The organism is Saccharothrix obliqua (assembly GCF_019375475.1).
GTDB lineage: Bacteria > Actinomycetota > Actinomycetes > Mycobacteriales > Pseudonocardiaceae > Actinosynnema > Actinosynnema obliqua.
In genome coordinates this window covers 287,404-748,776 of record NZ_JAHXGQ010000004.1, presented here as the reverse complement: position 1 = coordinate 748,776, position 461,373 = coordinate 287,404, and the positions used below count along the sequence as shown (strand labels likewise).

385 protein-coding genes, 1 tRNA gene, 4 pseudogenes, 1 CRISPR repeat array and 1 riboswitch (1 of these 392 only partly in view) are annotated in these 461,373 nt (G+C 73.4%); of the genes and pseudogenes, 196 read left to right on the top strand and 194 right to left on the bottom strand.

All coding sequences use genetic code 11. From position 1 onward, the window contains the following. Both KZQ38_RS16670 and KZQ38_RS16665 read left to right on the top strand, forming a co-directional pair. Nucleotides 1–174, top strand: the 3' portion of a protein-coding gene (locus tag KZQ38_RS16670; protein WP_219442946.1) for a BON domain-containing protein. Its footprint begins 75 nt before the window's first position; 174 of the gene's 249 nt are visible here — the last part of the coding sequence; its start codon lies beyond the left edge, outside the window; it ends in the stop codon at nt 172–174. Continuing rightward, nucleotides 171–899 (top strand): metallophosphoesterase family protein, encoded by a 729-nt coding sequence (locus KZQ38_RS16665; RefSeq protein ID WP_219442945.1) that lies wholly within the window; start codon nt 171–173, stop codon nt 897–899. Before KZQ38_RS16670 ends, KZQ38_RS16665 begins: the two co-directional genes overlap by 4 nt. On the opposite strand, the gene KZQ38_RS16660 is transcribed toward KZQ38_RS16665, so the two are convergent. Continuing rightward, nucleotides 866–1,795: an alpha/beta fold hydrolase gene (locus tag KZQ38_RS16660; RefSeq protein WP_219442944.1), complete on the bottom strand. Its 930-nt coding sequence runs from the start codon at nt 1,793–1,795 to the stop codon at nt 866–868. The genes KZQ38_RS16665 and KZQ38_RS16660 overlap by 34 nt on opposite strands. A 353-nt stretch (nt 1,796–2,148) precedes the next feature. Between KZQ38_RS16660 and KZQ38_RS16655 the strand changes: the two genes are divergently transcribed. Continuing rightward, nucleotides 2,149–2,946: a CPBP family intramembrane glutamic endopeptidase gene (locus KZQ38_RS16655; RefSeq protein WP_257901443.1), complete on the top strand. Its 798-nt coding sequence runs from the start codon at nt 2,149–2,151 to the stop codon at nt 2,944–2,946. Between the two features lie 205 nt (nt 2,947–3,151). Here KZQ38_RS16655 and KZQ38_RS16650 read toward each other — a convergent pair whose 3' ends face one another. From KZQ38_RS16650 to KZQ38_RS16640, 3 genes are all read right to left on the bottom strand, one after another. Continuing rightward, nucleotides 3,152–3,808, bottom strand: coding sequence for a phosphoribosyltransferase (locus KZQ38_RS16650; protein WP_219442943.1), 657 nt, complete (start codon nt 3,806–3,808; stop codon nt 3,152–3,154). Nucleotides 3,809–3,825: 17 nt separating this feature from the next. Next, nucleotides 3,826–5,094 (bottom strand): erythromycin esterase family protein, encoded by a 1,269-nt coding sequence (locus KZQ38_RS16645; protein WP_219442942.1) that lies wholly within the window; start codon nt 5,092–5,094, stop codon nt 3,826–3,828. A 64-nt stretch (nt 5,095–5,158) separates the two neighbouring features. Next, nucleotides 5,159–5,479: a hypothetical protein gene (locus KZQ38_RS16640; protein WP_219442941.1), complete on the bottom strand. Its 321-nt coding sequence runs from the start codon at nt 5,477–5,479 to the stop codon at nt 5,159–5,161. Between the two features lie 495 nt (nt 5,480–5,974). Here KZQ38_RS16640 and KZQ38_RS16635 point away from each other — a divergent pair, with 495 nt between their 5' ends. Then, the gene (locus tag KZQ38_RS16635; RefSeq protein ID WP_219442940.1) at nt 5,975–6,880 is read left to right on the top strand and encodes a YobF C-terminal domain-containing protein; all 906 of its coding nucleotides are present in this window, start codon (nt 5,975–5,977) and stop codon (nt 6,878–6,880) included. 1 nt (nt 6,881) lies between these two features. Here the strand turns inward: KZQ38_RS16635 and KZQ38_RS16630 are convergent, their stop codons facing one another. From KZQ38_RS16630 to KZQ38_RS16605, 6 genes are all read right to left on the bottom strand, one after another. Further along, nucleotides 6,882–7,700: an SAM-dependent methyltransferase gene (locus KZQ38_RS16630; RefSeq protein ID WP_219442939.1), complete on the bottom strand. Its 819-nt coding sequence runs from the start codon at nt 7,698–7,700 to the stop codon at nt 6,882–6,884. Nucleotides 7,701–7,816: 116 nt separating this feature from the next. Next, nucleotides 7,817–8,842, bottom strand: coding sequence for a YVTN family beta-propeller repeat protein (locus KZQ38_RS16625; RefSeq protein ID WP_219442938.1), 1,026 nt, complete (start codon nt 8,840–8,842; stop codon nt 7,817–7,819). 373 nt (nt 8,843–9,215) lie between these two features. Then, complete coding sequence (locus KZQ38_RS16620; protein WP_219442937.1) at nt 9,216–10,025, bottom strand: thioesterase II family protein; 810 nt, start codon at nt 10,023–10,025, stop codon at nt 9,216–9,218. Beyond that, nucleotides 10,022–16,225, bottom strand: a complete 6,204-nt coding sequence (locus KZQ38_RS16615) for a condensation domain-containing protein (RefSeq protein WP_219442936.1) — start codon at nt 16,223–16,225, stop codon at nt 10,022–10,024. The genes KZQ38_RS16620 and KZQ38_RS16615 overlap by 4 nt, the downstream gene beginning before the upstream one ends. Further along, nucleotides 16,222–17,952: a non-ribosomal peptide synthetase gene (locus KZQ38_RS16610; RefSeq protein WP_219442935.1), complete on the bottom strand. Its 1,731-nt coding sequence runs from the start codon at nt 17,950–17,952 to the stop codon at nt 16,222–16,224. Before KZQ38_RS16610 ends, KZQ38_RS16615 begins: the two co-directional genes overlap by 4 nt. Before the next feature lie 59 nt (nt 17,953–18,011). Further along, nucleotides 18,012–18,626 carry a cysteine dioxygenase gene (locus tag KZQ38_RS16605; RefSeq protein ID WP_219442934.1) on the bottom strand — a complete coding sequence of 205 codons (615 nt, stop codon included), beginning with the start codon at nt 18,624–18,626 and terminating at the stop codon, nt 18,012–18,014. Nucleotides 18,627–18,964: 338 nt separating this feature from the next. Between KZQ38_RS16605 and KZQ38_RS16600 the strand changes: the two genes are divergently transcribed. Further along, nucleotides 18,965–19,816: a class I SAM-dependent methyltransferase gene (locus KZQ38_RS16600; protein ID WP_219442933.1), complete on the top strand. Its 852-nt coding sequence runs from the start codon at nt 18,965–18,967 to the stop codon at nt 19,814–19,816. On the opposite strand, the gene KZQ38_RS16595 is transcribed toward KZQ38_RS16600, so the two are convergent. Then, a complete protein-coding gene (locus KZQ38_RS16595) occupies nt 19,798–20,667 on the bottom strand; it encodes an SCO6745 family protein (protein WP_219442932.1) in 870 nt (289 codons plus the stop codon). The two genes, KZQ38_RS16600 and KZQ38_RS16595, sit on opposite strands and share 19 nt — an antisense overlap. Before the next feature lie 378 nt (nt 20,668–21,045). On the opposite strand from KZQ38_RS16595, the gene KZQ38_RS16590 reads away from it, so the two are divergent. After that, the gene (locus KZQ38_RS16590; RefSeq protein ID WP_219442931.1) at nt 21,046–22,239 is read left to right on the top strand and encodes an NAD(P)/FAD-dependent oxidoreductase; all 1,194 of its coding nucleotides are present in this window, start codon (nt 21,046–21,048) and stop codon (nt 22,237–22,239) included. Between the two features lie 15 nt (nt 22,240–22,254). Here the strand turns inward: KZQ38_RS16590 and KZQ38_RS16585 are convergent, their stop codons facing one another. From KZQ38_RS16585 to KZQ38_RS37125, 4 genes are all read right to left on the bottom strand, one after another. Next, the gene (locus KZQ38_RS16585; protein ID WP_219442930.1) at nt 22,255–23,040 is read right to left on the bottom strand and encodes an SDR family oxidoreductase; all 786 of its coding nucleotides are present in this window, start codon (nt 23,038–23,040) and stop codon (nt 22,255–22,257) included. Between the two features lie 220 nt (nt 23,041–23,260). Beyond that, entirely contained in the window at nt 23,261–24,568 is a 1,308-nt protein-coding gene (locus KZQ38_RS16580) for an MFS transporter (RefSeq protein ID WP_219442929.1), read from the bottom strand. A gap of 150 nt (nt 24,569–24,718) precedes the next feature. Continuing rightward, nucleotides 24,719–26,137 (bottom strand): aldehyde dehydrogenase family protein, encoded by a 1,419-nt coding sequence (locus KZQ38_RS16575; protein WP_219442928.1) that lies wholly within the window; start codon nt 26,135–26,137, stop codon nt 24,719–24,721. Next, complete coding sequence (locus KZQ38_RS37125; protein WP_219442927.1) at nt 26,134–27,429, bottom strand: cytochrome P450; 1,296 nt, start codon at nt 27,427–27,429, stop codon at nt 26,134–26,136. The genes KZQ38_RS16575 and KZQ38_RS37125 overlap by 4 nt, the downstream gene beginning before the upstream one ends. Before the next feature lie 383 nt (nt 27,430–27,812). On the opposite strand from KZQ38_RS37125, the gene KZQ38_RS16565 reads away from it, so the two are divergent. Genes KZQ38_RS16565 through mdlC (KZQ38_RS16535) form a run of 7 tightly spaced genes read left to right on the top strand, consistent with a single transcriptional unit; the run spans nt 27,813 to nt 35,221 of the window. Beyond that, nucleotides 27,813–29,159 carry an aromatic ring-hydroxylating oxygenase subunit alpha gene (locus tag KZQ38_RS16565; RefSeq protein ID WP_219442926.1) on the top strand — a complete coding sequence of 449 codons (1,347 nt, stop codon included), beginning with the start codon at nt 27,813–27,815 and terminating at the stop codon, nt 29,157–29,159. Continuing rightward, nucleotides 29,152–29,706 (top strand): aromatic-ring-hydroxylating dioxygenase subunit beta, encoded by a 555-nt coding sequence (locus KZQ38_RS16560; protein ID WP_219442925.1) that lies wholly within the window; start codon nt 29,152–29,154, stop codon nt 29,704–29,706. Before KZQ38_RS16565 ends, KZQ38_RS16560 begins: the two co-directional genes overlap by 8 nt. Before the next feature lie 21 nt (nt 29,707–29,727). Further along, on the top strand, nt 29,728–29,982 hold the full coding sequence (locus KZQ38_RS16555; protein WP_219442924.1) for a hypothetical protein: 255 nt from the start codon (nt 29,728–29,730) through the stop codon (nt 29,980–29,982). Continuing rightward, nucleotides 29,979–30,806, top strand: coding sequence for an FAD binding domain-containing protein (locus KZQ38_RS37120; protein ID WP_219442923.1), 828 nt, complete (start codon nt 29,979–29,981; stop codon nt 30,804–30,806). The genes KZQ38_RS16555 and KZQ38_RS37120 overlap by 4 nt, the downstream gene beginning before the upstream one ends. Nucleotides 30,807–30,846: 40 nt before the next feature. Beyond that, nucleotides 30,847–31,293 (top strand): (2Fe-2S)-binding protein, encoded by a 447-nt coding sequence (locus tag KZQ38_RS16545; protein ID WP_308258437.1) that lies wholly within the window; start codon nt 30,847–30,849, stop codon nt 31,291–31,293. Then, entirely contained in the window at nt 31,290–33,668 is a 2,379-nt protein-coding gene (locus KZQ38_RS16540) for a xanthine dehydrogenase family protein molybdopterin-binding subunit (RefSeq protein ID WP_219442922.1), read from the top strand. The genes KZQ38_RS16545 and KZQ38_RS16540 overlap by 4 nt, the downstream gene beginning before the upstream one ends. Then, nucleotides 33,653–35,221, top strand: coding sequence for a benzoylformate decarboxylase (mdlC, locus tag KZQ38_RS16535; RefSeq protein ID WP_308258436.1), 1,569 nt, complete (start codon nt 33,653–33,655; stop codon nt 35,219–35,221). Before KZQ38_RS16540 ends, mdlC (KZQ38_RS16535) begins: the two co-directional genes overlap by 16 nt. 53 nt (nt 35,222–35,274) lie before the next feature. Here the strand turns inward: mdlC (KZQ38_RS16535) and KZQ38_RS16530 are convergent, their stop codons facing one another. From KZQ38_RS16530 to KZQ38_RS16520, 3 genes are all read right to left on the bottom strand, one after another. Then, on the bottom strand, nt 35,275–36,027 hold the full coding sequence (locus KZQ38_RS16530; protein ID WP_219442921.1) for an SDR family oxidoreductase: 753 nt from the start codon (nt 36,025–36,027) through the stop codon (nt 35,275–35,277). Between the two features lie 22 nt (nt 36,028–36,049). Beyond that, complete coding sequence (locus KZQ38_RS16525) at nt 36,050–36,964, bottom strand: VOC family protein (protein WP_219442920.1); 915 nt, start codon at nt 36,962–36,964, stop codon at nt 36,050–36,052. A gap of 462 nt (nt 36,965–37,426) precedes the next feature. After that, complete coding sequence (locus KZQ38_RS16520; protein WP_219442919.1) at nt 37,427–38,590, bottom strand: FAD-dependent oxidoreductase; 1,164 nt, start codon at nt 38,588–38,590, stop codon at nt 37,427–37,429. A gap of 134 nt (nt 38,591–38,724) precedes the next feature. Between KZQ38_RS16520 and KZQ38_RS16515 the strand changes: the two genes are divergently transcribed. After that, a complete protein-coding gene (locus KZQ38_RS16515; RefSeq protein WP_308258435.1) occupies nt 38,725–40,536 on the top strand; it encodes an amino acid adenylation domain-containing protein in 1,812 nt (603 codons plus the stop codon). 2 nt (nt 40,537–40,538) lie between these two features. Here the strand turns inward: KZQ38_RS16515 and KZQ38_RS16510 are convergent, their stop codons facing one another. Further along, a complete protein-coding gene (locus KZQ38_RS16510) occupies nt 40,539–43,610 on the bottom strand; it encodes a non-ribosomal peptide synthetase (protein ID WP_219442918.1) in 3,072 nt (1,023 codons plus the stop codon). Nucleotides 43,611–43,740: 130 nt separating this feature from the next. Between KZQ38_RS16510 and KZQ38_RS16505 the strand changes: the two genes are divergently transcribed. From KZQ38_RS16505 to KZQ38_RS16490, 4 genes are read left to right on the top strand one after another with little or no spacing between them, the layout of a single operon-like run. Continuing rightward, nucleotides 43,741–43,950, top strand: coding sequence for an MbtH family protein (locus KZQ38_RS16505; protein ID WP_219442917.1), 210 nt, complete (start codon nt 43,741–43,743; stop codon nt 43,948–43,950). 26 nt (nt 43,951–43,976) lie between these two features. Then, nucleotides 43,977–50,213, top strand: a complete 6,237-nt coding sequence (locus KZQ38_RS16500) for a non-ribosomal peptide synthetase (protein WP_219442916.1) — start codon at nt 43,977–43,979, stop codon at nt 50,211–50,213. Then, nucleotides 50,210–53,086 (top strand): non-ribosomal peptide synthetase, encoded by a 2,877-nt coding sequence (locus tag KZQ38_RS16495; RefSeq protein ID WP_219442915.1) that lies wholly within the window; start codon nt 50,210–50,212, stop codon nt 53,084–53,086. Before KZQ38_RS16500 ends, KZQ38_RS16495 begins: the two co-directional genes overlap by 4 nt. A 25-nt stretch (nt 53,087–53,111) precedes the next feature. Beyond that, nucleotides 53,112–53,315: a helix-turn-helix domain-containing protein gene (locus KZQ38_RS16490; RefSeq protein WP_219442914.1), complete on the top strand. Its 204-nt coding sequence runs from the start codon at nt 53,112–53,114 to the stop codon at nt 53,313–53,315. 250 nt (nt 53,316–53,565) lie between these two features. Here the strand turns inward: KZQ38_RS16490 and KZQ38_RS37115 are convergent, their stop codons facing one another. From KZQ38_RS37115 to KZQ38_RS16465, 5 genes are read right to left on the bottom strand one after another with little or no spacing between them, the layout of a single operon-like run. Next, nucleotides 53,566–54,135: a helix-turn-helix transcriptional regulator gene (locus KZQ38_RS37115; RefSeq protein WP_219442913.1), complete on the bottom strand. Its 570-nt coding sequence runs from the start codon at nt 54,133–54,135 to the stop codon at nt 53,566–53,568. After that, nucleotides 54,132–55,520 (bottom strand): MFS transporter, encoded by a 1,389-nt coding sequence (locus KZQ38_RS16480; RefSeq protein WP_257901440.1) that lies wholly within the window; start codon nt 55,518–55,520, stop codon nt 54,132–54,134. The genes KZQ38_RS37115 and KZQ38_RS16480 overlap by 4 nt, the downstream gene beginning before the upstream one ends. Further along, the gene (locus KZQ38_RS16475; protein WP_219442912.1) at nt 55,517–62,830 is read right to left on the bottom strand and encodes a non-ribosomal peptide synthetase; all 7,314 of its coding nucleotides are present in this window, start codon (nt 62,828–62,830) and stop codon (nt 55,517–55,519) included. The genes KZQ38_RS16480 and KZQ38_RS16475 overlap by 4 nt, the downstream gene beginning before the upstream one ends. Continuing rightward, on the bottom strand, nt 62,827–63,498 hold the full coding sequence (locus KZQ38_RS16470; protein WP_219442911.1) for a DUF6875 domain-containing protein: 672 nt from the start codon (nt 63,496–63,498) through the stop codon (nt 62,827–62,829). The genes KZQ38_RS16475 and KZQ38_RS16470 overlap by 4 nt, the downstream gene beginning before the upstream one ends. After that, nucleotides 63,492–64,856: an FAD-dependent oxidoreductase gene (locus KZQ38_RS16465; protein WP_219442910.1), complete on the bottom strand. Its 1,365-nt coding sequence runs from the start codon at nt 64,854–64,856 to the stop codon at nt 63,492–63,494. Before KZQ38_RS16465 ends, KZQ38_RS16470 begins: the two co-directional genes overlap by 7 nt. Nucleotides 64,857–65,353: 497 nt before the next feature. Here KZQ38_RS16465 and KZQ38_RS37110 point away from each other — a divergent pair, with 497 nt between their 5' ends. Continuing rightward, entirely contained in the window at nt 65,354–67,924 is a 2,571-nt protein-coding gene (locus KZQ38_RS37110) for a helix-turn-helix transcriptional regulator (RefSeq protein ID WP_219442909.1), read from the top strand. Here KZQ38_RS37110 and KZQ38_RS16455 read toward each other — a convergent pair. Continuing rightward, nucleotides 67,921–69,387, bottom strand: a complete 1,467-nt coding sequence (locus KZQ38_RS16455) for an FAD-dependent monooxygenase (RefSeq protein WP_219442908.1) — start codon at nt 69,385–69,387, stop codon at nt 67,921–67,923. The two genes, KZQ38_RS37110 and KZQ38_RS16455, sit on opposite strands and share 4 nt — an antisense overlap. Before the next feature lie 13 nt (nt 69,388–69,400). Then, nucleotides 69,401–69,958, bottom strand: coding sequence for a TetR/AcrR family transcriptional regulator (locus tag KZQ38_RS16450; RefSeq protein WP_219442907.1), 558 nt, complete (start codon nt 69,956–69,958; stop codon nt 69,401–69,403). 117 nt (nt 69,959–70,075) lie between these two features. On the opposite strand from KZQ38_RS16450, the gene KZQ38_RS16445 reads away from it, so the two are divergent. Next, nucleotides 70,076–71,659, top strand: a complete 1,584-nt coding sequence (locus KZQ38_RS16445) for an MFS transporter (protein WP_219442906.1) — start codon at nt 70,076–70,078, stop codon at nt 71,657–71,659. A 5-nt stretch (nt 71,660–71,664) separates the two neighbouring features. Here KZQ38_RS16445 and KZQ38_RS16440 read toward each other — a convergent pair whose 3' ends face one another. Then, complete coding sequence (locus tag KZQ38_RS16440) at nt 71,665–72,000, bottom strand: cupin domain-containing protein (RefSeq protein ID WP_219442905.1); 336 nt, start codon at nt 71,998–72,000, stop codon at nt 71,665–71,667. Between the two features lie 132 nt (nt 72,001–72,132). Between KZQ38_RS16440 and KZQ38_RS16435 the strand changes: the two genes are divergently transcribed. Then, nucleotides 72,133–72,285 (top strand): hypothetical protein, encoded by a 153-nt coding sequence (locus tag KZQ38_RS16435; protein WP_219442904.1) that lies wholly within the window; start codon nt 72,133–72,135, stop codon nt 72,283–72,285. Between the two features lie 19 nt (nt 72,286–72,304). Beyond that, nucleotides 72,305–72,865, top strand: coding sequence for an SPW repeat domain-containing protein (locus KZQ38_RS16430; RefSeq protein WP_219442903.1), 561 nt, complete (start codon nt 72,305–72,307; stop codon nt 72,863–72,865). A gap of 7 nt (nt 72,866–72,872) precedes the next feature. Here the strand turns inward: KZQ38_RS16430 and KZQ38_RS16425 are convergent, their stop codons facing one another. From KZQ38_RS16425 to KZQ38_RS16415, 3 genes are read right to left on the bottom strand one after another with little or no spacing between them, the layout of a single operon-like run. Beyond that, nucleotides 72,873–73,673, bottom strand: coding sequence for a GNAT family N-acetyltransferase (locus tag KZQ38_RS16425; RefSeq protein ID WP_219442902.1), 801 nt, complete (start codon nt 73,671–73,673; stop codon nt 72,873–72,875). A 35-nt stretch (nt 73,674–73,708) separates the two neighbouring features. Next, complete coding sequence (locus KZQ38_RS16420; protein WP_219442901.1) at nt 73,709–75,031, bottom strand: APC family permease; 1,323 nt, start codon at nt 75,029–75,031, stop codon at nt 73,709–73,711. A 48-nt stretch (nt 75,032–75,079) separates the two neighbouring features. Next, entirely contained in the window at nt 75,080–75,535 is a 456-nt protein-coding gene (locus KZQ38_RS16415) for a DUF4383 domain-containing protein (protein ID WP_219442900.1), read from the bottom strand. Nucleotides 75,536–75,682: 147 nt separating this feature from the next. Between KZQ38_RS16415 and KZQ38_RS16410 the strand changes: the two genes are divergently transcribed. Further along, complete coding sequence (locus KZQ38_RS16410; RefSeq protein WP_219442899.1) at nt 75,683–76,441, top strand: HAD family acid phosphatase; 759 nt, start codon at nt 75,683–75,685, stop codon at nt 76,439–76,441. A 10-nt stretch (nt 76,442–76,451) separates the two neighbouring features. On the opposite strand, the gene KZQ38_RS16405 is transcribed toward KZQ38_RS16410, so the two are convergent. Then, nucleotides 76,452–77,057 (bottom strand): TetR/AcrR family transcriptional regulator, encoded by a 606-nt coding sequence (locus tag KZQ38_RS16405; protein ID WP_219442898.1) that lies wholly within the window; start codon nt 77,055–77,057, stop codon nt 76,452–76,454. A 68-nt stretch (nt 77,058–77,125) separates the two neighbouring features. Here KZQ38_RS16405 and KZQ38_RS16400 point away from each other — a divergent pair, with 68 nt between their 5' ends. The 5 genes from KZQ38_RS16400 (at nt 77,126) to KZQ38_RS16380 (ending at nt 81,895) form a co-directional block, all read left to right on the top strand. Beyond that, on the top strand, nt 77,126–78,424 hold the full coding sequence (locus tag KZQ38_RS16400) for a macrolide family glycosyltransferase (RefSeq protein ID WP_257901439.1): 1,299 nt from the start codon (nt 77,126–77,128) through the stop codon (nt 78,422–78,424). Continuing rightward, on the top strand, nt 78,402–79,196 hold the full coding sequence (locus KZQ38_RS16395) for an SDR family NAD(P)-dependent oxidoreductase (protein WP_219442897.1): 795 nt from the start codon (nt 78,402–78,404) through the stop codon (nt 79,194–79,196). The genes KZQ38_RS16400 and KZQ38_RS16395 overlap by 23 nt, the downstream gene beginning before the upstream one ends. A gap of 74 nt (nt 79,197–79,270) precedes the next feature. Then, complete coding sequence (locus KZQ38_RS16390) at nt 79,271–80,242, top strand: TIGR03557 family F420-dependent LLM class oxidoreductase (RefSeq protein ID WP_219442896.1); 972 nt, start codon at nt 79,271–79,273, stop codon at nt 80,240–80,242. Between the two features lie 82 nt (nt 80,243–80,324). Then, nucleotides 80,325–80,777, top strand: coding sequence for an STAS domain-containing protein (locus tag KZQ38_RS16385; protein WP_219442895.1), 453 nt, complete (start codon nt 80,325–80,327; stop codon nt 80,775–80,777). A 179-nt stretch (nt 80,778–80,956) separates the two neighbouring features. Next, nucleotides 80,957–81,895: a phosphotransferase family protein gene (locus KZQ38_RS16380; RefSeq protein ID WP_308258434.1), complete on the top strand. Its 939-nt coding sequence runs from the start codon at nt 80,957–80,959 to the stop codon at nt 81,893–81,895. A 168-nt stretch (nt 81,896–82,063) separates the two neighbouring features. Here KZQ38_RS16380 and KZQ38_RS16375 read toward each other — a convergent pair whose 3' ends face one another. From KZQ38_RS16375 to KZQ38_RS16365, 3 genes are all read right to left on the bottom strand, one after another. Further along, nucleotides 82,064–82,813 (bottom strand): nucleotidyltransferase domain-containing protein, encoded by a 750-nt coding sequence (locus tag KZQ38_RS16375; protein ID WP_219442894.1) that lies wholly within the window; start codon nt 82,811–82,813, stop codon nt 82,064–82,066. A 362-nt stretch (nt 82,814–83,175) separates the two neighbouring features. Beyond that, the gene (locus tag KZQ38_RS16370) at nt 83,176–84,825 is read right to left on the bottom strand and encodes a glutamate--tRNA ligase (protein WP_219442893.1); all 1,650 of its coding nucleotides are present in this window, start codon (nt 84,823–84,825) and stop codon (nt 83,176–83,178) included. A gap of 138 nt (nt 84,826–84,963) precedes the next feature. Then, entirely contained in the window at nt 84,964–85,725 is a 762-nt protein-coding gene (locus KZQ38_RS16365) for a class I SAM-dependent methyltransferase (RefSeq protein ID WP_219442892.1), read from the bottom strand. 543 nt (nt 85,726–86,268) lie between these two features. Between KZQ38_RS16365 and KZQ38_RS16360 the strand changes: the two genes are divergently transcribed. The 3 genes from KZQ38_RS16360 to KZQ38_RS16350 all read left to right on the top strand — a co-directional run bounded on the left by KZQ38_RS16360 (nt 86,269) and on the right by KZQ38_RS16350 (nt 89,647). Then, nucleotides 86,269–87,519, top strand: coding sequence for a cytochrome P450 (locus tag KZQ38_RS16360; protein ID WP_219442891.1), 1,251 nt, complete (start codon nt 86,269–86,271; stop codon nt 87,517–87,519). 116 nt (nt 87,520–87,635) lie between these two features. Further along, the gene (locus KZQ38_RS16355) at nt 87,636–88,691 is read left to right on the top strand and encodes a methyltransferase (RefSeq protein ID WP_219442890.1); all 1,056 of its coding nucleotides are present in this window, start codon (nt 87,636–87,638) and stop codon (nt 88,689–88,691) included. Then, nucleotides 88,688–89,647: a hypothetical protein gene (locus KZQ38_RS16350; RefSeq protein ID WP_219442889.1), complete on the top strand. Its 960-nt coding sequence runs from the start codon at nt 88,688–88,690 to the stop codon at nt 89,645–89,647. The genes KZQ38_RS16355 and KZQ38_RS16350 overlap by 4 nt, the downstream gene beginning before the upstream one ends. A 60-nt stretch (nt 89,648–89,707) precedes the next feature. Here KZQ38_RS16350 and KZQ38_RS16345 read toward each other — a convergent pair whose 3' ends face one another. Beyond that, nucleotides 89,708–91,132, bottom strand: coding sequence for a WGR domain-containing protein (locus KZQ38_RS16345; RefSeq protein WP_219442888.1), 1,425 nt, complete (start codon nt 91,130–91,132; stop codon nt 89,708–89,710). Between the two features lie 105 nt (nt 91,133–91,237). Here KZQ38_RS16345 and KZQ38_RS16340 point away from each other — a divergent pair, with 105 nt between their 5' ends. The 3 genes and pseudogenes from KZQ38_RS16340 (at nt 91,238) to KZQ38_RS16330 (ending at nt 94,379) form a co-directional block, all read left to right on the top strand. Beyond that, a complete protein-coding gene (locus KZQ38_RS16340) occupies nt 91,238–92,221 on the top strand; it encodes a hypothetical protein (protein ID WP_219442887.1) in 984 nt (327 codons plus the stop codon). Nucleotides 92,222–92,393: 172 nt separating this feature from the next. Beyond that, nucleotides 92,394–92,603 (top strand): annotated as a pseudogene (locus tag KZQ38_RS16335) (ATP-binding cassette domain-containing protein); the annotation flags it as partial. 159 nt (nt 92,604–92,762) lie between these two features. Continuing rightward, on the top strand, nt 92,763–94,379 hold the full coding sequence (locus KZQ38_RS16330) for an ATP-binding cassette domain-containing protein (RefSeq protein WP_443706241.1): 1,617 nt from the start codon (nt 92,763–92,765) through the stop codon (nt 94,377–94,379). Here the strand turns inward: KZQ38_RS16330 and KZQ38_RS16325 are convergent, their stop codons facing one another. Continuing rightward, entirely contained in the window at nt 94,380–95,753 is a 1,374-nt protein-coding gene (locus KZQ38_RS16325) for an MFS transporter (RefSeq protein WP_219442886.1), read from the bottom strand. It lies immediately after the preceding gene. Between the two features lie 197 nt (nt 95,754–95,950). Here KZQ38_RS16325 and KZQ38_RS16320 point away from each other — a divergent pair, with 197 nt between their 5' ends. Continuing rightward, nucleotides 95,951–96,577, top strand: coding sequence for a VOC family protein (locus KZQ38_RS16320; protein ID WP_219442885.1), 627 nt, complete (start codon nt 95,951–95,953; stop codon nt 96,575–96,577). Nucleotides 96,578–96,746: 169 nt separating this feature from the next. Continuing rightward, complete coding sequence (locus KZQ38_RS16315) at nt 96,747–97,229, top strand: iron chaperone (RefSeq protein WP_219442884.1); 483 nt, start codon at nt 96,747–96,749, stop codon at nt 97,227–97,229. A 196-nt stretch (nt 97,230–97,425) separates the two neighbouring features. On the opposite strand, the gene KZQ38_RS16310 is transcribed toward KZQ38_RS16315, so the two are convergent. Genes KZQ38_RS16310 through KZQ38_RS16285 form a run of 6 tightly spaced genes read right to left on the bottom strand, consistent with a single transcriptional unit; the run spans nt 97,426 to nt 105,821 of the window. Next, nucleotides 97,426–98,715 (bottom strand): cation:proton antiporter, encoded by a 1,290-nt coding sequence (locus KZQ38_RS16310; RefSeq protein ID WP_219442883.1) that lies wholly within the window; start codon nt 98,713–98,715, stop codon nt 97,426–97,428. Beyond that, a complete protein-coding gene (locus KZQ38_RS16305; RefSeq protein WP_308258433.1) occupies nt 98,712–100,100 on the bottom strand; it encodes a cytochrome P450 in 1,389 nt (462 codons plus the stop codon). The genes KZQ38_RS16310 and KZQ38_RS16305 overlap by 4 nt, the downstream gene beginning before the upstream one ends. Next, nucleotides 100,088–101,176: an alpha-hydroxy acid oxidase gene (locus tag KZQ38_RS16300; protein WP_219442882.1), complete on the bottom strand. Its 1,089-nt coding sequence runs from the start codon at nt 101,174–101,176 to the stop codon at nt 100,088–100,090. Before KZQ38_RS16300 ends, KZQ38_RS16305 begins: the two co-directional genes overlap by 13 nt. After that, entirely contained in the window at nt 101,173–102,756 is a 1,584-nt protein-coding gene (locus tag KZQ38_RS16295) for an NAD(P)-binding domain-containing protein (protein WP_219442881.1), read from the bottom strand. Before KZQ38_RS16295 ends, KZQ38_RS16300 begins: the two co-directional genes overlap by 4 nt. A 16-nt stretch (nt 102,757–102,772) precedes the next feature. Continuing rightward, complete coding sequence (locus tag KZQ38_RS16290) at nt 102,773–104,284, bottom strand: class I adenylate-forming enzyme family protein (RefSeq protein ID WP_219442880.1); 1,512 nt, start codon at nt 104,282–104,284, stop codon at nt 102,773–102,775. Further along, nucleotides 104,271–105,821, bottom strand: a complete 1,551-nt coding sequence (locus KZQ38_RS16285) for an FAD-dependent oxidoreductase (protein ID WP_219442879.1) — start codon at nt 105,819–105,821, stop codon at nt 104,271–104,273. Before KZQ38_RS16285 ends, KZQ38_RS16290 begins: the two co-directional genes overlap by 14 nt. Before the next feature lie 63 nt (nt 105,822–105,884). Here KZQ38_RS16285 and KZQ38_RS16280 point away from each other — a divergent pair, with 63 nt between their 5' ends. Next, nucleotides 105,885–107,393 (top strand): aromatic amino acid ammonia-lyase, encoded by a 1,509-nt coding sequence (locus KZQ38_RS16280; protein WP_219442877.1) that lies wholly within the window; start codon nt 105,885–105,887, stop codon nt 107,391–107,393. Here KZQ38_RS16280 and KZQ38_RS16275 read toward each other — a convergent pair. Both KZQ38_RS16275 and KZQ38_RS16270 read right to left on the bottom strand, forming a co-directional pair. Next, nucleotides 107,374–108,639 carry a sensor histidine kinase gene (locus tag KZQ38_RS16275; RefSeq protein ID WP_308258432.1) on the bottom strand — a complete coding sequence of 422 codons (1,266 nt, stop codon included), beginning with the start codon at nt 108,637–108,639 and terminating at the stop codon, nt 107,374–107,376. The two genes, KZQ38_RS16280 and KZQ38_RS16275, sit on opposite strands and share 20 nt — an antisense overlap. A gap of 29 nt (nt 108,640–108,668) precedes the next feature. Next, on the bottom strand, nt 108,669–109,358 hold the full coding sequence (locus KZQ38_RS16270) for a response regulator transcription factor (RefSeq protein WP_443706240.1): 690 nt from the start codon (nt 109,356–109,358) through the stop codon (nt 108,669–108,671). A gap of 532 nt (nt 109,359–109,890) precedes the next feature. Between KZQ38_RS16270 and KZQ38_RS16265 the strand changes: the two genes are divergently transcribed. The 4 genes from KZQ38_RS16265 to KZQ38_RS16250 all read left to right on the top strand — a co-directional run bounded on the left by KZQ38_RS16265 (nt 109,891) and on the right by KZQ38_RS16250 (nt 112,821). Further along, a complete protein-coding gene (locus KZQ38_RS16265; RefSeq protein WP_219442873.1) occupies nt 109,891–110,052 on the top strand; it encodes a hypothetical protein in 162 nt (53 codons plus the stop codon). Between the two features lie 468 nt (nt 110,053–110,520). Continuing rightward, nucleotides 110,521–111,141, top strand: coding sequence for a DUF47 domain-containing protein (locus KZQ38_RS16260; RefSeq protein ID WP_219442871.1), 621 nt, complete (start codon nt 110,521–110,523; stop codon nt 111,139–111,141). Beyond that, nucleotides 111,141–112,130 carry an inorganic phosphate transporter gene (locus KZQ38_RS16255; RefSeq protein ID WP_219442869.1) on the top strand — a complete coding sequence of 330 codons (990 nt, stop codon included), beginning with the start codon at nt 111,141–111,143 and terminating at the stop codon, nt 112,128–112,130. Before KZQ38_RS16260 ends, KZQ38_RS16255 begins: the two co-directional genes overlap by 1 nt. A 187-nt stretch (nt 112,131–112,317) precedes the next feature. Next, on the top strand, nt 112,318–112,821 hold the full coding sequence (locus KZQ38_RS16250) for a YbhB/YbcL family Raf kinase inhibitor-like protein (protein ID WP_308258441.1): 504 nt from the start codon (nt 112,318–112,320) through the stop codon (nt 112,819–112,821). Nucleotide 112,822: 1 nt separating this feature from the next. On the opposite strand, the gene KZQ38_RS16245 is transcribed toward KZQ38_RS16250, so the two are convergent. The 5 genes from KZQ38_RS16245 to KZQ38_RS16225 are packed head-to-tail and all read right to left on the bottom strand — an operon-like array spanning nt 112,823 to nt 117,815. Next, the gene (locus tag KZQ38_RS16245) at nt 112,823–113,839 is read right to left on the bottom strand and encodes a cytochrome d ubiquinol oxidase subunit II (protein ID WP_219442865.1); all 1,017 of its coding nucleotides are present in this window, start codon (nt 113,837–113,839) and stop codon (nt 112,823–112,825) included. Then, nucleotides 113,836–115,191: a cytochrome ubiquinol oxidase subunit I gene (locus tag KZQ38_RS16240; protein ID WP_308258431.1), complete on the bottom strand. Its 1,356-nt coding sequence runs from the start codon at nt 115,189–115,191 to the stop codon at nt 113,836–113,838. The genes KZQ38_RS16245 and KZQ38_RS16240 overlap by 4 nt, the downstream gene beginning before the upstream one ends. Before the next feature lie 42 nt (nt 115,192–115,233). Then, entirely contained in the window at nt 115,234–115,563 is a 330-nt protein-coding gene (locus tag KZQ38_RS16235) for a DUF8129 domain-containing protein (RefSeq protein ID WP_219442863.1), read from the bottom strand. Nucleotides 115,564–115,616: 53 nt separating this feature from the next. Beyond that, nucleotides 115,617–117,254, bottom strand: coding sequence for a RecQ family ATP-dependent DNA helicase (locus tag KZQ38_RS16230; RefSeq protein ID WP_219442861.1), 1,638 nt, complete (start codon nt 117,252–117,254; stop codon nt 115,617–115,619). 45 nt (nt 117,255–117,299) lie between these two features. After that, on the bottom strand, nt 117,300–117,815 hold the full coding sequence (locus tag KZQ38_RS16225) for an RICIN domain-containing protein (RefSeq protein ID WP_219442859.1): 516 nt from the start codon (nt 117,813–117,815) through the stop codon (nt 117,300–117,302). Between the two features lie 304 nt (nt 117,816–118,119). Between KZQ38_RS16225 and KZQ38_RS16220 the strand changes: the two genes are divergently transcribed. Next, the gene (locus KZQ38_RS16220; protein ID WP_219442857.1) at nt 118,120–118,926 is read left to right on the top strand and encodes an MBL fold metallo-hydrolase; all 807 of its coding nucleotides are present in this window, start codon (nt 118,120–118,122) and stop codon (nt 118,924–118,926) included. A 51-nt stretch (nt 118,927–118,977) separates the two neighbouring features. Beyond that, a complete protein-coding gene (locus KZQ38_RS16215) occupies nt 118,978–119,811 on the top strand; it encodes a siderophore-interacting protein (protein WP_219442855.1) in 834 nt (277 codons plus the stop codon). 115 nt (nt 119,812–119,926) lie between these two features. Here KZQ38_RS16215 and KZQ38_RS16210 read toward each other — a convergent pair whose 3' ends face one another. Together KZQ38_RS16210 and KZQ38_RS16205 are read right to left on the bottom strand one after the other, a co-directional pair. Continuing rightward, a complete protein-coding gene (locus KZQ38_RS16210; protein WP_219442854.1) occupies nt 119,927–120,886 on the bottom strand; it encodes an inorganic phosphate transporter in 960 nt (319 codons plus the stop codon). Between the two features lie 160 nt (nt 120,887–121,046). Further along, the gene (locus KZQ38_RS16205; RefSeq protein WP_219442852.1) at nt 121,047–122,129 is read right to left on the bottom strand and encodes a GTP-binding protein; all 1,083 of its coding nucleotides are present in this window, start codon (nt 122,127–122,129) and stop codon (nt 121,047–121,049) included. Between the two features lie 189 nt (nt 122,130–122,318). Between KZQ38_RS16205 and KZQ38_RS16200 the strand changes: the two genes are divergently transcribed. The 5 genes from KZQ38_RS16200 (at nt 122,319) to KZQ38_RS16180 (ending at nt 126,213) form a co-directional block, all read left to right on the top strand. Then, nucleotides 122,319–122,729 carry an ArsR/SmtB family transcription factor gene (locus tag KZQ38_RS16200; RefSeq protein WP_257901438.1) on the top strand — a complete coding sequence of 137 codons (411 nt, stop codon included), beginning with the start codon at nt 122,319–122,321 and terminating at the stop codon, nt 122,727–122,729. 91 nt (nt 122,730–122,820) lie between these two features. Continuing rightward, on the top strand, nt 122,821–124,080 hold the full coding sequence (locus KZQ38_RS16195) for an aminotransferase class V-fold PLP-dependent enzyme (protein WP_219442850.1): 1,260 nt from the start codon (nt 122,821–122,823) through the stop codon (nt 124,078–124,080). A gap of 29 nt (nt 124,081–124,109) precedes the next feature. Then, nucleotides 124,110–124,448: an arsenic metallochaperone ArsD family protein gene (locus tag KZQ38_RS16190; protein WP_219442848.1), complete on the top strand. Its 339-nt coding sequence runs from the start codon at nt 124,110–124,112 to the stop codon at nt 124,446–124,448. Nucleotides 124,449–124,465: 17 nt separating this feature from the next. Further along, nucleotides 124,466–125,254, top strand: coding sequence for an ArsI/CadI family heavy metal resistance metalloenzyme (locus KZQ38_RS16185; protein WP_219442846.1), 789 nt, complete (start codon nt 124,466–124,468; stop codon nt 125,252–125,254). Beyond that, entirely contained in the window at nt 125,251–126,213 is a 963-nt protein-coding gene (locus KZQ38_RS16180) for a methyltransferase domain-containing protein (RefSeq protein WP_219442844.1), read from the top strand. The genes KZQ38_RS16185 and KZQ38_RS16180 overlap by 4 nt, the downstream gene beginning before the upstream one ends. 6 nt (nt 126,214–126,219) lie before the next feature. On the opposite strand, the gene KZQ38_RS16175 is transcribed toward KZQ38_RS16180, so the two are convergent. Then, on the bottom strand, nt 126,220–127,098 hold the full coding sequence (locus KZQ38_RS16175; protein ID WP_219442842.1) for a helix-turn-helix domain-containing GNAT family N-acetyltransferase: 879 nt from the start codon (nt 127,096–127,098) through the stop codon (nt 126,220–126,222). Between the two features lie 62 nt (nt 127,099–127,160). On the opposite strand from KZQ38_RS16175, the gene KZQ38_RS16170 reads away from it, so the two are divergent. Beyond that, nucleotides 127,161–128,483 carry an FAD-dependent oxidoreductase gene (locus tag KZQ38_RS16170; protein WP_219443020.1) on the top strand — a complete coding sequence of 441 codons (1,323 nt, stop codon included), beginning with the start codon at nt 127,161–127,163 and terminating at the stop codon, nt 128,481–128,483. Nucleotides 128,484–128,501: 18 nt separating this feature from the next. Here KZQ38_RS16170 and KZQ38_RS16165 read toward each other — a convergent pair whose 3' ends face one another. Beyond that, nucleotides 128,502–128,864: an arsenate reductase ArsC gene (locus tag KZQ38_RS16165; protein WP_219443019.1), complete on the bottom strand. Its 363-nt coding sequence runs from the start codon at nt 128,862–128,864 to the stop codon at nt 128,502–128,504. 251 nt (nt 128,865–129,115) lie between these two features. Between KZQ38_RS16165 and KZQ38_RS16160 the strand changes: the two genes are divergently transcribed. After that, complete coding sequence (locus KZQ38_RS16160; RefSeq protein WP_219442840.1) at nt 129,116–130,315, top strand: FAD-dependent monooxygenase; 1,200 nt, start codon at nt 129,116–129,118, stop codon at nt 130,313–130,315. A gap of 83 nt (nt 130,316–130,398) precedes the next feature. Here the strand turns inward: KZQ38_RS16160 and KZQ38_RS16155 are convergent, their stop codons facing one another. Next, the gene (locus KZQ38_RS16155; protein ID WP_219442838.1) at nt 130,399–130,785 is read right to left on the bottom strand and encodes a peptidase inhibitor family I36 protein; all 387 of its coding nucleotides are present in this window, start codon (nt 130,783–130,785) and stop codon (nt 130,399–130,401) included. Nucleotides 130,786–131,103: 318 nt separating this feature from the next. Here KZQ38_RS16155 and KZQ38_RS37105 point away from each other — a divergent pair, with 318 nt between their 5' ends. After that, nucleotides 131,104–132,036, top strand: a complete 933-nt coding sequence (locus tag KZQ38_RS37105; RefSeq protein ID WP_219442836.1) for a GNAT family N-acetyltransferase — start codon at nt 131,104–131,106, stop codon at nt 132,034–132,036. Between the two features lie 13 nt (nt 132,037–132,049). On the opposite strand, the gene KZQ38_RS16145 is transcribed toward KZQ38_RS37105, so the two are convergent. Continuing rightward, nucleotides 132,050–133,261 (bottom strand): questin oxidase family protein, encoded by a 1,212-nt coding sequence (locus KZQ38_RS16145; protein ID WP_219442834.1) that lies wholly within the window; start codon nt 133,259–133,261, stop codon nt 132,050–132,052. A 395-nt stretch (nt 133,262–133,656) separates the two neighbouring features. Between KZQ38_RS16145 and KZQ38_RS16140 the strand changes: the two genes are divergently transcribed. From KZQ38_RS16140 to KZQ38_RS16130, 3 genes are read left to right on the top strand one after another with little or no spacing between them, the layout of a single operon-like run. Further along, the gene (locus tag KZQ38_RS16140) at nt 133,657–134,286 is read left to right on the top strand and encodes a TetR/AcrR family transcriptional regulator (protein ID WP_219442832.1); all 630 of its coding nucleotides are present in this window, start codon (nt 133,657–133,659) and stop codon (nt 134,284–134,286) included. 56 nt (nt 134,287–134,342) lie between these two features. Then, complete coding sequence (locus tag KZQ38_RS16135; RefSeq protein WP_219442830.1) at nt 134,343–134,969, top strand: RNA polymerase sigma factor; 627 nt, start codon at nt 134,343–134,345, stop codon at nt 134,967–134,969. After that, nucleotides 134,962–136,209 (top strand): hypothetical protein, encoded by a 1,248-nt coding sequence (locus KZQ38_RS16130; protein WP_219442828.1) that lies wholly within the window; start codon nt 134,962–134,964, stop codon nt 136,207–136,209. The genes KZQ38_RS16135 and KZQ38_RS16130 overlap by 8 nt, the downstream gene beginning before the upstream one ends. Before the next feature lie 502 nt (nt 136,210–136,711). Here KZQ38_RS16130 and KZQ38_RS16125 read toward each other — a convergent pair. Then, nucleotides 136,712–136,903 carry a DUF2795 domain-containing protein gene (locus KZQ38_RS16125; protein WP_219442827.1) on the bottom strand — a complete coding sequence of 64 codons (192 nt, stop codon included), beginning with the start codon at nt 136,901–136,903 and terminating at the stop codon, nt 136,712–136,714. Between the two features lie 187 nt (nt 136,904–137,090). Here KZQ38_RS16125 and KZQ38_RS16120 point away from each other — a divergent pair, with 187 nt between their 5' ends. Beyond that, the gene (locus KZQ38_RS16120) at nt 137,091–137,399 is read left to right on the top strand and encodes a DUF3140 domain-containing protein (protein WP_219442825.1); all 309 of its coding nucleotides are present in this window, start codon (nt 137,091–137,093) and stop codon (nt 137,397–137,399) included. Between the two features lie 6 nt (nt 137,400–137,405). Here the strand turns inward: KZQ38_RS16120 and KZQ38_RS16115 are convergent, their stop codons facing one another. From KZQ38_RS16115 to KZQ38_RS16105, 3 genes are read right to left on the bottom strand one after another with little or no spacing between them, the layout of a single operon-like run. Beyond that, nucleotides 137,406–139,490, bottom strand: a complete 2,085-nt coding sequence (locus tag KZQ38_RS16115) for a xanthine dehydrogenase family protein molybdopterin-binding subunit (protein ID WP_219442823.1) — start codon at nt 139,488–139,490, stop codon at nt 137,406–137,408. Beyond that, on the bottom strand, nt 139,487–140,473 hold the full coding sequence (locus KZQ38_RS16110) for an FAD binding domain-containing protein (RefSeq protein ID WP_219442821.1): 987 nt from the start codon (nt 140,471–140,473) through the stop codon (nt 139,487–139,489). Before KZQ38_RS16110 ends, KZQ38_RS16115 begins: the two co-directional genes overlap by 4 nt. Further along, a complete protein-coding gene (locus tag KZQ38_RS16105) occupies nt 140,470–140,973 on the bottom strand; it encodes a 2Fe-2S iron-sulfur cluster-binding protein (RefSeq protein ID WP_219442819.1) in 504 nt (167 codons plus the stop codon). Before KZQ38_RS16105 ends, KZQ38_RS16110 begins: the two co-directional genes overlap by 4 nt. Nucleotides 140,974–141,232: 259 nt before the next feature. Between KZQ38_RS16105 and KZQ38_RS16100 the strand changes: the two genes are divergently transcribed. Further along, a complete protein-coding gene (locus tag KZQ38_RS16100) occupies nt 141,233–142,828 on the top strand; it encodes a hypothetical protein (protein WP_219442817.1) in 1,596 nt (531 codons plus the stop codon). Between the two features lie 61 nt (nt 142,829–142,889). Here the strand turns inward: KZQ38_RS16100 and KZQ38_RS16095 are convergent, their stop codons facing one another. Together KZQ38_RS16095 and KZQ38_RS16090 are read right to left on the bottom strand one after the other, a co-directional pair. Next, nucleotides 142,890–144,116, bottom strand: a complete 1,227-nt coding sequence (locus KZQ38_RS16095; protein ID WP_219442815.1) for an outer membrane protein assembly factor BamB family protein — start codon at nt 144,114–144,116, stop codon at nt 142,890–142,892. 527 nt (nt 144,117–144,643) lie between these two features. Further along, entirely contained in the window at nt 144,644–145,699 is a 1,056-nt protein-coding gene (locus KZQ38_RS16090; protein WP_219442813.1) for a glycoside hydrolase family 19 protein, read from the bottom strand. A 435-nt stretch (nt 145,700–146,134) separates the two neighbouring features. Here KZQ38_RS16090 and KZQ38_RS16085 point away from each other — a divergent pair, with 435 nt between their 5' ends. Continuing rightward, nucleotides 146,135–146,314, top strand: a complete 180-nt coding sequence (locus KZQ38_RS16085) for a hypothetical protein (RefSeq protein ID WP_219442811.1) — start codon at nt 146,135–146,137, stop codon at nt 146,312–146,314. A 72-nt stretch (nt 146,315–146,386) separates the two neighbouring features. Here KZQ38_RS16085 and KZQ38_RS16080 read toward each other — a convergent pair whose 3' ends face one another. Beyond that, a complete protein-coding gene (locus KZQ38_RS16080) occupies nt 146,387–147,481 on the bottom strand; it encodes a helix-turn-helix transcriptional regulator (protein ID WP_219442809.1) in 1,095 nt (364 codons plus the stop codon). Between the two features lie 671 nt (nt 147,482–148,152). Here KZQ38_RS16080 and KZQ38_RS16075 point away from each other — a divergent pair. The 8 genes from KZQ38_RS16075 (at nt 148,153) to KZQ38_RS16040 (ending at nt 159,148) form a co-directional block, all read left to right on the top strand. Further along, nucleotides 148,153–152,832 (top strand): SpoIIE family protein phosphatase, encoded by a 4,680-nt coding sequence (locus KZQ38_RS16075; RefSeq protein ID WP_308258440.1) that lies wholly within the window; start codon nt 148,153–148,155, stop codon nt 152,830–152,832. Continuing rightward, a complete protein-coding gene (locus KZQ38_RS16070; RefSeq protein ID WP_257901436.1) occupies nt 152,832–153,119 on the top strand; it encodes an STAS domain-containing protein in 288 nt (95 codons plus the stop codon). The genes KZQ38_RS16075 and KZQ38_RS16070 overlap by 1 nt, the downstream gene beginning before the upstream one ends. A 154-nt stretch (nt 153,120–153,273) precedes the next feature. Continuing rightward, the gene (locus KZQ38_RS16065; protein ID WP_219442807.1) at nt 153,274–154,122 is read left to right on the top strand and encodes an STAS domain-containing protein; all 849 of its coding nucleotides are present in this window, start codon (nt 153,274–153,276) and stop codon (nt 154,120–154,122) included. After that, nucleotides 154,122–154,487 carry an STAS domain-containing protein gene (locus KZQ38_RS16060; protein WP_219442805.1) on the top strand — a complete coding sequence of 122 codons (366 nt, stop codon included), beginning with the start codon at nt 154,122–154,124 and terminating at the stop codon, nt 154,485–154,487. Before KZQ38_RS16065 ends, KZQ38_RS16060 begins: the two co-directional genes overlap by 1 nt. Beyond that, the gene (locus tag KZQ38_RS16055) at nt 154,484–154,897 is read left to right on the top strand and encodes an ATP-binding protein (RefSeq protein WP_219442804.1); all 414 of its coding nucleotides are present in this window, start codon (nt 154,484–154,486) and stop codon (nt 154,895–154,897) included. Before KZQ38_RS16060 ends, KZQ38_RS16055 begins: the two co-directional genes overlap by 4 nt. Next, nucleotides 154,894–155,910 carry a SpoIIE family protein phosphatase gene (locus KZQ38_RS37100; RefSeq protein ID WP_308258429.1) on the top strand — a complete coding sequence of 339 codons (1,017 nt, stop codon included), beginning with the start codon at nt 154,894–154,896 and terminating at the stop codon, nt 155,908–155,910. The genes KZQ38_RS16055 and KZQ38_RS37100 overlap by 4 nt, the downstream gene beginning before the upstream one ends. Next, nucleotides 155,907–157,628, top strand: coding sequence for an ATP-binding response regulator (locus KZQ38_RS16045; RefSeq protein WP_219442801.1), 1,722 nt, complete (start codon nt 155,907–155,909; stop codon nt 157,626–157,628). The genes KZQ38_RS37100 and KZQ38_RS16045 overlap by 4 nt, the downstream gene beginning before the upstream one ends. Continuing rightward, nucleotides 157,625–159,148, top strand: a complete 1,524-nt coding sequence (locus KZQ38_RS16040; protein WP_219442799.1) for a fused response regulator/phosphatase — start codon at nt 157,625–157,627, stop codon at nt 159,146–159,148. Before KZQ38_RS16045 ends, KZQ38_RS16040 begins: the two co-directional genes overlap by 4 nt. Before the next feature lie 19 nt (nt 159,149–159,167). Here KZQ38_RS16040 and KZQ38_RS16035 read toward each other — a convergent pair whose 3' ends face one another. Further along, the gene (locus tag KZQ38_RS16035) at nt 159,168–160,187 is read right to left on the bottom strand and encodes an enoyl-CoA hydratase/isomerase family protein (RefSeq protein ID WP_219442797.1); all 1,020 of its coding nucleotides are present in this window, start codon (nt 160,185–160,187) and stop codon (nt 159,168–159,170) included. 47 nt (nt 160,188–160,234) lie between these two features. Further along, complete coding sequence (locus KZQ38_RS16030; protein WP_219442795.1) at nt 160,235–161,707, bottom strand: aldehyde dehydrogenase family protein; 1,473 nt, start codon at nt 161,705–161,707, stop codon at nt 160,235–160,237. Nucleotides 161,708–162,116: 409 nt separating this feature from the next. Beyond that, nucleotides 162,117–162,282: riboswitch (cobalamin riboswitch) on the bottom strand. Nucleotides 162,283–162,293: 11 nt separating this feature from the next. On the opposite strand from KZQ38_RS16030, the pseudogene KZQ38_RS16025 reads away from it, so the two are divergent. Next, a pseudogene (locus tag KZQ38_RS16025) lies at nt 162,294–162,434 on the top strand (hypothetical protein); the annotation flags it as partial. Here the strand turns inward: KZQ38_RS16025 and KZQ38_RS16020 are convergent. Continuing rightward, the gene (locus KZQ38_RS16020) at nt 162,419–162,583 is read right to left on the bottom strand and encodes a hypothetical protein (RefSeq protein ID WP_219442792.1); all 165 of its coding nucleotides are present in this window, start codon (nt 162,581–162,583) and stop codon (nt 162,419–162,421) included. The pseudogene KZQ38_RS16025 and the gene KZQ38_RS16020 sit on opposite strands and share 16 nt — an antisense overlap. On the opposite strand from KZQ38_RS16020, the pseudogene KZQ38_RS36205 reads away from it, so the two are divergent. Then, a pseudogene (locus KZQ38_RS36205) lies at nt 162,521–162,666 on the top strand (5-methyltetrahydropteroyltriglutamate--homocysteine S-methyltransferase); the annotation flags it as partial. The gene KZQ38_RS16020 and the pseudogene KZQ38_RS36205 overlap by 63 nt on opposite strands. 240 nt (nt 162,667–162,906) lie before the next feature. After that, nucleotides 162,907–163,914, top strand: a complete 1,008-nt coding sequence (locus KZQ38_RS16010) for a prenyltransferase/squalene oxidase repeat-containing protein (protein ID WP_219442790.1) — start codon at nt 162,907–162,909, stop codon at nt 163,912–163,914. 67 nt (nt 163,915–163,981) lie between these two features. Here the strand turns inward: KZQ38_RS16010 and KZQ38_RS16005 are convergent, their stop codons facing one another. Further along, nucleotides 163,982–164,428: an NUDIX hydrolase gene (locus KZQ38_RS16005; RefSeq protein WP_219442788.1), complete on the bottom strand. Its 447-nt coding sequence runs from the start codon at nt 164,426–164,428 to the stop codon at nt 163,982–163,984. A gap of 88 nt (nt 164,429–164,516) precedes the next feature. Between KZQ38_RS16005 and KZQ38_RS16000 the strand changes: the two genes are divergently transcribed. From KZQ38_RS16000 to KZQ38_RS15965, 8 genes are all read left to right on the top strand, one after another. Continuing rightward, nucleotides 164,517–164,819, top strand: coding sequence for a hypothetical protein (locus KZQ38_RS16000; RefSeq protein ID WP_219442786.1), 303 nt, complete (start codon nt 164,517–164,519; stop codon nt 164,817–164,819). 87 nt (nt 164,820–164,906) lie between these two features. Further along, complete coding sequence (locus KZQ38_RS15995; RefSeq protein ID WP_219442783.1) at nt 164,907–166,100, top strand: helix-turn-helix domain-containing protein; 1,194 nt, start codon at nt 164,907–164,909, stop codon at nt 166,098–166,100. Nucleotides 166,101–166,181: 81 nt separating this feature from the next. Continuing rightward, nucleotides 166,182–167,099 carry an aminoglycoside phosphotransferase family protein gene (locus tag KZQ38_RS15990; protein ID WP_219442781.1) on the top strand — a complete coding sequence of 306 codons (918 nt, stop codon included), beginning with the start codon at nt 166,182–166,184 and terminating at the stop codon, nt 167,097–167,099. Nucleotides 167,100–167,543: 444 nt separating this feature from the next. After that, nucleotides 167,544–168,083 carry a phosphotransferase family protein gene (locus KZQ38_RS15985; RefSeq protein WP_219442779.1) on the top strand — a complete coding sequence of 180 codons (540 nt, stop codon included), beginning with the start codon at nt 167,544–167,546 and terminating at the stop codon, nt 168,081–168,083. Nucleotides 168,084–168,270: 187 nt separating this feature from the next. Then, nucleotides 168,271–169,098 (top strand): DddA-like double-stranded DNA deaminase toxin, encoded by an 828-nt coding sequence (locus tag KZQ38_RS15980; RefSeq protein ID WP_219442777.1) that lies wholly within the window; start codon nt 168,271–168,273, stop codon nt 169,096–169,098. After that, the gene (locus KZQ38_RS15975) at nt 169,095–169,517 is read left to right on the top strand and encodes an Imm1 family immunity protein (protein ID WP_219442775.1); all 423 of its coding nucleotides are present in this window, start codon (nt 169,095–169,097) and stop codon (nt 169,515–169,517) included. The genes KZQ38_RS15980 and KZQ38_RS15975 overlap by 4 nt, the downstream gene beginning before the upstream one ends. Before the next feature lie 849 nt (nt 169,518–170,366). Further along, a complete protein-coding gene (locus KZQ38_RS15970; RefSeq protein WP_219442773.1) occupies nt 170,367–170,588 on the top strand; it encodes a hypothetical protein in 222 nt (73 codons plus the stop codon). Between the two features lie 10 nt (nt 170,589–170,598). Next, the gene (locus tag KZQ38_RS15965; RefSeq protein WP_219442771.1) at nt 170,599–171,294 is read left to right on the top strand and encodes a tetratricopeptide repeat protein; all 696 of its coding nucleotides are present in this window, start codon (nt 170,599–170,601) and stop codon (nt 171,292–171,294) included. 482 nt (nt 171,295–171,776) lie between these two features. Here KZQ38_RS15965 and KZQ38_RS15960 read toward each other — a convergent pair whose 3' ends face one another. The 8 genes from KZQ38_RS15960 to KZQ38_RS15925 form a co-directional block, all read right to left on the bottom strand. Continuing rightward, nucleotides 171,777–172,286 carry a hypothetical protein gene (locus KZQ38_RS15960; protein WP_219442769.1) on the bottom strand — a complete coding sequence of 170 codons (510 nt, stop codon included), beginning with the start codon at nt 172,284–172,286 and terminating at the stop codon, nt 171,777–171,779. A 577-nt stretch (nt 172,287–172,863) separates the two neighbouring features. Beyond that, complete coding sequence (locus KZQ38_RS15955; protein ID WP_219442767.1) at nt 172,864–173,199, bottom strand: cupin domain-containing protein; 336 nt, start codon at nt 173,197–173,199, stop codon at nt 172,864–172,866. Continuing rightward, nucleotides 173,196–173,924 (bottom strand): respiratory nitrate reductase subunit gamma, encoded by a 729-nt coding sequence (narI, locus tag KZQ38_RS15950; protein ID WP_219442765.1) that lies wholly within the window; start codon nt 173,922–173,924, stop codon nt 173,196–173,198. Before narI (KZQ38_RS15950) ends, KZQ38_RS15955 begins: the two co-directional genes overlap by 4 nt. Next, the gene (gene narJ / locus KZQ38_RS15945; protein ID WP_308258428.1) at nt 173,921–174,568 is read right to left on the bottom strand and encodes a nitrate reductase molybdenum cofactor assembly chaperone; all 648 of its coding nucleotides are present in this window, start codon (nt 174,566–174,568) and stop codon (nt 173,921–173,923) included. The genes narI (KZQ38_RS15950) and narJ (KZQ38_RS15945) overlap by 4 nt, the downstream gene beginning before the upstream one ends. Continuing rightward, nucleotides 174,565–176,265 carry a nitrate reductase subunit beta gene (narH, locus tag KZQ38_RS15940; RefSeq protein ID WP_219442754.1) on the bottom strand — a complete coding sequence of 567 codons (1,701 nt, stop codon included), beginning with the start codon at nt 176,263–176,265 and terminating at the stop codon, nt 174,565–174,567. Before narH (KZQ38_RS15940) ends, narJ (KZQ38_RS15945) begins: the two co-directional genes overlap by 4 nt. Then, entirely contained in the window at nt 176,265–179,954 is a 3,690-nt protein-coding gene (locus KZQ38_RS15935; RefSeq protein ID WP_219442752.1) for a nitrate reductase subunit alpha, read from the bottom strand. Before KZQ38_RS15935 ends, narH (KZQ38_RS15940) begins: the two co-directional genes overlap by 1 nt. Then, nucleotides 179,951–181,219 carry an MFS transporter gene (locus tag KZQ38_RS15930; RefSeq protein ID WP_257901434.1) on the bottom strand — a complete coding sequence of 423 codons (1,269 nt, stop codon included), beginning with the start codon at nt 181,217–181,219 and terminating at the stop codon, nt 179,951–179,953. The genes KZQ38_RS15935 and KZQ38_RS15930 overlap by 4 nt, the downstream gene beginning before the upstream one ends. Nucleotides 181,220–181,367: 148 nt before the next feature. Beyond that, the gene (locus tag KZQ38_RS15925) at nt 181,368–182,306 is read right to left on the bottom strand and encodes a zinc-binding dehydrogenase (RefSeq protein ID WP_219442750.1); all 939 of its coding nucleotides are present in this window, start codon (nt 182,304–182,306) and stop codon (nt 181,368–181,370) included. 98 nt (nt 182,307–182,404) lie between these two features. On the opposite strand from KZQ38_RS15925, the gene KZQ38_RS15920 reads away from it, so the two are divergent. Continuing rightward, on the top strand, nt 182,405–182,803 hold the full coding sequence (locus KZQ38_RS15920) for a winged helix-turn-helix transcriptional regulator (protein WP_308258427.1): 399 nt from the start codon (nt 182,405–182,407) through the stop codon (nt 182,801–182,803). Here the strand turns inward: KZQ38_RS15920 and KZQ38_RS15915 are convergent. Beyond that, on the bottom strand, nt 182,796–183,287 hold the full coding sequence (locus KZQ38_RS15915; RefSeq protein ID WP_219442748.1) for a metallophosphoesterase family protein: 492 nt from the start codon (nt 183,285–183,287) through the stop codon (nt 182,796–182,798). The two genes, KZQ38_RS15920 and KZQ38_RS15915, sit on opposite strands and share 8 nt — an antisense overlap. Nucleotides 183,288–183,405: 118 nt before the next feature. Here KZQ38_RS15915 and KZQ38_RS15910 point away from each other — a divergent pair, with 118 nt between their 5' ends. Then, on the top strand, nt 183,406–184,017 hold the full coding sequence (locus tag KZQ38_RS15910) for an isochorismatase family protein (RefSeq protein WP_219442746.1): 612 nt from the start codon (nt 183,406–183,408) through the stop codon (nt 184,015–184,017). Between the two features lie 106 nt (nt 184,018–184,123). Beyond that, complete coding sequence (locus tag KZQ38_RS15905; RefSeq protein ID WP_219442744.1) at nt 184,124–185,158, top strand: radical SAM protein; 1,035 nt, start codon at nt 184,124–184,126, stop codon at nt 185,156–185,158. A gap of 8 nt (nt 185,159–185,166) precedes the next feature. Here KZQ38_RS15905 and KZQ38_RS15900 read toward each other — a convergent pair whose 3' ends face one another. Continuing rightward, entirely contained in the window at nt 185,167–185,673 is a 507-nt protein-coding gene (locus KZQ38_RS15900) for a mycothiol transferase (protein ID WP_308258439.1), read from the bottom strand. Between the two features lie 254 nt (nt 185,674–185,927). Between KZQ38_RS15900 and KZQ38_RS15895 the strand changes: the two genes are divergently transcribed. Beyond that, nucleotides 185,928–186,386 carry a cupin domain-containing protein gene (locus tag KZQ38_RS15895; protein ID WP_219442742.1) on the top strand — a complete coding sequence of 153 codons (459 nt, stop codon included), beginning with the start codon at nt 185,928–185,930 and terminating at the stop codon, nt 186,384–186,386. 30 nt (nt 186,387–186,416) lie between these two features. Here KZQ38_RS15895 and KZQ38_RS15890 read toward each other — a convergent pair whose 3' ends face one another. The 10 genes from KZQ38_RS15890 to KZQ38_RS15845 all read right to left on the bottom strand — a co-directional run bounded on the left by KZQ38_RS15890 (nt 186,417) and on the right by KZQ38_RS15845 (nt 196,597). Continuing rightward, nucleotides 186,417–187,430: a LacI family DNA-binding transcriptional regulator gene (locus KZQ38_RS15890; RefSeq protein WP_219442740.1), complete on the bottom strand. Its 1,014-nt coding sequence runs from the start codon at nt 187,428–187,430 to the stop codon at nt 186,417–186,419. 402 nt (nt 187,431–187,832) lie between these two features. After that, nucleotides 187,833–189,218, bottom strand: a complete 1,386-nt coding sequence (locus KZQ38_RS15885) for an NADH-quinone oxidoreductase subunit N (RefSeq protein ID WP_219443012.1) — start codon at nt 189,216–189,218, stop codon at nt 187,833–187,835. A gap of 10 nt (nt 189,219–189,228) precedes the next feature. Beyond that, nucleotides 189,229–190,719, bottom strand: a complete 1,491-nt coding sequence (locus KZQ38_RS15880) for a complex I subunit 4 family protein (protein WP_219442739.1) — start codon at nt 190,717–190,719, stop codon at nt 189,229–189,231. Nucleotides 190,720–190,721: 2 nt separating this feature from the next. Beyond that, complete coding sequence (locus KZQ38_RS15875; RefSeq protein WP_219442736.1) at nt 190,722–192,521, bottom strand: NADH-quinone oxidoreductase subunit 5 family protein; 1,800 nt, start codon at nt 192,519–192,521, stop codon at nt 190,722–190,724. A gap of 4 nt (nt 192,522–192,525) precedes the next feature. Continuing rightward, nucleotides 192,526–192,831, bottom strand: a complete 306-nt coding sequence (nuoK, locus tag KZQ38_RS15870; RefSeq protein WP_219442734.1) for an NADH-quinone oxidoreductase subunit NuoK — start codon at nt 192,829–192,831, stop codon at nt 192,526–192,528. Beyond that, a complete protein-coding gene (locus tag KZQ38_RS15865) occupies nt 192,828–193,391 on the bottom strand; it encodes an NADH-quinone oxidoreductase subunit J (protein ID WP_219442732.1) in 564 nt (187 codons plus the stop codon). Before KZQ38_RS15865 ends, nuoK begins: the two co-directional genes overlap by 4 nt. Before the next feature lie 5 nt (nt 193,392–193,396). Continuing rightward, nucleotides 193,397–194,302 (bottom strand): NADH-quinone oxidoreductase subunit H, encoded by a 906-nt coding sequence (locus KZQ38_RS15860; protein ID WP_219442730.1) that lies wholly within the window; start codon nt 194,300–194,302, stop codon nt 193,397–193,399. Beyond that, complete coding sequence (locus KZQ38_RS15855) at nt 194,295–195,278, bottom strand: hypothetical protein (protein ID WP_219442727.1); 984 nt, start codon at nt 195,276–195,278, stop codon at nt 194,295–194,297. Before KZQ38_RS15855 ends, KZQ38_RS15860 begins: the two co-directional genes overlap by 8 nt. Next, nucleotides 195,269–195,610, bottom strand: coding sequence for an NADH-quinone oxidoreductase subunit A (locus tag KZQ38_RS15850; RefSeq protein WP_219442725.1), 342 nt, complete (start codon nt 195,608–195,610; stop codon nt 195,269–195,271). Before KZQ38_RS15850 ends, KZQ38_RS15855 begins: the two co-directional genes overlap by 10 nt. A 57-nt stretch (nt 195,611–195,667) precedes the next feature. Further along, complete coding sequence (locus KZQ38_RS15845; protein WP_308258426.1) at nt 195,668–196,597, bottom strand: PfkB family carbohydrate kinase; 930 nt, start codon at nt 196,595–196,597, stop codon at nt 195,668–195,670. A 99-nt stretch (nt 196,598–196,696) separates the two neighbouring features. Between KZQ38_RS15845 and KZQ38_RS15840 the strand changes: the two genes are divergently transcribed. Both KZQ38_RS15840 and KZQ38_RS15835 read left to right on the top strand, forming a co-directional pair. Then, nucleotides 196,697–197,101 carry a PRC-barrel domain containing protein gene (locus tag KZQ38_RS15840; protein WP_219442723.1) on the top strand — a complete coding sequence of 135 codons (405 nt, stop codon included), beginning with the start codon at nt 196,697–196,699 and terminating at the stop codon, nt 197,099–197,101. A gap of 95 nt (nt 197,102–197,196) precedes the next feature. Then, entirely contained in the window at nt 197,197–198,345 is a 1,149-nt protein-coding gene (locus KZQ38_RS15835) for a cysteine desulfurase family protein (RefSeq protein ID WP_219442722.1), read from the top strand. Nucleotides 198,346–198,350: 5 nt separating this feature from the next. Here the strand turns inward: KZQ38_RS15835 and selD are convergent, their stop codons facing one another. Beyond that, nucleotides 198,351–199,349: a selenide, water dikinase SelD gene (gene selD / locus KZQ38_RS15830; protein WP_219443010.1), complete on the bottom strand. Its 999-nt coding sequence runs from the start codon at nt 199,347–199,349 to the stop codon at nt 198,351–198,353. A 292-nt stretch (nt 199,350–199,641) separates the two neighbouring features. Here selD and KZQ38_RS15825 point away from each other — a divergent pair. From KZQ38_RS15825 to KZQ38_RS15815, 3 genes are all read left to right on the top strand, one after another. Continuing rightward, nucleotides 199,642–199,736 (top strand) — tRNA-Sec (locus tag KZQ38_RS15825). A gap of 12 nt (nt 199,737–199,748) precedes the next feature. Further along, on the top strand, nt 199,749–201,038 hold the full coding sequence (gene selA, locus KZQ38_RS15820; protein WP_219442720.1) for an L-seryl-tRNA(Sec) selenium transferase: 1,290 nt from the start codon (nt 199,749–199,751) through the stop codon (nt 201,036–201,038). After that, complete coding sequence (locus KZQ38_RS15815; RefSeq protein WP_219442718.1) at nt 201,029–202,762, top strand: SelB domain-containing protein; 1,734 nt, start codon at nt 201,029–201,031, stop codon at nt 202,760–202,762. Before selA ends, KZQ38_RS15815 begins: the two co-directional genes overlap by 10 nt. Here KZQ38_RS15815 and nrfD read toward each other — a convergent pair. The 11 genes from nrfD to KZQ38_RS15755 form a co-directional block, all read right to left on the bottom strand. After that, nucleotides 202,712–203,668 carry an NrfD/PsrC family molybdoenzyme membrane anchor subunit gene (gene nrfD / locus KZQ38_RS15810; RefSeq protein WP_219442716.1) on the bottom strand — a complete coding sequence of 319 codons (957 nt, stop codon included), beginning with the start codon at nt 203,666–203,668 and terminating at the stop codon, nt 202,712–202,714. The two genes, KZQ38_RS15815 and nrfD, sit on opposite strands and share 51 nt — an antisense overlap. Then, complete coding sequence (locus KZQ38_RS15805) at nt 203,668–204,546, bottom strand: 4Fe-4S dicluster domain-containing protein (RefSeq protein WP_219442714.1); 879 nt, start codon at nt 204,544–204,546, stop codon at nt 203,668–203,670. The genes nrfD and KZQ38_RS15805 overlap by 1 nt, the downstream gene beginning before the upstream one ends. Next, entirely contained in the window at nt 204,543–207,830 is a 3,288-nt protein-coding gene (gene fdh / locus KZQ38_RS15800) for a formate dehydrogenase (protein WP_504739559.1), read from the bottom strand. Before fdh ends, KZQ38_RS15805 begins: the two co-directional genes overlap by 4 nt. Nucleotides 207,831–207,892: 62 nt before the next feature. Next, complete coding sequence (locus tag KZQ38_RS15790; protein WP_219442712.1) at nt 207,893–210,070, bottom strand: eCIS core domain-containing protein; 2,178 nt, start codon at nt 210,068–210,070, stop codon at nt 207,893–207,895. Between the two features lie 130 nt (nt 210,071–210,200). Continuing rightward, nucleotides 210,201–212,276, bottom strand: a complete 2,076-nt coding sequence (locus KZQ38_RS15785; protein WP_219442710.1) for a P-loop NTPase fold protein — start codon at nt 212,274–212,276, stop codon at nt 210,201–210,203. After that, nucleotides 212,273–212,866 (bottom strand): hypothetical protein, encoded by a 594-nt coding sequence (locus KZQ38_RS15780; RefSeq protein WP_219442708.1) that lies wholly within the window; start codon nt 212,864–212,866, stop codon nt 212,273–212,275. Before KZQ38_RS15780 ends, KZQ38_RS15785 begins: the two co-directional genes overlap by 4 nt. A 48-nt stretch (nt 212,867–212,914) precedes the next feature. Beyond that, nucleotides 212,915–213,178 carry a hypothetical protein gene (locus KZQ38_RS15775; protein ID WP_219442706.1) on the bottom strand — a complete coding sequence of 88 codons (264 nt, stop codon included), beginning with the start codon at nt 213,176–213,178 and terminating at the stop codon, nt 212,915–212,917. Then, nucleotides 213,179–214,900, bottom strand: coding sequence for an NIDO-like domain-containing protein (locus tag KZQ38_RS15770; RefSeq protein ID WP_219442704.1), 1,722 nt, complete (start codon nt 214,898–214,900; stop codon nt 213,179–213,181). A 140-nt stretch (nt 214,901–215,040) separates the two neighbouring features. Next, nucleotides 215,041–216,729 (bottom strand): PLP-dependent aminotransferase family protein, encoded by a 1,689-nt coding sequence (locus KZQ38_RS15765; RefSeq protein ID WP_219442702.1) that lies wholly within the window; start codon nt 216,727–216,729, stop codon nt 215,041–215,043. Between the two features lie 56 nt (nt 216,730–216,785). After that, nucleotides 216,786–217,610, bottom strand: coding sequence for a pyridoxamine 5'-phosphate oxidase family protein (locus KZQ38_RS15760; protein WP_219442700.1), 825 nt, complete (start codon nt 217,608–217,610; stop codon nt 216,786–216,788). Between the two features lie 16 nt (nt 217,611–217,626). Then, entirely contained in the window at nt 217,627–218,415 is a 789-nt protein-coding gene (locus tag KZQ38_RS15755) for a S1 family peptidase (protein ID WP_219442699.1), read from the bottom strand. A gap of 474 nt (nt 218,416–218,889) precedes the next feature. On the opposite strand from KZQ38_RS15755, the gene KZQ38_RS15750 reads away from it, so the two are divergent. From KZQ38_RS15750 to KZQ38_RS36190, 6 genes and pseudogenes are all read left to right on the top strand, one after another. Continuing rightward, the gene (locus KZQ38_RS15750) at nt 218,890–221,223 is read left to right on the top strand and encodes an Orn/Lys/Arg family decarboxylase (protein WP_219442697.1); all 2,334 of its coding nucleotides are present in this window, start codon (nt 218,890–218,892) and stop codon (nt 221,221–221,223) included. A gap of 501 nt (nt 221,224–221,724) precedes the next feature. After that, complete coding sequence (locus tag KZQ38_RS15745; protein WP_219442695.1) at nt 221,725–223,833, top strand: molybdopterin oxidoreductase family protein; 2,109 nt, start codon at nt 221,725–221,727, stop codon at nt 223,831–223,833. After that, nucleotides 223,830–225,281, top strand: a complete 1,452-nt coding sequence (locus KZQ38_RS15740) for an FAD-dependent oxidoreductase (RefSeq protein ID WP_219442693.1) — start codon at nt 223,830–223,832, stop codon at nt 225,279–225,281. The genes KZQ38_RS15745 and KZQ38_RS15740 overlap by 4 nt, the downstream gene beginning before the upstream one ends. 185 nt (nt 225,282–225,466) lie before the next feature. Next, nucleotides 225,467–226,417 carry an S-methyl-5-thioribose-1-phosphate isomerase gene (gene mtnA, locus KZQ38_RS15735; RefSeq protein ID WP_219442691.1) on the top strand — a complete coding sequence of 317 codons (951 nt, stop codon included), beginning with the start codon at nt 225,467–225,469 and terminating at the stop codon, nt 226,415–226,417. After that, nucleotides 226,398–227,828, top strand: a pseudogene (locus tag KZQ38_RS15730) (SDR family NAD(P)-dependent oxidoreductase); the annotation flags it as partial. The gene mtnA and the pseudogene KZQ38_RS15730, both read left to right, overlap by 20 nt. A 41-nt stretch (nt 227,829–227,869) precedes the next feature. After that, complete coding sequence (locus KZQ38_RS36190) at nt 227,870–228,319, top strand: SDR family oxidoreductase (protein WP_257901433.1); 450 nt, start codon at nt 227,870–227,872, stop codon at nt 228,317–228,319. 46 nt (nt 228,320–228,365) lie between these two features. Here the strand turns inward: KZQ38_RS36190 and KZQ38_RS15720 are convergent, their stop codons facing one another. From KZQ38_RS15720 to KZQ38_RS15700, 5 genes are all read right to left on the bottom strand, one after another. Beyond that, nucleotides 228,366–228,599, bottom strand: a complete 234-nt coding sequence (locus tag KZQ38_RS15720; protein ID WP_219442687.1) for a DNA-directed RNA polymerase subunit omega — start codon at nt 228,597–228,599, stop codon at nt 228,366–228,368. 45 nt (nt 228,600–228,644) lie between these two features. Next, nucleotides 228,645–229,205: a hypothetical protein gene (locus tag KZQ38_RS15715; protein ID WP_219442686.1), complete on the bottom strand. Its 561-nt coding sequence runs from the start codon at nt 229,203–229,205 to the stop codon at nt 228,645–228,647. A gap of 27 nt (nt 229,206–229,232) precedes the next feature. Then, a complete protein-coding gene (locus KZQ38_RS15710) occupies nt 229,233–229,742 on the bottom strand; it encodes a hypothetical protein (RefSeq protein WP_219442684.1) in 510 nt (169 codons plus the stop codon). Between the two features lie 110 nt (nt 229,743–229,852). Beyond that, nucleotides 229,853–230,374, bottom strand: a complete 522-nt coding sequence (locus KZQ38_RS15705) for a hypothetical protein (RefSeq protein WP_219442682.1) — start codon at nt 230,372–230,374, stop codon at nt 229,853–229,855. Between the two features lie 363 nt (nt 230,375–230,737). Next, entirely contained in the window at nt 230,738–231,877 is a 1,140-nt protein-coding gene (locus KZQ38_RS15700; protein WP_219442680.1) for a hypothetical protein, read from the bottom strand. Between the two features lie 310 nt (nt 231,878–232,187). On the opposite strand from KZQ38_RS15700, the gene KZQ38_RS15695 reads away from it, so the two are divergent. Then, nucleotides 232,188–234,809 (top strand): ATP-binding protein, encoded by a 2,622-nt coding sequence (locus KZQ38_RS15695; RefSeq protein ID WP_219442678.1) that lies wholly within the window; start codon nt 232,188–232,190, stop codon nt 234,807–234,809. A 21-nt stretch (nt 234,810–234,830) separates the two neighbouring features. Continuing rightward, nucleotides 234,831–235,466 (top strand): class I SAM-dependent DNA methyltransferase, encoded by a 636-nt coding sequence (locus KZQ38_RS15690; protein ID WP_219442676.1) that lies wholly within the window; start codon nt 234,831–234,833, stop codon nt 235,464–235,466. Nucleotides 235,467–235,479: 13 nt separating this feature from the next. Here the strand turns inward: KZQ38_RS15690 and KZQ38_RS15685 are convergent, their stop codons facing one another. Continuing rightward, complete coding sequence (locus tag KZQ38_RS15685) at nt 235,480–236,433, bottom strand: anti-sigma factor RsbA family regulatory protein (RefSeq protein ID WP_219442674.1); 954 nt, start codon at nt 236,431–236,433, stop codon at nt 235,480–235,482. Then, the gene (locus tag KZQ38_RS37095; RefSeq protein WP_308258425.1) at nt 236,430–237,215 is read right to left on the bottom strand and encodes an MEDS and STAS domain-containing protein; all 786 of its coding nucleotides are present in this window, start codon (nt 237,213–237,215) and stop codon (nt 236,430–236,432) included. The genes KZQ38_RS15685 and KZQ38_RS37095 overlap by 4 nt, the downstream gene beginning before the upstream one ends. Before the next feature lie 356 nt (nt 237,216–237,571). Between KZQ38_RS37095 and KZQ38_RS15675 the strand changes: the two genes are divergently transcribed. From KZQ38_RS15675 to KZQ38_RS15665, 3 genes are all read left to right on the top strand, one after another. Next, on the top strand, nt 237,572–237,820 hold the full coding sequence (locus KZQ38_RS15675; RefSeq protein ID WP_219442670.1) for a hypothetical protein: 249 nt from the start codon (nt 237,572–237,574) through the stop codon (nt 237,818–237,820). Nucleotides 237,821–238,080: 260 nt separating this feature from the next. Continuing rightward, on the top strand, nt 238,081–239,124 hold the full coding sequence (locus KZQ38_RS15670; RefSeq protein ID WP_219442669.1) for a glycosyltransferase family protein: 1,044 nt from the start codon (nt 238,081–238,083) through the stop codon (nt 239,122–239,124). Nucleotides 239,125–239,141: 17 nt separating this feature from the next. Next, nucleotides 239,142–239,867, top strand: coding sequence for a class I SAM-dependent methyltransferase (locus KZQ38_RS15665; RefSeq protein ID WP_219442667.1), 726 nt, complete (start codon nt 239,142–239,144; stop codon nt 239,865–239,867). Nucleotides 239,868–239,880: 13 nt separating this feature from the next. Here KZQ38_RS15665 and KZQ38_RS15660 read toward each other — a convergent pair whose 3' ends face one another. After that, on the bottom strand, nt 239,881–240,501 hold the full coding sequence (locus KZQ38_RS15660; RefSeq protein WP_219442666.1) for a hypothetical protein: 621 nt from the start codon (nt 240,499–240,501) through the stop codon (nt 239,881–239,883). A gap of 448 nt (nt 240,502–240,949) precedes the next feature. Between KZQ38_RS15660 and KZQ38_RS15655 the strand changes: the two genes are divergently transcribed. Then, nucleotides 240,950–241,783, top strand: coding sequence for an SDR family NAD(P)-dependent oxidoreductase (locus KZQ38_RS15655; protein ID WP_219442664.1), 834 nt, complete (start codon nt 240,950–240,952; stop codon nt 241,781–241,783). Nucleotides 241,784–241,834: 51 nt separating this feature from the next. Here the strand turns inward: KZQ38_RS15655 and KZQ38_RS15650 are convergent, their stop codons facing one another. Further along, complete coding sequence (locus KZQ38_RS15650) at nt 241,835–243,355, bottom strand: FAD-dependent monooxygenase (protein WP_257901432.1); 1,521 nt, start codon at nt 243,353–243,355, stop codon at nt 241,835–241,837. A 57-nt stretch (nt 243,356–243,412) separates the two neighbouring features. Here KZQ38_RS15650 and KZQ38_RS15645 point away from each other — a divergent pair, with 57 nt between their 5' ends. The 3 genes from KZQ38_RS15645 to KZQ38_RS15635 all read left to right on the top strand — a co-directional run bounded on the left by KZQ38_RS15645 (nt 243,413) and on the right by KZQ38_RS15635 (nt 245,572). Beyond that, complete coding sequence (locus tag KZQ38_RS15645) at nt 243,413–244,102, top strand: TetR/AcrR family transcriptional regulator (protein ID WP_219442662.1); 690 nt, start codon at nt 243,413–243,415, stop codon at nt 244,100–244,102. Nucleotides 244,103–244,230: 128 nt separating this feature from the next. Continuing rightward, on the top strand, nt 244,231–244,446 hold the full coding sequence (locus tag KZQ38_RS15640) for a hypothetical protein (RefSeq protein ID WP_219442661.1): 216 nt from the start codon (nt 244,231–244,233) through the stop codon (nt 244,444–244,446). 76 nt (nt 244,447–244,522) lie between these two features. After that, complete coding sequence (locus KZQ38_RS15635) at nt 244,523–245,572, top strand: LLM class flavin-dependent oxidoreductase (RefSeq protein WP_219442659.1); 1,050 nt, start codon at nt 244,523–244,525, stop codon at nt 245,570–245,572. A 37-nt stretch (nt 245,573–245,609) separates the two neighbouring features. Here the strand turns inward: KZQ38_RS15635 and KZQ38_RS15630 are convergent, their stop codons facing one another. From KZQ38_RS15630 to KZQ38_RS15620, 3 genes are all read right to left on the bottom strand, one after another. Beyond that, nucleotides 245,610–247,718, bottom strand: a complete 2,109-nt coding sequence (locus tag KZQ38_RS15630; RefSeq protein WP_257901431.1) for a M6 family metalloprotease domain-containing protein — start codon at nt 247,716–247,718, stop codon at nt 245,610–245,612. 125 nt (nt 247,719–247,843) lie between these two features. Beyond that, entirely contained in the window at nt 247,844–249,052 is a 1,209-nt protein-coding gene (locus KZQ38_RS15625) for an acyl-CoA dehydrogenase family protein (protein ID WP_219442657.1), read from the bottom strand. 164 nt (nt 249,053–249,216) lie between these two features. After that, the gene (locus KZQ38_RS15620; RefSeq protein ID WP_219442655.1) at nt 249,217–250,833 is read right to left on the bottom strand and encodes a cation:proton antiporter; all 1,617 of its coding nucleotides are present in this window, start codon (nt 250,831–250,833) and stop codon (nt 249,217–249,219) included. An 834-nt stretch (nt 250,834–251,667) separates the two neighbouring features. Here KZQ38_RS15620 and KZQ38_RS15615 point away from each other — a divergent pair. Further along, nucleotides 251,668–252,264, top strand: coding sequence for a GNAT family N-acetyltransferase (locus KZQ38_RS15615; RefSeq protein ID WP_219442653.1), 597 nt, complete (start codon nt 251,668–251,670; stop codon nt 252,262–252,264). Nucleotides 252,265–252,479: 215 nt separating this feature from the next. After that, complete coding sequence (locus KZQ38_RS15610; RefSeq protein ID WP_219442652.1) at nt 252,480–252,869, top strand: hypothetical protein; 390 nt, start codon at nt 252,480–252,482, stop codon at nt 252,867–252,869. Between the two features lie 3 nt (nt 252,870–252,872). Here the strand turns inward: KZQ38_RS15610 and surE are convergent, their stop codons facing one another. The 6 genes from surE to KZQ38_RS15580 form a co-directional block, all read right to left on the bottom strand. Then, nucleotides 252,873–253,604, bottom strand: a complete 732-nt coding sequence (surE, locus tag KZQ38_RS15605) for a 5'/3'-nucleotidase SurE (RefSeq protein WP_219442650.1) — start codon at nt 253,602–253,604, stop codon at nt 252,873–252,875. Beyond that, entirely contained in the window at nt 253,601–254,527 is a 927-nt protein-coding gene (locus KZQ38_RS15600) for a PfkB family carbohydrate kinase (protein ID WP_219442648.1), read from the bottom strand. The genes surE and KZQ38_RS15600 overlap by 4 nt, the downstream gene beginning before the upstream one ends. 49 nt (nt 254,528–254,576) lie before the next feature. Then, nucleotides 254,577–255,449: a class I SAM-dependent methyltransferase gene (locus KZQ38_RS15595; protein ID WP_219442646.1), complete on the bottom strand. Its 873-nt coding sequence runs from the start codon at nt 255,447–255,449 to the stop codon at nt 254,577–254,579. After that, a complete protein-coding gene (locus KZQ38_RS15590; protein ID WP_219442644.1) occupies nt 255,446–256,222 on the bottom strand; it encodes a hypothetical protein in 777 nt (258 codons plus the stop codon). Before KZQ38_RS15590 ends, KZQ38_RS15595 begins: the two co-directional genes overlap by 4 nt. 33 nt (nt 256,223–256,255) lie before the next feature. Then, nucleotides 256,256–257,146 (bottom strand): DMT family transporter, encoded by an 891-nt coding sequence (locus tag KZQ38_RS15585; RefSeq protein ID WP_219442642.1) that lies wholly within the window; start codon nt 257,144–257,146, stop codon nt 256,256–256,258. 151 nt (nt 257,147–257,297) lie between these two features. Further along, nucleotides 257,298–258,824: a spherulation-specific family 4 protein gene (locus KZQ38_RS15580; protein ID WP_219442640.1), complete on the bottom strand. Its 1,527-nt coding sequence runs from the start codon at nt 258,822–258,824 to the stop codon at nt 257,298–257,300. A 208-nt stretch (nt 258,825–259,032) separates the two neighbouring features. On the opposite strand from KZQ38_RS15580, the gene KZQ38_RS15575 reads away from it, so the two are divergent. Beyond that, nucleotides 259,033–259,713 (top strand): SDR family NAD(P)-dependent oxidoreductase, encoded by a 681-nt coding sequence (locus tag KZQ38_RS15575; protein ID WP_219442638.1) that lies wholly within the window; start codon nt 259,033–259,035, stop codon nt 259,711–259,713. Nucleotides 259,714–259,717: 4 nt separating this feature from the next. Here KZQ38_RS15575 and KZQ38_RS15570 read toward each other — a convergent pair whose 3' ends face one another. Continuing rightward, complete coding sequence (locus KZQ38_RS15570; RefSeq protein ID WP_219442637.1) at nt 259,718–260,125, bottom strand: hypothetical protein; 408 nt, start codon at nt 260,123–260,125, stop codon at nt 259,718–259,720. Nucleotides 260,126–260,300: 175 nt separating this feature from the next. After that, nucleotides 260,301–260,570 (bottom strand): hypothetical protein, encoded by a 270-nt coding sequence (locus KZQ38_RS15565; RefSeq protein WP_219442635.1) that lies wholly within the window; start codon nt 260,568–260,570, stop codon nt 260,301–260,303. 242 nt (nt 260,571–260,812) lie between these two features. On the opposite strand from KZQ38_RS15565, the gene KZQ38_RS15560 reads away from it, so the two are divergent. From KZQ38_RS15560 to KZQ38_RS15550, 3 genes are read left to right on the top strand one after another with little or no spacing between them, the layout of a single operon-like run. Further along, the gene (locus KZQ38_RS15560) at nt 260,813–261,613 is read left to right on the top strand and encodes an ABC transporter permease (protein WP_219442633.1); all 801 of its coding nucleotides are present in this window, start codon (nt 260,813–260,815) and stop codon (nt 261,611–261,613) included. 23 nt (nt 261,614–261,636) lie between these two features. Then, a complete protein-coding gene (locus KZQ38_RS15555) occupies nt 261,637–262,644 on the top strand; it encodes a taurine ABC transporter substrate-binding protein (protein ID WP_219442631.1) in 1,008 nt (335 codons plus the stop codon). Then, nucleotides 262,637–263,404, top strand: coding sequence for an ABC transporter ATP-binding protein (locus KZQ38_RS15550; RefSeq protein ID WP_219442629.1), 768 nt, complete (start codon nt 262,637–262,639; stop codon nt 263,402–263,404). The genes KZQ38_RS15555 and KZQ38_RS15550 overlap by 8 nt, the downstream gene beginning before the upstream one ends. A 2-nt stretch (nt 263,405–263,406) precedes the next feature. Here KZQ38_RS15550 and KZQ38_RS15545 read toward each other — a convergent pair whose 3' ends face one another. The 5 genes from KZQ38_RS15545 to KZQ38_RS15525 all read right to left on the bottom strand — a co-directional run bounded on the left by KZQ38_RS15545 (nt 263,407) and on the right by KZQ38_RS15525 (nt 266,295). After that, the gene (locus KZQ38_RS15545; RefSeq protein ID WP_308258424.1) at nt 263,407–263,901 is read right to left on the bottom strand and encodes a SigE family RNA polymerase sigma factor; all 495 of its coding nucleotides are present in this window, start codon (nt 263,899–263,901) and stop codon (nt 263,407–263,409) included. A gap of 45 nt (nt 263,902–263,946) precedes the next feature. Continuing rightward, nucleotides 263,947–264,819 (bottom strand): serine hydrolase, encoded by an 873-nt coding sequence (locus KZQ38_RS15540; RefSeq protein ID WP_219442627.1) that lies wholly within the window; start codon nt 264,817–264,819, stop codon nt 263,947–263,949. Nucleotides 264,820–264,964: 145 nt separating this feature from the next. Beyond that, nucleotides 264,965–265,351 (bottom strand): VOC family protein, encoded by a 387-nt coding sequence (locus tag KZQ38_RS15535; protein WP_219442626.1) that lies wholly within the window; start codon nt 265,349–265,351, stop codon nt 264,965–264,967. Then, on the bottom strand, nt 265,348–265,641 hold the full coding sequence (locus tag KZQ38_RS15530; protein ID WP_372452244.1) for an ArsR/SmtB family transcription factor: 294 nt from the start codon (nt 265,639–265,641) through the stop codon (nt 265,348–265,350). Before KZQ38_RS15530 ends, KZQ38_RS15535 begins: the two co-directional genes overlap by 4 nt. Before the next feature lie 114 nt (nt 265,642–265,755). Continuing rightward, nucleotides 265,756–266,295, bottom strand: coding sequence for a CAP domain-containing protein (locus KZQ38_RS15525; protein ID WP_219442622.1), 540 nt, complete (start codon nt 266,293–266,295; stop codon nt 265,756–265,758). 180 nt (nt 266,296–266,475) lie between these two features. Between KZQ38_RS15525 and KZQ38_RS15520 the strand changes: the two genes are divergently transcribed. Then, the gene (locus KZQ38_RS15520; protein ID WP_257901429.1) at nt 266,476–267,627 is read left to right on the top strand and encodes a serine hydrolase domain-containing protein; all 1,152 of its coding nucleotides are present in this window, start codon (nt 266,476–266,478) and stop codon (nt 267,625–267,627) included. Nucleotides 267,628–267,670: 43 nt separating this feature from the next. On the opposite strand, the gene katG is transcribed toward KZQ38_RS15520, so the two are convergent. Further along, nucleotides 267,671–269,905: a catalase/peroxidase HPI gene (gene katG, locus KZQ38_RS15515; RefSeq protein WP_308258423.1), complete on the bottom strand. Its 2,235-nt coding sequence runs from the start codon at nt 269,903–269,905 to the stop codon at nt 267,671–267,673. A gap of 18 nt (nt 269,906–269,923) precedes the next feature. Beyond that, nucleotides 269,924–270,352: a Fur family transcriptional regulator gene (locus KZQ38_RS15510; RefSeq protein WP_219442620.1), complete on the bottom strand. Its 429-nt coding sequence runs from the start codon at nt 270,350–270,352 to the stop codon at nt 269,924–269,926. A 334-nt stretch (nt 270,353–270,686) separates the two neighbouring features. Here KZQ38_RS15510 and KZQ38_RS15505 point away from each other — a divergent pair, with 334 nt between their 5' ends. From KZQ38_RS15505 to KZQ38_RS15495, 3 genes are all read left to right on the top strand, one after another. Next, nucleotides 270,687–271,274, top strand: coding sequence for an AAA family ATPase (locus KZQ38_RS15505; RefSeq protein ID WP_219442618.1), 588 nt, complete (start codon nt 270,687–270,689; stop codon nt 271,272–271,274). A 51-nt stretch (nt 271,275–271,325) separates the two neighbouring features. Further along, a complete protein-coding gene (locus KZQ38_RS15500; protein ID WP_308258422.1) occupies nt 271,326–271,925 on the top strand; it encodes a MarR family winged helix-turn-helix transcriptional regulator in 600 nt (199 codons plus the stop codon). A gap of 136 nt (nt 271,926–272,061) precedes the next feature. Then, nucleotides 272,062–272,760 (top strand): MOSC domain-containing protein, encoded by a 699-nt coding sequence (locus KZQ38_RS15495; protein ID WP_308258421.1) that lies wholly within the window; start codon nt 272,062–272,064, stop codon nt 272,758–272,760. Between the two features lie 98 nt (nt 272,761–272,858). Here the strand turns inward: KZQ38_RS15495 and KZQ38_RS15490 are convergent, their stop codons facing one another. Next, nucleotides 272,859–273,758, bottom strand: coding sequence for an RNA polymerase sigma-70 factor (locus tag KZQ38_RS15490; protein WP_219442614.1), 900 nt, complete (start codon nt 273,756–273,758; stop codon nt 272,859–272,861). Between the two features lie 197 nt (nt 273,759–273,955). Continuing rightward, complete coding sequence (locus KZQ38_RS15485) at nt 273,956–274,384, bottom strand: cupin domain-containing protein (protein WP_219442612.1); 429 nt, start codon at nt 274,382–274,384, stop codon at nt 273,956–273,958. Between the two features lie 170 nt (nt 274,385–274,554). Between KZQ38_RS15485 and KZQ38_RS15480 the strand changes: the two genes are divergently transcribed. Together KZQ38_RS15480 and KZQ38_RS15475 are read left to right on the top strand one after the other, a co-directional pair. Then, on the top strand, nt 274,555–275,295 hold the full coding sequence (locus KZQ38_RS15480; protein ID WP_219442610.1) for an SDR family oxidoreductase: 741 nt from the start codon (nt 274,555–274,557) through the stop codon (nt 275,293–275,295). Between the two features lie 219 nt (nt 275,296–275,514). Further along, entirely contained in the window at nt 275,515–277,731 is a 2,217-nt protein-coding gene (locus KZQ38_RS15475) for a caspase, EACC1-associated type (RefSeq protein WP_219442607.1), read from the top strand. Nucleotides 277,732–277,784: 53 nt separating this feature from the next. On the opposite strand, the gene KZQ38_RS15470 is transcribed toward KZQ38_RS15475, so the two are convergent. The 3 genes from KZQ38_RS15470 to KZQ38_RS15460 all read right to left on the bottom strand — a co-directional run bounded on the left by KZQ38_RS15470 (nt 277,785) and on the right by KZQ38_RS15460 (nt 279,440). After that, a complete protein-coding gene (locus KZQ38_RS15470) occupies nt 277,785–278,597 on the bottom strand; it encodes a tyrosinase family protein (protein ID WP_219442605.1) in 813 nt (270 codons plus the stop codon). Between the two features lie 26 nt (nt 278,598–278,623). Continuing rightward, a complete protein-coding gene (locus tag KZQ38_RS15465; protein ID WP_219442603.1) occupies nt 278,624–279,013 on the bottom strand; it encodes a tyrosinase family oxidase copper chaperone in 390 nt (129 codons plus the stop codon). Between the two features lie 187 nt (nt 279,014–279,200). Beyond that, complete coding sequence (locus tag KZQ38_RS15460) at nt 279,201–279,440, bottom strand: hypothetical protein (RefSeq protein ID WP_219442601.1); 240 nt, start codon at nt 279,438–279,440, stop codon at nt 279,201–279,203. A gap of 428 nt (nt 279,441–279,868) precedes the next feature. Between KZQ38_RS15460 and KZQ38_RS15455 the strand changes: the two genes are divergently transcribed. From KZQ38_RS15455 to KZQ38_RS15425, 7 genes are all read left to right on the top strand, one after another. Beyond that, nucleotides 279,869–281,488 carry a fatty acid CoA ligase family protein gene (locus KZQ38_RS15455; RefSeq protein ID WP_219442599.1) on the top strand — a complete coding sequence of 540 codons (1,620 nt, stop codon included), beginning with the start codon at nt 279,869–279,871 and terminating at the stop codon, nt 281,486–281,488. Between the two features lie 87 nt (nt 281,489–281,575). Beyond that, a complete protein-coding gene (locus tag KZQ38_RS15450; RefSeq protein WP_308258420.1) occupies nt 281,576–282,418 on the top strand; it encodes a class I SAM-dependent methyltransferase in 843 nt (280 codons plus the stop codon). Nucleotides 282,419–282,484: 66 nt separating this feature from the next. Further along, a complete protein-coding gene (locus KZQ38_RS15445) occupies nt 282,485–283,219 on the top strand; it encodes a hypothetical protein (protein WP_219442597.1) in 735 nt (244 codons plus the stop codon). A 283-nt stretch (nt 283,220–283,502) separates the two neighbouring features. Then, nucleotides 283,503–283,655, top strand: coding sequence for a hypothetical protein (locus KZQ38_RS15440; protein ID WP_219442595.1), 153 nt, complete (start codon nt 283,503–283,505; stop codon nt 283,653–283,655). Between the two features lie 116 nt (nt 283,656–283,771). Then, the gene (locus KZQ38_RS15435; RefSeq protein ID WP_219442593.1) at nt 283,772–285,085 is read left to right on the top strand and encodes an ABC transporter substrate-binding protein; all 1,314 of its coding nucleotides are present in this window, start codon (nt 283,772–283,774) and stop codon (nt 285,083–285,085) included. Between the two features lie 5 nt (nt 285,086–285,090). Beyond that, on the top strand, nt 285,091–285,993 hold the full coding sequence (locus KZQ38_RS15430; RefSeq protein WP_308258419.1) for a carbohydrate ABC transporter permease: 903 nt from the start codon (nt 285,091–285,093) through the stop codon (nt 285,991–285,993). Further along, complete coding sequence (locus tag KZQ38_RS15425) at nt 285,990–286,805, top strand: carbohydrate ABC transporter permease (RefSeq protein ID WP_219442589.1); 816 nt, start codon at nt 285,990–285,992, stop codon at nt 286,803–286,805. The genes KZQ38_RS15430 and KZQ38_RS15425 overlap by 4 nt, the downstream gene beginning before the upstream one ends. A 3-nt stretch (nt 286,806–286,808) precedes the next feature. Here the strand turns inward: KZQ38_RS15425 and KZQ38_RS15420 are convergent, their stop codons facing one another. Continuing rightward, nucleotides 286,809–287,858 carry an FAD-dependent monooxygenase gene (locus KZQ38_RS15420; protein WP_219442587.1) on the bottom strand — a complete coding sequence of 350 codons (1,050 nt, stop codon included), beginning with the start codon at nt 287,856–287,858 and terminating at the stop codon, nt 286,809–286,811. 85 nt (nt 287,859–287,943) lie between these two features. On the opposite strand from KZQ38_RS15420, the gene KZQ38_RS15415 reads away from it, so the two are divergent. Beyond that, nucleotides 287,944–288,444, top strand: coding sequence for a TetR/AcrR family transcriptional regulator (locus tag KZQ38_RS15415; protein WP_219442585.1), 501 nt, complete (start codon nt 287,944–287,946; stop codon nt 288,442–288,444). A gap of 107 nt (nt 288,445–288,551) precedes the next feature. Here the strand turns inward: KZQ38_RS15415 and KZQ38_RS15410 are convergent, their stop codons facing one another. Further along, entirely contained in the window at nt 288,552–288,698 is a 147-nt protein-coding gene (locus tag KZQ38_RS15410) for a DUF1059 domain-containing protein (RefSeq protein WP_073892909.1), read from the bottom strand. Between the two features lie 225 nt (nt 288,699–288,923). On the opposite strand from KZQ38_RS15410, the gene KZQ38_RS15405 reads away from it, so the two are divergent. Together KZQ38_RS15405 and KZQ38_RS15400 are read left to right on the top strand one after the other, a co-directional pair. Continuing rightward, nucleotides 288,924–289,820 carry an RNA polymerase sigma-70 factor gene (locus KZQ38_RS15405; RefSeq protein WP_257901428.1) on the top strand — a complete coding sequence of 299 codons (897 nt, stop codon included), beginning with the start codon at nt 288,924–288,926 and terminating at the stop codon, nt 289,818–289,820. Nucleotides 289,821–289,909: 89 nt separating this feature from the next. Next, nucleotides 289,910–291,028, top strand: coding sequence for an NAD(P)/FAD-dependent oxidoreductase (locus tag KZQ38_RS15400; protein ID WP_219442583.1), 1,119 nt, complete (start codon nt 289,910–289,912; stop codon nt 291,026–291,028). Between the two features lie 32 nt (nt 291,029–291,060). Here the strand turns inward: KZQ38_RS15400 and KZQ38_RS15395 are convergent, their stop codons facing one another. From KZQ38_RS15395 to aspT (KZQ38_RS15385), 3 genes are all read right to left on the bottom strand, one after another. Next, nucleotides 291,061–292,422: a class-II fumarase/aspartase family protein gene (locus KZQ38_RS15395; RefSeq protein WP_219442581.1), complete on the bottom strand. Its 1,362-nt coding sequence runs from the start codon at nt 292,420–292,422 to the stop codon at nt 291,061–291,063. A 10-nt stretch (nt 292,423–292,432) separates the two neighbouring features. Further along, nucleotides 292,433–293,296, bottom strand: coding sequence for an alpha/beta fold hydrolase (locus tag KZQ38_RS15390; RefSeq protein WP_219442579.1), 864 nt, complete (start codon nt 293,294–293,296; stop codon nt 292,433–292,435). 414 nt (nt 293,297–293,710) lie between these two features. Then, nucleotides 293,711–295,360, bottom strand: a complete 1,650-nt coding sequence (aspT, locus tag KZQ38_RS15385; protein ID WP_219442578.1) for an aspartate-alanine antiporter — start codon at nt 295,358–295,360, stop codon at nt 293,711–293,713. A 365-nt stretch (nt 295,361–295,725) separates the two neighbouring features. Between aspT (KZQ38_RS15385) and aspT (KZQ38_RS15380) the strand changes: the two genes are divergently transcribed. Both aspT (KZQ38_RS15380) and KZQ38_RS15375 read left to right on the top strand, forming a co-directional pair. Further along, on the top strand, nt 295,726–297,426 hold the full coding sequence (gene aspT / locus KZQ38_RS15380; protein ID WP_219442576.1) for an aspartate-alanine antiporter: 1,701 nt from the start codon (nt 295,726–295,728) through the stop codon (nt 297,424–297,426). A gap of 25 nt (nt 297,427–297,451) precedes the next feature. Beyond that, a complete protein-coding gene (locus KZQ38_RS15375) occupies nt 297,452–299,089 on the top strand; it encodes a bifunctional aspartate transaminase/aspartate 4-decarboxylase (RefSeq protein WP_219442575.1) in 1,638 nt (545 codons plus the stop codon). Between the two features lie 16 nt (nt 299,090–299,105). Continuing rightward, nucleotides 299,106–299,680: direct repeats of the CRISPR family, unit length 25 nt; unit sequence GGACCACCCCCGCTGGCGCGGGGAA. A 93-nt stretch (nt 299,681–299,773) separates the two neighbouring features. On the opposite strand, the gene KZQ38_RS15370 is transcribed toward KZQ38_RS15375, so the two are convergent. The 3 genes from KZQ38_RS15370 to KZQ38_RS15360 all read right to left on the bottom strand — a co-directional run bounded on the left by KZQ38_RS15370 (nt 299,774) and on the right by KZQ38_RS15360 (nt 302,936). Beyond that, nucleotides 299,774–300,676, bottom strand: coding sequence for an aminoglycoside phosphotransferase family protein (locus KZQ38_RS15370; protein WP_257901427.1), 903 nt, complete (start codon nt 300,674–300,676; stop codon nt 299,774–299,776). A 97-nt stretch (nt 300,677–300,773) separates the two neighbouring features. Beyond that, the gene (locus KZQ38_RS15365) at nt 300,774–301,700 is read right to left on the bottom strand and encodes a phosphotransferase family protein (RefSeq protein WP_219442573.1); all 927 of its coding nucleotides are present in this window, start codon (nt 301,698–301,700) and stop codon (nt 300,774–300,776) included. Nucleotides 301,701–301,709: 9 nt separating this feature from the next. Beyond that, a complete protein-coding gene (locus KZQ38_RS15360) occupies nt 301,710–302,936 on the bottom strand; it encodes a globin domain-containing protein (RefSeq protein ID WP_219442570.1) in 1,227 nt (408 codons plus the stop codon). A gap of 158 nt (nt 302,937–303,094) precedes the next feature. Here KZQ38_RS15360 and KZQ38_RS15355 point away from each other — a divergent pair, with 158 nt between their 5' ends. Both KZQ38_RS15355 and htpG read left to right on the top strand, forming a co-directional pair. Next, on the top strand, nt 303,095–303,520 hold the full coding sequence (locus tag KZQ38_RS15355) for an RrF2 family transcriptional regulator (protein WP_219442568.1): 426 nt from the start codon (nt 303,095–303,097) through the stop codon (nt 303,518–303,520). A gap of 170 nt (nt 303,521–303,690) precedes the next feature. Then, nucleotides 303,691–305,556 (top strand): molecular chaperone HtpG, encoded by a 1,866-nt coding sequence (gene htpG, locus KZQ38_RS15350; protein WP_219442566.1) that lies wholly within the window; start codon nt 303,691–303,693, stop codon nt 305,554–305,556. Between the two features lie 39 nt (nt 305,557–305,595). Here htpG and argS read toward each other — a convergent pair whose 3' ends face one another. After that, entirely contained in the window at nt 305,596–307,302 is a 1,707-nt protein-coding gene (argS, locus tag KZQ38_RS15345) for an arginine--tRNA ligase (protein WP_308258418.1), read from the bottom strand. Nucleotides 307,303–307,409: 107 nt separating this feature from the next. Here argS and KZQ38_RS15340 point away from each other — a divergent pair, with 107 nt between their 5' ends. Continuing rightward, nucleotides 307,410–308,147 carry an aminoglycoside phosphotransferase family protein gene (locus KZQ38_RS15340; RefSeq protein ID WP_308258417.1) on the top strand — a complete coding sequence of 246 codons (738 nt, stop codon included), beginning with the start codon at nt 307,410–307,412 and terminating at the stop codon, nt 308,145–308,147. A gap of 6 nt (nt 308,148–308,153) precedes the next feature. On the opposite strand, the gene KZQ38_RS15335 is transcribed toward KZQ38_RS15340, so the two are convergent. From KZQ38_RS15335 to KZQ38_RS15325, 3 genes are all read right to left on the bottom strand, one after another. Next, nucleotides 308,154–308,483, bottom strand: coding sequence for a DMT family transporter (locus KZQ38_RS15335; RefSeq protein WP_219442564.1), 330 nt, complete (start codon nt 308,481–308,483; stop codon nt 308,154–308,156). A 308-nt stretch (nt 308,484–308,791) separates the two neighbouring features. Beyond that, a complete protein-coding gene (locus tag KZQ38_RS15330) occupies nt 308,792–309,358 on the bottom strand; it encodes a TetR/AcrR family transcriptional regulator (protein WP_219442563.1) in 567 nt (188 codons plus the stop codon). 93 nt (nt 309,359–309,451) lie between these two features. Next, entirely contained in the window at nt 309,452–310,081 is a 630-nt protein-coding gene (locus tag KZQ38_RS15325; protein WP_219442561.1) for a DsbA family oxidoreductase, read from the bottom strand. A gap of 95 nt (nt 310,082–310,176) precedes the next feature. On the opposite strand from KZQ38_RS15325, the gene KZQ38_RS15320 reads away from it, so the two are divergent. Continuing rightward, complete coding sequence (locus tag KZQ38_RS15320) at nt 310,177–310,527, top strand: winged helix-turn-helix transcriptional regulator (RefSeq protein ID WP_219442559.1); 351 nt, start codon at nt 310,177–310,179, stop codon at nt 310,525–310,527. A 5-nt stretch (nt 310,528–310,532) separates the two neighbouring features. On the opposite strand, the gene KZQ38_RS15315 is transcribed toward KZQ38_RS15320, so the two are convergent. Continuing rightward, complete coding sequence (locus KZQ38_RS15315) at nt 310,533–311,057, bottom strand: MarR family winged helix-turn-helix transcriptional regulator (protein WP_219442557.1); 525 nt, start codon at nt 311,055–311,057, stop codon at nt 310,533–310,535. 60 nt (nt 311,058–311,117) lie between these two features. On the opposite strand from KZQ38_RS15315, the gene KZQ38_RS15310 reads away from it, so the two are divergent. Then, nucleotides 311,118–312,524, top strand: coding sequence for an MFS transporter (locus tag KZQ38_RS15310; RefSeq protein ID WP_219442555.1), 1,407 nt, complete (start codon nt 311,118–311,120; stop codon nt 312,522–312,524). On the opposite strand, the gene KZQ38_RS15305 is transcribed toward KZQ38_RS15310, so the two are convergent. After that, the gene (locus KZQ38_RS15305; RefSeq protein WP_219442553.1) at nt 312,521–314,248 is read right to left on the bottom strand and encodes a carbohydrate binding domain-containing protein; all 1,728 of its coding nucleotides are present in this window, start codon (nt 314,246–314,248) and stop codon (nt 312,521–312,523) included. The genes KZQ38_RS15310 and KZQ38_RS15305 overlap by 4 nt on opposite strands. A gap of 840 nt (nt 314,249–315,088) precedes the next feature. Between KZQ38_RS15305 and KZQ38_RS15300 the strand changes: the two genes are divergently transcribed. Next, nucleotides 315,089–316,297, top strand: coding sequence for a cytochrome P450 family protein (locus KZQ38_RS15300; protein ID WP_219442552.1), 1,209 nt, complete (start codon nt 315,089–315,091; stop codon nt 316,295–316,297). 1 nt (nt 316,298) lies between these two features. Here KZQ38_RS15300 and KZQ38_RS15295 read toward each other — a convergent pair whose 3' ends face one another. Genes KZQ38_RS15295 through KZQ38_RS15265 form a run of 7 tightly spaced genes read right to left on the bottom strand, consistent with a single transcriptional unit; the run spans nt 316,299 to nt 324,267 of the window. Beyond that, nucleotides 316,299–316,808 carry a GNAT family N-acetyltransferase gene (locus KZQ38_RS15295; RefSeq protein ID WP_308258416.1) on the bottom strand — a complete coding sequence of 170 codons (510 nt, stop codon included), beginning with the start codon at nt 316,806–316,808 and terminating at the stop codon, nt 316,299–316,301. Beyond that, on the bottom strand, nt 316,809–317,195 hold the full coding sequence (locus KZQ38_RS15290; RefSeq protein ID WP_257901426.1) for a DUF6204 family protein: 387 nt from the start codon (nt 317,193–317,195) through the stop codon (nt 316,809–316,811). It abuts the gene before it with no gap. Continuing rightward, the gene (locus KZQ38_RS15285) at nt 317,192–317,737 is read right to left on the bottom strand and encodes an HPP family protein (RefSeq protein ID WP_308258415.1); all 546 of its coding nucleotides are present in this window, start codon (nt 317,735–317,737) and stop codon (nt 317,192–317,194) included. The genes KZQ38_RS15290 and KZQ38_RS15285 overlap by 4 nt, the downstream gene beginning before the upstream one ends. Continuing rightward, the gene (gene narI, locus KZQ38_RS15280) at nt 317,734–318,450 is read right to left on the bottom strand and encodes a respiratory nitrate reductase subunit gamma (protein ID WP_219442550.1); all 717 of its coding nucleotides are present in this window, start codon (nt 318,448–318,450) and stop codon (nt 317,734–317,736) included. The genes KZQ38_RS15285 and narI (KZQ38_RS15280) overlap by 4 nt, the downstream gene beginning before the upstream one ends. Next, nucleotides 318,447–319,037: a nitrate reductase molybdenum cofactor assembly chaperone gene (gene narJ, locus KZQ38_RS15275; protein WP_219442548.1), complete on the bottom strand. Its 591-nt coding sequence runs from the start codon at nt 319,035–319,037 to the stop codon at nt 318,447–318,449. Before narJ (KZQ38_RS15275) ends, narI (KZQ38_RS15280) begins: the two co-directional genes overlap by 4 nt. After that, nucleotides 319,034–320,596: a nitrate reductase subunit beta gene (narH, locus tag KZQ38_RS15270; protein ID WP_219442546.1), complete on the bottom strand. Its 1,563-nt coding sequence runs from the start codon at nt 320,594–320,596 to the stop codon at nt 319,034–319,036. Before narH (KZQ38_RS15270) ends, narJ (KZQ38_RS15275) begins: the two co-directional genes overlap by 4 nt. Further along, a complete protein-coding gene (locus KZQ38_RS15265; protein WP_219442544.1) occupies nt 320,596–324,267 on the bottom strand; it encodes a nitrate reductase subunit alpha in 3,672 nt (1,223 codons plus the stop codon). The genes narH (KZQ38_RS15270) and KZQ38_RS15265 overlap by 1 nt, the downstream gene beginning before the upstream one ends. A 263-nt stretch (nt 324,268–324,530) precedes the next feature. On the opposite strand from KZQ38_RS15265, the gene KZQ38_RS15260 reads away from it, so the two are divergent. Next, a complete protein-coding gene (locus KZQ38_RS15260; RefSeq protein WP_219442542.1) occupies nt 324,531–324,983 on the top strand; it encodes a hypothetical protein in 453 nt (150 codons plus the stop codon). A gap of 306 nt (nt 324,984–325,289) precedes the next feature. Here the strand turns inward: KZQ38_RS15260 and KZQ38_RS15255 are convergent, their stop codons facing one another. Further along, on the bottom strand, nt 325,290–326,921 hold the full coding sequence (locus tag KZQ38_RS15255; protein WP_219442540.1) for a sigma-70 family RNA polymerase sigma factor: 1,632 nt from the start codon (nt 326,919–326,921) through the stop codon (nt 325,290–325,292). A gap of 108 nt (nt 326,922–327,029) precedes the next feature. Beyond that, nucleotides 327,030–328,349, bottom strand: coding sequence for an amidohydrolase (locus KZQ38_RS15250; RefSeq protein ID WP_219442538.1), 1,320 nt, complete (start codon nt 328,347–328,349; stop codon nt 327,030–327,032). Nucleotides 328,350–328,475: 126 nt separating this feature from the next. Between KZQ38_RS15250 and KZQ38_RS15245 the strand changes: the two genes are divergently transcribed. Next, nucleotides 328,476–329,441 (top strand): aldo/keto reductase, encoded by a 966-nt coding sequence (locus KZQ38_RS15245; protein WP_219442537.1) that lies wholly within the window; start codon nt 328,476–328,478, stop codon nt 329,439–329,441. Nucleotides 329,442–329,470: 29 nt separating this feature from the next. After that, a complete protein-coding gene (locus KZQ38_RS15240; RefSeq protein ID WP_219442535.1) occupies nt 329,471–330,394 on the top strand; it encodes an alpha/beta hydrolase in 924 nt (307 codons plus the stop codon). Nucleotides 330,395–330,425: 31 nt separating this feature from the next. Here KZQ38_RS15240 and KZQ38_RS15235 read toward each other — a convergent pair whose 3' ends face one another. Together KZQ38_RS15235 and KZQ38_RS15230 are read right to left on the bottom strand one after the other, a co-directional pair. Then, nucleotides 330,426–331,019, bottom strand: coding sequence for a TetR/AcrR family transcriptional regulator (locus tag KZQ38_RS15235; protein WP_219442533.1), 594 nt, complete (start codon nt 331,017–331,019; stop codon nt 330,426–330,428). 102 nt (nt 331,020–331,121) lie between these two features. Next, nucleotides 331,122–331,661 carry a GNAT family N-acetyltransferase gene (locus tag KZQ38_RS15230; protein ID WP_308258414.1) on the bottom strand — a complete coding sequence of 180 codons (540 nt, stop codon included), beginning with the start codon at nt 331,659–331,661 and terminating at the stop codon, nt 331,122–331,124. Nucleotides 331,662–332,037: 376 nt separating this feature from the next. Here KZQ38_RS15230 and KZQ38_RS15225 point away from each other — a divergent pair, with 376 nt between their 5' ends. The 4 genes from KZQ38_RS15225 (at nt 332,038) to KZQ38_RS15210 (ending at nt 335,513) form a co-directional block, all read left to right on the top strand. Next, nucleotides 332,038–333,093, top strand: coding sequence for a sensor histidine kinase (locus KZQ38_RS15225; RefSeq protein ID WP_219442531.1), 1,056 nt, complete (start codon nt 332,038–332,040; stop codon nt 333,091–333,093). Continuing rightward, nucleotides 333,090–334,160: a hypothetical protein gene (locus KZQ38_RS15220; RefSeq protein ID WP_219442529.1), complete on the top strand. Its 1,071-nt coding sequence runs from the start codon at nt 333,090–333,092 to the stop codon at nt 334,158–334,160. The genes KZQ38_RS15225 and KZQ38_RS15220 overlap by 4 nt, the downstream gene beginning before the upstream one ends. After that, nucleotides 334,145–334,795, top strand: a complete 651-nt coding sequence (locus KZQ38_RS15215; protein ID WP_219442527.1) for a response regulator transcription factor — start codon at nt 334,145–334,147, stop codon at nt 334,793–334,795. The genes KZQ38_RS15220 and KZQ38_RS15215 overlap by 16 nt, the downstream gene beginning before the upstream one ends. An 85-nt stretch (nt 334,796–334,880) precedes the next feature. Further along, a complete protein-coding gene (locus tag KZQ38_RS15210; RefSeq protein WP_219442524.1) occupies nt 334,881–335,513 on the top strand; it encodes a hypothetical protein in 633 nt (210 codons plus the stop codon). Nucleotides 335,514–335,832: 319 nt separating this feature from the next. On the opposite strand, the gene KZQ38_RS15205 is transcribed toward KZQ38_RS15210, so the two are convergent. Next, nucleotides 335,833–336,429, bottom strand: coding sequence for a phosphoribosylanthranilate isomerase (locus KZQ38_RS15205; RefSeq protein WP_219442522.1), 597 nt, complete (start codon nt 336,427–336,429; stop codon nt 335,833–335,835). A 251-nt stretch (nt 336,430–336,680) separates the two neighbouring features. On the opposite strand from KZQ38_RS15205, the gene KZQ38_RS15200 reads away from it, so the two are divergent. From KZQ38_RS15200 to KZQ38_RS15190, 3 genes are all read left to right on the top strand, one after another. After that, a complete protein-coding gene (locus KZQ38_RS15200; RefSeq protein ID WP_219442520.1) occupies nt 336,681–339,110 on the top strand; it encodes a DUF7617 domain-containing protein in 2,430 nt (809 codons plus the stop codon). 107 nt (nt 339,111–339,217) lie between these two features. Beyond that, nucleotides 339,218–339,754, top strand: a complete 537-nt coding sequence (locus KZQ38_RS15195; protein WP_219442518.1) for a GrpB family protein — start codon at nt 339,218–339,220, stop codon at nt 339,752–339,754. 53 nt (nt 339,755–339,807) lie between these two features. Next, nucleotides 339,808–340,623 (top strand): ornithine carbamoyltransferase, encoded by an 816-nt coding sequence (locus tag KZQ38_RS15190; protein WP_219442517.1) that lies wholly within the window; start codon nt 339,808–339,810, stop codon nt 340,621–340,623. 10 nt (nt 340,624–340,633) lie between these two features. Here the strand turns inward: KZQ38_RS15190 and KZQ38_RS15185 are convergent, their stop codons facing one another. From KZQ38_RS15185 to KZQ38_RS15170, 4 genes are read right to left on the bottom strand one after another with little or no spacing between them, the layout of a single operon-like run. Continuing rightward, nucleotides 340,634–343,129, bottom strand: a complete 2,496-nt coding sequence (locus tag KZQ38_RS15185; RefSeq protein ID WP_308258413.1) for a CHAT domain-containing protein — start codon at nt 343,127–343,129, stop codon at nt 340,634–340,636. Nucleotides 343,130–343,134: 5 nt separating this feature from the next. Next, nucleotides 343,135–343,620, bottom strand: a complete 486-nt coding sequence (locus KZQ38_RS15180) for a hypothetical protein (RefSeq protein ID WP_219442515.1) — start codon at nt 343,618–343,620, stop codon at nt 343,135–343,137. Continuing rightward, on the bottom strand, nt 343,617–344,228 hold the full coding sequence (locus KZQ38_RS15175; protein WP_219442513.1) for an RNA polymerase sigma factor: 612 nt from the start codon (nt 344,226–344,228) through the stop codon (nt 343,617–343,619). The genes KZQ38_RS15180 and KZQ38_RS15175 overlap by 4 nt, the downstream gene beginning before the upstream one ends. Beyond that, complete coding sequence (locus tag KZQ38_RS15170; protein ID WP_219442511.1) at nt 344,209–345,801, bottom strand: S8 family serine peptidase; 1,593 nt, start codon at nt 345,799–345,801, stop codon at nt 344,209–344,211. The genes KZQ38_RS15175 and KZQ38_RS15170 overlap by 20 nt, the downstream gene beginning before the upstream one ends. Before the next feature lie 199 nt (nt 345,802–346,000). Between KZQ38_RS15170 and KZQ38_RS15165 the strand changes: the two genes are divergently transcribed. Genes KZQ38_RS15165 through KZQ38_RS15155 form a run of 3 tightly spaced genes read left to right on the top strand, consistent with a single transcriptional unit; the run spans nt 346,001 to nt 348,770 of the window. Continuing rightward, the gene (locus KZQ38_RS15165; RefSeq protein WP_219442509.1) at nt 346,001–347,752 is read left to right on the top strand and encodes a LamG-like jellyroll fold domain-containing protein; all 1,752 of its coding nucleotides are present in this window, start codon (nt 346,001–346,003) and stop codon (nt 347,750–347,752) included. 47 nt (nt 347,753–347,799) lie between these two features. Continuing rightward, nucleotides 347,800–348,354 (top strand): CGNR zinc finger domain-containing protein, encoded by a 555-nt coding sequence (locus tag KZQ38_RS15160; RefSeq protein ID WP_308258412.1) that lies wholly within the window; start codon nt 347,800–347,802, stop codon nt 348,352–348,354. Beyond that, a complete protein-coding gene (locus KZQ38_RS15155; RefSeq protein ID WP_219442507.1) occupies nt 348,351–348,770 on the top strand; it encodes a protein-tyrosine phosphatase family protein in 420 nt (139 codons plus the stop codon). The genes KZQ38_RS15160 and KZQ38_RS15155 overlap by 4 nt, the downstream gene beginning before the upstream one ends. 1 nt (nt 348,771) lies before the next feature. Here KZQ38_RS15155 and KZQ38_RS15150 read toward each other — a convergent pair whose 3' ends face one another. Beyond that, the gene (locus KZQ38_RS15150; protein WP_219442505.1) at nt 348,772–349,938 is read right to left on the bottom strand and encodes an erythromycin esterase family protein; all 1,167 of its coding nucleotides are present in this window, start codon (nt 349,936–349,938) and stop codon (nt 348,772–348,774) included. A gap of 110 nt (nt 349,939–350,048) precedes the next feature. Here KZQ38_RS15150 and KZQ38_RS15145 point away from each other — a divergent pair, with 110 nt between their 5' ends. Beyond that, the gene (locus KZQ38_RS15145; protein ID WP_219442504.1) at nt 350,049–350,885 is read left to right on the top strand and encodes an AraC family transcriptional regulator; all 837 of its coding nucleotides are present in this window, start codon (nt 350,049–350,051) and stop codon (nt 350,883–350,885) included. 6 nt (nt 350,886–350,891) lie between these two features. On the opposite strand, the gene KZQ38_RS15140 is transcribed toward KZQ38_RS15145, so the two are convergent. Continuing rightward, the gene (locus tag KZQ38_RS15140) at nt 350,892–351,761 is read right to left on the bottom strand and encodes an NAD(P)-dependent oxidoreductase (protein ID WP_219442502.1); all 870 of its coding nucleotides are present in this window, start codon (nt 351,759–351,761) and stop codon (nt 350,892–350,894) included. A gap of 667 nt (nt 351,762–352,428) precedes the next feature. Between KZQ38_RS15140 and KZQ38_RS15135 the strand changes: the two genes are divergently transcribed. From KZQ38_RS15135 to KZQ38_RS15125, 3 genes are read left to right on the top strand one after another with little or no spacing between them, the layout of a single operon-like run. After that, nucleotides 352,429–353,175: a polysaccharide deacetylase family protein gene (locus tag KZQ38_RS15135; protein WP_219442500.1), complete on the top strand. Its 747-nt coding sequence runs from the start codon at nt 352,429–352,431 to the stop codon at nt 353,173–353,175. Next, nucleotides 353,175–353,876 carry a DUF4328 domain-containing protein gene (locus tag KZQ38_RS15130; protein ID WP_219442498.1) on the top strand — a complete coding sequence of 234 codons (702 nt, stop codon included), beginning with the start codon at nt 353,175–353,177 and terminating at the stop codon, nt 353,874–353,876. The genes KZQ38_RS15135 and KZQ38_RS15130 overlap by 1 nt, the downstream gene beginning before the upstream one ends. Nucleotides 353,877–353,902: 26 nt before the next feature. Next, complete coding sequence (locus KZQ38_RS15125; protein WP_219442496.1) at nt 353,903–354,292, top strand: hypothetical protein; 390 nt, start codon at nt 353,903–353,905, stop codon at nt 354,290–354,292. A gap of 8 nt (nt 354,293–354,300) precedes the next feature. On the opposite strand, the gene KZQ38_RS15120 is transcribed toward KZQ38_RS15125, so the two are convergent. Further along, nucleotides 354,301–354,996 carry a TetR/AcrR family transcriptional regulator gene (locus KZQ38_RS15120; protein WP_219442494.1) on the bottom strand — a complete coding sequence of 232 codons (696 nt, stop codon included), beginning with the start codon at nt 354,994–354,996 and terminating at the stop codon, nt 354,301–354,303. A gap of 61 nt (nt 354,997–355,057) precedes the next feature. On the opposite strand from KZQ38_RS15120, the gene KZQ38_RS15115 reads away from it, so the two are divergent. Continuing rightward, nucleotides 355,058–356,554, top strand: a complete 1,497-nt coding sequence (locus tag KZQ38_RS15115; protein WP_308258411.1) for an MFS transporter — start codon at nt 355,058–355,060, stop codon at nt 356,552–356,554. A 2-nt stretch (nt 356,555–356,556) separates the two neighbouring features. Here the strand turns inward: KZQ38_RS15115 and KZQ38_RS15110 are convergent, their stop codons facing one another. From KZQ38_RS15110 to KZQ38_RS15095, 4 genes are read right to left on the bottom strand one after another with little or no spacing between them, the layout of a single operon-like run. Then, nucleotides 356,557–357,417, bottom strand: coding sequence for a PaaX family transcriptional regulator (locus tag KZQ38_RS15110; RefSeq protein WP_219442490.1), 861 nt, complete (start codon nt 357,415–357,417; stop codon nt 356,557–356,559). A 4-nt stretch (nt 357,418–357,421) separates the two neighbouring features. After that, a complete protein-coding gene (locus KZQ38_RS15105) occupies nt 357,422–359,062 on the bottom strand; it encodes an AMP-binding protein (protein ID WP_219442488.1) in 1,641 nt (546 codons plus the stop codon). Between the two features lie 46 nt (nt 359,063–359,108). Further along, entirely contained in the window at nt 359,109–359,981 is an 873-nt protein-coding gene (locus KZQ38_RS15100; RefSeq protein ID WP_219442486.1) for a fumarylacetoacetate hydrolase family protein, read from the bottom strand. Between the two features lie 17 nt (nt 359,982–359,998). Further along, nucleotides 359,999–361,108: a cupin domain-containing protein gene (locus tag KZQ38_RS15095; protein WP_219442484.1), complete on the bottom strand. Its 1,110-nt coding sequence runs from the start codon at nt 361,106–361,108 to the stop codon at nt 359,999–360,001. 100 nt (nt 361,109–361,208) lie between these two features. Here KZQ38_RS15095 and KZQ38_RS15090 point away from each other — a divergent pair, with 100 nt between their 5' ends. The 6 genes from KZQ38_RS15090 (at nt 361,209) to asnB (ending at nt 369,271) form a co-directional block, all read left to right on the top strand. Next, nucleotides 361,209–361,616: an acyl-CoA thioesterase gene (locus tag KZQ38_RS15090; protein ID WP_219442481.1), complete on the top strand. Its 408-nt coding sequence runs from the start codon at nt 361,209–361,211 to the stop codon at nt 361,614–361,616. Next, the gene (locus KZQ38_RS15085) at nt 361,613–363,868 is read left to right on the top strand and encodes an oxidoreductase (protein WP_219442479.1); all 2,256 of its coding nucleotides are present in this window, start codon (nt 361,613–361,615) and stop codon (nt 363,866–363,868) included. Before KZQ38_RS15090 ends, KZQ38_RS15085 begins: the two co-directional genes overlap by 4 nt. A gap of 8 nt (nt 363,869–363,876) precedes the next feature. Continuing rightward, the gene (locus KZQ38_RS15080) at nt 363,877–364,884 is read left to right on the top strand and encodes a carbon-nitrogen hydrolase family protein (protein WP_308258410.1); all 1,008 of its coding nucleotides are present in this window, start codon (nt 363,877–363,879) and stop codon (nt 364,882–364,884) included. A gap of 45 nt (nt 364,885–364,929) precedes the next feature. Further along, nucleotides 364,930–366,138, top strand: a complete 1,209-nt coding sequence (locus tag KZQ38_RS15075) for an amidohydrolase (RefSeq protein ID WP_219442477.1) — start codon at nt 364,930–364,932, stop codon at nt 366,136–366,138. Between the two features lie 70 nt (nt 366,139–366,208). After that, nucleotides 366,209–367,270 (top strand): MerR family transcriptional regulator, encoded by a 1,062-nt coding sequence (locus KZQ38_RS15070; RefSeq protein ID WP_308258409.1) that lies wholly within the window; start codon nt 366,209–366,211, stop codon nt 367,268–367,270. A gap of 168 nt (nt 367,271–367,438) precedes the next feature. Beyond that, nucleotides 367,439–369,271 (top strand): asparagine synthase (glutamine-hydrolyzing), encoded by a 1,833-nt coding sequence (gene asnB, locus KZQ38_RS15065; RefSeq protein WP_219442475.1) that lies wholly within the window; start codon nt 367,439–367,441, stop codon nt 369,269–369,271. Between the two features lie 45 nt (nt 369,272–369,316). On the opposite strand, the gene KZQ38_RS15060 is transcribed toward asnB, so the two are convergent. Next, nucleotides 369,317–370,420, bottom strand: coding sequence for an MFS transporter (locus KZQ38_RS15060; protein WP_308258408.1), 1,104 nt, complete (start codon nt 370,418–370,420; stop codon nt 369,317–369,319). 620 nt (nt 370,421–371,040) lie between these two features. Between KZQ38_RS15060 and KZQ38_RS15055 the strand changes: the two genes are divergently transcribed. The 7 genes from KZQ38_RS15055 to KZQ38_RS15025 all read left to right on the top strand — a co-directional run bounded on the left by KZQ38_RS15055 (nt 371,041) and on the right by KZQ38_RS15025 (nt 379,123). Further along, nucleotides 371,041–372,237, top strand: coding sequence for an ROK family transcriptional regulator (locus tag KZQ38_RS15055; RefSeq protein WP_219442472.1), 1,197 nt, complete (start codon nt 371,041–371,043; stop codon nt 372,235–372,237). A 245-nt stretch (nt 372,238–372,482) separates the two neighbouring features. Further along, nucleotides 372,483–374,033 carry a hydantoinase/oxoprolinase N-terminal domain-containing protein gene (locus KZQ38_RS15050; protein WP_219442470.1) on the top strand — a complete coding sequence of 517 codons (1,551 nt, stop codon included), beginning with the start codon at nt 372,483–372,485 and terminating at the stop codon, nt 374,031–374,033. Between the two features lie 3 nt (nt 374,034–374,036). Next, on the top strand, nt 374,037–375,107 hold the full coding sequence (locus KZQ38_RS15045; RefSeq protein ID WP_219442468.1) for an S-methyl thiohydantoin desulfurase family protein: 1,071 nt from the start codon (nt 374,037–374,039) through the stop codon (nt 375,105–375,107). A 164-nt stretch (nt 375,108–375,271) separates the two neighbouring features. Beyond that, nucleotides 375,272–376,285: an S-methyl thiohydantoin desulfurase family protein gene (locus KZQ38_RS15040; protein WP_219442466.1), complete on the top strand. Its 1,014-nt coding sequence runs from the start codon at nt 375,272–375,274 to the stop codon at nt 376,283–376,285. Then, nucleotides 376,282–377,778, top strand: coding sequence for a helix-turn-helix domain-containing protein (locus KZQ38_RS15035; protein WP_308258407.1), 1,497 nt, complete (start codon nt 376,282–376,284; stop codon nt 377,776–377,778). Before KZQ38_RS15040 ends, KZQ38_RS15035 begins: the two co-directional genes overlap by 4 nt. 81 nt (nt 377,779–377,859) lie before the next feature. Beyond that, entirely contained in the window at nt 377,860–378,402 is a 543-nt protein-coding gene (locus KZQ38_RS15030) for an RNA polymerase sigma factor (protein ID WP_219442464.1), read from the top strand. Then, a complete protein-coding gene (locus KZQ38_RS15025; RefSeq protein ID WP_219442462.1) occupies nt 378,395–379,123 on the top strand; it encodes a hypothetical protein in 729 nt (242 codons plus the stop codon). Before KZQ38_RS15030 ends, KZQ38_RS15025 begins: the two co-directional genes overlap by 8 nt. Before the next feature lie 1,039 nt (nt 379,124–380,162). Here the strand turns inward: KZQ38_RS15025 and KZQ38_RS15020 are convergent. From KZQ38_RS15020 to KZQ38_RS15010, 3 genes are all read right to left on the bottom strand, one after another. After that, nucleotides 380,163–381,986 (bottom strand): ABC transporter ATP-binding protein, encoded by a 1,824-nt coding sequence (locus tag KZQ38_RS15020; RefSeq protein WP_219442460.1) that lies wholly within the window; start codon nt 381,984–381,986, stop codon nt 380,163–380,165. Between the two features lie 113 nt (nt 381,987–382,099). After that, nucleotides 382,100–384,382 (bottom strand): ABC transporter permease, encoded by a 2,283-nt coding sequence (locus KZQ38_RS15015; RefSeq protein WP_219442458.1) that lies wholly within the window; start codon nt 384,380–384,382, stop codon nt 382,100–382,102. Further along, on the bottom strand, nt 384,379–385,056 hold the full coding sequence (locus KZQ38_RS15010; RefSeq protein ID WP_219442455.1) for an ABC transporter ATP-binding protein: 678 nt from the start codon (nt 385,054–385,056) through the stop codon (nt 384,379–384,381). Before KZQ38_RS15010 ends, KZQ38_RS15015 begins: the two co-directional genes overlap by 4 nt. A gap of 200 nt (nt 385,057–385,256) precedes the next feature. On the opposite strand from KZQ38_RS15010, the gene KZQ38_RS15005 reads away from it, so the two are divergent. From KZQ38_RS15005 to KZQ38_RS14995, 3 genes are read left to right on the top strand one after another with little or no spacing between them, the layout of a single operon-like run. Further along, nucleotides 385,257–386,573: a sensor histidine kinase gene (locus KZQ38_RS15005; RefSeq protein WP_308258406.1), complete on the top strand. Its 1,317-nt coding sequence runs from the start codon at nt 385,257–385,259 to the stop codon at nt 386,571–386,573. Further along, entirely contained in the window at nt 386,570–387,226 is a 657-nt protein-coding gene (locus KZQ38_RS15000; protein WP_219442451.1) for a response regulator, read from the top strand. The genes KZQ38_RS15005 and KZQ38_RS15000 overlap by 4 nt, the downstream gene beginning before the upstream one ends. A gap of 14 nt (nt 387,227–387,240) precedes the next feature. Beyond that, nucleotides 387,241–387,618, top strand: coding sequence for a VOC family protein (locus KZQ38_RS14995; protein WP_219442449.1), 378 nt, complete (start codon nt 387,241–387,243; stop codon nt 387,616–387,618). A gap of 24 nt (nt 387,619–387,642) precedes the next feature. Here KZQ38_RS14995 and KZQ38_RS14990 read toward each other — a convergent pair whose 3' ends face one another. Then, on the bottom strand, nt 387,643–388,794 hold the full coding sequence (locus tag KZQ38_RS14990; RefSeq protein ID WP_219442447.1) for a S8 family peptidase: 1,152 nt from the start codon (nt 388,792–388,794) through the stop codon (nt 387,643–387,645). 243 nt (nt 388,795–389,037) lie between these two features. After that, nucleotides 389,038–389,853: a siderophore-interacting protein gene (locus KZQ38_RS14985; protein ID WP_219442445.1), complete on the bottom strand. Its 816-nt coding sequence runs from the start codon at nt 389,851–389,853 to the stop codon at nt 389,038–389,040. A 200-nt stretch (nt 389,854–390,053) separates the two neighbouring features. On the opposite strand from KZQ38_RS14985, the gene KZQ38_RS14980 reads away from it, so the two are divergent. Both KZQ38_RS14980 and KZQ38_RS14975 read left to right on the top strand, forming a co-directional pair. Continuing rightward, complete coding sequence (locus KZQ38_RS14980) at nt 390,054–392,123, top strand: NACHT domain-containing protein (protein WP_219442444.1); 2,070 nt, start codon at nt 390,054–390,056, stop codon at nt 392,121–392,123. Further along, a complete protein-coding gene (locus tag KZQ38_RS14975) occupies nt 392,044–395,136 on the top strand; it encodes a hypothetical protein (protein WP_219442441.1) in 3,093 nt (1,030 codons plus the stop codon). The genes KZQ38_RS14980 and KZQ38_RS14975 overlap by 80 nt, the downstream gene beginning before the upstream one ends. On the opposite strand, the gene KZQ38_RS14970 is transcribed toward KZQ38_RS14975, so the two are convergent. From KZQ38_RS14970 to KZQ38_RS14950, 5 genes are read right to left on the bottom strand one after another with little or no spacing between them, the layout of a single operon-like run. Next, the gene (locus KZQ38_RS14970; protein ID WP_257901422.1) at nt 395,093–396,979 is read right to left on the bottom strand and encodes a YehQ family protein; all 1,887 of its coding nucleotides are present in this window, start codon (nt 396,977–396,979) and stop codon (nt 395,093–395,095) included. The two genes, KZQ38_RS14975 and KZQ38_RS14970, sit on opposite strands and share 44 nt — an antisense overlap. Next, entirely contained in the window at nt 396,979–398,082 is a 1,104-nt protein-coding gene (locus KZQ38_RS14965) for a VWA domain-containing protein (protein WP_219442439.1), read from the bottom strand. The genes KZQ38_RS14970 and KZQ38_RS14965 overlap by 1 nt, the downstream gene beginning before the upstream one ends. Then, nucleotides 398,079–400,457: a DUF5682 family protein gene (locus tag KZQ38_RS14960; protein WP_219442437.1), complete on the bottom strand. Its 2,379-nt coding sequence runs from the start codon at nt 400,455–400,457 to the stop codon at nt 398,079–398,081. The genes KZQ38_RS14965 and KZQ38_RS14960 overlap by 4 nt, the downstream gene beginning before the upstream one ends. Beyond that, complete coding sequence (locus KZQ38_RS14955) at nt 400,457–401,536, bottom strand: ATP-binding protein (RefSeq protein WP_219442435.1); 1,080 nt, start codon at nt 401,534–401,536, stop codon at nt 400,457–400,459. Before KZQ38_RS14955 ends, KZQ38_RS14960 begins: the two co-directional genes overlap by 1 nt. A gap of 19 nt (nt 401,537–401,555) precedes the next feature. Further along, a complete protein-coding gene (locus KZQ38_RS14950) occupies nt 401,556–405,191 on the bottom strand; it encodes a DUF4132 domain-containing protein (protein WP_219442433.1) in 3,636 nt (1,211 codons plus the stop codon). Between the two features lie 87 nt (nt 405,192–405,278). On the opposite strand from KZQ38_RS14950, the gene KZQ38_RS14945 reads away from it, so the two are divergent. From KZQ38_RS14945 to KZQ38_RS14935, 3 genes are all read left to right on the top strand, one after another. Further along, nucleotides 405,279–408,227: an AfsR/SARP family transcriptional regulator gene (locus KZQ38_RS14945; protein ID WP_219442432.1), complete on the top strand. Its 2,949-nt coding sequence runs from the start codon at nt 405,279–405,281 to the stop codon at nt 408,225–408,227. Nucleotides 408,228–408,268: 41 nt separating this feature from the next. Continuing rightward, nucleotides 408,269–409,423: an FAD-dependent monooxygenase gene (locus KZQ38_RS14940; protein ID WP_219442431.1), complete on the top strand. Its 1,155-nt coding sequence runs from the start codon at nt 408,269–408,271 to the stop codon at nt 409,421–409,423. 314 nt (nt 409,424–409,737) lie between these two features. Then, nucleotides 409,738–410,145 (top strand): DUF3592 domain-containing protein, encoded by a 408-nt coding sequence (locus KZQ38_RS14935; protein WP_219442429.1) that lies wholly within the window; start codon nt 409,738–409,740, stop codon nt 410,143–410,145. Nucleotides 410,146–410,148: 3 nt separating this feature from the next. On the opposite strand, the gene KZQ38_RS14930 is transcribed toward KZQ38_RS14935, so the two are convergent. The 5 genes from KZQ38_RS14930 to KZQ38_RS14910 are packed head-to-tail and all read right to left on the bottom strand — an operon-like array spanning nt 410,149 to nt 415,413. Then, nucleotides 410,149–411,348: a multidrug effflux MFS transporter gene (locus tag KZQ38_RS14930; protein WP_219442427.1), complete on the bottom strand. Its 1,200-nt coding sequence runs from the start codon at nt 411,346–411,348 to the stop codon at nt 410,149–410,151. Next, nucleotides 411,345–412,331: an alpha/beta hydrolase gene (locus KZQ38_RS14925; RefSeq protein WP_219442425.1), complete on the bottom strand. Its 987-nt coding sequence runs from the start codon at nt 412,329–412,331 to the stop codon at nt 411,345–411,347. The genes KZQ38_RS14930 and KZQ38_RS14925 overlap by 4 nt, the downstream gene beginning before the upstream one ends. Next, complete coding sequence (locus KZQ38_RS14920) at nt 412,328–413,302, bottom strand: alpha/beta hydrolase (protein WP_219442423.1); 975 nt, start codon at nt 413,300–413,302, stop codon at nt 412,328–412,330. The genes KZQ38_RS14925 and KZQ38_RS14920 overlap by 4 nt, the downstream gene beginning before the upstream one ends. 29 nt (nt 413,303–413,331) lie before the next feature. After that, entirely contained in the window at nt 413,332–414,288 is a 957-nt protein-coding gene (locus KZQ38_RS14915; protein WP_219442421.1) for an aldo/keto reductase, read from the bottom strand. A gap of 15 nt (nt 414,289–414,303) precedes the next feature. After that, entirely contained in the window at nt 414,304–415,413 is a 1,110-nt protein-coding gene (locus KZQ38_RS14910; protein WP_219442419.1) for a zinc-binding dehydrogenase, read from the bottom strand. 102 nt (nt 415,414–415,515) lie between these two features. Between KZQ38_RS14910 and KZQ38_RS14905 the strand changes: the two genes are divergently transcribed. Next, nucleotides 415,516–416,862, top strand: coding sequence for an amidohydrolase (locus KZQ38_RS14905; protein ID WP_219442417.1), 1,347 nt, complete (start codon nt 415,516–415,518; stop codon nt 416,860–416,862). Between the two features lie 49 nt (nt 416,863–416,911). On the opposite strand, the gene KZQ38_RS14900 is transcribed toward KZQ38_RS14905, so the two are convergent. After that, nucleotides 416,912–417,634, bottom strand: coding sequence for an SDR family NAD(P)-dependent oxidoreductase (locus KZQ38_RS14900; protein WP_219442415.1), 723 nt, complete (start codon nt 417,632–417,634; stop codon nt 416,912–416,914). Nucleotides 417,635–417,927: 293 nt separating this feature from the next. Between KZQ38_RS14900 and KZQ38_RS14895 the strand changes: the two genes are divergently transcribed. The 7 genes from KZQ38_RS14895 (at nt 417,928) to KZQ38_RS14865 (ending at nt 425,709) form a co-directional block, all read left to right on the top strand. Next, on the top strand, nt 417,928–418,905 hold the full coding sequence (locus tag KZQ38_RS14895) for a methyltransferase (protein ID WP_219442413.1): 978 nt from the start codon (nt 417,928–417,930) through the stop codon (nt 418,903–418,905). 230 nt (nt 418,906–419,135) lie between these two features. Continuing rightward, nucleotides 419,136–420,662 (top strand): ABC transporter substrate-binding protein, encoded by a 1,527-nt coding sequence (locus tag KZQ38_RS14890; protein ID WP_219442410.1) that lies wholly within the window; start codon nt 419,136–419,138, stop codon nt 420,660–420,662. A 60-nt stretch (nt 420,663–420,722) separates the two neighbouring features. Beyond that, on the top strand, nt 420,723–421,664 hold the full coding sequence (locus KZQ38_RS14885) for an ABC transporter permease (protein WP_219442408.1): 942 nt from the start codon (nt 420,723–420,725) through the stop codon (nt 421,662–421,664). Further along, on the top strand, nt 421,661–423,502 hold the full coding sequence (locus tag KZQ38_RS14880) for a dipeptide/oligopeptide/nickel ABC transporter permease/ATP-binding protein (RefSeq protein WP_219442406.1): 1,842 nt from the start codon (nt 421,661–421,663) through the stop codon (nt 423,500–423,502). Before KZQ38_RS14885 ends, KZQ38_RS14880 begins: the two co-directional genes overlap by 4 nt. Beyond that, a complete protein-coding gene (locus tag KZQ38_RS14875) occupies nt 423,499–424,338 on the top strand; it encodes an ATP-binding cassette domain-containing protein (RefSeq protein WP_219442404.1) in 840 nt (279 codons plus the stop codon). The genes KZQ38_RS14880 and KZQ38_RS14875 overlap by 4 nt, the downstream gene beginning before the upstream one ends. 19 nt (nt 424,339–424,357) lie before the next feature. Then, nucleotides 424,358–424,936, top strand: a complete 579-nt coding sequence (locus tag KZQ38_RS14870; protein WP_219442402.1) for a TetR/AcrR family transcriptional regulator — start codon at nt 424,358–424,360, stop codon at nt 424,934–424,936. A 41-nt stretch (nt 424,937–424,977) separates the two neighbouring features. Continuing rightward, a complete protein-coding gene (locus KZQ38_RS14865; protein ID WP_219442401.1) occupies nt 424,978–425,709 on the top strand; it encodes an alpha/beta fold hydrolase in 732 nt (243 codons plus the stop codon). Nucleotides 425,710–425,762: 53 nt separating this feature from the next. On the opposite strand, the gene KZQ38_RS14860 is transcribed toward KZQ38_RS14865, so the two are convergent. Next, a complete protein-coding gene (locus KZQ38_RS14860; protein WP_219442398.1) occupies nt 425,763–426,659 on the bottom strand; it encodes a LysR family transcriptional regulator in 897 nt (298 codons plus the stop codon). A 115-nt stretch (nt 426,660–426,774) separates the two neighbouring features. Between KZQ38_RS14860 and mdlC (KZQ38_RS14855) the strand changes: the two genes are divergently transcribed. The 5 genes from mdlC (KZQ38_RS14855) to KZQ38_RS14835 all read left to right on the top strand — a co-directional run bounded on the left by mdlC (KZQ38_RS14855) (nt 426,775) and on the right by KZQ38_RS14835 (nt 434,733). Continuing rightward, the gene (gene mdlC, locus KZQ38_RS14855; protein WP_219442396.1) at nt 426,775–428,337 is read left to right on the top strand and encodes a benzoylformate decarboxylase; all 1,563 of its coding nucleotides are present in this window, start codon (nt 426,775–426,777) and stop codon (nt 428,335–428,337) included. A 54-nt stretch (nt 428,338–428,391) separates the two neighbouring features. After that, on the top strand, nt 428,392–429,591 hold the full coding sequence (locus KZQ38_RS14850; protein WP_219442394.1) for an MFS transporter: 1,200 nt from the start codon (nt 428,392–428,394) through the stop codon (nt 429,589–429,591). A 98-nt stretch (nt 429,592–429,689) separates the two neighbouring features. Beyond that, a complete protein-coding gene (locus KZQ38_RS37090; protein WP_219442392.1) occupies nt 429,690–432,626 on the top strand; it encodes a DUF6531 domain-containing protein in 2,937 nt (978 codons plus the stop codon). 46 nt (nt 432,627–432,672) lie between these two features. Continuing rightward, on the top strand, nt 432,673–433,542 hold the full coding sequence (locus KZQ38_RS14840) for a M20/M25/M40 family metallo-hydrolase (protein ID WP_219442390.1): 870 nt from the start codon (nt 432,673–432,675) through the stop codon (nt 433,540–433,542). A gap of 321 nt (nt 433,543–433,863) precedes the next feature. Beyond that, the gene (locus tag KZQ38_RS14835; RefSeq protein ID WP_219442387.1) at nt 433,864–434,733 is read left to right on the top strand and encodes an LLM class flavin-dependent oxidoreductase; all 870 of its coding nucleotides are present in this window, start codon (nt 433,864–433,866) and stop codon (nt 434,731–434,733) included. Between the two features lie 48 nt (nt 434,734–434,781). Here KZQ38_RS14835 and KZQ38_RS14830 read toward each other — a convergent pair whose 3' ends face one another. After that, complete coding sequence (locus KZQ38_RS14830) at nt 434,782–436,014, bottom strand: MFS transporter (protein ID WP_219442385.1); 1,233 nt, start codon at nt 436,012–436,014, stop codon at nt 434,782–434,784. Between the two features lie 355 nt (nt 436,015–436,369). On the opposite strand from KZQ38_RS14830, the gene KZQ38_RS14825 reads away from it, so the two are divergent. The 5 genes from KZQ38_RS14825 to KZQ38_RS14805 all read left to right on the top strand — a co-directional run bounded on the left by KZQ38_RS14825 (nt 436,370) and on the right by KZQ38_RS14805 (nt 442,653). Beyond that, nucleotides 436,370–438,811, top strand: coding sequence for a helix-turn-helix transcriptional regulator (locus KZQ38_RS14825; protein ID WP_219442376.1), 2,442 nt, complete (start codon nt 436,370–436,372; stop codon nt 438,809–438,811). A 423-nt stretch (nt 438,812–439,234) separates the two neighbouring features. Continuing rightward, nucleotides 439,235–439,651 carry a hypothetical protein gene (locus KZQ38_RS14820; protein WP_219442374.1) on the top strand — a complete coding sequence of 139 codons (417 nt, stop codon included), beginning with the start codon at nt 439,235–439,237 and terminating at the stop codon, nt 439,649–439,651. 789 nt (nt 439,652–440,440) lie between these two features. Beyond that, nucleotides 440,441–440,740, top strand: a complete 300-nt coding sequence (locus KZQ38_RS14815) for a hypothetical protein (RefSeq protein WP_219442372.1) — start codon at nt 440,441–440,443, stop codon at nt 440,738–440,740. 58 nt (nt 440,741–440,798) lie between these two features. Beyond that, on the top strand, nt 440,799–442,046 hold the full coding sequence (locus tag KZQ38_RS14810) for a nucleotide sugar dehydrogenase (protein WP_219442370.1): 1,248 nt from the start codon (nt 440,799–440,801) through the stop codon (nt 442,044–442,046). 73 nt (nt 442,047–442,119) lie between these two features. Beyond that, nucleotides 442,120–442,653, top strand: coding sequence for an EF-hand domain-containing protein (locus KZQ38_RS14805; RefSeq protein WP_219442368.1), 534 nt, complete (start codon nt 442,120–442,122; stop codon nt 442,651–442,653). A gap of 49 nt (nt 442,654–442,702) precedes the next feature. Here the strand turns inward: KZQ38_RS14805 and KZQ38_RS14800 are convergent, their stop codons facing one another. From KZQ38_RS14800 to KZQ38_RS14775, 6 genes are read right to left on the bottom strand one after another with little or no spacing between them, the layout of a single operon-like run. After that, a complete protein-coding gene (locus tag KZQ38_RS14800) occupies nt 442,703–443,119 on the bottom strand; it encodes a DUF6917 domain-containing protein (RefSeq protein ID WP_219442366.1) in 417 nt (138 codons plus the stop codon). Beyond that, nucleotides 443,116–443,994, bottom strand: a complete 879-nt coding sequence (locus KZQ38_RS14795) for a Gfo/Idh/MocA family protein (protein WP_372452242.1) — start codon at nt 443,992–443,994, stop codon at nt 443,116–443,118. The genes KZQ38_RS14800 and KZQ38_RS14795 overlap by 4 nt, the downstream gene beginning before the upstream one ends. Next, complete coding sequence (locus tag KZQ38_RS14790; protein WP_219442363.1) at nt 443,991–445,043, bottom strand: Ldh family oxidoreductase; 1,053 nt, start codon at nt 445,041–445,043, stop codon at nt 443,991–443,993. The genes KZQ38_RS14795 and KZQ38_RS14790 overlap by 4 nt, the downstream gene beginning before the upstream one ends. Continuing rightward, the gene (locus KZQ38_RS14785) at nt 445,040–446,269 is read right to left on the bottom strand and encodes a M20/M25/M40 family metallo-hydrolase (RefSeq protein WP_219442361.1); all 1,230 of its coding nucleotides are present in this window, start codon (nt 446,267–446,269) and stop codon (nt 445,040–445,042) included. The genes KZQ38_RS14790 and KZQ38_RS14785 overlap by 4 nt, the downstream gene beginning before the upstream one ends. After that, nucleotides 446,266–447,081, bottom strand: a complete 816-nt coding sequence (locus KZQ38_RS14780) for a sugar phosphate isomerase/epimerase family protein (protein ID WP_219442359.1) — start codon at nt 447,079–447,081, stop codon at nt 446,266–446,268. Before KZQ38_RS14780 ends, KZQ38_RS14785 begins: the two co-directional genes overlap by 4 nt. Further along, nucleotides 447,071–448,102, bottom strand: a complete 1,032-nt coding sequence (locus KZQ38_RS14775; protein WP_219442357.1) for a Gfo/Idh/MocA family protein — start codon at nt 448,100–448,102, stop codon at nt 447,071–447,073. Before KZQ38_RS14775 ends, KZQ38_RS14780 begins: the two co-directional genes overlap by 11 nt. A 281-nt stretch (nt 448,103–448,383) precedes the next feature. Between KZQ38_RS14775 and KZQ38_RS14770 the strand changes: the two genes are divergently transcribed. From KZQ38_RS14770 to KZQ38_RS14730, 9 genes are read left to right on the top strand one after another with little or no spacing between them, the layout of a single operon-like run. Then, the gene (locus tag KZQ38_RS14770) at nt 448,384–449,454 is read left to right on the top strand and encodes a DegT/DnrJ/EryC1/StrS family aminotransferase (RefSeq protein WP_372452241.1); all 1,071 of its coding nucleotides are present in this window, start codon (nt 448,384–448,386) and stop codon (nt 449,452–449,454) included. Continuing rightward, a complete protein-coding gene (locus KZQ38_RS14765) occupies nt 449,451–450,593 on the top strand; it encodes a DegT/DnrJ/EryC1/StrS family aminotransferase (protein WP_219442352.1) in 1,143 nt (380 codons plus the stop codon). Before KZQ38_RS14770 ends, KZQ38_RS14765 begins: the two co-directional genes overlap by 4 nt. Then, nucleotides 450,590–451,507: a UbiA family prenyltransferase gene (locus KZQ38_RS14760; protein ID WP_219442350.1), complete on the top strand. Its 918-nt coding sequence runs from the start codon at nt 450,590–450,592 to the stop codon at nt 451,505–451,507. The genes KZQ38_RS14765 and KZQ38_RS14760 overlap by 4 nt, the downstream gene beginning before the upstream one ends. Continuing rightward, complete coding sequence (locus KZQ38_RS14755; protein WP_219442349.1) at nt 451,504–452,799, top strand: protoporphyrinogen/coproporphyrinogen oxidase; 1,296 nt, start codon at nt 451,504–451,506, stop codon at nt 452,797–452,799. Before KZQ38_RS14760 ends, KZQ38_RS14755 begins: the two co-directional genes overlap by 4 nt. 11 nt (nt 452,800–452,810) lie before the next feature. Then, complete coding sequence (locus KZQ38_RS14750) at nt 452,811–454,334, top strand: class I adenylate-forming enzyme family protein (protein WP_219442347.1); 1,524 nt, start codon at nt 452,811–452,813, stop codon at nt 454,332–454,334. After that, nucleotides 454,331–455,107 (top strand): class I SAM-dependent methyltransferase, encoded by a 777-nt coding sequence (locus KZQ38_RS14745; protein ID WP_219442345.1) that lies wholly within the window; start codon nt 454,331–454,333, stop codon nt 455,105–455,107. Before KZQ38_RS14750 ends, KZQ38_RS14745 begins: the two co-directional genes overlap by 4 nt. Beyond that, nucleotides 455,104–456,489: a CoA transferase gene (locus KZQ38_RS14740; RefSeq protein ID WP_219442343.1), complete on the top strand. Its 1,386-nt coding sequence runs from the start codon at nt 455,104–455,106 to the stop codon at nt 456,487–456,489. Before KZQ38_RS14745 ends, KZQ38_RS14740 begins: the two co-directional genes overlap by 4 nt. Beyond that, on the top strand, nt 456,486–457,982 hold the full coding sequence (locus tag KZQ38_RS14735) for a class I adenylate-forming enzyme family protein (RefSeq protein WP_219442341.1): 1,497 nt from the start codon (nt 456,486–456,488) through the stop codon (nt 457,980–457,982). The genes KZQ38_RS14740 and KZQ38_RS14735 overlap by 4 nt, the downstream gene beginning before the upstream one ends. Then, entirely contained in the window at nt 457,979–458,398 is a 420-nt protein-coding gene (locus KZQ38_RS14730) for a carboxymuconolactone decarboxylase family protein (RefSeq protein WP_219442339.1), read from the top strand. Before KZQ38_RS14735 ends, KZQ38_RS14730 begins: the two co-directional genes overlap by 4 nt. On the opposite strand, the gene KZQ38_RS14725 is transcribed toward KZQ38_RS14730, so the two are convergent. Further along, nucleotides 458,391–460,163 carry an outer membrane protein assembly factor BamB family protein gene (locus KZQ38_RS14725; protein WP_219442337.1) on the bottom strand — a complete coding sequence of 591 codons (1,773 nt, stop codon included), beginning with the start codon at nt 460,161–460,163 and terminating at the stop codon, nt 458,391–458,393. The genes KZQ38_RS14730 and KZQ38_RS14725 overlap by 8 nt on opposite strands. Before the next feature lie 64 nt (nt 460,164–460,227). Continuing rightward, on the bottom strand, nt 460,228–461,259 hold the full coding sequence (locus tag KZQ38_RS14720) for an alpha/beta fold hydrolase (RefSeq protein WP_308258405.1): 1,032 nt from the start codon (nt 461,257–461,259) through the stop codon (nt 460,228–460,230). Nucleotides 461,260–461,373: the final 114 nt, after the last annotated feature.

Below are 461,373 nucleotides of genomic sequence, written 5' to 3'. Positions count from 1 at the left end.
GTGCGGGTGACCGTGCGCGGGGACAACGTGTTGTTGTCCGGCGACGTGGCCTGCGCGGAGCGTCGCGACGAGCTGGAGGCCGTGATCCACGAGGTGGCGCCGGAGCTGACCGTGCTGGACGACGTCCGGGTGGTGCCGGCGGGTGAGCCGGGCGGTCGGGAGGAGTTGCGATGATCCGCGTCGGCGCGGTCGGGGACGTGCACCTCGGCGAGGACTCCAGGGGGCTGCTGCGGCCGGCGCTGGAGAAGGTCGGCGAACACGCCGACGTGCTGCTGCTGGCGGGCGACCTGACGCGGCACGGCACGGTGACCGAGGGCCGGGTGGTGGCCGACGAGTTCTCCGGCCTGCCGGTGCCCGTGGTGGCGGTGCTGGGCAACCACGACCACCACTCGGACCAGCCGGACGAGATCACGCGGGTGCTCCGGGACGCGGGCGTGGTCGTGCTGGAAGGGGAGACCGCCACCTTCGACGTCAACGGGCAGTCGTTGGGCGTCGCGGGGGTGAAGGGGTTCGGCGGCGGGTTCGCCGGCAAGTGCGGCAGCGCGTTCGGCGAGCCGGAGATGAAGGCGTTCATCCAGCACACGATGGGTATCGCCGAGAGCCTGGAGAGCGCTCTCGGCAGTCTGGACACGGACGTGAAGATCGCGCTGACGCACTACGCGCCGGTGCCCGACACGTTGCGCGGCGAACCGCCCGAGATCTACCCGTTCCTCGGCTCCTACCTGCTGGGCGAGGCGATCGACGCGACCGGCACGGACCTGGCCGTGCACGGGCACGCCCACTTCGGCGCGGAGCAGGGCATGACGCCGGGTGGCGTGCGCGTGCGCAACGTCGCGCAGCCGATCATCCGCTCGGCGTACACCGTCTACTGCGTCGAACCCGCCGTCGCGGAGGTGTGAGCGCGTTCCGGCGACCGGTCGCCGGACCAGAACCGCAGCACGTCGCGGTTGAACTCGGCGGGCCGCTCCCAGTACGCGGAGTGCCCCACCTGCCGGTACACCACCGTCGCCACGTCCGGCAGGTGCGCGGTGATCATGTCCGCGACCGGCGGCGGCAGGTAGAGGTCGGCGTCGCCGGCGACGAACAGGGTCCGCGTGGTCAGCCCGGACAGCCGCGCCCAGTCGATCGGCGCGGACAACCGCTGGCTCTCGACCGCCGGACCACTCACCGAGCGGTCGGACATCTCCTGCCACGCGCGGGTGCCCGCCTCGTCGGCCGCGCGGTAGGCGGGACCCAGCTCGCGGAACGAGTGCGGCAGGTCGCCGAAGCCCGGCGGGCGCAGCCGCCCGGTCACCCGCCGGAACTCCGGCTCGGAGATGCCCGTGAAGCTGCTCACGATGACCAGGCTCAGCAGCCGCCCGGGGTGCAGCAACGCGTAGTCCGCGGCGTAGGAGCCGCCCAGTGCCGCGCCGAGCAGGTGGAACCGCCGCAGCCCGAGGTGTTCGACCAGGGCGTGCAGGTCGTCGGCGCCCACGCCGGGCGCGCCGGGCGTGGGCGGGGTGGAGTTGTGGTGCCCGCGCCGGGAGTAGGCGATCACGCGGTACCCGGCGCGGGCGAACACCGGCTGCTGGTGCGGCCAGGACAGGGCGCTCCCGCTGGCGGGGTGCACGAGGACGACCGGCGGCCCGTCGCCGCCGGTGTCCCAGAACCACAGCCGGCCGCGGGGCACGTCCACGAAGTCCTCGCGGGCGGGCGCCTGCGCGGGGAGCCGGCCAGAGGGGGTGGGCGCGGAGGGGGTGAGCGCGGAGTGGGTGGGCACGGGGTGGGCGGGCACGGGGTTCAACGGGTCGGTCATGGCTGGGCTCCTCGGGGGTGGTCGGTCGGCCGCGTGATCAGGTTGCCGGCCGGAGGACGTCCGGGTGCCGACCGAACCGCTCGACGGTTGCCCGGAGGCGCCGGCCGAGATCAGCGCGGCCGGGGGCGCCCCGGCCCGAGCACCTGGCCACCCGGCGGTCGCACATCGGGGTCCGCACCGTCACCTGGCTCGGGGGAGCACGCTCCCCGAAGGTCCTCCTCGGTCGTCCCGGCCGGTTGCGGCGACCTTGCGATCCGGTGACGTTCCCCGTCCGGCGTGGTGCCGGGCGGTGGCCGGCGGGTAGTCCTCTGCGAGAGCCGTGGGCGCGCGTGCCGCGGCGGAGGAGGGCGGGGATGGAACCGGGTCCGGTCGGCGGCTTGAGGACGGGTGACACCGAGGTCGCGCCGCCCGCCCGCCCCGCCGGTGGTGTGCGTGCCGGGCTGGGGATGGCGCTGGTGTTCGTCGTGGCCCAACTGGTGATGCTGGTGTCGGCCACGCTCGTGCTGGTGCCGTTCGCCATCGCCCGGCCCGGGTTCCTGGAGGACGGGCGGTTGCCGCCGTGGCCGTTGCTGGCCCTGCTGGTCGTGCCGACCGCGCTGGCGGCGTTGACCGCCGTGGCCGGCACGGCGTTGCTGGGTCACGGACCGCGACGCGGGCGCGTGCGCCGGGAACTGGCCGTGCGGTGGAACTGGCGCGACGTCGGTACCGGTGTGGCGTTCGGGTTCGGCGGCCTGCTGCTGACCATCCCGGCCGCCGCCCTGTGGGCCGCGTGGGTGGGCGACGACCGCGCCGGCTCGGCGGTCGGCGACGCGTTCGCGGGCAGGCAGCTCGACCCGCTGCCGGCCGTGCTGGTGTTCCTCGCGGTCTGGCTGGTCGCGCCGCTGGCCGAGGAGGTCCTGTTCCGGGGCGTGCTGTGGCGTGCGCTGGAGCACTGGCGGTGGAACCGGTGGGTGGTCTTCGCCGTCACGACCGCCGTGTTCTCGTTCGCCCACCTGGAACTGCTGCGCACGCCGCTGCTGCTGGTGCTGTCCATCCCGATCGGCCTGGCCCGGCTGTTCAGCGACAACCTGCTCGCCGGCGTGGTGGCCCACCAGGTCAACAACTTCCTGCCCGCCGTCGGCCTCCTCCTCGCCACGACGGGGGTGGGGTGATCAGCGGCTCGGGGTCGGCGGCTCGGGCGTGCTCGGGTCGGGCGGGTTCGGCGTCGGCGGCACCGGGGGTTCGGTGCCGGGAACCGGCGGGTCGGGCTGGGGCGGGTTCGGCAGGGGTGGGTTCGGCTGGGGTGGGTTCGGCTGGACCACGACGCCTCCTCGGTTGGACCCCGTCCGGGTACCCGGCGCGGTGCGGGCGACACCCTCACCGGCCGGCGTGCAGCGCCCGGTCGACGTCGTCGTCGGTGAGCTGGCGGAAGTCGGAGTACCACTGCCCGACCGCCTGGAAGCCGATGGGCGCGTGCAGGCACAGGACGGTGTCGGCGTCGGCGGTCAGCGCCTCGCGGGCGCGGCGCGAGCAGACCGGCACGGCGAGCAGCAGGTGCCGGGGCCGGTGCTCACGCAGCCACCGCAGCGCGGCACGTGCGGTGACACCGGTGGCCAAGCCGTCGTCGACGACGACGGCGACCCGGTCGGCCGCGTCGGGCGCGGGCCGTTCGCCCCGGTAGCGCAGGACGCGGCGGCGTACCTCGGCCCGTTCCCGCTCGACGGCGTCGGCCAGGTCGTCCGCCACGAGGCCGAGGTGGTCGAGCGCGCGCTGGTCGAACACCGGCGGACCGCTCTCCGCGAGCGCGCCGATGCCGAACTCGGGCCGTCCCGGCGCGCCGATCTTGCGCGCCACGGCGATGTCCAGGTCGCCACCGGTGGCGGCGGCGACCTCGGCGGCGACCGGGACACCGCCACGCGGCAGGGCGAGCACCAGGGGCCGGTCGGTGATGCCGGCGTTCGCCAGGTGGCGGACGACCGCGTCGCCCAGCGCGTGCCCGGCCTCGGTGCGGTTGGTGAACGTGTTCCACGCCATCGCGCCTCCATGCCCGCTCACGTGCCGGTCGGCTCCAGCGCGTCCTCCCGGCGGGTCGGGAGGGGGTGGAGCGCCTTGGTCTCGTCGAACCACAGGAAGGCGTCGTAACGCTCGCCGAGGACGGTGGGCACGTAGTTGCCCCGGCGTTCCCGCTCCGGGTGGTAGACCACGCCGATGGCGCGGTGGTCCAGCTCGGTGCTGAGCAGGTCGGGGTGGTCGTCGCGGGGGAAGTCGAGCACGGCCCGCCCGGGTGCGGCGGCGTGCAGGACGTCCTCCAGGGAGCCGGCACGGGCCGGGGGCACCGGCACCTCCCGCGCGCGGGCGCCCCACGAGTCACCGGCGACGACGGTGCCGCGGTGGCTGCCCGCGCCGATCAGCACGACCTGGTCGGCGCCGTGGCGCTCCCTGGCCAACTGGCCGACGTTGACCTCGCCCCAGTCGGCCATGGTGGTGGCGCGTGCGTCGCCGACGTGGGTGTTGTGGGCCCACACCACGGCTTTCGAACCCGGGCCGTAGTGCGTCAGGAGCCGGTCGAGCGTGTCGTCCATGTGCCGGTCGCGGACGTTCCACGACTCCCGCCCGCCGGCGACCATGGTCCGGTAGTAGCGCTCGGCCCCGGCGACGACCTCGGCGTTCTGCCACGCCCCGAACGCGTCGCCGGTCCCCTCGGCGGCGGCGCGTTCACGCAGCCGCACCAGCAGGTCGACCACCTCCCGCGCGCACCCCTCGGGTACGAAGCGGGTGGCGCGGGCGTAGTTCTCGCCGTGGGGTTCGAAGCACCGGTAGGCCGCGAGGGCGGTCGGCACCTCGGCCGGGTCGTGCTCACGCAGGTGGGCCATGATCTCGCGCAGCGACGCCCACAGCGAGTAGACGTCCAGGCCGTGGAAGCCGGTGCGCCGTTGTTCGTCCAGGCCGGCGTTGTGGGCGCGGAGCAGGCGGGTGAAGTCGGCGACCTCCTCGTTGGCCCACAGCCACGTCGGCCAGCGCTCGAACGTGGTCAGCGCCGTGCGCGGGTCGTCCGGCGTGTCGGTGCGCAGGCGCACGACGCGGTCGACGCGGTCGCAGTCGGGCCAGTCGCCCTCCACCGCGACGAAGGAGAAACCCCGTTCGGTGATCAGCCGCTGCGTGAGCAGCGCACGCCACCGGTAGAACTCGTGCGTGCCGTGGCTGGCTTCGCCGATCATGACCACCCGTGCGTCGCCCACGCGGTCGAGCAGCACGTCGAAATCGCCCGCGTCGGTCAGCGGTGCGGCCAACGCGGCGACCTCCTCCGCGTACCGGCCCATGGCGTCCTCCTCGGAACGTCCGTACGGCAACCGCCTACCCGGACCGCCGCCGCGGAAAACCGGTTCACCGGGCGGAACGGCGGTCCGGCGCGTCCGGCCGCGGCCGGAGGGCGTCGGCGAGCACCCACTGCCCGACCCCGGTCCGCCCCTGGCCGCTGTGGATCGCGAACGTCACGTAGCCGACCCAGTGGCCGGTGGTGGTCAGGTGCCACAGCCGCAACTCGCCCGGGACGGTGGCCTGGAGGTCCATCGCGTCCGGCACGTTGCGCCGGGGAGCGCCCACGCGGTACACCGCGCCCAGGTCGACCCACACCGGGCGCGGGGGTTTCACCACGTGCTGCCACCCCGTCGGGGGTGGTGGCGTGGGCTTCAGGCTGTCGAACATGTGTTCGATTATGCTGCACTCGGGTGGAAAGCCGCGCGTCGCGGTGACCGCGGCGGGACGCGGACCGGGGTGGACAGGGGCTGTCCACCTCCGGGAGGGCCGGTGGCCGAGTGGTGCGGCGTGGTGTGTGGGAGACCGGTGTGGCGGGGGTCGGGTGCGGGCGGTGTCCGGCGCGGGACGGTGGGCGGGAGGCCGGTGTGGGAGATCGGTGTGGCGGGGGGTCGAGGCGTGGGCGGTGCCTGGCGCGGGCTGGTGGGCGGGAGGCCGGTGTGGCGGGGGTCGGGCGTGGGCGGTGCCTGGCGCGGGCCGGTGTGTGGGAGATCGGTGTGGCGGTGGTTCAGGCGCGCGGTGCGGGCGGTGTTCGGCGCGGGCCGGTGGGCGGGTGTGGCGGGGGCGGGCGGTGCCCGGTGTGGCGTGGAGGGCGGGGTGGGGTGGGTGTGGCTCGCGCGGCTGGGGGCAGTGGCGAATTCGGCCGAAAAATGCCACCGTGGCGGGGTGTTCGATCTTCCCTACCGCGGCTCGGGGCCGTACTGCTACACGAACTCGCTGATCATGGTGCTGGGTCCCGGCGCGCCGGAACCGGCGGTCGTGGAGGTGGTGACCGGCAGCCCGTTCGGGATGCAGCTCAACGGGTCGCTGCCGTTCTTCGACCCGGCCGGCTGGGACCCGGAGGTCGGACTGGACGACGCGCTCGCCGCGTTCGGCTGGACCGCCGACACCACCAGCGGCGGGGACGGGGTGGCCCGGTTGGCGGCCCGGTTGGCGGACGGGCCGGTCCTGGTGGGACCGGTCGAGATGGGGCACCTGCGTTACCAGCCCGGCAGCACGGGGCCCATCGGGGCGGACCACTACCTCGTCGCGTTGGCCGTGGACGACGACCACGTCACCGTGCACGACCCGCAGGGGTACCCCTACGCCCGACTGCCGCTGACCGACTTCACCACCGCCTGGCGCGCGGACACCGTCGACTACGGCCGGCCCTTCACGATGCGTGCCGACTTCGTCCGCCGCGAACACGTCGACCCCGACGACGCCATCGCCGCGACCATCCCGCGCGCGATCGCCTGGCTCAGCGGCACGCGCGTGCCGCCGGGCGTCCTCGGCAACGGCGACGCCGCGCTGGCCCTCGCGGAACGGATCGGGTCCGGCTGCGACGACTCCCTGCGCGAGCACCTGATCCACTTCGCGGTCCGCGTGGGCGCTCGACGCCTGGCCGACGCCGCCGCCTGCCTGCGCCGGGTGGGGCACGACGCCGCGGCGGCCGTCGCCGGTGAGCAGGCACGCCTGATCGGCGCGTTGCAGTACCCGCTCGTCACCGGCGACGACACCACCGCCGCGCACGCGCTCCGCGCGCTCGCGCCGACCTACGAAGAACTCCGCGCCGCCCTGGAACGGCCGTAGCTCAACGCACCTCCGCCACGCCGCCGTACCCGAGCGGTCGGGCCGGGCTGTCCGCCTCCACCGGGGTGTCCGGACGCCAGTCCGGCAGGAACACCAGGCCCGGCTCGACCAGGCTCACCCCGTCGTCGAACCAGTCCAGCACCTCCTGCCGGGTGCGGACGTAGACGTGCTCGTCGGCCGCGGCGTAGGCGCTCACGAGGCGGGCGACCTCGTCCTGCAACTCCGGCGCGGCCTCCTCGCTGGCGATGTGCGAGATCGCGAGGAAGCTGCCGGGCGCCAACCGCTCCCGGTAGGCGGCGACCAGCTCGCTCGGGCGGTCGTCGTCCGAGATGAACAGCAGCACGCCGACCATCAGCAGCGCCACGGGTTCGGAGAAGTCGATCAGCCGCCGGGTGTCCGGGTGGTCGAGGATGTCCGTCGGCCGCCGGATGTCGGCGTGGATGATCGTCGCGTTCGGGTTGTCCGCCAACAACTGGCGGGCGTGGGCGTACGCGACGGGCTCGTAGTCCACGTAGACCACGCGCGAGCCCGGGTCGATCTGCTGGGCGATCTCGTGCACGTTGCCGACGGTCGGGATGCCCGAGCCGAGGTCCAGGAACTGCCGGACGCCCTGTTCCAGGCAGAACTTGACCACCCGGCGCAGGAACGACCGGTTGAGCCGGGCCACGGCGGGCACCGAGGGCGCGATGTGCAGCACCTGCTGGGCGAACGCGCGGTCCACGGCGAAGTTGTGGGCACCGTCCAGGAAGTAGTCGTAGGCACGGGCGGCCGACGGCACGTTGAGGTCGACATCACTGCGTGGATCCCTCGGCGAGGACATGGTGCTGCGCCTTCCCCTGAACATGATCGGCATCGGCTGTTCGGGAGCCTAACAACCCGATGTGCCCTCAGTCCCATGCCGACTGTCCACAAGGCCGTCTGTTACGCGCGCCGTGATCAGGACGTGACGGCCAGTCCTTCCGGTTCGGCGCCGACCGGCACCGTGGTGACCGGCTGCGCCGTCACGGCGTCGAGAACCGTCATCAGGTTGGCCCGGCTGTTCGTCACGTACACGAAGCTGTTGTCCGGCGCGGCCGCCGAACCCTCGGGCCGCTCCGCCACGGGGATCTGCGGGCCGGCGGGGTTGCCGTCCTCGTCGAGCACCGAGACGGTGTTGGAGCCCGCGTTGGCCACGAACACCGAGTTCGCCGGCGTGACGGACACGCCGATCGGCGCGTTGCCGACCTCGGTCGTCGCGATCGGGGTGTTGGTCCGGGGGTCGATCACGGTCACGTTGTTGGACCCGGTGTTGGCGACGAAGAGCCGGTCGCCGTCCGGGCTGATCGCGATGCCGGCGGGGAAGCGGCCGACCGGGATGGAAGCGGTCGGCTGCTGACTGGCGGTGTCGATGACCGTGACGGTCTGGCCGCCGCTGTCGGTGACGTAGACCCGGGTGAAGTCCGGGCTCGCCACCGCCGAGTGCGGGAACATGCCCACCGGGATCTCGCGGACGGGGGCGTTCGTGTTGACGTCCACGACGGTGACCGTGTTCGAGCCGAAGTTCGTCACGTAGGCGTTCCGCGGGGTCACCGCGACGCCGAACGGGTGCAGGCCGACCGGAACCGTCGCCACCACGGCGTGCGACCGGGCGTCGATCACCGACAGCGTGTTGGACTGCTCGTTGGTGACGTAGACCCGGTCGCCGTTGGGCGCCGCGCCGACGCCGACCGGTGTTCGGCCGACCGGCACCGTGCTCGTGACCACGCCCATCCGCGTGTCGTAAACGGTTACCGAGTCGCCTCCGCTGTTCGCGACGAACACCTGGACCCGGGACGGATAACGGGCGCCGGGGTCGTCCTGTGCCGCCGCGGGCACCCCTAGAATCGCCACCGCCGTCACGACCGCGACGGCAGGTGTGGCACACCACTTGCGTGCAAGCGCAAATTGTTTGCGGAACCGCTCGCTGTTGCTCGTACCAGTCATCGTCGTCCCTCGACTCGTCGGCTTCGGATTTCTCGACCAGCCGCGGCGCGGTGTGCCGGGTAGGGCGGACGCGCGCCCTCTCCGCTGGTCCAACGGCTCGGCCGGTGATCAGCGCGGGTGGCGCGGTGTTCTCCGGGAACCGCTTCGCCGCCGCGACTGATCGAGGTTAACCGTCGGTATCAATAGTCGCGAGTGGGGGGAAGTCGCGGTCACGTTGGTGTAGGCGGGTTCGCGCGAAAGTGTTTCACGGCCGTTTTTCTCCGGAGGCGGGTGTGACGGTGGAAAAGTTCTGGCGGGTGGTCGCGACCAATCCGTGGTGCGGTTCGTCACGGTCCGATTCCGAGCGCGCGGGCGGCGCGCCCGGAATCGGTTCTCAGGCGTTGTCCGGGGAGCGGTCGACCGGTGCGCCGATTGGTGTTTCGGCGGTGCCCGTCACCCGTTGGACGCCCTCCCGGATGACGGCGGCCAAGCGGTGCGGCTGGTCGCGCAACAGGTTGTGACCCCCGGGCACGCTCACCACGCGGTGATCGGAGGTCACGGCCCGCCAGGCGACGAGGTCGTCCACCGCCACCGTGGCGTCGTCCTCGGCGCGCACGGTGATCACCGGTGCGGGCACCGGTTCGGGCTCGCCCAGTTCCCGCATGTGCCGGTCCACCGCCCGGTAGTCCGCGCGCAGCGCCGGTTCGACCAGCGCCAGGAGGTCCGGGTCGGCCAGCAGCTCGGGCGGCAGGTAGCCGTCCGCGACCACGCGGGCGAAGAACTCCCCGGTGGGCAGCCGCCACGACGACGTCTCCCGGCCCGGCGGCCGGCCGGGTGCCTGCTGCGCCGAGACGACCAGCAACGCCAGTTGTCCCGCCGCCAGCCGCCGGGCCGCCTCGTAGGCGAGGATCGCGCCCGACGAGTGTCCGTAGAGGACGACCGGCCGACCGGCCGCGTGGGCGGTGATCCGCTCGGCCAGGCCGTCCGCCGCGGTGGTCAGGTCCGCCACCGGCGGGTGGTCCAGCAACGCTTCCCGGCCGGGCAGCCGGACCGCGACCGGGTCGAGGTCGCCCGCCAGCGCGCGGCCCAGCGCCAGCACCGCGCCGACACCGGCCCCGGCGTGCGGCACCAGGTACGGGACGGGGGTGCGCGTCGGTGGTCCGGCGATCTCCACGAGCCAGTCCGCGGTGGACGTCCCGGTCACCTCGTTCCTCCCGTCGCCGAACCCATGTCGCGCAGTGCTCCGAGCACCCGCTCCAGCAACCGGTCCGCCTGTTCCGGCGAACCCGCGTGCGCCAGGTCGAGGACCAGCTCGCCGTCGGCGGGCCAGGCGCTGAACTCCCACCGGTACGGGCGGCGGTTGTCCGGCGCGCGGTCGTGCCCCTCCGGCGCGGGCGTCGGCCGGAACCCGCGCCGCGCGGCGGGGGAACCCAGCAGCCCGCCCAGCCGGCCGAGGTAGTTGAAGCTCACCGCGGAGCGCGGGATCGCCGCCATGCGCTCCCGCACCGCGGCGTCCGAGCAGGCGTAGCGCAGCAACCCGTAACCCAGGCCGCCGCCGGGCACCCGGGCCAGTTCCGCCCGCACGTCCGCCAGCACCGCGGGTGGCGGGGCGTCCGGGGCCACCGGGAACGCCACCGGGTACAGGGCGGTGAACCAGCCGATGGTCCGGCTGGGGTCCACGTCCCCGGGCAGCTCCTCCCGCCCGTGGCCCTCCAGGTCGACCCGCACCACGTCCTGCTCGCACTCCCGCGCCACCTCGCGGACCACGCAGGCCAGCACCGCCTCGTGCGGGCGCGCGTCGCCCAGCGCCGCCATGAAGGCGGAAGTGTCCTCGGCGGACAGTGCGCGCCGCACCCGCGAGGTCTGGCCCTCGAAGGTCGGCTCGGGGTCGCTCGGGTCACCGGAGATCCTCGTCCAGTAGGGGAGTTCGGCGCGGACCCGCGCCGAATCGGCGTGCTCGCGCAGCCGCCGCGCCCACTGCTCGTAGGACAGCGGCACGCCGGGCAGCCGCACCGGCTCGCCCCGCTCCCGCTGTTCCCAGGCCGTGGCCAGGTCGTCCAGGAACACCTGCCAGGAGAGGAAGTCCACGACCAGGTGGTGGGCGACCAGCAGGACGCGGGTGGTACCGGCGTGCCGCACCACCGCCGCCCGCAGCAGCGGACCCGCCTCGATGTCGATCCCGCGCTGCACCTCGGCCACGACGCGGGCCGGGTCCGGGTCGTCGTGCTCGGTGACGGCGATGGTCTCCGCGGTCGGGTCGCCGACCTGCCGCCACCCGTCGTCACCCCGCCGGAAGCGCAACCGGAACGCGTCGTGGTGGGCCGCCACGTCGGCCAGCGCCGCGCGCAGGCGCGCCGGGTCCACCGGTCCCGCCACCTCGACCGCCACCGCCTGGTTCCAGTGCGCCACCGAGGTCAGGCCCTGGTCGAAGAACCAGCTCTGGACGGGGGTGAGCGGGATGGCGCGGCGTTGCGACAGGACCCGGTGCAGCGTCGTCGGACCGCCGCGCTTGGCGACCCCCGCCAGCGCGCGCACGGTGGGATGGGTGAACATCTGCCTGCGGGTGAGCTGGATGCCGCGCTCGGCGGCCTTCTTCGCGATCCTGATGGTCATGACGGAATCGCCGCCCAGCGCGTAGTAGTCGTCGTCCGGGCCGACCGAGTCGACGCCCAGCACCTCGGCCCAGATCTCGGCCAGCGCCTCCGCCACGGGGGTGGTGGGCGTCTCCTCGTGTTCCTCCTGTGCCGCCGCCACCGCACTCCACCGGGCCGCCTTGCCGTCGCCCGCGCGTGGCGCCCGGTCGGTGAGCACCACCGCGTCCGGCAGCAGGTGCGCGGGCAGGGCGTCACGCAGCGCGGCGGTCAGCTCCTGCCGGGTGACCGCCGGGTCCGCGGGTTCCACGTGTGCCTCGACGCCCGCCGGCGTGGACAGCACGACCGCGAGCCGGACGCCGGGGTGCGCGTGCAGCGCCTCCTCCACCCGCACCGGGTCGCGCCGGTACCCACCCGGCCCGGCCCGCAACTGCTCGGCGCGGCCGAGCACCGCCAACGTCCCGTCGGGCAGGGTGCGGCCCACGTCGCCGGTCCGGAGCACCCACCCGCCCGGCCGCCCCGGCTCGGGCGTGGCGCGGCCGTCGGCCGGCGGTGTGCCCGCCACGGCCACGCACACCTCGCCGGGCACGCCCACCGGGCACAGCCGACCGGCGTCGTCCAGCACGTAGCAACGCACGTCGGCGCAAGGACGTCCCACCGGCACGACACCCCCGGCGCCCGGTGGCACCGGGCCCTGCGCGACCGCCGGTCCGATCCCGACACCCCCGTACCGGTGCACGACCTCGCCGCCCGGCGCGTGTGCGCGCCAGCGGTCCACCAAACCGGCCGTCAGCACCTCGCCGCTCACCACGAGCACGTCGACGGCGGGTGTCGCGGCGGTGCGGTCGAGGCCGTCCACCACGTGACGCAGCTCGGTGGGCGTCAGCACGGCGGACGTGAACGCGCGGCCCGTGCCGACCACGTCGGGCGGCGCGACGACGGCGGCGTCACCACCGGCCAGCACCACCAGCAGGTCGGCCAGCAGCCGACCCGCCGAGCGGCCGGTCGGCACCAGCACCTCGCCCGGCGTCGCCGGGCCGACCCGGTGGTGCGCGGCGACGGCGAGCGCGTGGTGGTCCACCACCACCTCGCGTGGCGGCCCGGTCACCCCGGAGGTGCGGACCACCAGCGCCGGCGTCCGACCGGCGGGCACGCCGATCGGAGCCCGGCCGGACCACTCGTCGTCCACGCAGACCACCGGCACCGCCACGGGACCGAGCCGGTCGCGCAGCTCGCGGGTGGTGACCAGCGCCCGCGCCGCCGCGGTCGCGGCACGCACCTCCTCGGGCGTCGCCGTGCCGTCCAGCGGGGCGCAGCACGCGCCCGCCCGCAGCACGCCCAACCCGGCCGCGGCCAGGTCGGCGGCGCCGCCGACCCACACGACCACCCGGCTGCCGCGCGCCACCTGCCCGGCGACCCGGTCGGCGTGGGCGCTCAGCTCGCCGAACGTCCGCACGTCGCCGTCCTGCTCGACGGCGGGCGCGTCGGACCGGGCGTCGGCGTGCGCGCGGATCGACCCGATCACCGACGGGAGCGGTTCCGGCAGCGGCTCGCCCCGGGCCGCCGCGAGCAGCAGCTCCCGCTCGTCGGCGGGTGTGGACAGGTCGCGCACCGCGGTGCCGGCGTCGGCCGCCCCGCGCCGCACCACCGAGGTGAACCGCCCGACCAGCCGCCGCACGGTCTCCTCGTCGAACAGGTCGCGGTCGTACTCCCAGGCGATCTCGGGCGAACCACCCGACTCGTGCACCACGCCCGAGAGGTCGAACACCACGCCGCGCTTGCCCAGCGGCAGCGGTTCCAGCACCAGCCCGCCGAGCCGCACGCGGCCGTCGCCCGCGGCGGGGAACGAGTCGCCCACCGGGTCCTGGGTCTTGTTCTGCCCGAAGCCGACCTCCAGCAGCGGTGCGCGGCCCCGGTCGCGCGGGACGCCCAGCCGGGGGAGGAGCTGTTCGAGCGTGACGGGGTGGCGGTCCAGGGCGGACAGCAGCGTCGCGCTCACCCGGCGCAGCAGGTCCGCGAACGACTCGTCGGGGTCGATCGCGACCCGGTGCGCGACGGGGTTGGTGAAGCAGCCCAGGACGTCCGCGAACTCCGGGAGGTCGCGGTTGGCGGAGTTGACCGCGACGGCGCTGTCCGCGTTGCCGGTGTGCGCGTGCAGCACCACGTGGAACGCCGCCAGCAGCACGGCGTACGGCGTGGTGCCGTGCGTGCCGGCGCACGCGCGCACGGCCGCGGCGACGTCGTCGGGGAGCCGGTCGCGCAGCAGCGCGCCGCGTTGGGCGCGCACCACCGGCCGGGGCCGGTCGGTGGGCAGGTCCGCCGGTGGCGGCGGTGGCCGCAGCGCGTCGAGCCACCACGCCAGGGCGTCCTGACCGGTCGGGGTGCTCGCCGCCTCGTCCAGCCACCGGCCGTAGTCGGTGTAGGTGTGGTGCGGCGCGGGCAGGTACGGTTCCGCGCCCGAGGTCTCGGCGGCGTAGCAGATCGCCAACTCGCGCAGCAGCACCATCAGCGACCAGTAGTCGGTGATCAGGTGGTGCTGGGAGATCAGCAGCAGCGGCCCGTCGGCGGACGGGTACAGCCGCACCCGCATCGGCGGTGCCGAGGTGATGTCGAAATCGCGGAACGCGTCCTCCTCCAGCGCCGCCCGCGCGCCGCCGGGTGGCGTGCCGACCACCGCGAAGTCCACCACCGCCCGCTCGGCCACGTGCTGCACGGGAGCGCCGTCCCGCAGGGGGAACGTGGTGCGCAGCGCCGGGTGGCGGTCGACCAGGAGCTGGCAGGCGCGGCGGAGCGCGTCGATGTCGCACGGCGCGGTGAGGCGTGCGGCGAAGGCCACCACGTACACGCCGGTGTCGGGGTTGATCTGCTCGGCGTGCCACATCGAGAGCTGGTTGGCGGACAACGGGAACTCGCCCGCCGAGGGCCCGCGCACCACGGCCGCGGCCGACGCCGAGGGGGCGGCCAGGCGATCGCTGAGCAGTTCCGCGAGCGCGGTGATGCCGGGCGCGCCGAGCAGTTCGAGCAGCTCGACGCGTACGCCGAGGTCGTTGCGGACCGCCATGCGCAACCGGAGCGCGGCCAGCGAGTCGACGCCCAGGGCGGCGAGGGACGTGCTCGGGGCGGTGCGGGTCGGGGGCGCGGTGCCGGGGGTGGTCGGTGGTGTGTCGGGGGAGTCGGTGCCGGGCGGAGTTCGCGGTGTGTTCGGGGAGGTGGCCGGTGCGGTGGCGGCTGGGTCGCCGACGAGGTCGGCCAGGCGCTCCGACAGGTACCGCGTGAGGCGGGCGGTTCGTTCGGGGCGCGGGGCGGTGCGCAGGCGGTCGCGGGAGAGGAGTTCGTCGGTCCGGTCCCGGCCGGTGGTGGTCAGCAGGGCGGTCAGGTGCGCGCGTCGCACCTTGCCCACCGCGCCACGCGGGATCTCCGCCACGAACTCCACCCGGCGCGGCACCTTGTGCGGTGCCAGGTGGGTGGCGCAGTGCCCGACCAGGGCCTTGCCGTCGACGTCGGCGCGTGCCGGCACCACGGCCGCCACGAGCACCGCGCCGCCCTCGGGCAGCGGCAACCCCACCACGGCCGCGTCCGCCACGTCGCCGTGCTCCTTGAGCACGTCCTCCACCTCGACCGGGTTGACCTTGTGCCCCCCGGTGTCGACCAGCAGCCGCTTGCGGCCGACCACGTACAGCCGGCCGGCGCCGTCGACGCGACCCAGGTCGCCGGTGCGGTGGGGACCGCCACCGGTGGCCACGGCCGCGCCCGCCACGGCGATCTCGCCGACCGCGCCGGGCGACGTCGGCGTGCCGTCGTCGTCGAGGACGAGCACGGTCACGCCGGGCAGCGGCCGGCCGACCGACTCCGGCGTCGGCACGGGTCCCAGGTCCCACGACACGCTGCCGGTCTCCGTGCTGCCGTACGTCTGGCGCAGCGGGACGCCGAAGCGCGCCCCGAACCGCTCGGGCACCGCGGGCGACATGAAGTTGCTGCCCGACATGCACAACCGGAGCGAGGAGAAGTCCGCGGGCGCGTCCGGGGGCAGACCCACCAGCGCCTCGAACAGGTACGGCACGCCGAGCAGGACCGTGGCCCGCCGATCGGCCACGGCCTCGACCACCTGGTGCGCGACCGGGTCCGGGCGGCCGTGGTCGAGCAGCACCAGGGCCGCACCGGCGCGGACGGCGGTGATCATGCAGCAGAACTGGCCCAGCGCGTGGAACAGCGGCACGGGGCACAGCACCACGTCGGCGGCGGTGAGCCCGGACCCGGTCGCGATGTTGCCCGCTTCCGCGACCTGGTTGGCCTGGCTGCGCGCGATCACCTTGGCCTCGCCCTCGGTGCCGGACGTCGACGTGGTCACCCACGGCAGCGCGGCGCCGGCCGCGTCGTCCTCCGGCGGTGGCGGCGCGGCGGTGGCGGCCACGTCGTCGAACCTCGTCGCCGGTCCGTCGCCGGTCGCCACCACCCGGCACGCCGGCGGCAGCAGGCGGGCCAGGCCGCTCGCGCGCCGGCCGGTGGTGACGACCACGGCGGGCGGTGTCCGCGCGACGTGGTCGCGCAGCTCGTGGTCGGGCAGCGCCGGGTCCACGGCCTGCACCGTCGCGCCGACCCACGCCGTGGCGAAGTAGGCGATCACGAACTCCGGGCAGTTCGGCAGCAGCAGGAGCACGTGGTCGCCACGCGTCACGCCCAGCTCCAGCAAGCCACCCGCGAAACCCGCCACGCGGGTGTGCAGCGCGTGGTAGTCCAGTTCGCGGTCACCGCACACGACGGCGGTGCCGCGCGGGTTGGTCTCGGCCGTCTTCCGCAGCATCGCGGTGATCAAGTCCGCTCCTCCCGCCCGCACCGCGCGGGCTCCTCGGCCAGCAGGCGTGCCAGCAGTTCCGGGGTGGGGTGGGTGAAGACCTCCCGCACGTCCAGCGAGCGCCCCCACCGCTCGCTCAGCGCGGCGACGACCTCGACGGTCGCGTGCGAGGTGCCGCCGTGCAGGAAGAAGTCGGCGTCCGGGGCCAGGCCCGGCACGCCCAGCACCTCCTCCCACACCCGCACCAGGTCGTCGACCGCCACGGGGCGGCCCTCGCGCCGGTCGTGCGCCCGGGCCAGCGCCGCCCGGTCGACCTTGCCCGCCGGGGTGACCGGGAACGCCGGCACCGCGTGGATCTCGGCAGGCACCATGTGCTCGGGCAGCACCGACGCCAGGTGCGCGCGCAGCCCGTCGGGATCGGGGTCGCCCGCCCACTGCACGAAGCACCGCAGGTGGCCCGCCCGCCCGTGCTGGTCGCGTGCCGCCAGCACCGCGGCACGACGCACGCCCCGGTGGGCGTTGACGGCCCGCTCGACCTCGCCCGGTTCCACGCGCTTGCCGAGCACCTGCACCTGGTCGTCCAGGCGGCGCAGGAACTCCAAGTCGCCGCTGGGCAGCTCGCGCACCAGGTCGCCGGTGCGGAAGCACCGCTCGCCGTCGACCGTGACGAACCGGCGGGCCGTGCGCTCGGCGTCGTGCAGGTAGCCGATGCCGACGGTGTCACCGCCGATGTACAGCTCGCCGGGGCGTCCCGGTTCGACCACGGCACCGCTCTCGTCCCGCACGCTGAGCCTGATGTGCGGCAGCGGTGTGCCGATCGGCGGCGGGATGTCGCGGTCCCGCCACGCGGACACGTCGCAGAACACCGAGCCCGCGACCGTCTCGGTGGGCCCGTACTCGTTGAGCACCCGGCACGGGAAGTCGGCGGGCGGGTAGGCGGCCAGCCGCTCGCCACCGGTGCGCACCAGCCGCACCGCGCCCAGGTCGACCGGCGCGGGCAGCCGGAACAGCGATTCCAGCAGCAGCGGTGGGACGTAGGTGTTGGTGACGCCCGCCGCACGCAGCCAGGCGGCCAGCCGGTGCGGCGCGGACCGGTCGTCGTCGGAGGCGATGACGACCGACGCGCCGGTGGACAGGAACGGCCACAGCTCGTCGATGGTCACGTCGAAACCGGGCGAGCCGATCTGCGCGCCGCGCTCGCCGGGACCGCTGCCCACCAGCTCGGCGTAGGCGGCGACGTAGACGTCCAGCGCGGCCCGGCTGATCAGCACGCCCGACGGGAAGCCGGTGGAACCGGAGGTGAACAGGCAGTACGCCGGGTCCTCCGGCCCCGCCGGGTCCGGGTCGGGCGGCAGCGGCGCGTGCGGCGGGGCGAGCAGGTCCGCCACGTCGACCCGGGGCGTGGCCGCGCCGGGTACGCGGGCCGGGTCGTCCGTGATCACCAGGTCCGCCGCGGCCCGCTCCAGCAGCAGCGCCACGCGGTCGGCGGGCTGGTCCGGGTCGATCGGCGCGAAGCACGCGCCCGCCTTGAGGATCGCCAGCTCCGCGGCGAACAGGTCGGTGGAGCGCGGGAGGACCAGCGCGACCCGGCTACCGCGCCCCGCGCCGCGCTCGCGCAACCGGGCGGCGGCGCCGTCGGTGAGCGCCGCGAGCCCGGCGTGGTCCAGCCGCACGCCCCGGTGGTCCTCCAGCGCCGGCGCGCGAGGGGTGCGCCGCGCCCAGTCCGCCATCGCGGCCAGCAGTGCCATGCCGCTCTCCCGTACTGCCTCGCGCGGTGGCCGAGGCGCGGCGTTCGCGGGCACCCGGGTCACCGCACCCGCACGTCCGTGCCGCCGGCCAAGGGCATGTCGCGCCACACGTCGGCGCGGTCGAACCGCAGCCGCGTCTCGGTCGCCAGGTGCCGGTCGCCGTCTTCCGGTTCGTACAGGCGGTAACTGGTGATGGCGTCGAGGTAGACGTGGACCGTCGCGGCCCAGTGCGCCGTCTCGTTCACCATCATGTGCAGCTGCTCGTCGTCCTCGGGCAGGATTCTGGTGACCTCGGCCGGGCGGATCACCAGCTCGCCCTTCTCGGCCAGCGTGACCCGGCTGCCGACGCGACCGGTGATCTGGTACTTGACCTCCCTGGTGTGGCCGAGCAGCGCGCTGACCGCGCCGACCGTGCCGCTGTGGTCGTGGATCGGGCTGCCCCGGCCCGGCTGCCACAGCACGAGCACCACCTGGAACGGGTCGTCCGATGAGTTGAGCAGGATCCGCATGTAGTTGCCCGCGGGGCGGACCGCGCCGGCGAAGCGCTGGTTCTCCTCCGCCGCGGTGAACTCCGCCAGGGCGACCGCCAGCCGCTCCGCCTGCTGGTGCACCGTGAGCTTCCCGGCCTCCTCCTTGGTCCTGGCCACCTCGTTGATCAACTGGTCGATCTTCATGGTGTGACTCCGTCCGCTCCTCGGGGTAATTCGGGCGCCACCGCGGTGGATGTCCCGGCGGTTCGCGTGGTGGGTGCGGGAAAACGTGTCTGTTCGCGACGTTACGAGCGTCCACATGACACGACAACGGTCGAACCTCGTTGCGGGGCGGCCGATCGAGTGACGTGCTTCGGTGCCCGGCGTTGTGCCGTCCATTGTGGACCAATAGTGGAATTGTTGGCTGCCTTGGAATATTTCCCGCCTTCGTGGCGGGTTGAAGTGCTGTTCCGCCTCGGTTACGTTCGACCCGGCGCGGCTCGACCACGAGCGCGGAGTCCGACGAACCCCGGGGTGCAGCGATGACGACGGTCGTCAACACCGACCAAGCGGAGGCGTGGAACGGTTACGAGGGCGAGCACTGCGCCCTCCACGACGAGCGGTACGACGCCGTGGACGGGGGTTTCAACGCCCTCCTCTTCGCGGCGGCGCCGGTGGCGGCGGGTGATCGCGTGCTCGACGTCGGTTGCGGCAACGGCCAGTTGGCCAGGCAGGCGGCCCGCCACGCGCGCGGCGGGCACGTGCTCGGCGTCGACCTGTCCGAGCCGATGCTCGCCAAGGCGCGCGAGCGGGCGCGTGAGGAGGGGTTGACCACCGTCTCGTTCGAGTTCGGCGACGCGCAGGTCCACCCGTTCCCGGACGGCGCGTTCGACGTCGTGCTCAGCCGGTTCGGCGTCATGTTCTTCGCCGACCCGGTCGCCGCGTTCGCCAACCTGGCCCGCGCGTTGCGACCCGGCGGCCGGCTGGGTTTCGTGTGCCGCGCCAACTTCTCCGGCACCGACCTGGGCTCGGTGTTCGACGCGATGGCGCCGCACGTGCCGCGCCCGACCGGGCCGGACGGCGCGGGCCCCACCTCGCTGGCCGACCCCCGGCACACCGCGGACCTGTTGCGGCGCGCGGGGTTCAGCGACATCGCGGCCACCCGCGTCGAGGTCGACCAGGTGTGGGGCGCGGACGTCGCCGACGCGGCCCGGTTCCTCGCCGAGTGGGGGCCGGTGCGCCACCACCTCGGCCTGGTCGACCCGGCGGCGGCCACCGCGGCACGCGCGGCGTTGACCGCCGCCCTCGGCCGCTTCGCCGACGCCGGTGGGGTCCGCCTGCGCGGCGCGGCCTGGTTGGTCACGGCGACCCGTCCTCAGGCCGCGGTGATCTGACGGCCCGCGCCGCCGGGCAGCACGCCCGCGTCGAGCACCACCCGGCTCAGCGGCAGGCACAACCGCCGCAACCGCTCGGAGTCCGCCACGCCCAGCGCGCGGTAGGGCTCCGCGGCGGCGGTGTTCGTGTCCTCCTCGACCGCGGCGCGCACCGCCCGGCCCGCCTCGGTCAGCACGCCGTCGTCGTCGAGCAACCCGCGCTCGGTCAGCGCCGCCGCTTCGACGTCCCACTGCTCGCCGGACCAGCCGCGCAACGCCTGCGTCTCCTCCCGCGCCAGCAGGCCGTTCCCGGTCGCGCCGTCGGTGATGATCGCGGCCAGGCCGCCCAGCCCGTGGTTCAGCAGCGCCGCCAGGTGCCCGTCACCCCGGTGCTCGCGCAACAGCGTGATGGCGTGCCACAACACCATGTGCGGCGCCTTCGGCCACTCCAGCTCGGCGTGGGCGGCGTAGAGCGCGCGCCCCTCGGGCGTGCACGCCTCGGTGGCCCGCCGGGCGAGCGCGGCGGCTTCCACGACCTCCGCGCTGCCGACCAGCTCGTCGCCCAGGAGCCGGCGCAATGCCTCGTCCACGCCGTCCACGCGCGCGGCGAGGATGTCGGCGGGGGAGGCGATGTGCCACGCGCGGGGCACGATCTCCGCGACCGTGCCCGGGTTGAAGGTGTAGAAAGTCGCGGTCACCACGCCCGCGCCGACCGGGCCCAGCGCGGCGGCCCGACCCGCGAGGTAACGCATTCGCGGGGTGTCCAGGCCGAGCGCGGTGAAGCGCCCGTCGACTTCCGGCGTGAAATAGCTGACGAGATGCAGGGGGTCCATCACCTGATGACACTCGAAGGCGTTTTGTTTCGGTGACATGACCGGCACGTTACTCGCCGCGATTTACCTCGTCAAACAGTTCCGGGTCGGCTGGAAAACCGGCTCCGACCAGCACGTCGAGCATTGTCCGGATAATGGTCACGGCTTCGCCGACCTCACCTCTTCGGCGGATCGGCGGTATTTCCACCCGATATGGCGAAGTGGGTCCGGGGTGGGTCGTCAAGACCTGTTTTCAACTGTGCGACGCGTGGTCCCGGTGCGGTCTTGCTCGTCCGGGAACGGCGCTGCTAATCTGGCGAAGCGGTTTTCGGGATGGGCGCGACAACGCGTCGAACCAGTGCTGCGAGCAGTTTCCCGGTTGTCTCCGACTTCTTGACGTGAGCGTTTCCGGCTGCGCGGAAGGGTGTTCGTGAAACTGTGGACCACGACGTGATAGTGGTGGGCGCGCGGTGCGCCGGCGCGCCACTGGCCAGGCTGCTGGCCGGCAAGGGGTTCTCCGTCCTGCTGCTGGACCGGGGCCGCGTACCGTCCGACACGCTGTCGACCCACTGGATCAGGTGGCCGGGCGTCCGGCGGCTCGACCGCTGGGGACTGCTGGACCGGTTGCGGCGCACCGGGTGCCCGCCCATCCGGCACGTGTCGCTGGACTTCGAGAACCGGGTGCTCGCGGGTGTGCCGCGGGCCGCGGACGAGGTCGCCGAGACCTACGCGCCCCGCCGCGACGTGCTCGACGCCATGCTCGTCGACGCGGCCGTGGCCGCCGGAGCCGAGTTGCGGCAGGGCTTCACGGTGCGCGACCTCGTCCGCGAGGACGGCGTGGTGCGCGGCGTCCGGGGCACCACCGGGGACGGCCGCGAGTCGGTGTTCCGGGCACGCCTCGTGGTCGGCGCGGACGGGCGCGGCTCGACCGTCGCGCGGCTCGCCGGCGCCGCCGTCGTGGACGACCGGGGGGTGCTGGCGCGGAGTGCCTACGCGTACTGGCGGAACGGCGCGGACACCGACCTGCGGGTCTACTTCCGCGGTCGCCGCGGCATCTCGCTCTGGCCGACCAACGACGACCTCACCGTGGTCTCGCTGGTGTTCCCCCGGGAGGACCGGACGGGCGCGGGCCGGGAATCCGCGGTCCGGCACTACGAGGACGCCCTGCACGCCGTTCCGGAGGTCGCGACCGCGTTGGGCGGCGCGGTCCGTGTCGGCGCGGTGCGGTCGGCCGCGGTGCCCAACGCGCGTCGGCGCGCGCACGGTCCGGGATGGGTGTTGGCGGGCGACGCGGGTCACCACAAGGACCCCGTGTCCGCGCAGGGGATATCCGACGCGTTCGCCGACGCCGATGTGCTCGCCGAGGCCGTCGAAGCGGTGTTGCGCGGCGGCGCGCCCGAGGAGGAGGCGATGGCGGAGTACGCGTCCCGGCGGGACCGGGAACGGCTCGCCGCCTTCGACTACACCTGCGACCAGGCGCGGTTGCGGCCGTTCGACAGCGACTTCTCCCGCGAGCTGGCCCGGGTGAAGTCCGAGCCCCGGGGTGTCGAGGGGTTCGTGAGCAACTTCGTCGGCGGCGCCCTGGACAACGGGGCCGACCAGGACGCGGGTTGGCTCGGTGGGCCGCATTAGGCGCGCCACGGCCGATCAGTGCGTCATGCCGGGCGGCAGCCCCAGGAACAGCCCGCCGCTGACCTCCAGCACCTGACCGGTGATCCACCGGGCGTCGTCCGAGGCGAGGAACGCCACCACGTCGGCGACGTCCGGTGGGGTCCCGATCCGGCCGAGCGCGGTCATGTCGATCATCATCTGGCGCATCTCGGGCTGGGAGCGGCGTTCCTCGGCGGTCAGGTCGGTGTCCACCGCGCCGGGTGCGACCGTGTTGACCGTGATCCCCTGTTCCCCCAACAGATGCGCGAGCGTGCGGCCCATGGTGTTCAGCGCCGCCTTGGCCATCGCGTAGGCGACGTCCGCGACGGCGACGCGGGCGGCGGTCGAGGAGATGGACACGATCCGCCCGCCCGGACCCATCAGCGGCAGCGCCCGCTGCACGACGAAGAACGGCGCGCGGGCGTTGACCGCGAACAGGTCGTCGAACACCTCGGGCGTGGTCGCCTCGAAGAACGTGGTGCTGAACCCGGCGTTGTTCACCAGCACGTCCAGCCGCTCGCGGCCCGTGCGGGCACGCAGCCCCGCGCGCAGACCGGCCAGCAGCCGGTCCACGCCGTCCGGTTCGGCCAGGTCGGCGCCCACCTCGAACGCCTGCCCGCCCGCCTGCTCGATACCGGCCACGGTCCGCGCCGCGGCCTCCGGGTGGTGGCCGTAGTGGACGGCCACCAGCGCGCCGTCCCGGGCCAACCGCTCGGCCACGGACCGGCCGATCCCGCGCGAGGAACCGGTCACCAACGCGGTCCTCCCGGCAAGCATCGCCATGCCGACTCCCTCCACGGTGGGAAAGCGCTTTCAACAGCACGAGTGGTGCGCACGGCGCCGGTCGCGGGTCGAATTACCGGGTGCCCGTGATCGGCGTTCCGTCAAGTCGGGGTTCCGCATTCGGCACGACGGGTTCCGCGCCCGGCACCGCGTGCCGGAACGGCGATGCCGTGCTCTTCTCGAATGGCGTGTCGAAATGCGTTGTGGTGACGGGTGCCCGCTAGCGCAGCGCCGGCGCGGCCAATCGCGGTTTCGTGGCGGTCAGCGCGCCGACCACGGCGAGCGCGGCCATGCCGGCGCACAGGACGGACACCGAAACGGACAGCGTCACCACACCGCGCTCGGCCGCGCCGACGAACACACCGGCCAGGCTGGTGCACACCGCCGCCGCCACGACGTCGCTGATCTGGAGCGAGGAGCTGTTCGCGCCGCGCACCGGCTCGGGCGAGAGGTCGAGCACGAGGACACCCGTGGTGGGCACCGCCAGGCCCATGCCCAGCCCGCCGAGCGCCCACAGCACGTAGGTCGGCCAGCCCGGCGCGTCGGGCAGGCACAGCGGCACCAGGCCCGCGACGCAGCAGGCGAGCGAGGCGAAACCCCAGCGCAGGAACACGTCGCGGGACGAGGTCAGCCTGCCCTGCAACTGCGCGCCCGCCCACCAGCCGAGCGCGCCCATCAGCAGCGGCAACCCGGCCGCCACCGCCGAGTACCCGTGCACGGTCACCAGGACCAGCGGCACCGTCGACTCCACGGCGTAGAACGCGCCCGCCAGCAACCCGCGCAACCCCACCACGGCGGGCACACCCGGCCGCAGCCGCCACGTGCCCGCGGGCAGCAGGCCGCGCAGCCCGAGCACCATGACCACCACACCCGCGGCGACCAGCAGCGCACCGGCGGCCGGTGAACCGCCGACCGCCCAGTTGCCGCCGTAGTGCAGCGCCACCACGCCGAAACCCGCCGCCACCGCGAGCACCGCGCGCCGGTGGTCCCACGCGCCGGTCCGGTCGGGCGTCGGCAGCTTGCGCAGCACGGGCACCAGCAGCAGGCCGCCCGCCGCGATCATCGGCACCAGCGCGAGGAACACCCACCGCCAGCTCACGTAGGCGGCCACGGCGCCCGAGACCACCGGCCCGACCAGCGCGGGCAGCACGTAGGCCGCCGAGATGACCGCCAGCGCCCGCGGCCGGACGTGGTCGGGGTAGGCGGTGGCGACGATCAGGAACACCGCCACCGTGGCCAGCCCGACCCCGAAGCCCTGGAGACCCCGGCCCACCACGAAGACCCACATGGACGAGGCGGTGCCGGCCGCGATCAGGCCCGCGCCGAACACCGCCACACCCGCCAGCAGCGGCGGTCGCGCACCGGCCCGGTCGCCCCACTGGCCCGCGACCACCAGGCCCACCACGTTGGTCACCAGGAACGCGCTGAACGGCCAGCCGTAGTACGCCAACCCGTCGAGGTCCCGCACGGCCAGCGGCATCGCGGTGGCGACGGCCATCGCCTCGAACGCGAACAGGCTGATGGCCACCGCGATACCGATGCTGGTGATGCGCCACGGACGTGCGAATGCACCCGAGGATTCCCTCACGAACACCACTCCAAGGTCGACGATCGCGGCCGGCAGTGTAGCGCGGACGGTAAATTCGCCGCCAGGCGCGAGTGGGTTCCGCCGATCGGGTCACGAGCGGTGCGTCACGTTCTTGACCCGGGTGTACCCGTCGATCCCGTAGCGGGACAAATCCTTGCCGTACCCCGAATTCCCGAAGCCGCCGTGCGGCAACTCCGCCGGGAACTGGAGAACCGTGTTCACCCACACCGTGCCGTATTCCAGTTCGCGGGTGAAACGCATGGCCCGGGTGTGGTCGCTGGTCCACACCGACGAGGCCAGCCCGTAGGGGACCCCGTTGGCGCACCGCAGCGCCTCCTCGTCGGTGGCGAACCGCTGGACGGTGATCACCGGCCCGAAGACCTCGGTCGAGGTGATCTCGTCGTCCTGCCGCACGCCGGTCACGACCGTGGGCGCGAAGAAGTAGCCCTCGTCGCCGACCCGGTGCCCGCCGGTGACGACGGTGGCGTGCGCGGGCAGGCTCGCCAGGCACGCCCGCACCCGTTCCAGCTGAACGGCGTTGTTGAGCGGTCCGTAGTCGACGTCCGCCCGGGACGGTGGGCCCGGCTTGCGCTTCTCCGCCTGCGCCACCAGTTCCGCCACGAACTCGTCGTGCACCTCGTCCGCGACCAGGACGCGGCTCGTCGCCGTGCAGTCCTGGCCCGCGTTGGTCGTGGCGCCGGTGACGATCTCGGCCGCGGCGGAGCGCAGGTCGGCGTCGGCGCACACCACCACCGGCGTCTTGCCGCCCAGCTCCAGGTGCACGCGCTTGAGGCCCGTCGCCGCGCGCCGCGCCACGTCGACGCCCGCGGGCACCGAACCGGTCAGCGCCACCAGCTCGGGGACGGGGTGCTCCACCATGAGCCGCCCGGTGCCCGGTCCACCGCAGACGACGTTGAGCACGCCGTGCGGCAGGAACTCCGCGGCCAGCTCGGCGTACATCAGCGCGGTCGACGGCGTGGTCACGGCGGGCTTGAACACCACGGTGTTGCCGGTCGCGATGGCGGCCGTGGTCTTGAACGCCATGATCATCAGCGGGAAGTTCCACGGCGCGAGCTGGGCGCACACGCCCAGCGGTTCCCGCCGGGTGTAGCCGGTGTGGCCGGTGGCGTACTCGCCCGCGGCCACGCCGTCGAGCACGCGTGCCGCGCCGGACAGGAAGCGCAGCTGGTCCACCGCGCCGGGCACCTCGCCCGCCGCGGCCAGGCTGCCGGTGTCGGCGGCTTCCGCCGCGGCGAACTCCTCCTGCCGCGCCAGCAACGCCTCGGCGAGGGCGAGCACCGCCTCCTGCCGCCGCGCCGGCGGCACCGCGCGCCACTCCTGGAACGCCGCCGCCGCCGCGCGCATCGCGTGGTCCACGTCCTCGGGGCCGGATTCCGGCACCAGCAACCGGGGTTTCCCGGTGCAGGGGTCGGCGACCTCCGTGTGCGCACCGCCCACCGGGTCGGCCCGCTTGCCGTCGATGAAGTTGTGCAGCCGGTTGGGGTTCATCGCGTCCTCGACATCGTGGTGGCGGCGCGGTCGTCCCGCTCGGCGGCCGTCGCGGTGACGCGCAGGCTGGTGAAACCGTGGAAGCCCAGGTTGTTGTTCCAGTTCAGCTCCTGGGGCGGCACGCTCAGCGCGGGGAACCTGCGGTACAGGGAACCCAGCGCGATGCGGGTGGTCTGGCGCACCAGCGGGTCGCCGAAGCACAGGTGCCTGCCGACGCCGAAGGTCAGGTGCCGGTTGGGCGCGGGCCGGGTCAGGTCCAGGCGCTCGGGGTCGGTGAAGACCTCCGGGTCGCGGTTGGCCGAGGTGATGTAGAGGATGACCGGTTGGCCGGCTTCCAGCCGGACCTCCCGCCCCTGCCGCGTGGCGTAGGTGAAGCTCTCGCCGACGACCCGGCCGACGAACTGCACCGGCGCGCAGAACCGCAGCAGTTCCTCCACCGCGTCGCCGACGGTTTCGGGCGCGAGCAGCAGTTCCCGCTCGGCCGGCGGCCTCTTGTCCAATTCGTGCACGCAGTTGCCGATCAGGTAGCGAATGGACGCGACGCCCGCGAACAACAGCAGCGCCGCCTGCGCCACCACGTCCCGGTCGTCGAACCGGTAACCGTGCACGTCGGTGGTGCCGAGGTGGTGCAGCAGACCGCCGCTGTGCTCGGCGGCGCGCGCGTTCTCCGGCGACGCCAGGAACTCGGCCAGTTCCAGGGTGCTCCGCCTGGTGCGGCGCACGTGCTCGACGCTCACCGTGGTCGAGCCGAAGAGGTGTGCGATGTCGTCGGTCCAGCGGTTGAGCCGCGCGTGCGCCTCCACCGGGACGCCCAGCACGTCGGCGATCACCATGGCGGGCAGGGGGAAGGCGAAATCACGCAGCAGGTCGAACCCGTCCGGGTCGACGTCGTCCAGCAGTCGGTCCACCAGGCCCTGGATGCGTGGTTCCAGCACGGCGTCGGTGAACGGCACGTAGCTCCGGTTGGCCTGCCGTCGGTTGCGCGTGTGCTCCCGGCCGTCGTGGAACGCCAGCCACCGCTCGTAAATGCCCACCATGTCGCCGAACTCGTCGCGCTGTTCGGGGCCGAGGAAGCGCAGCGGCACCGCCGCCCGCGCGTTGGACAGGCGCTGGTCCTGCATGAGCGCCACGCAGTCCGCGTAACCGAAGAACAGCCAGGCGCCGCCGAATATGCTTTCGGAGAAGTACGCGGGCTGTTCCTCGCGCATTGCGCGGTAAAAGGTGTACGGATCTTCGATGTAGGTGAAGTTGTTGTGCGAAAAATCCTTGTAGGACGGTATTTCGCTGGTCACGTGCGGGTCTCCCGGCAGGTTCCGCGAGTTCGCGTGGAAGGATTGGTCGCGCTGCTCTCGATGGCCCACTGTAGGGCAGTTCGGAAAAGTCCTCAAGACCTATCGGTGGGCGAAGCACCGCCGTGACCTGCCCGTGTGGCAGTGAGCGTGCGCCAACGTGCGCTTGTCTAACGCGATCGGACCAATATTCCGGGGACCTTTGAATAGCCCCGTTCGCCGGGCTGCGGTCGGGTTATAAGGGGGAACCGGGCGCGAGGCATTCTGCCGGACGGGTGACTCGGCCCGCCGGGGGTTGCCCCGGTTGAATGAACCGGGCATCGTCGCTACCGTGGGTGCTGTTTCCCACGTCCTCCGTCCAACCACTTGACCGGAGTGGGGGCAGTGTGGGTGAGTCGTTCGACAACACCTTCCGGCTCAATCGCGACATCTTTTTCGACGACGCCCTGCTCGCCCGCGAGTACGCCCGCGTCTTCTTCCCGACGTGGCAGCTCGTGGGTTTCTCCGACGAGATACCCGAAGCCGGGGACTACGTCGTCCGGCGGCTCGGCGCGGACAGCGTCGTGGTCGTCCGCGACGAGCGCGGGCGGATCGCGGTCCTGCTGAACTCCTGCGGGCACCGCGGCACGCGACTGTGCCAGGCCGCGTTCGGCAACGCCGCGCACTTCCGGTGCAGCTACCACGGCTGGACCTACGCCAACGACGGCCGGCTGGTCGGCGTGCCGGGTCTGCGCACCCACTACCCGCCCGGTTTCCGCAAGTCCGAACGGGACCTGCCGACCGCCAGGGTGGTGTGCCGCCGCGGCTTCCTGTTCGCCACCTGGGACCCGGACGCGCCGGACCTGGAGGACTACCTCGGTGATCTCGCCTGGTACCTGGACGCGTTGCTGGACGGCGCCGGCGGCGAGTGGGAGGTGTACGGCCCGCCGCAACGCGTTGTCGCGCGCGGCAACTGGAAGATCCCCGTCGACAACTTCGCGGGCGACGGCTACCACATGCGCACCGCGCACCAGATCGCGTTGGAGCAGGGCATCTACGGCGACACCCTCGCGGACGGCACCCGCGGTCGCGGACGGTTCGACCTGCTGGGGGTGAACATCGGCACCGAGCAGGGGCACTCGGTCCGCGCCGGCTACGTCGTGGAGAAGGGCACCGAGACGCTCGGGCCGCTCCGGGGCGAGCCGGCCTACCCGGGCTACCCGCCGGAGACGTGGCCGCGGCTCACCGCGGGCCAGACCCCGGAGCAGGTGCGGTTCAACTCCGACCTGGAAGTCGTGCACGGCGCGGTCTTCCCCAACGCCGTGTTCCTCAGCGTCGCGCACGACCGCGCCATCGGCGAGGATGACGACCCGCTGACCCGGTACCTCGTGTGGCGGGTGCACTCGCCGATCGACGCGCGGCGCACCGAGTGCACCTATTGGACACTCGTGCCGAAGGCGATGGACGCCGACTGGAAGCGCCGCTCCTACTCCTACCAGGCGCGCACCCAGTCCGCGGGCGGCATCCTGTTCGAGATGGACGACTTCGAGAACTTCGCGCGCATCGACTCGGCGATGCCCGGCACCGCGGCCGGCGCGGTGGCCGCGGACCTCAGCCTGGGCCTGGGCCTGGGCGAACCCGCGCCGGAGTTCCCGGGACCGGGCCGGGCCGAGTACCTGACGTTGAGCGAGCACAACCAACGCGCCTTCTACCGGCGGTGGGCGCACCTGATGGAGGTCGAGGCGGATGGCTGAGCCGGCGGTCGGCGCGGACCCCACCGCCTTCCCCGAGCGCGGCGCCCGGCGTGCCGACCTCGACCGCGTGGTGACCGCGTTCCTGGTCGAGGAGGCCGCGGCGCTGGACGAGGCGCGCTACGACGACTGGCTGGACCTGCTCGAACCCGACTTCCTCTACCGCGTCCCGGTGCCGCTGCTGCGGGAGGACCCGGCGCTGCCCCGGCACAGCGCGACCGCCGTGTTGTTCGAGGCGACCAAGCGCACCCTGCGGCTCAAGCTCGGTCGGGTCGACCTGCGGCACGCGTGGTCCGACCGGCCGGCCGCCACCACCCGCCACTTCCTCGGCGGTGTCCGGGTGTTCGCCGTGCCCGGCGCGGACACCGTGCGCGTCGACGCCAACCTGCTGGTGACCGCCAACCGGGGCGTCGAGCACAGCGCGCTGGTCACCGCGTCCCGCCAGGACGTGCTGGTGCCGCGTGGCGGGGGTGACTACCGGGTGCGTGCCCGGCGCGTCCTGCTCGACGTCGAGGTGCCGACCGTCGAGCAGTTGTCGATCATCTTCTAGCCCGCTGCCCGAGGAGCACGCATGAGTGGACTGGCCCGGGAACCCGGTGACCCGGAGGAAGTGCGGCTGTGCCGGGTGGCCTGCGAGGGCGCCGCGGTGGTGGTCTCGACCCGCACCACGGGCAACGGCCTGCGGCTCAAGCTCGTCTCCGAGCGCACCCGGCGGCAGGTGCTGCTGGACGCCACCGTGCTGGAGGCGTTGTGCCTGCTCACACCCGAGCAGGCCACCGAGCTGGTCCGCGTGACCACCGAGCGGGACGAGGCGGACCGGCCGTGAAACCGGTCGCCTTCGACCACGTCGCGCCCGTCGACCTGGCCGCGGCGCTGGACCTGCTGGCCGAGCGCGGCACGCGTGCCGCACCGCTGGCGGGCGGCCAGAGCCTGGTGCCGTTGCTGAACCTGCGGCGCGTCCGCCCGGACGTGGTGGTCGACCTCAACCACGTCGTCGGGCTGGCCGGTGTGCGGGTCACCGCCGGTGAGGTGCGGATCGGCGCGATGACCCGGCTGCGGGTGCTGGAGTCCCACCCGGACGTGGTGGCCGCGCTGCCGGTGCTGGCCACCGCCGCGTCCGCCGTGGCGCACCCGCACGTGCGCACCCGCGCCACGCTGGGCGGGTCGCTGTGCCACGCCAACCCGGCCGCCGAGCTGCCCGCGGCGGCGGTCGCGCTCGACGCCCGGCTGGTCCTGCGGCACCGGGGCGGTGCGCGCGTGGTGCCCGCGGCCGAGTTCTTCACGGGACCGCACACCACGGTCCTCGCGCCGGGCGAGCTGCTGACCGAGGTCGTCGTGCCGCGCGTGCCGGAACTGAGGTTCGGGTTCGCGGAACTGGCCCGGCCGGGCGGCAGCGGTTATCCGCTCGTGGTGGCGTTGCTGGGCGTGGCGGTCGAAGGCGGCGTGGTCGTCGCCGCGCGGGCGGCGGCCGGGGGAGTGGCGCCGACCCCGGTGCGGCTGCCCGGGGTGGAAGCGGCGTTGCCGGGCAGGCGGTGCACCGCCGACGACCTGTCGGCCGGGCTCGCCACCGCGCCGGTCGACCACGCGGCGGGCCACCGCGACGCGGTGCTGCGCTCCCTGCTGCGCCGGATCACCGCCGGACTGGAGTGAAGGGGGAATCACGCTGCACACCAGGGAAGTCACCATCACCGTGAACGGGACCGCCCGCACGGCGCGTGCCGAACCGCGGACATCGCTCGGTGAGCACCTGCGCACCGCGCTGGGTTTGACGGGCACCCACCTGGGCTGCGAGCAGGGCGACTGCGGCGCGTGTGCCGTCCTGCTCGACGGCGAGCCGGTGTGCTCGTGCCTCGTGCTGGCGGTGCAGGCGGACGGGTGCCGGGTGGAGACCGTCGAGTCGCTGGCGCGGGGCGACGACCTGGGCCCGGCCCAGCGCGCCCTGCTGGAGGAGCACGGGTTGCAGTGCGGGTTCTGCACGCCGGGGCTGCTGATGCGCATGACGCACGCCCGGCGCACCGGTGCCCCGGCGTCCGACGTGCTCGGCGGCCACCTGTGCCGCTGCACCGGTTACGGCGGTCTGCGTGCCGCCGTCGAACGCCACTGCGCCGTCGAGGCCCGGAAGGAGGACCAGCCGTGACCACCCGGGTCCACATCGGACTGCCGGTGCCGCCGCGCAACCACCCGGCGCTGCTGCGGGGTCGGGGCCGCTTCGTCGACGACCTGCCGTTCCCCGGTGCGCGGCACGTCGCCGTGCTGCGCAGCCCCGTCGCTCACGGCCGCGTGACGGCCTTCGACGCGACGGCCGCCCGCGCGGACCCCCGGTGCCTGCTCGTGCTGGGGCCGGCGGATGTCGCGGAGCTGACCGACCCGATCCCGCTGGCGTGGCTGCTGCCGGACCAGCGGCTCGACCACGTCGAGCTGGCCGTGGACGTGGTGCGTTACGCCGGGCAGCCGATCGGCCTGGTGGTCGCGACCGACCGGGCCGCCGCGGAGGACGTCGCGGAACTGGTCGACGTGCGCGTCGAACCGCTGCCCGCGGTCGCCTCCACCGCCGCGGCGCTCGCACCGGGCGCGCCCCGGCTGCACGCCGAGGCGGAGGGCAACGTCGTGGGGCGCACCCACTTCGGCACGCCCCGGGACCGGTTGGACGAAGCCTTCGCCGAGGCGCACCTGGTGGTCGAGCGCGAGTTCGGCATCCAGCGCGTCAGCCACAGCCCGCTGGAACCACGCGGGCTGGTCGCGGAGTGGGAACCGGGTCCCGGGCTGCTCACCGTGCACGCGAGCACCCAGTCGCCGCACGCCGTGCGGCAGGAGCTGGCGGCGGTCCTGCGCCTGCGCGCCGACCGCGTCCGGGTCGTCGCCCGCGACGTCGGCGGCTCGTTCGGCGGGAAGGTGGCGCTGCACGCGGACGAGGCGCTGGTGTGCCTGGCCGCCGTGGTGCTCGGCGGCCAGGTCAAGTGGGTGGAGGACCGCGTCGAGAACCTCACCGCCGCCTACCAGGGCCGGGGACAGCGGACCCGGGCCCGGCTGGCGGTGGCCGCCGACGGCCGGTTCCTCGCGCTGCACGCCGACGTGGTGGGGGACCTGGGCGCGTTCGCCGTCCAGGCGGGCAGCGGGCCGCTCCAGGTCACCGCCCTGACCATCGAGGGGCCGTACCGGTTCCCCGCGGCGGGCGGCACGGTCACGGCGGTGTGCACCAACCTGGTGCCGGTCGGCGCGTACCGCGGTTACGGGATGCAGGAGTCGACGTTCATCCGGGAACGGCTGGTCGACGAGGCGGCCCGGGAACTGGGTGTCGACCCGGTTGCGTTGCGGCTGCGCAACATGGTCGAGCCGGGGGACATGCCCTACACCACGTGCACCGGGCTGGTTTACGACAGCGGCGACTACTCCGCCGCGTTGCGCTCGGCCGCGCGCCGGGTGGCGCCGCCGTCGTCCGCCGGACCGGTGCGCCGGGGCAGCGCCGTGACGGCGACCGTGGAGATGAGCGGCTTCGCGCCGAGCGCCCTCATCCGGCAGTTCGACATCGCCTGGGCCGGGTGGGAAGGCGTGCGGCTGGTGGTCAACCACGACGGGACGGTGACCGTGCACGCCGGCGTCACCGCGGTGGGCCAGGGCATCGAGACCAGCCTGGCGCAGATCGCCGCCGACGGCCTCGGCGTGCCGCTGCGGTGGGTGGACGTCCGGCTGGGCGACACCGCCACCGCGCCGCACTCCGACCTCGCCTCCCAGGCCAGCCGGGCGCTGGTGCTCGCGGGTGGCGCTCTGCTGCGTGCGGCGGCCCGGTTGCGGGCCCGCGTGCTGGGTCTGGCGGCGCGGGCGCTCGACGTCCCGGAGGCCGACGTCGTGCTGGACGTGCCCGCCGACGTCGAACCCGGTTCGCCCGAGGCGGTGTTCCGCGGTGCGTCCGGCGTGATCAGCTGGCGGGAACTGGCCCACCGCGCCTGGCGCGGCTGGCACCGACCGGAGGGCGTCGAGCGCATCCGGCTGGAGGAAAACGTCGACTTCGACCCGCCGGCCATCACCTTCGCCCACGGTGCCCACGGTGCCGCGGTCGCGGTGGACGTCGACACCGGGGTCGTGACGGTGGAGGACTACTGGACCGTGCACGACAACGGGGTGCTGGTGAACCCCCTTGTCGCCGAAGGGCAGGTCGTCGGCGGTGTGGCGCAGGGCATCGGGCTCGCCCTCTTCGAAGAGGTGCGTCACGACCCCGACACGGCCGAACCGCTGAGCACCACGTTCCGGGAGTACCCGCTGCCCGCCGCGCGGGACGTCCCGCGGGTCGACGTGCGACACCTGTGCACCCCGTCCCCGGCGAACCCCGGCGGGTTCAAGGGGCTCGGCGAGGGCGGCGCGATCCCGCCCGCCGCGACGATCGCCTGCGCCGTGGCCGCGGCGGTGCCGGAGATCGCGGAAGTCCTGACGGCCACACCCATGACACCGGAGCGGGTGTGGGCCGCGTTGCGCGAGGCCGGGATCGAGGGGAGTCCTCAGTGGACGGAGAGGTGACGGTCCGCGAGGCCGTCGTGGACGTGCTGCGGGCACACGGCATGACGACCGTGTTCGGCAACCCGGGTTCGACAGAGCTGCCGATGTTCCGCGACTTCCCGGCCGATTTCCGCTACGTGCTGGGACTCCAGGAGTCCGTGGTGGTGGGCATGGCCGACGGCTACGCCCAGGCCACCGGCGGCCCCGCGGCCGTCAACCTGCACTCGGCCGCCGGTGTGGGGCACGCGATGGGCGCGTTGTTCACCGCCTACCGCAACCGGACCCCGCTGGTCGTCCTGTCCGGGCAGCAGGCCAGGTCGCTGCTGGCGGGCGAGCCCTACCTGTTCTCCGCGCAGGCCGCCGAACTGCCCCGGCCCTACGTCAAGTGGAGCGCCGAACCGCTCCGGGCGGAGGACGTGCCCGCCGCCGTGGCCCGCGCCTGCCACGTGGCGCTCGCCCCGCCCCGTGGACCGGTGCTGGTGTCGGTGCCCGCCGACGACTGGGACCGGCACGCGTCACCGGTGCCGCACCGCGTGGTCTCGGGCGCCGGCCGCGGTGACCCGGAACTGCTGGCCGTCGTGGGCGAGGCGCTGGCGACGGCGCGGCGACCGGTGTTCGTCGTCGGCTCGGAGGTGGACCGCGACGGGGCGTTCGCCGACGTCGTCGCGTTGGCGGAGGCGCACCGCGCCGCCGTGTGGGCCGCGCCGATGTCGCACCGCTGCGCGTTCCCCGAGTCTCACCCGTTGTTCGCGGGTTTCCTGCCGCCGGTGCGGGAGCGCATCGTGGAACTGCTGACCGGGCACGACGTGGTGCTCTCGTTGGGCGCGCCCGTGTTCACCTACCACGTCGCGGGCAGCGGACCGCACCTGCCGCCGTCCGCCTCGTTGTACCTGCTGACCGAAGACCCCGGCACGGCGGCGTGGGCACCGCTGGGCACCGCGGTCGTCACCGGTGTCCGGCACGCCGTGCGCGCTCTGCTGGACCACCCGCCGCGGGGGCCGCGTGCCACGCCGCCACCACGCGACCTGCCGCCGCGGGAAGCGCCGGGCGCCGTGATCACGCAGTCCTACCTGGTGCAGACGTTGGCCGACGTGCGCCCGCCGAACTGCGTGATCGTGGAGGAGGCGCCCGGCACCCGGCCCGTGATGACCGAACGCCTGCCCAACGACCGCCCGGAGAGCTTCTACACCTGTGCCAGCGGAGCGCTCGGCCACGGCCTGCCCGCGGCGGTCGGCGTGGCGCTGGCCAGGCCGCGGGACCGGGTGGTCGCCGTCGTCGGGGACGGCTCGGCGATGTACGCGGTCCAGGCGCTGTGGTCGGCGGCCGAGCTGGGGTTGCCGCTCGCGGTCGTGGTGGTCAACAACCGCGGTTACGCGACGGTCGAGAACTTCGCCCGGCGGTTCGGCGTCGAGAAGCCACCCGGCACGCGGTTGGGCGGTCTGGACTTCGCCGGGCTGGCCCGCGCCCAGGGGTGCGCGGGCGTGGTGGTCGAGCGGCCCGAAGACCTCGCGCCCGCGTTGCGCGCGGCGTTCGCGGCCGAGCGGCCCCACCTGGTGGAGGTGGTGGTGGCGTGAGGGGGCCGGCGCGTGGCCGGCCCGTCGTCGGCGATCCTCTTGGGGTGGGGCGGTCAACGCACGGCCAGCCCGCCGTCGGGGCGCAGCACCTCGCCGGTCATCCCCTTGGCGTGCGGCGAGGCCAGGAACCGGTACAGCGGCGCGATCTCGTCCGGCGCGAGCACCAGTCCCAGGGGGTTGGCGGCGCGGATGTGCTCGCTGATCTCCACCGGGCGGTCGTAGACCAGCGTGCCGCGGGCGTCGCGCAGACCCGTCACCACGCCGCCGGGCGCCACGGCGTTGACCCGCACCGCCGGTGCCAGGTCGGCCGCGAGGTGGCGCACCAGCCCCAGCGCGGCGTGCTTGGCCGCGGCGTAGGCGATCCCGGTGCCGTTGCCCCGCACCACGAACGACGCGTCGGACAGGGTGAACACCATCGACCCGCCGCGGTCGGCCAGCGGACCGGCCGCCGCCGCCGCGCCGAGCAGGTAGCCGACCACGTCCACGTCGAGCACGTGGCGGGTCAGGTCGGCCAGGTCGGCGGCGGGCAGGTCGCGCACGCCGGTCCCGGCGTCGTGCACGCCCGCGTTGCCGACGAACAGGTCCAGCCGGCCGAAGCGGGACAACGCCGCGTCGACCGCCCGTTGGTTGTCCGCCGCGACCCGCACGTCCCCCGTCACCGCGAGCACCCCGTCGGGCGGTTGCCCGGTCGGGTGCTCGCGGTCCAGGACCACCACGTGGTACCCGTGCGCGGCGAGGTCGGCCACCACCGCGTGCCCGATGCCCGACGCCCCGCCGGTCACCACCGCGACCGCTGTCCGGTCCACCAGCTCCTCCTTCGACGGGTGCTCACACCGGCGGCGGCGTCCACAGCCCCGGGTCGGGGGTGCCGCGCAGGAGGGTGGAGACCAGCTCGTCCCGGGCCTTGCCGACACCCCACTGGTCGCTGGTCTGGGCGTTCGCCGGGTACACCTGCGGCGTCCAGTGCTCCTCGTCCTCGATCCGCAGCATGTCCGAGGTGTATTCCAGGATGAATCGCGAGGACGGGTCCTGGAAATAAGTGAACGTGTTCTCGCCCACCCCGTGCCGCCCCGGTCCCCACACCGGCTCGAAACCACGACCACGCATCGCGCCGCTCGCCCGCATGAATTCGTCGACACCACGCAGCTCGAATGCGACGTGGTTCAGCGAAACGTGCGGCGCGCGCGTGAAGGCGATGACGTGGTGGGCGCTGCCGGTGCGCAGGAAGCACATGACGTCCTCCACCCAGTCCGACACGCGGAAACCGAGCACGGCGCCGTAGAAATGGCTCGCACCGATCAGGTCGGTGGTGTTGAGCACGACGTGGCTGATCCCGACCGGCCGGTGCTCGCCCGGCTCCACGGGTCGGAACTCCCGCCGCGCCGCGCCCGCCACGACCTCCACGGTGCGGCCCTCGAAGTCGAGGAACCGCAGGCGGTGGCCGTCTTTCGGGTCGGTCGCGGTGCCGGGCTCCTCGACCAGCGCCGCCCTCGGGTGCCGGATGACGCGCTCGGCGACGGCGTCGACGTCGGCGGGTGACTCGGCGGCGAACGAGAGCACGTCGACCCGGGACTCCGGTGTCGCCCGCAGGCGCACCACGTGGTTTTCCGCGCAGCCCGCGCCGAGGTACACCAGATCGTCGTCGGTGCCCACCAGGTCTAATTGCCAGTGCTTTTCGTAGAATTCGCGGGCGGCGTGCATGTCCGGCACGCCGAGACTGACGCTGCGTACGTGGGTGATCACCGCTACCCCTTGTCCGGTGGATTCGGGAACCGTGTCACCCAGGTTACGCGGGCCGTGCTCCGGGGAAATGAACCGACCGGGGGAAAACGTGTTCGGCGATTCGGGACGCCACGTCGCGCGGCGGCGCCGGGGCTGGACCACACCGGGGCCGGGGCGGCGCGGAGCAGGACGTCGCGGAGTCGGGCGGCGGGTGGTGGAGCGGCGGGTGGTGGGGCGGTGCGTGGTGCGTGGTGGGGCGGTGCGTGGTGGGGAGCGCGGGACGGGGCGGCGCTTCCTCGGACCACGGGAGCACGACCACAGCCGGTCGGTGCGCCTTCGACATCGGACAGTCCTCACCGGACGGTCCTCGTCGCCGGCGGCGGGGCGACCGGCCGCGCGCCCCGCGAACCGGCCGCCGCCCTCGCCGGACTCACCGACGCCTTTCCCGCGCACACGTTGCCCGACGCGGGTGCGGCACCGGGGTCAGCGCCGCGCGGCCGGGATGCCGGCCGCCTCCACGGCCGCCCGCGCCGCGACGACCGCGCTGTTCAACGAGATCTCGCCACGCATACCCGGCGCGGCGACCATGTCGCCGGCCAGGAACACGTCACCGCCCCGCACGATCGCCGGCCGGTCGCGCCACGTCCGCCCCGGCAGGTCGAGCGCGCCGCTGCGCCCGCGGGCGACGGCCTGGCGCTTCCAGGTGGTGCGCTCCCGCCAGCCCGGGACGGCGAGGTCGGCCAACGCCTCCACCCGGGCCATCGCGTCGGCACGCGACTCGCCCTCGCGGATGGGCATGTCGAGCTGGAACAGGGACTGGCCCGCGGGCGCGAGGGACGGGTCCTGCATCGTGTAGCACTCGTGGAAGCCGCCCTGGTCGGCGTCGAACACGATGAAGAAGTCGCCGCGCTTGCGGTGCACCGCGAGGTCGAGCATGGCGCAGTTGCCGCTCTCCCAGGTCAGGGAGTCGTCGCCGAGCAGGGCACGCGCGCTGGCCAGTTCGGTGGCCACGACGGTGGGCGCGTCCGGGATCTCCGAGACCCGTGAGTTCAGCTCGATCCGCACGCCCAGTTCCCGCGCCCGCCGCGCCATCCGGTCGACCACCGTGGGCCAGCCGCCGACGACGTACCGGACGGCGGGCGGTGCCGGTGCGAACACGCGGTGCAGCAGCTCCCACACGAACGCCGCAGACAGCCGTCCGGTGTCGGCGTCGAACGTGACCACGGCGATCGCGTTGGCCGCCGCCCGCGCGGCCTCCTCGCCGTACCGCGCGCCCGCCCAGCTCGCGAAGTCCTGGTCCACGGGCGCGGACCGCCGCCGGTCGCGGATCATGCGCACCAGGCCGGGGAACGGTCGGCGGCGCAGCCTGCCCCCGTACCGGAAACCCGCCACCAGGGCCGCCCGCGCCGGGATGCGGGCCAGGTCGCCGACCAGGTCCCGCTCGACCAGCCACTTCCAGTGCGGGCCGTCGGCGTAGAACACGTGGGCGCCCTCGTGGGCCACGTACGGCGGCGGAGTCGTCCGACCCCGGCCGCCGAGCGTGGCGTGCGCCTCGTGCAACGTCACCGCGGCCCCCGCCTCCGCGCAGGCGATGCTCGCCGCCAGCCCGGCCAGCCCGCCGCCGATCACGACGATCTCTCGTGCCACATCCGCCTCCGTACCCTCGTCGTCAAGCCGTGCACCGGGAGGACGGCGCGGCGCCGCGACACGTGACAGCGCGGTCGGAAAGTGTGCGGGTTCGTCTCTGCCGCGCCGCCCGCCGGCGGTCGGATACTGCGGCCGTGACTGATCTGCTGCGTGGCCCCGAAGTGCCGCTGCCGGACCGGTGCGTGCACGAGTTGTTCGCCGAGCACGCGTCCGCGCGGCCCGCCGCCGTCGCGGTCCGCTGGGCGGGCGGCGACCTCACCTACGGCGAGCTGGAGACCCGCGCCAACCGCTTCGCGCACGTGCTGCGCGCACACGGCGTCGGCCCGGAGGCGCCGGTGGCGCTGTGCCTGGAGCGCGGGCCGGACCTGCTGGTGGCGATGCTCGGCATCCTCAAGGCGGGTGGCTGCTACGTGCCGCTGGACCCCGACTACCCCGCCGACCGCCTCGCGTACATGGTGGCCGACTCGGGTGCGGCGGTCGCGGTCACGCAGCGGTCGCTGGTGGACCGGGTCGCCGCGGCGCGGTCGGTCGTGGTGGTGGACGAGACGGACCTCGCGACCGGGCCGTCCGACGCGCCGCCGGTCCGGGTCGACCCGGACAACCTGATCTACACCATGTACACGTCGGGTTCGACGGGACGGCCCAAGGGCGTCCAGGTCACGCACCGCGGCGTCGTGCGCCTCGTGCACGGCGCGGACTTCGCGGACTTCACCACCGACCAGGTGTTCCTGCTGCTGACCTCCCTGTGCTTCGACGTGTCGACGTTCGAGCTGTGGGGCGCGCTGGCCAACGGCGCGGTGCTCGCCGTGCTGCCGCCGGGCACGCCGACCGCCGCCGCCGTCGGGGAGGCCGTGCGCCGGTACGGGGTCACCACGCTGTGGCTCAGCTCCGGTCTGTTCGCGCACGTCGTGGACACCGGGGTCGAGGCGTTGACCGGCGTGCGGCACGTGATCGCGGGTGGCGACGTGGTGCCGCCGGTCCAGGCCCGGCGGGTCATCGAGGAGGTGGGCGCGGAGATGAGCAACGGCTACGGCCCCACCGAGTGCACGACGTTCGCCTGCGCCCTGCGCGGCATGACCGTCGCCGACACCCTGGGCCCCATCCCGATCGGCACGCCGATCGCCAACACCCGCGCGTTCGTCGCGGACGCCTCCGGCGTGCCGCTGCCCCGGGGCGGTCGGGGCGAGCTGCTGCTCGGCGGCCCCGGCCTGGCCCGCGGGTACCACGACCGGCCGTCGCTGACCGCGGAGCGCTTCGTGCCCGACCCGACCGGCGACGGGGACCGCGTCTACCGCACCGGTGACGAGGCCCGCGTCCGCGCGGACGGGGTGGTCGAGTTCTTCGGCCGCCTGGACCACCAGGTGAAGGTGCGTGGTTTCCGGGTGGAGCTGGGCGAGGTGGAGGCGGCGCTGGTCGCCCACCCCGCCGTGCGCATCGCGGTGGTGACCACCCACGACCGCGACGAGGCCGACCGGGTGCTGGTCGCCCACGTCGTCGGCGACGCCACCGCGGACGAGCTGCGCGCGTTCCTGGCCGAGCGGCTGCCCGACCACATGGTGCCCGGGCTGTGGTCGTTCGTGCCCGAGCTGCCCGTCACCCCGAACGGCAAGATCGACCGGGCCGCCCTCGCCGTGCCCGGCGCGGCGACCGTCGCGTACGTCGCGCCGCGCACGCCGGTGGAGGAGGTCGTCGCCGGGATCTGGCAGGACCTGCTCGGCGTGGAGCGGGTCGGCGTGCACGACGACTTCTTCGCCGACCTGGGCGGGCACTCGCTGCTGGCGACCAGGTTCGTGGCCCTGGTCGCCGAGCGGTTCCCGGTCGAGCTGCCGGTGCGCAGCCTGTTCGACTTCCCCACGGTGGCGGAGTCGGCGGCGCGGATCCACGACGCCGTGGTGGCGCACGTCGAGGGCCTGTCGGACGAGGACGTGGACGCCGTGTCGGTCTGAGGTCAGCCCCGGCCACCAGCTTCCTCCACGACCGCCGCCAGCGCGGCGACGGTGCGCGCGGTGAACAGGTGGCGCAGGGTGATCCGCACGTCGAACCGCTTGCGGAGCCGGGACAGCACCCTGGTCGCCAGCAGGGAGTGGCCGCCCAGGTGGAAGAAGTCGTCGTGCGTGCCGAAATCGCCGGTGGGCAGCACTTCCCGCCAGATGTCGGCGATGGCGCGCTCCACCCCGGACGCGGGCGCGACGCGGGCGGCCCGCTCCGGCGCCACCGGGGCGGGCAGGGCGGCGCGGTCGACCTTGCGGCTCGGGGTGAGCGGCAGCTCGGGCAGCGCCACCCACAGGCCCGGCACCATGTACTCCGGCAGCTGGGCGCGCAACGCCTCCCGCAACGCGTCGGTGTCGGCGTCCGCGCCGGCGGGCACCACGTAGGCGACCAGCTGCGGGTCGGGCAGGTCCCGGGTGACCACGGCCGCCGCCCGCACCGCCGGCTGCGCGTTGAGCACCGCCTCGACCTCGCCCAGCTCGATCCGGAAACCCCGGATCTTGACCTGGTCGTCGATGCGGCCCAGGAACTCCACCGCGCCGTCGCCACGCACCCTGGCCAGGTCGCCGGTCCGGTACAGGCGCGCACCCGGCACGCCGGAGAACGGGTCGGGCACGAACCGGTCGGCGGTCAGCGCGGGCCGCCCCAGGTAGCCCCGTGCGACCCGCCGGCCGCCCAAATGCAGTTCGCCCGGCACGCCCACGGGTGACGGGCGACCGCGGTCGTCCAGCACGTGCGCGGAGGTGCCGGGCACCGGTCGGCCGATGGGCAGCGTCGGCGCGCCCAGGTCCCGTTCCGCCGCCTCGTGCAGGTAGCTGGAGATCGTCGCCTCCGTCGGGCCGTAACAGGCCACGAAACGAGCCGGCGCGCCCAGCTCGTGCCAGCGGCGGGCGTCGTCCACGGTCACCACGTCCGCGCCCACGTTGACCATCCGCAGCGACCGGACGTCGTCGGGGCTGACCGCGGTCATCAGCTCGCGGTAGTAGTGCGGGGTGAGGTTCACGCTCGTGACGCGGAACCGCCGCAACCGCTCGGCCAGCTCCTCCGGCGTCCAGAACAGCGGGTCGCTCAGCAGCACCGTCGCGCCCGCCAGCAGCGGCGCGCCGATCTGCTCCAGCGAGCCGTCGAACGCCAGCGACGCCAACGACAACACCCGGTCGGACTCCGTGATGCGGTACTGCTCGGCGATCACCAGCGAGTGCTGGGCGTAGGACCCGTGCTCGACCACCACGCCCTTCGGGCGGCCGGTCGAACCGGAGGTGTAGATCACGTACGCGGCGTCGCCCGGTTCCACCACCCAGTCCGGGCGGTCGGCCGACTCGTCGGCCACGTCGTCCGGGTCGATCACCGGGCGGCCGGGGAACAGCCCGGCCGCGCCGGACCGGGCCACCACCGCGCCGACCCGTGCGTCCGCGACCAGGAAGGCCAGCCGGTCGGCGGGGTTCGCCGGGTCGAACGGCACGTACGCGGCGCCCGACTTGAGCACGCCGACCATGGCGACCACGGCCTCCGGGCCCCGTTCCAGGCACACGCCCACCGTCGCGCCGCGACCCAGCCCCAGCGACCGCAGCCGGCGGGCCAGGCGCGTGGACCGGGCGTCCAGCTCGCCGTAGGTCAGCTCACCGTCGCCGAACCACACGGCCGGCTTGTCCGGGTGCGCGGCGGCGCGCGTGGCGAACAGCTCGGGGAAGCACCCCGGCACCTCACCCGCCCACGGCACGGCGCCCCACTCGTCCACCAGCAGCCGGCGCTCGGCGTCCGGCAGCAGCTCCAGCTCGCTGATCGGCCGCGCCGGCGTCGCGGCGACGCTCTCCAGCAGCCGCACGTACCGCTGCGCCATCCGCTCGGCGGTGTCGGCGTCGAACAACGCGGTCGGGTAGGTCAGGTAGCCGGTCAACGCGCCGTCCGGTCGGCGTTCGAAGTGCAGGCCGAGGTCGAACGACGAGGCCGTCCACGCGACGTCGACCTCCCGCACCACCAGGCCGGGCAGCGCGAACCGGTCGTCGGCGATCTCGCTCAACCCGAACGAGACCTGCACCAGCGGGTTGCGGGACAGGTCGCGGTCCGGCTCGAACTCGGCCACCAGCCGCTCGAACGGCACGTCCTCGTGGCTGAACGCGGCCAGCGCCGTGTCCGCGACCCGGTCGAGCAGCCGCTCGAAGGTCGGGTCGCCGCCCAGGTCGGTGCGCAGCACCAGGGTGTTGACGAACAACCCGACCAGGTCCTCCACCTCCGCCAGCGGCCGACCCGCCACCGGGCAGCCCACGGCGATGTCCGTGCCGCCGGTGTGCCGGTGCAGGAAGACCTTGTAGGCGGCCAGCAGCACCATGAACGGCGTAGCCCGCCGCGCCCGGCCGAGATCGGCCAGCCGCCCGGCCAACCCGGCGGGCACGGCCACGCGCACGGCCGCGCCCGCGGGGTCCCACTCCGCCGGGCGGGGTCGGTCGGCGGGCAGCTCCAGCGGCGCCAGGCCCGCCAACCGCTCGCGCCAGAACGCGAGCTGCCCGGCCTGGTCCACCGCCGACTCCCGTTGCCACGCGGCGAAATCCGCGTACTGCACCGGGGGTTCGGGCAACCGGGCGCCGCCGTACGCGGCGGCCAGCTCGCGGGCGAACACGTCCCAGGACCACCCGTCGAACGCGATGTGGTGCACCACGAACACCAACACGTGCTCGACCGGCGACAGCCGCAGCAACCGGGCCCGCAGCGGCCACTGCGCCGCCAGGTCGAACCCGTGCGCCAGCTCCGCCTCCACCAGCGCCGCCACCTCGTCCGGTGCGGCGTCGACCACGGGCAGCGCCACCGGGCCCGGCTCGTCCACCACCTGCTCCGGCGTGCCACCGCGGCCGGGGTAGCGGGTGCGCAGCACCTCGTGCCGGGAGACCACGGTGGCCAGCGCCGCGGCGAGGGTGGGCACGTCCAGGTCGCCGCCCAGGTGCAGCGCCAGGGGCAGCAGGTACTCGCTGCCGCCGGGGCGCAGCACGTCGAGGAACCACAGGCGCTCCTGTGGGAAGGACAGCGGCAGGCTCATGGGCGTCAGGGTGACCGCGGGCGGGCCCCCGGCACAGGGATGTCAGCGCGTGAGCGTTGCTGCGTGTTTGTTCCTTGTCGGGGCGCACACCGCCGGGCACGCTCGGCGTCCGACCGACTGGGGAGGACGCATGAGCGACGACGAGCGCACCTACGGCGTGGTGGTGAACCACGAGGAGCAGTTCTCCATCTGGCCCGTGGACCGCGAACTGCCTTCCGGCTGGCGCTACGAGGGCGTCCGCGGCCCGAAGCAGACCTGCCTGGACCACATCGACCGGGTGTGGACCGACATGCGCCCGTTGAGCCTGCGCCGCCGCATGGCGGCCGACGCCTCCGCCTGACGCGCGGGAGCCACCGGGGGATGGGCATGAGCGACGGGTCGAAGGACGCCGCCGGACGACGGCAGGAGTTGCTGGAGCGCTACCTGCGGGGCACGACACCGGCGAAGGTGGACGCCATCCCGGCCGCGGACCGGTTCGGCCCGCTGGAGCTGTCGGGCGCGCAGCGGCGGATGTGGTTCCTGGACCGGTTGCGGCCGGGTGGCGCCGAGTACGTGGTGACCTCCGCGTGGCGGTTGCGCGGCGACCTCGACGTGCCGCGGCTGCGGGACGCGTGGACCCGCGTCGTCCGGCGGCACGAGGTGCTGCGCACCACCTACGTCGAGCACGACGGCGCACCCGCGCAGGTCGTCGGACCGGTCGTGGTGGACTTCCGGGCCGTGGACGTCGAGGACGTGGCGGCGGCGACGCTGGACGAGGCGGCCCGCCCGTTCGACCTGGCCGCCGGACCGCCGGCGCGGTTGCGGGTGCTGCGGCCACCGGCCGGCGACCCCGTGCTGCTGCTGGTGGCGCACCACATCGCCTACGACGGGTGGTCCGCGTCCGTCGTGGCCAAGGACCTCGCCGCCTGCTACGAGGGCCGGGAACGCCCACCGCTGCGGGCCCAGTACGCCGATTTCGCGGCCTGGCACCGGGAGCACGTGACGGGTGCCGCGGTCACGCGCGGGCTCGACCACTGGCGCGCCCGGCTCGCGGGCGCGCCGGTGCTGGCGCTGCCCACCGACCGGCCCCGGCCCGCCGTGCACGACCCGCGTGGCGACCTGGTGCGGTTCACCGTGGACGCCGGGGTGGCCGGCCGCCTCGCCGGACTGGCCTCGGCGCACCGCGCGACGTTGTTCGCCGTGCTGCTCGCGGCGTACCAGGTCCTGCTGTCCCGCTACGCCGGGCAGCGCGACCTCACCGTGGGCACGCCCGTCGCCGGTCGCACCCGCGCCGAGACGCACGACATGGTCGGGTTGTTCCTCAACACCCTCGTGCTGCGGGCCGAGGTGGACCCGGCGGTCGCGTTCACCGACCTCCTCGGTCGGGTGCGGCAGGAGGTGCTCGACGCGCTGACCCACCAGGAGACGCCGTTCGAGCGGTTGGTGGACGAGCTGTCCCCGGACCGCGACCTCTCCCGCTCACCGCTGTTCCAGGCGATGTTCGTGCTCCAGAACACCGAGCGCGCCGACTTCTCCGCCGCCGGGCTGCGTGGCGAACCGCTGCACTCCCCGTGGCGCAGCGCCAAGTTCGACCTGACCCTGGAGATCACCGAGCAACCCGACGGCGCCCTCCACGGCGTCCTGGAGTACCCCGTCGCCCTGTTCGACCGGAGCACGGTCGAGCGGATGGCGGGCCACTTCGCCACCCTGCTGCGTGGTGTCGTGGACGACCCGGCGACCCGGGTCGCCGACCTGCCCTGGCTGACCGCCGGCGAGGAGGCCGAGCTGCGCCGCCTGTCCGGCGAGGTGGTCGACCACCCCGGCGGCACGCTGGTGGACCTGCTCGGCGGCCTCGGCCCGGTGGTCGCCGGGGACACCGCGCTCACCGCCGCCGAGCTGGACGCCCGGTCCAACCAGGCCGCGCACCGCCTGCGTGCGCTCGGCGTCGGCCCGGAGACGGTCGTCGGCGTCCGGTTGGAGCGCGGTGTCGAACTCGTGGTCGCGTTGCTCGGGGTGTTGAAGGCGGGTGGGGCGTACCTGCCGTTGGACCCGGAGTACCCGGCTGAGCGGCTGGACTTCATGGTCGCGGACTCCGGGGCACGCCTCGTGATCACGCCGGGCGACCTGGCGGACCTGGACGAGCCGGACACCCCCGTGGTGTCGGGGGTGGTTCCGGGTAATGCGGCTTATGTGATTTACACGTCGGGTTCGACGGGGTTGCCGAAGGGTGTGGTGGTTGAGCATCGTGCGGTGGTGAACCGGTTGCGGTGGGCGCAGTCGGTGTACGGGTTGGGTGTGTCGGATCGGGTGTTGCAGAAGACTCCTTTTGGTTTTGATGTGTCGGTGTGGGAGTTTTTCTGGACGTTGTCGGTGGGTGCGACGTTGGTGGTGGCGGAGCCGGGTGGGCATCGTGATCCGGAGTACCTGGCTCGGGTGATGGTGGATCGTGGTGTGACGGTGGCGCATTTTGTGCCGTCGATGTTGCGGGTGTTTTTGGCTGGTTCGTTGCCGGTGTTGCCGTTGCGTCTGGTGTTGTGCAGTGGTGAGGTGTTGCCGGGTGATTTGGCGGAGTTGTTCCACCGGGTGGTGGGTTGTGGGTTGCACAATCTGTACGGTCCGACGGAGGCCGCGGTCGACGTGACCGCGGGGCGGTGTGTGCCGGGGGAGAGGGTGACGATCGGTCGCCCGGTGAGCAACACCCGCATCCACGTCGTGGACGAGGAACTGCGCCTCGTGCCCGTCGGCGTCCCGGGCGAACTGGTGATCGCCGGGGTGCAGTTGGCGCGCGGCTACCCGGGGCGGCCGGCGTTGACCGCGGAACGGTTCGTGCCCAACCCCTTCGCGGAGACGCCGGGCGAACGGCTCTACCACACCGGTGACCTGGTCAGGCTCCTGCCGGACGGCACGATCGACTACCTCGGGCGCATCGACCACCAGGTCAAGCTGCACGGCAACCGCATCGAACCCGGCGAGGTCGAAGCCGCCCTGCTGCGTCACCCCGCGGTGCGTGCCGCCGCCGTCGCCGTGCACGACGACCGCTTGGTCGGCTACGTCGTGCCGACCGCCGAGCCGCCGACACCGGCCGAGTTGCGGGACCACCTCGCCCGGTCGCTGCCCGAGACGATGCTCCCCGCCGCCTGGACCGTGCTGGCGGCGTTGCCGCTGACGCCCAGCGGCAAGACCGACCGCAAGGCGTTGCCCGCACCCACCGCGGTGCGCCCGCCGACTGGTTTCGTCGCGCCGCGCACCTCGGCCGAGGAGGTGGTCGCCGCCGCGTTCGCCGAGGCGACCGGCGCTACGCGGGTCGGCGCGGAGGACGGCTTCTTCGAACTGGGCGGCGACTCGCTGCGCGCGATCCGGGTCGTCGGCCTGCTGCGCGCGCGGGGTGTGGAGATCAGCGTCCAGGACCTGTTCCGCCGGCAGCGCGTGGCCGACCTCGCGGCCGGGCTCGCCGGCGCGCCGGTCGCCGCGCCGCTGCCCGGCGTCGCGCCGTTCGCCCTGCTCGCCGCCGGGCAGCGGGCCGCGTTGCCCGCCGACGTGGTGGACGCCTACCCGCTCACCCTGGCGCAGGCGGGGATGGCGCACCTGATGCTCGCGGGCGTCGACCGCGGCCTGTACGTCAACTCGCTCGGTTACCCCGTCCACGACGACGGCGCGTTCGACCTGGCCGCGTTGCGCGAAGCCGTGCGGCTGCTCACGGACAAGCACGAGATCCTGCGCACCTCGATCCACCTGGCCGACGGCGACGTGCCCCGGCAGTTCGTGCACGCCGCGGCCGAGGTCGAGCTGGGCTGCACCGACCTGCGTGGGCTCGACCCCGACACCAGGGCGGCGCGGCTGCGCGACTCCCTCGCCGCCGACCGGGCCCGCCCGTTCGACCTGACCCGGCCGGGCCTGCTGCGCCTGCACGTCCACCGGTTCACCGACCGCGAGTGGCGGCTGACGTTCGGCTACGTGCACGCGATCCTCGACGGGTGGAGCCAGAACTCCCTGGTCGCCGAGCTGCTGGACGCCTACCGCGCGGTGCGTTCCGGTGCGCGGTGGTCCACCACCCCGCCCGCCGTCCGCTTCGCCGACACCGTGGCCCGGGAACTGGTGTCCCTGGAGTCGGCCGAGGACCGCGAGTTCTGGGCGGCCCGGGTCGTCGGCGTCGCCGGGTTCACCGTGCCGGCGGCGTGGGCGGGCGAGGACGACGGCGTGTACCGGACCAGGCGGGTGCCGATCGCGGACCTGCCCGTCGCGGCGGTCGCCGCGGCGGCCGGCGTGCCGCTCAAGAGCCTGCTCTTCGCCGCCCACCTCACCGCGTTGCGCGTGGTGTCCGGCGTGACCGAGGGCGACCCGGTGTTCCACACCGGCTACGTCACCAACGGCCGGCTGGAACGCGCCGACGGCGACCTGGTGCGCGGCATGTTCCTCAACACCGTCCCGCTGCTGGTGCGGTCCACCGCCGGGTCGTGGGCGGAGCTGGCGCGTGACGTGTTCGCGGCGGAGACCGCGTCGTGGCCGCACCGGCACTTCCCGCTGCCCGCCATGCAGGCCGCGTGGGGCGGCGCGACGCCGCTCGTGGACGTCTTCTTCAACCACACCGACATGCACGTGCTCGACGCGGACCTGGTCGCGCTCGACGGCGTGGAGGACAGCACGCCCAACGAGTTCGGGCTCTCGGTGTCCACGACACCGGGCGCGTTCGTGCTGGAGGCGTTCACCCACCGGGTGAGCGCGCACCACCTGGAACTGCTGGCACGCGTCTACCGGCACGTCCTGGAACGGGCGTGCGCGGGCGACGACCCGCGGCTCGTCCGCCTTCCCGAAGCGGACCGGGAAGCCGCGTTGCGCGGCACGCCCGCGCCCCCGGCGCTGCGGGCGACGCTGCCGGGGCTGTTCGCCGCCGCGGTGCGCGACCACCCGGACGCCGTCGCGGTGGAGGCCGGACCGACCACGCTGACCTACCGGGAACTCGACGCCCGGGTGAGCGCGCTCGCCGCGCGGCTGCGTGCGATCGGGATCGGCCGGGGCTCGCTGGTGGCGGTCCTCCTGGAGCGTGGCGTGGACACCCTGGTCGCGCCGCTGGCCGTGCACCGCGCGGGCGCGGCCTACGTGCCCGTGGACCCGCGTTACCCCGCGCGCCGCGTCGAGCACGTGCTGACCGACTCCGGCGCCGACGCGGTGGTGACCGGACCGGCCCTCACCGGCCTGCTCGACGGCACGACCGCGCCCGTCGTCCTGGCCGGTGAGGACACCGGCGACGCGGCACACGTGACACCACGCGAACCGGACCCCGACGACCTGGCCTACGTCATCTACACCTCCGGCTCGACCGGCCGGCCCAAGGGCGTCATGGTCGGCCACGGCGCGCTCGGCAACTTCCTGCTGTCCATGCGCGACCGCCCCGGCCTGGCCGCCGGCGCGGCGGTGCTCGCGCTGACCACCGTGTCGTTCGACATCTCCGCCCTGGAGCTGTACCTGCCGCTGGTGGTCGGCGGCCGGACCGTGATCGCCACGGGTGACGAGGCGGTCGACCCGCACCGGCAGGTCGAGTTGATGACCCGGACCGGCGTGTCGGTGGTGCAGGCGACGCCCTCCGGCCTGCGGGTGCTGGTCGACTCCGGGTGGGTGCCGCCCAAGGGGCTCACCGTGTTGTCCGGCGGCGAGAAGCTGACCGCCGACCTGGCACGCGTGCTCACCGCCGGCGGTGCCGAGCTGTGGGACCTCTACGGCCCCACCGAGACGACCATCTGGTCCACCGTCGCACGCGTCCCCGCCGACACCGCCGACCCGTGGGAACCGGTGGCGGGCACGGACGTGCGCCTGCTGGACTGGCGTGGCGAGCCGGTGCCGCCGGGTGTCGTGGGCGAGGTGCACCTGGGCGGTGTCGGGCTCGCCCGCGGCTACCTCGGCCGGCCCGCGTTGACCGCGGAGCGGTTCGTGCCGGACCCGCACTCGTCGACGCCGGGCGCGCGGCTCTACCGCACCGGCGACCTGGCCCGCCGGCACGCGGACGGGCGAGTGGACGTCCTGGGACGCGTCGACCACCAGGTGAAGATCCGCGGCCACCGCGTCGAACCCGGCGAGGTGGAGGCGGCGCTGCTGGCCCAGCCGGGTGTCCGCGAGGCGGCCGTGCGGCCGTTCCCGACCGCGGCCGGTGGCCTCGAACTCGCCGGCTACGTCGTGGGCGAGGTGTCCACCGCCGGGCTGCGGCGGTCGTTGGCGGGCGTCCTGCCGGACTACCTGGTGCCCAGCGCGCTGGTCGTCCTCGACGCCTTCCCGCGCACCCCGGCGGGCAAGCTCGACCGCGCCGCGCTGCCCGTGCCGGACGGTGTGCCGGAGCAGGCCCACGTGGCACCGCGCACGCCGACCGAGGAACTGGTGGCCGGCGTGTGGGCGGACGCGCTCGGCGTCGCGGAGGTCGGGGTGCACGACGACTTCTTCGACCGGGGCGGCCACTCGTTGCTGGCCAACCGGATCGCCATGCGCCTGCGGTCCGCGCTCGGCGTGGCCGTGCCCGTGCGGGCCGTGTTCGATCACCCGACCGTCGAGGCGTTGTCCGTCGCGATCGCCGACTACCCCCGGCAGACGCCGATCATCGCGGCCCGTCGCCGCGTGACCGTGGGCGAGGACGCATGACGACCCTGCTCGACCTGCTGGACGAGGGTGTCCACGTCGGTGATGTCGCCGTCGTCGCGGGTGACGTCGTGCTGACCTACGAGGAGTTGCACGCCCGTGCCGACGCGCTCGCCGCCCGGTTGCGCGTGCTCGGCGTCGGGCCGGAATCGGTTGTCGGTGTGCGGATGCCCCGCTGTGCGGAGCTGGTCGTCGCGTTGCTCGGGGTGTTGAAGGCGGGTGGGGCGTACCTGCCGTTGGACCCGGAGTACCCGGTTGAGCGGCTGGACTTCATGGTCGAGGACTCCGGCGCCTGCCTCGTGATCACGCGGGAATTCGTCGCGGAAACCACTGCGTCGGCCACGCCCGTGGCCTCGGGTGTGTGTGGGGACAATGCGGCGTATGTGATTTACACGTCGGGTTCGACGGGGTTGCCGAAGGGTGTGGTGGTTGAGCATCGTGCGGTGGTGAATCGGTTGCGGTGGGCGCAGTCGGTGTACGGGTTGGGTGTGTCGGATCGGGTGTTGCAGAAGACTCCTTTTGGTTTTGATGTGTCGGTGTGGGAGTTTTTCTGGACGTTGTCGGTGGGTGCGACGTTGGTGGTGGCGGAGCCGGGTGGGCATCGTGATCCGGAGTACCTGGCTCGGGTGATGGTGGATCGTGGTGTGACGGTGGCGCATTTTGTGCCGTCGATGTTGCGGGTGTTTTTGGATCGGTCGTTGCCGGTGTTGCCGTTGCGTCTGGTGTTGTGCAGTGGTGAGGTGTTGCCGGGTGATTTGGCGGAGTTGTTCCACCGGGTGGTGGGTTGTGGGTTGCACAATTTGTACGGTCCGACGGAGGCCGCGGTCGACGTGACCGCCGGGCCGTGCCTGCCGGGGGAGAGGGTGACGATCGGTCGCCCGGTGAGCAACACCCGCATCCACGTCGTGGACGACGACCTCAACGAGACCGACGGGCAAGGCGAGCTGATGATCGCCGGGGTGCAGTTGGCGCGCGGCTACCTGGGGCGGCCGGCGTTGACCGCGGAACGGTTCGTGCCCAACCCCTTCGCGGAGACGCCGGGCGAACGGCTCTACCACAGCGGGGACCTGGCGTCATGGCTGCCGGACGGCACGATCGCCTACCACGGCCGCCTCGACCACCAGGTCAAGCTGCACGGCAACCGCGTCGAACTCGGCGAGGTCGAAGCCGCCCTGCTGCGTCACCCCGACGTCCGGGCCGCCGTCGCCGCCGTGCGGGACGACCGGCTGGTCGCGTACTTCGTGCCGGTCGGCGAACCACCGCTGGGCGCCGCGCTGCGCACGCACCTCGCGCGGACCCTGCCCGAGGCCGTGCTGCCGACCGCCTGGGTGCCGTTGCCCGCGTTGCCCCTGACACCGAGCGGCAAGACCGACCGCGCCGCGCTGCCCGACCCCGGCGACCACCGCCCGGACCTCGCCGTGCCCCTGGTGCTGCCGCGTGATGACGCCGAACGCGTCGTCGCCGACACCTGGGCGGAGGTGCTGGGCGTGCGCCCGGTCGGCGTGCACGACCCGTTCCTGGACCTGGGCGGGCAGTCGCTGGCCGCGACCAGGGTCTGCGCGCGCCTCGCCGCCGCGTTCGGCCGCCGCGTGACGGTCGCCGACCTGTTCGCCGCGCCCACCCCGGCGGCGTTGGCCGAGCTGATCACGGCGACACCGCCGGACCGGCCCGTCGCCGCCGAGCCCGGTGGGTTGTCCGCGGCGCAGCAGCGCATGTGGTTCCTCGACCAGCTCTCCGGGCCGTCCCCGGAGTATTCGATGTACGAGGCGTACCAGTGCGTCGGCGACATCGACGTGGAGGCGTTGCGCGCGGCCGTCGTCGCCCTCGGCCGGCGGCACGCGTCGCTGCGCACCACCTACCGCGCCGAACGCGGTGTGCCCCGGGCCGAGGTCGGGACCGAGGACCTGGCGCTGACCGTCGTCGAGGGGTCGGCGGAGCAGTTCCTGGCCGGTGCGGTCGCCCGCCCGTTCGACCTGGCGCGCGGTCCGCTGCTGCGGCTGGTCCTGGTGCGGGCGGCGGCCGACCGGTTCACGTTGATCGCGGTGATCCACCACATCACCGCCGACGACACGTCGATGGCCGTGCTGTGGCGCGACCTCGCGGCCCTGTACCGCGGTGAGCGCCTGCCGCCGCTGCCGCCGGTGCCGCCGGAGCGGCCCGACCCGGCGGGACCGGCGTACTGGCGGGACCGGCTCGCGGGCGCGCCGCCGGTGCTGGAGGTGCCCGGCGACCTGCCCCGGCCGGACCGGCGGGAGCACGTCGAGGGGGCGGTGGAGTTCACCCTGCCGGCCGACGTGGTCGACCGGCTGCGTGCGGTGGCGCGACCGGCCGGCGCGACGGACTACGTGGCGTTGCTCGCCGCGTTCGCCCTCTACCTGCGGCGGCTCACCGGGCGGCGTGACCTGGTGGTCGCCACGTTCACCGGCAACCGGGAGTCGGTGGCGGCGGAGGACGCGATCGGCCTGTTCGTCAACACGTTGCCGCTGCGCTTCCGCCTGCCGGGGGAGGGGTACGCGGATGTGCTGCCCGAGGTGCGGGACGCGGTGGTGGGGGCGTTCCGCCACCAGGGCACGCCGTTCGACCGGATCGTCGCGGCGGTCCGCCCGCCCCGCGACCTGACCCGCAACCCGGTGGCGCAGGTCGCGTTCCAGGCCCTCGGCTCCCTGGTCGACCGGCTGGTGCTGCCGGGCGTGGCCGTGACGCCGTGGCGCGTCGGGCAGGGCGGCAACCCGTTCGACGTGATGATCACCGTCCGCGACGCGGCGGGCGGTGTGGCGGGCACGCTGCACTACGACCGCGCCCTCTACACCGAACCCGCCGCCGCGGCGCTGGCCGAGGGCTTCACCGCCCTGGTCCGCGAGATCGCGGGGAGGTGATCGAACCCCTCGTACACTGGCGGTCATGGCCGCCTCGCCCCACCTGTCGGACCGGGACCTGCGGGTCCTCAGCCTCGTCGCCGACGGCCACAGCAACGCGGAGATCGCCGCCGCGATGGGGTGGTCCGAGCACACCGTGCGCAACACCCTGCACGACCTGATGACGAGGCTCGGCGTCCGCAACCGCGCCCACGCCGCCGCGTACGCGGTGCGCAACGGGTTCATCTGACGCCCACCGCGCCGCAGTGGGCGGCACGGCGGCCACCACCGGGAAGCCCGCCGGAAGGGTCGACAGCCCGCCTAACTTTCAGGGAGCCTGCCTGATAGTTCCCGGTCGGCGTATCTCTCAGGGAGCCTGCCTGATAGATCCTGGTCGGCGTATCTTTCAGGGAGCCTGCCTGATAGATCCCGGCCCCGTAACTATCAGGGAGCCTCCCTGAAAGTTTCCGGCCCCCTGACTTCCGGGGAGCCCGCTCGGGTCAGATGAGCCCTTGGCGCAACGCGTAGGCCACCGCGTGAGCCCGGTTCTTCAAGCGCAGCCGGTGGGTGATGTCGTGCACGATCGCGCTGACCGTGCGCGACGAGTACGCCAGGGCCGTGGCGATCTCGGCGGTCTCGTGGCCGTCGGCCACCATCCGGAGCACGGCCTTCTCCCGCGCGTCGAGCGCGGGTGCCGGCGCGCGCATCCGGACCAGGTCGCCGAGCAGGGCGGGCGGCAGCGTGCCGTGCCCGGTCGCGGCGGCGCGGACCGCGGCGACCAGCGTGTCCGGGCCCGCCTGGTCGCGGTGCAGGATCGCGCACGCGCCGGCGCCCAGCGCGCGCACGGCCGCCGCGGCGTCGCGCTCCCGGGTCACCAGCACGACCGCGCCGTCCGCCGACGCGATGGCGTGCAGGGCGTCCTCGTCGATGTCGTCGGACGCCAGGACGGTAACCCCACCGGGCGCGAGGGCCAGGCCCGGCGCCGCCGCTAGCGCCGCTTCGAGCCCGGACCGCAGGAACGGGTCGGGGGCCACCACCCGCACGTGGACGGCCGTCTCCGTGGTCGTCACTCGCCCTTCTCCTCTCCGCCCGGGGCCGCGGCCACCGGATCCTTCTCGGCGGGGTCCTTCGCAGCGGGGTCCTCCTCGGCGTCCTGCTCGTCCACCACCAGGTCCGGCAGGTCCTCCACCCGGCGCAGCCCCGGCCGGGCCGCCACCACGCCGAGCACCACCAGCAACGCGCCCGCCAGGACGAACATCAACGCCATCCCCCGGCCGGGACCGGTGCCGATCACCGCGCCGACCGACCCGGCCAACGCGCCGTCCGCCCGCATCAGCGGTTCGAACACGCCGTCGGCCAGCGGTCCGGCGGTGACGTAGGCCAGCGGTCCGGCCGCCTGGGACACGGCGCGGGAGGTGGCCAGCACCTTGCCGAGGTTCGCCGGGTCCGACTTGGTCTGGAGCAGCGTCTGCGCGGTGCCCGTGATCACCGGCAGGGTGAACAGGAAGAACGGGCCGACGGCGATCACCAGCGCCAGCGACGGCGCGATGGCGTGCGCGGCCATCCCGATCCCGCCGAAGGCCATGAACAGGGCGATGCCGCGCACCTTCCGCTTCGGCCCGCCCCACGCGCCCATCACCAGGCTGCCCGCGAACAACCCCGCGCCACCCGCGAACACCTGGAAACCCAGCTCCGCCGGACTGGCGAAGGACAGCACGAGCGGGCGGATCAAGGTGCCCGCCAGGCCGAAGCAGAAGTAGAAACCCGCCAGCACCGCGAGCAACCCGGTCAGGCCGGGTCGGCGGCGCAGCTCGGCCCAGCCCGCGGGCGCCTGCCGCCAGATCGACGGCCCGCCCGGCTCCGGCGCGGCGGCCCGCACGGCGGCGGCGGGCAGCGGCACCAGCAGCACGACCAGGAGTGACGCGGTGAACGTGACCAGGTCGACCAGGATCACGCCGTGCAGCCCGGCGAAGGTCAGCAGCGCGCCCGCGGCGACCGGCGCGGCGATCTGGGCGCTGAACACCACCTGCGACAGGCCGTTGGCACGACCGAGGTGCTGCTTGGGCACCAGCAGCGGGATCATCGCCGCGAAGGTCACCTGGTGCACCGTGCCGCACATCGCGGTGAGCGCGGTGGCGACGTAGATGTGCCAGACCTGGAGCTGGTCGCCGCCGATCAGCACGGCCAGCACGCCGACGGTGGCGATGGCGATGAGGTCGGCCGCGACCAGCACGCGGCGGCGGTGGAACCGGTCGGTGATCGCACCCGCGAACGGCGCGATCAACACGGCGGGCACCGCGCCGGACAACATGATCAACGCGAACTGCGTGGCCGAGCCGCTGCGCTCGTAGGTCCACACGCCGAGCACGAAACCGGTCAGCGCCGACCCGACGATCGAGACGAGTTGCGCGGACCACAGCAGGGCGAACCCGCGGATGCCCATCGTGGTGTTCATCGGCCCTCCATGGGCTGCGGTGCGGGCAGGTGTCCGGTGCGCACGTAGTGGGTCAGGTACTTGCGCAGCAGCGCGGCGTCGGCGGGCGGGCACGGCCGGCCGACGGTCGCTTCGGTGTGCGAGCAGTCGAAGACCGTGCGGCGGGGCGTGGTGTCCGGCGTGACCACGGCGGCGATGGCGCTCAGCGCCGGGTCGCCCGCGCGGGCCACCGCCTCGGACAGCTCCGCGTGCCACTCGGCGAACGGCACGGCGCGCACCGGGTAGCCGAAGTCCCGCAGCACGTCCACGACCTCGCCGAACCGGATGGTGCGCGGGTTGTAGAAGTGGAAGTCCGCGCCGTACCCGGCGGGTGTGCGGGACAACGTGCCGATGGCGGCGGCGACGTAGTCCACCGGCGCCATGTCCTCCTCGTCGGCGAAGTCCTCCAGCGGCGCGGACCCGAGCACCACCACGGCACGCAGCATGTTGGCGAACCGGTCGCCCACCGGGCCGATCCCGGTCCGGCTGTCGCCGGTGACGCGGGCCGGGCGGTGCACGGTCACCGGCAGCCCCGCCGCGCGGGCGGCGCGGGCCAGCCGGTCGGCCACCCACTTGCTGCGCTCGTATCCCCGGGCCAGGCCGGTCGGGTCGTCGGGCGCGTCGCGCTCGGTCACGACCACGGGCCGGTCCAGCGGGTAGGCGCCCAACGTCGACACGATGTGCGTCGGCACCACGCCGCGCAGGCACGCGAGGCGCAGCACGTCGGTCGTGCCGAGCACGTTGCCGGGCCGCAGGTGGGCGTACGGGCGCACGAAGTTCGCCTCGCCGCCGCAGTGGAAGATGACGTCGAGCCCGTCGGCCAGGGCCGCGAAACCTTCCTCCGACAACCCGAACCGCTCGGTCGACAGGTCGCCCGCGACCGGCACGACGCGGTCGGCGAACTCGTCACGCCACAACCCGTGCGAACGCAGGTTCGCCGCGATCCGGTCCAACCCGCCCGAGCGGACCAGGCAGCGCACCACCACGTCGGGCGAGTGCGTCAGCAGGTCCGCGAGCAGGTGCCCGCCGATGAAACCGGTCGCGCCCACCAGGAACGCGGTCCGCGCGCGCACCGCCCGGTCCACCGCCGCCGCGACCTCGGCGGGTGTCGCCGAGAAGCGGACGTCGGCGGGCAGCGCCGCCTCCGCGCCCAGGTCCGGCGCGTCGCCGTCCTCGACGTGGGCCGGGTCGAACCGCAGCTCGACCGCCGCCGCGAACGAGGTCAGCGTGGTCGCCTCGAACAACACCCGCACCGGCAGGTCGACGCCGAACTTCGCACGCACCCGCGCCGTCACCGTCCCCGCCAGCAGGGAGTGGCCGCCCAGGGCGAAGAAGTCGTCGTCCCGGCCGATCCGTTCCCGGTCGAGCACTGCCGACCAGATCGCGGCCACGTCCTCCTCGGTGCCCGGCTCCGGCGGCGTGTGCACGGCGTCGGCCGCCCGTTCGGCCGGTTCGGGCAGGGCGGTGTGGTCGACCTTGCCGTTCGCGGTCAGCGGCAGCGCGTCGACCACGACGAACGCGTCCGGCACGAGGTAGTTGGGCAGCGCCGACCGCAGCGCGCCGCGCACCGCCGCGGGCTCGGCGTCGCCGACCAGGTAACCCACCAGCCGGCCACCGCGGGCGACGACCAACGCGTCCCGCACCCCGGCGCAGCGGCGGCACGCGGCCTCCACCTCGGCGGGTTCGATGCGGTGGCCGTGCAGCTTGAGCTGCCGGTCCACCCGGCCCAGGAACTCCAGCTCGCCGTCCGCGCGGCGGCGCACCAGGTCGCCGGTGCGGTACATCCGCGCGCCGGGTGTCGACGCGAACGGGTCGGGCACGAAGTGGGCGGCGGTCGTGCCCGGTCGGCCCAGGTAGCCGCGAGCCGGCGCGTCGCCGCCCAGGCACAGCTCGCCCGGCACACCGGTGGGCACCGGCCGCAGCGCCGCGTCCACGACGTACGCCCTGGCGTGCGGCAGTGGCCGCCCGATGGGCAGGTGCGTGCGCTCGCCCAGCTCCGCGCCGTCCACCGTGCGGTAGGTCGTGGTGCAGACCGTGGCCTCGGTGGGCCCGTAGTGGTTGTGCAGCGGCACCCGGCCGTCGGTCAGCTCGGCCCACGTGCGGACGGCGGCGACCGGGACGCCTTCACCGCCGACCATCACCAGCCGCAGCGGACCGGTGACGCGGGCGCCTTCGGCGGCCAGCTCGGCGGTCCACTTCTGCCACAACGCGGACGGGGCGTCCACCATCGTCACGCCGCGCTCGCCGCACAGCTCCACCAGGCCCGGCCCGGTCAACGCCGCCGCGTCGGCCCACGGCAGCAGCGCGGCGCCGGAGACCAGGGCGGGGAAGATGTCGCCCACCGCCGCGTCGAACGTCAGCGGCGGGATCACCAGCACCCGCTCGCCCGGCCCGAAACCGTGCTCCCGGCGGAACGACTCGGCCAGCTCGGCGACGGGGCCGTGCCGCACGGCGACGGCCTTGGCCGACCCGGTCGAGCCCGATGTGTAGATGACGTAGGCGATGTCGTCCGGACCCACGGCCACCTCGGGCGCGGTGTCGGCGGGCGTGATGTCGTCCACCAGCAACGCGTCCGGCTCGAACGCGGCGGCGTGCGCGCGCGAGGTCACCACGGCGACGGGCCGCGCGTCGGCCAGCAGCGCCGCCAGCCGGGCGGGCGGGTGACCGGGGTCGAGCGGCAGGTAGGCCGCGCCCGCGACCAGCACGCCGAGCAGCCCCACCGCGGCGTCCGCGCCCAGCGGCAGGCCGAGCGCGACGACGTCACCGCGGCGCACGCCGCGCTCGCGCAGCACGCGTGCCACGCCGTTGGCCGCGCGCACCAGCTCGCGGTAGGACAGGTCGCCGATCGCGGGCGCGTCCGGCGTCCGCTCCGCCTGCGCGGCGATCGACCGGTGCACGGGCGTGCCGTCGGTGAGCGGGGCGGCCGGTGTCGCGTGGCCGCCGTCGTGCAGCCACCGCAGGTCGGCCGCGGTCAGCGGCGACAGCTCGGCGGCGGGCCGGTCCGCGTCGGCCAGCAACGCGCCCAGCAGCCGGTCGTAGTGCGCGGCCAGCCGTGCCGCGGTCGCCTCGTCGAACAGGTCGGTGGCGTAGTCCAGCCGCCCCTCGATGCCGTCGGGCGCGGTCGCCAGGGCCAGGGTCAGGTCGAACCGGGCGGTGGTCACCGGAGCGTCCAGCCACCGCGCCGCCACGCCCGGCAGGTCCAAGCCGCCGCCCGCGTGGTTGAGCACGAACATCACCTGGAACACCGGGTTGTGGCTCAGGTCCCGCGCCGGTCGCAGCGCCCGCGCCACCAGTTCCCACGGGTAGCGCTGGTGCTCCAGCGCGCCGACGCACGCGTCCTGCACCCGGTCCAGCACCCCGGCGGCGGTCGGGTCGCCGTCGAGCCGCGTGCGCACGGCCACCGTGTTGGCGTACATGCCGACGCAGCGCTCCACGCCCGGCACCGACTCGTCACGCATCGGGGTGCCGACCACGATGTCGTCCTGCCCCGAGTAGCGGGCCAGCAGCAGCGTGAACGCGGTGAGCAGCACCGTGTTCACGGTGACACCACGCGCCCGGCAGAACGCGGCCACCTCGTCGGCGCGCTCGCGCGGCAGGTGGAAGGAGAACCCGCCGCCCCGGAACGACTCGGCGGGCGGCCGGGGCCGGTCGGTGGGCAGCTCCAGCAACGCGGGCGCGTCGCCGAGCCGGTCGCGCCAGTAGCGCTCGCCCGCCTCCAACGGCTGCGCGGCGTGCCACACCGCGTAATCCCCGTACTGCACGGGCGGTTCCGGCAGGTCCTCGCCGCGGTAGACCTGGTTCAGCTCGCGCAGCAGCACGCCCACCGACGCCGCGTCGGCCACCATGTGGTGCAACGTCAGCACGAGCAGCGACTCGGTGTCGGCGGTGCGGACCACGAGCGCGCGCAGCAACGGCGGCCTGGTCAGGTCGAAGGGGCGGCGCAGCTCGGCGGCCACCGCGGCGTCGGCACGCAGGCGCACCCGGTCGAGGTGCCGCAGGTCGACCACCGCCACCTCGGGCACGACCCCCGGTTCGGCGATGACCTGCACGGGTTCGCCGTCCACGTCGGGGAAACCGGCCCGCAGCGCCTCGTGCCGGTCCACGACCACGCCGAGCGCGGCGCGGAACCGGTCGACGTCCAGCACGCCGGTCAGCCGCCACGACTGGGAGATGGTGTAGACGCCGTCCCGCGCGCCGAGCCGGTCCAGGAACCACAGCTGCCGCTGGGCGGGCAGCAGCGGCACCGCGCCGTCGCCGTCCCGCCGGGGCACCGCCACCGCCGCCGACGCACCGCCGAAGCCCCGCGCGCGCAGCGCCTCGGCGAAGCGGGCGACCGTGCGCGCGTCGAACAGGGTGCGCAGCGGCAGCTCGACGGAGAAGCGCTCACGCACCCTGGCCACCAGCCGCGCGGCCAACAGCGAGTGCCCGCCGAGGGCGAAGAAGTCGTCGTGCACGCCGACGTCGGTCACCCCGAGCACATCGGCCCACAACCCGGCCAACGCGCGTTCCACCTCGTCGCGCGGCGCGACCCGGACCGCGGCCCGCCCGGCGTCCGCCGCCGGTTCGGGCAGCGCACGGCGGTCCACCTTGCCGGTCCGGGTCAGCGGCAGCGCCGCGAGGAACACCGCGACCTCCGGCACCATCGAGGAGGGCAGCCGCGTCGCCAGGTGCTCGCGCAGCCGGGGCCACTCCCGCTCCGGCGGCCCGACCACGTAGGCCACCAGCCGCACGTCGTCGGCACGCACCGGCCACGCCACCACCGCGGCGTCGGCCACGCCGGGCGCGCCGCGCAACGCCGCCGCCACCTCGTCCGGCTCGACCCGCAGGCCGCGCACCTTGACCTGGTGGTCGACGCGGCCCAGGAACTCCAGCCGCCCGTCCGACCGCCACCGCGCCAGGTCGCCGGTGGCGTAGAGCCGGCCGCCGCCCTCCTCGGGCACGAACGCGGCGGCCGTCAACGCGGGCCGGCCCGCGTAACCACGCGTCACGCCGGGGCCGCCGATGTGCACCTGACCCACCACACCGGGTGGCACCGGGCGCAGCGCGCGGTCCAGCACCCGCAGCCGCGTGTTGGGCAACGCGGGCCCGAGCAGCGGCCGTCCCCCGCCGGGCGGCACGGCGTGCGCCGAGACGATCATCGTGCCCTCGGTGGGGCCGTAGACGTTCCACACCCGCGCGCCGTCCGTCGACAACGCCCGGACCAGCTCGCGGTCCAGGGCCTCGCCGCCGCACAGCCGCTCGCGCACGGTCGCGGGCACCCCGCCCGAGGCCAGCAGCATCCGCCAACGGGTCGGCGTGGCCTGCGCGACGGTGGCACCCACCGCCGCGAGCCGCGCGGACAACGCCGCCGGTTCGGCCAGGTCCCCGGTGGGCACCACGGCCACCCGCGCGCCGCGGATCAACGGGATCAGCAGCTCGCGCACCGACATGTCGAACGACACCGCCGTGATGGCGGCCCACACGTCGTCCTCGGTCACCCCGAGGCGGTCGGCGAAACCGCACAGCACGTTCACCACACCGCGGTGCGGCACCGCCACGCCCTTCGGCTCCCCGGTGGAGCCGGACGTGTAGATGACGTACGCCAGGTGGTCCGGCGCCAGGTCCACCTCGGGTGGCGTGCCCGGTCCCGGGTGGTCGGCGTCCACGTCCACCGCGACCACGCCGGGCACCGGGTGCTCGCGGTCCACCACGGCCACGCGCACCCCGGCGTCGGCCACGACGTGCGCCCGCCGCTCGGCGGGCCACTCGGGGTCGATCGGCACGTACGCGCCGCCCGCCCGCCACACCGCCAGCACCGCGACGACGGTCTCCACCGACCGCCGCACGCACAGCCCCACCGGCACGTCCGGTCCGACGCCCGCCACGCGCAACGCGTGCGCCAGCCGGTTCGCCCTGGCGTTCAGGTCGCGGTAGGTCGTGCCGTCCACGGCGAGCCGGTCGGAGTCGCGGACCAGCTCGGCCGCGGTGACCACGGCGGGCAGTTCCGCCACCGGGTCGACCGGCTCCGGCGCGGGCAGCGGCACCTCGCCGACCCGCAGGCCGGGCTCGGCCGCCACCGCGGTCAGGAAGGCGACCAGGTTCGCGGCGAAACCGGCGACCGTCGCCGCGTCGAACAGGTCCGTGCGGTACTCCAGGTAGGCGCGCAGCACGCCCCGTTCCTCGCGCACGCCCAGCATGAGGTCGAGCTTGGTGGTGCCGGTGTGCGCGCCGTCGAACTCCGCGACCCGGAGCCCGGCCAGCCGGGGCGGTTCGCCGCCCGCGCCGTGCCCGTTGAAACCCACCTGGTAGACGGGCGAGTGCGCCAGGCTGCGCTCGGGGCGGAGCGCCGCCACCACCCGCTCGAACGGCACGTCCGCCGCGCCGAGCGCGTCGACCAGCGCGTCGACGACGCGTTCCAGCAGCCCGGTGAACGCGGGGTCGTCGTCGAGCCCGACCCGCACCGGGACGGTGTTGACGAAGAACCCGATCAACCGCTCGGTGTCCACCCGGGACCGCTGGCCGACGACGGTGCCCACCACCACGTCGTCCTGCCCGCTGTAGCGGCTCAGCAGCGCCTGGTACGCGGCCAGGACCGTCATGTGGACGGTCGCGCCGACCTCGTCGCCCAGCGCCCGGACCGCCGCGGTCAGCTCGGCGGGCAGGTCGAACTCGTGCAGCCCGCCCGCCGCGGCGGCCACCGGGGGTCGTGGCCGGTCGGTGGGCAGGGTGATCAGCTCGGGCGCGCCCCGCAACGCCGTCACGACCTCCGCCAGCAGCTCGCCGCCCTCGGGCCCGGCCAGGTACTCCCGTTGCCACGCCACGAAATCCGCGTACTGCACCGGCAGCTCGGGCAGGTCGTCACCGCCGTAGGCGAGGCCCAACTCGTCCAGCAGAACCGACATCGACCAGCCGTCGGACACGGCGTGGTGCACGGTCACCACCAGCACGTGGGACTCGGCGGCCTCGCGCAGCAGCAGCACGCGCAGCAGCGGCCCCTCCGCCAGGTCGAACGGCGCGCGGATCTCCGCCTCGACCTCGGCCAGGACGTCGGCCACCACCGGCCGGGCGGCGAACGCGAACACCGGTTCGTCCCGCACCACCTGGACGGGCACGCCGTCGTCCGCCCGGAACACGGTGCGCAGCGCGGCGTGGCGGCGCACCACCACCTCGAACGCCGAGCGCAGCCGCGCGACGTCCACCGGGCCGGTCAACCGCAGCGCGGCGGGCACGTTGTAGGCGGGGGAGCCCGGTTCGAGCCGGTCGAGGAACCACAGCCGCTCCTGGCCGGGGGAGCAGGGGAACACGGCGGTCACGGCGTGCCCACCGCCCGTTCCCGCTCCACCTGGTCGCGCAGCTGCGCGGGCACCTGGTCGCCGAACAGCTCCAGGTACACCCGCGCCTGCTCGGGGTCCTCGCGCAGGAACGGGTAGTCGGTCGGCACCATGTGCCGCATCGCCAGCATCGGCACCGGGCTGCGCAGCGGCCGGAAATCGCGGTTCCACAGGCCGCTCTTGGCCGGTGGTCCGTTGTGGAACTCGCCGATCATCAACCCCATCCGCACGTACTCCGGCTTGAGCAACGCCTGCACACCGTCCACAAGGGACTCGACCGCGTCCGCCGGTATGTCCGGGAACAGCACGAGGATCGTGGTGATCTGCGCCGACGGCTGGTCGCGCGGCGCGAGTTCGAGGAACCAGTCCCGGTAGAACCGCAGCGTCTCGGCCGGCTCCCGCACGTCGGCCGGCACACCCGGCTGCACCGCCAGGAAGAACCGCTCGCGCGTCAACGAAGCCGACGCGAACGGGCACACGCTGCCCGCGCGGCCCAGGTCCGGGTGCGGGTTGGTCAGGTAGCCCCGGCCCCAGTCGAACGTGGCCCGCAGGTGGATCTCGTACCCGCGCAGCTCCGCCGGCAGCGCCAGCGGGTCGAGGTCGCCCCGCTCCACCAGCACGCGGCGGGGATCGTCGGGATGGGTCAGCATCGGCCTCGGCCTCCCTCTCGGCGGGCGCGCCGTGCCGCGGCCAGCCCCGTCACGACCGCGGCCAGCGCGGTCGCCGCACCCGTCCACCCGAGGGCGGCCTGCTGCCGCCGCGCGCGGCGCAACGCGTCCGCGTACGGGGTGTCGGTGTGCGAGATCATCGTGTAGAGCGGCACCCACCGGCCGGGGAACACCCGGCTCAGCAGCAGGTCCGCCTTCTTGCGCGCCAGGAACAGCGGTGACGCCACCCTGGTGCGCAGCTCGTCGAAGTTCGCCTCGGACAGGTCGGCGAGCACGTCGGTGTGCGGTTTGCGCCGCCGCTCGAACTCCCGCAGCCCCGCCGCCCAGTCCGGACCGGTCAGGCAGTCGCGCAGCAACGCGCAGTCCTCCAGCGCGGAGTTCATGCCCTGCCCGTAGAACGGGTACACCGCGTGCGCGGCGTCACCGACCAGCACCACCCGGCCCTCGTGCTGCCACGGTGAGACCCGCACCGTCACCAGGTGGCCCGCCGGGTGGGCGAGGAACTGCTCGACCACGTCCGGCACCAGGGTCCGCACGTCGGGGAACCGGGTGTCGAACAGCTCGCGGACGGCGGCCTCGGTGGTCAGCTCCGCGAGGCTGCCGGGACCGGTCAGCGGCAGGAACGCGGTCGCGGTGAGCGAGCCGTTGATGTTGGGGTGCGCCACCACCAGCCCGTCGTGGCCGGGCCACACGTGCAGCGCGTCGGGCGTGCGGCGCAGGTCGCCGGGACGTCCCGCCGGGATGGCGAACTCCTTGTAGCCCCAGGGGAGTGCCTTCTGGTGCACGTCGGCGGGCAGGCCGCGCACGAGGTGCGCGCGGGTCGCCGAGAACGCGCCGTCGGCGCCCACCACGAGGTCCGGCTCGACCACCAGTTCCGCGCCGTGCTCGTCGGTGAACGCGCACACCGGCCGCCGGTCGTGGCCGCCGCGGTCCAGCGCGGTCAGCCGGGTGCCGAAGTGGACCGCCACGGAGGGGTGCGACCGCGCCTCGGTCAGCAGCACGTCGCCCAGGTCCTCGCGCAGCACCGACCGCAGCACCTGGTCCGCCGCCGTGCCGTAGGGCTGGAACGCCAGCCGCCCGCCGGGCTGGTGCACGACTCGGCCGCGCATGGGCGTCGCCGCGCGCAGCACGTCGGCCAGCACGCCGACCTCGGCCAGGGCCGCGACACCGCGCTGGGACAGCCCGAGGTTGATCGACCGGCCACCCGCGCGAGCGGTCACGCGGGGGTCGGGCAGCCGTTCGTAGACGTCGACGCGGTGCCCCAGCCGGGCCAGGTGCACGGCGGTGAGGGTGCCCGCCAGGCCGGCGCCCACCACCACGACGTGCCGGGCGGCGCTCACCGGGCCCGTCCGCTCGAACGCGTTCCGGGTCGCGTCGGGATTATTGTGCCCGGCGGTTTAGGGCGTAGTCGCCGGGAGGTCATCGGAACCACTTCCCGGTGGCTTTCCGCAAAACGGACGGATCGGGTGTCCCGATAGGGAAACCAAATACCGCGGGCGGCTTCGCCGATCGCCCGGCGCGCACCGGCGGGTGCGGCGGCCGGCTGTTCCCGTAACCGCCGACAAGGCGCTGAACAGGCGTTTCCTCGGTGTATCCGGCCACCCAACCGGGTGGTGCCGACCGTGTGCACCGGTCCCCCTCGTTGTATTCGTTGATTATCTGGGCTGAACGGAGCACATCCGTGCGTGCCGTCAACGGCTGGCTGCGGGACATTTTCGCCAGTAACCTGGCCCCGGCCGCAGGCCATTCCCCCGGGTGCTGTGCGGAGGTCAATCAACCAGGTTCGGGTGGCGGCGAGCATCCGGGAAAACACGGTATCGGTGCGGGAGGGTGGGCCGTGGTCGGTCGGGGATTCGTGGGCAGGGCCGCCCAGGTCGGGGACTGCCTCGCCGGGGAACCCGCGTGGGTGGTGCTGGTGTCCGGGCCGCCGGGTGCGGGGCGCACCAGGCTGCTGGCCGAGGTCGCCGCACGCGGCGCGGGACCCGTGCGGTGGGCGGCGGTGGTCACCGCGGCGGAGGTCGAGCGGTCGGCGGACGAGGGCGGGTTGCTGGTCGTGGACGACGTGCACCTGGCGGACGCGCCGACCCGGCGGCTGCTCGCCGACGTGGTGCGCGACCGGCCGGGCCGGTTGCGGTTGCTGCTGTCCGCGCGTGCCGGGCGCTGCCCGACCGAGCTGGTGCACGCCGTGCTGGTGGCCGGTCCGGCGGCGCGGCACGTGTCGGTGCCACCGTTGACCGACGACGAGGTGGCCGAACTGCTGCCGGAGGTCGGTCCGGTGCTGCGCGGCCGGATCGCGGCGGCGGGTGCGGGCATCCCGCGTTACCTGCTGGCGTTGGCCGAGCTGCCACCGCACACCTGGCCCGCGCGTGGCCCCGGCGAGGGCGTGGACCGGCCGCTGGCCGTCGAGGAGCGCCCCATCCTGGCCGAGTTGGCGGGGCTGCCGGCGGCGGAACGCGCCGTGGTCCGCGCCGCCGCCCATTGCGGGACCACAGTGGACGTGGACCTGGTGCGCGTGCTCAGCGACCGGTCCGAGACCGAGGTGACCGACCTGCTGGAGAGCTTGGTGCGGCACGACGTCCTGGTGTCCGACGACGCGGGCCTGCGGTTCCGGCACCCCCTCGTGCACGCCGCCGCGCACCGCCTCGCCCCGGAGTCGCGGGAGTTCGGCGCGCACCACCGCGCGGTTCGCCACCTGCGTGCTCGCGACGCCCCGCTGCGCGCGAGGGCCTACCACCTGGAGAAGTCACACCGGCACCACGACCTCCGGGCGGTGCGCGAGCTGGTCGGTGCGGCGAAGGCCGTCGCGGACACGTGCCCGGTGACGAGCGCCCGTTGGCTCGGCGTGGCGTTGCGCGACCTGCCGGAGCGGCTGCGTGGCACGCCGGAGCACGTCGAGGCGGCGTTGCTGCACGTGCGGGCGCTCGTGGTGGCGGGCCGACCCGCGCAGGCCCGGGAGCGGCTGGTCGAGCTGTCCGCCTGGCTGCCGCCGGGCGATCCCCGCACCCTCACCCCGCTGGCCCGGTGCGAGCAGGACCTCGGCCGGCCGAGACGGGCGCGGGCGATCCTGGAGGAGGTCGAGGCGCACACCGCGGACCCGGAACTGCGGCTGGAACTGACCGCGCTCCGCCTGGCGGACGACGACCCGCGGGGCGCGGTGGAATGCGCGGAGCGACTCCTCGGCACCACTCCCGGCTCAGCTCCCGCCGCTGGCTCCGCCCTCGCCGCGGTGGCGGGCACCTTCGCCGCCGCTCCCGCGCCCGGCCCCGCCCGCGCCCCCGCGGTGCGAGGCACCGCCCACAGCGTCGCCGCACACGCCCTGCGTGCCCTCGCCCTCCTCTTCCTCGGCCGGGTCGCCGAGGCCCGTGCCGGTCACCGCACCGCCGTCGACGGCTTCGACCTCCTCGGCGACGAAGCACTCCGCGACGTGCTCGAACCGACCACCGCCCTGCACTGGAGCGGGCACTTCCTGGACGACGACCGGCGGGCGGCCGTTCGCGTCGAGCGCGCGCTGCACGTCGCCCGCGAGTCCGGGCACACCAGGGCGCTACCACACCTGCACACCGTGCACGCCCACGTGCTGTGCAAGCTCGGCCGGCTCGACGCGGCCGCCGCCGCGGCGGCCGAAGCGGAGGACACCGCCCGCGACACCGGCCGCCGCGACCTGCTGCCGCTGGCACGCGCGGTGCGGTCCCGGGTTCGGCTGCTCACCGGGGACCGCGCCGACGCCGTCGCTTCCTGGCACGCCCTGGACGAATCACCGCGCCCCGCCGTGCGCTGGTGGTCCCGCCTGGTGGACGAGCACCTGGCGGAAGCCGCGCTCGACCTGGACCCGCGCCCCGCCACCGCGCCGGGCGCGGAGGCCCACGCGGCCGAAGCCGTCCGGGAGGCCACGCGCACCGGCTTGCGCGGTCGGCTGGCCGCGGCACTGCTGCGAAGCTCCGCCTGCGCGCTGGAGCGCGGCGACCACAGCCGCGCCGCGGCCGACGCGACGTCGGCGGCGACGGCGTTCGCCACCGCGTCCATGCCCCTGCACCAGGGCCGCGCCCTCCTGGCCGCCGCGGTGGCCGCGGGTCGGGCGGGCGACTTCGACGGCGCCACCCGCGACATCGGCCGGGCCCGCGAGCTGTTCCACGCGGCCGGCGCGCACGCCCTGCTCCGCGAGGCCACCAGCGCGCAACGCGGACTCGCGGGCCGCCAACCCGCACCACGCGGCCTGTCCCGCCGCGAACGCCAGGTGGCCGAGCTGGTGGTGCGTGGACTGGGCACCAAGCAGATCGCCACCGAGCTGTTCCTGAGCCCCCGCACGGTGGAGGACCACATCAGCCGCGTGCTGCGCAAGCTGGAGCTGACCAGCCGGGCGGGCATCGCGCTCAAGCTCGCCTCGGCCGATACCGCACGGGCGTCCTAGCGCACACCGCGCAGGTACTCCCGAACACGCCCGACGTCCGGGGTGATGAGACCGATGTAGCCGTCGGGCCGGACCAGGACGTTGGTACCCCCGGTCACGTCGTAGACCCGCGCCGGGTCGTCGTCGACGGCAACCGGGTGGACCGCGACCCCGGGACCGAAGTCGGGGGTCGGCGCGCCGCCGAACGCCAGCAACGTCCACCGCGGACCCCGGAACACCTCGAAGAGGCGCCCACCGGTCCGCAGCGGCGCGTCGGGCGCGCGGTCGCCGGCCCGCACGCGCCCGGGCGCCACGCGATCGTCCACGGCGAGCGCGCTGCCGCGGTAGGTGATGTCCAGCTGGTGGATGGCGGGCGCCGTGCCCACGGGTGCGGTGGTCGCCCGGAAACCGTTGCGGTGCAAGGCGGTGCTCACGTCGAGCACTTCGGCCGCCACCGGGAAGCGCTCGTCGTGGTAGCTGTCCAGCAACCCCGCAGGCGCGCCGCCGAGCACGGCGGCGAGCTTCCAGCCCAGGTTGTACGAGTCCTGCACGCTGGTGTTGAGCCCCTGGCCACCGGCCGACGAGTGCACGTGCGCGGCATCACCCACCAGGAACACCCGCCCGACCCGGAACCGCTCGGCCATGCGGACGTTGATCCGGTACAGGGAGATCCACCGCAGGTCATGCAGCCGGATGTCGGTGCGCCCGGACCGCTCGACCAGCATCCGCCGCACCGTCGCGAGCGTCGGCTCCGGCTCGTCGCCCGGGTCGACCGCGGCCACGAACTGGTAGTGGTCGTCGGCGGGCAGGTTCCACAGCGAGAACCGCTTCGCCAGGTCGCCACCGGTGAACATGTGGCAGAAGAAGCCCTCGACCCCCTCGGCCCGCACGTCGCCGATCAGCGTCCGCTCGCTCTCGTAGGTGGTGCCCGCGAACCCGACGCCCGCGTGCTTGCGCACGAAGCTGCGGCCACCGTCCGCGCCGACGAGGTAGTCGGCGCGGACCCGCTCGTCCCGGCCGTCGTGACGCAGCGTCGCGGTGACGCCGTCGTCGTCCTGGTCGAACCCGACCAGCTCGGTGGACCGCTCGACCCGACCGCCGAGTTCCGCCAGCCGGTCGGCCAGGATCGCGTCGGTGCGCCACTGCGGGATCAGCCACGGCAGCGGGTACGGCACGTCCGGGCCGCGCCGGGGCAGCGCGGTGCCCAGCACCTCGCCCAGGTCGCGTTCCCACAGCACGTCCCGCCCGGAGTACATGCGGAACGCCGGGAACGGCGCGCCGCCCGCCAGCACGGCGTCGAGCACGCCGAGGTCCTCCAGCACCTCCAGGGTGCGTGGTTGCAGGCCCTTGGCACGCGAACCGGCGAACGGCCCGGCGGCCCGGTCCACGACGCGGCAGCCGATCCCGCGGCGGGCGAGTTCGACGGCGAGCGCCAGGCCGCTGGGTCCCGCGCCGGCGATCAGCACGGGCACGTGGTCGGTCATCCCGGAAACCCCCTCAACGTCCGATCAAAGGCAGCAGCACGCGGTCGACCACGCGGTCGATGAACGCCGCGTCGAACGGCAGCCCGGTGGTGAGCTGCCGCATGATCAACGCCTCGGCCACGTCGTGCACCAGCGCGGTGTCCACGTCGGCGGGCAGCTCGCCGCGGGCGACGGCGCGCTGCAACCCGGCGGTGAACGGCGACAGCTCGTCGTCCTCCTGGTGCTCCCGCAACGCGGCGGCCAGCACCCGGTCGTACCTGGCGGCGGTGATGAGCCCGTCCAGCAGGGCCAGGTACCGGTCGGTCGCCTTGGCCCGCATGGCTTCCATCACCGCGACGAGGTCACCGCGCAGGTCGCCGGTGTCGGGGATGACCAGGTTGAACCCGGCGTCGTAGGCGTCCAGCGCCGCCTTCACCAGCTCCGCCTTGTTGCGCCATCGGCGGTAGATGGTGGCTTTGCTGGCCCTTGCCCGCGCCGCCACGGCGTCCACGGTCATCGCCTGGTAGCCGACCTCGGCGACCAGTTCCGCGGTGGCGTCGAGGATGGCCCGCTCGCGTGCTTCGCCCCGCATCCCCCGACCCCCGTCGCCGTAGTGTACGAAACCGTACCGTACACCACGGCGGGTTTGCCCCGGCCGGGGCGGGGAAGTTCGAGCGTTCCGGGACCGAGCACATCGGAGGCGCACCGCATGGGCGGCGATTCGGCGTGGGCGCCGCTGCGGCGGCGGACGTTCCGCGCGCTGTGGCTGGCGCAGTTCGCGTCCAACATCGGCACGTGGGCGCAGACCGTGGGCGCGCAGTGGCTGATGGGCGATCTCGGCGGCGGTGCGCTGGCGGTCGCGCTGGTGCAGGCGGCGACCACCGTCCCGGTGTTCCTGCTGGTCGTGCCGTTCGGCGCGGTGGGTGACATCGTCGACCGGCGGCACGTGCTGATCGCCGGCCAGTCGCTGATGCTCGCCGGCGCGGGCGGGCTGGCGGCCCTGACCGCCGCCGGCGGCGCGACGCCGGTGACGCTGCTGGCGTTGATCGCGTTGATGGGCGTGGGTCAGGCGTTGGCGGTGCCGTCGTTCCAGGCGATCCAGCCCGAGCTGGTGCCGCGTGCCGAGATACCCCGCGCGGCGCTGCTCAACGGCGTGAACGCGAACGTCGGCCGCGCCATCGGTCCCGCGCTGGGCGGCCTGCTGATCGCGGCGGCCGGGCCGGAGGCCGCGTTCGCGTTCAACACCGTGTCCTTTTTCGGCGTGCTGCTGGTGTTGTGGCGGTGGCGTCGGCCGTCCGACCACCGGCCGCTGGGTGCGGAGCACGTGACCACGGCCGTGCGGACGGGCGCGCGGTACGTGCGCAGCTCGCCGCTGTTCCGACGCGTGCTGGAGCGGTCGGTCCTGTTCGTCGTGTTCGGCAGCGCGTTGTGGGCGTTGCTGCCCGCCATCGCGCGTGGTCCGCTGGGGCTGGGCGCGGGTGGTTACGGCGTGCTGCTCGGCAGCGTCGGCGTCGGCGCGATCGGCGGCGCGTTCGTCGTGCCGCGCGTGCTGCGGCGGACCGGGAAGAACCTCCTGATCACCTTCGCCACGTGCGCGTACGCGGTGGCGATGGCGGTGGCCGGGCTGACGTCGTCACCGGTGGTGGCGGTGCCCGCGATGCTGGTGGCCGGCGCGTCGTGGATCGCCGTGCTGTCCACCCTGAACGCCACCGCGCAGGTGCTGCTCCCGGCGTGGACGCGGGCTCGGGCGTTGTCCTACTACCAGCTCGTTTTCATGGGCGGGCAGGCCGTCGGCGCGCTGGCGTGGGGCGCGCTCGGCGACGCGTTGGGCGTGCGGGGCGCGATGGTCGTGCCGGCGGCCGGGATGGTGCTGGTGGTGGCGGTGGCGGCGCGGGCGCTGCCGTTGACCGAGCGGCAGCTCGACACGTCGCCCGCGAGCCTCTGGGACGCGCCGCCGGAGATGCCCGAGGTCGCGCGGGGACCGGTGCTGGTGACCGTGGAGTGGCGGGTCGACGGGACGCGGGCGGCCGAGTTCCTGGCGGCGATGCGCAAGGTCTGCCGGTCGCGCCGGCGCACGGGCGCGACGCTGTGGGGCCTGTTCCGCGACACGGCGGACCCCGACGTGTACCTGGAGACGTTCACCGTCGCCACGTGGCAGGAACACCTGCGCCAGCACCTCGAACGCTCCACCACCACCGACGTGGAGGTGGAGCGGGTCGCCCGCGACCTCGCCGCCGCCCCGCCCGTGGTGCGCCACCTGCTGTGGGCGGACCGCCCGTCACCGCCGGGCTGAAAGCCTCACCGCAGCGCGACGGTGAGCAGCACGACCGCGTCCGTCACGGCCGTGAGGCTGTGCCGGGTCGGCGGCACCGGCGCCAACCGCCCCTCGGGTACCGGCTGCTCCCGCCCGTCGCTGTGCAGCACGACGTCACCGATGACGGCCTGCAACGTCGCGGCCAGCGGCGCCTCGTGCTCGTCCATCTCCGCCCCCGCGGCCAACGCGATGAGCGTGGCGCGCAGCGACGTCCCCGTGACCAACGTGCGTGCCGCGCGCCGCGCGCTGTGCCCGCGCGCCTCCTCCAGCAGGGTGGCGGCCAGTGGTGCCACGTCGGTGATGTCGGGGTGGTCGTTCATGTCCGCGGCTCCTCGCTGTGCACGGGGGTTCGTGCCCGACGGGGTAACCGGGCACGCGCCGGTCGAACCCACCGGGGCGACCGGTTTCCGCCGAGTGCCGCCGGGCACTCCAGGTGCGGAGGTGGTGCCGACATGACCGATCCCACGACGCCCCCGCAGGACCCGGAGGAGTTCGCCGAGCACGCCGGTGTGGACCCCACCCCGCAGGAGGTCGACCAGTACGTCGAGCTGGCCGACGAGAACCCGCCGTGGTCCGGTCCGGGAGACGACGGGCCGGAGGCGTGACGCCGCCCGGGGAGCAGCGATGACCCACTCGACACCGGAACCCGACCCGCCGACGGGCCGGGAGGACCGCCCGCTCGACCCGACCCCGATCACCGCGGCCGGGCACCAACCCCTCGTGCCGCCCGAGGGCGGGATGCTGCTGGACGACGCCCGCACGCCCACGGCCGACGGCCTGACCAGCGGGGTGGTGTTCGTGGCCGGCGCGTGGCTGACCATCGCCCCCATCGCTTTGGACTACGCGCCGCCGGGACACGGGTTCGTCGGCTACTGGCACGACATCGTGCTGGGCGCGGTGATCGCCGTGCTGGCGCTGCTGCGGGTGCTGGCCCCGCGCAGCCTGCCGTGGCTGAGCCTGGTGACCACCGCGGTCGGCATCTGGCTGGTGTTCACGCCCGTCGTGCTCGGCTACGAGACCTGGCCGCGCGCCACGGTCGCGGCGGTGAACGCGGTGGTCGTGGGCGTGGTGGTCGCGACGGCGGCCCTGCTCAGCGCCTGGTGGACCTACCGCCGCCGGGACAGCGCCGCCCACCCGCCGGTCAGCGGGCCGCCGCCGCCCGGTCACGCCGGCGAGGCGACCTGAGCCGGGCTCAGCCCCCGAGGCCGTAGAACCGCACCACCGAGTTCGGCTTGAAGCCGATCCGCCGGTAGACGGGCTCCCCGGCGGCGGTCGCGTGCAGCGTGGCGCGGGTCGGCCCGCCGACGCGGTAGCCCGCGTGCAGCGCCTTTCGCGTCACGGCCTCGCCGTAGCCCCGGTGCTGCCAGTCCGGGTCGGTCGCGACGAGGGCGACGAAGAGCCGGCCGTCCGCCTCGATGCTCGCCGCGCACGTCACCGGGACGCCGTCCCGCAGGCCCAGGTAGGCGTGTGCCCGCTGCTGCCACAGCGCGGTGCCGGCGAGCCCGTCGCGACCGTCCTCCAGCGGGAAGCCGTAGGCGCGCGAGTTCAGGTCCGCGTAGGCCCGCAACTGCTCGTCGGTGGTCACGCGGGTGAACGTCAGTTCGGGGTGGTCGGGCTCGGGGACGGGGAGCAGGTCCCCGGCCATGCCCCTGCCGCTGAAGGCGTGCCGGAGACCCACCCGCTCGGCCACCGCGTCCAGCTCGGCACGCGCGTCGTCGGCCAGGAGGTCCTCGAACAACCACAGGAACCCGGGGTGCCGCTTGGCGCGCATGATCTCCGCGACCTCGGCGAGGCGCTGCTCGGCCCGCGCCACGTCCGCGCCCACGTCGGTCAACGTGACGCAGTTCCAGAACGCGAACCGGGAGTCGGCCCAGCGCACGGCGATGCCCGGGAGGTCCCGCACATCGGCGTCCGGATCGCGGTCGAGCACCACGTCCCGCCACGCCGCGGCCAACTGCTCCACCGATTCGATCGAGTCCGCGAGATCCGCCACCGAGCCTCCTCCTGGGTCGCCGGGTCGCGCGGAGACTACCGAGCGGTGGTCGTCCGGTCACCGGCCGCCACCGGAGCCGCGCGCCGCCGGCGGACGTGGTTGACGGCGGCGAGCAGCACGCCGAGGCCGACCAGCACGAGCCCGCGCAACCACACCTCGCCGTCGACCCTGGTGAACAGCAGCAGGCACGACGCCAGCGCCAGCCACGGCACGACGGTGGGCACCCGGAAGTGGTCGGCCTCGCCCTCCTGCCGCCGGAGCACGAGGACGGCGGCGTTCACCGCGGTGAACACGACCAGGAGCAGCAGCACCAGCGTCTCCGCCAGCACCGCGACCTCGCCGGTGAGGGCGAGCACCAGTGACGCCGCCGTGGTGACCAGGACCGCGACCCACGGGGTGCGGCGGCCCGGCAGGACGCGGGTCAACGCCTTGGGCAGGAGCCCGTCCATGGCCATGCCGTAGGCGAGGCGGGAGGACATGATGCCGGTCAGCAGCGCGCCGTTGGCCACCGCGACCAGGGCGACCAGGCTGAACAGCCAGCCGGGGACGCCGCCCGCGGCACGCACCACCTCCAGCAGCGGGCCGTCCGAACCGGCCAGCTGCTCGGTAGGCACCACGGCGCTGGTCACCAGGCCGATGGCCAGGTACACCAACCCGGCGGTGGCCAGCGCGCCGAGCAACGCCCGCGGGTAGGACCGGCGGGGGTCGCGGACCTCCTCGGCGAGGTTGACCGAGGTCTCGAACCCGACGAAGGAGTAGTAGGCCAGGACGGTGCCGGCCAGGACCGCGTTCAGGCCGCCCTCGCCGGTGTCCACCCGCGTCAGCCGCGACAGGTCGGCGTCACCACGCAGCACCACCCACGTGCCCAGGCCGATGACGAGCAGCAGGCCGCCCACCTCGACCACGGTGGCGACGGCGTTGGTCCGCAGCGACTCCTTCACGCCGCGGATGTTCAACGCGGCCAGCGCGGCGAGGAACACCACCACGACGGGCGCGGTGGGCAGGTCGACCACGGCCGCGAGGTAGTCGCCCGCGAAAGCGCGGCTCAGCGCGCCCACCGACACCACGCCGCCCGCCACCATGCAGAAGCCCACCAGCGAACCGGCCGCCGACCCGAAGGCCCTGGTCGCGTAGTGGGACGAGCCACCGGCCCGCGGGAACCGGGTGACCAGCTCGACGTAGCTCGCGGCAGTCAGCCCGGCCAGGCACAACGCCGTGACCAGCGGCAACCACACCGCACCGCCTACCTCGGCCGCCACGGAGCCGACCAGCACGTACACGCCCGCCCCGAGGATGTCGCCCAGGACGAAGAAGTACAGCAGCGACGTGCTCGCCGCCCGCTTCAAGGGGATCGCCATGGCCTACCCATTCCCCATCGCGGGGCGCGGCACTCCACCCGGTTCGCGTCAGGTGCGGCGACCGTCCCGGGGCACGACGCGGCGGCTCAGCACCAGGCCCAGGGCCGCCATGCCGAGCGCCAGGCCCAGGTGCAGCCAGTTGTCGGCCTCGTTCACCGGGACGAAGTTCGCCGAGCTGCCGCGGTCGATCAGCAGCCCGTAGAGCCAGAGCGCCAGGTAGACGACGGCGCCGCCGAGCAGGAAGGCCCGCGCGCCGCCCGCGGACCTGGCGAGCACCACACCGAGGACGCCGAACAGCAGGTGGACCGCGTTGTGCAGCACCGAGACCTCGAAGATGCCGAGCAGGTGCGCGCCGGAGTGGTGCCCGGCGAGCGTGATCGAGTCGAGGTCGGTGGTCAACCCGGGGATGAAACCCGCGACGCCGACCAGCAGGAACACGACGGCCACCGCGACGGCCGCGGACTGCACGGGCGTGCGGGTGACCTTCTCGGTCGTTCCGGACATGGCGCCTCCTTCGCGTTGTCCCACGGCTACCCGGCGGCGTGGCGACCAACGCGGAATCACCTGAACGAAGCGCATCTCCGGTGGCCCGGAGCAATATGTCCATACTGGATCAAGACAGTCCATTCAGGACCGGGTGCGGGAGGTTCGATGAGTCGGAGCGGGCGCTGGACGGGCTTCGTGGTGGCGGTGTCGGTGGGGTTGACCTTGGCGGGCGGCGCCGTGGGCCTGGCCGGTCCCGGGTCGACCGCCACCGCGGCGGAGCCGCCCAACCTGGGCCGGGCGAAGGCGGCGGTGAAGGAGTATTACGGCGGGCACGTGGTCGACGGTCGCAACCAGCACTCGGAGGACAGCCAGTGGGGTCGCGACACCGGGGCGAAGGTGCGGGAGGCGCGGGAGGCGCTGCTCGACCGGGTGGAACCGGCGGCCGGCCGGGCGATCGTCCTGGACGTCGACGACACCGCCGAGATCACCTACGGCTGGGCGGCCGACCGCGACTTCGGCTTCGACCGGGGCGCGCAGCACGAGGCGATCCGGGCGGGGGTCTTCCCGCCGATCCGGCCGGTGCGCGAACTCGCGTGGGACGCGCACCGCCTCGGCATCAAGGTCTTCTTCATCACCGGTCGCCCGGAGAGCCTGCGCGAGCCGACCGCCCGGCACCTGGCCGAGAAGGGCTTCCCGCCGGCCGAGCTGTTCCTCAAGCCCGACCGCGCCGAGGACGCGCCGCCCTACCTGCCGTGTGCGGACAAGTGCCGGACGGGTGTCTACAAGACGCTGACCCGGGAGCACCTCCAGGAGGCTCGCGGCCACACGATCGTCGTCAACGTCGGCGACCAGGAGAGCGATTTCGAGGGCGGGTTCTCGCGGCACGACATCAAGCTGCCCAACCCGATGTACCACGTGCGCTGACGGGGTGACGTCACCGCGCGGGCAGGCCGTGCAGGGCGATGTGCACGCCGCGCCGGATCGCGTCCCAGAACTGCTCCTCCGGCTGCCCCAGCTCCATGCTGCGCAACGCGGCGGCCTGCGCCGCGCCGGCCGACGCGCCGACCACCGCGGCGGCCGAGACGGGGTCGAGCCGGTCCGGGAAGGCGGCGAGGAGGGCGTCGGCGACCTCGCGCTGGAACGCCAGCGACCGGTGCAGCGCGCGGGCCTGGAGCGTCGGCACCGTGACCAGCAGGCGGCCGTACAACTCGGTCACCCCGGGATCGCGCGTGCCGTCCGCGCGGTAGTCCCGCAGCAGCGTCTCGTACGCCCGCACCAGCACGTCCGCGACGTCGTCGCCGGGAGCGCGCGCGGCGATCACCTCGACCGCCCGCGCGTGGTCGGGCTCGGTGTCGGCGAACAACACGTCTTCCTTGGTCGGGAAGTGGTTGAAGAACGTCTTGGGCACCACGTCGGCGGCCTCGGCGATCTGGGCGACCGTCGTCCGCTCGTAGCCCTGTTCGGCGAACAACCTGATCGCCGCGTCCATCAGGGCCCGCCTGACCTGCTGCTTCCTGCGTTCGCGCCGAGACTCTGCCACCCGACAACCTTACACCAACGGTATGGATGCATTGGCTATATCGCTACATCGAGTGTAAAAACAGGGGCATGAGCAAGTTCGTCATGGCGGGCATGCCCGCCCCCGGACACGTCAACCCGAGCCTGCCCCTCGTGCGCGAACTGGTCACGCGTGGCGTCGCGGTGGCGTACTACACGACCGAGCAGTTCCGGCCCGCCGTCGAACGGGCGGGCGCGGAGTTCCACGCCTACCCGGACGGCGTGCTGACCTCGCAGGACATCGCCGAAGCCACCCGGTCCGGCAGCACGCTGCGCGTGGTCGCCCGACTGCTGCGCGCGACGGGGGTGCTGGTGCCGTTCCTCGTGGACGAACTGCGGCACACCCCGCCGGACGCGGTCGGCTTCGACTCCAACGCCATCTGGGGCTACATGGCGGCGGCGTCGCTGGACCTGCCCAAGGTCTCCTTCATGACGACGATGATGGTCGGCGCGGGGGACATGAAGGTGCTCACCGCGCGCGAGTGGGTCCACACCGCACGCGCGATGCTGCCCGACCTCCCGGCCGCCGTGCGGGCGCGGCGCGAGGTGGTGCGCCGCCTCGGCAAGGAGACCTACCCGCCGTCGCCGACCCTGCCCATGCGTGGTGACGTCACGATCTTCCCGATCCCGCGCGCCCTCCAGGCCCCCAACCCGCTGGTGGACGAGCGCTGCCACTTCGTCGGCCCCGCGTTCACCGACCGGGGCGACGACCTCGACCCGGAACTGGCCGCCCACACCGGCGGACCGGAACCCGTGGTCCTGGTCTCCCTCGGCACCCTGCACGGCGGCACCGCCGACTTCTTCCGCACCTGCTTCCAGGTCCTGGCCGACCTGCCGGTCCGCGCCGTCGTCGTGACCGGCCACCACGCCGGTGACCCGGGGCCCGCGCCCGCCAACGTGCTCGTGCGGGAATCCGTGCCCCAACCGGAACTCCTGCGGCACGCGGCCGTCTTCGTCACCCACGGCGGCATGAACAGCGTCATGGAGGGCCTGAATTGCGGCGTGCCCCTCGTCGTCGTGCCCCAGCAGGTGGAGCAACTCCTGATCGGGCGTGCCGTCGCCGACCGCGGCGCGGGCTTCGTCCTGCGGCACAACCTGTCCCACCGCGCGGTTCCCGCGGCGGAGCTGCGCACGGCCGTGACCGACGCGTTGCACGACCCCGCCGTGCGCACCGCCGCCCGCGCCCTCGGCGACGAGCTGACGGCGGGCGGCGGCGCGGCGGCTGCCGCGGACGTGGTGCTCGACGTCCTGAGGTCGCGCCGGGTGGCCGCGGCGGGTGGTGGGGGTGAGCATGGTGAGGACGATTCGGCGGAACGGAGGAACCGGCGTGCACCTCGATCTGACCGGTAGGACGGCCCTGGTCACGGGCTCGACGCAGGGCATCGGCGAAGCCATCGCCACCGGCCTGGCCCGCGCGGGCGCGCGGACGGCCGTGAACGGGCGCAAGCCCGACGCGGTCGCCGAGGCGGTGGCGCGCATCCGTGCCGAGGCACCGGACGCGGACCTGGTCGAAGCGCCCGCCGACGTGGCCGCGGCGGACGGCGTGGCCGGCCTGCGGGAGGTGTTGCCCGAGGTCGACGTGCTGGTGAACAACGTCGGCATCTTCGACGCGCGGCCCGCCCTGGAGATCGACGACGCCGAGTGGCGGCGTTACTTCGAGGTCAACGTGCTGTCCGCGGTCCGGCTGACGCGCACCTACCTGCCCGGGATGAAGGAGCGCGGCTGGGGGCGCGTGCTCAACATCGCCAGCGACTCGGCCGTGGTGATCCCGGCCGAGATGATCCACTACGGGATGTCCAAGACGGCGCTGCTGGCCGTGTCGCGCGGGTTCGCCAAGGACGCCGCCGGCACCGGTGTGACGGTCAACAGCGTCATCGCCGGGCCCACGCACACCGGGGGCGTGGAGGACTTCGTCTACCAGTTGGTGGACAAGGACCTGCCGTGGGACGAGGCGCAACGCGAGTTCATGCGCCTGCACCGCCCGCAGTCGCTGCTGCGCAGGCTCATCGAGCCGGAGGAGATCGCCAACCTGGTGGTCTACCTCGGCTCGCCGCTCGCGTCCGCCACGACCGGGGCCGCGGTCCGCGTGGACGGCGGCTACGTCGACTCCATCGTGCCCTGACCTCGTGGTTCACCCGGACGGCTGGTGGTCGGTCGGGTGTGGTTCGGCACCCGGCGCGGGGGTAACCGCCCGCCATGGTCCGCATCGGGTACTTCCTGTCGTGCGAGGAGTTCGGGCCGCGCGAACTGGTCCGCCAGGCCGTGCTGGCCGAGGAGGCCGGTTTCGGGGCCCTGTGGATCTCCGACCACTTCCACCCCTGGAACGACGCGCAGGGTGAGAGCCCGTTCGTGTGGTCGGTGATCGGCGCGCTGTCCCAGGCGACCCGGTTGCCGATCACCACGGCCGTCACCTGCCCGACCACGCGCGTGCACCCGGCGATCATCGCGCAGGCCGCCGCCACCGCGGCGGTCCAGTGCGAGGGCCGGTTCGTGCTCGGCGTGGGTTCCGGCGAAGCGCTCAACGAGCACATCCTCGGCGCCGCGTGGCCACCCGCCCCGGTGCGCCTGGAGATGCTGGAGGAGGCCGTCGAGATCATCCGCGCGTTGCACACCGGGGCCGAGGTCGACCACCACGGCCGGCACTACACCGTGGAGAACGCACGCCTGTACACGTTGCCGGAGCGGCCCGTGCCGATCTACGTCTCGGCGTTCGGCCCGAAGGCGGTGCGGGTGGCGGCGCGGATCGGGGACGGGTTGTGCAGCAACAAGCCGGACGGCGACCTCGTCGCGGCCTACCGGCGGCAGGGCGGCGCGGGACCGGTCCAGGGCGGGTTCAAGGTGTGCCACGCCTCCACCGAGGAGGAGGGTGTCCGGGCGGCGCTGCGGATGTGGCCCAGCGAGCAGCTGCCCGGTGAACTGGCCCAGGTGCTGCCGACGCCGCGCCACTTCGAGCAGGCGTCGACAATGGTGACCGAGCAGGTGGTGGCGGAGGCGGTGCCCGCCGGGCCGGACCCCGGGCGTTACGTCGACCACGTCCGGAAGTTCGTGGGCGCGGGCTTCGACGAGCTGTACGTGCAGCAGATCGGCGCCGACCAGGAGCGGTTCTTCGAGTTCTGGCAGCGGGAGGTCGCCCCGCGCCTGGAGGAGGTCGGGGCCGGGCGGGTCTGACCGGGGGTGGGTTCGGCCGGTGAAAGCCGGGTACCCGGTCGATTGAGGAATGTTCACCTATCACGCGTCACGGGGAGCGATCGTGGGCGACAGCGCCGGCCAACCGGCCGACGACCCGACCGGGGGAACACCGGGCGCGGAAGGCGAGAGCAAGACGTGGACGAAGGTCGAGGGCGTCGCCGACGGGCGTGCCGTCCGGGTGCGGGTCGGTGGTGACGTCGACCAGGCGTCCGTCACCACCCTCTCCGACGGCCTGGACGAAGGAGTGCGGCACGCGGTTGACGCGAAGGCCGACCTGCTCGTCGTGGACCTCGACGCGACCGGCTTCCTGGCCTCGGTCGGCCTGTCCGCCCTGATCCGGACCCACCAGCGGATGCAGGACGCGGGCGGTGAGATGGTCGTGGTGCTCGCGGAGGACCACAAGCTGGTCCGTCTGCTGTGGACGACGGCGTTGCACCAGGTGGTGCCCGTGGCGTCGTCCCTGGAAGCCGCCTTGGCCCGCCGTGCCGAACCGAGTGCACCCCAGGAGAGCTGAGACCTGTCCCCCAAGCCGGCGCGCGGCCCGGACCGCCCCACGTGGGTCAGGCGGGGCCTAACTATCAGGCAGGCTTCCTGAAAGTTTCGCGGGGTGGCGGCCCCGAGGCCGACACTCCCGGCAGGCGAAGCTCGCCAAGTCGGGTGCGGGCGTGCGCCGGACCCGCGAGGATGCACCCCGTGCCGCCTCGCGCCCGTGCCGTCGACCCAGGCCGCCTCGCCCAGTGGTGCGAGGAGCACCTGGGCAGTCCTCCGGTGGAGGAGCTGTTCCGGTCCGGCCACCTGTCCGCGGTCATCGGGCTGCGACTGGCCGACGACCGCGAGGTCGTGGTCAAGGTTCGCCCGGACTCGCCGCGGACGGCGGCCTGCGTCGAAGTCCAGCGGCGCCTGTTCGAGGCCGGTTACCCCTGCCCCCGGCCGCTCACCGGTGTCACGCCGTTCGACGGCGGTACCGCCACCGCGGAGACCTGCGTGCCCGGCGGCGACGTGCTCCCCGGCCCGGAGCACGCGGTCCGGGCCTTCGCCGAGGCGTTCGCGCGGCTGATCCGGCTGGCACCCCGACCGGCCGAGGTGCCCGCGCTCGACCCGCCGCCGTCGTGGGCGGCCTGGAACCACGCCGGGGAAGGGCTGTGGCCGCCTTCGGAGGAGGACCCCGACGTCGATCTCCACGAGTCGGCGGGGTGGATCGACGATGCCGGGCGGCGTGCCCGTGACCTGCTGCGGACCGGCGGGTCCGGCGCCGTGATCGGTCACTGCGACTGGCTCGCCGCCAACCTGCGCTGGAACGGCGACGCGCTGCTGGTCGTGCACGACTGGGACAGCGTGATCGCGGAGGACGAAGCCGTCCTGGTCGGCTTCGCCGCCGCGCTGTACTCGACCGCCCGCGTGGACGCGCTCGCCACCGTCGAGGAGACCGAGCTGTTCCTCGCCGCGTACGGCCGGGCGCGCGGTCGGGGGTTCAACGCCGGCGAACTGCGGCGGGCGTGGGCGGCGGGCGTGTGGACCAGGGCCTATGACGCCAAGTACCAGCACGCGGTCGGGCAGCGCGTCACATCGCTGTCCGAGGAGGAGGCCCGTGAACGCCTCCGCCGGGCCGACGCCGGCACGCGCACGCTGTGAGCCCCCTCGGCGACGAGTCGGCGCGCTTCACCCGGTGTGCGGTCGGTGCGCGAGAACGCCCGCCTCCACGGCGACGACATCCGCGCGGACAACGCGCCGGGCGTCGTCGGGACGTTCACCCGCGGGACGTCGACCGAACCGGCCGGCTGCCCGCGCGGTGAGCGCCGCTCAGACCGCTGTCCGGAACAGGGCTTCCGCCGCGGTGACCGCTCGTTCCAGGCTCCCGGGTGTCGTGCCGAGGTCCGCCAGCACCGCGTCGACGCCGCGCAGGCCCGCCCGGCGCAGCAGCCGCTTCTCGTTGGTGACCCACTCGCCGCGGGCCGCGAGCACCGCGTGCGCGGTCGCCGCGGCGGCGGTCGCCAGCGCGCCCGCGACCTCGGTGGCCTGCCCGCGCGGGACGTGCGCGCCCCGCGCGTAGCGCAACGTCAGCGCCGCCCGCTCGCGCCACACCGGCGGAGCCGTCGCGCGCAGCGCCGCGGGGAAGGCGGGGCGGGGCAGGTCGCCGCGCAGCACCCGGGTGACGCCGAGTTCGGCGACCACCAGGTAGCTCGGGATGCCCGCGAGGTGGAACATCAGCGGCTCCCAGTGGAAGCGGCCGTGCTCGGCCTCGGCGAGTTCGTGCTCGACCACGGCCAGGTCGCGGTAGTGGACGTCGACGTGCCGACCGTCGACGGTGAGCCAGGCCCCGCCGTTGAAGACACCGCCGCCCCAGCCGCCGATCGCGGAAACCTCGCCCTCCCAACCGATCGCGCGCAGGTCCGCCGGGTCGAAGCCGTCCCGGTAGTAGACGGCGAAGTCCCAGTCGCTGTCCGGGGCGCCCGTGCCCTCCGCACGCGAACCGCCGAGGGCCACGGCGTGCACGCCGGGCAGGTCCGCCAGTCGGTCGGCGACGTGGTCGAGGAACGTCTCGTCGGTCATGGGTGTCCGATCTCCGCGCCGCGTGATCACTTCGCGACCGCGGATACTACCCCCGGCCGCACGGGGTTCTGCGACACGCTCGCGACCGGCATCGGACGCCGGCGGGACATCGGGCCCCGACCGTGGTCGTCACGACACAACCGCCGGCACCTGCTCGCCGAGTCGGCGGGCTGCTGGACCGGCTTGGCGCGAGCCGGTTGTCGTGCTGCTGATCGTGCGTTCGCAGTTCCGACGGCGTGCACACGTGCCCGCACGGCGCAGCCCGTCACCGAGTGGCCGATGACGGGCTGCGCGAGCGGTTCTCCGGCGTGCCCCGCGGCGACCGGTTCAAGGGCTGCTGAGCGGTCGCGCCGACCGGCGGGTCAGGACTGGGCGCCCGCCACGGCCCGGACCCGCCGCAGCACTTCCTCCGCGCCGAGCGCGCCCGCCACCGAGAACAGGTCCGGGCTGCGGGTGGACCCGGTCAGCGCGACCCGGATGACCTGCGACGCCTCCCGGATGGAACCGGGGTAGGCGTCGGGGTTCTTCTTGTACTCCTTGGCGTTGGGCGCGAAACCGTGCTCCGCGGCCAACGCGCGGATCTGGCCGAACCACTCCTGCGCGTCGTCCAGGACCTGGTAGCGGTCGGCGAAGTCGGCGGCGAACGCACGCACCAGCCGCGGGTCCAGGCCACCGAGCTGCTCGTCGTCGGCAGCCACGGGCTGGAACAGCTCGGCGAAGAAGAACCCGTAGGCACGGCGGAAGTCCGACCACTTGCGCAGGTCCTTGCGCGGGTTCTCCACGCCGTCGCGCTCGACCGCCAGCGCGGCCAACGCCTGCTCGCGACGCGCGTCGAGCACGGGCACCAGGTCGGGGTCGTACCGGGTGGCCCACGCGCGCACGGCGGTGAGGATCTGCTCGCCGGTCAACGTGGCGATGTGGTCGGCGCTGATGTCGTCCAGCTTGACCAGGTCGACCAGCGGACCGGCCACGCCGCACTCGTCCAGCCGGATCGGCGCGGCCAGCGCCTCGGGCAGCGGCGTCTCGGCCAGGCGGCCGTTGGCCAGGCCGCGCAGGTAGTACAGCACCGCCTCGGCCGGGTAACCCTGCTCGATGTAGAAGTCGACGCCCGCCTCGGGGTCCTTGCGCTTGGACAGCTTGCGCTTGCCGCCGGGGATCTGCTTCATCAACGGCGCGATGTGCGCGTAGGTCGGCACCTCGAAGCCCAGCGCCGCGAACAGTTGCAGGTGCGTCGGCACCGAGCTGATCCACTCCTCGCCGCGGATGACCAGCGAGACCCGCATGAGGTGGTCGTCCACGGCGTGCGCGAAGTGGTAGGTGGGCAGCCGCACGGCGTTGGCCGAGGACTTGACGATGACCACGTCGTTGCGGTTGTCCTCGTGCTCCAGGCGACCCCGGATCGCGTCGGTGAACGACACCTTCGCGTCGACCCGCCCCTCCGAGCGGAACCGCACGACGTAGGGCGCGCCCTCGTCCAGCTTGGCCCGGACCTCGGCGGCATCGCGGTCGCGCCAGATCGCCCAGCCACCGTAGTAACCGGTCGGCAGCTTGGCGGCCTCCTGGCGGTGCCGGATGTCGGCCAGCTCCTCGGGCGTGGCGAAGCACAGGTACGCCTTGCCCTGGCGCAGCAGTTCCCGCGCGTAGGTCAGGTAGATCCGCTCGCGCTCGGACTGGCGGTACGGCCCGTAGTCGCCCTGCTCGCCGCCCTCGTCGGGGCGCAGGTCGAAGTAGTCGAAGGCGCGGTCGAACTGGTCCAGCGCGCCCTCGACCTCGCGGGACTGGTCGGTGTCCTCGACGCGGACCAGGTAGGAGCCACCGGTGGCGTGGGCGATCGAGCGGTCGATGGTCGCCACGTAGATGCCACCGATGTGCACGAACCCGGTCGGCGACGGGCCGAAGCGGGTGACCTGGGCGCCCTCGGGCAGGCTCCGCTCGGGGTACTGCTGCTCCCAGTACGCGGGTTCGGGCAGGTCCGCCGGGAACAGGGCGTCGATGACGGCACGGTCAAGCATCAGGTCAGGTCTCCAGCTCACGGCGCGCACAGGTACGCGTCAGGCTAGCAACCTGCGCCCGGCGGTTCCCCCGCAGGCCGCGACGCGTCGCCGCGGGGGACCCGCCCACGCCCGATCAGTCCTTTGCGGACGCTCCGGTCACCGGTCCGCGCGATGCGTGGTGAACCCGGCGAAAACGGGGTTGGTCGTCGCCGCGGCCCAGTAGCCCGGCTCCCGCTCCACCCCGTCCTCCTCGGGCGCGGTGGGCAGCCGCCACGCCGGCGCGGCCAAGCCGCTGCGCGTCAACGCCTCGGCGTAGACGTCGGCGTCCCACTGGTGCACGGACAGCGGGATGTCCGTGGTCGAGGTCAGCAGGGCGACGTCCAGCCGGTTCCCGCGTCCGGCGCGGACGGAGGCGCGTGGTGCCAGGCCGTAGGGAGTCCAGTCCGGACCGGCGACGTCGTACCCGGGGTTGAGGGTGATGGCCACCAGCCGCCCACCGGGGCGCAGGACGCGGCGCACGCCCGCCGCCATGGCCGCCACCTCGTCGGGCGACGCCGCGTAGTTGAACAGCCAGACGGCGGTCACCAGGTCGAAGGTGCCGAGGTCGGGGCCGCTCGCCCGGCCGAGGTCGAGGGCGTCGACCGTGTGGAAGGTGATGCCGGGGGAGGTGGTGGCCTCGCGGGCGTGACGGACCATCTCGCCGGAGACGTCCGTGCCGACCACCTCCGCGGCGCCCAGTTCCGCGGCCAGCCGCGCGTAGAGCCCGTACCCCGTCGCCAGGTCCAGCACCCGCAGCCCGGTCGGGTCGCCGAGCAGGTCGAGGAACAACCGGCGTTCGAGAACGGGTGCGGTCGCGGTCGTTTTGTACTGCCGGTACAGATCGCCAACCGTGTCATAACGCGGGCTTTGGGTTGTCATGGCACCGAGCCTAACCACGCCCGGGGTCCGCGCCCTACCACCGAAAGGGGGCGCGCACCGGCCTGCGCGCGGCAGATTGCCGCTGCATTCGCGGCAATTCCGGTGAACCGGGAAATTGCGGTCACCCGAAGTGTCCCGAGGGGAATGCGCGCGGTGTGTTCGATTGGAATTGTCACCGGAACCGGGTGGGCGCCCCGGGCGCGGTCACCCGTACGGCGGTGGTGTGCCGGTGGCGTGGAAAACCGGGCCGCCGCCCGTCGTCACGCCCGGTGTCGTCGCAGGTCGGCGGACCGGCGTGATTGCGCTGGAAGAGCGACCCGGGTCGGCGGAACGTGTGTATCGCCCGGACCGCCGGTGCGCGCGAGTGACCGCTGAGGTAGTCCTGGGTTGATCGGGTGACCGGGCCGCGTGATCGCCGGGTTCGACGTTGAGACACCCCGGCGCGGTCGCGGGAATAGCTGCCGCGGACAGCATCCGCGGGCTTTGGCGAGTTTGGCTGAACCGCGTTCCGACAGCTCTCGCCAAATCGTGCCGAGTGATGGGATGACGATGACCCTCGCGCTCACTGCCGAACGTTTCTCGCACAACGAATCCGACTACATCAGTGATCCGTTCGACTTCTACGCGAAGATGCGCGCCGAACAACCCGCCTACCAGTCCGACCGGGTGTTCGGCGGCGCGTGGCTGTTCTTCCGCCACGCCGACTGCCGCCACCTCATCCGGGACGAGCGGCTGTCCAACAACCGGTCGGACGTGCCGCTGAGGTTCCTGCCGCCGGACCGGCGGGTGGAGTTCGACGACATGGTCGGGGTGCTCGGCCGGTGGTTCGCCTTCCACGACGGGGAGAGCCACCGCAGGCTGCGCCGGTACGTGCACCGCGGCTACCAGCCGCTCGGCGGCGAGCGGCTGCACCGGAGCATCCAGGCCACGGTCGACGCGTTGCTGGCCGGGTTGCCGGGCGACGAGTTCGACCTCATGTCGGAGCTGGCGTTCCCGTTGCCCGCCATCGTGATCGCCGACCTGCTGGGCGTGCCGGCCGAAGCACACGCGGAACTCATCCGCTGGACCGACGACATCGCGCAGCTCCTCGGCTCGACCCAGGTGACCGAGGAGTTCGCGCTGCGTGCCCGCGCGTCCACGGAGGAGCTGGTGGCGTTCCTGTCCTCGGCGGAATCGCTCAGGTCCTCCGAGCGGCAGGGCGGTCTCCTGCACGCGATGCGTGCCGTGGGCGGGCCGGACGACTCCCTGGACGACGAGGACGTGATCGCCCAGGCCGCCCTGCTGCTGTTCGCCGGCACCGCCTCCATCCGGTACCTGATCGGCAACAGCGTCCGCGCGGTCGACCAGGCCCCGCCCGGCGCCAAGGAGCTGCTGGTGGACCCGCGCACGGCGCCCGCCGCGGTGGAGGAGCTGCTGCGGTACTGCAACCCGGTCCAGTTCGTCGGCCGGGTGGCGCGCGAGGACTTCGCGTACGAGTACGACGACGGCCGGTACGCCGAGATCCGGGCGGGGCAGCCGGTGATGCTGTACACCGCGTCGGCCAACCGCGACTCGGACAAGTTCCCCCGGGCGGATGAACTGGTGCTCACCCGGCCGCTGCCCAACGAGCACCTGACCCTCGGCTCGGGGCTGCACCTGTGCTTCGGCGACCCGCTGGTGCGCGCCACCACCCGGACCGCCCTGGCTACCCTGTACACGCGGTTGCCGCACCTGCGGGTGCCGGACCAGGAGATCGACTGGAACAACAACCTCGGTTTCCGCGGCCCCCAGGCGTTGCGGGTCGTCGCCGCGTAGTGCCGTGCCGCCGCCCCACCGGACGCTGGAGGCGTGATGTCCCGTGAAGTCCACCGAACCGCAGGCGGTCGCACCGGGTGGTGCGCGGCGGTCGAAACCCCGTGCGGGGGCGGCGCGTGAGCGGCGCACCGGCCGGACCCGACCCGCGTCGCGCGGCGGCGGCGGTCATCGACGAGGCGTTGGGGTACCTGTACCCGGCCGCGTTGCGGGCGGCGGCGGAGGTCGGCGTCGCCGACCACCTGGCGGGCGGCCCGCGTGCCGCCGCCGAACTGGCGGAGCTGACCGGGACGGACGCGGACAACCTGTTCCGCGTGCTGCGGCTGCTGGCGACCCGCGGGTTGTTCGAGCAGGACGAGCGCGGCCGGTTCCGGTTGACGGAGGCCGGTGACGCGTTGCGCACCGACGCGCCGGTGTCGGCGCGGTCGGCGGTGCTGATGCTGACCGACCCGACGATGTGGCGGCCCGCCGGCGAGATGGCCCGCTGCCTGACCGGCGGCGGCTCGGCGTTCGACGCCATCTTCGGCGTGCCCTTCTTCGAGCACTTCGCGCGGGACGCCCCGACCGCGGCGGTGTTCCACGACGGGATGGCGGCGTTCTCCGAGACGGAGAACGCGCCCATCGCCGCCTGCTGCGACTTCCCGCCGAACGCCGTGGTGGTGGACGTGGGCGGCGGGCACGGCGGTTTCCTGGCCGCCGTCCTGCTCGCACGCCCGGACCTGAAGGGCGTGCTCCACGACGAGGGGCACGTGCTGGCCGGCCACCGCCTCGACGTCGACGGCACGCGGGGGCGCTGGTCGACGGCGGAGGGCGACTTCTTCGCCGCGGTGCCACCCGGCGACGTGCACGTGCTCAAGCGGATCCTGCACGACTGGACGGACGACCAGTGCGCCACCGTCCTGCGCAACTGCCGCCGCGCCCTGCGACCGGGCGGGCGGGTGCTCGTGATCGACGCGGTCCTCCCGCCCGGCGACGTGCCGCACCAGGGCAAGGCGCTGGACCTGATGATGATGGCGTCGCTGGTCGGCCGCGAGCGCACCGAGGAGGACTTCCGCGCGTTGTTCGCCTCGGCCGGACTGCGGCTGACCCGCGTCGTGCCCACGCCGACCGTCCTGTCCGTCGTGGAGGCCGTCGTCGACGGCCCGGCGGACGAACCCGGAGGGACACCCCGATGACGCTCGCCGAGCGCTGCGCGGCCGCCGCCGCGCGTGGCGCGAACTGGTTGGTGGCGCGGATCGCCGCCGACGGCTCCTACGGGCAGGACGACCTGGCCTGCCACTACAAGTCACCCGCCGCGCTGGCGTCCGCCGGCCGGCCGCGCGCGGCCCGCCGGCTGCTGGAGTTCATCGACGCCCGCTACGCCACCGACGACGGCGATTTCGTCACCGCGCCCGGTCTCAAGAGCGAGAACCCGGTGTACCAGGAGTTCTGGTCCTACCCCAACGGCTGGATCGCGCTGGGCGCGCACCAGCTCGGCCGGTTCGACCTGGCCGACCGCGCCCACCGCCACCTGCGTGCCTACCGGTTCGGTGAATCGGGTGGTCACCGGGCCAACCGCACCGGACCGGCCGACGCCATCAGCACGGCGCACCTCGGCTACCTCGCGCTCACCCTCGGCGACCTGCCCGCGGCCCGCGCCGCGGGTGCGTGGCTGGCGTCCCTGCTGCACGCGCAACCCGAACCGCACAAGCGCTTCTTCCTGCGTGCCAACGAGAACGGCTTGTGCGAGGAAAGCGACTCGCCGCTGCACGCGCTCACCACCGGCGCGCCCGACCAGCCCTACTTCATGATCGGCTACCCGATCGCGTTCCTCACCCGCCTGCACCAGGTCACCGGCGACCCGGCCGAACTCGCCGCCGCCGCCGGTTACGCGGACTACGCCGCCTCGTGCGGCGAGAACCTGCGCACCACCCAGCTCAGCCACAAGGTCGCCTGGGGCGCCGCGCTCCTGGCCCGCCACACCGGCGACCCGCGTCGGCTCGACCTGGCGGTCGGCGTCACCGAGCACCTGCTGTCCGCCCAGTCGCCGGACGGCTGCTGGTCGCCCGGCGAACCGGTGCCCACCACGTTCGACGACACCGCCGAGATCACCCACTGGCTGCTCAGGATCGCGGCGGAGCTGCCCGACTGAGGACAGTCCGGAGTGGACCGGCGGCGGCCCGGGATGACGACGGGTCGCCGCCGACGGCGCTCAGCGGAGGCGCTTGATCTCACCGCGGACGCGGTAGAACGAGCCGCCGGCCGAGGTGAGGACCTCGGAGACCAGGTAACGCGCGCCGGGCACGCGGATGTTCTTCGGGAACTGCACGCCCCAGCTGCGGTCGTAGCCGTCCGAGACGACGTGCACCCGGACGCGGCTGCCCTCCTGCACGCACTCCACGACGACGCCCTCGCCGGCGAGGGCGTGCGAGACGATCTCCACCTCGGCGGTCGCCTCGACGCGGTCGATGCTGCCGGCCTTGATGTCCTGGCGCGGCGGCAGTTCACCCTGCTCGGCCGCGCGCACGGCGGCCGGGCTGGCGTCCAGGCACGCGAGGGAGCCGTCCGTCGTCACCAGGTAGAGGCGTTCGTCCCTGTACTGCATGGAGTACGCCGAGCCGGAGCCGGTGGCGAGCTTCCACAGCCGGGTGCCGTCGGCGGCGAAGCAGTACACCGACGACTGGTTGTCGCCCGCGAAGACGAACTCGCCGTCGGGTGAGGTCGCGCAGGAGAACACGGGCGCGTCGCAGCGGTACTCGCCCGTCGTGCGCCCGTCGGCCTTGGCGAACCGGTGCACCCGGCCCCGGCTGGTGCCCGCGAAGACCTCGTCGCGCTCCTGCCAACCGAACAGCACGTCGCCCGCGGTCCGGGCGTGCCACACCTCCGAGCCGCGACCGGTGTAGTGCGTGACGCCCCGGGAGTGGCCGTGGAACACGCCTTCCGGTGAGCAGCGGACCATCCAGGCGTGGTCGCCGGTGGCCGGGCGGGACCACTGGAACTCGTCCTCGTGGTCCACCACGGTCACCCGGCCCTGCCGGTCGGACACGCCCAGCACGCCGTCGTGGATGTCGAGCCAGTAGATGTCGACGTCGTCGGCGATCTCGTAGGCCACGCGCGGCACCTTGGCGCCGAGGTCGTACACCTGGCCGTCGTCGCACCCGGCGTAGATCCAGAAGTCGTCGGCGACGATGCACTTGACGGAGTCGGGCAACCCGAACCGCCCGGTGACCCGGCCGTCGTGGGTGAGGGTGTAGACGTCGCCTTTCTCGTTGCCGACCCAGGCGCTGTCCTCGCCGATGAAGATGCCGAACGCCGGCGCGCCGGAGGCGAACCGCCACAGCACCGGCGCCTGGTGCGCGGTCGAGCGGGTGCTGACGATCTGCCGCCTGCTCACCGGCCGGCGCTGCCGCTCGCCCTTGACGGCGGGCGCGTAGCCCTTGCGCACCTTCTCGCCGATCTTCTTCTCGGCCGCCTTGAGCGCCTTGGCGTGGTCGGCGAAGGTGGCCGTCCTGACCTGCCCCTGTTCCCCGATGCGCCCGTAGGTGATGGTGACCTCGGTGTCGTCGACGCGCACTTCGTAGAACTTGTGCGCCCCACCGCCCGCTTCGGACAGCTCCAGGTACGTCGTGGCAGACATGCGTTCGCTCCCTCTTCGCGTGATCTGTGGCGGACGTTATCGGGCGGCACCGACAAAACCGGGGTAGCGGCCCGGTGACCAGGACGTCGACCTAGGCTGACGGCCATGATCGCCTCGGACGCGCAGCGCGCGTTGCTGACCACCGAACGCTGGTCCTGGCTGGGTGACGTCGTGGACCGGTGGTACGCCGAGCCGCTGACCGCCGCCGACGGCAGCACGCCCGACGAGGTCGCCGCCGCCGCGGACCGGGCCGGCGGTGGGCTGCCGGTGGGCGTGGCCGAGTGGTTCACCCTGGTCGGGCGGCGGCTGCGGGCCGTCCAGGACGCGGCGTCGACGCCGGGCACGGTGCGCCGGGCCGGCGGCGGCGTGGTGGTGTGGGAGGAGAACCAGGGCGTGTGGGCGTTGATCGCCCGCGCGGACGGTGTCTGCGTGCTGGACGAGGAGGACTTCCCGTTCCCCCCGACGCCGTTGCCGGAGGCGTTGCACGGCATGGTGCTCAGCGACACCCTGGTCGGCGTCTGGGCGGGCACCCGGGTTGGTCCGCTCGGACGGCTCGCCCCCGGTGTGCGTGGCGGCACCGCGCACGTCGGGGCCGGGGAGTCGGCCGCGTACCCGGAGCTGGCCGTGCCCGGCAACCCGTTCTGGGGCACGCCGCCGCGTGGCGACGCCGACACCGTGCTGCGTGGCGACGCGGACCTGGAGTGGATGACCGCGACGCGGGCGGCGTTCGACCGGTTGGCCCGGGTGGTCGCGCTCGACCCGCCGGGCGGGCCGCAGGAGGTGGTGGTCGCGTTCGAGGGCTTGACCGGTGCGGAGCAGGCCGTCCTGACCGACCGGGGCGTCCCCGACATCGACCGCTTCGCGGCGGCCGTGGAGGACCTCGGCCACATCTCGATGGGCGCGGCCTCGGCGGACGGGGTGCGGTTCCACGTCACCACCGACCGGCCCGAGGAGGCGATCGCCGCGTTGCGCGGTGCGGTGCCCGAGGGGTTGGCGGACAAGGTCGTGGTGGCGGTCCGGCCCGAGCGGGTCAGCAGCTTCCGGGTGGTGCACCCGGCCGGTCGGGACGAGTACGTGCTGCCCGACTGAGCGCGTGCCGCCGAAATCCGGGTGACCCGGTGTTTCGGGCGGTTTAGACTGGTGAGCGTGATGCAGCAGCTGTTCTACCTCTGAGGGACGACGCCTCCACCCGGTGCCGTGGACCACGGTGCCGGACATCGTCCTTTTCTGCGCATCACCTCTTGTTGGAGGCAGTTCCGTCATGTCGTCCCACCCTTCGCCCGCGCCTGTGCGCGCGGCGCACGTCCGCCTGTCCGGTGTGCACCTCTCCTTCGGCGGACGCCCGGTGCTCACCGGTGTCGACCTCCTCGCCGCCGCCGGTGACCGGGTCGCCGTGGTCGGCGAGAACGGCCGGGGCAAGAGCACGCTGCTGCGGGTGCTGTCCGGTGAGCTGACCGCCGATCGCGGCGAAGTCCACCGCGCGGGCTCGATCGGCGTGGCCACCCAGCAGATCCCGCTCGCTGGCGGCTCCCGGCCGGGGTTGCCGGGCTCCGGCGGCCCGGGTGTTCCGCCGGGTGCGGCGGCCGGCGAGGTTCCGCCTGGGGCGGATGGCCCAGAGGTTTCGCCGGGTGTGGCGGCCGGCAAGGTTCCGCCTGAGGCGGATGGCCCGGGGGTTTCACCGGGTGCGGCGGATCGGGAGGTTCTGCTGCGGGCCGATGGCCCGGGTGTTCCGCCAGGTGTGGCGGATGGGGAGGTTCCGCTCGGGCCGGATGGCCCGGGGGTTCCGCCGAGTGCGGCGGCCGGCGAGGTTCCGCGTGGACCGGGTGGCTCGCGGGTTCCGCCGGGTGCGGCGGATCGGCGGGCACCGCTCGGAGCCGGTGATCAGCGAGGCCCGCTCGGCACCGTCGGCGATCTGATCGACCTCGAACTCACCGCCGTCCGTGGTGCGCTCAGCCGGTTGGACCGGGCCGGTGAAGCGCTCGCCGCCGGACACCCCGGGGCCGCCGACGCCTACGCCGCCGCGCTGGCCGAGGCCGAGGCGTTGGACGCGTGGGACGCCGATCGGCGGGTCGAGGTGTCGTTGGCCGCGCTGAACGCCGTCGCCGACCGCGCCCGCCCGCTGCACACCCTCTCGGTCGGCCAGCGGCACCGGGTGCGGTTGGCCTGCCTGCTCGGCGCGGGGCACCAGGTGCTGCTGCTCGACGAGCCGACCAACCACCTCGACGCCGACGGGCTCGACCACCTCGCGGAGCGGCTGCGCGCGCACCCCGGCGTGGTGGTCCTGGTGAGCCACGACCGGGCGCTGCTCGGCGACGTCGCGACCTCGGTGCTCGACCTCGACCCGTCCAGCGACGGCAGGCCGCGGCTGTACGGCGGCGGCTACGCGGCGTACGTCGAGGGCCGCCGGGCCGAGCGCGCCCGGTGGGAGGCGGCGCACGCCGAGCAGGTCGCCGAGCAGCAGCGGTTGGCCGACGACCTGTCCGCGGCGCGGAACCGGTTGCGCGACAACTGGCGACCCGCCAAGGGGCACGGCAAGCACGCCCGCGCCACCCGCGCGCCCGGCCTGGTCCGGGCCGTGCACCGGCGGCAGGAGGAGCTGGCCGCGCACGTCGTGGCGGTCCCGCCACCGCCGAACCGGTTCACCATGCCGGAACTGCCCGAGCACCCCGGAACCGGTCATCCCGGCGGCACGCTGCTGCGGGCCACCGGGGTGACCGTGACCGGCCGGCTCACGCGCCCGGTCGACCTGGCGCTGGACTCCGGTGACCGGCTGGTGGTCACCGGACCCAACGGCGCGGGCAAGTCGACGCTGCTGGCGGTGCTGGCGGGCGCGTTGGCACCCGCCGGCGGCGTCGTCACGCGTGCCCGGACCGCGCGGATCGGTTGGCTGGGCCAGGAATCCGACCCGCCGGGCCGGCGCACAGCGGTGGAACTGCACGCGGCCCGCCTCACCCGGTCCGGCCTGCCCGGTCCGGGGTTGGCCGAGCTGGGCCTGCTCGACCGGTACGACGCGCACCGACCGGTGGCCGAGCTGTCGGTCGGCGCGCGTCGGCGGCTGGACCTCGCGCTGGTGCTGGCGGACCGGCCGCACGTGCTGCTGCTCGACGAGCCGACCAACCACCTGTCGGCCGCGCTGGTCGACGAGCTGACCGCCGCGATCGGCTCGACCCCGGCCGCGGTCGTGATCGCCACGCACGACCGGCAACTGCTGCGGGACAGCCGGTCCTGGCCCCGGCTCGCGTTGTGATCAGGCCCGGTTCACCATCCGCGCGGTGCCGGTGCCGAGGGCGGCGATGACGGCGAACCCCGCGAAGAGGTAGCGGGCGGAGGCGGCGGTCTCCGGCACGGCCAGGTTGACCAGGAGGCCGGCGACCGCCGCGCCGAACGCGGTGGCCGTGGTGAGCACGGTCGCGATCGCCGCGGCGGCCCGCCTGCCCTCCTCGGCGTCGGCGGCGCCGGTCATGGCGGCGACCGAGAGGTGCGGCATGGCGATGCCGATACCCGCGCCGCCGACCAGGAGGACGGGCAACCAGGCGACGACGGTGAGCGTGGCCGCGTTCTCGTGCGACAGCAGGGCGAGCGCGGTGAACGCGGCGGCGAGCAACGCCGGTCCGGCGACCCGGAGCCGCCGGACCGCGCTCGCCCGGTGCGCCGAGGAGCCGACGACCTGGCTCGCCGACCAGCCGAGCGACAGCGCCCCGGCGAAGAACCCCGCCGCCACGGGCGGCAGCCCGCCCAGGTTCCGGCTGAACAACGGCAGGAACGTCTCCACGGCCACACCGGACGCGAGGATCGCGATGGTCGGGTAGACCCACCGCGTCACCGAGCCGGGCCGGTACGTCGAACGCGGGAGCACCTGCACGGCCGCCCGCTTCTCCACCACCAGGAACGCCACCACCAGCACCAGGCCCAGCACGATGAACGCCGCCATCGCGACGGGGTCCGCGAGGATCCCGGCGACGCTCACCGCGCCGACCGCCCCGACCACCAGCGCCAACGAGGCGACCGGCACCGGGGCCGCCTGCCCGTCCCGCTCACCGCGTGGCAGCGCACGCGGCACGAACGCCGCCATGGCGACCGCCGCGACCGCCGGCACGGCGAACGCCGGCCGCCACGACCCGAACTGCGCGAAGACCCCGCCCAGTGCCGGGCCGACGAGGTTGCCGACACCGAACATGGCGGAGATCAGGGCGCTCCCGCGGGTCCACAGTTGGGGCGGCAGCGCCGAGTGGATCACGGCGAAACCCAGGCCCGTCAACAACCCGGCCCCGAGCCCCTGGACGCCGCGGCCGACCAGGAGCACCGGCATCACCGGGCTCACCACGCAGACCAGCGACCCGGCGGCGAACACCCCGAACCCGATCAGGTAGGCGCCGACGCCGCCGTACCGGGAGAGCACCCGGCTCACGCACATCGTGGCGACCACCTGGGCGACCAGGAAGGCCGTCATGGTCCACGCGTACAACAACTCGCCGCCGATATCGCCCACCACGGTCGGCAGCAGGCTCGCCGCCACGTAGATGTTGACGGCACCCATGAGCACCCCTCCGGCCAACACGAGCGCGGTGCTCGCATGAGCACCGAGTTCCCGCCATGAGCCGACGTTTTCCTTGTCACGCACGCGCTTCTCCTGGTTGCTGGACGATCTGCGCTCGCATCATGTCGGGGCGCGCGGACCCGGTAACCGGACAAAACGGACGTGAGTTGCAACACATTTCTCCGCGGCGCTCCGGCCGCGGCTCCACATCGGACCGACCCCGTGGAACCGATCAGGAATGGAGAAGCGCCGTCCGCCGGGCCGCGATTAGCGTTCGTGCCATGACCTCGATCGACAGCATCACGCTCGAAGTGGCCGACCCGGAGGCCGCCGAGCGGTTCTACACCGGAGCGTTCGGTTTGGACGGTCGGCTGCGCCTGCGTGCCGCGCGGGAAGCGACCACCGGGTTCCGCGGGTTCACGGCGGCGCTCACCGTGTCCCAGCCGGCGGACGTCAACGCCCTGGTCGACGCCGCCCGCACCGCCGGGGCGACGATCCTCAAGCCCGCGGCCAAGTCCATCTGGGGTTACGGCGGCGTGGTGCGGGCTCCGGACGGGACGATCTGGAAGATCGCCACGTCGGCCAAGAAGGACACCGGCCCGGCCACCGGTCGCATCGACGAGGTCGTGCTCCTGCTGGGTGTCGCCGACATCGGCGCGAGCAAGCGCGCCTACGTCGAGCGCGGGTTCACCGTCGGGAAGAGCTTCGGCCGCATGTACGTCGAGTTCGCCTCCGGGCCGGACTCGGTCAAGCTGGCGCTGTACCGGCGGCGCGCCCTGGCGAAGGTCGTCGGCGTCGCACCCGAGGGCTCGGGGTCGCACCGGATCGCGATCGGCGGCCCGGTCGAGCCCTTCACCGACCCGGACGGGTTCGCCTGGGAGACCACCGCACCGGCGGCCGTGTCCTGATGTGCCGCTACCGCCTGCACGGGCTGACCGCCGCCCGGGACCGGGCCGGGTCGCCGGCGCAACCGTCCGACGTGGACGACATCACACTTCCGCACACCGAAGAGCACCTGGTCAGCGCGGTGAGCGCGACTAGCATCCCGCACACCACGACCCGCGAGAGGAACCCGCGATGAGCCCCGCCAAGAAGAACGCCGACCAGCAGGACGCCGCCGAGACGAGTGGGTACGAGGGATTCACGGCCGAGGAGCGGGCCGCGATGAAGGAGCACGCCAAGGAGGTCAAGAAGGCGTCGCGCCGCGGTTCGGCCGCCGACAAGGCGGCGGAGGCGTTGAAGGACGTGCTCGCGAAGATCGCCGAGATGCCCGAGTCCGACCGGGTCCTGGCCGAGCGCATCCACGCCGTCGTCACCGCCAACGCGCCGACGCTCGCGCCGAAGCTCTGGTACGGGATGCCCGCGTACGCGTTGGACGGCAAGGTGGTCTGCTTCTTCCAGAACGCGGACAAGTTCAAGGCGCGGTACGGGACGCTGGGGTTCAACGACCTCGCGAACCTCGACGACGGTCCCATGTGGGCGACCGGCTTCGCGATCGTCGAGATGACGCCGGAGGTGGAGGAGCGCATCGCCGCCCTCATCCGGAAGGCCGTGGGCTGAGGGGCTCCGCTCGGATCAGGCGGGCGGCCGGCGGCTGGTGGTTCGGGCGGGCACGCGGCGAGAGCGCGGGCGGTTCCGCGCGCACGAGGGGTTCGCTCGGCCGGTCCCCGTGGTTCGCGCGGGCGCCGGGTGAGCGGGGCGCGGTGGGTCGGTTGCGAGCCCCGGCACCGCTCGGCACCGGGGCTCGACCGCTCGGCTACCGCCGGTTCCGGACCGGCACCGGGGCCGGCGGGGCGGTGGACGTGCCCTGCTCCAAGCTCTCGGGCAGGGACGCGCGGTAGATCGGCATCGCGGCGGCCGTGGTGGCGATCGCGACCACGACCAGGATCGCGAACATCTCGGACGTCACCAACCCGTGCGCGAGCCCGATGTTGATGAACATCAGGATCATCAGGCCGCGGGCGTTCATCAGGCCGCCGACCGCCGACGCGAACCGCCACGGGAAGCCCTGGGCACGCACGACCGCGGCGCAGCCGAGGTACTTGCCCGCGACCGCCGCCACCGTGATCACCGCGAGCGGCAGCCAGAGGGAGCCTCCCGCGGTGAAGCCGGAAACCTCCGTGTTCAGGCCGCTGAACGCGAAGAACACCGGCAGCAGCAGGATCGAGTTGAGGTCCGTCAGCTTGGTCTCCAACTCCTTCCGCACGACGGCCGACTGCGGCATCGCCAGGCCGGTGATGAAACCGCCGAACACCGAGAAGACGCCGATGTAGTCGGTGAACCAGCCCGCCGCCAGCACGACGAACAGCACGAGGGCCATCACGTCGCGGCTCATCCGGCCGGCACGCTCCACCCGCTCGCCGAGCCGGCCGAGCAGCTTGCGGCCCGCGGTGAGCATCACCAGCGCGAACACCGCCGCGCCCACCACGGTGTCCAACGCGTCCAACGGGCTGCCCGCCGTGCCGACCGCGATGATCACCGCGAGGAGCACCCACGCCACCGCGTCGTCGATCGCGGCGGCCACCAGGGTGAGGCCGCCGATGGGCGTGTTGGCGATACCGCGCTCGTCCAGGATGCGGGCCAGCATGGGGAACGCGGTGATGGACAGCGCGCCGCCGACGAACAGCATGAACTCCCACGGGCTGGACCCCTCGGGGCTCAGCGAACCGGCGAACAACGCCGCCGCGCCCGCGCCGAGCAGGAACGTGGGCAGGATGCCCGACGCGGCCAGCACCGAGGCGCGCCGCATGTTGCGCCCGGCGGTCCGCCCGTGGTCCAGCGACGCGCCGACCAGGAACATGTAGAACGTCAACCCGATGGTGCTCAACACGTACAGGACGTTCTTGACGTCCGCGGGGAACAGCTGCGCCTGCGCCTGCGGTGCGACCGCGCCCAGCAGGGCCGGCCCGAGCAGGACGCCGGCGACCATCTCGCCGACCACCCTGGGCTGCTTGACCAGCATGGCCAACCGCCCGCACAGGCTCGTCGCGACGAGCACGACCGCCAGCGCCGCGAACACCCGCAACGCGAACTCGATCTGGTTCACCCGGTGACCTCCGAGGTGTGGGGCACCGGGCAGCCCCCGGTGTCGTGCTTGTCGAAGTAGCGCCCGGCCAAGCGCTTCCTGCGCGCGTCGAGGACCATGACCGTGCCGAGCACGAGTTGGACCACGCTGCGCCACACGTCCTCCCACCGGTCGCGGACGCGCAGGAGACCGCCGAACACGGCCAGGCGGCGTGGCGGCAGCGCGTGCCCGACCCGCACCAGCAGGCACGGTCCCCGGTTGGGCAGCGACCGGGTGTGGCCGGCCGTGGAGTGCAACGTGAAGCGGCGCAACACCTCCGCGGTCGCGGCGCGGATCGCCAGCGGGGACAGCCGCCACGCCGGGCACGGCCGGTTGGCGGCGACGCCGAACGGGATGTGGTGCGCCGCCCGCGCCGGGAGGTCTTCCCAGCGGTCCGGGTCGAACACGTCCGGGTCGCGGTAGCCGCTGGCGTGGTAGTCGGGGTAGCTGAAGCACAGCACCGAGCCCTTGGCCAGCGTGGTGTGCTCGTCCAGCACGATGTCGGCCGTGGTGATGCGGTGCGCGATGCCGAACAACGGGTAGCGCCGCATGGTCTCGTCGAGGACGTGCGTGAAGTAGCGGTCGTCGTCCGGGTCGGCCGCCAGCCGGGCCGCCACCTCCGGGTGCTGGGCCAGCGCGAGCAGCAGGTGCGCCATGGCCTCGGACATCTGGACCACGGCCGTGTTGAAGAACGTGCCCTGGAGGTAATGCGCCTGCTCGGCGGGCGTCAGGGTGGTGGGCAGCGGCTGCCGCACGTCACCGGCCGCGACGCGCCGGGCGAGGTAGCGGGTCAGCCGGGCCCGCCGCGCCGGGTGGCGCAGGCCGGTGCACTTCAACGCCGTCACCACGTCGTCGGCGTGCCCCACGATCAGGTCCCGGGCCGCGCGGGGGCACGGCTCGCCGAACACCACCTCGTAGAAGAACTCCGCCCACACCGGCACCATCAGGTCGCGCAACCGCACCAGGGTCACCTGCCCGGTGACCAGCTCGTCCAGCACCCGCCCGGCACAACGCGCCGCCGCCGCCGACAGCGCGTCGCTCGGCCCCGACAGCAGCGCACGCGTCGTGCGCGCCACGTCGTCGTAGCGCGGCCCGTCCTCCAGGTGCTCCTGGTGCACCTCCGCGCCGGGGGAGAGCCAGTACCAGAACAGGTCCGAGAGCCCGGCGCCCCGGCTGCGGCCGTTCGCCGCCGGGTGGCCGTAGACCTCCTCGAACCGGTCCGGCCCGACCACGGCGTTCGGGAACGTGATCGCGTTGTCCCCGTTGACCTTCTCGAAAACCTTGCCGCGCAGGGCGACCACCCGCGCGGGCAGCCAGCGCGGCGCGGTCAGCGCCGCCGCGGCGAGCAACCCCGTCAGCACCCACACCGCGTGGTCACCCCCCGGGTGACGACCTGGTCCCGGGTGAGGTCGGCGGCGTCGCGCCCACCGCACAACGCGAGGACGTGGTCGAACTCGTCGCGCAGCACGTCCAGGACACGGGTCACGCCCGCCTCGCCGGCCGCGGCCAGGCCCCACAGCACCGGTCGGCCGACGCCGACCGCTGCCGCGCCGAGTGCGAGCGCCACGGCGACGTCGCCGCCACGCCGCACACCGCCGTCCAGCACCACCGGCACCCGCCCGGCGACCGCGTCGACCACGGCGGGCAGCGCTTCGACGGCGGCGGGCACCACGTCGGACTGGCGGCCACCGTGGTTGGACACCACGACACCGGCCACGCCGTGCTCGACGGCGAGCACCGCGTCCGCCGGGTGCAGGACACCCTTGAGCCACACCGGGAGCGACGTCAGCTCCCGCAGCCGGTCCAGGTGCGCCCACGACGCCGCCGGCGACATCCCGATGTCCCGGACCGCACCCGGCGGACCGCCCGGCAGGTCCCGCATGTTCTCCGCCGCGAGGCCCGCGGGCAGGTCGTGGAAGCCGTGCGCGATGTCGCGGCGGTGCCGGCCGAACACCGGTGAGTCGGCGGTCACCACCAGCGCGGTGCAGCCGGCGTGCTCGGCGCGGCGCACCAGGCACGCCGTCACGTCCTCGTCGGGCTCGGGGTAGAGCTGGAACCACACGGCCGCGCCCGGGTCCACCGCCCGTGCCGCCGCCACCACCTCGCCGATCGCCACGGTCGAGGCCACCCCGGACACCAGCACCGTCCGGGCCGCCGCGGCGGCCCGCGCCGTCGCCAGCTCGCCGTCGGGGTGGGCGAGCCGGTGGAAGGCGGTGGGCGCGACCAGCACGGGCGCGGCCAGGCGACCGCCCGGCAGGTCCACGGCCGTGTCGCGGGTGGTGCTGCCGCGCAACACCCGCGGCAGCAGCGCCAGTCGCCCGAACGCCGCCTCGTTCGCGCCGAGCACGACCTCCTCGCCGACACCGCCCGCGAAGTAGTCGTAGTGCACGGGGTCGAGCGCCGCGCGTGCCTCGGCGTGCAGTTCGGCCAGCGCGGGGTTCACCGGGCCTCCGCGGTGATCGGGGCGAGCCGGGCGCGCAGGAACGCCAGCAGCGGCGCGCGGTGCCCCTCCTCGCTGTCCCACTCGTTGTCCAGGTTCTCGGTGAGGTGGTGCTCGCCGACCAGCACGCCGCCGCGGTAGTGCCGCACCACGGGGTGCAGGTAGCGGCCGTCGAGCCCGCCGGTGCTGTCCTTCGCGGCACGCCCCTCGGTGATGTCGAACGGGTCCACGCGGTCGTGGCCCTCGCCGTACTCCAGCGTCACCGCCAGGTAGGAGTCGACATCGCCGAACTCGCCGCGCCCGACCGCCTCGTGCAGGTGGTCCAGCGGCACCTCCTCGGCGTAGCGGAAGGTGCCGTCCCGACCCAACAGCACCGCGTCGGCCAGGAACGAGAACATCTGCCACAGCGCCGACGTGCGGTTCACCCTGGCGATGACCGCGTCGGCCACCGCGCCCGGCGTCGGGGGGAGGTCGGCACCCGGCCACGGCACGCGGTGGTAGCGGTGCTCGAGGAGCCGGTGCAGCGCCCGCACCCCGTAGCGGAAGCCGTGGATGAAACCGCTGGTCGACTTCTTGAAGTCGCGGGCCTGCGTGATGGTGCCCGCGAAGAACAGGTCGGGCACGTTCACCGACTCCCACGCCGCGGTCTGGCCCGGGAAGCGGTCGTTGATCGTCAGCTCGGGGCGGCACTCGGGCGCGAAGATCGACGCGTCGAACCGGAAACCGGTCGCGAGGATCACCCGGTCGTAGCGGATCTCCTTCACCCGGTCGCCGACCCGCGCGAAGGCGACCCGCACCGCGTACTCGTCGCCGTCGCGGCGGATGCCCGCGATCCGCCCGTCCAGCACCGCGTTCTGCGACTTCAGCTGGTAGGTGTCGAGGAAGTTGTTGTTGACCGCGCGCAGGTGGCCGACGAAGTGCGTCCGCCACGCCAGCTTCAGCGAGCCCGGCCCGGCGACGTGGATGACCGCCGCCGTCTCGATGAGGTTGTCGGCGGTCTCGAACGCCGAGTTGCCGCGCCCGATGATCAACACCCGCTGCCCGGTGAAGTCGGCCGGGTCCACCGACACCTCGTCGTACCGCTCGGCGTGCTCCACGCCCTCGATCGGCGGCACGTACGGCTTGGTCACGCCGGTGGCGACGATGAGCCGCCGCGCCCGGTAGGTGTCGCCGCGCTGGTCGCGGACCACGAAGTCGTCCGGGCGGGTGATCGACACGACCCTGACCCCGCAGCGCACGGGCAGGTCCAGCTTGGTGGCGAAGTCCGCCAGGTACCGGACCATGACCTCGGCGGGCGGGAAGTAACGGGGCGTGTAGCCGGTGAACAGCAGCGACGGGTCGTCGGACAGCAGCGAGTTCCAGTCGACCCGGAGGTTCAGCTCGGGGTCGTCCCAGCCGGTGTGCACCTTGTTGCTGGAGATCAGCGTGCGGTGGCGGGGGAAGCGGGTGAAGAACGCGCCGGGCGCGTCGCCGGCTTCGAGCACCAGGTGGTCGCGGCCGGCGCGGGAGAGCAGGTGCGACGCCTGCAACCCCGCCGGGCCGGCGCCGATGACGAGGTACTCGGTCGAGATTTCGCTGGGCACGGTTTCTCCTCGGTTCTCAGGGGGTCAGCAGGCGCTTGTCCGGCTTGCCGCTCGGGGCGAGCGGTGGTTCCGCGATCACGGTCAGCCGCGCCGGCGCGCACGCCGCGCCCAGCCGGGCGGTCACCAGGTCGCGCAGCGCCGCCAGGTCGGGCGCCCGGTCGGCGGTCGGCACCACGAACGCGTGCACCGCCTCGCCGGTCTCGTCGTCCGGGACGGCGACCACGTACGCCTCGGCGACGTCCGGGTGCTCGGCGATGACCTGCTCGATGGGGCCGACGTGGTGCAGGTTCGCGTTGACGATCACCACGTCCCGGGTCCGGCCGGTCAGGCGCAGCCGGCCCGTCGGGGTGAAGCGGCCGAGGTCGCGGGTGCGCACCCAGCCGCCGACGAACACCTCCGCCGACCGCTCCGGGTCCGCCCAGTACGACGTGGCCTGGGCCGGGGTGCGGACGAACAGCTCGCCGTCCACGCCGGTCGGCACCGGTGTGCCGGCCGGGTCGCGGATCTCGACGTCCACGGCGGCCGGCGGGACGCCCACCGAGCCCGGCGGGTCGTCCGGGGTCGCCATGGAGATCATCCCGGTCTCGGTCTGGCCGTAGCCGTGGAAGACGACCGGGCCGAGCACGTCCAGCGCCTCGCGGTGCCGGTCGGGTGTGAGGGGCGAGCCGGACACCATCAGCGCCCGCAGCGTCGACAGGTCGGCGGGTGCGCGGCGCTGCGCCGCGACGAGCTTCGCCAATCGCGGCACCGTGATCACGCAGCCCGAGGCGCGCAGGCGCGTGATCGCGTCGGGCAACGCCGGCCGGTCGGCGACGACCGCCGTGCCGCCCGCGGCGATGGCGAGCACGGCGTAGTCGAACACCACCTGGCTCGACAGCGTCCCGAAGACCAGGAAGCGGTCCAGCCGGGACGCCAGCTCGCGGACCGCCGGCGGCCACGCGGCGGGCCGCGCGACCCACGCGGCGGTCAGCGCGGCGTAGGTCTGCGCGCACGCCTTGGGCATCCCCGTGCTGCCACTGGTGTGGGTCAGCCGGGCCACGTCCGCCGCCCGCCCCCCGAGCCGCAACGGGCCGCTCCCGGCACGTGCCTCGCACAGCTGCTCGACGGTGAGCATGAGCGGGGTGTCGCCGTTGGCGGTGCTGCTCGGCTCGGCGGGGTGCGGCTCCGCGATCGCGTGCGAGGCGTGGGCACCGCTCGAATCGGTGACCACCGCGGCGATGTCGAGACCGAGCAGGTGGCGCACCTGCGCGTCGGGCAGCCCCGGCCGCACGCCCACCACCCGGGCGCCCACCGCGTGGGCGGCGAGGATCGTGGCGAACGCCTCCGCGTGGACGCCGAGCAGGAGCGCGACGCCGTCGCCGGGACCCACCCCCGCGCCGCGCAACCCGGCCGCGATCCGCTCGACGAGGTCCAGCAGCTCCGCTCCGCCGACCAAGCGGGCGCCGTGCTCGAACACCGGCCGGTCCGCCGCGGCGGCGAGCGCGTCGAGCACCGCGCGCGGGAACGGCCCGGTGTCACGCGTCGACAAGGCACTCCTTCACGAACGCGGCCAGCGGCTGCCGGTGCACCGCGGGCAGGTCCCAGCGGTTGTCCAGGTTCTCGGCCAGGTGGTGGGTCGCGGTGAGCACGCCGTCCCGGTAGTGGCGGACCACCGGGTGCAGGTAGCTCGCCTCGTGGGCGTTCTCGGCGTCGTTCTCCGCCACCCGCGGCACCGAGATGTCGAACGGGTCCGCGGTGTCGTGGTCCGGCCCGTACTCCAGCGTCGCGACGAACCGGTGCTCCGCCGGGCCGAGCCCGCCGTCCGCGAGGTACGCCACCGGCACCTCCTCCTCGTACCGCGCGGTCTCCCCGGTCACCGCCACCACGTCGCCGATCACCCCGAACTGCTGCCACAGCGCGGAAGACCGGTTCACCCGCGCGATCACCGCGTCGCCGATCGCCTCCGGCGACGGGTCGACCGGGGTGGCCGGCCACGGGACGCCGTGGTGGCGGGCGGCGAGGATGTGGTGCAGCGCGCGGACCCCGTAGCGGAAGCCGTGGATGAAGCCGTTCGTGGATTTCTTGAAGTCCCGCTGCTGGGTGACCGTGCCCGCGAAGTACAGGCCGGGCACGGTGGTCGACTCGTACGCCGAGGTCTGCTCGGGGAACCGGTCGTCGATGGCCAGCGCCGGCCGGCAGCCGTCGGCGAACACCGAGGCGTCGAACCGGAAACCGGTGCACGCGATGATCCGGTCGTACTCCAGCTCCCGCGCCGACTCCACCGTGCGCGCGTAGCGGAACAGGACCCGGAACCCTCCGCCTGGCCGGGGCTCGATGCGTTCCACGGTGCCGTCGAGCACCGCGTTGTCGGACTTGAGCTGGTAGGTGTCGAGGAAGTTGTTGTTCACCGCCCGCAGGTGCCCGACGTAGTGCGTCTGCCAGGCGAGCCGCACCGAGTGCGGACCGGCGACGTGGATGACCGCCGCGTGCGCGATCAGCGAGTCGGCGGTCTCGAACCCCGAGTTCCCCTTGCCCAGCACCAGGACCCGCTGCCCGGTGAACGACGTCGGGTCGGTGTCGAACGTGTCGTAGTGCTCGACGTGCTCGATGCCCGGGATCGGCGGCAGGTGCAGCCGGGGCACACCGGTGGCCACGACGACCCGCGCCGCGCGCCACGTCCGCCCGTCGCGGTCGACCGCGGTGAAACCGCCGTCGTCCCGGGAGATCCGCACGACCTCGGTGCCGTAGTGCACGCGCGCACCGGTCGCCGCGGCGAAATCGGCCAGGTAGCGGACCATGTCGTCGGCGTGGGGGAAGTACCGGTCGCTGTACCGGGTGAACAGCAACGCGGGATCGTCGGACAGCAACGAGTTCCAGTCCGCGCGCAGCCGCCGCTCCGGGTCGGTGTGGGGCGAGTGCACCTTGTTGGTGGAGATCAGCGTGCGGTGCCGGGGGAAGCGGGTGAAGCTGCTGCCCGGACCGGCCGCGCGTTCGAGGACGGCGTAGTCGCGGCCGTCGCGTTCCATCAGGGCGGCGAGCTGGAGACCGGCGGGCCCGGCTCCGATGATCAGGTAGTCGTGCGCCATGCAGTCGGAAGCTACCCACGCGATTTCAGAACACTCTGAGATCGGCGGCCTACCGTCGACGCCGTGACCACGACCGACTCCCGCACCGCGACCGACGCCCCCGTGGACCTCGGCGCGCCGTTGCGCGGCGCAGACCTCCACCGCGCGGCAGCACCCCTGCCGGTGCTCGTCGGCCCCGACGTCCGGAACCGCGTCGACCGGGGCCGCGAGTTCCTGCGCACGGTGCTCGCCGACGACGACCGCCCCGTGTACGGGGCCAAGACCGGGTTCGGCGCGCTGATCGGCTACGCCGGTCGCGCCGACCCCGCCGACCAGAGCGACAACACCCTGGCACACCTCGGCGCGGGCCAGGGACCCGACCTGCCCGCCGACGTCGTCCGCGCCGCGCTGCTGGTGCGCGCGTGGTCGCTGGCCCAAGGCGTGTCCGGGGTGTCCGCCCACGTCCTGGACGGCCTGGCCGCGATGTTCGCGACCACGTTCGTCCCGGCCGTGCCGCGGTACGGCTCGGTCGGCGCGAGCGGCGACCTCATCCCGCTCGCCTACGCGACCCAGGCGCTGCGCGGCCGGGGCCACGCCTACCTGGCCGGCGAGCGGATGCCCGCCCGGGACGCCCTGCGCCTCGCCGGCCTCGTCCCGCTGAGCCTGGACGGCCGCGACGCGCTGGCCCTGGTGAACGGCACGTCGGTGACCACCGCCGCCACCGCGCTCGCGCTCGACTCGGTCCGCGCCTCGCACCGCGCCGTGCGGGACCTCACCTGCCTGCTGGTGGACGTCGTCGGCGCGGACCCGGGTTTCCTCGACCCGCGCCTGATCGCCGCGTACCGCCACCCGGGCGCGGCCACCGTCGCCGACCACATGCGCGAGACGCTGGCCGGCACCGCGCCCAGCGGTTCCCGCGCGCTCCAGGAGCCCTACAGCATCCGGTGCTCACCGCAGCTCCTCGGCGCGGCCGAGGACGCGTTGCGCTACGTGGACGGCGTGGTGGCCGCCGACCTGGCCGGTGTCAGTGACAACCCGTTGTTCTTCCCGGACGACGACCTCGTCGCCCACGGCGGCAACTTCTTCGGCCAGCCGGCCGCGTTCGCCGCCGACGTCCTCGCCATGGTCACCGCTTCCCTGGGCAACCTCGCGGAGCGGCAGCTCGACCTGCTGGTGGACCCGGCCCGCAACACCGGCCTGCCGCCGATGCTGGCCGCCGGACCGGGACGCCAGCACGGGTTGCAGGGCGTGCAGCTGGCCACCACCGCGTTCGTCGCCGAGATCCGCCGCGGCACGCTGCCCGCGAGCACCCAGAGCCTGCCCACGAACCTGCACAACCAGGACGTCGTGCCGTTCGGCACGCAGGCCGCCCTGCGTGCCCACGACCTCGCCGAACTCCTGCGCCTGCTGTGCGGTTCGCTCGCGCTGGGACTGCGCCAGGCCGTCCACGTCGGCGGCAGGCGGCCCACGGCGCCCCGGTGCGCGGAGTTGCTCGACGCCCTCGTCGAGGCGATACCGCCGGTCGACCCGGACCGCCCGCTCGACGCGGACGTCCGCCGCGCCGCCGAGGTCGTCACCGGTGCCCGGTGCTGATCTCCCGACCGTCGTCCGCCGCCGCGGCGGACGACGGTTCGGGCGCGGGCTCACGCACCACCTCGGCCGGCGGCAGGCGCAGCGTGAACCGCGCGCCCCGACCCGGGTTGCCGACCGCCTCGACCGTGCCGCCGTGCGCGGTCACCACCTCCCGCAGCAACGCCAGCCCCAGTCCGAAGCGCCGCTCCGAGCCGCCCGCGCCGCGGCGGAACCGGTCGAACAGCCGGTCCGCCTCGACCGGGTCGAAACCCTCGCCGGTGTCCTCGACGGTCACCTCCACCCAGCCGTCCGGCCCCCGCTCCAGGCGCACGTCGATCCGGCCGCCCGCCGGGGTGTGGCGCACCGCGTTCGCCAGCAGCTCGCCGATCGCGCGCCGCAACGCGGTCTCGACGCCGATCACCGCCAGCGGACCGGCGGGGCGCTCGACGGTCAACGCGATGCGCCGCTCGCGGGCCCGGTCGCCCTCCGTCGCCACGGCGGACTCCGCCAGGCCGCCCAGGTCCACGACCTGACCGGTGGACTCGGCGTTCAGCCGCGCCGACAGCAGGAGGTCGTCGACCACGTCACCGAGACCCCGGATCGAACCGGCGAGCTTGGCCAGGCCGGCGCGGTGCTCGCCGGGCAGGTCGGCCGCCGCCGCGCGCCGCGCGAGGAGCTGGGCCCGCGTGTAGGCCCGTGCGATCGGCGTGCGCAGCTCGTGGCTGGCGTCGGTGACGAACCGCCGCTGCCGCGCCAGCGCCTCCGCCAGCGGCGCGACCGCGCGCCTGCCCACCAGCAGCCCCGTCACGGCCGCCGCGAGCAGGCCGCAGATCTCCGCGACCGCCAGGGCCAGCAGCAGGTGTTGCCGGTCGGCGATCTGGTAGCGGGTGTCGAACACCGCCTGCACCGTGCTGGTGCCGGGACCCGGCTGCGTGAGCACCAGGTACACCGTGTTGTCGCGTTCCACCGTGCGCTCGATCGCGCTGCCCGACTCGCGCGCCGCGGCGAGGTCGTCGTGCAGCGGGAACCCACGCGGCACCGGCAGCACGCCGTCGTCGATCACCCCGTTGTCCTGTGTGAACAGCCACGTGCAGCCCGGGGGAGTGGACGGCGTGCCGTACTTGGCGTTGTACCGCAGCTCGCGCGTCACCTGCGTGCCCTGGGCCTGCACCATCACGGCGTAGGCGATCCCGCCGACGAACCCGACCAGCACGGTGATCGCCAACCCCACCAGCAGGCTCACCCGCAGCCGTGCCCGTCGGATCACCACTCGTTCCGCTTCGGCCCACGAACGGCTCACAGCGCCCCCAACTGATATCCGAGTCCCGGCACCGTGCGCACCACCGAACGGCCGAGCTTGGTCCGCAGGTAGTACACGTAGGTGTCCACAATGGAGTGCGCGGACGCGTCCTGGAACACCGACCGCCGCAGCGCCGACCGCGTGTGCACCCGTTCCGGGTGGGCGGCGAGGATGCGCAGCAGCGCGAACTCGCGGGTGGTGAGCCGCACCCGCACGCCGTCGGGCAGCACCACCTCCCGCTGCCGGATGTCGAGGTGGCCCGCGCCGACGTCCAGCACGTCGCTCAGCTCCAGCGCCCGCCGGCACAGCGCACGCAGGCGGGCGCTCAGCTCGTCCAGGTCGAACGGCTTGACCAGGTAGTCGTCGGCGCCCGCGTCGAGGCCGTCGATCCGGTCGTGCACGGTGCCCAGCGCGGTGAGCATCAACGCCCGCGCCCGCACGGCCCTGGACCTCAAGCGCACCAAGAGGTCCATCCCGTCGAGGGCGGGTAAGCCGCGGTCGATGACCACGACGTCGTAGGGGCGGGTGAGCCCGAGGTGCAGACCGCGGTGCCCGTCCATGGCCACGTCCACGGCATAACCCTCCCCGCGCAGGGCGTCGGAGAGCAGTTCCACGAGTTCGCGGTCGTCCTCGACCAGGAGCAAGCGGAAGCGGTTGGCCTGCCGGAGTTCGGTGGTGCCGTGCACGTCCACCAGAATCCCACTTTGCGGTGTTCCGTCAACGTCACGGCGTGCTTGGCCGGCGTGGCCGAACGCGTTGCGGCATTGGTCGTACCACTACGCGGAACCGGCTATCGGGTGCGGCCGACACTCGTACCGGCCACGCCGCCCGAAGAGGCAAGGGAGCCCCGGCCGGATCCACCGTCGCCGGTGGACCTCTCGCCGAATCGCCGTCCTGAATGGCGAACGGATGATCCGTTCGTGCCGGCGGACGGCCCCATCGCGCACCGGGTTCGGGATCACGCACCGGTGGCGGTGGGCCGAACGGTCCATCGCGACCGCCCCGGCGGTCGGGACCGTCGCCATAGGACTGCCACATCGGACTCCGCTGACACCGCGTCACCGGGAGGCCCGGTCGGCGGGACGGTTCCGCCCGTGCCGGTGACGGGCAGCGGCTCATCGGTGGGCACGGCGGCCCGTGGGTCGACACTGTCGGCGACGGGACCCCCGGTCGGCCCCCGCGTGGTTCGGCCACCCGGCCGCCGGGTAGCCGACCACCATGTCCGAACCGGATGACGCACCGCTCAACCCGGAACCACCCCGCTCGCCGGGCACCCCGGGACTGGACGACCTCGACGTGGAGGTGCCGGAGGTCGCGCGCGAGGAACCCGCGGCGCAGGACGTGCGGGAGGAGGCGGGCACCGTGGAACCGCCCGACTGAGACGGTCCGAACGCGAACGCGGGCACGCCCCCGGCCGCGGCGGGGGCGGCGGCGGACCGGGGGCGTGATCAGGGGGTCGGTGCGGCGGTCACCGCTCGGCGTCGGCCGAACGGCGGCTCACGGCTCACGGACCGCGGGCCGAGGGCTCGTGGCTCGCGGGCTCACGGCTCACGGACCGTGGCTCGCGGGCTCGCGGTCCGTGGCTCGCGGCCCGTGGCTCGCGTTCACGGCCCGCGTTCGCTACCCGTGGCTCGTGGCTCGCGGTCGCGGACCGCGGCTCGCGGCTCGCACTGACCGCTTCGTGCAACGACCGGGGCCGACCCGCTGTTCCGCCTCGTCGGGGTGTCCTGAGCCTCACCCGGTCGAGTGGCGACGGGCGCGGACGGCGACCCGTGCCACCGCACCGGGTGAGAAACCAGCACACCCACGGGGCCGGGTCGATCAGGACCCGCCGGGGTACTCACCGTCATGCGGTTCAGTCGGAAGCCCAAAGGGGCGAAGTTCTTCGAGCTGTTCGCGGGCATCGGGACGAACATCGGCGCCAGCGTCGACGTGCTGAAGCAGTTCGTGGCGGCACCGGTCGAGCGGCGGGCGGACCTGGCCGCGCGGATGCACGAGCTGGAGCACGCGGGCGACGACGCGACGCACGCGCTCGTCGAACTGCTCGACCGGTCGTTCGTGACCCCGTTCGACCGGGACGACATCTACCGGCTGGCGATCCGGCTGGACGACGTGGTCGACCACATGGACGCGGCGGTCGACCTGGCCACCCTCTACCAGGTCGGCGAGCTGCCACCCGGCGTGACCGCCCAGGTGGAGCTGCTGTGCCGGGCCGCCGGCCGGACCGCGGACGCCATGCCGCGCCTGGTCACGCCCCAGGACCTCACCGCGTACTGGGTGGAGGTCAACGAGCTGGAGAACGAAGCGGACCAGGTGTACCGGAAGCTGCTGGCGGTGTTGTTCAACGGGCAACGCGACGCGTTGGAGGTCATGAAGCTGAAGGAGGTCGTGGACGAGTTGGAGTCGGCGGCCGACGCCTTCGAGCACGTGGCGGACGTCGTGCACTCCATCGCGGTCAAGGAGTCCTGATGCCGACCGCCGGGCTGGTGCTCGTGGTCGTGCTCGCCTTGGCGTTCGACTTCACCAACGGCTTCCACGACGCCGCGAACGCCATCGCGAGCGCGGTGTCGACGCGTGCCCTGACGTTGCGCGGCGCACTGGCGCTGGCCGCGGTGATGAACCTGGTGGGCGCGCTGCTGGGCACGGGGGTCGCCGTGACCATCGCGTCGGGTGTCATCGACACGCCGATGGGCGAGGACGCGCTGCACGTCGTGATCGCCGCCCTGGTCGGCGCGATCACGTGGAACCTCGTCACGTGGTACTTCGGCCTGCCGTCCTCGTCGTCGCACGCGCTGGTCGGCGGGCTGGTGGGCGCCGCGCTGGCGTCCACGACCCGGGTGCACTGGTCGGGCGTGCTGGAGAAGGTCGTCGTGCCGATGATCATCTCACCGGTGATCGGCCTGGTCCTGGGTTACGGGGTGATGACCGCGATCCGGTGGGCGTTCCGCGACGCCAACGCGCACCGCGCGAGCCGCCTGATGCGCCGGGCTCAGGTGTTCTCGGCCGCGGGCCTCGCCCTGGGGCACGGCCTCCAGGACGCGCAGAAGAGCATGGGCGTGATCGTGCTCGCGCTCGTGGTGAGCGGCCACCAGGCCGACTACGGCGTGCCGCTGTGGGTGGTCCTGGCGTGCGCGCTGGCGTTGTCGGCGGGCACGTACTCGGGCGGCCTGCGGATCATGCGCACCCTCGGCAGGCGCATCTTCCACCTGACACCGCCGCACGGCTTCGCCGCCGAGGTGTCGGCCGCCTCGGTGCTTTACCTGACGGCGTTCGCGTTCCACGCTCCGGTGTCCACCACGCACGTCATCACCTCGGCGGTGATGGGCGTGGGCGCGACGACCCGCCGTTCGGCGGTGCGGTGGTCCGTCGCGGCGGATATCGCGAAGGGCTGGGTGCTCACGCTGCCCGCCGCCGCCGTGGTGGCCGCAGCCGCGTACGGCGTCGTTGGGCTCGTGTGAGGAAGACGGGGTTGGGTAGCCCGAATGGAGGTATCGAGAGGAGACGGACATGCCCGACCCAGGCAGTCACGCGTACGACGTCAAGCGCACGCGGTTGCGCGGCGAACTCGACAACAGCGGGGTGCCCGACCAGCACGCCGACCGGGCCGCCAACGAGCGGTTGCGGCAGGAGCACCCGCCGCGCCCGGTGGGTGAGCGCGCGGCGGGCCCGGCGGGCGGTGGCGGCGGCGCGGCCGAGGACGGCGGTCTGGACCTGCGCAGCGCCGCGTTCAGCGGGCACACCCTCATCCCCGACCGCTACTCGCGCGACGGCGGCAACACCTCACCGCCGTTGCGGTGGTCGTCCGCGCCGTCCGGGGCGGAGGAACTGGCGCTGCTGTGCGAGGACCCGGACGCGCCCGGCGGCACGTTCACGCACTGGGTCGTCACCGGCATCCCGGCCGACGTGACCTCCGTCGAGGAGGGCTCGACGCCGGACGGCGCATCGGTCGGTCGCAACGACTACGGCGACACCGGCTGGGGCGGTCCGCAGCCGCCCGTGGGCGACGAGCCGCACCAGTACGTGTTCCGGCTGTTCGCCGTGGACCGGCCGCTCGGGTTGGGCGACGGCGTCACGGCCGACGACCTGCGTGCCGCGATCGACGGCCACGTGCTGGCCGGGGGCACCCTGGTCGGGTTGTTCGGCCGCTGAGTCACACCCCGGACCGCTCCCGCGCCGTCGCCGGTCGCTGGAACAGGACGTAGAGGTAGGTCAGGGCGGGACCGAGCACCAGCGCGCCCGCGCACAGGGCGACGAGCAGCGCGAGCAGCGTCGGCCGACCGGCCGCCGCCTGCTCCACGGTCAGCTCGGGCAGCAGCACGTACGGGTACTGGCCCACCGCCCAGCCGACCAGGATCGCGCTGACGGCGACCGCCGACGCGATCCGGGCGGCGGTGTACCGGCGCGTCCACAGCAGGACCAGCGCCACCGAGCCGGCCACCGCGGACAGCAGCACGACCGGCAGGCCGCGGCCGGTCAGCCCGGTGAACAGCAGCGGCGCGTCGGCGTGCAGCACGGCGATGCCCGCCAGCCCGACCGCACCGGTCGCGGCGGCGGTGAGCAGCGCGCGGCGGCGGAACGCCTCGGCCAGGTCGTCCTCGCCGTCGCGCCGCGCGTCACCGCACAGGAACACCGCCGCCAGGTAGGCGCAGGCCAGCACGGCGAGCGTCCCGCCGAGCGCCGACGTGGGGTTCACCCAGCTGCCCACGACATCGCCCCCGCCGACGTCCCGGTGCACCCGCCCCGAGGCCGCCCCGCCCACGACCGCGCCCAGGAAGAACGGCGTGAGCAACGACGACAGGGCGAACGCGGCCCCGAAGAACCGCCGCATACCCGGGGTGTCGACGCTCTTGCGGTAGGCGAACGCCGCGCCACGCGCGATGATCCCGAACGCCGCCAGCGTGAGCGGCACGTACAGGGTCGTGACCGCGGCGGCGAACGCCCTCGGGAAACCGGTCCACAACACCACCAGCACGAAGATCAACCAGACGTGGTTGGCCTCCCACACCGGTCCGATCGACCGCTCGACCCGGTCCCGCACGCGTCGCCCGCGCTCGGTGCCGCCCGCGAGCAGGTCCCACACACCGCCGCCGAAGTCCGCGCCGCCGAACAACGCGTACGCGACGAGTCCGACGAACGCCGCGCCCAGCACGGCTTCCGCGAGGGTCACCGCGCCTCCTCCAGCTCCTGGGGCGCACGCGTGTCGCGGCCCCGCGCCAGCCTGCGCAGCACGATGACCGTGAACACGGTGAGCACGGTGTAGACCGCCAGCACCGCCACCAGGCCCCACCCCAGGCCGGGTGCCGGGCTCACGGCGTCCGCGGTGCGCAGCAGCCCGTAGACGATCCACGGCTGCCGGCCGACCTCGGTGGTGACCCACCCGGCCTCCATGGCGACCACGGCGGCGACCCCGGACACCGCGACCGCGCGCAGGAACCAGTCGGTGCGCGGCAGCCGCCGCCGACGCCACCACACCAGGCCGAACCAGAGCGCGAGCAGCAGCAACCCGGTGCCCAGGCCGACCATCGCGTTGTAGGACAGGTGCACGACGTTGACCGGCGGCCGCTGGTCGGCGGGCACCTCCGCCAACCCCGGCACCACCCCGGACGGGTCGTGGTGGATCAACAACGACAGCCCGTAGGGGATTTCCAACGCGTAGTGGAGCGCGTCGTCGCGGTAGATGCCGCCGAAGGACAGACCCGCGCCCGCCGTCGTCTCGTACTGGGCCTCCATCGCGGCCAGCTTCGCCGGCTGGTTGTCGGCCACGGTGTTGGCGATCCAGTCACCGACACCGACCTGCACCGGGGCCGCGATCGCCGCGACGGTCAGCGGTACCAGCAGGCCCAGCCGGTGGTAGCGGTCGCGCCGACCGCGCAGCATCCCGATCGCGTAGACCGAGGCGACCAGGAAGCCGGTGACCATGAACGCCGCCAACCACATGTGGACGAACTGCGGCCACGTCGACGGCCCGAACATCGCCGCCCACGGCCGGGCGTCGACCACGTCGCCCCGCTCGTCCAGGCGGAACCCGGTGGGGTTGTTCATCCAGGCGTTGGCCGACACCACGAAGAACGCGCCGGCGATGCCGGCCACCACCATCGGCAGCGCGCTGAGCATGTGCGCGCGCGGCGACAGCCGGTTCCAGCCGAACAGGTAGACGCCGACGAAGATGGCCTCCACGAAGAACGCGAAGCCCTCCAGCACGAACGGGAAGCCGAACACCTCGCCGAACCGCGCCATCAGCCCCGGCCACAGGATGCCCATCTCGAACGACAGCAGCGTGCCCGACACCGCGCCCGCGGCGAACAGCACGCCCATCGCCTTGGCCCACGTGTGCGCCAGCCGCGTCAGCGCTTCGTCACCGCGGCGGTGACCCCGCCACTCGGTGAACACCACGATCGCCGGGAAGGCGATCCCGAAGCAGGCGAAGACGATGTGCCAGCCGAGCGACAACGCCATCTGGGTGCGTGCCGGGAGCAGGTTCCCCGCACCCTCGGCGAGCACGAACTCCAGTCCGGCCACCGGACTCCCTCCACGTGGGGCGCACCCGGCGCGGGCCGCCGGTCAGGAACGGCCGCGGGAGGGCGTCTGGTCCGCGACGCCGTGCCTCAGCGGTGTGGTCGGGTCGGGGGAGTGGGCGGGCGAGACCTCCGGCGCCCGCCGGCCCCGGTCCGCGGGCGGGGCGGAGCGCTGGTCGCCGGCCGCCGGTTCCGCGCCGCCCTCCACCTCGGCCAGGCGGGTGGTCAGCAGCTCGGTCACGGGTGTCCGGTCGCCGTGCCGCCGTTCGTGGTCGAGCACTTGGCGCAGCTCCTCGGCCGACAGCGACCTGATCCGGTGGCGCAGGTCGCCGAGCGTGAGGTGGTCGTAGTCCCGGATGGGGAAGGCGTCGTCCATGCGCGCTGGCTACCCGGGCGACCGGGTGCGAAACGGGCAATCCACCGGGCGGGTCACGACCCGTCCAGCAGGTCCTGCTCCCGCACCGCGCGCAGGGACAGCGTCTTGTACCCCACCCGGTCGAACAGGACGGTGATGCGGTCGGCCTCCACCGACATCACGACACCGGGACCCCACTCCCGGTGGTGGACGCGGCTGTCCACGGGGAACGCGTCGGTGCCCGGCGCGACGCGGCGCGCGGTGCCGGCGTCGCACGTGTCGCAGTTGCCGCACGGCTCCGGCAGCCGCTCGCCGAAGTAACCCAGGAGGTGCTGCCGCCGGCACCCCGTGGTCTCGGCGTACTCGCGCACCATGTCGATCCGGGAGCGCACCAGCCGCCGGTACGCCTGCTCGGCGTCCACGGCCTGCTCGACCGCCTCGTCGGGGGTCAGGTCCGGGTCGGTGCCCAGGCGTCCGGAACCGTCCACGGTCACGGCGTCGGCCTGGACCAGCAGGTTGACCGCCCGCGTGCGCCGGGCCGGCGGCGCTTCGACCTCTTCGGCCAGCGTGTCCGGGGCAACGGGGCCTTCGTGCTCGTCAAGGGCCCGGACCACCTGGCCGACGGTCTCCTCCGCCGACTTGCCGGAGGTCAGGAACCGCTGGAGGCCCAGGTCCTCGGGGCGGTAGCAGAGCACCACCTCGGCCGGTTCACCGTCCCGCCCGGCGCGTCCGATCTGCTGGTAGTACGAGTCCAGGGACTCCGGCGCGGACGCGTGCACGACGAACCGCACGTCGGGTTTGTCGATGCCCATCCCGAACGCCGAGGTGGCCACCACCACGTCGACCTCGTCGGCCATGAACCCCTGGTGCACCCGTTCGCGGTCGGCCGCCTTCATCCCGGCGTGGTAACCCTCCGCGCGCACACCGGCGCGGGCCAGCTCCGCGGCGTGGAACTCGGCCTCCTTGCGGCTGGCCGCGTAGACCAGGCCGCGCCGCGTGGCGGGGTCGGCGGTCAGCCCGCGCACGCGCGCGGTGACGGCGGCGCGCTTGGCGGCGTCGTCGGTGAACCGCTCCACCGCGAGGTGCAGCTCCGGCCGGTCGAAGCTCGCCACCACCTCCCGGTGGTCCCGGAGACCCAGCCGCGTCACGACGTCCCGCCGCACCGGCGGCGCGGCGGTGGCCGTCAACGCGACGACGACCGGGTGGCCCAGCCGCTCGACCACGTCACCCAGTCGCAGGTAGTCGGGCCGGAAGTCGTGGCCCCACGACGAGACGCAGTGCGCTTCGTCGACCACGAACAACGACACGCCGAGCTTCGCCAGTTCCTCGACCCGCGCTTCGTCGGCCAACTGCTCCGGTGCGAGGAACACGTACTCGGCGGCGCCCTCCCGCAACGCCTCCCAGGCGTCCCGCCGCTCGTCCGCCCGCTGCGCGGAGTTCACCACCACCGCCTCCGGGGCCCGGCTGTCCTCGATGCCCTCCACCTGGTCGTGCTGGAGCGCGATGAGCGGCGACACCACCACCGTCGGCCCGGCCAGGACCAGCGCCGGCACCTGGTAGATCGCGGACTTGCCCGCGCCGGTCGGCAGCACCACGAGCACGTCGTGCCCCGCCACCACGTGCTCCATCGCCTCGACCTGCTCGGGCCGCAACCGCGTCCACCCGAACTTCGTCGCGGCCAGCCGCCGCAGCTCATCGCTGGAGGTCGTCACCGCCGAGGCGTACCACCGCACGCGTGCCGGAAACGCACCGCGCGCTCACACCAGGTAGATGTTCCACTGCTGGTCGGCGCGGTTGGCGTCGCAGGGCGCCAGCGCCAGTTGGGCCGACAACCCGGCGTGCGTGACGCACTCGCCGGTGGCCGCGTTCGCGAACAGGGACGGGGTGCTGCCGGGGTCGCCGATCGGCCGCCGCTCCCACCGCTGCGCGTCCTCGGCGGCGCACGCGGCCTGCGACAGCGCGCCGCTCGTGGCGGCCAGGCAGTGCGCGCTCGCGGCGTTGCGGAACGTGCCCGCGTCCGGGTCCCAGTACCAGTGCTGGGACCCGGTGTCGGTGAACTCGCGCAGGGTCACGGGCGCGCCGCCGGCCCCGTCCCAGACACCCGTGCCCACGTCGGCGCTGCCGAGGAAGACCAGGTGCTCGACCGCGACGGCCGCGGTCGGCGTCGCGGCGAGCAGCGCGGCGGTGAGGACGGTGGTGGTGGCTGCGGTGAGCGCGCGGTGTGCCATCTGCGGTGCTCCGTTCCACGTCCGGGTGCCCGCGGTGCCGGGCACGTCGCGAGTATGTGCGGGCGTGCCGGCGAGCAGCCATCCCCCTTCCCCCGACCGGGCCCGGGAACCACCTGCCCGGCCCAGTGCGCCCGGCCCCGGCGCGCCCTGCCTGCCCGGCGCGCCCAGCCCCCGGCGTGCCCTGTCCAGCTCAGCGCGCCAACTGTCTGGTCCGGCGCGCCCGCGTGGCCGGCCTGGCACGTGCGTGGTCGGTCCGGCGCGCCCGCATGGTCGGTCCGGCGCGCCCGCATGGTCGGGCCGGTGGTGGGTAATCGGGGTGTGCCGGAGCGCTGGTCGAAAGGGGTTCGCCGTGCCGGATTCGCTGTTCTTCGTCGGCAACGCGACGACCGTCCTGCGCGTGGGGCCGTTCACGTTGCTGACCGATCCCAACTTCATCCACAAAGGACAGTGGGCGTACTTCGGCCAGGGCCTGTTCTCCCGGCGGCGCGCGGACCCGGCGGTGGAGGTGGCCGACCTGCCCGCGCTGGACGCCGTCGTGCTCTCGCACCTGCACGGCGACCACTTCGACCGGGTGGCGGCTCGCGAACTGGACCGCGACCTGCCGGTCCTGACCACCGCGCACGCCGCGAAGTGGTTGGCGCGCCGGGGTTTCCGCGAGCCGGTCGCCCTGGCGAGGTGGTCGGAGCAGGTGCTGGTCAAGGACGAGGCGGTGCTGACCGTGACGGCCCTGCCGGGCAGGCACGCGCTGGGCCGGGTCGCCGCCCTGCTGCCGCCGGTGATGGGCACCATGGTGGAGTACCGCCCCCGACCGGGCGCGCCGCCGCTGCGCGTGTACTTCAGCGGGGACACGCTCGTCCACGACGACCTCCGGGAGATCCGGGAGCGCTTCCCCTCGATCGACGTGGCCGTGGTGCACCTGGGTGGCACCAAGTTCCTCGGCATCCTGCTGACGATGGACGGCACGCAGGGCGTCGACCTGCTGGAGCTGCTGCGCCCGCGGCACGCCGTCCCGGTGCACTTCGACGACTACGGCCTGATGAAATCGCCGCTGTCCGACTTCGTCGCCGAGGTCGCCCGCCGCCGACCCGCCGTCGACGTCACCTACCTGGCGCGCGGCGACACGTTCCCGCTGCCTCCCACCGGTATGTATGGTTAGCCTTACCTACGTAAGATCACCTGCCGGTGGTCGAGGAAAGGCGGTGCCCGGATGTCGGTGGCCACAGCGGTCGAGGTCGAACCCTTCCGGCACTTCGACGCCGAGGTGCTGGCCGTTCGCCCCGTGGGGGCGAGCCTGGTGCGGGTGACGTTCGGGGGGCCCGACATGCGGGACGTGACCACCAGTGGTCCCGATCAGCGGATCAAGGTGTTCCTGCCGGCGGAGGACGGGCTCGCGGTGCCGGTGCCCACGGGGGCGGACTGGTACGCGCGGTACCGCGCGTTGCCGCCGGCGGGCAAGCCGGTGATGCGGACCTACACGATCCGCGCGGCGCGGGACGGCGAGATCGACGTCGACTTCGTGCTGCACGGCGACGTCGGGCCGGCGTCGCGGTGGGCGGGTGCGGTGGCGCCGGGTGACCGCGTGGTGCTCATCGCGCCGGACGGCAGGTACCCCGGCTACCGGGACGGCGAGCGGATCGGCGCCGACTACGCGCCGCCCGCCGACGCCGACTGGCAGTTGATCGCCGGTGACGAGACCGCGTTGCCGGCGATCTCGGGCATCGTGGCGGTGCTGCCCGACGACTGCGTGGCCCACGTGTTCGTGGAGGTGCCCGCCGAGGGTGACCGGGTCGACTGGGCCGTGCCGCCGGGTGTGGCGGTGACCTGGCTGGTGCGTGGCGAGGGCGACCTGGCGACGGCCGTGCGTGCCGCGAACCTGCCACCCGGTGCCGGCTACGCGTGGCTCGCGGGCGAGGCCGGCGTGGTCCGAGCCCTCCGCCGCCACCTCGTGGGCGACCGCGGCCTGGACCGCGGCCGGGTCTACTTCGGCGGCTACTGGCGGCGGGGCAAGTCCGAAGACGCGCCCCACGAGGAAGAGGACTGAGCCGGTCCTTCGGCACCCGATGTCCGAGCGTGGCCACCGGGCAACCGTGATCGCGCGGGTCGGCCTGCCGGCCACCCGGCCGGTGGAGCGGGGCGCGCTGCCGGGTCCCCGGCGGTCAGGCGGTCAGCAGGTAGGTGATGGCGGCGACTGCTCCGGCGACGGGCGGGGTGACCAGCCAGGCGATGGCGAACTGGCCGATGGTCTTGCGGTTGACGCGGTTCACGGCCAGGCCGGCGCTGCCGGCGATCGCGCCCGTGGAGACGTGGGTGGTGGACATCGGCAGGCCGGCGGAGGCGCCGATGCCGACGAGGGCGGCGGTGGTGAGGTTGGCGGTGAAGCCTTCGCGATGACTCATGCGGACGACGTCCTCGGCCAGGCGCTCGGCCACGCGCAGGCCGCCGATCACGGAACCGGCGGCCATCGCGCCGGCGACGACGAGCAGGACCTGCCAAGGGGCGAAGCCGGCTGGCACCAGGGCGAACGCGCCGATGGCGACGATCTTCGGTGCGTCGTTGAGGCCGCGGGCGAACCCGGTGAGGCCGCTGGTGATCCAGTGCGCGACGCCGAGCACGCGGTCCGCCCGCCCGGCCGAGGCCGCGCGGGAACGTCGCCCGGCCAACACCGCGAGCAGTACGGAGACGCCGTAGGCGACGACGACGCTGAGCAGCAGCGGTTGCACCAGCCGCGGCACCACGGCCGACCACACCACCGAGCCCGAGGCGAACAACGCCCCCGCCCCGAGCAGGGAGCCGATCAACGCGTGGGTCGTCGACACCGGTAAGCGCAGGACGGTGGCGAGGGCGACCCACGCGCCGGTTCCCACGAGCACGGCGATCGCGAATTCGGCGGTCGGTGGGGCGGACACGATCCCCGTGGAGAACAGGGCGGTCATCCGGGAAGCGAGCTGCAAGGACACGAGGCACCCGGCCAGGGTCGTGACGGTGCCCCACAGAATCGCGGTGCGGAATCCCGCCACGCCCGCCCCGGCCAGGGTGGCGACGCCTTTGGGCACGTCGTTGCTGCCGTTGACGGCAGCGAGGAAGGTCACCAGGACAAGCACCACGGCCACCGTCATGACGCACTCCCCACGTTTCCCCGGAATTTCCCCAACGTTCACCCGTCGATCGAACGACGCGATCGGCCGATTGCGGGATCTTCCATTCGGCACCGCACCAAAAAGAATGCGCGAGGCAGTGCTCCGGCCGGCTTGCCCGACCGGAGTGCGGGAAATACGGTCACATCCGGTGCACGGGCTCGGGGAACCCGGGGCGGAAGACGTCGCCGGCGCGCGTGCCGCTGTCGGCCCCGGTCGCCGCGTCGGCCGCGGCCAGGCACCGGCCGATCAGGGTGTCGAGGTCGTCGGGACTGGTGCGCACGCGGGCGTTGAGGACGACCTCCGCGGTGCGGGTGGGCACCCAGAGCTGCTCGTCGAAGGTCGGCTCGGCGCCCGCCCCGGTGAGGCTGGCCTTCGTGGTGCCGTCCGGGCTGGTGACGCGGACCTTCACGTGGCCGACGGTCATGCCCGCGCGCGCGGCGGCGGAGCCCAGTTCGGCGAGCAGGTGGCGGACCCACTCGGCGGGTGCGAACGTCGTGGCGGAGCGCAGGGACAAGGACTGGTTGGTCCAGGCGAGTTCGGCTTCGGCGGCGCCGTAACGCCGGTAGTCGACGGCGAACGGCCGGTGTTCGCCGGAACCGGAGGTGGCCCACAGCGCCACCAGTTCGTCCAGCCCGGCTCCGGTCGCGGCGGAGAAGGCGACGACGCGCGCGTGCGGGAACCGAACCTGCACCTGGTCGCGGACGCGGCCGACCTCGACCGGGGAGAGCAGGTCGGCCTTGTTGATCGCGATGATGTCGGCCTCGTCGAGTTGGTGGCGGAACAGGTACGCGAGGTCGGGTTCGGTGGCGGGGTCGTCCCACAGCGGGCTCAGGCCCGCGTAGCGCACCGGGTCCACGAGCACGGTCAGCGGGGCGACGTGCAGGTCGTCGCCGTAGAAGTGGCGCAACGGCCGGATGACGGTGGACTGGAGGTCGGTGCAGCTCCCGACCGCCTCGGCCAGCACCACATCCGGGTGCGCGTCGCTGGTCAACCGGGTGACCACGGCGGCTAAGTCCTCGAACTTGCAGCAGAAACAGCCACCGGTGACCTCGGAGACGTCGCCCAGCGAGGCGGCGGCGAGCGAGGTGTCGACCAGGTCGACGCCCTGGTCGTTGGTGATGACGCTGACCGTGCTGCCGGCGCCCTCGAAGCGGCGCCCGGCGGCGATCATCGTGGTGGTCTTGCCGGCGCCCAGGAACCCGCCCAACGGTACGAAACGCATGTCGTCCTCCTCGTGAAGGCACCCCGAGGAGGACGCGCAAGTCGGACTTCCCCCGGTGGGACGTGCCGAGATGGGTTGAGCCTGGTGAGACCGCGAGTCTGCGTCACCGTCGTCCTTCAATCAAGGTCAATATTCGTAGTTGTCGATACGGCTGTTCCGGACGTCCCCGGCAAACGGCATACTGGGCGTATGCGAGAGCTGCCGATGGTGGACGACCGCACGGCCTGCGACTCCGGGGAGTGCGGTCCCGGCGGCTGCGGTCCCGAGGGCTGCGGCACGGCCGGCGCGGGCAGCCTCGACACCGGCGCGGCCGCGGACCTGGCGGCCAAGCTCAAGCTGCTGGCCGACCCCGTCCGCCTGCGGCTGCTCAACCTGCTGGCGACCGCGCCGGCGGGCGAAGTGTGCGCGTGCGACCTGGTGGAGCCGCTGGGCCGCAGTCAGCCCACGATCAGCCACCACCTCAAGGTGCTGCGTGACGCGGGCCTGGTCGACGGCGAACGCCGGGGCACCTGGATCTGGTACTCGGTGCGCCGCGAGGCGATCGTCGAGGTGTTGGACGCGTTGCGCGCCGCCACCGGCCTGGCCGCGTCGCTGGTCTGACCGATCCCCTTGACAACGCCCTCGGGCGTATCCACGCTTGTCGATATCGACCGTCATCTATGTGGCGGCCCCGTGTCGTCAGGGGGAACTTGTGAGCACTCCAACGGTGTCGGACCTGACGGCGTTGCGCGCCGACTTCCCGACCATCCGGCCGGACGAGGTGTTCCTGGACAGCGTCGCCTCGTCGCTGACGCCCAGGTCCGTGGTCGACGCGATGACCTCGTACTACCTCAACGACCGGGCGAACATCCACCGCGGCACCTACGACCTGTCCATGCGGGCGTCGGAGAAGTTCGACGCGGCCGTCGCGTCGGTCGCCGGGTTCATCGGCGCGCTGCCGCAGGAGATCGTGCTGACGAGCAACACCACGCACTCGATCAACCTGGTCGCGCACACCCTGGACTTCCAGCCCGGTGACGAGATCGTGCTGACCAGCCTGGAACACACGTCGAACATGGCGCCGTGGGTCCGCATGGCGCAGGAGAAAGACCTCCAGCTGCGCTGGTACAACGCCGGCCGTACCGGGCACGTCGACGCCGACGAGCTGATCAAGCTCATCGGGCCGCGCACCAAACTCGTCACCTGCACGGCCGTCTCCAACGTCCTGGGCACGATGCCCCCGATCGCCGCCATCGGTCGGGCCTGCCGCGAGCGCGGTGTGCTGTTCCTGGTCGACGCCGCGCAGGCCGCACCGCACCTGCCGCTGGACGTCGTCGAGCTGAACTGCGACTTCCTGGCGTTCTCCGGTCACAAGATGCTCGGCCCGACCGGCATCGGCGTGCTGTACATCCGCATGGACCTGGCGACTTCGCTGATGCCGGGCATGATCGGCGGCGGCACCCTGGACACCAGCGCGTGCGACTGCCCGTCGCTGGAGGAGTGCAGCCTGGACTACTGCTCCTACAGCGAACTCCCCGACAAGTGGCAGGCCGGGACACCGCCGATCGCCGAGGCGTACGGCCTGCACGCCGCCATCGAGTACCTGCGCGGCGTCGGGTTCGACCGGATCGCCGCGCACGACCGGGCACTGATGGACCGCCTGGTGGACGGGTTGCGGTCGGTGAAGGGCATCGACATCTACGGCCCGGAGGACAACGCCGACCGGCTGGCGATCGTGTCGTTCAACATCGGCGACCTGCACCCCGACGAGGTCGGCCGCATCCTCAACGAGCGCTACCACATCGGCGTGCGCACCGGTCAGCACTGCGCGGTCAACTACTTCAACGAGGTCAACGGCCACGCGGGCTCACCGGGCAACGTCCGGGCCGGTGTCTACCTCTACAACACCGCCGAGGAAGTCGACCGGACGGTGCGCGCGGTCGACGAGATCGCCACCACGCTGCTGCGCTGAACCACCCCTTCGTCCACAGTGGAGTGACAATGGCCGACATCGTCCAGTTCTTCGACCGCCCGTGCTGCGGTCCGTCCGCGGCGTCCAACCTCGCCGACTTCCTGCGCGACCGCGTCGGGGAAGGCGTGGCCGTCGAGTACCACAACCTGAACTCCTCCGGCACTGAGCCGGTGAGCGTGCCCAGTTCCGTCATCGGCCACCTGAGCAGCCAGGGCGCGCTGCCGGTCATGGCCGTCAACGGGCAGATCGTCGCCGCGGGATCGATGCCCAACCTGATGGACGCGCTCGACCTCGCCACCGGTCGCGCCGAGGCACCCGCGGGCACCCTGACCCTGACCCTCGCCCCGGGCTCGTCCGGCTGCTGCTGACCCGAGGAGACCGCGTCGTGGAGATCCGGTTATACGTCACGAACGACAGCGACCAGCAGACCGCGCGCCAGACCGTGGACCAGGTGTCGTCCGAGGGTGTTTCCCTCGACGTCGTACGGGTGCACGACGCGGGCATGGGTGACCAGCGGTTGCCGATGTCGGTGCTCCAGGTCATGGCGCTCAAGGGCGCGGACGCGTTCCCCCTCGCGGTGGTCGACGGCAACCCGGCCAAGAGCGGCGACCTGCCCAACCCGGCCGACCTCAAGGGCTGGATCGCCTCCGGCGTCAGCGAACCGGTCGCACTGGTTACCGACGCGGTCAACGCGGTGGAGTTCGCCGGTGCCAGCCGCGTGCACATCAGCCTGGACGTGACCAGCGTCGAGGCCGCTCTGCCGTTCTACATGCTGTTGTTCGACGCGCGTCCCACCAAGCGCCGCGACGACTACGTGAAGTTCGAGCTGGAAGAACCACGCCTGAACATCACCCTCAACGAGCACGAGGAAGGCCACGCCTCCAGCGGCCACTACGGCATCCAGGTCAAGTCCAGCGGCATGGTGCGCGAGACGGAGAAGCGGCTGCGCGAAGCCGGGTTCGCCATCACCGAGGAGACCGAGACCGCCTGCTGCTACGCGGTGCAGACCAAGATCTGGGTGGTCGACCCGGACGGCAACCGGTGGGAGGTCTTCGTCGTCACCGAGGCCGAGGCCGACGAGGGCTGCGGCGCGGACTGCGTCTGCTACCAGGACCTGGAGCGCAGCTTCATCGCGGGCGCCGCCACCACCGCCGTCGACCCGAGCGCCCGATGACGACCGACTCCGCCTTCATCCGGGCGACCTACGAGCAACTGGCGCAACTCGGTGAGTCCGGGCTGTGCTGCTCGCCGGTCGAGCTGTACCGGCCCGACGAACTGGCCTCGATCCCCGAGGACGTGCTCCGCCTGTCCTCGGGGTGCGGGCACCCGTTGGACGACGTCGTCGTCGAACCCGGCAGCACCGTGCTCGACATCGGTTCCGGCGCGGGTGCGGACTGCCTGCTCGCCGCGCGGCGCGTCGGGCGGAACGGCGTGGTGATCGGCGTCGACCCCTCGTCGTCCATGCGTGCCGTGGCCTCCCGGCACGCCGAGGAGGTGGGCCTGGGCTGGATCGACTACCGGGAGGGAACCGCCGACGACCTGCCGTGCGCGGACGACAGCGTCGACCTGGCCATCAGCAACTGCGTGCTGTCGCTGAGCGCGGACCCGGCCGCCACCTGGACCGAGATCGCCCGCGTACTCGCGCCCGGCGGTCGGGTCGCCATGTCCGACATCATCGGCGGCACGGACCCCGGTCTCGACGCCAAGGCCCGCTGCGAAACCGGCCTGGAGTGGTCGCAGTACCGGGATCTCCTGCGTGCCAACGGGTTCAGCGGCATCCGCCCGATCCGCATCCGCCGAGCCCGCTTCCGGGACGGTGCCCGGGCCGCCAGCGTCACCTTCCACGCCCGCCACGGTATGCCCATCGGGCACGCCGACGTGCAGGTGCTCTACCGCCAGTCCCACCGAGCCGAAGCCGAGCGACTGGTCATCGGGCTCGGCGAGCTGGTCTCGGCGCACCGGTTGCCGCTGGGCATCCGCCTGGCCGACATCGACGAACCCGACCACACCGCCGTCGCCCGTCTCGTGCTCGACGCCGCGGGACTGCCGTTCACCACACCGCTCGCGGTGTCGGTCGACGCGGCCGTCGTGCCCGCGGACGACCTCACCGACGTCCTCGTCCCCGGGAGGTAGCCCGCGTCAACGCGTCGGGCCAGGCTGCGCACGGCGTTCGAGCATGACGGTGTCGCGCCATACGCCGTGGTGCTGCGCGATGCGCTCACGGACACCGACGGTGCGGAACCCCGCCGAGTGGTGCAAGGCGATGCTTGCCCGGTTCTCCGGGAAGATCGCGGTCTGCAACGTCCAGAGCCCGCCTTCGTCGGCGGCGGTGACCTGCTTGTGCACCAAGGACTTCCCGACACCACGCCCCCGGAACCCACCGCCGACGTAGATCGACGTCTCGGCCACGCCCGCGTAGCAGTCGCGTGCCGAGACCGGGGTGGCGGCGGCCCAGCCGGCGACGCGGCCGTCGACCTCGGCGACCCAGCGGTGGTCGGGCAGCCACTTGGCGTCGAGGGTGCGGCGGCTGGCGGTCTCGGTCTCAAAGGTGGCGTTGCGGGTGGCGATGCCCTCGCCGTAGATGCGCCGCACGTCCGCCCAGTCGTCGTCGGTCATCGCGCGCACGGTGACGTCGTCCGGCAGGTCGGTGGGGCAGCAGGGGCGGGTGACGATGGTGCCCATGACCGCGTCGGCGGCGTGGGGCAGGCCGGTGCAGCACGCGGCGTTGACCGTGACCAGGGTGGTGGTGCCCTGCCTGCGCAGGTGGACGAAGCCGACGTCGGCGAGTTTGCGCAGGTGGTGGGTGCAGGTGGGCTGGCTGACGCCGAGCAGTTCGGCCAGGGCGCCGACGGTGGTGCCGCCGGGTTGGACGGCGACGGTGTGCAGCAGCTTCACGCGGGTGGGGTCGGACAGGCAGGCGAACCAGCGGGCGAAGGTCGCGGCGTCCTCGTCGGGCAGCGCGGTGGGCGTCGTCGGCGTCACGACACCGACTATAGCCGCCCCTCCGGTTGCATCCATAGTTGCTCGTCTATAGATTCCCCATCTGCTTGATAGAGAGACTTCTATGGATGAGGTGGATCGTGAACGAGTTCCCGGTGGTCGTGGTGGGCGCGGGCCCGGCCGGTCTGGCCGCGGCGGCGCACCTGTTGGAGCGCGGGCTGCGGCCGTTGGTGCTGGAGGCGGGCTCGCAGGCGGGGGCCGCGGTGGCCCAGTGGCACCACGTCCGGTTGTTCTCGCCGTGGTCGGAGCTGGTCGACCCGGCTGCCCGGCGGCTCCTGGAGGCCGCCGGGCGGAGCGCGGCGGGGGCCGGCCGGTACCCCACGGGCGCGGAGTGGGCGTCGGAGTACCTGGTGCCGTTGGCCGACGCGTTGGACGGGCACGTCCGGTTCGGCACGCGGGTGGTCGGGGTGGCGCGGCGCGGTCGGGACCGGGTGGTGGACGCCGGGCGGGACGGCGAGCCGCTGACCGTGCACGTGGAAACCGCGGACGGGGAGGAGCGGATCACCGCTCGCGCGGTCGTCGACGCCTCGGGCACGTGGACCTCGCCCAACCCGCTGGGTGGCGACGGGCTGCCCGCGGTCGGCGAGCGCGCGGCGGCCGACCGGATCACCTACCGGGTGCCCGACCTGGCCGTGGAAGCGCGGCGGTACGCGGGTAAGCGGATCGCGGTCGCCGGCAGCGGCCATTCGGCGCTGACCGCCCTGGTGGCGCTGGCCGACCTCGCGGAGCGGCACCCCGGCACCCGCGTCACGTGGCTGCTGCGCCGCGGCCGGGTGGGCGACGCCTTCGGCGGCGGTGCGGCCGACCAGCTCCCGGCCCGGGGCGCGCTCGGGCTCGAGGCACGGGCGGCGGCACGCGCCGGGCACGTGGAGGTGGTCACCGGGTTCCGCACCGCGGCCGTCGAGCGCGAGGGCGGGCGGGTGGTGCTGGTGTCGCAGGACGGGCACCGCCTGGACCCGGTGGACGAGGTCGTGGCGCTGACCGGGTTCCGACCGGACCACTCGTGGCTGTCGGAGGTGCGGCTGGAGCTGGACCCGGTGCTCGGCGCCCCGGTCCGGTTGGCGCCGTTGATCGACCCGAACGCGCACTCCTGCGGCAGCGTCCACCCGCACGGGGCGAACGAGCTGCGGCAGCCCGAGCCCGGCGTCTACCTGGTGGGGATGAAGAGTTACGGCCGCGCGCCGACGTTCCTGGCGTTGACCGGGTACGAGCAGGTGCGCAGCGTGGTCGCCGAGATCGCCGGCGACCACGAGAGCGCGGCGGAGGTGGAGCTGGTGCTGCCCGAGACCGGGGTGTGCGGCGGGTCGGGGGTGTTCGACGGACCCGCCGACGGTCCGGGCAGCGGCTGCTGCGCCCCGGCTCCGGTCGAGGTGCTGTCGCTGCCCGCGCCGCCGGCCCGCTGAGCCGGGTGCTGCCGGTGGTCACGCGCTCGTGCCCGGTGGGGGAGCGATCTCGGCGATCAGGCCCTCGACCAGGGTCCTGATCCGGTCGCGGATGGGTCGGACGGCCTCGACTCCCCGCCCGGCGGGGTCGGTGAGCTGCCAGTCCAGGTAGCGCTTGCCGGGGAAGACCGGGCAGGCGTCGCCGCAGCCCATGGTCACGCAGACGTCGGACTCGCGAACCGCGTCGACGGTGAGCACCTTGGGGATCTGGGCGGAGATGTCGATGCCGACCTCGCGCATCGCCTCGACCACCGCCGGGTTGACCTGGTCCGCGGGCGCCGAACCGGCGGACCGGACCTCCACCCGGTCACCGGCCAGGTGGGACAGCCAGGCGGCGGCCATCTGCGAGCGGCCGGCGTTGTGGACGCACACGAACAGCACCGACGGCCGCTGTGCCGCCGTGTCGATCGCGGGCGAGGTGGAAGCGGCGTCGGTCACGGCGTTCTCCCGGTCTCGGGTGCGGGGGTGGCAAGCAAAGTATCGACGTGACTGCCCATCCCACGTGCGGCGGCTGTCGAACAAGTGATCGGACGGGGCCGTGGATCACCGTAGGATTCGGGATCAAGATCCGGACGGGTGAGCTGGGGGGCGCGGTGAGCGGTATCAGGGTGTTGGTGGTGGGGGCGAGCATCGCGGGACCCGCGTTGGCCCACTGGTTGCGTCGGTGGGGAGCCGAGGTGACCGTGGTGGAGCGGATGCCCGAGTTGCGGCCCGGTGGGCAGGCGGTGGACGCGCGTGGGGTGGCCAGGGAGGTCATCGGGCGCATGGGTTTGGCCGCGGCGGTGCGTGCGGCGTGCACTGATACGGCCGGTGCGCACACCGTGGACGCGGACGGGCAGGTGCTGGAGACCTTCCGCGCGGAGGACGACGGTGGCGACGGGTACATCGCGGACATCGAGATCCTGCGCGGGGATTTGTCGCGGGTGCTCTACGACGACACGCGTGACGGCGTCGAGTACGTCTTCGGCGACTGGGTCGCCGAGCTGGCCCAGGACGTGGACGGGGTCGACGTGGTCTTCGCGGGTGGCGCTCGGCGGCGCTTCGACCTGGTGGTCGGGGCGGACGGGTTGCACTCGGCGGTGCGGGCGATGGTTTTCGGGCCGCATGAGCGGTTCCTGCGCCACCTCGGGCACGTGCTGGCCTTCTACAGCGTGCCCAACGAGTTCGGGCTGGACCGCTGGCTGCTCGAGTACCAGGAGCCCGGGCGCTCGGCCCTCCTGCGCCCCGTCCAGGACGCCACCCGCGCGATGGCCATGTTCGGCTTCGCCTCGCCCGACTTCGACGTCGACCACCGTGACGTCGCGGCCCAGAAGCGCTTGCTGCGCGAGCGGGTGGCCGGGCTGGGTTGGTTGACCCCGGACGTCCTGGCGCACCTGGACGACGCTCCGGACTTCTACCTCGACCAGGTCGCCCAGGTGGTGATGGACCGCTGGTCGAGCGGGCGGGTGGGGTTGCTCGGGGACGCGGCGTTCAGCTCGTCGCCGTTGTCCGGCCAGGGCACGGGGCTGGCCCTGGTCGGTGCCTGCGTGCTGGCCGGTGAGCTGGCCGCCGCGGGGTGGGACCCCGACACCGGGTTCGCCCGCTACGAGGCGCGGATGCGCCCGTTCGTCGAGGCCAACCAGGAGATCGGCCGGTTGAACGCCCGCAGCCGCGACGTCCGCGGGCCGGACGCCGAGCCGGGCCCCGACTTCACCGGCGAGTGGTTCGTGGAGCTGGTGGGCCGCGCGCTCAACGGCGTCGAGCTGCCCGACTACGCGGGGGTGCCGGACACCGCGGCCCCGATCAGGTCGTAGGCGGGCGCCTCGGGATCGACGGACCAGCGGTGCCGATCACCCGCGGGACCGGGTCGACTTCGCCGGTCCCGCGGGTGATCGCCTCAGGGGATGGTGATGCTCCAGACCTGGTGGTCCATCGGCGCTCCGCCGGCGAAATCGCTGCGCTGGCCCGGCTTCAGCGTGAACCGCCTGCCCACCCCGTCGGGCAGGCGGTGGAACGTGATGACCTTGTCGGTCCGGTTGTACACCGAGCGCCCGGCCCACGGCAGGTTGTGGTTGCGGCGCTGGGACTGGTGCTTCGCCCACTGCTCGCCCGCGCCCCGGGACTTGGCGTAGGCGCACACGTTCTTGGCCGGGCACTTGGCGTAGTCGGTCGCTGCGGGGTCGGTCGCCGCGGGGTCGGTCGCCGCGTGCGCGGCGGGTGCGAGAGCGGCGGCCAGGACGGCCGCGGGTACGACCGCGGCCAAGCGGATCGCGTTGGGCTTCATGGGAAAACTCCTTCCCGGTACCGCGGGGGTCGAGGTGACCGCTCCTGTCTACTCGCAGTTCCGAACCGCCGCTGACCGGGTCCGCGTGACGTGGTGCCGTCCGTGACCGGCGTGCTGCCGCCACCCACCGGTGTGGTGGTACCGACTCCGCGCTTGTGGGGGACAACGCCGTCACTCCGCCGAAATGGTTTTGCGCCCGGCGCGGTGGTCGGCTAGACCTTGCCGCGCACGAGAGGAGGGACAAACCGATGCGTCCTACGCCCATTGCGGCCGGGTTCCCGACCGAACCCGGAACGCCTGCACCGAAAGCACCCCACCGTGGAACAGAACGACCTGATCGTGCGCCCGCTCACCGGGCGTGAAGAACTCGACCTCTTCTCCCGACTGCCCTACGTCCTCGACGCCGAGATCGCCGACGACCTCGCCGCGGGCCGCCGCCGACCGGAGTGGCTGTGGGTCGCCCTCCGCGGTGACCACCTGGTGGCCAAGGCCGCCTGGTGGGGCCGGGGCGACGCCACGCCACAGCTCCTGGACGTCTTCGACCTCGACGTCGACGCGCCGGATCGCGTCGACGTCGGCGCACGGCTGCTGCGCACCGCCATGGCCGCGGTGGTCCCGCCGGGTGCCCGGCCACCCGGCTACCACCGGGTCGTGCCGCCCGACTGGCGCGCGGCCGGGCCGAGCAGGCAGGTCGTGGAGGACCGCATGGCCGCGCTGGAGCGGACCGGCGCGCGCCTGCTCGTGGAACGCCTGCGCCTGGAGTGGCGTCCCGGCACACCGCTGCCCGCGCCGACGGGTCGCCTGCGGTTCCGCCCGGTCCACGACACCGAGGAGGTCCTGTCGTTGATGACCGGGGTCCTGGACGGGACCCTGGACGCCCACAGCAGGGCCGACCTGACCCGGATGTCCGCCCGCGCGGCGGCGGAACGGCACTACGCGGACGAACTCGCGCACTACCGGAGCCCGCGGGACTGGTGGCGCGTCGCGACGTTGCCGGACGGCACGCCGGTCGGGTTCGTCACCCCGGCCCGCAACGACTACAACCCCGTCATCGGCTACCTGGCGGTGCTCCCCGAGCACCGGGGCAACGGCTACGTCGACGACATCCTCGCCGAGGGCACCCGCATCCTCGACGCCCAAGGCGTGCCCCGTGTCCGGGCGGCCACGGACGTCGGCAACACGCCGATGGCGAACGCCTTCCAGCGCCTGGGGTACGTCAACTTCGAGCGCGCGATCGACATGACCTGGTGAGCGCGGCGGCCGGTCAGGGCATGATGGCCTCCGTGAGCGGTGCGGACCGGCCGGCCGCGACGCGGTAGATCGCGCGGTGGCCGGACCTGCGCCACGCGTCACGCATGACGTACACCAGCTCGGGGTGGTGCTGCTCGGCCTGCTCCACCGCGCGTGCGGCGAGCCGGTCCCACGCCTCGTCCTCCCGGTCGACGGCGTCGGCGAACCGCGCGTGCAGCTCGGCCAGCGCCGCCCGGCGCGGGAAGTCCGCGCGGGAGAAGAGCAGGCACAGGGCGCCGATCCAGTAGCACCGCACCGCGTGTCGCTGCTGGTCCCGGGGCAGGCGGGCGGCGATGCGCTCCATCGCGTGCACCGAGGTGATCAGGTGCAGCAGCAGCGGATCGCCGGGCACGGCCAGGTAGAGCAGGGTGGCGGCGTAGTGCAGCCGGCCCCAGCTCGTGGCCGGTTCCCCGTCCTCGATCCAGGTCGGGGTCCGGTGGATCAGCGGGTGGCCCGCGCCGAGCAGGCTCGCGATCCGGTACTGCCGACCGGCCAGGTCGGGGTGGATCCGCCGGGCGACGTCGGACGTGGTGTCGGCGATCAACGTCTCGACCCACTGGTGCGGCGGATCGCCGTGCCACTCCTCCGCGATGCGCAGCAGGGATTCCACCGCGGACGCCTCGCCGGGTCGGGCGACCGGGGACGACCGCTCCGGGTGGCAGGACACGTGCGCGAACGCCAGGTAGGCCAGGCCCTCGACGGTCATCCAGCGGTTGCCGGCGGCCAACCCGAGTCCCAGGTGGACGGTCGGGTGGCCGAACGCGCCCAGCCAGCCGGAGAGCAGCGGTGGCGCGTAACGCCGCAGCAGCTCCTCCGTGCCGAGTTCCCGCTCCCGCCGGTCGAAGAAGTCGCGGAACCCGGCGTAGTTGACGCGCTTGCCGATGAAGCGCTCCCAGTTCTCGTCGGTGATGACCTGGTCCGCGACCTTGGCCGGTTCCAACGGGTAGCCGTGCGGCGTGAGCACGGCGTAGCTGTCGTAGAACTCCTTGATCCGCTTCGCCGACGCGCCCAGGTCCGCCAGTGCCACGACGGCGTGCTTGGCGTTGTTGCTGAGGTGCCGCGCGGACGGCAGCGACCGGCACGCGGGGAACGCCGGTCCGTTGAGGTCGGGGTCGCTGTTGAACTCGATGTGGTAGGTCCGGTCGTCCAGGACCTGGTCCACCGTGCTGCGTTCGGTCGTCGTCATGGTGCGTGATTCCTCTCGGTGCGAGCCATCGGAGCGCGTGCACCGCGCTCTGGGTGTGGCGGAAGAGGTGTCGCGGAAGAACAGTGCGTCGATCCACAGTGGACTCACTGTGGACGGACGCGGTCGGTCGTGCGACCCGCGTGCTCCGGTCACCGGGACACGCGGGAAGACCACGCGTCGGTGGCGCGGAACGGGCGGACGTCGTGGTCCGCACGCCGAAACGGGCTGGGAGTGCTGTGAAGGCTCCTTCCGTGGGGGCGCCGAGCGGTGTGGTCCGGGGCGCCTCTCGCAAGAAAGTGGAGCATTTCGTCCGCTTAACGATGCTAGCTTACGATCGCTGACACTGTCCAGGTCCGCCGCCCGGCGGACGCCGCACGCGCGCGAGGAGTGAGTGGATGCCCCGGAAACCCCGCCAGGACGCGGAAGACAACCGCAGGCGGATCCTCGAGGCGGCGATCGAGGTGATGCTCCGGGAAGGGCGCAACGCGCCGCTGGCCACCATCGCGGCCGAGGCGGGTGTCGGGGTCGGCACCCTCTACCGCAGCTACCCGGACCGCAGCGCCCTGCTGCAAGCGCTGGAGTACCGCGCGTACGGCCTGCTCGGCGAGATCCTGGACGGGATACGCGCGGGAGGCGTGAGCGGTCTGCCCGCGATCGGCCGGTTCCTGGCCGAGGCGGTCGCCATCGGCGATCAGCTGGTCCTGCCGCTGCACGGCTCGCCGGCACTGGTCACCCCGCCCGCGGTGGAGGCACGCCTGTCGATCCACCGCGGGATCGACGACTTCATCGCCGCCGGCCGGGCCGACGGCAGCATCCGCTGCGCGGTCAACGCCACGGACGTCATCGTCTTCAGCGCGGTCATCACCCAACCCCTGGCGCGCGGCCGGAACTGGGACCACATGGCCCGGCGGCAGATCGCGATCTTCCTGAACGGCCTCGCCGCCGGCGGCCCGACGGAGGTGCCCGGCCCCGTGGTGGAACACGCCGAGGTCGAGCGCGCCTTCCTCCAGCGCACGTTCCTCTGACGGCGGTGTGACCGGCGACACGGCAGCGCCGGTCGGGCTGAGCCCTCATACCGTGCATGACCGAACCGCACTTGACGGGGGTCCTGGCGTTGAGCGACGCCCCCGGTACCGGTCCGCCCACCGGGTCGGACGCGGACCTGTGGCGCAGGATCGCCACCGACGGCCCCGACGCGCACGCGGCCTTCACCGAGCTGTTCCAACGGCACGCCGAGGCCGTGTGGAACTACGCCTACCGGTTGACGGCGTCCTGGGCGCAGGCCGACGACCTGCTGTCCACCGCGTTCCTCAACGCCTGGCGCACCCGCGGCCGAGCGGTGCTCACCAGGGACTCGGCCCGGCCCTGGCTGTTCACCGTCACCGCCCGCCTGGCCCGCGACCAGCGCCGCGCGGGCGCCCGCTTCGCCGCCCTGGTGCAGCGGTTGTCCCGGGCGACGCCGGAACGCGACCACGCCGAAGCGGTGGTGGAGGGAGATTTCGCCGAACGCCGGCTGCGCCGCGTGCTGGCGGCCGTCGAACGCCTGCCGCGCGCGGAGCGGGAAGTCGTGCGGCTGTGCCTGCTGGGCGAGGTCTCCACCGGCGACGCGGCACGCCTGCTCGGCATCACCGAGGCCAGCGTGCGCTCCCGCACCGCCCGCGCCCGTGCCCGACTCCGCGAACTGACCGACGGGGGAACCGATGTCTGACCTCGACCTGCCACCGCGCAAGGCGCTGCCCCACGGGGTGCGGGACGCCGCGCTGGTGCGCCTGCGCGCCGGGCTCGACGAGCACCGGCCACGCCACCTCCCGCTGAAGGTCGGCGCCGCGATCGTCGCCCTCGCCGTCGTGACCACCGCGGTGGTGCGGGTCGCGGACCGGGACGCCGCGCCGGCGGGCGAGAACCGCACGGGCACACCGGAACTGCGGCTGCCGGACGCGGCCGACCGGTACGCCGTGCGCCCGGGTGAAGCACCGGAGGGCGCGGCGGGGCGCTGTCACGCCGGGTCCGCCGACCTGCCGCCGCCCGAGCGCTGGCGCCCGATCGCCACGGCCTCGCGGTTCCGGGTGGACCTGGTGGCGTTCGAAACCCCAGCCGGAGTGGTGTTCTGCGAGACGACACCGGCGACGGTCACCGTGTCGGAACCGCGGTCGGACCCCGGCACGCTCACGGCGGCTTTCCGGACGACCACGGGTTCCTGGGCGGGTTTCACCGGACCCGACCCGCGTCCGTTCGCGCTCCGCGACCGCGGTGCGGGCACGCAGGCGCTCGCGGCCCGGTTCGGCCCCGTTTTCCTCGTGCCGGCGGGTTTCACGGCCGACGCGGTGGTGGCCCGACCGGAGGTGACCGACTCCGCGGAGGTGGTGCAGGAGGTGGAGCTGAGCCCACCGGCCCCGGCCGGGACGGCGACCGACCGGGAGGTCGTGCCGCAGGACCGCACCAGCCCCGAGGGGCGCAGGCTGGGCCTGTGCCTGGGCAGCGGCGGGCAACCGGTCCCGGACCACGCGGCGTGGCGTGCCGGGCAGTTCGTCCGGTTGAGCGAGACGGAATCCGTGCAACTGGGCCACTACGCGGACATGTTGTTGCTGTGCCGCCAGGACCGCACCACGGCGGTGTACGACCTGAACCGCCTCGACGCCCCGGAGTGGGCGGGAACGGCGTTGTCCACCGCCACCCTGCGCGGTGTGCGGATGTACTACGACTTTGTCGAGAACACGGAAGTTTCGGTGCCCTACCGGAGTTCTACCACTTTCGCGGTGATCGCCGAGGTCACTGACGCGCGGGTGGCTTCGGTGAGCGCGTTCATCCCCGGTACCACCAACGTGACGACCGTGCCGGTGGCCGGTTCCGTCGTCCTGGCGGCGTTGAAGCCTGGGGACACCGGGGTGGTGTTGACCGTTCGGGACAGCACCGGGGCGGTGCTGGAGGAGGTGCGTCGGGAGTTCTGAGAACCGCCTAGGACCTGCCCTCAAACCGAAGCGCAGCCCGAACCACCCCCGCCGGTGCCGGGTCCACAACCGCGCAGTCCGCCACGTGCGCCTGGACCCCCGCCGGCGCGGGGGAGGATGGTGGTCGGGCAGGTCCCTATCTATCAGGCAGGCTTCCTGAAAGTTTCGTGGGGAGGCGATAGCCTTCAGGGCCGCCCGCGGGCGCGGGGAAGACAGTCGTCGGGCAGGCCCTAACTTTCAGGCAGGCTTCCTGAAAGTTTCGCGGGCGACAGCTTCCAGGACCCACCCCGGCCGGCGCGGGAGGACCGTGGGCGGGCGGGCGTCCTATCTTTCAGGCAGGCTCCCTGAAAGTTTCCGGGGCGGCAGCCGCGGGATCACCCCGCCTGGCGCGGGGAAGACGTCTGCCGACGGTTCACTCGCCTGCCACTGCTCGCCGGTCAACCCACGCCCGCGCACCACGACCCCGAGATCACAGCAGGCCAACCACCCCACCTCTGAGGACCTAGCGTTGTTGGCCGATGGCCTCGCTGATGTCGTTGGGCGAGTTGAAGTCGTCGCGCGGCAGGTTGCGCAGGGCGTCGATGGTGTCGTTGTCGGCGCCCTGCGACCGGGCGGCGCTCACGATGTCGTCCTTGGTGGCCGGGTAGTCGACCCCGGAGAGGAACTTCTGGACCTGGATCGGGTTGATGCTCATGGCTCGGGAGTACCCCGGCGCACACCGCCTGCACGTCCGCTTCGGGGGAACACCGGTCGCCGCGAACGTGTCGGTGGCTGCGTCGTGTGCCGAGGACACCGCCATGACGAGCACAAGGCCACCCCACCGGGTGACAACGCCGTGCGCGGCCCGCCACCCCGGCCCAGACTCCCCGCGGGAGGCACCCATGAGCGACGAGTTCGACCAGGCCGTCAACATGACGGCGACCGAGCTGGAGCGGTGGCTGGAGACGGACGAGTCGAAGTCGGTCGGCCAGTCCACCGGCGGCGAGTCGGTCGGGCACGAGTCCGGGCGGCGGATCGTGCGGTTGCTGCGGAAGAAGAAGGGCGAGTTGACCGAGGACGACCAGGAGCACATGCGCAAGGTGGTCGGGTACGTCCACCGGCACCTGGCGCAGCGCCCGGACGGGGACGTCGAGCACACGCGGTGGCGTTACTCCCTGATGAACTGGGGGCACGACCCGCTCAAGGGCTGACGCCGTTCAGCGCACGAAGTGGTCGAGGGTCAGCGGCAGGTCGCGGACGCGGATGCCGGTCGCGTGGTGGGCGGCGTTGACGATGGCGGCGGCGGTGCCGACTATGCCGATCTCGCCGATGCCCTTGGTGCCCATCGGGTTGGTGTGCGGGTCGTGCTCCTCGATCCAGTGCGCCTCCACGTCGGGGACGTCGCTGTTGGTGGCGATGTGGTACTCCGCAAGGTCGTGGTTGACCACGTGGCCGAACCGCTCGTCCAGCAAGCTGTGCTCGTGCAGGGCCATGGACAGGCCCATGGTCATGCCGCCGACGAGCTGCGAACGGGCCAGGCGGGGGTTGACGACCCGGCCGACGGCGAACACGCCCAGCAGGCGGGGCACGCGCACCTCCCCGGTGTCGACGTGCACGCGGACCTCGGCGAACTGGGCACCGAAGGCGTGCATGGCGTAGTCGTCGGACGCGGACGACTCGGGCATGGCCACGCACGTCTCGTCGCCGTCGTCGGGGCGGTCGCCGAACTTCTCGCGGAACGCCCGCGCGGCGGCCACCACGGTGGAACCCCACGAGGTGATGCCGGACGACCCGCCCGCCACGGACGCCTTGGGCAGGCGCGTGTCACCGATCCGGAGTTCGACGTCGCCGTGGTCGACCCCCAGCGCATCGGCGGCGATCTGCGCGAGCGACGTCCACGTGCCGGTGCCGATGTCGGCGGCCCCGATCTCCACGCGGTAGCGGCCCGGCGCGGTGAAGCGGATGTTGGCCTCCGAACCGGGCGAGCGGTTGACCGGGTAGGTGGACGCGGCCACGCCGGTGCCGACGCGCCACCCGGACTCCTGGCGCGCGCCGGGCGTGGGGTCGCGGTGCGACCAGCCGAAGCGGCGGGCGCCCTCGCGCAGGCACGCCACGAGGTTGCGGCTGGAGAACGGCTTGCCGCTCTCCGGCTCGACCTCGGGTTCGTTGCGGACGCGGAACTCCACCGGGTCGAGCCCGCACGCGATCGCGAGTTCGTCCATCGCGACCTCGGGGCCGAACATGCCGGGGCACTCGCCGGGCGCGCGCATCCACGCGGGCACGGGCACGTCGAGCGCGGCCAGCCGGTGGGTGGTGCGGCGGTGCGGTGCGGCGTACATGGTGCGCGCGGGCACGGCGGTCTGCTCGGCGAACTCCTTGAACCGGGAGGTCTGCCCGATCGCGTCCACCGCGAGGGCGGTCAGCCGGCCGTCGGCGGAGCCGCCCAGCCGGACCCGTTGGATGGTGGGCGTCCGGTAGCCGACCAGCGAGTACATCTGCTGCCGGGTGAGGGCGAGCTTGACCGGGACGTCGGGCAGGGCACGCGCGGCCATGGCGGCGAGGATCGCGTGGACGTGCGCGGTGCCCTTGGCGCCGAAACCGCCGCCGACGTGGGGCGAGATGACGTGCACACGCTCGGGGGACAGGCCGAAGGTCTCGGCCACGGCCTCACGCGTGGTGTGCACGCCCTGCGTGGAGTCGTAGAGCAGCAGGTTCTCGTCCGACCACACCGCGGTGGTGGCGTGTGGTTCCAACGGGTTGTTGTTGTACCAAGCCGTGGTGTACGTCCGGTCGACCACGTGCGCGGCTTGCGCGAGCCCCGCCGCGAGGTCGCCCTCGGCGGTGTCGGTCTCGAAGCCGCCGTTGACCTGCTCCGGCGCGTAGAGGTCGGCGCGGTCGCCGCTCAGGCGCACGTCGTGCGGCCGTTGCTCGACCACCACCCGGACGAGGGAAGCCGCGTGCCGCGCCGTCTCCGGCGTCCGGGCGACCACCACGGCCAGCACCTGCCCGCGGAAGTCCACGTCGTGCGACTGGAGGGCCGCCAGCTCGGCGTCCTCGGTGGACGCCAGGCGCGGCGCGTTGTCGGGCGTGAGCACGGTCAGCACGCCCTCCTCGGCCAGCGCCCGACCGGTGTCCACCGACGTCACCACGCCACGCGCGACCTCCGCCTGCACCAGCCACGCGTGCACCGGGTCGTGCACGGGCTGGTCGCTCGCGTAGGGTGCGGTGCCGGTGACCTTGGCCGGGCCTTCGACACGGCGTGGCGAGCGGCCCATCGCACGCGGGCGCAGCAGGTCGGTCATCGCTCCTCCCAGGCGAGGTCGCGCAGCGCGGACACGATCACGTTGCGGGCGAGGGGCACCTTGAACGCGTTGCCGGACAACGGCCGGGCGTCCGCCAGCTCGGCTTCCGCGGCCTCCAGGAAGACGTCCGCCGACACGGGACGGCCACGCAGCACCCCCTCGGCCCGCCGGGCACGCCACGGCTTGTGCGCCACCCCGCCCAACGCGATCCGCACGTCCCGGACCACGTCGTCGTCCACGTGCAGCACCAGGGCCACCGAAACCAGCGCGAACGCGTACGAAGCGCGGTCGCGGACCTTCCGGTACAGCGAACGCGTGCCGCGGGGCAGCGGTGGCAGGTCCACCGCGGTGATCAGGTCGGCGGCGGACAGCACGGTGTCGCGGTGCGGCTCGTCGCCGGGCAGCCGGTGCAGGTCGGTCAACGGCACGGTGCGCGGCCCGCCCGGACCGTGCACGAGCACGGTGGCGTCCAACGCGGCCATCGCGACCGCCATGTCCGAGGGGTGCACCGCGACGCAGTGCTCGGAAGCGCCGAGGATCGCGTGCTGGCGGTTGTGGCCGTCGATCGCGGAGCACCCGCTGCCCGGCTCCCGCTTGTTGCACGGCGTCGACGTGTCCTGGAAGTACAGGCAGCGGGTCCGCTGGAGCAGGTTGCCGCCGGTGGTGGCCAGGGTGCGCAACTGGCCCGAAGCACCGGACAGCAGTGCCCGCGACAGCAGCGGGTAGTCCCGCCGCACCACCGGGTGCGCCGCCAGGTCGCTGTTGCGCACGGTCGCACCGACCCGCAGGCCACCGCCCGGCAGCTCCTCGACCCCGTCCAGCGGCAGCCGGTTGATGTCGACCAGCACCTCCGGCGCGCTGACCCCGAGCTTCATCCGGTCCACCAGGTTCGTGCCACCCGCCAGGAACGCCGCGCCGGTGCGGGCGGCCTCGGCCACGGCGCCCTCGACGTCCGCCGCCCGCCGGTAGTCGAACGGGATCACCGGGCACCGTCCCGGACCGCCTCCACGATGCGCACGTAGGCACCGCACCGGCACAGGTTGCCGCTCATCCGCTCGCGGACCTCCTCGGGCGACAGTTCGGCCGGGCCGGTCAGGTCGGCCGTCACCGCGCTCGGGTGCCCCGCCGCGACCTCGTCCAGCACGCCGACCGCCGAGCACACCTGGCCGGGTGTGCAGAAACCGCACTGGAACGCGTCCCGGTCGAGGAACGCCTCCTGCACCGGGTGCAGCCGCTCGCCGTCGCCCAGCCCCGCGGCCGTGACGACCTCCGCGCCGTCGTGCACCACGGCGAACGACAGGCACGTCACCGCGCGCCGCCCGTCCAGCAGGACCGTGCACGCGCCGCACTGGCCGTGGTCGCAGCCCTTCTTCGGCGAGGTCACGCCCAGCCCGTCGCGCAACGCGTCGAGCAGCGTCGTCCGGTTGTCCACTCGCAGCCGCCTGGTCCGCCCGTCCACCCGCAGTTCGACCTCACCGTCCACGACCCGCCCTTTCCGCTCGGCACCTCCCTGGAGTGTTCCCGGGAACCGGCGGGTCAACCCGGTCGAACCCGCCCTTTCACCCGCATCGGGCGTTCGGCGCGGGTCCACCGGCCCGGTCGACGCGTGATCGGCGCGGAATTCCTATTTCGGTCGACGCGGAATTCGCATTGCGCTCGGCGGTCGGAGTTCGGCCGTTTCGTCGATTCTCCGGAAATGCCCGCCGCGCCAGGATGGGGTGCGTCGGCCGAAGGGAGAGGGCATGATCCGGCGAATAGCGGGGACGGCGGTCCTCGTGCTGGGGTGCGGCGTGGTCGCGGCACCCGCGGCGAACGCCGCCTTGAAGGTGCCGTGCGACGCAGCCGCGTTGATCGCGGCGGTCGACGGTGCGAACGGTCAGTACACGCTGGCGGAGGGCTGCACCTACACGCTCAGCGAATCCCTCGGCGGCAACGGGTTGCCCGTGATCGGCGGGTACGTCGCGTTGATCGGGCGCAACACGACGATCAGGCGGGACCCCAACGCGCCGCAGTTCCGGTTGTTCCAGGTGGTGCAGGGCGGAGTCCTCACCCTCGACGGCGTCACGTTGAGCGGCGGGCACGCACCGGACGGCGGCGAGCCGGGCGCGGGTGGCGCGAACGGTGGTGCGATCGACAACGCGGGCCGGGTGCTGCTGGCGCGGTCGACGGTGTCGGGCAACCGGGCCGGTGACGGTGCGCCCGGCGGTCACGGCGCGGCCGGGCAGCCGGGTAGCGGCGGCGGTGCGGGCGGCGTGGGCGGCGCGGTGTTCAACGCCGGCTCCCTGACCGTGCGGCAGTCCGTGCTGGAGGACAACGCGTCGGGCAGCGGCGCGCGCGGCGGTGACGGCGGCGCGGGCGGTGTCGACGGGGCAGCCGGTGGCGACGGCGGTGACGGTGGCGACGGCGGTGCCGGTGGTGCGATCTTCAGCTCGGGCGACCTGGCCGTGGTCGACAGCACCCTGGTGGGCAACCGCACGGGTGCCGGCGGTGCGGCGGGCAGGGGTGGCGCGGGCGCCGACTCGACGGCCGGCGCGGGTGGCGAGGGTGGCCGACCGGGCCGGGCCGGCGACGGTGGGAGCGGTGGCGCCATCGACAGCGCCGGTCCGGTTTCCGCGGTCCTGAGCCGGGTCCTGGGCAACACGACCGGCGACGGCGGTGCCGCGGCCGACGCGGGCGCGGGCGGTTCGGGTGTCACGGGCGGCCAGGGCGGCGGCGACCGGCACAAGCGGACCAGTCGCTCCGGTGGTTCCGGCGGTGCCGGCGGCGGTCTCGCCTTCTACGGGGACGGCTCGGTGACGTTGGAGCGCACGGACGTCGTGGGCAACCACACCGGCAACGGCGGTGTCGGCGCGCGTGGCGGCGACGGCGGCGCGCCCAACGGGCTCGGGGGCACCGCCGCGTACGGCGGCAAGGGCGGCAACGGCGGCGGCGTCGAGATCGGCAGCGGGCCCACGAACCCGATGGTGTGGATCTCCGGTGGTCGCGTGTCCGGCAACCGGACCGGTGCCGGCGCGGACGGCGGCGCGAGCGGGCGCGGCACCTCCGACCTCCTGCACGGCTACGGCGGCTCGGGCGGTGGCGGCGGTCTCGGCGGCGGCATCCACGTGGCGAAGAAGCGCAGTGCCCACCTGGAGGACCTGGCGATCACCGAGAACGCCACGGGCGGCGGCGGGAAGGAAGGGCCGAGCCTGGCGACCGGCGGCGAGCCGGGTACCCCGGGCGCACGGGGCACCGGCGGCGGCATCGACACGTCCTACTACATCGCCGACCCGCCGTCGATCGAGCTGGTGCGCGTCCGGATCAACGGCAACCAGCCCGACCAGTGCGACTTCTGCTGACCGCGGTCGGCACGGCGTGGTGGCGTCGAGCCGCGGCCGACGCCACCACGGGGCACCGCGGCTACTGGTTGCGCGGCGCGTTCGACGGCTTGAACGCCCAGACCGCGCCGCCGCCCTGGTAGTTGCCGCCCCCGAGGAGGACCGTGCCGTCCGGCGTGATCGCGGGCACGGTGAGCGCGGCCGTCGGCCGGTGCGAGTAGTACAGCAACTGGCCGGTCTTGGCCTCGAACACCTGCAACGCGCCGGTGATCTCGCCACTGGTGACACCGCCGACGTAGGCGACGCCGTTCACGACGGCGGGGGTGGTCGGTTGCAGGCCGTTGGTGTCGGCGAGCGCCACGCGGTTGCCGTTGTCGCTGCGCAGGTAGACGAGGTTGTGGTGGGTCGGCACGTACACGATGCCGTCGACCACCGCCGGTCCGTGGATCAGGCCGTTCCAGGTCACGCCGAGGTTCGTCTCGACGTTCCACCGGACCTGGCCCGCCGGCGTCAGCGATGCGACGCGGACGGTGCCCGCGCCCGGCGCGGTCAGCTTGTCGACCGAGACGTAGAGGTTGGCGCCGTCGGTGGCGACCGCGTCCGTGATGCGGCCGTCGAACTTGGCCAACTGGCGGTGCACGGGCGCGACCTGGACGACCCGCCCGTCGTAGGCTCCGATGTAGACCTCACCGCCGGGCAGCGCGGTCGGTGAGGCGTTCACCGGGCGCTGGGCGTCGGAGTCGCCGATGTTGACGGTCCAGCGCCGCGTGCCGGTGAGCGCGTCGAACGCCGCGACGTCGCCGAAGTGGGTCGACGCGTACACCGTGTTCCCGGCGAGGGTGGGGCCGTTCACCCAGCCCTGGTTCGGGATGAAGTGCCGCCAGACGAGCGCGCCGGTCCGGTCGTCGAAGGCGCAGAGCACGCCGCCGGCCGTCCCGACGTACACGAGTCCGTTCCCCACGACGGGATCGGAGTAGATGCCGTTGAAGCACGCGTTGGTGGTCCAGGAGGGCGTGAACGTCGGGGACTGTGCCGCGGTCCCCGTCGCCCACGGCAGCTTGGTCAGGTACCCGTCCGTGTCGCCGATGTAGGCGTAGTCGCCCGCCACCACCGGTGAGGACCGGTACTTGGCGCGGCCGAACGCACTGGTCCACCGGGGCGTCAGGTCGGGTGCGGCGGCCGGGTCGACGGGACCGGCCGGTACCGGTTTCGCGTCGGCGGAGGAAACACCGGCGAACAACGCCGCGATCACCATCGCCAACGCGCCCAGCCGACGGGTGCGGCCGGGTCTCTTCTCGGATTCGGTCATCGAACACTCCTCTGCGCCGGATCTGGCGGGGGACGTGGAGTTGCGTGGAGGCGAATCACCAGGTCGCCCACTGTAGGGCCGGCCACCGCGCCGCGGGGGCGTCGGCGCAATTCTGCGGGCACGAGCCCCGATGTGCCGCCATTCGACGTGGGCCGGGTGGGGGAACCCTTGTACACCAACGATCTTGTGCGTCGACGTGGCGGGTGCCGCTGTTCCACAAGGATTCCGCGGGCGACAACACCTCCGTCAACCCGGTGTTCGACAACGAGCGCGAGATGGCCGCGACGGAGTGGTTCACCGACTTCGAACAGCCCGGTGCGAAGAGGGCGCGGTGGCAGCAGCGCATCCTCCTGCCGGCACACCTGGAGGCATTGCGTGCCCGCGGTGCGGGAGCCGGTCCGGGACGAGGTGAGGCCATCCGCGTCCGCAGTGGACGGTCGTGTCACGAGGGTGCGGCTGCCGGGTCGTCGCCGACCCGGCAGCCGCACCGCTCGCCCCCTTGTTCCCCGACTGGTCGGTCTCCAGCCTCAGCAGCTCAGGTTGTTGCCCGGCGTGACGCCGAGGATGCCGGTGAACCGCTGGTAGGCGTTGACGCGGCTCTGCACCTGCGCCGGGTTGCGGCCGTTGCACTCCAGGGCGCCGTTGATGCTCCGGATCGTCTCACCGAACCCGCGACCGTTGACCATGGCGTCGTGCGGGGTCATGGTGCCGGGGCCCCGCTGGGTGTTCCAGTACCAGAGGCCGGTCTTCCACGCCACGGCCGCGTCGTTCTGCACCAGCCACGGGTTGGTCAGCAGCGGCAGGCCCAGGGCGTCGCCGGCGGCCTTGTAGTTGAAGTTCCAGCTCAGCTGGATCGGACCGCGGCCGTAGTACGCGGCCTGCCCCGCCGGGCAGCCGTACGGCTGGCTCGTGTCGCAGTAGTGCGGGTAGTTCGCCTGGTTCTGCTCCACGATGTGCACCAGGCCACCGGTCTCGTGGTTCACGTTGGCCAGGAACGCCGCCGCTTCCTGCTTCTTCACGGTGTCGCTACCGGTGCGCGCGAACCCGGGGTAGGCGCTGAGCGCGTCGGTCAGGCCGCGGTAGGTGTAGAAGGCGTTGCGGCTCGGGAACATCTGGTTGAACTGGGCCTCGGTCACCACGAAACCGCCGGGGTTGGGCGGGTTGGTGGTGCCGCAACCCGTGTACGGGTCCCAGTACCAGGTGGAGATCACGGGGTCGTAGCCCGGGTTGTCGTGCTCGGCGATGTAGAACTTGCCGTCGGTGTACCGGACGATGTTGCCGGCGGCGTAGAACTGGCCCGCGACCCAGTTGGGGTAGTCGCAGCCGCCCGGCGCGTTCGTGCCACCGCAGGCCCCCTGATCCGCCCAGACCGCCGCCGAACCCGGCGTCTCGTTCTGGGTCCACCACTGGGCCGACCAGTTCCGGCCGTTGTGCGCGGCCGTGCCTCCGGCGGTGTATACGGCGGACGAACTCCAAGCAGGCGCGCAGGCGGCGGCGCTCGCGGTGGTCGCGGCCACCGCGACGGTCATCGCCGCACCGGCCACGATCGCGGCGATGGCCGCGAACAAGCGGATTCTCGACACTGTCCTCTTCTTCCGTTTGAGTTCCCCCCGGATGTGACGGTGGCAACTCAACCGTGGTCGCTCCGCACCGGACAAGGGATTCGAGGGCAAGCTTCCCTCTCGGTGGAGAGCCGCTTGCCGCTCGTGGAATTGACGTGGTGACAGGGAATCCCTGTGGCAGTGGAGTCCACAGGGGACGGTTGTGCGACGGGTTGACCAGCCAGCGCGGCGACCGGCTCCGGGCGCCGCGCCCGGCGGTGGGCGGCGCGGTGTCGGACTTCCTGGCCCCGCGTGGCCCGCGTGCCCCAAAGTGCACAACAGGCCCGGGGTCCGGTCGGGCGCGGTCGACCGGACCCGGTTCGGCGGATTGCGGGTGGGCGGTCCCCGCGCGCAGCACGGTGTCCTCACGACAGCGCTCCGGGCGGGATCGGCACGAGGAGGACCGGGACCACGTCGGTGCGGACCTCGCACGCGGGTGTGGGCGGACCGGACGCGGACGTCACACCGGACGCGACCACGATCGACAGGGACGCGACGGACCCGACCGCGGCCAAGCCGATCCGCCACCACGGCGAACACGACAAGGGAACCTCCGACTGGGGTGTGGTCGGCCGGCGGGTCGGCCGGCCGTCGTGACCCCATCAGCTTGGCCCGGTCCGCGGAGGCCCCTCTACTCGCGAATCCACGTAGCCCGAACGGGTGGACGCCTCAGTCCGGTGAGCCGAAATGCCACGGCTCCTGGAATGCGCGCCCGCCGAACACGCGCAACGCGGCTTCGGCCCGCCCGGTGACGCCGATCTTGGCGTAGACGTTCTGGAGGTGCTTCTCCACCGTGCGCGGGCTGATCCGCAACGCACGCGCCACTTGCGCTGTCGTGCGGCCGTGCGCGACGTACCACAGCACGTCGGTCTCCCGCGCGGTCAACCCGGTCGCCGGGGTCGGCGGTCCCGGTGGTTCGGCCCGGGTCTCGGACAGCAGCAGCGAACCGCGCAGCAGCCGCACCGTCAACCGCCGCTCGCCCCGGGTCACCCGGTACGGGCGCGGCGGGCCGGGCGCGTCGTGGTGGGGGACGCGGCGCTGCTCGGCGAGCCACGACACCAGTTCGTCCGGCAGCGTGCGGCCTTCCGCCACGCGGCGCGGGAAGTACGCCGACAGCAGCAGCCGGCCGGCCCGGTTGACGGTCCGCACCGTCGCGTCGGCGCCCAGCTCGACCACGCCGTAAGCGGTGTCGTCCAGGTCGTCCAGCGCCGCCGTCGCGGCGTCCAGCCAGCGGTGGGCCTCGGCGGCGCGGAGGAACCCGCCGAACGCGGGGCCGGCGAGGTCGAGGAGGTCCCGCTCGGTGTCGGAGAAGTCCGTGCGCGACCGGTTGACCACCACGATCACGTGGGTGTGGGGTGGTGCGGGCAGCGGTCGGAGCACCTGGTGCTCGACCCGGAGCGGGCGGTAGAACTCGTGGTAGATGGCGAGGTTGTGCAGGTGGCCGCGCGTGGTGACGTCGCTGAGCCGCACCGCGCCGCTCGTCGGGTGGTCGCGGATGTGGTGCAGGAGCGGGTGGTCCGGCAGTCCGCGCTCGAACACGGCCTCGCGTTGCGGGTTGACGGTTTCGCTCGGCAGCGCCACCTGCCGGGAGCGCCCGGTGCGTTCGTCGATCACCTGGTAGGCCAGGATGTCGCCGGGCACGACCCGGCCCAGCACGCCGAGGACCCGGTCCGGCACGGCCTGCGCGTTCGCGTCGTGCTCGTGCTCGTGCTCGCGGAGCACCTTGATCAACCGGTCGAGGTCGGCATCGCGGAGTCTCCCCACGGCACCCCACGCTACCGCTCGCGGTAACCCAGCGCGCACGCTTCGACACGACAGGTGGTCGACGGGGTGGGAATCCACTGTGGACGATCTACGGGGTGTCGCGGCAGATCAGCGCTTCGCCCGGTGTGGTGGAAGCGCGGTCGCACGCCGGCCGCGCCCGGGGCTGTCATGCACGGCACCGCCACCAGTGGAACCCTTGCGGTCGTGAGATCGAACCGACGGGCGAACGCGACACCGGCCCGCCCGCACACGCCGCCGCCCGCTGACCCGGAATCCGGCTCGTTGGCCGGTCACGTCCCGGCCGCAGGCACAAGACCTCGGGGAAACCGGTGACGCGCGACGCCGCCGAAGGGGCCGGTGCGGGGGCCGCCGCCGAGAGGACCGACCCGCGGGATGCCGCAGCGGGGACCAACCCGGGGACTGCCGCCGAGGCGGCCGGCGCGGGAGACGTCGGCGAGGAGACCGACTCGCGGGCCGCCGCGGTGAGGGCCGGCACAGGGGCCGCCGACGGGACCGGCTCGGGGGCCGCCGGGGCGGAGACCGCCGGCGAAGGGACCGCCGCGCGGGATTCCGCCGAGGTGGCCGGTGCGGGGGTCGGCGTCGAGGGGAGCGGCCCGCGGGGTTCCGCCCAGGGGATCGGTTCCGGCGAACGGCCGATCGCGCGGGCCGCCGTGTTCGCCGCCGACGCCGAGGTGGGGCCGGACCTGGCGGCCGTCGACTGGGCGGCGACACCCCTCGGACCACCCGGGCAGTGGCCGCAGAGCCTCCGCACCGCGGTGAACATCCTGCTCTCGTCCCGGTTCCCGATGTGGATGGCGTGGGGGCCGCAGCTCACGTTCTTCTGCAACGCCGCCTACAAGCGGGACACCCTGGGGCGCAAGTACCCGTGGGCGCTGGGCCGACCGGCCGACGAGGTGTGGGCCGAGATCTGGGACGACATCGGGCCGCGCATCGACACCGTGCTGACCGTGGGGGAGTCCACCTGGGACGAGGCGTTGCTGCTGTTCCTGGAGCGGTCCGGCTACCCGGAGGAGACCTACCACACCTTCTCCTACAGCCGGCTGCGTGACGATTCCGGCGCGGTGGCCGGGATGTTGTGCGTGGTCAGCGAGGACACCGACCGCGTGATCGGCGAACGTCGGATGGCGACCCTGCGGGACCTCGGTTCCGACCCGAGCGCGGTGCGCACCGAGCAGGAGGTGCTGGACTTCGCCGCTCACCGGCTGGCCGCCAACCCGCGGGACCTGCCGTTCACCCTGACCTACCTGTTCGACGACGACGGCCGGGCGCGGCTGGCGGCGTCGACCGGGATGCCCGCCGGGCACCCGGCGGCCCCGCCGCTGCTCGCCGCGGCGGACCCGTTGGCCCTGGCCGCGGCCGACGCGCCGGCGTTCGCCGCGGCCGACGCGCCGGTGTTCGACTCGACCGACCCGCTGGTGCTCGCCGCGACCGACGCACCGGTGCTTGCCTCGACCGACGTGCCCCCGCACGCGCTGACCACCTCGCCGCTGCCAACCGCGGACGACGCGCCCGTGCCCGCCGCACCGGTCCGGCCAGGGCTCGCGCCGACCGACCCTCCCGCGCCAGCCGATCCGCCGATGCCGACCACACCGGACCGGACCGGGCTCGCCGCGACCGACCCTCCCTCGCCAGCCCCGACCGATGCGCCGGGGTCCGCCGCTGCCGATCCGGCCGTGCCCGCTCCGACCGGCTTGCCGGGGTCCGCGGCTGCCGATCCGGCTGCGCCAGTCCCGACCGATGCGCCGGGGTCCGCCGCTGCCGGCCCGGCCATACCCGCTCCGACCGACGCGCCAGGGTCTGCGGCTGCCGACCCTCCCGCGCCAGCCCCGACCGGTGCGCCGGGGTCCGCGGCTGCTGATCCGGCCGTGCCTGCGACCGGCTTGCCGGGGTCCGCCGCTGCCGACCCGCCCCTGCTCACCCCGACCGACCCCAACACCGCGCGGTGGCCCACCGCACCGGCCGCCCGTGGCGAGGCGGTGGCGGTGGACCTCGACCCCCGCGCGTTCCCCGCGCTCCCCAGCGGCGACTGGGCGCGACCGCCGGTGCGGGCGCTGGTCGTCCCGCTGCTGCGCCGGGGCGGCACGCCGTACGGGTTCCTGGTCGCCGGGCTGAACCGCCACCGGCCGCTCGACGCCGGGTACCGGGGTTTCCTCGAACTGGTCGCCGGGCACGTCGCCGGCGGCATCTCCGGCGCCCGCAGCTACCAGGCCCAGCAGCGCCGGGCCGAGGAGCTGGCCGAGCTGGACCGCGCCAAGACCACGTTCTTCTCCAACATCAGCCACGAGCTGCGCACCCCGCTCGCGTTGATCATGGGCCCGGTCGAGGAGCTGCGCGGGCGGCTGGCCGACACCGACACCGGCGCGCGCGAGGAGCTGGAGGTCATCCGCCGCAACGGGTTGCGGCTGGGCAAGCTGGTCAACACCCTGCTCGACTTCTCCCGCATCGAGGCGGGCCGGGTGCGGGTCCGCTTCGAACCGGTCGACCTGGCCGCGGCCACCGCCGAGCTGGCCGCCGTGTTCCGCTCCGCCGTGGAGAAGGCCGGCCTCGCCTTCCGGGTGGACTGCCCGCCGCTGCCGCGCCCGGTCCACGTCGACCCCGGCATGTGGGAGAAGGTGGTCCTCAACCTGCTGTCCAACGCGTTGAAGTTCACCTTCGACGGCTCGATCCACGTGGCCGTGCGCGCGGACGGCGACGACGCGGTGGTCACGGTGACCGACACCGGCGTGGGCGTGCCCGCCGCCGAGATGCCCAGGCTGTTCGAGCGGTTCCACCGCATCGAGAACACCCGGGCCCGCTCCAACGAGGGCAGCGGCATAGGGCTGGCCCTGGTCAAGGAGCTGGTCGGCCTGCACGGGGGCACGATCACCGCCGAGAGCGACCAGGGCACCCGCTTCACCGTCCGCGTGCCGTTCGGCACCGCGCACCTCCCGGCGGACGCCATCGCGCCGGTCACGCCGCCGACGGGCGCGACCGCCGCCGCCGACCCGTACGTGCAGGAGGCGTTGCGCTGGCTGCCCTCGACCCCGACGGCGCAACGCGTCACGCCTCCCGCGGAAACCGCGGAAAGCGTTGCCGCGGCACACGTGCTGATCGCGGACGACAACGCCGACATGCGCGAGTACCTGACCCGCCTGCTGCGTGGCGCGGGTTACCGGGTGACCGCAGTGGCCGACGGGCGGCAGGCGTTGGCGGCCGTGCGCGCGCAACCCTTCGACCTCCTCGTCAGCGACGTCATGATGCCCCACCTGGACGGGCTGGCCCTGCTGGCGGCGCTGCGGGCCGACCCTCGCACGGCGGCGGTGCCCGTGGTGCTGCTGTCGGCACGTGCCGGTCAGGAGGCGGCCATCGAGGGGCTGCACGCCGGCGCGGACGACTACCTCGTCAAACCCTTCGCCGCCGCCGAACTGCTGGCCCGCGTGCGGGCGACGACGGACATGGCCCGGCTGCGCAACCACCACGCCCGGTGGCGCACGGCGATCGTCGACTCCTTGCAGGAGGCGTTCTTCGTCTGCGACGCCGACGGCGCGGTCATCGAGATCAACACCGCGTTCACCGACATCCTCGGCTACGGGCCGGAGGGGTTGCCCTACCCGCCGGACCACCCGTGGTGGCCGGACGCGACCACCGACCCGGAAGCCCACCGGCAGGTCGCCGAAGCCTTCACCAACCTGATGGCGCGGCACCAGGGCAGCTACACCATCCCCGTCACCCGCCGCGACGGCCAACGGCTGTGGGTGACCGCCACGTTCAACCAGACCCGCGACCCCGACACCGGGCGTCGCGTGGTCGTCGGCACGTTCCGCGACGTCACCGCCGAGCACCACGCCATCCAGCGGGACAACGCGCTGGCGGCCCTGAGCACGTGCCTGTCGGAGGTGACCGGGCTGTCCGAGGCGCTGGCTGCGGCGCTGGGGCAGCTGCACCGGCTCTGGCGCGCCCGGCGGGTGGTCGCCGCGGTGTTCGGGCCGCCCGACGAACCGGCCGTCACCACCACCGACGCCGGGACCGACTGGTCGGACCTGCCCGAGGAGCGCCGGCGGGCGCTGACCGGACTGCACCGCGATTCGGCACGCACGCCGGTCGTCGACCACACCGGCGCGGGCATCCTGCTCGACCACCCGCACGGCCCCCTGGCGCTGTGGGTCGAGCTGGGCGAGCACCGGCCGTTCACCGACCAGGACCGGCTGCTGCTGACCCTGCTGACCGGCCACCTCGCCCAGGGGCTCGCCCGCATCCACCAGATCGACCAGCAGCGCCGGACCGCGATCGCCCTCCAGCGCGCGATCCTCGGCCCGTCCCGGCTGCCCGACGGTTTCGCCGCCCGCTACGAGCCCGCCACGCGGCCCCTTGAGGTCGGCGGCGACTGGTACGACGTCGTCACGCTGCCCGAGGGGCGGATCGGCATCGTCGTCGGCGACTGCGTGGGTCACGGGCTCCAGGCGGCCACCGTGATGGGGCAACTCCGCAGCGCCTGCCGGGCGCTGCTGCTCCAGGACGGCAGCCCGGCCCGTGCCCTGACCGCGCTCGACCAGTTCGCCGAGGGCGTGCCCAGGGCCATGTGCACCACCGTCTTCTGCGGCGTCCTCGACCCCGCGAGCGGACGGCTGACCTACTCCAGCGCCGGCCACCCGCCCGGCATCCTGGTCCACCCGGACGGTTCCACGGCGTTGCTGGACCAGGGCCGCTCGCTGCCGCTGGCCGTGCGCACCGGTCGACCCCGGCCCGAGGGCGAGCACGTCATCCCGCCACGCGCCACGCTGCTGCTCTACACCGACGGCCTGGTGGAGCGCCGCCGCCGGTCGCTCGACATCGGCATCGACCAGGCCGGCCGCGCCGTCCAGGGCGGCCGGGGCCGCGCCGTGGACGACCTCGCCACCGAGTTGATGACGATCCTGGCGCCCGACACGGGTTTCGAGGACGACGTCGCCCTCCTGCTCTACCGCCACCCCGCGCCGCTGGAGCTGACCTTCCCCGCGCGGGCGGACCAGCTCGCGCTGGTCCGCGCAGAGCTGCGTGGTTGGCTCCACCGCTGCGGCCTCGCCGGCGAGCCGGCGCAGAACGTGCTGGTGGCCGCCGGCGAGGCGTGCACCAACGCCATCGAGCACGGGTACCACGACACCCCGGGCCGGAACGTGCGACTGCGCGTGGAGGCGTTCGTGGACAGCCTCCGCGTCACGGTCACCGACAACGGCCGTTGGCGACCCCCTCGCCCCGAGGACCGCCCGTACCGGGGGCGCGGCATCGCGATCATGCGCGCCCTCATGCACCAGGTGACCATCACTCCCGGACCTTCCGGCACCACCGTCGACATGCACACGAGGATCGCCTGATGACTCCGCTCACCATCACGCCCGGTCGGCGCCCCGACGGGACCACCCTGCTGACCGTGGTCGGCGAGATCGACATGACCAACGCCGAAACCCTCGCGGCGGCACTGGCCGGGACCACCGGCCCCCTGGTCGTGGACCTCACCGCCGTGGAGTACCTGGACAGCGCCGGCCTGCACGTGCTGTTCACCCACGTCGACCGCATCCACCTGCTCGCGCCACGCGTGCTGGCCACCGTGCTGACCATCTCCGGCCTGGCCGACCTCACCACCGTCCAGGACGGTCACTGACCGACTGACGGCTACCGGGTCGGCACGCGCGGTGAGGGTTGAACATCGCTCGTTTTGGGGATTGTTAGGCCCGGTGGGCGTTGGGCGGTGCCCGACCGGGAGCCGTGGTCCGAACGGCTACTGTCACTTCGGAAGCGCTGCGTAGGAGGTACTGGTGGTTGGGGTGGGCGAGCGGCGGTTGGTCGTCGTGTTGCGGGAGCGTCGGGACGAGGTCCTGGAGCAGTGGGTGCGCGCCGCCGCGGCAACGCTGCGCGGGCGTGTCACGGCGGCCGAGCTGGAGCGGGAGTCCCGGGAGCTGTACACCGCCCTCCTCCCCGTGGTCGGGGACAACGGCCGCGACGTGAGCGGTGAGCGGTACGCGGAGATCAGATCGCTGCTCGCGGAGCTGTCCCGGACCCGGGCGCGGGCGGGCTACACGCCGTCGGAGACCGCGTCGAGCGTGTTCGCGCTCAAGCGGGTCGTGTTCGAACTCACCGAGCACGACGCCGACCCCGACCTGTTCCGCGAGCTGATGGACTTCTCGTCGCTGCTGGACGCGTTGGGCCTGTTCACCTTCGAGACGTTCGCCCGCGCCCGCGAGGAGATCATCGCGGAGCAGTCGGAGCAGCTGCTCGAACTCACCACACCCGTGGTGAAGCTGTGGGAGGGCGTGCTCGCCGTGCCGCTGGTCGGCACCCTCGACTCGGCACGCACCCAGGTGGTGATGGAGAAGCTGCTGGAGAGCCTGGTCGAGACCGGCGCGGAGCACGCCATCATCGACATCACGGGCGTGCTGGCGGTCGACACGCAGGTCGCGCAGCACCTGCTCAAGACCGCTTTCGCGGCGCGGCTGATGGGCGCGGAGTGCACCATCTCCGGCATCCGGCCGCAGATCGCGCAGACCATCGTCGCGCTGGGCATCGAGTTCGGCGACATCACCACCAAGGCGTCCCTGGCCGACGCGCTGCGGCACGCGTTGCGCAGCGAAGGCGTCGAGGTCGTCGCGGCCGACCGGGTGCGCTGATGGAACGCGTACCCATCCTGGAGATCGGCGGGGTGCTCCTGGTGTCGATCCAGATCGACCTCCAGGACCAGACGGTGCTGGCGCTCCAGGAGGACCTGGCCCAGCGGATCTCCGACACGGGCGCGCACGGCGTGGTGATCGACATCTCGGGCGTGGAGATCGTCGACTCCTTCATCGGCCGGATGTTCGCCACGATCGCCTCGCTGTCACGCCTGTTCGACGCGACCACGGTGGTCGTCGGGATGCGCCCGGCCGTGGCGATCACCCTGGTCGAACTCGGGCTCACGCTGGGCGACGTGCGCACGGCGCTGAACCTGGAGCGCGGCCTGAAGATCCTCGGCGAGCAGCGCCGGGGCCGGCGGTGACCGCCGCCGGCGGTGAGCCGGAGGAACTGCCCATCGCCGGCGACGACGACGTGGTGCGGGTCCGCCAGCTCGTGCGGACCTACGCGCAACGGGTGAAGCTGTCCCTGGTGAACCAGACCAAGCTGGTGACGGCGGCGAGCGAGCTGGCCCGCAACACCCTCGTCTACGGGGGCGGCGGGGTGGCCCGCATCGAGGTGGTCACGGACGGGGTGCGGCAGGGCGTGCGTGCCGTGTTCCACGACGACGGCCCCGGCATCCCGGACGTCACGCTCGCCCTCGCCGACGGCTGGAGCAGCGGCAGCGGCCTCGGGCTGGGGCTGAGCGGTTCGCGCCGGCTCGTCGACGAGTTCGACCTCGACACCGAGGTCGGCCGCGGCACGACGGTGACGGTCGTCAAGTGGCGGGGGTGACCGCGCGCCTCCCGGTCGCGGAGGACGTCGCCTGGGTGCGGGTGGAGGACGCGGCCCACGTCGGGCGCGCGCGGCGGATCGCCACGTCGCTGGCCGAGCGGTTGGCGTTCGCCGAGTCGCGGGTGGCCGAGATCGGGCTGGCCGTCACCGAGATCGGCACGAACCTGCACCGGCACGCCGGTGGCGGGCACGTGCTGGTGCGGGTGCTGCGCGCGGACGACCTGGCGGCGGTCGAGGTGGTCTCCGTCGACCGCGGTCCGGGCATACCCGACCTGGACCGCGCCATGCTCGACGGCGAGTCGACGGCGGGCACGCTCGGGATCGGCCTGGGCGTGGTGGCGCGCAGCGCCGACCACCTGGACGTCACCACGGACCGGGGCCGCGGCACCGTGCTGTCCGCCCGGTTCCAGCGGCGGGTGCGCGGGGTGCCCGACCTCGTCGTGGACCCGGGCGCCGCGGGTGTCACGCGCCCGCTCGCGGGCGAGGACGTGTGCGGTGACGCCTACGCCGTGCGCCGGGTCGACGGGAAGCTGTGGCTGATGATGTGCGACGGCTCCGGGCACGGCCCGCTGGCAGCGTCCGCGGCGCAGGCCGCCGTCCGCTCCTTCCGGGCCGAGGAGCCGACCGCGCCGGAGGCGGTCGTGGCGCGGCTGCACCGCGAGCTGCGCGGCACCAGGGGCGGCGCGGTGGCCGTGGCCGCGGTGGACCCGGACCGCGCCTCGGTCCGGTTCGCGGGGCTGGGCAACATCGCGGGCGCGGTGCTGGCCGGTGGCCGCAAGCGCGCCATGGTGTCGGTGCCGGGCATCGCCGGGTACCAGGCGCGGACGATCCAGGCGTTCGAGCACGAGCTGCCGCCCGGCGCGCTGGTCGTGCTGCACTCCGACGGCCTCACCGAGCGCTGGACGGCCGACGACGTCGTGACCGTGACCGACCCGCTGCTGCTGGCGGTCACGCTGGTCCGGGACGCGGGCGTGCGCAAGGACGACGCGAGCGCCCTCGTGGCGGCGACGTGAGCCCGGACGAGCTGCTGCGGTTCACCGTCGCCCGCGAAGCGGACGTGTTCCTGCTGCGCCAGTGCGGTCGCGAGGTCGCGGCGGTGGTCGGCCTGGACCCGCAGGACCAGATCCGGGTGGCGACCGCGCTCAGCGACGTCGGCCGGGAGCTGATCGCCGCGCGGCCGACCACGCGACTGGTGTTCCGCCTGCCCGCCGCGCCCGCGCCGGCGCTGGTGATCGCGATCGACGCGGTCGGCACGTCCGGTCCCGGCTGGGACACCGCGCGGCGGCTGCTGGAGGAGGTGGTGGTCCGGGACGACGGCGTGGAACTGGTGAAGTCGTTGCCGCGCACCCACACCCGCCCCACGCCGGAGCAGGTCGCCCGCCTGCGGGACATGCTCGCGCTGCCCGACGCGGACGTGCTGGAGCAGTTGCGCGCGCAGAACCGGGACCTGTTGGAGACCCTGGAGTCCCTGGAGGCCAAGCGCCGGGACCTGGTGCGCCTCAACGCGGAGCTGGAGGAGACCAACCAGGGCGTCCTGGCGCTGCACAAGGAGCTGTCCGACGAGCTGGAGCAGACCAACCGGGGTGTCGTCGCGTTCTACACCGAGCTGGAGGAGAAGTCGAACCAGCTCCGCGAGGCCGCCGAGGCGCGCACCCGGTTCTGGTCGAACATCAGCCACGAGCTGCGGTCGCCGGTGAACTCCGTGATCGGCCTGACCCGGCTGCTGACCGCGCCGGGCGGCGACCCGCTGACCGACGAGCAGCGCCGCCAGATCGACCTCGTCAACGACGCGGGCAGCACGCTGCTGGCGCTGGTGAACGAGCTGCTGGACACGGCCAAGGCGGAATCGGGCAGCCTGCGGCCGAAGTACGCGCCGGTGGACGTGGCGCTGGTGCTGGCCCAGTTGCAGGGCGCGTCCCGCCCGATGGCCCGCAGCCCCGAGGTCGAGCTGGTCTTCGACCAGCGGCCGACGCCGTTGCCGCTCGTCTCCGACGAGGTGCTGCTGCAACGCATCCTGCGCAACCTGCTGTCCAACGCGCTGAAGTTCACCGAGCGGGGCACCGTGCGGTTGAGCGCGCGGACCGACGACGACAGCGGGACCGTCAGCTTCACGGTCACCGACACCGGCATCGGCATCCCGCCGGAGGAGCAGTCACGCATCTTCGAGGAGTTCTACCAGGTGCCCGGACGGCTCCAGGTCGGTGTCGCCGGCACCGGGCTCGGCCTGCCCTACGCACGTCGGCTCGCCCGGCTGCTCGGCGGCGACATCGCGTTGCGCAGCACGCCCGGCGAGGGCACGGAGGTGACGTTGCGCCTGCCCCGCTCGGAGAACGACGTCGTGAACGCGGGCGTGGCGCTGGTCGTGGAGGCCGACGACGCCGTGCGGGCGCGGGTGGTGATCTCGCTGGACGGCGTGGCGGACACCGTGGTCCAGGTCAAGGACGGGCGCGAGGCGTTGGAGCGGGTCCGCGAGCGGCGGCCCGACGTCGTGGTGCTGGCGGCCGACGTGCCGCGGGTGAGCGGGCCGGAGATCCTGGCGTTCCTGCGGTCCGACGAAGCGCTGCGCGCGGTGCCCGTGGTCGTGGTGGCGGCCGGCGGTGACGCCGACCTGGAGCGCGTCGCCGCGGGGCTGTCGGCCGTGGTGCTCAACTCGACGGTGATCGCGCCGTCGACCCTGCGCCGGGCGCTGCGCGAAGCAGGCCGGGTGGCGCGATCGGAGGCGACCCGGTGACCACCGAGAGCGCGCACGTGCTGGTCGTGGACGACATCGAGGCGAGCCGCTACGTGCGGGCGAGCTGGCTGCGTCGCGGCGGGCACCGGGTGACCGAGGCGGTGACCGGCGGGGAGGCGCTGGACCTGTTGGCGGAACACGACTTCGACATCGTCGTGCTGGACGTCGACCTGCCCGACATGAGCGGGTTCGACGTCGCCGAGCGGGTCAAGGGCGATCCGCGCACGGCGGCGATCCCGGTCGTCCACGTGTCGGCCGCGTTCCGCGAGGCGGAGGACCGCATCACCGGGCTCAACCGGGGCGCGGACGCCTACCTGACCGAACCGGTGGACGCGGGCGAACTCATGGCCACGGTGGAGGCGGCGTTGCGGTACTACCGCGCCCGCGCGTTGGCCGAACGCCTCGCCGACCGGCTCGCGAAGCTCACCGCGGGCACCATGGCCATCAACGCCGCCACGCGTTTCGACACCCTGGTCGCCGAGGCCGCGCGGGCCGCCTCGACCGTGCTGTCCAGCCCCGCCGCGGCCATCGGCCCGACCGTCGACGGCGGCGGCCGGTGGTTCGCCCGCACGTCGGGTGACGGCGAGGTGGCGGTGGGGCGGGGCACCGAGTTCGAGGACCTGCCCACCGGGGTGTCGGTCGTGGCCGACCCGCCGTGGGACCCCGGCACACCCGCGGCGGTGGTGGTGGCCAGGAGCGCGCCGAAGCGCGCGGTGCTGCTGGCCGTGCCGCCCGCCGCGGTGGGCACCGACGAGGACCGCAACCTGCTGGTGCAGCTCGCGCAGGCCACCGTGCTGGCCGCCGAGGGGCTGCGGGCGTACACCGAGGAGCACAAGCTGGCCCTGGTGCTGCAACGCAGCCTGCTGCCCCGGGAACTGCCGAGCGTGCCCGCGTTGCCGATGACGGCCCGCTACGTCCCGGCGTCCGCGCACGCCGAGATCGGCGGAGACTTCTACGAGGTGACCCGCCTGGGCGACCGGCTGCTGATCGCGATCGGCGACGTGTGCGGCCACTCCATCGGCGCGGCGACCATCATGGGCGAGGTGCGGCACGCCCTGCGCGCGTACGCCGTGGAGGAGGAGGACCCGGCGACGATCCTGCGCAAGCTCGACGCCATGCTGTCCCGCTTCCACGCCATCAAGGGCCTGACGACGATGTGCCTGCTCCTGGTGGACCCGGCGGACGGGTCGGCGATCGTGGCGAACGCGGGCCACATCCCGCCGCTGGTCGCGCACCGCACCGGCTCGCACTACCTGGAGGTGCGCGGTCCGATCCTGGGCATCGGGCTGCCCCGCCCGCCGTCGACGCGCGTCCACCTGCCGCCGGGCGCGCTGGTGCTGCTCACGACCGACGGCCTGGTGGAGCGCTCGGGCGACGATTTGGACGACGGCATGTCCCTGCTGCTCGACGCGGTCCACCCGGACACCGACATGGACGTCCTCTGCGACACCCTCCTGGACCGCTTCGGCCACAACAAGAAGGACGACATCGCGTTGTTCGCCTTCCGCCTGGCCACCTGACCCCCGGCGCCGCCCGCGGTCAACGCCGGTGCGCGGCCAGGGTGAACGGGACCTCCGGTTCCGCGAAGTGGGCGGCCACCACGTGGTCGTCCACTTCGGACAGCGCGGCGGGCTGCCAGCGGGGCGTGCGGTCCTTGTCGATGATCTGCGCCCGGATGCCCTCCACGAGGTCGTGGCCACGCAGGCACGCCGCCGACACGCGGTATTCCTGCTCCAGCACGGACTCCAGGTCCGGCAGCGCGCGGGCGCGGCGCAGCGCGGCCAACGCCACCTTGAGCGCGGTCGGCGACTTGGTCCGGATCTCGGCGGCGGTGGCGTCCTGGCCGCACGCGGCCAGTCGGTCGAGGACCTCCTCCACCGAGTCCGCGGCGAAGCACTCGTCGATCCACGGCCGGAACCGCGTCGGTCCCGGTGTGCCGGCGTGCGCGGCCACCGCGTCGAGGTCGTCGGCCAACGCCGTCAGCAGCGCGGGCAGGCGGTCGGCCGGGACCAGGTGGTCGGCCAGCCCGCAGGCGATCGCCTCCGCGCCGGTGAGCGTGGTGCCGGTGAGCGCGGCGTAGGTGCCCAGTTCGCCGGGCGCGCGGGAGAGCAGGTAGGTGCCGCCGACGTCGGGCGCGAGCCCGATGCCGACCTCCGGCATGGCGAGCTTCGTGCGCTCGGTGACCACGCGCACCGAGCCGTGGGCCGACACCCCGACACCGCCGCCCATCACGACGCCGTCCATGAAGGCGATGTAGGGCTTGGGAAAACGCGCGATGCGGGCGTTCATGCGGTACTCGTCGGCCCAGAACGCGAGCGTGTCGGCGCCGCCGCCGGCGCGCACGTCGTCGTGGATGGAGCGGATGTCACCGCCCGCGCACAGGCCGCGCTCGCCCGCACCGTCCACGACCACGGCGCGGACACCGTCGTCGTCGGCCCACTCGACCAGGGCGGCGTCGATCGCACGCACCATCGCGTGAGTGAGGGCGTTGATCGCCCGCGGGCGGTCGAGGGTGATGCGGCCCAGGCCGCGCTCGACCCGGATCAGCACGTCGTCCACTGCGCCACCTCTGGTTCCCGCGTGTCGGTCCTTCCCCGGCGATCCTCTCAACCCGGCGCGCGGTGGCACGCGACCGGGTCCGCGGCGGCCACCGGTCCCCGCCCGGCGGACCAGTGCTCGGTGACGGTCTTCGCCCTGGTGCAGAAGCGGATCACGGCCAGGCCGTGCTGCTCGGGGTCGCCGCAGCCGCTGAACGCGTGGTACGTCGTCGGGGCCACCACGTTGACGCCGACCACGCCGGTGTCGACGCGGGAGGAGAAGTCGTGCGCGGCGTCCCGGTCGCGGGTGAAGATCGCCGCGCCGTCGCCGTGCTCGCCGGCCAGGCGCACGGCGTGCTCGTAGTCGTCCGCGCGCACGACGGTGAAAACCGGTCCGGACACGTCCTCGTGGTGGACGCGCATGTCCGCGGTGACGTGGTCGAGCAGCACGGGGCCGAGGTAGTAGCCGTTGGCGTAGCCCGGAACCACCACGTCACGCCGGTCCACGACCAGCTCCGCGCCTTCCGCCACACCGGTTTCGACGTGGTCGCGCGCGTGGCGCACCGCGTCGGCCGACACCAGCGGGCCGAGGTCGGTCGCACCGTCGTGCGCCGCGCCGACCGTCAGCTCCCGCAGCCGGTCGGCGAGTGCCGCCACCAGTGCGGTCGCGGTCGCCGCGCCGACCGGGACCGCCGTGCACCACCCGCCGGTCGGCCCGCGCCCCGCCTGGAGCAGCGCCGTCACCGCGGCGTCGAGGTCGGCGTCCGGCATCACCACGAGGTGGTGCTTCGCCCGGCCGGAGCACCGGGCGCGCTTGCCCGCCGCGGTGGCGATCCCGTGCACGCGGCGCGCGTCCGGGGCGGCGCCGACGAAGCCCACCGCCGCCACACCCGGGTCGACCGGCAGCGCGTCGGCGGCGACCGAATCGCCGTTGACGACGGTGAACACCCCCGGCGGCAGGCCGGCCTCGGTGAGCAGGGACGCGAGCAGCAGCGGCACGGTCGGGTCCCGCTCGGACGGTTTCAGCACGAACGCGTTGCCGCAGACGAGAGCCGGGGCCGCCTGCCACAGGGGAACCATCGCGGGCGAGTCGGCCGGCGTGATGCCCGCGACCACCCCGAGCGGTTGGCGCACCGAGTGGACGTCGACGTCCGCGCACTCCGCGAACTCGCCCCGCAGCAGGTGCGGCACGCCGGCCGCGAACTCCACGGCCTCCAGTCCGCGCTGGACGTCGCCCTCGGCGTCGGCGACGGTCCGGCCGTGCTCGGTGGCCAGCGCGGTGGCCAGGTAGCCGACCTCGTGACGCACCAGTTCCAGGAACCGCATGAGGACCCGCGCCCGGCGTCGCGGGTGCCACGCGGCCCAGTCGACCTGGGCGCGCTCGGCCGTCGCGACGGCGTGCCGCACCTCGTCGGCCGACGCCAGCGGCACCCGCGCCACGACCGCGCCCGAACTGGCGTCGTGGACGTCGGCGAACCGGCCGGACGCACCCCGCACCGGCTGTCCGCCGATGTAGTGGCACAACTCGCGTGTGCTGGACATGCGCGCTCCACGTGGACAGGGCGCCGGCGCTTCCGGGGCGCGGCGCGGGAGGGACCGGTTCCGGCCGAGGAGAGCCGCCACCGGTGGCATGAGTCGGTTCGGGGGACGGGGGCTCCCGGGGCGGCCGCCGGAGTACCGCATGGCGGCGACCCGAAGCCTCGACCCGTGGCGACCAGGAGCCGCTACCCGGCGGCCGGGAGCGCTGTCACCGGTGTGCCCAGCAGCAGGCGCGCCGGGAGGCGGCCGCTACCGGCGGCGGTCCGGGGAGCCGCTCACCGGCGGCGGTCGGGCGGCGTCTCGATCGCGGCGTTCGCGACCGGCGCGGTTGGCCTTACCGGGGTGGTCGGCGGTGGCGCGAACCGGGGGAGTGGCGGGGCGAGACCGACATGTGTGCGCTCCATCCTCGTGGACTACACGGGCATCCGCGGCCGGTGTCTGACTCCCGGATCACCGCGCGACCCCGGCTTCCCCGACCGACGTCGTCGCGGTCTCGCGCTCCCCGGTCACAGTGGCGGGACCGTGCCGGATTCGCACCGGCTTCCCTGCACCGCGGACCTGGAGACACCATAAGGTAGGACGTCCGAGCATGTCGACCAGCGACATGATCCCGGTTTCCCATTCGCTGCGCGGCGGGCGGAGCCGCGGGCCGCCACGTGGGCGGAAACCGCGTGGCGCGGGCCAGGAGTCGGTCCCGTCCAACACGTTCTCCTACTACGACCACGTCCTGGACACCGATTTCCTGGTCGGCGCGGTACCGGAGCGCTGGACCGGCGCGGCGCTGGAGGTGTCGGCGCGCACGGCGGTCGAGGCCGTCTCGGCGATGCCCGCGTTGCGGGGTTCGGCCGGGGCGTCGGGCCGGGCGTGCACGACATCCACTCGCCCCGCGTGCCCGGTGAGGACGAGGTCGCCGAACTCGTCGCCGCCGCGGCGTGGTCCGTGCGGGCGACCGGTTGTGGGTCGGCGCGGCCCGCCGCGTTCGCGCGAGCCTCGGCACGCCGAACGGCTGATTGACGCCTGCCGCCCGGGTGACAAGCTGGGCGGACCAACCGAATGCGTGGTGGCGGGGGAAGTCCGGTGCGAACCCGGCGCTGACCCGCAACGGTGTGCCGCCCCCTCACCGGGGGCGGCGAGCCCGAGTTCCCGCACCACGCCTGCCCACCGACTCCTGTCGTGGTTCGCGGGAAAGGGTTCAACCGTCCATGAGACGTGGTCTTCTCGCCGTTGTCGCACTCCTGCTCGGCCTGGCGCTGCCGGCTCCGGCCGCCGCCACGCCGAGCACCCACAACCACGCCGACGCCGCCGCCGGGTGGCTCGCCCGTCAGATGGCCGACGGCGAGCGCATCGAGGTCGACTTCGGCGGCGTGCGCTACCCGAGCCAGGGCATGACGATCGACGCGGTCTTTGCGTTCGCCGCCGCCCGTACGGCCGACGATTACGCCGATCGCGCGATCGCGTGGCTCGCCCGACCCGACGTGACGACCGGCTACGTCGGTGCCGACGGTGAGGCGTACGCCGGTGCGCACGCCAAGCTGATGCTCGCCGCGCAGGTGGCGGGGAAGGACCCCGCCGCGTTCGGCGGCGTGGACCTCGACGCCGGGTTGCGCGCGTTGCTCACGCCTTCCGGCCGTTTCTCCGACGTCTCCGCGTTCGGCGACTACAGCAACGCGTTCAGCCAGTCGCTGGCCCTGCTCGCGCTGGACCGCACGGCGGCGGGCGTGCCGGGGTCGGCGGTGGACTTCCTGGTCGGGACGCAGTGCCCGGACGGCGGCTTCCCGCTCGACCTCGCCGCGACGCCGTGCGTGAGCGACGTGGACTCCACCGCCATGGTCACCCAGGCGTTGCAGGCGGTGGGCAGGCACGGCCGGGCGCAGCAGGGCCTGTCCTGGTTGGTCGGCGTTCAGCACGCCGACGGCGGGTTCGGGATCGGCGTGTCCAACGCCAACAGCACCGGCCTGGCCGGTCAGGCGCTCAAGGCGGGCGGGCGGCTGTTCGCGGCGCACCGGGCGAAGCAACTCCTGGTGGGTCTCCAAGTGGGTTGCTCCGGGCCGGTCGAGCAGCGGGGCGCGATCGCTTACCAGGCGACGGGAGCGGACCCGGCCACGATGGTCAAGGCGACGACGCAGGGCGTCCTCGGCCTGGCCGGTCGGCCGTTGTTCCGGTTGCACAGCGGCGGAACGGCCGACGCCCCGGTGCTGGCCTGCCCGTGACCTGGCACAAGTCGAACCGCAAGACGCTGCGGGCCAACCGAACCACCCGCACGGTCGAAGACCTTCCTCAACGCACGCGAGTCCAGCCTCGGGTGCTGAAGGTGGTCGCGGCGCGGTAGGCGTGGATGCCGGCGGCCGGGTAGTCGATGAGCCGGTCGGGCAGGTTGTCGAGGGGGAACCAGCGGACCGCGGAGCACTTGTCGGGTTCCCGGTTGGTCGGTGCCCCGACCCAGCGGCGGGTTTCGAAGAAGAGTCCGAGGCGGGGTTCGGGACCCGAGCCGTTGACGTGGAGGGTGTGGACCAGGCGCAGGTCGGCGGGGTCGAGGTGGACGCCGACTTCCTCTTCGGCTTCGCGGGCGGCGGCGTCGAGGACGGACTCTCCCGCGTCGAGCTTGCCGGAGGGCAGGTGCCACAGGCCGTCGAAGAGGGGGTTGGTGTCGCGGCGCCGGGTGAGCAGGATGTCGTCGTCGCGGACGAGGAGGACGTGGACGTCGATCAGGTGTCGGTCGGCCATGGGTCCTCGTAGATCGCGGTTCGAGACCCGGCGCAGCTTACGCGGTCTGTGATTCGCCTGGTGGACCGGCCGCCAGTTGTGCGATTCGTTGGGTGATCATGTCGACGACCTGCTCTGTCGTGGTTTTCGTCGTATCAATCGCGAATACCGGGTAGTCGCGTTGGATCAGGCGGTGAGCGGTGTCCGCGTACAACTCGGCTTCCGCCCGGCTGGTGGTGATGCCGGCTTCGAAGCGGCTGTGCGCGCCGCGCTCGTGGATGCGTCGGACGGCGAGGTCGGGGATGTCGGCGGCGGCTACCGGTTGTCGGACAATCGCCCTGTCGTCGAAACGATGAGGTCAAGACCAGGAGATCCTGCGGAAATCTTGAGGAGAACCTTCTACCCTGATTGAGTGGTCAATCGTCGGGAAACGCTTGCGGCCTGCTGATCTTTTCGTGCTTGGGCTAGCGTGTCCGCTCCGGGAACTGGAGGGGGCGTGATGGGACGGCGGGAGTCGCTGCAACGGCAGCGGATCAAGGTCGGGCTCAGCCAGGAACGCCTCGGCGAGGCGGTCGGCGTCAACGCCCGTACTGTCCGCACTTGGGAATCCGGAACTAGTACCCCGATGCCCGAACAGCGCCAACCCCTCGCCCACGCCCTCCAAGTCGACGCCGATCAACTAGACCGACTCCTCGCCGGACAACCCGTCGATGACAGTTCGGGACATGTTGAAGGCGGGCCTGTCGAACAACTACGGATGCGGTTGGATCAGGCGTTCTCGGACACCACGTCCGCTGCGAGGTTGGAGGTGGTCGAGCAGCAGGTTCTTGACCACCTCACGGCATACACGCGTATCGGTCCGAGCGAGGCGTTGGCTTCGTTGATCCCCGATCTCACGGAGGTTCATGCGCTGGCCGTGCGCCGCCTTCCGCTCGCGGTGCACCGAAAGCTGTCGGTTGTCCTCACCATGTTGACCTTGCTGGTGGCCGACGCCCACATGAGGCAAGGGTGTATTCCCCGAGCACGTCGTTGGTACCGCACGGCGTTGCTGGTCGCTCATGATGCCGAGGATTCACTGCTGGCAGCGCTGGTGTTGGCCCAGCAGACGATGTTGGCGTACTACTACCAAACGCCGGATCAGGCAGTGGTCTTGGCGCGCCGGGCGCGTGAGCTGACCGCCGGTCGGGTCTGCGACGCAGCCGCGTTGGCCGCTGCCGCCGAGGCTCGCGCATTGGGCAGGCTCGGTGACGCACGCGGTGTGCACGAAGCGCTCACCGACGCCCGCCGCCTGACCGACCAGCTCGACTCGCGCACGGGCGACGATCCCCACGCCGCCTACCGCTTCAGCCACGGCCGGCTCGCCCTCTACACCTCCGGCGCGCTGTCGAACCTCGGCGACGTCGCACGGGCCCGCGCCGCCCAGGATCACGCCTTGACGACCTACGCGGCCGAGCCCCGACTGGTGATCGACCCGGCACTGATCCAACTGGATCGCGCGGTGCTCGAAGCCACCACCGGTGACCCGCTCGATGGCGTCACCTTGGCCTTGACCACCCTCTCCGAGCTGAAGCCGGATCAGCGGACCGCGGTCGTGCTCACTCGCGCCCGCGACGTCGTCACCGAGGTCTCGCCCCGTACCTACGGTGCGATGGGAGAGACCGTGGAGCGGTTGCGTGAACTCACCGCGTGGTGACGGCGTCGAGGTCGCGACCGTGCACACCGCCGGTTGTGCGGTCGGCTCCCTGCGCCGGGTGGTCTTCGGGACACTGGGTGTGTGACCTCACGGCCGTACGAGGCGACCGAACACGACTTCACCGTCGACACCACCCGCCCGGTGCTCGACCGGGCGTGCCGCGCCGCCGGTCTGAACAACCGGCACGTGTCCCTGCTGCGCCACCACAGCAACGCCGTCTATCTGGTCGGCCAACCGCCTCGTCAGGTGGTGGTCAAGATCGGCAGGCCCCGTCCCGACCGCGCACGAGACCTCCACGACGCCCGGGCGATGGTCGAACTGACCGGCTGGCTGAGCCGGCATGGCGTCCCCGCGACCGGACTGCTGGACACCATCGCCCAACCGCTGCACATCAACGGCCACGTCGTCACCCTCTGGCACTACCTGCCTCAACACCGACCCATGTCCACCGCGGCCATGGCGGCCCCGCTGAGGGCACTGCACGAAGCACCCCTACCGCCGATCGCCCGACCTCGACTCGATCCCCACGCGGCGATCACGCGGTCGATCGCCGCCAGCCGCATCCTCAGCACACGCCAGCAAACCCTGCTCCTCGACCGGCTCGACCGACTGACACCCGTAGCGGCGGCCTTGCGAACCACGCCTCCTCGACTCATCCACACAGACCCCCAACACCGCAACACGCTATGGCGGGCCCATGACCAGGCCGTGTTGTGCGATTTGGACGATGTCACCGTCGGTCCCGTCGAATGGGACCTGGTGACGATCGAGATCCACTGCCGGAGGTTCGGTCACTCCGACTACGACGCCTTCTGCCGCGCCTATGGACGCGATGTGCGTGACTGGTCCGGCTACCGCGCCCTGAGGGACCTGCGGGAGCTGCGCATGGTCACCACCAACGCCCGCAAGTCGGCGCCGAACACCCACCAAGCCGCCGAGGTACTACGCCGCATCGAACGACTGGACGGCGCAGCGGACGAACGCTGGCGCATCCTGTAGCACCGACAAGGGCGGACCCGTACACCGCACCCGGCGGCTGGTCGCCAACGTCGCCGGCGCCCGGCGCGCGCGGGAGCTGCTGGGCGTCTTGATCGGCGCGTCCACGGCTACCCGATCGCTACATTCGAGCGGTGATCCCACCTGACCCCACCCGTCTTATGGTGGGCGGCGCAGCGCGCGGATTGGGCCTGGACGCTGGTGGGTTGCGGCTGCTGCACCACCACGCCACCACGGTGTACCTGCTGCCCGCGGCCGACGCCGTCGCTCGGGTGCACATCGGCGACCCGGCCGCTGCCCAACGCGGCGTGGCCGTCGCCCGCTGGCTGACCGACCAGGGCTACCCCGCTGCCTGGCAGCCAGCCGATCGTCGTCAACGACGGTCTGGTCACGTTCTGGACCCACTACCCGCAACCGAATCCGGTGCCACGCCCCGATCCCGCCGAGTTGGGTGTCCTGCTGCGCCGGTTGCACCGCCTCCCGCCGCCGCCGGTCGACCTGCCCGCCTACCGGCCGCTGGCCTCCCTCCGTGCCGTGGTCGCCACGGCCGCCTGCCTGTCCGCCGACGACAGGGCTTGGCTCGTCCACGCCGCCGACAGCCTGCTGGCCTACTACGGCACCCTTGAATTCGGCTTGGGCAGTGGTCACCTGGGCAATCTGTTGTTCGACACGATCGGCGGTCGGTGGCTTCTGGGTGACTGGGACGAGACCGCCACCGGTCCACGCGAACTGGATCTGGCCAACACCTACCAGGGCATCCGCATGGGCCGCACGACCGCCGAACTGGACCGCTTCGCTCAAGCCTACGGACACGATTTGCGTGACTGGCCCGGACTCGCGACCCTGCGCGGCCTGCGTGACCTGCACAGCCTCGGCGCCTTCATCCGCCGCGCCGACCACGGCGACGACCAAGCCGCCGCCGTACTGCGTCACCGCCTCCACCTCCTGCGCAACGGTGACACCACCACCCCATGGCCCACCCCGTGACGAGCCGGACACTGCTACACCATGCTGTGTCCTACCTCGATCGGGTGGTCAGAACTCAAGGGCCGCCTTGAGACGTGCCAGCTTCTTCGTGTCCGGACTAGCGTGTTCGGCTCGGGAGGCGGAGGGCCGTGATCATGGGACGGTGGGGCTCGCTACAACCGTTCGGCAGGAAGCCCGAGGCCGCTTCGTGAGCCGTGTGGCTCGGTTGGGTGCGGTCGAGCGCAAGGCGGACGAGGCGGTTGCGGTGCTGTGGCAGGCGGAGCAGCTGTGGGTCGAGGCGTACGCCGGTTTGGCGCGGGCGCTGCACGGTTCGACACGTCACGACCTGGCCGCCGAGTGGACCGCTGTGGGCGGCGTCGCGCCCGAGGATGCCTTCACGGCGTTGCAAGGCGTGTTTGTCGCGTGGAGGCAGGCGTTGGACGTGCTCGCCGACCGCCTCCGGGAACCCGCGGCTGTACCGTCACCAGCTGGCCACACGCCCGTGCGAAGGGATCCATCCCCGCCACGGCGGAGTGCCGAGACAGCGGCCGATGTGCCGGTGCCAGGCGGGAACAGCGACGGGCACGTCATCGCCCGTGACGGATCCCGTTACCCCGCACAGGCCCGGTGGGCCGTGGAGGACCTGCCGCGCCGGGTGGCCCGCGGGAATGAAGGGGAGAAGACCGTGGGCCGCGTGCGCGTGGGCGCCGTCGACCAGGGCGTGATGACCTCGGGTAGGGACGGCACCTGGACTCCGGCCGTCGATGCCCGCATGGCGCAACTCGGCATCGCCACCCCGCTGCGGTTGGGCAGGCACGTGGAGATGAAGGTCGCCCACCTGCTGGTGGACACGCCCGCCACGCACGCCGAGGTCGTGATCAATCATCAGACCTGCGGTTCGCCGGGCTTCGTGCTCGGCGCGGCAGCCTGTTACCAGGTGCTGCCGAGGTATCTTCCCCAGGGCAAGGTGCTGACCGTGTACGGCACCACGGCGAACGGCGAACCGTTCGTCCGCACCTACGAAGGACAGGCATGACCGGACACGCGCCCTTGTGGGGCGAGCAGACCGGCCGGGTCTTCGTCGACGTCACCGCCTACGACACACCCGACGAGTTGATCGCGCTGCTGCTGGCCGCCAATCCCGCGAACGGCTCGCAAGTCGGGCGCGCGTGGTTCCTCCGTGCCGGCACCGAGGAGAACCTGCCCACGCTCACGGTCGGGATGCGCGGCGAGATCGGCGCGGCGGAGTGGACCGACCTCGCGGCCGGTACCCGGTTCGTGCCGGCCGACGGCCTGAACCCCGACTGGGTGGACTACTTCCTGTGGGGTGGCATCGACCAGGGAATGCCCCCGCGGGCGGAACTGGCGACCGAACGGATCCTGCCGATCGTGGCGGAGTTCGCCCGCACCCGGCGGAAACCGATGTGCGTGCAATGGATACCCGAGGAGAGCTGAGCGTCCGGCTGTTCGGGATGCACAGGACCCTCTTCGGAATAGGTGTGGACCCGCCCGGTGACGGCGTCGAAGCCCAATCCCGGTGAACAGTATTCTCTGCAAGATCACCGGGTTATCGCCGCTTGGTGACCTCGTCCGGCCGCGCTGCGAACGGTTGACTGTGAATCAACGGCACCCGACGCCGCGCGTGTTTCCGGCAGACCGCTCCTGCCTCCATGTTCGACACAGCGGTAGCCATATCCCTGCGTCGGGTGCCTCCACAATCACTCGGAGGTGGGCACAGTGGTCGCTATCGCCGTTGACGATTCACCGTCGTCCCGCCCGACGAACACCAAGGATCCGCCCGACCAGGCACCGGCGGTGAGGGGCATCGGCGTCGAGCCGCCCGACAGCGACCAGGTACCGGCCGCCCTGATCCGGCGGCGACGGAGCCGACCGTGATCGGGTCAAGCGAAGGGTACTGGGACGCGAACGGACTCGGGACCGGCGACCGTCCGCGGCCGGGAACACGGGTCACGATCGTAGGCGGCCCGTACACGGGAAAACCCGGCACCCTCACCAGCAACCTGTCTGCCAACCGACGCGCGACCAAGCAGCAGCTGGAGGCGGTATGTCAAGCGCCCGGAGATACGGCCATGCCGCCGTGATCGCGTCGTGAGCACCGCGCACAGCGCCGCCGCCGTGGCCGTGCCGGCATTCCGGGGGACTTCGGCAGATCACCATCCTCCAATTTCAAACTCGACTGCCTACGGAAAGGCACAGCAGATGAGCCGGGAAACCACGCCGAGTGAGTCCGCGGGCTTGACCCCGCGGGCGCTTCGTCCCCAGTTCGCAGCGGAGGCTCCGCGGTTGTTCGCCGTCGCCCAGGAGTACGACGCCCGCGAGCCCCGGGTGGTCGCGTGGGGGATCGCGTTCACCGACCGGGCGGAGATCGTGTCGGCGAGCGGCGGGTTCCGTGTGAGCACCGACCGCCCCGAGGGTGCGTTGAGGTACTTCGCAGATGACCACGGCGACGTCGTCGGCACCTACCTCCTCCTGGACGCGAGCTTCGAATGCACGGGAGTTGCCTAGCCCGGGCGACGTGATCGCGGCGCTGTCGAACGCCGACGACGCCGCGATCGCGTTGTGGGAGCAGCTCTGGCGGGCGCTGCCCGCCGACGCGGACGAGTCCTGGTGCCGCTGGCTCTACGAGTGCTCGGCCCCGCTGTCGGCGGCGCACTCCTCGTCCCGGGAACTCGCGCGGGCACTGCGGGCGGGCGCCGAGATGTTGCGGGACCGGGGAGTGCTCCGGCAAGCCGCCGCGCTCGGGGTGCGGGAACTGGCGATCCGGCGGCTGCTGGACGAACCCGACCATCACACCGACGCACTGGACTCCCTGGCCCGGACCTACCGGGCGCAGCACCGGATGCACCGGGCCATCGGGTGCGCCGACGAGGTGCTGGAACTCAACATCCGCCACGGCCGCCCCACCGGAGTCGCGCACGCGCTCGCCCGGCTCGGTGCGCTGATGATCGAGGTGGGTCGGGCGGACTCGGCGGTGAACTACCTGACCCGCGCGGATAAGGCGTTCGGCACTCTCGACGCCGAGGAGGAGCGGACTCGCATACGGGTCGATCTGGGTCGGGCACTGTGGCTGGGCGGCGACGAAGCCGCCGGCAGACGCAGACTCCGCCGCACTTTGCCCTACCTGCCCACCTCCGATGCGCACCGCGTCCGGCGACTTCTCGACCTGCCCACCGGCAGCACGCATAACCGACGCGAGCCGGGCGGTGGCTGACCGAACCGGTCGCCCTGTCAGTCTCCAGCGAAGGACCTCGGCCATGCACGGCGCGACCGCCGACACCCAGAGCCGGGTGTGGACGCACCTGTGCCCGCCGGCCGGCGATGGCTGCGCGAGGAGGCGTTGCCCACAGGCCCCGCCTGGCCCTCCGTCGAGTCGTGCGATACGTCGGCGTGGTGGACGGCTGCGGTCACGTCGTTGGGGCACGGTCGTGGACGGATTCCAACCCGACCGCTGGGACTACCTCGAAACCCCGAATCAGCCTGGCCGGCGTCGCCGTGAGCACGTACGCACCCCGCTGACTTCCGCCGGAACGGCCAACCGCGCGCACGTCGGGGGTGCCGGACGCGATCGGTGTCTCCGACGAGCACGGCGGCGGGGTACGGCGCGGCGACGAACGCCGCGCCTGCCCCGTTCGCTACGGTGCCGGCGATGCCTGACCGGTGACCTCGTTGGTCGACCGGCTCACCGGAATGTCGTTACAGGCCGCCGCGCTTGGAGGGGAACGCGGTCAGCCGGGCCACGACGGTGTCGGGGTCGTCGGCGGCGACCAGTTCCACCGGTTCGTCCAACTGGTAGGAGTCGCCCCGGGATGGGAACCCGGTGAGGGTCGCGGAGGTGCTCATGGGTCGCCGGGTGACCAGGATGATCTGCTCGCCGTCCACGACCAGGGTCGCGGTGAAGTCGAACAAGTCCTGGTGCTTGAGCCTCGGCGGGTACCTCTGCGCGTACCGCAGGCTGCTCATCGGGTCGGTGTCCTCGTCGGTCTGCTCCAGCACGAACTCGCCCTCGTCGGTGTCCGCGGCCATCCTGAACCCGATCATCCGCAGGCCCACCGCCTCGTACGCGCCGTCGGGGTGCACCTCGACGCGGTACTTCATACCGCCCCTGAAGGTCAGCGTCCGGGACGTGCCCCCGATCTCCAGGACGCTTCCCTCCGCGATCGCCGAGCAGGGGATTTCCGCGCCGACAGGCGGCAGACCGCTCATTCGGTTCCTTCCGGTGGAGACGGGTCACGCGATGTCGATCTTATTCAAGCGGTCGTCCCGCCCACCGCGACTAGCTTTCCGACGGGTTCACCCGATCGGCGCGCCTGGCACGGGTGGGCACGGCACACGGGGGCCGATCCCGTGTGCCGTGTTGCCGACGGCCAACACGGCCCGTCGCAGCTCTTGATCGACCCGGACGCCCTCACCGGTGAATTCTCCGACGTTGGCAGGGCCTCCGCCGACGCCGGGCTGGTGTGCCCTGGTCCACCCGGCGCAACGGGGGGGTGCGCCGCTCACCACCCGGTTTTCTGCCCAAACGGTTGCCCGGCGACCTGCTGCGGGTAGCGGTGTGCCAGCGCGGTTCGGGAAGACCGCGGGCGGTGGCCGGGGTGCAAGGACGCCGCCCGGCACCGGTGGTGCCGATCACCGCGTCGGGGAAGCGGCCTTACACGTGGACGTCGCCCTCGACTTCCGCACCGACCGCCCCATCGGGCTGGGCGTCCAGGGTGGTGAAGCCCGGCTCGGCGCAGGTGGTAGCCGGCGGCCGGTCCTGCCTGGCCGCTGCCGAACACAATCCCTAACCGAGGGCCACGGTGAGCAGCACGACGGAATCCGTCAACGCGGTGATCCCGTGCCGCAGCCGTGGCACGGGCATCAGGTGGTTGCGGTTGAGGAGCCACTCCGCGTCGTGCGTGTGCAATCGGACCTGGCCGGTGATGATGTAGAGGGTCGCCGCCGGTGGTGCGTCGTGTTCGCCGAGTTCCGCCCCGCCGGCGAGGGCGATGAGCGTCGCACGCTGCCGGACACCGGTGACCAGGGTTCGGGCGGCGCGCCGGGCGTCGTGCGCACGGGCTTCGTCGAGCAGTTCAACGGACAGCGCGCCGATCTCCGCGACGTCGGGGTGCGCCGTCATCGCACGCGCTCCCAACCACGCCGCGGCGCGCGGTTGCCGAGGTGCTGGTCCCGGCTGCGGTAGACGATGTACGGGCGGGTGAGGTAGCCCAGCGGCAGGGAGAAGACGTGCACCAGGCGGCTGAACGGCCAGAACGCGAACAACGCCCAGGCCGCCAGGGCGTGCAACCGGAAACCCAGCGGTGCGGCGGCCATGAGGTCCGGGTCGGGTTGGAAGTAGAAGATCGACCGGAACCACGGTGACACGGTTTCGCGGTAGTCGTGCGGCTGGTCGGTGAGGTTGCCCAGCACGGTGGTGCCCAGGCCCAGGAGGATCGTGCCGAGCAGCAGCACGTACATGACCTTGTCGTTGCGCGTGGTCGCGGAGAACACCGGGCCCACGGTGCGGCGGCGGTAGACCAGGATCGCCGCGCCCACGAGCGTGCAGAGCCCGGCCAGCGCGCCGAGACCGACGGCCACGACGTGGTAGGCGGTGTCGCTGACGCCGACGGCCTCGGTCCAGGACTTGGGCACCAGCAGGCCGCCGACGTGGCCGAGCGCCACCAGCAGGATTCCGAAGTGGAACAGCGGGCTGCCCAGCCGCAGCAGGCGGCTCTCGTAGAGCTGCGAGGAACGGGTGGTCCAGCCGAACTTGTCGTAGCGGTAGCGCCACACGTGACCGACGATGAACACCGCGATCGAGGCGTAGGGCACGGCGACCCACAGCAGGACGTCCCACGCGTTCATCGACGGCCTCCGGGGAACAGGCGGTCGGGCGCGATCGTCGGGGCAGTGAACGGAGCCAGGCCGACCTCCTCCTCCGGCGGTCCCGCGGCGGCCAGCCGGGCGACTGCCTCGTGCTCCTCGCCGCCCAGCGGCGGGAGGGTCGCCGAGACCGAGGCCAGCACGTGCGCCCACGGCGACCGGCTCTCCCGCAGCCCCAGCCGCATCAGCTCCAGCCCGGCCCGGTGTTCCAGCAACAGGCGCTCGCCCGCGGTCGCGTTGCCGGAGGCGGCGAACTCCAGGACGACGGCGAGGTGGTCGGGCAGCTCGTCGTCGCCCAGTTCCAGGCCCGCGGCGCGGTAGGTCTGCTTGAACCGCAGCAAAGCCATGCCGCGCTTGCGGGTGTCGCCGTACGCGAAGTACGTCAGGTACGGGCTGAACCGCTTGCGGTGGTCGAAGGTCGCCACGTAGTCGGCGGCCAGTTCGGTGAGCGGTGTGGCGGCGGCGTGGTCGAGGAAGGCACGCAGCGGGGCGCCGAGCGGCGCGGGCAGCGTCGCGGTCGCCGCGCGCAGCAGCGGGAACCGGCCGAGCAGCTGCTCGTCCGGGTAGCCCATCAGCAGCGACTGGACCTGCCAGGCGGTCGCGCGGTGCGCGTCGGGCGGTGTCACGGCCGGGGCTCCACTTCTCCCGCGGGGTCGCCGCCACCGGGACGCTCCGCCGGTCGCGGTGGGAACAGGCCCTCGGGGTGGCCCTTGCCGTCCCAGTTGAGCAGGTTGACCCGGTTCTCCTTGTCCACCGGGCCGGCGACGGTGTCGGCGGTCTGCCGGTTCCGCAGCATCCGGAAGTTCTCCACCGCGATGGGCGGCGCGCCGCCGGAGTTCTCGCCGAACGGCCCCCAGCCGCCCATGCCGGGCCCGCCCTCGTAGTCCAGGCTGCACTCGGTGGCCAGCTCCTCCAGCCCGTGCGCCAGTTCGGCGTGGGCGGGCGGGATGACGTACCGCTCCTCGTACTTGGCCAGGGCGAGGAGCCGGAACATGTCGCGCACCTGGTCGCCGGTCATCCCGACGGAGGCCGCGATCGCCTCGCGCGGCGCGCGGCCCAGGTTGATGTCGCGCATGTACGACCGCATCGCGGCCAGCTTGCGCAGCACCGCGTCGACCGGCCGCACGTCGCCCGCGGTGAACAGCCCGGCCAGGTACTCGACGGGTATCCGCAGCGCGTCGATGGCGGCGAACAGGTTGTCCCGGTCCTCGGCGTCGTGCCCGGTGTCGCGGACGACGTCGACCACGGGGGACAGCGGCGGGATGTACCAGACCATCGGCATCGTGCGGTACTCCGGGTGCAGCGGCAGCGCCAGCCGGTACTTGCTGATCAACGCGTGGACCGGCGAGCGCCGGGCCGCGTCGACCCAGTCGTGGGGTATGCCCGCGCGTTCCGCCTCCCGCACCACGACCGGGTCTTCGGGGTCGAGGAACACCCGGCGCTGCGCCTCGTACAGGTCCTTCTCGTCCGGGGTGGACGCCGCGGCCGACACCCGGTCGGCGTCGTAGAGCACCAGACCGATGTACCGCAGGCGGCCGACGCAGGTTTCCGCGCACACGGTGGGGATGCCGACTTCGACGCGGGGGAAGCAGAACGTGCACTTCTCGGCCTTGCCGGTGCGGTGGTTGAAGTAGACCTTCTTGTAGGGGCAGCCGGAAACGCACATCCGCCAGCCCCGGCAGCGGTCCTGGTCCACCAGCACGATGCCGTCCTCGCTGCGCTTGTAGATGGCGCCCGAGGGGCACGACGCCGCGCACGACGGGTTGAGGCAGTGCTCGCAGATCCGGGGCAGGTAGAACATGAACGTCTGCTCGAACTCGAACCGGACCTTGTCCTCGATGCCCTTGAGCACCGGGTCGAGGTGCCCGTGGTCGGGCGCGCCGCCGAGGTCGTCGTCCCAGTTGGCCGACCACGTGATCTTCGTGTTCTCACCGCTGATCAGGGAACGCGGCCGGGCAACGGGCGGGTGCCGCTGGAGCGGGCTGTTGGTGAGGGTGTCGTAGTCGTAGGTCCAGGGCTCGTAATACTCGTCGATACCGGGCAGCTTGGGGTTGGCGAAGATGGTGAGCAGCTTGCGCAGCCGCCCGCCGCCCCTGAGCTTGAGCCGCCCGCGCCTGCCGAGCACCCAGCCGCCGCGCCAGCGCTCCTGGTCCTCGTAGTCGCGCGGGTAACCCTGCCCGGGGCGGGTTTCCACGTTGTTGAACCACACGTACTCGACGCCGGCGCGGTTGGTCCACGCCTGCTTGCAGGTGACCGAGCAGGTGTGGCACCCGATGCACTTGTCGAGGTTCATCACCATCGCCAACTGGGCCATCACGCGCATCAGTAGGTCACCTCCTGGTCGCGGCGGCGGATGACGGTGACCTCGTCGCGCTGGTTGCCGGTGGGTCCCAGGTAGTTGAAGGCGAACGAGAGCTGGGCGTAGCCGCCGATCAGGTGGGACGGTTTGATCAGCAGGCGGGTCAGCGAGTTGTGGATGCCGCCCCGCTCGCCGGACGCCTCCGCGATGGGCACGTCGATCAAGCGGTCCTGGGCGTGGTGCATGTACACGGTCCCCTCGGGCATCCGGTGCGACACGACGGCGCGGGCGACGACGACGCCGTTCCGGTTGACCGCCTCGATCCAGTCGTTGTCGGACACGCCGATCCGCTGCGCGTCCACAGTGGACAGCCAGATGGTCGGGCCGCCCCGGGACAGGCTGAGCATGAACAGGTTGTCCTGGTACTCGGAGTGGATCGACCACTTCGAGTGCGGCGTCAGGTAGCGCACGGCGAGCCCGGCGCCGCGGGCCGCGCCCTCCCGCCTGCCAAGCGGTGGTTCGGCGAACAACGCGGTCATGTCCAGCGGCGGCCGGTACACCGGCAGCTGCTCGCCCAGCTCCGCCATCCAGTCGTGGTCGAGGTAGAAGTGCTGCCGCCCGGTGAGCGTGTGCCACGGCTTGAGGCGTTCGACGTTGATGGTGAACGGCGAGTAGCGCCGCCCGCCCGCCTCCGAGCCGGACCACTCGGGTGAGGTGATCACCGGCACGGGCGCGGACCGCGTGTCGGCGAACGTGATCCGCTTGCCCTCGTGCTCGGCGGCGAGGTCGGCCAGCCGGGTGCCGGTGCGCTTCTCCAGCACGCGGAAGCCCTGTGCGGCCAGGTGCCCGTTGGTGGTGCCGGAGAGCGCCAGGATCGCCTCGCACGCGTGCACGTCCCGGACCAGCGAGGGCCGGCCGTCGGCCGGGCCGCCGCGGACCGCGCCGTTGAGGTCGCGCAGGCGCTCGACCTCGTGTCCCACGTCGAACGTCACGCCCTTGGTGGTGGCGCCGAGCGATTCGGCCAGCGGACCCAGCGCGCCCATCTTCGCCGCGACCGCGGGGTAGTCGCGCTCCACGACGGTGATCCGGGGCATCGTGACACCGGGTACGGGCGCGCACTCGCCCGCCTTCCAGTCACGCACGCGGCCGTGCGGGTTGGCCATCTCGTCGGGCGTGTCGTGCATCAGCGGTGTCGCCACGACGTCCTTGCGCACGCCCAGGTGCCGTTCCGCCAGGGCGCTGAACGCCCGCGCGATCGTCTGGAAGGCGTCCCAGTCGGTGCGCGTCTGCCACGGCGGGGCGATGGCGGGGTTGAACGAGTGCACGAACGGGTGCATGTCGGTGGTGTTGAGGTCGTGCTTCTCGTACCAGGTCGCCGCGGGCAGCACGACGTCGGAGAAGATCGTCGTGCTGGTCATCCGGAAGTCCAGCGTCAGCAACAGGTCCAGCTTGCCGACCGGCGCTTCGTCGTGCCACACCACCTCCTTCGGCCGGGCGTCGGGCGGCGCTTCCCCGGCCCGCAGCGAGTTGTCGGTGCCGAGCAGGTGCCTGAGGAAGTATTCGTTGCCCTTCGCGGAGGAACCCAGCAGGTTGGCCCGCCAGATGCTGAGCACGCGCGGGAAGTTCTCCGGCGCGTCCGGGTCCTCGCACGCGAACCGCAACCGCCCGGCGGTCAGCTCCCGCACGACGTGGTCCGCCGCCGACGCGCCGGAGCGCTCCGCGTCGTCCGCCAGGTCGAGCGGGTTGCGGTCGAACGTCGGGTAGGACGGCATCCAGCCCATGCGCGCGCTCTGCGCGATGACGTCCGCGGTCGTGCGACCGGCCAGCCGCCCGCCCGCGGTGGCGGCGGCCAGGGCGTCGGCGGCGAAGTGGTCGTAGCGGAACTGGTCGGTGTGCAGGTACCAGTAGGCGGTCTGCACCATCTGGCGCGGCGGGCGCGACCAGTCCAGCGCGAACGCCAGGTGCGACCAGCCGGTGACCGGGCGGCACTTCTCCTGCCCGACGTAGTGCGCCCACCCGCCGCCGTTGACGCCCTGGCAGCCGGTCAGCGCGGTGAGCGCGAGGAACGCCCGGTAGGCGGTGTCGGCGTGGAACCAGTGGTTGACGCCCGCACCCATGATGATCATCGACCGGCCGCGGGTCTCCTCGGCGTTCGCGGCGAACTCCCGCGCGATCCGCGCCGCCGCGTCGGCGGGCACCCCGGTGATCCGCTCCTGCCAGGCGGGCGTGCCGGGTTCGTCGCCGTCGTCGTAGCCGGTCGGCCACCGCCCGGGCAGCCCCGCGCGCTGGACGCCGTACTGGGCCAGCAGCAGGTCGAACACGGTGGTGACGAGGTGCCCGCCGACCCGCTTGACCGGCACGCCCCGCCGCACGACACCGGCCCGGTCGAACCGGGGCAGCTCCAACTCCACCACCTGGTGCGGTTCGCGAGCGCAGGACAGCAGCGGGTCGACGTCGCCCAGGTCGAGGTTCCAGCGCCCGACGCCCTGCTCCCCGAAGCGGAAGCCGAGCGAACCGCCGGGCACGACCGGTTCGCCGGCCGCGTCGAGCAGGACGGTCTTGAACGCCGCGTTCTCCACGTCCGCGTGCTCGTCGAGGTCGGCGGCGGTCAGGAACTTCCCCGGCACCCGCACCCCGTCCCGCTCCGCCACGCGGACCAGGAACGGCAGGTCGGTGAACCGCTTGACGTAGTCGGTGAAGTACGGGACCTGCCGCTCCACGAAGAACTCGCGCAACACGACGTGACCCATGGCCACGGCCAGCGCGCCGTCGGTGCCGGGCCGGGCGGCAAGCCACTCGTCGGCGAACTTGACGTTGTCGGCGTAGTCCGGCGACACCGCCACGACCTTCTGGCCGCGGTACCGCGCTTCGACCATCCAGTGCGCGTCCGGGGTGCGGGTGACCGGGAGGTTGGAACCCCACATGACCAGGTAGCCGGCGTCCCACCAGTCACCGGACTCCGGCACGTCGGTCTGGTCGCCGAACACCTGCGGCGACGCCACCGGCAGGTCGGCGTACCAGTCGTAGAACGACAGCATCGTGCCGCCCAGCAGCGACACGAACCGCGCGCCCGACGCGTGCGACACCGGTGACATCGCGGGGATCGGCGAGAAGCCGGCGACCCGGTCGGGCCCGTACCGCCGGATGGTGTGCACGTGCGCCGCGGCGACCAGCTCGACGGCCTCGTCCCACGAGGCCCGCACCAGACCGCCCTTGCCCCGTGCCGCCTTGTACCGCCGCGCGCGCTCCGGGTCCGACACCACGGACTCCCACGCGGCGACCGGGTCGCCGGTGCGTGCCCTGGCCTCCCGGTACATGTCCAGCAGGACGCCGCGCACGTACGGGTAGCGCACGCGGGTCGGCGAGTAGGTGTACCAGGAGAAGGCGGCCCCGCGCGGGCACCCGCGCGGCTCGTACTCCGGGCGATCCGCGCCGACCGAGGGGTAGTCGGTCTGCTGCGCCTCCCACGTGATGATCCCGTCCTTGACGTAGATCTTCCAGGAGCAGGACCCGGTGCAGTTGACGCCGTGGGTCGAGCGCACGACCTTGTCGTGGCTCCACCGGTCCCGGTAGAACTCGTCCGCCTGCCGCCCGCCCACCTGGTACAGCGCGCGCAGGTCGGGCGAGACCTCGGCGCGGGTGAAGAACCTCCGGGTGCGCACCAGCGCCTCGGCGGGACCGGGTCCGGGGGTGGGCTGGGCTTCGGTGCTCACCGGGTGGCTCCTGGCGGTCGCGGCACGGGTCCGGGCGAGTGCTCGGTCGCGGTGGTGGTGGCCAGGCCGCGCCGCACGGTGGTCACGGTCAGCACGAGCGTGGCGGCGGCTACCGCGGCGAGCGCGGCGAACCCGAGCGCGTAGGAGTCGAACGCCCCGTAGAGGGCGCCCATAACCAGCGGGGGCAGGAAGCCGCCCAGCCCGCCGGCGGCGCCGACCACACCGGTGACCGAGCCGACCTCGTTACCCGGCACCAGCAACGCCACCAGGGCGAACACCGCCCCGCTGCCCGCGCCCAGCGCGGCGGCCATGGCCAGGAAAGCCGTGGTGCCGACCGGTGCCAGGGGCGGCGTGAACGCCTGCACCGCCGCCGCGACGGCGACCACGGCGAACACCGCGACCAGCACCCGCACCGGGTCCAGCCGGTCGGACAGCCAGCCGCCCACCGGGCGCATCACCACGGCGAGCAGCACGAACCCGGCCATCCGGTTCGCCGCGTCGGCCTGGGTGAGCCCGTACGCGGCCTGGAGGTACGCGGGCAGGTAGACCGAGAACGCCACGTACCCGCCGAACGCGACCGCGTACAGCCAGGACGCCTGCCACGTCACCGGCATCCGGGCGGTGTTGCCGAGCCGGCGCGCCACCGAACCCGCCGGTGCCGTCCGCCCGGGCGCGTCCCGCAGCAGCACCGCGGCGACGACCGCGTAGACCGCCAGCACCACCGCGGTCACCACGAACGGCGTGGCCACCCCGCCGGAGTCCACCAGCCGCACGGTCGTCAGGGCGCTGATCGCGGTGCCGCCCATGCCCGCGCCGAACACGCCGATCGCCAGCCCGCGGCGGTGGGGCGGGAACCAGGCGTTGACGAACGGCACGCCGACCGCGAACGCCGTGCCGCCCACACCCAGGAAGAAGTCGCCGACCAGCAGCGCGGCCAGCGAACCGTGGCCGACCAGACCCAGGAACAGCACCGGCAGGATGGTGACCGCCGAGACCACCGGGAACACCAGCCGCCCGCCGAAGCGGTCGGTGAGCGCGCCGACGGGTATCCGGCCCACCGACCCGACCACCACGGGGACGGCGACCAGCAACGCCTGCTGGAAGCTGCTGAGCCCCAGCGAGTCCTTGAACAGCGGACCCAGCGGGCTCAGCAGCGCCCACGCCCAGAAGTTGACCGCGAACCCCACCGTGGCCAGCACCAGCATCAGCACCCGCGGCCCGGTCGAGCCGGGCGCGTCGTGCGGTGCGCGGCGTGCTGTCGTCATCGGTGTCCCCGGCCGTCGTCCACGTGGTCGCCCGGAGCGGGCACACCCCAGCGTGAGCCACTGGCGGGCAGGCGCAACAGGACCGACGACCTTGCACCCAGGAGGACGACGCGCCCAGGAGGACGACGTGCCCGGGAGGACGACGGCCTCAGCCCTCGACGTCGATGACCGCCTTGCCGCGCAGCTCGCGGTTCGCCAGCAGGCGCAGCGCGTCGTCCGCCCGGTGCCACGGCACCCGGTGGTCGACCTGCGGGTGCAGCCTGCCCGCCGCCGTCAGGCGGACCAGGGTCGCCAGGTCGTCGTCCCACCGGTCGCCGGTGCCGTAGACGGTGAACTGGCGCAACGCGACCGACTCGTACCCCTGGAAGAAGGCGAAGAAATCCAGGGTGACCGGCGTGCCGGACGCCTGCCCGAACCACAGCGCGAGACCACCCCGGCGCAGCTTGGCCAGCGCGGACGTCAGGTGCGTGCCGCCGACGGACTCCAGCACCACGTCGAACGGCGCGCGGGCGTCCGCGACGTCGTGCACCACCTCGGCGCCCAGTTCCGGCAGCCGCTGCCACGGCTCGGTGGGCGCGGCGACCGCGGTGACCTCCGCTCCCGCCGCGGCGGCGAGTTCCACCACGTAGTGGCCGACCCCGCCGGTCGCGCCGGTGAGCAGCACGCGCCTGCCAAGTAGCGGACCGGCCGCGCGGACCAGGCGGGCGGCGGTGGTCCCGGCGGTCGGCAGCGCCGCCGCGGTGGCGAAGTCGACCCCGGGCACCAGCGCGGCGACGCGGTCGGTGGCGACGGCCGCGTACTCCGCCCACCCGCCGCCCGCGGGGGAGTGGCCGACGACCCGGTCACCGACCGCCGGGCCGCTGCCGTCGGCCGCGGCGGCGACCACCACGCCCGCCACGTCGTCACCTGGCCGCCACGCCTCGTGCGGGCGCAGGCGGGGCGCGCTGGTCAGGTACAGCAGGTCGGCGCGGTTCAAGGACGACGCCACGACGCGCACCACCGCCTCGTCGGCGGTGGGCGCGGGATCGGGCACCTCGGCGGGTGCGACCAGCACGTCGGGCTCTCCAGTGGGGACCAGGGCACGCATGGGCAACGCTCCGTTCTCACTTGCGGATACCTGGTCACCGTAGGAAAGTGGCGCACCACCAGGAAGAACGCACTTTTCGGCACGAAAGGCACCCCGAGGTGAGCAACCAGGTCGAGAGCCCGGCCGAGGCGCCGGACGTGATGCGCGCCAACACGGTGGCCCGCGAGATGTTCGACCGGATCGCCGACCGCTGGGCGCTGCTGGTGATCAACGCGCTCGGCGCGGGCACCCTCCGGTTCTCCCGGCTCCACGAGGTCGTGGAGGGCGTCAGCCACAAGATGCTCACCCAGACCCTGCGCGGCCTGGAGCGCGACGGCATCGTGCGGCGCCGCGTCCACCCGACGTCGCCGCCGCGGGTGGACTACGCGTTGACCGGACCCGGCGCCGAACTGCTGCGCGCGGTCACCGCGATCTGCGGCTGGACCCGCGACCACATCACGCACATCGAGACGGCGCGCGAGGAGTTCGACGCGCGGCGCTCCGCCGAGGTCAGGTGACCGGCACGATCCGCGCGTCCACCAGCACACCGTCCCGGATGTCGAGCAACCCGATGGTGCCGTGCGGCTGGCGGCGGCGGTCGGTGGGCGAGCCCGGGTTGAAGATCCGCACGCCGTCGCCGGTCTCGTCCAGCGGGATGTGGGAGTGGCCGAACACCACCAGGTCGGCGGTCGGGAAGCGGCGGCGCATCCGGGCCGTGCGGCCCTTCGCGGGGCCGCTGTCGTGGATCACCGCCACCCGCACGCCGTCCAGTTCCACCTCCGCGGTCTCCGGCGCGCCCCACGCCGCCACGTCCGGCCCGTCGTTGTTCCCCGACACCGCGACGACCGGGGCGTAGTGCCGCAACTCGTCCAGCACCGAGGGCACGCACACGTCACCGGCGTGCAGGACGAGGTCCGCGCCCCGCAGGTGCTCGGCCACCGCCGGCGGGCAGGACTTCCAGCGCCGGGGCGCGTGCGTGTCGGACAGGACGACCACCTTCATGCCCACGGTGGTACCCGCGACGGGGACCGCCCACGCACGGCGGAACAATCCGGTGTGGACTATTCCCACGTTCGTCGTGTTAGCGTCACGGCGCCATTTCACGCCGTGGAGGAGCTATATGACGTCCCCGCCCTGGGTGGTCGACCCGGAGTCCTGCGCGCTCCTGGTCATCGACATGCAGAACGATTTCGTGCGCGAGGGCTTCCCGATGGCCGTGCCGATGGCGCGTGAGCGGGTGTCGACCATGCGCGACGTCGTCGACACGTGTCGGGGCGCGGGAATCCCCGTGATCTACACGCGGCACATCCTCTACGACACTTTCGACGTGTCGCCCCTGGAGACCGCCTACATCCCCCGCCTGCGGACCGCCGGTATGCGGGCCGGCAGCCACGGCGCGGAAATCATCACCGAACTGGCGCCGGAACCGGGCGACGTGGTCGTGGAAAAACACCGCTACGACGCCTTCCACAACACGCCGTTGCAGAGCGTGCTGAACACCGTCCGGGGCCTGCGCCGGATCGACACGGTGATCATCATCGGGACGTTGACCGAAGCGTGTTGCGAGTCCACGGCGCGCAGCGCGTACATGCGTGATTACAAAGTCGCATTCATCGGCGACGCGACCGGCGCCCTGTCGGACTCGGCCCAGGAGGCCACGCTCCGCTCCATCCGCACCTTCTTCGGCCGGGCGCTGTCCGCGGCCGAGCTGTCCGCCGAACTCCGCGGCTGAGCCGGGTCATCCGTTCCGGTGACGTGCGCCCGGTTCCGTTTGAACGGGCGCGGTGCGGGGACGCCGTGGAGGCGTAGAGCGCACGCTCGGGACGAGGGGTGTCCGGATGACGCGAACGGGCGGGTATTCGTTGACGCCGCCGCTGCCGGCCGAGTTGCAGGTGGAGGTGACCGGGTCGTGCAACCTCCGCTGCCGGATGTGCCTGGTCCGGTACGCGCCCGCCGTGGGCCGGGCGGAGGGCGCGCTGTCCTACGAGGACTTCCGGGACCTGGTCGACGGGTTGCCCGAGCTGACCAGGTTGACGTTGCAGGGGTTGGGTGAGCCGCTGCTCGCCCCGCACCTGCTGGACATGGTCCGGCACGCCACCACGCGCGGCGTCGAGGTGGGGTTCAACACCAACGGCGTGCTGCTGGACCGGCGGTGGGCGCGGGACCTGGTCGCGGCGGGCACCGGCTGGGTGCACGTGTCCCTGGACGGCGCGACCGCCGCCACCTACGAGGACGTCCGGCACGGCGGCGCGTTCGAACCGCGGCCGGGCCAGTTCGACCGCGTGGTGGCCAACCTGCGTGCCCTGCTCGCCGAGCGCGCCGCGGCGGGCGCGGCCCGGCCGGTGGTGAAGCTGGTGTTCGTGGCCATGCGCCGCAACATCGCCGAGCTGCCCGACCTGGTGGCGCTGGCGGCCGACCTGGGCGTGGACGAGCTGTGGGTGCAGAACCTCAGCCACTCCTTCAGCGACACCGACCCCGCCGGGCAGTACGCCGCGATCCGCCGGTACGCGGCGCGGGAGAGCCTGGAGACCGATCCCGCGTTGTTCCGGGGCAGCTTCGACGCCGCGGCGGCCGTCGCCGCGGCGCGGGGTGTGCCGCTGCGCCTGCCGCGACTGGCGGAGCACGTGCCCGCCGACCCCGACCGGCCGGGGTGCACGTGGCCGTGGCAGTCCGCCTACGTCACCCACCGCGGCGAGGTGCAGCCGTGCTGCATGGTGATGGGCAGCGACCGGGCCACCCTCGGGCGGCTCGGCGCGGGGTCGTTCGCCGACATCTGGCACGGCGAGGCGTACCGGGCGTTCCGCGCCGGGCTGCGGGACCACCGGCCGGCCGACGTGTGCCGGGGGTGCGCGATGTACCGGGGCGTCTTCTGACCCGGCGGTCAGCTCCGGGCGAGCACGCCGCGCACGAAGGCGGCCTGGCCGACGTGCTGTAGGTCGTCCTCGATCACGCTGACCAGCCGCACGGCCAGCGTCACGGGCGGGTCCCACGACTCGTCGACGACCACGCCGAGGTCGTCCGCGCTCAGGCCGCCCAGGTAGGCCGCGGTCCGCTCGTGCACCGCCCGGTGGTAGTCGAGCAGCAGCCCGGCGGGCACGACGACGGCGGCGACCTCCTCGCCGCGGTGCCCGTAACCGGTGTCGCCGGTCGGCAGCGGCAGGTCGAACCGCGCGGCCCAGCCGTCCGCCGTCCAGACCTGCTCGGTGCCCGCCACCTCGGCCACGTGGTCGTCCTGCACGCGGGTGAGGTGCCAGACCAGCCAGGCGATGGAGTTCGCCGAACCACCGACCCGGTGCGCGAGCTGCTGCTCGGTCAGCCCGTCCAGCACCTGCTCGACGGACTCCCGCACCCGCCCGAACCCGTCCGCCAGCACGTCAACCGCGGTCACCCCGGTCATGAACACCGTCCTCCCGTATGCGGTCACCCACCGCCACGCTACCGGTCGGCGGCACCGGGCGGTGGACAGTCCTTTGTGGATGGTCGGGCGGCCTTCGCCGCCCCGCCCGGTTTCCAGGCCGTTGGACCGCGGCCGAATCCGCCGCGACCTGTGCGCGGAGGATCTATCTAATCGCTTAGAACGTTGCTAGCCTCGGCGGAACGCTCGGGGAGAGCAGGGAAAGTGCACTCGGAGGAAGAGGGACGATGACCAGCCCGTACGAACGCCTGTTCGTGAGGAAGATGCCGAACTGCCTGGAAGACCTCGTCAACGAGGGCGAGGCGGCCGGCGTCGTGGAACCGGACAACGTGGGCCCGGCGCTCGCGCTCATGCGGTCGGCCGAGGTGCCCGAGAGCAAGGTCCACTTGACCTACACGTGGATCAACGAGTGCGACACGCCCGTGGAATGGGTGAAGGAGCACGTGCACGACTACGACGAAGTCCTGATCTGGCACGGCAACGACCCGAACAACGTGGACGACCTCGGCGCGGAGATCTACTTCGACATCGAGGGCGTCCGGCACACCGTCACCACGAGCGGTTCGGTCTACATCCCGGCGGGCACGCGGCACTGCCCGCTCGGCTTCACCCGCGTCGACCGCCCGTTCCGCTTCAGCGCGCTGTCGTTGAGCCCGAACTACGGGTCCGAGCGCCAGGAGTCGTAGGCACGTCCCACCACACCGGCCCCGCCGACCTCACGCGGCGGGGCCGTGTGCCGCGCAGCCGCAGGTCACGCCGATGCTGAGCGTGCCGTCCAGAACCGTCGAGGGCGTCCCGGCGGTGTCCAGGGCGTCGAAGGCACGCGCCGCGAGGTCTTCCAGCGGCAGGCTGACGGTGGTGAGCGGGAAACCGCCGAGCCGTGCCTCGCGGATGCCGTCGAACCCCACCACCGCCAGGTCCTCGGGCACGCGCAGACCGAGGTTCGTCGCCGTGCGGATGGCCACCAGCGCCTGCTCGTCGGTCGTGGCGTAGATCGCGCGGGGCCGGTCCGCGCCGCCGAGCACCTGCCGCACCACGCGCTCCATCCCGACCCGGTCGAAGGACGACCGGACCAGCCTGCCCGCCGTGGGCAGCCCCGCGTCCGCCATGGCCCGGCGCCAGCCGCCCTCGCGGCCCTTCGCCGGTCCCGCGTCGATTTCCCCCGCCAGGCAGGCGATGTCCCGGTACCCGTGCTCCAGCAGGTGTGCCACGACCAGCCGCGCGCCCCGGAAGTCGTTGAACGTCACGCTGGGCGAGGTGGTGTCGGGCGCGGCCCACTGGACGTAGACCCGCGGTGTCCCGTCCTCCTGGTGCGGTGGCTCGCCCGTCGTCACGAAGATCCCGCGCGGGCGCAGCTCGGAGAACGCCCTGCCGTAGTCGTCACCGAGGGACGACTCGTAGCCGGTGTTGCCGAGCAGCGTGAGCAGGCCCCGACGACGGCCCTCGGCCTCGATGAAGCGCGACAGCTCGCCGAAGAAGGCGTTCGCGGTGTCGGGCACCAGCAGGCCGACGAGGTTGGACCGGCCGCCGCTCAACGCGCCGGCGAGCGGGTTGCGGCGGTAGCCGAGCACCCGGATGGCTTCCTCGACCTTGACCCGGGTCTTGTCCGACACCGGTCGGGGTCCGCCGTTGAGCACGTAGCTGACGACGGCTGTCGATGTACCCGCGAGGCGTCCGACGTCCTGGAGCGTGGGCTTGCGCGCGAGATGCGTTGTGCTCTTGGCTGCCACGCTCCTGCTCCCTGTCACTTATGTGCCTGCGGCGTGGTGACCCCTTCACTCTAGGCCAAGCGAGGTGGCTCGCCGGAGCGGTTGTTCGGCGGGTGCGGGAGAAGCCGATCGATGCTCATGTGCGCACGGCCCGAGTCGCTGCGGAGCACCCCCGCGACCACGGCGGAAAACCACGTCCGCGCCAAACCAACACTCACCGATGGGAAGCCGAAAGCATTGCCCGCCAAGGGAAACCCGCGGCGGCTCGCGTGTCGGGCGGCCACTCGCGGCGGCCGGCGCGACAACGACCGGGAGGAAGCCACCGCCGGGATGACGGGTGGTCGCGGGCCGGGTGCCGGAACACCCGTGCGTCAACCGTGAACACCGACCGGCCGCGTGGCGGTCTGGCACAGAGGTCGGGTGTCACGGTCCGACGAGCGCGAGCACCGGACCGGTGAGCACGCCCAGCAACACCGACGCGCCTGCCGTCACGTACGCGGTGACCTCCGCCCACCGGTCGGTCGTGAACCGCGTGGTGGCGTCGCCGCGCACGGCGGGGCCGATCCACCTCAGGTAGTAGAAGACGCTGGCGACCGTGTTCACGGCGGCCAGGACCACCAGCCAGCCGAGGCCCGCGTCGAGCGCGGCCGTGAACACCAGCAGCTTCCCGGCGAACACCGCGGTCGGCGGTGTCCCGACCAGGCCCAGCAACAACACCACGAGGCTGACCGCGAGCCACGGGCGGCGGCGGACCAGGCCCCGGTAATCGGTCCGGAGCGCGGCGGCGGGCAGCGCGCAGACCACCGCGAACGCGCCGAGGTTGGTCACCGCGTAGCCGAGCAGGTAGAGCAGCACGCCCGGCAGCGCGAGGTCGCCGCGCCCCGCCGCCACCCCGACCAGGAGGTAGCCGACCTGGCTGATGGTCGAGTACGCGAGCAGCCGCCGGACGTTGTCCTGGAAGAACGCCGCCAGGTTGCCCAACGTCATGGTGACGGCGGCGATGACGGCCACCAGCATTCCCCAGTCCACGGGCGACGAGGCCATCGGCGTCGTGATGAACCGGTGCACGGCCACCACCGCGCCGATCTTCGGCACCGTGGTGACGAGCGCGGCGACCACGGGCCGAGCGCCTTCGGTCACGTCGGGCACCCAGAAGTGGGCGGGCACCGCACCCGCCTTGAACAGCAGCCCCGCCAGGACGGCGACCCCGCCGACCGCCACGGCGGCGCGTGGCGCGGCGTCCAGCCCGCCGCTCAGGCCGGCGTACCCGGTGGTGCCGCCGACGCCGAGCAGCACCGCCACCCCGGCCGGCACGACGACCCCGGGCAACGCGCCCATCAGGTAGAACTTCAACGCCGCCTCGGTGCCCGGCGCGTCCTTCGCGAAACCGGCCAGCGCGTAGAGGGGGATGCTCGCCAGCAGGTAGCTCGCGGCGAGCAGCAGCAGGTCGTCGGCCCCGGCCAGCAGCACGGCGCCCAGCGCGGAGAGGAGCACGAGGACCACGAACTCGGCCTCCCGCCGTGCCCCGCGCAGTGGTCCCACCGCCAGGCCGAGCACGAGCACGACCGCCACGAGCACGGTCACCCGCGTCGCGTTGGTCGCGACGTCCACCACGTAGGAACCGCCGAACACCGCCATGTCCGCGCGGAACCACACCACGGCGGTCGCACCGGTCCCGGCGACGCAGGCGACGAGTGCGAGCACCGCGACCAGCCACTGCCGTCGCCTCGGCAGGTGCGACCCGAGCAGCAGGCCCACCACCGCCGCGCCGGCGAGCAGGATCTCCGGCAGCAGCGCGAGCGGGTCCATGTCCACGTCGTCACCCGCCGAGCACGGTGTTCAGCGCACGCGCGGCGGGTTCCACGACGTCGAGCAGGAAGCGGGGGAACACGCCGATCACCGCCGACAGCACGACGAGCGGCGCGGTGGCGGCCAGCTCCGGCGTGGTCAGGTCCGGGAACCGGCCGCCCGGCGCGGCGAACGGCCCGAGCAGCAGGCCCTGCACCGCGCGGAGGAACAGGGCGGCGGTGATCAGGATGCCGAGGAGCGCCACGCCGGTGGCCACCGGCACGCCGCCGAGCGCGCCGGTGAACACCTGGAACTCGGCGATGAACCCGGAGAACCCGGGCAGGCCCAGCGAGGCGAACGAGGCGGTCGCGGTGAGCACCGCGAACCGCGGCGCACGTGCGGCGAGACCGCGGTAGTCGGCCATCCGGTAGGTCGACCCGCGCTCGTGCAGCACACCCGCGAGCAGGAACAGCGCGGCGGTGATCAGACCGTGGCTCACCATCTGCGTGACGGCTCCGGTGACCGCGAGGTCACGGGCCTGTTCGTCGGTGGACGCGATCACCCCGGCCGCGCCGACACCGAGGACCACGTAACCCATGTGGTTCACCGACGTGTACGCGATCATGCGCTTGAAGTCGCGCTGCGCCAGGGCGACCAGGGCGCCGTAGACGACGCTCACCACACCCAGGACGACGAACACCGGCGCGTAGTCCCGCCACGTGCCCGGCAGGGTCGGCATCACGATGCGGACGAAGCCGTACGTGCCCATCTTCAGCAGGATTCCGGCGAGGATCGCCGATCCGGCGGCGGGTGCTTCCGTGTGCGCGGGCGGGAGCCACGTGTGGAACGGCACGACCGGGGTCTTGATCGCCAGCCCCAGGGCCAACGCCGCCAGCACCAACGCGCCGACCGCCCCCTTGCCCGCCAAGGGTTCTTGCCCGGTCAGCGCGACGACGTCGAACGTGTGCGGCGTGGAGGCCAGGTACAGGCCGATGAAACCCAGCAGCAGCACCAGCGAGCCGAGGAACGTGTACAGGAAGAACTTCAGCGCCGCGCGGGCCGCGTCCCGATGTCCCCAGCCCGCGATCACGAAGTACATGCCCACGATCGACAGGTCGAAGAACACGAAGAACAGGACCAGGTCGAGCGCCACGAACACGCCGAGGCAGACCGTCTCCAGGAACAGGAACAACGCGGCGTACGAGCGCACCCGCCGCGTTTCGCGCGCCGAGTAGATCGCGCAGGAGAGGAACAGGACGGTGGTGAGCGCGACCAGCGGCAGGCTGAAGCCGTCGACGCCGACGTGGTACCCGGCGTCGACGGTGGGTATCCACCGGTGGTGGACCTCGTGGTCGAAGCCCGACGGGCCCGGCCGGTAGCCGATCCACAGCACGACCACGAGCAGCAGTTCCACCGCGCTGGTCGCCATCCAGACCACGTGCGCGAACCGGTCGCCCGTACGTGGTGCCACCAGCAGCACCACCGCCGCGACCAGCGGCAGGAAGACGACGGCGGTAAGCACCTTCACCCCCGTCCGACGACGATCGCCAGGACCACCAGCACGGCGAGACCGACCACGGCTTGCGCGTAGTAGTGGTGCAGCTGTCCCGTTTGCGGTCGTCGGGCCGCACGGCCGAGCGCCCGCGCCACGTCCGCGACGCGTCGCACGACGCCGTCCACCCACCGGTCGACGCGCACGTCCGCGACCCTCGCCGCCGCGTCACCCGCCCGTGCTGCCAACCGCACACCGCCGGCCACGAAGCGGTCGTCGAACCACGCCACCCGGTCCGCCACCGCCAGGGCGGGCCGGCCGACGAACCGCCGCGCCACGGCCTCCAGCCCCAGCCAGTCGGCCAGTGGGCCACTGGTCCTCGTCAACGCGTCGCCAGCGGGTCGTGCCAGCGCGACCGCGCCGACCGCGATCACCCCGGACAGCAGCGCGTCCCGCCCACTCGCGTCGCCGGAACCGAGCACGAGGCCCAACCCGGCCGCCGCGACGGCGAGGACCGGCAGCGGTGCCTGCTGGAGCACGGTCACCGTCCTCGTGCCCCGCTCCTCGGTGTCGAACGCCGGGTGGGCGGGGGAAGGACCCCATACCGACCACAGCGCGCGCCCGGCGTACAGGCCGCTCATCACGGCCGCCGCCAACCCCACGACGTACAGCGCCGACGAGTGGTGTGCCGCGACGCCGAGGACCGCGTCCTTGGTGAACCAGATGGACAGCGGAGGCACACCGGCCAACGCCAGCGCGCCCGCGGTGAAGGCGACGCCGACCACCTTGTGCCGGCGGGCGACTCCACGCAGCCCGTGCAGGTCCTTGGTGCCCCACGCGGTCAACCACGCGCCCGCGCACAGGAACAGCAGGCTCTTGGTCGCCGCGTGCGCCACCAGCTGGCCGGTGCCCGCCGCACCACCGCCGACCCCGGCCGCGAGCACCGCGAACCCGATCTGCGCACACGTCGACGCCGCCAGGAGCTGCTTCAAGTCGCGCTGCACCACGGCGACCGCGCCGAGCGCCAACGCGGTCGCCGCGCCGGTCCACGCCACGACCGGGCCCGCCCAGCCCGTGGCGGTCACCAGGGGTTCGACGCGCAGCAGCAGGTACGCGCCGGCGGCGACCATCGTGGCCGAGTGCAGCAGGGCCGACACCGGACCGGGGCCCGCCATCGCGCGGGACAGCCAGAAGCTGAACGGGAGCTGCGCGGACTTGCCGAGGGCCGCCACCACCAGACCGGCCGCCGCGACGTCCCGCCACCCGCCGGACAGGTCCGCGAGGCCCGCCAGCTCGGCCGCGCCCGACCCGCCGGCCACCACCGCCCCGGCGGCGAGGTACAGGCCGAGGTCCGCCGCCCGCGTGGTGAGGAAGGCGACGGTGCCGGCGGTGACCCGGTGCTCGTCCCGCCACCGGAACCCGATCAGCGCGTACGACGCCGCGCCCATCACCTCCCACGCCATCAGCAGCGCGGGCACCGTCGTGGCCGTGACGGTGACCAGCATGGCCCCGGCGAAGACCAGCAGCAGACCGAAGAACCGCGCCTGCTCGGCGCGGATCTCGCCGGCGGCGTGGACCACGACCGCGAGCAGCACCCCGGCCACCGTCACGACCATCACCGCGGACAGGCCGTCGACCGCCAGCCCGAAGCGCAGGCCGCTCAGGAGGGGAGCGGACGTGGCCGGCCGCCCGACCGCCACCCCCACCGCCGACACCAGGACCAGCGCGGCGACCCCGCACGCGACGGCGGGCGCGACCCGGTCCGCCCGCCGGCCCGCCGACGCCAGTGCCGTGCCCGCCACCAGCGGCACGGCGACCAGCGCCCACAGCACGCCGTCAGCCCCTCAGGTCCGCGGCCCGGTCGGTCATGTCCACGTCCCGGCTGCGGAAGATCGCCGTGGTGACCGCGAAACCGACCGCCATCTCCACCGCCATCGCGGTGACCGCGAGCAGCACGAGCACCTGGCCGTCGGGTCGTTCCGGCGAGGTGTGCCACCAGAACGCCGCCGCGCCGACGATCACCGCGTTCACCACCAGCTCCAGCCCCATCATCACCATCACGACGGACTGCTGGGACAGCGCGCCGTACAGGCCGACGGCGAACAACGCGGAGGCGAGCAGGAGGAAGCCCTGGAGCGTCATCGGCCGAGACCCCCGCTGGTCGGGTCGTGCGGGTGGTCGCGGTCCAGGCGGTCGCCGAACCGGTCGTAGCGGCCCCGGTCGGTGGCCAGGACGACGGTGCTCACCATCGTCGCGAACAACGCCAGCCCGAGCACGATCATGGTCGGCATCCGGTCGCCCATCAACGCCTCGCCCAGCTGCCGAGCGGGGTCCGCGGGCCGCGGGGCCGCCGACTCGGGCCACGGCGTGACCAGGACGCCGGTCGCCAGCAGGAGGAACACGCCGGTCGCGATGGCCAGTGCGCCCCGCTGGTTGTGCACCATGGTCATCGGCATGAGGCCGGCCGGGTTCATCATGTACATGACCATGAAGACCGCCATCACGACCATCTCCATGACCATCATCAGCACGACCAGCACCCCGAGGTACGCCAGGTCCAGCAGCAGCACCGTCACGGCCGTGGCGATGAACGAGGCGAGCAGGGCGAACGTCGCGCGTGCCATGGAATCGACGCGGAACACGGCGACCGCGGCGCCCACCGCGAGCACCGCGCACGCCCAGAACACCACGTCACGCCACATCGCATTCACCTCGCGACCACGACCAGGGAGACGAACAACGCCTGCACCAGCGTCGCCGGCAGCAGGACCAGCCACGCGACCTCCTGGAAGCGGTCGACCCTGATCGTCGGGAACCGGCGTCCGGCCCACACCAGCAGGGCGAGCACGGCGGCCGTCTTGACCACCGACCACGCCCACCCCGGCAGCAGCGGGCCGCTGCCACCGCCCAGGAACAGCGGGACCGCCATCGCCGCGCCGGACACCAGCAGCAGCCACCGACCGGCGATGAACACCAACCGGTCCACCCCGGACAGCTCGGCGAGCACACCACCGCCCGCGTCCGCCCCCGCGGCCTGGTCGAACGGGCGGAAGAACGCCATCGCCGGCACCGAGACCAGGTACACCAGGAACGCCACCGGCATCCACACCACGAACCACACGTCCCGCTGCGCCGCGACGACGTCGCCCACCCGCAGCGAGCCCGCGCCGAGCGCGGCCGTGATCAGGGCGAACATGTGCGGCAACTCGTAGGCGAGGCCCTGGGCGACGAACCGGTAGCCGGAGACGAGCGGGAACGCCGAGTTCGACCCCCACCCGACGAGCCAGACCGCGGCCCAGGCGACCACCTCCATGGCGTTGAACCACACCACGCCGACGGACAGGTCGCCGACCACGTGGTGACCGAGCGGCGTGGCCGCGGACGCCAGCACCGCGGCCACCACGAGGGCGATCGCGCCGCCCCGCCAGAGCAGCGCGTCGGCGGCCGCGGTTCGCCTCCGCCGCTGCGCGAGCAGACCGACCACCGACCGCAGCGGACGTGCCGGCGCACCCGCCGCCCTGGCCGTGAGCACCGAGTCGAACGCCGCGCCCGCGACCGCGAAGGCGACGAGGACCGGCGGCAGCAGCAGGCCGCCCCACCAGGTCTCAACCACCCGCCCGCACCTCCTCGGCCAGGCTCGCGACGGTCAGCCGGGCGGCGGCCAGCTCCGTGCCGACGAGGAGGTCCGGCAGGACGTCGACCGGCACCGCGGCGTCGTGGCCGGCGAGCCACCCGTGCAGGCGGGTGAGCGCGTCGCCGCCGTCGTGCCCGCCCACCCCGGCCAACGTCCAACGCAGGACCCGGGACCGCCGGACCCGCCGCGCCCAACCGTCCACACCGGACGGTGTCGCCCCGTCGACGGCCCGGTCGCGCAACCGGCGGCCGGTGGCCGCGGCGTCGGCCCAGCCCGCGACGGCCAGCAGGCGGGCGGCGTGGTCCAGCCGGTGGACCAGACCGGGCACGGCGGCCCGCCACGAGGTGCGGTCACCGGCGAGCAGTTCGACCCGCGCCGCCCGGATCACGTCGCCCTGCACCGTCGTGTGGACCACCAGACCCGCGGGCCAGTGGGGGAGGGCCGGGCCGAGGGGGACGTGGAGGACGTCCAGCCTCAGCCCGTCGCGGTCCTCGCCCCGGTCCGCCATCGGTATCCCGCCGGGCATCTCCATGTCGGACATGTGGTGTCCGTGTCCACTGTGGTCCGCACAGGAGGCGCTGTGCTCCATGTCCGAGCCGGACGATGCCGTTCGCCGCGGTGTCGGGGAGGGTGAATCCGCTTTCTGCCGCACGACATCACGCATCCGCGCCGCCGCCTCCGCGAGGGCGTTCGCGGCTTCGGACGCCTCGGTGATGTGCGTCCGGGCGCGTGGACCGGGCATCGACTCCCACACGCGTTCCACGTACTGGTCGAAGTCGGGGGTGCGCGGACCGGCGACGGCCAGGACGTTCGCCTCGGCCGGGCTGTCGGCCGCGCGCCAGCCCCGTTCCCGCACCACCCGTTCGACGGCGAAGCGCACGAGGTCCCCACCGGGTGTCGTGAGCACGAAGACGCACGGGGGAGTGCGTCGCAGCAACCACGCGGTCAGGTCCACCGGAACACGCCCTCCCGCCACGCGTACCAGACCCCGGCGAAGAGCACCGCCAGGAACAGGAACATCTCCACGACGGCGGACATGCCGATCTGCGCGACGACGAGGGTCCACGGGTACATGAAGACCATCTCCATGTCGAACGCCAGGAACACCATCGTGATCGTGTACCAGCGCACGTGGTACCGGGACACCGCGTGCTCTTGGGCGGCGTGGCCCGACAGGAACGGCGGGACGTCGATGCGTGCCGGGCCGAGGCGGACGAGTGCGGCCACCCCGTACAGCGCGGCGACCAGGGCGGTCGTCGCCACCAGCAGCGTCGCGATGCCGGTCACCGGCCCGAGCCCGCCATGCCGGCGAGCATAGGCAGGTTGCCGGCACCCCGCGACTCGTCAGCCGGTCGTGTCCGGCAACCGCTCCAACGCCCGTCCGACGCGGTGCGCGGCGAGGTCCGGCCGACCACCGGGGTGGGTCGCGGTCACACCGGCGGCGGCCACCGCGAGGCGGGCCGCCCGCTCCGGCCGGTCACCCCGGCTGAGCGCGCAGGTCAACCCGGCGACGAACGCGTCACCGCCGCCGGTGGAGTCCACCACGTCGACGTCGACCAGCGGCAGCACGAGATCGCCGCCCTCCCACGCGAAGACGTTGCCCGCACCGCCGACCGCGAGCGCCACCACGGACGGGCCACGCGAGAGCAGTTCCCGAGCCGCCCGCAACGCGGTGCCCACGTCGTCCAGGCGGTACCCGGTCAGCAGTTCCGCCTCGTGGTGGTCGGCGCGGAGGACGTCGGCGCGGGACAGCAACTCGTCCCGGCGTCCGTCGTCCGCGGGTGCGCCGTCGAGCACGACGCGGCGGCCCGCTCCCTTGGCGAGCCGAACCGCGGCGAGCGCCGCCGCGGGGGGCTGCTGGAGCTGCACCACGAGCCAGTCGGCCGCGGTCAACGCCGCCTCCGCCGCGTGCACGTCGTCCTCGTGCAGTTGGACGGCGGGCGGCAGGTCTTCCAGGTAACGCCACCGACCGCCCCCGGTGAGCACTTCCACGATCAACCCGGTCGCCGTCCCGGACCGGCGGACCACGGCACCCGTGTCCACGCCGTCGTGCCTGAGCCGTTCGGTCAACCCCTGCCCGACCGCGTCGTCGCCGACGACGCCGAGCAGCCCGACCCGCACCCCGAGCTGGGCGAGGCCGACGGCGATGTTGGTGCCCTTGCCACCCGGCACCTCGCGTCGCGTGCGCACCGGGGCCGTGCTGCCCGCGTCCGGCACCTCGGGCACCACGAGCACCAGGTCCCGGGCGACCTGCCCCATGACGATCACGTCCACGGAGGAGCCGTACCCGGCCGTGCCCGGTCGAAACGGTGTCCGCCCGGCCTGATCGGGGTAGTCCACGTCGGAACGCGCCCCCGAGCCGCGGAGGATGAGATGCACCCGTTGTTCGCCCCCTGGACCTGGCGCGACGCGTCGTGGTCGGATGACCGAGCGTCCGACCACGACACCGCGGGCGCGCACCCGGGCGTCCTGGTCGGTTACGAGGTCGAGGCGACCGACGGCGGGATCGGGAAGATCGCCGAGAGCGACGCCGACGCGCCCGCCGACTGCCTCGTGGTCGACACCGGCCCGTGGATCTTCGGCCGCGAGGTCGTGCTGCCGGTGGGCACGGTGCGGCGAGTCGACCACGACGAGCGGAAGGTCTACGTCGACCGCACCCGCGAGCAGATCAAGAACGCGCCCGAGCGCGACCCGGACGAACCCGACCACGAGGGCCACCGCCAACGCATCGGCGACTACTACACCGAGAGCTACCGGTTGATACCCCCGATGCTGTGACCGCACCGCTCGCCGGGTCCGGCGACGCGCGGTAGGTTCGGCGCGTCGCCGCCGGGGCAGGTGGCGGCACGGGACACCCGACCGGAGCCGCTACCGTGACCGCCGACCCGGGTCCGATCTACCTGGACCACAACGCCACCACCCCGGTCGACCCCGCGGTGCTCCGGGCCTGCCTGCCGTACCTGCGCGACCGCTTCGGCAACCCGTCCAGCGGTCACGCCGGCGGTCGGGTCGCGCGTGCCGCCGTGGACGCCGCCCGCGCCGAGGTCGCCGCGCTCGTCGACGCCCACCCCGGGGACGTGGTGTTCACCGGGGGCGGTTCCGACGGCGTCACCCTGGCGGTGCGCGGCGCGGTGCTCGCGCACCCGGAACGGGGTCGGCACGTCGTCACGCAGGTCACCGAGCACCCCGCGGTGCTGGAGAACTGCGTGGCGCTGACCCGCCTGCACGGCTACCGCGTCACCCGCCTGCCGGTCGACCGGCACGGGTTGGTCGACCCCGCCGACCTGGCCGCCGCGATCACCGGCGACACCGCGCTGGTGTCGATCATGCACGCGAACAACGAGACCGGTTCCGTGCAACCGGTGCGCGACCTCGCGCGGATCGCCCACGAGCGGGGCGCGTTGTTCCACTGCGACGCCGCCCAGTCGGTGGGCAAGATCGCGGTCTCCGCGCGTGCGCTGGACGTGGACCTGCTCAGCTTCAGCGGCCACAAGCTGTACGCGCCCAAGGGGATCGGCGCGTTGTACGTCCGGAGTGGACTGCGGTTGGAACCGTCGACCTACGGCGGCGGGCAGGAACGCGGGTTGCGCGGCGGCACGGAGAACGTCCCGCACATCGCCGCCCTGGGTGAGGCCGCCCGCCTGGCCCGCACCCGCACCGCGACCGAGCCGGCGCGGCTGCGCGCGTTGCGCGACCTGCTGCACCGCCTGCTGGTGGAGCTACTGCCGGGCCGGGTCGTCCTGCACGGCCACCCCGTCCGGCGGTTGCCCAACACCCTCAACGTGGCCGTCGTCGGCACGCGTGCGGACGCCGTCCTGGCCGCCGCGCCGGGGCTCGCGGCCTCGGCCGGGTCGGCGTGCCACGCCGGGCTCGACCGGCCGTCGCCGGTGCTGCTCGCGATGGGCGTGCCCCAGGCGGCGGCGATGTCGGCGGTGCGGCTCAGCGTCGGCCGGTGGACCACCGAGCACGACGTGACCACGGCCGCGCGCCTGCTCGCCGACGCCGCCCGTTCGGCGGGCTGACCCGGTCAGCGCACGACGACAGTGCGCGTGCCGCGGGGCACCAGTTCGCCGATCACCGGCGCGCCCGGCACCTCGCCCGCCACCAGCAGGCCGCCCGAGGTCTGGGCGTCGGCCAGCAGCAGCGCCTCGTCCTCGGACACCGCGGTCAGGTCGGCGTGCGAGCGCACCCAGTCGAGGTTGCGCCGCGTGCCGCCGCTGACGTAACCCGCGCGCAGGGACTCCCGCGCGCCGTCCAGGTACGGCACCGCCGCGGCGTCCACCACCGCCGTCACACCGCTGGCCCGCGCCAGCTTGTGCAGGTGCCCGAGCAACCCGAAGCCGGTCACGTCGGTCGCGCACCCGGCGCCCGCGTCGAGCGCCGCGCGTGCCGCGTCCCGGTTGAGCCGGACCATCGTGGCCACGGCTTCCGGGAACACCTCGCCGGTCGCCTTGTGCCGGTTGTTGAGCACGCCGAGGCCGAGCGGCTTGGTCAGGGACAGCGGCTGCCCCGGTCGGCCGGCGTCGTTGCGCAGCAGGCGGTCCGGGTCGCCGACACCCGTGACGGCGAGCCCGTACTTGGGCTCCGGGTCGTCCACGCTGTGGCCGCCGGCCAGGTGCGCCCCCGCCGCCGCGCACACCTCCTGCCCGCCGCGCAGCACCTCGGCCGCCAGCTCGAACGGCAGCACGCCGCGTGGCCAGGAGAGCAGGTTCACGGCCACCACCGGCTGCCCGCCGGTGGCGTAGACGTCGGACAGGGCGTTGGCGGCGGCGATGCGCCCCCAGTCGAACGGGTCGTCCACGACGGGCGTGAAGAAGTCGGTGGTGGCGATCAACGCGAGGCCGGGGCGGATGCGCACCACGGCGGCGTCGTCGCCGTGGTCCAGGCCCACGACCAGCTCGCCGGGCGGATCACGCGGCACGACCCCGACCAGGCCGCGCACCACCTCTTCCAGCTCGCCAGGCGGGATCTTGCACGCACACCCGCCGCCGTGGGCGTACTGGGTCAACCGGTACCCGGCCGAGATCGTCACCCGTCCAGCGTGGCCGGTCGTCGCACGCCCCGCACGGTGACGAGGCGGTCCGGGCACCCCGCCCGACCCGCTCGGGCGACAGCACGGCCTGCCGGCGGGGGTGGTGGGTCAGGTCGGCGACTTCGGCGTGCTGTCGGGTGGCGGCTCCGGCTCGCTGCCGGGCGGGTCGGCGGCGGCGCGGCGGTTTGGTCGGGCGGCCCCGGGTCGGTGGGGGCGACGGCTCGGCTCGGCGGTTCGCCGACGGGCAGGGCCGGACGTCCGCCGGCAGGATTGGGCGATGGCGCGAGGAGGCGTACCCGGCCTGGTGGCCGGCGCGGTCTTCAACACCGTTGAGCGGCAGGTGCTGTCGCTGGCGGGTTCGATTCCCGTCCGCCTCCGCCACGGCGGTGCGTGGTGACGGACGCCCGCCGGGCCATACCGCGCACCGACGCGGTGCTGGCCGACCCGAGGCTCGCGCCCGCCGTGGCCGAGCTGGGGCGGGCGCTGGTGAAGGACGTCGTGGTGGCCGCGCAGCAACGCGCGCGGTCCGGTGGCATCGCACCCGCCGGTGTGGTGGACGCCGTGCTCACCGCCTTGCCGGCGCGGGCGTCCTCGCTGCGGCCGGTGATCAACGCGACCGGCGTCCTCGTGCACACCAACCTCGGCCGCGCGCCGCTGTCCCGGGCTGCCGCGGCGGCCGTCGCCGACGCGACCGGGTGCACCGACGTCGAGTTCGACCTGGCGGACGGCGAACGGGCCCGGCGCGGGCGGGGCGCGTTGGCCGCGCTGGCGGCGGCGGTGCCGGACGCGGGTGACGTGCACGTGGTCAACAACAACGCCGCCGCGCTGCTGTTGTGCGCGTTGGTGCTGGCACCCGGCCGGGAGATCGTGCTCAGCCGGGGCGAGCTGGTCGAGATCGGCGACGGGTTCCGCATCCCCGAGCTGCTGGCCTCGACGGGCGCCCGGCTGCGCGAGGTCGGCACCACCAACCGCACCCACCTGCGTGACTACGCCGACGCGATCGGCCCGGACACCGGCTTCGTGCTGCGCGTGCACCCGTCGAACTTCCGCGTCACCGGCTTCACCAGCACGCCCGACGACGCCGACCTCGCCGGGCTGGGTGTGCCGCTGGTGGTCGACATCGGGTCCGGCCTGCTCGCGCCGCACCCGCGGCTGCCCGGCGAACCGGACGCGACGACCGCGTTGCGCGCCGGCGCGGCACTGGTCACCGCCAGCGGTGACAAGCTGCTCGGCGGCCCGCAGGCCGGGCTGCTGCTCGGCGCGGCCGACCTGGTCCGCCGGCTGCGCAGGCACCCGGCGGCCCGCGCGCTCCGGGTGGACAAGCTGACCCTGGCGGCGCTGGAGGCCACCCTGCTCGGGCCGCCCACGCCCGTGGCGCGGGCGCTGGCGGTCGACGTGGCCGAGCTGAACGCCCGCGCCGAACGCCTGGCCGGCTCGCTCGTGGCGGCGGGGGTCGACGCCGCCGCCGTGCCGAGCGCGGCGGCCGTCGGCGGCGGTGGCGCGCCGGGCGTGGAGCTGCCCAGCGCGGCGGTGAGCCTGCCGGCGCGGTGGGCGCCCGCACTGCGCACGGGTCGCCCGCCGGTCGTGGGGCGCGTCGAGCGCGGCCGGTGCCTGCTCGACCTGCGTGCCGTGGACCCGACCGACGACGACCGGCTGCGGGAGGCCGTGCTGCGATGCGCGTGATCGCCACCGCGGGCCACGTCGACCACGGCAAGTCCACCCTGATCAGGCGTCTGACCGGGATGGAACCGGACCGCTGGGCCGAGGAACGCGCGCGCGGCCTGACCATCGACCTGGGCTTCGCCTGGACCGAGCTGCCGAGCGGGCCCGTGGCGTTCGTGGACGTGCCGGGCCACGAACGGTTCACCACGAACATGCTCGCGGGCGTCGGACCGGTGCCCGCGGTGTTGTTCGTGGTCGCGGCCGACGAGGGCTGGATGCCGCAGTCCGCCGAGCACCTGGCCGCCCTGGACGGCCTGGGCGTGCGGCACGGCCTGCTGGTGGTGACGCGTGCCGACCTGGACGACCCCGCGCCCGCGCTCGCCCAGGCCCGTGCGCACCTGGCGGCCACCTCCCTGCGTGACGTGCGTGCGCTGGCCGTCAGCGGGCGCGGCGGCGCGGGGATGACGGACCTGCGTGCCGAGCTGGACGTGGTGGCGCGGGCGCTGCCCGAGCCGGACCCGGCGGCCGACGTGCGGCTGTGGGTGGACCGGTCGTTCACCGCCCGTGGCGCGGGCACGGTGGTCACCGGCACGCTCGGCGCGGGCACGATCGAGGTGGGCGAAGAGCTGGACCTCGGCGGCCGGCACGTCCCGGTGCGCGGGTTGCAGGCGCTGGGCGAACCGGTCGACCGGGTCACCGGTGTCGCCCGCGTCGCGGTCAACCTGCGTGGTGTCGCGCGTGACCGGGTGCGGCGGGGCGATGCGCTGGTCACGCCGGGCGCGTGGTGGCCGACCCGCGAACTGGACGCCCGGCTGACCACACCCGCCGCCCCCGGACCGACCCCGCCCGTGCCCGCCCGGCTCGTGCTGCACGTCGGCTCGGCCGCCGTGCCCGTGCACGTCCGACCGCTGGGCCCGGACACCGCCCGGCTGACCCTGGCGCACCCGCTCCCGCTGCGTGCGGGCGACCGCGGTCTGCTCCGCGACCCCGGCCGCCACCGGATCGCGGCCGGGGTCCTCGTGCTCGACGTGCGCCCGCCCGCGCTGACCCGGCGCGGCGCGGCGCGGCGGCGCGGACTGGAGCTGGCCGCCGGCGCGGTCCACGCCCACCTGCGGCAACGCGGTCCGGTGCCGGTCCGGGAGCTGCACGTGCTCGGCTTCGACGACGTCGGCGTCCCGGTGGGGGAGTGGCGGTTCGACCCGGAGCACTGGGCGGGGCTCGCGCGCCGGGCGACCGAGGTGGTCGCGGCCTGGCGGGCCGACCACCCGCTGACCGCGGGCACGCCGGTGGACGTCCTGGCCGACCGCCTCGGCGTGCCGGCCGACGTCGTGCCGGCGGTGCTCGGCCGGACCGGCGCACGCGTGGTCGACGGGCACGTGCCCGCGCCGGCCGCGTTGCCGCCCGCGGTGGCCGGCGCGGTCGCCGCCGTGGAGGCCGACCTCGCGGGCGCGCCGTTCCGCGCGCCGGACGCGGCCCGGCTCGCCGAACTCGGGCTGGGCACGCGGGAACTCGCGGCGGCCGTGCGGGTCGGCAGGCTGGTCCGCGTCGCCGACGGCGTGGTGCTCGCCGCCGACGCCCCGCGGCGGGCGGCGGGTGTGCTGGCCGGGCTGCCCGGCCCGTTCACGGCGAGCCAGGCGAAGGCCGCGCTCGGCACCACGCGCCGGGTCGCGGTGCCGCTGCTGGAACTGCTCGACTCACTCGGCCTGACGCGGCGGCTGCCCGACGACACCCGCCTCGTCCCGTGACCGCGCGATCCGTTCACGCTGGGGCACCACCACGTACTTCGGGTCACGCGTGGACGCCACCCCGGCCTCGAACACGGCGAACCGCTGCAACGCGCTGCCCGCCAGCAACGCCGCGCCGGACAGCACCGCCACCGCGCGACTCCGCCGCGCACCCAGCGCCGCGCCCAGCACACCACCGGCCGTGAGCAGTTCCGCCCAGTGCCGCAGCCGACCGGCCCGCCCCGTCCCGTACGCCTCGCGCACCAGACCGAGCCGGGCGTCCAGCACCCGCGCCGACACCAGCTCCGCGACCCCGCCCAGCACGGCGAACGCCCGCGCCGGACCGGCTTCCGGGGTCGGCACGCACACCATGCCCAACCCGCCCGAGGCCGCCGCCGCCGACCCGGTGAACACGAACGGCAGCTCGGGGTGCGCCTCGTGCCACGCGGGCACGGCCGTCTGCGACAGCAGCACGGCGGTGTAGGCCGCGACGCCGGGCGCCACCACCGCCGACGACAGGCCCGCCGGGCGCGCCAGCCACCGCAGCAGCCTGCCCAGCCGCCACCGCGCGGGCAGCACCTCGGCCGCCGCGGCCACGCCCACCCCGGGCCCGTACGCGACCAGGAACCACGTGCCCACGCTCATCGGCGACGTGGGCTTGGCGACCCGCAGCATGTGCAGGAACCGCTCCGGCCGGCCGAGGTCGGCCACCAGGAACACGGTGCCCGCGCCGAGCGACACCAACGCGCCCAACCGCCCGGCGCGCCGCAACGCGGGCCGACCGGTCAGGTCCGCGCCGACGGCCAGCAACGTCGAGCCCGCGGACACCCCGCCCGCGAACAGGTACGCGGGCACCGGCCACTCCCACGCCGGCTCCTGGAGCACCGGTTGGCCGTAGTACGAGCGGAACCGCGCCTCTTCGGGCATCAGCGCCCACCCGCGAACGCCACCGCGGCCGCCGCCGCGAACGCGACCGCGGCGAGCCCGGCGCGCTTCCACATCGCGGGCAGGTCGCGGGTCGGCACCACCGGGTCCGGTGGCAGCCCGTAGACCTCGGGTTCGTCCATCAGCAGGAAGAACGCGCCCGTACCGCCGACGCCGTCGTCCGGGTCGGCCCCGTACAGCCGCGCGCCCACCTCGCCGCGCTCGTGCAGCGCGGCCACCCGCGCGGCGGCCCGGTCACGCAACTCGTCCACCTCGCCGAACTGGATGGAATCGGTCGGGCACGCCTTCGCGCACGCGGGTTCCTCGCCCGCCCGCAGCCGGTCGTAGCACAGCGTGCACTTCTGCGCCCGGCCGTCGCCCTCCCGCCGCTCGATCACGCCGTACGGGCAGCCCGACACGCAGTAACCACACCCGTTGCAGATGTCCTGCTGCACCACGACGGTGCCGAACTCGGTGCGGAACAACGCGCCCGTCGGGCAGACGTCCAGGCACCCGGCGTGCGTGCAGTGCTTGCACACGTCCGACGACATCAGCCACCGGAAGTCCGTGCGGGACTCCGGCCCCGACCCGTCGCCCGGCCGGTCGAACGACGGCATACCCAGGTCCTGCGCCCGCTGCTCCACGAACGCCACGTGCCGCCACGCGTTCGCGCCCAGGTGACCGGTGTTGTCGAACGACATGCCCAGCAGGTCGAAGTCGTCCGCCGGGACGCCGTTCCACTCCTTGCAGGCCACCTCGCACGCCTTGCAGCCGATGCAGACCGAGGTGTCGGTGAAGAACCCCATGCGCGGCGGGTGGTCGTCGTAGCCGGCCTCGCCCGCCACGTCGTCCAACGGCCCGTACAGGCTGTGCTCGGTCACGACTCCTCCTCCGTGTGCGCCGGACCCTCGGCCCCCGGACCGGCGGTGAGGACGTGCGTGCCGGTGTCGGCGGTGATGCCCGCACGCCGGCGGTACCCCGCCAGGAAGTCCAGCAGCGCCGGTCCGCGCGGGCGCCGACCCGGCCGCACGTCGCAGGTGGCGACCTTCGTCTCCTGGATGAACACGTTCGGGTCGACCACCACGCCGAACAGGTCGTTCGCCGAATCGCCCCGGACCAGGCCGGTCGTGCCCCAGTGGTAGGGCAGCCAGACCTGGTGCACGACGCGGTCCTCCACGCGCAGCGGCGGGATGCGGTCGGTGACCACCACGCGTGCCTCCACCACGGCCCGGCTGGTGACCAGGTGCGCCCAGCCCAGGTGCTCCAGCCCGCGTTCCCGCGCCAGCCGGGGCGACACCTCCACGAACAGCTCCGGCTGCAACTCCGCCAGGTGCGGCAGGGTCCGGCTCATGCCGCCCGCGGTGTGGTGCTCGGTGAGCCGCGAGGTGGTGAGCACGAACGGGAACACCTCGCCGTGTGGTTCGGGCGGCGCCGGGTTGGACGGGTTGTCCGGCCGCCCGTACACCTTGCGGGTCGGGTTGCCCTGCTGGCCGTAGAGGGGGTTGCGCACCGGCGACTCGTGCGGCTCGTAGTGCGTCGGCAGCGGCCCGTCCTGGAGGCCGCTGGGCGCGAACAGCCAGCCCTTGCCGTCGGCCTGCATGATGAACGGGTCGTCGCCGCGCAACGCCTCCACGCCCACCGAGCCCTCTTCCGGCACGTAGTCCGGTGGCTTGTCGCGCTCGAAGTCCGGCACGTCGTGGCCCACCCACCGGCCGTGCTCGGCGTCCCACCAGACCAGCGCCTTGCGCTCGCTCCACGGCCGGCCCTCCGGGTCGGCCGAAGCGCGGTTGTAGAGCACGCGGCGGTTCATCGGCCACGCCCAACCCCACTCGGTGGCGTAGAGGTTCTGCTCGCGCCCGGGTTTGCGGCGCGCGGCCTGGTTCACCTCGTCGGCGTAGACGCCGCTGTAGATCCAGCAGCCGGCGGCGGTGGTCCCGTCGGCCTTCAGCTCGGTGTAGCCGCCCACCGCGCGGTCGGCGGTGAGGTCCACGCCGTTGACGCGCCGCAGCACGTCCGCCGCCTGCGGTTCGTCGTCCACCACCGCGTAGTCCCACCACAGGTCCAGCAGCGGCCGGTCGCGCTCGTCGGTGGAACCCGCCAGCCGCTCGCGCAGCCGCCGGCCGAGGTGGTAGAAGAACCACAGTTCCGAGCGCTGGTCGTCCCGCGGTTCCACGGCCTTCTCGCGCCACTGGAGCATCCGCTGGGTCTGCGTGAACGTGCCCTCCTTCTCCACGTGCGAGGCCGCCGGGAAGAAGAACACCTCGGTGCGGCACCGCTCGGGCGCGATCTCGCCGGTCTCCACCTCGGGCGAGTCACGCCAGAAGGTGGCCGACTCGATCATGGTCAGGTCGCGCACGACCAGCCAGTCCAGGTTGGCCATGCCCAACCGCTGGAGCCGGCCGTGCGCCGAGCCGACGGCCGGGTTCTGGCCGAGCAGGAAGTAGCCGAACACCTTGCCGTCGACCATGTCCATCACCGTGCGGTACGTGCCGTGGTCGCCGGTGATCCGGGGCAGGTAGTCGAAGCAGTAGTCGTTGTCGGCGGTGGCGCGGTCGCCCCAGAACTCCTTGAGCAGCGACACCGCGTAGGTGTCGGCCGCGCGCCAGAAACCCTTCTGGTGGTCGGCGCGGATGCTGTCCACGTAGGACGACAGGTCGGTGTGCTCAGGGGTCGGCATCGGCAGGTAACCGGGCAGCAGGTTGAACAACGTCGGGATGTCGGTCGAGCCCTGGATGCTGGCGTGGCCGCGCAACGCGAACACACCGCCACCGGGCCGGCCGATGTTGCCCAGCAGCAACTGGACGATCGCGCCCGCGCGGATGCACTGCGAGCCCGTGGTGTGCTGGGTCCAGCCCACGCTGTAGACCAGCGCCGCGGTGTGCTCGCGCCCGGAGTTGGCCGTCCACGCGTCGCACACCGCGCGGAACACCTCCTCGGACACGCCGCAGACCCGTGCCACCATCTCCGGCGTGTAGCGGGAGAAGTGCCGCTTCAGCACCTGGTACACGCACCGGGGGTGCCGCAGCGTCGGGTCGGCGGCGATCCGGTCGCTGCCGCCCTCCACCCGCGGCCCGCCCGAGCCGTGCTGGTAGGACGAGGACTGCTCCTTGGCCGCCGAGTCCGCGTCCCGCCCGGCGTGCTTCTCCTCGACGGACTCGTACTGCCACGACGCCGGGTCGTACGCGCCGGTCTCCGGGTCGTAGCCGCTGAACAGCCCGTCCAGGTCCTCGGTGTCCCGGTAGTCCTCGCGCAGCAGGAAGGACGCGTTCGTGTACGCCACCACGTACTCGCGGAAGTCCAGTTCGTTGCTCAGGATGTGGTTCACCACGCCGCCGAGGAACGCGATGTCGGTGCCCGCGCGCAGCGGCACGTGCAGGTCGGCGTGCGCGCTGGTGCGGGTGAACCGCGGGTCGATGTGGAACACCGGCGCGCCCCGCTCCTTGGCCTCCATCACCCACTGGAAACCCACCGGGTGGGCTTCCGCCATGTTCGACCCCATGATGACCACGAGGTCGGAGTTGACGAGGTCCTGCTGGTAGTCCGTCGCCCCGCCGCGACCGAAGGAGGCTCCCAGACCGGGAACCGTGGCGGAGTGTCAAATGCGAGCCTGGTTCTCGATCTGGAGCGCGCCCAACGCGGTGAACAGCTTCTTGATGAGGTAGTTCTCCTCGTTGTCCAGCGTCGCGCCGCCGAGGCTCGCCAGGCCGAGGGTGCGGCGCACGCGTGCGCCGTGCTCGTCGACGTCCTGCCAGCCCTTGTCGCGGGCGTCGAGGACCCGGTCGACCACCATGTCCATCGCCGTGTCGAGGTCCAGCTCCTGCCACTCCGTGCCGTACGGCTCGCGGTAGAGGACCTTGCGGGCGCGCTGCGGACCGTTGACCAGTTGCGTGCTGGCCGACCCCTTCGGGCACAGCCGGCCGCGGGAGATGGGGCTGTCCGGGTCGCCCTCGATCTGGAGCACCCGGTCGTCCGCGACGTACACGCGTTGGCCGCAGCCCACGGCGCAGTAGGGGCAGATGGACTTGGCGACGTGGTCGGCGCCCTCGGTGCGGGCGGTCAGCCCCGCCGACCGGGGCGACTGGGCGGCGTGCCCCCGGCCCAGCGGGTCACCGCCGGTGAGCTGCCGGTACACCGGCCACAGCTCCAGCCACCGCTTCGGTCCCACGCCCGCCTCCCTCCGCCGCTCCATGCTCACACCGGCGGCGGCGGCGCGCATCCCGGCGGGGGTCACCGGCGTTCCACGCGCGCCAACTTGTCGTCGAGCCGCCCTACCCGCCTCCGCACGCCCTTCAGGTCGTCCAGGCAGTACGCCAGGAGGCAGGTGCGGTCCCGGCCGGACAACCCGTCCCAGGACTCGGCCTCCTCGGCGCGCTTGCGGAGCGCCCGGCGGATGTCACCCAGTTCGTCCGCCACGTCCTGCGCGATGTCCAGGAAGCGCTTCTGGGCTTCGCGGACCTCCCGGTTCCGGGACTTGCCGCGGAGCGCGGTCTTCAACTCCTCCACCTGCTGCCTGGCGTCCTCGTGCACCGCCCGCGTGGTGTTCCGGACCTCCTCCAGCTTCCCGGTGATCTTCTTGACGTCGACCAGGGAGAGCGACGCGTACTGGTCGTCCACGTGGTAGTCCAGGCCGAAGTTCTGGGAGATGTCCATGACCTCGTGCAGGGTGTGGTAGGCGTACTCGGTGGTGTGGTCGAAGTCGACCCGCCAGAACGAGAAGATGCCCCAGGCGACCGCCGCGATCTCCTCCTGGCTCGCCCCGAACTCCTCGGCCATCTTGAACATCCGGGCGGCGGTGTAGGACTGGCCCGCCCACACCGGCAGGTTCCGGGAGCGGGCGAGCCTGGTGGTCGGTGAGTTCTCGTTGCGCGTGGACGGGTGGACGGCTACCTGGCCGCGGTCCTTCGCGGTGATGCGCGTGCCGTCCTCCCGGTAGCCCGTGGTGCTGGCCTTCTCCCGGTCGCCGATCTCCGGGACCAGCGTCTTGCCCATGGTGGGCGGGGTGTGCCGGGAGTGGCCGAAGTATTCGGACAGGTCGTGCAACGCGATCAGCTTGTCCCGGAACGAGAAGTCGTGCGGTCGCCTCAGCAGCGCCCAGACACCGCCCTTCTCGATCAGCTTGCTGCGCAGGGAGCTGCCTTCGAACTTCGGGTCCATGGCGAAGTAGGCGAGGTACGAGCCGATGGGCTTCCCGGCCTGCGCGGGGTCGTGGTGGCTGCGGCGGTCCCCCTTGTCGCGCACCTTCGGCTGCGACTCCAGGTGGGACAGCCCCGTGGTCAGCTCCTCCTTCAGGATCTCGAACTTCCGCTTGGACAGCGGCTCGCCCCGGACCTCGACCCTGCCGTCCTCGATGTCGTCGATCCGGTGGCGGATGCGCCGCAGCAGCACGTTCAGGACCTGCTCGACCTCACCCTCGTCCTGGATGCGGTTCGCCGCGGCCTTCTCCTCGCGGCGCTTGTCCTTCGCGTACACCCATCCCATGAGGTTGCGTGCCAGGTCCGTGTAGTTGGCGACCCGGATGTCGTGGTTCTTCGCGCCGAAGGCGGTGTTCGCGCCGACCGGGCGGGCGAGCACCGGGTGCGTGCCCCGGTGCCCGATCGGGGACACGATGGCCTTCTCCAACTGGTACCTGATCCGCGCTCGCTCCTCCCAGAACGCCTTGCGCTCCTCCGCCGTGAACTCCGGTTTGACCACCGTCATGAACTGGTTGACGACGTTCTGCACCATCTCGTTGAGCAGTACCCGCTGCTGCTTCGGTGGCAGGTTCTCGGTGCGGCTCCGGTAGCGCTGGGACAGGTCGTCCGTGCCCACCAGCAGCGCCCGCTGCACCGCTCCGGTGGTCGGCTCCCCGTTCCCGCCCTCCACCGGGCGGTCGGGCAGCGGCCGGGCGAGGCTGGTCCGGGCGTTCTCCTCGGCGGCGCGCTCGAACCGGTCGCCGGGATCGCTGACCCGCAGCCCGGAACCGTTGTCGGTGCCCGACACGGGGCCCTCGCGCTGCTGGATGACGTGGGTCAGCTCGTGGGCCAGGGTGTGCCGGTCCCCGCCGCCGTCGCCGATCACGACGTGGTCGCCCGAGGTGAACGCCCGAGCCCCGAGCCCGGCCGCCGCCTCCCGGGCCGCGTGGTCGTCGTGCACGCGCACCGAACCGAAGTCCGCGCCGAGCCGGGCCTCCATCTCCTGCCGCACGGGTGTCGCGAGCGGCCGACCCGCGGACCGCAGCACGTCGACCGCACCCGAGGTCGCCGGGTCCGCGGCACGCGTCACCAACCCGGCCACGGCCGCGTTGCCGACACTCCGCTGCAACGCCGCGAGCAGTCCCGGCGACAGACCGGACGGCGTGCGCACCTCCTCGGCCCGTTCCGCGGCACGCCGCGTGCGTTGCTGTTCCGGTTCTTCATGTGCCCGCATGTCAGTTCCCATCACGCCAGCGGGTGTCACGCCCCGTCACTCGATGCTGGCCCGGCGAGGCCGCCGCGGGAACGCCCGCGAGGGCAGGGTCCCGGCAGAATTCCTGCCCGTGCGGGATTTCGATGATCCCTCAGGCGGTGTAGGAGAAGCGGCGGACGTGGGGCGCCCAGGACTGGAACGCCGTGAGGTCGGGCAGCGCGACCTTGGGGGTGATCGAGCGCAAGCCCTGGTGGAGGCGCAACCACGGTTCGGCCTGGTCCGGCGTCAGCGCCCCGACGACGGGTGAGCGGCCGTCGCGGGGCAGGAGGTCGGCGGCGAACGCCGACCACGCCTCCCCGGGAGGGCGGTGCAGCAGACCACCCCGGACACCGATGTCCACCGGGGCGTCCAGCACGGCCGGTACGAGCGCCGGCGCGGCGGCGATGATCCCGAGCAGCACCACGACCGCCTGGAACTCACCGGCGGCGGTGTCGTCGCCGAGGAAGCGGGCGGCGGTGCCGAGGTCCCGGGTGGCGCGGATCATGCGGTAGACGTTGAACAGGCGCTTCGCCGCCCTCGGCGTGGCGACCAGGGGTTCCGGGGCGTCCAGGAACTCCGGCTCCGCGGTCGTCAGCGGCCGGGCCGGTGCCGACGGGGCCCGGTCCGCCAACGGCGCGCCGGGCTCGATGGACAGGTCACCGGCTGCCGGCGGCACGCGGGTCGCCCGTGGCCCGGCCGCCGGGGGCTGCTCGGTCTCCACCATCGAGCGCAGCACCGAGCCCAAGCCCCCCGAACCCGTGCCGGGCAGGGTGAACGGGATGTTGATGATCTTCTCCAGGTAGTCCTCCGGCAGTACCCGCCACGGGGCGGGGTCGTCGCCGGGGCGTGCCACGAGTTCGGCGTAGTGGCTGCGCACCGCGCCCACCAGCCGGCGCGGGTCCACGCCGACGACCACCACGAAGAGGTCCATGGCCAAGAGCAGGTGGACGGCCTCCAGCACCTGCACGACCTGCTCGGGCTCGCAGCGGTCCAGGTCGTCGATGTGCAGGACGATGCGGTCGACCGGGCGGACCTCCGGGTCGGCGTCCGGGTTGGCGCGCCAGTCCGCCAACAGGGTCACCAACTGCTCGAAGTCCTTGCGCAGCCGGGACACCACGCTCAGGTCCCGCGTGTAGGTGTCGCCGTGCTCGCGCAGGAAGGTGGACATGCGGCGGGACGGGTTCAGCTCGGCCGGTTCCCGGCCGAGTTCGCCGACGCGGGCCACGACCTCGGCCAACTGCGCGCGGGCCACCAACTGGTCCGCTTCGGCTACGCGGAGCCGGTCGACGACGTCGGCGACGTGCTGCCGGACGTGATCCTCGTGTATCCGGTCAAGGCCACCGCGCAGGTCCTCGCTCAACGTCCGCAGCTCGCTCAACCCGTTGCGGGCGCGGAGGAGCAGCCCCGTGCCCAACGCGCCGAGCGCGACACCCGCCGCACCGCCCAACCAGCCGAGCAGGGGTGCGGCCGGCGCGGCGGCGGCGCTGACGCCCAGCACGGTCGCGGCGGTGACCAGGGCGACCTTGCCGGTGCGGTCCACCGGTAAGCCCCGCAGGGTCACCGCGTCGGAGTGGATGCCACGCAGCTCCCGGGACAGCAGCCGACCGCGCTCCACGTCGTCGGTGACCCCGATCCTCCGCCAGACCCGGTCCAGGCGCTCGCGGAGCGCGGTGGAGGACCGCAACGCCGCCAACAGGTCACGGGTACCGATGACGTGGGCGCCGTCGGCTCGGTCGATCTTCGCCCGGAGGCGCGCGACCTCGGCCTCGGCGCGGTCGTTCGCGTCGGCCAGTTCGGCGCGGTGGTCCACCTTCTCGGCGAGCACGCGCCGGAGTTCGCTCCGGTGCCCCGCCGGCGTCGGGTCGGGCCCGGCCAACGCGCGGAAGATCACGTCGGCGAGGCTCACCCACAGGTTGGTGTCGGCGTAGTGCCAGGCGTTGAAACCGATCTGCACCACCCGGTGGCAGAACCTCGCGGAGCCCGAGCCCGCGAGTTCGTCCACCTGCCCGCGCACCATGCCCATGAAGAAGCTCTTGCCCGAACCCCATTCCCCGAAGACACCGATCGACAGCGGGGTCGGCGTGGCGCGTTCGGCGATCACGGTGGCGAGCATCGACACGTACGTGCCGACACCCAGCCGGTCGTGCGCCAGGGGTATCGACGCGGCCGGCACGAGGTCGCTCGTCACACCGCCCGCGAGGTCGTCCTCGGGCGGCGGCCCCGCCGCGCCGGCCGGGCCACCGCTCTCCGCACCGCCGTCCGGGTCGTGATCACCGCCAAGAGGTCCGGTTGCCTGCCGACGAAAACCACCCGGCGCAACGACCGCGGTGCCGACCGCAGCGCGTCCCGGAGCGCGGGCACGGCCACCGCCGCCACGGCCTCGTGCGGTGCACCGAGCGCGCCCGTCGCCGGCAGCGGCAGGGCGACGCTCGCCGCACCGGTCCGGGCCGCGGCCAGGACGCCCGCCCGCGTCGCCACCGCCACGGCGCTCAGCACGCCTTCACCCGTCGCGCTGTGCGGTGAGGCGAGCACCACGTGGCGCAGCGGCTCGCCCGGGTCGAGCGCGCGGCCCCGCGGCCGGTCCGCCGGGATGCCGGCCAGGTCGACTCCGTCCACCCGGAAGCTCTTGACCTGCTGCGCCAACGCCAGGCCCAGGTCGCCGAGTCGGCTCCCGACGGACACCACCAGCACGTCCACCCCGAGTTCCCACGGGGCGTCCGTGACGGCCACCGCCACCTCGACCCCGTGGAGCGAGCCGATCACCCGTACCGGGTCCACCCCGACCTCCCCACCACGACACCAGCGGTCGGGACGACCGCATCGGGGTCAGGGCGTGACGGTGAGGCGGATGGGGATGCCCACGCGCGGTCGGCCCGGTGCGACCGTCGCGAGGTGCAGCGCGGCCGGGTGGACGCCGGGGCTCAGGGTGGTCGCGTCCACCGTGAAGTCGACGTCGCCGGTCGCGCCGGGTGCGATGGTCACCGGCGCGCCCGCGGCGAGCCACGGCACGTCCGAGTAGGTCGGCAACGGCGTCTGGAGGTGGGTCACCTTCGCCGGGCCCGGCCGGCCGGTCGGGGAGTACGAGTACACCTACAGGTTGCCCGCCGCGTCGGTTTCCAGGCCCGCGCCCGTCCGGTCGCCCGGCACCGGGTCGGGCAGGGTGGCGCGGCTCGCGCACCCGTCCGGGGTGACCGCGCTCAGGAAGCTCGGCAGCGGTGGCCTGCCGGAGTCCGCGCTGACCAGGTAGAGCCACAGCAGCCCGGGACCGGGGCCGTTGGGCGCGTACGCGATGCCCGCGACGTGGTTGTGCCGGTCGTGCCCGCTCAGGGAGCACGAGCCGACCAGCGCGCCGGCGTCGGGGTGCGACGGCCCCTTGACGCTGTGGACGGTCTTCCCGTCCACCAGGTAGAAGATGTCGTCCCGCGCGTTGTGGGCCAGGCCGTGGTCGCCCGCCCGGATGCCGGTCGTGGTGGTGGTGTGCACCACTTCGCCGGTGAGCGGCCGGATGCACCTGGTGGTCGACGTCATCGGGTCCCACTGCCGGTCCGACACGTAGCAGAGCGCGTCGCCGACCGTGGTGAGGTCGCCGAGCAGTTCGGTGGCGGGCAGCCGGTGGTGCTGGAGCGCGACGCCGTCCGGGGTCAGGCGGGTCAACGTGTGGTCGCGCCGGCTGGAGACCCAGACGTCACCGCCGAGTTCGGCGATGCCGTAACCGGCCGGGACGCCGGCCGCCTCGGGGTTCCAGGTCCGCAGCGTCGCACCGGGCCGGTCCGGCCGCGGGACGGCCGTCCCGCTGGCTATCTCGGCCGCCGCGCTCCACGTGCCGGGAGCGGTGCCCCGGTTGTGGATCGGCGCGGTCGCGGTGCGGCCGGTCCCGGCACGCACGGTGATCTCCACCGGCTCCCCCGACACGAGCACCGGCGCGTCGAGCACCACATCGGCCCGCACGAGCGTGTTCTCCGCCGGCGGCGCGGGTGTCGCGTGACCCGCCGCGTAACCGTCCGAGGTGATCTCGATCGCGGCCTTCCGCGCCGGGACCTGCACCTGGTACTCGCCGTACCAGTCGGCCTTGGCGGCGTTCGCCGCACCGGCCACCCGCACGGCCGCGTAACGCACCGGCTCACCGGTGTTCGCGTCGGTGACCTTCCCGCGGGCGATCGCGGTGCCGGGCACCCGGAGCTGGACCGCGACCCCGTCGGACAACGCGGGCCGCCACGCGGACCACGTCAGCGCACTGGTGCCCGCGGCGTTCTCGATACCGACGACGGCGCCCGCGCCCGCCTCGGCGGCCTGGTCGATCCCCCGGTACTGGAGGACGATCCGCCCGCCTTCGTGGAACACGGCCTCGGCGCTGAACCGGGTGCCCGGCACGGCTTTCACCGTGACGTCACGCCACTCCACGACGAACCGCCGGTTCGGCGTGACGCCGTCGACCCCCGTCCACACCCCCGCCTGGTCGTCCACGACCAGGTCGTCCCAGAACGCGTAGACGGCGGCGTTGGGCGGTGTGGGTGACGGGAGCGGACCCGGTGGGGGAACGGGGTTGCGGTCCTCGAACGTGAGGTACCCGTCGTCGTAGATCGACGCGCCGGTGTAGGTGTTCCCGTAGAAGGTGACGGGGAACGGGAAGTCCTGGTGCCGGCCGGTGAGGTCGCCGCGGAGGGTGGTCCGCGTGCCACCCTCCACGTAGGACGACCGCATCGCGGTCGCCGTGTAGCCGTAGGCGTCACCCGCCGGAGCCGAAGCCGAAGCGACCGGAGGCGCGGCGGCGGTGGCGAGGACCAGTACGACGACGGCGAGCCACGGGCGCATCGCACACTCCTGTCGCGGGGGTGGCCGGACCCGACCAACCGTGCCGAGCGCACCCCGTGATCACAAGTCACCCGTCGGCCGACGTCGAACCGCCGAAAGCACACCGGGTCGTGCCGGATGGGCGTACCGGGACCGACCGCTCACTGGAAACCACGCTCGGCGGCGGTGACCTCGGCGGTGGGGAACACGTCCGCCAGGGACTCGACGGCCTGCTCCGCTTCCGCGCGCGGGGTGGGGATGTCGGTCCAGGAGTCCTTCCGCTCCAGGACCGCGGCCAGCCGGTCGATGAGTTCCCGGTCCACGTGCGGCATGGTGAACAGGTGCGCCATGCGGATGGACGGCATGGTCGCCAGGGAGAACTTCCGGACGACGTGCTCGGCAGGCAGGCTGAACACCACGCTGAAGGCGAGCGGACCGCGGCGGACGACGAAGCGCGGGATCTTCTCGCGCACCCGCCCCAGCCGCTCCACCGCGTACCGCGCCATCTCCTGGGTGCGGACCACCGCGGCGACGTGGTCGTCCAGGGACCGGCGGGCCAACGCGTTCCACAGGATGATCGGCGCCAGAGCGCTGCGCGACCCGCCGAACGTGGTGTCCGGCGAGCCGATGTACTCCGGGTTGTCGGGCGGGCTCATCTGGTTGCCGACCTTGGTAAGGTAGATCCCGCACGGCACGGGCGAGCCGAGGTACTTGTGCCCGCTGCACACGATCGAACTCACGTGCGTCTTGACCCCGCGGTAGGCGAACCGCAGCCTGGGCACGGATTCCCCGTCCGGCGGGTCGAACTTCCCCAGCTCCACGGCCTTCTCCAGGTACGGCAGGTACGACGCGCCGAGCGCGCCGTCGACGTGGAGCCAGTAACCGCGCCGCCGGTCGACCAGGTCCTTGCCGTCCTTGCTGCCGTACTTCACCGGCCGGTCGTGCATCCCGTACCGGCGGAACACCGGGTCGAGCCGGTGGCAGATCTCCTCGACGTCGTCGTAGCCGCCCTTGAAGGTGGTGCCGACGTTGAGGATGAGCAGCACGGGGTGGCCCATCCGGACGAAGAACTCCACCAGGGTGACCAGCTGGTTCACGTCCACCGCGCCCGGCCCGTCCGGGTGGTCGGCGGAGGGCACCTCCTGCGGCCACGGCTTGCCCGGGTCCAGCGGGTTGGCGTGCGGGTAGCGCCTGCTGCCCGTCTCGTGGAAGGTCGGGATGCCGAGCACCCGCACCGCCTTGGCCATCGAGTAGTGCGCGTCCTGGGAGTAGAAGGCCACCGGGTGGTACGCGTTCTCGTTGTCCTGCGGCGCCTGGGCGTCCACCCACAGCTCGGTGGGCGCGTGACCGGGCGCCTGCGGCGCGTTGACGATGCGCACCTTGCCCGCCAGGTAGTCCCGCGCGTTCCACAGCGCGTAGACGTTGCCCTCGGTGCCGCCCATGGAGAGCACGTAACCCCAGTAGGACTCGGGATCGGGTTTCTCGCCGCTGCCCAGCTGGTCCTCGGGTTTGCGCAGCTTCCCGCCCCACAGCCGCGCGTAGTACCGCAGCACCGCGCGCTCGGCGGCCCGCGAGTGCATGGTGAAGTTGCTGTCCCGGAACGGGTCGCCGATGTTGTTGGTGCTGTAGTCCAGGAAACGGCCGAGGTCTTCCGCGCTCCGCACGTCGCCGTTGACCTGGTACCCGACGAAGTTCTTCTTCTGCTGCGCGAAGTAGTCCTCCAGGCGCTTCAGGCGGGCGAGTCGTTCGGCGTCGGGGAGCCGGTCGTTGGCGGACAGCTCGAACTCCTGGTCGGTCGGCGGGCGCAGGCCCTCCTCCCGCTGGACGGGCAGGTCTTCCGTGGTGCTCATCGGATCGGCTCCTCACTGCGATGACGGTCGCCGCCCCGCGGCGGGGCGGCGGTGGCTCAACTGCCCGGCGCCTTCGCGACGCCCCCACCGGCGGCCGTCGCGGGCACGCTCTCGTACGGCGGGGTGAACCTGATGTTGCGCTGGTTCTTGATCTCGGTGATGTACCGGATGTGGTCCGGCACCACGACGCCGGTTTCCAGGTCCGGCGCGGAGATCGGCGGCCCGTAGACCTGGCGGACGGGGATGATGCCCGCCCAGTGCTTGCTGTGCTCGTCACCGGGCGCGACGTTGGGCCCACCGTTGCGCACCTTCGCCGTGGCCGTCTCGATGCGGACGCCGACCAGCGCGGTGTGCTTCAGCTCCTCGGCCGACGCCTCCCGCGTGCCCTGGGAGCGGCCCGAGATCACCTGCTCCACCAACGCCTTCAGCCCGGCGGTCTTCTCCTTGGCGTCGGTCACCAGGTACGCCTTGCCGTGGATCATCGCCGACCGGTAGGACACCGCGTGGTTGAACGCCGAGCGACCCGCGACCAGCGCGTCCACGTGGGTCACCGCCACGCACACCGGGTACGTGGCGGTGCTCTCCAGGTGCTTCGCCAGTCGCGAGTTCGGCGAGCCGTGCAGGTAGATGGTCTCGCCGACGCGGCCGTACAGGTTCGGCACCGCGACCGGTTCGCCGCCCGGGTTGTTCCCCCTCTTGGGCGCGATGAAGGCGACGTGGCAGAGGTAGCCGTCGTCCAGGATGGAGCGGACCAGCGACCTGTCGCGCGTGATGAGTGCCCGGGAGTAGGTCGGGGAGGTGGCGGTCCGCTGGTCGTCGGGGTAGTCGCTCACCGGTCGGACCTCCGCCGGCGGCGGGTCCTGCGGTTCGTGGTCGTTCATGGTTTCTCCCATCGGGTCAGGGAAGCGGGCCGGTGACCGTGGTGATCCAGTCGCGGTGACGCGTGGCGTCGGTGTAGATGGACGGCCGCGCACCGCAGAAATCGGTGGTGAGCCGGCTGCTGACGCCGAGGAGCCGGTGCTCGGGGTAGGTGATCTGCGGGCCACCCGAGTCGCCCCAGCAACTGCCCGCGTTGCCGTTGGGGTTGTGGGTGCACAGGTCCTTCTCCCGCAGGTCCGCGCCGCACCCGGCCGGCTCGGTGATCGACGTGTTGAGCCAGTGCAGGGTGACGGGGGCGCCGCACTGCGCCCACTGGCTCGCTTCCGGGTTGCCCCACCCCAGCAGCCGGGTCGGCGTGGTGGGCACCGCCTCTTCGGGTGGCGCGATCCGGATGGGTTGCTGCGGTGCCGATCCGTACAGCTTCGCCAGCGCGATGTCGTTGCCCGCGGAGACTTCCGTGTACGCGGGGTGCACGTGGGTCTCCAGGACGCTGAGCACCGTGCCGCCGGTCGTGCGGTCCTGGGTGCCGATCCGGGCCTGGTGGTGCAGCGCGCCGTCCCAGTCCCTCACGCAGTGGGCCGCGGTGAGCAGCCACCGCGGTGCGATCAGCACCGCGCCGCACGAGTGCTCGCCCGTGGCGGCGTCCTGCAACGACGCCATGAACGGGTACACCTGAGTGGACGGTGCGCCGTTGACGATGCGCGGTCGTGCCGCGTCGGACGGCGTGGCGGAGCCGTTCGCCGGAACGCCCAGCGCGATGAGCAGGGCGGTGGCCGTGCCGAGGGCGGCCCGAATGTGCGGTGGCATGGTCGATCGGTTCCCTCCGGGATCGACTGCGGATGCGCGGCTGCTCGGTACCGGCACCGGGCCCGCCCGTCGGACCGCGTCGCGCGGGTCCGCTCCCCGGCGGTCACCACGTGGGCCGTGCGGGGCGTCGCCGCTCCCGGTGCTTCCCTGTGGGAGCGTAGCCGGATCGCGAACCGCGGTCCCGGGGTCGACCGGCACCGCGGGAAACTCCACTCGGTCGAGCGTCCCCCGTCGGTAGCAGTACGAGGACTTCCCAAATCCACCGGGTTCCGCTACTGCCTGCCGTCCACCGTCCTAAGTGGACTGTCTATTCTTGCTGGTGTGGAATGATTGCCGGAGGTGGGCTCGCTCATCACACGGTCAGGTGGTTCGGCGGTCGGGCGCGGACGGGGGCTTCGCACGGCGATAGCCTTGGCACAGGCCATTTCCACCCTCGGGCGTCGAGTTCGCAGGCCGACGAGAGGCTGGTTCTCCATGACGGGCAACACGGTGCTGCTGGCGCTGGACGCCGGCACGGTCAAGGGCACGGCGGCCGTCGAGCGGGTAGGCGAGCTGGTCTCGCTGCTGTCCGGGCGGGGCTACCGGGTGACCATCGCCGACTCGGCGCACGACGCCGCGGCGGTCGTCACCTCCCGCGCCGACCTCGGCGCGGTGCTCGTGAGCTGGGACCTCCCCGCCGGGACGGAGGTGGGGGGCGAGCGGGCCCGGCCGGTCGAGGCGGTGCTGCGGACGCTGGTCGGCCGGTTCTCGCCGCGGCTACCGGTCTTCCTGGTCACGAGCGACGGCATCGCGGACGAGTTGCCGCTGTGGGTGGCGGAGTTCGTCAACGGGTGGATCTGGCTGCTGGAGGACACACCGGGTTTCATCGCGGGCCGGGTGGACGCGTCGGCGCGGCGCTACCTGGAGAACGTGCTGCCCCCGTTCTTCCGCGCGCTGCGGCACTTCGACGACGCGCACAAGTTCTCCTGGCACACGCCCGCGCACGCGGGCGGGGTCGCCTACCTCAAGTCACCGGTGGGCAAGGCGTTCTACGACTACTACGGCGAACGGCTGTTCCGGACGGACCTGTCCTCGTCGGTGGGCGAACTCGGCTCGTTGTTCGAGCACCACGGCCCGATCGGCGACGCGGAGCGCCACGCGGCCGAGGTGTTCGGCGCCGACCTGACCTACTTCGTGGTGCACGGGACGTCCAGCGGGGACCGCATCGTCATCCACGCCTGCGTACCGCACGACCGGCCGGTGCTCGTGGACCGCAACTGCCACAAGGCGATCAACCACGGCATCATCATGTCCGGCGCGCGACCCGCGTACCTGAAGCCCACGCGCAACGGCTACGGGTTGACCGGCCCCATCCCGCCGAACCGGCTGAACACCGGAGCCGTGCGCGACCTGGTGGCGCGCACGCCCATCATCGGGGCGGACCCGGCGGAACCGCTGGTGTACGCGGGGATCACCAACTCCACCTACGACGGCCTCTGCTACGACGCGGTGCGGGTCGCGGACCTGCTGGGCGCGTCCGTCCGCAACCTCCACTTCGACGAGGCGTGGTTCGCCTACGCCCGGTTCAACCCGCTCTACGCGCGCCGGTACGGGATGGCGATCGACACCGGCGTCCTCCCGGCCGCGGCCGTCGCGCCGACCGTGTTCACGACCCACTCCACGCACAAGCTCCTGGCGGCGCTGTCGCAGAGCGCCATGGTCCACGTCAAGAGGTCCGCCCACCACGAGTTCGACCCGGACCGCTTCAACGAGACGTTCATGATGCACGCCACCACCTCGCCGCTCTACCCGCTGATCGCCGCCAACGACGTCGCGGCGGCCATGATGAAGGGCACCGGTGGCGAGTGGCTGACCACGGAGGCGATCACCGAGGCGATCCGGTTCCGCCAGGCGCTCGTCCGCCTGGGCCGCCGGATCGCGGCGGCCGGCGACCGGCCCCCGTGGTTCTTCGGCGCGTGGCAGCCCGCCGAGGTGCACGACCCGAAGGCGAAGAAGCGGGTCCCGTTCGACCGGGCCCCGCTCGAACTGCTCCAGGCGGAACCGCGGTGCTGGACGCTCGCGCCCGGCGCGGCGTGGCACGGGTTCCCGGACCTGGAGGAGGACTACTGCCTGCTCGACCCGATCAAGGTCAACATCACCTGTCCGGGCATCAACGCCGGCGGGCAGGTGGACGACGGGTTCGGGATACCCGCCCGCATCGTGACCGCCTACCTGGAGACCCGCGGCATCGTCGTGGAGAAGACCGACGCGTACACCTTCCTGCTGTTGTTCTCCATGGGCATCACCAAGGGCAAGTGGGGGACCCTGCTCGACGCGCTGACGGATTTCAAGCGCGCGCACGACACCGCCGCGCCGCTGGACGAGGTCCTGCCCGACCTGGTCCGCGCGCACCCCGTCGAGTACCGGGGCAGGACGCTGTCCGCCCTGTGCGCGGAGATGCACGCCGCGCTGGCCGGATCCGGGTTCATGGGACTGCTGCACCGGGCGTTCACCGAACTGCCCGAGCAGGTGTTGAGCCCGGGGGAGGCGTACCAGGAACTCGTCAACGGGCGGACGGAGATGGTGCACCTGGACGGGCTGGAGGACGACGACGTGGTGGCCACGCAGGTGACCACCTACCCGCCGGGGATACCCGTGCTCATGCCGGGCGAGCGGGTGGGCGCGTCGAGCGGTCCCATCCGGTCGTACCTCGCCGCGATGGAGCGGTTCGGCCGGGCGTTCCCCGGTTTCGAGAGCGAGACCCACGGCGCGCACCCGGATGCCGAGGGCCGGTACCGCATCACGCGGGTGACCCGACCGGGCCGGTGACCGATCCCGTTCGGAGCGCGGCGATGCCGGAGTTCCGGCGGTAGGGGAGGCGCACCGCGTACGTGCTCAGCGGCCGGGTCCTGCTCCACCCGCAGGACCCCGTGATCACCACCGCGTTCCACCGCGACACGCTCGACCTCGTGGTCTATCGCGAGTTCCCGCGAACCGCGTCGGGCGCGGCCGGGAATGGCGTCCGGGCACCACTGCGGTAATTGTGCGCGCAATAGGTCGCGCGTGATCGGGTCACACCCGTTTCAGGGGTGGTGCGCCCACCTTGGCTGATATGTCCGGTTTCCTGGTCCGAGACGAATGGAGAGCAACCCTCACAACAGGGCGCGAGCGGTTTTCGCCACTTCTGCCGGATTGTCCGGTTGAGCCCGTCGAGAGGCTTTTCGGTAAGGCGTCTCAACCGGTGCTGGTCCATTGCCGTGAAACGCTCGGCGGCACGTGGACGAACTGGCCCCGGTATCGGGAGGCTGAGGCCATCGGAGAGGTGGCCGGATGAATTCAGCGGGTCTTGCGGCGGCGACCGCGACGCATTGTCCCTATTGTGCGCTGCAATGTGGAATGACCGTGGAGGTGACGCCCGAAAAGGTCCGGACGCGACCTCGGGAGTTCCCGGCCAACGGCCGCGGCATGTGTCAGAAGGGCTGGACGTCGGCGGCGGTCCTGGGTACGCCGGGCCGGTTGACCGCGCCGCTCGTCCGCGCCGGCTCGGCCGACCTGCGGCCCGCGTCGTGGGACGACGCCCTGGACCACGTCGCACGCCGGCTGACGGAGATCATCGCCGAGCACGGCCCCGGAGCGGTGGGCGTGCTCGGCGGTGGCGGGCTGACCAACGAGAAGGCCTACCTGGTGGGCAAGCTGGCGCGAGTCGCGCTGCGCACCCCGCACGTCGACTACAACGGCCGGTTCTGCATGTCGTCGGCCGCCGCGGCGACGATCCACGCGTTCGGCGCGGACCGCGGCCTGCCGTTCCCGGTGACCGACCTCGCGGAGGCGGACGCGGTGCTGCTGGTGGGCGCGAACGTGGCGGAGACGATGCCGCCGTTCGTCCAGCACCTCCGCCGCGCGATCAACGCCGACGGGCTGGTGGTGGTCGACCCCCGCCGCTCGGCCACGGCACGGCTCGCGGGCCTGCACCTGCGGCCCCAGCCGGGCACGGACCTCGCGCTGGCGTTGGGGCTGCTGCACGTCGCGGTGACCGACGGGCACGTGGACGAGGCGTACGTGCGGGACCGGACCACCGGTTTCGACGCGGCGTGGCGGCTGGCGGCGCGCTGGTGGCCGGAGCGCACCGAGCGGGCCACCGGGGTCTCGGTGGCCGACCAGCGCCTGGCGGTCCGGCTGCTGGCCCAGGCCGACAACGCGTACGTGCTGACCGCACGCGGCACCGAGCAGCACGCCAACGGCACCGCCATGGTCTCGGCGTGGGTCAACCTCGCCCTGGCCCTCGGCCTGCCGGGCGTCGCCGGCTCCGGGTACGGCACCATCACCGGCCAGGGCAACGGCCAGGGCGGGCGGGAGCACGGGCAGAAGGCCGACCAGCTGCCGGGCTACCGCAAGGTGGACGACCCCGTCGCGCGCCGGCACGTGGCCGAGGTGTGGGGCGTCCCGGAGGCCGGGATACCTGGTCGGGGCAAGTCCGCCTACGAGATCCTCGACGCGGCCGGGCGGCCGGGCGGCATCCGGGCGCTGCTGGTGTTCGGCACCAACCCGGTGGTCTCCGCGCCCGACGCCGGGCGCATCGCCGAACGGCTCCGCGAGCTGGACCTCCTGGTGGTGTCGGACTTCGTGCTCTCGGAGACCGCGGAGATCGCCCACGCGGTGTTCCCGGTGACCCAGTGGGCGGAGGAGGACGGCACGCTGACCAACCTGGAGGGCCGCGTCCTGCTGCGCCGCCGCGCCCTCGACCCGCCGGACGGCGTCCGCAGCGACCTGGACGTGATCAGCGGTATCGCGGTGCGGCTCGGCCAGCCCGCGGAGCGGTTCCCGACCGCGCCGGAGGAGGTCTTCGCGGAACTGGGCCGGGCGGGTGCGGGCGGTCCCGCCGACTACTCCGGCATGAGCCACGAGCGGCTGCGGGCCGGTGAGAGCCTGTACTGGCCGTGCCCCTCGCCCGACCACCCCGGCACACCGAGGATGTTCCTGGACGGCTTCCCGCTGCCGGGCGGGCGGGCGAGGTTCGCCGCGGTCGACCACGCGCCGCCGCCGGAGACGACCGGCGACCGGTTCCCGCTGTGGGCGACCACCGGACGCCTGCTGCCGCACTACCAGACGGGCACCCAGACCCGCCGGGTCGGGGAGCTGACCGAGGCCGCGCCGGAGGTCTACGTCGAGGTCCACCCCGACACCGCCACCAGGGCGGGCCTCGCCGAGGGCGACCGCGCGAAGGTCACCTCGGCACGCGGCAGCACGTCGGCCAGGGTGCGGTTCGAACCGGGCATGCGGTTGGACACCGTGTTCCTGCCGTTCCACTTCCCCGACGCGCAGCGGGCGAACCTGCTCACCAACCCGGCGCTGGACCCGATCAGCCGCATACCCGGGTTCAAGGCGTGCGCGGTGCGGCTGGAACCAGACCTGTCGACCGAAGGGGGAAGCGGGCGGTGACCGTGCGAAAGGTCGTCATCATCGGCTACGGGATGGCGGGCGCCCGCCTGGCGGAGGAGATCCGCACTCGCGACCCGGAAGGCGCGCGGGTCGCGCTGACCGTGGTCGGCGCGGAAGCGCACCCCGCCTACAACCGGGTGCTGCTGTCCAGCGTGCTGGCGGGCGGGCTGGACATCCGGTCGGTGCTGCTGCACGAGCCGGGCTGGGCGGAGCGGGCCGGGGTCGACCTGCGGGTCGGCGTCCCGGCGACGCGCGTCGACCGCGTGGCGCGGGTGGTGGAGCTGGCCGACGGCACGCGGCTGCCCTACGACGCGGTGGTGCTGGCGACCGGCAGCAACCCGTGGCTGCCACCCGTGGAGGGGCTGCTGGACGAGAGCGGCCGGCCGGCGGACGGCGTGGTGGCGTTCCGCGACCTCGACGACTGCGCCCGCATCCTGGAGGCGGCCCGGCCCGGCGCGCCGGCGGTGGTGCTCGGCGGCGGGCTGCTCGGGTTGGAGGCGGCGCGGGGACTGGTCGCACGGGGGAGCATGGTGACCGTCGTGCACCCGCTGGGTCACCTGATGGAGCGCCAGCTCGACCCCGGCGCGGGTCGCGTGCTGGCGGACGCGTTGAACCGCACCGGCGTCGAGTTCCGGTTCGGCCGGTTCGCCCGCCGGTGCGTCCCGGGTTCCGAGGTGGAGCTGGACGACGGCACCCTGGTGCCCGCCGAACTCGTCGTGGTGTCGACCGGGGTGCGCCCGGCCGCCGACCTCGCGCGTGACTGCGGGCTCCACGTGGAGCAGGGCGTCGTGGTGGACGACGCGTTGCGCACCAGCGACCCGCGCATCCACGCGCTCGGCGACTGCGCGCAGCACCGCGGCGTGGTCAACGGGCTGGTCCAGCCGGCCTGGGAGCAGGCCACCGTGCTGGCCGACCTGCTCACCGGCGCGAACCCCGGCGCCCGCTACCGGGGCACCCCGGTGGTGACCAAGCTGAAGGCACGCGGCATCGACCTGGCCTCGCTGGGCGAGGTGCACGTCGAGCTGGACGAGCCGGGCGCCGAGGTGGTGCGCGTGGAGGACCCGACCCGCGGCCGGTACGCCAAGGTGGTGTTGCGCGACAACGTGATCGTCGGTGCGATCCTGCTCGGCACCCCCGACGCCGCCGCCACGGTCGTGCAGCTCTTCGACCGCGGCCTGCCCGCGCCCGACGACCGGGTGGCCCTCCTGCTGGGCCGCTCCCTCGCCGAGGCGACCACCGTGAACCCGGCCGACCTCCCCGCGTCGACCCTCGTCTGCCGCTGCAACACCGTGCGGAAGGAACAACTCGTCACGGCCTGGAACGGCGGGGCACGCGCCGTCGACACCCTGGTCGCCGAAACCAGGGCCACCACAGGCTGCGGCACGTGCCACGACCTGGTCAGCGCCATCGCGGGCTGGCTGGCCACGCGGAAGCCCGCGCCGGCCTGAGCCGGTGCCCGACGTGGGCGGTTCAGCACGCCGGCCCACCGCCGCCACGCCCACACCGAACCCGGGGTCCTCGGCGAGCCGGCCGGAACCCGATCGCCCCGGCCACCGGGGGGATGATCGTACGTTCGTGTAGTCGAAGTGGGCGCGCTACCGCGGAACGGCGGTGAACAGGCAGACTCGGGCCCATGCGGACGATCGACTGGGTGGACGGGCGGATCATCGCGATCGACCAGACGCTGCTGCCCGACGCGTTGACGACGTTGCGCATCGACACCGTGGACCAGCTCGTGGACGCGATCCGGCGGCTCGCGATCCGCGGCGCGCCCGCCCTCGGGGTGGCCGGTGCGCTGGGTGTGGCGCTGGCCGCGCGAGGTGGCGGGGACGTGCGGGCGGAGGCGGCGCGGTTGCGCGTCGCCCGCCCGACGGCCGTGAACCTCGCGTGGGGCGTGGAGCGGGTGCTCGCGCGCCTGGACGAGGGCGTGGACGCGGTGGTCGCGGAGGCGGTCCACGTCCTGGAGGAGGACGTCCGCCGCAACCGCGAGCTGGGCCTGCGGGGCGCGCGGTGGCTGGTCGACCGGCTCGGCGGACCGGTCAACGTGCACACGCACTGCAACGCGGGCGCGCTGGCGTGCGTCGAGTGGGGCACCGCGCTCGGCGTGGTCCGGGCGCTGCGGGACGCGGACGCGCTGGGGCACGTCTACGTGGACGAGACGCGGCCGTTGCTCCAGGGCAGCCGCCTGACGGCGTGGGAGCTGGCGCGGATGGGTGTCGCGCACACCGTCGTGGTCGACTCCGCCGGGCCGACGGTGATCGCGCGGGGGCTGGCCGACGTCGTGGTGGTCGGCGCGGACCGGATCGCGGCCAACGGCGACGTGGTCAACAAGATCGGCACCTACCCGCTGGCCCTGGCGGCGGCGCGGGCCGGGGTGCCGTTCGTCGTCGCCGCGCCCGAGTCGACCATCGACCCGGCCACGCCCGACGGCGCGAGCGTGGAGATCGAGGTCCGCGACCCGGCCGAGGTCGTCGGCGACCGCCCGACCGCCGCGTTGAACTACGCCTTCGACGTCACCCCCGCCGACCTGGTCACGGCGATCATCACCGACGAGCGGATCATCAGTGGAAAACCGTTGGGCTGAAGCACATCCGGACCCCCTCGACGCCTGCGTGCGCGCTTCCCGGCTGCTGGGCCGCGAACCGGACCTCGTCCTGCACGGCGGCGGCAACACCTCGGTCAAGACGACCGTCACCGACATCACCGGTCGGCCGGTGGAGGTGCTGCACGTCAAGGGCAGCGGCTGGGACCTGGCGGACATCGAGCGGGCCGGGTTCGCCCCGCTGCGCCTGGAGCGGCTGCGAGAGCTGCTGACCGTCCCGAGCCTGCCGGACGACCGGATGATGAACGAACTCCGGTGCGCCCTGCTGGACGCGAGCGCGCCCGACCCGAGCGTGGAGACGCTGCTGCACGCGGTGCTGCCGCACCCCGTGGTGCTGCACACCCACGCCGATGCCGTGGTGACGCTGACCAACCTGGCGGAGCCGCGGGTGGCGGAGGTGTTCGGCGACCGCGTGGTGGTGGTGCCGTACGTCATGCCGGGGTTCGGGTTGGCCCGCACGTGCGCCGAACTGCTCGCGCACCACGCCGGTGACGACATCGTCGGCGTGGTGCTGGCCAACCACGGCCTGGTCACCTTCGGCGAGGACGCCGAGCAGGCGTACACCCGGCACATCGACCTGGTCAGCGAGGCGGAGGCGTACCTGGCGCGGCACCGGCCGCGCACGACGCCGGCGACGTTGCCGCCGGCCGACCCGCGGGTGCTGGCCGCCCTGCGGGCGCGGATCGCCGGGACCGCCGGTCACCCGGTGGTCGTCAGCCGGCACGGCGACCCCGTCACGGCGGCGTTCGTGGCCAGGCGCGACCTCGCCGACGTCGCCGGCCGCGGCCCGGTGACGCCGGACCACGTGATCCGCACCAAGCGCGTGCCGCTGGTCGGTCGGGACGTCGCCGGTTACGCGGACGAGTACCGTCGTTACTTCGCGGAGCACGCGCGTCCGGGTCTGACCGCGCTCGACCCGGCTCCCCGCGTGGTGCTCGACCCCGAGCTGGGGATGCTCACGGTCGGCAGGCGCGCGCGGGACGCCGACATCGCCCGCGACATCTACCTGCACACGATGACCGTCATCGAGCAGGCCGAAGAACTCGGCGGGTACCGGGCGCTGTCGGCACGCGAGATCTTCGAGATGGAGTATTGGGAGCTGGAGCAGGCGAAGCTGCGCCTCGCGGGGCCGCCGGCGGAGTTCAGCGGCGAGGTCGCGCTGGTCACCGGCGCGGCGTCGGGCATCGGCCGGGCGTGCGCCGACGCGTTGCGCGCCAGGGGCGCGGCCGTGATCGGCCTGGACCTGACGGCGACCGAGAGCCGCGCGGACTACCTCGGCCTCCAGGTCGACGTCACCGACGCGGCGGCCGTGGAGGACGCGGTGCGGCGCGGCGTGGAGCGGTTCGGCGGGGTGGACGTGCTGGTCGCCTCGGCGGGCGTCTTCCCGGGCAACACGCCGATGGCGGGCTCGACCCGGAGACGTGGCGGCACACCATGTCGGTCAACGCCGACTCGACGGCCGGGTTGTTCCGCGTGCTGCACCCGTTCCTCAAGCTCGCGCCACGCGGTGGGCGCGTCGTGGTCGTGGGGTCGAAGAACGCGCCCGCGCCGGGACCGGGGGCCGCGGCCTACTCGGCGTCGAAGGCCGCGGTCACCCAGTTGGCCCGGGTCGCCGCGCTGGAGTGGGCCGCCGACGGCATCCGGGTCAACACGGTGCACCCGGACGCGGTGTTCGACACCGGGCTGTGGAGCGTGGAGGTGCTGGCCCAGCGCGCCGCCCACTACGGGTTGAGCGCGGAGGCGTACAAGCGGCGCAACCTGCTGGGCGCGGAGATCACGAGTGCGGCCGTGGGTCGGCTGGTCGCGGAGATGTGCTCGGACACGTTCGCCTGCACCACGGGCGCGCAGGTGCCGATCGACGGCGGGAACGAGCGGGTCGTGTAGGGGCGGCGGCCCGGGGTCTCGCGGACCCCGGGCCGCCGCACGTGGCTCACTCTCCGGTCAGCGAAACCTCGGCGACGCCGAGGTCGACGCCGACCGTCGCGGAGTCGACGGGAACGGCCACCGGTGACTCGGCGGACACCTCGGTGGCCCGGTCGCCGAGCACGGCGACCAACTCGGCCTTGGTCATGGCCGACGCGCTGCCGGTGCCCAGGAGTTGGCCGGCCAGGACGAGTCCCAGCGCGGTGACCGCGCCGATCGCGGTTCGGCGAAGTGCGCTCATGACTGCCTCCTCGTGTGATTCTCGGTCTTTCGTGGTGTGCGCGGTTCACGGAGTGGTGAACGCGCCGACAGCGGCGCCGCTGATGTGGCGGACCCCCGCCTCGTCCAGGCAGGTCTCACCGGGACCGACGGTGGGGCCGACCCACTCCACGGTCAGCATGTCGTCGCGATACCGGCCACCGGTCACGGTGCCGGTGAACAACACCTGGTTGCCCACTTGGACTTCGATCCCGTCGAGCACCAGTTTGCTGTTGCTCGGCCCGGCACCGCCGTTCCAGGTGATGGCCACATCGGCGTTGACGTCCTCACTGAACAGGCAACTGTTGTTGCCCGAGCCGTTCGTCACGGTGACGTCGCCGCCGAACACGACGAGCGGGTTGGCCGTGTCGACGCAGCCGCCGAGGCTGCCCGAGCCGGAGAACCGCACCGGTTGCTCCTCCAGGGTCAACCCGGGGGTGAAGGTCAGCTCCAGGACACCGCTCGCGCACACGACGTGCGGCAGGAGGTCCGCCTGAGCGGTGGGTGCGGCGGCGATCGCCGTGCCCGAGGTCAGCAGCAGCGCGGCGATCACCGCGCCCACGCGTCGTGGTGGTCTGGACAGTTGCATGACGTGCCCGTCCTCTCGTGCGCGGGGTCAGGTGATTACGAACAGGCCGGTGCCGTTGTTCTTCTCGATGCCGGACAAGCACTCCAGCGGGTGCGTGCCGACTTCGGCGGCGTACGTGAAACCCTGGCCGGAGAACGTCCCGGAGGTGAACGTGCCGGTGAAGACCCAGACACCCGCGACGACGGCGAGCGACCAATCCGCTTGGGAGCGCAGGTTCGCACCGGACAGCGTGGTCCAGTCGACCGTCGCGCGACCGCTCGCCTGGTTGAGCTGCGAGCAGGTCAGGACGCCGGAACCCGCTCCGGTCAGCTTCATCGAGGTGACGTCGGGGTTGCCGGATTCGGTGCAGACCGCACCGTCGATGCGCAGGTCCTGGACGGCGACCTGCCGCACGGCGAACGTGATGGGCGGGTTGAACTCGGCGGTGACGCTGGTGGGGTTGCACTGGCCGGCCGCCGACGCGGGGGAGGTCGGGCCGAGCACGACCGCGGCCACCACGACGGTCACCGCGGCGAGCGCGGGGAATACGCGTTTCATGGGATGCCTTCCGGATTCGGGTCGCGGATCACGCCGCGACCTCGCGAAGCCCCCCGGGTGGTGTGGACGCGGTGCCGGTGCGGCGAACCGTCCACTTGCGACAGTTCTGGTCAGAGGATGGCGAACACGCCGGGCCCGTTGACCTTCTCCACCCCGGCCGCGGCGCATTCCAGCGGGTTCGTGCCGGTCACGGCGACGAACCGGAAGCCCTGGCCGGAGAACTCACCGGAGGTGAACGACCCGGTGAAGGTCCACACGTCGGCGCCGGCGACGCTCGCCTTGTCGACCGTCCACTCGGCACCGGAGTGCAGCGTCGTCCCGAGCAGCGTGGTCCAGCGGAACGCCCCGTTCCCGTGGGCCGTGCTCGATCCGGCGCAGCTCAACAGGCCCGTGCCCGAACCCTCCATCAACATCGAGGTGATGACGGGATTGGTGGTCGTGCACGCGCTGCCCACGATCGTCACGTCCGTCATCGCGGTGTTCCGCGGTGTGGCGACCAGCGGGGGCTGGAAATCGGTGCTGAAGCTGTTCGGCTCGCACTGGCCGACCGCCTGCGCGGCCGGCACCGGGCCGACCACCACGAACAACGACGCCGCGACCAACGCCGCGGCGCTCGGGAGCCACCGTCTCATACCGCTCTCCTCACGCGCAGGGTCGATCGACCGGGCGGTGATCCCCGGTTGCCGGTGTGGAGCGGCCTGATCGACCCGAACTGTGACTGGGGTCACTGAACGATACGGCTTAGCCCATTCGAGGGGCAACGGGCTAGCCCGTTCGGGCGCAGAATTGCGGATTGCCACTCACTGTGACCAGGCGGGCCGGTGGAGAGGATGACGGCGTGGAGGCGTCCCCGGCGCGTCGGGCGTCCGCCGGAGGAGCCGCGGCCACGGCGGTGTGATCACCGAAGCGCTGGACTCGCGCGGCGGAAAGCCGCGATCGCCGCCCGCTCCCCGGCCGGAGGGCGGACGGCGATCACCGGGCTCGCGCGTCGAAGTTCAGCGGATCGTCCAGCGGAACGCGTGCCAGGCGCCGGACTCCTCGGAGTTGGCGATCACCGCGCCCGTGTTGCTGAGGCCCACGGCCTTGGCGAAAACACCCGAGGGCGGGGTCAGGCGGGTGAGGGTGCCGGCACGCCAGAAGAAGGGCTCGCGCTTCTGGTCGATGGTCTGCCAGCCGGCGACGTCCCCGCGGTCGTTCACGGCGACCGCCTCGCTCGGGCCGGTCGTGCCGAGGTCGATCAACGCCCCGCCGCGCCACAACGTGGCTTTGTGCGCCCCGTCGACCACGCGCCAGCCGGCGACGTCGTTGCTCTCGTTGATGGCGTGGGGGTTGTCGGCGACACCCGCGTCGTCGCCGGGCAGCGCGGTCACCCTGTCCCCGGTCCAGAGCACCGCGCGGGTGGTGCCCTTGCCGGACCACCAGGTGCCGGCCAGCACGTCGGACTCGTTGAGCGCCTGCGGGGAGTAGGCGCCGCCGGTGGTGTGCCGGGGCAGCGTCGTGCACCGGGTCCCGGTGCAGCGGAACACGTAGTCGTCGCTGTCGGCGGGCCTCGCGTCGCCCGCGGTCGTCCCCCGGTTGTTGACGATCCTGTGCGACACGATGAGCCCCTTGGGCATGGGGATCTCGACGAACACGCCGTTGCGCCACACGCCGGCGCGATTGGGGTAGCGGAACCCGTTGTCGGAAACGCTGTACGACATGGGGATCAAGCCGGAGTCGTTGATGTCGCGCATCGTCTGGGAGCCGGCGGTGGGTCCGTTCGGCGACCGGTCCACGACCTTGCCGTTCTCCCACGCGGAAACCCTGGTGATCAACGCGCCCGCCGACTTCCAGGCCACCGCCATGAGCACGTTGCCCCGGTTGTTCACGGCCATGCCGTACCCCTCCTGCTTCCCGAGCACGGTCGGGTTGGCGTCGCCCCGGCCCGCCGCGGGCTCCCAGCGCACCGTGGTGGGCAGGGCGCCCGGCGAGTAGCTGCCGCCGGTCACCTGGCCCGAATCGTTGATGGACGACACGATGACGGCCCAATCGCCGGGCGCGGGCAGCAGTTCCTCGTACTCCACGACCGCCGCTTCGGCGACCGGGGTGAGGAGTAACAGCGTCGCGATCGCGGTTGGCAAGGACAACCAGCGCATGGGTGCTCCCTATCGGTCGAGTCGACGCATGAGGCCCCGGAGTGCCACCGTAGCGAGCAGGACCGGGCCGGTGGTCCCACTGAGTGGTTCAACCACCGGCGATCCGTTCGGCTGCGGGGCACGCCGACGAGTGGGTGCGACCGTCCACTGCGGACTCTTCGTTTCATGAGAGGTGTTCACTCCGCACTACCGCGGCCTTTGTCGGTGACGGTGTCCGGCGATGGATTTCCGACCGTTGTACTCTGCGTCGAGTGCCATCGGCGAACCGTTCCGACGTGCCGGCGACACCGCCGGTGCCATTAGGGGGGAAATGTCGCACCCAGCCGTGCACCGCTCGATCGTGGTCGTGGACGTCGAAGGGTTCGGAGACCGCCGGCGGGACTCGTCCCAGCAGGTCACCGTGCGAAGAGGGCTGTACCGGGCACTGGCGGGCGCGTTCGGCGAAGCAGGCATCCCGTGGGCGGAGTGCGACCACGAGGACCGGGGCGACGGCGTGTTCGTGCTGGTACCGGAACGGATCGTCAAAGCGCGACTGGTCGACGCGCTGCCGCGTGCCCTGGTCGCCGCGCTCGACAAGCACAACGCGGAACACGGCGACGGGGCGCGTATTCGGCTTCGAATGGCGGTGCACGCCGGAGAAGTCGTGTACGACGAGCACGGGGTGACCGCGTCTGCCGTCAACCTGGCATTCCGGTTGCTCGACGCGCGGGCCGCGAAGACCGCGCTGCGTGAATCACCGGGCGTGCTGGCGCTGATCGTTTCCGAGTGGTTCTTCGAAGAGGTGGTGCGGCACTGCGCGGACGCCGGTCCGAGCAGCTTCCGCCGGGTGCGCGTCGAGGTGAAGGAAACGGCGGCGGACGCCTGGCTCGCGCTGCCCGACCACCCCTACGCCGCCGACCCGGCCCAGCTCGCGCTGCCGCCCGCCGACCGGGCGGCGGGCGTCGTGCCGCGCCAGTTGCCCGCCGCGCCGCGGACGTTCGCGGGCCGGGAGCACGAGCTGGCCGCGCTCACCGCCGCACTCGGCGACCACGCCGGTCGGGGCGGTCCCGTGGTGATCTCCGCGCTCGGTGGCGCGGGCGGCATCGGCAAGACCTGGCTCGCGCTGCGCTGGGCGCACCGCTACGCCGACCGGTTCCCGGACGGCCAGCTGTTCGTGGACCTCGCCGGGTTCAGCCCCAGCGGCACGCCGTTGACGCCGGCCGACGCGGTGCGCGGGTTCCTCGACGCGCTCGGGGTCGCCCCGGACCGCGTCCCGGCCGGGCTCGCCGCGCAGGTCGGGCTCTACCGCAGCCTCCTGGCCGGCCGGCGGCTGCTGGTGGTGTTGGACAACGCCCGCACCACCGACCAGGTGACACCCCTGCTGCCCGGCAGCCCGACCTGCACCGTGGTGGTGACCAGCCGGGACCGCCTGGCCTGGTTGGTCACCGGGCACGGCGCGCGCCCGCTGGCGCTGGACGTGCTCACCGACGACGAGGCCCGCGCGCTGCTCGCGGTCCGGCTGGGCGCGGACCGCCTCGCGCGGGAACCCGACGCGGTCGCCGAGCTGGTCGCCCGCTGCGGCGGCTACCCGCTCGCGCTGGCCATCGTCGCCGGGCGGGCCGAGGCGTTCCCGGAGATCCCGCTGGCGGCTTCGGCCGCCGAACTCCGCGACGCGGGCACCCGGCTGGGCGCGTTGGACGACGGGGACCCCGCCGCCAGCCTGCCCGCCGTGCTGTCCTGGTCGCACCGGGCACTGACGCCCGCCCAGGCCGAGCTGTTCGCGTTGCTGGGTTCCGCGCCGGGACCGGACATCGGCCTGCCTGCCGCCGCCGCGCTCGCGGACCTGACCGCCACCGGTGCGCGGACCGCGTTGCGCGGGCTGGCCGACCTGCACCTGGTGCGGCAGCACCACCCGCACCGCTGGCGGATGCACGACCTGGTCAAGCTGTACGCGGCGGAGCACGCGGGCGACCGGCGCGCGGCGACGACCCGGCTGCTCGACCACTACGCCCACACCGCGCTCGCCGGCGAACGGCTGCTGTCCCCGCACCACCCGGCGGTCGAGCCGGGCGAGCCCGCGCCCGGCAGCCGACCGGTCCCGCTCGCCGACGCGGCGGCGGCGCTGGACTGGTTCGCGGCCGAGCACGCGAACCTGCTCGCCGCCCAGCAGCACGCCGTCGACCACGGTTGGGACCGGGCCGCGTTCCACCTCGCGGCGGCGCTCACCACGTTCCACACGCGCCGGGCGCGGTTCGACGACCAGTTGAGCGTCTGGGAGAAGGCCCTGGCCGCCGCCGAACGCCTGGGCGACACCGGTATGCGTGCCGTCGCGCACCGGTGCGCCGGCGACGCGTGCGCCCGCCTGGACAGGCACGACGACGCGGTGGACCACCTCGAACGCGCGCTCGCGCTGAGCCGCGAGACCGGCGACGTGCACGGCCAGGCCACCGCACACCAGGTGCTCGCCGTGATCCGCGGCCGGCACGACCAGCACGAGGCGGCGTTGCGGCACGCCGAACTCGCGCTGGGCCACTACCGCGAACTGGCGAACCCGGTGTGGGAGGCCGTCGCGCTCAACGGGGTCGGCTGGCTGCACGCGCGACTCGGCCGGTACGCGGAGGCCCGCGAGCACTGCGTGGCCGCGCTGGACCTGCACCGGCGGCACGGGTACCGCGGCGGTGAGGCGGGCACCCTGGACACGCTCGGTCTGGTCGCCCAGCTCGAAGGCAGGCACGTGGACGCCGTCGACCTCTACCGGGAGGCGGTCGACGTGATGCGCGAGATCGGCAACGCCTACTTCGAGGCCGAGGTCCTGGAACGCCTGGGCCACTCCTGCGCCGCGCTCGACCGGCCCGCCGAGGCCGCTGCCGCGTGGCGGCAGGCGCTGGAGCTGTTCGAGGCCCAGAACCGCACCGAGGAGGCCGCGGCGGTCCGCGAGCGGCTGCGTGGATGACGCCGGTTACGGTGCCCGATCATGAACGCCTGGCTGGAGGACACCCGAACCTCTTACGACACCGTCGCGGACAGCTACGCCGAGTACGTGCGGGACTCGCTGGCCGGCCGGCCGCACCTGCGGGCGGCGCTGGTGTCGTTCGCCGACCGGGTGCGGGCCGCCGGCGGCGGCCCGGTCGCGGACGTCGGCTGCGGACCCGGCCTGATCACCGCGCACCTGCACGGGCTCGGTGTCGACGCCTTCGGCATCGACCTCTCGCCCGGGATGGTCGCGCGGGCCCGGCGCGACCACCCGGGCCTGCGGTTCGAGGTCGGCTCGATGACGGACCTCGACCTGCCCGCCGGTTCGGTGGGCGGCCTGCTCGCCTGGTGGTCGTTGATCCACGTGCCGGACGACGAGGTGCCCACCGCGCTGGCGCACTTCCACCGGGTGCTGCGGCCGGGCGGCCCGGTGCAGGTCGGCTTCCACGTGGGCGACGCCTCCCGGCTGAAGACGGAGGGCTACGGAGGCCACCCGATGAAGCTGCACGTCCACCGCCGCACGCCGGAGCGGGTCGCGGCCTGGCTGCGTGCCGCCGGGTTCGCGCTCGACGCCCAGCTGCTGATCGACCCGGACGCGGACGTCCCCGGCGCGGTCCTCTGCGCGCACAAGCCCTGACCGACCCCGTTGGTCACCGCCCCGGTGCGGTGCGCAGCAGCGCGTACTGCGTGGTGCCGTGCCGGGTGGTGTGCGTGCGGACCAGGTCGGAGAACTCGTGCACCAGCAGCAGACCACGCCCGTTGGGCAGGTCGCGGGGACGTGGGCGGCGACCGGCCAGCGGGTCGGTGAGGTGGCCGGTGTCGCGGACCTCGCACACGACGTGCCCGGCGTCGCGCCAGATCCGCACGCGGCAGCCGCCGGGCGTGTGGCGCAGGCTGTTGGTCAGCAGCTCGGTGGCGATCAGCTCCAGGTCCGCCAGCCGGTCCGCGCCCAGGCCGAGCAGCCGCGCCCGCTCGGCCGCCCAGTGGCGGGCGGGGCGGATGTCGGCCGTGGTGGCCACCGGGAACTCGGCGGCGCCCGGCGCGTCGGGCAGGGGCTGGTTGTAGCGGTCGATCACGTCGTCCGGCGCGTACGCGGCGCTGGGGTAGCGCCGGTCGACCTCCCACACCACCGGGTGCGTGGCGCGCGCGTCGGCGACGGCGAACGGGTCGAGGCCGCTGGTGTCGTACGGGCACACGATGCTCACGTCGCGCCCGGCGAACGCGTGGTTGATCAACGCCTCGTGCTGCGCGCAGGCGGGGTACTCGGTGGCGGTGCGGCCCGGCCAGATCGGCTCGCCGATGATGCGCACGTGCCGGTCGCGGTGGGCGTCGGCGAAGCGCAGCAGCACCGAGGGGATGATGCGGCCCGGGTTGCCGCCCGCCACCGCCATGTCGATCAGCTCGACCCGCCGCGCGGCGTCGCCCAGCGCGGCGCGCAGCAGCCGCAACCGGTCCGGCGGCAGCGCGGCGGCGACCGGGTGGCCCAGGGCCAGGCCGTCGGTGACGAACGGCACCAGCACGCCCAGGTACTCCGCGTCGTCGGCGTAGAACAGCGCCGGGTGGACGAACGGGTTCGCGGTGGAAGTCTCGGGGATGGCGCTCATGCGGCGGTCTCCACCTCGACGCACGTGAGGTCCAGGGCGTCGACCAGGCGGGCCGCGCCCGGCCACGCGGTGCGCAGCACCAGGGTCGCGTCGTGGCGCGCGGCGTGCTCGGTCAGCCGCAGCAGGCAGTTGTGGTCCAGGAAGCGCAGCCCGGTCGCGTCCACGACCAGGCGGCCGGCGACGGGTCGCGGATCGGCCAGCCGCAGCGCTTCGGCGAACAGGTCGCCGGAGGAGCAGTCCAGTTCGCCGTCCAGCGCGAGGGCGGCCTCGGTGGAGCCGAACAACCGGAAGCCGGCGGCGGTCGCGTTGCCGATCGGGTGCAGGCACGCCGCTCGGGCGACGACGTCCTCCCCGACCTGGTGGTGGTAGGCGCACATCGCGGAGAACGGCAGCGCGGCGGTGTACTGGTCCAGCACGTGCTCGTACCGGGCGAACGCCGCCGCTTGGCGGGCGTTGCGCACCAGGGTGGTCCAGTCCCGGACCACCCGGAGGCCGGTGAAACCCGCGGTCACGGCGTTCCTGGTGGCCGCCGCGTAGTGCCCGGCCTGGGCCACCGGGTCGATCACCGCGTTCGCGGGGTGCGTCGAGTCCAATGACACCACCTTCGCCGCGCCGATGCGCAACGCCTCCTCCACGCCGTCGATGCCGCGCAGGTCCGCGGCGAGCGCGGACGTGTCGCCGGGTGCGACGTACCAGACCTGCTGCCCGAGCCGGAGGCCGTCGCCGATGAACTCCCGGGCGTGCCGGTGGAACTGCCCATGGTCCTCGTATGCCCAGTACACGTGGTCGTGAAGCCCGAGACCTCGCGCATGTTCCACAACCCCGGCACGCCGCACAACCCCGTAGCGTAGTCGCGTCGTTCGGCGCACCCCACGACCGGGACCGCGGCGGCGTGCTCGCCGCCCGGTGCGCCCCGTGCGGCGCACTCATCACATCGAGTCCGGAAATCACCCGCCGGTCCCTCTCTTCCGAGTGGGCTCCGAAATGCAGGACCACCGGGTGCGCGTGTTTTACCGGGTCGAGGGATCGCCAGGACGGCGGACCGCTGCCTACCCTCGACCGGTGTCGGGCGGGAAATCGGTCCGATATGTGAAGCGGTATCACGTCGTATTCCTCTGCACGGAACGAGGCGATGGAAATGCGTGTCACGACCCGGCTCGCCGGAATGGTCTTCACGATGCTCCTGGTGGTCAGCGCACCGGCCTACGCGACGAACTCGCCGGCGGATTCGTCCGCCGGCGGCGACCCGCGGGTGAAACACCTCTGTTACAGCGCGCACAAGTGCGCGGGCAAAATCCTGAGCAACCGGGACAAGCACAACTGCAAGGTCAAGAGCAAGGGCAAGAGCTGGCGCTTCCAGGCCGGCGCCGCCTGCGAAGAACTCTGACCGCTGACCGCGGGCGCGTTGTTCCCGTCGTTACCGGCACGCACGCCGGGAACGACGGGAACAGCGTGGCGGGGCGGGGTCGTGCGCACTTTTGTCAAGGGGCTGGCCGGGTGTGTGCCCCTCCGTGCAACGCGCCGGCCACCGGTCCGCACCCGGGCATTGCACCGGTAAATCGGGGCGCGGTAGTGTCGATCACCAAGGGGAGCGGTGGTCCGGAGCGGCCTGCGGTGTGGTTTCACGGCGTGGATGCGGAGGGCGATTTGACCGGTCGGGTGATCTACGCCGGATTCGAGACGCAGCACCCGATCGGCGGAATTCGGTTGCTGACCGAGCACGTTTCGCTGCTGGTGGCGGCGGGGGTGGACGCGTACCGGTGGTCGCCGACGCCGGGTTTCCGGTACTCGTGGTTCGCGGACGACGTGCCGACGTTGTCGGGTGTGGAGCTGGACCTGGGCGCGGACGACGTGCTCGTGGTGCCGGAGGTGGCGGTGCTGCCCGACCGGGACCCGGCGCCGAGGGGTCGCCGGGTGGTCTTCGTGCAGGGCCACTACCTGACCTTCCTCACCTGTCCCGACGTCGAGCGCTACCCCGGCTGGGACACGCCGCCCGCGTTGTGGGCGGTGTCCCGTGACGGTGTCCGGGTGCTCGCCCGAGCCGTACCCGACCTGCCCGCGCGCCTGGTGCCCAACCCGGTCGACGCGGGGGTGTTCCGGCCCGGGGTGAAGGTGCCGAGCATCGCGTGGATGTCGCGGAAGCGGCCGTCGGAGAGCGCGTTGTTGAAGCAGATCCTGCGCAACGACCCGCGGAGTGCGGGGGTGGAGTTGCGGGACGTGCGGGGTCTGTCGCACGGGGAGGTGGCGCGGGTGTTGTCGGACACGTCGGTGTTCGTGGCGTTGGGTGCGCCGGAGGGTGAGGGTTTCGGGTTGCCGGTGGCGGAGGCGTTGGCGAGTGGGTGTCTGGTGACGGGGTACGGGTTGGGTGGTGGTGACGAGTTGTTCGAGGCGCCGTCGGCGTGGCCGGTGGCGAATCTGCGGACGGTGGAGTTGGCGGATCGGGCGTTGGAGTTGGTGCGGTTGCCCGACGCCGACCGGTTGCGTGCGGCGGGTCGTCAGTGGTTGGTCGACCGTTACAACGCGGAGGTGACCACGAAGGCGTTGCTGACGGCGGTCGAAGCGGCCCGCGCCCTGCCCGGCGAAGCCACCCGCGCCACCCACCCGGCCGCCTGGCAGGACGAGATCATGCGTGCGATGGCCCCGTACACGGCGACGATGCGCACCGCCGAACCCGGGTCCGTCGCCTTCTGAGGGGAGTGGTGTCGACGATGTCTTCGCCGAAGAAGGTCAAGAGCAGGTTCGTGTTCGACGGCGACCCGGCCGCCGACGGGTCGTCGCGGGAGTTGTTCTCCCGGATGTACGAGACGGCGGCCTGGACCATGGGGGACAAGGCCGGGCTCGGCGTGACCACGTCCCGGTCCGGTTTCGGCTCGGACCTCGTCCAGACCGAGGCGTTGCGCGCCGAGCTGCCGCGCCTGGTCGCCGACCTCGGCGTCCGCAGCTTCCTGGACGCGCCGTGCGGCGACTTCTTCTGGATGTCCCGGGTGGACCTGGGCGTGGACACCTACATCGGCGCCGACATCGTGCCCGAGCTGGTCGAGCGCAACCGGGAGGCGTTCGCCGGACCCGGCCGCGAGTTCCGCGTCCTCGACCTCGTCGCCGACCCGCTGCCCGAGGTCGACCTGGTGTTCTCGCGGGACTGCTTCGTGCACCTCTCCTTCGCCGACATCCGCGGCGCGCTGGACAACATCAAGCGCAGCGGCTCGACGTACCTGGCGATGACCACGTTCCCCGGCCGGGACGGCAACGTCGACATCGCGACGGGTTCCTGGCGCACGCTCGACTTCGGCCTCCCGCCGTTCGACCTGCCCGAGCCGGTCCGCCTGATCAACGAGCGGTGCTCGGAGGTGTACGTGGTGGAGGAGGACGGCGAGCAGGTCGAGCTGAGCTTCACCGACAAGTCGATCGGCGTCTGGCGCGTCGCCGACCTGTGACCCGCCCGCCGGTTCAGGCCGACCAGGTGACGTAGAGGAGGGCGAGGAAGCCGCCGTCCGCGCTCCGCGCCTCGAAGGCGTTGTTCGTGCCGTCCCACACCGGGAACGACACCATGTTCGCGCCGGTCTCGGGGTCGACCACCTCGTTGGTCCAGGTGAGCCGGTCGGTCGGGGCCGACGTGGACCGGAGCCGCCGTTCCGCGCGGGTGATCGCCGGGTGCCGGTGCTCGCCCCGGTGCGGCAGCGCCATGCGTTGCGCGTGCCCGCTCCACAGGGTCGCGTGGTCCGCCAGGTCCGCGCCCATGTCGCCGTAGCCCTCGTCCCAGGCCGCCTCGGCCAGGCGTGCCGGTTCCGCGACCGGGACGAGGAGCGCGGTCACGTGGCGCCGCACCGGTTCCGCGGCGCTCCCACCGCCGGAGGCCCGGACACCCGCGTAGACCGGGTGCGTCCCGTCCGGGACGTCGTGCGTGAACACGCCGTTCCCCTCGCGGCCCGGGGTCGCCCAGCTCACCGCCCCGCCCACCACGACCAGGTCGTCCACCCGCTCGACGGACGGCGGTGGTGGGCCGCACAGGTGCTCCAGTTCCAGGTCCTCCCAGGTCTTTCTGATGAAGTCCGGCACAAACGCGTCCATGGGTGCTTCCGTACTCCCCGTCCGGGCGGTGATCCGTGCGTCAGGCTATCGCCGGTCGTCACCGGTGAAGACCGCGACAGCCGGCTGATGGACGGTGTTCGAATGTCCTAACTGGACGTATTCCGCAGGCCGGTCCCCTTGTTTTCCAGCGAGTTCAGCTAACCGTGTGCGCATGTCTTCGTCGCCCATGACCGCCAGACGTGGTTTGCCCTTTCGGGCAGCCGTGGACGGGGGAGGACGAGTCGGCCGCGCGCAAGTATGGTTGATCGCAAGGGGTGGGGGTGTGCGCGTGTTCCGACGTGCAATGTGATGGGGGCTCAAGAATTTCTCGGGTGTGCCGCCGCGTGGCCGCGTGCTGCCCGCCGGTCGGGCCGTCCGACCTCCACCCCGCCGGGCCGACCGCGGGCACCGGGGTACCGCGGGAACCAGTTCTCCCAAGGAGGATGCGATGAAGACCGTTGTCATCACAGGTGGCACTTCCGGCATCGGGCGGGCGCTCGCGCACACCTGCCTGGACCGCGGTGACCAGGTGGTCGTCGTGGCACCGAACCCGGCCAAGGGCGAGGCGTTCCTCGACCGGGCGCGGCAGGCGGGCGCGGGCGACCGGGCGCACTTCATCCAGGCCGACCTGAGTTTGGTCGCGGAGACGCGACGCGTGGTCGCCGAGATCGCCGGGAAGTTCCCCGTGGTGGACGCCCTCGTGCTGTGCGCGCGTTACTTCCGCAGCCACCGCGCCGTCACCGCCGAGGGTTTCGAGCACAACTTCGCGCTGTACTACCTGAGCCGGTACGTCATCGGGTACGGCCTGGTGGACCAGTTGGACCGGGCGGCGAACCCGGTCGTGGTGAACGTCGCGGGTCCGGGCGTGGTGAAGGAGGGCGTCCGCTGGGACGACCTCCAGCTGGAGCGCGACTACGACGGCTGGGCGTCGATGGAGCACGGTGGCCGGCTCAGCGACCTGCTCGGCGTCTCGTTCGCCGGTCAGGGGCACCGCGCCCGCTACGTGCTGCTGTTCCCCGGCGGGATCAGCACCGAGTTCGCGGGCGAGTTCGACCCGGCGAGCGCGGTCACCGCCGAGGAGAAGAAGCGTGCCGGTGATCCCGTCGAGTCGTCCATCCCGCGGATCGTCGACCACATCGACTCGCCGCCGCGTGAGCCGTTGAGCGCGTTCATGGAGGACACGCGGCTGGAGATCACCGGTGAGGCGTTCGACCGGGACGCCGCCGCGCGCCTGGCGGACATCACGCGGGACCTGTTGCGGGACAAGCTCGGCGTCTCGTGAAGCGGTGCCGCCGCGGCACCGGGCTCGGTGCCGCGGCGGTGGACCCGGCGCTCAGCGCGTGGACAGCGCTCGCGCGGGCCGGTCGGTGATCCGGTCGAGCACCCGCACGAGGACGTCCGCGTCGGGCCGCTCGGCGGTCCGCCACGCGATGAAGCGGTCGGGTCGGACCAGCACGGCGCCCGCCGGGGGAACACCCACCACCCGCGCCACGTCGGCGGCCAACCGCTCGGCGGGCAGACCGGCCGCCGCCGCCGCGCCGCACCAGCCGGCCGCGTCCGGTCCGGCCAGCAGCGTCCAGCGGGACGCGACCAGGTCCAGCGTGGACACACCGGGTCGCACCCAGTGGTGCCGCAGCGGTGATCCCGGCGCGCCGTCCAGGCTCGCCGACAGGTCCTCGGTGGACGGGGGCTCCGGCACGGCGTCCACGACGGCGCTGGAGTCGTACCGGTAGCCCATGACGACCATGGTCCGCTCCCACGCCCCGACCGCGGCGCGCTCGGCGACCGCGGTCGTGTCCCAGTGCAGGCTCGGGTCGGCCCAGCGCAGCTCCGCCTGGCGGCTCACGAACCGGGACACCGCGTGCCGTTCGTCGTGGTAGGTGTCCAGCAGGCGGTCGCCGGCCGCGCCGCGCCGCACGGCCGCGAGCTTCCACGCCAGGTTGTGGGCGTCCGCCAGGCCGGTGTTGAGGCCGAACGCGCCGAGCGGCGAGATGGCGCGGGCCGCGTCGCCGACCAGGAACACCGAGCCCGCGCGGAACCGCTCGGCCATCCGCGCGGTGGCCCGCCACGGGAGCGCGCCGACGATCTCGAACGGCACGTCGGCTCCGATCGCGGTGCGCACCTTCGCGGTGCACTCCTCGTCGGTCAACGGCCCGCGGACGTGCAGCGCCCAGCGGTTGTCGCCCACCGACAGCAGGACGCCGGCGGCGTCGGGGTGGCCGATCGCGGTCATCACGGGCATCGGGCCGAGCGCGTCGACCAGGTCGGCGTGGAACAGGATGTTGACCGTCGTGTCGCCGATCTCGCCCGGCCCGGTCGTCGGGATGCCTAGCGCCGAGCGGACGCGGCTGTGCACCCCGTCCGCGCCGACGACGTACCCGGCGTCGAGCACCCTCCCGTCGGACAGCGAGACGCGGCCCCCGGGCGTCACGTCGGTGACGGTGACGCCGAACTCCACCACCGCGCCGCGTTCCCGCGCGGCGGGCAGGAGCACGGCGTCGAGGTGGTCCTGCGGGTAGTGGCCGGCCGGGGTCTCCGGCGACAGGTCGAACGGCACCACGGGCTCGGCACGCAGTGCCGTGCGGTCGATCTCGGCGGCCGTGCGGGCGTCGGCCCTCAGCATCAGCGTGGAGCGCACGGCGGCGTTGGCGACGGCTTCGCCGAGGCCGACTTCGCGGAAGATTTCCAGCGTGCGCGGGCTGATGCCCATCGCACGCGGGTGTGCCGAGAGCGCGTGTCGGCGTTCGAACACCAGCGACGGCACGCCGTGGTGTCCGAGGAACACCGCCGTGGCCAGGCCGACGGTGCCGCCACCTGCGATGACTACGGGTAGCACGATGATGACCTCCCCCAAGTTGGGAACACTGTTCCCGCTCTGGGAACACCGTACCCGAACGGTTAGGATGCAGCCATGCCCCCTCCCACGCTGGTCTGGATGCGCGACCGCGGTGGCCGTCCCGCGCTGACGGAGGAGCGCATCGTGCGCGCGGCGACGCGCATCGCGGACGCGGAGGGCATCGACGCGCTGTCGATGCGGCGGGTGGCCGCCGAGCTGGGCACGGGGACGACGTCGCTCTACCGGCACATCGTGGGCAAGGACGAGCTGATCGAGCTGATGGTCGACGCCGTCTACGGCGAGGACCCGCTGCCCGAGCCCGGTGACGGCGACTGGCGCGGGGAACTGGCCGACATCGCGCGTGCGTTCCGCCGGTCGCTGCTCGCGCACCCGTGGCTGGCGCAGCAGGCGAGCCGCCGCCCGGCGCTCGGCCCGAACGTGATCGCGCGCTCGGACCACACCCTGTCCGTGGCCGCCAAGGCGACGCCGGACGCCACCAAGGCGGGCATGATCGTGGATGTGCTGAACACCTACGTGCTGGGTTCGGTGTCCGGGGAGCTGGCCGAGGCGGAAGCGCGGCGCACCACCGGGATGACCGAGGACCAGTGGCGGAACTCCGTCGGGGAGTACGTCGCCCAGGTCGTCGAGTCGGGCCGGTACCCGCACTTCAACCGGCGCGTGATCGAAGCGGGCGACCCGGACGCGGAGACCCGTTTCGAGTTCGGCCTGTTCTCCCTGCTGGCCGGTCTGTCCGACGTGCTCTGAGCCGGTTCACCGCGGACCCGTCGCCGCGGTCCTGCCCGGCACGGCCACCGGCCTGTCCGGCCGCACCTCGGACCCGACCAGGTGGCGGGGGTCCTGGACGCCCACCTGGACCTGGTCCCGGGCACGGCGTGACCGGCGGCCCGTCCGGTAACTTCGGCGTCCGGACCTCGTTCTCCGGCGAGTACGACCCCGCGATGGCCGAGCAGGTGCCGGCCGCCCGGCGGGTCGCGAAACCCGTGGAGGAGGGCATCCGGCCGGTGCTCGTGGTCCTGGACGACGCTCGCGGGCTGCACGAGCTGACCACCGGGTCGCCCTCGGGGGTGACCGGTACCCGGAACCGGTGACGGACCCGATCGGCGCATTCGCCGAACCCGGCACCCGTGCCAGGCTCGGCGGTGGAGCCGACCCCACGGGGGAACCATGAAGTTCAGCTACGCCATGCTGCCGGACCTGCCGCTGCGGGACTCCCTCGCGGCCATCCGCCTGGCGGACGAACTCGGGTACCACGCCGTCTACGCCGCGGACGAGACCTGGCACAAGGACATGTGGCTGCTGTTCGCCGCCGCCGCGGACCAGACCCGGCACATCCGCCTCGGACCCTGCCTGTCACCGGTGGTGCTGCGTGAACCGACGTTGATCGCGCAGGCGGCGGCGACGCTGGACGAACTGACCGGCGGCCGGGCGGAGTGCGTGATCTCCAGCGGCAACTTCGGCCTGCTCGCGCAGTACGGGATCGACTGGACCAGGAACAAACCGCTGTCCCGCGTCGCGGAGGCGCACCACGTGATGCGCACGTTCCTGGACGAGGGCACGATCACCCACGACGGCGAGCACTTCCACTACCGCGGCCTGTTCACGTCCGCCCGCCCGGTGCAGCGACGCCTGCCGCTCAAGCTCGGCGCGATGCGCGGCCCCCGGTCGTTCCGGTTGGCGGGTGAGGTCGCCGACGGCGTCCACCACTCGCTGAGCTATTCGTTGCGCGCCTACGAGTACATGGTGCACAACGTGCGCGTGGGCGCCGAGCGGGCCGGACGTGACTGGCGAACGCTCGACCTCGGCGCCTGGGTGGTGTTCGCGGTCGCGGAGGACGGCGCGGCGGCGAAGCGGGCGGCGCGCGCGATGGTCGCCCTCTACGCGTCGTCGATGTCGGAGGAGCAGCTGGCCCGCAACGACGTCGACCCGGCCGACCTGCGCCCGGCCATCGCCGCCGCCGACGCGGGCGACCTGCGCCGCGCCTACGACCTCACCCCCGCGCCGGTGGCGGAGCGGCTGTCGATCGCGGGCACGCCCGCGGAGTGCGTCGACAAGCTCAAGCGCGAGATCGAACCCGCCGGGATCAACCACCTGATCCTCGCGATCACCGATTCCGCGCTGGTCCACGCCCTCTCCGGGCTGGACCTGCCCGGCGTGCCCGACGCACAGGCGCAACTGCGCCTGGTCCACGACCAGGTGATGCCCGCCTTCGGCTGAGCGCCGGGGTGGGCGCGGGAACGCCCACCCCGGTCGGTCAACGCCCGAGCACCGTGCAGGTGGCGGTGGACGTCTTGGTGGGGTCGCTCTCCGAGGTGGCCTTCAGGGTCACCGTCGACAGCAGCGCGCCCCCGTCCCGCTTGACGTGCACCGGCACCTCCACCGCGCGGCCGAACCGCGCCGTCGCCAGCTCGTTGGGCACGGAGACCGCCCAGCCGCGACCGCCGGTGGCGGACAGCCGGTAGACGTCCCCGCCGAGGTACTGGCCGACGTCCTCCGGGTGCTGCCCGGCGGGAGCCGCGCTCCGGCCGGTGTTGAACAGCGGGAACCGGCAGGTCGCCACGCCGTCCGAGCCGGTCCGGCCGGCGGTCGGCAGCACGCGCACGCCCCGCTGCTGCGGGCCCGCGCCGTCCAGCGACCGGATGGCCACCACGTAGGACAGGACGCCCTGGCGGTCGCGCTTGACGTCCAGCACGTAGAAGTGCAGGCGGTTGGCCTGGTCGACGTACTCGTACTCGCTGCCCGAGCCCGTGCCGGCGTGGAACAACGCGTCCGAGAGCTGCCGGTAGTCGCCGATCGTGATGGGCACCTTCCGCCCGTCCGGCAGGACGTAGTCGGTCATGCCGATGTCCTGCGGGTTGGCGTCGACCACCCACGCGAACGGCGCGCGGTCCTCGTTCTTGGTCTTGGCGAGCAGCACGCCCGCGTCCGGCGTGAACGAGTCCGCGCCCATCCGGTCGACGACCTCGACCGTGTAGTTCTGGTAGCCGCCGCCGTCGCACAGCGGGTTGGTGCGGACGTCGCAGGCGGGGGAGAGGTCCCCGCCGCCGAGCGCGATGTTCACGCCGGAGAGCCCCTTCGGGCCCGGCTGGACCGCGCGTGCGGTGATCTCGGCGATCACCACGCCCGAGTCGGCCAGCGCCTCGCGGGACAGGCGCAGCACGTTGCGCTCGTCCACGATGCCGAGCTTCATCTTGTTGCGCAGCACGTGTTGCGCGCCCATCGAACCACCCGCGGTCGCCGGGACGACCCAGCGGGAGTGCGGACCGCCGGGCCCGTTGAACGAACCGCGGGACAGCATGTCCCAGATGCCGGTGTACGCGCGGCGCGGCGGGTTGCCGTACGGGTTGTTGTAGTTGTCGCCGATGCCGAGCAGGTGGCTCAGCTCGTGCGCGTACACGCCCTGGCCGGAACTCTCCGCCTGCGTGGACGATCCGCCGCCCGCGTTGGGCCACAACGCCGAGCCCGCCGCCCACGACGTCCAGTCCACGTACCGCGTGGCGGACCAGTTGGGCAGGGCGGGGTCGGGCGGCCCGAACTCGTCGGGCACGTCCTCCTTGGTCGGGAACTTCATCGTCCCGAACTCCTGCCAGGTGCCGGACTCGTCCTGGCCCGCCGACAGGAAGTACACGAAGTCGAAGCCCGCCGGCACCTGTGCGCCGACGTCGGCGACCCACGCGGCGCGGCCGTCGGTGCGGATGTCGCGGTCGCAGCGGTCGCCCGCCGGGCAGTCGCCGTCCGCCTGGAACTCCATGGCGTACTCGTGGTCCTTGCCCGGCATGGTGTACGGGCCGAACGCGGTGAGGTCGACGCCGTAACGCCCGCCGGAGTCCTCCATCCAGTATTCGTGGACGGTGTGGCCGCGGTTGAGGGCGTTGGGTTTGTTCAGGAAGTCCTGGTAGAACCGCGCGACCTGGTCACGCGGGACGTCGTGGGCCTCCGCGCTGGGGTTGGCGAACACCGTCGACCCCTGCGGTTGGGTCACGACGAACGGCTGGTTCGGGTAGTCCAACAGGACCAACGCGCCCTTGAAGTTCTTGACCGATCCCCGGACCGCCGGGTCGGCCCAGTTGGTGCCGGGGATCTTCCGGTAGTCCCGCTCCCACGTCATGTGGTCCGGGTTCACCCAGTTCTGCGGGTCGATGGGGCCGGGGAACGCGCCCCGCGCCATCACCCGCGCGTCGTCCCGGCTCTGCTGCCACGGTTGCTGCTGCGGCCAGTGGTCGTACTGCCAGGGGTGCGGCGGCACGTCGGGGGAAGCGGCGAGCGCGCCGGTGTTGCCCGCGGCCAGGGCCGTGATCGAGAACAACGCGGCGACCAGGAGCAGGGGGCGCCTGCGCCGATGAGGAACCCGAGCGAGGTACATGTCACCTCCGAAGCGTTGATCCGCACACGCTAACCGCCGCCGACGTTTCCTCACGTCTCCTCGCGGGCTTTGTCAGTTGACGGTGCGAACGGCGCCGTCACGGTGTCGGAGCAACCCTCCCCGTCCTAGACGAACGGCGTCGTGGGCGCGATCCCGGCGAGCGAGCGGCCGAGGAGTTCCAGGTTGGTCGTGGGCGCGATGAGACCGTGCATGCTCAGGGCCCGGACGTCGCGGGTGATGCGCTGGATGGGCGCGGTCGTGCGCAGGGACGAGCCGCCGCTGGCCGAGCCGACGATGTCCACCGCCTCCCGCGCGAGCCGGGCGACGTAACCCATGGTGGCGCGCGCGTTGACTCGGTCCCGCATGGTGGGCGTCGTGCGCCCGGTCTCGTCGGCCTCCACCCCGCGCGCGATGTGGGTGGTGAGGTGGCGGGCGCAGGCCACCTTCATCGTGGCCTCGGCGAGCTGGAAGTGGGTGACCGGCGCTTCGTGCTGCGCGTGGTGCTCGGTGTAGGCGATGCCCCGGTGGTGCATCCGCTCGGTGAAGTCGGACAGCGCGCCTTCGGCCATGCCGAGGAGTGTCGCGCTGCTGGTCGCGCAGAGGAGGGGCACGATCGCGATCCGGTAGAACGGGTCGGTCGCGTTGGCCACCGACCGCAACCGGCCCTCGGTCAGGGTCGGGAGCACGTGCAGGGTGCGGTGCTCGGGCACGAACACGTCGTGCGCGACGACGGTGTTGCTGCCGGTACCGGAGAGCCCGGTGACGTCCCAGTCGTCCAGGACCTCCAGCTCCGCCAGGGGCACGAGCACCCACATCGGCTCCGGCGGCCGACCGTCGACCGGTGCGGTGGTGGCGATCATGACGTCCCACCGCGAGTGCCGGCAGCCGGTGTTGAACGGGCACCGGCCGTTGACCACGTAACCGCCGCCGGTGGGCACCGCGGTCAGCGTCGTGGTGAACGCGCCGCAGATCCGCACGTCGGGGTCGGCGAACACCTCGTCCTGCGCCTCGTCGGTGAACAACGACACGATCCGGGAACCGGCCTGGTGGATGGCCTCGACCCACGCGGTCGACCCGCAGGCCCCGGCGAGCGCCGCCATGACCTCAACCTGCGCGGTCGCCGGGGTCTGGTAGCCGCCGTAGCGGTGGGGCACGTTCATCCGGTGCAGCCCGGTCGCGTTCAGCGCCGTCACGACCTCGTCGGTGAGCCGTCCCTCGCGTTCGGCGCGCAGCGCGTTGTCGCGCACCAGGCCCAGCACGTTCGCCACGCGCTCGCGCAGCTCCTCGTTCGACGGTTCCTGGAGGGTCATCGCGTTCCCCGGGTCGGGTGGCATCGGCGCTGGTCGTAGCGTAGTGCCTACCCGTGTGGTCGCGGATGCACCGATTGAACGAATCGCCACGCCAGTCCACAGTGGACTGGTGTGAGGCGTCCCGATTGTTGCGGACGCGGTCGCGTCTAGTCCGGCCAATCGGGTGACGCTCTTTGTCCATAGTGGACTCAGCCGTTGGCTCCGCCACGCAGTTCGAGGGTGATCTGGGCCGCGTCGATGTTGCGCAGCGCGGCGGAGAGGGCGTCGGCGTCGTACACGCCGTCGTCACGGGCGTCGAGGAGCGCGTCGCGCTGCGCGTTGAGCACGGCGATGTAGTGCTGCTTGTTGGAGGTGCCCGGTGGGCGCGGGGTGTCGTGGGCCGCGTCGCGCAGCAGCGCGAGGATCTGCTCCCGCTCCTCCTGCTGCTCGCGTGCCTCGTCCTCGTCCACGCGGTCCGGGAACAGGCGCTTGACCAGCGGCCCCACCGTGCCGCCCTGCACCAGCAACGACATGGTCGCCACGGCGAAGGCGATGAACACCAGCAGCGGCCGGTGCGGGGTGTTCTCCGGGAGGGTCTGCGCGGCGGCCACGGTGATCGCGCCACGCATACCCGCCCACACCACGACCGAGCCCTCGCGGACGCCGAGCGGCTGGCGCAGCAGGTAGTCGATGTCGGCCAGCCCGCGGCGGACGCGGGTGGCGAGGCGTTGCAGGTCGCGCGGCGAGGGCTGCCGCCGCCACCCGACCGGTTGACCTGCTTCGAGGCGTTCGTTCACGGCGGCGATGCGGGGTTGGATCGCCTCGCCGCGTGACGCGCGTCGTCGCAGCGCCCACAGCAGGGGTGTCACGTAGGCGGTGCGGACCAGCAGCGTCACGGCGAGCGCGATGGCCGCGATCCCGATCGCCGCGCCGAGGCCGGTGTGCTCGCGGTGCACCTCGGTGAGGATCGTGGAGAGCTGGAGGCCCATCGCGAGGAAGACCACGCCTTCGAGGACCAGTTCCACGGACGCCCAGTTCTGCGCGTCCGAGACGCGGTGCTGGGGCGGCAGCACGCGGGGCGCCCGGAAACCGGTGATGAGGCCCGCGACGACGGCGGCGACCAGGCCGGAGCTGCCGAGCGCTTCCGCCGGGACGGCCGCCACGAACGGGACGGTGAACGACAGGATCGTGTTCACGGTCGCGTCGCCCACGCGTCGGCGCACCGCCAGGTTGCCCCAGCCGACGAGCGCGCCCACGACGACGGCGACCGCGATGGCGTAGGCGAAGGTGCCCAGCGCGCCCCAGAACGAGAACGCCGCCGCGGTGGCCACGACGGTCGTGCGCAGCAGCACCAGGGCGGTGGCGTCGTTGAGCAGGCTCTCGCCGTCGAGGAGGACCACCACGCGGCGCGGCAGGCCGGTGCCCTTGATGATCGACGTCGCCACCGCGTCCGTGGGGCTGATGATCGCGCCCAGCGCCACGCCCCAGACGAACCCGAGGTCGGGGACCAGCCACGCGAACAGACCGCCCAGCACCAGGGCGGTCGCGACCACGAGCAACACGGACAGGCCGCTGATGGCGCGGAACTCGCGGCGGAAGTTCATGGCGGGCATCGACACCGCGGACGCGTAGAGCAGCGGTGGCAGCAGCCCTTCGAGGACCCACTCCGGGTTGATGACGACGTCTTCCAGCACCGGCGCCAGGGCGGTGGCGATGCCCACCAGGACCAGCACCAGCGGGGCGGCGACACCCAGGCGGGGCGCGAGCACCGCGGCGGCGGCGATGATCACAAGAGCCAGGACCGCGACGGTGATGACCTCCAGCACGCGCCCTCCTTCGACCGGTTCGCGCCCACCATGCTGGGACAAGAACCGCGTCCCCGCCCCCCGACGCCTGCCGCCGGGTCGGGCCGCGCATCGCCGCCGACGCGTTGTCGGTTGGGGCCGGGGCGCAAGCCGCCGCCGCGTCGTTCGGGGCGAGGTGTGGGCCGCTGTCGCCGTGGCCGGGGTCGGATGCGGGGCCGCTGCCGGCGCGTCGCCGATGGCATCGGTGGCAGGCCGGCCGAGGGCGGCTCGCGGGTGGCGGGCCGGTCCGCGATGCGCCGAAACCCTCCGGGAGCCCGCCTGATGGGTAGTCGTCGCGGCCAAGCGGTGACCGACGTGGCGCGTGCCGCTCGCCGGGGCGCCGCCGGGCCGGGTGACGCGGTCGCCGAGCGGCTGACCGCTCGACGGGTTGGTCGGCAGCGGCGGACCGGTTGGGTGCGGCGAAGGCACGCCCGTGCCGGACCTGGACGCGCCGCGCCGGGCGGGATGTGCGGACCTGCCCCTGTCCGGCGAGGCCGAGGTGCTGCACATCGCGTGGGCGACGATCGCCCTCGGCACCGCGGTTGGCGACCTGGTGCACCCGGTCACCGGGAATCCCCCGCCGGCGATGCCGGGTTGTCGACCCGGGCGTACTACGGGGGTGACGGCGGGGACTGGTAGCCGACCGGTGCTGCACCGAGCCGGGTGGGCGGCCCACGTTCGGCTGAAACCTCGCCGTACCGGCCGGTCGTCGGGGTTGACCCGGTCGGGCGCGGGTACCTGCCGCTCATGACTGGCGGTCGTGGTGTCCGTGCACAGGGCCGGACCGAATGGAGCGCGGGCCTGCCCTTCCGCAGGGTGGACGACGGCGAGCGCGCCGACGTGGCCGCCGCCTTGGCCGAGGTGTTCGGCGACGACCCGGTCGCCCGGTGGCTGTTCCCGGACGACGGGTCACGACCCGGGTGTCTGGTGGAATTCTTCGCGGCCACTGTGGACTGGACCGCCGCGCACGGCGGCGTGGTGATGGCCTCACCCGGTTACGAGTGCGTCTACACGGCCTGTCCGCCCGGCGGTGAGCCCACCGAGGACGACGTGATCGACCTCCCGGTGCTCCACGCGCGGATGGACGCGATCCGGACGTGCAGCAGGCTGGCCGAACAACGCCGCCGCGCTCTGCCGCCGCACCTCTACGCCATTTACGGCGGTGTCGCGGCGGGGGCGAGGGGGCGGGGCCTGTTCAAGGCCGCGCTGTCGCAGGTCGTGGCCTGGTGCGACGACAGGAGGACGCCCTTCTACGGCGAAGCGACCTCGGCCCGCAGCGCGGCCCTGTACGAGCGAGCCGGGTTCTCCAGGCTGGAGCCGCCGATCGCCCTGCCCGACGGACCCTCCCTGTACCCGATCTGGCGTGACCCGAGGAGTTCCACCGGCAGGGGCGCGCTGTCCACCGGCAGGTAGCCGCGACATCGCGGGTGGACCAGGCGGAGCGCGCCCGCCGCCTCGCCGACCGGAACACCGGCCCCACCGGGGAAGCAGGCGACCACCCGCGTGCGAGGCGGTGCCGGTGGACGTGCGGTCGACCGCCGGAGGGCGGGGCCGGGCCGTCGCGATCGGCTGCCCCGCGGCGACCGGGCGCGGGTTCAGGTCGTCCGGCCGGCTTTATCCTGATCGCCATGATCTTCTACACGGACGCGGAGAGCCGGGCCCTGCGCAAGGCGGTCTTCGGGGTGATGGTGCTGGTGTCCCACGCGGACCCCGGGCCGGTGATCCAGGAGCGCTACGCGGGACTCAAGGCGCTCGCCCACCTGTCCGCGGAACTGCGCGGCGTCCTCCACGCGTCCCGGGTCGACCTCTCCACCACCCCCGAAGGCCAACTGGAGGAGGAGGTCCTGGAGGCGCTGCGGGTCTCCATGAAGGTCCTCACCGCCAAGTCACCCGCCGAGGCCGCCTCCTTCCCCGACGCGGTGGAGGCGATCTGCCACGAGGTCGCCGCCGCGGACGGCCAGGTCGCCGAGGTCGAGACCGCCGTGATCGCGAAGGTCCGGGCCGCGCTGGGGCGGTGACGGCTACCCCTCCGGGTCCTCGGTCACCGGGCGCAACGGCGTGAGGGTGGGGTGACCCGCCGCGAGCAGCGCGGCATCGCTACCGGGCGGCTGGTCGCCCTCCACGAACACCGACGTGAGCGTGATCGAGCCGTCGTCACCCTGCTTGACCCGGCTGCGCACCGCGCCGAACTCCGCCAACGACGCCCGGCGCGGCGCGCCCGCGTGCGGCTGGTTGGGCACGTTGAGGTTGAGCGTCGTGCCCGGCGGCAGCGCCGCGAGCCGGTCGAACAGGCTCGCGGCGACCGCGGTGGCGGTGGTCCAGTGCTCGACCCCCGGCTCCAACCCGACGTCGAGCGACACGGCCATGGCGCGCGCACCGTTGATGGCCCCGGTCAGGGCAGCGCCCACGGTGCCGGAGTGCAGCACCGCGCGACCGACGTTGGCACCCCGGTTCACACCGGACAGCACGATGTCGGGCACGTCGCCGAACGCGCCCTGTGCCGCCACGAGGACGATGAAGGCGGGGTGCGCCGCGACCGAGTAGGCCGGGACGCCGGGCAGGCCGGGCAGCTCCCGCCGGTCCACCTCGACCCGGCGGTCGTCCTCGGCGGCGGTCAGGCCGGCGCTGGTGCCGCTGGACTCCCGCGCGGGCGCGGCGACCGCGGTCTGCCAACCGTGGTCCACCGCGGCACGGGCCAAGGCGGCCAGGCCCGGCGAGTCGATGCCGTCGTCGTTGGTGATGAGCGCTTTCACCTGTCTTCCTCCCACCGCGTGAGCCGCACCCGTTCGGCCAGTTCCCGGACCACGTCGCCGCCGCCGGAACCCAGCCCGTGCCGCATGACGTTGACCGCGCCCGCCGCCGCACCCAGCTTGAGCGAGTCGTGCGCCGACCGGCCGAGGGCCAGGCCGGCGGCGAGTCCCGCGGTCATCGAATCACCACCACCGCGGGTGTCGACGGTGCTCAGCCTCGGCACCTCGACCAGGAAGAACTCGCCGTCGACCAGGGCCAGGGCACCGTCCGCCGCCCTGGACACCACGACCGTGCCGACCCCGGACGAGGCGATCCGCCGGCACGCCCGCGCCAGGTCGGGCAGCGCGTCGGACTCGCTCAGCCCGTCGGCCAGCAGCTCCTCGTGGCTGACCTTCACCACCGCCGGCGACCCCTCGAGGGCGGCGGCGAGCCGTGCGCCGGACAGGTCCACCACGACCCGGCACCCGTTCGCGCCGAGGTCCTCGGCCAGCCGCCGGTAGACCGAGTCCGGCACGGGCTCGTCGTCGGCGGCGGGCCCGCTGAGCACGGCCACGCCCGCGTGCAGTCCCTGGACCAGGGTCATCTCGTACAGGTCGTCCAAGTCGTGACGGGACAACGCGTCGGCCGGCATCACCACCACCGGGTCCCGCACGCCGTCACGGCGGTCGTGCACGTACGCCCCGTTGCGGGCGGTGACGTCCAACGCCTTCAGTTCCACACCGATGAGGTGACGCAGCACCGACCCGGTCTCACCACCCAGCGCCGCGCACAACACGACGTCCACGCCCAGCGAGTCGATCATCCTCGACTGCCACACGCCCTGTCCGCCCGCGTGGACGTGGATGTCCGGGTTGCCGTCCAGCACCTCGACCGTCACCGTCAACTGGGGAGACGGCGCGAACACCGTCACTAGACCTCTCGCCATGATCTCTTTTACCCGTTTTGCCGGTTTCCCACCCGTTCGTGTGACGTCGTCACTCCCGCGCGCGCCGAGCGGCCGGGATGCCGAGCGCCGGGTGGGCGGCGGCGGGCGCCGACAGGTACAGGTCGGCGTAGAAGTGGCCGTCGTCCTCGTGCCCCGTGGGGTCCACGCCGAGCCGGTCCAGCGCGGCCAGCGCGTCCGCCTGCTCGGCGGCGTCCCGGAACCGGCGTTGCGGCACGGGCGCGCCGAGTCGCCTGGTGGTCAGCCCGTACCGCGCGAGCGTCCGCGCGATCCCGTCGTAGGGGAACACCCGGAGCACCACGGCGGCCACCCACGGCACGGACCGCCCCGGCGTGGCGGGCAGCGCCCGGAAGAGGCGGTCGAACGTCCGCTCCGTGATGTACCCGACGCCACCGGTGGTGGTGACGAGGTCGACGCCGGCCATCGTGGCGACCAGGTCGCCGGAGGGCTCGTCCCGCTCCAGGTCCCGCACGTGCCCCGCGTCGAGCAGCCCGGCCTCGCGCCCGTACGCGATCGCGGCGGCCGACGTGTCGAGCCCGGTGACGTGCGCCCCGGGCGAACGCCCGCGCGGGCCGAAGAACTCGCGGTCCCGGCGCAGCAGCCCGTCCACCGGGAGGTCCGCGGCGTCGGGGGCGCAGTAGTGGTCGTACAACTCCTCGAACTCGACGTCGTACTTGAGCAGCGCCCCGTTGATGCCGTACGAGCAGCACAGGTCCAGCACGCGGGGCACGCGGTCGCCGACCGGCAGGCGGGCCAGCACGGACCGGAAGAACCCGCTGCCGTGGTGCGGGACGCGGTAGTCGAGCGGGCGCAGCGCCCGGTAGTAGGCCCGCGGGTCGGGTGACGTGTAGAGGTCGTCGAAGTTGGCCTTGCGCAACCTCTCGGGCGGTTCCACCGAGGTCATCGGCGTTCGTCCCCCTCCTGCGCGGCGAGGTACGCGGGAAGCTGCCGCTGCCGCACGTCGTCCAGGTACTCGTCGACCCAGTCGAAGGTCGGGTTGTCGGCGGCCAGGTAGTACAGCGGGTTGTCGTCCACGTAGGGCCGCTCGGCGGACCTGAGGTTGAGGTTGAGGCTCACCCGGTACCCCCTCGTCATGGGCGCGGTCCGGTGCAGGACGCGCATCAGCTGGGCGACCGTGCGGTGGCCGACCCGGTGCGGGAACACGGCCAGTTCCGCCGGCGTGAACTCCTCGCCGTCCGCCAGCCTCGCCATGCCCTCCTCGTAGTTGCCCCGGAAGACGGTGAGTTCGCCGCCCTCGACGTCCTCCATGGCCAGCGGGATGATCTCGGTGACCGGCACGCCGTCCGCGTGCCAGTCCACCGTGCCGTCCTCGGCCGAAGCGCCCATGAACGTGATGGTCGTGCTGATGACGGAAATCGGGTAGGGCTCCAGCCGGACCCCGGCCAGTTCGCTCAGCGCCGCCAACCGGCCCGGGTGGTGGACGAGTTCGGCGACTTCCGGGATGTGCTGGTGCGCGCCCCGGATGTACCGCAGGTTCAGGTGCCGCTTCTCGGCGGCGGACTCCTTGATGGCGATCGCCTTCGCGAGGATCTCGCCCAGCAGGTCGGCGGGGTAGTCGTGCGGGGTCTGGGTGACGCCCAGGTCCGATACGCGCCACACGGTCGGTCGACCGAGCAGTTCGGTCCGGGTGATGCCGGCGGGCGGGTTCTCGGGCATTGCGGATCCCTCCTCGTGGCTGTGCGCGGGTCGTCAGGACTTCCCGGGTGCGGCGGTGTCGCGTGACCGCCGGTGGCCGTCCAGGAGGACGCCGGCGCCGCACGCGAGCACGAGTGCCGCGCCGGTCAGGAGCGGGCCGGTGACGGGCGCCCCGGTGGCGACCAGCAGGGCGGTGGACAGCAGTGGCGTGGCGAAGCCGAGCAGGGCGAGCCGGTCGGTCCCGTTCTTCATCGCCGACGTCCAGAGCGCGTAGCCGGCCGCCATCGGGCCCAACCCGACGTAGCAGGCGAGCGCCACGGCGGGCAGCGGCGGCCAGGTGGCGTCGCCGAGCGCGAGCAGCACACCCGCGACCACGGCCCCGGTGGCGGTCGCGGGCACCAGCATGTCGACCGTCGACGCCCGGACCCGTCCCGCCGCGACGGTGAAGAACGCCATGCAGGCCGCCGAACCGAGCGCCGCCGCGTAGCCGAGCAGGCTCCCGCCCGCCGACGTGGCCGCCTGGTCGCCGACGATCAGGGCGACCCCGGCGAAGCCCACGACGCCCAGCACCACGCCGGGAACGGCCTGCCTGCTGCGCGTCAGCGCCATCACCGCGACCGCCGCCAACAACGGCCACGCGTAACTGATGACGCTGGCCGCGACGATGGGTGTCGACGCGAACGCGAAGTATTGCAGGAAAATCGTCCCGGTGAGCCCGACGACACCCACGACGAGTGCTTTACCGGTGTTGCCGGGTGCTTGTCCGGATGCGCGCCGCCGCTGTGCGGCACGACCGATGAACAACGCAGATGCGGCCGATCCGAATTGCACGAAGAGCAGTTGGAGAACGTTCATCCGGGTCAGGGCGACCTCGGCGGCGAATGCGTTGGTCGCCCACAGGGTGACTGCCAGAATAGCTGCCAGGGAACCCCTCGTGGGAGACACCCCCTTTATTCTGAAGATCTCCACCGACTGTAGCAGCCTCCCGTAATGGGTGCGACCCGGCCGGATATTCCACGTCCACCGGCCAGGGCGGGAATGCGCGCGAATACCGCGTCCCCATTCGGTGAATTCGCGCGGCGGTGTGCCCGCCGGGTCAGGAGCACTCCTCCTCGGTGCGGTGGACGGTGACCACGGAGCTGAACTCGTCCTGCTCGTCGTTGCCGTTGAACACCACGACCTGCGTGGGCGCGCCCCCCTCGCCGAAACCGGTGACCGGCACCCGCCAGGTGACGACCCGCCCGTGCTGCTCCGGCTCGACCACGAGCACGGGCTCCCACGCCCAACCCGGGCCGGTGTAGCGGTAGAGGACGTTGTTCTCGATCATGTGGTCCGCGCCGGAGGGCAGGCCGGGCGGCAGCGGCCAACCGGTGGCCGGGTTGTCGTCGGCGTCGATGAACACCCGGCGGTGGGGGAAGTCCCTGGTGAAGGTCGCGTCGTAACGCGCGGTGGTCGGGCCGAGGCACGCGTGCGGCGCCAGCACCGCCGCGGGCGGTGTGGTGGCGGTGACCGGCGAGCCGGGCGCGGAGGCGTTGCCCGCGACGTCGCGGGCCCGGACGGTGAACGCGTAGGAGGTGTCGGGCAGCAGGCCCGTCGCGGTGAACGCGGTGTCGTGGGTGGTGCCCACCGGGACCCCGTCCTGGAACACCTCGTAGTCCGACACCGCGACGTTGTCCAGCGCGGCCCGCCACCGGAGGACCACCTGGCCGGACGTGGCCGTCGCGGTCAACCCGCGCGGAACCGCCGGCGGCGTCGTGTCCGCCACGCCCGCGATCTCACGCAGCTCCGCGTCCCAGTAGGAGGGCAGCGAGTCCCATGTGGACGGACTGAAGGGGCGGTCGCCGACGTAGACGTAACCCGGCCGGTTGGACCGCGCGCGGGCGATGACGGCGGACATGCCCTCCGCGTCGGGCACGCCGTAGACCAGGTGCCAGAACTTCTTGCGGTCCTGGTGGGTCGCTTCCCACTCGGGCGGCACGTGCGCGAGGTACGAGGCGTGGTCGCCCTCGAACGACAGGATGGTGTCGGCGACGTCGTCGTAGCACTGCTCGGTGCCCGTGCCGGGGTTGATGGCGAGCCGGGCGTGCGGTTGCGTGGCGCGGAGGTGGTCCCGGATCGCGGCGTAACGCGCGGCGTACTCGCCGTCCGGGCCGCACACGTGCAGGACCTGGTCCAGGAACACCCCGTCCACGCCGTAACCGCCGTACAACGCGTACCACTCGTCGATGTCCTGCCGGACCTGCGCGGCCCACGCGTCGGCCGACGTCTCGCCGCCCCTGGTCCGGTGCGCGCCCTGGCCCAGGTCGACCCCGAAGTAACCGGTGTCGACGTAGACCAGCACGCGTGCGCCGGAGTCGTGCACCGCCTCGATCGCGTCGGCCCACCCCCGGGAGAACGGCGCTTCGGGTCTGCTGAGGCTGCCGTTGACCACCACGATGCCCGTGGTGGGTCGGTTCTGCGCCAGGCGTCGGAACGCCGTCAGACCATCCGGGTCGGCCGGGCTCCAGTAGGCCGGCACCGCGGCCTGCTGCGCGGTCGCCGCCGTCGCGGGGACCGGGGTCAGCAGCGAAACCGCCGTGACCGCGACGCCGACTCGGGCCAGAGCGGAACTCAGGCGAGCCATGCCAGCCAGTCTTGGCCACTGCCGACGGCTGGGCAATCACGCGGAAGGCTGGGCGGCGGCTGGACCGCCCGTCGGTACCCGGGCGGGCAGCGGGCGCAGTCGTCACCCGACCGGCCCGACGCGCGGGTGACGGCGACCCGGTTCGCCACCGCCCCGTCACCTTCCGGCAGAGTGGGGGACACCTGGATCAAGTGGAGGTGTGCGCGACATGAGCCGAGGGGTGCTCGTCACCGGCGGCAACCGTGGCATCGGCGCGTCGATCGCCGAGGCGTTCCGGAACCTCGGCGACGAGGTGGTGGCGTTGTCGTCGGCGGACGTCGACCTGGCCGACCCGGACGCGATCGCACGTGCCGTCGACTCCGCCGTGGACGTGCTCGGCGGAGTCGACGTGCTCGTGAACAACGCCGGGCTGGTGGAGTTGGGCTCCGTGTCGGACCGGTCGTACGCCGAGTGGCAGGCGTTGTGGCGTCGGACGTTCGACGTGAACGTGTTCGGCGCGGCCAACATGTCGTACTGCGTCGCGAAGCACATGGTGGACCGCGGTGTTCGCGGGCGGATCGTGAACGTGGGTTCCCGTGGTGCTTTTCGCGGTGAACCCGACATGCCCGCGTACGGCGCGAGCAAGGCGGCGTTGCACGCCATGGGGCAGTCGCTGGCGCTCCACCTCGCGCCGCACGGCATCGCCGTGGCGACGGTGGCGCCCGGTTTCGTCGCGACCGAGCGGGTGGCGGACATGGTGACCGACGAGGTGCGCGAGCAGAGTCCGTTCGGCCGGGTGGCGCGGCCCGAGGAGGTCGCGGCGGCCGTCGTGTACCTGGCGTCGCCGGCCGCCGAGTGGGCGTCCGGTGCCGTGCTCGACCTGAACGGCGCGTCCTACCTGCGGACCTGAGCCGTCAGGCGGTCGCCCGGCGTCGCGCGACGGGGATCAGCACGGCGGGCAGCACGACCGCCAGCGCCAGCGTCACCACGTTGCCGACCTGGTCGATCACCGGCATGTGGTCGAGGTGCCCGAGGTGGAAGACCATGTGCGGGACGGCGAACGTCAGGTACGAGACCAGGACGACCTGGACCAGCAGTCGGTTCGCGGTGACGGCGGCGAAGGCCAGCGCCACCGCGAACCCCAGGTTGAGGCTGCCGAAGTCGCGCACCAGGTGTTCGTTGAAGGGCGGGAACATGGCGACCCAGTGGTGGCCGGGCGCGGGGAAGCCGTCGTAGAAACCCCGCGGCGCGAACAAGGCCCAGCCTCCGACCCCGACCTGCGTGGCGGTCAGGAACCACAGTCCGATGCGTAGGAACGTCATGCCCCCAGGACGACACCGCCGCCGCGAACGTGACAGCCGGGGTGGGGTGCGAAGGGCCGCGCCGGGCGGGCAGGGGCGGCGTCGTGAGAGAGGTCCCCCGTGGCGGTGTCGCACGTGAGGTCCCGTGGCGGTGTCGCACGTGAGCGGTGCGGACGGCCGCGTGCTCCCGAGGCGGTCAGTCCTTGCCCATCGCCCGGCGGATCTCGGCGAGTTTGGCGCGGCCCGCTTCCTCCCGCTCCGCCTGCTGCTGGTCGAGCGACTGGACGTCGGGCCCGCCCACCCCGGCCAACTCGGTGAGCCCGGTCGCGGTGTGCGCGCGGTTCTCGATGCGGTCGCGGACGTAGTCGAAGCTGGGCACGCCCGTGTCCGAGTAATCCGGGGTGAACGAGGGCTGCACGACCGTGCCGTCCACCTCGTTCGGCTCGTCGCCCTGGTGCGTGGTCATCGGTGCTCCCTCTGCTGTGCGCGGTCAAAGCCCAGCATAGGCGGCACACGGGAGGTGTGCCGCTGGTCGTGGTTCCGACAAGTCGGTGTGCGGAGCTGATCGCGGTACGAGCTTTGACCAACATGGAAACGCCTGGCCCGCAACGGTTTTCACCGCAGGTGTCCACGCAGCGGGAAAGCGGATCAGTGGCCACGTGGTTCGGTACATTCGCCGCCGTCCCGTCCCCTCCGCCCGGAGCACCCATGGCGCAGAACGAACCGCGGCGCACGCGCCCGGTGCTGCTGCGGGTCGCGGCCGTGGCGGTGTTGTCGGCCATCTGGCAGGCGCTCGTGCTCGCCGAGTTCTGGCCGCCGGTGGTGCTGCCCGGACCGGCGCAGGTGTGGGACCAGCTCCTCGCGGCGTCGGACAGCGGCAACGGGCAGGGCGGGTACGCCGGGTCCACGGTGGCCGAACGGCTCGGTGTGAGCCTGCGCCGGGTCGGCCTCGGCTCGGCGTACGGCGTGCTGGTCGGTGTCGTCCTCGGCCTGGTGATGGGCTTGGCGCCGCTGGTCCGCGCGGTCGCCGAGCCGTTCGTCACGTTCCTGCGCGCGCTGCCGCCGCTGGCCTACCTGAGCCTGCTGGTGATCTGGTTCGGCATCGACGAGGAACCGAAGGTGTACCTGCTGGTGGTGGCCGCGTTCCCACCGGTAGCGGTGGCGACCGCGGCGGCCGTCACGGGCGTGAACCGGCAGTACGTGGAGGCCGCGCGCGCGTTGGGCGCGGGCCGCGCGGGTGTGCTCGCCTCGGTCGTGCTGCCCGCGTCCGCGCCGGAGATCCTGACCGGGGTGCGGCTGGCGGTGGGCGTGGCCTACAGCTCGGTGGTGGCCGCCGAGACGGTCAACGGCGCGGACGGCATCGGCGGCATGGTCCTCAACGCCCAGCGCTACAACCAGACTTCGGTCGTCCTGCTCGGCCTCGTCGTCATCGGACTGACCGGCTTGCTCATCGACACCGCGATCCTCGCGCTGCAACGCGCCGTCTCGCCGTGGCGGGGCCGGGCGTGAGCGCCGACAACGGGAGCACACCCATGCCCGTCACCCGCCGGTCCGCCCTGTCCCTGCTCGCCCTCGCGCCCGTGCTGGCCGCGTGCGGCGTCGGCGGCTCGTCCGGCACCCGGCCGCGGGTCCGCGTGGCCTACCAGAACTTCGCCGACAGCACGCTGCTGGTGAAGGACCGGGGCGTGCTGGAACGGGCGCTGCCCGGTCACGACATCACGTGGACGTCGTTCGACTCCGGCGCGAGCATCAACACCGCCTTCCTCGGCGGCGCGGTCGACATCGCCGTCATCGGCAGCAGCCCGGCCGCCGCCGGGCTGTGCCCGCCGCTGGCGATCCCGTACCAGGTGATCGAGCTGCTGAACGTGATCGGCGACAGCGAGGCACTGGTGGTGCGCGCGGGCAGCGGCATCACCGACGTCCGGGGACTGGTGGGCCGCAAGGTCGCGACGCCGTTCAGCTCGACCGCCCACTACAGCCTGCTGGCGGCGTTCCAGCAGGCCGGTGTCGACCCGGCGTCGGTGACGCTGGTGGACCTGGAACCCCAGAACATCCAGGCCGCCTGGCAGCGCGGCGACATCGACGGCGCGTACGTGTGGACACCGGTGCTCGGTGTGCTCCAGCAGGACGGCGTCACCCTCACCGACAGCGCCAAGCTCGCCGCCGCGGGCCGTCCCACGTTGACCTTCACCGTGGCGCGCAAGGAGTTCATCGAGCGGAACGGCGACGTGGTGGACGCGTGGCTGGCCGCCACGGACGAAGCCCTCAAGAAGATCAAGTCGGAGCCGCGGGTGGTCGCCGAGGCCGTGGCGCGGCAGATCGGCGCGAGCGTGGACGACGCGCTGTCCCAGCTCAAGCAGAACATCTACCTCGACCACGCGGAGCAGCGGTCACCGGAGTTCTTCGGCACGCCCGAGGCGCCCGGCGAGCTGGCCGCCCGGCTGCGGTCCACCGCGGAGTTCCTGCTGGGCCAGCGGAAGGTGGACTCGGTGCCGGACCTGGCGGCGTTCCGCGCGGCGCTGCGGACGCCCCGTGGCTGAACCGCTGGTGGAGCTGGCGGGCGTCGAGCACCGCTACCGGGCGCGGAAAGCGGACGTGCCCGCCCTCGGGCCGCTCGACCTGCGGGTCGGGGCGGGGGAGTTCCTGGTCGTCGTCGGGCCGTCGGGATCGGGCAAGAGCACGTTGCTGCGCTTGGTGAGCGGGTTCGAGCGGCCGACGACGGGCGTGGTCCGCGTGCTGGGCGACGCGCCCGTGCCGGGTCGGGACGTCGGCGCGGTGTTCCAGCAGCCACGCCTGTTCCCCTGGCAGGCCGTCGCGGGCAACATCGGCACGGCCCTGCGCTGGGCGGGCGTGCCGCGCCGCGACCGCCCGGAGCGGATCGCGGCGTTGCTGGACCAGGTGGGCCTGGCGGCGCTGGGCAAGCGCCGCACGTGGGAGATCTCCGGCGGCCAGCAGCAGCGCGTGGCGATCGCGCGTGCGCTGGCCGCGCGACCCCGGCTGCTGCTGATGGACGAACCGTTCGCCGCGCTGGACGCGTTGACCCGCGAGCGGCTGCAAGAGGACGTGCGGTCGTTGACCGGCGAGGAGCGGGGCGTGGTGTTCGTGACGCACAGCGTGGACGAGGCGGTGTTCCTCGCGACCCGCGTCGTGGTCCTGTCCGACCGCCCGGGACGCGTGGCCCTGGACCTGCCCATCCCGCTCCCGCGTTCCGGGGTGCCCGCCGACGAGCTGCGCGGCTCGGCGGACTTCGCCGCGCTGCGCGGCGAGGTGGCCGCCGCCCTCCGGGCGGTCGCCGCCTGACGTCACGCGGCCGAGTGCCGGGGCCGGGCGGTCAGGATCTCGCGCAGGGCGGCGAGCCCCTTGGCCGCCTGGCTCTTCACCGTGCCCTCCGCGCACCCCAGTCGCCGCGCGGTCTCGGCCAGGCTCAGGTCGGCGCAGTAACGCAGCACCACCACGGCCCGCTGACCCGGCGGCAGGCGCACCAGCGCGGCGCGGACGTCCAGCACGTCCTCCACACCGGCCGGTGGCACGGCCACCGGCGGCAGCTCGGCCACGACGGCCTCCCGCTTGCGGTGCAGCCGCTTGCCCTCGTCGATCGCCGTGCGCAGCAACACCTTCCGCGCGTAGGCGGTCAGGTTGACGTCCCGCCCCAGCCGCGGCCACACCGCGTACAGCTTGACCAGCGTCGTCTGCGTCAGGTCGTCCGCGACGTGCCGGTCGCCGCACAGCCGGTACGCGATGCGGCGGATCATCGCGGTGTTCGCGGTCGCGTAGCGCTGGAACTCGTCGTCGGTCACACCCGTTGTCCGCCGCAACACCCGTGCGCGTCCCCGTGAACCGGGTCACACCGGGTCGAAGAGCGGGGTGAGCGCCGCGACGAGGGCGGTCACCGCCTTACCCGCCTCGGCGTACCCGGTGGAGCGGGGCTGCTCGGTCAGCACGGCCACCACGTAGCGGTCGTCGACCAGGCCCGTCGTGTTCAACGCCCGCAGGCCGCCGTAACAGCACGCCCAGCCCTGCTTCACGGCCCACCGGTGGTCCTCGACGGCGTCGGGGATGCCGAAGGTCTGGTCGAAGCCGTCCGCGCCGAGGGGCGTGGCCGCCGCCAGCGCGTCGATGATCACGTCGGCCTGCGGCGAGTCGAGCACGTGCTGGTAGATCGCGATGACGTCGTGCGCGGTCATCAGCGTGTCGCCCCACTTGTTCGGGTCCGGCGCGGGCGTCAGCCCGGCCAGCCCGAGCCGTGCGGCCCAGGTCCGCGGTATCGCCTGCCGCCACAGCCGGTTGGCGATGTCGTCGTCGCTCGTGGACAGCATGTCCGCCACCGCGCTCGGCGAGGCCGCGTGCCGTTCCAGCGCGTCGAGGGCGATCAGCAGCTTGATCACGGAGGCGGCCGGGAACGGCTGGTCGGGCTGCTCGGCGAACACCTCGCGCCCGGTCCGCCGGTCGAGCACGGCGACGCCTCGCCGCACCGCCGGCACGACGCCCTCCAGGCTGACCTCCACCGGTGGTTCGGGCGCCGGCGGCATCGTGGAGACCGTCGGCTCCTCCAGGATCGGCGGCTCCGGCAACGCCACCACCGTCGTGGTGGACGACGTCGTCGTGACCGCCACCGCCACCGCGGCCGGCTGCCGCCGGTCCGCCTGCCCCACCGTCGTCGCGGCGGTGACGGCCATCGCGACCACCGCGCCGACGCTCATCGCCACCAACCCCACCCGCATGCTCCTCACATGAGCAAAGAAGGTTCAGGGGGTGGGTGATGTTGCTTTCACGGCAAGGCAACGTGGCGACGCCCGGCGACGTACGCGCGCGGTTCCAGATCAGCCGAACGCGGGTGTGGTGACGATCACACGTTCGCCCCTACCGGTACTGGGCGATCTGGATCAGGTTGCCGCAGGTGTCGTCGAGCACCGCGGTGACCACCGAGTCGGCCTCCAGCGGCTCCTGGGTGAACCGAACGCCGAGCCCGCGCAGCCGGTCGAACTCCGCGCGGACGTCGTCCACGGCGAAGGAGGCGGCCGGGATGCCGTCGCCCGCCAACGCGTCCTTGTACGGCTTCACGGCGGGGTGGCCGTCCGGTTCCAGCAGCAGTTCGGTGCCGTCGGGGTCCTCCGGCGACACCACGGTCAGCCAGCGGTCCGCGCCCACCGGGACCTCGGTCTTCTTCACGAAGCCCAGCACCTCGGTGTAGAAGCGCAGGGCCTTGTCCTGGTCGTCGACGAAGACGCTGGTCAGGTAGATCCTCATGGGGTGTTCTCCGGTGAGTCGGGCCTGAGCCACCGCGTCACGATGTGCTCAAGCGGTCGGGTGTCCAGCTCGTGGAACTTGTAGCGGCCCTGGCGTCGGGAGCGGACCAGGCCCGCGGCCTCCAGCACGGCGAGGTGCTGGCTGATCGCCTGGCGGGACAGGCCGAGGCCGTGCTTGGTGGCCAGGCGCGCGCAGATCTCGAACAGGGTCTGGGAGTCCCGGTCCACCAGTTCGTCGAGGATGTGCCGGCGGGTGGGATCGGCCAGCGCCTTGAAGAGGTCGTCCGCCACGCCGTCCACGATAGGCAAGTGACGACTTGCAGGCAAGTGATGGCTTGCCTGTTGTTCGGAGAACGCGCGAACCCCCTCGTCGGTTGTGCCGACGAGGGGGACGGGCTTCGGGCCTCAACGCGCGACGGCGAAGTCCTGCACCCACAGCGGGCCGCGCGAATTCTTGTTCACGCCCACCCCGATGACCTGGAACGAGCAGTCGACGATGTTGGCGCGGTGCGCGCCGCTGTCCATCCAGTCGCGCATGGCCCGGTCGGCGTTGGACGGTCCTTTGTGGATGTTCTCGCCCCACTTCTGCCAGCTGTAGCCGGCCGCGGTGAGGCGGTCACCGCCGGTCTTGCCCTCCGGGCTGTTGTGCTCGTAGTAGTTCCGCGCGGCCATGTCGTCGGCGTGCGCCTGGGCCGCCGACTGCACCCGGCCGTCCACGGTCAGCGCGGCGCAGCCGGCCTTGGCGCGTTCGGCGTTGACCAGTTGCACGACCCGTTCGGCGTCGGATGCGCCCAGCGCCGCGGACGGCTGCCCGAGCGCGCCGATCCCCGCGCCGGCCAGCACGGCCGCGGCCGTCCACGCCAGCACGCGCCGGTTGCGTCGGGCGTGCGGGGTTGTGTTGCCCGACAACCGGTCCGGCGTCGGAGCATCGTCGTAGCGTTCCATGGTGGCTCCAGTTCTCCGAAGTGCCGGTCGGATACCCGAGCGCCCGATCGTGGAACGAACCCGGATGACATTCACCGGGTCAGGTGGTGGGGGAATGGCGGGGCCACCGCTGGGTATGCCCTGTCCACACGGGATCTCTTGTCACTGCGAGTCACGCATCGGTCTCGTACGGTTACCGGCATGAGACTTCACCGCATGACGTGCGTCGCGTTGGTCGCCGTGACCCTGCTCGGGAGCACCGGCGTCGTCGCGCAGGCGGACATCGGCACGCGGTTGCAGCAGGACGCCGACCGCCTGCTGGGTTACGGCGCGCCGGGTGTCCTCGTGCGACTGGACACCCCCGACCGCGCCTACCGCGTGCGCGGTGGCGTCGGCGACCGCGTGGCGGGCACGCCGGTCCCGTGGGGAGCCCGGTTCCGGATCGGCAGCCTCACCAAGACGTTCGTGGCGACCGCGGTGCTGCAACTGGTCGGCGAAGGGCGGCTGTCCCTGGACGACGCGGTGGCGAACCTGCTGCCCGGCGTGGTGACCGGCGGCCACGACGGCGGCCGGGTCACGTTGCGGCAACTGCTCCAGCACACCAGCGGTATCGCCGACTACACCAGGCGGCTGGACGACCTGGAGACGCGCGAGGGCTTCCAGCGCCACCGGTTCCGCCACCTCGTGCCGCGCGACCTGGTCGGCCTCGCCATGACGCTGCCGCCGGACTTCGCACCCGGCACCGACTGGGGCTACTCCAACACGAACTACGTCCTCGCCGGGATGATCCTGGAGGAGGTCACCGGGCGGCGGTGGCGGGAGGAGGTGCACGCGCGCGTCCTCGCCCCGCTGGGGCTGCGGAACACCTCGACCCCCGGCGCCGTCCCGGTCCTGCCGCCGCCGCACGCCCGCGGGTACCACCGGTTCGCCGCCGGGGAGCCGGAGGTCGACGTCACCGTGATGAACCCGTCCTGGGCCGACGCGGCGGGGGAGATCGTCAGCACCGCCGAGGACGTCAACCGGTTCCTGCGCGCCCTCGTGCGCGGTGAACTGCTCGCGCCCGCCCAACTGGCCGAGATGCGGACCACCGTGCCCGCACGGCGATTCGAGGCGGTCTGGCCCGGTGTCCGCTACGGGCTGGGCCTGTTGTGGATACCCAACTCGTGCGGCGGCTCGTGGGCGCACGGCGGGGACATCCACGGCTTCCGCACCCGCAACGGGGTGAGCCCGGACGGCAGCCGCAGCGTCGTCGTGTCGCTGAACACCGACAACCCGGCGCGACCCGGTCCCGGCGTGCCCCCGCCCACCGGTGACGTCTCCGCCGCGCTGGTGGACCACGCGCTGTGCGGCTGAACCGGCGACACCGCCCCGGCCGGGGCCGGGGCGGTGCGGCGGATCAGACCAGGTCGTACCGGTCGAGTTCCATGACCTTGACCCACGCGGCCACGAAGTCCCGGACGAACTTCCCGCCCGCGTCGTCGGCGGCGTAGACCTCGGCGACGGCACGCAGCTCCGAGTTGGAGCCGAAGACCAGGTCGACGCGTGAACCGGTCCACCTGACCTCGCCGGTCGCCCGGTCGCGGCCCTCGAAGGTCTCCGCCTCGCGCGACGTCGGCCGCCACTCGGTCTCGATGTCGAGCAGGTGCGCGAAGAAGTCGTTGGTCAGCACACCCGGCCGTTCGGTGAGCACGCCCAGCGCGGACCTCTTGTGGTTGGCGCCCAGCACGCGCAGGCCGCCGACGAGCACGGTCATCTCGGGCGCGGTGAGGGTCAGCAGGTTCGCGCGGTCGACCAGCAGGAACTCCGCCGGCAGGCGGTGGCCCTTGCCGAGGTGGTTGCGGAACCCGTCGGCGGTGGGCTCCATCGCGGCGAACGAGTCCGCGTCGGTCTGCTCCTGCGACGCGTCGGTCCGGCCCGGCCGGAACGGCACGACGACGTCGTGGCCCGCTTCGCGTGCCGCCTGCTCGACCGCCGCGCCACCGGCGAGCACGATCAGGTCCGCGAGCGAAACCCGCTTGCCGCCGGTCTGGGCGTTGTTGAAGCGCTCCTGGACGCCCTCCAGCACACGCAGCACCGCCGCCAGCGCCTCGGGCTCGTTGACCTCCCAGTTCCGCTGCGGCTCCAGCCGGATGCGCGCGCCGTTCGCGCCACCGCGCTTGTCGCCGCCCCGGAACGTCGAGGCCGAGGCCCACGCCGTGGTCACGAGCTGCGCGACGGTCAGGCCGGTCGCCAGGACCTCACGCTTGAGGGCGGCCACGTCGTCGGCGTCGACCAGCTCGTGGTCCACGGCGGGCACCCGGTCCTGCCAGATCAGCTCCTCCCGCGGCACCAGCGGGCCGAGGTAGCGCTGGATCGGGCCCATGTCGCGGTGCGTCAGCTTGAACCAGGCCCGCGCGAACGCGTCCGCGAACTGGTCGGGGTGCTCCAGGAACCGGCGCGAGATCGGCTCGTAGACCGGGTCGAGCCGCAACGCCAGGTCGGTGGTGAGCATCGTCGGCGGGCGGGACAGCGAGCCGTCCTCCGGGTCCGGCACGGTGTTCGCGCCCGCGCCGTCCTTGGGCTGCCACTGGTGCGCGCCCGCGGGGCTCTTGGTCAGCTCCCACTCGTAGCCGAACAGGTTCTCGAAGAAGGTGTTGTCCCACCGCGTCGGCGTGGCCGTCCAGGTGACCTCCAGGCCGCTGGTGATGGCGTCGCGACCCTTGCCGCTGCCGAAGGTGTTGCGCCAGCCCAGGCCCTGCTCCTCCAGCGGCGCGCCCTCGGGTTCCGGGCCGACGTGCTCGCTCGGGTCGGCCGCGCCGTGCCCCTTGCCGAACGTGTGCCCGCCCGCGATCAGCGCGACGGTCTCCTCGTCGTTCATCGCCATGCGGCCGAACGTCTCGCGGATGTCGCGGGCGGCGGCCAGCGGGTCCGGGGTGCCGTTGGGGCCCTCGGGGTTGACGTAGATGAGACCCATCTGCACGGCGGCCAGCGGGTTCTCCAGGTCCCGGTCACCGGTGTAGCGCTCGTCGCCGAGCCAGGTGCGCTCCGGGCCCCAGTACACGTCCTCGTCGGGCTCCCACACGTCGGCCCGGCCACCGGCGAAGCCGAACGTCTTGAACCCCATGGTCTCCAGGGCCCGGTTGCCCGTGAAGATCAGCAGGTCCGCCCACGAGAGCTTGCGGCCGTACTTCTTCTTCACCGGCCAGAGCAGGCGGCGCGCCTTGTCCAGGTTGCCGTTGTCCGGCCAGCTGTTCAGCGGTGCGAAGCGCTGCATACCCGCACCCGCGCCGCCCCGGCCGTCGTGGACGCGGTAGGTGCCCGCGCTGTGCCACGCCATGCGGATCATGAACGGCCCGTAGTGGCCGAAGTCCGCGGGCCACCAGTCCTTGGAGGTGGTGAGGACCTCGTCCACGTCCCGCGCCAGCTCGTCCAGGTCGAGCGTCCGGAACTCGGCCGCGTAGTCGAAGTCGCCGCCCATGGGGTTCGCCTCGGCGGGGTGCTTGCGCAGGATGCGCAGGTTGAGCTGGTTCGGCCACCAGTCGTGGTTGCCGCCGCCCTCGGTCGGGTGGCTGATGCGGCCGACCGAGACCGGGCAGCCGCCCGCGTCCTCCTCGTTCATCTCTCCAACGACGGCGTTCGGGCTGTCGGACACGGGAATCCTTCCGGAAGGTCAACGGGACATCGCGGAGCAACCGGGGCACAAGCCCCGGTAGACGACCTCGGCCTCGTCGATGACGAAGCCGTGGTCGTGGGAGGGCGTGAGGCAGGGTGCGGTGCCGATCGCGCAGTCCACGTCGGCGATGGCGCCGCAGGACCGGCACACCACGTGGTGGTGGTTGTCCCCGACTCGCGCCTCGTACCGGGCCACGGAACCCGGCGGTTCGATGCGCCGCAGGAGGCCCGCGGAGGTGAGGGCGCGCAGCACGTCGTACACGGCTTGGTGGGACACCGTGCCCAGCTTCTCCCGCACGACGCCGATGATGGAATCGGTGTCGGCGTGCGGTCGCTCGTGCACCGCGGACAGCACCGCGAGCCGAGGACCCGTCACCCGCAGCGAAGCGCCGCGCAGCATCTGCTCGAACTCGGTGGCCGTGGGCACCTGCCGAAGTGTCGACCAATAACTGGACTGAATCAAGTGTGCGCGCAACCAAATCCGGCCCGGTTCCTGGGGGCAGGCGGTGCCGCACAACCGTTGTCCGCCAACGGATCGTCCGGTTTGAGCACTTCGACCACCACGAGGACCGCCTGCCGGAGGGCGCCGTAGCCGTCCGGGCACCCCGGCCCCTGCCCAGCCGAGGGCTTCCGCGATGTCCGCTTGGTGCGGCAGCGTCCGGTTCTGCGGTACCGGACGGGCGTCCCTCGGACAGGTGACGGCCTGGCGTCGGGCCGTGCCACTGGAGTGCTTTGGTGGGGCAGGACGAGAGGGGTGGGCGATGGCAGCGGAACGGGGGCCCGTGGTCCTGGTGAGCGGTCCGGCGGGAGCGGGCAAGACCAGCGTGGTGGACCACCTCGCGCGGACGATGGGCCGTCCCGCGGTGCACGTTTCGCTCGACGACGTGCGGGACATGGTCAAGTGCGGGTACGCGAACCCGGAGGACGGGTGGTCGCCGTCGGCCGAGCGGCAGTACGAGCTGGCGCGCGCCACCTGCGCCGACCTCGCCCGCCGGTACACCGCGGCCGGCTATTTCTGCTTCGTGGACGACGCGGTGTTCCCCGACTGGCCGGAGGTCGGCCTGGACCGCTGGCGGTCCGAGCTGGCCGGCCTGGAGGTCGGGTTCGCGGTGTTCCTGCCGCGGTTCGACGTGCTGGTGACGCGCAACGCCCACCGGCGCGGGACCCGGCTGCTGTCCGAGGACGTGCTCCGGATCATCCACGACCGGATGCTGCCCTGGCGCGACCGCGGGGTCCCGGTGATCGACAACTCGGACCTGTCCGTCCCGGAGGCGGCCGAGGAGTTGCGCCGGCTCGTGCGGACCGGGGAGGTGTTCGCCCCGTTCAACGGCCGCACCACCCTCCCGTGACCACTTGCCCGTACCCTTGGCGCGTTTTCTCCGTCGAAGGGGTGCGTGGACGTGGCTGGAACCGGTGCCGACCTGGACGGGCGGCTCGCGGACGCGCTGGAGCGGCTGGGGCGCGGTGTGCGCTCGTTGGCCCAGCGCAGCGCCCGAACCCACGGCCTGTCGCCGCTCCAGCAGCAGGCGGTGCTCGCACTGGCGGCCCTGCCCGCCGCCCGTCGGGAGGTGGGCGCGCTGGCCGCCGAGTTCGACGTGACCACGCCGACGATGTCCGACGCCGTGAGTGCGTTGGAGCGCAAGGGACTCGTGACGCGGTCTCCCGGTGCTGACGGCAGGCGGCGGCTGTTGACCCTCACCGGTGGGGGTGAGGAGGTCGCCGACGAGTTGGCGTTGTGGGACGGGCCGTTGTCGGCGGCGTTGGCCCGGCTGCCGGTCGAGGACCGCGCCACGACGTTGCACAGCGTGCTCCGGGTGATCGCGGACCTCCAGCGCGCCGGCGTGGTGGGTGTAGCGCGCACCTGCACCACGTGCCGCTTCTTCCAGCCCGACACCCACCCGGACCCCGCCGCCCCGCACCACTGCGGCCTGCTCCGGGCGCCGTTGCCGTTGGTGGACCTGCGAACCGACTGCGCCGACCACGAGCCGATCACGGCTTAGGACCTGTTCTCGTGGTCCGGGGAGAGGGTGGCCGGGACGACCCGGGGGCTTGACGAGTCGTGTTGGTGCACGCACCACTACTAGGTAGGACTCCTAGCTATGTGGCATGATCGTCGCGGCAACGAGGAGGCGCGGGGTGGTGGACGAACGCCCGGGTGAGGTGCTGGTCGTATCGGTGGGCGCCGCGCGTCCGCTGTCCTGGCGCGGGCGGACGGTCGTGTCAGGCATCCGCAAAGCCCCGGTGCGCGGGCCGGTCGGCATCACGTCGCTCGGCCTCGTGGGTGACGAGCAGGGCGACCGGAAGCACCACGGCGGACCGGACAAGGCGGTCCTCGTCTACCCGGGCGAGCACTACCCGGCGTGGGCCGCGCAGCTCGGTGACCTCACCGCGCCCACGTTCGGGGAGAACCTGACCACCAACGGCGTGCTGGAGACCGACGCCGTGCTGGGCGCGGTCTACGCGGTCGGCACCGCTGTGCTCCAGGTGACCCAGCCACGCCGGCCCTGCTACCGGTTGGCCGTCCACCACGGCGTCGCGGACATGGCGGTACGCACCCAGCGCACCGGCCGCACCGGGTTCTACTGCCGGGTGCTGCGCACCGGTCACGTCCAGGCGGGCGACGGCGTCGAACTGCTGCACCGCCCCCGACACGGCATCACCGCCGCCGAGGCGCACCGGGTGCTCAACGTCGACCGCGCCGACCTGGCCGCCGCGCGTCGCCTGCTCGACCACCCCGACGTGCTGCCCGCAGCCTGGGCGCGCCTGCTCCACGACCGCCTCGACGGGCGGCTGGACGACCAGACCGCACGACTGCACGGCTCAGCCCAACCGTGATCTCCCGCCACGACAAGCAACCAACGAGTGTCCTTTTCGGACGGATGACCGCTGAAGACGGCCGCGTTCCAGGCGTGGTCCCGCTTGTGGTCGCAGCCCTACGCCGGGAACGGCTGGTGCGAAGCGACCCCGCCCAGCTTGCTCGGGTTCATGATCCAGAAGATCCGGTCGATGCCCTCCTCCGACGCGGCCACCGCCAGCACCGTGAACGTGACACCGTCCCGCCGCAGCAGCGCGGCGGTCCGGCCGTTGACCTCCGCCCAGGAAACCTCGACGCCGGTCCAGAAGTGGCCGCTGAACGCGCGGACGTACTTCGCCACGGTGGTCGCGCCGTGCACGGGGATGCGCGACGCACGCACCGCGCCGCCGCCGTCGGAGTAGCTCACCACGTCGGCGGCGAACAGCTCCTCCAACGCGGCCAGGTCGCCCTCCCGGGCCGCCGCCACGAACGCCGCCAGCAACCGCCGCTGCTCCGGACCGCCCACCGGGGCGCGGCGCTCGTCGGCGAGCTGCCTGCGCGCGCGGCTGACGAGTTGGCGTGCCGAGGTCTCGGTGGCCTGGACGATCTCCGCGATCCGGTCGTAGGAGTAGTCGAACGCCTCGCGGAGCACGTACGCCGCCCGCTGCGTGGGCGTCAGCTTCTCCAGCAGGAACAACACGGCGACCTCGAGCGCGGCGTCCCGCTCGGCGCCCAGCTGGGGGTCGGCGGACGTGTCCACCGGCTCGGGCAGCCACGGCCCCACGTAGACCTCGTGCCGCGCCCGCGCGGTGCGGCTCGCGTTGATGGCCAGGCGGGTGGTGGCGGTGGCCAGGTAGGCGGCCGGCTCCCGAACCGCTGACCGGTCGGCGGCCTGCCAACGCAGCCACACCTCCTGCACCAGGTCCTCGGCGTCGACCGCGCTGCCCAACATCCGGTAGGCGATCCCGAACAACCGCGGCCGAGCCGCCGCGAACACGGCCGCCGCCTGGTCGAGGTCCACACCGGCGGCGTCCGCCATGGTCGGGTCGTCCTCCTGCTCGGTGGCCGCACTGTCCCGCCGGCAACGCGATCCGACCCGATCCTAGGGTGCCGGCCCCGAAGCCAGGGGAGGAGTCCACGCGAGCGTTCCGCCAAGCTCGGGTCTTTCCCGCACCAGCGGGGTCCAGCCGCGCCGATCGCCCCCGGAGCGCGTCCGGGAGCGATCGGCGCGGTCGGTCAGGGGCGCGGTGCGCGGCGGTCGCGGCGTGCGGCCAGCTCCTCCGGCTCCACCGCGGTGAGCATCGGTTGGCCGGGTGCGCAGAACATGGTCACCACGAACACCGATTCCGCGTCCCGGAGGTTGTTGCCGTCCTGGTAGTGGATCACGTCACCGCCGGGCTCCCAGAACGCGTCGCCCGCCCGCAGCACCCGTTCCGGCTCGCCCTCCAGCTCGAAGACGATCTCGCCTCGCACCACGAAACCGTAGGCGGGACCGGAGTGGCGGTGTGGTGGCGCGCCGGGGCTGCCCGGGGGCAGGGTGACCCGGATGGTCATCGCCTCCGCGCCCGCCGGGATCGGTGGTGCGTCCGGCACGGTCCCCACGACGTCGATCTGCGGCGGCGGCCCGACCGCGTCGGGGTTCTCCAGCACGTGCTCGTGGCTCATGTTCCCTCCAAGTGCGTCGTTCCACAGCTAGGACAAGGCGCCCCCGGCGTTTGTGACCGGCGGCCACGATCGGGCGAATCGACATCGGCTGTCACAAACCGGCCCGCCGCGTTGTCTTCGCTGGACGTAGGGCGTCCCGGAACGGCCGGGCGCCGACGGGAGGAGTCACCATGAAGGTCGTCGTGATCGGCGGCACCGGCCTCATCGGGTCGAAGGTCGTGGCGTGGCTGGGCGAGCACGGGCACGAGGCGGTGGTGGCCGCGCCCTCCACCGGCGTGGACACCATCACCGGCGAGGGGCTGGCGGAGGCGGTGCGCGGCGCGGACGTGCTGGTCGACGTGTCGAACTCGCCGTCGTTCGCCGATGACGACGTGCTGGCGTTCTTCCGCACCGCGACCACCAACCTCACCGCGGCGGCGGAGGACGCCGGGGTCGGGCACTACGTCGCGTTGTCGGTGGTGGGCGCCGACCGTGCGCCGGATTCCGGTTACCTGCGCGCGAAGGTGGCGCAGGAGGAGCTGATCCACGCGTCCGGGCTGCGCTTCTCGATCGTGCGGGCCACCCAGTTCTTCGAGTTCGCGGCGGCGATCGCCGACTCCGCGACCACCGACGGCGTGGTGACCCTGCCGTCCGGCGGCGTCCAGCCGGTGGCCGCCGCCGACGTCGCCGCCGCCGTGGCCCGGACCGCGGTCGGCGACCCGGTGGGCGGCGTGGTGGAGATCGGCGGTCCCGAGGTGTTCGGCATGGACGAGTGGATCCGCACCGCGCTGGCGGCGAAGAACGACCCGCGCGAGGTGGTCGCCGACCCCGAGGCGCGGTACTTCGGCACGCCGCTGGACGAGAAGACCCTGGTGCCCGGCCCCGACGCGTTGGTCGGCGCGACCCGCCTGGCGGAGTGGTCAGCCCGGTGACCCGCGTCCGCACGGGTGGTGGGAGCGCTCCCACCACCCGTGCGGGCATCGCCGGAGAAGCACGCGAGACGGGGCCGCCGGGCGAGCGAGCGGTGCGGGTGTGGTCGGCGGGGCGAGCGGTGCGGGTGGCCGGCGGGGGCGAGCGGTCCGGGGTGCCTGGTCGCGCGGAACCGGTCGTGTTCCGGGGCGGTCCGCCGTGGCCTCGTAGAATCACGCACCGTGCAGCCCCGAGCCGACCCGCTGTTACCCGGCAAGCGTCACGCGTTGGTCATCGCCAACCACGAGTACGTCACCGAGGGGTTGAGCCGGTTGCGCGCCCCCGCCCGCGACGCCGCGCGGCTGGCCGCCGTGCTGGGCGACCCGGAGATCGGCGCGTTCGACGTGCGGGTGCTGGAGAACCAGGACACCGCCCGCACGCGGGAGGCCGTGGAGGACTTCTTCGCCGACCGCGCCCACGACGACCTGCTCCTGCTCTACTTCAGCGGGCACGGCGTGCGGGACCAGGTGGGCGACCTGCACTTCGCCACGGTCCGCACCAGGCTGAACCGGCTCCAGGCGACGGCGGTGTCGGCGGAGTTCGTCCGCACGCTCATGAACCGCACCGTCGCGGGCACGGTCGTGCTGCTGCTGGACTGCTGCTACGCCGGTGCGTTCGGCAACGGCATGACCGCCAAGGCGGGCGGGGAGGTACCGCTCGACAGCCAGCTCGGCGGGTCCGGCCGGGTGATCATCACCGCGTCGCGGGCGATCGAGTACGCGTTCGAGGGGTTCGACCTCGCCGACCGCAGCGGCGACGAGAGGCTGTCCCTCTTCACGGCCGCGCTGGTCGAGGGGCTGGCCACGGGTGACGCCGACCGGGGCCAGGACGGCCTGGTCGACGTGGACGAGCTGTACGACTACGTGCGCGAGCGGATCGCCCGGCGGACCCGCGACCAGACGCCCACCAAGTGGGTCTTGGACGCCCAGGGCGCCATCCACATCGCCCGGCGCGGCAAGCCGGTCGCCACGCCCGCCGTCCTCCCGGACTCCGTGTTGCGGCACGTCACGGACCCGGTCGCGGCGATCCGCGCGGCGGCGGTGGACGAGCTGGTCGACATCGCGGGCCGACCGCACCAGGGGCTCGCCCTCGCCGCCCGGCTGGTGCTGGCGGACCTCGTTGACGACGACAGCCGCCGGGTGTCGGCGGCGGCGGCCCGCGCGCTCGGCCGCGACGTCCCGGACCGGGACCGGCCCGCACCCGGCGTCTGCCTGGTCGTCGGCGTGCGCGACGGGTTCGCGCTCGACAGCGGCCAGAGCCGGCGGCAGGGCGAGCCGCCGATGATGTGGCCGGTGCACGGCGGACCGCACCAGCTCTGGCGGATCGAACCCGCGGGCGCGGGCGAGCACACCATCACCTCCGTCGCGACGGGCCTCGCGCTGGAGCACCAGTACGGCGGGGTGGTGCTCCTCGGCCCGCGCGGGAAGACACCCGACCAGCGGTGGCGCCTGATCGGCGACGACGGACTGGGCCGCTACCGGATCGCCACGCCGGAGCGGGTCCTGACCGCGGACGGCGCCGCCGGCGCCGCCCCGCGCCTGGACGCCGAGCGGGGCACCGAGAGCCAGCGCTTCATGCTGCTCACCGCGACCGGGGCGGAGGTCGACGACCTGACCGCGCGCCTGGCGCGGGAGGAGGACCTGCGCCGGCGGTTCGACGTCGACGTGCAGGGGATGTCGTACCCGGACGACGACCTGCTGCCCCGGTACCTGGAGGCGACGTACCTCGCCGACGCGTCCCCGGTGCTGGTCGCGGACCTCTGCGCGCACGTGTGCGAGTCGACGCTCGCACCGAACGCCTCGATCTTCACCCGGTGGCGTTTCGCGCGCACCGCGCGCGTGCTGGCCGAACTGGTGCCGGAGGTGTTCGCGCGGGTGGTGCGGCAGGTGTTGGCGAGCCGTGAACCCGACTTCACCGATGACGACCTCATGCTGCTGGCCAGCGGTCTGTGCTACGTGCGCGGCACGTGGGATGCGTTGGCGGAGAACACCCGGCGGCGCCTGTTCCAGCACCTCGCGACGACCAGCACCGACCGCCTGCTCCGCCGGTACGAGCTGTACAGCCCGATGCCGCTGGAACCGGTCAGCGACGTGCTGCTCGACCGCATCCCGGACTTCGAGGCCGAACGCGGGGCGCACCAGCTCTTCCTCGCCCACATCGGCAGCGGTCCCGACCCGCGCCTGGTCCCGTACTTCCTGAACCGGCTGGGTTCCGCGCAGGACCTGCCCCGGGTGATCGCGGCGTTGTCCGGGTTGCACGCACTCGGCGTGCTCCTGGGAGAGGAGCACGTCCGGCACCTCGTCGCCGCCATCCCGCCGGCGATCCGCGGGCGCGACGACGTGCGGAAGCTGTTGTGGGACCTCGGGATCTCCGGTGACGCGTGGGCGGAACGCGGATGACCTCGCGACCGGGCCCGATCGCGAGGTCACCGCGGCTCAGCGGCGCACCGCCGTCACGCGTACGTGTACAGACCGCTGTGGTCCAACATGTCGCGCGGTGTCGTGGCCCACGGAGCCATCGGCTCGTCGATGTCGGCCACGTCCGCCGTGCCGAATGCCGGTTGGTAGGTCGCAGTCGGGTGCTGCGCCTGCCACTCCGACCACAGGCGGTCGACGTTGCAGTGGTGCAACCAGAAGACGGGGTCGTTGGGCGATCCCGCTCCGGCCATCGTGCCGCTGACCCAGTTGTGCACCCGGTTGTGCAAGTTCGGCCCGCGGAAGCCCTCCAGGTAGTTCCGGAAGCTGTTGAGCGACGTGCTGTTCCACGGTGACGTGTCGTACGTCGTCAACCCCATGACGGACGCCAGGTCGAACGACGAGGGCAGTTGCAGACCACCCGCACCGAGGTTCCGACGCAGGTAGTTCGCCGAGTCGCTCCGCACGGTCAACGTCCACGCACCACCGGAGTAGGCGAACGGGCCGGTGGGAACCCGCCAGTTCGTCCCGGAGGTCCCGGTGGGGCCCATGAAGTCGTTGGTCCACAGCGTGGTGGTGGCCACCGTCCAGTCCCAGTAGGGGATGGTCACCGACGGGTTGATCGATTGGAGCGCCGCCTCGAAGTCGATCAGGTACTTGCGGTGCCACGGCAGGAACGACGGCGCCCGGTGACCGATGCGCGTGGACCAGTCGCTGTCACCGTTGGCCCGCACGATGTGCTGCTGCACGAACTGGTCGTAGGTGCCGTTCTGCTTCAGCGCGAGGACCGCGTTGACGAAAGCCGTCCGCTCAGCGGGCGTGAGGCTCGCCTGGTTCTTCCGGATACCCATGAGCTACCCTTCCTCCGATACCCGGCTCAACGACCGTGGTGGGCCGACTGCGACTCAGGCCGCAGGTCACCGAGTGTTTCCACCGCGCGTCGCGTGGCGTCGCGCAGGGTTTCGAAGGACTCGTAGTGGTTCACCGACGTCGTGAACGTGCCGTCGCCGTTGCGCATGACGTGCAGCGCGTCGCCGTCGATGGTCGCCTCGCAACGAGGGTTCACACCCTCGTTGACGGCCCACCCCTTGATGTGCCGCTTGAGGTAGATCTCGTCGAACTCCTCCAGGGTGACCGCCTGGGCGTTGCCGCTCAGACCGATCAGCCCGGCTCCGGCCGCCACGGCGACGCCGCCGCCGACCAGACCGCGGACGAGGAACCTTCTTCGGCCCAACACCCGCGCGTTCTCTTCTTCGTGCACATGCATGTTCGTGCCACCCGTCTGCGTTGTGAACGCGACGCGAACAATTCGGAGGCGGGCTCCTCCCTGCCCCCGGAAGCGCCGCGGTTCCGACGCTAGCAGTGGACAATTCGCCGATTCGGCCGCCAAACAGGCGATCTTCGGCCGGAAACCCCCGGTTCCCGTGGGCACGGTCACGTTGTTCTCCCGCATCTCAATCGGTAGAAGTGCGCACGCGCGTGCACCGGACTGCGGGATGCCGATTAAGGGGGCGTTTCTCGGCGATGAACGTGCTGGTCGGCGCGATGGGCCGGTCATCTCGACGCCGGGCTGTGACTGTTTTTTGGTAGAATGCGCGCACCACTCCGGCCGGGGTACCGCCGATGACTTCGGAAAAGCGCAGCAGGTGCTTGAAGGGGTGCTCGGTTTCTGTTAGGCAGGAGTTGCCGACCACGTGCGGAGCGTTGTCCCGAAATCGAGCCCGGTGTTCTGCGCGGCATCGTGCGGGCGTGTGCATTTCCGCCCGCGCCCGGGAATCGGGGTGGGCGCCGCCGGATCGTGCGCCCGCGAATCGGGGTGTGCGCCGCGCCGATCGAGTGCGCGGAATACGGGTGGAGAACGCGTCCGATCACGCGCCGGGGAGCCGGGTGGCGACGCGCTTGATCGCGCGCCGGGGGACGCGTCACGGGCCGGCCCGACCGGCGTTCGGTCGTCCAGGTGAACGTGATTGACATTCGCGTGCGACGCGCAGTAGCCGTTTTTCCTTCGATCGGGGAATTGCTGGTCACCACGGTCGGGTTGAACCATTCCCTCCGATCGGCCCGAGACGCCGCCGGGCCGCACCCTGGTAGGTGAGCACCTCAAGGCGTCTGGAGCGACCCCGTGACCGGAACTTCCCGCACACCGCACACGAAAGCGGAGGACGCGCTGCTGTTCGGCGCGTTCGCCGAGCACGCCGCGCGGAACCCGGGCGGTGTCGCGTTGCGGTACCCGGCGGGGCACGGGCGTTACGCCGGCACCACCTACCGGGAGCTGGCCGAGCGGGTGGACGCGTGCGAGGCGGCGCTCTGGCACGCGGGCGTGCGCCCCGGTATGCGTGCCTGCCAGCTCGTGCCGCCCGGTCCGGAGCAGGTGGCCCTGCTGTTCGCCCTGGGGCGGCTCGGCGCGGTGCCCGTGCTGGTCGACCCCGCCATCGGTCCGCGCGCCCTCAAGCGCTGCCTCGCGGAGACCGCGCCCGAGGTGCTGATCGGGGTGCGCCGCGCGCACGTCGCCCGGCGGGCGCTGCGGTGGCCGGAAGTGCGCATCCCGATCACCGTGGGCCGCGGCTGGCCGCGTGCCGCGGACGTGCCCGGCCCGCGGGTGCCGCCGGAGCGCGCCGGTCCCGGTGGCCTGATCGCGTTCACCTCCGGCTCGACCGGTCCGCCCAAACCCGTCGAGTACCGCCCGGAGCACGTGGCCGCGCAGCTGCGCGCGGTCCGCCGGCTGTTCGACGCGGAACCCGGCACGCCGGTCGTGTCCACGTTCGCGCCGTTCACCCCGGGCGGTCCCGCCCTGGGGCTGGAACTCGTCGTGCCGGACGTCGACCTGCTGCACCCGGCGCGGATCGACCCGGCGAAACTGGTCGACGCCGTCGAGCGCTTCGACGTGCGCGGGCTGCTCGGCTCGCCGGTCGTGCTGGACGCGCTGGCGCGGCACTGCGCGGTGCGCGGGCTCGTCCTGCGCACGCTGCGGGTGGTGGCCTCGGCCGGCGCGTCGCTCGACCACCGGCTGGCCCGGCGGTTGCGCCGCTGCCTGCCCGACGACGCGGAGCTGCACTCGGTGTACGGCGCGACCGAGTGCCTGCCGATCAGCGCGGTGGAGAGCCGGGAGATGCCGCCCGCGTCGGCGACCACCGAGCGCGGGCTCGGCACCTGCCTGGGCCGCCCGCTGGAGGACGCCTCCGTCCGCGTGATCCGCGTGGACGACAGCCCCATCGAGCACTGGAGCGACGACCTGGTGGTGCCGACCGGCACCGTCGGCGAGATCACCGTCTCCGGTCCGACCACCAGCACGCGCTACCCCGGCCGGGTCTGGGAGAACGCCCTGGCCAAGATCCGCGACGGCACGCGCGTGGTGCACCGCACGGGCGACCTCGGCCACTTCGACGAGGACGGCCGCCTGTGGTTCAGCGGCCGGAAGTCGCAGCGGGTCCGCCCGCCGGGCGCGGAGCTGCGCACCGAGGAGGTCGAGCCGATCGCCGACGCGGTGCCCGGCGTCCGCCGCAGCGCCCTGGTCGGCGTCGGCCGGCCGGGCGCGCAGGTGCCGGTGCTGTGCGTCGAGGCGGAGCGCGGCGTCAACCGGTGGGCGGTCCGCCGGCGGGTGCTCGACGCCCTCACCCACCACCCGCACACCCGCGCCGTCCGGCACGTCCTGTTCCACCGCGGGTTCCCGGTCGACCCGCGGCACAACTCGAAGATCGTGCGCGAGCGGCTGGCCGACTGGGCGGCCGGGAAACTCCGGTGAGGCGGAGACCGGACCGCAATCCCAGGAGCATTGTGGAATTGCTGTTTTCCTGATATAGTAAGGAAAACTGGGGTTAGTGTCGGGTCCGTGCCCAATGGACAACCCAGTCACACCGCCGCCATGGCCGCCGCCGCGCGAGCCGCGCACCTGGTCGTCGACCACGAACCCCGGATCTTCACCGACCCGCTCGCCGAGCGGGTCCTCGGCGAGCACGCGGCCGAACTCCTCGGCTACCACCGGGCGCACGGCGACCTGCCCGTGCTCGCCGGGGCCCGCGCCCAGGCCGTGGTCCGCAGCCGCTACGCGGAGGACCGCCTGGCCGCGTCCCGCGCCACCCAGCACGTGGTGCTCGGCGCGGGGCTCGACACGTCCGCCCACCGCTCGGACCGCACGGTGTTCGAGGTGGACCACCCGGCGACGCAGCGCTGGAAGCGGGAACTCCTCGCCGCGGCCGGTGTGCCGGAACCGCCGAACGCGCGGTACGTGCCGGTGGACCTGGCGGCCGAGCCACTGGCGCCCCGGCTGACCGCGGCCGGGTTCGACGTGACGCGACCGGCGTTCGTCACCTGGTTGGGTGTCACCACCTACCTGTCGTGGGCGGCGATCGACCACGTCCTGGCCGGGCTCGCGGGCTGCGCGCCCGGCACCGAACTCATCTTCGACTACCTGCTCCCGCCGGGTGCGCGTGACGGGGCCGGTGAGGACTACGCCGCCCTCGTCGGCAGGGCCGCCGCCGAACGCGGCGAACCCTGGCTCACCTGCCCCGCGCCGGTGGAGGTGGACGCGCATCTCGTGGCCTGCGGCTTCACCGCCGCGCACCACACCGCGCAGCGCGACGCCGTGGCCCCGGAATTGTGGCGGCGCACCGACTCCCTCGTGCCGACGAGACTGGCGGTGTTGGCCCGGACCACCCTTTCGAGACCTTTGTAGACGGTTGCGGCGTGTGTCCGAAGAGGTCACCGCGGTAGCGCTACGATCCCGCCGGGAGGTGGCGACGTGCGGATGCCGTTCGCGGTGCACGCCTCGGTGCGGCCGGAGTTCGAGCAGCGGTGGTCCCGGGCCCGCGTGCCCCTGTGGTGCGGCTTCCTGGGGCCGCCCGCGGTCAGCCTGGCGGTGGCCGGGTGGGTGACGTGGGCGGGTGCGGTGGTGCCGGGCCTGGTGGTGGCGGTGGCCTCGGCCGCCGTGCCGGTGTGGTTCGTGGCGAGCCGGGCCCACCTCCGGCACACCGCCTGGTGGCGTCGGGTGGTGGCGTGGAGTGCGGCCGGCCAGGCGGTCGGCCTGGCCGTGCTGACCCGCGAGCCGTGGCCACCGCTGGCCGCTGTCGCGGCGGGCGTGCTGGGCGTGTTCGCGGTGGGCGCGGCCCAGGCCGTGCTGCTCGACGCGGCGAACGGCGCGATCGCCGCCACCACGCTCGGCGTGCACAGCGACTCGCGCCGGGTTCGCGGCCCCACCGGCCGCTTCCTGCTGGCCCACGCCCGGTTCGACGACGACCTGCTGCGCTGGCGGATCAGCCCGGGTGTCACGGCGCCCGACGTGCTCGGTGGCGAGCTGCGCCTGTGCGAGGTCACCGGCGTGTGGGTGGCCGAGGCGGCCGGCGCGCCCGGTGGTCCGGTGGTGGTCGTCCGCACCGCCGCCCGGCACGCCCAGCTGGTGGTCGGGGACCCGCACGCCTTCGCCACGCTCCTCGACCGCCGGCTGCGCCTGCTCGCCCACCCGGACTGGTGGTGCTGACGGAGCCGCCGGGAAGATCCACAGTGGACCGGTGCGCCCGGCCTCCGCCGGGTCCGCGGCGCGGCCCCGCGAGGTGTGGTCCGCGGGTCGGGGTGTACCGTGGTCGGCATCGGCGGGGCCCGCTCTGGACCCTCCGAACCATCGCGCCGGTGGCCGGCCCCGGATCTCCCCGTGGTCGACGGCCGCGGCGGGCGCGGAGAAAGTCGGATGGAAACATGTTCTCGCACCACCCCTCACGCCGTGCCGCGCGGGTCGTCACCGCGAGCCTGCCGGAGCACGTCCGATGACGGCGCAACCGGCGGAGTCGCTGTTCAGCCACCCGGACACGCACCGGCCCACCACGCGGGGCGTCCGCCCGGACGAGGTCCAGCGGTCCTACACCGACCTGTTCCGCGAGCCCGCCGACACCCCGCCGCCCACCAGCCGGAACGACTGACCCCCGGCGACCTCCCGCGGGTCACCGGAACGCCGCTTGGGCCGTTGGGGTGGTTCCGGGTGTGAACCCGCCTTCTCCGGGTACCGGGAGCGTGTCCCGGCCGAGAGGTGGTTGCGGTGCGCGTGCTGGTCGTCGTGGCGGTGGTGCTGCTGGTGGTCACCGGCTGCGGTGGTCTCGGCGCGGAACCGGCCGCGAACGCGTTGGTGACCATGGGGTTCGGCCAACCGGACGAGCACGCGACGGCACGCGTCGCGGTGTTCCGGGCCGCGAACCCGGACGTCGACGTGCGGATCAACGAGGGCGCGTTCGACGAGCAGCAGTTCCTGTCCGCGGTCGCCGCGGGCGACCCGCCCGACCTGGTCTACGCGGAGCGGCGCAAGCTCGGGAGCTACGCGGCACGTGGTGCGGTGCTGAGCCTCGCGGACTGCGTGCGCGAGCACCACGTCGACCTAGGCCAGTTCCGCGCGGCGGCGCTGCGGCAGGTGACCCACCGGGGCGAGGTGCACGGCCTGCCCGATTTCTCCGTCGTCCGGCTGCTCATCGTGAACAACCCGGTGGTGCGTGCCGCCGGTCTCGACCCCGCCGCGTTGTCCACAACGGACTGGACCGCCTTGGCGGAGGCGACGGACCGGCTCGCGGTGCTCGACGGCAACCGGCCCCGGCGCATCGGCTTCGACCCCAAGGTGCCCGAGTACCTGCCCTTGTGGGCCAAGGCGAACGGCGTCGACCTGGTGCGTGGCGACGAGGTCCACCTGGACGACCCGGCCGTGGTCGAGGCGGTCCGCTTCACGACGGACCTCGTGCGGCGGCAAGGGGGTTGGGCGTCGTTCAAGGCGTTCCGGGACACCTTCGACCAGTTCGGCGCGGACAACGCGTACGTGACGGGCCGGCTCGCCGCGATGCCGATGGATTCCTGGTACCTCAACACGTTGGCCGCGAACTCGCCCGACGTCGACGTGACCGTCGCGCCGTTCACCGACCGCGCGGGCACGCCGATCACCGAGTCCTCGGGGCAGGCGTGGGCGATACCCAAGGGCGCGCGGCACCCCGACCTGGCGTGCCGGTTCCTGACCACGATGACGAACGCGGACACGTGGGTGCTGGCGGCGACCGCGCGCCGCGATGCGTTGGCACGTGCCGGAAAGCCCTACGGCGGCACGTTCACCGCCAACCGGGTGGCCGACGAGCGCATCTTCCGCGAGGTGTTCGCACCCGGCGGCAACCGCGTCCTGGCGCGCGCCGTGCCGCAGGTGCTCGCGTTGCAGGACAAGGCGTTCGTGGTGGAGCCCAGCCCGGCGGCGAGTGAACTGGTGCGGGCGTGGGAGGGCGGCGTCAACCGCGTGCTGACCGGTCGGCAGCCGCCCGACGAGGCGATGGCGCAGGCCCAGCGGGAGGCCGAGCGGGCGCTCGACCGCGTGGGCGGGCGGTAGCCGTGGTGACGGCGAGCCGCCGCGAGGCGCGTGCCGGGTGGCTGTTCCTGCTGCCGTGGGTGGTGGGTTTCCTGGCGTTCACCGCCGGGCCGATGCTGTTCAGCCTGTGGCTGTCGACGACGCGCTACGACATGCTCAAGCCACCCGAGCACATCGGCCTGGACAACTACCGCGAGGCCCTGACCGACGACCGGGTCGCGACCGCGTTGTGGAACACGCTGTTCTTCACCGCGTTGCACGTGCCCGCGCAGGTCGTGGTCGCGCTGGGCCTGGCCGCGTTGCTGCGACGCGCCGGGCGGGCGGCGGGTTTCTTCCGGACCGTGGTGTACCTGCCGGTGATGACGCCGCCGGTGGCGCTGGCCGCGATGTTCCTGTTGCTGCTCAACGGTCAGAACGGTGCGATCAACGCGCTCCTGGGCTGGTTCGGCTTCACCGGGCCGAACTGGACGACCGACCCGGTGTGGATCAAACCCGGCCTGGTGCTGATGAGCCTGTGGACGGCGGGCAGCACCGCCGTGCTGTACTTGGCGGCGTTGACCCGCGTGCCCGCCGAGCGCTACGAGGCCGCGCGGCTGGACGGCGCGAGCCCGTGGCGGCAGTTCTGGCACGTGACGCTGCCGGGTATCAGCGGCACGATCTACTTCACCGCAGTGGTGAACACGATCGCGTCGCTCCAGGTGTTCACCGAGGCGTACACCATGTTCTTCGGCGCGCGTGGCAAGGAATCCGCCGAGGGCGACGCCGCGTTGTTCTACGTGATCCACCTGTTCCGCGAGGCGTTCGAGTCGCTGCGCATGGGGTACGCATCAGCGTTGGCGTGGGGGCTGTTCGTCGTCATCGCGGTCGTCACGGCGGTGCAGGTGCGGCTGTCCCGCCGGTACGTGCACTACGAGGGGGAGCGGTCGTGAAGCGCGTCGTCCCGGTCGTCGGGCTGCTGGTGGTCGCCGCGTTGTTCGGGTACCCGTTCGCGTGGTTGGTCAGCGCCTCGCTCAAGGACCGGGCGCACGTGTTCGACAACTCGCTGCTGCCCGTCCCGTTCTCCCCGGGCAACTACGCGGAGGTCTGGCGGGCGGTCCCGCTGACGACGTGGATCGCGAACAGCGTCGCGGTGGGGCTCGCCGCCGCGGTGGCGGCCACCGTCGCGAGCGCGGTGGTGGCGTTCGGGTTCGCGGCGTTCCGGTTCCCGGGTCGGAACGCGTTGTTCGGCGTGGTGCTGGCGACCATGATGCTGCCGGGTGCCGTCACGATGGTGCCGGTGTACCTGGAGTGGCACGCGTTGGGGTTGGGCACGACGCAGATCCCGCTGTGGGCGCAGAACCTGTTCGGCTCGGCGTTCTACATCTTCCTCCTGCGGCAGTTCTTCCTCGGCCTGCCGCCCGACGTGCTGGACGCGGCCAGGGTGGACGGCGCGGGCCCGTGGCGGCTGTTCACCCGCATGGCGTTGCCGCTGGCCAGACCCGGGTTGATCGTGGTGTTCGTGTTCGAGCTGAAGGCGGCGTGGACGGACCTCGTCAAACCGCTGATCTACCTGCGCGAGCCGGAGCTGTACACGTTGCCGCGCGGGCTCAAGACCGTGCTCGACCGGTACGGCGAGGGCGGTGAGGCGCAGTGGGAGCTGGTGCTGGCGGCGAGCGCGGTCGCCACCGCGCCGATGGTCCTGGTGTTCCTGGTGGCCCAGCGGTACTTCGTCCGCGGCGCGGTCACCCAGCACCTGGAATAGCCGTCAGCCGCCGAACATCGCCGCGGCTTCCCGGCCCTTCGCCTGGTTCTCGGCGACGTACGGTCGCAGTTCCGCCTCGTAGGCGGCGAACGCGGCGGTGTGGTCGTCCGTCGCCGCCAGTCGCCGGGCCAGGGCGCGTGCGCCGATCAACGCCTGGGACGTGCCCATGCCGCTGGTCGGCGCGGCGCCGTACCCGGCGTCGCCGACCAACGCGACGCGGCCGTCCCACCAGCGGTCCAGGTGGACCTGGCAGGACGAGGCGAAGTGGAAGTCGTCGGCTTCGGCCATCGCGTCCAGCAGGCGGGGCACGAGCCAACCGCGCCCGGCGAACGCCGCGCGCACGGCCTGCTCCTGCCGGTCCCGGTCGCACCGGTCCAGGTCCGGTGCAGCGGTGGCGAAGGAAAGGCTGACGGTGAGCCGGTCCGGGTCCTCGGCGCTGAACAGGTAGACGGCCGCGCCGTCGGCGGTGTGCAGCAGGCCGGTCCGGTCGAGCCCGGGGAAGTTGGCCGTGCTGAAACCCGCGCCGGACATGCCCAGGTGCCGCAGCGCGTCCTCGTGCGGGCCGAAGACCAGCCGCCGCACGTTCGAGTACACGCCGTCCGCGCCGATCACGAGGTCGAACTCGCGGGTGCCGCCGCGCTCGAACTCGACGACCACGCCGGACTCGTGCCGGGTCATCGCGGCGATCGAGTCGCCGAAGACGTACTCCACGTCGTCGGCCGTGATCCGGTGCAGGACGCGGGTCAGCGCGCGTTTCGGCACCTCCAGCCCACCGGCGAACGCCTCGGCGGGCAGCCGCCCGACCTCCGCGCCGGTGGCGTCGACCAGCGTGGTGCCGCGCATCCCCGTCTCGTGCGCGCGGATCTCCGCCAGGACACCCAACTCGGCCAGCACGTCGAACGCCTCGCCGCGGAAGTCCACCGCGTACCCGGTGTCCCGGAGGCGTGGGGCGCGCTCCACCACCGTCACGGCGCAGCCCGTGCGGTGCAGGTAGTGGGCGAGGGTCGGGCCGGCGACGCTCGCACCCGAGATCAGGACCTTCGTGTTCGTCATGACCGGAACCGTAACCACGTCTTGTCCATTTGGTCAAACCATGTGGATGAACCGTCCGGTCAAAACCTCGGGTAGGCTGTTCGTCATGGGCAATCGCGAAGACCTGCTGGCGGGCGCCAAGAAGTGCCTGGTCGAACGGGGCTGGGCGCGGACCACCGTGCGCGACATCGCCGCCGCCGCCGGTGTCAGCCACGCCGCGATCGGTTACCACTTCGGTTCCCGGGACGCGTTGCTCACCCGGGCGCTGGTGGCGGCGGTGGACGAGCTGTCCGACGAACTGGCCCGCCGCGCACCCGGTGACGCGCCGGAGCAGCGCTGGCAGGCGTTGATCGACAGCTTCACCACGCACCGGGCGTTGTGGGTGGCCCAGCTCGAAGCCGCGGTGCAGGCGGAGCGCTCACCGGAGGTGCGGGAACACCTGGCCAGAGGGCAGCGCGAAGGCCGCGAGGGGCTGGGCGGGTCGGTGCCGCTCGCGTTGTTGAGCGGGCTGATGCTGCAATGGCTGGTCGACCCGGAGCACGCGCCGTCCGGCGCGGACGTGGTGGCCGAACTCCGGGCGCTCGGCGCCTCGGGCGAGCCGGCCTGAACCTGGTGCGGTCCCGCGGCTGCGCTCCAGCCGTCTGGACCACGTGTCGGCCGCCGGAGCACCCGCGGGAGGTGTTCCGGGCGGCCGGTGCGGCTGGGCCGCGGTGGTCAGTAGGCCATGAAGAGGATCTCGTCGCGGGAGTAGTCGTGACCCGGGTGGTTCTCCTTCAGGTGTTGCTGGGTCTTGGCCACCAGGTCGTCCTCGTCCTGACCGGTGATGTGCTCGCCGCAGGGGCAGGTGATGTTCCGCTTCATCGCATCCTCCGTCACCAATCTCGCCACCGACTCTACTGATCCCGGCGGCCTCGTGGACGGCGATCCGGGAACCCGGCCTTCGGTGGTGTGGGTCACACCGTGCCGTCCGGGTCCATTGTGGACCAAGTGTGTGCACAGTGGACTCGTGCGGTGTGTCCGTGCAGTTCAACGGGGTGTTACGCCTTGGTCGAGGAGGGATGATCAGGGCCTCGGTACGCTCGTGGCATGGGGGAGATGCCCGACCTCGCGGCCGAGTTCGAAGCACAGCGCCCGCGGCTGTTCGCGCTGGCCTACCGCCTGCTCGGCGTGGCGGCCGAGGCCGAGGACGCCGTCCAGGACACCTTCCTCCGGTGGAGCGCCGTCGACCGCGCCGGGGTGGTCGCGCCCGCAGCCTGGCTGGCCAAGGTGCTGACCAACCTGTGCCTGAACCGCCTCACGTCGGCCCGTGCCCGGCGCGAGCGGTACGTGGGGCCGTGGCTGCCGGAACCGGTGCTGACCGACGACGCCGCGCTCGGCCCGCTGGAGTCCGTCGAGCAGCGTGAATCCGTTTCCCTCGCCCTGCTCGTGCTGCTGGAGCGGCTCACGCCCGCCGAGCGCGCGGTGTTCGTGCTGCGCGAGGCGTTCGGGTACACCCACCGCGAGGTCGCCGACGTGCTCGACGTCAGCGAAGCCGCCTCCCAGCAGCTCCACCGCCGTGCTCGTGCCCACGTCGACCGGGCGCGGCGGCGGTTCGACGCCGATCCCGTGCGGGGCGAGCGGATCGCCCGGCGGTTCCTCGCCGCCGCGCGCACCGGCGACCTGGCGGATCTCGAACGGTTGCTGGCCGCCGACGTCGTGGCCTGGGCCGACGGCGGCGGCAAGGTGACGGCCGCGCGGCAGCCGGTGCGGGGCGCCGCCAAGGTCGCCCGCTACCTGGCGGGCTGGATGGGCCGGCCGGTGCCCGACCTGGAGATCACCGTGCGCGAGGTCAACGGCGAACCGGGCATCGTGGCCGTCGTCGGCGGGCGGTTGTCGGGCGTCATGGCGTTGGAGGTGGTGGACGGGCGGGTCACCGCCGTCCGGACCGTCGTCAACCCGGACAAGCTCGCCCACGCCGAAGGGCGGCTGCGCGCGGCGGCGTGACGCACGTCACCGCCAGGGCCTGTCAGGAATCGGCGCGCTCGCCGGTTCAACCCCCGAAACCCGGCACACGGGTGAGGGAGGGAAGACCGGTGGCACATCGCATCGTGGTGGTCGGAGCGGGTTACGCGGGGCTGTCCGCCGCTCAGCGGGCGGCTCGCGCGCTGGGGGACCGGGCGGACATCACCGTGGTCAACCCGGCTCGGCGGTTCGTCGAGCGGGTGCGGCTGCACGAGGTGGCGGCGGGCGCGACGCCCACCAGCCTGGACATCGCCGAGGTGCTGGCGCGGCGGCGGGTGGGGTTCGTGCGGGGCGCGGTGACCGCCGTGGAACCCGACGCGCACCGCGTCCGGGTGGAGACCGCGGACGGGGCGCGTGACCTGACCTACGACACGCTCGTCCACACCGTCGGCAGCACCGCCGACACCGACGGCGTGCCCGGCGTCGCCCGGCACGCGTTGACCGTCGCCGGTGCGGCCGACACCGAGGCCACCCGTGCCCGGGTCGCCGAGCTGGCCGACGGCGGTCGGCTGACCGTGGTGGGCGGCGGCTCGACCGGGGTCGAGCTGGTCGCGGAGCTGGCCGAGGCACACCCCCGGCTGGCCGTCCGGCTGGTCACCGGCGAGGAGTTGGGCGGGTGGCTGTCCCCGCGCGGTCGGGACCACGTGCGGGCGGTGCTCGACCGGCTGGGCGTGGAGGTGCGGGACCAGACCAAGGTGGTGGAGGTCGGCCCGGACGGCGTGGTGCTCGCCGACGGCGGCACGATCGCCGGCGACGCCGTGGTGTGGGCGGCGGGCTTCGGCGTGCCACCGCTGGCGCGGGACGCCGGGCTGGCCGTCGACCGGCAGGGCCGGGTCCTGGTGGACGACACCCTGCGGTCCCGCTCGCACCCGGACGTCTACGCGGCGGGCGACGCCGCCGTGCTGCACGGCGCGCACGGCGGCGAACTGCGCATGGCCTGCGCGACGGCCCTGCCGTCCGGTCGGCACGTCGCCGACGTCATCACCGCCCGGCTCACCGCGCGGACGCCCGAGCCGATGCGGTTCGAGTACGCGTTCCAGTGCCTCAGCCTGGGCCGCCGCGACGGGTTGATCCAGTTCGTCCACGGCGACGACCGGCCCCGGCCGCGGGTGCTGACCGGGCGGGTCGCGGCGTTGTTCAAGGAGGGCGTGGTGCGCTCCACCCTCTCGATGGCCCGGCGGTCCGGGTGACGGTCGGGGCGTTCCGGTGGCGGAACGCCCCGTCAGCCCAGTTCGCGGTGCCGGGCGAGCACCCGGTCCACGAGGTCGTCGGCCGCGCCGACGTAGTGCGCCGGGTCCAGCAGGTCGGGCACCTCGGCGGGGTCGACCTCCGGCGCCTCGCGCAGCAGCTCCTCGAACGACCGGCCACCACCGGCGGCCTCGCGGGCGATCCGGCCCAGCAGCTCCTTCGCGCCCGCCTTGCCCAGCCGGGGCGCGAGGACGACGTTCAGCCGCTCGGCGACGATCGCGCCGCCGGTGAGGCCCAGGTTCGCCCGCATCCGCTCCGGGTGCACCTCCAGGCCCGCCAGCAGGGTGACGGCGGTCCGCGCCGCGCCCTCGGTGGTCCGCAACGCCTCGCGCAGCGCCTGCCACTCGGCGTGCCACGCGCCGGGCGCGCGCTCGTCCTCGGCGAGCACCGCCTGGCCCAGCACCCCGGCCTGCGCCTGCACCGACCGCGCGCCCGCCACCAGCAGCGTGGCCAGCACGGGGTTGCGCTTCTGGGGCATGGCCGACGACCCGCCCCGACCGGCCGCGGCCGGTTCGGCGACCTCGCCGACCTCCGTGCGGGACATCAGCTGCACGTCGAGCGCGATCTTGCCCAACGCGCCGGTCACGCAGGTCGTGGCCCACGCGAGGTCCACCAGCGGGGTGCGCCGGGCGTGCCACGGCGCGTCCGGTTCGCGCAGACCCAGCCGCGTGGCGAACTCCCGCAGCAGTCGCACGCCGTGGCCCGGTTCGCCCGCGTACTCCTGGTAGGCGGCGAGCGTCCCGGCCGCGCCGCCGAGCTGCGCGGGCAGCGCGTCACGCGTGCGGCGGACCCGTTCCGCGGCGTCCAGCAGGGACGCCAGCCACCCGGCCGCCTTCAGGCCGAACGTGGTGGGCACGGCGTGCTGCGTCAGCGTCCGCCCGGCCAGCACCGTGCCGCGGTGCTCCTCGGCGAGGCGGGCGAGCGCGGTCCGCGCCGCGCCGAGGTGGTCGTCCACGCGGCGCAGCGCGCGTGCGGCGAGCAGCATCGCGGCCGAGTCCATGACGTCCTGGCTGGTGCCGCCGCGGTGCACGTGCTCGGCCGCGGCCGGGTCGACGGCCGCGACGGCGGCGGTGAGGTCCTTCACCAGCGCGACGACCGGGTTGCCCGCGTCGCGGGCCCGGACCGCGATGTCGGCGACGTCCGGGTCCAGCCCGGCGGCGACGTCCGCGATGACCCGGGCGGCGTGCTCCGGCGCCACGCCCAGCGCGGCCTGCGCTTGGACCAGCGCCACCTCGACCTCGAGCATCGCGGCCAACCAGGCGCGGTCGGACAGCGCTTCACCGCCACCCGCCCACACCGGGGACAACAACCCGGAATCCACGTCAACACCGCTCACGGCGGTTACGTTACTGCCCGGCGCCCGTGCCGCCGACCAGCCGCCGGACCTCGTCCGCCACGAGGTCGGGTTCGGTGAGGACCACCATGTGACCGGATTTCCGCGCCACCACGTGCCTGCCACGCGTGGAGCGGCCGGCGCGGTACGCGTGCGCCTCGGTGGTGGCCCGGCGGAGCGCGGCCGACATGCCGGTGTCCGCCCGCCCACCGGAGATCGAGGTCACCGGGAGGTCCGGCGGCAGCTCGGGTGACGCGACGCGGAACGCGTTCATCGCGTCGACCAGCGCCGCCAGCTCGACGCCCCGCGTGCGCATGGCACGGGCCGTGAAGCCCTCGGCACGCAGGTCGGCGGCGCAGTCGGCGGGCAATGTCGCGAGCTGCGCGCGCATCAGCACCGGCAGCAGTCCGATCCGGGCGAGCCCGACGCCGGCCACGTGCGCCACCCGCTCCAGCCGGCGGAACGACCGGTCGAACATCGGCGTGCACGCCTCGTCGGTGGTGTCCACCAGCACCAGGCCCGCGATCCGCGCCGGGTCACGGGCCGCCGCCGCGCGCACGACCGGCCCGCCGCCGCTGTGCGCCACCAACACGAACGGGCCGTCGCCGAGGTGGTTGAGCAGCGTGCCGAGGTCCCGGACCAGCCGGTCGAACGACCCGTCGGCGGCCGGCGTGCTGCGCCCCAACCCGGCCCGGTCGTAGACGACGGCGCGGGCGAATCCGCCCACCCGGGGCTGCACCAGCCCCCAGAACGACCGACTGGCCGCCAAGCCGCTCTCGAAGACCACGACCGGACCGCTGCCGGGCAGTTCCGCGTAGTGCAGCTCCCGGCCGTCCCCGACCTCGACGGTCCTCGACTCGCCCTGCGTGTGCCCCACGTCGGGTCACCCTAGGGCCTGCCCTCAAGGCAGGGGTGCGGCTCGGCCTCCCGCCGGCGCGGGGCGGACGGCGGTCGGGCGGGCGCTAATTATCAGGCAGGCTCCCTGAAAGTTTCGGTGTGGCGCTAACTATCAGGGAGGCTCCCTGAAAGTTTCGCGGGCCAGCAGCTCGCCGGACCGGCCCGGCCGACGCGGGGAGGATGGCGGTCAGGCCGGGGGCTAATTATCAGGCAGGCTTCCTGAAAGTTTCGCGGGCGGCGACAGCCTTCAGGACACCTGCCGGCGCGGGGAGGACGTCCGCCGTCGGTTCACGCGCCTGCCGCTGCTCGTCGGTCAACTCCCGCGGTACGGGCCGGGCGGTGCCTGGGCGTCTTCCCCGCGTGAGCCATGATCGGCCTGGCCGCCACGGCGGCCTCATGCGCCGATCAACCCGACCACGAGCGGTCCGGTCAGCGGCAGCAGGATGCTGGAGATCGCGTACGTCACGGTGTACCCGATCAGCGGGACGGAGTTGCCCGCCACACCGGTCACCGCCGAGATCGCCGGCGTGCTGCACTGCTGGCCCGCGATCGCGCCCACCAGGATCGGCGGCTCGATCTTCAGCAGCCGACGGCCCGCGTAGAGCGAGAGCAGCGCGGGCACCAGCACCATGCCGATGCCCGCGAACGGCAGCAGCACGCCGTACCGGGCCAGCAGCGGACCGGCCTGCGGTGCGGCGGCCAGCCCCGTGGCGGCGATGAACGTGGCCAGGCCGAGGTCCTTGGTCAGCGTCGCGGCGGCGGGCGGGAAGCTCCCGATCGCGCGGTGCCGGGACCGAAACCAGCCGAACAGCAGGCCGGACACCAACGCGCCGCCGCCGGTGCCCAGCGACAGCGGCACCGAGCCGAGGTGCACGGTGAGCTTGCCGATCAGCATCCCGAGCGTGACGCCGAGACCCAGGTAGATGAAATCCGTGGCGATGGTGCGCGGCACGGCGTACCCGATGCGCTCGACGGCCCGGTCCACGTCCCGCGGGCTCCCGACGACGGTCAGCACGTCGCCCCGGTGCACCCGCGTCGAGTCGGTCAACGGCATCCGGTGCTCGTCGCGCGACAGCGAGGTGAGGAACACGCCGTGCACGCGCAGCTCGGACAACGCCTGCTCCGGCTGGGTCATCACGACCTCGCGGGACACCAGGGTGGCCTTCGTGTCCCGCAACGCGCGCTCGGTCCCGATCCGCGACTCGGCGTCGACCAGCGCGGTCCGCTCGCCGACCACCTCGATCACGTCGCCCGCCGCGAGCACCAGGCCCGGTCCCGGGTCCAGTTCGTCACCGTCGCGACGCACGCGTTCCACCGTGACGCGGCCGGGCAGCGCGTCCTCCAGACCCGCCACGGTCCGCCCGGCCGCCGCTTCCACCAGGTAGGCGCGGCCGACCAGGTCGGGCAGGGCAGGCGAGGTGTCCGGGTCGTCGTCCCCACCGCCGAGCTTGCGCAGCAACGCGGTGGACGCGTCCTTGAGGTTGATCCGCATCAACGCCGGCGCGAGGCCGCTGGTGAACAGGACGATGGTGATCAACCCGAACAGGTAGCAGACGGTGTACGCGGTGGCCACGTTGCCCTGGAGCGCGGTGGACGTCCCGACGGGCAGCCCCAGCTTCCCGATCGCCTCGGTGGCCGTGCCGACCACGGCGGACTCGGTGGCCGCGCCCGCGAGGATGCCCGTGGCCGTGCCGACGTCCAGGCGCAGGGCGGACGCCAGCAGGAGCACCAGCACCACCACCGTCACCGCCTCGATGAACGACAGCACGCCCAGCTTCAACCCGGACCGGTTGAGGTTGGCGAAGAACTGCGGCCCACCCCCGAAACCGAGCGCGAAGATGAACAACGCGAACGCGATGGTGCGCACCTGGTCGTTCAGCGACACGTCGAGCAGGCCCACCACCAGCGCGACGATCAGCGTCCCGCAGATGCCGCCCAGCTGGACCGGTCCCACCCGCAGCTTGCCGAGCAGGTAACCCAGGGCGAGGCACACGAACAACGCGATCTCCGGCGTCCCCTGGAAGAACTCCCGCAACCAGTCCATGCTCCCGCCTCACACCGAGGGAACCGCCCGTCCCGCGCCGCCGGGCTCGCCCGTCCCGCGCCGACCTCTGAGGACCAACAGCCGTCGCGTCCGACCGTGTCGGCCGTACGACACCGTTCGGGCCGTGCCCACGGCACGACACCGCGGTCGGGCCCGGTCGAACCGGTGTCAGCCCGGCGCGCGGCTGCGACGCGTCGCCCGCGCACGCCGCGAACCTCCCGTTCGGACTATGCACCGGCCGCACCGGGCACGCCGGGTGAGCGACCCGCCGGGTCACCCGGATCGGGGACATGAGCCGGGCACGGGCGCGATTCCCGACCTAGTCTCGGCGCAGCGTCCGGTGTGGACCGCTCCGCGGAGGACAGATGAACTTCCTCAGGGATGAGATCTTCAAGCCGCACCCCGAACTGCTCGTGTTCCTGACCGTCGCGGCCGGCTTCCTGCTGGGTCGCATCCGGCGGAGGTCGATCGCCCTCGGCTCCGTGACCGGCTGCCTGCTCGCCGGGCTGGGCCTGGGTTGGCTGTTCGAGGTGCCGGTGGACAACACGGTGAAATCCCTGTTCTTCATCATGTTCCTGTTCGCCCTCGGCTACCGCGTGGGCCCCCAGTTCTTCCGCGGTCTGCGCAGCGACGGCCTGCCGCAGGTGCTGGTCGCGCTGGTGGTGTGCGTGTCCGGCCTGCTGGTCTGCTGGTTGTTCGCCGCGCTCCTCGGCTACGGGCCCGGCCTGGGCGCGGGACTGCTCGGCGGCGCGCTCACCCAGTCCGCGGTGATCGGCGTCGCGGGCGACGCGATCGGCAGCCTGCCCGGCCTGTCCCCGGACCAGGTGACCGAGCAGCAGAACCTGGTCGCCATCGGCTACGCGGTGACCTACCCGCTGGGCACGGTGCTGTGCGCCGTGCTGCTGGCCAACGCGCTGCCCCGGCTGATCGGCCGCGACCTCGCGCGGGACAGCGCCGACCTGGCGCGGGAGCTGGACGCGGGCAGCGACGACCCGGACGCCGGCGAGGGGTACTACGAGGTCGTGCTGCGGGCGTACGCGGTGGCGCACCCGGCGGTCGTCGGCCGGACCATCGCCGAGTTCGAGCGGCAGCAGGCGGAACTCGGTCGGCGCATCTACATCACGCGCGTGCGCCGCGCGGGTGAGCTGCTGCCGCAGGACCAGGGCATCGTCCTCGCGGAGGGCGACGTGGTGGCGGTGAGCGCCATCCGCGGCGACGTCGTGGCGTACGACCCGGAGGCGGTCATCGGCCCGGAAGTCGACGACGTCGAGCTGCTGGACTACCGGACGGAGTCCCTGCACGTCGTGGCGGGCGCCAAGGCGCAGCTCGGCAAGTCGATCGCCGACCTGCGGCGCGAGCCGTTCATGGCGGGCGTGTACGTCACCGAGCTGCACCGCTCCGGCGCGCGGTTCCCGTTCCGGCTGTCCACCGCGATCGAACGCGGCGACACGTTGCTGCTGACCGGACCACGCCGGCTGGTGGGACCCGCCGCCGCGGAGATCGGCAAACCGGTCCCGACCAGCTTCGCCACCGACATGGTCTGGGTGGGGCTCGGCATCTTCCTCGGCGGCTGCATCGGCATACCCGCGCTGCACGCGGGTGGTGTGCCGATCAGCCTGTCGACGTCCGGCGGCGCGTTGATCATGGGCCTGGTGTTCGGCTGGCTGCGGGCCAAGTACCCCACCTTCGGCAACGTGCCGGGCGGCGCGCAGTGGTTCATGGACACCCTCGGGCTGTGCCTGTTCGTCGCGGTCGTCGGCATCAACGCCGGACCCGGCTTCACCCGCGGCCTCGAACAGGCGGGGTGGGGCCTGCTGCTGCTCGGCGCGGTCGCCACGGTCGTGCCGCTGCTGGTCGGCTTCACGCTCGGCCACTGGGTGCTGAAGATCCGGTTGCCGATCCTGCTGGGCGTGCTCGCGGGCGCGCAGACCACGACCGCGGCGATCGGCGCCGTCAACGAGTCCGCCAAGAGCCAGATCCCCACGATCGGGTACACGATCCCGTACGCCGTCGGGAACGTGCTGCTCACGATCTGGGGCGCCGTCATCGTCCTGCTCCACCACTGACCATCCGGGCAGAAAGGCCGTCGTCATGCCGAAGTCGTCGATCAGCAGGGCTCGGATGGAGCAGTTGGCCGCGCTCAGCCCGTTCGAGCTGAAGGGCGAGTTCATCCGGCTGGCGCAGGAGCACCACGACCACCAGCAGGCCAAGTCCGCGACCCTCATGCTGAACGCCGGGCGCGGCAACCCGAACTGGATCGCCACCGGGCCGCGTGAGGCGTTCTACGCGCTCGGCGCGTTCTCGCTGGCGGAGAGCAGGCGCGTGTGGCACGGGGACGACCTCGGCGGGATGCCCGCGAAGGACGGCATCGCCGCGCGGTTCGAGCGGTTCACCAGGGCGCACCCCGACCTGCCCGGCATCGACCTGCTGGACCGCTGCGTGCGGCTGGGTGTGGAGCGGTTCGGGTTCGAGCCCGACGCGTGGGTGCACGAGTTGACCGACGGCGTCGTGGGCGACAACTACCCGGTGCCGCCGCGGATGCTGGCGCACCTGGAGCAGGTGGCCCGCGCCTACCTGCGGCAGGAGCTGTTCGACAACCACGCGCCCGAGGCCGAGCTGAGGCTGTTCGCGACCGAGGGCGGCACGGCCGCCATGTGCTACATCTTCGACTCCCTGCTCGCGAACGGCGTGCTGCACAAGGGCGACCGGATCGCGATCATGGTGCCCATCTTCACGCCGTACATCGAGATCCCGGACCTCGACGAGTACGACTTCGAGGTGGAGCTGGTGCACGCGGACATGTTCGTGTCCGAGGGTGTTCGCGAGTGGCGTTACTCGACCGAGGAGGTGGCGAAGCTCGCCGACCCGTCGATCAGGCTGGTGTGCCTGGTGAACCCGAGCAACCCGCCGTCGCTGGCGTTGTCCGACCGGGTCCGCGAGCAGATCCGGGACATCGTCGCCGAGCGGAACCCGGAGCTGCTGATCGTCACCGACGACGTGTACGGCACCTTCGTCAACGGCTTCCGCTCGCTCGCCGCCGACCTGCCCCGCAACACGTTGCTGGTGTACTCGTACTCCAAGCACTTCGGGGCGACCGGCTGGCGGTTGGGCGTGATCGGCCTGCACGACGGCAACGTCGTCGACGACCGGATCGCCGGTCTGCCGGAACCGGACCGCGCCCGGTTGCGCAAGCGCTACGGCACCCTGACCCTGGAGCCGGACGCACTCCCGTTCATCGACCGCCTGGTGGCCGATTCCCGCCGCGTGGCGCTCAACCACACGGCGGGCCTCAGCCTGCCGCAGCAGGTCCAGCTCGGGTTGTTCTCCTTGTTCACGTTGCTGCCCGACGGGCAGGCGTACAAGGCACGCGTGCAGGAGATCGTCCGCACCCGCCTCGGGCTGCTGGTCGAGGGCGTGGGCATGAAGATCGCCGACGACCCCCAGCGTGCCGGGTACTACCTGGAGCTGGACCTGCTGGCGGAGGCGGAGCGCGTGCACGGCGCCGAGTTCGCCAAGTACCTGGAGGACACCTACGAGCCGATCGACCCGTTGTTCCGGTTGGCGGAGCACGCCTCCGTCGTGTTGCTCAACGGAGGCGGCTTCGACGGGCCGAAGTGGTCGGTGCGGGTGTCGTTGGCGAACCTGGACGACCTGGACTACCTGAAGATCGGCCACCACCTGCGCACGGTGTTCGCCGAGTACCACGACGAGTGGAAGGCCGGCGGCTAGGCCGGCCCTGAACCGGGAACCACCCCCGCCGGCGCGGGGAAGACCGCGGCTCGGCCAGGTCGCGCGTGACCTTCTTGGGACCACCCCCGCTGGCGCGGGGAAGACCAGGGGCCTGGCGTGATCGGGGGCGTGGGCGACGGGACCACCTCCGCTGGCGCGGGGAAGACGCGATCAAGTCGGAGGACCGGACGGCGGCGGACGGACCACCCCCGCTGGCGCGGGGAATACTGTGCCGCGGACAGCGTCAGCGCGCCGGTCGAGGGACCACCCCCGCTGGCGCGGGGAAGACCTGCCCGAGGACCACACGGCTCGGGTCGAGCTGGGACCACCCCCGCTGGCGCGGGGAAGACCTCACCCTCCGACAGGCGGCGCGTCGACTCAAGGGACCACCCCCGCTGGTGCGGGGAAGACGCCAGGTAGGCGAGGGCCTGCGCCATCACGTCCGGACCACCCCCGCTGGCGCGGGGAAGACCCAGGCGACCTCAACCGCGAAGTCGTGGGCGAGGGACCACCCCCGCTGGCGCGGGGAAGACACCCCGACCCGCACGATCAAGCTGAACCGGTGGGGACCACCCCCGCTGGCGCGGGGAAGACACTTGTTTACCTGTGACTTTACCGCGGAGTAGGGCGGTTTTCATTCGGCTCATCATCGTCTCGTTATGAGGCACGGGCACCGTCCGCGCCTCACCCGAGCCGGTGCTCCGCCACGACCGTCGCGATCGTCCGTTGCACCGGGTCCACCACGGGCTCGCCGTCCTCCACGTCCCACAGCACGTTCTGGAGCACGCGGCCCAGGGTCCAGTGTGCCGCGCGGTCCCGGTCGAGGCCCATGGTCTCGGTCAGCTGGTCGAAGCGGCGGAGGGTGGTGTGGCGCGCGTCGGACCCGTCCCAGCGGTTGTCCAGGGCCGGGAGCAGGTCGAACGCCGGGTCGCCCGCCAGCGGTTCCGGGTCGATGGCCAGCCACGGTTCGCGGTCGCCCGCCAGGACGTTGTCGTAGTGCAGGTCCCAGTGCAGCAGCCGGTCACCCGGTTCGGGCAGGACCTCGGCCAGGGCCGCCGCGCAGTACCGGAGCAGGTCGCGGTCCGCCGGGTCCACCAGCCCCGCCTCGGCCTCGGGCACCTCGGCGAGCATCGCGGCGCCGACGTCGGCCAGGTGGCGGGTGCCCGCCGGCGCGGGCACGGCCGTCAGCCGGGCCAGCAGTTCGGCCACCACGGCGACCGCCTCCGCGTCGTCGTCCACCACGGACAGCGGACGGGTGGCGTCGAGGCGTTCCAGCAACATGGAGCCGCTGACCGGGTCGTGGTCGAGCAGGTGCACGATGCCGTCGCCGCGCCAGGTCAGCAGACCGCGGACGGTGTCCCGGTTCTCGGCGGTGACCGGCTGGAGCCGCAGCACGGCCGGGGTGCCGTCGACGCGGACCACGGGCAGCACCAGCGACGCCATGCCGTTGCGGGTCGGGCCGTCCGGGCGCAGCGACCAGCGGTCCAGCAGCTCGGCGGTGAGGGTCGGCAACGCGGCGATCCAGGCGCGGCCGTTCTCGTTGTCGTGCGACGTGCGGAGCACGTCGGGGACTTCGATGGGGAACAACGGTGATCTCCTTCGTGAGCGGTGGTTTCGGCACGAAGGAGGTGCGGGGGCGCCCGGCTCGCGGGCCTGCGTCAAAGCATGATCCCACCGTACCCGATCACGGGACCGCCCAGAGGGCGGCGGCCAGGTCGTCGGGCTCGGTGAAGCCGGTCAGGTCGTGCGGGAAGCCCTCCAGCACGTCGAAGTCGTGCAGGAGCGTGAAGGCGAGCATGTCGCGCGGGTCGACCTCGATGGCCATGCCGTCCAGGCAGGACGCCAGGAGACCGCGGTCGCCGCGGAACGCGTTGAGGTGGAGCTGGACCAACGCGTACCTCGGGTCGCCCGCGTAGACGTCGGTGAAGTCGATCAACCCGGTCAACGCGGGTCCGGCCGGGTCGGCGAAGATGTTGCCGCCGTGGAGGTCGCCGTGCACGAGCACCCGCGTGCGGGCGAGGTGGTCCGGGTCCGGCAGCTCGACCCGGTCCAGCAACGCCGGGCCGAGCCGACCCCACCGCCGGTGGTCGGCGAGCGCCGCCGACCGGCGGGCGCGCAGGAGGTCCCGGAACGCCGTGCTGTCCGGACCGAGCAGGCCGCCGGTCAGCGGAACCCCGGCCAGTTCCCGGATCGCTTCGCCCAACCGGTGGGCCAGCGCGTGCCGAACGCCGGCGGGAACCGCGGGCCACGGCACGCCCGGCACGCGCCGCAGCACGAGGAACGGCCAGGGCCACCGCGAGCCGCGCGGGCGCAGTTCGCCGCGGTGCACGACCTCCGGCACGTACCCGACGCCCGCGAGCACCCGGTACGCCTCGCGTTCGACGGCGTGGCTGTCCGGGCCGCACCAGTGCTCGCCGTAGAACTTCACCACGAACCCGTTGTCCGCCAACACGACCGGGTAGGTGCTCCCACCCGTCACGGTCAGCGCGGACGGCGTCGGGAGACCGGCGAGCCCGAGCGCGTGCCGCGCCCACGGCACCCACAGCGCGGGGTCGTGGCGACGTGCCTCGTACACCGCTTCGGAGTCGATGACGTCGAGATCGGGCAGCACCGGGCCAACCTAGGCCCTGGCGGGTTCGGGCTGCTCGTCGCCGAGCCACGCGTCCGGCCCGAACACCTCGTACTGGATGTTGGCCGCCGGCACACCGCGGGCCAGCAGGCTCCGCCGGACCTCCCGCATGAACGGCAGCGGGCCGCACAGCAGGGCGCGGGTGCCCGGGTCGGCGGGGATCACGTCGGGTTCGACCAGGCCGGGCGCGGCGGTGGTGCGCTCGGGCAGCGCGATCGCGGCGGGCGCCTCGTACCAGAGCCGCAGCTCGGCCGCGGGCAGTTGCGCCACGGCGGCGAACAGGTCGGCGCGCAGCGGGTGGGCGGCGGGGGAGCGGTCGGCGTGCACGACGGTCAGCGGTCGGGTGCTGCCGGTGCGGGCCAGGTGGCGCACCGCGGCGACGATCGGCGTCGTGCCGACGCCCGCGCCCGCGAGGACCAGCGGGCCGTCGCCGTCGGGCAGGTGGACGTCGCCGAACGGCGGGCTCACGGCCAGCCGGTCGCCGACGCGCACGTGCTCGTGCAGGTAGGTGGACACCATCCCGGCGGGCCTGCCCTCGGCGGCGCGGTGCCGCTTCACGGTGATCCGCAGCGTCTCCTCGCCGGGCGCGCCGCTGATCGTGTACTGCCGGATCTGCCTGCCCACGCCGGGCAGCTCGACGGCGACGCTCACGTACTGCCCCGGCCGGTGCGGGTTGCCCGACCCGGTGACCGGGCGCAGGTGGAACGTCCGCACGTGCTCGGTGTCCCGGTCGACGGCGACCACCTCGTGCGGGTGGAACGGGCGGCCGAAATCACTGCCCGCCACCTGGTAGAGCCGCGCCTCCTCGGCCACCAGCAGGCACGCGAACAGCCAGTAGACCTCGTCCCACGCGGCGAGCACGTCCGGGGTGGCCGCCTCGCCCAGCACCTCGCCGATCGCGGCGGTCAGGTGGCGACCCACGACGACGTACTGGCTGGGCGAGATGCCGACCGAGGCGTGCTTGTGCGCGATGCGGCCGACGACGGCCTTGAGCGGCACGGGCTTGAGGCCCGCGAAGTGCGCCGCCACGGCGGCGACGGACACGGCCAGCGCCTGGCGCTGCGCGCCGCTCGCCTGGTTGCCCCGGTTGAACAGGTCGAGCAGTTCCGGGTGCGCGGTGAACATCCGGTCGTAGAAGCGGCCGGTGATCTCCTCGCCGTGGCGGACCACGGTGGCTGCGGTGGCGCGGACGATCCGCACCGACTCGGGGGCGAGCATGGGGTTGGCCTTCCGTGGAGCGGGTGGGACGCAAAAAAAGGTATCAACGATACCTCTTAACGAACCCTCTTCGCGTGCTATGCGCTTGATCACGGGGGAATAGGGACCTTTGGTCCTGGGAAAACCGGTATCGACAACACCCCTTGGTAGGGTGCGGTATGCAGTTGACCCGGGCCACCGACATCGCCCTCCGGGTGCTGATGCTCACCGCCACCCGCAGCGGCCTGTCCACTGTGGACGACCTGGCGACCGCGCTCGCCGTGCCCCGCAACCACCTCGCCAAGGTGGTGCAGAAGCTCGCGCACCGCGGGCTGCTGGTCACCGTGCGCGGCCGGTCCGGCGGGCTGCGCATCGCGCCCGAAGCCCTCCAGTGGACGGTGGGCCAGGTGGTCCGCGACTTCGAGGGTCAGGCCGAGGTGGTGGACTGCGACGAGGTGCCGTGCCCGCTGCGTGGCGCGTGCCGGTTGCGCGGCGCGTTGCGCCGGGCCCACGCGGCGTTCCTCGCCGAGCTGGACGACGTCCCGCTGCACAGCCTGGTCGGTCCGCCGACCGGCGACCTGCTCGCCGCCCTGATCCCCGGCTGAACCGGTCCCGACGCCCGGGTCCCGGCGCCACTCCCGGCCGAGTCGACCATCACCGAGCGTGATGAACCGGACACGCTTGGTTTCGACGCCCTCCGGGGTCCGCCGTCCCCCGACCGCCACCCGGCTCGATACCATTCCCCTTCGACGAGGGTCGAAGAGAAAGGACGAACGTGGAAACGCTCGCGTTCCAGTCGGAGGCGCGTCAGCTTCTCCAGCTCATGATCCACTCGATCTACTCGAACAAGGACACGTTCCTGCGCGAGCTGGTGTCGAACGCCTCGGACGCGCTGGACAAGCTGAAGCTGGAGACGTACCGCGACAAAGACCTGGTCGTGGACACCTCCGACCTGCACGTGGCCATCGAGGTCGACCGGGAGCGGCGCACGCTCACCGTGCGGGACAACGGCATCGGCATGACCCGCGAGGACGTGATCGGGCTCATCGGCACCATCGCCAAATCGGGCACGGCGGAGTTCCTCCAGCAGCTCAAGGAGTCCAAGGACGCCGCCGCGTCGCAGGACCTGATCGGCCAGTTCGGCATCGGCTTCTACTCGACGTTCATGGTGGCCGACAAGGTCACCCTGCTGACGCGGCACCCGCGTGCCGAGGGCGTGCGCTGGGAGTCCGCGGGCGAGGGCACCTACACCGTCGAGGACGCGCCGGACGCGCCGCAGGGCACGTCGGTGACGCTGCACCTCAAGCCGGTGGACGAGGAGGACCACCTCCCGGACTACACCGCGCCGGCGAAGATCACCGAGATCGTCAAGCGGTACGCGGACTTCATCACCTGGCCCATCCGCCTGGCCGCCGAGGACGGCGGCGAGCCGACCACGATCAACTCGCGCAAGGCGTTGTGGGCCCGGCCCGCGAGCGAGGTCACGGAGGACGAGTACGCCGAGTTCTACCGGCACGTCAGCCACGACTGGAACAAGCCGCTGGAGACCATCCGCATCCAGGCGGAGGGCGCGTTCGAGTACCAGGCGCTGCTGTTCCTGCCCGAGCAGGCCCCGATGGACCTGTTCATGCGCGAGCGCAAGCGCGGCGTCCAGCTCTACGTCAAGCGCGTCTTCATCATGGACGACTGCGAAGAGCTGATGCCCGAGTACCTGCGGTTCGTCAAGGGCGTGGTGGACGCCCAGGACCTGTCGTTGAACGTCTCGCGGGAGATCCTCCAGCAGGACCGGCAGATCCAGCTCATGCGCCGCCGCCTGGTGAAGAAGGTGCTGGCCACCGTCCGGACGATGGCGGCGGACCGGCCCGAGGACTACCGCAAGTTCTGGCGCGAGTTCGGCGCGGCCGTCAAGGAGGGCCTGCTCTCCGACACCGAGAACCGGGACACCATCCTCGGCATCGCCTCGTTCGCCTCCACGCACGACGCGGAGGAGCCGACCACGCTGGCCGGCTACGTGGAGCGGATGAAGGACGACCAGCGGCACATCTACTACATGACCGGCGACTCGCGGGCCACCATCGAGCACTCGCCGCACCTGGAGGCGTTGCGCGCCAAGGGGTACGAGGTGCTGGTGCTCACCGACCCCATCGACGAGATGTGGGTCGACGCGGTGCCCTCCTTCCAGGGCAAGGAGTTCCAGTCGATCGCCAAGGGGCAGGTCGACCTGGGCACCGAGGAGGAGAAGAGCGCGGCGGAGGAGCGCGAGAAGGAGTTCGCCGGGCTGCTGGAGTGGATGACGACGACCCTGGCCGACCACGTGAAGCAGGTCCGGCTGTCGACGCGGCTCACCACCTCGCCCGCGTGCGTGGTCGGCGACTCGTTCGACCTCACCCCGACGCTGGAGAAGATGTACCGGGCGATGGGGCAGGAGGTGCCGCACGTCAAGCGCATCCTGGAGCTGAACCCGGAGCACCCGCTGGTCACCGGTCTGCGCACCGCGTTCGAGGGCGCCGAGGACCGGGGGCCGCTCGCGGAGACGGCCGAGCTGCTGCACGGCATGGCGGTCCTCGCCGAGGGCGGCGACCTGCCCGACCCGGCGCGGTTCGCGCGGCTGCTGTCCGACCAGTTGCAGCGCTCCCTGTGACCACCGGCCCGGCCCCGTCCACGCGGACGGGGCCGGGGGTCACATGCGCTCGGGCGCGGCGATGCCGAGCAGGCCCAGCCCGTGGCCGAGGGTGCGTGCGGTGAGGCGGCACAACGCGAGCCGGTTGCCGCGCACCGGCTCCGCCGCCCTGAGCACCGGGCACGCCTCGTAGAACCCGGTGAAGGCACGCGCGAGGTCGTAGAGGTAACCGCAGAGCCGGTGCGGCTCAAGGGTTTCCGCGACTTCGGCGAGCACGCCGCCGTACCCGTCCAGCGCCAGGGCGAGGGCGCGCTCGGCCGGCTCCAGCGGCACGTCGGCGACCGCGGTCGCACCGCTCGCGCCACGCAGGATCGAGCAGATCCGGGCGTGCGCGTACTGGAGGTAGACGCCGGTGTTGCCGGTGAACGACACCATCCGCTCGACGTTGAACGCGTAGTCCTTCGCCCGGGACGTCGACAGGTCGGCGTACTTGACCGCGCCGATGCCCGCCTGCTCGGCGATCCGGTCGAGTTCGGCGGGGTCCAGCCCGGGGTTCTTCTCCGCCACCACCGCGCGGGCCCGCGCCACGGCGTCGTCCAGCAGGTCGGACAGCCGCACCGCGCCACCCGCGCGGGTCTTGAACGGCCTGCCGTCCGGGCCGAGGACCGTGCCGTACGCCACGTGCTCGGCGGTCACGTCGTCGGTCAGCCAACCCGCCCGCCGGGCCGTCTCAAACACCAGCCGGAAATGCAGCGCCTGCCGCGAGTCGGTCACGTAGACGAGCCGCTGCGCGCCCAGCTCGCGGATGCGGTGGCGGATCGTGGCCAGGTCCGTGGTGTCGTAGCCGTAGCCGCCGTCGCTCTTGCGCACCATCAGCGGCACCGGTGCGCCTTCTGGGCCGGTGACTTCCTGCGAGAACACCACCACGGCGTCGTCGCTGTCCACCGCGATGCCGGCGGCCCGCAGCTCGGCCACGACGTCGGGGAGCACCGGGTTGTAGAACGACTCGCCCACCGAGTCCTCGGGGGTGAGCAGCACGCCCAACCGGTCGTACAGGACGCGGAAAGCGCGCTCCGACTCGGCCACGATCCCCCGCCACGCGGCGACCGTCTCCGGCTCACCCGCCTGGAGCGCCACCACCCGCGCCCGCGCGCGGGCGGCGAACGCCGGGTCCGCGTCGAACTCCGCGCGGGCCGCCCGGTACCGGTCGTCCAGCGCGGTCACCGCCGAACCGCCCGGGTGCTCCCAGAGGTGCTGGATCAGCATGCCGAACTGGGTGCCCCAGTCTCCGAGGTGGTTCTGCCGCACCACGTCCGCGCCGAGGAACCCGAGCACGCGGGCGAGGCTGTCGCCGATGATCGTCGTGCGCAGGTGGCCGACGTGCATCTCCTTGGCGATGTTGGGCGCGGAGTAGTCGACCACGACCTTCCGGCCGCGTTCCGGGCGGCCGATGCCCAGGCGCGGCCCGCCGCGGGCCGAGACCTGCTCCCAGATCACCCGGTCGGGCAGCGTCAGGTTGAGGAAACCCGGCCCCGACACCTCCGCCCGCACCCCGGTCACGGACCCCGCGATCTCCCCGGCCAGCGCGGCGGGCGCGACCCCGAGCCGCCGACCGAGCGCGAGCGCGGCGTTCGACTGGAAGTCCGCGTGGCCGGATCGTCGCACCACGGGGTCCGCACCGGCCGAGTCCGGGCGGACCCGGCCGATCGCCTCGGACACCGCATCCGCGGTCCGTGCGAGCAACGGTTGCACCACGTGGTCGTCCACGATCCTCCGTTCCGAGCTTCGGCTGTGGGTGCCATCTCTGCGGCAGCCGCGGTCGGCACGCCAATCCGTTTCGGCGTCGCGCTCCTCGTCGCTAGAGTCCAGCCACTGTGGAGCGCGACATCGTGATAGCGGGTGATCGCGTCCACCGCCCGGTCGGGTGGTGGACGCCGACGGTGCACGCGTTGCTGGAGCACCTGCACGACGTCGGCTTCGACCGGGTGCCCAGGCCGCTGGGCGTGGTCGGCGACCGCGAAGTGCTCACCATGATCCCCGGCGACTCCGGCGCGGCCGGGTGGTCGCGGGTAGTGCCGGACGAGGGCCTGCGCGCGTTCGCGCGGCTGTTGCGGGACTACCACGAGGCGGTACGTGGTTTCGTGCCGCCGCCGGACGCCCGGTGGGCGTTGTCCTACCCGCGGCCCGCGACCGGTGCGGTCGTCTGCCACGGCGACTTCGGGCCGTGGAACGTGGTGTGGGACGGGCTGACCCCGGTCGGGTTGCTGGACTTCGACTTCGCGGGTCCCGCGGACCCGCGTTACGACGTGGCGTACGCGTTGGAGTACGTCGCGCCGTTCCGCCCCGACGCCGACGCCGTGCGGTGGCTGGGTTTCGCCACGCCCCCGGACCGGCGGCGGCGGATCGAGGTGTTCGCCGAGGAGTACGGCCTGCCGGACACCGGCGGGCTGGTCGACGCGGTGATCGACCGCCAGCGCCTCGACGCCGTCCACGTGGCCGCTCTCGCCGCGCGGGGGCTGGAACCACAACGCACGCGCGTCGAGAACGGCGGCCTGGACGAACTGGCCGACCGGGTCCGGTGGTCGCGGGCGAACCGGGCCCTGGTCGAGTAACGCGGTTCAGTGCGCGTCGGCCGCGCCCAGTTCGAGGGCGACGACGCCGCCGATGACCAGGGCGAGCCCGCCGAACTGCACCGGCGTCAGGTGTTCTTCGAACGCGAACACGCCGATCAACGCGACCATCGCCACGCCGACCGCCGCCCAGGTGGCGTACGCGGTCCCGATGCCCATGCCGCGCTTGAGTGCGAACGAGAGCAGCACGTACGCGCCGACCACACCGACCACGGCGACAACGGAGGGCACCAGTTTGCTGAACCCGTCGGAGAGGCGGGTGGCGATCGCGCCGATCAACTCGGAGAGGATCGCGCCGAACAGGAACAGGTAAGCCATGGGGACCCCTCGCCAACAAGTACAACAAATGTTCAACTAGTTGGTCAGCGTAGCGACAAGATCGGGGAGTTGTCCACGTGGTTGGTCATCACGCGACGCCGGGCACACCGGGGCGCGGTGAACGCGCTCGGGCCGCTCGGCGGATGCGGTGACGGGGCCGCCTTCGGGGACCACGCCGGTGCCGGTCGGGGGATGCCGCGGTGGGTCTGCGCCGGGAACTGCGCCGGTGGCGCTCGGCGGATGCCGTGTCGGGTCTGGCTTCGGGGGTCCAGGCCGGTGCGGCCCGCGTCGTGGCGAGGCGGCTCCGGCTACGCCGGTGCGGCTCCACCCAGCGCGCGGCGCAGCAGGTCCGCCACCTCGTGCTCGTCCAGCACCAGTTCGCCGAGCAGGAGCTGGTTGCACAACCCGTCGGCCGTGGAGACCACCTCGCGCACGCGGGCCGGGTCGTCGGTGTACCCGCGTGCCATCTGCGCCACCCGGTCCCGCCAGTGCCGGGCGGCGGGGCGCAGCGCCGGTCGGCGCGCGGCCATGAGGTTCAGCTCCCGCTCGGCCAGCGCACGGGTCCGGCCGGGGCCGCCCGCGTCGGCGATGAGCCGGGCGACCGCCTCCAACTCGCCGACGCCGCGCTCCACGACCGCCTGCAACTGCTGCCCGTAATCCTCCGACGCCGCGGTCAGCGCCGCCTCCAGCAGCTCGTCCAGCGTGGCGAAGTAGTACGTCGCCGAGCCGGTGGACACCCCGGCCTCCCGCGCCACGGCCCGGTGGGTCACGCTGCCGACGCCGTCGCGCTCGACCACCCGCAACGTCGCCTCGATGATCGCCGCGCGCTTGAGCTTCCCACGCGCGAGCCGTCCGTCGACCGGTTCCTCGGTCACGTCCGCAACCCTCCTCCACCGGTGCCGACGACCGGTGGTCCCCCGGGATTGTGCCACCCGGCGGCGTCACGCGGGTCCACAGTGGACCCGGGGTCAGCGCCCGTCCGCCCAGGCCGTTTCCAGGGCCTGGCGGAAGGTCTCCTCGGGCTGCGCGCCGGAGACGCCGTACCGGCGGTCGAGCACGAAGAACGGCACACCGCTCGCGCCGAGCTGGGACGCCTCCCGCTCGTCGGCGCGGACGTCGGCCAGGTGCGCGTCCGGGTCGGCCAGGACGGCACGCGCCTCGTCCGCGTCCAGACCGACCTCGGCGGCGACCTCGGCCAGCACCTCCCGGTCGAACACCGAGCCCGCCTCGCCGAAGTGCCACCGGAACAGCCGCCGCACCAGCTCGTGCTGGAGCCCGCGGGCCTTGGCCAGGTGCAGGAGGCGGTGGGCGTCCAGGGTGCTGCCCACCTCGCGGTCGGACCGGTAGTCCAGGCCCTCGCCCCGCGCCAGTTCGCCGACCTGCCCGTCCATGCCCTCGCCACGCGCGCCGAACTTGTCGGTCAGCATCTTCTCCACCGGCTCGGTCGCCCCGGGTTCGCGGGACGGGTCGAGTTCGAAGGAGCGGTGGACGACCTCCACGTCCTCGCGGTGGGCGAACTCCGCCAGTGCCCGCTCGAACCGGTTGATGCCGATGTAGCACCACGGGCAGACCAGGTCGCTCCAGATTTCAACGCGCATGTGGCAGTTCCTCGGGCAGGAAGGGGGTGTCGGCGTCGACCATACACTAACTTTTTGACAGCGCTGACTTATCCACAGTGCTGTAGGCTGGCCCGGTGGACTTCGACGTCTTCGCCAAGGACTGCCCGTCGCGGTCGGTGCTGGAGCACCTGACCGGGCGCTGGGGCGTGCTGACGCTGGCGGGGCTGCGGAAGGGACCCGCCCGGTTCAACGCGTTGCGCCGCCGGATCGACGGCGTCAGCGAGAAGATGCTCGCCCAGACCCTCCAGGCGTTGGAGCGGGACGGGTTCGTGCGGCGCGAGGTGCTGGCCGCCATGCCGCCGAGCGTGAACTACTCGCTGACCGACCTGGGCGAGACGACGGCGGACCACCTGCTGGCGCTCATCGGGCACGTGGAGGCGCACATGCCCGCCGTGCTCGAAGCACGGGCGACGGCGTCGCGGTAACCACGTCAGGGTCGGTCGCCGACGATCCGCAGGAGACTGTCGACCATCGCCGTCGCGTCCGGGGTTTCCGGTGAGCCGCCGAGGGTGTGCGTCACGCGGTTCATCGCGGACGTGATGGCGCGTGCCTCGTCCGGCGTCACGTGGCGGCCGAACGCCTCGCGGATCGCGTTCAGGAACGTGGTCGTGGACTTGCGCAGCACGGCCCGCCCCTCGTCGGTCAGCACGGCGTAGGTGACGCGGAGGTTGTCCGGGTCGCCCTGCCGCGTCACGAGCCCCCGCCCGGCCATCGCGGTGACGACCTGGCTGATGCCGCTGCGCGACACGAACACCTGTCGCGCCAACTCGTTCATCGGCAACCGGTGACCCTCGGCGGCCCCGAGCCGGGACAGCACCTCGCCCCACGTCAGGCTCAGGCCCGCGTGTTCACGCATGGCGTTCTCGATCCGCCGCGCCGCGAGGGTCTGCGCCTTCCACGTGGCCATCCACGCGAAGAACCCGTCGTCGACCAGTTCCGCGATCTCGTGCTCCATGCGGCCCACCCTAGCCGGAAACCGTTCGACCTGAATGGTGAAGCTCTGTACGGTTTAGCTGTGAACTCAATCGAGGAGGGTCGGCTGCGGTGGGCGCTGCCCGCGATGCTCGCCGCGGCCGCGATGGACCTGATCGACACCACGGTGGTCAACGTCGCCGCCCCGGAGATCCGCGCCGACCTCGGCGCGAGCGCCGCCGAGGTGGAGTGGGCGGTCGCGGGCTACGCTCTGGCGTTCGGTGTCCTCCTGATCACCGGGGCGCGCCTCGGCGACCGGTGGGGGCGGCGGCCGGTGTTTCTCGCCGGTGTGGCGGGTTTCGTGCTCGCCTCGCTAGCTTGCGGGCTCGCCCCGGGTCCGGGCGCGTTGATCGGCGCGCGGGTCGCGCAGGGCGCGGCGGCGGCTGCGATGATCCCGCAGGTCCTGACCGTCATCCAGGTCGCGGTGCCCGCCGCGCGGCGGTCGCGGGCGTTCGCCGCGTACGGCGCGACCGCCGCGATCGGCACGGTGTCCGGGCCGCTGCTCGGCGGCGTGCTGGTGGCGGCGGACCTGTTCGGGCTCGGCTGGCGCGCGGTGTTCCTGGTGAACGTCCCGATCGGGCTGGCGGCGCTCGCCGTCGCGGCGGCCACCGTGCCCGACTCGCGCGCACCACGCGCGGCACGCCTCGACGTCACCGGTGTGGTGGTGCTGACGGCCGGGTTGCTGGCGGTGCTGTTCCCGCTGGTGCAGGGACCCCAGTCGGGTTGGCCGTGGTGGTCGGTGGTGCTGCCGCTGGTGGCGTTGCCGGTGTTCGGCGTCTTCGTGGTGCTCCAGCGTCGTGGTGCCGCACCGCTCGTGCCGCCGGACCTGTTCCGGGAACGCGGGTTCGTCGGCGGCGTGTGCGCCCAGTTCGCCCTGTACGCCGGGGTCACCGGGTTCTTCCTGGTGCTGGCGCTGGAACTCCAGCAGGAGCGTGGTTTCACGGCGCTGGGCACCGGGCTGGTGTTCGTGTCCTGGTCGGTCGGCATCGCGGCGGCGTCCGGGCCGGCGGGCGTGCTCACGCCGCGGTTCGGCCGGCGGGTGCCGATCACCGGCGCGCTGGTGGTGGTCGTCGGGATGGGCGGGTTGCTGCTCGCGTTCGGCTGGTCCGCGCACGCGATCCCGCCGTGGTCGCTGGTGCCGGGCCTGTTCGTCGCCGGACTGGGCATGGGGTTGGTCGCCCCGACGCTGGTGGACGTGTCGCTGCGGGGCGTGGCCACCGCGCACGCCGGTTCGGCGTCCGGTGTCATCGCCACCGCCGGGCAGGTGGGCGGCGCGCTCGGCGTGGCCGTGCTCGGCGCGGTGCACCTCGGCACGGGTGGGATCGCACCCGTGCTGTGGTGCGAGGTCGTGGTCCTCGCGGCGGCTGCCGCGGCGGTGCTGGCCGTGCCGCGCCACGACCCCGGCGGACGGGTCCGGGATCGGACCCGTCCGCCGGGGTCGAACGGCTAGCTGATGGTGAAGTCGTCCGCGTGGATCGGTGCCTGGCCGTACCAGCCGTGCACGTAGACCGTGACCGTGCCGGACGCGCCCGTGGTGAACGGCACCGACAGTTGGGTCCAGTCGGCCGCCGACGTCCAGGCGCTCGCCGTCGCGCCGCCGCTCACCCCGATGAACGCGTAGTTGCCGCGCACCCAAGCCTTGAGCGTGTACGCCTTGTTCGGGGCGAGCGTCACGGTCTGCGACGCCTGACCGTTCCCGTTGCCGCTCGGGGCGACCTGAAGGGCGTGCGTCCCCGAGTGGGTCGGGGAGCCGACGACGGTGTCGCCCGCGCCGGTCCACGGTGCGAGCCCGCCGTCCTCGAAGCCCGCGTTGGCGATCACACCGGTCGGCGGGGTGCCCTTGACCTTCACCGAGAACGTGGCGGTGTGCGTCGCCGAACTGCTCGTGCCGGTGATGGTGAACTGGTAGTCACCCGGTGTCGCGTTCGCCGCGGCGCTCACGGTCAACGTCGACGAGCCGCCCGCCGTGACGCTGGTCGGCGAGAGGGCCGCGGTGAGGCCGGTGCGTGCCGGGCCCGCGGTGAGCGCGATGGTCTGCGCGTTGCCCGCGGTGACGGCCGTGCCGACCGTCGCGGTGGTCGACGCGCCCGGGTCCACGGTGGCCGACGCGGGGTTCACCGCGAGCGAGAAGTCGTTGTCCGGGTTCGGGTTCCCGTCACCGCTGAACGGCGCGAAGATGTGCGTGAACTCCCACGTCTGCTGCGCGATGCCGGAGCAGTTGTCCGCCGCCGAGCCACCCGGGCAGTTGCCGTTGTCGCGCTGCAAAGCCCAGAACGACAACGTGTTGATGCCCTTGGCGACCGCCCAGTCGTAGACCGTGCGCGCGTCGGCGAGCTGGAACGTCTCGGCGGGGCCGTAGTCGTCCACGCCGATCATCTCGGTGATGCCGACCATGGACCACAGCTGCTGCTGGGTCTTGCCGGGGTAGAGCTGGGCGAGCTGGTCGACCAGGCCCTGCGCGGCGGTCTTGGTGTCGTCGGCCATCTGGTGCGTCGCGCCGTCGTAGTAGTCGAACGTCATCATGTTCACGACGTCGATGCGGGCGTTGTTGGTGACGGCGTTGCGCAGCACCGCGAGACCGCTCGGCGCGAGGCCGTGCGGCGTGGTGGGCAGCGTGTAGGAGAACTGGACCGTGCGGCCGTTGGCGGCGGCCCAGTCCTCGGTCATCTTGATGGCCTTGTTGCGGCGGTCGATGCCCGCGGTGTTGGTGAGCGAGTTGTCCTCGATGTCGAGGTCGAGGCGCGTCACGTCGTAGGTGGTGATCACGCTCTGGAACGCGGCGGCGATCTTCGCGACGTCCGTGCAGCTGTCGGCGATCTCGGTGCCGGTGTTGTCGGCCGTGTAGCCGCCGAAGGACGGAATGGCGTCGCCGCCGTTCGCGCGCAGCGCGTTGATGTCGGCGCCGAACACGGAGGAGGAGACCGGCATCCCGGGGTCGCCGCTCCACAGCGGTGTGCAGGAGCCCTTGGTCGCCGTCTGGAGGAACGCGAAGGTCAGGTACTTCGCGCCGGACTGCTGGGCGAGCGTGGCCGGGTTCTCGCCGGTCCACGCCTCGAAGTAGGGCGCGAACACGTGGGCGGGCAGCGGCTTGGCCGCGGCGTGGGCGGCGGTGGGCATGAGTGCGGCAGAGGTGAACAAGGCCACCAGAAGCACGAGGACTCTGGACGAACGCATGTGCGCTCCAGGCAGGGGAGGGGACGCGGGCCCGGTGGGACCCGGCGGTGGCGACCGGCCTTCAGAATTGGACTAGACCACAGGGGTTGTCAAGACGTCCGGGTGCGGTGGCGCGGTATGCGGCAAAGGTCGGGAATCACGGGAATCGCCCGCTGTGGCGGGGGAAGTCCGACCTGTCCGTCCGATGTGGACTTGAGGTGCGCGGGGCTGTCGACGGTCCGATCGACACGGTGCGTCACCGAGGGGGCTCCCGGGATGCCGCCTGCGATGTGCGGCGCGAAGCGCGAGGGCGCGGCACCGGCGGAGCGGTTCGCGAGCGGCGAGGTCCCGTGCCGACCCGGTGGAGCAGCGGCCGATGCCCCGCGAGGTGGATTCGCGGTATCCCGCCGCCCCGATCCCGCCGCCGCGACTGCCCGCCGTCACGGGCGGCGGCCCCGCCGCGATCCGCCCGCCACGCGGATAAGTGTCGCCGCGCGACAGATTTCACCGCCCCCGCGACCGCCACCTGCCTCGCGACGCCCGCCCCTCGCGCGACGCCCGGCCCCGCGTGACACCCCCGTTGGGCGACACCTGCCCCTCGTGACCCGCGCCCGTCGGGCGATGCCCCGCCTCCCGCGACCTTCGCCACCGCGGCCCTCCGCCTCGCCTGCCGCGCGTGGCGGTTCGTCGGGCGGGGTCGATCTCCCGCAACCCGTGCGCCACGCGAGCACCGCCGCCCAGTCCCGAGTGGACACGGCGGGGTGGGTCGGGTGGCCCCTCCAGGGTGTGATGTCCGCATCGCGGCGGTCCGGGCGATTCGGGGTCTTGTACCGTGGGTATATAAGCGGTAACCATGAGTGCATGGAACCGTTTCGGCTCGACCTCACCGGCCGCGACATCCACGCGGAAGGAGCACTGCTGCGGGAACGCGGGGCGGTGACCCGCGTCGTGCTGCCCGGTGGCGTCGTCGCGTGGTCGGTCAACCACCTGGAGGTGCTCCGGCGCATCCTGTCCGACCGACGCGTGTCCAAGGACCCGGAGCGGCACTGGCCCGCCTGGTCGGCGGGCCGGATCCCGGACGACTGGCCCCTGCACATCTGGGTGTCGGTGCGGAACATGTTCACCGCCTACGGCGACGAGCACCGCAGGCTGCGGTCGCTGGTGGCGAAGGCGTTCACGGTGCGGCGCACCGAGGCGTTGCGCGGCGACATCACCGCGATCACCACCGGTCTGCTGGACGACCTCGCCGCCGGCCCGGACGTCGCCGACCTGCGTGCCGGCTTCGCCAACCCGCTGCCGATCGAGGTGATCTGCCGCCTGATCGGCGTGCCCGACGACGTGCGCCCGGCCCTGCGCCACGCGGCGGACGTCATCTTCGACACCGCCGCCACGCCCGAGGTCGCCACCGCGAACCAGGCCGACCTCTACCGCATCCTGGACGACCTGGTGGCCTTCCGCCGCCGCACCCCGGGCAACGACCTGACCAGCGCGCTGATCGCCGTGCGCGACGAGTGCCGCGACCAGCTGGACGAGACGGAACTCGTCGGCACCCTCCTGCTCCTGCTCGTGGCGGGCCACGAGACGACGGTGAACCTGCTCGACCACGCCATCGCCGCGCTGCTGGCCCACCCGGAGCAGCTCGCGCTGGTGCGGTCCGGCGAGCGCACCTGGCGGGACGTCGTGGACGAGACGCTGCGCTGGCAGGCGCCGGTGGCCCACCTCCCGCTGCGTTACGCGGTCGACGACATCTCGGTGAACGGCGTGATGATCCGCCGCGGCGAGCCGATCCTCGCCTCCTACGCGGCGGCGGGTCGCGACCCCGGCTTCCACGGTCCGTCGGCCGACCGCTTCGACGTGACCCGGTCGGACAAGACCCACCTCTCCTTCGGGCACGGCGCGCACTACTGCCTGGGCGCGCCGCTCGCCCACCTGGAGGCGGAGATCGCGTTGCCCGCGTTGTTCGACCGGTTCCCGGACCTGGCGCTCGCCGTGCCGCCGTCGGAGCTGCGGCCGGTCCGGTCGTTCATCGCCAACGGCCACGACGAGCTGCCGGTGCGGCTGCGGGCCTGACCTACCGCGCCGGCCGCTCGAAGACGTGCTCCAGGCCGTCCTCCTCGTCCCACTGCTCACCGGTGCGGACGAAGCCGTGCCGCGCCGCCAACCGGCGGGACACGGCGTTGTCCGGCCTGATGGACAACCGCACGGTCCGCACGGCCGGGTCCTCGGCGACCCGGCGCAGCAGCACGGCCAGTGCCGCGCCGGCGTACCCGCGCCGCCGGTGCTCCGGGTCCACGGCGTAGCCGATCTCCACCAGCCCGTCGTCGTCCGGCGGGCCGTGGAAACCGGCGTGACCCACGGCCAGCCCGATCGCCTCGGCCCAGATGACGCCGGTCCACCACCCGGCGCTCGCCGGGTCGGCCGTGAGCTGCCGGACGCGCAGCCGCCACAGCGGGCGCTGGTCCGGCGCGGCGAAGTACGGGGTGAGCGGCACCGGGCCGACCGCGTTGGCCGCCGCCAGGTCACCCGCGGCGAGCGCGCGCAGCACCGGGCCGGTCAGGTCCACGACCCGGACGTCGACCACTCAGGACTCCCGGCCGAGGCGCCGGGGCCGGTTGACCTTCATCAGGTCCAGGTCGGTCGCCGACGCCTTCATGTCGCGGAAGTCGACGCCGAACGCCTCCACGGCCCGAGCCGCCAGCACGCGGGCGCGGTCGCACACGGCGCGGTCGGTGTCCTCGACCTCGCCGCGCAACTGCACGCGGTAGCTGAAGAAGTCGAGGGAGCGGTCGTAGGACAACGCGCCCTGCTCGGAGAAGCCGTTGTCCAGCACGCCGTGCCGCTCCACCGCCGCCAGCAGCCGCGCGCGCCCGGCGTCGTCGAGGTCCGTGAACCGGCCGCGGACCATGACCCGGTAGGTGTGCTCGACCATGTGCGCGCTCCGACTGCCGACGACGTCTGCCGGGGTCATGTTCGATCAGCGACCGGCGGCTGCGCAAACGATATGTCCGGCGGGCGCCACAGCGGGTAGGGCACGCCCGCGAGCCGGTTGAACACCCCGCCCACCACGGTCAGCAGCACCACGCCGACGGCGATCACCAGCAGTTGGCCCGGCGTGTGCAGCACACCGAGCGCCACGATCAACGTGGTGGCACCCGCCGGCGGGTGCGGCAGCCCGGTCCACACCATGCCGCCGCAGGTGATGGTCAGCGCGAGCGCCGACGCGCCCGCCCGCGCCCACGACAGGTGCCCGAGGTCGGCGGGCAGGTCCCACAGCCCGAACGCGGTCAACCCCGCCGCGCCGCCCAGCAGGCCCACCAGGTGACCGGCGAACGCGTTGCGCGGGCTGGCCGCCGGCTGCGTCGGCGTGGCCAGCAGCAGGTACGCGGTCGGCCCCAGCGACGGGAACAGCAGCGGTTCGCCCGTCACCGCCGCCAACCCGCCGATCAGCATCGTCACCAGCAGCGCGCCCAGTGCCGGGTGCAGCGCCGCCCGTGCCCGGCCTGCCGTCACCGGTCCTCCCACCCGCGCCGGGCGGGACGCGCCGCCAGCCGGTCGTCCCGGCTCCGGTAGACGATGTACGGGCGGACCAGGTAGCGCACCGGCGCGCTGAACGCGTGCACCAGCCTGCTGAACGGCCACAGCGTGAACAACGCCATGCCGAACAGGACGTGCAACCGGTACGACAGCGGCACGTCCGCCATCAGCGCCGGATCGGGCTGGAGCAGCAGGACGCCCCGGAACCACGGCGACACGGTGGCCCGGTAGTCGTAGCCGCCGCCCATGCCGTTGGTGACCAGCGTGGTCACCATGCCCAGCAGCAGCGTGCCCACCAGCACCGGGTACATCAGCCGGTCGTCACGCGTGGTCGCCGCGCGCACCGCGGGCGTCCGCCACCGCCGCAGCAGCAGCACGCCCAACCCGGCGACGGTCGCCGCGCCGGTGAGGCCGCCCGCGGTGAGCGACGCCAGGTGGTAGGTCTCGTCGGCCACGCCGAACCAGCGGGTCACCGACGCGGGGACCAGCAGCCCGGCGACGTGCCCGCCGACCACGAACAGCAGCCCGAAGTGGAACAGCGGGCCGCCGACCCGCAGCAGCCGCGACTCGTGCAGCTGCGAGCTGCGGGTGGTCCAGCCGAACCGGTCGTGCCGGTAACGCCACACCGTGCCGCCGACCAGGACGGCGATCGTCAGGTAGGGCAGCACGCCCCACAGCAGGAGGTTCATCGGGCGCGCTCCGCGTGAGAGGTCGGGTACCCGAGCAGGACCGGCTCCCGGCCGACGAACTCGACCTCGTCGCCGTGCAGGGCGCGGGTTTCGACGCGTGCCGGGAGGGTCGCCAGCACACCCGCCACCACCGGCGCGTACGGCGTGCCGAGCGCGACGAGGTTGCGGTGCAGCAGGTCCAGCGCCGGGCGGAACCCGGCCAGCGACCGCACCTCGCCGGTCAGGGCGGCGAACTCCAGCAGCACCGGCAGGTAGTCGGGCAGCTCGCCGTCGGCGAGCCGGAGCCCGTGCCGCCGGTACTCCTGCTTGAGCGCGGCCAACGCGCCACCGCGGCGGCGGGTGTCGCCGTCGGTGTACCAGGTGAGGTGCAGGCAGCGGTCGGCCTTGGTGTCGAACACCTCGACGTAGTGGCGTGCGGCGTCGACCGGGGAGGTGCGCTCCAGGTGGTCGACGAGGGCCGCGACGCCCGGCTCGGGCACCTCGGCCAGCCCGCCGCGCAGCAGGGGCAGGCGGTCGCGGACGTCGTCGGGGTAGTGCAGGCACAGCGACGCCATCCGGTGCCGCACCCGCGTGTCGCGGCGGCTCACGACTTCCGCCCCACGGTCGGGAACATGCCGGCGGGCCGTTCCCCTTCCCGCCACACGAACAGGTCGGTGCGCCCTTCGCCCGTGCCGGTACCGCCGTCGCCCATGCCGGGACCGCCGTCGGTGTCCAGGCTGCACTTCGTGGCGATGCCCTCCAGTTCGTGGGCGCGGCCGATGCCCGCGGTCGGGATCACGTACCGGTCCTCGTACTTCGCGATGGCCAGCAGCCGGTACAGCTCCTCGGTGGTCTCGGCGGTCATGCCCACCGCGGCCGGGCCGTGCGGGTCGGGCGGCTCGCCCAGGTTGACCGACCGCATGTGCGACCGCATCGCCGCGAGCCGCCGCAGCGCGAGCCGCACGGGTTCGGGGTCGCCCGCGGTGAACAGGCCCGCCAGGTAGTCCAGCGGGATGCGCAGCGCGTCGATCGCGCCGAACAGGTTGTCCGCGTCCTCGCCGTCGAACCCGCTGCCCGCCACCGCGTCCACCACCGGTGACAGCGGCGGCACGTACCAGACCATCGGCATGGTCCGGTACTCCGGGTGCAGCGGGAGCGCGATCCGGTGCTTGACGATCAGGTCGTACACGGGGGAGCGGCGCGCGGCGGTGAGCCAGTCGTGCGGGATGCCGGCGCGCTCGGCGGCGGCCACCACCCCCGGGTCGCGCGGGTCGAGGAACACGCCCAGCTGCGCCTGGTACAGCCGCTGCTCGTCCTCGGTCGCGGCGGCCTCGCCGACGCGGTCCGCGTCGTACAGCAGCACGCCGATGTACCGCAGCCGGCCGACGCACGTCTCCGCGCACACGGTCGGCTGCCCGACCTCCAGCCGCGGGTAGCAGAACGTGCACTTCTCGGCCTTGCCGGTCTTGTGGTTGAAGTAGACCTTCTTGTACGGGCAGCCGGAAACGCACATCCGCCAGCCCCGGCAGCGGTCCTGGTCCACCAGCACGATGCCGTCCTCGGACCGCTTGTACATCGCGCCGGACGGGCACGACGCCACGCACGACGGGTTGAGGCAGTGCTCGCAGATCCGGGGCAGGTAGAACATGAACGACTGCTCGTAGGAGAACTTGATGTCCCGGCCCAGCTTCTCCACCACCGGGTCGGCGGGCGCGTGCTCCGGCGCGCCGCCGAGGCTGTCCTCCCAGTTGGGGCCCCAGCGCACGTCCGTCGGCGCGCCGGTCACCGCCGACACCGGCCGCGCCACGGGCGTGTCGTCGCCGAGCGGCGCCTCGGTGAGGTTGCGGTAGTCGTAGGTCCAGGGCTCGTAGTAGTCGTCGAGCCGCGGCAGGTCCGGGTTGGCGAACAACGACAGCACGCGCCGCAGTCGCCCGCCGGAGGCCAGTTCCAGCCGTCCCCGGCGCAGCTTCCACCCGCCGTGCCAGCGGTCCTGGTCCTCGTACCGGCGCGGGTAGCCCTGGCCGGGCTTGGTCTCCACGTTGTTGAACCAGGCGTACTCGACCCCGGACCGGTTGGTCCAGGTCTGCTTGCAGGTGACCGAGCAGGTGTGGCACCCGATGCACTTGTCGAGGTTCATCACCATCGCCAACTGGGCCATCACGCGCATCAGTAGGTCACCTCCTGGCTCCGCCGGCGCAGCACGGTGACCTCGTCGCGCTGGTTGCCGGTGGGGCCGTAGTAGTTGAGGGCGAAGCTGAGCTGCCCGTAGCCGCCGACGAGGTGCGTCGGCTTGATCTGGAGGCGCGTCAACGAGTTGTGGATGCCGCCGCGCTTGCCGGTGGTCTCGCTCTTGGGGACGTTCACGGTGCGTTCCTGCGCGTGGTACATGAAGACGGTGCCGGTGGGCATCCGGTGCGACACGATCGCGCGCGCCACCACCACGCCGTTGCGGTTGACCGCCTCCACCCAGTCGTTGTCGGACACGCCGATCGCCGCCGCGTCGGCGGGGCTGATCCAGAACGCGGGCCCGCCCCGGGACAGCGTCTGCATGATCGGGTTGTCCTGGTACTCCGAGTGGATGGACCACTTCGAGTGCGGCGTCAGGTAGCGGACGGTCACCTCGGGCCCGTTCGGGCCGAGCCGCGGTTCGCCGAACAGCCGGTGCAGGTCCAGCGGCGGCCGGTACACCGGCAGCTGCTCGCCGATCTCGGCCACCCAGTCGTGGTCGAGGTAGAAGTGCTGGCGGCCGGTGAGCGTGTGCCACGGCTTGAGCCGTTCCACGTTGATGGTGAACGGCGCGTACCGCCGCCCGCCGGACTCGTCGCCGGACCACTCCGGGCTGGTCACCACGGACGCGGGCCGGGACCGGGTGTCGGCGAAGGTCACCCGGTGCGCCCGGTGGTGCTCCACCATCGGCCGCAGCGGTCTGCCGACGCGCTCCTCCAGGGCGCGGAAGCCCTCGTCGGCGACGCGGCCGTTGGTGGTGCCCGACAACGCGAGCACCGCGTCGGCGGCCTTGCGGTCGGTGTCCAGCAGCGGCCGGCCGGCGGCGGGCCCGTCGGCGGCGATGCCGTTGGACTCCGCGAGCCACGCCAGCTCGGGACCCACCTCGGCCGTCCAGCCCTTGGTGGTCACGCCCCGCTTGTCCAGCACCGGCCCGAGCGTCGCGAGCTTCGCCGCCACCGCCGGGTAGTCCCGCTCCACCACGGTGAGCGTCGGGAACGTGCGGCCGGGCACCGGGTCGGACCCGTCCTCCCGCCAGTCCCGCACCACGCCGCCGGGCTGCGCCACCTCGCCGGGCGTGTCGTGCAGCAGCGCGGTGGCCACGACGTCGCGCCGCACGCCCAAGTGGGTCCGGGCCAGTTCGCTGAACTTCGCGGCGATGGTGTGGAACGCGTCGAAGTCCGTGCGCGCCTGCCACGGTGGGTCGACGGCCGCGTTGAACGAGTGCACGAAGGGGTGCATGTCCGTGCTGGACAGGTCGTGCTTCTCGTACCAGGTGGCGGCGGGCAGCGTCACGTCCGCGAACAGGGTGGTGCTGGTCATCCGGAAGTCCAGCGCCAGCAACAGGTCCAGCTTGCCCTCGGGCGCCTCGTCACGCCACCGCACGGTGCGCGGGCGCTCGGCGGCGGGCGTCTCGGCCGCACGCGGGTTGCCGTCCGCGCCGAGCAGGTGCCGCAGGAAGTATTCGTTGCCCTTGGCGGACGAGCCGAGCAGGTTGGCCCGCCACACGGTGAGCACGCGTGGCCAGTTCTCCGGCGCGTCCGGGTCCTCGCAGGCGAAGCCGACCTCACCGGACCTGACCCGCGCCAGGACGTGCGCCACCGGGTCCGCGTCGCCCGCCTCGTCGGCGAGGTCCAGCGGGTTGCGGTCGAACGTGGGGTAGGAGGGCATCCAGCCGAGCCGCGTCGAGGTGCCCAGCAGGTCGGCGACGGCCTGCCCGGCGATCCTGCCCGGCGCGCCCGGCCACGTGAGCGCGTCGGCGGTGAGGCGGTCGTAGCGCCACTGGTCGGTGTGCGTGTACCAGTAGGCGGTGCCGATCATCTGGCGTGGCGGGCGGTGCCAGTCCAGCGCGCCCGCCAGGGTGGCCCAGCCGGTCAGCGGGCGGACCTTCTCCTGGCCGACGTAGTGCGCCCAGCCGCCGCCGTTGCGGCCCTGGCTGCCGGTGATCAGCAGGAGCGTGAGGAACGACCGGTAGACCAGGTCGGAGTGGAACCAGTGGTTGGTGCCCGCGCCCATCACGATCATGCACCGGCCGCGGGAGCGGACGGCGGTGTCGGCGAACTCGCGGGCGATCCGCGCGATCCGGTCGGCGGGCACGCCGGTCAGCCGGTGCGCCCACGCCGGGGTGCCGGGTGCGTCGGGGTCGTCGTAGTCGGCGGGCCAGCGCCCCGGCAGGCCGGGCCGCCCCACGCCGTACTGCGCGAGCAGCAGGTCGTGGACGGTGGTGACGGTGCGGCCCGCGACCTCGGTCACCGGCACGCCGCGCACGACCGAACCGGCGCTGCCGTCGGGCTCGTCGAAGCGGGGCAGGAGGACTTCGACGCCGCGTCCACCGGGGACGGTCAGCGCCGGGTCGGTGTCGCCGAGGTCGAGGTTCCAGCGGCCGGGCTCGTCGTGCCAGCGGAACCCGAGCGAGCCGTTCGGCACGACCGGGTTCCCGTCGCCGTCCAGCAGCACGGTCTTCCACTCCGCGCCGGGCGTCCGGTCGCCGAGGTCGGCGGCGGTGAGGAACTTGCCGGGCACCAGCGCGCCGGCGCGCTCCTCCAGGGTGACCAGGAACGGCAGGTCGGTGAACCGCTTGACGTAGTCGGTGAAGAACGGCGTCGGGCGGTCCACGAAGAACTCGCGCAACACCACGTGGCCCATGGCGATGGCCAGCGCGGCGTCCGTGCCGGGGTGCGGCGCCAGCCACTCGTCGGCGAACTTGGTGGCGTCGGAGTAGTCGGGGGAGCAGACCACCACCTTCTGGCCGCGGTAGCGGGCCTCGGCCATGAAGTGCGCGTCCGGGGTGCGGGTGACGGGGACGTTCGAGCCCCACAGCACGAGGTAGGCGGCGTCCCACCAGTCGGCGGACTCCGGCACGTCGGTCTGGTCGCCGAACACCTGCGGCGACGCGGGCGGCAGGTCGGCGTACCAGTCGTAGAAGGAGAGCATCGGCGCGCCGATCAGCGCCATGAACCGGGAGCCGACGGCGTGCGACACCATGGACATGGCGGGGATGGGGGAGAACCCGGCGATCCGGTCCGGCCCGTGCCGCGCGATGGTGTGCACGTGGGCGGCGGCGACCATCTCGACGGCCTCGTCCCACGTGACGCGCACCAGGCCGCCCTTGCCGCGGGCCCGCTGGTAGGCGCGGCGCTTGAGCGGGTCGTCCACGATGGACCGCCAGGCGTCCACCGGGTCGTCGTGCGCGCGCCGCGCCTCGCGGTACATCTCGACCAGCACGCCTCGCGCGTAGGGGTAGCGGACGCGCAGCGGCGAGTAGGAGTACCAGGAGAAGGACGCGCCGCGCGGGCAGCCGCGGGGTTCGTACTCGGGGCGACCGGGCCCCGTGGACGGGTAGTCGACGTCCTGGGTCTCCCAGGTGATGATGCCGTCCTTGACGTACACGTTCCACCGGCAGGAACCGGTGCAGTTGACGCCGTGCGTGGACGGCACGACCTTGTCGTGGCTCCAGCGGTCCCGGTAGAACGCGTCGCCGTCCCGGCCTCCCCGGTGGAAGGCGGCCCGCGCGTCGGCGGAGACCTCCGCGTCGCTCAGGAAGCGGCCCGCGGCGAGCAGGAGGTCGGTGGCCCGGTCGATCGTTTTTTCCGCGCGATGGAATGCCGCGCACATGAGTGGATCCTTCCCCCGACGAGACAGGCGATTAAGGCGCGAGATAACGTCATATAACTCTCGGTGATGGAGCCATTACAGTGCTATGTGATGCAGGTCACACCCATTGTCGATCGTTGTCTGCACAATCATCGGCGGGTGGTCATTCCCTTGGGCCGGTTCGTCGGAATTGACCGTCCCGCGTCACTCGAACCGGTGACGAGATCGGGGCGTTCGGGGCATAGGATCGACTTGCGGCGCGAGACCCGTGGAAAGGGTTGGTCATGAGCGCCGAAGCACGTCTGCACGTCCGCGCCGCCGTCTGGGGCCGCGCCGACAACCGCATCGCCGTCCTGCTGCTGGAGGGTCACGTGCCCTTCGGCCTGGAACGGCTCACCGCGACCGGGCTGACCGCCGTCGCGGACCTCGACCGGATCGTCCTGCCGACCGCCCGCGCGTGGCGTGTCCAGGTCAAACCCGGTGGCGAACTCACCGTCCGGTGGCCGCACCGCACCCCGCTGGTCGCCGACGCCCCGGTGCCCCTGCCCGACGTCTGGCGCTGGGCCGCACGCCGCCGGGGCGCCGTGCTGGTGCTCCTCGGCGACGCGCTGGGGCTCGTCCGGCCGGAGCCGGGACCACGTCGCGCCCACCTGCTCGCCGCCGCCGCGGCCGGGTGCCTGGCGGGTGGCGCGGTGGTCTTCGAGGAACTGCCCGAGCCGGCGTTCCCCGCCCGGTGAGAAAGATGTCCGATTTATCGGCGAGTGCGGAAGAATGCGCGTTCCGCCGGAAATGGTGGCGGTGTTTCGAACCGCCTGGGCGATTTGGTCCGATTTCCGGGGCACGACCACCGGGATTCGTTGATCGGAAGGGTGGCGGGCGGCCCCGAGGGGTTGGGCCGCCCGCTGCACCACCGGCGAGGCTTGGGGGAGGCGCTCACCGGTATCCGTGGTGTACCCCGTGAACCGGTGCGGGAAACCGCGGTGCGGTGTGATCCGAGCCGCACCGCGTGGAACCGCCGGGCGCGGGCGGGAAAGCGCTTCCGCCTACCGCCGCGGCGTGACCGCCAGCGACGCGCTGAACGGCGTGGACACCGGACCGGCGGTGACCTGACCGCTCACCACGCCGTCCGCCGACCCGGGTCCCGCCAGCAGGCGGAACACGAAGGTCACCGACTCGCCCGGCGCGAGCACCCCGTCCGCCGCGCACGACACCACGCCCCGGCCCGCCGGGCACCCGATCGTCCCGCGCGTGGCGGCCGAGCTCGCCGGCTCGGCGCGCCGCGCGCCGTCCGGGCGCAGCAGCGGTTCGGCGCGGAGGCGGTTCCCCGGGCCGACCACCTGCACGCCGTCCGGGAGCGTCAAGGACATGGTCGGCGCGGGCGCGGGCGCCGCGCCGGTGTTCCGCACCGTGACCGGGAAATCGGTCGGCGGTCCGCCCGAGGTCAACGCGAACCCCTCCGGCGCGGTCGGTGCCAGGTGGGACTCGGCCGGTGCGGTGGTGGCCACGCCGGTGGCCGCACCGGTGGCCGTCGTGCCCTCGGTCGTCGTCGTGCCCTCGGTCGTCGTGGTGCCGGAGGTCGGGGAGCCGGCGGGTGAGGCGCCCGGCGTGGTGGGAGACGAGCCGACCGCGCTCGGGTCCGGCGCGGCGGAGGTCGTCGGTGTCGTGCCGGGTGTCGCGCCCGCTTCGGGCAGCGCCACCGGTCCGGTGCCCGCCGTCCACACCACGGCCACCGCCACGGCGACGGTGGACGCCGCGGCGGCGAGCCAGTGCGCGGCGGCGGGTGCGGCCGTCGCACCCGCCTTCGCCGGGCCGACCGCGGCCAGGTAGCCCGCGGTGCCCGCGCCGAGCACCAGGGGCGCGACGACGGCACGCAGCGTCCCGTTCACGTCGGCCAGCTCCGCCGCCAGCGCGCGGCAGTCGGCGCACCCGTCCAGGTGCGCCTCCACCTGCGCGGTCTCCCGCCGGGTCAGGCCGTCACGCGCCCACGCGCCGAGCCGGTCGACGACCGCGCGGCAGCGCCCGGACGAGTCGTCCGCCAGGTGCGCCTGGAGGTACGCCTTGCGCAACCCCTCCCGCGCGCGGTGCGCGAGCGCCGACACGCCGTTCACGGTCAGCCCCATCATCGGGGCGACCTCGGCGTGCGTCTGGCCCTCGATCTCCGTCTGCCACAACACCGCCTGCCACCGCTCCGGCAGGCTGGCGAACGCCTTGGACGCGAGGAACCGCTCCAGCGTCGCCACCGCCGGGTCGTGGAACGGCACCGCCGTGCGCTTCTCCACACCGGACACCGCGGCCACGTCGTCGGCCAGCCGGAGCCTGCGCTCCTGCCGGGTCCGGTCGTACGCGACGTGCCGGACCGCCGTGAGCAGGTAGGCGCGGAACGCGGGGCCCGGCCCGCCACCCGAGCGCAACACGTCCAGCACCTTCGCGAACGCCTCGGAGACCAGGTCGTCGGCCTCCGCGCCGGACCGCGCCAGGGACCGCGCGAGGTTCCGCGCGGCCCGCACGTGCCGCTCGTAGAGCCGCCCGTACGCCTCGACCCGGCCCTGCCGCACGGCCTCGGCGAGGTCGGCGTCCGAACCGCCCGGCGCCTCCTCCTCGCCGTGCGGCGGCGCCCCGTCGGGGTCGGCGCGCCACCGGCGCTCCAGGTCCTGCTCGTCGGGCTGGCCGATCACCGGACGTCTCCCCCCAGGCACGATGGGTGATGTTCGTCCGGGAACGATATAGAAGACCTCCGCCGGTGTTCCGGCAACACCCACCCGCCTACCCCGCGCGGGGGAGGGTCACCGCTCGAAGACGACCCGACCGCCCACGACCGTCATCGCCACACCGACGTGCGGCATGTCGGCGGGCGCCAGCTCCAGCGGGTTCGCGTCCAGCACGCACAGGTCCGCGACCTTGCCGACCTCCAGCGTGCCCTTCCACGACTCCGCGCCGTCCTGGACAGCCGGCGACAGCGTGTAGGCACGAAGCAACTCGCGCATCAGCCCCGGCCCGCCGCCGACCCGCTCACCCGCCGCCGCGACCCAGCGCCGCCAGTCCGGCTCGATCACCGGCGAGTCGGAACTCAGGCACACCGGCACGCCGCGCTTGAACGCGTCCCGCAGCGGCCACGCGGTGCTCAGCACGTCCTCACCGAGCGCGGCGGCCAGCCACGGCCCGGTGGTGGCGGCGATGCCGGGCTGCACGTTCAGGCCGATGCCCAGTTCCGGCAGGCGGTCGAGCACGTCGGCGGGCACCAGGTCGCCGTGGATCAGGTAGTGCCTGCCCGCCGGGCCGTGCACGGCGATGGCGTCGGCCATCGCGGAGACGACGACCTCGATCGTCCGGTCACCGGTCGCGTGGACGCCGATCTGCGCGCCCGCCCGGTGGGCGAGGTCGATCATGCGGCGCAGGTTCGCCTCGCGCTCGGCGTCCTGCGCGCCCGCGACGAGCAGGTGGCCGGACGTGCCGTCGGGGTAGCAGTGGTGCGTCCACGACGAGCGCATCGGCGGGATGCCGTCGGCGAAGATCTTCACCCCGGCGACGTGCAGCCACCGGGGGTCGGTCGCCGGCACGGGCGAGGCGAGCCCGCGCTCGAAGTCCTCCGGCGTGCTCCGGCCGTCGAGTTCGCCGAACAGCCGCAGCACGGTGACGCGTGCCTGGAGCAGACCCGCGTCGGCCAGCGCCGCGTACTCCTCCAGCACGGCGGTGGAGAAGCAGCCGGTGCGCCCGGCGTCCTCGCCCGGTCCCAGGCCGGGTTCGGTGTAGCTGGTGATGCCGAGTTCGGACAGCACCTCGCCGGTGCGCATGATCGCCGTGCGTCGTGCTTCGGTGTCGGCCAACAGCGTCCCGGTCTCCTCGCCGCCACCGTTGAACAGGGTCTTCGGCCACAACGCGCCGAGCCACGCGCCGTGCAGGTGCGAGTCGTTGATGCCGGGCATCGCGGTGCGGCCGGCGAGGTCGACCACGCGGGTGTCCGGCCCGATCAGCTCCGCGACGTCGCCGACCCGGGCCACCACGCCGTCCACGACGGCCAGCCCGTCCGCCACGCGGTCCCGGTCGTCGAAGGTGAGCACCGTGCCGCCGATCAGCACGAGGTCGGCGGTCCTGGTGGTCGGCACGGGTCCTCCGTCAACGGGTGTAGAACGCACAGGTTCGACTTCGGGCGCAGCATACGGGGAACTGCCCTGTTTTCGTCTATGTGTGTAGACTATCCCCAACTTTTCGCGGCTAGTTGAGGAGCGTTCATGACTGAGGCGCCCCGCGTCCCGATCCGGCGGTTGGGCCCCGGCGGCCCCGAGGTGCCGCTGTTCGGGCTCGGTTCGTGGAACACCTGGGACCGCATGGAGTTCGACGACGCCGTGACCCTGCTGCGGCGGGCCGTGGACGCCGGCGCGGCCATGTTCGACGTCGCGCACTACAACATGGGTCCGCACGCCGAGCAGGCGCGCACCGACATCATCTTCGGCGAGGCCGTGCGTGCCGCGGGCATCGCCCGCGAGGACTACCACCTGTGCGGCAAGCTGTGGCTCTGGGAGTACCCGACCACCAGCTTCACCCAGCAGATGGACACCTCGCTGGAGCGCATCGGCGTCGAGAAGGCGGACAGCGTCGTCGTCGGCGACTACATGTCGCCGCCCGACATCCCGTCGATCGTCACCGACGTGGCGGAGCAGATCCGGGCCGGCCGGTTCGACAGCTGGGGCGTGAACAACTGGGTCGCCGCCGACCTGGAGACCGCGCTGGAGTTCGCCGACCGCGAGGGCCTGGTGCCGCCGTCGTTCGCGCAGCTGAAGTACAGCATCGCCCGCCGCTCCATGGCGGAAGGGCCGTACTACGGCGAGCACTTCTCGGCCGGGCGCCTGGCGCTCCAGGCGTCCGACGTCTTCGAGGGCGGCATCCTCGCCGGCCGCAAGTTCCCCGAGCGCAAGATCGGCGCGGACCCCGGCGGCATCCGGGACGCCATCCGCGAGGCCGCCGACCGCGTCGCCGAGATCGCGGCGCGGCACGACGCCACGGCGGCCCAGGTCGCCATCGCCTTCTGCCTGACCAACCCGGCCGTCGCGAACGTGTTGTTCGGCGTCAGCAGGCTCGCCCAGTTCGAGGAGAACCTGGGCGCGATCCGCCTGGCCACCGAGCACGGCGCGGAGCTGCGTGCCGAACTCGATCCACTGTGGACGGACCGCGCGGTCAACGCCGACGGCTCGTGGTGACCACCGACCCGTTAAGGAGAGCGGACGCCATGCCCCTCGACCCCGCCGCCGCCGCGCTGCTCGCGTCCGCGCCACCCGCGGGCACCACGCCGCGCACGGCGGCGGAGATCCGGGCGGCGTTCGCCTCCGCGTTGGTGGCGCCGGTCGACCCGCCGGAGGTCCGCTCGGTCGCGGACCTCGCGGTGCCGGGTCCGGCGGGTGGGCTGCGCGTCCGCCTGTACCTGCCCGACGCGGCCGGACCGGTGCCGCTGCTGCTGTGGATGCACGGCGGCGGTTGGACGTTGGGCGGCATCGAGGAGAACGAGGTGGCCAACCGCCGCGTCTGCCGCGAGGCGGGCGTGGCGGTCGCGTCGGTCGAGTACCGGCTCGCGCCGGAGAACCCGTACCCGGCCGCGCCGGACGACTGCTACGCGGTGCTGGCCTGGTTCACCGCCAACGGCGTGCGGTACGGGATCGACGCGTCCCGCATCGCGGTCGGCGGCGAGACCGCGGGCGGCAACCTGGCCACCGTGCTCACCATGCTCAGCCGGGACCGCGGCGGGCCGCGGATCGCCGCGCAGGTGCTGGTCTGCCCCGTCACCGCGCACCCGGAGGACCCCGACCTAGCGTCCTACGCCGAGTGCGCCGAGGGTTACGGCATGACGGCCGACTCGATGCGGTTCTTCTTCGCGCAGTACCCGTCCTCGCCTGCCGACCTGGACGACCCGTACCTGCTGCCGTCCCGGTCGCGCGACCTGACCGGCCTGCCGCCCGCGTTCGTCCTCACTGCCCAGTACGACGTGCTGCGGTCCGAGGGGGAGCAGTACGCGACCCGGTTGGCGAAGGCCGGGGTGCCGACCGACTACCGGTGCTACGACGGCCAGATCCACGGTTTCTACGGCCTCTACCCGGACCTGCCCGCCTCGCCGGTGGCGCACGCCGACGTGGCGGCGTTCCTCGACCGGGTCCTGTGACGTGGTGGGCCGCCCGCGGGCGGCCCACCGCTCAGGGGCGGGTGAGCCGTTCGAAGAACGAGTCCAGGTGCTGCCGCTGGAGCTTGCGGGTGGAGAACCGCGCGCCCACGAGGCTCATCACGTTGGCGCCCGCGTTCATCACCACGATCTCGTCCACGAGCTGGTCGTCCGGAGTGGACGTCCGGATGTCGCCGTCCTCGCGCCCGCGCCGGATGTGCTCGTGCAGCACGCCGCGCCACGACTTCAGGTGCGCGGCGTACCGGTCGCGCAGGTTCTTGTTGGCCAGCGACATCTCCCAGAACGCCATCAGGACGCGGCCCGCGGTGACCCGCTTGGCGTCCAGCGGCATGGTGCCGTAGCACATGGCGCGCAACGCCGCCACGCCCGACTGCTCACCGGCGGCGCCGGAGATGTGCTTGTGCACCATGGTGAGGGCGCGGTCGAACGTCGCCTCCACCAGTTCGTCCTTCGTGGCGAAGTACCGCTTCAGGGCGCCGTTGGCGAACCCGGCGGCGGTGGCGATCTCCCGCATCGTGGCGGCTTCGAGCCCGCCGCGCACGATCAGGCCCCAAGTCACGTCCACGATGTGCTCGCGACGTTCGTCGTGGTCGATGACCTTCGGCATCGTGCTCCTCGCGGTGCGGCGGTTCGTCTACGGCCGTAGTGTATCCGGCGGTGCCCCGTCCGCGCGGCTCGTGGAACGCCCGTGAGACCGGGGCAACACGCCTCAGAGCGTGAATTCCATCTCCACGCCCGACAGGACCACCCCGTCGGGCATCGGCACCTCCAGCCGGTCCAGCTCGCGGAACCCGTACGCGCGGTACAGCGCTTCACCCGGCAGCGTCGACAACAACCGCAGCGACCGGAACCCCTCGTCCCGCGCCGCCGCCGCGCACCGGTCCAGGATCGAGCGCGCCAGGCCGCGCCGCGTCCAGTCGCCGCGCACGAACACCGCCCGCACCCGCGCGGGCTCGGTCGCGGGGTCCAGCGGTCGCGCGTCGTCCGGCGAAGCCTCCGCGCCGATGAACAACTTGCCCCGCTTGCTCCACCCGCCGCAGGCGACGACGTCACCGGCTGCCTCGTGCACGAAGTACGTGCCGTCGTCGATCAGCACGGTGTCCGGCACGGTGAGGTGGTCGGCGGCGGAGGCCGTTTCGCGCTCGTCGTGGTAGCGGGGGAACAGCTCCAGCACGGAACTCCGCATCAACGCGGCGATCCGCGGCACGTCCTCCCGCGTCGCGGCACGCAACACCGGCACCACGGCCACCCCTCCCCGATCCGGCGGTCATGGTAACGGGCGCGGGTGCGCTCGTGCGGGTTTCGCCGGGGCGCGGTGCGGTGTCGGGCAGGGGCCGGGGGCTGGTGCGGCACCACGCGCTGCCGACCGGGCGAGGCCGAGCGGCGGCACCCGGCCCCGGACACCGGCCGTGAGCGGCAGGTGGCAACGCCTCGGGTGGAGAGCGGGCTCGGTGCCCGGCGTTCGCGGGTCGGGCGGGGGCGGCACGTCCACGGCGCCACCCCCGCCGACCGGGGCGAAATGGTAGGTCGCGCGAGCCGGCCGCGGAAGTCGCCGCCGATCGTCCTATCGGGATTACCGATGACCGCCGAAGGGCGGTCGCCCGGCGCCGGGTTAGGGTCGCCCCGTGGTGGGGCAGGTCGAAGCGGAATTCCTGGCTGCCGTCGGTCGGCTGGTGGGTCCGGTCCGCGGCGTCGGCGTGCTGCTCCTCAGCGCGTTCGGGGTCTGCTCCGTCTCCGACGAGGGCCTGCCGCTGGGCTTCGCGCTGCTGGCCCTGGTGGCGGTCGGCGCGGTCGCGGACTTCGGTGATCGGCGGGTGTCCCTGGTCTTCGCCGTGGCGCGGGTGGTCGCGGTGTGCGTGGCGCAGGACGCGCTCGGCGGCCACGCCGAACTGTGGGCGCTCAACGTCCTCACCACGACGGCGATCACGCTCCAGTGGGAGTGGGGACCCGCGGTGGCCGTCCCGGTGACCGCCGTGCTTCTCGGCGTGCAGGTGGGCGTCGCCGGGTTCGACGCCGGGGTGGTGGTGCGCACCGCGTTGGAGAGCGCGCTCGCCCGACCCGCGTTCCTGGTGGTGCGGCGGTCGGCCCGGCGGGTCGACGTGTCGCGGGTCCGGCGTGCCGAGGCGGAGCGTGCCGAGGCGTTGGCGGCCGAGCGCCGCGCCCGCGAACGGGAGTACATGGCGTTGCTGCACGACACCGCGTCGGCGACCTTCCTCGTGGTGGCGACGCAGGACGTGGACGCCGCGGCGGTCGCCGGGTACGCGCGGCGCGACCTCGACCTGCTCACCAGGACGCCGGAGTCGCGCGACAGCCTGGTGGACGTCGGCGCGTCGCTGCGCGCGGTCGCCGACGGCTCACCGCTGGACGTGCGGGCGAGCACGGTGCCCGCCTCCGTGCCGGCACCCGTCGCGCTGGCGCTGGTGCGCGCGGTGCGCGAGGCGTTGCGGAACGTCGAGCGGCACGCGGGGGAGGACCGCGCCGAACTCGCCGTGACCACCGGACAGGGCCGCGTCACCGTCACCGTCACCGATCACGGGTGCGGGTTCGACCCGGCCGAGGTGTCCGGGCACCGGCGCGGCATCAGCGGGTCGATCGTCGCGCGGATGGCGGCCGTCGGCGGCGACGCCGAGGTGACGTCCGCGCCCGGCGGCACGACGGTGCGGTTGACGTGGTCGGCGTGACGGCGGAGGAGCAGGTCTTCGGCGGCGTGCGGCTCGCGCTGCTCGGCGTGGTGGCGATCATCCAACTCGGGCTCGGGTTGCGGCCGTTGCTGACCTACGAGTACGGACCGGGCGCGTGGCCCGCATACGGTGCGTTGGCGTTGGTCACGGTGGCCTGTGCGCCTTGGGTGGTGCGGCGGCGTCCGTTGCCCGTGCCGCTGGTGGTGGCGGGCACGGTGACGGTGGTGACCGCGTCGGTGGTGGCGACCTCCTCGATACCGCCGGACGCCCACTTCGGTCCGCCGCACTGGTCGTTCGGCCTCGTCAGCTGGCACCTGCTGGTGCTGCTCGCGGACCGGGTGCCGTGGTTGCTCGGCGCGCTGGGCGCGCACATCGGCGGCGACCTCGTGTTGTTCGCGCTGGCCGGCCCGCCGGACCGGACGGAGGTGGGCGCGGCGGGTGTCGTGGTGCTCGGCGTGACCAGCTTCCAGCTCGGCCTGCTGGTGCTGATCCGCGTGCTGCTGCGCACCGCGCGCCAGGCCGCCGAGGTCGCGGCGGCGGAGGAGCGGGCGGCGACCAGGGTCGCGCTCGCCGAGCAGTGGGCGCAGGACCTGCGAGCCGGGTTCGCGGGTGGCCTGGGCACGACGCTGCCGCTGCTGGCCGACCTGGCGGACGGCGTGGCCGACCCGCGTGCCGAGGAGACCCGCCGGCGGTGCGCGTTCGCCGCGACCCAGCTCCGCCGGCTGTTCGCGGAGCACGACGAGGTGCCCGACCCGCTGGTGCACGAGGTGGCGGCGTGCGTGGACGTGGCGGAACGGCGTGGGCTCGCCGTGTCGCTCGCGGTCAGCGGCGGCGCGGTGGACGTGCCGACGGACGTGCGCCGGGCGTTGACGGCACCGGTGGCGGCGGCGTTGTCGGCGGCACGCGAGCGGGCGCGGGTGAGCCTGCTGCGGACCGGCGACGAGGTGCGGCTGGCGGTGATCGCCGACGCCGGCGTGCCGGTCCACGCCGAGTCGGGGCAGGTGGAGGTGCGGTGCGACGCGTACGGCGAGCGGACCCGGACGGAGGCCAGATGGCGGACCAGCTGAGCGTGGTGGTGGTGGACGACCACCCGGCGGTGCGGGCGGGGGTGGCGTACTGGCTGTCGTCCGGTGAGCCGCCGATCCGGGTCGTCGCGGACGGCGAGGACGTGAAGGCGGCGTGGCTGGGCGCGGGCGCGGACGCCGACGTGGTCGTGCTCGACCTGCACCTGGGCGGGCCGACACCCGCGCTGGGCGACCTGCGGCGGCTGGTGGAGGCGGGTCGTCGGGTCGTCGTGTACTCGATGCGCGCCGACGACGAGATCGCGCTCCAGTGCCTGGAACTGGGTGCGCTGTGCTACCTGACCAAGGCGGAGGGCGCGGAGCACCTGGTGCCCGCGGTGCGTGCCGCCGCCGAGGGCCGCCCGTACACGCCGCCGTCGCTCGCGGGCGCGCTGGCCGGCGACCGGTCGGACGCCCGGCCCGCGTTGTCCGCCCGCGAGGCGGAGGTGCTGGTCGAGTGGTTCCAGTCCGAGTCCAAGGACTTCGTGGCCCGGCGGCTGGGCATCTCGGTGAGCACGGTGAACTCCCACCTGGAACGCATCCGGATCAAGTACGCCATGATCGGCCGCGAGGCGCCGACGAAAGCGGCGTTGGTGGCGCGGGCCATCCAGGACGGGCTGATCGGCGTGGACGACCTCTGAGCCGTGTGGTGCGAACGACCCACACCGCAATCGTGCGGACCGGGCTAGCTTGCGGGGACATCCCCGTCCGATGAGGAGCCCTGCCTTGACCCACGCCCGTGCAGCCCTGTTCGTCGCCGCCGGCTCCGCCGCGGCCCTGCTGCTGTCGGCGTGCGGCAGTTCGACGGACGGTGTCGCCACGCCCGGCACGACGTCCGCCGCCGCCACCACCACGACCGCGGAGACGACATCGAGCAGCGCGAGCACGCCGACCCAGCAGGCGTCGGGCGACGCGACCAAGCCCGGCACCAAGCTGAAGGTCGGCGACCGCGCCGTCGTGCCGTTCAAGTACGGCACCACCAAGACCGGCACCGTCGCGATCACGGTGACGGCCATCGAGGAGGGCTCGAACGCCGACCTCGCCAAGTACGGCGACAAGGCGAAGGGCATCACGCCGGTCTACATCCGGGCGACCGTGGAGAACGTCGGCGGCACCGACCTGGCCAACAGCACCGTGAGCCTGCGGGCGCTCGGCGCGGACGGCAAGAGCACCGGCGTGATCATCACGGGTGAGACGGACAGCTGCAAGTCCGAGAACGCCGGGCGCGACTTCACCACGGCGGGGGCGAAGTTCGAGACCTGCGTCCTCCAGGGCACCCGCGAGGGGACGAAGGCCGGCGGCGCGAGCTTCGACAAGGGCGACGGCTACGACAAGTCGCCCATCGTCTGGGAGAACTGACCCGGGTCGGGCCGGCTCGGGGCAGCGCGGGTCCGAGCAGAACAGACCGCCCGGCGGAGCAGGTCGGCGGAGCGCCCGCCTCGGGGGTCGGGCGCTCCGCCGGACCGGCGTGGTTCGGGCTGCCGGCCGCCACCGGCCGCTCGGCGGTGCGGCTGGCTCGACCACGCGGACGACTGGCCGCTCGGCGGCTCGCGTGGCTCGACCGCGCGGACGACCGGCCGCGTGGCGGCTCGCGTGGCTCGACCACGCGGACGACCGGCCGCGTGGCGGCTCGCGTGGCTCGACCACGCGGACCACCGGCCGCGTGGCTCCGACCGGATCAGCCGCGAGCGGCGGCGACGAAGGCTCTCATCAGGGCGTGGTCCTTCACGCCCCGGCTGGACTCGATACCGCTGGACACGTCCACGCCCCACGGGCGCGCCCGCGCCACGGCCTCGGCCACGTTACCCACCTCCAGCCCACCCGCGAGCAGCCACCGGCCCTGCGGGCGGGCGGCGTTGAGCGCCGACAGGTCCCACCGCTCGCCCGATCCCGCGATCGGCGAGTCGAGCAGCAGCATCTCCTCCCCGAACGCGCCGACGCGCACGTCCGTGTCGGGCTTGAGCGCCACCGCGCGCAACAGCCGCAACCCGGACACCGCCACCTCGTCGAACGCCGCCTTCGGGTAGTCGCCGTGCAGTTGCACGGCGGCGACACCGGACGCCTCCGCGAGCCGCCGCACCTCCGCCGCGCCCATCCTGGCGAACACGCCCACGGTCAGCACGCCGGGCGGCACCTCGCGCACCAGCCGCCGCGCCGTCTCCAGGTCCACCTGCCGCGGACTCGCGGCGAACACGAAACCGACCGCGTCCGCCCCGGCCTCGACGGCGACCGCCACGTCTTCCGCGGTGCGCAGACCGCACAACTTCACGTACACGGGCACGACTCTATCGCGCGGCCACCCGCCGATCCGCGTTAGGCCGTTTCGCGGGACTTCTCCGCAATTTCGCGAACGCTTCTTCGACGGTGCGTGGGGAACAGTTCCGGGAACCCGTTGTTTCGGGTTGCCGGCTGGGCCATCAGTGCAGGCCGGACCGCCACCGGGGTGAGGGCTGTTGTCCGGGGTGATCGGCCTTCCTAGCGTTTCGGTGCGGGGTTCCCGGCCCCGTTGGAAACGAGGGGAAAGTCATGCGAAGAAGCCTTTTCCGAACCGCGTGCGCGGCGGTTCTGCTCGCCGGTCTGGCGGTGCCGGTCGCGAACCCGGCGGCGAGCGCGGAACCGCTCGCCGCGTCGACGCTCACCAAATCGGTCCGCACCGCGACCACCCCGGCGGACCACGGCGGCACCGCGTCGTGGGCGGTCTCCTACGACAACAACTCCGCCACCACCGGCGCGGCGACGATCACCGACCAGGTCGGCTCGTCCGCGCACACCTACGTGCCCGGTTCCCTGCGCGTGCCGCCGGGCTGGACGCCGCGGTGGTCCGCGGACGGCACCTCGTTCGGCGACGTCGAGCCCGCGTCCGACGTGGTCGCGGTGCGTGCCGCCAACGCGGCGGCCCGGCCCGGCGGCACCGCCCTGGACGCCGAGCTGACCCCACCCGTGCGGGCGGCCACCACGGCGACCGGCGGCGACGGCTTCACGCCGTTGCTGCACCGCACGCCGAGCGGCGCCCTGCAGGCGTGGAACATCTTCCACCACGCGTCCGCCGCGCAGCCGAAGGTGGTGTGCAGCGAACTCCCCACCGGCTCGCTGTGCGCGGGCGGTCCGTGGCCGAAGACGCTGAACACGGCGGTCGGCCCGCTCCAGGGCGGTGCGGCCGGCGACATCTCCAGCCCGCTGGAGCCGCAGTACGTGCGGGACCCGGCGAACTCCGCCCTGGTCTACTACGCCGCCATCACCGCGTCCTCCGTCGGCGTCGGCTGCCTGGACCTGGCGAACGCCGCGAACTGCGGTTACTGGCCGCTGGCGGCGATCGGCGGTTCGCCCGCCGTCAACAACCTGGCGGGCCTGGTCGAGGTCGACGGCAACCTGTACGGCGTCACCACGGCCGGTTCGGTGACGTGCTGGGCGGTCACCACCAAGGCGGCGTGCCCCGGCCAGCCGTTCGCGCCGGTCGTGCCGCCGAACGGCACCACTCCCGGCTCGATGTACCTCGGCGCGATGACCGCGGTGGCGGGCAAGGTGTTCGCCTCGTCGTCACCCCGGGCCGGCCTGCCGCCCGCACTGGGCTGCTTCGACCCGGCGACCGGCACGGCCTGCGCCGGCTGGGCGACTCCGCGCCCCGTCGGGCCGGCCGACAACTACGCCTACAACGCCTACACGGCGTACGACACGTCCGGCGCACCGGTCGGCGCGTGTGCCGGCACGACCGGCGGCACCAACGTCACCACCTGCTACACGACCGCCGGCGGCGCGCTGGCGTCCCCGTCGTCGTACGCCGGCCTGCCCGGCGGCGTGCTGGTGTTCAACCCGGAGGTCGTCGTCGGCGTGGACGGCCACACCCGCGGCTACCTCCCGATCTGGGGCGGCCCGTACCCCGGCGCCGCGATCTGCCACGACTGGACCACCGGGTCCGGCTGCGCGGGTTTCCCCAACCCGGCCGGGCACCCGACGGTGAACGGCGGCGCGACCCGTGACTACGGCTACGCGTTCGACGGCACCACGCAGTGCCTGATCGGGCTCGGCGACGCGGGCGTGTTGTTCTCCATGGACCCGGCCACGGGCGGCACGCCCTGCGTGCGCAGCGGCGCGGCGGTGACCCTGACCCCGGCCGACTTCTACTGCGACGGCGGCACGAACCACGTCACCGGCTACGGCTCGGCGCGGCTGGAGGGGATCACCCCGGCGAACGTGGACTTCGGCGCGTCCAGCGTGACCGCGGTCGACCAGGACGGCGCGACCGTGCCCACGCCGGGCTTCGCGCCGGACGGCACGGTGGACCTGAGCGGCGTGTCGGCCACCGCCCACACCTCGCTGACGGTGACCACGCGACTGGTGCTCACCAGCGGCGCGGACTTCACGGGCGGCGCGAAACCGCACCTGGTGGTCGACTTCACCGGCGACCCGCCGCAGGTCTGCTTCCAGACCACCATCGCCACGACCTGCGCGGTGACCGACGTGGCCAACACCGCGTCCGGCGTCGACGGTTCCGGCTCGTTCACCTCGAACACCGCGTCGGTGCCCGTCGCGCCGGGCGCGGCGTGCCAGCCGGTGGTGCGGGTGGACAAGGAGATCTGCGCGTCGCACAAGGCCGCCGACTGCGGTCCGGGCGGCGCGGGACCGTGGGTGAAGCGGACGCCGGTGGGCCTGCTGGGCGCGTTGCTCGGCACGGCCCGGTGGCGCATCACGGTCACCAACGACGGTCCGGTGCCGGTCGACGACGTGAGCGTGTACGACCTCCAGGAGCCGTCGTGCGAAACGGCGGGCGGCACGTTCAGCCTCGCGCCCGGCCAGTCCAAGCAGGTGTACTGCGCCACCTCCGCGGTGCTGACGTTGTTCCCCATCACCAACTACGCGAAGGCGCGGTACACGCCGCGCAACTCGCCGTCGGGCACCCCGGCGTCCTACTCGCCGTACTCCTCGGCGATGGCGTGCGCCCTGCTCTGCAACCTGTGAGCCGTCCGGGATTCCACGCCGGTCCGCGCCTTCCCGCGCGGACCGGCCCGGGTGGCGCCCGCGAAATTGCGGGGGATGGGTCGTCCGGGCTCCCTACGATCGAGGCGATGATCCCCGTGTGCGGTCGCTACGACTACGCCGTCGAACTGGTGCCTTACGACGACGGCGTGGTGGCGCGGTTCGAGCAGGACCGCGCCGAGGTGGCGAACGCCCTCGGCCTGCTGGCCCGCGCGATCGAGCCGATCGGCAGCAGGCTGGTGCCGGGCATCGTGGCCAAACCCATCACCGACCTGCTGGTGCTGGTCGGCGACCGGGACGCGCCGCACGCCGCGGCCCGCCTCGCCCGCCGGGGCTTCCAGCCGATCCGGCTGGACGAGCTGTCCCGCACCATGCTCCGCCGCTACCGCGCGGGCACCGCCGTGCCGGACCTCCACGTCCACCTGGTCGGGCCGCGGGTGTGGGCGGCGAGCCCGGAGCGCGCGTTCTACCGGCTGCTGCGGGACCACCCCGAGGTGGCCGAGGCGTACTCGGCCGTGAAGCGGCTCGCGCTGGGCCTGAGCGGCGGCGACCCGCGGCGGTACAGCGCGGTGAAGGGCGAGTTCATCGAGTGGGTGGCCACCACCGTCGGCGAAGCACGCGGTTGACCGGAGCCGCGGTCGCGAGACGACAGCCACGTGGCCGGTGATAATTTCGCGTGGTGCGGCACCTGGTACGACTCACCGACTGGACGCGAGCGGAGATCGACGCGGTCTTCGCGCTGGCCGACGAGTACAGCGCGGGGAACGGGCCGCGTCGATCCGGGTCCGCGGTGATGTTCTTCCCCTCGTCGAGCCTGCGCACCCGGGTGACGTTCGAGCGCGGCGCCCACCTGATGGGCCTGCAACCGATCGTGTGCCCGCCCGACGCCCTGGAGAAGCCGGAAGCGCTGTCGGACGTGGCGGGTTACCTGGCCCCGTGGACGGCCGTCCTGGTCGTCCGGCACCGCATGGAGATCATCGAGGGCATCGCTGCCGGAAGCCCCGTGCCGGTGGTGAACGCCATGTCGGAACTCAACCACCCCTGCGAAGTGCTCAGCGACGTGTACACGCTCGGCAAGAAGCGCGACCCGCGGGCACTGCACTACCTCTTCGTCGGTGCGGACGGGAACATCGCGGGCGCCTGGCGGGAGATCGCGACCGTGCTCGGGCTCGACCTCACCCAGTGCTGCCCGCGCGAACTGGCGACCCCGGGCGGCGACTGGACGGACGACCTGGCAGGGGCGATCAGGACCGCCGACGTGATCATCACCGACGGTCCCGGCCCCCACGCCGACCGGCTCGCGCCGTTCCGGATCACCGCCGACCTCCTCGACACGGCCCCACCCGGCGCGCAGTACGCACCCTGCCCGCCGCACGTGGCCGGCCGCGAAGCCACCGCGGACGCGTTCAAGCACCCGGCCTTCGCGGGGCACGGGTTCAAGCAGGCACTCCTGCCGGTCCACCAGGCGGTCATGGAGTTCTGCATGTCCGCCTGAGACCCACGGCTCAGCCGCCCCAGCCGTGGCAGACGAACGGCATCAGGGACTCCGTCTCGGTGGCGTCCGCCAACGCCTTGCCCGGCGGCACGCCGCGGGTCAGCGCGTGGTGGTACGCGGTCATCACGTCCACCGACGCCTGGTCGTCCACGCGGGCGACGCTGGACACGACGGTCCGGCTGCCGCTGTAGAGCAGCGCGGCGGTGAAGCCGAGGATTTCGTCACCGGTGCGCACCACGGCCTGCCCGACATCGCACGACGACAGGACGACGTGGTCCGGCACGGCCGCGAGCTGGTGCACGTCGTGTGCCATCAACGGCCCGTCCACCAAGTCCAGCCGGGAGAACAACACGTTCTCCTGCTCGTGGTGCCCGTGCGAGGCGAAGTGCACGAGAGTGCTGCGACTGACTTCACGCAGCGCGTTGGCGACCGTCGCGTCCGTGCCGTCCAGCACGGTGCTGTCGGGGTACAGGCGCGCCAAGCGGTTCACCTCGGCCGACGCGTGGTCCAGGTTGGGGCCGCTCACCAGCAGCACCGAGCCCGGCGGCCGGATGACGCGCTTGGCCGACACCCACGACGACGGCGACGGCGTCACGGTGACCGGTCGGCCCCGCAGCCGGTCGAGCAGGCCCCACGGCATCGCCGACAGCCCGCCGGTCGGCACCAGCACCACGTTCCGGTCGCCGATGACCCGGGCCAGCGGGTCGAGCAGGTGCTCGGACAGCGTGGCGAGCTGCCGCCGGATCGACGTGCGGATCACGTGCTCCAGCGCGCCCGGCAGCCGCCGCCCGCACGCCGCGTCCAGGTCGCTGCGCAGGCGGGCGATGGCCTCGAACACGGTGGCGGTCTCGCCGAGCCCGAGCAGTTCGGCCCGGTCCGCGCCGATCACCTCGGCGAGCAGCCGGTCACCGGACGCCAGGAAGATCACCATGACGCTGTCGGCGTCCGCCAGCTCCGCCTTCACCTCGGCGAAGCCGACCTCCACGTGCCGCTCGCCCGCGCCGTCGGTGCGCCAGCCCTTGGCCCGGATCTCGCGCTCCAACTGCCGGGCGCGGCGCAACGCCTCCTGGTCCTGCGCGCCACGCAGCTCGGCGGCGCGGACGTCGAGGGAGAGCTGCCGCAACTCGGCGACGGCGTCCACGGTGTGCTCGTCGGCGGGCGTGCGCACGGGCGGGAACCGGAACGCCTGCGCGCGGGAGCGCTCCAGCCACCGGTACACGACCTCGGGTTTGCCGTTGTCCAGCGCCGCCGCGAGACCGGCGCGGGCCAGTTCGCCGCCGAGCGACGTGGTGCCGGTCTGGAGGTCGAGGCTGCCGAACCGGGCGCGGTGCTCGCGCAACAACGCCAGACCGGCGCGGGCCTCGGCGAACGCGCGTCGCTGGTCGCCGCTCGCGGAACCGAGTTCGGCCAGCGCGAGCCGCCGCAGCAGCCGGTTGGCCAGGGGCGCGCCGGGCCGGTCGCGCCCGGCCAGCTCGGCGCGGGCTTCGGCCGGCGCGCCACGCGCGATGAACACGCGGGCGGCCAGGAGGGCGGCCTCGTCGGCGTCGTTGGGCAGGCCGAGCGACCGCAGCCGCTCCGCGAGCCGGGACGCGGCACGCGCCACCCGGCCCGTCGTCCGGCCCGCCGCGAACTCCGCCCGCAGCGCCACGAGTTCCGCGACGCCGGCCCACGTCTCGTTGCGGCGGCGGCGGAAGTGCAGGCGGGCACGCCGCGCCCACCGCAGCGCCTCGCCCGGGTCGCCCGCGGCCAGCCGGGCGCGGGCCATGGTCAGCTCCGCCTCGGCGTGCTCGTGGCCCATCCGCAGTTCGGGCACCTGCCGCAGGAACGTGTCCAGCTCGGTCGCGGCCTCGGTCGGCAGACCCGCCGCGAGCAACGCCCGCGCGCGGTCGCCCGCCAGCACGGCGAGCATCCCCTGCCCCTGGTCGGCGTACACCTCGGCGGCGATGTCGAAATCACGCAGCGCGCCGGGGATGTCGCCGGTCAGCACCCGGCACTGGCCGCGGCCGTGCACGGCTTTCGCCACGGTGCGCGGCATCCCGTCGTCGGGGCCGAGCGCGGACCCGAGCTGCGCGCACTGGTCGAGGTCCTGGAGCGCGAGCCGCACCCGGCCCGCGATCTGGTGCAGCATCCCGCGGTTGAGCAGCACCCGGGCCAACGCGGCCTTCTGGTCGGTGCGGCGCAACCGCAGGATGGTGTCGTCGAACAACACGAGCGCGTCGTCCAGCCGCCCCGACATCATGAACACCAGGGCGCGCTGGGACAGCAGCAGGTGCCGGTCCTCGGGCGCGACCACCCGCTCCGCCTCGTCCAGCAGCTCCAGCGCCCGGTCGGTGCCGCCCCGCGACACCTCCGCGGCGGCCAGCGTGCCGAGCATCCGGGCGGTCCGCGACGGGGACGCCTCGCCGAGCTTGAGCGCTTCGCGCAGCAAGCGCGCGCCCACCGCGGGCCGACCGCTGTTGATCTCCTCGATCGCGCGCTCATGCAGGGTCCGCACCCGGTCGCTCACCGGGCCTATAGTGTCATCGTCGGTGTGCTTACGGCACTGGTTCGGCCGGTCGGCCGGATGACGATTTGCATGAGGCCGCAGGGAACCCGGTCGAACGCGAACCGCCCCTCCTCGTTCGCCGAGGTGTGCAGGGGTGGTCCTTCACCGGTCCGCACCTCCACGGGGTGCGCGGCGGGCGGCGAGATCCAGCCGTCGATGCGCACCGTCCCGTCGTTGCGCGGCTGCACGTTCACCATGAAGTCCAACGTGTCGCCGGAGAACGTGATCAGCTTCGACCGCACGTCGCCGCGCACGCCCGCGACCTCGCGGTGCTCGGTCAGCCGCACGACCTCGACGTCCACGTCCTCCAGCTGGATCGCGAACTTCACCAGGTCCGCCAGTTCGGGGGGAGCCGGGTCCACCGACTCCCACATCCACCGGACCTCCCGCAGGATCGCCACGTCCAGCTCGTCCAGGTCGCCGCTGGGACCGTCCGGGTCGGCCGTGTTCACCGCCAGCTCCCCTCGTCGTCGGCGAGCAGCCGCTTGCGCAGCTGCGCCAGGCACCGGCCCCGGGTCGGACCGATGCTGCCCCGGGGCATCCCCAGCGCGGTGCTGATCTCGCCGTACTCGGGTCGCGCCACGAACGCGATCACCCGGAGGAGTTCCCGGCAGCGGTGGGAGAGCTGGTCCACCGCGGCCCACAGCCGGGCCCGCCGGTCGGTGAACACGGCCTGCTCGTCGGGTAGCGGCTCCGGGTCGGTCGGCTGCGCCTCGGGCGGCACGCCGACGAGTTCCGCGTCGCGCTGCTCCTCCCGCATCCGCCACGCCGTCCGCTTGGTCACGGTGACCAGCCACGCGGTGAGCGCGCGTGGCGAGCGGATGTCGTCCAGCGCGCCGAGCAGGCGCAGCCACGCCGTCTGCACGGCGTCGGCGCTGCGCTCGCGGTCCAGCCCCTGCGCCCGCGCGACCTGCCAGAGCAGGGGCGCCAGGGTTTCCGCGATCCGGCCGAGCGCCACGCGGTCACCGGCGCGCGCGGACTCGAACAGCTCGGCAAGCCCTTCGTAGTCCTCGAAGGGCTTGCCGTCCGCCGCGTGGCGGTCAGACCTCGTACTGCTCATAGCACCGCTCTAGCGCCGCCCACGCCCGCTTGACCACGGTCTCCGGCCCGACGTCGGCCAGGCTGAGCCCGGTGTCCTCGGCCGCCACGTCGATCAGCGCGTTCGCCACGGCCGCCGCCGCGAGCGGCGTGGCGAAGGACGTGCCGTCCCACACCGCGAACCCGCCGTGGAAGTCGTCCGGGTCGAGCCCGGCGCGGTGGCTGTCGGCCATCTCGGGCTGGCGCGGTCCGCGGACGTCGGTCGGGAACGTGCTGACGACGCCCGCTCCGGTCGCCCAGCAGGTGACCCACGCGCCGTCGTTGGAGAAACCCGCCTTGGTGTTGTTGGGGTTGAGCGCGCCGACGCTGATCACGCCGGGACCCGCGCCCGGCACGTCCGGCAGGTCCGCCAGCGCCGCCGGGTAGAACCGGCGGCTGGTGGAGTTGTTGCCGGACGCGGCGAGCACCAGCACGCCCTGCTCGGTCAGCCGCCGCACGACTTCCGCCAAGTGCGAGGTGTAGACGTCGTCGTCGGGCGACTCGTCCAGGTAGCCGAGCGACAGGGACACCACGTCCACCATGTCCTCGGGCCGGTCGTACCGCTGGGCCCGGTCGACGCGGCGGGCGATCTCCTCCAGCGCGGCGATGACGTCCGAGCCGTAGGCGATGCCGTCGCTGTGCATGACCCGGACGGCGAGCACGTCGGCACGCGGCGCGGCCTGCCGGATGATGCCCGCGATGAACGTGCCGTGCCCGGTGTTGCTGTCCACGTCGCGGATCAGCGCGTCGGACACGACCGGCGCGTCCCAGTAGTCCATCAGGCACGGCGACGCGCCGGTGGTCAACGCGTTCTCGCGGATGCGCTCCTGCGCCTCGTGCAGCACCGAGATGAACCCGCCGGCGGGCGGCGGCGTGGACCGGTCGTGGATGTCGAACCACGGGTGCGGCCCGATGCCCGAGTCGAGCACGGCGACCACGGGCCGCCGGGTGAAGCGCTCGTCGTCCAGTCGGCCGCGGGCGGGCGGCGCGGCGGCGATCGCCACCGGCACCCGCGCCGAGCCGCCGGGCGAACGGCGGTAGGAGCGGTCGACCAGGCTGTTGGTGTCCCACGGCGTGCCGGTGAAGGTGACGGCGCTGAACACCAGGTGTTCGAGCGTGATGCGCCGGACCACGTCGCGGTCCGGCCCGGTGTCCGGGTCGTCCGCCGCCGCGCGCAACCGCTGCAACGCGGCCCACGAGTCGACGTTGTCGCGGTCCCGCCCGTTCCGCGCGCGCAGCCGCACCGGTCGCGGCGTGGTGCCGCCGCCGGGCTCGGGGTGCTCCACGTCGATCCCCTCGCCGTCGAGCACCGCGCGGACCGCGCCGAGCGCCGTCTCGTCACGCAGCACGTCGTCCGGGATGAGCAGCACGTCCGGTCGGTACGCGGTCGAACCCGGCCGCGTACCGCTCGCCGCCTCGGCCCGGACGGGGTCGAGCACCCGTCCGCCGTGCCGGTCGAGCAGTTCGGGCGGCACCCGCAGCTTCGCCGCGGGCCGGTAGTCGGATCCCCCCGCCGGTCGCGCGCCCAGTTGCCTTCGAATGAACTGGATCGCCACTGGCCCTCCTTCTCGCGATTGACACGATCCCCCGTCCCCGCTTGTCACGTGCGTGGTTTGGGTGGAGCCGATACGCCCGTCCGATAACGAAACGGTAACGGGGGCGATGCGGGAGGGTGCGCACTCTTCCCCAGTGATGCGAGCAAGGTTCATGTCTGGTTCGTCGCGTGTTGCGTGGTCGTGCCTAGCATCGCCGGCCATGACCTCCCGCCGCACGTTCCTGCTGGGCTCCGCCGCCGCGGGCGCCCTGGTCCCGGTCGCCGCGACAGCCCTCGGGCCGGTCGCCGCGTCCGCCGAGCCCGACGTCCGGGCGGCCGGTCACCGGCCCGACCCGAACCGCGACCGGTTCACCATCGCCGTCATCCCGGACACCCAGTACCTGTTCGACCAGGACCGCGGCGACGCCGCACCGCTCGACGCCGCGTTGCGGCACCTGGTGGACAACGCCGCGCGGGACAACATCGTGTTCATCGCCCACCTCGGCGACCTCACCGAGAACGGGCAGCGTGCCGAGATCCAGGACGTCGGCCGGTCGTTCCGGGCGCTCGACCGGCGGCGCGTCGGGTACAGCGTGCTGGCGGGCAACCACGACCTCGACTCGCGCACCGACGACCAGCGCGGGCGCACGCCCTACCTGGAGGAGTTCGGGCCGCACCGGTTCCGCGACTCGCCGACGTTCCGCGGTGCGAGCCCGGACGGCTACAACAGCTACCACGTGTTCCGCGCCGCCGGCCGCGAGTGGCTGGTGCTCGCGCTGGACTGGCGCATGTCGGCAAAGGGCTTCGCGTGGACCCGTGAGGTGCTGGCGAAGCACCCGAAGCTGCCGGTCGTGCTCACCACCCACGAGCTGGTGCACGCGGGCGACGGCGGGCAGGCCGAGCTGTCCGGCTACGGCCGTCGCCTGTGGGACGAGCTGATCAAGGACCACGACCAGATCTTCCTCACCGTCAACGGGCACTTCTGGCCCCCGGCGCGGACCGTCCTCACCAACGCCGCCGGCAACGACGTGCACGTCCACATCACGAACTACCAGGACCGCTACTACGGCGGCAGCGGCATGATCCGGCTCTACGAGTTCGACCTCGCGCGCAAGGTGGTGGACGTCCGCACGTTCTCGCCATGGCTGCTGGCCAAGCGGTCGCTGAACGCGTTGGAGCGGCGCGAGGTCGAGCTGACCGGCGCCGAGGACCGGTTCAGCGTGCCGATCGACTTCGACCGCCGGTTCGCCGGGTTCGCGCCCGTGCCGGTCCGCCCGGAGCGGCCCGCGCGGCAGGTGCTGGTGCCCGGCACGGTCGCGTACTGGCGGTCGGACTCGCTCCAGGACCTGTCCGGCAACGGCAACCACCTGCGTCAGGTGGGCGCGCTGGAGGCCACCGCCGACCACCACCCGGACTCGCCCGGCCACGGCAGCCGCTTCTTCGGCAAGCAGGGCTACCTCACCACCGCCGACAACGCGCCGCTCAACCGGATGACGTTCGAGCGCGGCTACACGTTCGAGGCGTTCGTGAAGCTGCCCAAGGGTTTCAACCACCCGTGGTCGGGTCTGCTGACCAAGCTCGCCCCGGGTTCGGCCGCCGGCAAGACGGGCGACGACCCGAAGGAACCGCTGTGCACCCTCAACGTGGCGGGTGGCGGTGGGTTGCAGTGGGCGGTGTTCCCGAAGAACCGGCCCGGCATGTCCACCAACTGGGGGCACGAGATGGACGAGGAGGTGTGGTGGCACGTCGCGGTCGTCAACGACGGTCGGCGCACGAAGCTCTACGTCGAGGGGTCGGAGCTGCTGCGCAACCCGTCCACGCCGGCGACCGGCATCGCCACGGCGAACGACCCGTGGCTGATCGGCGCGTACGCCTACGACCGCGTGGTGGAGAAGTCGTTCCACGGCTGGCTGGGTGACGTGCGGATCGTCGACCGGGCGCTGCCGGTGGACAGGTTCCTCACCGCGCGTTGATCAGTAAGGTGTAAAGTCCAGCCATACCTATTACGTAGGAGGGTGGCGTGGACGTACCGCTCGACGACTACCCCGCGGGGGCGGCGCTGGCGACCGAACTGGTCATCACGTCGCCCACCGTGCGGGGTGTCGAGGAACTGGCCGACCCGGTCGTGCTGGCGGCCCTGCTGGCGCGGCACGGGGTCGTGGCGGAGCCGACCGACGACGACGTGCTCGCGGTGCGGTTGCTGCGCTTCGACGTGCGCGGCGTGCTTGAGACCGAGACGGCGGAGCAGGCCGCGGCGGGCGTGGCGGAGCTGGTGCGGCGGGCGGCGCTGGGACCGGTGCCGGTCCGCGCCACCGACGGCCGCTGGCAGTGGCGCGTGCCGGTCCGCCCGGACGCCCCGCTGGCGGACCGGCTCGCGGCGCGGATCGGCCTCGCGCTGGGCGGCGTGCTCCGCGCGCTCGGCCACGAGCGCTTCCGGGCGTGCGAGGCACCCGGCTGTCGAGGCGTGTTCGTGGACACCAGCCGCGCCGGCCGCCGCCGTTACTGCACACCCGGGCTGTGCGGCAACCGCGTCCACGTCGCCAACCACCGCTCCCGCCGGGCGGTGGCCGGGTGACCGGCGTGCTGGTGCTGCCCGACGGGGTCGCCGTGCGCGCACGCGGCCTCCGCCACCCGGCACCCGCCGACGACCCGGACTACGGGCTGTACCTGGGATCGCCCCGGCTGCGCCGCCGACACGACGCCGAGCTGCGGTGGCCGCACGAGTGGGTCGTGTGGCCGGACTTCCTGTTGCCCCGCGACCGGGCGGAGGCGGTCCGGCTGATCCACGACCTGCACGCGCGGGCCCGTGCCGGTGCGGTGGTGGAGGTCGCCTGCCACGGCGGCGTCGGCCGCACCGGCACCGTGCTCGCGTGCCTGGCCGTGCTGTCCGGCGTCGACCCGGCGGACGCCGTCGCCTGGGTCCGCGCGCACCACCACCCCCGTGCCGTCGAAACGCCGTGGCAGCGGCGCTGGGTGGCGGCGTTCCGCTGAGTCACAGCTCCGGGACGAACCACACGGCGTCGACCTCGTCGGTGTGCGCCGGGTCCAGCGGGAAGTAGCCGGGGTTGCCGGGCGTGCGCCGGGTGGTGGCCGTCGGCAGCCCGGCGGACGGCACGAGCCGCGTGCCGCCGCCGGCGGCCAACAGCAGCCCCTCGACCGAACCCGGCTCCGGCTCGGCGATCCCGTGCCGCTCGGCGCGGCCCACCGCCGTGGCGATCACGGCGTAGGCCGGGCCGAGCCGGCGGGCGACGTGCGCGCCCGCGCTGTGCCACCGCAGGTCCATCCCCGCCAGGTCCCAGCGGACGGCACCGGCACGCAGGTGCTGGTTGTGCGCGAACACCAGGGTGGGTCGGGTGTCGCGCTCCGCCAGCGCGCACAGGTTCTCGGCCATCATGGCGTCCCGGACGCCGAGCAGCCGGGACACCCGCCGCGGCGAGTCGCCCGCCATGCCCGCGTGGTAGGCGAGCAGCCCGGTGGCGGTGCGGGCGGCGAGTTCGGCGTCCCACCGGGCGTCCGGGTCGTCGGCCAGGCCGGGCGACTCGGCCGTCAGCAGCCACCGCAGGTCGTCCGCGATCAACCGCAGCTCGCGGGCCTCCGGCGTGTCGCCGACCGACCGCGTGTGGTCCATCGCGGCGGCCGGGTCGCTCCAACGGGCGTCGTCGCCCAGCAGCGCGTCGATCCGCTCCCACGGGAGGACGTGCCCGACACGGGCGGTCAGGTAGCCGTGCACGATCGCCAGCGCCCCGCGTGGGCTCTCCGCGCCCATCATCTCGACTGGGGCGTCGAAACCGTGGAACCGCACGGGTTCGGCGGCGGTCCGGTTGTGCTCGGCCAGCCACCGCACCAGGTCCCGGTCGGCGGGCGCGGTGCCGAAGCCGTGGCTGAAGCCCGTGCGCAGTACGTCGTCCAGCACGCCCTCGCCGGTGCGGACGTGGGCGTTCACCACCCGGCCGCGCAGGCAGTCGCTCTCGACCGCGATGGCGCCGAAACCGGCGTGCTCGACCAGGTGGGCGAACAGCTCGTTGCGGTGGCGGAGGAACCGCTCCTCGCCGTGCAGCGGCTCGCCGAAACCGAGCAGCCGGGTGCCGGCCGGCAGCCACCGCGCGACCTCCTCGGCGATCGACCGGGCCGGGTGCGCTTCGTTCTGCTTCGTCGTCACTGCTTCAACGGTATCGTTGAACAACTCGTTGAAAGTTCTGGGAAGACCACCTGGGCCTGTGGCGGCCGGACCCTCAAACAGGGCTGGGTGGTCCCGGTCGGGGGGCGGGCATGGGCGATCTCGCGGCGCCGGGGGCGCTGGTCTCGCCGGGCGTCGGGCAGCGCCTGCGGTTCGGCGGCGGCGCGACGGGCATCGAGCGGATGGAAGCGGCGCTGGTGGGCACGGCGTTCGCGCCGCACCGGCACGACACCTACGCGGTCGGCGTGACCCTGGCGGGCGTGCAGGCGTTCCGCTACCGCGGCGAGCAGCGGCACTGCCTGCCCGGCGAGTGGCACGTGCTGCACCCCGACGAGGTGCACGACGGCGCGGCCGGCACGGACTCCGGTTTCGGCTACCGGATCATCTACCTCGACCCGGCGCTGGTGCGGGACGCGCTCGACGGGCAGCCGCTGCCGTTCGTCGCCGACCCGGTGCTCCGGCCCTCCGGGGTGGGCGGCGCCGTCGCGGGCTGGTTGCGGCACATCGACCAACCGCTGGACGACGCCGAGGCGGTGGAGGTGACGACCGCCGTCGCGGACCTGCTGCACGCCCACTCCGCCGCACGCCCCGGCCGGGTCGCGCTCGACCTCGCGGCGGTGCGCCGGGTGCGTGCCCTGCTGCTGGACGACTTCGCGCACCGGCACACCGCCGCGGACCTCGAACGCGTGTCCGGGCTGGACCGCTGGTCGGTGGCCCGCCAGTTCCGCGCGGCCTTCGGCACCAGCCCCACCCGCTTCCGCACCATGCGCCAACTGGACGCCGCGCGTCGGCTGATGGTGGCGGGTGTGGCGCTGGGCGAGGTGGCGGTGGTCGTGGGCTTCGCCGACCAGAGCCACCTGACCCGGATGTTCAAACGCGCCTACGGCCTCACCCCGGCCGCCTGGCTCGCCGCCACGGCACGGGTGTGAGGTCGCTCAGCCGCGTGCGTGGATGGCGTGCACGACGGAGGCCATGTCCTCACCGCCGCGTCCCAGTGCGACGGTTTCGCCGAACAACGCGTGGCACACGTCGAGCAGCGGCGAGGCGATGCCCGCCGCACGGGCGGCTTCGGCGATGAGGCGGTTGTTCTTCAGCACGTCCGCGCTCGCCGCCTGGACGGTGAAATCGCCCGCGAGCAGCTTCGCCGCCTTCGCCCTGGACACCTGCGACGCCATCGGTCCGGCGTCCAGGATGCGCGTGAGCACCTTCGGGTCGAGGTCGTGGCCGTCGGCGAACCGGTACGCCTCGGCCAGGCCGGTGACCATGGTGATCAGGAACAGGTTCACCGCGAACTTCATCAGCAACGCGCCCGGCACCGGGCCGCAGTCCACCACCTCCGCGCACAGGGGCGCGAGCAGCGGCCGGACGAGGGCCACGTCGTCCTCCGCGCCGGACACCATCGCGACCAGCGTCCCGGCCTCGGCGGGTCCGCGCGAGCCGGACACCGGCGCCTCCACGTACCGACCGCCGACCGCCGCCACGTCCTCGGCGAGCGCGCGCGAGTACGTGGCGGGCATGGTGCCCATCTGCACCACCACCCGGTCGCGGCAGCGGGTGGCGAAGTCCGGTCCGCCCCGGTCCAGCACCGCGTCCACCGCCGGTTCGTCGGCGAGCATCAGCAGCACGACGTCGGCGCGCGCGAACACCTCGCCCGGCCCGGCGGCGACCTGCGCGCCCGCCGCGGCGAGCGGCGCGCACCGGCCGGGTGTGCGGTTCCAGACGGTCAGCGGCACGCCGGCGCGGGCCGCGTTGAGCGCCATGGGTTGACCCATGACACCGAGTCCGATGAATCCCAAGTCGACCACGACCGGTTTCTAGCCGGTGCGCGAAGGCGCGTCTTGAACGTCTGTGCGAGACACCCACCGCACCCCGCCCGCCCCACCGCACCCCGCCCGCCCCGCCACACCCCGCTCCGCCCCGCCGCACCCCGCTCCGCCGCACCCCGCTCCGCTCCGCCCTGCTCCGCACCGCCCCGCACCGGCCCCGCCCTGCACCGGCCCCGCTCAGCGCCGCCCCGCGTCGCTCCGCGCTCCGCCGCCTGCCCCACGCCGCCCTGCGCCGCTCCGCTCCGCCCTGCCCCGCCCCGGCCCGCGTCCTGCCCTGCCCCGCTCCGGCCCCGCGCCTGCCGCACCGCCCGCCGCACCGCCCGCCGCGCCCCGCCTCACGCCGCGCTTCCGCCGCCCCGTGCCTCCGCTGCCGCGCGCCTCGCCCCGCATCTCCGCCCCCCACCGCACCGCCCGCCGCCCCCCACCGCGCCGCCCGCCGCGCCCCGCCGACGCCGCGCCGCCCCTGTCCCGTCGCCGCCATGCACCTCCGTGACCCGCGCCGCTCGCCGTGCCCCTCCGTGCCCCGGCAGCCTCCTCGACGGACCGGTGCGCACCGACAACCCCGGTGTCGCCGGACGTCGCGGCCACGGCGTCCTCGCAACCGCGGCCGGCTCAACGTGCGAATCCGACTGCGGGAAGATGCCCCATGCGCTTACCACCCCTCGGCCGCCGAGCGCGGCGGCTGACGATCATCACCGCCGTGGTGGCCCTGGTGCTGCCGCTGAGCGGGTTCGGGCTGTCCGCGTTGGCCAACTCGCGCACGTTCCAGTTGTTCGGCGACCTCACCGACCGGGTGGAGACCGACGACCGCGTGGTGGCCCTGACGTTCGACGACGGACCCGACCCGGCGGGCACGCGGCCGTTGCTGGACGTGTTGGCGCGTGAGGGCGTTCGCGCCACCTTCTACCTGACGGGCCGCGAACTCGCGGCGCACCCGGCGCTCGGCGCGGCCATCGCGGGCGCGGGCCACGAGATCGGCAACCACTCGTACTCGCACGAGCGGATGGTGTTCGTGTCGCCGGACCGGGTCGCGGAGGAGGTCGAGCGGACCGACGCCCTGATCCGCGCCACCGGCTACGCCGGCGAGATAACCTTCCGCCCGCCCAACGGGAAGAAGCTACTGGCGCTGCCGAAATACCTGGCCGAGCACGGCCGCCGGACGGTCATGTGGGACGTCGAGCCGGACTCCGGGCCGGACCTGCCCGCGAGTGCCGACGAACTCGCCCGCCGCACCGCCGACGAGGTGCGGCCCGGTTCGATCGTGCTCCTGCACGGCATGTACCCGGGGCGGGCGTTGACGAGGGACGCGCTCGGCCCGGCCGTCGAACGCCTGCGGGAGCGCGGTTACCGGTTCGCCACGGTCTCCGAACTGCTCGCCCACCCCGAGACCTGATGTTCCGTCAAGTGCGCGGCCTGTCGACGGCCGTGGTCGTGCTGGTGGCGTTGAGCGTGCTGTCCGACGTCGTGGTCGGCTTCGGCGCGGCGTACGCGGCGAACACCGTCACCGGCTACGTGAACGGCGTGGTCGGCGATGCCGAACTCGACCTCATGACCACTGTGGTGACCGCGATCGAGTACGTCAGCCTCACGTTGTTCATCGCCTCCGCGGTGGTGTTCCTGGTGTGGTTGTGGCGGGTACGGGCGAACGCGGAGTCCGTCAACCACACGTACGGACAACGGGCCGTGCTGTGGGGTTGGCTGCCCGTGGTGCAGTTGTGGGTGCCACGCCGGGTGGTGCTCGACGTGTGGCGGGCCAGCGCCCCGGTCCCGGACCTCTCACGGGCCGCCGTGAACTGGTGGTGGGGCCTGTGGCTCGCGACGCTCGTGCTGAACCGCGTCGTGAGCCGGATGGTCGACCGCGCCGGTTCGGTGGACGACTACCGGAACGTGGCCGTAGCGGTCCTCGTGGTCGCGATGCTGGACGCGGCGGAGGGCGTGCTGCTGGTGGTCGTGGTCCAGCGGATCACCGGTTGGCAGTCGGCGGCCGACTTCCCACCGGCTCCGCACCCCGCGCCGGTCCAACCGGCGGAAGCGCCACCGCGGGTGCTCCCGCCGCCGCCCGCGCCCGACCCGCGCTGGGCGAGGCCGGAGTGATGATCAACGGAACGTAAGGTTGGCGCATGAGGGGATACACGGACGAGGAGAGCCGCACTCTGCGGACCGCGGTGTACGGGGCGATGGTGCTGGTGTCGGTCGCGGAGGAGGGCGCGCTGGACGAGGAGAGCCACGCGGGCATCCGGGCGATGTCCACTTTGCCGCCACGCGTGCGTGAAGCGGTGGCGGCCGGTGCGCCGGAGTTGCCCGCCGGATCGGTGGCGGACGTGGAGCGCGGCGTGCTGGCGGCTCTGCGGGGCTCGATGGCGTTGCTGGGTGAGCGGTCGGCCGACGAGGCGGACGCGTTCGCGCGGGCCGTGGTCGCGATGTGCGAGCGGGTCGCGTCTGCGGACGGCCGGGTCGGTCGGGGCGAGGGCGCGGCGGTCGGCCGGGTGCGGGCGGCACTGGGTCGCTGAGCGCCCGCTCAGGACGACCGGGCGGCGATCAGGGCCGCCACGCCGTCCAGCAGGCGTTGCAGGCCGAACTCGAACTGGTCGCCGGTCCACGGGGCCACCCCCGCCCGCAACACCTCCAGCAACGCCGGGTAGCGGGTGAAGTCGACCAGCTCGCCGAGGACCTCCCGGTCGGTCTCGGCCTGCACCGCCTCCTCCACGTGCAGGCGCGCGAGCCCCCGCACGTAGGCGTCGACCGTCTCCACCACGGCCACCCGCTCCGGCGCGGTCAACCCGGTCCCGTCCAGCACGGACAACGCGGAATCCAGCCACCGCAACATGTTCGGGCCCGGCACGGCGGCGGTGGCGACGAGCTGGAGCAGCCACGGCCGGGCGCGGAACGCGGCCCAGTCGGCGCGGGCCCACGCCTCGGTCTTGGCACGCCAGTCGCCGGGGTGCTCGTGCGGCAGCGGGTCGTCCGCGCCCACCGCGTCCAGCATCAGGGCGGCCAACTCGGCTTTGCCCGGCAGGTACGTGTAGAGCGACGCGGTGCCAACACCGAGCTTGGTCGCGACGCGCCGCATCGACAGCGCCGCGAACCCCTCGGCGTCCACGACCTCGATCGCCGCCGCCACGATGCGCTCCGTGGTGAGACCGCGCTGCGGCCCGCGACCGGGTCGGCGATCACCGGTCCAGAGCAGGCGTAGCGCCTGGTCCTTTGCGTTCATGACGAAACCCAGTATACCGTTCGGAGTAGATCGAACGGTGTTCGGAGTTTGGGGGATCAGGGTGACCACCGCACGTCTCCGGCGGGAGGGCCGGACGTTGTGGGCGGCGATGCTGGTGAACGGGCCGGCCGAACTGCTCGATTTCGTGCTGCCGCTGTGGGCGGGTGTGGCGTTGGGGCTGGGCTCGGCCGAGGTCGGCGTGCTGCTGGCGGTCGAGATGGCGGTGTCGGTGGTCGTCCGGCCGGTCGCCGGCGTGTTGGCCGACCGCTGGGAACGCCGCACCGTCGCCGCCGCCGGTGCGCTGATGTACGCGTTGTCGTGCGTGGGCTACGCGTTGGCGGGCAACGTTTCCGTGGCGTACGTGGCGGCGGCCGTCGGGGGAGCGGGCGGCGCGTTGCTGTGGGTGTCCGTGCGGGCGATCGTCAGCGAACGGCTGCACGAGGACTCCGCGGTGTTCCCCAAGCTGCTCACGGCCGAGGAGACCGGCGCATGGGTGGCGTTCGTCGCCGGGCTGACCGGGCTGAGCCTGGTCGGGTTCACCGGGTTGTTCTGGGCGTGCGCGGCGGCGTGCCTGGTCGGGGCCGGTTTCCTGCTGGCCGCACCCCGTCGCGACGGCGACGCGCGGCGGACCGCCGGCGCGGAGGCCGCCGGGCTGGGCGCGATCGGGCGCAGGCTGCGCCCGGTGCTGTTCGCGGTCGCGATGACGATGGCCGCCGAAGCGGCCGTGTCGTTGCTGCTCCTGCTGCACCTGCAACGCGGGTTCGGGCTGGAGGTCGTGCAGGTCGCGTACGTGTTCCTGCCGGGCGCGATCGCGATGAGCCTCGCGGCCGAGCGGCTGCACCGCTACGTCGTCCGGTTCGGCCGGTCCCGCGTGCTGGTGACCGCCTCGCTGGCCAGTTGCGTGTTCGCGGTCAGCCTGGCGTGGGCGCCGAACCCGTACGTGATCGCCGCGCTGTGGGTGCTCAGCGGCCTGGCGTGGGCGGCGGTCGTGCCGATCCAGCAGGCGGTGGTCGCCGAGGCGTCCGGCGCGCAGGCCGGGCGCGGCATGGGTGTCTACGAGTCGGCGTGCCTGGTCGGCGCGATGGTGGGCAGCCTGGTCGCGGGCGCGTTGTACGACGGGGCGAACTGGTCCGTCGCCTGCCTGGTGGCGGGCGCGATGATCCTCGCGGGCGCGGTGGTCGTACCGCGCGCGGTGCGCCGCCTGGGCGTGGCGGACGTCCCGCCGCCCGCCCCGGAGATCCCGGCGGTGGAGGAGGTGCGGACTCCCGAGCGCGTGCCGGTGGCCGCGCCCGCCAAGGAAACCGAGGGCCGGCCACTGGTGAACCTGGGTCGGCACGCGGGGTTGTTCGCGGCCGTGCAGGCGGGCCTCGCGTTCGTGGACCTGTCGTGGGTGTGGGACCTGCTGACGCGTGACCTCGGGACGGTGCTCCTCGGGCAGGTGCCGCGTGAGGGCGTCGGCGCGTTCGTCTACGGCGCGGGTCGCGTCTGGGCGGTGGTGTTGCTCGTGGACGTCGTGTGGACCGGGTGGCGGGTGCTGCGCGACCGGGCGAAACCCTGACCTCAGCCGGAAACCACGCGCTCGCCGTACGCGCGGGCGGGTTCCTCCAGGCGGTCCTGGAGGGCGAAGAACAGGTCGGCGGCGCGGATGCCGATCCAGTCCGCGGGCAGCAGCTCCTCGGGCAGGCCGGGGTCCAGGTAGGGCAGCCGCCGCCAGTCGGTCAGCAGCCGCAGGTAGTCCGCGAACGCCGCGCGCTCGTCCACCGCACGCGCGTGCCGCCACCGCTCCCGGACGGGGTCGTGCTCGGTGAGGAACGCCGAGTACAGGGCCGCCAACCCGGCCAGGTCCCACCAGCGGCCCACCTTCGCGGCCAGGTCGCCGAACGCCAGGTGGTCGGCGCGGAACAGCTCCGCGTACCCGTGCAGGCCCTGGCTGCGCAGGACGTCCGCGGTCGGCTCGTGCAGGTGCGCGGGCGCGATCCACACGCCGGGCGCGGCGGTGCCGAAGCCCAGCCTGCTCAGCTGGGACCGCAGCAGGTGCCGCTTGTCCCGCTCGGACTCCGGCACGGAGAACACGGCGAGCAGCCAGCCCTCGGCCGGGGTCGCGCGCTTGCGGCGGAAGATGCGGTGGTCGCCCTCGCGCAGGATCGCCAGCCCGGCGGGGGACAGGGCGTAACCCGCCGCGCCGTCCCGCCGCTGCGCCTGGAGCACGTCGCGCCGCTTGAGGCGGGAGATGGACGACCGCACGGCCGGTTCCTCCACGCCGAGTTCGCCGAGCAGCGCCACCACCGAGGCCACCGACAGCCAACCGCCGTGGTCGCGGGAGAACAGCCCGTACAGCGTCACGATGAGCTGACGGGGCTGTGGCGCCCGGGGATAGCCCTCCCCGTCGGCGAACCCGACCCCGTCCGAACCGCTCGTCACGGCGTCACGGTAGCAGTGCGCCACCTCGCCCGACCTCGTGCCGCGCCGCCGCGCGGACCCGTTCACGCAGCTTGAACCGCTGCACCTTCCCGCTGGGCGTCTTGGGCAGCTCGGCCACGAAGTCCACCCGCCGCGGGTACTTGTACGGCGCGATCACCGCTTTCACGAACGCCTGGAGTTCGGCGACCTTCTCCGGCCCGGCCGCCACGCCCTCGCGCAGCACCACGAACGCGTGCGCCACGGAGCCCCGGTCCGCGTCGGGCGCGGCGACCACGGCGGTCTCCGCGACGTCCGGGTGGTCCAGCAGCACCGCCTCCACCTCGGGACCGGCGATGTTGTAACCGGCCGAGACGATCATGTCGTCGCTGCGCGCCTGGAACCAGAAGTAGCCGTCGGCGTCACGCAGGTAGGTGTCGCCGGTGAGGTTCCAGCCGTCCCGCACGTAGTCGGCCTGACGGGCGTCGGCGAGGTAGCGGCAGCCGGTCGGCCCGCGCACGGCGAGCCGGCCGGGCGTGCCGTCCGGCACCGGTGCGCCGTCGTCGTCCAGCACGGCCGCGCGGTAGCCGGGCACCACGCGCCCGGTCGCGCCCGGCCGGATGTCGTCGTCGGCGGAGGCGATGAAGATGTGCAGCAACTCGGTCCCGCCGATGCCGTTGATGATGCGCAGCCCGGTGGCCCGGTGGAACAGCTCCCACGTGGTCGCGGGCAGGTGCTCGCCCGCCGACACGCAACGCCGGAGTCCCCTGAGCGACACCGCTTTCCCGGCGGCGAGCATCGCCTTGTACGCGGTGGGCGCGGTGAACAACACCGTCACGCCGTGCTCGGCCACCACGTCCGCGAGTTCGCCGGGTGTGGCGCGCTCGACCAGGAACGCCGACGCGCCGAACCGCAGCGGGAACACCACCAGCCCGCCGAGGCCGAACGTGAAGCCGATGGGCGGTGTGCCCGCGAAGACGTCGTCGGGCTCGGGTTTGAGCACGTGCCGGGCGAACGTGTCGGCCGACGCGAGCACGTCCCGGTGGTAGTGCATGGTGGCCTTGGGCCGGCCGGTCGTGCCGGAGGTCGGCGCGAGCAGCACCACGTCGTCGGCCGCGGTGTCGACGCTCGCGAAGGAGTCCGCTTTGGACGCCGAGCGCGCGACCAGGTCGTCCGGCGCGTCACCGCCGTAACGCAGGTGCGGTACGCCAGGGGGCAGGTCGTCGGCGAACCGGTGGTCGGCGAGCACCAGCGCGGGCCGGGTGATCCCGACCAGCTCGGTGATCTCCCGGACGCGCAGCAGCGGCATCGCGGTGACCGCCACGAGGCCCGCCTTCACGATCGCCAGCCACGCCGCGACCGTCCACGGGTTGTTCGGCCCGCGCAGCAGCACCCGGTTGCCGGGCACCAGGCCGAGGTCGTCCACCAGCACGTGGGCGATCCGGTTGCTGTGGGCGGACAACTCGCCGTAGGTCCACGTGCCGCCGGTGGTGCGCAGGCACGGCCGGTCCGCGCCGAACCGGTGGATCGCGCCCGCCAGCAGCACGTCCGCGCAGTTGAGCCGGTCCGGGTACCGCAGCTCGGGCAGGTCGAAGAGGAACTCGGGCTGCTGCTCGACCGGCGGGAGGTGGTCGTGGCAGAACGTGTCGACGTGCGCCGATCCGGGCATCAGCGACGCTCCTTCGCGGGCCGTGTGCGCGTGGTGCGGCAGGACCTCATCGGACGTCCACCACCGGGTTGCGCAGCGTGCCGATGCCCTCCACGGTGGCCTCCACGACATCGCCCGGCCACAGCCACTCCCGCGGCACGCGTCCCGCGCCGACACCGGCGGGCGTGCCGGTGGCGATCACGTCGCCGGGTTCCAGGGTGATGCCCGCGCTGATGTCGGCGATCAGCTCGGGGATGCGGAACAACATGTACCGGGTGTTGGACTTCTGCTTCACCACGCCGTTCACGCTCAGTTCGAGGTCCAGGGCGTGCGGCCGGGGCACTTCGTCGGCGGTGCGCACGGCCGGTCCGAACGGCGCGTACGTGTCCTGGCCCTTGGCGTAGAACCAGAGGCCGCCGCGCCGCTGGTCGCGGGCGCTGATGTCGTTGAGGACGCTGTAGCCGAACACGTGGGCCAACGCGTGCTCCGGCGGCACCCGCTTGGCGGTGCGCCCGATCACCACCGCCAGCTCGCACTCCCAGTCCAGTTGCCGGGTGAGGTGACCGTTGTGCTCGATGGGCTCCTCGGGTCCGATCACGGCCGTGGTCGGTTTGGCGAACAGCACCGGCCGGCGCGGCAGCTCGCCCGCCGTGTCCAGGGCGCGGGCCGACTCGGCGACGTGCTCCGTGTAGTTCAGCCCGACCGCGACGATCTTGCCCGGCCGGAACGGGGCACGCAGCGCGACCCGGTCCAGCGGGTGCACCGCGTGGTCGGGGACCGGGCCGGAAAGCACGTCGGCCACGGCGTCGGCGGCGTTGTCGCGCACCACGTCCCAGAGCGTGCCCGGCCCGCCGAGCACGCCGACGTCCACGACGTCGGACTCCCGTCGCACGCCGAGGCGGGCGCGGTCGTCGTCCACGGAGAAGGTGACCAGCAGCACGGGTCCTCCGTCCTGGCTCAGGCGACCGGCTGGTGGCCGTCGTGGTCCGGGTAGGGCTCCTCGCGGAAGAAGCCGAGTGCGCGCATCACCGGGAAGTCGTTGAACGAGAACAGGCACGCGTCGTCGGAGCGGCTGGCGTTGGCGTGCTCGTGCCACGCCCACGACGGGACGCAGAAGATGTCGCCCTCGGTCCAGTCGATGCGTTGTCCGGCGACGATGGACGTGCCGCTGCCCTTGGCCGCCGTGTAGACCTTGGAACCGACCTGGCGGTGTGCGAGCGTGGCCTCGCCGGGCCGCAGCAACTGCATGTGTGCGCTCATGGTCGGCATGACGGAACCGCCGGTCAACGGGTTGCTGTACTCCATGATGATGCCGTCGTACGGCGAGCCGTCGGTGGCTCGGGCCGCGTTGAGCAGTGCTTCGTACGTCGGTTCCCAGGGGTAGGCGAGCAGTGGTGAGTGGTTCTTGTGCCACGTGTCGCCGAACGGCCGCAGTTGTCCCGCGCCGTAGACGTGCAGGGAGGAGTTCGTGATGCCCTCCTGCTTCTGGTAGACGTCCGGGTGCACCTCGTAGAACCCGGCGTCCATGGCGTTGACCAGCGGGATGTCCAGGCCGTCCTGCCAGATGACGGGTCCGTCGTCGCCTTCGTTGCCGTGCTCGTGCCACGTCCAGTTGGGCGTGATGGCGAAATCACGCGGCCCGACCTTGAGCTTCTGCCCGTCCACGACGGTCCACGCGCCGGTGCCCTCGATGACGAACCGGAGCGCCGCGGCCTGGTGGCGGTGCGCGGTCATCGACTCGCCGGGGCCCATCACCTGGAGGCCGCTGTAGAGCAGGCCGACCGTCGCGGCGACGTCGCGTCGCAGCGGGTTGTAGAGGGCGACCACGCGGCGGCCCGCGTCGTCGCCGCTGACCAGGCGCAGTGCTTCCAGGACGAGGGGGCGCAGCTCCCGGTAGCCCCACTTCACCGGCACGGACCGGGGTCGCGGGTACCAGGGCTCGATCTCGTTCGCCACGGTCCACAGCGCGCCCGCGTCGTGGCGCGCCAGCCGCTCGTAGTAGGCACGCAGGTCGGCGTTGTCGGTCACGCGGGCCCGGCCAAGCACGTCATCGCCGTAGGTGGTCATGGCAGCTCCTCGCCGCATCCCTCGCGATATTTCGTTGTCTTGACGAGCGTCAACATCTCGCAATACCGTTCGCCGTGTCAAGAGTGCGGGAGGAGCGGTCATGGCGACACCCGACCCCCGTTCCGGGGTGACGATCGAACGGCGCGTCGAGTGGTACGACACCGACGCCGCCGGCCACCAGCACCACTCCGCCGTGCTGCGCTGGGTGGAGCAGGCCGAGGCGGAACTGCTGCGCGGCCTCGGGCTCGCCGGGTTGTTCGGCCGCACCCCGCGGGTCCGGCACGAGGTCAACTACCGGAGCCGCCTGCGGTTCGGCGAGGTCGTGCGCACCAGCCTGCGCGTGGTGGACCTCGGCCGGACCTCGCTGCGTTACGAGTTCGCCGTGCGCGGTGCCACCGGTCCGGCCGCCGACGGCGTGCTGGTCGTCGCGCACGCCGAGCCCGACGCGCCCGGTGCGACGCCCTGGTCCGACGACGTGCGGGCGTTGCTGGGAGCGGGTGGCCGGTGAGGATCGCGGTCGTCGGCGGCGGACCGGGCGGGCTGTACTTCGCCGCGTTGGCCAAGCAGTCCGACTCGACGCACGAGATCACCGTGTGGGAGCGCAACGCCGCCGACGACACGTTCGGTTTCGGCGTCGTGCTCTCCGACGAGACCGTGGACGGCATCACCGGCGCGGACCCGGTGGTGGCCGCCGCGCTGGAGGCGGAGTTCGTCCGCTGGAGCGATGTCGAGGTCCACTACCGCGGGTCGGTGCGGACCTCCGGCGGGCACGGTTTCGCCGCCGTCGAGCGCGAGCGGCTGCTGCGGCTGCTCCAGGACCGCTGCGCCGGGCTCGGCGTCGACCTGCGGTTCGCCGCGGTCGCGCCCGACGTGGACCGGCTGCGGCGCGACCACGACCTGGTGGTGGCGGCGGACGGGGTGCACTCGGCGATCCGCGCCAAGCACGCCGACGTGTTCCGGCCGTCCCTGGACGAACGCGGCTGCCGGTACATGTGGCTCGCCCTCGACCGCGCGCTGCCCGCCTTCACGTTCATCGTGCACGAGACCCGGTTCGGGCCGGTCCAGGTGCACGCCTACCCGTTCCGCGCCGACCGCAGCACGTTCATCGTCGAGCTGACCGAACGGGTCTGGCGCGCCGCCGGTTTCGCCGGTGCCGCCGCCGACCCGCCGCCGGGCCGCAGCGACGACGCGGGCGTGGCCCGGTGCGCGGAGCTGCTGGCCGACCACCTGGGCGGCGACCGCCTGCTGACGAACAACTCCCGGTGGGTCCGGTTCACCACCGTCCGCAACGCGACCTGGCGGCACGGCAACGTGGTGCTGCTCGGCGACGCCGCCCACACCGCCCACTTCTCCATCGGCTCCGGCACCAAGCTCGCGATGGAGGACGCGGCGGCGCTCGCCGCCGCGCTCGGCGACCTCACCGACCTGCGCACGGCCCTCGACCGGTACGAGGCCGAACGCCGACCCGTGGTCGAGTCCACCCAACGCGCGGCGCAGGCCAGCCTGGAGTGGTTCGAGGACATCGAGCACGCCGTGGGCCAGGAACCGGAGCAGTTCGCGTTCAACCTGCTCACCCGCAGCCGCCGCGTCACCTACGACAACCTGCGCCGACGCGACCCGGCCCACGTCGCCGCCCTGGACCGCTGGTTCGCCGCCGGGCGGGGCGCACCCGGGCCGCCGCTGTTCCAGCCGTTCCGGCTCGGCGGGCTGGAGCTGCGCAACCGGGTGGTGACCGCGCCCGTCGCGGTGTACGGGGCGGTGGACGGCGTGCCGGGCGACGCGGAACTGCTGCACCTGACCGGCAAGGCCGTGGGCGGCAGCGGGCTGGTGCTCACCGGCATGACCGCGGTCAGCGCCCACGGCCGCGTCACACCGGCGTGCCCCGGCCTCTACGCGGACGAGCACGTGGCCGCGTGGCGGCGCATCACGGACCTCGTGCACCGCAACACCGGCTCGGCGATCGGCGTGCAGCTCAACCACGCCGGCCGCAAGGGCGCGACCGGCGTCCCGGACGGGGGACCGCTGGGCCGCCCGCTGCCGGGCGGGTGGCCGACCGTCGCGCCGTCTCCGGTCGCGTACCGGGGCCTGCCCGTGCCACGCGAGCTGACCGCGTCCGAGCTGACCGCGTTGGCCGAGGACTTCGCCGCCGCGGCGGCCCGCGCCGACGCCGCCGGTTTCGACGTGCTGGAAGTCCAAGCGGGGCACGGCTTCCTGCTGTCGCAGTTCCTGTCACCGCTGACCAACCACCGCGCCGACCGCTGCGGCGGCGACCTCGCGGGCCGCCTGCGGTTCCCGCTGCTGGTGCTCGACGCCGTCCGCGCGGTCTGGCGGAAACCGCTGCTGGCGCGGATCTCCGCGGTCGACTGGGCGCCCGGCGGCACGACCGTCGAGGACGCCGTCCGGATCGCCGCGGCGTTCGCCGAGCACGGCGTGGACGCGGTCGACGTGTCCAGCGGCGAGGTCGTGCGGCACGAGCGCCCGGCCCGCGGGCGTGGCTACCAGACCCCGTTCGCGGCACGCGTCCGGTCGGCGACCGGCGTGCCGACGATCGCGGTGGGCGGGATCTCCGGCCACGACGACGCCAACTCCGTGTTGCTCGCCGGTCGCGCGGACCTGGTCGCCGTCGGTCGCGCCCAGCTGCACGACCCGGCGTGGGCGCTGCACGCCGCCGCCGACCTCGGCTACACCGGTCCGGGCGCGCACTGGCCCGCGTTCCACGCCGCCGGCCGGGTACGACCACCGGCCACGCACCGGCCATAGGAGCGATCGTGGACTTCCCGCGCTTCACCGCCGCCGCCGTGCAGGCGTCGCCGGTCTACCTCGACCCCGCGGCCACCGTCGCCAAGGCCGCGTCGATCATCCACGAGGCCGCCGACCGCGGCGCGTCGCTGGTGGTGTTCCCGGAGGTGTTCGTCGCCGGCTACCCGTACTGGAACTGGACGATGAGCCCCGTCGCCGGTTCCGCGCTGTACGAACGCCTCTACCGGGCCTCGGTGGACGTCCCGGGACCACACGTGGACGTGCTGCGCGCCGCTGCGGCGACCACCGGCGTCACGGTCGTCATCGGCGTGAACGAGCGCGGCAAGCACAGCTTGGGCGTGCTCTACAACAGCGTCCTGACCATCGGGCCGGACGGCTCGGTGATCGGCCTGCACCGCAAGCTCATGCCGACGTGGGCGGAAAAGCTCACCTGGACACCGGGCGACGGCAGCACGGTCCTTGTGCACCGCACTCCGGTCGGCCCGCTCGGTGTGCTGGCGTGCGGCGAGAACACCAACACGCTCGCCCGGTTCTCGTTGCTGGCACAGGGAGAACTGGTGCACGCCGCGAACTACGCCGCGCTGCCCGTGGCGCCCGCCGACTACGACATGGCGCAGGCCATCGCGATCCGCTCGGCCGCGCACGCGTTCGAGGGCAAGCTGTTCTCGGTCGTGTCCTGCTCCACCATCACCGACGAGATGGTGGAGGTCGCGGCGGCGGGGGACGAGGAGGTCGCGCGGCGGATGCGCCGGCCGCGTTCCGCGTTGTCCGGGATCTTCGGCCCGGACGGCAACCCGGTCACCGAACCGCTGGTGGACGTGGACGGCGTCGTCTTCGCGGAGGTCGACCTCGCGCGCTGCATCCAGCCCAAGCAGATGCACGACATCATCGGCCACTACAACCGGTTCGACGTGTTCCGCCTGCACCACCACACGGCACCCACCACACCCCTGGTCCGCGAGCCGGACGACGTGCCCGACCCGGTCGTCGGCCCGTGGTCGCCGAACGGCGGTTGAGGTCCGCTGTTGCCCGCTCGGCCGATCCCGCTGATAGTGATCGCCGTGAACCTCGCCGACCTGTACCGCGACCTCCACCAGCACCCCGAACTCGGGTTCGCCGAGACGCGCACCGCGGCCATCGCCGCGCGCGAGCTGCGCGCCGCGGGCTTCGAGACCGCGGAGGGGGTGGGTGTCACCGGCGTCGTGGGCGTGCTGCGCAACGGCGACGGGCCCACCGCCCTGCTGCGGGCCGACATGGACGGCCTGCCGATGGCCGAGCGGACCGGCCTGCCCTACGCGAGCACCGCCACCGCCGACCGCGACGGCGAGCGGGTGCCGGTGGCGCACGCGTGCGGTCACGACGTGCACGTCACGTGCCTGGTCGGCGCGGCGCGGGAACTCGCGGCGACCCGCGACACGTGGCGGGGCGCGGTGCTCGCCGTCTTCCAGCCGGCCGAGGAGCTGGGCGGTGGCGCGCAGGGCATGGTCGACGACGGCCTGTTCGAGCGGTTCGGCACCCCGGACGTGGTGCTTGGCCAGCACGTGGCCCCGCTGCCGGCCGGGATGATCGGGCTGCGGCCCGGTCCGGCGTTCGCGGCGGCCGACACGCTTCGGGTGACGCTGTACGGGGAGGGTGGCCACGGTTCGCGCCCGGAGTCGGCGGTGGACCCGGTGGTGATGGCGGCGGCGACCGTGCTGCGGCTGCAAACCGTGGTGTCGCGCGAGGTGTCGGGCCTGGACACGGCCGTGGTGACGGTCGGCGCGATCCGCGCGGGCACGGTCGCCAACATCATCCCGGACGAGGCGGAGCTGCTGCTCAGCGTGCGCACCTACGAGCCGGCCGTGCGGGAACGGGTGCTCGCGGCGGTCGAGCGGGTCGTGCGGGCGGAGGCGGCGGCGTCCGGCGCCGCTCGCGAACCGGAGATCGTGCGGCTGACCGGTTACCCGGCCGTGCGCAACGACCCGGACGCGGCGGCCCGCACGGGGGCGGCGCTGGCCGGGGTCGCCCGCGTGGTCGACCCCGGCCAGGTGACCGGCAGCGAGGACGTGGGCGTGTTCGCGACCGCGGCGGGCGTGCCGCTGGTGTACTGGCTGCTCGGCGGCGCGGACCCGGCGGCGTTCGCGGGCGCGGGCACGCCCGGCACGCTGCGCGAGCTGGCGGCCGTGCTGCCCGCCAACCACTCCCCGAAGTACGCGCCGGTGATCAGCCCGACGCTGGACGTCGGCGTGGCGGCGCTGGTGTCGGCGGCCCGCGCCTGGCTGCCGGTTTGACCTTGACCCGGGGGCAGGCCGCACGGTGGTGGCACCGGGCGGTCCCGCCCGGCGGGGGAGGGGTGGGGTCGTGGAGCTGACCATCGGCGAGTTCGCGCGGGCGTCCAGGTTGACGCCCAAGGCGTTGCGGCTCTACGACGAACTCGGCCTGCTGACGCCCGCCCGGACCGATCCGCGGTCCGGGTACCGGTTCTACTCGCCCGCTCAGCTCGACCAGGCACGCCTGGTGGCGTGGCTGCGCCGGCTGGGGATGCCGCTGGCCCGCATCCGGCAGGTGTGCGCGTTGTCCCGCGCGGACGCCGCGGCCGAGGTGCGGGCCTACTGGGCGGGCGTGGAGGCGGACACCGCCACGCGCCGCGACCTCGCCTCCTTCCTCGTGGCACAGCTCTCCGAACGGGAGAACACCACCATGACGCTTGCTTTGCGCTACGCGCTGCGCACCGACCGCGGTCTGGTCCGCGAGTCGAACCAGGACCGCGGTTACGCGGGTGACCGGCTGCTCGCCGTGGCGGACGGCTTCGGCTCGCGGGGCGAACCCGCGAGCGCGTCGGCGATCGACGCCTTGAGCGCCCTGGACGGCGTGATCCCGGCGGGCGAGCTGCTCAACGCGCTCGCGGACGCCGTGCACCGGGCCGGGACGGCGGTGGCCGACGTCGTCGCGGCGAACCGGGACGACGGGTGCAGCGGCACGACGTTGACCGCCCTGGTGCTGTCCGGTTCCCGGCTGGGCCTGGTGCACGTCGGCGACGCGCGGGTGTACCTGCTGCGTGGCGGCGAGCTGTTCCGCATCACCCACGACCACACCGCGGTGCAGAGCCTGGTGGACGAGGGTCGGTTGACCGAGGAGGAGGCGGTGAGCCACCCGCGGCGGTCGTTGCTGGTGCGTGCGTTGAACGGCCGCGACGTGCGGCCGGACCTGGCGCTGCACGACGCGTTGCCCGGCGACCGGTACCTGCTGTGCACCGACGGCCTGCACACCGTGGTGCCGCGGGAGGAACTGGCCGCGGTGCTGCGCGAGGTGGTCGAGCCGGAGGACGCGGTGGAGCGGCTGGTCGAGTCGGCCAACGAACGCGGCGGGCCGGACAACGTGGTCTGCGTGGTGGCCGACGTGGTGACCGGTCCGCAGATCTGACGCAGGGTAGCTGATCCACTCCTCGGTGTGCACCGGATCGTGATCTATTAGACACTCCGTGATTGGACATGGACGGAGCGTGCATTTCGGGCAGACAAACGGGTGGGTCGGGGTGTTTCATCTGGGATGCCAATAGTTGTGCTTGCTAAGCAGTTTTTGGGGGCGGGCATGTGCGGTATCACCGGGTGGGTCTCCTACGACACCGACCTGACGCGCAGACAGGACGTCGTCGACGCCATGACGCGGACCATGGCGTGCCGAGGACCGGACGACGTCGGCACGTGGGTGCGACCCCACGTGGCGCTGGGACATCGGCGGCTGGCGATCATCGACCTGCCCGGCGGCCGGCAGCCGATGTCCGTCCGCACCGCCGGCGGCGACGTGTCCCTGGTCTACAGCGGTGAGACCTACAACTTCACCGAGCTGAGGGAGGAGCTGACCCGGCTCGGCCACGTCTGGGAAACCGACAGCGACACCGAGGTCGTGCTGCGCGGCTACCTCCAGTGGGGCGATGCCGTGGTCGACCACCTCAACGGCATGTACGCGTTCGCCATCTGGGACGAGCGCGACGAGAAGCTGGTCATGGTCCGGGACCGGATGGGCGTCAAGCCGTTCTACTACCACCGGACACCCGACGGCGTGCTGTTCGGGTCGGAGCCCAAAGCCGTCCTGGCCAACCCGATGGCGTCGCGCGTCGTGGACGCGGACGGCCTGCGCGAACTCCTGGCGTTCACCAAGCGGCCCGGCTGGTCGTTGTGGAAGGACATCGTGGAGGTGTTGCCGGGGACGGTCGTCACGGTGACCCGCGACGGCATCCGCGCCCGCACCTACTGGAAGCTCGAAGCCCGGCCGCACACCGACGACCGGGAGACCACCGTCGCGCGGGTGCGCGAGCTGTTGACCGACACCGTGCACCGGCAGTTGGTGGCCGACGTGCCGCGGTGCGTGCTGCTGTCCGGTGGTCTCGATTCCAGTGCGGTCACCGGTCTCGCCGCCGCGCACCTCGACGAGCGGCTGCGGACGTTCTCGGTCGACTTCCTCGGCCAGGAGGAGAACTTCCGGCCCGACGAGATGCGTGACACCCCGGATTCGCCGTACGTGCGCGACGTCGTCCGGCTGGTCGGTTCGGAGCACCGGGACGTGGTGCTCGACCCGGCCGCGCTGACCGACCCGGCGGTGCGCCGTGCCATGCTCACCGCGCGCGACATCCCGGTCGGGCAAGGCGATATGGACACCTCGCTGTACCTGTTGTTCAAGGCGATCCGGGAGGAGTCGACGGTCGCGTTGTCCGGCGAGTCGGCCGACGAGGTGTTCGGCGGCTACCGCTGGTTCCACGACGAGGCGGCGGTCAACGCGGACACGTTCCCGTGGTTGGCGTTCCGCACCGCGCTGACCGACGACCGGCCCGCCATGATCGAGCCCGACCTGCTGCGGCGGTTGCGGTTGTCCGAGTACGTGGGCGACCAGTACCGGTCCGCCGTCGCCGAGGTCGAGCCGCTGGACGGGGAGTCCGCGCGGGAGGCCAGGATGCGGGTCGTGTCCCACCTCCACCTGACCCGGTTCGTGCGGATGTTGTTGGACCGCAAGGACCGCGCCTCCATGGCGGTCGGGCTGGAGGTGCGGGTGCCGTTCTGCGATCACCGGTTGGTCGAGTACGTGTACAACGCGCCCTGGTCGCTGAAGGCGTTCGACGGCAGGGAGAAGAGCCTGCTGCGGCACGCGACGGCGCACGTGCTGCCCGCGTCCGTGCGGGACCGGGTGAAGAGCCCGTACCCGTCCACCCAGGACCCCGGGTACGCGGCGGCGTTGCAGCAGCAGGCGAAGGAAGTCCTCGCCGAGCCGGGGAACCGCGTGTTCGACCTCGTGGACCGGGCGTGGGTGGAGCGGGTGGTGGCGCTCGACCCGACCGCCATGGACGGTGGGGTGCGGGTCGGCCTGGACCGCGTGCTCGACTTCTACCACTGGCTCGACCTGTACTCGCCGGAACTGCGCCTGTCGTGAGCGGGGTGCGCCGACCGGGTGCCGCACCCGGTCGGCGCACCCCGTTCAGTCGGCCCGCAGCACGCTCGCGAACAGCACCAGCCCGAACGCGAGGGCGGTGACCACGAGGAACGACGTGGTCAGGCTGGTCAGTTGCGCGATGCCGCCGATCAGCGACGGCGCGACGAGCCCCGACGTGTAGGTGATGGTCGCGACGCCCGCGATGGACCGGCTGGTGTTCGGCCCGCGGTGCCCGGCGGCGGCGAAGGCGAGCGGCACCACGACCGCGATGCCCAGCCCCAGGAGCCCGAAGCCGGCGATGGCGACCGCCGGGTGCGGGGCGAGCACCACGAGGAGCCCGCCGAGCGCCGCGACGACGCCGCCGGTTCGGACCGCGCGTACCGGGCCGAACCGGTTCACCACCGCGTCGCCTGCGAACCGGGCGACCACCATGGTCAACGTGAACCCGGTGGTGGAGGCCGCCGCGAGGCCGGCGGAGGTGTCCAGCACGTCCCGCAGGTAGACCGCCGACCAGTCCAGGCTCGCGCCCTCCGCGAACACCGCGCAGAACCCGACCGCACCGATCAGCAGGGCCGACCTGGGCGGGAACGCGAAGTGCGGCGGTGGTTCCTCGTCGTGCGCGGGGCGCAGGTCGAGGACCTGGTGGACGGCCACCAGCCCGGCGGCGGTGAGCACGAGTGCCGCCGCGATGTGGTGCACGCGCGCGCTGACGTCGAAGTGCGCCGCGAACGTGCCCGCGGTGGAGCCCACCAGCGCGCCGACGCTCCACATCCCGTGCAGGCCCGACATGATCGACCTGCCGAGCCCGCGTTCCACCTCGACGCCGATGGCGTTCATCACGACATCGGAAGTCCCCGCCGCCGCGCCGAAGGCGAGCAGGGCCAAGCAGAGCGTGGGCAGGTTGGGCGCCAGCGAGGGCAGCACCAGGGACAGCGTCCACAGCGCGAGCAACCCGCGAAGCGCCGCCCGGCTGCCGAACCGGTGGCTCAGGCGTGCCGCGAACGGCATCGCCAACGCGGACCCGATCGCCGGGAAGGCGAGGGCGAGCCCCAACTGCCCCGCCCCCACGCCGGTGTGCTCCTGGACCCACGGAACCCGAGTGGCGAACGACCCGAGAACCGCGCCGTGCACCCCGAAAACCGCGGCCACCGCGACCCTGGACCGCCGAACAGCCGGGGCGACCTCAACACCCTCGCGACCCACCGCTTCCCCTCTCCACCCGCCCAGCCTCGTCTGTCCTGGTGCGCCTGTTGCGCTGTTACGCCTGACTACGACCTATCGCGACCGCACAACCACCCGAGAAGCCACCGGCGTCGACCCTTGGCCGGTGACCGCATTCGCCGATGACCACGTCGTTGTGGCCGCGGTAGTCACACCCACCGGTGGCCGTGCGCTGTGGATGTCGGTGGCTGCCCCGTTGCGGCCGCCGGCGTTCCCGACCGCGGTCGGCCGGGACGGCTCGAAGGCTGGGTGATCGGCTCCGCTCGGTGTGTTGGTTGCCGTGTTCGCGGTCGGCGGGGGACTCCCGCTGGCCTTCCAGTGATCGCAGTGGTCCGGTCGCTGAAATTATCAGGCAGGCTCCCTGAAAGATAGAGGATGCCTGGAGGATGCATCGGGGGCGAGCCGAGCGAGGTGGGTTGCGGACGTTTCCGCAGGTAGGAGCGATGCGGTCCGGGTGGTGGCGGTTACGGGGCACCCAGGTGGGTTATCTTTCAGGCAGGCTCCCTGAAAGATAGATGGCCGCCAGGGCGGTCTGGGATGATCGCGCCATGCCCGCATCGCCGAGCGCCGCGCGCGCCATCAACAACCGGGAGACGCTGCTCCTGCTCCGTGACGGTCCGCTGACCGCGGGCCAGGTCGCGCGGCTCACGGGGTTGTCCCGACAAACCGTCGCCGACCTGCTCAAGGGGCTCGGCGAGGCCGGCTTGATCGAGGTCGTCGGGCAGGACGACGTGCGCAGGCGCGGGCCCAACGCCCAGCTCTACGGCATCGTCCGCACCCGCGCCCACGTGGCCGCGCTGGACGTCCGCACGCACAGCGTCGCCGTGGTCGTGGCCGACCTGCTCGGTGACGTGCTGGCCGAAGCCTCCACGCCGATCGCGCCGGGCATCCCCACCACCCGCGCCGTGGCACGCACCCTCGACCTCCTCACCGATGCCACCTCCGAGGCGGGCGCGCAGACACTGCACTCCATCGGCATCGGGGTCCCGGGCCTGGTCCAACCGGGCACGGGCGAACTGCGCGGCACCCCCGGCCCCCAGTGGCACGGTCGGGTCCTCACCGAACTCCGCACCCGCCTCCACGGCAGGCTGGTGGTGGAGAACGAGACCAACACCGCCGCCGTCGCCGAACACCGCCTGGGCACCGCCCGCGACCGCGAGGCGTTCGCACTGCTCTGGCTCGGCCACGGCACCGGAGCCGCCCTGGTGCTGGGCGGGGCGCTGCACCGGGGCGCGTCCGGCGGCGCGGGTGAACTCGGCTACCTGCCCGTACCCGACCAGGGCCTCGCCGATCGGGTACGGGCGGCGGCCCCGGACCGGGCAGCGCCCGACCCGGAACAGCCGAAGGGCTTCCACGCTCTGGCTGGCTCACCGGCCGTGGTCGAGCTGGGTGCGGCGCACGGCATCGTCGTCGAGCCGGTCGACCACGAACCGCCGGCCGCGGCGGTGGTGCGGGCGGCCGTGGCCAACGGGCAGCACGCCTTCCTGGACGACCTCGCCGACCGGGTCGTGGTGGCCGCCGCTTCGGTCGTCGCGGTCCTGGACCCCGGTTGTCTCGTGCTCGGCGGCGAGATCGGGCACGCGGGCGGTGACGCGCTGGCCGGTCGGGTCGCCGATCGGCTGGCCGCGCGTTCGCCCGCGCCGACCGCCGTGCGGTACAGCGCGCTCGGTGGTTCCGCCGTGCTGCGAGGCGCGTTGCTCGCCGCCTGCGACGCGGCTCAGGAGGAGCTGTTCGAGGAGGGCTGACGCAGCACCCTGCACAACCACCAACCCCGGGCAGTGCGATCAGCACACTGACGCGGGCCCGAAGTGCACCTACGGTACCGCCATCCGCTCCTCCCGCAGACCGAGGAGGTTGGCACGGCCTCGTCCGCCGGCGCCGACGACCACGCCCTGACCAGGGTGGTGGTCGATCGCCGTGCGGCGGTTCGGGCAGGTCGCCGCCCCCGGCGCCGGCCGTCGTGAACGCAACAGAACCTGGAGGTCCAGCCGTGCGCATCGGCATCGACGTCGGCGGCACGAACACCGACGCCGTCCTGCTCGACGGCACCGACGTGCTCGCCGCGATCAAGACCGGCACGACACCCGACGTCACGTCCGGCATCGTCGCGGCGGTCGAGGGGTTGCACCGGCAGCACGCGTTCGACCCGGCGGCGGTGCGGGCGGTGATGATCGGCACCACGCACTTCATCAACGCGCTGGTGGAGGCACGCCGGCTCGCGCCGACCGCGGCGGTCCGGCTCAGCCTGCCCGCCGGCTCGTCGCTGCCGCCGATGGTGGACTGGCCGCGACGCCTGGTGGACGCGGTCTCCGGCCGCGGTTACCTGGTGCACGGCGGTCACGAGTTCGACGGCAGGCACATCGCGGAACTGGACGAGGCGGAGCTGCGCAGGGCCGCCGAGGACATGGGCCGCGCCGGCATCCGCAGCGTGGCGATCACCTCCGTGTTCTCCCCGGTGAACGCCGAGTTCGAGACCCGCGCCGCCGAGATCATCGCCGCCGAGCTGCCGGGCGCGGCGATCTCGCTGTCCCACGAGATCGGCCGGATCGGCCTGCTGGAGCGGGAGAACGCGACCATCGTCAACGCCGCCCTGCGCGAGCTGGCGGCGGGCATCGTGGACGGCCTCGCGGCGTCCGTGGCGGGCGCGGGCATCAGCGCGCCCCTCTACCTCAGCCAGAACGACGGAACCCTGATGGACGTGGACTTCGCCCGCCGCTACCCGGTGGCGACGTTCGCGTCCGGCCCGACGAACTCGATGCGCGGCGCGGCCGTGCTGTCCGGCCTGGACACCTGCGCGGTGGTCGACGTCGGCGGCACCACCAGCGACGTGGGCGTGCTCGACCGGGGTTTCCCGCGCGAGGCGACGACCGAGGTGAGCGTGGCGGGCATCCGCACCAACTTCCGGATGCCGGATGTGCTCTCGGTGGGCGTAGGCGGCGGCAGCCTGGTGCGCGGCGGACCCGCGGACGTGGCCGTCGGCCCCGAGTCGGTGGGTTACCGGCTGACGTCGAAGGCCCTGGTGTTCGGCGGCGACACGCTGACCGCGACGGACATCGCGGTCGCCGCCGGGCGTGCCGACATCGGCGACCGGAGCCTGGTCGCGCACCTGGACCGGGACCTGGTGCGGGCGGCGCTGGACCGGATCGCCGCCGAGACGGCGGAGGCGGTGGAGCGGATGCGGACCTCCGCCGAACCGCTGCCGGTGGTCGCGGTCGGCGGTGGCTCGGTGCTGCTGCCCGACGAGCTGGCGGGCGTCGGCCCGGTGCGGCGGCCGGAGAACCACGCGGTGGCCAACGCGATCGGCGCGGCCATCGCGCAGGTCGGCGGCGAGGTCGACCGGGTGTACGCGGTCGAGCCGGGCCGCCGCGACGCCGTGGTGGACGAGGCGAAGCAGGAGGCCGTCGACCGGGCGGTGGCGGCGGGCGCGCGCCCGTCCACGGTGGCCGTGGTCGACTTCGACGAGGTCCCGATCCCCTACCTGCCGGGCAACGCGACCCGGATCAGGGTGAAGGCGGTCGGCGACCTCCAGGTGGGGAGCTGAGGGATGCGGGAGATCACGGAATCCGACCTGGCGGACGTGGCACGCGGCGCGGCGGTGCTCGGCACGGGCGGCGGCGGCGACCCGTACATCGGGCGGCTGCTCGCGGCGGCGGCGGTCCGCGCGCACGGCCCGGTGCCGCTGGTGGCGCCGGCCGAGGTGCCGGACGACGCCCTGGTGCTGACGGTGGCGATGATGGGCGCGCCGACGGTGATGGTGGAGAAGCTGCCGTCCGTGGACGAGATCGCGACCGCGGCCCGCACGCTCGCGCGTTACCTGGGCCGGGAGCTGACGCACATCGCGTGTGCCGAGGCGGGCGGCGTCAACTCGCTGATCCCGGTCGCCGCCGCCGCGCAACTCGGCCTGCCGCTGCTGGACGCCGACGGCATGGGCCGGGCGTTCCCGGAGATCCAGATGGTGCTGCCCACCCTGTACGGGGTGCGCGCCACGCCGATGGCGATCGCCGACGACAAGGGCAACAAGGGTGTGCTGGACACCGTCGACAACCACTGGGCGGAACGGCTCGCGCGCAGTGCCACCATCGACATGGGGTGCTCGGCGATGATCGCGTCGTTCGCGATGACCGGCGGTCAGGCGCGGGAGGCGTTGGTGCCCGGCACGCTGTCGTTGTGCGCGGAGCTGGGCGCGCTGGCCGCCTCGGCACGCGACGACCACACCGACCCGGTGGACGCCCTGGTGCGGCGGCTGGGTGGGCGGCGGCTGTTCACCGGCAAGGTGGTGGACGTCCGGCGGCGCACCGCGTCGGGCTTCGCGCGCGGTGACGCGCGACTGTCCGGTATGGACGGTGACGCGGGTGCGGAAATGGTGCTGCGCTTCCAGAACGAGCACCTCGTCGCGGAGCGCGACGGCGTGGTCCAGGTCTCGGTGCCGGACCTGATCTGCGTGCTGGACCGGGAGTCGGGGGAGGCGGTGACCACCGAGCGGCTGCGGTTCGGGCAGCGGGTCGCGGTGATCGCCGCGCCCGCCGACCCGCGCTGGCACACCCCGGAGGGCTTGGCGCTGGCCGGTCCCCGGTACTTCGGGTACGACCACGACCCGGTGCGCGTGTCGGCGTGAGCGAGCGGACCGCCGTGGTGATCGGCAGGTCACCGGAGCGGTGTTCGCGAAGGCGGCGTGCCCGCTCGGCCCGGCACGCCGTGGTGGACACCGGCGACCGGTGAGGGCGCCGGCCCGGACGGCGGTCGCGCGCTGCGCCGAGCGGGATGGGCGACACTGTCCACATGCGCATCGACCGCGACGACGTGGCCGCCCTGGAGCTTGGCGTGACGTTGCTCGGCTCCGGTGGCGGCGGCGACACCGCGTGGGCGGGCGCGGTGCTGCGCGGGCGGATCGACGCCGGGCGGCGGCCGACCGCGATCCCGCCCGGCGACCTCCCGCCGGACGCCCTGGTGGTGCCCGTCGGCCTGGTCGGCGCGACCGCCGTGCTGGCCGAGAAACCCATGGGCGGCCACGAGTTCCGCACGGCCGTGGACGCGATCGCCCGGTGGACCGGCGACCGGCCGGACGCGGTGATGAGCATCGAGGTCGGCGGGTTGAACGGGCTGCTGCCGGTGGTCGCCGCCGACGACCTCGACCTGCCGTACGTGGACGCCGACCTGGCCGGACGGGGCCTGCCGCGGCTGGACCAGCTGTCCACCGCGGCGGCCGGCCGGGGTGTCGCGCCGGCGGCGCTCGCCGCGCCCGGCGGCCAGGTGCTGGTCCTGGCCACCGGCACGCCCGCGGACGTCGAACGGGCGGTGCGCGGGTTCCTCACCGTGGTCGGCGGGTGGGCGGTGCTCGCGTTGAGCCCGGTCCGCGTGGCCGACCTGCCGGGGTGCGCGGTGGTCGGCAGCACGTCCGGCGCGCTGGAACTGGGCAGGCGTGCGGTGACGGGCGTGCCGGGCGACGTCCTGGCCACCGGCCGCGTGGTGGACGTGTCCCGCCGACGCGGCACGGGTTTCGGCCGGGGCAGCGTCGCGGTGCTGGACCACGCCACGGGCGCGGTGCTGCGCCTGGAGATGGAGAACGAGTACCTGCTGGCGCTGCGTGACGGCGCGCCGGTCGCCGCCACGCCGGACGTGCTCGTGGTGCTGGAGCGCCGCACCCGCGCGCCGATCTCCTGCTACCACGTGCGGCCGGGGATCGAGTTGGTAGTGGCCCGGCTGCCCGCCCCGGCGTTCTGGGCCGACCCGGCGCACCTGCCGGTGGTGGCGCCGCGTGCGTTCGGCATCGACTGCGACCCGGTGCCCGCGTGATCGCCGTGCGGGGGCTGCTGGCCCTGCCCGAGTGGTCCGACGTGGTGGTGCCGGCGGGCGCGGACGGCTTGGACCGCCGGGTCACGGCGGTGCGCGCGGTGTTCGACCTGCGCCCCGAGGTGGCGGCCGGCGAGCTGGTGGTGCCGGTGCACCCGCCGCCCGCCGCGGACTGGCGGGTCGACGCGTTGTTGCGCCGGGTCGCCGACGCCGGCGGCGCGGGTGTGCTGCTGCCCGGCGGGCTGCCGCCGGCCACGCGGTTGCTCGGCGACCGGCTGGCGGTGCCGGTGCTGGTCACCGCCGCCGAGCCGCTGGACCTGGTGGTCGCGGCCCGGCTGGCGTTGGCCGCGCCGGACCTGGACCGGGCGCGGCTGGTGCTGGCGGCGCAGGCCGCGCTGGGCGAGCGGCTGCGGCCACCCGAGGAGGTCGTGGCGGTGCTGCGTGACCTGCTGGACGCGCCGGTCGCGTTGCTCGACGACCGGGGTGCGTTGCTCGCGGGGGACCCGGTGCGCGGCGCGGTGCGCGTGGACGAACCCGTGCCGCAACGCATCGACGTGCCGGGCGGTGTGGTGCTGGCCCACCCCGTCGTGCTGCCGCGTGCCCGGCCCAGCGCGTGGCTGGCGGTGGAGCTGTCCGGTCCGGCCGCCGCGCGTGCCGAGGTGGCACCGCCCGCGTTGGCGCTGACCGGCGGCGCGGTGCAGCGGTGGCTGCTGGCCAACCGCCTCGAACTGGAGCGCGACGCGCGGTCTCGCACGGCGTTGCTGGGCGACCTGCTGCGGTTGGACGGCGAACCGACCGCCGACCTGCGCCGCCGCGCCACCGACGCGGGGTGGCAGCTCGGCGGTTGGCACGTCGGCATCCGCGTCGGCGTCCCGGCCTCGGTGGACGTGGTGGCGCGCGGGCCGGACGTGGTGGCTGCGCTGCGTGCGGCGGGTGTGGCGGCGGTCGTGGTGGAGCACGGCGACGGCTGGACCGCGTGGACCTCGTTCGACCAGGAACCGACCGCCGCCCGCGTGCGGGCGCTGGGCACCCGGCTCCGCGCGGCGCAGCGCGACCTGCGGCGGACCGTGCGCGCGCACATGGGTGTCGGTCGCCCGCACGCCCGGTTCGAGGGGTTGGCGAAGACCGTGGCCGAGGCGACCGACGCCGCCCGGCTCGCCGCGACCCGCGTCGAGAGCGGCAACTTCCTGCACGTCGACCAGCTCGGCATGGCGCAGCTGCTGCTGGAGTGGACGCGGACCGACACGTTCGAACCGGCCGCCCGCGCCCTGCTCGCCCCGCTGCGCGGCCTGCCCGGTGACCTGGTGCGCACCCTGTCCGCGTACCTGGACGCCGAGTCGTCGATCGCCGAGACCGCCGCGACGCTCGGCGTGCACCGCAACACCGTGGCGGCCCGCATCGCCCGCGTCGAGCGGGAACTGGGCGTCGACCTCGCGCACCGCGACGAGCGGCTGGCGCTGCACCTGGCGTGCCGGACGGTGCTGCCGACCGGGTGAACCCGGGAACCCCGGCGGCCCGAGCGGTGTAGGACCCGGTGGGAGGGCGAGCCGAGGGGAGCGGTCCTGGACGAGGGGCGGTTGGTCGACCGGTCGCGTGCCGGTGACGTGGAGGCGTTCGGGGAACTGGTGCGGCGGCACCACTCGGACGCGGTGCGGGTCGCCCGGCTGCTGGGCGCGGCCGGCGACGCGGACGACGTGGTGCAGGACGCCTTCGTCCGTGCGTACCGGGGTTTCGGCGACTTCCGGCGCGGCGCGCCGTTCCGGCCGTGGTTGCTGCGGATCGTGGCGAACGTCGCCCGCAACTCCCACCGCGCGCACGGCCGGCGGGTCGCGTTGGCGGGGCGGGTCGCGGTGCTCGGCGGCGGTCCGCCGCCCGTCGAGCCCGACGAGGTGGTCGTGGCGGACGAGCGGAAGCGGCGGCTGCTGGCGGCGTTGCGGCAGTTGGACGAGCGCGACCGGCAGGTGCTGGAGTGCCGGTACCTGCTGGAGCTGACCGAGGACGAGACGGCCCGGGTGCTGCGGTGGCCGCGGGGCACGGTGAAGTCGCGTGGCGCGCGTGCGCTGGGGCGGCTGCGCGATCTGCTGGGCGTGGCGCGGGAGGACGAGGTCAGGCGTGGCTGAGGACGTGGAGCGCGAACTGCGCGAGCTGGGGCGCGAACTGCGCCGGGAGCCGTCCGAGGAGGTGGTGGCGGCCGTGGTGGACCGCCTGCCCGAGCGCCCACCGCGCCGCTGGGCCGGACCGTTCCTGCTCGCCGCGTGCCTCCTGGTGTTGGCGCTGGTGTCGTTGGCGCTGCTGCGGAGGGAGGCGCCAGGGGGGACCGTCGAGGCGGCGGCCACCTCCTCGGCTCCGACGACGTGGTCCGTGCCCGAGGAGAGCACACCGTTCTGCGGTCGGATGCCGCGGCTCTCGGACGCGGGCGTGGTCGAGAGGTGGCTGGCCTGGCGCCCGCCCGTCGACGCGCCCTGGGCGTCGCCGGAGCGCGTTTTGTTCCAGCCGTTCGGGCAGGGTCGTGGGGTGGTGGCGGTGACGTACTCGACGCCGAAGGCGGTGTGGACGCTGGAGCGCTACTCCGAGGACTCGCAGGTGGCGGTCGAATCGTCGGCGCGGCCGGATGTGGTGGAGTTGGAGCCGGACATCAACGGCCGGCGTGGGCAGTGGGCCCAGGGGCCTTTGGTGCTCAGTGTGCAGTTGGTGGCCGTGACGAAGCCTGAGCAGACGAGCACCCACCAGTGCACCGGCCGTCGTTTGACCTGGACGACGAGCACGGGCGTCGTCTACGCGATCACGTCCAACACGTTGACCGAGGCCGACACGCTCGCACTGGCGAGGTCCCTCGGCTGACCCGGGCCGGTTCCGAGGTCCACCAGGGGGGTGCCTCGGAACCGGCCCCGCTCTCTGGTTCGCGAAGTCTTGGCGGTACGAGCGTGCTGCGGGCGTTGCGGGTTTCGGCCGGGGCGAGCCTCGATGTGATGGCCGCGCGTGCCGGCTACCCGGCGGTGTAGTGGAGAGATGAGCAGGCAGTTCTCCCGAAGCGCGTCGTGGGGTACGAATGCGCTCTTGGCATCGGGCTTGGCGTTGACGCCCCCTGGTGCGGTGGACCGGTGGCCGCGGTCCTGCCCGCTGTCGTCACGTTCGAGCGCATCAGCCGCCGGTGGGCGTCATCGGGGCTCATGCCGCGGTCTTGCCGAGTACCGCGGGTGGCCGGACTCGCGGTCGAGAGCCCGGGGGCCGTGCGCAGCCTGGAACGTGCCATAGCGTTGGCGCGCCATGCCTGGGACGCTCGCGCATGGCCTCAGCTTTACGCCACTCTGACACACGGCGACCGCGCGCACTGGCGGCCCAGGGGTACGCGCCCATCGGGCGCTGAGCGTGGCGGACGCGGCGCTGTCGCGCGCTGAAGGCGAACCGCCTCCCGACGCCTACAGCTCATAACGAGACGATGATGAACCGAATGAAAACCACCCCACCCCGCAGTAAAGTCACAGGGGTCATGAAGTGTCTTTCCCGCGCGAGCGGGGGTGGTCCGGCTCAACCCATACTTGACCCACACTTCGCTCTGGTCTTCCCCGCGCGAGCGGGGGTGGTCCCTACCCGGGTGGGGAGACCGTCGCCTGGGCCGAGGTCTTCCCTGCGCGAGCGGGGGTGGTCCCAGCCGGTGGTTGCCGGACTGCTGCGGCTTCGCGGCTTCCCCGCGTTGGCAGGGGTGCTTCGGGAACCTCGACCGGCCCGACGGCCGCACCCGGTCTTCCGCCCACGCGGGTGCTCCCCGCACGACCCGCGGTGCACGGCAGACCGGGCGCCCCAGCGACCCCGGCACCGCCGGGTGCCCGGGACAAGGCCGTGGTGATCCTCGGCGCGAACCCGAGGATCACCACGCAGGTCACCGGGCGGCGTCGGTCAGGGGCTCGTCGGTGAGGAAGCCGCCGGACTGGTGGTGCCACAGGCGGGCGTAGGCGCCCTGTGCCCGGAGCAGTTCCTCGTGCGTGCCCTGCTCCACGATCCGACCCTCGTCCAGCACGATCAGCCGGTCCATGCGGACCACGGTGCTGAGCCGGTGCGCCACCACGATGGCGGTCCGGTCCTCCATCAACCGCCACAGCGCCTCCTGCACCAGGACCTCGTTCTCCGAGTCCAGCGCGCTGGTCGCCTCGTCCAGCAGCAGGATCGGCGCGTCACGCAGGATGGCGCGGGCCAGGGCGACCCGCTGGCGCTGCCCACCGGACAGCTTGACGCCGCGCTCGCCGACCAGCGTGTCGAAGCCCTGCGGCAGGGAGTCGGCGAAGTCGGTCACGTGCGCGGCCCGCGCGGCGCGCTCGATCTCGGCGGCGGTGGCGCCCGGACGGGCGAAGGCGAGGTTCTCGCGCAGCGTCCGGTGGAACATCGCGGGCTCCTGCGGCACGTAGGCGATCAGCCCGCGCAAGTCCTCCTGGCGCAGCTTCGCGATGTCCTGGCCACCCGCCAGGATCCGCCCGCCGTCGACGTCCATCAGCCGCAGCAGCAGCCGGGTCAACGTCGTCTTCCCACCACCGGACCGCCCGACCAGGCCGACCTTGTGCCCGCTGGGGATGGTGAGGTCGAGCCCGTCGAACAACGGCCGGCCGCGGTCGTGCGCGAACACCACCCGCTCGAACCTGACCTCCGCGCCCGACGGCGCGAGCGGTTCCGGCGCGGGCGGGTCGACCACGGTCGGCGGCGTGAGCAGCAGCTCGGTGAACTGCGCCGCCTCGGTCAGCGAACCCTCCAACCGCCGGTAGATCTGGTTGAACTCGAACATGATCCGCGTCGCGTTGGCGAAGTACGTGAACGTCACCACGATCGCCTCGATGCCCAGCGCACCGCCACCCAACCCCACCGCGACCAGCAGGCCGAGCGCGTTGGTCAGCACCGACATGGGCGCGACGACGGTGTCGATGCGGAGGTTCCCGTAATCCCACGACCGCAACGTCAGCCTGCGTTGCTCGGCGACCCGCGACCGGTGCTCCGCCGCCTCGCGTTGCTCGGCGGCGAACGCCCGCACGGTCTCCATGTTCGTCAACGTGTCGGACACGTGACCGGAAACCCGCGCGATCGCCGCCTCCCGGTCGTTGACCAGCAGCTGCCTGCGACGCACCAGCGGCGCGATCACCAGACCGGTGAGCAGCAGCAGGCCGACCAGCACGAGCACCAGCACCGGGTGGTAGCGCCACAGCACGACCGACGCGAAGACCAGCGGCACGACGTTCGCCGCCACCTGGAACACCAGGGTGTCCACGAACTCCTCGAACTGGCGGGTGAAGCCGAGCACCCGCTTGGTCAGCGAGCCCGCGAAGTTGTCGTGGAAGAACGCCGCGTCCTTGGCCAGCAGCTCCTCCATGCCGCTCACGCACAACCGCTCCATGCCGCGGCTCTCCGTGCGGTTCAGGCAGTGCACGCCGACCCGCCACAGCGCTTCGGCGACCAGCATCAGCACGGCGAAACCGAGCACGTAGGGCAGCACCGTCGACACCTCGGCGGGCGCGCCGCCGGCCAGCGCGCCCACCAGCGAGGCGATCACCAGCGGCGTGAGGTAGAGCAGGACGGTGTTGCCCAGGGCGGGCAGCGCGAACGCGGGTATCGCGAGGCGGCGCTGCCGCCACAGTTCCCGCCCGTAGTGGCGCAGGACGAGCCCGACCGCCGGGCGGCGGTCGGGTGATCGTTCGGCGCCGGGGTTCCCGGGCACGGTCATCCGTCGTCCTCCAGGACGTGTCGGCGGTGGGGTGACGCACCATGTTCCCGCACCGCACGGGTCCCGGCGATCGAATATCGGCGGCGTCCGAAGTGGACGGAACCGGGGAGCGCCTACTCGGCGCGCAACGCGGTCGCGGTGCGGGTGCGTGCCGCCCAACCCGCGGGTGGCAACGCGCCCAGGACCGCGATCACCAACCCCCCGAGCGCGAACAGCACCAGCCCCACCGGGTGGTAGGCGGCGTGGGCGGACGCCGGCAGCGCGGTGCCCGCGCCCTCGGCCATCAGCGGCAGCACCGCCGAGTGCAGCGCCACGCCGGCGGGGACGCCCAGCACCCCGCCGACCACACCGGTCACCGCCACCGACGCGACCACCAGCGCCGTGGTCTGCCCCGGTGTCATGCCGACCGCCTTGTGCACGCCGAGGTCGCGCACCCGTTCCCGCGTGTCCAGCAGCACGGTGTTGAGCACGCCCAACCCGGCGACCGCCACCAGCAGCAGGGTGAGGAGCGCGGTGAGCCCGGCGATCAACGCGAGCATGTCGCTGAACCCGCCGTCCCGGCCCTCCCGCGGCTCGACGCCCAGCGGTCGCAGCGCCGCCGACAACCCCGCCAGGTAGGCGGGCAGGTCCGTGCCCTCGCGCACCGAGATGTGGTACATCGTCGGCCGGAGACCGGGCAGCGACGCCGCGTCCACCAGCACCTGCTTGCCGTCGTTGCGCGTGTCGAACACCTCGCCGACGATCTTCAACCGCACCGACCGGCCGCCGTCCTCCAGCGTGACGGTGTCGCCGATCGACGTGGCCGTCGCGGTGAGGAACGTCGTCGGCACGACCGCCTCGCCCGCGCCGCGGAACCACGTGCCGGAGATCAGCTGGTAGTTGCTGCGCGACGTGTCGCCGCTGAACGCGAGCGCCACGACCGAACCGCTCATGCCGGCGACGGCGGCCCGACGTCGCGCGATGCCGTAGTACCCGGCGGTGCCCGCCTGCGCGTCGATCGCCGCCGTGACGGCCGCGCGGTCGGTGTCCGGCCGCAGCGCCGCCGTCGCGCCCGTCGGGATCGGGTCGCCCTCCGGCGCGCGCACGCCGATCACCACGTCCGTCGCGTCGGGTTCCCGCGCGGTCTGCACCGCGCCCAGCGACGTGCCCAGGCCGACCGCGAACGTGACCGCCGTCGTGCCGAACACGACGGCCGCCACCAGCCCGAGGGCGCGCACCGGCCGCGCGAACGGCCGCGCCAGCCCGAGCGCCACCGGTACCGGGACCGGCAGCCGGGCCGCGACGCGGGTCGCCGTCCGACCGCGGCGCGGGCGCGGGGTGCGGCCGACGGCCAGCGCCTCCACCGTCCGCAGCCGCCCGGCCCGCGCCGCGCCCGCCCACGCGGTCAGCGCCACCACGCCCAGCACGCCGACGACCACCAGCAGGTCGACCACCGGGTCCACGCCGAGCGCGCCCGTGCCGTACACCTCGGTCGTCTCGGCCAGCACGGGCACCGCGAGCAGGTTGCCCGCGAGCACGCCGACCGCCGTGCCGACCGCCGCCGGCACCAGCGCCTGCGCCACGTGCGCACGCACCACCTGCGCCGGGGTGAAGCCGAGGGCCTTGAGTACGCCGATGCGCCGCGTGCCCGCGCTCACCGCGCCCGCCACCACGTTGCCGACGATCAGCACCGACATGACCAGCCCCAGCAGGCCGAACGCGACCAGGAACGGCACGTACACGGCCGTCTCCCGGACCGCCTCCTCCTTCACCACCAGCCACGACTGGGCGCCCACCACCTCGCCGACGCCCCTGATCGCGGCCACGGCGTCGTCCACCCGGTCGGGCTCGGCCAGCCGGTACAGCACCTGGTAGCCGGTGGGCGCGGGCAGCGCGGCGGGCAGCACCCAGGCGTCGGCCGTGCGGCTGACCGACCGGGCCAGGCCGACCACGGTGAACGCGCCCGGCCGGTCCACCAGCCGGATTTCCTGGTCGAGCAGCCGCTCGGCGAACGGCACGTCGGCGGACAGCACGACCTCGTCCACCGCCGCGGCCCACCGACCGCTCAGCACGGCCACCTCGTCCACCGGCCCGCCGGGGTCGGCCCGCCCGACCAGCGCCAGCGGCGCGCGCTCCAGGCCGCGGCTGTCCGGCACGGCCGTGCCGAACGGGAACGGGCCCGCGCTGTCGGTGACCCCCGCGACGGCGCCGGCCCGGGGCGGTGCGGCGAACCGCGCCGCCACGTGCGCACCGCGTTGCGCGGTGAACGCCTCGTCGAACGGCGCGCTCGACACCACCAGCAGCGACCCGCCGAGCACGGACGCCGTCACCGCCATCATCGTGGCCAGCCCGATCACGGCGGTCTGCACGCGCTTGCGGCGGACGCCGGCACGCACCACGCGGCCCAGCGCGCTCACCGGCCGTCCTCCGCGACGCGGCCGTCGGCGATCCGGATCGTGCGGCCGGTGCACGACCGGGCCAGGTCGAGGTCGTGGGTGACCAGCACGATGGTCTGGCCGTCCGCGTTCAGCTCGGTGAGCAGCTTGCCGACCTCCTCGCCCGCGGCCGAGTCCAGCGCGCCGGTCGGCTCGTCGGCCAGCAGCAGGGCGGGTCGGTTCACCAGCGCGCGGGCCACCGCCACCCGCTGCCGCTCGCCACCGGACAACCGGCCGGGGTAGGCGTCGGCGTGGCGCTCGACGCCCAGCGCGCCCAGCAGCTCCGCGCCACGCCGCCGCGCCTCGGCGCGGGACCGGCCGGCGAGCAGCGCGGGCAGCGCCACGTTGTCCGCCACGGTCAGGTCGTCGAGCAGGTTGAAGAACTGGAACACCATGCCGACCGAGTCCCGGCGGTAGCGCGCGGCGGCGGCCTCGCCGAGCCGGTCCACCCTCGTCCCGGCGACGGTGACGGTGCCCGAGTCCGGGCGGTCCAGCCCGGCGATCAGGTTGAGCAGCGTGGATTTCCCGCTGCCGGAGGGGCCGAGCACCGCCACCGCCTCACCGGGCGCGACGGTCAGCGACGCGTCCTTCAGGGCGGGTGGTCCGCCGTCGTACCGGCGGCTCACGTCGCGCAGCTCGATCACCGGCGTGGTCATGCGATCTCCTCGGTCCGGGTTGGTGTGCGGGCCGAAGCTAGGGCCGGCGGCGGCGTGGTCGCGTCGGTCGGCGGAGCGGTTTCCGGTACCGCGTCCGGATGACGCGCCCCGGTGTCATCCTCGCGGTGTAGTCCGGCGGGTGGTCGGAACCGGCACCGGTGCCGATGTTCCGCCGATCGGGCGTCGGTGAGAATGAGCCGGTGGAGAACCGGCTGGTGGACCTGCTGCGCCCGGTGTGCGCGTGGCTCGCCCGGCCCAGCGGACCGCCGCCCCGGCCGACCAGGTGGAACCTGGTCTTCGACGTGGTGCTGGCGGTCGCGCTGTGCGTGCTGTCCGTGGAGTACGCGCTCAACCGCCAGGACATGTCCCTGCCGATGCCGCCGGTGTGGCCGGACTTCCCCGCCGACCTGCCGGACCTGCCCGACCTGTCGGACGTGCCGCTGCCGCCGGACCTGCCGAGACCGCCGGAGGAACGCCTGGCGCCACGCGTCGACACGTTCGGCTCGGTGGTGGTGGCGTTGGTCGCGTCGCTGGCCATCGCACTGCGCCGCCGGTTCCCGCTGGGTGTGTTGTGGACGGTGGCGCTGGTGACGTTGGCCGCGCCGCAGGTGTCGCCGCGGTTGACGTTCTACGCGATCGTGATCGCCGTGTACACGGCGTCCGCGTACAGCCAGTACCGGGTGCCGGCGTTGCTCGGCGTGACCACGGCCGTGTTGTCGGTGACCACCTTCCGCAGCTGGCCGCTGCCCGTGGTGCCCTACGAGTTCATACCGCTGTTGGTGCTCATCCCGATCGCGTTCGCGGCCAACGGTTTGCGGACGTGGAAACTGCGCACCGACGAGCGCACGGCACAGGTTTCGGCGATGGAACGCGAGCAGGCCGAGGCGTTGCGACGCGCTGTCGAGCACGAACGCGCCCGCATCGCCCGGGAGTTGCACGACGTGGTGACGCACAACGTGAGCGTGATGGTGATCCAGGCGGGTGCGGCCCGGAAGGTGATGGAGGTCGACGCGGACCAGGCGCGGGAAGCGCTGCTCGCCGTGGAATCGGGCGGCCGGGCGGCGATGGCGGAGCTGCGGCACGTGATGGGGCTGCTCACCGCGGACGGCGCGGACGCGGACTCCCTGGCGCCGCAGCCGGGGCTGGACCAGCTCGCGGCGCTGGTGGCGCGGGTCCGGGACGCCGGGGCGCCGGTCGAGCTGTCGATCGTCGGCGAGCCGCGTGACCTGCCGTCCGGAGTGGAGTTGACGGCGTACCGCGTGGTGCAGGAGGCGTTGACCAACACGGTGAAGCACGCCGTGGGCGCGTCGGCCGCGGTCGTCGTGTCCTACGGCGACGACGAGTTGACCGTCGAGGTGACCGACACGGGCGGCCGGCCGGGGGAGGGGCGGGGCGGCGGACGCGGCCTCATCGGGCTCCGCGAACGGCTCGGCGTCTACGGTGGCACCCTCCGCACCGGCCCGCGCGTCGGCGGCGGTTTCCGCGTGACCGCACAGATTCCCCTGGAGGCTTCGTGACCCGCGTGGTGATCGCGGACGACCAACTGCTGGTGCGCACCGGGTTCCGGATGATCCTCACCGCGGACGGCGTGGACGTCGTCGCGGAGGCGACCAACGGCGAGGAGGCGGTGGACGCCGTCCGCCGCACCCGGCCCGACGTGGTGCTGATGGACATCCGGATGCCCGTCCTGGACGGCCTGGAGGCGACCCGGCGCATCCTCTCCGGCGCGGCGGGCGAACCCCGCGTCCTCATGCTCACCACGTTCGACCTGGACCACTACGTCTACGCGGCGTTGTCCGCGGGCGCGAGCGGTTTCCTGCTCAAGGACGTGACGCCCGAGCACCTGGTGGCGGCCATCCGCATGGTCCGCGCCGGTGACGCCCTGCTCGCGCCGAGCATCACCCGCCGCCTGGTGGAGCGGTTCGCGCGTCGCGACGAGGGTGTCGCGCACCGCGACCTGGCCGCGCTCACGCCACGCGAGCTGGAGGTGCTGCGGTTGCTGGCGCAGGGGTTGAGCAACGCCGAACTCGCCACGCGCCTGCACCTGTCGGAGGCGACGGTGAAGACGCACGTGGCCCGCATCCTGGCCAAGCTGGACCTGCGCGACCGGGTGCAGGCGGTGATCACCGCGTACGAGACGGGGTTGGTCAGCCCGCGCGACGAGGCGTAGCGGAGGATGGCGGCATGGCGGTCAACCGGGTGGTACCGAACCTGAAGAGCACGTCCCTGCCCGCGGCGGTGGAGTTCTACACCCGCGTGGTGGGCATGGAGGTCGTGATGGACCTCGGCTGGATCGTGACCCTCGCCGACCCGGCGCGGCCACAGGTCCAGCTCAGCCTGATGACGCGCGACGAGACCGGACCGGTCGTGCCGGTGGCGTCCATCGAGGTCGACGACGTGGAGGCGTGCCACCGGGCGGCGGTCGCGGCGGGTGCGGAGATCGTGCACGGGCCGACCACCGAACCGTGGGGCGTGCGCCGGTTCTTCGTCCGCGACCCGGGCGGCAACGTCGTCAACGTCCTGTCCCACGGGGAGAACCCGCCCGCGCACCCGACGCGGTGACCGGCCGGTGCGCGGGCGGGCCGCTCACCGCGCGGGGTTGACGGCGAGGAGCCGGTTCGGCGCACCCCTCGGGTCGGACACCGCGTTCTTGGTGGCGTCGTTCAGAACCGCGGTGGCCACCTGGGCCGGCGTCAGCGCGGGGTCGCGGGACAGCAGCAACGCCGCCGCGCCCGCCACGTGCGGTGTCGCCATGGACGTGCCGGACAGGTCCGCCCAGTCGTCGTCGCTGCCGTTGCCCGCCGAGACGATGCTCTCGCCGGGTGCGAACAGGTCCACGCACCCGCCGTAGTTGGAGAAGTACGACCGGCTGTCGTACCCGCCGGTGGACGCGACGGTCAACGCCTCCCGCACCCGGGACGGCGAGTGCCGGCAGGCGTCGTCGGACTCGTTGCCCGCCGCCACGACCGCCACCACGCCGTCGGCGACGGTGCGGCGCACGGCGTCCTCGATCACGCGGTCCGGCGCGTCACCGCCGAGGCTCATGTTGGCCACCGCCGGACCGGAGACGTGCTGCGCCACCACCCAGTCCAACGCCTCGGCGACGTCCTCGCTGCTGCCGTTGCCGCCGCAGTCGAAGACCTTCGCCGAAACCAGCCGAACCCCTTTCGCCACACCGTAGGTCAGGCCGCCGACGGTGCCGGCGACGTGCGTGCCGTGCCCGTGGCAGTCCTCCTGCTGGTTGTCCACCGTGTTCGTGCCCCAGACCGCGCGTCCGCCGAAATCCCGGTGGCCGACCCGGATCCCGGTGTCGACCACGTAGACGGTGACGTTCGACGCGGTGTCGGGGTACCGGTAGACGTCGTCCAGCGGTAAGCGCCGCTGGTCGATCCGGTCCAAACCCCACGAAGGCGGGTTCCGCTGCTCCCCGGAGACCCGCACCCGCTGGTTCTGCTGCACGTAGGACACCGCCGGGTCGGCGGCCAGCCGACGGGCGTCGCGAGCCGCCATGCGCACCGAGAACCCTTGGAAAACATGGGAGAACGTGTGCACGACCGTGCCCGAGTAGCGGGCCGCCAAGCCGTGCGCGGCACGATCTCCCTTGAGCACGACCACATAACTGCCGTCGATCGCACCGGGCGCGTCCGCGCCCAGCACCTCCGCCGCGGCGACCGGTGGAACACCCACCAGCCCACCGGCCAACACCGCCGCCGCGGTCAACAGGGGTCCTGTCCTCATCGCACCTCCCGTGCGTCTGCTGGACAACCGCAGGCTAGGGCGAGCGCGCCGCGCCGAGCGGGCGCCGGGGAGCCGATTGCTCCGCACCACGCGGAAAAGACCCCGAACGGCCGCCCTACCATCGTCGCGCGAGCCGATTTCACCGGTCGGGAAGTCTTGTGACACAGGGGGTCCGGCTCCCGACGCGAACGGGCCGGGCGCATCACCGCGCCCGGCCCGTTGTCCGGTGGTTCTACCCGACGATCACCCCGTGGTTTCCTGCTCCTGCTCCACCTGCCGGTTCCAGTCGGACTTGGTGGACTGCCAGCCGTCCTCGTCCTTGCCCAGCCGCCAGTAGCCGGAGATGGACAGCTGCTCGCGCGGCACCTCGCGCTCCTTGCGCAGGTGACCGCGCAGCGCCTTCACCATGTTCGCCTCGCCGTGCACGAACGCGTGCACCCGGCCGGGCGGGAACTCCAGCTCGCGGACCGCCGCCACGGCGGCGTCGCCGCGCGGACCGCCCGCGCGGTGCAGCCACACCACGTCGAACGGCGCGTCCTGCTCGTCCTCGGGGCCCTCGACCTCCGCGAACACCCGCACGTTCGCGTCCTCGGGCAGCGCGTCCAGGGCCGCCGCGATCGCGGGCCACGCGCTCTCGTCGCCGACCAGCAGGTGCCAGTCGGCGGTGGGGTCCGGCGCGTAACCGCCGCCGGGTCCGGCGAAGTGCAGCACGTCACCCGGCTGCGCCTTCGCGGCCCACGGACCGGCCACGCCCGAGTCGCCGTGCACGACGAAGTCGATCCACAGCTCGCGTGCCTCGGCGTCCCACCGCCGGATGGTGTACGTGCGGGTCAGGGGCCACTGCTCGCGCGGCATGGTCTCGCGGATCGCCGACGGGTCGAACGGCTCCGGGTACACCACGTCGGCCTGCGGGAACTGGAGTTTCACGTAGCTGTCGGTGAACGGCCCGACCACGAGGTCGGCGAGCCCGTCCCCGCCCAGCACGACCCTGATCATGTCCGGTGAGATGCGCTCGGTGCGCACCACCCGCCCGCTCTTGCCCCGCGACCGCTCGGCCATCGGCCACTCCTGACCTCGGAAACCACTTTCGCGCTCCACCGTACGTTGATCGTCCCCCGTCTGGCGTAACGTGCCGCGCACGACTTGCCCGCAGGCCGTGATCCCGGTCACGTCAGCCGGTGCACTGCTCCGATCGCGGTCCAGCCCTCCCCGTCCCTCCGGCGACCGTGGGAGCATCGCCGGCTGGGGAGGGAGGTCCGGTGACGCGTGAGATCCGGCGGACCGCGAACCAGGTCGGCGACGTCGTCGGCGCTTCGGTGCAGGCGGGTGAGATCCACGGCGGGGTCCACGTCTACGTCACCGAGAGCGGGGCACGGGCTTCCGGGCTGCCCGACGGGATCGCCTCGCTGCTGCGTGCCCAGGTGCGTGCCGCGCGGGACCTGCCGTACCGGCTGCCGGGTGCGCGCCGCCCGTCGTTGGCCACCGTCTACGTGCGACAGGACTTGGGCAGCGGCTCGGAGGAGAGCGTCACCGAGCAGCCCGCACCGATCCTGGACGGGCGTGGTCGGCTGGTCGACGTGCCCGCCGCGCCCGTGGTGCGCCCGGCGGTCCGGCCGCCGACCAAGACCGTGCGGGCGGCGCTCGACGGCGACGACCACCTGCTGATCACCGGCGGTCCGGGCCAGGGCAAGTCCACGTTGTCGCTGCGGCTCGCGGCCGACATCGCGGCCGGCGGACCGGCCACGCCCATCACCGAGCCGGTGGTGCCGCTGCGGTTGACCGCCCGCGAACTCGCCGCCCGGCTCGACCTGCCGTTCACCCGGGCGCTCGCGGACGCCGTGCTGGCCGAGTACGGCGCCCACCTCGACGCCGCGGTCGAGGACCGCACCCTCGGCGGGCGCGTCGCGGGCCTCCGCTGGCTGCTCCTCGTGGACGGCCTGGACGAGGTGGCGGACGCGACCCGACGTGACCGCCTGGTGTCCGTGCTCGCCGGGTGGGCGTCGCCGGAGTCCCCGTACCGGGTCGTGGTCACCACCCGGCCGATCGAGGGCGCGGCCCTGGCGCCGTTGCAGCGGATCGGCGCGGCGCGCTACGAGTTGCAGCCGTTCGACGAGGAGGCGTTGCGTGGTTTCGCCGACAACTGGTTCGACGGCGACGCCGACCGCGCCTACCGGTTCGTCCGCCAGATCCGCCGGGCACACCTGGACGAGTTGGTCCGGGTGCCGCTCCTGGCGACCATCGCGGCGATCATCTTCGAGCACGACGACCGCCCGTTGCCGGACAACCAGTACGAACTGTACGAGGCGTACCTGAAGTACCTGCGCTCCGGGCACACCGGCCCGTTCGAGGAGCACCGCGACGGCCTCCTGGAACACCTCGGCCGCGTCCGCCTGGAAGCCGACACGTCCCTGCTGACCGCCGCCCGCGAATGGCTCCGCGACAACTCGGCGGCGGTGCCCGACCCCGACGACGTCGCGGCCTACCTGACGTCCGTCGGTCCGCTCGCCCGCCGTGGCGACGACCTCCGCTTCCTGCACCACAGCTTCGCCGAACACCTGGCCGCCACCGCCCGCGCGCCTCCTGCCGGACCGCTTCGACCCGGCGGACACCGGTTTCGCGCACCTGGTGCACGCCGCCCGGCCGGGCGAGCGCGGCCGGTACGCACGCATGGTGCTGCTCCACCACACCCGCCTGCACCCGACCGAGGCCGACCGCCTGGTCCGCCTGCTGCACCAGGGCGATTCGGGCCTGCACCTGCTCGCGGCCCGCCTGCTGGCGGCACACGTGCCGGCGGGCGCGGACGTGGTGGACGCGTTCCTGGCAACCGTCCGGGACTGGGCGATGACCACGCAGCACCCCGGCGGCGACATCCTGGCCGAGGCGTCCCGGGCCGCCCACCACCCGGGCCTGCCGTCCTGGTTGGCCGACCTGATGGGCGACGTGAACGCGCCGTGGTCGTCGCGGGTGACCGCGGCGGCGGCGTTGGCGACCCGCCTGCACGGCCCCGAGTCCGGTGCGGCGGTCGCGGTGCTGCGTGGCGTGGTGGACGACCCGGCTGTCTCGTCGGACCACCGCTTGGCGGCGGCGGAGGCGTTGGCCGAGTGCGGCGGGTCCGAGCGCGACGCGTCCGAGCGTGGGTTGCGTGCCGTGCTGGCGGACCCTTGGACCAGCGCGGCGAACCACCGCACGGCGGCGGTCGTGTTGGCGGGCTTCGGCCCTACCGCCCGTGCCCATGCGGTGCGTGCGTTGATGGAGCGGTTGGACCACCCGGATACCCCGGACGCGGACCTGGCCGTGGCCGCGACGGGCTTGATCGAGATCGGCGTTGAGCACTACGAGCGAGCGGCCGACGTGTTCCGCCACATCTTGCGCACCCGGACCAAGGAAGGTGTCCGGGACGCGGCTCTCGGCCTGTCCGCCCTCGGACCACAGGAGGCCGCGGAAGCGGTAGCCGCTCTCACGCGCCTGGCCACCGATCGTGCTCTTGAAATCATCACTCGCGTGCCCGCCGCCAACACCCTGGCGGCGCTGGGCCCGCAGCACCGGGCCGCGGCGGGTCAGTTGCTGGTCGCCCTGGCCGAAGATCCGAGCACCGCGATTCACGGTCACTGGATCATCGCGGAATCGCTGGCCCGATTCGGTCCTGACTTCCTCCGGCCGGCTGAAAGGCTGCTGCGTGCCACGATCGTTCACCCCGAGAGCAACGCCCACGCACGCCACTGGGCGGCCAAGACGCTCTCCGATCTCGGTTCGGAGTACCAGGACGAGGCGGCACAGGCGTACTGGGAAGTGGCGGCTGACCCGTTCGCCAGCGGCTACGACAGGGCGGCTTCGCTTGCGCAGCTCGCGATGTTCGGTGATCCGTACCGAGCGGAAGCGGTCGTGGCGTTGCGCGCATTGGTGGCTGATGAGGTCTCCGACCAGAGCGCCCGGTGCTATGCGGCAGGAGAGCTTGCTCGACTGGGGCCGGAGTACCACGCCGAGGTGACGCGCACTCTGGTGGCGATCGCCGAGTCGAATCCCGAACCGGGCGTGGCCAGGTGGGCTTGGCGCAAGCTGATGGACCTCCGCCCGGACTTGCGCGGGAAAGGGAAGCAGGCCCTCTTGAGCATTGCGCTGGACGACGACTTACCATGGCATCGCAATCTGCCGATGTCTCAGCCGGACACCGACGATGCGCCGGCCACCGGCCGGCTGCTCGCGGCGGCGTTGTCGGACCCCAGTCGGTTCACGTGGTCGCGGGTCGGAGCCGCACGCCGCCTGCTTGATCTGGGGACCCCGCTCCACCGGCAGGCGGTGGAGAGTTTGATCGACCTGCTCCGTTCGGAAGCCATAACGGTTCGTGATGTGGATTTGCTGTCGGCCTATACCTCGCGCGTGAGTCGCCGGCTGCGTGCCCACATCATCGCCGCAGTGAAGGCCGTGGTGCTGGTGCCGGACGCCACCGAGGACCTGATCGTCGCGTTGGCCCACTGCCTGCACAGGTTGGACCACCGAAAAGATCCCGATGTGCTCGCCGCCCTGTCCACCGTGGTGGGCGACCGTGCCGCACCCGCGAGTACCCGTCTGGCCGCGACCGTCGCACTGGCGCGAGCAGTGCCGGCCCGCCGTCAGGACGTTGTCCAGAAGTACCCGGTTGTGTGGGCATTCCGGGTCCGTGAACTGGCCGCGCTGGGTGCTGATGTGGGGCCTGCGTTGTTGCGCGAACTCGACGACCGAGTGACGCCTGCGGCGGTGCGGAGCGATGCCGCGTTTCTCCTCGGCCAGTTGTGCCCGGATCTTGCAGGTCAGGCGGTAGGAGAGCTGCGGTCCCAAGTAGCCGACAAGTGCGCGCCCAACACCGTCCGCGCGGTGGCATACCGCCGGTTGGCGATCCTCGACCCGGCGGCAACCGATGAGGCCGCGGCGTTCTGCCGGGCGGTCGTGACCGATCCGGGAGAGACTGCCGACAGCCGTGTCTCGGTGGCTGATGAACTGCGCCGACTCGACCGGACGGCCGGTCCAGCGGTAGTGGCTCTGCTCAGGAGGATGGCGAGCGATCCTGAGTGCACCGCGGCGGAGCGCGGTTCGGCGCTTGACTCGTTGTTGTGGGAATCGACTGCTGAATCCGGACGGCTCGCCGGCGCGGTCGTGCGGTCGCCGGACGCCGACAGCGCTGTGCGGAGCCGGATGGTGAGGTTGCTCCGGGAGAGTGAGCGATTCGAGATCGAGCTGGCGTTGCTGGCTGACCACACCGCCGCGATCAGTGATCGGCTGCCGGGAAGCGGCTGGCTTGGCGAACGGTGGTTCGTAGCCGAGACGGAAGAGATGCTTCGGGATGTGTTGGCTGCCCCGGAGTTTTCTGTTGAGACCAAGATCGACGCGGCTGCCGCGCTTGGGCGGATCGTGCCGGAGTTCGCGCTCGAGGCCGCAGTTCTGCTGGAGAGGTGGCACCAGTGGTACGAACTCGCAGCGATGGGTCCCGCGTGGCGGCGGCATGCTGTTGAGCTTGCGCGGCAGGAGTTTGATGACTGCGGCCTTCCGTTGCGCAGACGGTTGGCTGCTGCGCGGCTCTTACTTGACTACGCGCCGGAAGAACCGCATGAGGTGCTGGATTTCCTGCGTGGTGTCGTCCGAGTGGATGCGCTCGACATGTTGCGCCGGACGGATGGCGACAGCGCTCTGCGCTCGTTGTTGCATGACGAAACGGCCAGTCCGGCTGTGCGGTGGGCTGTCGCCAACAGGTTCCGCGAGTACGGGGCGGAGGACCGCGCGACGAGTGTCCGGGTGTTGGCGGAGATTGCCGGTAGCGGCACCCGGGTTGCGTTGCGGTGGCGAGCGGGGCGGGACCTGATGGGGTTCGGTGTGCGGGGGCGGGAGCTGGGGGTTGCCGCGTTGCAGGCAGTTGTTCAAGACACCGAGGTCGTGGTTACCGCACGGGCGAATGCGGCTGAGGTGATTGGCTTGCACCGGCCCGATCTGCGTGCCGGGATGGTGCGGTTCCTGCGCACGTTGCGGGCCGACCGGCCGTTGCACCAGGTGGTGGTGCTCAAGTCGCTGGGCACGTTCGCGCCGCACGAAGCGGCGTTGGCGTTGCGGGAGGTGGCGGCCGACCGGTCGGTCGGAGCCGTGGTCCGGGTGCGGGCCGCGGAAGGTGTGGCGGAGTTGTGGCGGGACTTCCGGGAGGCCGCCGCCGTGGTGGTGCGGGAGGTCGCGCGGGACGGTGCGGTGCCGCGGCACGTCCGACGGCGTGCCGCACGGGACCTCGCCCTGTGGAGCGAACTGTGCCGGGACGAGGCGCGGGAGCTGCTGGTGGTCCTCAGCGGAGTTCGGCGGTGGTCAGCAGGCGGATCTGGGCGGTGAGCCAGGTTTCCCGGTCGGGGTTGGCGGCCAGGGCGTCCACGGTTCCGGCGGCGGTGGTGAGGCCGACTCGGCGCAGGCCGCCCGCGACCTCGGTCAGGCGTGCCACCAGGCTCGGCGGGAGGTGGGCCAAGCCGCGGTGGGCGGCCTCGGCGGTCGCGGCCAGGGCTTCGTCCAGGGCTGCCGTCAGCAGGTCGGGGGCTGACCAGTCGGTGTCGCGCAACGTGGCGCCGCCGCCCGCCGCCAGGTCCGGCACCACCAGGCCGTCCGGGGTGAGCACGGCGATCGGGTCGACGACCAGGCGTCCACGCACCCGCCGCAACGCGCCGCTGAGGAACTCGGGACCGGCGGCGAGCGCGGCGGCCAGGGCGTCCAGCGCGCCGGGCGTGACCGATCGGTGCACGGCGGACACGGTGGCCGAGTTGCCGTGCCGGTCGGTGATTTCCGCGATCAACCGCTGCGCGCCCGGGTCGTAGCCGACGCGCCGCACGTCGCCGACCGGCACCACCCGCACGCTCTCCGCCTCGACGCGTGCCCGCACCAGGCGCGGCGGCTGGTCGCGCAGCGACTCCGCGACCTCCGCCAGGTCCTCCGCCAGCACGGCGGCGGGCAGCCCCGCCCACGACCGGCCGACCGGGGTGATCGACGTCCGCGACACGCGGTTCGACGTCAGCCGCACGGCCCGGCTGGCGCTGCGCACCGCCGACTCCGACACCACGCCCGCCGCCGCCAGCACGCCCAGCGTGCTGCCCGCGAGCCGTCGCCCGGCCAGGTCGTGACCGGTCGGGTGCTCGTCCTCGCCCACCGGCCAGCGGTGCCGTAGCACCAGGACCGCCGCGTCACCGGCGAAGAACACCTCGGCGGTCCGGTCTTCGTCGGTACCGCGGACGCGGCAGCCGAGCGCGGTCAGGCGCACCCGCCGCAACGGCGTCTCGGCGGCCTCCTCGGTGCCCAGCACCTGCGACCGCCGCCCGGTCGCGCGGTGCCGGGCGTGCAGCTCGGCGATCAGCTCGGCCACGCGGTGCGGCTCGTGGCGGGCGCTGCGCTGCCGGTGCGCCGCCACCTGCTCGACCAGGTCCGCCACGGCCGCCGCGGGCCAGTGCAGGCCGGCCGCCGCCAGGTCGTCCCGGGCACGGCGCAGTTCGGCGTCCAGCACGGGGGTCGTGTGCACGGCGCCATCCCGCAGCAACTGGTCCGCCAGGTCCAGCACGTCCGACATGTCGTCGGCCCGCTCCCGCCCGCCGCCACCCACGTCGAGCCGGGGCCGCGGTTCGACCAGGCCACGCGCGTCGGCCTCCCGGAACGCCCACACCGCGAGCACCAGCACCTCGTCGCGCTTCGCCGCGCTCGCGTCGGTGTGCACGTAGCCGAGGTCGTCGGGCACCAGGAACCGCACCGTGCACGCCGGGAGTTCCGCGCTCGCCACCGGGTCCTCGGCGGTCGGCCGGACCAGCTTCACCGGGTACCCGGCACGCCACACCCGCCGCGCCGCCGCCACCGCCCGGTCGCCCACCAGCGCCGTCAACGCCTCGTCGGTGGTGTCACCCGGCGACCACGGCGTGAAACCCACCGCCTCCCGCTGCCGCTGGAAGGCGAGCACCAGGGCGATCAGGTGCCGGCACACGCCGGGCGCGCCGCACGTGCACGTCGCCGCGTCCAGCGCGGCGCCCGGCGGCAGGACCGACTCGACGCCGTCCGGGAAGACGCCGCGCACGGTGCCGTCGTCGGCCGGCCGCACGTCCGGTCCGGCACCGGCGTCGAGTTCCTTGGTGGCGCGCTTGACCAGGCCCCGGTTGGCCAGCGCGGCGAGCGCGTCCGGGGTGAGCGCCAGCAGGTCGGTGCGCATCAGCCGAGCCTCTCCGCGACGAACTCCGCCAGCTGCCCGGGTGTCATCGCGCCCACGTGCGCGCCGACGTTCGCCAGCCGCTGCGCCAGGTCCCGGTCGTAGTGGGGGTTGGCGTCCTCGTCCAGCGCGGCCAGGCCCAGCACGTGCGTGCCCTGCTCGACCATGCCGCGCACCGCGCGGATCAGGCGCTGCTCGTCACCGCCCTCGTAGAAGTCGGTGACGACGGCGACGATCGCCCGCCGCGGGTTCTCCACCAGGCCCGCCGCGTACGACACGGCCCGCGCGATGTCCGTGCCGCCGCCCAGCTGCACCTTCATCAGCAGCTCGACCGGGTCGGTGACGTCGGAGGTCAGGTCGACCACGGTGGTGTCGAACGCGATCAGGTGCGTCTTGAGGCCCGGCAAGCCCCACAGGCACGCGGCGGTCACCGCCGAGTGGATCACCGAACCCGCCATCGAACCGGACTGGTCCACGACCAGCACGAGCTGCCACCGGTCCAGGTGGCGGCGGGTGCGCGAGTGGAACCGCGGCTGCTCGATCAACACGCGCCGCTGGTCGGGCTGGTAGTGCCCGAGGTTGGCGCGGATCGTGCCGTGGAAGTCGAAGTTGCGGGCCTGCTTGAAGGCGGTGCGCCGCCTGCTGCGCGTCCCGGTGAACGACTGGCGCACCTCGCGCGCCAGCTTCCGCACCAGTTCCGCCACCACCGCCGCGACGATCCGCCGCGCCATCGCCAGCACCGAGGGGTTCATCAGGTGCTTGGTCCGCAGCACGGCACGCAGCAGCGCCGCGTTCGGCTCGATCCGCTCCAGCACCGCCGGGTCGGTCACCACCTCGGTGATGCCGTACCGCTCGACGGCGTCGCGCTCCAGCCGTTCGACGGTCTCCTTGGGGAACAGCCGGTGGATGTCGTCCAGCCAGTCCACCGCGGTCAACGCCGACTCCTCCGCGCCGCCGCGCCGCACGTCCCGCCGCGACAGCTCCGGGTCCCGCCCGTACAGCCAATCCAACGCGGCGTCCCGCCCCCGCGCGTCGTCCGGGAGCTGTCCCGTGTGCCGGCTCGCGGGTTCACCCAGGATCAACCGCCAGCGCTCCAACCCCGTCACGCCAACCCCTCCCGCGCCAGCACCCGGTCCACCGCCGCCTCCACCGCTCCCGCCTCCGCCACCAGCACCGGGTCGACCGGCGTGCGCAGCAGGGCGCGTGCCGAGCCCGTCACGCCACGCAGCTCCAGCAGCATCCGCGCGATCGCCTCCCGCTCGGCGGGCGGGAAGAACGCGAACGCCTGCCGCAACGCGGGCAGCGCCACCAGGAACTCGTCCTCGGTCAGCGCGTCGACCACCTCGTCCAGCACGCCCACCACACCACCGGCGGTCAGCACCTCGTCACGGGCCAGGGCGAACAACCCGGCCAGCCAGTCACCCATGGTGGCGGGCGCGGCCATGCCGCGGACCGCGCCCGCCGCGTCCACGGGGCAACCCAGCGACCAGCCGAACCCGAACGCCGCGCCACGCAGGTCCGGCGGCACCCGCCGGTCGGCGCTGACCCGGCTCAGCACGGCCACCGCCTCGGGCACCCCCGTGGTGACGACCGGACCGGCGTGCCGCACCGCGTCCCGCACCGCGACGATCGCCCGCAGCCGACCCGGTTCGGCCGGCGCCGGACCCCCGTGCACGCCCTCGGCGAGCCACAGCAGCCGGGTCACGGCCGCGTCGACCACCGCGCCCAGCGCGGGACTGCCCGCCGTGCCCAGCAGCCGGTCGTGCCGCCACAGGCTGAGCACGTCGGCCAGCACGCGCCCCAGTGCGACGAGGTCGCCCACCCGGCCGACCTCGTCGGCGAGGAGCGCGAGGACCCGTTCCGCGCCGACACCGCACAGGGCGGCGTCGAACAACACCGCCGACAGCTCCGCGACGTCCGCGCCGGGCAGCCGCGCGGCGAGCTTCGCGCCCGCCGCGTCGCTCGCCGTCGCACCGTGCGCGGCGGCCTCGATCAACGCGGGCACCCGGTGGTCGTCCGGGCGAAGCAGCCACCGCTCGCGCGGCTCCGGGTCGCCGCCGCCACGCGGGCCGGTTTCCCGGGCGAAGCCCGGCACGCCCAGCACCCGCAGCCGGTGCAGCAGCCGCGAGCGGTCGAGGTCGACGGGGTCGGCGAGGTCCAGCCCCACCAGCCCCGCGCCGTCCAACCCGGCCGCGAGGAGTTCCGCCTGCACGGCCGCGACCAGCGGTGGGGCCGGGGTGTCGGCGTGCAGCCTGCCCACCCGGTCACCGCTGAGCGCGGCGACCATCTCCACGATCGCGGGGTGCGTGCCGGGTTCCAGCGGACCGCGCCGGGCCCACGGCGGCGGCCGGTCCAGGTCCTCGGACACCAGCGCGCCGGTCAGGCCGTCCAGCACGTCCACCCGCGCCGGGCGGTCGTGCCCGCGCAGCCGCGCCAGCCCGTCCGCGAGCGTGCGTGCCGCGATGAGGTCCGCGGTGGACACCACGACCTTCCGCCCGCGCAGCCGCGTGACGACCGAGCGGACCAACTCGTCCGCCGCCGCGCCGACACCGCGGTGCCAGAGCCAGTGGTAATACTCGGGCGACGGCATCCCGGACTCGTAGCCGGTGAACGCGTCGAGCCTCCGGTGCGAGTAGGGCACCAGGTAACTCGCGCCACCGGTGGACCGCGGCACCTCGGGCCACCCGTCGGCGGAACCGCCCACCTCGCCGCTGTGTGCTCGGCCGGCGCTCGGCTCGCTGCCGGCCGGTTCGCCACCACCGGCTGTCCGGTCGCGGTCGGTCGTGCCGGTGGTCGCTCGGCCGCCGCCCGCTTGGTCGGCTGGTCGGGTCCACCCGCGGACCCCGTCGGCGACGAGGGCACGCAGCGCGGGCGTGTGGAACCCGCCCGTCACCACCAGCACCGGCCCGTCGTCGCGGGCCAGGGCGGCGCGGACCCAGCGCGCCATGTACTCCTCCCGGGCTCGGTCGTCGGGGCTCGCCGCGCTGTCGCCACGCAGCAGGTCGAAGTACGCGGTCAGCCGCTCGGCCAGACCGTCCTCGGGCGCGGCCTCGAAGAGGTGGTCCCAGAGGGTGTCCACGTTGTCCACCGCGAACTCCCGGCACAGCCGCTCCACGGCCTCCGCGTACCGGATCTCCGCGTCGGCGTACCGGTTGTCCCGGTCGGCGAAGGCCGGGTGCCACGCGGGCAGGTCGATGAACCGCACCCGCGCCCCGACCTCCCGGCCCGCGGTGAGCGCGACCCACTCCGGCGAGTAGTCGCAGAACGGCGTCCACGACGCGTGCGCCCCGCCGTCACCCCGGTGGTACGTGTAGAGCGCGATCGGCAACTCGTGGCCCAGGAGCAGTTCGCCGAGCCGGTCGTTGACGTCGGCCGGCCCCTCGACCAGGACGTGCGCGGGCCGCTGGTCCAGGATCGTGTCCCGGACCAGCCGCGCGCACGCCGGGCTGTGGTGCCGGACGCCCAGGAACGTCGCGCCCATCAGCCGGGCAGCAGGTGCCGGGCGAGGTGCAGTTCCCGCCACTGCGCCCCGGTCCGCCGGGGCACCTGCTGCTCCAGGTAGCGGCGCAGGCGGGCCAGGTCCTCGGGGCTGTCCTTGGCGGCCGTGCCCGCCAGGCACTCCACCACGTCGGCCGCGCTGCCCGCCTCGCCACGCAGGTACCAGCCGCGCAACCCGACCGCGTGCGCCACCGACACCGCCTCCGCGGTGCTCATCACCGTGGACAGCCGGTCGGTCGACGACACGCCGCCACGCAGGTCGCGGAACGTCCGCACCAGCACCTCCAGCACGTCGCGCCGCGGTGGCGCACCGACCCCGGAGCGCTCCAGCAGCCTGCCCGCCTCACGCTCCACCAGGTCCAGTTCGGTGGCGAAATCCGCGATGGGGAACACGGTCTCGAAGTTGAACCGGCGCTTGAGCGCGGCGCTCATCTCGTTCACGCCCCGGTCCCGCGTGTTCGCAGTGGCGATCACGTTGAAGCCGTCGCGGGCGAACACCATGCCGTCCGGCCCGGTCAGCTCGGGTATCGCCACGACCCGCTCGGACAGCAGCGACAACATGCAGTCCTGCACCTCCAGGGGGCAGCGGGTGATCTCCTCGAACCGCACCACCTTGCCCTCGGCCATGCCGCGCAGCATCGGCGCGGGCACCAGCGACCGCGGTGTCGGGCCCTCGGCCACCAGCAGCGCGTAGTTCCAGGAATACTTCACCTGGTCCTCGGTGGTGGCCGCGCCGCCCTGGACGGTCAACGTCGACTCACCGGACACCGCCGCCGCGATCAGCTCCGACAGCAGCGATTTCGCCGTGCCGGGCTCGCCGACCAGCAGCAGGCCGCGGCTGGTCGCGAGCGTCACGAGGCAGCGGTCCACCAGCGACGGGTCACCGACGAACTTGCGGCTCACGTCGCGGCTCTCGTCGCCGACGATGAACCGGCGCGCCGCCTCCAGGCTCAGCGCCCAGCCCGGCGGCCGGTGCGCGGTGTCGTCGGCGCGCAACCGCGCCAGCTCGTCGGCGAACCGCACCTCGGCGGGCGGCCGTTGCAGGTCCTTCTGGTCGGACATCGGGATTCGCCTCCGCGGTTCAGCTCGTCAGGCCGGTCAGTTCGGCGATCAGCTCGGACGCGGTGACCGGGTCGAGCGTGCCGAAGGTCAGCTCGCCGCGCGGGCTCCACGCGCCGTCCTGCTCGTCGTGCACCCAGATCTCGGTGAGCTTCTGCTCCGGGAACTCGTCCACCATGCCGACCGCGATGCCCGGGTCCAGGTTGACCACCACCGAGCCGCCGCTCGGCAGCGGCCGGAGCACCCACGCCTCCATGCCCGCGTCCATCGGCGTTCCGCGTTGCCAGCCGCGTTGGGTGAGGCCGAGGATGCGGCCGGTGGGCACGAAGACGTCTTCGAACCTGGTGAGGCGTTGGGCGGTGCGTTCGGTGGTGGTGAGGTGGTGGACGGGGCGGCCGAGTTGGGGGAACGGTTGGAGGATTTCGTAGTCGGCGAACAGTTCGGCCCAGGCGGGGAGGTCGTGGCCGAGGTGGAGGGGGTGGGCGATGCCGACGTGTGTGTTGTCGGGGAGTGTGTAGGTGTTGTCGTGGACGTCGGCGAGCGTGCGGTCCTCGGCGGGGCGGAAGGAGTGTCCGTCGGTGGTGGTCCACACCAGGCGGCGGACGATGTGCCAGAGCAGGGGGTGTCCGGTGAACAGCTCGCGGAACTCGGTCGCCGACCAGCGGCGTCCCCGCACCATCGCCGCTTCGAGCCGGTCGATCTGCTCGGCCGCGATGGCTCGGACGTCCTTTTTCAACTGCGCGAACCGCTTGTGCTCGGCGGGTGCCAGTTCCGGGTCGTCCTTCGCGCCGGGTTTCGGCAGGTCCTTGCGGCGTTTGCCGGTGTCGTCCACGACGTGGGGCTTGAGTTGCTCGTCGAAGCCGACCAGGAACCGGCGCGTCCCGTAGTCGATGGTGAGCGTCGCCGCGTCGTCCAGGCCGAAATCCGGCACGAGGCGGTCGGCGAGCTGCTCGGCGCTGAGCCCGAGACCGGCCGCGACCGATTCGATCTTCTCCTGCGCCCGCTGCTTGAGGCCCTTGAACTTCGCCTTCACGGCGATGCTGTTGAGCTGCACCAGCGCCACGTCGGTGCCGATCGCGGCCAGCACGTCCAACCCCGCCACGGCCCGCGCGTGCCCGCTCTCCCCGGGCCACGCCTTGATCAGCGGCGCGAGCAGGCGGGCGGTGTCGTCGTCGCCGAGCAGCCCCAGCGCGCCCAGCGCCCAGCCGTCCTTCGACGGCATCCCGGCGCCACGCCACCGCTCGAACAACGCCCACGCGAACTCCGCCAGCGACTTCGGGTCGCACAGCTCCCGCACCACCGGCACGCCCGCGTACACGTCGTCCGGAGTGGACATGGCGAGCATGGTGATCACGTGCCCGACGGCCTCGTGCGGCAGGGCGTGCCGCCGGTCCGCGAGCAGGACCTGCGGCAGCATCCCGGGATCGGCCCAGTCGCCGGGCGAGGGCAGCTTCACCGGCAGCACGTCCAGCGGGTCGACCGTCGTCAGCGCGTGGATCGCGGCCTCCGCCGCCGGTCCGTGCGCACCGGCCGCCGCGACCGCCTCCGCCGGGATCAGCCGCAGCGCGGCCTCGGCGGACCGGCGGGCCGCGCCGGGCGCGCCGAGCGCGGTCGGCACCAGGTGGCGTGCGGCGTCGGCGGCGTGGCGGCGCAACCATGTGATCGCCTCCGCACGGGCCGATTTCGAGCGCACCAGCCAACCCGCCATCAGGTGCGCGACCCGGCCGTCCACGAACGGCATCAGCAAGCCGACCGCCACCGCGGGTCGGGACTTCGCGACGTCCAGCAGCGCGGGCAGGGCGTCGGCCTCGAACCGGGCGGCCAGCAGGCGGCCCCACTGCTCGGCGTTCCAGGTGTACTGCGACCGCCACTGGGCCAGCAGCGGCCGGGCGTCCTCCACCGGACCGTGCAGGAACAACGACATCCGCTGGTGGTCGCTGTAGTGCGCGCTGGTCTGGAGGTGGCGTACCAGCTTCGGCCAGTCCGCGTCGCGGAGCTGGAAGTAGGTGTCCCTGGTGGCCAGCCACTCCTCGCGCTCACCCGGCGCCCACGCCACCCGCGTGTCCCGCGGGGCCTCGATCCCCTTCAGGACAACGGGTTTCGCCACGTCGTGCCCAACCGTCCACGGTGGCCGCACCAGCAGCGCGGGCAGCGTCGCCGGGTCGGCGGCCGGGGCCTGCCGGTAGTCGGCCTCGACCTCCGCCACGACCTGCCGGACGTCCTCCGGCAGCTCGGCCACCAGCTCGCCGTGCGCCCGGACGTGGGCGTGCAACACGTTCCGCACCACGCGGTTCCCGGCGTGCGCGGCGAATCGGCGCAGCGCGCGGCGCGGGAACCGCCGCGCGGCGTCGATGACCGCGCTCTCCGCCGACGGCTGGTCGACGCGGGCCAGCAGCAGGTCGAACGCCTCGTCGGTCGGCAGCACGGCCAGGGTCTCGACCAGCGGTCGCCGTGCGTCGCGCTGCTTCTCGCCGTCCAGCAGGCGGGCGAGGACCGGTGCCGCGGCGGGCCCCACGCCGTCCACGACCGTGCGGAGGACGTTCGTGTTGCCCAGGTTGCAGGCGACGTAATCGTGGTCGAGGACCCGGCGGAACTGCTCCACCGTGCCGATGCTCGCCAGCAACGGGGTCCAGTCGGCCCAGGCGTTGGCGGCGATCGCCTCGTCCAGCACCTCGTCCACCCACCCGGTGCGGGTGGGGACGAGGTAGGAGGCGATCAGCCTGGTCAGGGTGGTGGTGCGGAGGTCGGCGACGGCTGCCGCCACGCCCGCCTGGTCGGGGTGCGCGGCGATCAGGCGGCGCACGCGGTCGAGGAGGTTCGAGATCATGCGGTGACCCAGCCGCCCCGGTGCGCTGGGCGCGAGCCACCGCCTGTTGGCGCTGAGCCGCCTGCCCACGTGCACCTCGACGCGGCCCAGTTCGACGGCGGCCCGCGCGGCGAACTCGACACCGTGGGAGAGCACGAGGTCGTCCGCGATCTGCCGCTGGTCCGGGGGCGAGCCGTGGTGTTGCTCCACCGTCATGGCGACCGCGCACGCCGCGCCGACCGCGTCGGCCCCGCCCGCGAGGTAGGCGTCGAGGGCGGCGGCCAGGGCCGGGTCGGTGCGGTCGTCGGCGAGGGTGGTCGCCAGGCCCTTGGCCTCGGCCAGGAACCGGCGCAGCCGCCCGGCGGCCTTGGGCGCGGGGCGGACGTCGGACGGGACGTGCCCGCCGTGCCGGGGGTGGACGGTGGCGCGCCACTTGGGCGGGAACACGAGGACGTCCTCGTCGGCCGCGGTCGGGATTTCGCCGACGGGGGTGGGGTAGTCGCCGGGGGTCGTGCGGTCGTCGGCCGCCGCGGCCGGCACCGGAGCGGCTGCCGGGTCGGAGGCGGCCGGTTCGGAGGCGGCGGCCGGGTGGGAAGTGCCGCCCGGTCCGGCCGCCGTGCTCGGCGGGCCCGCGGGAGCGGCGCCGGACGTGGTCTCCGCGTAGCCCTTGCGCTCCTTCTCCGCGATCAGCTTCGTCACGTGCGCGGTCGCGGCGGCCTCGGTGGGCAGTTCCCTGCTCTTCGTCTGGCCGCCGGTGCCCAGCCGTCCGAAGCGGACGGTCACCACCGCTCCCGCGCGGTCGACCTCCCAGAACTTGGCGGATGTCGCCGCCACGAGTTCCCACCTGCGCACGCCCGAAACCTCCTGTTGCTCCAGTCCCGGCGGACAATACGGCAGGGGTACGACAGTCCCGACCGGATCGGCGGGGACAATCGCACCGTGCGGTTCGGTGTGCTCGGTCCGGTGGAGGTGCGGTCGCCCGACGGGGAGGTGGTCCCGGTCGGCGGGCCGCGTCCCCGTGCCGTGCTGGTGATGCTGCTGCTGACGCCGGGCCGACCGGTCCCGCTGGAGCGCCTGGTCGCGGGTCAGTACGGCGACGACCCGCCCGCCGAGGCGGTCAACGCGGTGCAGGCGCAGGTTTCGCGGCTGCGCCGGGTGCTGCCACCGGGCTCCGTCGAGTTCACCGGCGGCGGCTACCGGATCGCCGTCGACGCGGACGACGTGGACGCGCACGTCTTCGAGCGGATGGCACGCGACGGTCGCGCGCTCCTCGCCGCCGGACGGGTCGCGGACGCCACGCGCACGCTTCGTGACGCGCTGGAGCTGTGGCGCGGCCCGGCACTGGCGGACCTGCCGCACGGCGTGGCGCAGGCCGCGCGTCTGGAGGAGTTGCGCCTATCGGCCACCGAAGACCTCGTGGACGCCGAACTCGCCATGGGGGACGCACCGGTCGCACGCCTGCGTGCGCTCGTGACGGCGCATCCGTTGCGTGAGAGGTTCCGTGAACAGCTCGTGCGCGCGCTGCACGCGGAAGGCCGCACCGCGGAAGCCTTGACCGAGTTCGAGGACGCACGGCGGCGGCTCGCCGACGAACTGGGCGTCGACCCGACACCCGGCCTGGCCGCCGCCCACCTGGCCGTGCTCCGGAACGAGGAGCCCGTGACCCGGCGTGGTGTCCCGGCCCCGTTGACGGGTTTCGTCGGGCGCGACGAGGAGTTGGCCCGTCTCGCCGACCTGGACGCCCGGCTGGTCACCGTGTGCGGTCCGGGCGGCACGGGCAAGACCCGGCTCGCGGTGGAGTTCGCCGCCCGGACCGCGCCGGACGCGTGCTTCGCGGACCTGTCCGGCCTCACCGCCGGTGACGCCGTCGCGCCCGCCGTGCTGGCCGCGCTCGGGGTGCGCGAGTCGGGGCTGCGGCCGGGCCGCGCGGACCCGGTCGCCCGCCTGGTCGCGGCGCTCGACCGGGACCTGCTGCTGGTGCTGGACAACTGCGAGCACGTGGTGGCGGAGGCCGCCGGCCTGGTGCGCCTGCTGCTCACCCGCTGCCCCCGGCTGCGCGTCCTCGCGACCAGCCGGGAACCGCTCGGCCTGACCGGTGAGGCGTTGCTCCCGCTGGAACCGCTCGACCTGGACCACGCGGTCCGCCTGTTCACCGACCGCGCGGCGGCCGTTCGACCCGGTGTGCCGCCGGACGACGCGGCGGTGGCGGCGATCTGCGTGGCGCTGGACGGCCTGCCGCTGGCCGTCGAGCTGGCGGCGGCCAGGCTGCGGCAGTTCTCGGCGGCCGAGATCGCCGACCGGCTGACCGGGCGCGACCGGTTCAAGCTGCTCTCCCGCGGTGACCGCACGGCCGCCCAACGGCACCGCACCCTGCACGCGGTGGTCGCGTGGAGCTGGGACCTGCTCGGCGAGCGGGAACGCGTGCTGGCCCGTCGTTTCGCGGTGTTCGCCGGTGGTGCGCCACTGGCGGCGGTGGAGGCGGTGTGCGGTGTCGAGGACGCGGACGAAGTGCTCGCCGACCTCGTGGACAAGTCGTTGGTGACGGTCGTGGACGGCCGTTACCGCATGTTCGACACGATCCGGCTGTTCTGCGTGGAACAACTGGGCGAAACCGAGGAACGGGACGTAAGGCGCGCGCACGTCGCCTACCACCTCGCGTTGGCCCAACGCGCCGATCCGCACCTGAGGGGAGCGGAACAGCTCACGTGGCTCGCCCGGCTGTCCGCCGAGCACGACAACCTGATGGCTGCCCTGCGGCACGCGGACCGCGAGACGGGTATGCGGCTGGTGGCGGCGTTGGCCGCCTACTGGTGGTTGAGCGGCCGGCGGGCGCAGGCCGGCGACGCGGCGGCGGCGTTGCTCGTCGGCGACGTGCCCGACGGGTTGGCCGAGGAGTACGTGAGCTGCGTCGTGCACGCGTGGCCGCGCCCGGCGGCGGAGCACTGGGAACGGGCGCGGCGGATCGTCGAGTCGGGTTCGCTGGAGCTGCGGCACCCGTTCGGCGTGGCGTTGTGGGGCATGGTCGTGGGTCCGCCGGTCGACCCGCACGCCGATCCGGGCGCGTTGCTGGGCGAGGACCCGTGGAACGCCGCGCTGGCCGGGTTCGGCCGCGCGCTGCTGCGGGTGTTGGACGGCGCGCCCGCCGCCGGGGAGCGGGACATGGCGGCGGCGTTGGCGTCCTTCCGGGCGCTCGGCGAGCGGTGGGGCGTGGCGCAGTCGCTGGACTGGCTGGCCCGCGTCGAGGGCTGGCGCGGCGAGTGGGACCGGGCGCACGCGTGCTGGGCGGAGGCGTTGGCGTTGTACGAGGCGCTGGGCGCGGCCGACGAGTGCGGCGAACTGCTCTGCCACCAGGGGCGTTGCCTGCTGCGGCAAGGCGAGACGCACGCGGCGCGCGTCGCGTTCACGCGGGCGGCGGCCCGGTTCGCCCGGCCGACCGGCGAGGCGCTGCTCGGTCTGGCCGAGGTCGCGCGGTCGACCGGTGACCACGCGACCGCCGCGGACCTGCTGGCGAGGGCCCTCGCCGAGGAGGAGGGCGGCGCGCGGTGGCGGACCGCCCGGGTGCTGACCGCGCTCGGCAGGCTGGCCGACGACCCCCGGGAGGCGGCTCGTCGGCACGACCAGGCGCTCCGAGCGGTCCGCACGCCGCTGTTGGCGTCGGAGGTCGCGTTGGTCGTGGAGGGGCGGGCGGAGTCGGCGGACGGTGCGCGAGCGGCGTTGTGGTTGGGCGTGGCGGTGGCGTTGCGCGGCACGGCACGTGTCGGCGACCCGGACGTGGCCCGCGTGACGCGGCGTGCCCGGGACGAGATCGGCGTGGAGGCGTTCGCCGCGGCGTACTCGCGAGGTGCGGCGATGAGCCGGGAAGAGGCGCTGACAACCATCGGCCTGTGACTGTCAGCGGACTGTCAGCGCCGCCGACCAACCTCATGGCCATGAAGAACACCACGGTCCTCATCTCCGGCGCGGGTATCGGCGGTCCCGCGCTCGCCCACTGGCTGCACCGGCTCGGCTGCGTGGTCACCGTCGTGGAACGGGCGTCCGCGCCGCGTCCGGGCGGGCAGGCCGTCGACTTCAAGGGCCCCACCCAGCGCGCGGTGCTGGCCAGGATGGGGCTGCTGGACGCGGTGCGGTCCCGGCAGACCGGCGGGGTCGACCAGACCGTCGTGGACGCTTCGGGACGGCGCTTGGCGGTGATCCCCGGCGCGTTCACCGGTGGCGAGATCGAGATCCCGCGTGGTGACCTGGCGGCGTTGCTGCACGAGCGGACAGCGGAGTGCGAGTACGTGTTCGGCGACTCGGTGACATCGCTGACCGAGACGCCGCACGGCGTGCACGTCACCTTCCGGCACGCCGCGCCCCGCACGTTCGACCTCGTGGTGGGTGCGGACGGCATCCACTCGACGGTCCGACGACTCGCGTTCGGCCCGGAACGCGACCACGTGCGGCATCTCGGGTACTACTACGCGTTGGTGGACCTGGGCGACGTCGGCGGCGAGCCGCAGCTCTACAACGAGCCGGGTCGGATGGTGGCGGTCGGCGGGCCGAAAGCTCCGGCGTTCTTCGTGTTCGCGTCGGCGGAGCTGACCTACGACCGGTACGACGTGGCCGCGCAGCGCGACATCCTGCGTGCCGCCTACCGGGGCGCGGGGTGGCGGGTGCCGGAGCTGATGGCACGCGTCGCGGACGCGGAGTCCGTGTACCTCGACTCGATCAGCCGCGTCGAGACCACGACGTGCGTCAAGGGCCGGGTCGCACTCGTCGGCGACGCCGGGTACGGCAACACGCTGGGCGGGTTCGGGTCGGGCCTGGCGATCGTCGGCGCGTACGTGCTGGCGGGCGAGTTGAGCGTGGCGGGAGGTGACCACGTGGTGGCCTTCCGCCGGTACGAGGACCGGATGCGCGGGTTGACGAAGGTGGTCAGGAAGGCGAACGCGGGCCCGTTCCTCGCGCCGCCGAGCGCGTTGCGCATCCGGGCGCGCAACGCCATGTTCAACTCGAAGCCGGTGTTGTCGGCGATGCTGAAGATGACCGACTGGTTCGCGACGGACCCGACCCTGCCGGACTACCCGCTGCCGGTGTCGGTGTGACGCTGGCAGCGGGGTGACGTGGTTCGGGCGGTCCTGTGTCGAGTGCTGGTCCTGCTGGGGTGTCGGTGTCGGCGTGACACCGGCAGCGGGGTGGCGTGGTTCGGCGGGTCCTGTGTCGAGTGCTGGTCCTGCTGGGCTGTCGGTGTCGGTGTGGGTTCGCGCCGGAGTGGCGTGGTTCGGGCGGTCCTGTGTCGAGCGCTGATCTGCCGGGCTGCCGGTGTGGATTCGCACCGGGGTGACGTGGTTCGGGACGTTCGGGCAGTCCTGTGTCGAACGCCGATCCGGGACGCCGGAGTGTTGTTACCTTGCGGCGCATGGACGACAGGTTGGTGTTCTTCCTGGCCTGGTGCGCGTGCACCGGACTGTTCGGGTACTTCGCGTACCGGACGCTCTCCCGGTTGCTGCTCCAGTTCCGGGGCGAGCGCGCCACGGGTTACCTGGTCCGGTTCCGGCAGACGTCCGGGGAGAACCCGACCACCATGGCCGTGTACCGGTTCTCGATCGGGTACGGGGCCGCGTTCGAGTTCGAGGAGGAAGCGCCGTGGGGCTTCCGGGAGAACGATCCCGTCCTCGTGCGCTACTGGCGTCGGAACCCCGGCCGCACCGCCACCACGGTCGGTCGTGGCGGCACCTGGCGGCCGTTGTTCTCGAACCTCCTGCCGCTGGCCGTCACCGGGGGGATCAGCGGTGGTTTCGCCTACGTCCTGTTCTTCCCCTTCTGACGGTCAGGTCGGCACGGCTTCGACGTCCTGACGCGCTTGGTGGCGCAAGCGGGGCATCACCGCCAACCACACGAGCGCCACGGCGCATCCGTAGGCGATCGCCATCGTGAGGCTCATGGAGAACGGACTGGTCCCGCTCAACGACACCAGCGGCGCGACGAGCGGACCCACGGCGAACGACGCCGTGCCGAGCAGCGCCGCCGCCGTGCCCGCGCGCTCCCGGTGACCGGACAACGCGAGCGCCGACCCGTTGCCCTGCGTGCCGCCGCTCGCCAACATCAGCAGCGCCAACGGGATCAGCAGGCCGAGCAGGCCCGCGTCGCACACCACGGCCACCACCATCGCGATGGCGGCGACCGCCGTCGTGGTCGTCCCGATCGCGTACATCCGGGCGGGACCCACCCGGCGCACCAGGGCGCGGTTGACCTGCGCGCCGATGACGGACATGACCGCGTTGACCGCGAAGCAGATGCTGAACAGCTGCGGGCTGAGCGCGAAACTGCCCTGGAGCACGAAGCTGACCGACGCCAGGTAGGTGAAGAACGCCGCACCGCCGCACGCGCCGACCAGCAGGAAGCAGAGGAACAACCGGTCCCGCAGCACCGCGCCGAACTCCCGCGCGCCACCGCGGGCCTGCCGGGCTCCGGGTGGCAGGCTCTCCGGCAACGCGGTCAACGCCAGCACGAACAGCAGGACGCCGATCCCGGCGAGCACCGCGAAGATGCCGCGCCACCCCATCACCGGCGCCAGTTGGCCGCCGACGACGGGCGCCACGATCGGCGCGATCGCGCCCACCGTGGTGAGCAGCGCGAGCAGCCGCACCAGTTCCACGCCGTCGGCGAGGTCGCGGGCCACGGCCAGGGCGATCACGATGCCCGCCGAGCCGCACAGGCCCTGGAAGAAGCGCGCCGCCAGCAGCAGTTCGATGGACGGCGTCACCGCGCACACCAGGGAGAGCACCGCGAACAGCCCGACGCCGGCCAGGAGTGGCCGGCGTCGGCCGTACCGGTCGCTGAGCGGGCCCAGGACCAGTTGGCCGAGGGCCAGGCCCAGCATGCACGCCGACATCGTCGCCTGCGCCAGGCTGTCGCTGGTGTCGAGGTCGGTCGCGAGCCGCGGCAGCGCGGGCATGTAGAGGTCCATCGAGATGGGTCCGAAGGTCTCCAGCAGCCCGAGCACGACGGCTACCCGGCGCAGGCTCATGGGGTCCGCAACACCCGCCGCAGCCACGACGACCGGACCGCCACCGCAGCGCGGGACACCTCGGCGGCGGGGGAGAAGCCCGCGAAACCGTGGTAACCGCCCGCCCACACGTGGAGTTCGGCCTGACCGCCGGTGGCCCAGATGCGCAACGCGTACTCGGTCGCCTCGTCCCGGAACACCTCGGCCGCGCCGACGTCGATGAACGCGGGCGGCAGTCCCGACAGGTCCGCCATGCGTGCCGGCGCCGCGTACGGCGACACCTCGTCGGTGCCGCGCAACGGGCCGAGGATGGCGTTCCACGCCGTGTCGTTGTTGTTGCGGTCCCACGCGCCGAGCCCGTCGTACTGGAGGCTGGACACGCTCTCGTTGCGGTCGTCGATCATCGGGCAGATCAGCATCTGCCCGGCGATCGCGGGGCCGCCCCGGTCCCGGGCCAGCAACGCCACGCCGGCGGACAGGCCGCCGCCCGCGCTCGCGCCGGTCACCACGACGCGACCCGGGTCCACCCCCAGCTCGTCGGCGTGCTCCGCGAGCCACACCAGGCCCGCGTAGCAGTCCTCGACGGCCGCGGGCGCGGGGTGCTCCGGCGCCAGCCGGTACTCGACCGACACGCCGACCGCGCCGTACCGCAGCACGTCCTCGATCAGCCCGTCGATGCCGAAGTACCGGTTGCCGAGGACCATCCCGCCGCCGTGGATGTTGTAGAACGCGGGCGCGCCCGCCGGCACGCCGTCCTTCGGGCGCACGACGGTCAGCACGACGTCCGGCGCGCCCTCGGGGCCGGGGACGACCCGGTCCTCGACCAGGACGGGCCGGTCGCCGACGATCTGCTCGACCGGCGGGATGATGGTCGCGAAGTGCGCCCGGTTGGCGAGGATCGTGTCCGCCCGCAGCGGGATCCGCTCGACCAGGTCGAGGAACGCCGCGAGACCCGGTTCCAGCTCGGGGTCGTACGGGACGGGTCGGTGCTGCCCGGCGGTCACCTCCCGAGCCCCAGGACCCGGCGGAGCCACGAGTTCCGCACCTCGATCGCGGTCTTGCTGAGGTGCCACTCCGGCGCGTACATGTCGAACCCGTGGAACGCGCCGCTCCACACGTGGAGTTCGGCCTGCCCGCCGGTGGCCCAGATGCGCAGCGCGTACTGGGTGTCCTCGTCCCGGAACGGCTCGGCGCTGCCGACCTCGATGAACGCGGGCGGCAGCCCGGACAGGTCGGTGGCGCGGGTCGGCGCGGCGTACGGCGACACCGCGTCGGTGCCGACGGCGTCGCCCAGCAGCGACCGCCACCCGGCGATGTTCGACTCCCGGGTCCACGTGCCCAGCCCGCTGTACTGGTGGCTCGCGACCGTGGTGTTCGTGTCGTCGATCATCGGGCACAGCAGCAGCTGACCGGCCAGTGCGGGGCCGCCCCGGTCCCGGGCCAGCAACGCCACGCCGGCGGAGAGCCCGCCGCCCGCGCTGCCGCCCATCACGACGACCCGCTCCGGGTCGATGTTCAGCTCCGCCGCGTGCTCCACGACCCACACGAGACCGGCGTAGCAGTCCTCCACCGGCGCCGGGTGCGGGTGCTCGGGTGCGAGCCGGTACTCGACGTTGACCGCGACCACGCCGAGTTCCAGGACCAGGTCGAGGAGCCGGGAGACGTCCATGTTGCGGTGGCCGACCATCATGCCGCCGCCGTGGATGTTGTAGACGCCCGGCACGGGCCGGTCGAGACCACGCGGGGAGATGACGGTGATCTCCAGGTCGGGCTCGCCGGCGGGGCCGGGGATGATGCGCTCCACGACGTCCACGGGCGCGTCGCCGACCGCTTCCGCGGCGGGCGGGAACATCGCGGCCATGGCCTGCCGCATACCGGGGATCGTCTCCGGCGTGAACGGCGGCGCGTCGGCGGGCACCACCTGCGCCAGCACGGGCTCGATCTCGGGGTCGAACGGGACGGGGGTGTGGGTCACGGCAGGCTCCTCGCTGACGGGTTGGGAGATCACGGTCCCTCCGGGTCCACCACGCCGCGGTCGGCCCAGAACGGCTCGACCAGGGTGCGGATCTCCTCGGCGCCGACCTGCTGGACCAGGTCGACCGCGGCGAGGTTGTCCTCCAGCTGCGACAGCTTGGACGCGCCGAACAGGGTGGTGACGTTGGCCGGGTGGGTCAGGGTGAAGGCGACGGCCAACCGCGCCGCGCTCGTGCCGAGCTGCCGCGCGACCTCGACGACGCCCGGCGCGTGCTGCTTGAGCGTTTCCCGGATGCCGCCGGGGTCGCGGCCGACCTCGCGCGCCGGGTCGGTGTTGCCGGCCAGGATGCCGCCTTCGAGCACGTCCGACGCCTGCATGGTGAACCCGTCGGCGAACAACGCGGCGAACGGCTCGCCGTCTGGGATGGACCGGCGGCCGATGCTGTACTTGAGCTGGGCGATCTGCGGGCCCGGGACACCGCGCTCGGCGGCGATCTCGCGCAGCCGGCGGATGTTCGTCGCGGACCAGTTGTTCACGCCCCACGCGCGGATCAGCCCGGCGCGGGTCAGGTCGGCGAGGTCGTCGACCAGGTCCTCCAGCGCGATGTCGTCCCGGCGGAGGTCGCCGAGGACCACCAGGTCGGCGACGTCGAAACCGCCGCGCAGGAACGCGTTCTCCAGCTGCGGGCGGAAACCGCGGTCGCCGAAGCCCTCCAGCCAGAGCTTCGCGGACACCAGGTACTCGTCGCGGGGGATGCCCGCGGCACGCATGATCGCGCTCCAGATGACGTCGGTGAACACCGGCGGCATCCCGGGCATCCCGTAGACGGCGACGTCGAACAGGTTGACACCGGCGGACACGGCCTTGCGGATCATCGCGACGGCGTCGGCGAAGTCCATGCGGTCGTAGGTGTGCCAGGAGCCGAGGGACAGCAGCGAAACGTCCAGATCGGACGTACCGACCCGACGGCGGGGAAGGGTGGACAAGGTGGCCTCCTACGGTCAGGGAAGACGGGGGTCGATGACGGCCTTGACCTCGTCGAGGCGGTGCATGGCCTCGATCCGGTCGGACGCGGCGGACAGGCCGACCGGCTCGCCGAACAGCTCCTGCCACGGCATCCGGTCGGCGAACGCGCCGAAGAACTCGACCGCGCGGTGGTAGTCGGCGATGTCGCCGTTGAGCGAGCCGACGACGGTCAGCTCCTTGCCCATCACCGTGCCGAGCGGCAGGGGCGCGCTGTCCGGGCCCGTGCTGCCGACGATGACCACCCGGCCGCGCTGGGCGGCCATGGCGACGGCCTCGCGGCCGACCGACGGCGCGCCGGCGAAGTCCATCACCAGGTCGCCGCCGTGGCCGTCGGTGAGTTCCCGGACGCGCTCGACGATGCCGTCCGAGCCCTCCGCGACGTTCACCGCCGCGTCCGCGCCGAACCGGCCCGCCAGCGCCAGGCGCGAGTCCGGCGCGCCGACGGTGATCACCTTGCCCGCGCCGCTGATGTGGGCGACGGCGGTGGCGAACAGGCCGAGCGCGCCGGAGCCCTGGATCACGACCCGCGAGCCCGGCGTCACGCCGCCCGCGGTGTGGAACGCGCGGAGCACGGTCTTGGCCGCGCACCCGGCCATCGCGGCCCAGCTGTCCGGCAGCTCGTCGGGCAGCAGCAGCTTCGCCGCGCCCGGCACGACGTAGGCGTACTCGCAGAGGCCGGCCGTGGCGAACGGGTGGACGTCGGACCGTTGCAGGAAGCCGTAACCCCTGCGCGAGCACGCGACGGGCTCGCGCAGGACGGTGCAGCCGTAGCACTCGCCGCAGGTCGACTCGGACCAGCCGATCCGCGCGCCGACCGGGACGTCCCGGCCGAGCGCGTCCCGGGTGCCCGGTCCGACGGCGACCACCTCGCCCACCATCTCGTGGCCCAGCACCATCGGGAGCATCCCGGGGAAGCTCATCTTGCCGGACCAGATTTCCACGTCCGTGCCGCACAGCGTGGCGCACGAGACGCGCACGAGGGCCGCGCCGGGTTCGACCTCGGCGGGCAGCGGGAGTTCGGTGAGGTGCAGCGGTTTGCCGTGCTCGGTCAGCACCGCCGCACGGGTGGAGGTCGGGACGGTCATCGGACTCCTTCCGGTGGCGGGAGGCGCGCGCACGCCGCCCGGTGGGTTAGTCTACGTACGTCGACTAAAATGTCGAGACCCCGGACACAACAGGGAGCGCCCGTGGTGGATTCAGTTGCGGACCTTGTCCTGCGCGGCGGACCGGTGCACACCATGGCGGGTTCCGGTCCCGCGACCGCGCTGGCGGTCCGGAACGGGCGCGTGCTGCGCGTCGGCTCCGACGACGACGTCGCCGACCTGGTCGGGTCGGGCACCGAGGTGGTCGAACTCGGCGGCCGGGCCGTCATCCCCGGCATCAACGACGCCCACCTGCACGCCACCTGGCTCGGCGCCCTGTGGCCGCACACGCTGTTCGGCGAGACCGGCGCGCCCGGGATGCCGCCGGAACGCCCGCTGCGCACCGCCGCCGAGCGGCGCGCGGCCATCCTCCGGGCCGGAGACCTGTTGGCGGGGCTGGGAATCACCAGCTACACCGAACCGGGGCTCGGGCCGGGCGAGGACGCCGGCGGCACCGGCGCGTTCGGCACGTCGGTGGTGGAGCAGTACCGCGAACTGGCCGCCGAGGGGCTGCTGCGGGCGCGGGTCACGGCGCTGTGGCTCTACGGCGAGCTGGACGGCCGGAGCACCCTCGACGACTTCCTCGCCGGACTGGCCACTGTGGACGGACCGGGCGCGGACCCCGAGCGGTTGAACTTCGCCGGGGTGAAGATCTTCGCCGACGGCATCCCGCCGATGCGCACGGCGTACACGCACCACTGCTACACCGACGGCACGCACGCGGAACTCCTCGTCGAGGGCCAGGACGCCGCGGACCGCGAGCGCAACCTCACCGAGATGGTGCTGGCCGCCCACCGCGCGGGGCTCCAGGTGGGCCTGCACGCCACCGGCGACCGGGCGATCGACCTGCTGCTGGACGCGGTGGCGCGAGCCCGCGCCGAGCAGGACGCGGACCTCGGCCACTACGTCATCCACGGCGACCTGGTGAGCCCGGAGCAGTTGCGGCGCATGGCGGACCTCGGGGTCGGGCTCTCCGCGCAGGCCGGTATCGCGGTGCGCACGGCGGGCGTGGTCGGGGCGACCCTCGGCCAGGAGCGGGCCGCGGGCGCGTGGCCGCTGCGCGCGGCCCTGGACGCCGGGGTGCCGCTGTGCCTCACGTCGGACGCACCGGTGCTCGCGCCGGACTGGCGTCGTGAGATCGCCGCCGCGGACCAGTGGATGGGTCCGGCCGAGGACCCGCGCGAGCGCGTGGAGACGCTGCTGCGCTGCTACACGGTGAACCCGGCGCGCCAGGACGGCGCCTCGGCGTGGAAGGGCACCCTGGCCGAGGGCATGGTGGCCGACCTGTGCGTGCTGGCCGCCGACCCGCTGGCGCTCACCCCGGCCGAACTGCCCGACGTGGACGTCGAGCTGACCGTCCTGGGTGGACGGATCGTCTACGAACGCGGGTGATGCGTGAACGGGGCCGGGCCACGCGGCCCGGCCCCGTTCGGCACGTCAGTCAGACCAGCAGCTGGCCGCCGTCCACGGGCAGGCTGGTGCCGGTGATGTGGGACGCCGCGTCGCCGGCCAGGAAGACCACCGCCGCCGCCACGTCCTCCACCGCCGCGAGCTGCCGCAGCGGGATCCGGCTCAGCCACGCCTCGCGCGCGGGCGAGCCCTCCGGCAGGCCCATCGCCAGCATCGGGGTGAGCACCGGGCCGGGCGCGACCGCGTTCACGCGGATGCCGTGCTCGGCCAGCTCGATGGCCGACCACCGGGTGAGCGCGTCCACCGCGGCCTTGCTGCTCTCGTAGGCTCCCATGCCGGGCGTGGGCTGGCGACCGCCGATCGACGACAGGTTCACCACCACGCCGCGCACGCCGCGTTCCACCATCCGGCGCGCGACGTGCTGCGTCATCAGGAAAGTGCCCTGGACGTTGGTCTGGAGGATGCGGCCCATGTCCGCGGCGGCCAGTTCGAGCAGTCGGCCGTGGACGCTGAGCAGGCCCGCGTTGTTGACCAGCACGTCCACCGGGCCGACCTCGTCCAGCGCGCGGCCGATCGAGTCCTCGTCGGTGATGTCCAGGGCCACGCCGCGGACACCGAGCGCGTCGGCGGCCTCCTCGACGCCGTGGACGTCGGCCACGACGACGGTGTCGCCTGCCTTCTGGAAGGCGGTGGCGATCGCGCGGCCGATGCCGCCGGCTCCGCCGGTCACCAGGACGGTGCGGGAAGAGGTCATCGTCGGTTCCTCTCGGGTGACCGGGGTTCCGGTCGGCTTACGGTATACAAGCGTAGAAAATAAACCACCAGGGCCGCCGGGCGGTCGAGTGGCGGCACCGGGTGCTCCGGAACGGGCGACCGCGTTCGCGGTCCGACCGGGGGCGGAGCGCGGGCCGTTACCCGATCGGAATGCCACCGCCGGTGGAATCCGGCTCAGGGGCTGGCGCTTTTAGTCGACGTGCGTAGACTAACACCCCATCTCGTCCCGGGCGCCCGCCGAGGTGGCCCGCTTCCTTTTCGAGGAGAGCTTTCATGACCGGACCCGTCCCGGACCGCATCGTCGACATCGCCATCGGCTACATGGGCGCCAAGCAGCTGTTCGCCGCGTCGAGGGTCGGGCTCTTCCGGGCCCTGTCCGACGGCCCGCGCACGGCCGCCGAGCTGGCCGCCACCACCGGCGTGAGCGAGCAGATCGCGCGCATCCTGGCCGACGCGATGAACGCCAAGGGCCTGCTCGACCGGCAGGACGGCCGGTACTCCCTGGCGGCCGACGCCGCGGAGTACCTGGGCGGCGCCGGTGACACCGACCTCGCGCCGTTCCTGACCTTCCTCAACGAGATCAGCTACGGCCACTGGCTCCAGTTCGACACCACCGTGGACACGACCAAGCCGGGCGAGCTGGCGATGGACGAAGCCCGGTGGGGCACCTTCATGGCCGGCGTGATGCGGTACAACTCGCTGCACGCGGCGATGCTCGCGCGTGGTTTCGACTTCACGCCGTACCGGTCGATGCTGGACCTGGGCGGCCTGTCGCCGGACTTCGCGGTGAACGCGCTGCGGGCCAACCCCGACCTGACCGTCCGGTTCGTGTTCGCGCCGATGTCCACCGAGGGCATCAACAACGCGCTCGCGGCGGCCGGCTTCACCGACCGCGCGACCGTCGAGCCCGCCGAGACGGAGACCGCCGCGCCGGGCGGCGAGCACGACATCGTCATGGTCAACCACGTGCTGCACCGGTTCACGGCGGAGCAGAACAAGACCATCCTGGCCAACGCCCGTGCGGCGGCCAAGGAGGGCGCGACCCTGCTGCTGCTCGACTTCTTCCTGGACGACGACGAGCGCCAGCGGCCGATCGACGCGCTGCACGCGGGCGAATACTTCGTCATCGACGGCACGGTCGTCTACCCGGAGTCCGAGGTCAAGGCGTGGCTGGAGGGTTCCGGCTGGCGTGCGCGCGAGGTCATCGCGCTGCCGGGCAGCCCGCGCGTGCTGGTCGCCGAAGCGGTCTGAGAACACCCGTTTCATATACGATTTCACGATTTGTCGACCCTGGGTAACCAGTTGGTTTCGGGACGATTTACCGGTCGGTCAACCGTTGATTTTTTTGCCGACAACCGTAGACTAACCCGCACCACGGTGAGCCAGGTCTCACCCACTTGAACCACATCTCCAGGCGAGGACCAGCCCGCGGCAGCGGCGCGTGACCCCCGCCGGCAGTCCATCACCGAGAGAAGGACTCAATGACGAGGACACGGACGGCACTGGTCGCGATAGCCGCGGCGGCGGCTCTCGCGCTCGCCGGATGCACCGGCTCCGGCGGCGGTGGCACCACCGCCGCCGGTGACACGGGCGAACTCAAGGCCGGGGTCTTCCTCGACGTCACGTCCTGGGACCCGGCGAGCGCCGACATCGGCTTCGACGGGCCGTACCTGTCGGCCGTCTACGACCCGCTGGTCGCGCTGGACAAGGACGGCAAGCCGGTGCCCGCGCTGGCCTCGTCCTGGGAGTGGTCCACCGACCGGCTCACGCTGACCGCGAAGCTGCGCCAGGGCGTGACGTTCGAGGACGGGCAGAAGTTCGACGCGACGGCGGCCGTCGCGAACCTGGAACACCTGAAGGCCGGCGTCCGCTCCGGCCAGGCGTACCTGAACGTCGCGGGCGTGTCCGCCAAGGACGCGGACACCGTCGAGATCAAACTGTCCAAGCGGGACGACGCCCTGCTGTACCAGATGGGCCTCGGCCGGAGCTGGATGGCCTCGCCGGCGGCCATCAAGTCCGGCGCGCTCGCGTCCGACCCCGTGGGGTCGGGCCCGTACAAGTACGACAAGGCGTCCTCGACCCCGCAGTCGCAGTACGTCTTCACCAAGAAGCAGGACCACTGGGACACGGGCACCTACCCGTTCCCGACCGTGCGGCTGTTCCCGATCACCGACCAGACGGCGAGCTTCAACGCGATGCTGTCCGGCCAGCTGAACGTGCAGTTCGCCAACGCCGCGAACCTGCCCAAGGCGAAGGAGAACGGCTGGAACATCGCCTCGAAGGCGGCGTCGTGGGTCGGCGTGCAGTTCGCCGACCGGACCGGTGCGCAGGTCAAGGCGCTCGGTGACCAGCGCGTGCGCCAGGCGATCAGCTACGCCTTCGACGCCGCGGGCATCCTCAAGGCGGTCGCCAACGACTCCGGCACCGTCACCAACCAGGTCTGGTCGGTGGACGGCGCGGTCTACGACAAGTCGATGAACGACAAGTACAAGACCGACGTGGCCAAGGCCAAGCAGCTCCTCGCGGAGGCCGGCTACCCGGACGGCTTCAGCGTGAAGATGCCGATGTCGCCGATCTTCCAGGCGTGGCAGCCCGCCGCCAACCAGACCTTCGGCGAGCTGGGCATCAAGGTCGAGTGGCAGGACATGGCCATGCCCGACTACCAGAAGAACGCGCCGACCTTCCCGATGTTCCTCGCGGTGATCGCGCTGGCCGGCAACGACATGGCGACGCTGACCGACCAGGTCACCACGTCCCAGTGGTACAACCCGAACCCGTCGGTCGACGCCTTCCCGGAAGTGAAGGCGCTGGTCGAGCAGGCCGAGCAGGCCGAACCCGGCCCCCAGCAGACGGAACTGCTCAAGCAGCTCAACAAGAAGCTGGTCGACCTGGCGTGGTTCGACGTGTGGTACCAGGCCGACAACACCTACTTCAGCGTCAAGGGCATCACGGTCACGCCGGTCACCGGCATGATGTTCCCGACGCTGCGGTTCATCCAGCGCGGCTGACGCGCCCGTGCTCCGGCAGGTCCGTCCACACCGGACGGGCCTGCCGGTGAGGAGCCGACATTGCTTTCCTTCATCGCGAAACGCCTGCTGTCGGGGATCCTGCTGCTCGTGGTCGTCACCAGCGGCACGTACTTCCTCGCGCACGTGGCGGTCGGGGACCCGACACCCGGCCTGCTCGGCAACAGCGCGACGGCGGCCCAGCAGGCCGCGCTGCGCACCAAGATCGGCTACGACCAGCCGCTGCTCGTCCAGTTCTGGAACTGGTTCTCCAGCGCCGCGACGGGCGACTTCGGCTCCTCGTGGCGCAACTTCCAGTCGGTCAACGACCAGATCGCGCTGCGCGTCCCGGTCACGTTGTCCATCGTGGTCTTCGCGACGCTGCTCGCCGCCATCATCGGCGTGGGCGTGGGCATCGCGTGCGGCCTGCGGCCCGGCGGCCTGCTGGACCGGAGCCTGAAGCTCGCGTCCGTGGTCCTGTTCGCGCTGCCCGGTTTCTGGGTCAGCCTCGTGCTGGTCATGTGGTTCGGCATCGAGCTGAAGTGGTTCCCCGCCGTCGGTTACGTGTCACCGGAGCACTCCTTCGGCGGCTGGATCCAGTCGATCACGCTGCCGTCGGTGTCGTTGGCGCTGGGCGCGATCGTCATGGTCGCCGAACAGCTGCGCAACGGCTTCCTCCAGGTGGCCAACCAGGACTTCGTGCGCACGCTGCGCGCCCGCGGGCTGTCCGGCAGGCGCGTCACCGCGCACGTGCTGCGCAACGCCTCGCCCGCCGCGCTGACCGTGCTCGCGCTGCTGTTCGTGGGTCTGCTCGGCGGCGCGATCGTCGTCGAGATCGTGTTCAACCTGCCCGGCATCGGCAGCCTGACCCAGTCGGCCTCGCAGATCGGCGACATCCCCGTGCTGCTCGGGCTGACCGCGGTCACCGTGGTGTTCGTCGTCATCGTCAACTTCCTGCTCGACCTCGTGCTCGGGTGGGTCAACCCGAAGGTGCGCGAGCGATGACCACAGCTCCGTTCCCCACCACCCTGGCGCCCGTCAAGCGCATCTCGTTGTGGCGGCGCTACCTGCGCCGCCCGCTCGGCGTGGTCGCCCTCGCCGTGCTGCTGGTCGTCGTCGCGGTCGCGGTGCTCGCGCCGTGGCTCGCGCCGTTCGACCCGAACCTCGTCGACTTCAAGCTGACCCACGCCACACCGGGCGACGGCCACCTGCTGGGCGGCGACTCCGCCGGCCGCGACATCCTCAGCCGCCTGCTCTACGGCGCGCAGACGACGTTGTTCGGCGCGGTGATCACCTGTGCCGCCGGTCTGCTGCTGGGTGTGCCGGCGGGCGTGTCCGCCGGTTACTTCGGCGGTGCCACCGACCGCGTGTGCTCGTGGATCAGCGACGCCCTCCAGTCCGTTCCCGGCATGATCGTGCTGCTGGTGGTCGCCGCCGGCACCGGGCAGTCGTTCGTGGTCCTCATGGTGGCGCTGGGCATCTTCCTGGCGCCCGGCTACTACCGGATCACGCGGGCGCGGGCGTTGTCGGTCCGCAAGGAGCCGTACATCGACGCCGCGCGCGTCGCGGGCGTGACCAACGGCCGCATCCTGCGCACGCACATGCTGCGCGCGGTCTACGCCCCGATCGTCGTGCAGACCGCGTTGACCGCGGGTATCGCCATCGGTATGCAGGCGGGCCTCCAGTTCCTCGGCATCGGTTCGGCGTCCACGCCGAGCTGGGGCCAGATGATGAACGACGGCTTCCAGAACATGCTGAACTACCCGCTGATCCTGCTGTGGCCGTCGATCGCCCTCGGGCTCACGATCGCCGCGCTGGCGTTCATCGGGTCCACCCTGGCGGACCTGGTCAGCGTCCGGTCCGAGCAGCCGACCCGGCGTGACCGGTCGCGGGTGCGGGAATCGCTGGCCGCGCCCGCGCCGGGCGACCTGGCGGAGCGGGTGGCGAGCGGGTCGCACGCGCACGACGCGGAGGACTGCGCCCTGCGCGTGGACAACCTGCGCGTCGGCTACGCCGTGTCGAACGGCGTGAAGGAAGTGGTCCGCGGTGTGTCGCTGGACGCCGCGCCCGGCGAGGTGCTGGGCATCGTCGGCGAGTCCGGTTCCGGCAAGACGCAGACCATCTTCTCCGTGCTCAACCTCCTGCCGTCCGGCGGCACCGCGGTCGCGGACGGCATCTGGGTCGGCGGGCGCGAGGTCGGCCGCCTGTCGCCGGGCGAGCGCGCGGCGCTGCTCGGCCGGTCGATCGGCTACGTGCCGCAGGAGCCGATGACCAACCTGGACCCCTGCTACACCATCGGGCACCAGCTGGTCGAACCGCTGCGGCACGTGCACGGCATGTCGAAGGCCGCGGCGCGCGAGCGGGCGCGGGAGGTCCTGGTGCAGGTCGGGATCACCGACCCCGACCGGGTCCTGGTGTCGTACCCGCACCAGATCTCGGGCGGCATGGCGCAGCGCGTGCTCATCGCGGGCGCGGTGGCCGGGCGACCGCCGCTGCTGGTCGCCGACGAGCCGACGACCGCGCTGGACGTCACGGTGCAGGCGGAGGTGCTGGAACTGCTGCGGGAGTTGCAGCGGGAGTACGGCATGGCGCTGGTGATCGTGACGCACAACTTCGGCGTGGTCGCGGACATCTGCGACCGGGTCGTGGTCATGAAGGACGGCCGGATCGTCGAGACGGGCCCGGTGGAGCGGATCTTCCGCAACCCGGAGGACCCGTACACGGCCGAGCTGATCAGCGCGTCGCTGGACGACACCGAGAGCAGGCAGGAACTGGACGAGGCGTGGTCGCGGGAATCGCCCGCCGCGCTCGACCGGGTGGGCGAGAAGGACGGTGCACGATGAACGCGCCCGGGGGAGCCGAGCCGCTGCTCGCGGTGGAGGACCTGGTGGTCGACTACCGCATCCACCGCAAGCTCCGGCTGCGCGCGCTCAAGGGCGTGTCGATCTCGGTCGGCGCGGGTGAGTGCGTGGGTCTGGTGGGCGAGAGCGGTTCCGGCAAGTCGACGCTGGGCAAGGCCGTGCTCGGGCTCGCCGCGGTGACGTCGGGGCGGATCTCGTTCGACGGCCAGGACATCACGCACGTGAAGGGCGCGGCGCGGCGTCGGCTGGCCAACGACATCCAGGTCGTGTTCCAGGACCCGTACGGCTCGCTGGACCCCACGATGACGGTCGGCGAGGTCCTGGCCGAACCCCTGGAGGTCACCGGGACGTCGCGGGAGAAGGCACGCGCGGTGGTCGCCGAGATGCTGGACCACGTGCGGCTGCCCAGCGACGCCGTGCACCGGTACCCGAGCGAGTTCTCCGGCGGTCAGCGGCAGCGGATCGCGATCGCGCGGGCGCTGGTCCGCCGGCCGCGGCTGATCGTGTGCGACGAGCCGGTGAGCGCGCTGGACCTGACCACCCAGTCCACGATCCTCGACCTGTTCATCGACTTGCAGCGGGACACCGGTGTCTCGTACCTGTTCGTCTCGCACGACCTCGGCGTCGTGCGGCGGATCTGCCACCGGGTCTCGGTGATGTACCAGGGCGAGATCGTGGAGGACGGCGACACCACCAAGGTCACCGACGACCCGGAGCACCCGTACACCCGGCGGCTGCTGCTGGCCGCACCGGTCGCGGATCCCGTGCGCCAGGCCGAACGCCGGGCCACCTGGCTCGGTCTCCGGGACTCGGCGTGACGTCGCGCGGGCGCTGACCATGCCGAAGGTCATCGACCACGACCAGCGGCGGCGGGAGATCGTGGAGGTCGCCAAGAAGCTGATCGCCGAGGGCGGCTTCGAAGCGGCGACCATGCGCAGCATCGTCACCGCCGCCGGTTTCGCCAACGGCGCGCTCAAGCACTACTTCGCCAGCAAGGACGAGATCATCGCCGCGACGTTCGAGAGCGTCCTGGCGGAGACCGCGCGGCGGATGTCCGAGTTGGACCCGGGCGCGAGCCCGGTGGAGGCGTTGCACGGGTTCGTCGAGGGTGCGATGCCGCTGGAACCGCACCAGATCGCGTCCGCGCGCGTGCTGCTGGTGCTGTGGGAGCGCTCGGTCGCGAACCCCGACCTGGCGCGGCGCTACCGCGACCTGCTGACGACGTGGCGGGCCGAGCTGACGAGGCGGATCGCCGCCGCCTCGCGGCTCGAACCGCCCGTCGTCGGCGTGCTCGCGGACGAGGTCATCTCGGTGACCATCGGGGCCAACGTGGCGAGCCTGATGCACCCGGTGGGCGAGCTGACCGACCGGTACCGCGCGTACATCGCGGAGTTCATGCGGCGCGTGGTGGGCTGAGCGCCTGGACCCGTCCGGGCGTTTTCGTCTACGCTCGTAGAATGACCAGTGTCGCCGCGCTGCCGGCCACCCGCACCCAACCCACCACCGAGGTCACCGGCCCGCCGGTCGTGCTCATCCACGGATTCGCCGCCGACGGGGCCGCGGACTGGCCCGCCGAGCGCTGGGCGGCCCCGCTGGCCGCGGCCGGCCGCGAAGCGGTCGTCGTGCACCTGCCCGGCCACGCGGGCGGGCCGGCCGTCGGCTCCGCGGACGAGGTCACCACCGCGAACGTGTTGCGGCGCATGGCGGACGGCGTCGGCGCGGGCGAGGTCGACGTGATCGGCTACTCGCTCGGCGCCCGCCTCGCGTGGGACCTCGCCGCGGGCGGCTACCTCCCGGTGCGCCGCCTCGTGCTCGGCGGTCTCAGCCCGATGGAGCCGTTCGGCGCGGTGGACCTCGCCGCGGCACGTGCCGCCGTCCAGGGCGGCCCGCGGCCCGCGGACCCGCTGACCGGCATCATCACCGGCATGGTGTCCGCGCCGGGCCAGGACTCCGAATCGCTGCTGCGCCTGGTCGAGGGCCTGGCCCGCGAGCCGTTCGACCCCGCCGCCACCGCGCCCGCCGTCCCGGCGCTGTTCCTGGCGGGCGAGGGCGACCCGATGGCGCAGGGCGTCGAGCAGGTCGTGGCGCGCGTGGCCGGCGCGGAGCTGCGGCACGTGCCCGGTGACCACCTCGGCGCGCTGAAGAGCGACGAGTTCCGCGCGGCGGCCTTCGAGTTCCTGGGCGTCTGACGATCCTCGATGGACACTCACGCCGCCGTCCACAGTGGACGGCGGCGTGAGTGCTATTCGGCCAGCACCTCCGCCATGAAGTCGACCAGCCACGCCTGCGCCGGGCTCCGCGCGTGGGCGTGGCGGGCGTAGACCGACACCTGGGCCGGCTCGATCTCGAACGGCAGTTCCAGCAACCGCAGCCGGTGGTCGGCGGCGAACGCGTCCGCGACCATCCGGGGCGCCATCGCCACGAGTTCGCTGTCCTGCACCAGGAACGGCAACGCCGCGAACCGGGTCGTCCGCAGCACCACCCGATGCTCCAGGCCGTTGGCCTCCAGCGCGCGGCGCGGTCCGTCGTGCCCGGTGGGGCCGTACACCGTGACGTGCTGCTCCGCCGCGAGCGCCGCCAGGTCCGCGTGGTCGCCCCGCAACCGGGGGTGGTCGTCGGCGACCATCGCCACGTAGCCCTCCGCGAACAGCGGCACGCGTGCGACGCGCGGCGTGCCGAACAGCGGTGACGCGATGAACGCGTCGACCTCGCCGCGCCCGAGGAGGTCGGGCGCGTTGACCACGTCGAGCGGTCGCACGGTGAGCCCGACACCCGGCGCGCGGGACGGCAGCGCGGCCATCAGGCGGGGCAGCAGCGACACCTCGCCCAGGTCGGACAGGGCGAGCGTGAACGTCGTGCGCGCGGTCCTCGGGTCGAACGGCCGCGCGCCGCTGACCGCCTCCTCGATGGCGGCGAGCGCGTTGTGCAGCGGTTCGTACAGGGCGCTCGCCGTGGTGGTGGGCGCGAGCCCGCCCTTGGCGCGCCGGAACAACTCGTCGCCGAACCGGCGGCGCAGCTTTTGCAGGCTGTAGCTGATGGTCGGCTGCGTGACGTGCATCGCCTCGGCGGTGGCCGTGACGCTGCGCGTCTCGTAGAGCAGCACGAACGTGCGCACCAGGTTCAGGTCGAAGTCACGCAACTATAGATCCCGTCGATGTGTCTGCCGCTGAACATTTATTGGAACACAGTCCGCCGGCTCCTTATGTTCTGGGTCACTCGGTCATCTCGACCGCACCACCGAGAGGGGCAGCACCTTGCCGACCGTCCGCCGCATCGTCCACGAGTTCCTGGAGCGCAACGGACTCACGACCGTCTTCGGCAACCCCGGCTCGAACGAACTGCCGTTCCTCGCCGACCTGCCGCCGTCGTTCCAGTACGTCCTCGGCCTGCACGAGGGGGTGGTGGTCGGCATGGCCGACGGCTACGCGCAGGCCACCGGCCGCCCGGTGCTGGTGAACCTGCACGCCGCGGCGGGCTCGGGCAACGCCATGGGCGCGCTGACCAACGCCGTGCACTCGCGCTCGCCGCTGGTGCTGACCGCGGGCCAGCAGGTGCGCTCGGCCATCGGCCTGGAGGCGATGCTCGCCAACGTGGAGGCCACCAACCTGATGCGCCCGCTGGTGGCGTGGTCGGGTGAGCCCGCCACGGCGTCCGACGTGCCGCGTGCCGTGGCGCAGGCCGTGTTCGAGGCGGACGTCCAGCGCCGTCCCACCTACCTCTCCGTGCCCTACGACGACTGGGCGCAGGAGGTCGAGGCGGACACCGTCCTGGACCGCAGCGTCCGCCGGGGCGCCGCGCCGACCGAGGAGCAGCTGGCCGAGCTGGTGGCCCGGTTCGAGCAGGCCCGCAACCCGGCGCTGGTGCTGGGCGGCGACATCGACACGGCCGGCCTGTTCGACCGCGCCGTCGCGTTCGCGGAGCACCGGTCGGTGCCCACGTGGGTCGCGCCGTCGCCCTTCCGGCTGCCGTTCCCCAACCGGCACGTGCTGTTCCGCGGCGTGCTGCCCGCGGGCATCGGCGCGGTGTCCTCCGCCCTCGAGGGGCACGACCTGGTGCTGGTGCTGGGCGCGCCGGTGTTCCGCTACCACCAGCACGTGCCCGGCCCGTACCTGCCCGAGGGCACGCGGCTGGTGCAGGTCACCGACGACGCCGGCGCGGCCACCCGCGCGCCGATGGGCGACGCGCTCATCGCGGACCCCGGCGTGGTGCTGGAGGCGTTGCTCGACCGCACCGCGCCCCGCCCGACCGAACCCGGGTACGTGCCCAACCCGGAGCCGGCGACCGCGCCGCACGCCCTGCACCCGGAGCAGGTGTTCGCGGCCCTGCGCGACACCCAGCCCGACGACGCGATCTACGTGGTGGAGTCCACCTCCACGAACTCGGCCTGGTGGCGGCAGATGGACCTGCGTCGCGGCGGGTCGTACTTCTTCCCGGCGGCGGGCGGGCTCGGGTTCGGGCTGCCCGCGGCGGTCGGGATGGCGATGGGCCGCCCGGACCGGCCGGTCGTGGCCGTCGTCGGCGACGGCTCGGCGAACTACGGCATCACCGCGTTGTGGTCGGCCGCCCGCTACGGCGTGCCGGTCACGTTCGTCATCCTGCGCAACGGCACCTATGGCGCGCTGCGTTGGTTCGGCGAGCTGCTGGGCACGCCCGACGTGCCCGGCACCGAGATCCCCGGCCTGGACTTCACCCGCATCGCCGAGGGTTACGGCGTGCCCGCCACCACCGTGTCCGACGAGGCCGCCTTGCGGGCGCGGCTCGCGGTGGGCGGGCTCCAGCTGATCCAGGTCGACACCTACCCGACCAGCCCGGAGTAAACCCCGCTGGGCGATCACCGGCCGAGGCGATCGGCCACCGGAAGGAGAACGGCAATGACGACGTCTCCAACCCGCTCCGGCTGGACGGCCGCGCTCTGCTGGCTGACCGTCCTGCTGGAGGGCTACGACCTGGTCGCGTTCGGCGCGACCATCCCGGTCCTGCTCAAGACCGGCCACCTGGGCTTCACTCCGGCCGGTGCGACGCTGGTGGCCACCCTGTCCCTGGTCGGGGTGGCGGTCGGCGCGGCCGGGCTGAGCCCCCTGACCGACCGGTTCGGGCGGCGGCGGCTGCTGATCGGCTCCGTGCTGCTGTTCTCGGTCTTCACGCTCGCGATCCCGCTGTCGCCGAACGTGGCGGTGTTCGCGCTGCTGAGGTTCCTGGCGGGGCTCGGGCTCGGCGCCTGCATGCCGGTCGCACTGGCGACCATGGCGGAGAGCCTGCCCGCCCGCCGCCGGGCCAGCGCGAGCACGCTCACCATGACCGGGTACCACGTGGGCGCGGTGCTGATGACGTTGCTCGCCCTGGCGGCGGCGGAGAACTGGCACCTGCTGTTCTACGGCGGTGGCATCGCCGGGTTGCTGGCGGTTCCGCTGATGTGGTGGCGGTTGCCGGAGTCCGGCGCGTTCCTCGCGGCGGCCCGGGAGAGCGAGCCGATGCCGGCGCGGGAACTGCTCGGACCGCGGCACCGCCGCACCAGCATCGCGGTGTGGGTCGGGTCGTTCATGGGGCTGCTGCTGGTGTACGGGTTGAACACCTGGCTGCCGCAGCTGATGCGGACGGCGGGTTACCCGATGTCCACGGCGATCACCCTGTTGCTGATGCTGAACATCGGCGCGGTGATCGGCCTGCTGGCGGCGGGCCTGATCGCGGACCGGTTCGGCGTCAAGCCGGTCGCCGTGCTCTGGTTCGGCGCGTCCGCGGTGCTGCTGGCGGCGTTGAGCATGCGCGTGGACAGCAGCGCGCTGCTGAACGTGATGGTCCTGCTGACCGGTGTGTTCGTGTTCTCCGCGCAGGTGCTGATCTTCGGGTACGTGACCCAGGCGTTCCCCGCGCGAGCACGCGGCACGGCGCTGGGCTTCACCTCGGCGGTCGGGCGGATCGGCTCGATCCTCGGCCCGTTCGTCACCGGCGCGCTGGTGACCGCGGGCGTCGCGTACCCGTGGGGCTTCTGGTTCTTCGCGGCGGTGGCGGTGCTGGGGCTGGGCGCGGTGCTGCTGCTGCGCCGCACACCCGAGGCGGCCTCGGTACCGTGAGCCGGTATTCGTTGCGGCTGAAGAAAAACACTGCGTCGAACGAGTGAGGTTCGGGCGAGCCCGCATCGGTGTCGGCCGGTGCGGGCACCATCGATCGCGTGGACGTCGTGTCCGGGCGGGTGGTGTTCCACCGCGTCGACGTGGAATTGCCCGCGGTGCTGCCGCTGGTCCTGGCGCGCACCTACGCCTCCGGCAGCGCGGGCGGCCTCCACGGCCCCGGTTGGTCGTCCACGATGGACCAGCGGCTGGAGGTCGGCGACGCCGTCCGCTACCACGGCGACGGCCGGGTGCTGACCTACCGCGAGCCGGGGCTGCCCGAGCGCGGCACACCGCTGCGGTTGGTCGTGGACGGCGGCGAGTTCCTCCTGCGGGACACCAAGGCCGGCTGGACGAGGCACTTCGCGCCGAACCCGGCGGACGACCGGGTGCGGCCGATCACCGCCCTCACCGACCGCAACGGCAACCGCGTCGAGTTCCGCCGCGACCACGCGGGCGTGCCCGTGGAAGTGGTGCACTCCGGCGGGTACCGGGTGCTCGTGGACACCGAGCACGACGCGGCCGGTCCGCGGGTCACGGCGTTGCGCCTGGCCGACGTCGTGTTGGCGTGCTACCGGTACGACGACCCGGGCCGGCTCACCGAGGTGGTCGACACGACGTTCCTGCCGTTCCGCTACCGGTACGACGACGCCGACCGGGTCGCGGGGTGGACCGACCGCGAGGGTTTCCGCTACGCGTACACCTACCGCGCGGACGGCCGGGTCGTCCGCGGCGAGGGTGAGCGCGGTATCCGCTCGGCCACCGTCGACTATGACGTCGAGGGCCGGTCGACGACCGTCGTCGACAGCCTCGGCGGGCTCCGGGTGTTCCGCTACGACGTGTTCGGGAACGTGACCGAAGCGGTCGACCCGCGTGGCAACGTCGAACGCGCCGAGCACGACCGGCACCACCGGCTGCTGTCCCGCACCGACGGGCTCGGCCACACGACCCGCTGGACGCGGGACGAGGCGGGCGACCCGGTCCGCGTGGACCGGCCGGACGGCACCACCGTGACGGCCGAGTACAACGCCCTGCGCCGACCCACGCTGGTCGTCGGACCGGACGGCGCGCGGTACGGCTTCACCTACGACGAACGCGGGAACCTGTTGACCGCGACCGATCCGGGTGGTGCGGTCACCCGCCACACCTATGGCGAGCACGGGGAACTCCGGAGCACCGCGGACGCCCTGGGCAACGTCACGACGTTCAGCACCAACGCCGCGGGACTGCCGGTCGAGGTGGTCGACGCGGAGAACGCGCCGGTGCGGTACGAGGTGGACGCGCGTGGCCGCCTGGTGCGGGTGACCGACGTGCTCGGCGGCGTGACGGAAGTGGTGTGGGGCAACGCGGGCGGACCCGCCCGGTGCGTGTTCCCGGACGGGACCAGCCGGACGTGGAGCACGAACGGCAACGGTGACGTGGTGGCGACGACGGACCGCGCCGGTCACACCACCCGCTACGAAGTGGGGCCGTTCCACTTCGTGACCGCCCGCGTCGACCCGGACGGCGCGCGGCACGAGTACGCCCACGACACCGAACTCCGGCTGGTGGAGGTGGCCGACCCGCGGTTGCTGCGGTGGCGACGCGACTACGACGGTGCCGGGAACCTGGTGGCGGAACGGGACTTCAACGGCCGATCGGTGTTCTACGAGCACGACGCGGCGAACCGCCTGGTGCGCGTGGTGAACGGCGGTGGCCTGACGGTGGTCCGCGACGAGATGGGGCGCGTGGTGGCCGAACGCGCCGACGACGGGCAGCTCACGACGTTCGGGCACGACGCGGCGGGCAGGCTCGTCGTCGCCGTCGGGCCGGACGCGGAGCTGGTGATCACGCGGGACGCGGCGGGCCGGGTGGTCGCGGAATCGGTGAACGGGCGCACCGTCGCCACCACCCGGGATGCCTTGGGGCGCCGCACGTCCCGCACCACGCCTGCCGGCCGCGTCTCCCACCGGCGGTACGACCGGGTGGGGCTGCCGGTCCTCGTGGAGGTCGGTGGTCGGTCGCTTTCCGTTGACCACGACCCGTTGCGGCGCGAGACGTTCCTCGGGACGGCGGACGTGGGCGTGGTCAGCCGGTGGGACGCCGCGGGGCGCCTGGTGGCGCGGGAGGTGGCGGGTTTCACGCGGACCTGGCGGTACCGGGGCGACGGCGTGCCGGTGGAGGTGCGGGACGCGGAGGGCGTGCGGCGGTACGAGCTGGACGTGGCGGGTCGGGTCACGGCGGTGCGGGCGGAGGGGTGGCGTGAGAGCTACCGCTACGACCGGTCGGGCAACCCGTCGTTCGCCGTGGACACGCGGTCGGTGGACAGCGCGGCGTCCGGTCCCCGTGACCGCGCCGGGACGCTGGTGCGGCGGGCCGGTCGGGTGCTGCTCGACCACGACGCCCAGGGCCGTTTGGTGCGGGCGGTGCACTTCACGCTGACCGGTGCGCGGCGTACGGCGGTCTACGAGTACGACGTGCGCAACCGGCTGGTGGGGGCCGTGACGCCGACCGGTGAGCGCTGGCGTTACCGCTACGACCCGGTGGGCAGGCGGATCGCCAAGCAGCGGTGGTCGGCGGGCGAGGTGGTGGAGGAGGTGCGGTTCCACTGGGACGGCGGCGTGCTCGTCGAGCAGGAGCGGTCGGCGGGCGGGGCGGTCGTCACTACCACGTGGGAGCACGTCGACGGCGTGCCGATCACGCAGCAGGGCGGACCGGGCCGGTGGCGCCTGGTGGTCACGGACCCGGTGGGCGCGCCGACCGAGCTGGTCGCCCCGGACGGCCGGGTGGTGTGGCGGTTGCGGGCGAGCGCGCTGGGGGAGGAGCACCCGGTGGCGGGTGCCGAGGACTGCCCGTTGCGCGCGGGTGGCCGCTACCACGACCGGGAAACCGGTCTGCACCACGGTTCGGACGGCTGCCACGACCCGCGCACGGGGTGTCGGACGGCTCCCGCGCCGGTCGGCCCGGAACTGGATTTTTCCCGCCATCCGTACGTTTCGGGCCGCGCGTGGGACCGGTAGCGTGCGAAGGACGCCGCCGCATAGCCGCCCTGCACAAGGAGCGCACATGCGAATCGGGAAGACGCTCGGTGTCGCGTTGGCCGCCCTCGGTCTCGTGGGCGCGGTCGTGACCGCACCCGCGGTGGCCGCCCAGGCCGCGCCGCCGCAGATCCCGGCCGACAGCGTGATGGCCCACATACAGCAGTTCCAGACGATCGCCGACGGCAACGGCGGCAACCGGGCGCACGGCAGGCCCGGCTACCGGGCGTCGGCGGACTACGTGAAGGGCAAGCTGGACGCCGCCGGCTTCCGCACCACCCTCCAGGCGTTCCAGCACGCCGGCGCGACCGGCTGGAACGTGATCGCCGAGTGGCCGTTCGGTGACGCCAACCAGGTCGTGTTCCTGGGCGCCCACCTGGACTCCGTCACCGCCGGACCCGGTATCAACGACAACGCCTCCGGGTCGGCCGCCGTGCTGGAGACCGCGTTGACGTTGGCGCGGACCAAGCCGAACGTGCAGAAGCGCCTGAAGTTCGGCTGGTGGGGTGCGGAGGAGGCGGGCATGATCGGGTCCCGCTACTACACGAACTCGGTGCCCGCGGCCGAGCGGAGCCGGATCAAGGCGTACCTGAACTTCGACATGGTGGGTGCGCGCAACACGACCACGTGGGGTGTTTACACGGACAACGCCTCGTTGCGCCAGACGTTCGAGACGTGGTTCCGGGGGCAGAACCTCGCGACCCGCGGGGTGAACATCGCCGGTCGCAGCGACCACGCGTCGTTCGCCCGGATCGGGGTCCCGGTCAGCGGCATCACCAGCGGCAACGACCCGTGCTACCACTCGCGGTGCGACACGGTCACCAACGTCGCGTCCAACGTGATGGGCACCGCCACGAACGCGGCGGCCAACGTGGCGTGGCAGCTGGCCGGGGCGTGAGCCCGGTGCGGCTGGGCACCTGAGCCCTGAGGCACCCGAGGGCTTGGCGGCCCCGGGCTCCGGGCCCGGGGCATCCCCGGCCCCCGCGCCTCGGGCGCCCGGGTTCCGGTGCCCAGGACCCCGGGACCCTGGCTCTCGGACACCTGGGCCTCGGGCACCTGAATCCGGTGCCCGGGACCCCGGTTCTCGGGACCCTGGCTCTCGGGACCCCAGGCCCCGGGCTCTCGATCCCCGGCGCCTGGGCCCCGGGCCGGGCAATGCGCTTGACGTGCGATCAGTCGGCCTGTTCGATCGAACAGGCCGACTGATGGGAGCGCGTCGATGAAGGCCGGGATCACCATCCTGCCCGAGTACCGGTGGGCCGAGGCGAAACCGCGCTGGCAGGCCGCCGAGAGGTACGGGTTCGACCACGTCTGGACGTGGGACCACGTGGGCGGGACGGATTTCGTGGACGGTCCGTGGTTCGGGGCCGTGCCGACGCTCGCGCTGGCCGCCGAGGTGACGTCCCGGGTGGAACTGGGGTTGCTGGTGGCGTCGCCGAACTTCCGCCACCCGGTGCCGTTCGCGCGCGAGGTGACCGCGTTGGACGACGCGTCCGGCGGGCGGTTCACGCTCGGGATCGGCTCGGGTGGCGCCGGCGGGTACGACACGAAGGTGTTCGGCGGCACCAACCGGGTGACCAGTCCGTTCGGGCGGTACACCGAGTTCGTGGAGCTGTTGGACGAACTCCTCCGCCACGACGACGTGACGTGGTCCGGCGAGCACTACCGGGCCGAGGGCGCTCGCAACCTGCCGGGCTGCGTGCAGCGGCCCCGCGTGCCGTTCGTCCTGGCGGCCAACGGCCCGAAGGGCCTGCGCCTGGCGGCTCGGCGTGGCGAGGGGTGGGTGACCACCGGGCTGCACCGGGAGGGGTTGGCGGACTGGTGGTCGACGGTGGCCGAGTTGTCGGCGCGGATGGACGAGGTGCTGGCCGAGACGCCGGTGACCGGGTTCCGGCGGTTCCTGCAGACCGACGGCGCGCCGGTGTACTCGTTGTCCAGCACCGAGTGCTACCGCGACTTCCTCGGCCGGGCGGCCGAACTGGGCTTCACCGACGTGGCCGCGCCGTGGCCCCGCGAGGCGGGGCCGTACGCCGGGGATGAGGGAATCCTGGAAACCGTGGCGGCCGAGGTGCTGCCCGCCCTGCCCTGACCCGGCGGGTGGTTTCTTCAGGTAGGCGACGTTCTTGGGGAGTGTGCGTCAGTGGGTTTCGGTGGGGATCGGTTCGGGGTCGCGTCGGCGTAGTCGGCGCACGTCTCGGCTGCACACGGCCAGCAATGTCGCCGTCACCACCACTGCCGCGCCTGCCAGGAGGGTCGGGCCGGTACCGAACCGACCGCCCAACGGGCCGGCCGCTACTTGGCCGATGGGGATCGCGATGAACGAGCCGAGCATGTCGTAGGAGTACACGCGGGCCAGTTTTTGGGGCGGGATGTTTTGTTGGAGGGAGACGTCCCACGCCACCACGAAGACCTCGGTCGTCATGCCGACCACGAACATCGCGGCCAGCAGCGGCACGAGATGGGGTAGTTCGGCCAGCACCACCAGGGGCAGGGCTTCCGCGGTGATCAGCGCTACGCCGACCAGCAACGCCCGCTTCGGGCGGAATCGGGCTACCACCACGCCGCCGACCAGTGCGCCCAGCGTCTGCGCCCCGACGACGAACCCCCAGGCGGCGCGGCCGACGGTCTGGTCGGCGATCGCCGGACCGAGCACCACGACGCCGCCGCTGAGCACCGCGTTCACCACCATGAACTGGAGCACCACCACCCACACCCAGGTGTGCTCGGTGAATTCCCGCCACCCGTCGGCCAGGTCGCGCAGCACACCGACCTTCGCCGCCCGCTCCGGCCGCGGCACGCGGACCTGCCGGTAGGCGAACGCGGCGAACAGGAACAGGCACGCGTTGACCGCCATCGCCCAACCCGAGCCGAGCGCGCCGACCAGCACCCCACCCGCGGCGGCACCGGTGAAGCGGCCCGTGTTGACGCCCACCCTGGCCAGGGCGTTGGCCTGGGTCAGCAGGTTCGGTGGCACGGTCTGGGGTGTCAGCGCGGCGGCGGCCGGTAGGGACATCGCCGACGCCGTCCCGTTCACCACGCCCAGCACCACCAGCAACGGCAGGGAGACGAACTGGCCGAGCACGGCCGCGGCCAGTGCGGCCTGCGTGGTCGCGGCTACCAGGCCGGTGCCCTGGAGGATCACCGCGCGGGGCAGCCGGTCGGCGAGCATCCCGCCGAACAGCACCAGCACCACGACCGCGGTCGACCGCGCCCCCACCACGATGCCGAGGTCGACCAGGCTGCCGGTCATGTCCAGCACGGCGAACGCCAGAGCCACCGGAGCGATGCCGTTGGCCAACTCGGCGCAGCCGCGCCCGGTGATCAGCCACCGGAACACCGGCTCCCGCAGCGGCGTGAGCACGGCGCTCATGCTGGGACTCCCCGGCTCATCGCGTAGCCGGCGGATGCGAAGTCCCGTGAGGGGGAGGAGGTTGAGACCGGCAGGGTGGGGGCCGCCGGGGCCCAGGTGACGGCTGGGGCCGGTGGGGCTGCCGAGGCGGAACCGGTGGCGGTGGTGGGACCGCCGAGCGGTGCGGCAGGGCGCACGGCGGTGATCAGGATTCGCACATGTCCACCCTGCCGTGTGCGGTGTTCGGGGGAGCGGGTTTCGCCGAGCGCGATCAACCGCGGGGTCGGGGAAACGGGCGCCGGGAGCGGGGGTTGTCGGCGATTGGCGTATCCGGTGCGTCTGGGCGTCCTCATTTGTCTTGATGGGGGAGGGCTGCATGACCAATGGGGGACCGGTCGGGTTCCGGGAGGCGTTGGACTGGTTGGCGGCGTCGACTGGTGGCGCGCGGCTGCGGGGGCGGCTGGTGGTGGGGGGTCCCGGGGCCGGCAAGTCGCGGCTGTTGGGGCGGCTGGCCGGTATCGCGCGGCAGCGGGGTGTGGCGGTGGTGGCTGCCGCGGGGGATGGGCGGGATGTGCCGTTCAGCGCGTTGCGGGCCGGTGCTCGTCGGGCCGGCGACGTACCCACCGCCGCCGGTCAGGACGCGTTGTTGCTGTTGCGGGCCCTGTTGCACTCGTTCCTGGAACCCGGGAGGGGACCGGGCACCTCGCCGACCGAGCGGCACCGGGTTTATCGGACGGTGGGGGATCTGGTGGGTGCCCTGGCGAAGCCCGCCGGCTTGTTGATCGTGGTGGACGACGCGCACCTGGCCGACTCCGGTTCCTTGGAACTGTTGCGGCACCTGGTTCGGTGGGCTCCGGAGGGCGATGTGCTGGTCGTCGCCGCGCATCGGCCTGGTCCGTCGCCGTTCCCGGCTGACGGGGTTGTTCTCGCCCCGTTCGCCGTCGAGCCGCCCCTTCTGCCGTCGGAGGACTTGCTCGTGGCGCAGGCCGTGGCCGTGCTGGGTTCCGCTGAACCGCGCCTGGTGGCCGCCGTCGCGGCGACACCGCTGCCCGAGGTCCACGCCGCCCTGGCCCGGCTCACGGCTCGCGGCGTGCTGAGCGCCGGCACCGAACCGGCCTACCGGGAAACCCGGCTGCGGGAAGCGGTCCACGCCTCGGTGGACTGGCTGCCGACCGCCCACGCCCGCGCCATCCGCGCCCTGGTCGAGGACAACGCCCCGGTGGCGGTCCGCGCGCACCACGCCGCGCACGCCGAAGTCGGCGACCTGACCGCGGTGGCGGACCTGCTGGGCGCGGCCGACGTGTCGGCCGCCATCGCGCCCGCCGTCGCGGTGCGGCGGCTGACCGAGGCGTTGGGCCTGGTGCCGGACGCGCTCACCGCGACCCGGCAGCACGTCCTGCGCAAGCTCGTCACCGCCACCCAGGCCGCCGGGCTGCCCGACGACCACCACGCCGCCGCCCGCGCCGTGCTGGCCACCCACCCGCCGGACGGCGTGGAGATCGCCGTGCGCGCCGCCGCCGCACAACGCGCCCACGGCCGTCACGCCGACGCGACCGCCCTGCTCACCGCCGCCGAACCGCACACCGCCCGCGACCGGCTGCTGCGTGACATCGCCCTGGCCGACCACGCCGAAGCCGCGGCACGCGCGTTCGGCGACCCCGCTCTGCTGGCACGAGCCCTGACCGCTCGGCTCGCCACGCCGCCCTACGACCCGCACGCCCTGGCCGAAGCCGCCGAACTCGCCGACCGGACGCCGGACTGCCCCGTCGAGGCGTTGCTCGACCTGGCCCGCGCCGAGGTCACCCTCGAACGCCCCGCCGACGCGGTCCGGCACACCGAGCGCGCCATCCGCCTCGCCCGCCTCGACCGCGACGACCTCCTGGTCCCGCTCTGGCAGGTGCGCGGCGAGGCCCTGGAACGCCTCGGCCGGCTCGTGGAAGCCGACGAGTGCTTCACCGACGCCGCCGAGGCCGCCGCGTTGGCCGGGCTGCCGACGTCGCTCGCACTGGCCGGGAAGGCACGCGTCGCCCTGTGGCGCGGTGCGACCGAGACCGGCCTGGAACTCGCGGCGGAGGCGGTCGCCGGTGGCACGCCCCGTGCGCACGTGGCGCTCGCGCTGGCCCTGCTCCACGCGGGCGAGCCCGACCGCTGCGCCGACCACCTCGCGGAGGTCGGCGTGGCCGCGGTCCGGGACGACCCGGCGGCCGAGGTCGAGTGGTGTGCCCTGGCGGCGCTGGCGGAAGGCGCGCGTGACCGGGTGGCCGAGGCCGCCCGGTGGGCGGAGCGGGCACGTCGCGTCGCGGACGGCCTGCCCGCCGGGCTGCGTGGCGGGTACGCCCGGCTGGCGGAGGTCGGCGCGTTGCGGCACACCGACCCGGCCGCCGCCGCCACCGCGGCGACCGACGCGGCGACGGCGTTCGAGGCGCTGGGCAACCTGGTCCACGCCGGGCGCGCCCGGCTGATCGCCGCCGCCCTGCACCGGGCCGCCGGGTGGCCCCGGCCGGAGCGCCGGGAGCGCGAACGGGCCCGCGACCTGCTGGAGGCGTGTGAACCGGGTCTGAGCGAACGCCTGGCCGGCACGTGGGTCCCGGTGTCGGACTGCGGCCTGACGGAACGCGAGCACATGGTGCTGACCGTGCTGGCGGAGGGTTTGACGGCCGACGCCATCGCCCGCCGGATGGACATCTCACCACGCACCGTCCACCGCCACCTGCAACACCTCTACCGCAAGCTCGGCACCACCGACCGGTTGTCCGCGGTGCTCCGCGCCCAGTCCCTCGGGCTGCTGACCGGCGACTCGACCCCGGTCGACGGCTGACCGACCCCGTGGTGGGTAGTTGTGCCCATTCCGCTGTTCGCCGTCGCGCGCCACTGTTGACGGACCGCCGGTGGTCCACCGGCTCGTCAGGGGATACGTGGTCCGTTCCTGTTGTCCCCCAACGGGAAGGTGGCGGCGGCCCGGGACGGGTGGACCGCGCCGCGCCGTCCACCGCGTCGGCGGGCGTGCTGGGGGCGTTCGTCGGCACAACCCCGTCCGTGCGCACCTGTTGGCGCGCACGGACGGGGCCGGCCACGTGGCCGCGTTCGATTCGGAGCCCCGCATTGCGCTGCCCGAGTCGCCCCCGCTCGGGGCGAGTGACCACGACGTCCCGTTCGGACGGTGCGAAACCAGCACGTTAGGAGATATTTCTTACTTCGTGTCGGCGCGGTGTTGGGGGCGGCGATCCGACAAGATGGTGGTATGACCAGTGGCCGGAAAATCGTCGCGACCTGGTCCGCCCTGTCGGCGGACGAGTTGGCGGAGCAGGTGCGTGCGCACGTGCGGGTCTCCGACGGCACAACGCGTGCCGTGTGGGCTGCGGTGCGTGACGACCAGGTGCTCCGGGCGAGGGTGCGCGGTGCGCTGTCCGGTTTGAAGGCCGAGTTCCGCGGCCACCGGGACGAGGCGATGTGGTTGCTGTGGATCACCCGCGTGCAGCAGCAGTTGGCGGCCGAGCCGAAGCCCGCCGCGCCCGCGCCGGAACCCGAGCGGGACTGGGGTGTCGAGCCCGTCGCCGAGCAGGGGGAGGCCCCGGCGGTGACGCCCGTGGCGGCGCCGGCGGCCACGAAGCCCCGCCCGCAGGTGCCGATGGTGGTCTTCCAGACGCCCGCCGGCTGACGGCGGCACGCGGGCCGGCCGCGGCCCGCCGACAGGCAGGTGCCCTCGGCTGCCGGGTGTTCGCCGGCGGACGGGTCGCAGAAGGATGGGCGCTCGCGGGCGGACGGGTGTTCGCCGGCGGATGAACGCTCGCCGGGGATGGCGTTCGCGGGCGGACAGACCTCCGCCGGCGGAGGTGCGCGCGCCGGGCAAGCGGGTGTCCCCGGCCGACCGCTGCTCGCTCGCAGACAGATGTTTTCCGGCCACCGGAAGGCCACTGGCCGAACGGGCTGTGCCGCAGGTGGAAGACCGCCGGCTCACCGACGCGTGCCGTCACACAAGAGCGCGCCGGTCCGACGAGAGCGCCCGCTGCCGGTAGCCGCGCGGGCCGGCTCCGAAACCGGTGGGAGCGGAGCGTGGTTGTCGCGTCCCCCGCTCGTCCACTGTGGATCTCCACGACCCGGGTGCGCGTGCCCTCCCGTAGCCGCATGATTGCGACTCCCCGGGTCGAGTGAGTAACTCAGCGTCACCGTGGATATGCGGTTTCGCCCCCATGGTCACGCCATGCGTTCGTGCTCTCCGCATCATCGCGGAATTTGATGGGGCTGTATCGCTCGATCTTGTGAATGTTCCCGCGTGCAACAACTGAACACCACGATCGGGCGGTTAATCCGGGCCATCCGGATGAATTCGGCGCGTGAGAGGCAACCTGGGCGAGTGGTGTTGTCGCTCGTTACCGCCTCTCGCACAGGGTGACTGTTAGCTTCCCGACAGCGACAAAAGCTCTCCGTCCCCTGTGGAGGTTTTGGGATGAAACGCTTTGCCACGTTGGTCCTCGCCGCCCTCGCCACCACCGCGTTGACCGCGCCGGTGGCGAACGCGGCGGCCGGCGAGGTGATCGTCTACACCGCCGAGGTGGTGCCGGTCGCGGTGTTCAAAGACCCCAAGGGCTGCCACGCCGTCCCCAACGGCGCGCACGTCCTGGTGAACCGCACGGACGAGGAGGTCGAGGTGTACGGCGTGCCGGGCTGCCTCGGGCTGCCGATCCTCGCCGTGGAGAAGTCCTACGGGTCCCACGTGCCGCCTGCCGCGGCGTCGTTCCGGGCGTGAGGGGGCGAACCGCAAACCATGGGGCACAAGGCACACCGATGTGGTGGGAAGGGCGCGCGTGACAGTCGATCTCGTCGTCGTGGGAGTCGGTTACGTCGGACTGCCACTGGCGGCCGCGGCCAGTGCCGCAGGGCTGTCGGTCATCGGCTACGACATCTCGCCCGCCGTGCGGGAGGCCGTCGAAGCCGGTCGGCCGCACATCCCGGACGTGCTGCCCACCCAGCTGGAAGCCATGCTGGACCGGGGTTTCACCGTCACCGACGACCCGTCCGCGATCACCACCGCGGACACCGTCGTGATCTGCGTCCCGACCGGGCTCGACCCCGACGGCCGCCCGGACCTGTCGGCCGTCCGCTCCGCCGCCGCGACGGTGTCCGACCACCTGCGACCCGGGACCCTCGTCGTGCTGGAGTCCACCAGCTTCCCCGGCACCACCGACGAGGTGGTGCGGCCCGTCCTGGAGCGGCACGGCCTCGTCGCGGGTGAGGACTTCCCGCTCGCCTACTCGCCGGAACGCGTCGACCCGGGCAACCGCAAGTACGGCATCCGCAACACACCCAAGGTGGTCAGCGGCCACACCCCGTTGTGCGCCAAGCACTGCGCGGCGTTCTACGGCCGGTTCGTGGAGCACGTGGTGGTCGCCCGCGGCACCCGTGAGGCCGAGATGGCGAAGCTGCTGGAGAACACCTACCGGTACGTGAACATCGCGCTGGTCAACGAGATCACCGTGTTCTGCGACCGGCTGGGCCTGGACGTGTGGGACGTGCTGCACTGCGCGTCGACCAAACCGTTCGGCTTCGCGCCCTTCACGCCGAGCGCGGGCGTCGGTGGCCACTGCATCCCCATCGACCCGCGCTACCTCCTGGACAAGGCCCACCGCGAGGGCGCCCGGCTCAGCGTCGTGGAAGCGGCCCGCGACGTGGACCGCGCCATGCCCGCCTACCTGGTGGACCGCGTGGCGCGCCTGCTCGCCGAGGACGGGCGGCCCCTCGCGGGCTCGACGGTCCTGCTGCTCGGCGTCTCCTACAAGGCCGACGTGCCCGACACCCGGGAATCAGCCGCCATCCGGGTCGCCGACGGCCTCACCGCCCTGGGCGCCCGGGTCACCTACCACGACCCGGTGGCGGGCGGGGTGCCGCGCCTCGGCCCGCCCGCACCGGACCTCGACTCGGCGTTGCGCTCGGCGGACGTCTGCGTACTGCTGGTGCCGCACCGCGATTACGACCTCGGCCACCTCGCGCGGGCCGCCCGGCTGCTGCTCGACGTCACGGGCCGGGTGCCCGGAGGGGAGGTCCAGCGCCTCTGACCACCCTCGGCCGAGGGAACCCGTCCCCGGACGGGGTTCGATCACCGCACAACGCAAAGGAAGTGGGCAGAAGATGACCACGGCTGTCAAGAACGAGCGGCTCGACAAGCGCTTCGACAAGTGGGACGTCGACGGCAACGGCACCATCGAGCGCGCGGACCTGGAGAACGAGGCGCAGCGCATCCTCAAGGCGTTCGGCGAGGCGCCGACCTCGCCGCAGGGCCGCGCGGTGGTGGACGCGTTCCGCGGCCTGTACGAGTACCTGGCGGAGCGGGCGGGCGTCGGCGCGACCGGCAAGCTGGACCGCACGCGGTTCCAGCAGATCGTGGAGACCGAGGTGTTCGAGGGCGGTGACGCGGGCTTCGGCCGCGTCGTGCGCCCGACGATCCAGGCCATCCTCAACCTCTGCGACACGGACGGCGACGGCGAGATCAGCCGCCCCGAGTTCACCCGCTGGCTGAACGCGATCGGCGTCGACCGCTCGCAGGCCGACGAGGCGTTCCGCAAGATCGACACCAACGGCAACGGCTCGCTCACGGTGGACGAGCTGGTGACCGCGGTCAAGGAGTTCCACTTCGGCACCCTCGACGTGGAGCTGCTGGGCTGAGCACACGGCAGGAGGGCCCCGGGTGATCCCCGGGGCCCTCCTCGCGTGCTCAGCCCGAATGCGCGGGTGTCGGCGGGTGGAACACCACGGACCGCTCCGGGCCCATGCCGACCTCCGGTCCCGTGCGCGGCACCGGGCTGCTGATCAGGATGTTGTAGTGGTTGGGGAAGTGGCACGCGTCGAAGCCCAGCACGGTGCCGACCAAGCGGCCGTCCACCCACACCTCGTCACCGCGGTCGATCACCCCGGCGTTGCCGATCTCCACGAAACCCAGGAAGCCCACGCGGTCGATGCTCGCGTCGCCCACCGCGTGGTCGGTGGTCACCAACTCGTGCACCTCGCCCCGCCGCACGCAGCGGCTCGCGAACGGCTCCAGGCTCATCCCGCGGTCGTCCCGGCGGTGCACCAGGACCTTCACCACCTTGCCGCCGACCGCCCGCTTCGGTCCGTTCTCCAGCGTCGTCACGCGCCCTTCTCCTCCCGGTACACCTGGTCCACCAGGGCCAGCGCGGCGAGCCCGCCGTCAGCCCGGTGGCCGCTCGCCACGGCGCGGGCGAAGTCGTGCAGCACGCCCGCGTACTCGTGCCACAGCGAACCCTTGAACTCGTCGTAGCCGGCGAGCATGTCCGCGCGCAGCACCGAGCCGTCCACCAGCTGGACCTCGACGTCCTTCACCTCGCCGGGGAACGACCAGTCCAGCTCCACCACCGCGGGCGCGCGACCGCGCACGTTCAGCACCGCCTGCCGGTCCACGCCCGCCGAGTCGCGCACCACCACCGCCGACTCCAACGCCAGCGGTCCCAGGAACAGCCGCGCCACGTCCAGCGCGTTGGGCCCGTTGTCGGCGACGCAGCCGCCGCCGCTGCGCGCCATGTCCAGGTACCACCGGTCACGACCCACGTGGTCTTCGATGCGCTCCAGGTAGCGCACGGTCAGCGATTCCACCGGCGCGGCCTTCGCCAGTTCCTCGCGCAGCGCGCGGACGTGCCGGTTGTACCGGCGGTGGAACGCGGTGAACAGCAACCCGCCGCGCGCCACCAGGTCGCGCCCGTCGGCGAGGCTGGTGGCCAGCGGTTTCTCCACGCACACCGGCAGTCCCGCGTCCAGCACGTCGCCCACGATCTCCGCGTGCACGTCGTTCGGCGCGGTCACCACCACGGCGTCCAGGCCGCCGTCCGCGAGCATCGCGCGGTGGTGCAGGTAGTCGCGGGCCTCGTGACCCACCAGCGCCTCGCGGTCCACGTCGCACACCGCGGCCAGCTCGTACTCCGGCAGCTCCGCGATCGCCGCCAGGTAGTACCGGGAGATCACGCCCAGGCCGACGACGCCGACGCGGATCACCCGGCCGCCCGCAGGTCCGGCGCGAGCCCGCGCAGCTCCTCGTACAGCTCGTCGGGCAGCGGCACGCCGTGCGCCCGCCGCCACCGCGCCCGCTCCGCCTCGGGCCGGCCGGGGTAGCTGACGGGTTCGCCGCCGTCGACCGGCGGGCAGTCCAGCAACGCGCCGAACAGCCGGTCGGCGTCCGCCGCGAACCCCGGCCGCAGCAGGTCCGGCGCGACGGCCAGCGCCAGCACACCGATGTCGTCGTCCGCGTCGCCCTCGGACGCGGGGCCGAGCGCGGCGCCGGACACCAGGGCGGACAGCACCTCGACCAGCAGGCCGAGCCCGAAACCCTTGTGGGCGCCGGTTTCCGGGCTGCCGCCCAGCCACAGCAGGCGTGCCTCGCCGCGGTCGAAGGCGGTCGGGTCGGTGACCGGTGTGCCGTCCGCCGCGGCCAGCCAGCCGGGCGGGATGTCGCGGCCCTCCCGCGCCGCCGCGCGCACCCGCCCGGTGGGCACCACCGTGGTGCTCATGTCCAGCACGAACGGGTGCCGGTCGCCCGCCGGGCAGGCCAGGGCGAGCGGGTTGGTGCCGAGCACCGGCCGCGACCCGCCCGGCGGCGGTGCGATCCGCTGGCCGCCGCAGTTCGACGTGACCAGGCCGACCATGCCGTGCGGCACGGCGCGGGCGGCGTGGAAGCCCGCGCACCCGATGTGCGTCGCGCCGCGCAGCGACACCATGCCGATGCCGTGCCGCGCCGCGCGTGCCGCCGCCAGGTCCACCGCCTGCGCCGCCGACCACAGGCCCAGCGCGCGTCGCGCGTCGGCGTGCACGCTCGCACCCAGGTCCGCCGTCACCACCATGTCCGCGGCCGGGTCGGCGCGGCCGGATTCGAGCAGCGGCAGGTAGAGGCGGGTCAGGTTGACCAGGCCGTGCGACGTGACGCCGGTCAGGTCGCCGTGGCACAACGCCTCGGCGGCCGTGGCGGCCCGGTCCGGTGGCACGCCGCGCCCGACGAACACGTCGGTGACGGTGGCCAGCAGGGCGGGGTAGGGGACGACTGCGGTCACGTTCCTCCGTTCCGGGCGAACCGCACGACGATGTCCCGCACCACGGCCGAGAACCGGTCCAGGTCCTCGACGTCGGCGTGCTCGCCGCGCGCGTGCGCCTTGTTGGCGTCCAGCGATCCGGGGCCCAGCACGACGGTCCGGGTGCCCGGCACGTCGGCCAGCCAGATGGCGTCACAGGTGAAGGCGGGCAGGTGCGCGGGCCAGCGGGGCACCAGCCCGTCCAGCAGCGGCACGTCCCGCGCGGGCAGGGCGGGCAGGCCGTGCTTGCGCCACTCCAGGCACGTCACGGCCGCGGCGTCCACGGCGGTGCGGTGGAACGGCGGCACGTTGCGGAACCGGCGGGTGAACTCGGCCAGCCCGGACACCAGCGCCTTCTCCAGCGCCGCGGTCAGCACGCGTGCCGAGTCCGCGCTGCCGTAGGACAGGTTCAGCAGCAGCTCACCCGAGCCGTAGACCCGGTTGTGCTGCCGGCCGGTGTGCAGGCCCGCGACGCACACCTGGCCGTCCGGCACGCGCACCAGCTCGCCCGCGATGTGCTGCGCCAGGAAACCCAGCAGCACGGTGGCGTTGTGACCGGCGTGCGGCTGGTCGTCGACGGCGTCCTCGCCCTTGACGCGCACGCACGCCGTCATGGCGGCGGTGCAGCGCGGCAGGTAGCGCAGCCCGGTGGGCTCGCAGAACACGTTGAGCGAACCGTGGTGGCCGGCCTCGACCAGCGGGCGGGTGCCGTACACGCCCATCGCGCCGCCCTCCTCGCCGGACACCGCCTGCACGACCACCGAGACGTCGCGACCGACCGCCGGGTCCTCGGCCGCCGCCCGGATGCCCGCCAGCAACGCCACGGCGGGCCCCTTCGCGTCGATCGCGCCGCGGCCCAGGAACCGCCTGCCGTCGAAACCGGCCGGTTCGAACGGCGCGACCGCGTCCAGGTGGACGTTGAACATCACGGTCGGCCCGGCCTCGCCCAGCCGCAGCACGAGGTTCGGTTGGCACGCCAGGAAAGCCGGGTCCGCCGCCACGGCCGCGCGCACCGCGGCGGGCACGGGTCCGCGCAGGTCCTCCGGGCGGGGCGCGGCGAAGTGCGCGGTCCGCAGCCCGATGTCGTGCGCGGCCTCCTCGTAGGCGCCCATGGCCTCCCACAGCCGCACCTCGCCGGAGGTCTCCAGCGGGCCGGCGGTGGGCAGGTCGAGCAGCCGCAGCAGGAGGTCGCGGTCCGCTGCGATCACCGCAGCAGCCGGGCCATCGCCCGGCCTGCCCCGGTGAACGCCGCCGCCGCGCCCGGCGCCAGTTCGCCGGACCGGTGCGGTTGCAGCGACACGTGGGGCTCCAGCGACCACGCGCCCGCGTAACCCGCCGCGCGCAGGAGCGCGACGCAGTCGGCGACCCGCGCGTCGCCCCGGCCCGGTGGCACGAACCGGTCACCGACCGCGTCCTTGACGTGCACGTGGACCACGTGCGGCGCGACCCGCTCCAGCAAGGCGAACCCGTCGTAGCCGTGGGCGACGCCGTTGCCGGTGTCGAACAACAGCTTCAGCGCCGGGTTGTCCACCCGAGCCAGCAGCTCCAGCGCCCGGTCCGCGCTCGTGGCGGCCCAGCCCGCGCAGTTCTCGTGCGCCAGCACGACACCCGCCGACGCGGCGATCTCCGCCAGCGCCGCCACGCGGGCCACGACCCGGTCGCGCCAGTCCGGCTCGGCGAGGCCGTCGTTCGGGTAGGACATGATCCGCACCAGCCGCGTGCCCAGCTCGTCGCAGCGGCGCAGCAGCACGTCCAGCTCGGCGAGGTCGTCGTCGAACGGCGCGGTCACCGGGCGGGCCCAGCCGCCGATCCGGGACGCCAGGCACACCGCCGTGACACCCCGGTCGGACAACGCCTTCGCGACGTCGGTGAACGCCCGGTCGGACAGGTCGGCGACGGGCACGCCGCCCACGGACCGCAGCTCCACCGCCGACCAGCCGAGGTCGGCGAGCACCGCGAGCTGACCCGGCAGGTCGTGCGCCGCCTCGTCGGTGATGCCGGCGAGCACGTCACCGCGCATGGGCCGCCGCCGCGGTCTCCGCGCGCGCGGCGGCCACCACCGGCTCGGCGCAGATGTTCTTGGCCACGGACAGCAGCTGCACCACGTCGGTGGCGAACGCGAAACCACGCGCGTGCTGGTCGCCGACACCGCGGAAGAGCTGGTAGGCGCGGATCACCCACTCCGTCAACGAGTCGTCGCGCAGCACCTCGTGCTCACGGCGGCCGTTGCGGGTGACGGTGAGCTGCGAGTGGTCGTCGTCGGCGCTGACCGCGTAGTGGCCGACCACCGAGGCGTGCTCGAACTGCACCGTGATCCGGCGTTCCCGCACCGGGGACGTCAGGTCGGAGCTGATCTCGGTGCGCACGCCGCTGTTGTGCCGCAGCCCGACCCGCGCGCCGCCCATCCGGGGCACGACCACGTCGCCCACCACCAGGTCGTGGCCCGCGGCGTGGGTGACGCGCGCGTTGCCCGCGAGCCGCAGCGCGAGGCCGACGCCGTGCGGCAGCTCGACGTCGAACGCGGTGGGGTGGCTCGGCCGGGTCAGCGACCGGCGGAACCGGGGCTTGTTCTGCACGATCGCGATGGACCGCGGCTCGCCCAGCGCGCCGCCGCGCACCAGCTCGGTCAGCCGCGCGGTGAGCGAGCTGGTCAACCAGGGCTCGACCACGGCGATGCGCAACGCGTGCTTGCGGCGCAGGCGGATGATGCGGGCCAGGTCGTCGGTGTCGGCGGCGAGCGGCTTCTCCACGACCAGGTGGCGGAAACCACGCTCGGCGAGTTCGCCGATCACCTCGGTGCGGACGGTCGGCGGCGTGCAGACGTGGGCCACCGCGTCGGCCGGGTCGAGCAGCGCGGCGGCCTCGGCGATGCTGGTCGCGGTGACCAGGCCGGGTCGGTCGCCGAGCACCCGGCGCGGGTCGCACGCCACGACCGGCTCATCCCCGAAGAGCTGCCGCGCGGCGGCGCGGGCCCGCGCGAGCACGGGCAGGTGCAGCTCCGCACCGGCGCGGCCGAGTCCAACGACGAGTGTTCGCACCATTGAGTCCCTGTGTTCGGTGGTGTTCGCAGGACGAATGAATAAATCGCTCGAATATTATCCGCCACGACGTTGTACGAGTCGGCGCGCGCTGTCAACACAAGATCGAAGAGTTGACCAGGAAGAGTGAAGTCTCGTGCGTGTGCACGTCGCTCTGATCGGCTGCCATACGCTCCCCGGTGCGTGCTTCGACCCCGGAGGTGAGTGAGCTGCCCGTCCCATTTTTCACACAGTCGGCGACCTTTTCCCAATTGTGGCCGATAACGCGGCAGCACATTGTCGACGTGGTCCGGAACGGCAAGTTCTCGCACGGGCACAAGGTGGCCGAGCTGGAACGGGCGTTAGCGGACTACACCGGTGCGCGGCACGTCGTGGGCGTGAACAGCGGCACCGACGCCCTGGTCCTCCTGCTGCGGGCGGCGGGGCTGCGGCCCGGCGACGAGGTCGTGGTGCCCGCGTTCTCCTTCATCGCCACCGCCTCGTCGGTGGTGCTCGCGGGCGGGCGCCCGGTGTTCGCCGACATCGAGCCCACCGGTTACGGCATCAGCCCCGGGTCGGTCGCCGCCGTCGCCGGTCCGCGCACCCGGTTCGTGATGCCCGCGCACCTGTTCTGGCACACGGCCGACATGACGGCGTTGCACGCCGTCGCCCGGGACCGCGGGCTGACGGTCGTCGAGGACAGCGCCGAGTCGATCGGCGTGCACCACGACGGCGTCCACGCCGGGCGGCTGGGCGTCGGGGGAGTGCTGTCCTTCTTCCCCACCAAGACCCTGGGCGCGCTCGGCGACGCGGGCGCGGTCCTCACCGACGACCCGGACATCGCCGAGGCGGTGGGCGCGCTGCGCCACCACGGCCGGTTCGGGCGCACCCTCGACCACTTCCCGGGCATCGCCACGGCGACCGGTGCGCCGGGCGTGAACAGCAAGATGGACGACATCCAGGCCGCCGTGCTGCTGGCCAAGCTCGGCCGGCTGGACGAGGACATCGACCGCCGCGCCGCGCTCGCCGCCCGCTACACCGAGCGGCTGGCCGGCGTGCCGGGCGTGCGGCGGCTGCCGTCCGTCCGACCGGGCGTGCGCGGGGTGTTCTACGTCTACGTGATCGAGGTCGAGCGGCGGGACGAACTCGTCGCGCACCTGGCCGCGCGGGGCATCGGCACCGAGACCTACTACCCGACGCCGCTGCACCTTCAGCCGTGCTTCGCCGGGCACGGCCACCGGTCCGGGGACTTCCCGAACGCCGAGGCCGCCTGCCGGCGCACCGTCGCGTTGCCGCTCTACCCGGACCTGCCGGAAGCGGGCGTGGACGCCGTGTGCGCGGCGGTCGAGGGCTTCTACGCGGGGAGGGCGGCGTGATCCCGTTCTTCCCGCCCGACCTGTTCGACGACGACCAGGACGTGCTGCTCGACCTGGTGGCGGAGGTCGCGGCGACGCCCGACCAGCGCTTCATCCTCGGCCCGCGCACCGAGCGCCTGGAGGCGGTGATCCGCGAGTCGGTGGGCGCGGCGGACGCGGTCGCGTGCGGCAGCGGCACGTCCGCGCTCACGCTGCTGCTCGCGGCGATGGACGTCGGACCGGGCGACGAGGTGATCGTCCCGGCCTACGGGTGCGCCCCGCTGGCCGCCGCGCCCCTGTCGCTGGGCGCCACGCCCGTGTTCGCCGACGTCGACCCGTGGACCATGGTGGTGGACCCGGCCGAGGTGCAGGAGCTGATCACCGAGCGGACCAGGGTGATCATGCCCGCCCACGTGTTCTCGGTGATGGCGGACATGCCCGCGTTCCGCCGGATCGCGGCCGACGCGGGCGTGCGGCTGCTGGAGGACTCCGCGGTCGGCCAGGGCGGCGTGCTCGCCGGGCGGGCGGCGGGCACCTGGGGCGACGCGGGCGTCTACTCGTTCGTCCAGGTGAAGACGTTCGGGATGCCCGGCGAGGGCGGCATGGTGGTGACCGACGACCCCGCGCTGGGCCGGGCCGTGCGGGTGCTGCGCAACCACGGCCAGGACGGGCGGACCCGGTTCCGGCACCACCGGATCGGCTACAACAGCCGGTTCGACGAGGTGATGGCCGCGTTCCAGCTCCACCGGTTCGCCGGGCTGCCCGAGCGGCTGGAGCGGCGTGCCCGGATCGGCGGCTACTACACCGAGCGCTTCGCCGGGCTGCCCGGCGTCATCGCGCCGCCACCGGGCCGCGACGGCCGCTGCTTCTACGTCTACTCCCTGCTCGCCGACCACCGCGACGCGCTGCGCGACCACCTCGCCGCGCGCGGCATCGGCAGCCACGTCTACTACCCGGCCCCGCTGCCGCGCCAGCCCGCGTTCGCGCCGCACGCCGCACCGGACCGGGACTGGCCGGCGGCGTCGGCGGCGAGCCGCCGGCAGCTCGCGATACCCGTCCACCCCCACCTGACCGACGCCGAGGTCGAGCTGATCGCCGACGAGGTGCGCCGGTTCGCGCTGTCCCGAGGAGACGCGATGACCACCGAGGACCGGACTTGACCACACTCGCGGCACCCGGCCGCGCGAGGGCGTACGCGCGGCTGGCGAAGCTCGACATCGTCGACTACTACCTGGGCGTCCTGGTGGTGTGGGCGTTGCTGCCCGCCGACCTCCGCTTCGACGGGCGGGTGCTCGCCGTCGCGGCGTTGTTCCTCGTGGGCGAGGTGCTGGTGATGGCGGCGATGGTGGCGCTGGACGACGTCACCGGGTTCCGCGACGGCAGCGACCGCGCCAACTACGGCCCGGACGCGCCCGCGCGCAAGCTCGCCCGCAAACCGCTGCTGACCGGGGCGCTGACCGAGCGGCAGGCGCTGCGGTTCGCGTTCGCCGCGGCCGTCGCCGGCGGCGCGCTGTGGCTCGCGGCGGTCGTCGTCGCGCCCCACCGTCCGATGTGGACCCTGGTGCTGCTGGTGGTGACGTTCTTCTTCGCGCTCCAATACTCGTGGGGCGTGAAGCTGAGCTACCACGGCTTCCAGGAGTTCTTCCTCGCCGCGCTGGGCTGGGCGGTCGTGCTCGCGCCGTACGGCCTGGCGGTGGGCGAGGTCGACGGCGCGGTGGTGGTGCAGGCGCTGCTGTTCGGCCTCGGACCGCTGTTGTTCGGGGTCTACTCCAACACCAACGACGTCGAGGGCGACCGGCAGGTCGGCCGGCCCACGGTCGCCGCGCTGACCTCACCGCGTGGCAACCGGGTCTTCGTCACGGCGGTCTCCGCGGTCGAGATCGCGCTGGTGCTCGCCGCGCCGCTCGCCGGCGCGCCGTGGTGGTTCCCGCTCGCCCTGCTGCCCACCGCCGCGTCACGGCTCAACCAGCTCCGGGTGGGGTTCCACCGGGGCGACGTCCTCCGCGCCCGCAAGCTCGGCATCCACACCCACCGGATCACCGTCGTCGCACTCGTGGTGGTGAACCTGCTGTGAACACCGACTTCGACGTCCTGGTGGTCGGCGCGGGCGTCGCCGGCCTCACCGCGGCCCACGAGCTGCGCCGCGCCGGGCGGGCGGTGCACGTGCTGGAGGCGGGCACGCGCGTCGGCGGCCGGATGGCCACGCTGCGCCGGGCCGGTTTCATCATCGACACCGGCGCGGAGCAGATCTCCGAGCGCGGCTACGACGACACGTGGGCGGTGCTCGCGGACGTGGGCGTCGACCGGTCGGCGGTGCCGCGGATCGGGCGGCGGCTCGGCGTGTGGCGGGGTGGCCGCGTGCGGCCGGGCCTGGCGCACCCGCGCGGCCTGCTGACCGGGGCGGGGCTGTCCCTGCCCGCCCGGCGGGACCTGCTGCGGATCACGCGGGCACGCCACGACTTCGACCGCCCCGAGGCGGCCTCGGCGGAGACGGTCGCCGCGTTCGCCGCCCGCTACCACCCCGACGTGCTCGACTACCTGTGCCAGCCGGTGGTGGCCGGGTTCTGCGGCTGGGACCCGGCGCGGTCGTCGGCCGGGTCGTTCCTGTCGCTGCTGTCCGCGATCGGGCCGTCGTCGGTGTGGCGGACCTACCGCGACGGCATGGACACGTTGGCGCGCGTGCTCGCCGAACAGGTCGACGTGACCCTGTCGTGCCCGGTGGACGAGGTCGTGGCGGGCCGCCGCTCGGCACGGGTGTCCGCGGGCGGCGCCGAGCTGCGCGCCCGGTCGGTGGTGCTGGCCGTACCCGCGCCGGTCGCGCGGCGGGTGTACACCAACCCGCCGGAGCACGAGACGCCGTTCCTGACGGCGTCCACGTACACGCCGATGGTCAAGGTGCACCTGATGCTCGACCGGCGGCCGAAGTCCCGGACGTACCTGGTGGTAGTGCCCGCCACGGCGAGCCGGACGCTCGCCGTGGTGCTGTACGACCACGTCAAGCACCCGAACCGCGCACCCGCCGGCTGCGGTCTGGTCACCCTGATCGCGCACCCCTCGGTCGCACCCCAACTGCTGAGCGCACCCGACGGCACCGTGGTGGACACCCTGGCCGCGGCGGCGGAGGAGTTCGTGCCCGGACTCCGCGCGGCGACGCGCGACACGGTCGTGCACCGGTTCCGCCACGGCCTGCCCGAGGCCACGCCGCACGCGTTGGCGCTGCGGGCCGGTTTCGCCGAACGGCCCGCGGGTGTCGTCGACTACGCGGGCGACTGGGTGGGTGCGATGCCGTGCAGCGAGGCCGCCGTGCGCTCCGGGCGGCGGGCCGCCGCGCGCGTGCTGGCCGCAGCGAGGAAGGAACACGTGTGAAACCGCGGGACATGGGAACGTTGTTCGAGGAGTGCGCGGCCCGGCGCGCGCACACCGCGCTCGTGCTGGACCGGCCGTTCGACATCGCGCCGGAACGCGGCACCCGGTTCACCGTGCCGCAACTGGCGGAACTGGTGGTCGACGCCGCCGGTTGGCTGCACGGCGCGGGCGTGCGACCCGGTGACCGGGTGGCCGTGGTGAAGCGCAACCACTACGACTACGACCTGCTGGCGTGCGCGGCGATCCGGCTGGGCGCGGTGCCCGCGCTGCTGTCCGGGCACCTCTCCGACGACGTGCTGGAGACCCTGCTGAAGCGGCTGGAACCCGCCGTGGTGGTGACCGACCGGCCGCTCGCCGCCCACCACGCGCGGCGCGTCCTGTCGTTGGGCCACGGTGAGCTGACCCTGGACGACGTGCGGGGCACGCGCGCACCGGGCCCGTGGCGGCGGGACGACCACGACCCGCTGGTGGTCAACCACACCTCCGGCACCACCGGCGTCCCCAAGCTCGTCGTGCACACCACCGGGACGCTGGTGAACCAGTTGGCGCGGTTCGAGTCCACCTGGTTGCCGGTCATCGGACTGCGGCGCGACGACGTGGTGGCCAACGCGAGTTCCTACGCCCACGGCCGCACCTTCTGCTGGACCGGCGTCGTGTTCAGCATGGCGCCGCGCCAGGTCCTCGTGCTCAGCGAGCCAGACTCCGCGCAACAGGTGCTCGCCGACCACCGGCCCACCGTGGTGGAGGCGTTGCCCTCGGTGTACGTGCGCTGGCAGCGGTTGGCGAACTCCGCAGCCAACCCGTTCCGCTCGGTCCGGCTCTACATCAGCACCTACGACGCGATGCACCCGCCCGCCATGCGCACCATGCTCGGCGCGTCCGAGCGCAAGCGCCCGGTGTGGGTGCAGGGCTGGGGGCAGACCGAGACCGGGCCGCTGACGTTCCGCTTCCTCACGCGCGCCGCCGCCGCGCGCGAGGAGACCGCCCGCGACCTCGGTCGCCCCGTGCCCGGCCGGACCCGGCTGCGCGTGGTGGACCCGGAGACGTTCACGCCCGTGCCGCGTGGCGTGCCCGGCCTCGTCCTGGCGCGGACCAAGGCGCGGTGCACGGGGTACGTCGGCGAGCAGGACCGGTGGCTGGCCAAGAACTCCGGGCGCTGGTGGAACACCGGCGACCTCGGCGTGCGCACCCGGACCGGTCGGGTGCTGCTGCTCGACCGCGAGGTGGACGCGGCGCCCGGCCTGAGCTGCCTGGAGGTGGAGGACCGGGTGGAGGACCGGCTGCCCGAGGTGCTGGAGTGCGTGGTGCTCGGGACACGAGGCAGCCTGCCGGTGCCCGTGCTGGTGACCGCGGACGGCCTGCTGGACCGCGACCGCTGGCGCGCGGTGGCGGACGGGCTGCCGCCGCTGGCCGCGCCGCGCGTGCTCACCTGGGACCGGGTGCCGCGCACCGGCACCGGCAAGGTGCGGCGGCTGGAGCTGCTGGCCTCGCTGGTCGGCGCGGCCGAGTCGCACGGCAGCGGGCGGTGGACATGACCACCACCGGCTACGTCTTCGCCGACCACGGCGTGCACGCGCGGGAGCAGTTCCGGCTGCTGGCCGAGGCGTACGACCCGCTCACGCTCGACCGCCTCGCGCGCACCGGCGTCCGCGCGGGCTGGCGCTGCCTGGAGGTCGGCGCGGGCGGCGGCAGCGTCGCGCACTGGCTCGCGTGGCGGACCGGTTCGGTGCTCGCCACCGACCTGCGACCCGAGCACGTGCCACCCGCGCCGGGGTTGACCACCGTCCGGCACGACGTCGTGCGGGACCCGTTGCCCGAGGGCGAGTTCGACCTGGTGCACGCCCGGCTCGTGCTGGCGCACCTGCCGGAGCGGGACGCGGTGCTGCGCAAGCTGGTCCGCGCCCTCAAACCCGGTGGCTGGCTCCAGGTCGAGGACTTCGACAAGTCCTACGGCCCCGTGCTGGTCGCGCCGGACGACGAGGCTGCGGCCCGGTACGAGGCGTACCTGGCGGCCAAGGAGCGGGTGTTCGCGGCGGCCGGCTCGGACGGCGAGTGGGGTCGCAAGGCCGCGGCGTCGATGGTCGCGGCCGGGTTGGTCGACGTCGACCCGGTGCCGGTGACGCAGCCGTGGCGGGCCGGCTCGCCCGCCGTGCGGCTGCTCGTCCACCACACCCACCACCTGCGCGACCGGCTCACGGCCGCCGGGATGACCGACGACGACCTGCGGCGGGTGCGGGACGTGCTGGCCGACCCCGGGTTCCGCGCCTCGTCGTGCGTCGTCTACTCCGTGCAGGGGAGGCGGCCGTGACCGCGCTCGCCCCGGACACCCTGAGCTGGGCGGGTCCGGTGGACCTGCCGCTGACCGGCGAGCTGGACGTCCAGGCGGCGTGCGGCCTGATGCACGTCCACGGCCGCCGGCACGGTCGACCGACCAGGCTCGGGCTGGACTACGCGACGGTCTCCGGCGTCGAACTGGCCGAGATCGGCGCGGTGGCCGTGGAGGTGGCCCGCGCGCGGGGTCTCGCGCTGCGGCACGCCACCACGTCCGTCGCGCAGGCCGCGCTGCTCGCGGTCGCGCAGTACCTGGCGGCGGCGACCGCCGAGCCGTGGTCGGAACCGCACCTGCCGGGCGGGCCGCCGTTCACCTCGGCGGACGGCGTGGCCTTCGAGCTGGAGGCGTTGGACCCCGAGGTGTGGCAGCGGTTCTGGAGCACGCTGGGCGTCGCGCCCACCGCCGTCGCGCGGGGCTGGCGGTCGTTCCAGCCCCGGTTCGCGACCGCCACCTGCCCGCTGCCCGCCGAGCTGGTGGCCGCCACCGCCAGCACCCGCATCGGCGTGCTGGAGGACGTGGCGCGGGCGACCGGCACCACCCTGGTGCGGGTCGCGGACCGGCCGGTGGACGACCTGCCGCCGTTCCGGGCGACGCCGCTCGGCCCGGCCGGTCCGCTGCCGCCCGCCGGTGAGCTGCCGCTGTCCGGGCTGGTGGTGCTGGAGTCGTGCCGCCGGGTGCAGGGCCCGCTGGCGGGGCACCTGCTGGCGCGGCTCGGCGCGACCGTGGTCCGGGTCGAACCACCCGGCGGCGACCCGCTGCGCGGCGTGCCGCCGATGGCGGGCGACTGCTCGGCCCGCTTCCGCGCCCTCAACCGCGGCAAGCAGGTGCTGGAGATCGACCTGGGCACCGTCGCGGGCCGCCGGGAGGTGCTGGAGCTGGCGTCGACCGCCGACGTGTTCCTGCACAACTGGGCGCCCGGCCGGGCCGCCGTCTGGTCGCTGGAGGCCGCGGACTTCGCACGCGTGCGACCGGGCATCGTGTACGCCCACGCCTCCGGCTGGGGCGACGCGCTGGGGCCGCGACCGCCGCTGGGCACCGATTTCGTGGTGCAGGCGCACGCCGGGGTGCCGTCGAGCCTGATGACGGTCGTGGACGTGTTCGGCGGACTGGTCGCCGCGCACGGGGTCGTCACGGCACTGCTGCGGCGGGCGCGCACGGGGCGGGGGCAGTCGGTGGAATCGTCGCTGCTGTCCGCGGCGTCCCGGCTCAACGCCCGCACCCGCGGCCGGTGCGCCGCACCACGCACCGTTCCCGTGTGCACGGACCTCGCCGCGTTGGCCCGCGACCCGCGGTTCGCCCGCGCCCTGGAGCGCGCGGAGTGCGTGTTCCCCGCTTCCCCCTGGGAGTTCGTCCGATGACGTGGCGTTCGCGCAACGGGCTGGAGCTGCCCGACCTGGTGCCCGCCGCGTTGCGGCGGCAGTGGGTCGACGCCGGGCACTGCCCCGACCGCGACCTGTACTCGTTGTTCCGCGAGCAGGTCGCGAAGCACCCCGGCCGCACCGCCGTCGTGGACGAGCGCGGCGCGTTGGACTACGCCTCGCTGGACGACGAGGTGCGGCGGCTCGCGGGCGCGCTGGACGGGTTCGGCCCGGCGGACGTCATCGGCGTGCGGCTGCCCAACGGCCGGGACGCGGTGGTGGCCGAACTCGCCGTGGCCGCGGTCGGCGCGGTGGCGCTGCCCTTCGCGGGCGGGTGCGCGGACGCGGTGAGCCTGCTCGGCCGGTCCCGGGCGAGCGCCCTGATCACGGACGCGCCCGCGCCGGACGGCCTGCCGTGGCTGCGCGCGGTGCTGCCGGTGACCGCGCGCGGACCGCGGGCGCGCCCCGTCCCGGTCGATCCCGAGGCACCGGCACGCATCCTGGTGTCGTCCGGCTCGGAGGCCGCGCCGAAGATGGTGGCCTACTCGCACAACGCGGTCGCCGGCGGCCGGGGCAACTACCTGCGGGCCGTGCACCGGGGCACCGCGGTGTGGCGCGACCTGGTGCTCGTCCCGCTGTCGTCGGCGTTCGGGTCGTTCGGCGCGGCGATCACGCTGTGCCGGTTCGGCGGCACGCTCCTGCTGATGCGCCGGTTCGACGCCGCCGCCGCATTGCGCGTGGTGGCCGAGCACCGGCCGACGCACGTGTTCGGGGTGCCCGCGATGCTGCGCCGGATGGCCGACCTCGTGTCCACTGAGGACACCTCGTCGGTGCGGGCCCTGGTGTCCAGCGGTGACGTGCTGCCGGCGGCCACGTTGCGGGCCTGCCGCGAGGCGTTCGGCGTGGACGTGATCAACGTCTACGGCTCGTCGGACGGCGTCAACTGCCACACGGCGACCCCGGAGCACGGCGTCGGCACGCCGGACCCGGCGGTCACCGGTATCCGCTTGGTAGAAGGTGAGATTTGCGCCCTCGGCCCGATGACGCCGCTGTGCCACGTCGGCGCGCCGTCGCCCCGGCTGCCCGGCGGCTGGGTGCGCACCGGCGACGAGGGCCGGTTCGACGAGGACGGCACGCTGCACGTGCTGCGGCGGCGCAACCGGGTCGTGATCCGCGGCGGCTACACCATCAGCCCGGCCGAGGTCGAGCAGGCGCTCGGCGCGCACCCGGACCTGTCCGAGGTGGCGTGCGTGCCGGTGCCGGACCCGGACCTCGGCGAGCGGCTGTGCGCGTGCGTCCGGCCCAAACCCGGCCGCGCCGCGCCGGACCTGGCTCAGTTGACCGACTTCCTGGCCGACCGCCAGGGCGTCACCAGGCACAAGCTGCCGGAGTACCTGCTGGTGCTGCCGGAGTTCCCGTTGGGGCGCACCGGGAAGGTGTGCCTGCACACCCTCGCCCGGCTCGCCGCCGAGCGCCACGGAGCCGCCCGATGACCCTCGACCCGTTCGCCGGACCCGGTTACCAGGGCCTGCTCGCGCTGCACCAGGCGGTGGACGCGGACGCCGAGTTCCCGGCCGGCCTGCTGGAACTGCTGCGGCTGCGGTGCTCCCGCCTCAACGGCTGCTCCTACTGCACGCGGCTGCACTCCGGGCAGGCGCTCGCGGCGGGTGAGAGCCGGGAGCGCGTGGACCACGTGGACGACTGGCGCACGCACCCCGCGTTCACGCCGGCGGAGCGCACCGCGTTCGCGCTCGTGGACGCGGTGACCCTGATCCGCGACGGCGTGCCGGAGGACGTGCGGACCGCCGCGATCGGCGCGTTCGGCGAACCCGGTGTGCAGCAGCTGATCTGGCTCGCGGTGGTGGTGAACTCCTTCAACCGCATGGCCGTCGGCATGGGCGTCAGGTGAGGCCCACCACGGGTGCCGGCGTGCCGCCGAGCGACGTGCGGGTCACCACGACCGCGCCCGGCGCGGCCACCAGGGCTGTTTTGGCCGACGCACCGGAACCGTCGAGGCGGACCGGTGTCGTGACCGGCGTGCCACCGGCCAGGTCCTGCGTGACGATCTTCAGGTCACGGCCCGTGTCGTCACACGCGCGCAGGTATGAGCCGGAAGTGGTGGCGTCGGCGACGCGTTGCGCGCACGCCGCGGTGTCGAGCGGTGTGCTCTCGCCGGACGTCAGGTCGAGCACGTGGGTCTCGGTGGGCGTCGCGCCGTCCTGGACCTCCAGCAACACCCGCGGTCCCGTCCGGGTGCGGACGGTCCACCGCCGGTCCGGTCGGGCGAGCACCGCGCCGGTTTCCGCGTCGAACACACCCGACGTCACCGCGCCCGGCGGCAGCGACCGGCTCGTGAACACCCGGACGGACAGCGCCGCGCCGTCCGTCGTGGCGTCCAGCCGGACGTCCTGGCGCTCGTCGCCCGGACCGGTCGCCAGTTCGTGCTTCCACCGCTCCACGCCGGTTCCCTCGTCCAGGGCGACGACGCGCAGGAGGTCCGGGCACTCCACGGCGGCGAACACGGTGCTCTTGCCGCGCGCGGGCCGCGTGTAGGGCGAGCCGCAACCGCCGGGTGCGGTCCAACGCCACTTCTCGTCGCCGGTGAGCAGGTCGTAGGCGGTGATCGCGTCGTGGTCGCGCAGTGCCAGGACCCGCGTGCCCGGCACCGGTCCCTCCCGGTCCACCAGCGCGACGGGCACCACCTTCTCGAAGCGGACCACACCCGTGCCCGCGTCCAGCACGACCAGCAGCAGTGCCCGGCTGTCCGTGCGGGACCGGTACGACACGACGACCGCGCGGCGGTCGGGCGACGCGGTCACGGAGGCGACTTTCCCGTCGCGCCGGGCGTACCGCCACTGCTCGTTGCCGTCCGGACCGTCCAGCGCCACCACCGAACCGTCGTTCACGCCCACCACGACACCGTGCCCGGCGGCGACGACGTCGACCACGTCGGCGGCCGGTTGCCACGACCACTGCCGTCCGGTCAGCCGGTCCACCAGGGGTGGCGGCTCGGCGAGCCGCTCGTCCCGGGGCTGCGAGTCGACAACGGAGGCGCGCGCGACGTCGGGCGCGACCACAGCGGCAGCCGCCATGCCCACCGCCACCACCACGTCGGGCACGCGGACCCGTGGGCCGCGACGGGCACCGGCCTCGGTGGGGCCGGGTGTGCGGGGACGGACCCACCGACCACGACGGGCACCGGCCGCGGCGGAGTCGGACGTGCGGGGCGTGCCGAGTCCGCTGGAGGAGTCGGACGTCTCGGGGGAGCCGGGCGTTTGGGGTGAGTCGGACGTGCGGGGCGTGCCGGGCGTGTCGGAGGAGTCGGACGTCCCGGGCGTGTTCGGCGCGCGGGTTCGTTGACCGGCGGCGAAAGCGGCCCCGGCGGCGACCGCCAGCGCGCCCACCGCGAGCACCGGCAGCCGGGCGGCGGTCAAGCCGGAGCCCAGGTCGTCGGCGAGCAGGTCCGCGGTCGCCGCCAGCACGGCGACCGCGCCCACCACCGCCACGACGCGCGTGACCGGCGGGCGGGTGAAGCTCAACGCCACCGCCGCCGCCAGGCCGACCGCGAGTCCGATCACCACCTCGTCCACCGGCTGCGGACGTCCCGCGCCACCCGGCAGGAACGGCGCGACCGCGGCGCACACCAGGCCGACGAACGTTGTGCAACGCACCATGTCCGGCACCTCCGCGGCATCTGACGGAGGAGCGCGGTCGGCCGTTCCCGCGCGCCGGGTGGGGTCAGCCGAGGCCGCCGGGGCGGTCCAGCAGCTCGCGCAGCCCGTTGTCGATGAACCGCGTGTCGTCGTCGTTGATGCCGTTCCCGGAGAAGTGGCCCCACGTGCCGGGGATGACGCGCAGCTCGGCGTTGGGGATGTGGTTCACCGCCCACGCCTCGTCCTCCGGCGGGAAGTACAGGTCCTTCTCGCCGGGCATCACCAGGGCGGTGGCGCGGATGGAGTTCAGCGCCGCCACCGTGTCGCCGTCGAAGCCCGGGGTGAGGCCCACGTCGGCGTGGTGCCACGTCCAGATCATCGCGAGCAGGTTGTTCGGGTCGCGGTCGTCCAGGAAGAAGCCCTCCCAGAAGCCGACGAGGAAGTCCTCCAGCGACGTGTACCCGAGCTTCTCGTACTCCTTGTCCCAGTAGAACGCCTGGGAGAAACCCCAACCGGCGTACACGCGCGCGGCGGCGCGCAGGCCGACCACGGGCAGGCGGTCGCCGTACCAGCCGTTGGCGTACGCGGAATCCGCGGTGAGCGCGGCCTTCACGCCCTCCAGGAAGACCTTGTTGTGGTAGCTGGTCCGGGATGACCCGCAGAACGGGGCCATCCGCTCGACCATCTCCGGGTAGCTGACCGCCCACTGGTAGGTCTGCCCCGCGCCCATCGACCACCCGGTGACGAGCGCCAGCCGCTCGATGCCGAAATGCCGCGTGACGAGTTGGTGCTGCGCGCGGACCTGGTCGTAGAACGTGACACCGGGGAAACGCGGACCGGCGTACGCGCCCGTGGTGTTGCTCGGCGAACTCGACAAACCATTGCCGAGCATGTTCGGCACGATGATGAAGAACTTGTCGGGGTCGAGCGCCATACCGGGACCGATAAGCCACTCGTTGTCCACGTGCCGCCCGGAATACCACGTCGGGTACACGACGGCGTTGGACTTGTCGGAGTTCAGGGTGCCGTAAGTGGCGTAGGCGAGGTGCGCGCCGCGCAGGGTCGCGCCGTGCTGCAAGGTGAAGTCACCGAGGTCGTAGCGTTGGGTTTCGGTCACGGCTGGCCCTCCGGTCGGCAGGCTGGACGCGGGGCCGGTTGGACCCCGTCCCGGAATCTGCCTCATCGGCTGCTCAGCGGCCACACGACGGTGATCGACTCTGCGCTCCCGTAC

What these genes read in the sequence shown, in the direction of transcription:
- KZQ38_RS15720 (WP_219442687.1), bottom strand. Translation starts at nt 228,599, where the DNA reads ATGAGCGCACTTCGCCGAACCGCGATCGGCGCGGTCACCGCGCTGGGA.
- KZQ38_RS15355 (WP_219442568.1), top strand. Translation starts at nt 303,095, where the DNA reads ATGCAGTTGACCCGGGCCACCGACATCGCCCTCCGGGTGCTGATGCTC.
- KZQ38_RS14750 (WP_219442347.1), top strand. Translation starts at nt 452,811, where the DNA reads ATGGGAACGTTGTTCGAGGAGTGCGCGGCCCGGCGCGCGCACACCGCG.
- KZQ38_RS16400 (WP_257901439.1), top strand. Translation starts at nt 77,126, where the DNA reads ATGAGCAAGTTCGTCATGGCGGGCATGCCCGCCCCCGGACACGTCAAC.
- KZQ38_RS16390 (WP_219442896.1), top strand. Translation starts at nt 79,271, where the DNA reads ATGGTCCGCATCGGGTACTTCCTGTCGTGCGAGGAGTTCGGGCCGCGC.
- KZQ38_RS15925 (WP_219442750.1), bottom strand. Translation starts at nt 182,306, where the DNA reads ATGCGTGCCCTGGTCCCCACTGGAGAGCCCGACGTGCTGGTCGCACCC.
- KZQ38_RS36190 (WP_257901433.1), top strand. Translation starts at nt 227,870, where the DNA reads ATGTCGGTCAACGCCGACTCGACGGCCGGGTTGTTCCGCGTGCTGCAC.
- KZQ38_RS15440 (WP_219442595.1), top strand. Translation starts at nt 283,503, where the DNA reads ATGACGGCGCAACCGGCGGAGTCGCTGTTCAGCCACCCGGACACGCAC.
- narI (WP_219442550.1), bottom strand. Translation starts at nt 318,450, where the DNA reads ATGAACCTCCTGCTGTGGGGCGTGCTGCCCTACCTGACGATCGCCGTC.
- KZQ38_RS15410 (WP_073892909.1), bottom strand. Translation starts at nt 288,698, where the DNA reads ATGAAGCGGAACATCACCTGCCCCTGCGGCGAGCACATCACCGGTCAG.
- KZQ38_RS15480 (WP_219442610.1), top strand. Translation starts at nt 274,555, where the DNA reads ATGAAGGTCGTCGTGATCGGCGGCACCGGCCTCATCGGGTCGAAGGTC.
- KZQ38_RS14960 (WP_219442437.1), bottom strand. Translation starts at nt 400,457, where the DNA reads ATGGGCGCGACGTTCCTGGGCGTCCGGCACCACAGCCCGGCGTGCGCG.
- KZQ38_RS16140 (WP_219442832.1), top strand. Translation starts at nt 133,657, where the DNA reads ATGCCCCGGAAACCCCGCCAGGACGCGGAAGACAACCGCAGGCGGATC.
- mtnA (WP_219442691.1), top strand. Translation starts at nt 225,467, where the DNA reads ATGCGGACGATCGACTGGGTGGACGGGCGGATCATCGCGATCGACCAG.
- KZQ38_RS15685 (WP_219442674.1), bottom strand. Translation starts at nt 236,433, where the DNA reads ATGAGCGCCATCCCCGAGACTTCCACCGCGAACCCGTTCGTCCACCCG.
- KZQ38_RS16345 (WP_219442888.1), bottom strand. Translation starts at nt 91,132, where the DNA reads ATGTCTGCCACGACGTACCTGGAGCTGTCCGAAGCGGGCGGTGGGGCG.
- KZQ38_RS15300 (WP_219442552.1), top strand. Translation starts at nt 315,089, where the DNA reads ATGGAACCGTTTCGGCTCGACCTCACCGGCCGCGACATCCACGCGGAA.
- KZQ38_RS14930 (WP_219442427.1), bottom strand. Translation starts at nt 411,348, where the DNA reads ATGAGCCTGCGCCGGGTAGCCGTCGTGCTCGGGCTGCTGGAGACCTTC.
- KZQ38_RS16450 (WP_219442907.1), bottom strand. Translation starts at nt 69,958, where the DNA reads ATGCGGGGCGAAGCACGCGAGCGGGCCATCCTCGACGCCACCGCGGAA.
- KZQ38_RS15760 (WP_219442700.1), bottom strand. Translation starts at nt 217,610, where the DNA reads ATGAACGACCACGAACCGCAGGACCCGCCGCCGGCGGAGGTCCGACCG.
- KZQ38_RS16600 (WP_219442933.1), top strand. Translation starts at nt 18,965, where the DNA reads ATGACGACGGTCGTCAACACCGACCAAGCGGAGGCGTGGAACGGTTAC.
- KZQ38_RS14985 (WP_219442445.1), bottom strand. Translation starts at nt 389,853, where the DNA reads ATGGCCGAGCGGTCGCGGGGCAAGAGCGGGCGGGTGGTGCGCACCGAG.
- KZQ38_RS16660 (WP_219442944.1), bottom strand. Translation starts at nt 1,795, where the DNA reads ATGACCGACCCGTTGAACCCCGTGCCCGCCCACCCCGTGCCCACCCAC.
- KZQ38_RS15335 (WP_219442564.1), bottom strand. Translation starts at nt 308,483, where the DNA reads ATGGCTTACCTGTTCCTGTTCGGCGCGATCCTCTCCGAGTTGATCGGC.
- KZQ38_RS15010 (WP_219442455.1), bottom strand. Translation starts at nt 385,056, where the DNA reads ATGACCACGCCGGTGATCGAGCTGCGCGACGTGAGCCGCCGGTACGAC.
- KZQ38_RS16560 (WP_219442925.1), top strand. Translation starts at nt 29,152, where the DNA reads ATGGCTGAGCCGGCGGTCGGCGCGGACCCCACCGCCTTCCCCGAGCGC.
- KZQ38_RS16235 (WP_219442863.1), bottom strand. Translation starts at nt 115,563, where the DNA reads ATGGACGACGCCTTCCCCATCCGGGACTACGACCACCTCACGCTCGGC.
- KZQ38_RS15215 (WP_219442527.1), top strand. Translation starts at nt 334,145, where the DNA reads ATGGCGGACCAGCTGAGCGTGGTGGTGGTGGACGACCACCCGGCGGTG.
- KZQ38_RS16340 (WP_219442887.1), top strand. Translation starts at nt 91,238, where the DNA reads ATGATCGCCTCGGACGCGCAGCGCGCGTTGCTGACCACCGAACGCTGG.
- KZQ38_RS14865 (WP_219442401.1), top strand. Translation starts at nt 424,978, where the DNA reads ATGACCAGTGTCGCCGCGCTGCCGGCCACCCGCACCCAACCCACCACC.
- KZQ38_RS16175 (WP_219442842.1), bottom strand. Translation starts at nt 127,098, where the DNA reads ATGGATGCAACCGGAGGGGCGGCTATAGTCGGTGTCGTGACGCCGACG.
- KZQ38_RS15580 (WP_219442640.1), bottom strand. Translation starts at nt 258,824, where the DNA reads ATGGCTCGCCTGAGTTCCGCTCTGGCCCGAGTCGGCGTCGCGGTCACG.
- KZQ38_RS15755 (WP_219442699.1), bottom strand. Translation starts at nt 218,415, where the DNA reads ATGCCACCGCACATTCGGGCCGCCCTCGGCACGGCCACCGCCCTGCTC.
- KZQ38_RS15405 (WP_257901428.1), top strand. Translation starts at nt 288,924, where the DNA reads ATGGGGGAGATGCCCGACCTCGCGGCCGAGTTCGAAGCACAGCGCCCG.
- KZQ38_RS16180 (WP_219442844.1), top strand. Translation starts at nt 125,251, where the DNA reads ATGACGACCGACTCCGCCTTCATCCGGGCGACCTACGAGCAACTGGCG.
- KZQ38_RS15235 (WP_219442533.1), bottom strand. Translation starts at nt 331,019, where the DNA reads ATGCCGAAGGTCATCGACCACGACGAACGTCGCGAGCACATCGTGGAC.
- KZQ38_RS14780 (WP_219442359.1), bottom strand. Translation starts at nt 447,081, where the DNA reads ATGCGCGGTGACGTGCTCGCCGGCATCACCGACGAGGCGGCGCACGAC.
- KZQ38_RS16500 (WP_219442916.1), top strand. Translation starts at nt 43,977, where the DNA reads ATGAGCGACGGGTCGAAGGACGCCGCCGGACGACGGCAGGAGTTGCTG.
- KZQ38_RS16070 (WP_257901436.1), top strand. Translation starts at nt 152,832, where the DNA reads ATGACTCCGCTCACCATCACGCCCGGTCGGCGCCCCGACGGGACCACC.
- KZQ38_RS15840 (WP_219442723.1), top strand. Translation starts at nt 196,697, where the DNA reads ATGCACCCGTTGTTCGCCCCCTGGACCTGGCGCGACGCGTCGTGGTCG.
- KZQ38_RS15130 (WP_219442498.1), top strand. Translation starts at nt 353,175, where the DNA reads ATGTTCCGTCAAGTGCGCGGCCTGTCGACGGCCGTGGTCGTGCTGGTG.
- KZQ38_RS16005 (WP_219442788.1), bottom strand. Translation starts at nt 164,428, where the DNA reads ATGGCCGACCGACACCTGATCGACGTCCACGTCCTCCTCGTCCGCGAC.
- KZQ38_RS14940 (WP_219442431.1), top strand. Translation starts at nt 408,269, where the DNA reads ATGAAGAACACCACGGTCCTCATCTCCGGCGCGGGTATCGGCGGTCCC.
- KZQ38_RS16260 (WP_219442871.1), top strand. Translation starts at nt 110,521, where the DNA reads ATGCGGTTCAGTCGGAAGCCCAAAGGGGCGAAGTTCTTCGAGCTGTTC.
- KZQ38_RS14815 (WP_219442372.1), top strand. Translation starts at nt 440,441, where the DNA reads ATGAAACGCTTTGCCACGTTGGTCCTCGCCGCCCTCGCCACCACCGCG.
- KZQ38_RS15690 (WP_219442676.1), top strand. Translation starts at nt 234,831, where the DNA reads ATGAACGCCTGGCTGGAGGACACCCGAACCTCTTACGACACCGTCGCG.
- KZQ38_RS15145 (WP_219442504.1), top strand. Translation starts at nt 350,049, where the DNA reads ATGGGCGATCTCGCGGCGCCGGGGGCGCTGGTCTCGCCGGGCGTCGGG.
- KZQ38_RS16100 (WP_219442817.1), top strand. Translation starts at nt 141,233, where the DNA reads ATGATCCGGCGAATAGCGGGGACGGCGGTCCTCGTGCTGGGGTGCGGC.
- KZQ38_RS15555 (WP_219442631.1), top strand. Translation starts at nt 261,637, where the DNA reads ATGCCCGTCACCCGCCGGTCCGCCCTGTCCCTGCTCGCCCTCGCGCCC.
- KZQ38_RS15465 (WP_219442603.1), bottom strand. Translation starts at nt 279,013, where the DNA reads ATGCATGTGCACGAAGAAGAGAACGCGCGGGTGTTGGGCCGAAGAAGG.
- KZQ38_RS15610 (WP_219442652.1), top strand. Translation starts at nt 252,480, where the DNA reads ATGATCTTCTACACGGACGCGGAGAGCCGGGCCCTGCGCAAGGCGGTC.
- KZQ38_RS15020 (WP_219442460.1), bottom strand. Translation starts at nt 381,986, where the DNA reads ATGACCGTGCCCGGGAACCCCGGCGCCGAACGATCACCCGACCGCCGC.
- KZQ38_RS16575 (WP_219442928.1), bottom strand. Translation starts at nt 26,137, where the DNA reads ATGAACCCCAACCGGCTGCACAACTTCATCGACGGCAAGCGGGCCGAC.
- KZQ38_RS15490 (WP_219442614.1), bottom strand. Translation starts at nt 273,758, where the DNA reads ATGGCGGACGCCGCCGGTGTGGACCTCGACCAGGCGGCGGCCGTGTTC.
- KZQ38_RS16640 (WP_219442941.1), bottom strand. Translation starts at nt 5,479, where the DNA reads ATGTTCGACAGCCTGAAGCCCACGCCACCACCCCCGACGGGGTGGCAG.
- KZQ38_RS15590 (WP_219442644.1), bottom strand. Translation starts at nt 256,222, where the DNA reads ATGCCCGAGAACCCGCCCGCCGGCATCACCCGGACCGAACTGCTCGGT.
- KZQ38_RS15700 (WP_219442680.1), bottom strand. Translation starts at nt 231,877, where the DNA reads ATGCGCTGGTTGTCCTTGCCAACCGCGATCGCGACGCTGTTACTCCTC.
- KZQ38_RS14735 (WP_219442341.1), top strand. Translation starts at nt 456,486, where the DNA reads ATGACGTGGCGTTCGCGCAACGGGCTGGAGCTGCCCGACCTGGTGCCC.
- KZQ38_RS16645 (WP_219442942.1), bottom strand. Translation starts at nt 5,094, where the DNA reads ATGGGCCGGTACGCGGAGGAGGTCGCCGCGTTGGCCGCACCGCTGACC.
- KZQ38_RS15420 (WP_219442587.1), bottom strand. Translation starts at nt 287,858, where the DNA reads ATGACGAACACGAAGGTCCTGATCTCGGGTGCGAGCGTCGCCGGCCCG.
- KZQ38_RS15240 (WP_219442535.1), top strand. Translation starts at nt 329,471, where the DNA reads ATGCCCCTCGACCCCGCCGCCGCCGCGCTGCTCGCGTCCGCGCCACCC.
- KZQ38_RS15105 (WP_219442488.1), bottom strand. Translation starts at nt 359,062, where the DNA reads ATGCCCGGATCGGCGCACGTCGACACGTTCTGCCACGACCACCTCCCG.
- KZQ38_RS16630 (WP_219442939.1), bottom strand. Translation starts at nt 7,700, where the DNA reads ATGTCCTCGCCGAGGGATCCACGCAGTGATGTCGACCTCAACGTGCCG.
- KZQ38_RS16200 (WP_257901438.1), top strand. Translation starts at nt 122,319, where the DNA reads ATGCGAGAGCTGCCGATGGTGGACGACCGCACGGCCTGCGACTCCGGG.
- KZQ38_RS16165 (WP_219443019.1), bottom strand. Translation starts at nt 128,864, where the DNA reads ATGGCCGCCGCCTGGCTGTCCCACCTGGCCGGTGACCGGGTGGAGGTC.
- KZQ38_RS15200 (WP_219442520.1), top strand. Translation starts at nt 336,681, where the DNA reads ATGCGAAGAAGCCTTTTCCGAACCGCGTGCGCGGCGGTTCTGCTCGCC.
- KZQ38_RS16490 (WP_219442914.1), top strand. Translation starts at nt 53,112, where the DNA reads ATGGCCGCCTCGCCCCACCTGTCGGACCGGGACCTGCGGGTCCTCAGC.
- KZQ38_RS15560 (WP_219442633.1), top strand. Translation starts at nt 260,813, where the DNA reads ATGGCGCAGAACGAACCGCGGCGCACGCGCCCGGTGCTGCTGCGGGTC.
- KZQ38_RS16265 (WP_219442873.1), top strand. Translation starts at nt 109,891, where the DNA reads ATGTCCGAACCGGATGACGCACCGCTCAACCCGGAACCACCCCGCTCG.
- KZQ38_RS16145 (WP_219442834.1), bottom strand. Translation starts at nt 133,261, where the DNA reads ATGACGACGACCGAACGCAGCACGGTGGACCAGGTCCTGGACGACCGG.
- KZQ38_RS16455 (WP_219442908.1), bottom strand. Translation starts at nt 69,387, where the DNA reads ATGACCGACCACGTGCCCGTGCTGATCGCCGGCGCGGGACCCAGCGGC.
- KZQ38_RS15090 (WP_219442481.1), top strand. Translation starts at nt 361,209, where the DNA reads ATGGCGACACCCGACCCCCGTTCCGGGGTGACGATCGAACGGCGCGTC.
- KZQ38_RS15595 (WP_219442646.1), bottom strand. Translation starts at nt 255,449, where the DNA reads ATGACCTCGGTGGAACCGCCCGAGAGGTTGCGCAAGGCCAACTTCGAC.
- KZQ38_RS15520 (WP_257901429.1), top strand. Translation starts at nt 266,476, where the DNA reads ATGAGACTTCACCGCATGACGTGCGTCGCGTTGGTCGCCGTGACCCTG.
- KZQ38_RS15375 (WP_219442575.1), top strand. Translation starts at nt 297,452, where the DNA reads ATGCCGAAGTCGTCGATCAGCAGGGCTCGGATGGAGCAGTTGGCCGCG.
- KZQ38_RS15910 (WP_219442746.1), top strand. Translation starts at nt 183,406, where the DNA reads ATGACGTCCCCGCCCTGGGTGGTCGACCCGGAGTCCTGCGCGCTCCTG.
- KZQ38_RS16120 (WP_219442825.1), top strand. Translation starts at nt 137,091, where the DNA reads ATGAGCGACGAGTTCGACCAGGCCGTCAACATGACGGCGACCGAGCTG.
- KZQ38_RS14910 (WP_219442419.1), bottom strand. Translation starts at nt 415,413, where the DNA reads ATGACCGTCCCGACCTCCACCCGTGCGGCGGTGCTGACCGAGCACGGC.
- KZQ38_RS15960 (WP_219442769.1), bottom strand. Translation starts at nt 172,286, where the DNA reads ATGAGCGGTCTGCCGCCTGTCGGCGCGGAAATCCCCTGCTCGGCGATC.
- KZQ38_RS16190 (WP_219442848.1), top strand. Translation starts at nt 124,110, where the DNA reads ATGGCCGACATCGTCCAGTTCTTCGACCGCCCGTGCTGCGGTCCGTCC.
- narH (WP_219442754.1), bottom strand. Translation starts at nt 176,265, where the DNA reads ATGCGCGTGATGGCCCAGTTGGCGATGGTGATGAACCTCGACAAGTGC.
- KZQ38_RS14870 (WP_219442402.1), top strand. Translation starts at nt 424,358, where the DNA reads ATGCCGAAGGTCATCGACCACGACCAGCGGCGGCGGGAGATCGTGGAG.
- KZQ38_RS15885 (WP_219443012.1), bottom strand. Translation starts at nt 189,218, where the DNA reads ATGGACCCGCTCGCGCTGCTGCCGGAGATCCTGCTCGCCGGCGCGGCG.
- KZQ38_RS15095 (WP_219442484.1), bottom strand. Translation starts at nt 361,108, where the DNA reads ATGACCACCTACGGCGATGACGTGCTTGGCCGGGCCCGCGTGACCGAC.
- KZQ38_RS16505 (WP_219442917.1), top strand. Translation starts at nt 43,741, where the DNA reads ATGAGCGACGACGAGCGCACCTACGGCGTGGTGGTGAACCACGAGGAG.
- KZQ38_RS16440 (WP_219442905.1), bottom strand. Translation starts at nt 72,000, where the DNA reads ATGAACGACCACCCCGACATCACCGACGTGGCACCACTGGCCGCCACC.
- KZQ38_RS15265 (WP_219442544.1), bottom strand. Translation starts at nt 324,267, where the DNA reads ATGTGCGCGGCATTCCATCGCGCGGAAAAAACGATCGACCGGGCCACC.
- KZQ38_RS15915 (WP_219442748.1), bottom strand. Translation starts at nt 183,287, where the DNA reads ATGAAGGTGGTCGTCCTGTCCGACACGCACGCGCCCCGGCGCTGGAAG.
- KZQ38_RS15625 (WP_219442657.1), bottom strand. Translation starts at nt 249,052, where the DNA reads ATGCCACCCGACCCGGGGAACGCGATGACCCTCCAGGAACCGTCGAAC.
- KZQ38_RS14890 (WP_219442410.1), top strand. Translation starts at nt 419,136, where the DNA reads ATGACGAGGACACGGACGGCACTGGTCGCGATAGCCGCGGCGGCGGCT.
- KZQ38_RS15245 (WP_219442537.1), top strand. Translation starts at nt 328,476, where the DNA reads ATGACTGAGGCGCCCCGCGTCCCGATCCGGCGGTTGGGCCCCGGCGGC.
- KZQ38_RS15260 (WP_219442542.1), top strand. Translation starts at nt 324,531, where the DNA reads ATGAGCGCCGAAGCACGTCTGCACGTCCGCGCCGCCGTCTGGGGCCGC.
- asnB (WP_219442475.1), top strand. Translation starts at nt 367,439, where the DNA reads ATGTGCGGTATCACCGGGTGGGTCTCCTACGACACCGACCTGACGCGC.
- KZQ38_RS16410 (WP_219442899.1), top strand. Translation starts at nt 75,683, where the DNA reads ATGAGTCGGAGCGGGCGCTGGACGGGCTTCGTGGTGGCGGTGTCGGTG.
- KZQ38_RS16215 (WP_219442855.1), top strand. Translation starts at nt 118,978, where the DNA reads ATGTCGGTGGCCACAGCGGTCGAGGTCGAACCCTTCCGGCACTTCGAC.
- KZQ38_RS15415 (WP_219442585.1), top strand. Translation starts at nt 287,944, where the DNA reads ATGGGCAATCGCGAAGACCTGCTGGCGGGCGCCAAGAAGTGCCTGGTC.
- KZQ38_RS15125 (WP_219442496.1), top strand. Translation starts at nt 353,903, where the DNA reads ATGAGGGGATACACGGACGAGGAGAGCCGCACTCTGCGGACCGCGGTG.
- KZQ38_RS16605 (WP_219442934.1), bottom strand. Translation starts at nt 18,626, where the DNA reads ATGAAGATCGACCAGTTGATCAACGAGGTGGCCAGGACCAAGGAGGAG.
- KZQ38_RS16370 (WP_219442893.1), bottom strand. Translation starts at nt 84,825, where the DNA reads ATGCTTGACCGTGCCGTCATCGACGCCCTGTTCCCGGCGGACCTGCCC.
- KZQ38_RS16375 (WP_219442894.1), bottom strand. Translation starts at nt 82,813, where the DNA reads ATGACCGACGAGACGTTCCTCGACCACGTCGCCGACCGACTGGCGGAC.
- KZQ38_RS15195 (WP_219442518.1), top strand. Translation starts at nt 339,218, where the DNA reads ATGATCCCCGTGTGCGGTCGCTACGACTACGCCGTCGAACTGGTGCCT.
- nuoK (WP_219442734.1), bottom strand. Translation starts at nt 192,831, where the DNA reads ATGACGCTCCAGGGCTTCCTCCTGCTCGCCTCCGCGTTGTTCGCCGTC.
- KZQ38_RS16115 (WP_219442823.1), bottom strand. Translation starts at nt 139,490, where the DNA reads ATGACCGACCTGCTGCGCCCGCGTGCGATGGGCCGCTCGCCACGCCGT.
- KZQ38_RS15955 (WP_219442767.1), bottom strand. Translation starts at nt 173,199, where the DNA reads ATGACGGCGCACCCCGACGTCGCGGAGATCGGCGCGCTGTCCGTTGAA.
- KZQ38_RS16650 (WP_219442943.1), bottom strand. Translation starts at nt 3,808, where the DNA reads ATGGCGTGGAACACGTTCACCAACCGCACCGAGGCCGGGCACGCGCTG.
- KZQ38_RS16350 (WP_219442889.1), top strand. Translation starts at nt 88,688, where the DNA reads ATGACGCTCGCCGAGCGCTGCGCGGCCGCCGCCGCGCGTGGCGCGAAC.
- KZQ38_RS15165 (WP_219442509.1), top strand. Translation starts at nt 346,001, where the DNA reads ATGACCTCCCGCCGCACGTTCCTGCTGGGCTCCGCCGCCGCGGGCGCC.
- KZQ38_RS15505 (WP_219442618.1), top strand. Translation starts at nt 270,687, where the DNA reads ATGGCAGCGGAACGGGGGCCCGTGGTCCTGGTGAGCGGTCCGGCGGGA.
- narH (WP_219442546.1), bottom strand. Translation starts at nt 320,596, where the DNA reads ATGCGCGTGATGGCCCAGTTGGCGATGGTGATGAACCTCGACAAGTGC.
- KZQ38_RS14975 (WP_219442441.1), top strand. Translation starts at nt 392,044, where the DNA reads ATGGAGCGGTTGGACCACCCGGATACCCCGGACGCGGACCTGGCCGTG.
- KZQ38_RS15815 (WP_219442718.1), top strand. Translation starts at nt 201,029, where the DNA reads ATGCGCGTGATCGCCACCGCGGGCCACGTCGACCACGGCAAGTCCACC.
- KZQ38_RS16665 (WP_219442945.1), top strand. Translation starts at nt 171, where the DNA reads ATGATCCGCGTCGGCGCGGTCGGGGACGTGCACCTCGGCGAGGACTCC.
- KZQ38_RS14840 (WP_219442390.1), top strand. Translation starts at nt 432,673, where the DNA reads ATGCGAATCGGGAAGACGCTCGGTGTCGCGTTGGCCGCCCTCGGTCTC.
- KZQ38_RS16205 (WP_219442852.1), bottom strand. Translation starts at nt 122,129, where the DNA reads ATGCGTTTCGTACCGTTGGGCGGGTTCCTGGGCGCCGGCAAGACCACC.
- KZQ38_RS14830 (WP_219442385.1), bottom strand. Translation starts at nt 436,014, where the DNA reads ATGAGCGCCGTGCTCACGCCGCTGCGGGAGCCGGTGTTCCGGTGGCTG.
- KZQ38_RS15655 (WP_219442664.1), top strand. Translation starts at nt 240,950, where the DNA reads ATGAAGACCGTTGTCATCACAGGTGGCACTTCCGGCATCGGGCGGGCG.
- KZQ38_RS16210 (WP_219442854.1), bottom strand. Translation starts at nt 120,886, where the DNA reads ATGACGGTGGCCGTGGTGCTTGTCCTGGTGACCTTCCTCGCTGCCGTC.
- KZQ38_RS14835 (WP_219442387.1), top strand. Translation starts at nt 433,864, where the DNA reads ATGAAGGCCGGGATCACCATCCTGCCCGAGTACCGGTGGGCCGAGGCG.
- KZQ38_RS16430 (WP_219442903.1), top strand. Translation starts at nt 72,305, where the DNA reads ATGACCCACTCGACACCGGAACCCGACCCGCCGACGGGCCGGGAGGAC.
- KZQ38_RS14850 (WP_219442394.1), top strand. Translation starts at nt 428,392, where the DNA reads ATGACGACGTCTCCAACCCGCTCCGGCTGGACGGCCGCGCTCTGCTGG.
- KZQ38_RS15705 (WP_219442682.1), bottom strand. Translation starts at nt 230,374, where the DNA reads ATGAGACGGTGGCTCCCGAGCGCCGCGGCGTTGGTCGCGGCGTCGTTG.
- KZQ38_RS16130 (WP_219442828.1), top strand. Translation starts at nt 134,962, where the DNA reads ATGTCTGACCTCGACCTGCCACCGCGCAAGGCGCTGCCCCACGGGGTG.
- KZQ38_RS14730 (WP_219442339.1), top strand. Translation starts at nt 457,979, where the DNA reads ATGACCCTCGACCCGTTCGCCGGACCCGGTTACCAGGGCCTGCTCGCG.
- KZQ38_RS16135 (WP_219442830.1), top strand. Translation starts at nt 134,343, where the DNA reads ATGACCGAACCGCACTTGACGGGGGTCCTGGCGTTGAGCGACGCCCCC.
- KZQ38_RS15930 (WP_257901434.1), bottom strand. Translation starts at nt 181,219, where the DNA reads ATGACGACAGCACGCCGCGCACCGCACGACGCGCCCGGCTCGACCGGG.
- KZQ38_RS16360 (WP_219442891.1), top strand. Translation starts at nt 86,269, where the DNA reads ATGACGATGACCCTCGCGCTCACTGCCGAACGTTTCTCGCACAACGAA.
- KZQ38_RS14990 (WP_219442447.1), bottom strand. Translation starts at nt 388,794, where the DNA reads ATGAGGACAGGACCCCTGTTGACCGCGGCGGCGGTGTTGGCCGGTGGG.
- KZQ38_RS14970 (WP_257901422.1), bottom strand. Translation starts at nt 396,979, where the DNA reads ATGCGCACCGACCTGCTGGCGCTCACCCCGGACGCGCTCGCCGCGCTG.
- KZQ38_RS16155 (WP_219442838.1), bottom strand. Translation starts at nt 130,785, where the DNA reads ATGAAGCCCAACGCGATCCGCTTGGCCGCGGTCGTACCCGCGGCCGTC.
- KZQ38_RS14995 (WP_219442449.1), top strand. Translation starts at nt 387,241, where the DNA reads ATGGCGGTCAACCGGGTGGTACCGAACCTGAAGAGCACGTCCCTGCCC.
- KZQ38_RS16125 (WP_219442827.1), bottom strand. Translation starts at nt 136,903, where the DNA reads ATGAGCATCAACCCGATCCAGGTCCAGAAGTTCCTCTCCGGGGTCGAC.
- KZQ38_RS16060 (WP_219442805.1), top strand. Translation starts at nt 154,122, where the DNA reads ATGGAACGCGTACCCATCCTGGAGATCGGCGGGGTGCTCCTGGTGTCG.
- KZQ38_RS16445 (WP_219442906.1), top strand. Translation starts at nt 70,076, where the DNA reads ATGGGCGGCGATTCGGCGTGGGCGCCGCTGCGGCGGCGGACGTTCCGC.
- KZQ38_RS16030 (WP_219442795.1), bottom strand. Translation starts at nt 161,707, where the DNA reads ATGTCCAGCACACGCGAGTTGTGCCACTACATCGGCGGACAGCCGGTG.
- narI (WP_219442765.1), bottom strand. Translation starts at nt 173,924, where the DNA reads ATGAACGCGTGGGACGTCCTGCTGTGGGTCGCCGTGCCCTACGCCTCG.
- KZQ38_RS15770 (WP_219442704.1), bottom strand. Translation starts at nt 214,900, where the DNA reads ATGCGCCCGTGGCTCGCCGTCGTCGTACTGGTCCTCGCCACCGCCGCC.
- KZQ38_RS16480 (WP_257901440.1), bottom strand. Translation starts at nt 55,520, where the DNA reads ATGAACACCACGATGGGCATCCGCGGGTTCGCCCTGCTGTGGTCCGCG.
- KZQ38_RS15600 (WP_219442648.1), bottom strand. Translation starts at nt 254,527, where the DNA reads ATGGCGAGAGGTCTAGTGACGGTGTTCGCGCCGTCTCCCCAGTTGACG.
- KZQ38_RS15360 (WP_219442570.1), bottom strand. Translation starts at nt 302,936, where the DNA reads ATGCTCGCCCCCGAGTCGGTGCGGATCGTCCGCGCCACCGCAGCCACC.
- KZQ38_RS15315 (WP_219442557.1), bottom strand. Translation starts at nt 311,057, where the DNA reads ATGGAGCACGAGATCGCGGAACTGGTCGACGACGGGTTCTTCGCGTGG.
- KZQ38_RS14955 (WP_219442435.1), bottom strand. Translation starts at nt 401,536, where the DNA reads ATGTCCGACCAGAAGGACCTGCAACGGCCGCCCGCCGAGGTGCGGTTC.
- KZQ38_RS16495 (WP_219442915.1), top strand. Translation starts at nt 50,210, where the DNA reads ATGACGACCCTGCTCGACCTGCTGGACGAGGGTGTCCACGTCGGTGAT.
- KZQ38_RS16320 (WP_219442885.1), top strand. Translation starts at nt 95,951, where the DNA reads ATGACCTCGATCGACAGCATCACGCTCGAAGTGGCCGACCCGGAGGCC.
- KZQ38_RS16655 (WP_257901443.1), top strand. Translation starts at nt 2,149, where the DNA reads ATGGAACCGGGTCCGGTCGGCGGCTTGAGGACGGGTGACACCGAGGTC.
- aspT (WP_219442578.1), bottom strand. Translation starts at nt 295,360, where the DNA reads ATGGACTGGTTGCGGGAGTTCTTCCAGGGGACGCCGGAGATCGCGTTG.
- KZQ38_RS14895 (WP_219442413.1), top strand. Translation starts at nt 417,928, where the DNA reads ATGACCGGACCCGTCCCGGACCGCATCGTCGACATCGCCATCGGCTAC.
- KZQ38_RS16095 (WP_219442815.1), bottom strand. Translation starts at nt 144,116, where the DNA reads ATGACCGAATCCGAGAAGAGACCCGGCCGCACCCGTCGGCTGGGCGCG.
- KZQ38_RS16420 (WP_219442901.1), bottom strand. Translation starts at nt 75,031, where the DNA reads ATGGCGATCCCCTTGAAGCGGGCGGCGAGCACGTCGCTGCTGTACTTC.
- KZQ38_RS15745 (WP_219442695.1), top strand. Translation starts at nt 221,725, where the DNA reads ATGAATTCAGCGGGTCTTGCGGCGGCGACCGCGACGCATTGTCCCTAT.
- KZQ38_RS15045 (WP_219442468.1), top strand. Translation starts at nt 374,037, where the DNA reads ATGCGGGAGATCACGGAATCCGACCTGGCGGACGTGGCACGCGGCGCG.
- KZQ38_RS15630 (WP_257901431.1), bottom strand. Translation starts at nt 247,718, where the DNA reads ATGTACCTCGCTCGGGTTCCTCATCGGCGCAGGCGCCCCCTGCTCCTG.
- KZQ38_RS16415 (WP_219442900.1), bottom strand. Translation starts at nt 75,535, where the DNA reads ATGTCCGGAACGACCGAGAAGGTCACCCGCACGCCCGTGCAGTCCGCG.
- KZQ38_RS15660 (WP_219442666.1), bottom strand. Translation starts at nt 240,501, where the DNA reads ATGGACGCGTTTGTGCCGGACTTCATCAGAAAGACCTGGGAGGACCTG.
- KZQ38_RS16585 (WP_219442930.1), bottom strand. Translation starts at nt 23,040, where the DNA reads ATGGCGATGCTTGCCGGGAGGACCGCGTTGGTGACCGGTTCCTCGCGC.
- KZQ38_RS15120 (WP_219442494.1), bottom strand. Translation starts at nt 354,996, where the DNA reads ATGAACGCAAAGGACCAGGCGCTACGCCTGCTCTGGACCGGTGATCGC.
- KZQ38_RS14820 (WP_219442374.1), top strand. Translation starts at nt 439,235, where the DNA reads ATGACCAGTGGCCGGAAAATCGTCGCGACCTGGTCCGCCCTGTCGGCG.
- KZQ38_RS16365 (WP_219442892.1), bottom strand. Translation starts at nt 85,725, where the DNA reads ATGACAACCCAAAGCCCGCGTTATGACACGGTTGGCGATCTGTACCGG.
- KZQ38_RS16435 (WP_219442904.1), top strand. Translation starts at nt 72,133, where the DNA reads ATGACCGATCCCACGACGCCCCCGCAGGACCCGGAGGAGTTCGCCGAG.
- KZQ38_RS15975 (WP_219442775.1), top strand. Translation starts at nt 169,095, where the DNA reads ATGACCGGACACGCGCCCTTGTGGGGCGAGCAGACCGGCCGGGTCTTC.
- KZQ38_RS14880 (WP_219442406.1), top strand. Translation starts at nt 421,661, where the DNA reads ATGACCACAGCTCCGTTCCCCACCACCCTGGCGCCCGTCAAGCGCATC.
- KZQ38_RS16285 (WP_219442879.1), bottom strand. Translation starts at nt 105,821, where the DNA reads ATGGCGCACGACTACCTGATCATCGGAGCCGGGCCCGCCGGTCTCCAG.
- KZQ38_RS15905 (WP_219442744.1), top strand. Translation starts at nt 184,124, where the DNA reads ATGACGCGAACGGGCGGGTATTCGTTGACGCCGCCGCTGCCGGCCGAG.
- KZQ38_RS16315 (WP_219442884.1), top strand. Translation starts at nt 96,747, where the DNA reads ATGAGCCCCGCCAAGAAGAACGCCGACCAGCAGGACGCCGCCGAGACG.
- KZQ38_RS16625 (WP_219442938.1), bottom strand. Translation starts at nt 8,842, where the DNA reads ATGACTGGTACGAGCAACAGCGAGCGGTTCCGCAAACAATTTGCGCTT.
- KZQ38_RS15570 (WP_219442637.1), bottom strand. Translation starts at nt 260,125, where the DNA reads ATGACGTTCCTACGCATCGGACTGTGGTTCCTGACCGCCACGCAGGTC.
- KZQ38_RS15750 (WP_219442697.1), top strand. Translation starts at nt 218,890, where the DNA reads ATGACGGGCAACACGGTGCTGCTGGCGCTGGACGCCGGCACGGTCAAG.
- KZQ38_RS15790 (WP_219442712.1), bottom strand. Translation starts at nt 210,070, where the DNA reads ATGCGGGCACATGAAGAACCGGAACAGCAACGCACGCGGCGTGCCGCG.
- KZQ38_RS15995 (WP_219442783.1), top strand. Translation starts at nt 164,907, where the DNA reads ATGGGACGGCGGGAGTCGCTGCAACGGCAGCGGATCAAGGTCGGGCTC.
- KZQ38_RS16255 (WP_219442869.1), top strand. Translation starts at nt 111,141, where the DNA reads ATGCCGACCGCCGGGCTGGTGCTCGTGGTCGTGCTCGCCTTGGCGTTC.
- KZQ38_RS16470 (WP_219442911.1), bottom strand. Translation starts at nt 63,498, where the DNA reads ATGCTGACCCATCCCGACGATCCCCGCCGCGTGCTGGTGGAGCGGGGC.
- KZQ38_RS16555 (WP_219442924.1), top strand. Translation starts at nt 29,728, where the DNA reads ATGAGTGGACTGGCCCGGGAACCCGGTGACCCGGAGGAAGTGCGGCTG.
- KZQ38_RS15895 (WP_219442742.1), top strand. Translation starts at nt 185,928, where the DNA reads ATGACCAGCCCGTACGAACGCCTGTTCGTGAGGAAGATGCCGAACTGC.
- KZQ38_RS15175 (WP_219442513.1), bottom strand. Translation starts at nt 344,228, where the DNA reads ATGAGCAGTACGAGGTCTGACCGCCACGCGGCGGACGGCAAGCCCTTC.
- KZQ38_RS15575 (WP_219442638.1), top strand. Translation starts at nt 259,033, where the DNA reads ATGAGCCGAGGGGTGCTCGTCACCGGCGGCAACCGTGGCATCGGCGCG.
- KZQ38_RS14745 (WP_219442345.1), top strand. Translation starts at nt 454,331, where the DNA reads ATGACCACCACCGGCTACGTCTTCGCCGACCACGGCGTGCACGCGCGG.
- KZQ38_RS15325 (WP_219442561.1), bottom strand. Translation starts at nt 310,081, where the DNA reads ATGCGCGTTGAAATCTGGAGCGACCTGGTCTGCCCGTGGTGCTACATC.
- KZQ38_RS15565 (WP_219442635.1), bottom strand. Translation starts at nt 260,570, where the DNA reads ATGACCACGCACCAGGGCGACGAGCCGAACGAGGTGGACGGCACGGTC.
- KZQ38_RS15040 (WP_219442466.1), top strand. Translation starts at nt 375,272, where the DNA reads ATGCGCATCGACCGCGACGACGTGGCCGCCCTGGAGCTTGGCGTGACG.
- KZQ38_RS15715 (WP_219442686.1), bottom strand. Translation starts at nt 229,205, where the DNA reads ATGCAACTGTCCAGACCACCACGACGCGTGGGCGCGGTGATCGCCGCG.
- KZQ38_RS15535 (WP_219442626.1), bottom strand. Translation starts at nt 265,351, where the DNA reads ATGAGGATCTACCTGACCAGCGTCTTCGTCGACGACCAGGACAAGGCC.
- KZQ38_RS15695 (WP_219442678.1), top strand. Translation starts at nt 232,188, where the DNA reads ATGTCGCACCCAGCCGTGCACCGCTCGATCGTGGTCGTGGACGTCGAA.
- KZQ38_RS15305 (WP_219442553.1), bottom strand. Translation starts at nt 314,248, where the DNA reads ATGCGTTCGTCCAGAGTCCTCGTGCTTCTGGTGGCCTTGTTCACCTCT.
- KZQ38_RS15865 (WP_219442732.1), bottom strand. Translation starts at nt 193,391, where the DNA reads ATGTGGCGTGACGTGGTGTTCTGGGCGTGCGCGGTGCTCGCGGTGGGC.
- KZQ38_RS15675 (WP_219442670.1), top strand. Translation starts at nt 237,572, where the DNA reads ATGCGTGTCACGACCCGGCTCGCCGGAATGGTCTTCACGATGCTCCTG.
- KZQ38_RS14825 (WP_219442376.1), top strand. Translation starts at nt 436,370, where the DNA reads ATGACCAATGGGGGACCGGTCGGGTTCCGGGAGGCGTTGGACTGGTTG.
- KZQ38_RS15470 (WP_219442605.1), bottom strand. Translation starts at nt 278,597, where the DNA reads ATGGGTATCCGGAAGAACCAGGCGAGCCTCACGCCCGCTGAGCGGACG.
- KZQ38_RS15635 (WP_219442659.1), top strand. Translation starts at nt 244,523, where the DNA reads ATGAAGTTCAGCTACGCCATGCTGCCGGACCTGCCGCTGCGGGACTCC.
- KZQ38_RS15135 (WP_219442500.1), top strand. Translation starts at nt 352,429, where the DNA reads ATGCGCTTACCACCCCTCGGCCGCCGAGCGCGGCGGCTGACGATCATC.
- KZQ38_RS15055 (WP_219442472.1), top strand. Translation starts at nt 371,041, where the DNA reads ATGCCCGCATCGCCGAGCGCCGCGCGCGCCATCAACAACCGGGAGACG.
- KZQ38_RS16595 (WP_219442932.1), bottom strand. Translation starts at nt 20,667, where the DNA reads ATGTCACCGAAACAAAACGCCTTCGAGTGTCATCAGGTGATGGACCCC.
- KZQ38_RS15710 (WP_219442684.1), bottom strand. Translation starts at nt 229,742, where the DNA reads ATGAAACGCGTATTCCCCGCGCTCGCCGCGGTGACCGTCGTGGTGGCC.
- KZQ38_RS14900 (WP_219442415.1), bottom strand. Translation starts at nt 417,634, where the DNA reads ATGACCTCTTCCCGCACCGTCCTGGTGACCGGCGGAGCCGGCGGCATC.
- KZQ38_RS15290 (WP_257901426.1), bottom strand. Translation starts at nt 317,195, where the DNA reads ATGACCCCGGCAGACGTCGTCGGCAGTCGGAGCGCGCACATGGTCGAG.
- KZQ38_RS16510 (WP_219442918.1), bottom strand. Translation starts at nt 43,610, where the DNA reads ATGAGCCTGCCGCTGTCCTTCCCACAGGAGCGCCTGTGGTTCCTCGAC.
- KZQ38_RS14875 (WP_219442404.1), top strand. Translation starts at nt 423,499, where the DNA reads ATGAACGCGCCCGGGGGAGCCGAGCCGCTGCTCGCGGTGGAGGACCTG.
- KZQ38_RS14805 (WP_219442368.1), top strand. Translation starts at nt 442,120, where the DNA reads ATGACCACGGCTGTCAAGAACGAGCGGCTCGACAAGCGCTTCGACAAG.
- KZQ38_RS14775 (WP_219442357.1), bottom strand. Translation starts at nt 448,102, where the DNA reads ATGGTGCGAACACTCGTCGTTGGACTCGGCCGCGCCGGTGCGGAGCTG.
- nrfD (WP_219442716.1), bottom strand. Translation starts at nt 203,668, where the DNA reads ATGCCCGAAGAGGCGCGGTTCCGCTCGTACTACGGCCAACCGGTGCTC.
- KZQ38_RS14935 (WP_219442429.1), top strand. Translation starts at nt 409,738, where the DNA reads ATGGACGACAGGTTGGTGTTCTTCCTGGCCTGGTGCGCGTGCACCGGA.
- KZQ38_RS16610 (WP_219442935.1), bottom strand. Translation starts at nt 17,952, where the DNA reads ATGGCACTGCTGGCCGCGATGGCGGACTGGGCGCGGCGCACCCCTCGC.
- KZQ38_RS16010 (WP_219442790.1), top strand. Translation starts at nt 162,907, where the DNA reads ATGAGACGTGGTCTTCTCGCCGTTGTCGCACTCCTGCTCGGCCTGGCG.
- KZQ38_RS15645 (WP_219442662.1), top strand. Translation starts at nt 243,413, where the DNA reads ATGCCCCCTCCCACGCTGGTCTGGATGCGCGACCGCGGTGGCCGTCCC.
- KZQ38_RS15665 (WP_219442667.1), top strand. Translation starts at nt 239,142, where the DNA reads ATGTCTTCGCCGAAGAAGGTCAAGAGCAGGTTCGTGTTCGACGGCGAC.
- KZQ38_RS15765 (WP_219442702.1), bottom strand. Translation starts at nt 216,729, where the DNA reads ATGAGCACCACGGAAGACCTGCCCGTCCAGCGGGAGGAGGGCCTGCGC.
- KZQ38_RS15485 (WP_219442612.1), bottom strand. Translation starts at nt 274,384, where the DNA reads ATGAGCCACGAGCACGTGCTGGAGAACCCCGACGCGGTCGGGCCGCCG.
- KZQ38_RS14725 (WP_219442337.1), bottom strand. Translation starts at nt 460,163, where the DNA reads ATGGTGCGTTGCACAACGTTCGTCGGCCTGGTGTGCGCCGCGGTCGCG.
- KZQ38_RS15525 (WP_219442622.1), bottom strand. Translation starts at nt 266,295, where the DNA reads ATGGAACGCTACGACGATGCTCCGACGCCGGACCGGTTGTCGGGCAAC.
- aspT (WP_219442576.1), top strand. Translation starts at nt 295,726, where the DNA reads ATGAACTTCCTCAGGGATGAGATCTTCAAGCCGCACCCCGAACTGCTC.